The following is a 408027-nucleotide window of genomic DNA, read 5'->3' on the forward strand; positions in this document are numbered from 1 at the left end:
CACGAACACCGGGATTTCCCGGGTGGTCTTCGTCTGGTACTCCGCGTACGGCGGGTATGCGGCGACGGCCCGCTCCCACCACTCGGCCTTCTCCGTGCCGGTGACCTCGCGGGCGGTCATGTCCTGCTTGACCTGCCCGTCCTGGAGCTCGACGACCGGATGCGACTTCACGTTGAAATACCAGACCGGGTGTTTGGGCGCGCCGCCCTGCGAGGCGACCACGGCGTACGTCCCGTCGTGCTCCACGCGCATCAGCGGCGTCTTGCGGATCTTCCCGCTCTTCACCCCCAGGGTGGTGAGCAGGATGACGGGCATCCCCGTGTCCATCAGAGTCGTGCCCTCCTTCCCGCCCGAGCTCTCGTACAACTCGACCTGCTCGCGCACCCAGGCGGTCGGGCTGGGCTCGTACTCGCCCTCAAGAGGCATGAGGTCCGTCCCCTCGTCGGTTCCAGGATTGACGACATGATTCAACACGCGAAGTGCCCCGGATCATCCGCACGACACCGGTCGGGTGACGGGATCTCGCCCGTGTCCCGAGCGCACCGGACGCCGGCCCGGTCACAGCACGATCCGGGCCGCCAGCCCCAGCATCACGCAGCTCGACAGCAGCGCCGTCAGCAGGCGCCCCCGGTGACCGGTCAGGCCGCGGCCGAGCAGCGCCCCGCCGCCCGCCAGCAGGAGTTGCCAGCTCGCGGACGCGGCGAAGGCCGCGAGGACGAAGACACCCTGCTCCAGCGGCCGGACCGCCTCGGCGGAACGCGTGCCGACCACCAGGGCGGCGAAATAGATCACCGTGGTGGGGTTGAGCAGTGTGATCCCGAGGAGGCCGAGATACGCCCGTCCGGGGCCGGGTACCGGCCGCTCGGCCCGGGTCGCGAGCCGCCGCTCGCGGTACTGGCGCAGCGCGACCGCCGCACCGCGCACGGCGAGTCCCACCAGCACCAGCGCCGACGCCAGCCGCAGCGGTCCGAGGACCGGTACCAGCGCCGCCGCGAGCGCGGCACCGCCGACCGTGGCCAGCAGGGCGTACAGGCCGTCGGCGCTGGCCACGCCGAGCGCGGCGCAGGCGCCGGTCCGCAGTGACGTACGGGCCGTGAGGGACACTAGATATGTGCCGACCGCACCGACCGGGACGGCGATCCCGTACCCGGCGAGCAGGCCGGCGACGAGCGCGGCCGTCACGCGCGTGCGGGCTCGGGCCTCCGGGGACGCCCCGGCTGCTGCTGGACCCGCACCCGACGGAAGGTCGCGGTGGTCAGCGGCACGATGGCGGCAGGAGAGTTCATGCGCAGATCCTGGGGCCCGCGTCGCCGCACCGGCAAGCGAATTTCGGCGCGGAATCGACCCCCGACCGAACGCGGTTCGGCCAGATCATCCGCTGCGGCGATCTGGCCGAACTTCCGGTCGCCCCTTAGGTGCCCCGAGCATCTAATGAAGATCGGCACGACGTACGACACTCGTCTGCGAGGTCTTCCATGAAAGAACTGACGGACCTGACGGAACCCACTTCTCCCGGCGGCCTGGCCGACCCCGTGGCCTGGCCGCAGAACCGCACGTGCCCCTACCACCCGCCCACCGGCTACGAACCGCTGCGCGACGACACCCCGCTGTCCCGTATCCGTCTCTACGACGGCCGCACCGCCTGGGCGGTCACCGGCCACGGCGCGGCCCGGGCGCTGCTCGCCGACCCCCGGCTCTCCAGCGACCGCCGGCGGGAGGACTTCCCGATGCCGAACGCCCGGTTCGCGGCGGCCCGGGAACGCCGCCAGGTCGCCCTGCTCGGCCTCGACGACCCCGAGCACCAGACCCAGCGCCGGATGCTGATCCCGGACTTCACCCTCAAACGGGCGACCGTGATGAGGCCTGCCATCCAGCGGATCGTCGACGAGCTGCTCGACAAGATGATCGCTGCGGGGCCGCCCGCCGACCTGGTGACCTCCTTCGCGCTGCCCGTGCCGTCCATGGTCATCTGCGACCTGCTCGGTGTGCCCTACGCCGACCACGAGTTCTTCGAGGCGCAGTCCCGGCGGCTGCTGCGCGGTCCGGCGCCCGCCGACTCCCTGGACGCCCGCGACCGGCTGGAGGCCTATCTGGGCGACCTGGCCGACCGCAAGAGCCGGGACGAGGCGCCCGGCGACGGCGTCCTCGACGACCTCGTCCACGAGCGGCTGCGGGACGGTGCCCTGGACCGCGCGGAGGTCGTCTCACTGGCCCTCATCCTGCTGGTCGCCGGGCATGAGACCACCGCCAACATGATCTCGCTGGGCACCTTCACCCTGCTCCAGCAGCCTGAGCGGCTCGCCGAGCTGCGCGCCGACCCCGGGCTGGTGCCCGCCGCCGTCGAGGAACTGATGCGGATGCTGTCCATCGCCGACGGGCTGCTGCGCGTCGCCCTGGAGGACATCGAGATGGACGGCGCGACCATCCGCAAGGGCGACGGCGTGCTCTTCGCGACCTCGGTCATCAACCGCGACGAGTCCGTGTACGACGACCCCGACACCCTCGACTGGCACCGCCCGGCCCGCCACCACGTGGCCTTCGGCTTCGGCATCCACCAGTGCCTGGGCCAGAACCTGGCCCGCACCGAACTGGAGATCGCCCTGCGCACCCTGTGGGAGCGGCTCCCGGACCTGCGGCTCGCCGCACCGCCGGAGGAGATTCCCTTCAAACCCGGCGACACGATCCAGGGGATGCTGGAACTCCCCGTGACCTGGTAAGAGGCTCCTGCCATGCACATCGAGATCGACACGGACGTCTGCATCGGCGCGGGGCAGTGCGCCCTCACCGCCCCGAACGTCTTCACCCAGGACGACGACGGCTTCAGCGCCCTGCTCCCCGGCAAGGAGGACGGCGGCGGCGACCCGCTGGTCAAGGAGGCGGCCCGGGCCTGCCCGGTGCACGCCATCACGGTCAAGGAACCGACGGGCTGAGGCCTGCTCCCCGGACCGGCCTCAGACAGTCGCCGGCACGTCGAGCACCGCCACTTCCAGCCGCCCCAGCCGCACCGGGTCGGCGACCACCTCGTACGCCGCCACCCGGTCGCCCTCGACGGTGAACCGCAGGACGTACCGCAGCCGTCCGCGCGGGGCGACGACGAGGCCGACCCGCCCGTCCACCAGGGCCGGTACGGCCAACCGGGCACGTTCGCGCAGCAGCACCGTGCCCTCCGCCACCGCCCGCGCGCCCCGCAGCTCCGCCGCCACCCCCGGCGGCAGGGTTGCGGGGTCGGCGTGCCGGACCACGTCCGGGGCGAGCAGGCCGAGCAGCGCGCCCAGGTCACCGCCCCGGGCGGCGGCCAGGAACGCCTCCACGACCCCGCGGTGCCGGTCCTGCTCGGCGGCGGGCAGCGCGGGCGTGCCGCGGACCTTGTGCCGGGCCCGGCTGGCGAGCTTCTTCGCGGCGGGCAGTGAACGGTCGGTGATCGCCGCGATCCGCTCGAACGGCACCCCGAAGAGATCGTGCAGCACGAACGCCACCCGCTCGGCCGGGCTCAGCGTCTCCAGCACCACCAGCAGGGCGAGCCCCACCGACTCGGCCAGCACGGCCTCCTCCTCGGGCCCGTCGCCGGCCGCGGGTTCCGGGAGTTGGCCGCCGTACGGCTCCTCGCGGTGCGCGGTGCGGGCGCGCAGCAGGTCCAGGCAGATGCGGGAGACGACCGTCGTCAGCCAGGCGGTGAGGTTGCCGATGCCGGTGCCGCCCGCGCGGCTCAGCCGCAGCCAGGCCTCCTGGACCGCGTCCTCGGCGTCCCCGGCCGAGCCCAGCATGCGGTAGGCGATGGCCCGCAGCCGTGCGCGCCGCGCCTCGAACTCCGCCGCCAGCTCGTCGTGCCGGTCCATGGGGTCACCTTTCCGTTCCGTACTCCGTCACCCCGTCGACGTATCCGGACCGACCGAGGTGACCACCCCATGCTGCTGCACATCGACTCCAGCGCCGACGCGACCGCCGACTCCGTGACCAGGCGCCTGACCGCGGACTTCGCCCGCGCCTGGCGCGCCGGGCACCCGGCGGGGGAGTACCGCCACCGCGACCTGACCGCCACCCCGGTGCCCCCGCTCACCGGCGCCTACACCACCCTGGGGCGCCGGGTGGAGCGCGAGGGATTCGTGCCGCCCGCCAAGGTGCCCGCGCTGATCGAGAGCCGGGCGGAGGCCCGCGAGTGGGAACTGACCCTGCCCCTGATCGCCGAGCTGGCCGCCGCGGACACGGTGCTGCTCGGCGTCCCCATGTACAACTTCGCGGTGCCCGCGGCCCTCAAGGCGTGGATCGACCGGGTGACCTTCCCCGGCGCCTTCACCCACCCGGACACGGGGGAGAGTCTGCTGTCCGCCACCCGGGTGGTGGCCGTCCTGGCGCGGGGCGGTGCCTACGGCCCGGAGACCGGCCGGGCGGACCTGGACTTCCAGCTGCCGTACCTGACGGCCTGGACGGCCCGGCTCGGCGTCCGGCCCGAGCACCTCCACCCGGTGGCCGCCGAGCTGACCCGCGTCGACGTGCTGCCCTTCCTGGCCGGGCAGGAGGAGGAAGCCGCCGCCTCCCTCGCCGGGGCCCGCACCGCCCTCTCCCGGCTGGCCGCCGTGGCCTGACCTCAGCCGGCGCGCAGCAGCGCCCGGGCCGCCGCGCGGGCCTCCGCCGCGGGCTCCGTGCTCCCGGTGACGCCCGCGGTGACCATCGCCCCCTCGGCGAGCAGGAACAGCGGCCCGGTCAGCGCGGCGTCCAGCCCGGCGTCGGCCACCAGCTCCGCGAGGTAGTCCCGGAACGCCCGCTTGTGGCCCCGCACCTGGGCCTCCACCGACGGGGAGGTGGCGCCGAGCTCGCCGTACGCGTTGATCCACGCGCACCCCCGGAAGTCCGCCTCCCCGAACCACCCCTCCAGCCAGTCGAACACGGCGAGCAGCCGCTCGCGGGGGTCCTCGTGCGGCCGGACGTACTCGGCGAGGCGCTGCCGCCAGCGCACGTCCCGCCGTTCCAGATAGGCCTCCACGAGCTGCTCCTTCGCGGGGAAGAGCTGGTAGAGCCGCTTCAGGGAGACGCCGGAGGCGCCGCGTATGTCGTCCATCCCGACGGACTGCACCCCGCGCCCGTAGAACAGCCGCTCGGCGGCGTCCAGAGCCTGCTCACGCGCGACCGCGCTGTCCATGGGTCACTCCTTGACGAGAGAACGTACGTTCTCCTAGGGTAGCAGCGACCGGGAGAACGCACGTTCTCCCTTTGAGCCCTTCGAACCCTTCGAATGAGGAGGAGACCATGGCCGACCGCCCGCCCCTGCCGCCCTTCACCCGGGAGACCGCACTCCAGAAGGTCCAGGCCGCCGAGGACGCCTGGAACACCCGCGACCCCGAACGCGTCGCGCTCGCCTACTCCGAGGACTCGGTCTGGCGCAACCGCGGCACCTTCGTCACCGGCCGGGCCGCGATCGTCGAGTTCCTCACCGCGAAGTGGGCCCGCGAACTCGACTACGCGCTCCGCAAGGACCTGTGGGCCTTCGACGGCGACCGCATCGCGGTCCGCTTCCAGTACGAGTGCCACGACGCGGACGGCCGGTGGTGGCGTTCGTACGGCAACGAGCTCTGGGAGTTCGACGGGCACGGACTCATGACCCGGCGCGAGGCCAGCATCAACGACGTGCCGATCGAGGAGCACGAGCGCCGGATCCACGGTCCGCGCCCGGAGTCCGAGCGGGGCCTGTCCTTCCCGCTCCGGTAGCCCCCGCATAGGGTTCCCGGATGACCGACGAGCCCCGCAAGCCCTTCCTCTACCTGGTCGTCTGCGCCGCCGGTGTCGCCGCCGGCGTCGGCAGGCTCATCACCGCGGCCCAGGGCCGCGGCTGGGAGGTCGGGGTCATCGCCACACCCGTCGCCATGAACGGCTTCTTCGACACCGCCGAGGCGGAGGCGCGCACCGGCCGTCCGATCCGGTCGGCCTGGCGCCGCCCCTCCGACCCGCGCCCCTTCCCCGCGCCGGACGCCGTGGTCGTCGCCCCGGCCACCTTCAACACCGTCAACAAGTGGGCCGCGGGTCTCGCCGACACCCTCGCCGTCGGCACCCTCTGCGAGGCCCTGGGGCTCGACGTCCCCATCGCCGTCCTGCCCTGCGTCGCCGGCGCGCTCGCCGCACACCCCGCCTACCAGGAGAGCCTGACCCGGCTGCGCACGCTCGGCGTCCGCTTCGCCGACCCCTACGCCGGCGAGCCCGAAACGGACGGCGGGCGCCCCGAGTTCTCCTGGGAACGCGCGCTGGACCTGCTGGACGGCCCGGACGGCGTCCGATAACCACCGCCGGCCACCGCCACGACAGGAGACCGGCGGGCCGGCCGACGTACGCTCGCCTCTGTACGACGTGATCTCGACGGTGGGAGACAACGATGGAGTACGTGAAGCTCGGCCGCACCGGTATGGACGTGTCCCGGATCTGCCTCGGCTGCATGACCTACGGCCTGCCCGACCGCGGCACCCACGAGTGGACCCTCGACGAGGAGGCGTCCCGCCCGCTGATCCGGCAGGCGCTCGAGGCCGGCATCAACTTCTTCGACACCGCCAACGTCTACTCCGACGGCACCAGCGAGGAGATCGTCGGGAAGGCGCTGCGCGACTTCGCCCGGCGCGACGAGATCGTCCTCGCCACCAAGGTGCACGGCCGGATGCGCCCCGGCCCCAACGGCGGCGGGCTGTCCCGCAAGGCGATCCTCACCGAGATCGACCACAGCCTCAGCCGTCTCGGCACCGACTACGTCGACCTCTACCAGATCCACCGCTACGATCACGCCACCCCGGTCGAGGAGACGATGGAGGCCCTGCACGACGTCGTCAAGGCCGGCAAGGCCCGCTACATCGGGGCGAGTTCGATGTACGCCTGGGAGTTCTCCAAGGCCCAGTACACGGCCGAGCGGCACGGCTGGACCAAGTTCGTCTCCATGCAGAACCACTACAACCTCCTCTACCGCGAGGAGGAGCGCGAGATGCTGCCGCTCTGCGCCGACCAGGGCGTGGGCGTGCTGCCGTGGAGCCCGCTGGCCCGGGGCCGCCTCACCCGCGACTGGGGCACGGTCACCGAGCGCAGCTCCACGGACAACTTCGGCAACCGCCTCTACCAGGAGGGCGACCGCGCGATCGTCGAGGCGGTCACCCGCATCGCCGCCGATCGGGGCGTCCCACGCGCCCAGGTGGCCCTGTCCTGGCTCCTCCACCAGCACACGGTGACCGCCCCGATCATCGGCGCGTCAAAGCCGAACCACATCGAGGACGCCGTGGCAGCGGTGGAGCTGGCCCTCAGCGACAAGGAGCTCGAAGAGCTGGAACAGCCCTACGGCCCCCATCCGATCTCCGGCCACTGAAACGCGCCCTCTTGGGGGCGCGGGGAACTGCGCGACCAGCCCCCACCCACCCGCACCGACTCACAACCGCTCGGTCCCGCACGGACCACCCCCTTCGCTCTCCGCCAAGGGGACAGCTTCCCCACCCATGGACAACGTCCGGTAATACCCCCCGATCCGCTCCGCCGACCGCCCCACATAGTGGCCGATGAACGACCGCCGAAACCGCCCGGCGGAGCGATTGGGCCGGGACCCGTGCACCAGACTCCCGTTGAAGAACAGCACATCCCCCGGCCCCATATCGACCGGCACCGCCGTGAGCCCCTCCGGCGGTGCCACGTACTCCCGCGCGAACGACAGCCCCGCGTCCGACTCCTCCGGGCAGAACAGGTCCATCCGGTGCGTCCCCGGCACCACCTCGAGCCCGCCGTTCTCCCGGTCGATCGCCTCGCAGGCGACCCACGCGGCGACACACGTCCCCGGCTCCACCCGCAGGTAGAAGTTGTCCTGGTGCAGCGCCTGCCCCCGGGCCCCCGGCGGCTTGAAGTAGAACATGCTCTGCGCCGCCAGCACCTCCTCCCCGAACAGCGCCTCCAGAACCGCCCGGAGCCGCGCGTCCAGCAGGAACCGGCGCGCGAGCGCGCTGATCTCGTGGGGCTGCATCACCCGCGGATACCGGTGCAGCGGATCCCCGGACGGCCTCGGCTCGAAGTGCCCCGGCACCACCTGCCCCGCCGCGTGCAGCGCCGCGAACTCCGCGCACAGCCGGTCGATCTCGTCGTACCCGAACAACCCCCGTACGACGGTGAACCCGTCCTCCTCGAACTGCCGCAAGACGGTGGTGTCGATGCCCGTGGCTGTCATGCCCGCCCTCCTCGGTCCGGTGCCCTGGACCTGTCACGCTAGGCCGACGCACCCCCGGAGAGGATGCCCATGAGCGCTGCGGAGCTGCCCGGCACTGCTGTCCCGGCCCCGCCGCCGGGCATGGTCGTCACCGGCCGCTACGACGAGGGACCCGGCTACCGGGTCAACCGCCCCGAAGGGGCGAGCAGTTGGCTGCTCACCTGGACGACGGACGGCCACGGCCTGCTCCGGCAGGGGGAAGTGGAGACCCCGGCGGGCCCCGGCGACCTCGTCGTCCTCGCCCCCGGCGTCCCGCACAGCTACGCCGTCGGGCCGGACGCCCGCCGCTGGCGGTTCTGGTGGACCCACTGCCAGGTCCGCCCCCACTGGATGCCGTGGCTTGGCCCCCACGCCCTCGGCGACGGCGTGTACGCCGCCCGCGCCCTCGGCGACGGCGTGTACGCCGCCCGCGCCCCCGAGGGCACCCGCGACCGCATCGAGGCGGCCTTCCAGCGCGTGCTCGCCGACTCCCGCTGGACCGGCACCGGCGCGCCGCCCGGCCCGGCGCCGGGGGACGCCCCCGTCGCCGTCGCGCACGGCACCGCCGCACGCGAACTCGCCCTGTGCGCGCTGGAGGAGGCCGTCCTGCTCGCGACCGCCGGCGGCCACCCGACGGCGCCCGGCCGGGACGCCGGGGACGAGCGGGTACGCCGTGCCCAGAACCTGATCGCCGCCGACCCCGGCGCCCCGCACACGGTCCGCTCGCTCGCCGGGCGTGTCGCACTGTCGCCGTCCCGGTTCGCCCACCTTTTCACCGGTCGGACCGGCGTGCCGCCGATGCGCGCACTGCGCGAGGCGCGGCTGCGGCACGCGGCCCGGCTGCTGGAGAGCACCGACCTGACCGTCGAGCGGGTCGCCGCCGCGTCCGGATTTCCCAGCCCGTTCCACTTCAGCCGGGTTTTCCGAGAAAGATACGGTGTCCCGCCCGGCGCCTACCGCTCGGGTGAACGCCCTTAATCGGCCCGCCTATTGGTTCACGGACGCCGACGGCCTGGCGGCCTGCGCAGGTCGGGCCGTGGTTCAATGGTTGCCGCCGATACCGGGGCGGTCCGCCTCGAATCCCGGTGGCAATTGCGATGTCGATACGCCGACAAACCGCGGACTCCGGCATTGACGAATCGTCAAATTACCGCAGCCGTCGGGCAATGCGCAAAACCCCGAGATCTCTTGTTCTGCCCTGCTGGCCTGTGCAAAGGTGTGGCGTGTCGGCATGCGGACGGTTATTTTCGACCGCCGCGTGCGCGAGGCCGCTTCCGGCGCGCCGAACCCCCCCAACAAGCCCATCCGACCGAGTCGTCGGCCGGGTCGCATACCGGTCGCATACCAGACGGTATGGACCGAATCCCGCGTTGCGTCTGGAAGGAATGCAGTCGTGAATGACGCAGGCCTGGGGAATTCCCCTGCCCCCGCCCGGCCGTTCGACGTCACCGACGAACAGCTCAGCGCCGAGCTGAAGCAGTGGACGGGCTCGGCACCGGCCCTGCATCCCGTCGGTGAACTTCTCGACCGGCACTGGGAAGCGGCCTTCGCCTACGCCCGTCTGTGCACCGACGGGACGCGCGGCGCGGGAATGCTCACCACCGCAGCATTCACCAGACTCTTCGGTGAATCCCTCCGCCAGGCCGGCCCGACCGCCGCCTGGCGCCCCCAACTCCTTGTCACCGTCCGCCGTATCGCCGCCGAATGGGACAACGACGGGCGCGGTGAACTGCTCCACCCCGAACTGCGCGTCGGCAAGGGCGAACGGGCCGCCGCCCGGCTGCTCCCGCCCGCGAACCGGCGACTGCTCGCCCGCGCCTTCCAGCGGCTCACCCCGTCCTCGCGGACCGTGCTGTGGCACACCGAGGTCGAGTCCGAGCCGCTGGCGGCCCCCGCCGCACTGCTGGGCCTCGACGAGCAGGACGCGCACGTCGAACTGCGCCGGGCCCGCGAGCGGATGCGCGAGGAGTGCGTCCAGGTGCACCGCGAACTCGCCCACGAGGACGAGTGCCAGCGCTACGTCCGGATGATCGACGTGACCTTCCGGCGCGGCGGGGTCGACGTCGACCGGGACCTCCAGCAGCACCTGAACGGCTGCAAGCACTGCCGGTACACCGCCGACCAGCTCCACCAGTTCAACGGCGGCCTCGGCACCGCCCTCGCCGAGGCCGTGCTCGGCTGGGGCGCCCGCGCCTACATGGAGTCCCGGGCCGACCGGACCGGGGAGTCCGCCGAACCCGCGCCCACCTCCGTCGGGGGAATCGCGGGCGGCGAGGCGTTCGCGTCGCCCGCCGCCCCGGGCAAGGACCTGATCGTGCACCCGGCCGCCTCCCGCCGTGCCAAGCAGCGGGCCGCCCGCCGGGTGCGCCGCCGCAACCTCGCCGTGGCCGTCGGCACGGTGAGCGGCCTGGTCGTGCTGCCGCTGGTGCTGTGGTCGGTGCTCGGCTCCGGCGACGACGGCACCCCGGCCGCCGCCAAGCCGTCCGCCACGCCGGCCGGCTCCGCCACCTCGGGCCCGTCCTGGATCGGCACCAGCCGGACCACCCAGGGCACCCTGCGCGGCCGGCTGCACAACATCGCCTCCGGCCTCTGCATCGGCGTGGTCGGGAAGAAGGCCGTCAAGGGCGCCGAGACCGAACTCGCCGAGTGCTCCTCCACCGCCAGCCAGCAGTGGACGTACGAGGGCGACGGACTGCTGCGCAACGCCGCCGCCCCCAGCCTGTGCCTCGACTCGCACCTCGGCTACTCGGTCCGGCTCTCCCCGTGCGCGTCGACCGCCGGGACCAAGGCCAGGAGCGTCCACTACGACTTCACCCTGCAGGGCGCGCTGGTGCCCCGCTGGGACCAGGACCTGGCCCTCGCCCCGGCCGCCACCGACGGCGGCGGCGCGCTGGTGGTCAAGAACCGGACGAACGCCGGCGCCCAGCGCTGGGTGATGGACACCTCCCAGCCCGACCTGCAGATGCAGATCGTCAACTGGGACGCCGACACCACCCCGACGCCGACCCCGACCGCGTCCGCCGTCCCGACCACCAAGGCGGCGAAGCCCGCCACGCCGACGCCCACCCCGTCGGCGTCGCGGACGACCGCGCAGCCGACGCCGTCGAGCACCCCCGGCTACGACCCGTGCGTCGAGTACCCGGGCTACTGCTACGGCTCCGGGGACGGCCAGTACGGCGGCGGCTGGGGCGGCGGCTGGGGCGGCGGTGGCTACGGCGGCGGTTACGGCGGAGGGGGCTACCACGGGCACTGAGCCCGCGCGGACTCAGGGGTGCGGCGGCGGGGGCGGCATCGTCGTCAGGTCCGGCGCACCCTCCGGCCACACCAGCAGCACCGGGCAGGGCGCGTGGTCGACGACGAACCGCGCCGCCTTGCCCAGGCTGTGCGGCCCGAGCCGGGACCGGTCGCCGTCCCGGGCCAGCACCAGCAGACCGGCGTCGGCGGTGGCCGCCACCACCTCCCGTTCCACCCGGCCGACCCGCTCCAGCCGGGTGCACGGCCGCCCCAGCCGGGCCTCGGCCGCGTCCAGCAGCTCCGCCGCCGACGTCCCGCCGAGCTCGACCAGCCGCTGCTCCGGGTCCGGCTCCGAGCCGGCCCGGCCCAGCAGCCCCGCGAAGGCACCGTGCGCGAGCCCGGCCACCCCCGGCTCGGCCACGTGCAGCAGCACCACCTCGGACGCGTCCCGCGCATGATCGCGCGCCGCGTCCACACAGGCCGGCCAGGTCCCCTCGACCAGCCAGACGATCACCCGCATCTCCATGGCCTCCCAGCTGGATCCCGACCGGATCCCGATGGGATCCCGACCGGATTCCGTAGATCTGACTGGATCCCGGGGTCTGGCTAGACCCCGACCACCTGCAGCGCGCCCCACAGCGCCACCACCGCCCCGCACAGTGCGGCCGGCACCGCCAGCAGCCCCAGCCGGGTGAACTCCCCGAGGTCCACCCCGTGGTCGTGCTGGTGCACGATCCTGCGCCACAGCAGCGTCGCGAGCGACCCGGCGTACGTGAGGTTCGGTCCGATGTTCACCCCGAGCAGCACCGCCAGCACCGCGCCCGGCCCGGCCGGCGCGGCCAGCGGCAGCAGCACCAGCACCGCCGGCAGGTTGTTCACGATGTTCGCCAGGACGGCGGCGAGCACGGCGATGCCGAGCAGCGCCGGCAGCCCGGTCCCGCCCGGCAGCACATGGCCGAGGGCGTCAGCCAGTCCGTTGTCGACGACCGCCCGCACCACGATGCCGAGCGCCAGCACGAACGCCAGGAACGCCGGCGCCGCCGCCTTCACCACCGTCAGCGGGGTCGCCTTGCGACGCAGCAGCGCACGCCCGGCCAGCACCAGCGCACCCGCGCACGCCGCCCACGCCGGGTCGACGCCGACCGCCGAGGTGACCACGAACCCGGCGAGCGTGCAGGCCACCGTCACCAGCGCGAACACCGGCAGCCGGGGCGGCTCGCCGGGGTCCTGGGAGCCCGGGGCCGCCGAGGACAGGTCACGGGCGAAGAACCGCCGGAACACCAGGTACTCGGCGCCGATCGCCACCAGCCAGGGCAGCACCATCAGCGCCGCGAACCGGGTGAAGCTCAGCCCGCTCGCCGCGAACGCCAGCAGGTTCGTCAGGTTGGACACCGGCAGCAGCAGCGAGGCCGTGTTCGACAGGTGCGTACAGGCGTAGACGTGCGGTTTCGCCCGCACCCCTGACCGGGCCGCCGTCGCGAACACCACCGGCGTCAGCAGCACCACCGTCGCGTCCAGACTGAGCACCGCCGTGATCACCGACGCCAGCGCGAACACCGCGGTCAGCAGCCGCACCGGCCGGCCGCCCGACCACCGGGCCATCCACGCCCCGCAGGCCTGGAACAGGCCCTCCACGTCACAGAAGTGGGCCAGCACCAGGACCGCGGCGAGGAAACCGACCACCGGCCCCAGCTGCTCGGCCTCCGCCCGCGCGTGGTCGACGGAGATCGCCCCGGTGGCGATGACCAGCCCCGCCGCGGGTACGGCCAGCACCGCCTCCGGCCAGCCACGCGGCCGGATCACGGCCCAGGCCAGGACGGCGGCGAGCAGGAGGACGGACAGGGTCTCGGCGAGCGGGGTGTTCAGGGCGCGTCCCTCGGAGGCGTGATCAAGTACGGCCCGCCCATGAAAGCAGATGACGTCGGACGGACCCGGTTACGAGGACGGAGTACCCGCCGCGCCCAGGAACTCCCCCCAGCCGCCGGTCGGCTCCTGGCCCGGGTTCAGCGTGCGCAGCGTCCGCAGTACCGCCTGGTCCTGCGCCTCCAGCCATGCCACCAGCTGCTTGAACGACACGAAGCGGACGTCGTCGTGCTCGGCCATCCTGCCGATCGCCTCCTCGACGGCGTCCATGTAGATGCCGCCGTTCCAGCGCTCGAAGTGGTTGCCGATGAAGAACGGCGCCCGGTTGGTGGAGTAGGCCCGCTCGAACCCGGCCAGGTAGCTGTCGCGGGCCTGGGTGCGCCAGGCGTCGTACTGGGCCTTGTCGCCCAGCGGGTTGCCGGCCGACTGGTTGTACATCATGTTGTAGTCCATCGACAGGACCTGGAAGGAGTGCCCGGGGAACGGTATGGACTGCAGGGGGAAGTCCCAGATGCGGTTGCCCTGCACCTTGCCCGGCCAGATCTGCAGGCCGCCGGGGGAGGAGGCGTCGTACTTCCAGCCGAGCGCGGCGGCGGTGGGCAGCAGGTTGGCCTGGCCCTCCAGGCACGGGGTGCGGCCCCCGATCAGCTCCTTGCGGTAGTCGAAGGGCAGCGGCTCCAGGTCGGTGAAGCCGGTGTTCGTCTTCCACTTGGTGACGAAGTCCATGGCCTGGTCGATCTCGCTGCGCCACTCGGCGGAGGACCAGTTGCGCACGCCGTCGGAGCCGCAGAAGTGGCCGTTGAAGTGGGTGCCGATCTCGTGGCCCTCCAGCCAGGCGGCCCGCACCTGCTGGAGCGTGTTGTGGATGTGCCGGTCCGAGAGGTAGCCGATCGCGGAGGCGCCGACCGCGTGCTGCGGCGGGTGGTAGAGGTCCTTCTTGGACTCGGGCAGCGTGTAGATGCCGGAGAGGAAGAACGTCATCTTCGCGCCGTGGTCCGCGGCCACCTTGCGGAAGCGGGAGAACAGCCTGTTGCTGAGCTCGCCCGCGCCGTCCCAGGAGAACACCACGAACTGCGGCGGCTTGCTGCCCGGCGCCATCCGCGTCGCCTTCGGCTGGTGCGGCTGCGCGCCGGTGTCGGCGGTGGAGCCGTCCCCGATGAGCTTCAGCGGCTTCGCCGACGCGCTGCCGGCGGCGCCGCTTCCCTTGCCGCCGTCGGCCGAACCGCTGCCGTCCAGCGTCCAGTTGCCGTTCGAACATGCGGACAGGGCGCCCAGGGCCCCCGCCGTCGCGCCCGCCGTCAGCACCCGCCTGCGAGAGATGCCGCTCATGTCCGTCCCCGATTCCGTCGTCCAGGCCCCTCGTGGAGCCCCGTTGCTGTGTGGTCGACGGGTTCGATGGGCGGTCCGGCGGAAAAGATCGGCGCCGGCCGCGCGTGTTGCACTCCTGTGACACTCGTGGCCCGGACATGACGAACCCCGCCGCCCGGGGGAGTGGGCAGCGGGGTCCGGGTCGGGGGACGGTCAGGCGCCGCTACCGGCGCTGAACACGCCCAGACGCACCGAGGACGCGTTCCCGGAGACCGGGACCGCGCCGTTCTTCCAGGTGACCTTCAGCGAGTCCTTCTCGTCCGGCGGGGTGACGAGCAGGGCGGCCGGCGTGGCCGTCTTGGCGCCGCTGATCTCCGGGCTGGAGAAGGTCAGCCCCGCCCAGGCGCTCTGGCCCGGCTTGAGCGTGACCGTCGTGGCGGTGGTGCCGGACTCGCGCTGCGGGTCGGGGCCGAGCTGGGTGCCGGAGGCGTTCACGAAGGCGGCGCCCGGGAAGCCGCGCACGGTGCAGCTGCGGCCCGACTTGTTGGTGAGCACGATCGGGAAGTTCTCCTGACCGGCCCCCGGGTCGTTGCCGCCCACCGAGGCGGTCAGCTCCGAGGTGTGGCAGCGGGCCGAGGCGGCGGCGCTCGTCGTGGTGCCTCCGGTCGACGACCCGCCGCCCGTCGACGAACCGCCCCCTGTCGCCGAGCCGCCGGTCGTCGACGAGGAGCCGGTGCCGGACGGGACGGCCGAGGTTCCCGAGCTGTCCGCGCTCGACGCGTTGCCGGTCGCGGGCGCGGCCGTGCCCGACACCGACTCCGGGGACTTGCCCTGACCGCCGTTGCCGCAGGCGGTCAGCAGGCCCAGGGCGGCGACCGTGCTCGCGAGCAGGGCCGCCCCGCGCCGCGAGGACTGGGACGTGTGCGCCATGTGTCTCACCACTCCTGGATGTGTCGTGGCACGCCCGCGAGGCGTACCGGAGGCGCTCCGTGCGCCGTCACTCCCATCCGATGCGAGAAACGGCGGAAAAGTTCGGGGCCACGCCGGGACTCTCCGACTCAGGTGACCCGAAGGGACCGGAGTATGCCGTCCGTGACGGTCCTGTCGACGGCACCCTTCTGCCGTACCTGCACGTACACCTGGGGCTGGTCGTCCCCGCCGGCCGGGCGCAGGGCCGCCTCCTGGATCGAGCCGCCCGCGCCGGAGCACCCGCTCCAGCTGCGGACCCGGCCCTTCCATTCGGTGCCGGTGAAGGCACGGCTGCCGTCGTAGTGGCAGCCCGAGTGGGAGAGGGCGTTCACCTTGGCGGTGACGTCCCCGTGCTCGCTCACGCCGATGAACACGCCGTTCACGGCGGTCGTCAGGTCCTGCCACTCGGACACGTCGTCGGCGACCTCAAGACCCGGCTCGTGCCCGGAGGCCAGCCCCAGGGCCTGCGGGTTCCAGCCGGAGTTCCGCAGCTCGCCCGCCCACCCGGACGGCACCTCGGCCACCACCCGCCCGGTGGAGTCGGCGACCCGCGTCTCGTCCCCCGCCGACCCGTTCCGGTCGACCATCGTGACCGCGAGAGCCGTGCCGCCGGCCGCGAGGACCGCGGCGACGGTCAGCGTGACCGCGTTGAGCCGCCTGCGGACACCGTCCAGACGCCGGGGCCGGCGCGCCCGCAGGCCGGCCGCGGCCGTCGCCAGCCGGTCCAGCTCGTCCGCGAAGGCCTGCGCCGACGGCCAGCGCCGCTGCCGGTCCGGCTCCAGGGCCCGCATCAGCGCCCGCTGCACGTCCTCCCCGAGGTCCGGCCGCAGCCGCTCGGGCCGTACGACCTGCCCGGGCGCCGCCGGCACCGTCCCGGTGACCAGCTCGTAGCCCACCGCGCCCAGCGCGTAGACGTCGGCGCGGGCGTCGATGCCCTCGCCCGGCTGGGCCTGCTCCGGCGGCTGGTACCCCGCCGAACCGGCGGCCAGGGTCAGCCCCGACGCCTGCGCCAGGCTCTTCGCCAGCCCCAGGTCGGCCAGGAGCACCCGCCGGGTGCCGTCCTGCGCGGTGCGCAGCAGCACGTTGGTCGGCTTGATGTCCCGGTGCACGATCCCCGCCCCGTGCAGGTCCGCCGCGCCGCGTGCCGCCAGCGCGGTCAGCCGCAGCGCGTCGGGGATCGGGAGCGGGCCGCCGCCGAGCAGGTCGGCGAGGGTACCCGCGTCGGCGTACTCCATCACGAAGTACGGCCGCCCGTCGGGGAGTTCGCCGATGTCGTAGACCTGCACCACGCGCTTGGAGTCGGCCCGCCGCAGCAGCCGCGCCTCGGACAGGAAGCGGTCGTGGACGTCGAGGCGGTGCGACCAGTTGTCGGCGAGCACCTTCACCGCGACCGAGGCGTCCAGCTGGTCGTCGTGGGCGAGCCAGACCGTCCCGAAGGCACCGGTGCCCAGGCGCTGTTCGAGGCGATAGCGGCCGATCCGCTCCAGGGGTTGCATACGACTATCATGCCTGTCCTGAGATCGACTTCGAGGGGGACCTCCCGTGCCGGACGCCGCGCTGACCGAAGACCTCGCCCGGCGGGCCGCCGCCGGCGACCAGGCGGCCCTGAACCAGCTGCTCTCCGAGGTCTGGCCGGACGTCGTACGGCGCTGCGGACGGTTCCTGCCGTGCCGGGAGGACGCCGAGGAGGCGGCCCAGGACGTGCTGCTGCAGATCTCCCGGAAGATCTCCACGTTCGAGGGCCGCAGCCGCTTCAGCACCTGGCTGTACACGGTCGTCGCCAACTGCTCCCGGCAGAAGTACCGGGACCTGAAGCGGCGGGCGGCGGAGCAGCCGGCGACCATCGAACCCGCCGAGCACGTCGACCCGCGCACGACGAGTGTGATCGCCGGGTCCCGCATCGATCTGCTGGAGGCGCTGGACCGGCTGGAGCGGGAGCACCCGCAGCTGGTCGCGCCGCTCGTCTACCGGGACATCTGCCAGCTGGACTACGCCGAGGTCGCCGAACGGGTGGGGATCCCGCTGGGCACCCTGAAGTCCCGGCTGCACGAGGCCCGCAAGCAGGTCCGGCCCTGGCTGAGCGCGCCCTGACAGCAGAAAGGGCCGCGCATCGGCGACCCGGAAGAAACACAGCTGGGAACCACAGGGTGAGGAGTTCTTCTCCTCTCCCTTCTTAACGTATAGCGCACCGGGGGGCTTGCGGCAAGGCCCCCCTGGTCCCGCAGAATCGCAGGCCGAAGCCAGGAACCGCGGTATTTGGGGGATGTGCGACATGCGTGTGCTGTTGATGGGATATGGGTCGCGCGGCGACGTCGAGCCGCTGGCGGGACTCGCGGTGGCGCTGCGGGAGCTCGGTGCCGAGGCCCGGGTGTGTGCCCCGCCGGACGAGGAGTTCGCGGAGCTGCTGGCCCGTGCGGGCGTGCCGCACGTGCCGTTCGGGCCCTCGGTGCGCGCGCTGGTGACCCGGCCGAACCCGACCCCGGAGGACCCGTTCAAGCTCGCGCCCGAGCTGGTGGCCGCGCACTTCGAGACGGTCGGACCGGCGGCCGAGGGATGCGACGTGCTGGTGGCGAGCGGCCTGATGCCGGCCGGCGCGCGGTCGGTGGCCGAGAAGCTGGGCATCCGCTACGTGCTGGCCTGCTTCCACCCGTTCGGGCTGCCGTCCTCGCGGTTCCCGCCCGCGGGCCGGCCGGGCCGCCCGGCCCCGGCCGACGCCGACCTGCCGACGCTGTGGAAGGTGGACGCCGAGCGGGTGAACGCCCTGTACGGGGCGGCGCTCAACACCCACCGGGCCGCGCTCGGTCTGCCCCCGGTGGACAACGTCCGCGACCACGTCTTCACCGACCGGCCGTGGCTGGCGGCCGACCCGGGGCTGGCCCCGTGGCAGGAGATGACGGATCTCGACCTCGTGCAGACCGGCGCGTGGCTGCTGTCGGACGCCCGCCCGCTGCCGGCCGACCTGCTGGCGTTCCTTGAGGCCGGCGCACCGCCGGTGTACGTCGGCTTCGGCAGCATGGCCATGCGCGGCGCGCCGGACGCCGCCCGGGTGGCCGTCGAGGCGGTACGGGCCCGGGGCCGCCGCGTGCTGATCGGCAGCGGCTGGGCCGACCTCGCCCCGGCCGACGGCGACGAGGACTGCTTCGCCGTCGGCGAGGTCAACCACCAGGCGCTGTTCCGCCGGGTCGCCGCCGTGGTCCACCACGGAGGCGCGGGCACCACGACGACGGCCGCCGTGGCGGGGGTGCCCCAGGTGGTCGTCCCGCAGTTCGTGGACCAGCGCACTGGGCCGCCCGGGTGGCCGCCCTCGGCATCGGCGCGGCCCACGACGGCCCGGTCCCGGCCGTCGACTCGCTCTCGGCCGCGCTCGCCACCGCCCTCACCCCCGACACCCGCGCCCGTGCGGCGGCCGTGGCCGGCACGATGCGCACCGACGGAGCCACCGTGGCCGCGCGGCTGCTCCTCGACGGCGCCTGAGCCACCCCGCACACGGCCACCGCGGCGCCCGCGCGAGGCGCCCGCCGCGCGGCGCACGTCGGTGCGACCCCGCCGCCCGACGGACGCCGGTGGGACCCCGCCGCCCGACGGATGCCGGTGCGACCCCGACGCGTGGACGCGACCAGCCACGACGGTCCCGCGGTCGGATATGCACCGCAGCCCGCAGCCCGCAGCCCGCAGCCCGCAGCCCGCAGCCCGCAGCCCGCAACGCGCCACGAGCCCTCGCAACCCGCCACGCGCACTCGCACTCGCACGCGCCAAGCACACTCGCCACCCGCACCCGCACCCGCACCCGCACCCGCAACGCCCCTTGGACGACGGTCGCCGTCCCCGCCCCTCACCCCGCCCCCCTGTTCCCCCCTGTTCCCCCCCCGTCCCTTCGGACGCCCCGCCGTGCACGTGTCTGCGGCCGCACGGCCTCCCCACGGAGCTGATGCTGTGAACCCCCTGACCACCAGCGCCTTCGACCTGCCCGAGCGGCTCGCGGCCAAGGCCGACCCCGCCCTGATCGCCGCCGACGAGCGGCACCTGGCCGCCGTCGCCGAATGCCTCGCACAGACCATCGCCGAGCTGTCCGACCGCCTCGACGCCGAGCTCAGGGCGCCGGGCGGCACCGGCCGGGCCGCGATGGACCGGGACATCGAGGTCCACCGGCTGACCGGACGGCTGCGCACCCTGCGCCGCTTCGGCCTGGACCTGTGTCTGGGGCGGATCGTCGCCGCCGACGACCCGGAGCCCGTGTACATCGGCCGTCTCGGCCTCACCGACAGCACCGGCCGCCGCCTGCTGATCGACTGGCGGTCGCCCGCCGCCGAGCCGTTCTTCGCGGCGACCCACGCCGACCCGGCGGGCCTGCGCAGCAGACGCCGGTACCGCTGGACGGACGGCCGGATCAGCGACTACTGGGACGAGGTGTTCACCGCCGACGGGCTCGACGGGCACGCCGCGCTCGACGACCAGTCCGCGTTCATCGCCAGCCTGGGCGCCGACCGCTCGGAGCGGATGCGGGACGTGCTCGCCACCATCCAGGCCGACCAGGACGCCATCATCCGCGCGGGATCCCGTGGCGCCCTCGTCGTCGACGGCGGCCCGGGCACCGGCAAGACGGTCGTCGCCCTGCACCGCACCGCCCACCTCCTGTACTCCGACCCGCGGCTCGGCCACCGCCGCGGCGGGGTGCTGTTCGTCGGCCCGCACCGGCCCTACCTGAACTACGTCTCCGACGTCCTGCCGAGCCTCGGCGAGGAGGGCGTGCAGACCTGCCTGCTGCGGGACCTCGTCGACGAGGGGGCCTCCGCCGCCGTCGAGGCCGACCCGGAGGTGGCCCGGCTGAAGTCGACCGCGGACATGGTGCGGGCGATCGAGACGGCCGTCCGGTTCTACGAGGAACCCCCGGCCCGGGGGACGACGGTCAGCACCGACTGGGGCGACCTGCGGCTGACCGCCGACGACTGGGCCGACGCGTTCCGGGCGCCGGCTCCCGGCACCCCGCACAACGAGGCACGCGACCAGATCTGGGAGGAACTGGCCACCATCCTGCTGGACCGGCACCGCGGCGACGACGTGGCGCCCGAGGAGTTCCGCAGGTCGCTGCAGCGGGACCGGGACCTGGTCGACACCCTCGACCGCGCCTGGCCGCTGCTGGAGCCGACCGACCTGGTCGGCGACCTCTGGACGGTGCCCGCCTACCTGCGGCTGTGCGCCCCCTGGCTCGGCCGCGACGACGTGCGCAGGCTCCAGCGCGCCGACGCCCGGGCCTGGACGGTCTCCGACCTGCCGCTCCTGGACGCGGCCCGGCAGCGGCTCGGCGACCCGGAGGTGTCCCGGCGCCGCCGGCGGCAGGAGGCCGTGCTCGCCGCCCAGCGCGAGCGCATGACCCAGGTCGTCGACAACCTGATCGGGGCCGTCCGGGACTCCGGCGCCGACGGCGACGAAGGCGAGGGACTGGTGATCATGCTCCGTGGCGAGGACGCCAAGGTCAGCCTCGTCGACGAGTCCGAACTGACCGTCCTCGCCCCCGACCTGCTGGCCGGCCCGTTCGCGCACATCGTCGTCGACGAGGCCCAGGAACTCACCGACGCGGAGTGGCAGATGCTGCTGCTGCGCTGCCCGTCCCGGAGCTTCACCATCGTCGGGGACCGCGCCCAGGCACGGCACGGGTTCACCGAGAGCTGGCGGGAACGGCTGGCACGGGCCGGGTTCGACCGGATCGAGCAGGCCTCGCTCAGCATCAACTACCGCACCCCGGAGGAGGTCATGGCGGAGGCCGAACCGGTCATCCGGGCGGTGCTCCCGGACGCGAACGTGCCGACCTCGATCCGCGGCAGCGGCCTGCCCGTCGTGCACGGATCCGTGTCGGAACTGGACGGGATCCTCGGCGACTGGCTCGCCGCGCACACCGAGGGCGTCGCCTGCGTGATCGGCGCCCCCGGCTTCACCCCGCCGCCCCGGGTCAGCTCGCTCACCCCGGAACTGTCGAAGGGGCTCGAATTCGACCTCGTCGTCCTCGTCGACCCGGAGGAGTTCGGCACGGGCGTGACGGGCGGTGTCGACCGCTACGTGGCGATGACCCGCGCGACCCGGCAACTGGTGGTCCTGAGGGGCGACTGAGCGGGTTCGGCAGCGCCCCGAAAGGGGCGCGGGGAACTGCGCGACCAGCCACGACGGCGCCGCGGCCGACCCACGGCACGGCACTTCCCGCGGAGCGTTCGGGGAGGGGCGGCACCGAGGTCAGCGGGCGGGCCGGGGAGCGCGCAGATGGGCGCGCTGCCGCAGTTCCCCGGCCTCGACCAGTTCGAGCATCGGCTTGCCCGGCGCGCACATCATGGTGACCACGAACTCGGTCCTGGCGTCGGCGAGGGCGTTGCCGTCCTGGTAGTGGATGACGTCGCCGCCCGGCTCCCAGAACGTGCCGCCGGCCTCGACGATCCGCTCGGGCTCGCCCTCCAGCTCGAAGCGGACCGCGCCCTTGACGACGTACCCGAACGCCGGGCCGCTGTGGCGGTGCGGCGGGGTGCCGGGATCGCCGGCTTCCCACTCGACGTGGATGGTCATCGCGGACGCGCCCTCGGGGATGCTGATCGGGGAGGCGTCCTGGAGCACCTTCACCGCCCGGGTCCAGCTCGGGCCGTCCGGGTCGCCGCCGGGATGAGCGGGCTGTGGGTTCTCCGACACCGAGCCGTCCTTTCGTGTCCGGTTCCGAGCTTGATCGACTGTACGTCGGGCGGGCTCGCGGCCGTTGCCTTCGCGATCGGCAGGCGGTGACGTGTCGCGGGCGCCCGCTACGGCCCCGCGACCGCCACGCCCAGCTCGGTCGCCGCCCGCACGGCGAACCAGACCTCGGTGAAGGCGGCGGTCGTCGACAGGTCCCGGCCGGTGACCTCGCCGAAGCGGCGCAGCCGGTAGGCGAGGGTGTTCGGGTGGACGTGCAGGGCCGCGGCGGCGTCCTCGGTGCGGCGGTCGCGCTCCATCCAGGTGCGGACGGAGACCAGCAGCTGCGACCCGTGCGCCCGGTCGTAGCGCAGGGCCTCGCCGAGGACCTGCTCGACGAGGGCGGCCAGCAGCCGGCGGTCCTCGGGCAGCCAGCGGCCGGTGGCGTCCTCGCCGTAGTGGAGGAGCGGCTTGCCCGCCTCCTCGGCGCGTCCCGCCGCCCATTCCGCCTCCTGCTGGGCGACCCGCAGCGGCTCGCCGACGGCGAACGGGCGGCTCACCCCGCACACCGTGCCGGGCAGCTCGGCCAGGGCCTCGGTGAAGCCGGGTTCGGCCAGGACCAGCCGGTCCTCGCCGCGGCGCAGGGTGAGATGCGGGTGGCCGGACAGGGCGCCGTCCAGCTGCTCGTCCTGGCTGCGCCGGAGCACCGCCAGGACGACCGGCCGCTGCGTGTCCAGGCCGTGGTGGGCCAGCCGGCGCTGCGCGCCGGCCGGGTCGAGGGTGTCCTGGAGCAGCTCGGCGAGGGTCTCCGCGCCCTCCCGGCGCAGCACCTCGCGTTCCTGGCGCACCATCGCGAGCCGCAGCGCGGCGACGGTGGCCAGGTGCTGGACGACGGCCAGCCCCGCTGGGCGGGCGCCGGCCTGCTCCAGCGCGACCAGGTAGCCGGCCGCGCCGCCGGGCCCGAGGACGGGGAGCACGAAGCCGCCGGGCACCGTCGGCGGGGCGTCCGGGTCGGCCGGGAGCACCGAGGGGTCCTCCGGCGCCGGGACGCCGGGCAGCAGCGGGCGGCCCTGCGGGGTGCACAGGAAGATGCGGTAGCCGCTGAGCTGCTCCAGGCGGTCGAAGAGCGCGGGGATGTCCAGGTTCTCCTCGGCCATCCAGCGCAGCGCGCCGAAGACCTGGAGCTGGGCGCCGAGCCGTTCCGCGGACTTCTCGCTGACCGCGGCGGCGACCTCCTGCGCGATCGTGACGAAGGGCACCGTGAGCGGCACCTCGAGGACCGGGAAGCCGCGCTCCTCGGCCGCGGCGAGGAAGGCCTGCCGCAGCGGCGGGGTCCGCAGCTGGGTGCTGAGCACCAGCGCCGCGACGCCCGCGTCGTCGAGCCGCTCCAGATACCGCCGCTGCGCCTCGCCGCCGCGCGGCACGGCGAGGCCCACGGTCATCAGGACCTCCGAACCCTGGAGCCAGGGGGTGGGGTCCTCCAGCTCGCTGACGTGCGCCCACGAGACCGTACGGCCCAGGCCGCTGCCGCCCGCGAGCAGGCGCATCTGCAACGCCGGGAAGGACAGCAGGTCGCCGACGGTCAGGACGGAACGAGGCGTGGCTTTGTGGTCGGGCACAAGACAACTGTAGTTCTTCGTTCCGTCAACAATTGACCTCGCCGTCCGGCCGTCCGCACACTGGGGCATCCCCCCGTTACCGGAACCATCAGCTCCGGTCCAGGGTCCGCCCACCCGGCGGTGTACGCCCAGGCTCGACAGGAAGGTTCCCCATGACGACCGAGCCCCGTGGACCCGTGGACTCCTCCCGGATCCCCCGCTACGCGGGACCCGCGACCTTCGCCCGGCTGCCGCGTCTCGACGAGGTGCCCCGCGCGGACGTCGCCGTCGTCGGCGTGCCCTTCGACACCGGTGTCTCCTACCGCCCCGGGGCCCGGTTCGCCCCGGCCGCGGTGCGTGAGGCGTCCCGGCTGCTGCGCCCGTACAACCCGGCGCTGGACGTCTCCCCGTTCGCGTCGGCCCAGGTCGTCGACGCCGGGGACATCCCGGTGAACCCCTTCGACATCAACGAGGCGATCGAGACCGTCCAGGGCGAGGCCTCCCGCCTCCAGGCGGACGGCACGAAGCTGGTCACCATCGGCGGCGACCACACCATCGCGCTGCCGCTGCTGCGCGCGGTCGCCGAGCGGCACGGCCCGGTCGCCGTGCTCCACTTCGACGCGCACCTCGACACCTGGGACACCTACTTCGGCGCCGAGTACACCCACGGCACCCCGTTCCGCCGCGCCGTCGAGGAGGGCATCGTCGACACCGAGGCGCTCAGCCACGTCGGCACCCGCGGCCCGCTGTACGGCAAGCGCGACCTGGAGGAGGACCGCCGGCTCGGCTTCGGCATCGTCACCTCCGCCGACGTGCTGCGCCGCGGCGTCGACGAGACCGTGGACGCGCTGCGGCAGCGCATCGGCGACCGGCCGCTGTACGTCTCCGTCGACATCGACGTCCTCGACCCCGCACACGCCCCCGGCACCGGTACCCCGGAAGCCGGCGGCATGACCTCGCGTGAGCTGCTGGAGATCCTGCGCGGCCTCGCCGGGCTCAACCTCGTCGGCGGCGACGTCGTCGAGGTCGCCCCCGCCTACGACCACGCCGACATCACCTCGTTCGCCGCGTCCCACGTGGCCTACGACCTGATCAGCCTCTTGACCCTGGACTCCGCAGTCCACCGCGAGGAGCAGCCATGACCACCAGCCCCCAAGCGGAGCAGCACGACGCCCCGTCGCTGACCGAGATCGAGACCTACGGCGTCGAGCGCATCCCGGACGCCGACCGCACCGCCCGGCCCCTCGACCTGTTCCGGGTCGCCTTCGGCGGCGCGAACACCTTCGCCACCTGCGTCCTCGGCGCCTTCCCGATCCTGTTCGGGCTCTCCTTCTGGCAGGGCCTGGCCGCCACCGGCCTCGGGCTCGCCGTCGGCGCGCTGATCCTCGCGCCGCTGGCCCTGTTCGGGCCGCTCAACGGCACCAGCAACTCGGTGTCCTCCTCCGCCCACCTGGGCGTGCACGGCCGGGTCGTCGGCTCCTTCCTCTCCCTGCTGACCGCGATCGCCTTCTTCTCCATCTCCGTGTGGTCCTCCGGCGACGCCCTGGTCGGCGGCGCCCACCGGATGTTCCACCTGCCGACGAACGACGGCGTGTACGCGCTGGCGTACGGCCTGTTCGCGGCACTGGTCCTGACGGTGTGCATCTACGGCTTCCGGTTCATGCTCTTCGTGAACAAGATCGCGGTGGCCGCGGCCTCCCTGCTGTTCGTGCTCGGCGCGTTCGCGTTCGGCGGCGACTTCGACGCCGGCTACCAGGGCAGCTTCCACTCGCTGAGCACCCCCGGCTTCTGGCCCGCGTTCATCGGCTCCGCGCTGATCGTGCTCTCCAACCCGGTCTCGTTCGGTGCCTTCCTCGGCGACTGGGCCCGCTACATCCCCGCCGACACCCCGCGCCGCCGGGTCATGGGCGCGGCCTTCCTCTCCCAGATCGCGACGATCCTGCCGTTCTTCTTCGGCCTGGCGACCGCCTCGATCATCGCCGCGAAGGCCGGGAACTTCCTCGACCCGAACGCCCCGGACTACGTCGGCGGCCTGCTTGCGATCTCGCCCTCCTGGTACTTCCTGCCGGTCTGCCTGCTCGCCCTGATCGGCGGCATGTCCACCGGTACCACCTCGCTCTACGGCACCGGTCTCGACTTCGCCAGCGTCTTCCCCCGGTTCAGCCGGGTGCAGGCCACCGTGTTCATCGGCGTGCTGTCGATCTGCTTCATCTTCGTCGGCCGGTTCGCCGCCAACCTGACCCAGTCCATCTCCACCTTCGCGACGCTGATCATCGTCTGCACCGCGCCGTGGATGATCATCATGACCCTGGGCTTCCTCACCCGCCGCGGCTGGTACGACCCCGACTCGCTCCAGGTCTTCAACCGCCGGCAGCGGGGCGGCCGCTACTGGTTCACGCACGGCTGGAACTGGCGCGGCATGGCCGCCTGGCTGGCCTCCGCCCTGCTCGCGGTCCAGTTCGTCAACCTCCCCGGCCAGTTCGTCGGCGCCCTGGGCGACCTCGCGGGCGGTGTGGACATCTCGCTGCCGGTCGGCCTGGGCCTCGCCGCGATCCTCTACCTGGCCCTGCTGTGGTTCTTCCCCGAGCCCCGCGCCGTCTTCGGCCCCGAAGGACCGCGGCTGGTGCGCGCCGTCGACACCCCGGTGCCGCCGATCACCGCCGCCGACGGCGCCCCCGTCGCGACCCCCGAGCCCGCGGAGGTGTGAGCGCGATGCGCCTGATCGACCTGTCCGTGCCGCTGCGCACCGGCATGCCGGTGTACCCCGGCGACCCGGAGGTGGAGATCCGGCCCGCGCTCACCGCGGCCCGGGACGGTGTCAACGTCCTTCAGGTGCACATGGGTTCGCAGTCCGGCACGCACGTGGACGCCCCCTCCCACATCGAGGACGGCCTGCCCACGCTCGACCAGCTGCCGCTGGACCGGTTCGACGGCCCCGCCCACGTCGTCGACGCCCGGGGCCTCGCGCCCCGGGCGGCCATCGGGACGGACCTGCTCGCCCGTGTGCCGGCCGACCGGATCGTCCTCATCGCCACCGGCTGGTCGGCGCACTGGGGCACCGGCGCCTACCACGACCACCCCTACCTGACCGAGGCGGCGGCCGCGCTCCTCGTCGCCCGCGGCGTGCACACCGTCGGCATCGACGCCCTCAGCGTCGACCCGACCCCCGGCGAGACCCTCCCCGCCCACCGCATCCTGTGCGGCGCCGACGCCGTCATCGCCGAGAACCTCACCAACCTCGCCGAGGTCCTCGAAGCCCAGCACAGCGGCCACGACATCCACGTCAGCCTCTTCCCCCTGCACCTGCCCGGCGCGGACGGCGCACCCGTCCGCGCCGTGGCCCGTATCTCGGAGCCGAAGCCTTGAGCAACGACCACGACACCGCCCTCGCCGCCGCGGACGCCCTGATCGCCGCCTTCGCCGAGGGCCGCACCGACGACTACTTCGCCGCCTTCGCGCCCGACGCCACCTTCGTCTTCCACACCACCGGCCGGCGCCTGGACTCCACCGAGGAGTACCGCGCCCTGTGGCGGAAGTGGAGCGAGGAGGACGCCTTCCGCGTCCTGTCCTGCGACTCGGCCGACCGCCGCCTCCAGCTCCTCGGCGACACCGCCGTCTTCACCCACTCGGTGACCACCCGCGTCTCCACCACGGCCGGCGAGGAGGTCCTCCACGAACGCGAGACCATCGTCCTCCACCGCACCGACGGCGACGACTGGCCGGCGGTCCACGAGCACCTGTCCGCGGCGCCCGAATAAAGTCTGCGGTTCCGCAACGCGCCCCGTAAGGGGCGCGGGGAACTGCGCGACCAGCCACGACGGCGCCGCACCCGACCGACGAGGACACGCGGCACCCTCATCGGTCATCCTCCTCGAAGAGGGAGAGCTCGGCCCAGATCGTCTTGCCCTCCCCGGTATGCCGGGTACCCCACCGCTCGGTCAGCTGAGCCACCAGCAGCAGCCCGCGCCCGCCCTCGTCCCAGGTCTTGGCCCGGCGCAGATGCGGAGCCGTGTGGCTGGTGTCGGAGACCTCGCAGATCAGCGTGGTCGTGTCGTGGATCAGCCGGAGCCCGATGGGGTGGGCGCCGTACCGGATCGCGTTGGTGACCAGCTCGCTGACCACCAGCTCGGCCGTGAAGGCGGCCATGCTCAGGTTCCACACGTCGAGCTGCTCGACGACCTGCTTGCGGATCGGCGCGACCAGCGCGGGGTCGGCGGGCACGTCCCAGGAGGCCACCCGGGTCGGCGGCAGGCCCTGGGTGCGGGCCAGCAGCAGGGCCACGTCGTCGGCCGCGCCGCCCGCCGGCAGCAGGGCGTGCAGAATCCTGTCGCAGGTCTCGTCCAGGGAGTCGCTGTACGCCGCCAGCGCCTCGTGCAGGAGCCGGCGGCCGGTGTCCGGGTCGCGGTGCCGGGAGGTGATCAGCCCGTCCGTGAACATCGCGAGCACCGTGCCCTCGTCCAGCGTCACCTCGGCCGACTCGAACGGCAGCCCGCCCAGGCCCAGCGGGGGACCGGCCGGCAGGTCCAGCGGGCTCGGACGCCGGCCCGGACGCAGCAGGACGGGCGGCGGGTGCCCGGCGCGGGCCAGCGTGCAGCGCCGCGACACCGGGTCGTAGACGGCGTACAGGCAGGTCGCGCCGACCTCGCCGGGGCTGCCCTCGCCGCCCTGCTCGGCCGAGAGCCGGAGCACCAGGTCGTCGAGGTGGGTGAGCAGCTCGTCCGGGGCCAGGTCGATGTCGGCCAGGGTGCGTACGGCGGTCCGCAGCCGGCCCATGGTCGCCGAGGCCTGCACGCCGTGGCCGACGACGTCCCCGACGACCATGGCGACCCGCAGCCCGGACAGCGGGATGACGTCGAACCAGTCGCCGCCCACCCCGGCCCGCGCCGCCGGCAGGTAGCGGGAGGCGGCCTGCAGGGCGGCGGTGCGCGGCAGCGTCCTGGGCAGCAGGCTGCGCTGCAGGGCCAGGGCGGTCTCGCGCTCGCGCGAGTAGCGGCGGGCGTTGTCGATGCAGACCGCGGCCCGCGCCGTGATCTCCTCGGCGAGCAGGACGTCGTCCGGGCCGAACGGGTCGGGCCGCCGGTGCCGCCGGAACACCGCGACCCCGAGGGTGGTGCCGCGGGCCTGGATCGGCACGGACATCGAGGAGTGCACGCCGAACTCGCGCGCCCGCTCCCCGCGGCGCTTGTTCCAGGACAGCCACTCGTCCAGCTCGCCGGCGGAGACCGAGGCCACGATCGTGTGCCCCGCGGTCAGCGAGTCGGCCTGCGGTGAGGAGGCCGGGTAGACCTCGGTCTGCCCGGGCTTGAGGACCGCCTCGGGGACGCCGGGGAGCACGGACTGGTGTGCGATGCGGCGCAGGGTGACCGGCGCGTCCAGCCGGGCCGGGAGGTCGCCGCCGTGCTCCGGCGGGTCCAGCAGGTCGACGGTGACGAGGTCGGCGAGGGCCGGGATGCAGACGTCCGCCAGCTCCTGGGCCGTACGGATGACGTCGAGGGTGCTGCCGATCCGTACGCTCGCCGCGTTGACCAGCTGGAGCCGCTCCCTGGCCAGGTAGTTCTCGGTGAAGTCGTGGGCGGCCAGGCTCACCCCCCACACCCGCCCGGCGGCGTCGGTGACCGGCGCCATCCGGGCCAGCCAGGCGTGCGCGCTGTCCTCGCCGCCGGTCCGCATGTACGTCTGCACGTCCAGCGGCAGGCCGGAGGCCAGCACCCGGAGCATGTCCCGCTCCAGGTCCCCGCTCTCCGGCTTGCCGCCGATCTCGGTGACCCTGAGCCCCTGGACCCGCTCCTCGGGCAACCCGATGACCTGGGCCATCGCGTCGTTCATCCGGCGCAGCCTGAGCTGGTCGTCGTAGACCGCGATGGCGCACGGTGACTGCGTCAGCGCGGCCGTCGCCAGCGGATCGTCCGGGGTGCGCGGTCCGCCGCCGTCCAGCGGGGAGACCACCAGCCAGTGGCCGGGTCGCTCCTGGTGCGCCGGGGTGTGGTGGGCGAGCAGCCAGACAGGGACCGTACGGCCGTCCCGGTGGCGGAGTCCGACGGTGCCGTCCCAGCGGCCGCCGGCGGGCGCGCGGGGTGACTCGTCCCCGGCGAGCAGCAGGGCCGCGGGCCGGCCCACCACCTCGTCCGCCGGGTGGCCGAGGAGCCGCCGCGCGCCCTCGCTCCACTCGGTCAGCGTGCCGTCCTCGCCGATGACAGCCCGGGCCGTCGCCGCATCGTCGAAGGGATAGACCCGGCTCATCTCGCCACTCCCAAGCGCACACTCACAGTCAACAGGTGCACCACTCGTGTTCAGGGTAGTGCTTCGGACCCGCTCGCGACCGGCAAGCGGTGATGGCCGGTCGGTCGGGTCCGGGTCCTGTCCGGGGTGCCGAACGAGGACCGGGCGGCGGGACGAAAGGGGTGGGCGGAGGCGTCCCGACCCTTGACGGGCACAAGTGTCACCCCGTCAGAATCTGTTTGTTCGCGATCAGTTGTGAGTAGTTCTGGGCCCTGATGAGGGAGAGCCGTACCATGACGGTCACACGCAGATCGGTTCTGGCAGCCGCCACGGCAGCCCCGACGGCCGGCGCCCTGCTGGGCGCCCCGGGCGCCTGGGCGGCACCCTAAGCGGATACGTTCTCGCAGGTCACCGGCGGCCGCACGGTCGCCCTGCGGGACGGCTGGCGGTTCGCGCTGGTCAACCCGGGCGGGATCACCGACCCGACCGGCGCCTACGCGGACGCCGCCGACCCCGGGTACGACGACTCGGCCTGGCGGCAGGTCGCCGTACCGCACGACTGGAGCATCGAGCAGACCCCCACCACCGACCACGGCACCACCAGCGGCACCGGATTCTTCCCGGGCGGCCTCGGCTGGTACCGGCTCGCCTTCACCCTGCCGCCCGGCTACGCCGGCAAACGGATCTCGGTGGAGTTCGACGGCGTCTACATGGACTCCTACGTCTACTGCAACGGCACCCAGGTGGGCCGTCACCCCTACGGCTACACCGGCTTCGCCCTCGACCTCACCGACCTGCTGCACACCGACGGCAGCACCGAGAACGTGCTCGCGGTCAGGGTGCAGAACCAGCTGCCCAGCAGCCGCTGGTACTCGGGCAGCGGCATCTACCGCGAGGCCCGCCTGGTGGTGACCGACCCGGTGCACGTGGCGCGCTGGGGGACGTACGTCACCACCCCCGACATCACCGCCGAGCGGGCCGTGGTGCGGGTGCGCACGGCCGTCGTCGACGAGTCCGGCACCGGCGCGGACGTGACGGTCCTGTCCCGGATCGCCGGCCCGGACGGGCGCACGGTCGCCCGCACGTCCTCCACGGTCACCGTCACCGGCCCCGGCGGGACCACCGCGACCCACGAACTGACCGTCCGGAGACCGAAGCTGTGGGACATCGAGGCCCCGCACCGCTACACCCTGCACACCGAACTCCGGGTCGGCGGCACCACCACCGACACCCACCGCACGGTCTTCGGCATCCGCAGCTACCGCTTCGACCCCGACGAGGGCTTCTCCCTCAACGGCGTCCCCACCAAGATCAAGGGCGTCGACCTCCACCACGACCAGGGCGCCCTCGGCGCGGCGATCAGCGCCGACGCGGTGCGCAGACAGATGACGATCATGAAGTCGATGGGCGTCAACGCCTTCCGCACCTCGCACAACCCGCCCTCTCCGCAGATGATCGAGGTCTGCGAGGAGCTGGGCATCGTGATGATGGTGGAGGCGTTCGACTGCTGGAAGACCGGCAAGACCCGGTACGACTACGGCCGGTTCTTCGACGAGTGGTGCGAGGCCGACGCCACCGAGATGGTGCTCGCCGCCCGCAACTCGCCCGCCGTCGTCCTGTGGTCCATCGGCAACGAGATCCCCGACTCCACCTCCACCGCCGGCCTCGCCATGGCCGACCGGATCATCGCCGCGATCCGGGCCGCCGACGACACCCGCCCCCTGGTGATCGGCTCCGACAAGTACCGCGGTGTGCCGAAGGCGGGCTCCGCCGCAGACCTGATGCTGGCCAAGCTCGACGGGCTCGGCCTCAACTACAACACCGCCAGGTCCGTGGACGCGCTGCACGCGGCCTACCCGCACCTGTTCCTCTTCGAGTCCGAGTCCTCCTCGGAGACCTCGACCCGCGGCACGTACCAGGAGCCGGAACACCTGAACACCGGGGAGAACCACACCCCCGGGCGCCGGGCGACCTCGTCGTACGACAACAACCTCGCCTCCTGGACGATGAGCGGCGAGTACGGCCACAAGAAGGACCGGGACCGGAAGTGGTTCGCGGGCCAGTTCCTGTGGTCGGGCATCGACTACATCGGCGAGCCGACGCCGTACGACGTGTTCCCGGTGAAGTCGTCCTTCTTCGGCGCGGTCGACACGGCCGGGTTCCCGAAGGACATGTACCACCTCTTCCGCAGCCAGTGGGTGAGCGAGCCGATGGTGCACCTGCTGCCGATGAGCTGGAACCACGAGGAGGGGGAGACGGTCGAGGTGTGGGCGTACGCGAACGTGCCCTCCGTCGAGCTGTTCCTGAACGGAACGTCCCTGGGGGTAAGGGAGTTCGACACCAAGACGACCACCGACGGCCGCATCTACCTGGAGACCACCGAGGCCACCGGCGACGACAAGACCTTCACCACCGGCCCCTACCCGGGCAGTTACACCAGCCCCAACGGCAGCGCGGGCAAACTGCATCTGACCTGGGAAGTGCCCTACCGTCCCGGCGAGTTGAAGGCGGTGGCCCGGCGCGACGGAAAGGTGGTCGCGACCGACGTCCTGCGCACCGCCGGCGCCCCGCACGCCGTCCGGCTCACCCCCGACCGCACCGCCCTGGCCGCCGACGGGCGTTCGCTGGTCTTCGTCACCGCCGAGATCGTCGACGCGCACGGCGTGGTCGTACCCGACGCCGAGCACCTCGTCTCCTTCGCCGTGACCGGCGGTTCGCTCGCCGGGCTCGACAACGGCCGGGAGGAGAGCGCCGAGCGCTACCAGGCCAGCACCCGCACCGCCTTCCACGGCAAGGCTCTCGCCGTCGTCCGCTCCGGAACGAAGCCCGGCAGCCTCAGGGTGACCGCCCGGGTGGACGGCCTGCACCGGGACACCGTCACCGTGCACACCACCCCCGCCCGCACCGCGGCGACCACCCCCGCCCCCGACTTCGGCCCGGACCACCCCTCCCCGCCGGACTACCCGCACGCGGACGCCGGTTACTCCGGCCGTCCGGACACCCTCCCGGCCGCCATGCTCGACGGCGACCCGGCCACCGGCTGGTCCAACGCCTTCGCCAAGTCGGCCACCGCCCTGCTCCCCGCGTTCGGCGGCGCCCGGACCGCGGACTGGGTGTCCGTCGACCACGGGCGCACCCGCACCTACGACCGGGTCGACGTCTCCTTCACCGTGGACGCCACTCATGCCCTCCCCGCCGCGGTCGAGGTGGCCGTCTGGGACGGCACGGCGTACCGGGCGGTGCGGGACACGGCGGTGGACTGGGCGACGGCCTCGGACACCCCGACCGTCATCACGTTCACCGCGGTACGCGGCTCCCGGATCCGGCTCACCCTGACCAGCGCCCACCCGGGACAGACCTCGGGCGCGGTACGGATCAGCCGCCTCGACATCTGAGGCGGCCGAGGCGGCGGGCGGTCCTTGCGGGCCGCCCGCGAGGGGCCCCGCGGGTACCGTGGCGAGTCGCTCTTGACCTGCGGGTATTTACGGTGGAGTACCCGAGCGGTACCGTGAAGGGCATGCCAGCTCTCAACGTGGAGTTCAGCGACCGCGAACTTGAGGACCTCAGGCAGATAGCCAAGGAGCGCGGTACGTCGATGAAGGCCCTCGTCCGTGAGGCGGCCGCCGCCGACATCGCCCGCCACCGGGCCCTGCAGGAAGGGGCGGAGGAGTTCCGCCGTTTCTTCGCGGCCCATGCCGCCGAGTTCGCCGCCGCGTTCCCGGACGACGAACAGCCGCCCGCGAAGGGCGAGGCCGCCTGACCCATGCCGCCGGTCATCCACATCGACGTGCCCTGGCTGCTCCAGCGCCATGAGGAAGTCATGCCGGAGCAGCCCACCATCAACGACTTCTCCGCGCTGGTCGCCGCCGTCGCCCGGCACCGGGTCGACCCGCCGCGGCTCGGCGTGGACTCCGACGCGGCGTGGCGGGCCGCGGCCCTGCTGCACACCCTCGCCCTGCTCAAGCCGCTGCCCTCGGCCAACGCCCGGTTCGCCTGCGCGACCGCCGTGGCCTACATGTACGTGAGCGATGTCGGCATCGACCCGCCCTACGGCGCCCTGGTCGACCTCGCCCGCGACCTGATGAGCGGCAAGGCCGACGTCTACGCGGCGGCGGACCGGCTCCGTTCCTGGCAGCTCTGACACCGCCCGGACGCGCAGGCAGAGCCGCCCCCGCGGCCCTCGGGGCCGCCGGCCGAGGGCGGGAGGAACGGGGCCGGCGGCCTGTTTCGCGCGGAAGTGCCGCCGTTCCGCGCGGGGCCTCGTGAGGAGGGCCGGTCATCAGTGGACCACCCGTGCGGGCGGGCCGGGACCGTGCGCACGGGGCCGGTGCGGGCGCACGGTTCACACGGGGTGCGCGGAATGTGAATGCGGCCATGAAGGGGCAATAGCCACCGGCGTCTTTCTGACTTTCTGTCAATGCTGTCGATGTTGTTCAGGCGCCTTGTTGCTTGTGTGAGACTTGTGCGAGGGTGAATACCCGCACGGGGTAATGGCCTGGTCCAATTCGGCAGTTGAGGAACGCGACCGACACCGTACCGACACCGTGGCGGCGAATTCCCGCCCTCCGAAGGCGCACCGAAGAGGTACGCACCACCGCACCAAAGGAATCCGCTCCGTGCCCACCCCCCACCCGCCTCGCCCTTCCTATCCGCCGCCGGGCGGTGGTGCGGGGGAGTCCGACGAGTCCCTCGCCGCCCCGCTGCGAGCCGGATCGGACATCGAGGCCTCCCGGTCCGCCGCGCTGCTCATGGCCCGGCACTGGCGGCCCGTCCAGGAGTACGCGGTCATCTGCCTGGCCGCCTCCGGGCCCGTCGCGCACATGGTGGCCGCCGCCGCCTTCCACCAGGTCCTCGACCGGGTGGCGCTCGGCGAGACGGCCGACGCGATCCGGCCGCGCCTGCTGGTCTCCGTCCGCGACACGGTCGCCAACTGGGCCGTGGAGGACCGAATAGCGGAGGTTCTTCCGGACCTCGGGAAACCCGCCGGCGGTCGCGGTATGCGCGCCGCGAAGTCGATGACCCCGGAAAACCGCACCCTGGCGGAGCGTTCATTCCTGGGCCTTCCGGTGCTCGCCCAGAGCCTGCTCTGGCATGTCGAGGTGGAGGCCGAACCCATAACCGTACCCGCCGGTCTGTTGGGCATGGACACGGCAACCGCGTCGGCGGCTCTCGAAGACGCCCGGGAGAAATTCCGCGAGGGCTGTGTCCGCGCCCACCGGGAACTCGCGCCGTCCCAGGAGTGCCGTTACTACAACCGCCTGCTGGACGTGCCGATCCGCCGCGGCGGCGCCCTGCTGCCGGACGTACAGGCGCATCTGGCGGAGTGCCCGTACTGCAGGGCCGCCGCCGAGCAACTCGGCCATGTCGAGGGCGGACTGGGCGTGCTGCTGGTCGAGGCGGTGCTCGGCTGGGGGGCCCGCCGGTACCTCGACACGCGCCCGGGGCGCAAGGGCAGCGTGGACGTTCCCCTCACCCGCGCCGCCGCCCGGCGCGCCGGAGGCGGAGGCGGCCGTCGGCGCGCGGCGGCCCGGACCCGGCTCCTCGCCCGCATCCCCGTGTCGGTGCGCCGCCCGCCCGGCTCCTGGTCGTCGAAGACGCTGCTCACCAGTGTCGGCGTGGCCGGCGCGGGACTGCTCGCCTCCGTCCTCGCCGTCAGCACGCTGTCCGGCGGCGGCGACGGCAGCGACGCCGTCGCCACCGCGGGCCTGGTACCGGGCGACTCAGAGCCCGAGACCACCCCCACGCCCACCTCTGGCACGGCCGGGCTGCCCGCCGCCGACCACACGACCCGGCTGCGCAACGCCGCCGCCCAGCTCTGCCTGGACATCAACGGCGAGCCGAAGGCCGGGGCGAGCGTCGTGCTCGCGGTGTGCTCCACGGCCTCGACGCAGCAGTGGACCTACGAGAGCGACGGCGAACTGCGCAGCGCGGCCGGCCGGGACCTGTGCCTGGACTCGCACGCGGACGCCGGGGTGGTCATCCTCGGCGACTGTGCGGAGGAGGGCGCCGAGCGCGGCAAGGACGTGCGCTACGACCTCACCGTGCAGGGCGAGTTGCTGCCCCGCTGGGACGAGACCCTCGCCCTCTCGACGGGCGGGGTGGACCCCGGCTCCGACATCGTGGTCAAGGTCCGCGACCACACCAGCGGGCAGCACTGGCTGACCGACGCCCCGGCCCCCTCGCAGAGCCGCGGGTCGCTCTCCATCGCCGGGAGCGGGGCGCCTTCGGCGCAGCCGGCGGAACTGGCCGGTCACTAGGCGCTCCGCGGGGAGGGCCGCAACGCGCCGTGGTTCGTCCGCGGCGCCGTCGTGGCTGGTCGCGCGGTTCCCCGCGCCCCTTCGGCGCGCTCAGTCGGTGTCCGGGCCCTGGGCCCGGACACGTTCCACGTGTTCCAGGGAGTCGCGGAGTTCGGTCAGCCAGTCGTCGGTGTGGCGCTGGACCAGCCGTACGCACCAGGCCAGTGCCTCGCTGCGGCTGCGTGCCACACCGCCGGCGATCAGGGTGTCCAGCACCTCGCGCTCGGGCTGGCGCAGCCGGGTCATCACCGGGGCGGCCACATGCGTGAACAGCGCCCGCTGTCCGGCACACTCCACGCCCCAGGAGATCTTGCGCCGGAACTGGTGCTCGGCCTCCCGGGCCACGGCCATCCGGGTCTCCCGGGTGCGCTCCCGGAACTCCTGTACACGGCCCTGTACGGCCGCCTCCCGCTCGGCGTCCGACACGTCGTCCGCCAGCCTGGGGCCGGGGATGCGTCCGATGACGGTGACCTCCTCGCGGTCGACCGTCACCTCGACCAGTTCCTCGAAGAGATCGTCCGGCAGGCGGCCGGCGAACCAGCCGCGGAGCTTGTCCCGCTGCTCTTGAGTAATCATGTAATGACGATTACTCCGTTGCAGCACAAAGGCAAGGGCTTGCCGGGAAGTCCGCCGACAGCGGAAGCGGAATGTTTCAGGACGATTAACGAGGCGGCGAGATCAGGCCATCTGGCCGCTTCGGGCGATCAAGAACCGCTCCGTTGAGCGGTCGACGCGTTCGAATTCCGTGACTTCACGCCACTGATTCAATACGCAAGGTTACTGAAACCTGTGGGTTCGATGTGTGTTTCGGCGGCGGACTCGGCAGAGTGGCGCCCGCCGCCCCGGCACCCACCGGGCCGAGGGCGGCACCCGTCGAATCGAGCGGAAGGATGCACACAATGCGAACCACCGCGCGCTGGGCAGCGACCATCGGCCTTACGGCCGCCGCCGTCTGCGGACCCCTGACGGGGGCCGCCGTCGCCGCCCCGAGCTCGCTCTACGCCCCCTCGGCCCTGGTGCTCACCACCGGCCACGGCACAGAAGCGGCCACCGCCACGCCCGAGCGCGCCGTCACCCTGAACTGCGCCCCGAACGCCTCCGGCACCCACCCGGCCGCCACCGAGGCCTGCGCCGAACTGCGCGGCGCCGGCGGCGATCTGAACGCCCTCGCGCCCAGAACCGACGTGTGGTGCACCAAGCTCTACGACCCCGTCGTGGTCACGGTGGAGGGCGTCTGGCAGGGCAAGCGCGTCTCCTACGAGCGGACCTTCGGCAACCAGTGCATGAGGGACGCCTACGGGACGAGCGTCTTCGCCTTCTGAGACCCGGGATCGCACGGTCCTCGTGACTGCCGGACAGGTCCGTAACTGGGGAGTGCGGCCCCTGGAGCGGGGAACCTGCGATCCCGCACCGGGGGGCGGACGGGTGGTGTGGGGCCGCCCGTCCGACCCCCGGCATCACCGCCGCTCCCCGGCGTTCCCGTCCCGGGGAATGCCGGGGAGCGGCGGAAATCGTCCCAGCAGCCCCGAGGCCCGTAACAGCCGCGGAATCCGGGGCCCTTCGCACACCAGCCGCAGTCGCCCGCCCCGCTCCCTGGCCAGCGCCTCGGCCCGGCACAGCACCCGCAGCCCCGAGCAGTCGAGAAAGCCCAGCCGCCGCAGATCGACGAGCACGTCGGGCTCGGCGCCGGCGGCCGCCGCGAGCAGATGCTCGGCGAGCAACTCCCCGGTGGCGATGTCGATCTCGCCGTAGACCTCGACGACGAGGTACGACCCGCTGTGACGGGTGCGCGCACAGGAGTTGGCGGCGGGCAGCCCGGGATCTACGGCTTCCGGCGTCATCTCAGCGCTCCACCTCGCCGGGGCGGATAGGGGACCGGTTGGTACCCGCTGGGAGCCCCTGGCATCCCTGACAAGGGCAGCGCAAGATCAGATTCACTCGACAGGGTGAACTTCTCCGAAGTTGCTTGACCTGGAGCCCCGTTAGGGGCGTGGGGAACTGCGCGACCAGCCACACCGCACCCGCGGACGACAACGGCGAGGGGCCACCGTCTCCCTGCTGACGGCGGCCCCTCATTCTCTGCGGCTCTGCGGAAGCTACATGTGGACGACCGGTGCCGCGTCCGGGTCCTGCTGCGGCACCCCCTTGCGGAACATCACGAAGGCGATGACCGCGCCGACCGCGAACATCCCGGCCGACCACCAGAACGCGGTCGTGTAGCTCTCGATCGTCGCCTGTGCCTGCACCAGCTTGTTGGTGGCGTCCTTCCCGGCCAGGTAGTCCGTCGCCGCGCTCGCCGCGAGCGTGTTGAGCAGCGCCGTACCGATCGAACCGCCCACCTGCTGCATGGCGTTGACCGTCGCCGAGGCGACACCCGCCTCGTCGGCCGTGACCCCGCCCGTGCCCAGCTGCATGGCCGCCGGCATGACCAGGCCCAGGCCGAGGCCGGTGATGATCAGCTGCGGCAGCACCGCGCTGACGTAGCTGGAGCCGACGCCGATGTCGGTCAGCCAGGCCATGCCGACCGCGGAGACCGCGAAGCCCAGCGGGACGACCACCTTCGGACCGAGCCGCGGCACCAGGACCTGGGTGCCGACCTGTGCCGTCACCATCAGACCGGCGATCATCGGCAGGAACGCCACACCGGTCTTCGTCGGGCTGAAGCCGAGGTTCAGCTGCAGGTAGTAGGTGAGGAAGAGGAACACGCCGAACATGCCGCCGGCGGAGATCAGCACGGCGAGGAGCGAGGCCCCCCGGTTGCGGTCCATCAGGACGCCCAGCGGCAGCAGCGGGTACTTGGCCTTGGTCTGCCACCAGGCGAAGGCCGCCAGGAACACGACGCCCGCGACCAGGAAGCCCCAGGTCAGCGGCGAACCCCAGTCGTGCGACTCGGCGTTGGAGAAGCCGTAGACCAGCGAGAACAGACCGGCCGCGACCAGGACCGTACCGGGTACGTCCAGCTTGGCGCTCCCGGCGTCACGGTGGTTGTGCAGCAGCGCCATACCGCCGGCGAAGGCGACGACGGCGATCGCGACGTTCACGTACAGGGTCGAGCGCCAGTCGAACGTGTCGGTGAGGACACCGCCGAGCAGCAGGCCCACCGCGCCGCCGGCGCCGGCGATGGCACCGTAGACACTGAACGCCCGGGCCCGTTCGCGGGCGTCGGTGAACGTGGTGTTGAGCAGCGAGAGTGCGGTCGGGGCGAGCAGCGCGCCGAAGGCGCCCTGCAGGGCGCGCGCGGTGACCAGCATCCCGAAGCCGTTCGCGGCACCGCCCAGCGCGGACACGGCGGCGAAGCCGACGACGCCTATCAGGAAGGCGGTCTTGCGGCCGAACAGGTCGGCGATCCGGCCGCCGAGCAGCAGCAGGGAGGCGAAGCTGAGGGCGTACGCGGTGACGATCCACTGCCGGTTGCCGTCGGAGAACCCGAGGTCGGCCTGGGCGGACGGGAGGGCGATGTTCACGATGGTGGCGTCGAGCACCACCATCAGCTGGGCGACGGCGATGACCGCGAGGATCCACCACCGCTTGGCGGAGGCGACCGGCGGGGCCTCCTCCGTACCGACGTGGACGTCGTCGGTCAAGGTCTTCTCAGACATGCGAGAACCACTCCAGGGAAGTCGTTCGGGATTTACCAAGAAGCCGCTTCGTCGACACGGCAGCTCCAGCTCCGCGAACGAAACGGTTTCGTACACATCGAGACTAGACCACTTTCAGCGAAACGGCAACGTTTCGCTGGGGGCTGGGGGCTGGGGGCTAGGGGCTAGGGGCTAGGGGCTAGGGGCTGGGGGCTAGGGGCTGGGTGCGGGGAGCTGTGCGAACGGCCCCCGCCGGCCGCGAGTGTTCGTACCGCCGCCGCGCTCCCGCTGTATTCCTTGACGGGAATATAATCGACCGGGCATATTGGGTTCATGCCCGCCGACACCCTCTGGACCGCTCTCGCCGACCCCCATCGAAGGGCCATAGTCGGCCTCCTCCTCACCCGCCCACGCCCCGTCGGCGAGATCGTGGACGCATGCGGCCTCAGCCAGCCGAGCACCTCCAAGCACCTCAAGGTGCTGCGCGAGGCCGGCCTGGTCCGGGTACGGCAGGACGCCCAGCGCCGCGTCTACGCCCTCGACCCGGCCCCGATCGCCGAGCTCGACGCCTGGCTGGCCCCCTACCGCCGGCTGTGGAACCGCAGCCTGGACACCCTGGGGCGCCGCCTCGACGAGACGACGGACGACCCGAGAGAACCCTCCGCGAAGGACTGATCCACCATGCCCGCCGAACTCACCGGCACCTATGTCACCCTCGACGACGGCCGCCCCGCCGTCCGGTTCAGCCGCGTCTACGGCCACCCCGTCGACCGCGTCTGGCACTTCGTCACCGACCCCGACGAACTCGCCGGGTGGTTCCCCTCCCGCGCCGAGTTCGACCTGCGCCCCGGCGGCGCCGTCACGTTCACCGGCGACCCGAACATGCCCGAGTCGCACGGCACCGTGCTCGCCGTCGACCCGCCCCGGAACCTGACCTTCGACTGGGGCGGCGACGAGATCCGCTTCGACCTGGAGGACGCCGGACCCGACGGGACCCGCTTCACCCTCACCCACGTCCTGGGCGAGGAGAACACCGCCGCCCGCAACAGCGCCGGCTGGGAGGTCTGCCTCGCCGCCCTCGACGCCAAGGCCCGGGGCGAGCGCTTCCAGGGCCCGCACGCCGGCGTCACCGCGCCCTGGAAGGAGTACTACCAGGGCTGTCTCGACGCAGGCCTGCCCTCCGGCGCTCCCGTCCCCGGCCTGGACGCCTGACCGGTCAGGCCAGCTGCCGCCGCACCAGCTCGTGCAGCCGGCCGCCCGTGTCGGCGAGCAGCTGGGCCGGCGGGCCCTGCTGGGCGACCTTGCCGTCCTCCATCACGATCACCCGGTCGGCGTCCAGGACCGTGGACAGCCGGTGCGCGATCACGATCCGGGTGGCGTTGAGCTTGCGGGTGCTCTCGATGACCGTGCGCTGGGTGTCGTTGTCCAGGGCGCTGGTCGCCTCGTCGAAGAAGAGGATGCGGGGGCGCCGGATCAGCGCCTGGGCGATCATCAGCCGCTGCCGCTGGCCGCCCGAGATCGCGCCGCTCCCGGCGACGATCGTGTGCAGCCCCATCGGCATCCGCTTGATGTCCTCCGCCAGACCCGCCATCTCGGCCGCCGCCATCGCCTCCTCGGGGGTGTACGGCTCGGTCCCGCAGATGACGTCCAGGATCGAACCGGTGAAGGGCTGCGCGTGCTGGAGCACCACCCCGCACTGGCGCCGGACCGCCGACTGGTCGAGGGCGCCCAGGTCCTGGCCGTCGTACAGCACGCTCCCCGAGACCGGCTTGTCGAAGCCGATCAGCAGCCGCAGCAGCGTCGACTTGCCGCAGCCGCTGGGGCCGACGACCGCGACGAACTCGCCCGGGCGGACGGCGAAGGAGACGTCGTCCAGGACCAGCGGACCGTCGTCGGTGTACCGGAAGGAGAGGCGGCGGGCCTCGACGGCGCCGGACAGCGGGCCGGGCCGGGTGCTGGCGGTGCGGACCTCGGGGGCGGCCTCCAGGACCGGCTTGATCTCCTCGAAGAGCGGGAGCGCGGCCACCGCCGACACGAACGAGCCGGTCAGCTGGGTGACCGCGGTGAGCAGCATCGTCACCGACGTGTTGAAGGTGAGGAAGGCCGCCGCGTCCATCGCGCCCCGCGCCGGGCCCGCGAGCAGCATGAACATCAGCAGGGTGCAGACCGGCAGATAGACCGAGCCGAGGACCGTGGTGAGGTTCTTGATCCGGCCCACCTTCTGCTGGAGTTCCCGGCTGCGCGCGAACTCGCCCGCCCAGGCCGCGTACGCGTAGTTCTCGGCCGCCGCCACCCGCAGCTTCGGCAGGCCCCGCAGGGTCTGGAAGGCCTGGTTGTTCAGCTTGTTGCCGAGCACCACCAGCTTGCGCTGCCAGCGCACCTGCCACAGCCCGAGCCCCAGGAACAGACCGGCGATGACGACGAGCATGGCAAGGGCGGCCAGCGCCATCGGCACGCTGTACCAGAACAGCAGGCCCAGGTTCATCGCCCCGACGGTCACCGACTGGGCGACCACCGGGCCGACCCCCGCCAGCAGCCGGCGCATCGCGCTGACGCCCATCGCCGCGCTGGCCAGCTCACCGGTCGAGCGCTGGGTGAAGAACTTCGTCGGCAGCCTCAGCAGCCGGTCCCAGACGGCCGGTTGCAGGGTCGCCTCGATCCGCCCCTCCAGACGGAGGATGGTCATGTTCTCCAGGAGTGTGAACGCGGCCGACACGACGGCGCTGACGATCACCGCCAGGCAGACCTGCACGATCAGGCTCGTCTGGGCCTTCGGCACGTACTCGCCGAGCACCTTGCCGGTGGCGATCGGAACGAGCGAGCCGATCGCCACCGTGACCAGCCCGGCGAGCAGCAGACCGCCGAGGTCGCCGCGGGTGCCGCGCAGGCTGAACCGGAGCAGGCCGAGCGGGGTGAGCGCCTTGTCGGGCAGCGGGCGGTAGAACATCACCGCGCGCGGCTCGAACTCCGCCGCGTTCGCCTTCTCGACCGGGGTCTCCCGGCCGGTCGCCGGATGGACGGCCACATAGCCGCCGCGCCGCCACAGCAGCGCGACCGGCGCCCCGGACAGGGCGCGGTGTCCGACCAGCGGGCCGACGTTGTCCCGCCACCAGCGGCCGTCGAGGCGTACCGCCCGGGTACGGACCCGGGAGGCGAGGGCCACCCGTTCGACCGGGTCGATGCGGTCACTCCCGGCTGGTCCCGTGCCGCTCTGCGCGGGCTCCGCGAGGGTGATGCCGGCGGCCTCGGCGACCAGCCTGCACGCCGCGTAGGAGGCGTCGGCGTCGGCGGCCGTGGTGCGCTTGGCCGCCTTGCCGATCGAGGCGAGCAGCGTGCGGTCGGCCTGGGCGCGGACCGCCTCACCGGCCTTGATACCGGCCGCCGTACGCGTCTCGTGGGTGCGCTCCAGCTGCTCGATCCACCGGTCCAGCGTGGTCAGCAGCCGGTACTGCTGGTCGACCATGCTCTGCCACAGCGCGGGGTCCATCAGCAGGTCGGCCGCCGCCTCCGCGCCGTACAGCGAGCCGTACTGCACGCTGCCCGGCGGCACCTGCATCCAGAAGACGTCGTCGTCGGTGGGGGCGGCGGCCCGCTCGCTGGCGGTCATCGGCGCCTGGAAGAGGATCGACAGACCGCGGCCGACGCCGAGCGCGAGGGCGTACTCCACGGGGCTGGTGGCCGGCGGCACGTACTGGGGGTTGCCGTACTCGTCGTAGGACCAGGTCTGGGTGTGGGAGGGCTGGTAGAGCTCGCGCAGGCCGATGCGGTGCACGACGCAGTCGCGCAACGGGCGGGCCACCAGGGTGTGCTGGGGACCCGTGACCGGACCGAGCAGCAGGGAACCGGCCTCCAGGCGGCCCAGGTGGTGCCAGTGGCCCTGCTGTTCGGCGTCCACCGCGAACAGGTCCAGCGCGCCGGACGCCACCAGCCACAGCGTCTGCGGGCCTTCGAGGTCGAGGCGGGTGTGGCCGGTGCAGTCGATCCGGGCGCCCAGCGAGCCGAACGCGCCGAGTACGAGGTCGCCTTGGTCCACGGTCGTCATCTCATCGCTCCCTGACCAGCGCGGCGTACGCCCCGCCGTGTGCCACCAGCTCGTCGTGCCGCCCGCGCTCCACGATCGTGCCGTGCTGGAGCACGACGATCTCGTCGCTGTCGCGGACCGTGCTGAGCCGGTGCGCGATCACGACGCAGGCGCAGCCGCGGCGGCGCAGGTTGTCCATGACGAGCAGCTCGGTCTCGGCGTCCAGGGCGCTGGTCACCTCGTCGAGCACGAGGATGCTCGGCCGCCGCACCAGCGCCCGGGCGATTTCGAGGCGTTGGCGCTGGCCGCCGGAGAAGTTGCGGCCGTCCTGCTCGACCCTGCTGTGGATGCCGCCGGGCCGGCGCGCCACCACGTCGTACAGCGCCGCGTCGCGCAGCGCCTCCGCCACGGCCTCGTCCGGGATGGACGGGTCCCACAGCGCCACGTTGTCGCGGACCGAGCCCTCGAAGAGGAAGACGTCCTGGTCGACGAAGGAGACGGAGGCGGCGAGCGCGCCGCGCGGGATGTCCTCCAGGCGCTGCCCGTCGATGCGGATCACGCCCTCCCACGGGGCGTACAGGCCCGAGATCAGCCGGGAGACGGTGGACTTGCCGCTGCCCGAGCCGCCCACCAGGGCGACCTGGCGGCCGGGGCCGACGGTCAGGTCGAAGCCGGTGAGCAGGGGCTTGTCCAGCGGGCTGTAGCCGAAGCTGATGTTCTCCAGCTCGACATGGCCCTGCAGCCGCCGGGTGGAGTCGCCGGCGCCGGGGCGGGCGTAGACCGGGTCCGCCTGGAAGTTCTCCACGTCCTTGAGCCGGGCCACGTCGGCCGCGAAGTCCTGGATGCGGCCCGCGACGCCGTTGAGCCGGGTCAGCGGGGCGGTGAAGCGGGTGACCAGGGACTGGAAGGCGACCAGGAGGCCGACGGAGATGCCGCCCTCGACCGCCCGCATCCCGCCGATCCACAGGATCAGCGCGCTGTTGACGGTGGCCAGCGTCGGGGCCACCACGCCGAGCCAGGCGCTCGGCACCCCGAGCCGCTGCTGCTCCTCCAGGGTGCTCGCGTGCTGCCCCGCCCACCTGCGGAAGTAGCCGTCCTCGCCGCCGGTCGCCTTCATCGTCTCGATCAGCTGGAGGCCGGTGTAGGAGGTGTTGGTGAGCCGGGCGGTGTCCGCGCGCAGCTTCGCGGTCCGGGTCGCGCGCAGCCGTACGACGAGCCGCATCGCCACGATGTTCAGCAGGGCCACGCCGATGCCGAGGAAGGTGAGCTGGACGTCGTAGGTGTAGAGCAGCACGGCGTACAGGACGACGACCACCGCGTCCACGCCGGCCGCGGCGAGGTCGCGGGCCAGGGTCTCGGCGACCTGGTCGTTGGACTGCAGGCGCTGCACCAGGTCGGCCGGGCTGCGCTGGGAGAAGAAGGTGACCGGCAGGCGCAGCAGGTGGCGCAGGAAGCGGGCGCTGGTCAGGGTGGAGGAGACGATCCGGCCGTGCAGCAGGTTCGCCTGCTGCAACCAGGTCAGCACCAGGGTGAGCAGGACGCAGCTGCCCATCGCGGCGAACAGCACGGTGAGCAGCGAGGTCTGGCCGCCGATGAGGAACAGGTCGATGTACTGGCGGCTGAGCGCGGGCACCGCCGCACCCACGACCACCAGGAGCAGGCTGGCCAGGACGGCGGCCGGCATGGTGCCGGCGGTGCCGCGCAGCCGGGCCGGCATCGCGCCGAGGACGCCCGGCCGGCGCCCGCCCCGCTCGAAGCCGTCGCCCGGTTCCAGGACCAGCACGACACCGGTGAAGCTGCCGTCGAACTCCTCCATGGGCACGAACCGGCGGCCCTTGGCGGGGTCGTTGATGTAGATGCCCCGGCGGCCGAAGCGGCGGCCCATGCCGTCGTAGACGACGTAGTGGTTGAACTCCCAGAACAGGATCGCCGGCCCCTGCACGTCGGCGAGGGCGGCCAGGTCCATCTGCATGCCCTTGGCGGTGAGGCCGTAACTGCGGGCCGCCTTCAGCAGGTTGCTGGCGCGCGAGCCGTCACGGGAGACGCCGCAGGCGATGCGCAGCTCCTCCAGCGGGACATGGCGGCCGTAGTGGCCGAGGACCATGGAGAGGGAGGCGGCGCCGCACTCGACGGCCTCCATCTGGAGCACGGTGGGGGTACGGACCATCCGGCCGCGGCCCTTGGGGACCGGTCGTTTGGGCGGCGCGGCGCGCCGGCGGGCGCGGGTCTCCTGGGCGGTGGTCACGGGAGCAGCCAATCGACGGGGCGCTGGTCGGCCAGCCGGATCGAGCCCGAGGCCAGGGTCATGGAGTCGAGCCGGAACGGCGGCCCGTCGGCCGAGGACCACTTGTAGCCGCTCTTCGTCTTCCGCGACGGGTCCAGCCGGACCAGTACGGCCACCGGACGGCCCTTCTTCGTGAACTGGTCGCCGAGCTGGCTGTCGCCGAGGAACGCCGCGATCGACTGCGCCGACTGGGCGGCGCGGTCCACCGACTTCACGTGGCCGCGCAGCACGCCGTACTCCTGCGTCGACACCGACGACACGGTCAGGTCGACGGGGGCGTTCGCGGGGATGGACGAGGCGTTCTCGGCGGGGACGTACACCGTGGCGTACAGCGGGTCCGAGGTGTGGGCGACCTTCTCCACGGCGGCGACGTTCGTGCCGGTCTGGATGATCTGCCCGATGGTCGCGGCGAGCGCGCTTATCCGGCCCGCGGCGACCGTGCGCACGATCGAGTCGCCCTGGCTCGTGTGCACCTTCAGGACGGGGGAGTTCGCCGGCAGCCGTTCGCCCTGCTCGGCGAGGACGGCGGTGACCTGCCCGGCGACCGGGCTCTGCAGGATGTAGCTGCCTTGCCCGTGGGTGAGGATGGCCTGCGCGCTCACCGTGGAGGCGACCGAACCGGTCACCGCCCACACCGAGGCCGCCGCCATCACGACGACCGAGACGGACAGCGCGAGCCAGCCCTGCGGACGGGCGAAACGCACCGGGAGGTCGAGCTCCTCCGGTGACTGGAGCTTGGCGAGGGCCTGCTGGCGGAACTGCACGGAACTTCCCTCACCTAGGGGAGAGACACGGGTGTTTCAGAACGCCCGAGAGCCCCGGGGCCGGGAACCGGCTCCGGGACTCAGCGGCAACGAGGTGCGGTCAGATACCGGCGACCAGGTTGGTGACCGGCTGGGTGTTCAGGCCGGTGACACCCTCGACGGTGCCGACAACCGTGTTGACCAGGCCGGAAACCGGGGCGATGCCGTCCACCAGGCCGGTGACGGTGCCGAGGGCGTTCACGGAGAGGCCGCCGGAGACGTTGTCGAGCTCGGCGTCGGAGATCTCGACGGTCTCGACCTGGGGGGTGGAGTTCATGATGGAACTTCCCTTCATATGGATATTCACAAGGGGGAGAGCGGCCCCCCGACGCCCTTCAGGGACGAATCACGGCCCTGGGGGGGACGAGCGGACGGCCGCGACCGCGGGCGCCGGACGCCCGTTTCCGGAAGCCCTTGGCGGCTCCCGCGGTGCGATGGATCAAAGCACGCCCACGGTCCGCGCTTCCAATCAACCATGCGCCTCACCTGGGCACTTGAGTCCCAGAAGGGTTCAACCGTGCAGGCGCGCGCACCGCTTGTCGGCGACTCCTTCACAAGCCGCACGACTTCGCCCCGGTCGCACCGCTTGCCCGCCCGGCGGCGAATCCGGCACTCCGGGCCAAGGGCGCGGCAGGGGGCGTGCGGATGTGCAGATCCGCCGCTTCCCGTGACCCGCTTGGGTATTGGATGTGCAGATTCCCTGAAGCAAGGATTCCGGTCCGTGATCGCAACGGAACGTCATTGACCGGTTGCCGACCGTGTCGGTTCGGTGTCACCCCAGGAGCGCGTACACCGTGCTCGCCCGGGCCGCGAGCGCGCCCGACCTCTCGTCGCTCAAGGTGATGTCGGCGAACGCCATCCGGCGGCCCAGTTTGGTCAGCACCGCTTCGATCAGGACATCCGAACCGGTCACCGCGCGCTGGAACGAGGTCGACTGCTGCACCGTCGTCATCGGCACGAAGCCGCCCCGGGCCGCCGAGACCGCGATCACCGTCGCCGTGTCGGCCGCCGCCATCAGCGCCTGCCCCGACAGCCCGCCGCCCTCCCGGGACAGCCGGTCCGACCAGGGCAGACGCAGCACCGCCCGGTCCTCGCCCAGCGCCTCGACGGTCAGTCCCAGGTCGAGCACCCAGGGGGCGAAGTTGGCGGAGAGGATCTTGTCGGCTTCGGTGGTGGTCATCGTCATATGGGGGATTGTTCCCGGGCCGGCGGCCCGGCACGCGGACCCCTTCCCCCACGGGCGCGCCATGGCCGATTCAGCACCGGGTCAAGGAAGTTGGCAAACGGAATTGAACGCACCACGTGACCCGCCCGTACCTATGGCCATCCAGGCGCCGCTCACGAACGACTGCCCCGCAACGGCAGACACTCCGTCCCTTGGAGGTCGAGAAGTTTGAGTCACAAGCGAATTCCGAAGCGCAAGGCCGCTATCGCGGTGGGCGGTGTCGCGGCGCTCGGAGCCGCGGCGTTCCTGCTGCCGATGGCCAACGCGTCTCAGGACAACGCCTCCGGCGCCACGGCCACCGCTCCCAAGACGCTCAAGTCGGCGAACGACGCCTCCGACCTCTCCGCGCAGCTCCAGGAGCTGCTCGGCCAGGCCTTCGCCGGTTCGTACTACGACAGCGGCAAGCAGCAGCTCGTCGTCAACGTCATCAGCGGCGACAACAACATAGTCGTCCAGGCGGAGAAGGCCGGCGCGGTCGTCCGCCAGGTGCAGAACAGCAACTCCGAACTGGCTGCCGTCGCCCAGACCCTGAAGACCAAGGCGACCATCCCGGGCACCGCCTGGGCCGTCGACCCGAAGACCAACAAGGTCGTGGTCACCGCCGACTCCACCGTCACCGGCACCAAGTGGGACACGCTGCAGTCGACGGTCCAGGGCCTCGGCTCGAACATGGCGACCCTCAAGAAGTCGTCGGGCACCTTCAAGCCCCTCGTCTCCGGCGGCGACGCGATCTTCTCCCAGGTCGCCGACGGCACCGTCCGCTGCTCCCTCGGCTTCAACGTGACCGCCTCGGACGGCAGCCCCGCCTTCCTGACGGCCGGTCACTGCGGTGTCGCGGCCAAGGACTGGTCCGACTCCGAGACCGGCCAGCCCATCGCCACGGTCGACCAGGCGCAGTTCCCCGGCGCCGGTGACTTCTCGCTCGTCAAGTACAACGACGCCACCACCCAGGCGCCCAGCGAGGTCAACATAGGCAACGGCCAGACCGTCGCCATCAACCAGGCCGTCGACGCCACCGTCGGCGAGACCGTGTTCCGGATGGGCTCCACCACCGGCCTGCACGACGGCCAGGTCACCGGCCTCGACGCCACCGTGAACTTCCAGAGCGAGACCGACCCCAACGGCGTCGACACCGTCACCGGTCTCATCCAGACCAACGTCTGCGCCGAGGCCGGCGACAGCGGCGGCTCGCTGTTCACCCAGGACGGTGGCGCGGTCGGCATGACCTCCGGCGGCAGCGGCGACTGCACCTCCGGCGGCGAGACCTTCTTCCAGCCGGTGACCACCGCCCTGCAGGCGACCGGCGCCACCCTCGGCGACGCGGGCGCAGGTGCCGGCGGTGCCGCCACCGCCGACCCGTCCGCCTCCGCGGGTGACCAGACCGGCACCGGCGACCAGGCCGGCGGCGACCAGATCGGCGGCGCCGCCGACCCGTCCGCGACGGCTGCCGACCCGTCCGCGACGGCCGGTGACCAGACCGGTACCGGTGACCAGACCGGCACGGGCGACCAGTCCGGCACGGGAGACGGGACGGGCACCGGCGACCAGTCCGGGACCGGCACGGACACCTCGTCGTCCCACTGACCGACCCGGCGCACAGCCTGCCGGCGGCTTCCCGCCGACGGCGGACGGTCCGGCCCTCCGGCGGGAGGGCCGGACCGCGTCGTTCCCGGCGGAGGTCAGCCGCCGGTTTCGGCCCGCAGCAACAGCACCGCGACATCGTCGACACGCTCCTGCGCCGCCGCACTGTGCCGCACGAGCGTGTCGGCGAGCTTGTCCAGGGGCTGGTCGCCGTTCTCCGAGAGCAGTTCCCCCAGGCCGACCAGGGCGTCCTCGATGTCCACCCCGGGGGATTCGACCAGCCCGTCGGTGTAGAGGGCGAGCACCGAGCCCGGCGCGAGCGACACCTCGGTCGTCGGGTACGTCGCCTCCGAGTCGATGCCCAGCAACGGCCCACCGGCCAGGTCGAGGACCCGGACCCGCCCGTCCGGACGTCTCAGCAGGGGCGGCGGATGCCCGGCCCGGGCCATCACCGCACGACCGCGCCGCGGGTCCAGCCGCAGGTACAGACAGCTCGCGAACAGATCGGCCCCGGAGTCGATCAGCAGCCGGTTGGTGCTGCACATCACCTCCTCCGGCGCCTGCCCGACGCTCGTGAAGGCCCGTACGCCGGTACGGATCTGGCCCATCAGCCCGGCCGCGGTCACGTTGTGCCCCTGCACGTCCCCGATCACCGCCGCCGCCAGCGGCCGGGTGGGCACCAGGTCGTAGAAGTCGCCGCCGATCTCCATGCCGTGCATGGCCGGCAGATAGCGGGCGGCCGCCTCGATACCGGCCGGCGGGGCCAGCGAGCGCGGCAGCAGGGCCGCCTGCAGACCGTGTGCCAGCTGGTTCTTCGCGTCGTAGAGCAGGGCCCGCTCCAGCGCCTGCGCGATCAGTCCGCCGAGGCTGGTGAGCACGGCACGCTCGTCGGCCGGGAAGGCGTGCGGCTCGGCGTAGGCGAGGACGCAGGTGCCCACCGGCCGGCCGGACGCGATCAGCGGCAGGTACGCCCACGCGGCGAACCCGTCGGGGGTCCCGTTCCGGTCCGGGTACAGCCGCTCCAGCTGCTGTCTCGACTCGAAGAACGCCGGCACGCCGGTGTTCAGGACATGGGTGCCGGGCGTGCGTTCGGCCAGCGGAAGGCCGTCGAAGCACTCCACGAGCCGCGGATCCTCGTACCCGTGATGCCCCAGCACGTGCAGCCGGCCGCCCCGCGAGCCGAGGACCACCACGGCCTGGCTGCCGACGGACGGAGCGACCTCGTCCGCGACCAGCTGCACCACGTCCTGCACCCCGACGGCCTCCGTCAGCGCCCCGGCCAGGCTCAGCACCTGTGAGATGGTGACCAGCCGGTGCGCGGGCGCCGCGTCCGCGCGCGGTGCCGCCCCGACCATCTCGGCGACCGCCCGCGCCCGGCTGATCCGGGTGGTCAGCCCGGTCGTGCTCGGATACATCCGGAACGACAGCCAGTCGCCCGGCGGCTTCAGCGCCACGAACGACGTCACATGCTGGCTGAGCAGCGCCGCCCGGTAGCGGTCCTCGTACATCGGGTCGTTCAGCCACGGCACCGAGACCCACGGCTGGGTGCCGAGCAGATCGTCGACGTGCACACCGAGCAGCTCGGTCGCCGCCGCGTTGGCGAAGGCGACCCGGCCGTGCAGATCGAGCGAGGCGAGCCCGTACGGCAGCCGCCCCACCATCCGCGCCGCCTCCACCGTGCCCAGCGTGCCCGCCACCCCGGACGGCGGCGCCGCCAGCAGATCCGGCTCGGCGCGCAGCGCGCGGTTCTCCCGGGCGACCCGCGCCAGCCGCATCGCCAGCCGGTCGCACGCCGAGGTCAGCGACTCCCGCTCCCGGTCGGACAGCACCGTCGGATGGGCGCCGGGCCAGGTCACGTACACCGCCCCGTACAAGGTGTCCGCCGTCGCCACGGGCAGCGCGGCCAGCGCGAACGCGTACGGCAGCACCACCGCGATGCGCGGGTACCGGCGGGCCATGTCCTCCTCGCCGCCCACCCACACCAGCCGCCGTTCACGCGCCGCGTCCGCGACCGGGATCGGCGCGCTCAGCCCGACCCGCTCCCAGGGCGCCGCGAAGGCCCGGGGCAGCCCCGCCGTCACCGCCATCTCCAGGACCGGCTCGTCGGACGCGAGCAGATAGACCGCGCCGGAGTGCGCCTGGACCTCCTCCATCATCGAGGCCAGCGCCAGCGACAACAGCGGCCGGCCGGACGTCGAGGTGCTCCCGGCCGCCGGCACCTCGGTGTCCGGCTCCGCTCCCGCCGGAGGCGCCCCCATCCCGTCGGACACGCCCGACCACCTCCTCGTCCGGCCGCGTGTCGCGTCCTCGGGATCAAGGCTCCCCCCTGGCGGCGACCGGCGCACGGCGAGAGCGGCGCGGGCCCCGCACCGGCCCGGCCCGGCGTACCGCGTTCGCCCCGGCACATTCCCCGGCGGCCATCGCGCGCGGCGGGACGGGGGGACGGCGGGACGGGGGGACGGCGGGACAGCCGGATGTCGGCGCCGGCCCCCGGGCACCGCGCGCCGAGCCGTGGCGGACCGTCACCTCCGGCACGGGATCGCCGTGCGGAACGCGCGGGCCGGGACCTGTCCGGCGACATGTCCGGCGGGTATCGAACAAGCGGCCTGGCAAGCAGCCTCCCCGCCCTCCACGGAACGGTCACAGGGGCTGCGCAGACGCCTCATAAGCGCTGTAATGGCGGCGTGGTCAGTGAGGGTGCTGCGATACGCGGAACGAGAACGGATCGCGCCGAAATCGCCCTCGAAACGCTCACTGGCGATCCCGGCGCACCCGATCGGCTCCGCCGCGTGCTCGAACAGGCCCTGGTCTTCGCGGGCGCGGCCTTCGCCGGCGTGTACACACCCGGCGACGAAGGGACCGTGCTGCGCCTCACCGAGTCGGCGGGCCTGCCCCGCACCCTGTACGGGCTGCGCGACGCCTACCCGGCGATCGGGCGGTCCCCGGCGGCGGAGGCGTACGGCACCGGGCGGCCCGTCTGGCTCGGTCCCGACGAACTGGCCGACTGCCCGGAGGCACGGCGGACCCCGTCCCGGGAGTTCTGGCTCGCCGCCCTGCCCCTGCCCGGCGGCGCCGGGCTCCTCGTCACCGTCAGCGAGCGGGACGACGGGTTCGGCCCCGAGGACCGCGCCTGCCTGGCCCTGGTGGCCGCGGCGATCGCCCTGCCCGCCCCGCTGCCGCCCGCCGCGGAGACCGGCGAACTGCCCGCCGACGCCTTCAGCCTCGCCATGGACACCGGCCGGATCGCGGTCGGCGACGGCATCCTCGGACTCTTCCGGATGGGCCGCGACGAGTTCGACGGCAAGGTCGAGACGCTGCTCGGCCGCACCCTGCCGGAGGACCTGCCCGCCCTGATGTCCGTCGTCGAGGCCGACCACATGTCCATCGGCGACCGCGAGCTGGAGTTCCGGATCCTGCAGCCCTCCGGCCCGCCCAAGTGGCTGCGGCTGCGCGGCCGGCTGGTGCCCGGCGGTGAGGGACGCCCGGCCCGGCTGGCCGGCACCGTCGCCGACGCCTCCACGCTCCGCTCGGACGTCACCGACGTGACCCGCGTGCAGCAGCTCGCCGCCGCCCTGGCCACCGCCCGCACGGTCAAGGACGTCGGCCAGGCCGTCGTGAACGCCCTGCGCGAACCGCTCAAGGCCGACCGGATCGCCCTGGCCGAACTGGAGAACGAGCGCCTGGTCGTCACCGTCCTCGACCCGCCCGAGGCCGAGTCCTGGCCCGAGCTGTGGCGCACCGAGTGGCGCAGCGAGTGGCCCGACGCCCCGGTGCGGTCCATGCCCACCCTCGCCGCCGCCCTGCGCGAGGGCCGCGCCCAGATCTGGCCCGCCCGGGCCGCCCTGGAACCGGCCCTCGCCGAGGTCGGTCCCGGCGGCCTCGCCATCCTTCCGCTGCCCGCGGCGGGCCGGATGGCCGGTGCCTGCCTGATCGGCTGGGACGCCCCGCACGACTTCGGGCCCGACGAACGCGCCCTGCTCACCGCCTCCGCCGGCCTGGCGGGCGAGGCCCTGATGCGCGCCCACGCCTTCGACGCCGAGCACGAACTCGTCGGGATGCTCCAGCGCGCCCTGCTGCCGCGCCGGCTGCCCCGGCTGCCCGGCGCCGAGGCCGTCGCCCGCTACCTGCCCACCACCGAGGGCGGCCTGGAGGTCGGCGGCGACTGGTACGACGTGATCCCGCTGACCGACAACCACGTCGCCCTCGTCATCGGCGACGTCCAGGGCCACAACGCGAGCGCCGCCGCGCTCATGGGCCAGATGCGCACCGCGCTGCGCGCCTACGCCGCCGAGGGGCACACCCCCGACGTGGTCGTCTCGCACGCCAACCGGCTGCTCCTGGACATGGAGAGCGACCTCTTCGCCACCTGCTGCTACGTCGACGTCGACATGGAGGACGGCACCGCCTGGTGCGTGCGCGCCGGACACCTGCCGCCCGTGCTGCGGCAGCCGGACGGCACCGCGCGGATCGCCGAGACCGAGGGCGGCCCGCCGCTCGGCGTGCTCGGCCGGGCCGAGTTCCCGATGACCCAGCTCAGCCTCCGCCCCGGCACCCTGCTAGCGCTCACCACCGACGGCCTGGTCGAGTCCCCCGACGCCGACATCGACGAGGGCATGGAGCGCTTCGCCCGTGACCTCGCCGGCTGCGACCCGGCCCACCTCGGCCTGGTCGCCGACGCGCTGCTCGGCAACGCCCCCCGCGCCGACGACGTCGCCCTGCTGCTGATGCGCTACGACGGCATGGCCGTGCGCCCGCTGCGGGAGAGCTGGACGGTGTGGCGGGTGCCCGAGGCGGCCCGGCACGCCCGCCGCTTCAGCCGGCGCACCCTGCGCTCGTGGGGCGTGACCGACCAGGCCATGGACGCGGCCCTGCTGGTCGTCTCCGAACTCGTCACCAACGCCCTCATCCACACCGACGGACCCGTCCGGCTCGACCTGACCCTGGTCGAACACCGGCTGCGGATCGCCGTCGCGGACGCCTCGCCGCGCAGCCCGGTGAAACCCACCAACATCGGCTGGGAGGCCACCGGCGGGCGCGGCATCCTCCTGGTGGAGGCGGTGTCCACCGCCTGGGGGACCGTGCCGGCCAGCGGCGGCAAGCAGGTGTGGGCGGAACTCGTCCTGGAGGACTGACCCCGGCGGCCACGGGTTCTCGACAGGCGGCGCGGCCCGACCCTCCTTAGTGTCCATGACGTGGCACACACCTTCGAAGAACTCGTGGCGAAGCACCGCGCGGCCGACGCGGCCCACGAGAAGGTCCTGGAACTGCGGGACACCTACGGGCCACCGGCCCGGCAGCAGCCGGGCGGCGCCCAGTCGGAGACCTACGAGACCGCCCTGCGGGCCTGGCGGGACCTGGCCCGGGACGAACTGACCGCGGTGAACGAGTACGCCCGCGACGAGGGCAGGGCCAGGGCCGAGATCGAGGCGGCCGTGGAACGCGCGGCGGCCCGGCCGGAGCGCCCCTGACCAGCGGACAAACCGGGCGGGATGCCGTTACGGGGCACCTCGTGGTCACATGGTGTCCGCACCGAGGCCATACTGTCGTAACCAGTCAGGAAAACAGAAGAACGTCTCAATCAGATGTTCACCTATAAGGTGTAGCGAATGAAGGCTTTGGTGCTCTCCGGCGGTGCCGGAACCCGGCTGCGGCCGATCACCCACACATCGGCGAAGCAGCTCGTGCCGGTGGCGAACAAACCCGTGCTCTTCTACGGGCTCGAATCCCTTGCCGCCGCGGGCGTCACCGAGGTCGGGATGATCGTCGGCGACACCGCCGCCGAGATCGAGGAGGCGGTAGGCGACGGGTCGAAGTTCGGCCTGGACGTCACCTACATCCCCCAGGACCAGCCGCTGGGCCTGGCCCACGCGGTGCTGATCGCCCGCGAGTTCCTCGGCGACGACGACTTCGTCATGTACCTGGGCGACAACTTCATCGTCGGCGGCATCAGCGGACTGGTCGACGAGTTCCGGGAGACCCGCCCCGACGCCCAGATCCTCCTCACCCACGTGCCCAACCCGCGCGCCTTCGGCGTCGCCGAGCTGGACGCCGACGGCCAGGTGGTCGGCCTGGAGGAGAAGCCGCAGGAGCCCAAGAGCGACCTCGCCCTGGTCGGCGTCTACCTGTTCACGCCCGCCATCCACGACGCCGTGCGCGCCATCAAGCCGTCCTGGCGCGGCGAGCTGGAGATCACCCACGCCATCCAGCACCTCATCGACCAGCGCGCCGACGTGCGCTCCACGGTGATCAAGGGCTACTGGAAGGACACCGGCAACGTCGTCGACATGCTGGAGGTCAACCGGACCGTCCTGGAGTCCCAGGAGCCGCGGATCGACGGCGAGGTCGACGAGGCCAGCCAGATCGTGGGCCGCGTGGTCGTCGAGGCCGGCGCGCGCGTCACCAACTCCCGGATCGTCGGTCCGGCCGTGATCGGCGCCGGGACCGTCGTCGGCGACTCCTACGTGGGCCCCTTCACGTCGGTCGCCGAGAACTGCCGGATCACCGAGAGTGAGCTGGAGTTCTCCATAGTGCTGCGGGACTCCTCCATCGACGGGGTGGGCAGGATCGAGTCCTCGCTGATCGGCCGGCACGTCGAGGTCACCCCGGCACCCGGCACCCCCAGCGCCCACCGCCTCGTTCTCGGAGACCACAGCAAGGTGCAGATCCGTTCATGAATCTCCTCGTCACCGGCGCGGCCGGCTTCATCGGCTCCACGTACGTTCGCGGCCTGCTCGCCGACAGCGCCCCCGACGCGCCGCACATCACCGTGCTGGACAAGCTCACCTACGCGGGCACCCTGACGAACCTGCCCGAGTCGCACCCCCGGCTGACCTTCGTCCAGGGCGACATCTGCGACGCCGAGCTGGTCGACCAGCTCATGGCCGAGGCCGACCAGGTCGTGCACTTCGCCGCCGAGTCGCACGTCGACCGCTCCATCGACGGCGCCGGCGCGTTCGTCCGCACCAACGTCGTCGGCACCCAGACCCTCCTGGACGCGGCCCTGCGCCACAACGTCGGCCCGTTCGTGCACGTCTCCACCGACGAGGTCTACGGCTCCATCGAGACCGGCTCCTGGCCCGAGAGCCACCCGCTCCAGCCGAACTCGCCGTACTCCGCCTCCAAGGCCTCCTCGGACCTGCTGGCGCTGGCCTTCCACCGCACCCACGGCATGGACGTCCGCGTCACCCGCTGCTCCAACAACTACGGGCCGCACCAGTTCCCCGAGAAGGTCATCCCGCTCTTCGTGAGCAACCTCCTCGACGGCAAGAACGTCCCGCTGTACGGCGACGGCAGCAACGTCCGCGACTGGCTGCACGTCGAGGACCACTGCCAGGGCATCGACCTGGTCCGCACCGGCGGCCGGGCCGGCGAGGTCTACAACATCGGCGGCGGCACCGAGCTCAGCAACAAGGAGCTCACCGGGCTGCTCCTCGAAGCCTGCGGCGCCGACTGGGAGCGCGTGGACCGGGTCGCCGACCGCAAGGGCCACGACCAGCGCTACTCCGTCGACTGGAGCAAGATCCACGACGAGCTGGGCTACACCCCCAAGCACGACTTCACCTCCGGCCTCGCCGACACCGTCGCCTGGTACCGCGACAACCGGGACTGGTGGGAGCCGCTCAAGGAGCGGGCCGCCCTGGAGTCCCGCAAGGAGCAGGAGAAGTACTGATGAAGTGGCTCGTCGCCGGAGCGGGCGGCATGCTCGGCCACGACGTGGTCGAGGAACTCGCCCGCCGGGGTGAGGAGGCCGTGGCCCTCGGCCGCGCCGACCTCGACCTCACCAGCGCCGACTCGGTGGACTCGGCGCTCGCCGCGCACCGGCCCGGCCTCGTGGTCAACTGCGCCGCCTACACGGCAGTCGACGACGCCGAGACCGACGAGGAGCGCGCCCTGCTGATCAACGGCGAGGGCCCGCGCCTGCTGGCCCGCGCCGCCGCCCGGCACGGCGCCCGCCTCGTCCACGTCTCGACGGACTACGTCTTCGACGGCGAGGCCCGCACCGCCCCGTACCCCGAGGACCACCCGACGGCCCCGCGCACCGCCTACGGGCGGACCAAGCTCGCGGGCGAGCAGGCCGTCCTCGCGGAACTCCCGGGCGCGAGCGCGGTCGTCCGCACCGCCTGGCTGTACGGCACGCACGGCAAGAATTTCGTGCGCACGATGATCGAGCTTGAGGCCCGCCGGGACACCCTCGACGTCGTCGACGACCAGCGCGGCCAGCCCACCTGGAGCGCCGACCTGGCCGCCCGGATCGCCGACCTCGGCCCCCGCCTCGGCCGGGACGAGCGCGCGCACGGTGTCTTCCACGGCACCAACTCCGGCGCGGCCACCTGGTGCGAGCTGGCCCGGGAGGTGTTCCGCCTGCTCGGCGCCGACCCCGAGCGGGTCCGCCCCACCACCAGCGAGGCGTTCGTCCGCCCGGCACCCCGCCCCGCCTACAGCGCCCTCGGGCACGACCGGTGGGCCGAGGTCGGTCTGGAACCGCTGCGGGACTGGCGGCAGGCCCTCGCGGAGGGGCTCCCGCTCATCCGCAAGGAGCTGTCGGCGTAGGGCGTAAGGCACTTAGCAGCAACGCGCCGCAGGGCGGCCGACGGCTCTTCGAGCACGTCGGCCGCCCTGCGGCGTATCGGACGGGGAGGCTCACCCGGCGTCCCGGGTATCCGGCCCCCCCGGCGGCCGGGCCGGTTCAGCCGTGGGTCTTGGCGAGCAGTTCCAGGACCTCCGCCGTGGTGCCGGACTCGCCGAGCCGCGGGAAGATCCGCTCGACGCTGCCCCGGTGCGCCTCGCCGTCGCCGTCGGCCATGGCGTCCGTCGCGAGCGACACGTGGTAGCCGTGCGCGTAGGCGTCCCGCGCGGTGGACTCCACGCCGATGCTGGTGGCGATGCCGGTCAGCACGATCTGGGTGACGCCCCGGCGGCGCAGCTGGACGTCGAGGTCGGTGCCGTGGAAGGCGCTCCAGTTGTGCTTGGTGACTTGGATGTCGCCCTCGTGGCCGGAGAGTTCGTCGACGACGGTGTCCCAGCCCGCCGGGAAGGCGAGGCCGCGCGCCTGGCGCTCGGTGCGGCCCGGGACGGCGTCGGCGAAGTCCGCCGCGAAGGAGACCCGGACCAGGACGACGGGCAGGTCATGGGAGCGGAAGGCGTCGGCGAGCTCCACCGCGCGGGCCACCACCTCGGGGCCGGTGTACGGCTGGGTGGGCATGCCCACGATGCCCTGCTGGAGGTCGATGACGACAAGGGCCGTGCGCGGGTCGAGCGTGCTCAGAGACATGGGGTGGATCAGGCCTTTCGGGGGGCTTGACGGGGTTCGGGGGTGAGCCGGGCCAGCGAGCGGTCCGGCAGCGTGATCGCCAGCAGCAGTACCGAGCCGGCGAGCATGAACAGGGCCAGGCCGTGCAGCCCGCCCGTGTCGGCGCGGTGCGGGTAGAACGCCGCGGTGGCGGCGGAGGCACCCAGCGCGCCGAGGTACATGAAGGTGCGCAGCAGTCCCGCCGCGGAACCGATCCGCTCCGGGTCGGCCTGCCGGTACAGCGCGGTCTGCGCGGCCAGTCCGAGCAGGCCCTGCGGGACGCCGAGCAGCGCGCCGACCGCGAGCAGCAGCCAGACCGGGCTGCCGGCGCCGACCAGCAGCAGGGCCGCGCAGCCCGCGATCTGCAGCACGGAGCCGATCACCAGCTTCGAACGGACGGCCTCCCGGCGGCCGGTGAGCGTGGCGGTGACGAGCGCGGCGGCCGACAGCGGGAGCAGCGCGAGCCCGGCCGCGGAGGCGCCGAGCCCGCGGCCCTGCTCCAGCCACTGCGTGTAGCCGTACAGGAAGGCGTACGACGTGGTGTACGCGAGCAGCTGGCGCAGATAGGTGACGACGAGCGGGACGTTGCCGCCGAGGACGCGCAGGTCGACGAACGGGTCGGGCACCCGCAGCTCCCGGGCCGCGAAGACGGCGGCCGTGACCGCGGTCAGCGCCGGCAGGTACCAGCGGTCGGGCCGCGGGCCCATCAGGAACAGCATCAGCGAGACCAGCAGGACGGCGAACAGCGCCATCCCGGGCAGGTCCATGCGCTGCCGGTGCCCGGCGGTCGCGGTCCTCGGCAGCCACTTCACGCCGAGCACCAGACAGGCCGCGGAGAGCGGCACGTTGACGGTGAACACCAGGTGCCAGCCGCCGGCGCCGATCAGGATCCCGCCCAGCGTCGGACCGATCACGGCCACGGTCTGCGCGGACACGGCGAGCGCGGTCAGCACCCCGGCCGGGCTGTCCTGCCCGGTGCGCTCGGCCTCGCTGCGGGTCAGCCGCATCGCCGCCGGGTACGCCGCCGAGGTGCCGAAGCCGAGCAGTACCCGCGCCGCGATCAGCACGCCCAGCGAGGGGGCCAGCGCACCCATCAGACCGGCGACGCCCACCAGGCCGGTGCCGGCGAGGTAGAGCCTGCGCGGCCCGTACATGTCCACGAGCCGCCCGATCACCGGCTGGCCCACGGCGGTCGCCAGGTACAAGGCGGTGACCAGCCATGCCGTCTCGGCGGGCGGGGCCCCGAAGGCGATGCCGATGGGCACCAGGGCTACCGCGATCATCGAGGAGTTGATCGGGTTCAGTACGGAGCCCAGGACCATCGGCGCGATCAGCCGCCGGTCGAATCCGGCGGGGGCCGGGCGGGAGTCCTTGCGGGTGTCCGCGATGAGCCTCGGTATCACGGGCGCGACAGCCGTTCGAGCAGCTCGATCGCGGTGAGCAGGGTCCGGCGCTCGTCCTCGGTGTACCGGTCCTGGAAGGCGCGGGCCAGCCACTCGTCTCGGGCCTGCCGGTTGCCCTCGACGCGGGCCTGGCCGGCCTCGGTCAGGGTGACCAGCTGGCGGCGGCCGTCGCTCGGGTCGGGGCTGCGGCGGATCAGGCCCTGCTGGTCGAGCGCGGCCAGGGTGGCCGCCATCGACTGCGGGCGCACCCCTTCGGCGGAGGCCAGCGCGCTGGCCGTGGCGGCGCCGTGCTTCGACACCAGGGTGAGGGCCGACTCCTGGGACGGGGTGAGGTCCGCGTCCTGGGCGACCTCTCGGATACGGCGGCGCATCCTGCTGAACATCACGCGCAGGTCGCGTGCCGCACGGGTCGCGGAATCGGAGATCTCTGCCATGCGCCCACCGTAGAACCGTCAGCCCGAACTGTCCAGCCCGGACTGTCCAGTCCAAACTGTCCAGGCATGACTGCCCAGGCATAACTGTTAAGTCCGGACTGAAGATCTCGGCGGGGTCCGGTGGCCTACGCTGGCCGGGTGCGCCTGCTCCTGACCTCCGACACCCACCTCCCGCTGCGCGCCAAGCGGCTCCCGGACCAGCTGCTCGCCGAACTCCCGCGCGCGGACGTCGTCCTGCACGCCGGCGACTGGGTCGACGAGGCCACCCTCGACCTGCTGGAGAGCCGCAGCCGCCGCCTCGTCGGGGTGTACGGCAACAACGACGGCCCCGGTCTGCGCGCCCGGCTCCCCGAGGTGGCCCACGCCGACCTCGGCGGCCTGCGTTTCGGCGTGGTTCACGAGACCGGTCCCGCCCAGGGCCGCGAGGCCCGCTGCGCCGCCCGCTTCCCGGACCTGGACGTCCTGGTCTTCGGGCACAGCCACATCCCCTGGGACACCACGGCCCCGGGCGGCCTGCGGCTGCTCAACCCCGGCTCCCCGACCGACCGCCGGCGCCAGCCGCACTGCACCTACCTCACCGCGACCGTCGCCGACGGGGCCCTGACGGAGCTGACCCTGCACCGGCTGCCGCCGCGCTGAAGGGGCCCGGCAGGGCCTGACCGGGACCGTCAGGGGGCGATCCCGACCCCGTCGATCCTGCTCCACCGCCTCTCCTGCGCCGCCGTCATGGCGGGCCAGTACAGCCCGCCCGGCCGTGGCCGGACCCGGGAGGCGTAGGAGGCGGGGCGGAAGTCCGGGTCGTAGAAGCAGCCCGTGGCGTAGGTCCGGTCGAACCCGGCGCACGAGTCCGCGATCGTCCGGGGCGTCGGCTTCCGGCCCGTGCGCACCCAACGGTCCAGCGCCGCGATCGAGTTGGCGTACTCCGCGTCGCTCAGCGCACTGTGCTCGGACTCGTGGGTGAACGTCTGCACGAGGTGGCGGTCCCGGTGCGCGCCGCGCAGGGTGGCCCGGTAGGCCGCCTCGTGCTCCACGAACGCCGTCGGATCGTCGATCGCGTGCATCGTGAGCACCGGGATCGACACCCTGCCGGTGAGGTCGCTGTCGTAGGACAGGTCGCGCACCGCCGTCGGATCGGCGCCGAACCGCTCGACCCCGGCGTTGAGCGCCGCGTCGTCGTGCGACCCCGAGTAGCGAACGCCCTTGTCGGAGAAGGGATTTCGGCCGCCGAGCCGGTCGCGCACGATGTCCCGGAAGGTGAAGACCGCGAACCGCAGATGCGACTCCAGGGTGCGCTCGGGGACGCCGGTGACCGCGAGGATGTCGTCGAGGTTGCGCTGCTGGAGGGCGGTGCGCTCCTCGGGGGCCGAGGCGTAGCCCGTGCACTCCTGGAGCCGGGCGCGCAGTCCGGCCGCCGTCAGTGTGGAGTCGGCGCGCAGCCCCTGCCAGAGCGGGTACTGCGGTTCGGTCGGCCGGGGCATGTTCCGGCAGTAGTACTGGTAGACGACGCGGAGGTCGACGCGGTAGTCGTAGCCGCGGGACCCGCCGCCGAGGACACCGCTGGTGAGCAGCGCCCCGTCGTACGGTCCGCCCCGCCCGCCGTACACCTCGACGACCTTGGCGGCGACGTCCCCGCCCCAGGACTGGCCGTGCACGTACGTCCGCCGCGGCTTCCCGAAGTCCGCGACGAACAGCCGGCGCACGTTCTCGGTGTCCTCGGCGGCCATCCGGGTGCCGTAACCGCCCCTGCGGTACGACGAACCGGCCCAGGCGTAGCCCTCCTTCACCATGACGGACCAGCGGGCCAGGTCGTCGGCGCTGCGCGCCGGGTCCGAACCGGTGCCGAGGTCCGGGCCGCCGTGGGCGTGCACGACCAGGGAGCCGTTCCAGTGCTCCGGTACGGCCATGGCGTAGTAGGCGCCGTTGGCGTCCTGGCCGGTGTAGCAGGAGGCCCTGCCGTCGAGTTCCGCCGGGCAGGAGACGGCGGCCGACGGTGGTGCGGCCGCCTGTGCGGGAGGGGCGCCGGCGAAGGCGGCGGTGAGGGCCGCCGCCAGGGAGGTGAGCAGTGCGGTGCGTCGGCGGCGGCCGGTCCGGCGGACCCGTGCGGGGGTTCTCGACCTGTTCAAGGCGCGGCTCCCTGTCGTCGTCGGCGCTTCGTCGCGCCGTCCGCGGCGATGCTAGGGAGCGGGCCGGGACCCGAACCATGGTCCGGGCGTTGTGTTCATAGTGTTCGGCGGGCGGAACACCTCATCGCGGCCAGGTGTGTTGCCGCCGGCGCCGGCGCAGCCGGGCCGCCGCCACCGCGAGCACGGCGAGCACGGCGGCCACCGCCGCGGCCCGCTTGGCCACCGGCACCCCGGCCGTGCGCAGCAGGTCGAGCGGCTCCGCCGGCGCGGTGTCCCCGAAGTGCTCGCCGCCCGGCTCCGGTTCACCGCCCGGGCCGGGCGGCCGTTCGGCCAGCCGGGTCGCGAGGCAGTCCGCGAACTGCCCCACCAGCCGGTCGCCGACCTCCGACAGCACCCCGCGGCCGAACTGCGCGGGACGGCCGGTCACCGTGAGGTCGGTGCGGACCGACACCGCCGTACCGCCGTCGTGTTCGGCGAGCGTCGCGGTGACCGTGGCGCGGGCCGTGCCCTGCCCGCGGGTCTCCCGGCCGCTCGCCGCGAGCACCATCCGGTGGGCCGTCTCGTCCTGTTCCTCGAAGACCGCGGTGCCCCGGTAGGCCACGGTGACCGGGCCGACCCTGACCTTCACCGAGCCGGTCACCGTCCTGCCGTCGTAGTCCTCCACGACCGCGCCCGGCAGGCAGGGCGCGACCCGTTCGATGTCCAGCAGCGCGCGCCAGGCGTCGTCGACCGGGACGGGGACACTGAACTCGTGGTGCAGTTCCATGACTCACTCCTCCTGGCGGCCGGCCCGGTCAGCGGACGGCGGACGCGTGGATGGCTCCGGTGGTCGTGGCCAGGGGCGCCCCGCTGCCGCCCCAGCGCAGGGCCACGATCTCGGCGGCGACGGACACGGCGACCTCCTCCGGGGTGCGGGCGCCGAGGTCGAGGCCGAGCGGTGAGCGCAGCCGGGACAGCTCGGCCTCGGTGAGACCGGCCTCGGCCAGCCGGGCGCGCCGCTCGTCGTGGGTCCGGCGGCTGCCCATCGCCCCGATGTAGGCGGCCGGCCGGCGCAGCGCCTCCTCCAGCAGCGGCACGTCGAACTTCGGGTCGTGGGTGAGGACGCAGATCACCGTGCGGTCGTCGGTCGCGGTGCCGCTCAGATAGCGGTGCGGCCAGTCGACGACGACCTCGACGGCCGCCGGGAAGCGCTTCGGGGTGGCGAAGACCGGGCGGGCGTCGCACACCGTGACCCGGTAGCCCAGGAAGTCGCCGATGCGGGCCACCGCCGCCGCGTAGTCGATCGCGCCGAAGACCAGCATCCGGGGCGGCGGCGCGAACGACTGGAGGAACACGGTGACCGCGTCCTCGCGGCGTTCGCCGTGCGGGCCGTAGTGCCGCAGGACGGAGGCGCCGAGCGCGAGTTCGCCGCGCGCGTCGGCGGTGACGGCCACGTCGAGGCCGGTCGTGCCGAGGGAACCGGCCGCCCGGTCCGGCCAGACGGCGAGCGTGGCGCCCCGCGGCGCGGGTCCTTCCACCACCGTGGCCACGGTCACCGGCTCGCCCTCCGCGACCGACGCGGCCACCGCGCCGAAGGCCGGGTCGGAGCCCGCGGTCACCGGCCGGACCAGCAGGGTGATCTCGCCGCCGCAGGTCAGCCCGACCGCGAACGCGTCCTCGTCGCTGTAGCCGAAGGTCCGCAGCGACGGCTCGCCGGTCGCGACGACCTCCTGGGCCAGCTCGAAGACGGCGCCCTCGACACAGCCGCCGGACACGCTGCCCACCACCTCGTCGTCCGGACCCACGGCCATGGCCGCACCGGGCCCGCGCGGCGCGCTGCGGCTGACCGCGACCACCGTGGCGAGGCCGAACGGAATCCCGGCCGCGTGCCAGCCGGCCAACGTCGGCAGAATCTCACGCACCACCCGCTCCCTTCCCCGCCGCCTTCTCCGGCTCGTTCCCCGGCCCTTTCTCCGGCCCGGACTCCGCCGCCTTCTCCAGCCCGTCCCTCGGTCCTTTCTCCGGCCCGGTCCCCGCCGCCATCTCCGACCGTTTTCCCGGTCCCTTCGCCGCCGCCATCCCCGGCCCGTTCCCCGGCCCCCTCTCCGGCGCATCGCGCGCATCCGGCCCCTCCGGCGCGCCGCCGGTCCGCGCCCCGCGCATCACCGCGGCCAGTCGCTCCAGGGCCGCCAGGCTGTGTCCGGCCACGAAGGCGTCCACGCTGGGCAGCGCCGCCGCCATCCCGGCCGCCAGCGGCGCGTAACCGGGGCGCGCCTTGCGCGGGTTCGCCCAGACCACCTGGTGGGCCAGGCCGTGCAGCCGGCGCATCTGCCGGCCGAGCAGCTCCGGATCGTCGCGCTCCCAGCCGTCCGAGAGCAGGACGACGATCGCGCCCCGCGCCATCCCGCGCTGCCCCCACCGGTTGAGGAACTCGCGCAGCAGCTCGCCGAGCCGGGTGCCGCCGCGCCAGTCGGGCACCGCCGCCGCGACCTGGGCCATCGCCAGATCCGGGTCCCGGTGCGACAGTTCACGGGTCACCCGGGTCAGCCGGGTGCCGACGGTGAACACGTCCGTGCGGCCCGCGCGCACCGCCGCGTGCGCGAACCGCAGCAGCGCGTCGGCGTACGGCCCCATCGAACCGCTCACGTCGACGAGCAGCACCACCCGGCGCGGCCGGGCCACCCGCGCGTGCCGCCGGAGCAGGGCCGGTTCCCCGCCGCGCCGCAGCAACTCCCGTACCGTGCGCCGCGGATCGACCTCGCCGCGCCGGGCCGGCCGGCGCCGCGCCGAGCGCCGGGTCTGCCCCGCCAGCGTGAACGCGGCCAGCAGGCGGCGCAGTTGGGCCCGTTCGGCGGGATCCAGCTCGGTGACGTCGCGGTGCCGCAGGACTTCGGCGGAGCTGGCGAGGACGGCGGTGGGCGGCCCCGGCGGCTCGCCCGCCTCACCGGCACCGGGGGCCGTGCCGCCCTCCCGTACGACCAGCCGCAGCCGGGGCGGGGGAGCGGTGCGCACCGGCCGCCGGGCGGGGGTGCCGGACGCGGCGAAGTACGCGGCGAACACCCTGTCGTACCGCTCCAGGTCGTCATGGCCGCCGCACAGCGTCGCCCGCCCCGCCCAGTACACGTCCGAGCGGATTCCCGGCCGCAGTGCGGCCACGGCGCGCAGGAACGCGTACCCGCGCTCCGCGCTCGCGTCCACCCCCGCCGCCCGCAACGCCCGTACGAAGCCCAGGAGTACGGCATCCGCCGGCAGTACCCCGGCCGTCCCCGACAGCGCCGCGCCCATGCCCGGTCACCCGCCCCGGGCCGCGAGGACCGCCGAGAGGTCGAGCCCGCGCGCCCGCTCGGTGTCCTCCCGGTACTTCAGCACCGAACCCAGCGTCGCCACGGCCAGGTCCGCGTCCACCTCGCTCGCCCCCAGCGCGTCCAGCGCCTCCGCCCAGTCCAGCGTCTCGGCCACCCCCGGAGGCTTGACCAGGTCCGCGCGCCGCAGCGCCTGCACCAGCGTCGTGACCTGCTCGGCCAGCCGGGCCGACACCTGCGGCAACCGGCCGCGCACGATGGCCAGTTCGCGGGCGAAGGTGGGGTGGTCGAACCAGTGGTAGAGGCACCGCCGCTTGAGCGCGTCGTGCACCTCGCGGGTCCGGTTCGAGGTCAGGACGACCACCGGCGGCACCTCGGCCCGCAGCGTGCCCAGTTCGGGGATCGTCACCGAGTACTCGGACAGCAGCTCGAGGAGGAACGCCTCGAACTCGTCGTCGGCCCGGTCGATCTCGTCGACCAGCAGCACCGAGGGATGCCGCTGGAGGGCCAGCAGCAGCGGCCGGGCGATCAGGAAACGCCGGTCGTACAGCTCGCTCTCCAGGCGGTCCGCGTCCCGCACGCCCGCCGCCTCGGCGGCCCGCAGGTGCAGCAGCTGGCGCGGGAAGTCCCAGTCGTACAGGGCCTGGGTGGCGTCGATGCCCTCGTGGCACTGGAGCCGGATCAGCGGTGCGCCGAGCGCCTCGGCGAGGGCGGCGGCGAGCGCGGTCTTGCCCACGCCGGCGTCGCCCTCGCAGAACAGCGGCCGGTGCAGCCTGAGGGCCAGGAAGCAGGTGACGGCCAGCCCTTCGTCGACGAGATAGCCCGTCTCCGCCAGCCGGGCCCCCACCTGCTCCGGGTCGTCCATCGGGGGAATCGGCGCTCACCCCATTCCGGCGGCGGTCAGTACGGCCCGCCTGGTCAGGACCCGCGCCAGGTGCTCCCGGTACTCGGGCGAGCCTGACAGGTCCTGCGCGGGCCGGGTGCCCTCGGCGGCGGCCTCGGCGGCCCGCGCCACGGCCCGCGGGCCGTCGGCACCGGACAGCGCCCGCTCGGCCGCGGCGGCCCGCAGCGGGGTGGAGCCCATGTTGGTGAGCCCGATCCGCGCCTCGGTGATCCCCCTGTCGGTGCGCCGCACCAGCGCGGCGACCCCGACGACGGCCCAGGACTGGGCGACCCGCTGGAACTTCTCGTAGTGGAACCCCCAGCCGTCCGTCTTCGGGATCCGCACCTCCACCAGGAGTTCGTCGGGCGCGAGCGCCGACTGGAGGTAGTCCACGAAGAACTCCCGGGCCGGGATCGTGCGCCGGCCGCCGGGTCCGGTGACGACCAGTTCGGCGTCGAGGGCGAGCGCCACGGCGGGCAGGTCCCCGGCCGGGTCGGCGTGCGCGAGCGAGCCGCCGAGGGTGCCCCGGTGCCGTACGGCGGGGTCGGCGACGGTGGCCGTGGCCGCCGCGAGCAGCCCGGCGTGCCGCCGCACCAGCGGGTCGTGGAGGACGTCGTGGTGGGTGGTCAGCGCGCCGATGGCGAGCGTGTCGCCGTCCTCGTGGATCCCGCGCAGCTCCGGGATCCGGCCGACGTCCACGACCAGTTCCGGGAAGGCGAGCCGCAGGCGCAGCAGCGGCAGCAGGCTCTGCCCGCCGGCCAGCACCTTCGCCTCCTCGCCCGCGTCGGCGAGGGCACGCACCGCCTCGCCGACGTCGGCCGGACGGGTGTACTCGAATGCCGGGGGAATCATGCCGACGCCTCCTTCACCGCTCGCCACACCCGCTCCGGGGTGCACGGCATCCGTACGTCGGTGACGCCCAGCGGGCGCAGCGCGTCCACCACGGCGTTGACCACCGCGGGCGTCGACGCGATGGTCCCGGCCTCGCCGACCCCCTTGACGCCCATGGCGTTCGCCGCCGGGGTCTCCGTCCGGTCGGTGACGAAGTCCGGCAGGTCGGCCGCCGACGGCACGAGGTAGTCGGCCATGGTCCCGGAGACGAGGTTGCCCTCGTCGTCGTAGACGGCCTCCTCGTACAGCGCCTGCGCGATGCCCTGCGCCAGGCCGCCGTGCACCTGGCCCTCGACGATCACCGGGTTGACGACATGGCCGACGTCGTCGACGCAGACGTACGACCTGATCCGCGTCCTGCCGGTCTCCGTGTCGACCTCGACCGCGCACAGGTGGGTGCCGTGCGGGTAGGAGAAGTTCTCCGGGTCGACCACCGTCTCGGCGTTGATGGACGGTTCGACGCCGTCGGGCAGGTCATGGCCGGTGAACGTCTCGAAGGCGATCTCCTGGATGGTCTTCCGCGCCTCCGGCGAGCCCTTCACGGCGAACACGCCGTCCGTGAACTCAAGGTCCTGCTCGCTGGCCTCCAGCAGGTGCGCGGCCACCTTCCGGGCCTTCTCGACCACCTTCGTCGCCGCCCGGTGCACGGCCTCGCCGCCGACGGCCAGCGACCGCGAGCCGTAGGTGTCCATGCCCTGCGGGGAGGTCCGGGTGTCGCCGTGCACCACCTCGACGTCCTCGAACGGCACGCCCAGCACGTCGGCCGCGATCTGGCTCCAGCAGGTCTCGTGCCCCTGCCCGTGCGGACTGGTGCCGGTGACCACCTCGACCTTGCCGGTGGGCAGCATGCGGATGCTCGCCGCCTCCCAGCCGCCGGCCGCGTACCGCAGATCGCGCAGCACCCGGCTCGGCGCCAGCCCGCACATCTCGGTGTACGTCGACACGCCGATGCCGAGGCGTACCGGGTCGCCGCGTTCGTCGCGCTTCCGCTGCTCGGCGCGGAGGCCGTCGTACCCGAACAGGGCGAGGGCCTTCTCGGTGGCCGCCTCGTAGTTGCCGCTGTCGTAGGTCAGCCCGGCGATCGAGGTGTACGGGAACTCCTCGTGCCTGATCCAGTTCCGGCGCCGCAACTCCACCGGATCCAGGCCGAGTTCGGCGGCCAGTTCGTCCATGATCCGCTCGATGGCGAAGGTGGCCTCCGGGCGTCCGGCGCCGCGGTAGGCGTCGGTGGGGGTGCGGGTGGTGAAGACGCCGGTGCAGGTGAATTCGTACGCGTCCATCTTGTAGATCGCCGGGTACATGAAGGCGCCCAGGATCGGGATGCCCGGGGTGACCAGCATCAGGTAGGCGCCCATGTCGGCGGTCAGGTCCACCTTGAGGCCGAGCAGCCTCCCCTCGCGGGTGGCGGCGACCTCGATGTCCTGGATCATGCCGCGCCCGTGGTGGGTGGCGAGGTAGCCCTCGGAGCGGGACTCGGTCCACTTCACGGGACGGCCCAGCTTCCGGGCGACGGCGAGCGAGACGGCCTCCTCGCCGTACACCTGGAGCTTGGAGCCGAAGCCGCCGCCCACGTCCGGGGCGATCACCCGGAGCTTCTGCTCGGGGATCCCGGTGACGGTGGCCAGCATGATCCGCAGGATGTGCGGGATCTGGGTGGCCGAGTAGACCGTGTACTCGCCGGAGGCGGCGATCGGGGTGACCACGACCGCGCGCGGCTCCATGGCGTTGGGGATCAGCCGCTGCTGGTGGTAGCGGCGCCTGAGGGTGACCTCGGCGCGCTGCCGTACCGCCTCGAAGCCCTCGCCGGTGGCGAGCGGCCAGGTGTAGCAGCGGTTGGTGCCCTTGTCGGCGTGGACCAGCGGGGCGCCGTCGGCGAGGGCGGCCTCCAGGTCGAGGACCGGGGGCAGCGGGTCGTAGTCGACCTCGACGGCCTCCAGGGCGTCGGCGGCGGCGTACCGGTCGCGGGCGACCACGACGGCCACCGGATCGCCGGCGTGCCGGACCTCGTCGACGGCGATCGGCGGGTGGTCGGGCAGCACGATGTCCTCGGTGACCGGCCAGGCGCAGGGCAGCGAGCCCAGGCCCTCGGCGAGGTCGGCGCCGGTGAACGCGGCGACGACACCGGGGCGTTCGAGGGCGGGGGAGACGTCCACGCGGGTGATGCGGGCGTGCGCCATCGGGCTGCGCAGGACGGCCAGGTGGAGCAGTCCGGCGACCTGGATGTTGTCGGTCCAGTTGGTCTGGCCGGTGATCAGCCGGGCGTCCTCCTTGCGCAGCCGGGCGCGGCCGATCTCGTGTGCCGCGGTTTGTACGGCCTGGTCGGTCATGCCGTGGCCTCCTCGGGCACCTGCTGCCCGGACGCGGCGAGCACCGCGCGGACGATGTTCTGGTAGCCGGTGCACCGGCACAGGTTGCCCTCCAGGGCCTGCCTGACCTCCTCGGAGGTGGGGTGCGGGTTCTCGTGCAGCAGGTCGCGGGCCGCCATGAGCATCCCGGGCGTGCAGTAGCCGCACTGCAGCCCGTGCCGCTCGTGGAACGCCCGCTGCAACGCCGTCCACTCGCCGTCCGCGGCCAGCCCCTGGACGGTGGTCACCGTGCCGCCGTCCGCCTGGACCGCCAGCACCGAGCAGCTCTTCACGGTCGCCCCGTCCAGGTCGACCGTGCACGCGCCGCAGTCCGAGGTGTCGCAGCCGATCGGGGTGCCGGTCAGGCCGAGACGGTCGCGCAGGTAGTGGACCAGCAGCAGACGGGGTTCCACCTCGTCCTCGTAGCGTGTGCCGTCCACCGTCACCTTGATGTGGGTCATGGGGCCTCCAGACCGTACGGCGGGAGCGGGGGATGTCAGCCGGGCGGCGTGATGTAGGTCACTCTAGAACCGTGCTCAGGGGGCGGCGAGTGCTGCGGCGGGGCTTTTGTTGAGCGTTAATCCATTGCCGCCGACGGGCCCGTCCTGCTGCACTGCTCTCTCACCCGACGTCACCGAGAGAGGACCACCGATGCGCACTGCGTGCATGTCCACCGAGGAAGGAACCCCACCCACGCCGAAGGACATCACGCCCCGTGCACATGCTCAATCTCGGAATTCTCGCCCACGTCGACGCAGGTAAGACCACTCTGACCGAACGGCTGCTGCACGCGGCCGGCGTCACCGACGAGCTCGGCAGCGTCGACGACGGCAGCACCCGCACCGACACCCTCGCCCTGGAGCGGCAGCGCGGCATCACCATCAAGTCCGCCGTCGTGTCGTTCCCGCTCGACGGCGTCACCGTCAACCTCATCGACACCCCGGGCCACCCGGACTTCATTGCCGAGGTGGAGCGGGTCCTCGGTGTCCTCGACGGCGCGGTCCTCGTGGTCTCGGCCGTGGAGGGCGTCCAGGCGCAGACCCGCGTCCTGATGCGGACCCTGCGGCGGCTGGGCATCCCCACGCTGGTCTTCGTCAACAAGATCGACCGGCGCGGCGCCCGCGACGACGCCGTCCTCGCCCAGCTGTCCCGCAGACTCGCCGTCCCGCTCGTCCCCATGGGCCGCGCCACCGCGCTCGGCACCCGCGCCGCCGGCTTCCTGCCCGGCCTCGGCCCGGCCGCGTCGGACGCCCTCGCCGACCACGACGACGCGCTGCTCGCCGCCTGTCTCGACGGCGATGTCCCCGAGCCCCGGCTGCGCGCCGCCCTCGCCGAGCAGACCCGGCGCGGCCTGGTCCACCCGGTGTACTTCGGCTCCGCCGCCACCGGCGCGGGCGTACCCGACCTGATCGCCGGCATCGAGCGGCTGCTCCCGGCCGCCTGCGGTGACCCGGCCGGCCCGTTCTCCGGCACGGTCTTCAAGGTGGAGCGGGGCCCGGCGGGGGAGAAGATCGCGTACGCGCGCCTCTTCTCCGGCACGCTGGGGGTGCGCGACCGGATCCCGTTCGGCGGCGACCGCACCCCGGTCGGCGGCCGGCCGGAGGGCCGGGTCACCGGGCTCAGCGTCTTCGAGGACGGTACGGACCTCCGGCGGGACAGCGCCGGTGCCGGACGGATCGTCAAGGTGTGGGGGCTCGGCGGCATCCGGATCGGCGACGCCCTCGGGCTGCCGGGGCGGGCGTACGAGCACCATTTCGCGCCCCCGACCCTGGAGACCGTCGTGGTCCCCGGCCCGGGCGCCGACCGGCGCGCCCTGCACGTCGCCCTCACCCAGCTCGCCGAGCAGGACCCGCTGATCGACGTCCGGCCCGACGGGGTACGGCAGGAGACCTCCGTCTCCCTCTACGGCGAGGTGCAGAAGGAGGTCGTCCAGGCGACCCTCGCCGACGAGTACGGCCTCGACGTCACGTTCCGGGAGACCACCACCATCTGCGTGGAACGGCTCGCCGGCAGCGGAGCCGCCGTCGAGTTCAACAAGAAGGACGGCAACCCCTTCCTGGCCACGGTCGGCCTGCGGGTGGAGCCGGCCCCGCCGGGCGCGGGCGTCGGCTTCCGGCTGGAGGTGGAGCTGGGCTCGATGCCGTACGCCTTCTTCAAGGCCGTCGAGGACACCGTGCGCGAATCCCTCGGCCAGGGGCTGCACGGCTGGCGGATCCCGGACTGCACGGTGACCATGACCCACTCCGGCTACTCGCCCCGGCAGAGCCATGCCCACCAGGGCTTCGACAAGAGCATGTCCAGCACCGGCTACGACTTCCGCGGGCTGACCCCGCTCGTGCTCACCGAGGCGCTGCGGCGGGCCGGCACCCAGGTCCACGAGCCGATGCACCGCTTCCGCCTGGAGGCCCCGGTGGACACGCTGGGCGCGCTGCTGCCGGTGCTCGCCGGGTTCGGCGCGGTGCCGCAGCGGACCAGGACCGAGGGGGCGCTCGCCGTCCTGGAGGGCGCCGTGCCCGCGGCCCGGGTGCACGGGCTCGAACAACGGCTGCCGGGGCTGACCCGGGGCGAGGGCGAGCTGGAGACCGCCTTCGACCACTACGCCCCGGTGGTGCGGGGGCCGGTCCCGGAGCGGCCGCGGACCGACCACAACCCGCTGAGCCGCAAGGAGTACCTGTTGAACGTGACGGGTCGAGTGGCCGGGTGAGCGAACCGGTACTCAACTTACTCGTGAGTCAGAAGTATTGACTGTGTCCGGAAATCACCGGACTGTAATGGACATGACGAATATCCGGGCACGGCTGATCGTTGTCCTGGTTGTCCTCTGCGGATTCCTCGCGGTGGCGGGCGCCCCGTCCGCCACCGCAGCCACCCCGTCCGACTCCCTCTGGTTCGACGGCACCGCCCTCACCGTGCAGAACGGCCGCTTCACCGACGGCCAGGGCCGTGAGGTCGTGCTGCGCGGCTACAACGTCTCCGGCGAAACCAAGCTGGAGGAGAACAGCGGCCTGCCCTTCGCCTCGGTCGCCGACGCGAAGAAGTCCGCCACCGCGCTCCGCGCCCTCGGCGGCGGCAACGCCGTGCGCTTCCTGCTCTCCTGGGCGCACGCCGAACCCGTCCAGGGCCAGGTCGACACCACCTACCTGGCCGCCGCCACCGCGCAGATGCAGGCGTTCCTCGACGCCGGCATCCGCGTCTTCCCCGACTTCCACCAGGACCTGTACTCCCGCTACCTGTTCAACTCGGGCAGCTGGTACACGGGCGACGGCGCCCCCGAGTGGGCGGTCGCGCTGGGCGGCTACCCGGCCGAGTCCTGCGGCATCTGCCTCTTCTGGGGCCAGAACATCACCCAGAACGCGGCCGTCCAGAAGGCCCAGTACGACTTCTGGCACAACAACTACGGCCTCCAGGACGCCTTCCTGGCAACGGCCCAGACCACCATGACCTACCTGGCCGGGCACCTGACGTCCGACGAGTTCGCCGGCGTCGTCGGCTTCGACCCGTACAACGAGCCGTACGCCGGCAGCTACGACTCCGGCGAGACCTCCCGCACCTGGGAGCAGAACCGGCTGTGGCCCTTCTACCAGAAGTTCCGGGCCCGGATGGACGCGGCCGGCTGGACCGCCAAGCCCGCCCTCGTCGAGCCCAACCTCTACTGGAACGGCAACGTCACCAACCAGGAGGGCGGACTGCTCGACGCGGGCACGCTCGGCTCGCGGTACGTCTTCAACACCCACTTCTACGACCAGAAGGCGATCTCCGGCATCCTGATGTGGGGCAACGCCTCCGACGGCCAGTACTCGACCGACTTCGGCACCATCCGCGACCGCGCCTCGGCCGCGGGGACGACGGCGATCGTCAGCGAGTTCGGGCATCCGCTCTCCGGCACCACCTCCGGCAAGGCGCCCACCGTCGACAAGGCGATGTACCAGGCCCTCGACTCCCGCCTCTCCGGGGCCAACTGGTGGTCCACCCCGGCCTCCTCCGGACCGGTCCTCTCCGGCACCCAGTGGCAGTGGGACATCTACAACGGCCGCCACCACGAGCTGATGAACGACAACCCGGACAAGGTCCTCACCTCCGGCGACGCCTGGAACGACGAGGACCTCTCGGCCGTGAACATGACCGACTCGGGCACCGTGACGCTCCGTCAGGACGCCCGGCTGCTCGACCGGATCTACCCGTCCGCCACCTCGGGCACCACCCTCGCCTTCACCTACGAGGACCGCTCCCGGGACGGCTCCACGACCCTGACCTGGAACCCGGTGCCCAGCTCGCTGCCGAACGTGGCCGCGCTGGTCGGCTCCAGCCAGTACGCCCTCCAGGTCTGGCGCTCCGGCAGCGCCACCGCACCTACCGAACTCCACCTGCCGGCCTCCTTCGCGACCGCGTCCACCACCGTCGTCTCCGACCTGGGCACGTCCTACGCGCCCCCGGCGTACACGTCCTCGACCCCGGTCGGCGTGGCGGCGGAACCGGGAGGGACGGGCAGCCGCCGACTGCTGCTCACCGACTCGGACTCCGGCGTGCTGCACTTCGCGCTGGTGACCAACGGGGCGACCTCGCCCGGCTCCACCGTGCTCAACGCGGCCAAGGCGGAGCTGGCCGCCTGGGTGGCGGCGAAGTTCTGACCCGTGCTTCGGCCTCCGGGGTGCCGCGCACCCCGGAGGCCGAAGCGTTTGAGACTCCGTCAACTACCGCTGGCACCGGTCCAGTCGGCCTGTACATGGCCGAGCCGGACGCGCTGCGGGTGGTCGCCGACGGGCACCGACGTCACCTTCTGGCCGGTGCCGAAGTCGATCGCGGTCACCTGGTCGGCGCCGCTCTCCGAGATGACGCAGTCCTTGCCGTCACCGCTGACCGTGGCCCAGTACGGGGTGGACGCCGTGATGAGCGGACCTTCCTGCAGAGTCGCGCGGTCGACGATCGTGGCGTAGTTGTCCATCGTCCCGGCGACGCACAGCTTGGTGCCGTCCGGCTTCATCGAGATGCCGTGGTGGCGGGAGTCCAGCAGCCAGGTGGTGCGGTCGGTGCTGGTCGCCGGGTTCGCCGGCAGGGTCTTCACCCGGGTGATCCTGTCGGTGGCGATGTCGTACTCCAGGAAGCCGTTGAAGAAGGACACCTGGAAGTACATCTTCGACCAGTCGGGGGTGAACGCCGCGGGCCGGACCGCGTCCGAGAAGTCCGTCAGCCCGATCGCGTCCAGCCGGGCGCGCATGTCGATCGTCTTGACCTGCTTGTAGGTCGTGGCGTCCGCGACGGTGATGTGCCGGTCGCCCTTGGTCCAGTCCCAGATCGGGTCGTCGAGCGAGGTGGTGACCTCGCCGATCGACATGTTCCAGATGTACTTTCCGTCGGGGCTGAAGACGTTCTCGTGCGGCTTGTCTCCGGTGGCGAACTCGCCGAGTTCCTTACCGGTGTTGATGTCCAGCACCTGGACCTTGTTCGCGGTGGACGCCGACACCGCGACCTTCGTGCCGTCGGGCGAGACGGCCATGTGGTCGGCTCGGTAACCGGCCACCGGGAAGCGCCAGTTGATCGTGTCGGTGGCGAGGTCGATGGAGACGACGTCGGCGAAGCTCGGGCGGGAGACGACCACGGACTTCCCGTCCGGCGTGGAGTACATGTCGTCCACGTACTGGTCGTGGCCCTGGCCGACCTCGTTGCGGATCGACGTGTAGTAGATCCACTTGATCGGGTCGGCGTTGATCTCGGCGATCCGCGCGTCCTTGTCGGGGACGACGTTGATCTGGCCGACCTTGGCGAAGTCGCCGGACGAGTTCAGGACGGTCGCGGTGCCGTCCCAGTTGTTGCCGACGAACAGCACCTCGCGCAGCGAGGCGTCGGCCGCGGCGGTGGCGGCCGTCGCGGGCGCGGCGACGGTCAGGACGAGGGCGGCGGCCACGGAGCAAAGGTGCCTGGGTCTGAAAGCAGGCATGACTGCTCTCTCCTCTGAGGGGGGTGGGGACACACCCGTGCGGTCACAGGGGCACGGAATCTGAACACGGGCGCGTTCAAAACGAACTTACTGAAAAGTAAGGAGGGGGTGGATGACTCCACAAGAGGCGTACGCGAGAAAATTGGCCATCGGGCGGTCGACGGAGGGGGCAGTCTTGACGGGCAGACTCAAGGCACCGACGGGTCGCTACGGCGGCCGGTCCGCCGAGGAGCGCAAGGCCGACCGGCGTCGGCGCTTCCTGGACGCGGCGCTCCAACTCTTCGGCGAGGCACCGGGGTTCCGCGCCACGACGGTCGCCGCGCTGAGCCAGGCGGCCGGTCTGTCGACCCGTCAGTTCTACGAGGAGTTCCACACGCTGGAGGACGTGCTCGCCGCGCTGCACCTGGAGGTCAACGGGTGGGCGGAGGAGGCGGTGCGGGACGCCTTCGCGGAGGCGGAGCCCCTGCCGCTGGTCGAGCGGGTGACGGTGCTGTTCCGGGCCTACGCCCGTGACGTGACCTCCGACCCCCGCCGTATCCGTATCGCCTTCGTCGAGATCATCGGGGTCAGTGCCCGGCTGGAGGAGCAGCGGCTGGCGCGGCGGGCGCGGTGGGTGGAGCTGATATGCACCGAGGCAGACGCGGCCGTCGCGCGTGGCGACGCGGCCCCGCGGGACTACCGGCTGGCCGCCACGGCCTTCATCGGCAGTGTGAACGGGTTGCTGCACGACTGGAGCGCGGGCCGGGTGGAGGCGAGTCTGGACGAGGTCGTGGAGGAGCTGGTGCGGCTGCTGGTCGGGATCCTGCGGCCGGCAGGGTGGGCGCCCGGGGGGACGCGGTAGCCGGCCGGCCCGGCGTCGGCCGCCGGTGTGTCAGGTCCTGGCCCTCGCCACGAGTTTGCGGCTGCTCTCCAGGATCAGCCGGGCGCGTTCCTCGGGTGCGACGCCGGCCCGTTCCAGGCGGCGCGACGGGACCTCCGCGCTGACGGTCACCTCCTCGGGGACGAGCGAGAGGATCTCCGCCAGGGGAAACTCCCCCTCGCCGGGGACGGCACGGTCGTTGTTGGCCTCGTCCAGGTAGGCCGAAAGGCCCTCGGACGCCCGGAGTCCGTCGCTCAACTGGCAGTAGCCGATGAGGCGCCGGTCGATGCCGCGCAGGTCGGCCGGTCCCTCGCCGGCTCGCACCAGGTGGAGGGTGTCGACGAGGATCCTGAGGTTCGGCTGGTCGAGTTGCTCCAGGAGCGTGACCGCCGCCGCCAGCGACGGCACGTGCGAGAGCGGGGTGAATTCGAGCAGCACGTCGACCTGGGCGGTTCGCGCCATGCGGCAGAACTCTCCCAGCAGGTCGGTGATCGCGCCCGGATCGCGCGGGGCGTCCGTGTCGGGCTCGTAGGCGCAGGTGTTGGCCAGAGGGGCGCGCATGTCCGCGAGGATGTCGAGCTGCCGCCGGAGGTCTTCCGGTCCCGTCCCCGGGCCGAGGAGGAATCCGTCCCCCATGGCGACGGGGATGCCCAGTGCGTCGAGCCGTGCCATGGTCGCGCGCAGCACCTTCCGGTCCTGGGTGCCCGGGTGCCTGACGCTCAGGCAGACACTCGCGGCGTCGCCCGCGGCGGCGGCGGAGACGAACACGGACAGCGGTTCGTGACGAAGGGTCAGGTGCTCGAGCCCGACCTTCGGACGGCGCGGCTCGGGCCGGTCGACGTGGTTCACGCTCGCCTCCCATGGGCGTCGGCTGGTCACTGGATCACCGACCGGGTATCTCGAAGAGGACACTCATTTCCGCCGTCGCCTCAGGCGCCGAGCATCTGCAGGCCACCGTTCACCGCGATCAGCTGACCGGTCATGAACCGGGCCCCCGGACCGGCCAGGAACACCAGGACGGGGCCGAGATCGGCCTCCGGATCGCCCAGTTCGCCGCGCAGCGGCATGGCGGCGCGCAGGTTCTCCCTGAACGCGGCGGCGCGCTCCTCGCCCAGGTGTTCCCACAGCCGATCGGCACCGGTGGTCCGCACCGCCGGTGCCAGCGCGTTCACCGTGATCCCGTACCTGCCCCACGCCGAGGCCACGGAGCGGGTCCAGGCGTGCACGCCGGCCTTCGCCGCCGCGTAGTGCGGCGCGAGCGGGTTGCCGCGCACGCCCTCGCCCGAACCGAGGTTGACGATCTGCCCGCCGCCGTGCCGCATCAGCTCGAACGCGGCCTGGTTGGAGAGCACCGTGGTCCGCAGGTTGACGTCGAGGATCACGTCGAGCTCGTCGTCGGACAGGGTCTCCGGCGTACCTGGCCGCCACGTTCCCGCGGCGTTGAGCAGCACGTCGAGACCGCCCAGGACCGAGGCGGCCCGCTCGAACGCCGTGGCGACCGAGGCGCGGGAACGGGCGTCGCAGGCCAGCCAGTCGCACCGCGAGGCGAGTGCGGCCGGTGGCGGCGCCGAGTGGAACAGTCCGACGACGCGTGCCCCGGCCGTGAGGAACGCGGACACGGCCGCCGCCCCGATTCCGCCGGCCGCTCCAGTCACCAGCACGCGGCGTCCGGCGAGCGGCCGGTCCGGCGCTGCCTCGATCGCGGGTCCTGTCGCTGCGGTCACGCGCCCCCCTCTGTCGTGGCGTCCGCGGCGCGGGACCGATCCGGCGACGGGCCTGCGCGCCTTGGTGAACTCGACACACTGTAACCACGACAGAGGCGAATTGAGTATACTCAGTCTGCGATTGATCGGCGCATGACGAGTTTCGGGCGGCCGCCCCGGACGCCCCGTCGACCTCCGTGCGAGGCCGACGCACGCCTGACGGGGCTGCCGGCAGCCTGCGTCCGGCAGCCCCGTTCCGTGACTCGGTCAGGGCTGGACGGGCAGGCTCCAGCAGTTGGAGCCGGCCGCCTTGCCCGCGAGCCGGTCGGCGAGCCAGCCGATGGCGTCGCCCTGGTCGGTGAGGAGCGGGGCGAAGTGGTTCAGGAGCGCGCTGCCGACGTCGGGCAGGACGACGGGCTTGTACGTGACGTTCGCGCCCTTCGCGCACCAGTCGACGGCGAGTTGCCGGGCCTGGGCGTGGGGGACGAGGTTGTCGCTGACGCCGGTGGCCAGCCGGACGGGTCCGGACGGTTCCAGGGTGCCGATGCGCTGGCTGTCCAGGAACGACCGGAGCGCGGGCGTGTCGGCGATGATGTCGCTGATGGACCGGCCGTCAGTCGTCCACCGGGTGCTCTTCGTGTAGGCGTAGCCGAAGATCGCGTCTCCGACGCACATGGTCGACAGATCGGTGAGGGCGGCCTTGCCCGCGGCGTTGAGATGCGCCTCGGCGATCGGCTTCAGATCGGGGTCGGACTGGAGGAAGCCGTTGAGCGACCAGCCCAGGGCACCGGCCAGTTCGCTGCCGTCGATGGCCTTGGTGACCGAGGTCAGATCGGCGGGCGGCGCGCCCGCGTAGGTCCCGGACAGGGTGACGTCGGGCGCGTACGACGCCTGGAGTTCGGCTGCGGCGGCGGTCGCGCCGCCACCCTGGCTGTAGCCGAACAGGCCCACCCGGGACGCCTTGGTGACGGAGGCTCCGGCGACCTGGCGGGCGGCGCGGACGGCGTCCAGGACCGCGTGTCCCTCGTCGACGCGGTTGACGTAGGTGTGCAGCCGGTCGGTGGCGCCGAGGCCGGCGTAGTCGGTGACGACGACCGCGACACCCCTGGCGAGGAGGCGGTAGATCGCCAGGTCCTCGTAACCGACGGACACCGTCTGGCCGTTGACGGTCAGCGGGTGTTCGAGGCCGAGGGAGGCGGCGCACTGGTCGCCCTGCCCCATGGTGCCGGGTGCCACCGCGACCAGGGGGCGCGGTCCGGTGCCGGACCAGTCAGCGCTCGGTTCGATGTAGGCGCCGGTGACGGCGACGGGCTGCCCGTCGGAGTCGGTGGACTTGTACATCAGCCGGGTCGCGGTGCCGGGCAGGGTGCCGTCGAGGCCGGGCAGGCTGAGGGCGAGCGCTAGGGGCTCGCTGCGGATCAGGGTGCCGTCCGCCGTGGGCAGTTCGGCGGGCGGGTTGTAGAACGCGGGGATGGTGACGCCCCGGGAGACCACCTCGTCCGACGCCGTGGCGGCGGTGCTGGTGAGGGTCTGGGTACCGAGGCAGGCGGCAGCGGTGACCGCTGCCGCCAGAAGCACTCTGCGTGGGGGCATGGCGAACCTCCTGTGATGCGGCCGGCAGTGAGGTGCACAGGGGAAAGCGGCGGGAGAGCAGGCCGTCCCGGGCCGGCTCACACCGCGGTGAAGTGGTTCGCCAGGACATTACGCGCGAGTAAGTTACTCGTGGTAGCACCGCGTAGGTTACGGTTCGGTAATTTGACGGATTGTCTAACTGTGGTGACTGCGGCCGCCGCTTCGTTCGGGTATCGAATCGGATGTACCTTCTGTCGGCCAGCCTGGCGGAGGGCGTTTTCCTCGCCTCAGCCTCAGCCGCGGCCGGGGGCCTGACCGGGCCGGCGGAATCGACCGCCGGCCCCGACCTGTTACGGGACGGTCCCCACGGCCGGCCGTCGGCCGTTCCGCCAGGCTCCGGCGCCGGCTATTCGGGAAGGGGGTTCTGGCCCATGCGCCGGTGGCCGACCCGGGCCGCCGCGCGTACGACGGAGAAGCCGTAGGCGAGCATGTCGCGTTCGTAGGCGGCCAGGGCCTCGGGGAGGGCGAGTTGCCCGTCGGCGACCTTCCCGAGCGCGCGGCCGAGCAGGGCTCCGTCGCGCATCGCGACGTTGGCGCCACGGCCCAGGGTGGGTGTCATCGCGTGGACGGCGTCTCCGAGGAGGGTGACGTTGGTGGGTGCGTCGAGCGAGGTCGGCACACTGGTGTACATCCTGACCAGGAAGAAGGAGGCCGGATCCGCACCGCGGACGAGACCGGCGGCGCCGGTCGGCCAGTCGCGGAGGGCCTCGGCGGCGAGGTGGCGAAGCTCCTCACCCGAGCGGGCGCGCGGCGCGCCGTCCGTGTCCGGGAAGAACTCGTGGCGACCGCCCACGATGCACACGACGTAGTCGTCCTGGTCGCGCATCGGGACGCCGGGGGCGAGGCGTGCCGCAGCCTCGGCGGGGGAGGTCGGGAAGCGGACGCACCCCAGTCCGAGGAACACCTTCCGCTCGTCCGAGGCGATGGTGAAGATGTCCGTCATGGTCTCCGCGGGCACGACGGTCTCGGCCGTCGCCCTCGGCAGGCGGCCGTAGAACGCGGTGATCCCGGCGTCGACCGTCTCGCTGTGCGGGGCCCGCAGGCGGCGGACGGCCGAGCGGACGCCGTCGGCGCCGACGAGGACGTCGCCGTGTGCCCGGGAGCCGTCGGTGAAGTGCGCGGTCACCCCGTCGGAGTCGCTCTCGTAGTGGTCGAGGGTCTTTCCGAAACGCACGGTGTCCTCGAGGCCGGCGAACAGGATCTGACGCAGGGTCGCGCGGTCGACGTTGGCGTGGGATCCCGGACCGTCGTGGGCGGGCCAGACGGCTCCGCCGTGTTCGTCCTGCGCCGGCAGGCGCTTGACGACCGACAGGTCGGTCCCGAGGATCGTCGTGAACGGCTCGGTGTACTGCGCGGTCGCCTCGAACACCGCGTGGAGGTCGGCCGGGAGGACTTCGCGAGCGGCGCACAGCGCGTCGGTGTCCAGGTGGAGGCGGTAGCCCTGGGGCCGGTCCCACGGGCTTGCGTCGCGTTCGAAGACCGCGACGTCGACGTTGTGGTCGCGCAGCGACCGGGCGAGAGTGAGACCGCCGAGGCCGGCACCGGCGACGAGAACCTTCAGGTCAGACATGACCGTCCCTTGTTCGAGTTCGACAAAGGACGCACAGGTGACCTGACCAGGCCGTTGCACGAACGCTGAGACGTCACCCGGACTACCTACCGGGCAGTGGCTTTCGTACGTCGCCCGGACCGTAGCGCGCGCTCGCGGTGCTTTGCAAGCCGGTGCGGGAGCGCGGTCGAGCACGGGATGAACGACCCCGGGAACGCCGGGAGTTCACCCCTGTCGCAGCCGTTGACTTACCCCTCCGGCGGCTCTACGGTCGGCGCGCGACACGTTCGGAACACCGATCCACGTTCGGAATCTCGAACGAATGTGAGTCGTACCCCCCCTCGTGCACCCCCGTGGAGGAGCCGCATGTATCCCCCGCCCAGAACGACCGAAAGCGGTTTCGTACGGCACCTGTGGGCCGTCGCCGTCCGCGCCCTCGCCCTGATCCTGACGGCCGCCGCCGCGCTGCTCTTCGCCACGCCCGGACCGGCCCAGGCGGCTACGACCCGGCAGATCTCGGTGCCCACCGCCCCGATGGGCTGGGCCTCCTGGAACAGCTTCGCGGCGAAGATCGACTACGACGTCATCAAGGCGCAGGTCGACGCGTTCGTCGCGGCCGGGCTTCCGGACGCCGGCTACAAGTACATCAACATCGACGAGGGCTGGTGGCAGGGCACCCGCGACAGCTCCGGCAACATCACCGTCGACACCAGTGAGTGGCCCGGCGGCATGAGCGCCATCGCCGACTACATCCACAGCAAGGGCCTGAAGGCCGGCATCTACACCGACGCCGGCGCCAACGGCTGCGGCTACTACTACCCGACCGGCCGTCCCGCCGCCGCCAACACCGGCAGCGAGGGGCACTACGCCCAGGACATGCTCCAGTTCTCCCAGTGGGGCTTCGACTTCGTGAAGGTCGACTGGTGCGGCGGCGACGCCGAAGGCCTGGACGCGGCCACCACGTACAAGTCGATCAGCTCGGCCGTCGCCACGGCCGCGGCCACCACCGGCCGCCCGCTGACCCTGTCCATCTGCAACTGGGGCTACCAGAACACCTGGAACTGGGCGACGGGCCTCGCCCCCATGTGGCGGACCAGCACGGACATCTACTACTACGGCGGCACCGCGTCCCAGTCGGCGGTCCTGTCCAACTTCGACCAGACCCTGCACCCGGCCGCCCAGCACACCGGCTACTACAACGACCCCGACATGCTCACCGTCGGCATGTCCGGCCTCACGGCGGCCCAGAACCGCACCCACATGGCACTGTGGGCGATCTCCGGCGCCCCGCTGCTCGCCGGCAACGACCTCACCACGATGACCAGCGAGACCGCCGCCATCCTCAAGAACTCCGACGTCATCGGCGTCGACCAGGACGCGCGCGGGCTGCAGGGCGTCAAGGTCGGGGAGGACAGCACCGGTCTGCAGGTCTACAGCAAGGTCCTCGCCGGCACCGGCAACCGTGCGGTCGTCCTCCTCAACCGCACCTCCTCCGCCGCGAACATCACCGCCCGCTGGTCCGACCTCGGCCTGACCGGCGCCTCGGCGACCGTGCGGGACCTGTGGGCGCAGTCGAACCTCGGCTCGTACGCGACGAGTTACACCGCCAGCGTCCCGGCCGGCGGCTCGGTCATGCTCAAGGTGAGCGGCGGTACGGAGGCGGCCGGCACGAGTTACAGCGCCTCCTCCACCGGCAACTACACCGGCGTCAGCGCCGCGAGCACCGGCCTGGACGTCGTCGACGTCGCCTACACCAACGCCGGCTCCACCGCCGTCACCGGCACCCTCCAGGTCAACGGCCAGACCGCCACCACCGTCTCCTTCCCGCCGACCGGGTCCTCGCAGGGCACGGTCTCGGTGCAGGTCGACCTGAGCAAGGGGTCGGGCAACTCGCTCACCTTCACGGGAAGTTCGCTGCCGACGCTCGGCTCGGTCGCGGTCAGCCCGATCCCCGGCACCAACGGCACCCTCCTCGTGGGCGGACAGTCCAGCCGCTGCGCCGACATCTACAACAACACCATCACCAACGGCACCCAGGCCGAGATCTGGGACTGCAATGGCGGCCAGAACCAGGCCTGGACGTACACCTCGCGCAAGGAGTTCGTGGTGTACGGCAACAAGTGCCTGGACGCGTACAACCAGGGCACCACCAACGGCACCAAGGTCGTGATCTGGGACTGCAACGGGCAGAACAACCAGAAGTGGAACGCCAACTCGGACGGGACGATCACGAACGTCAACGCCGGACTGTGCCTGGACGTGTACGGAGCGGCCACCGCGAACGGGTCCTCGCTGGTGCTGTGGACCTGCAATGGCGGGACCAACCAGCAGTGGAGCCAGAGTTGAGCCGGTAGGCCGTCGGGCGCGGGTGGACTGTGGCTGGTCGCGCACACGCGGCGGCAGCCGCATATCAGTCACAGCCCCGCGCCCCTGGGGGGCTCATGCAGTCAGCGTCAGGAGAACCGTTGCTGCCAGCAGGGCGCAGGTCAGCAGGAAGCAGGCCAGCAGGCGTTGGCGTAGAGACCGGTATCTGGTCTCGTACTCACGCCTCAGTTGTTCACCGCGTTCCGAGGTGCGCCGCCAGGACGTTCTGGCCAGGCCCAGGTATTCGGCCTCGAAATAGCCTTCGAGATCTGCCCGTTGGGCGGCCGTGAGCCAGCCGACGCGGTTCGCCAACCGAGCCGCCGCTCGGCGCCCCTCCTCGCGCGTCGCCGCCAGCAGCAGATGCCCCTCGATCTGTGCGACCAGCGCCCTTTCCTCCTCCCCGGCCGTCATCGCGCGCTCAACTTCCGCTCCACAGCGGCATGGTGCAGGTCGAACGCCGGTGACTCGCTGCGGATCCGCGGCAGCGAGACGAAGTTGTGGCGCGGGGGCGGGCACGACGTCGCCCACTCCAGCGAACGGCCGTAACCCCAGGGGTCGTCCGACTCGACCTTCGTGCCGTACTTCGCCGTCTTCCAGACGTTGTAGAAGAACGGGAGCAGTGACGAGCCCAGCAGGAACGAGAAGATCGTCGAGACCGTGTTGAGGGTGGCGAACCCCTCCACCGCCAGGTAGTCGGGAATCCGGCGCTGCATGCCTTCGGCGCCCAGCCAGTGCTGGACGAGGAACGTGCCGTGGAAGCCGGTGAACAGCGTCCAGAAGGTGATCTTGCCGAGGCGTTCGTCGAGCATCTTGCCGGTGAACTTGGGCCACCAGAAGTGGAATCCGGCGAACATCGCGAAGACGACCGTACCGAAGACCACGTAGTGGAAGTGGGCGACGACGAAGTACGAGTCGGAGACGTGGAAGTCGATCGGCGGGGACGCGAGCATCACCCCCGTCAGGCCGCCGAAGACGAACGTCACCAGGAAGCCCATGGTCCAGAGCATGGGCGTCTCGAAGGACAGCGATCCCTGCCACATGGTGCCGATCCAGTTGAAGAACTTCACCCCGGTCGGTACCGCGATCAGGAAGGTCATGAAGGAGAAGAACGGCAGCAGCACACCGCCGGTGACGTACATGTGGTGCGCCCACACGGTCACGGACAGACCGGCGATCGAGATGGTCGCGGCCACCAGACCCATGTAGCCGAACATCGGCTTGCGGGAGAAGACCGGGATGACCTCGGAGATGATGCCGAAGAACGGCAGGGCGATGATGTACACCTCCGGGTGGCCGAAGAACCAGAAGAGGTGCTGCCAGAGCAGTGCTCCGCCGTTCGCCGCGTCGAAGACATGTGCCCCGAATTTCCGATCCGCCTCCAGCGCGAACAGCGCGGCGGCGAGGACGGGGAAGGCGAGCAGGACCAGCACCGCGGTCAGCAGCACGTTCCACACGAAGATCGGCATGCGGAACATCGTCATGCCCGGCGCACGCATGCAGATGATCGTGGTGATGAAGTTGACCGCGCCGAGGATGGTGCCGAAGCCGGAGAGCGCCAGGCCCATGATCCACATGTCGGCGCCGATGCCCGGCGAGCGGACCGCGTCGGAGAGCGGGGCGTAGGCGAACCAGCCGAAGTCGGCCGCACCCTGCGGAGTCAGGAAGCCGCCGACCGCGATCGTCGAGCCGAGCAGGTAGAGCCAGTAGGCCAGCATGTTCAGGCGCGGGAAGGCCACGTCCGGGGCGCCGATCTGGAGCGGCATGATCCAGTTCGCGAAGCCGGCGAACAGCGGCGTCGCGAACATCAGCAGCATGATCGTGCCGTGCATCGTGAACGCCTGGTTGAACTGCTCGTTCGACATGATCTGCAGACCGGGGCGGGCCAGTTCGGCACGCATCAGCAGGGCCATCACCCCGCCCACGCAGAAGAACGAGAACGCCGTGACCAGGTACAGCGTCCCGATCGTCTTGTGGTCGGTGGTCGTCAGCCACTTGAGGTTCCTCATGCCCCGCCTGTGTCCGGGCTGTCCGCACCGGTCACACTCGACGGATGCGACGAGCGTCACCGAGCCGGGTGTGACGATCGGGAAGGTGCAGGACACGAACGGGACATGAGCAACGACGAGATCTTCGCCGCTGCCTATCGCGAGCACTACTGGGCGGTCAGCCGCTATGTCGCGCGGCGACTGGACGGGCGGACCGGCGAGGTGGAGGAAGTGGTGGCGGAGGTGTTCACGGTGGCCTGGCGCCGCCGCACCGACCTGCCGGCGACCCCGCTGCCCTGGCTGTACGGCGTGGCACGCAACTGCCTCGCCAACGCGGTACGCGGACACGGGCGCCGGCGCCGGCTGCTGGACCGGCTGGGCAACGACCAGACCGCCCACGGACGGCACATCGTGGCCGCCCCGGACAGCGAGCGGCCGGGCGCCTGGGTGCACGACGCGCTGGCCCGGCTGTCCCCGGCCGACCGGGAGGTGCTGCGGCTGGCCGCGTGGGAGGAGCTCGGGGCCGACGAGATCGCGGTCGTCCTGGGCTGCGGCGGCCGGGCGGCGGCGATGCGGCTGCACCGCGCACGCCACCGGCTCAGAGCCGAGATCGACCGACTGCGCCCGCCTGCCGTCGAGGCCCTTTCCGAGGAACACCGCCATGGCTGACGAACTCGACCTGCTGCGCGCCGTCGACCCGGCGCCCGCCGACGGCCCCCACTTCGGCGACGGCCCTCTCGACCACGCCGCCGAACGCCACCTCGACCGGCTGCTGCACGGCCCCCGCCCCGGCCGCCGGACCCGGTCCCGGCCGCGGCTGCTGTGGGGGCTGACCGCCGCCGTCGTGACGGCCACCACGCTCGCCGTACTGCTCGGCGGCTCCTCGGGCGCCCCGGCCGTCGCCGCACCCCGGCCGCTGACCGTCCGCGACCACTCCACCGCCGTACCGCTCGCCCAGGTCGCGGAACTCGCCGCGGTGGCCGCCACGGACGGCTCCCCGGCGCTGCGCCGTGGCACCCATGTGCAGTCCTGGAGCCTGGCCATGAGCGACGACCGGCCGCCGGTCACCCTGCCCGAGGAGCGCGTGGTGCGCTGGCGGGCCGACGGCACGCACACCGAGGTGGTGGTGGCGACCGACCCGGACCACGCGGGCCGGCCCGTGCTGACCGACACCGGCCGGGTCGAGGACGGCCATGTGCTCAGCCGGCGGACGTTCCCGCCGATGTGGGGCGACGCCCCGCCCCTGTCGACGCCCCCGCACGACCCCGCGAAGCTGCGTGCCTACCTCACCGACCTGATCCACGGCGACATCCTCACCACGTCCGAACTCCTCGACGCCACCGCTGAGTTGCTGGACAACTGGACCCTTGGGGCACCCGAGTCGGCAGCCCTGGCCGACCTGCTCGCGGACGCGAAGGGGCTGCGGCCCGCCGGCCAGGTCACCGACCGGCTGGGCCGCACCGGCCAGGCGTACGTCCTCGACGTGGGCACCGGCGGACGGCGGATGCTGATCCTGGACCCGGCCACCGGCGCCGTACTCGGCCTGGAGACCACCTTCACCCGGGACGACCCCGCCTACGGGGTGCGGGCCGGGGACGTCATGGAGTACCGCGCGTGGATGCGCTGACCGGCGCCGGTCACGGCCCGCCCGCACGGTGACCGGGACGCCGGCGCCTGCGGTGACAGGCCGCGGCACGCAGCAGCGCCCGCAGCAGTGCGGTGCAGGCGTGGGGGCGTGGGCGGTGGGCGTGGCCCAGGGTCGCGCGTGCCGAGAAGGTCCAGGTCAACCGCGAGCTGACCTGGACCCGCCCGCTCCTTGCGACTACTCGTCCCATGCCTGGATCATGATCTGTTCGGCGATCTTGCCGTCGCGCAGCGTGATCATCGACTCGGCGAGCACCCGGACCCCGTCCCCGTACTCGCAGGACTCGGTGAAGGCGGCCCGGTCGCCCTGCACGATGCACTCGTCCAGGGTGTGCGTCATGTCGCGGCTGTAGACGTCGTCCAGCAGCGCGGCGATGTCCCGGCGGCCGTGCAGGACCTTGGGGTGGCTGGGCTGGGTGTTGCGGTCGATGATGCGGATCTCCGCGTCGTCCGCGTAGAGCGCCAGGAGGCTGTTCCCGGTGTTCCCCTCTATGGCCCGGCGCAGCGTGTCGGTGTCGAACGTGGAACCCGTCGCGGTGCCCATGGTGACCTCCTGCGGGAGCCCGCGACCCGATACGGAGCGGGCCGCGCGAGCCCCTCACAACGAGCGTCCCCCGCCCCGCCGGGCTCGGCAAGCGCAGGCCGTGCGCTCCTCCTGACGGGTGAGGGGGACCGGCTGCCCGTGTCCGCCCCGGCGCCGGGCCCGTTGCTGAGGACATGATCTCAACACGACGTATCGTCGCCGCCGTCGGCCTTGCCGTCGGGGTCACCGGCCTCGCCGCGCCGCTGGCGAACGCGGCCGACGCGGGCGCGCAGCACCCCGGGAAGCTCACCGCGCTCGGCGTGCTCGACTCGGTCGCCGGCAGTGACATCCCCGCGGAGTACCGGGACAGGATGCCGAAGGTCTCGGAGCAGGTGCAGGGGCTGAACGGACTCCACAAGCTGGGTGAGCTGCACCAGGTCACCGACCTGGCCGCGCCCGCCATGGGACTGCTGCCGGGCATCGAGGCCTGACCCCGCCGCACACCGAGGGCCGTCCCGCGCAGGGGCGGCCCTCTTCGTTCCCCGTTTCCCGTTGCCCCTTCCCGGTTCCCTGTTCCTCGTGCTCAGTGCTCCGAGGCCAGGAACTGCGTCGCCGCCAGCTCCGCGTACAGCGGGTCCGCGGCCACCAGCTCGCGGTGCGTGCCGACCGCGCGGACCCGGCCCGCGTCCATCACGACGATCCGGTCCGCCATGGTCACCGTCGACAGCCGGTGCGCGACCACCAGCACCGTGGTGGACCGCGCGACGTCGGCGACCGTGTCCCGGAGCGCCGCCTCGTTCACCGCGTCCAGCTGCGAGGTGGCCTCGTCCAGGAGCAGCAGCCGGGGCCTGCGCAGCAACGCCCGTGCGATCGCCACCCGTTGGCGCTCCCCGCCGGACAGCTTGGTGCCGCGATGGCCGACCAGCGTCTCCAGGCCCTGCGGCAGCCGGGCGACCAGACCGTCGAGCCGGGTCGTCTTCACCACCCGCGCGACCGCGTCCTCGTCCGCCGCCGGATTGCCGAGCAGCAGGTTGTCCCCGAGCGTGCCCGACAGCACCGGCGCGTCCTGCTCGACGTACCCGATGGCCGAACGCAGCAGCGGCAGTTCCCAGTCGGCGACCGGGCGGCCGTCCACGGCGACGGTGCCGGACTCGGGGTCGTAGAACCGCTCGATCAGCGAGAACACGGTGGTCTTGCCCGCACCGGACGGCCCGACGAAAGCGGTCATGCCCCGCGCGGGGACGTCGAAGCTGACACCGTGGTGGACGTACGGCAGGTCGTCGGCGTAGCGGAAGCGTACGTCGGTGAAGGCGACCGAGGCCGGTTCGGTGCCGGGGGACGGCAACTCGGCGGGCCGGGAGGCGGGTTCGGCGGGCAGCCGCAGCGCCTCCTGGATCCGGGCGAGCGCGCCGGCGCCGGTCTGGTACTGGGTGATCGCGCCGACGACCTGCTGGATCGGCTGCATCAGATAGAAGACGTAGAGCAGGAACGCCACCAGCGTGCCCACCCCGATCGCACCGGTCGCCACCCGCGCCCCGCCCACCGCGAGCACCGTGATGAACGCCAGCTGCATCGCCAGCCCCGCCGTGTTGCCCGCCGCGGCCGACCACTTGGCGGCCCGCACGCTCTGCCGCCAGGACTCCTCGGCGGCCTCGTGCAGGGCGAGTTCCTCCCGGTGCTCGGCGCCGGACGCCTTCACCGTGCGCAGCGCACCCAGCACCCGCTCCAGCGAGGCCCCCATCACCCCGACCGCGTCCTGCGCCCGACGGCTCGCCCGGTTGATGCGCGGCACGATCGTGCCGAGCACCGTGCCCGCCGCCGCGATCACCACGAGGGTGACGCCGAGGAGCACCGGATCGACCACCCCCATCATCACCACGGTGGCGACCAGGGTGAGCCCGCCGGTGCCGAGCGCGACCAGCGAGTCCGTGGTGACCTCGCGCAGCAGCGTGGTGTCCGAGGTGATCCGGGCCATCAGGTCACCGGGTTCGGTCCGGTCCACCGCGGTGATCCGCAGCCTGAGCAGGTACGACGACAGGGTGCGCCGTGCCCCGAGCACCACCGACTCGGCGGTGCGTCTGAGGACGTACGAACCCAGCGCGCCCACCCCGGCGTTGGCGACCACCAGACCCGCCATCGCGAGCAACTTGCCGGTGATGGAACGGTCGTGGGACAGATCGTCGATCAACCCCCGGGCGACCAGCGGCAGCAGCAGCCCGGTCGCGCCGGTCACCAGCGAGAGCAACGCGCCGGCCAGCAGGGCCCAGCGGTGCGGCCGTACGTAGGAGAGGAGCACCCGGAACACGGGCTCCTTCGGCTGGCTCGTCGGAAGTGCGTCTGCGGCGGTCACGGTGCTCCTCGTCCGGGCGGCGGGCTGCGCCCTCCGACGACCCCCAGGCTACGACGGCCGGTTCCGGCCCCGGTGCCCGGTCAGCCACGGGCGGAACCGAGCCTCGCCAGGGTCGCGTCGAGGTCGGCCGGACGCGGCCGGTTGTGCGGCAGCCTCGACAGGATCGCGGCCATTCCGCAGGTGTCGGTGAGCGCCGAGAACACCAGGCCGCCCGCGACCCCCGCCGACAGCAGCAGCCAGGCCGGGTGCAGCGGGCCGAGGCCCAGGCCCACGAGGACGGCGGCCCCGGCGGTGAACCGCACCTGGCGCTCCATGGCCCAGGTCGCACGGGACCCGCCCCGGGGTCGGTGCAGTTCGTGACCGTGTCCGGCCCAGCCGCTGGTGCCGCCGGTGAGGGTGGCCGCCGGGATGCCGTGCCCGGCGAGGACCGACCGGGCGCGCTCGGCCCGGGCGCCGGAGGCGCAGACCAGGAGGAGCCCGCCGTGCGCCGTGCGCAGCGCGGGCAGGGCCCGGTCCAGGCTGTCCAGGGGGATGTTGTGGGCGCCGGGCACATGGCCTGCGGCGTACTCGGCGGGCGTGCGGACGTCGACGACGGTCAGTTCCGGCAGGCGGGCGAGGGCCTGGTCGGGGGTGAGATCCGGGTTCGGGGGAGTGGTGGTCATGGCGGATGCGATCCTTCCTTGCAGTGATGAGCGGTGGGTTCGCCCGAGGGGCGGGTAAAATACCCCTACGGGTATGTAAGGAGTGGTGGTCGTGGAGCTTCAGTTCGAGGGCGACGAGCTCAAGTCGGTGCTGAACCGGCTGCGCCGGGCGCAGGGGCAGATCTCCGGCGTGATCAAGATGATCGAGGAGGGCCGCGACTGCGAGGACGTGGTCACCCAGCTCGCCGCGGCCTCGCGCGCCCTGGACCGGGCGGGCTTCGCGATCATCGCGACCGGGCTGCAGCAGTGCATCGTCGACCCCGCCCGGAGTGGGGTGGACGGTGAGACGAGCGAGCAGATGAAGGCACGACTGGAGAAGCTGTTCCTCTCGCTCGCGTGAGCGGCTTCGCCGCGAGCGCCGCGATCTGACATCTGCCGCGCCGTCGTGGCTGGTCGCGCAGTTCCCCGCGCCCCCTGCGGGGCGTTGCTGTTCGGTGTGTTGGCTTGCGCGGTTCGTCGGAAGTGGCGCGATGTGCCGTCTGTCGTCTGCGGCGTCGTTGTAGCTGGTCGCGCAGTTCCCCGCGCCCCTTGCGGGGCGCTGCCGATCGGTGCGACCCCAGCGACCCTTGCGGGGCGGGTCAGGTGAGTGCGTCGGTCAGCATGAAGGCGGCGACCGTGAGGAGTGCGTAGGCGAAGAGGCGCTGGAGGGTGGTTGCGGAGAGGCGGGAGGCGAGGTGTTTGCCGTCCCAGGCGCCGAGGATCGCGGCGCCGGCGAAGGGGCCGACGGCCGACCAGTCGATGTCGGCTGCCGCACCGGCGCGTGCTGCCAGCGCGGTGAGTGAGTTGATCGTGATGACCAGGAGGCTCGTGCCGATCGCGGCGCGCATCCGGAGCCCCACGACGTTCACCAGGGACGGCACGGCGAGGAAGCCGCCGCCCACCCCGAGCACCCCGGTCACCGCGCCGAGACCGGCGCCCGCCCCGGCCACCCGGGACGCCCGGGCCGGTACCGGCGCCGTGGACCGGACGGCCGCCGGACGCAGCATGCGCAGGGCCGCCACGGCGGCGAGCACCGCGAACGCGCCGGTCAGCAGCGCCGCCGGCAGCTGCCGGGAGACCGCTCCGCCGACCGCCGCCGGAACGACCCCGGCCGCCGCGAACACCGCACCGGCCCGCCAGCGCACCGCGCCCTCGCGGGCGTGCGCGACCAGCGCGGTGGCCGAGGTGACCGTGACGACGACCAGGCTCGCGGTGGTGGCCGCGGCCGGGCTGAAGCCGAGCAGATAGATCAGTGCCGGTACGGCGAGCACGCTGCCGCCGCCGCCCAGGGCCCCGAGCGCCAGCCCGGTGACGGCCCCGGAGCCGAGGGCGAGGAGAAGCGCGGTCATCCGGCGGTGCCCCCGGCGGTCACCGCGAGGCCTGCCGCGCGCCAGGCGGTCATCCCGCCCACGACGTCGACCGCGTCGAGCCCGCGGGCGGTCAGCAGTGCCGCCGCCTGCCGGGAGCGCCGGCCCGAGTGGCAGATCACGACGAGCGGGCGGTCCGTGGCGGCCGGCGGCAGCGGAGCACCGGCCGTCAGCCCGGAGAGTGGGGCGTGCATCGCCCCCGGCGCGTGTCCGGCCGCCCATTCGCCGGCCTCGCGGACGTCCAGCAGTACGGCGTCCGCGTCCGCGCGCTCCCGCGCCTCGGCCGGGGTGAGCCGGGCCATCGGCAGCCCGGCCGCGCGTGCCGCCGGGAACCCGTCGTCCACGGCCACCACATCGCGCCCGGCCGCGTCGAGCAGCGAGGCGGCGACGGCGGCCCGCATCCCGCCCGCGCAGTGCACCCACACCGTGCCGCCGGGTATCTCGCCGAGCCGCTCCCGCACCTGGTGCAGGGGTATGTGGAGCGAGCCCCGTAGATGGCCGCTGGCCCGCTCGGTGTCCCGGCGCACGTCCAGGACGACGACGTCCTGCGTGCCGCGCGCGGCCAGCTCCGCGAAGGTGGCCCGGGGGAAGGACCGGGGTCGCTCGCCCGCGCGCAGCCAGGCCTCGGGCGTGCCGGTGGCCGCCGCGGCCGGGCGGTCGATGCCGACGCGGGTCAGCTCCCGCTGGGCGGCGGCGAGCTGGGCGGCCGACTCGGCGAGCAGCGTGACCGGCCGGCCCCAGGGCAGCAGCCAGGCCAGATAGGTGGCGAGCTGCCCGTCGGCCTCGAAGTTCAGGGTGCCCGGGACATGCCCCGCGGCGAACGCCACCCGGGTGCGCAGGTCCACCACCCACTCCCCGGCGGCCAGCCGCGCCGCGAGCTCCGCCGCGTCCGCCCGGCCCGGCGGCGTGAGGTCGACGGGGGCCGGGCCGCCGGCGTTCAGCGGGCCCATGTGGGCGTAGTACGCCGGTACGTCGTCCAGGCCCGCCAGCAGCTCCGTGACGAACGTGTCGACGTCCTTGACCAGCGCGTCGTTCACCACGCGCTCCCTGCCGATGGTGGTGTCAGGCCCGGCGGCGTCCCCGGCCGAGCAGAAGCTGCCGAAGCCGTGCGTCGGCAGTACCGCCGTCCCGTCCGGCAGCTCGGCGGCCAGCCGGTGCGCCGAGGCGTGCTGCGCCCGTGCCAGCTCGCCGGTGAGCCGCGGCTCCACCAGGTCGGGCCTGCCCACCGTGCCGATCAGCAGCGAACCGCCGGTGAAGACGGCCACCGCACGGCCGGTCTCCTCCAGCACGTACGACGTGTGGTGCGGGGTGTGCCCGGGGGTGGCCAGCGCGCGCAGCGCGAGGCCCGCCTCGATCTCCAGCACGTCCCCGTCGGCCACCGGCACCCGCTCGTACGCCACCCGCGCCCCGGCCGGCACCACGTACGCGGCCCCGGTCAGCCGGGCCAGCTCCAGGCCGCCGGAGACGTAGTCGTTGTGCACGTGGGTCTCCACGACCTGCGTGAGCCGCGCCCCGCGCCGGGCGACGGCCGCCAGCACCCGGTCCACGTCCCGGGGCGGGTCGACCGCGACGGCGCCGTGCGCTCCGCCCGCAAGATAGCCGCGATTGCCCAGTCCGGGCACCTCGATGGTGTCGATGAAGGACACGGCAGCACACTCCTCTCCTCGATCCCCCTGGTGAATTACCCCCGGGGGTATGTGTGCCACCGTAGCAGAGGTACCCCCGGGGGTATATGGACGACGATCCGCGCCGGGCGATGCGTGCCGTCGCTGATCGTTCCCGCGTAGGGTCGGAAGGCAGTACGTCAGCAGAGCGAGGAAAGGGCAGGCCCATGGCGCAGGAAGTACGCGGGGTGATCGCACCGGGCAAGGACGAACCCGTGCGGGTCGAGACGATCGTGGTGCCCGACCCGGGGCCGGGCGAAGCCGTCGTACAGGTACAGGCCTGCGGGGTCTGTCACACCGACCTGCACTACAAGCAGGGCGGTATCAACGACGAGTTCCCCTTCCTGCTGGGGCACGAGGCCGCCGGTGTGGTGGAGTCGGTCGGCGAGGGTGTCACGGACGTGGCGCCCGGTGACTTCGTGATCCTCAACTGGCGTGCGGTGTGCGGTCAGTGCCGGGCGTGTCTGCGCGGGCGGCCCTGGTACTGCTTCAACACCCACAACGCCAAGCAGAGGATGACCCTGGCCTCGACCGGCCAGGAGCTCTCCCCGGCGCTCGGTATCGGTGCCTTCGCGGAGAAGACGCTGGTGGCGGCGGGGCAGTGCACCAAGGTCGACCCGGCCGTGTCCCCGGCGGTCGCCGGGCTGCTCGGCTGCGGTGTGATGGCGGGCATCGGCGCCGCGATCAACACCGGCAACGTCGGCCGCGGCGACTCGGTCGCCGTGATCGGCTGCGGCGGGGTCGGTGACGCGGCGATCGCGGGGTCCCGCCTGGCGGGCGCGGCGAAGATCATCGCCGTCGACATCGACGACCGGAAGCTGGAGAAGGCGCGCGCCCTGGGCGCCACCCACACGGTCAACTCCCGCGAGAACGACGCGGTCGAGGCGATCCGCGAGCTGACCGGCGGCTTCGGCGCCGACGTCGTCATCGAGGCGGTCGGCCGCCCCGAGACGTACCGGCAGGCCTTCTACGCCCGCGACCTCGCCGGCACCGTCGTCCTGGTCGGCGTACCCACCCCCGAGATGAAGCTGGAACTCCCGCTGCTCGACGTCTTCGGCCGCGGCGGCGCCCTCAAGTCCAGCTGGTACGGGGACTGCCTGCCCACCCGGGACTTCCCGATGCTCATCGACCTGCACCTCCAGGGGCGGCTGCCGCTGGACGCCTTCGTCACCGAGACCATCCAGCTCGACGAGGTGGAGAAGGCCTTCGAGCGGATGCACCACGGTGACGTGCTGCGCTCGGTGGTGGTGCTCTGATGACCACGCGCATCGAACGACTCGTCACCGCGGGGCAGTTCACCCTCGACGGCGGCACCTGGGACGTCGAGAACAACGTCTGGATCGTGGGCGACGAACGCGAAGTGATCGTCATCGACGCCGCGCACGACGCCCGGGCCATCGCCGAGGCGGTCGACGACCGCGTCCTGAAGGCGATCGTCTGCACCCACGCCCACAACGACCACATCGACGCGGCCCCCGCTCTCGCGGATCTCACCGGCGCCAAGATCTGGCTGCACCCCGACGACCTGCCGCTGTGGAAGCTCACCCACCCCGACCGCGACCCCGACAACCACCTGTCCGACGGACTGGTCATCGAGGCCGCCGGCGCCGACCTGACCGTGCTGCACACACCAGGACACGCCCCCGGCGCCGTCTGCCTCCACGACCCCGGCCTGGGGGTCGTCTTCACCGGCGACACCCTCTTCCAGGGCGGCCCCGGTGCGACCGGGCGGTCGTACTCGCACTTCCCGACGATCATCGACTCCATCCGGGACAAGCTGCTCACCCTCCCGCCGGAGACGAAGGTCCTGACCGGGCACGGCGACCCGACCACCATCGGCGCCGAGGCACCCCAGCTGGCGGAGTGGATCGCCCGAGGACACTGACCCGCACGCGAAGTCGGCTTCCGCGGAGGGCCCGCCACCGGCCTCCGCGGAACCGGCCCGCCCTCAGCCGTCGGACGCCGGCCGGGTGGGCCAGAGCGCCGGGTGCCCCGGAGGCAGCGCGAGATCCTCGCGTACGGCGGTGTAGTACCGCTCCCGGCAGGCCCGTTGCCGGGCCAGCAGGTCCTGCCAGGCGTCCGGGTCGACCGCCCCGGAGCGCATGAACCGTTCCATGGCCATCACCGCGGTCACCCACTCCCGCGCCTGCTCCACCACCTCCCGGCTGCCCAGCATGATCAGGGCCTCCCCGGCCGGATCACGGCCGTCGGTGGCCGCCGCCAGCTGCGGCTCGGCCTCGGCCGGGGAGATCGGGTGCGGATGCGGGTCGTTGCCGAGATGGGCGGCGACCCGGTAGGTGAGGTTCACCGTCTTCTTCAGCGCCCGCGCGTAGTCGCTGTACACGGCGAGCCGCCGCTCCTCCCAGCGCGCCTCCTGTTCCCGCCTGAACCGCGCCCGGTCACCCCGCACCACCGCGAGATACGAACCGAGCGCGCCGATCACGACGCCTATCAGGGTGGGGAGTTGCTGCAGGAGCGCGGTCATGGGCGCACGGTATCTGTCCTGTTGATCGTCCGGCCCGTACGGTCGTCGTCATGACCGGACTGACTCGCTTTGCCGGACACGGAGTTCTCGTCACGGGCGCGGCCCGCGGCATCGGCGCGGCTGTCGCCCGCCGACTGGCCGAGGAGGGCGCACGGGTGCTGGCGGCCGACCGGGACCTGCCCGAGGCGGAGCGGACCACGGCCGTGCTGCGCGAACAGGGGCTGGCGGTTGCGGCGTTCGCCTGCGACGTCGCCGACCGGGACTCGGTGGAGGCGGCCGTCGAGCGGGCCGTCGCCTCCTTCGGCACCCTGGACGTGCTGGTGAACTGCGCCGCGCACTGCACCCCGGACGTCCCCCGCTTCGAGGACCAGCAGGACGACGCGTGGGCCCTGGACCTCGACATCACGCTCACCGGCGTCCACCGCTGCTGCCGGGCCGCCCTCCCGCATCTCGCCGCCTCCGGCCGTGGCGCGATCGTCAGCATCGGATCCGTCAACGCCCGGGCCGACTTCGGCAACCACGCCTACAGCGCCGCCAAGGCCGGCCTCGCCTCCCTGACCCGCACCCTCGCCGGGCACGCGGCCCCCCGCGGGGTGCGGGTCAACCTGGTGGAGCCGGGCACGGTCCGCACCTCGGCCTGGGCGGACCGGGAGGACGAACTCGACGCCGTCCGCCCGCTGTACCCGCTCGGCCGGGTCGGCGAACCCGAGGACATCGCCGCCGCCGTCGCCTTCCTCGCCTCCCGCGACGCCGCCTGGATCACCGGCACCACGCTGAGTGTCGACGGCGGACTCACCGCTGTGCACAGCGGGTTCCACGCGGCGCTGCACCCGCACCGGGAGGCCCGGCAGGGGTCAGAGAGCAGCTGAGGCGGCCGCGAGGACGGCCAGCACCCGCCGGGTGTCGTCCCCGGTGGTCCGCCAGTTGCTGAACGCCGCCCGCAGCGCGGGCACCCCGCCGTACACCGTCGGCGTCAGGAACGCCTCCCCGGACGCGGCGACCGACCGGGCCAGGGCGGTCACCCTTTCCTGGGTGGGCTGTTCGGCGAGGGTGAAGCAGACGACGTTGAGCCGGACCGGGGCGAGCAGGCGCAGGGCGGGCAGCTCATCGATGCCGTCGCCCAGGCGGCGGGCCTCGGTGACGTTGCGCTCGACGATCTCGCGGTGCCCGTCCCGGCCGTACGCCGTCAGCGCGAACCAGGCCGGGAGCGCCCGCATCCGGCGGGAGTTCTCCGGGGTCAGGTGCAGGAAGTCCGGGGTGCCGGTCGGCGCGCCGAGGTAGGGGGACTCGTTCTGGAAGACGGCCACCTGGAGGTCGCGGCGGCGGGTGAACTGGACGGCCGCGTCGTAGGGGACGTTCAGCCACTTGTGCAGGTCGACACAGACCGAGTCGGCCGCGTCGAGACCGGCGACGAGCGGGGCGTGGGCGGGGGACAGGGCGGCGAAGGCGCCGAACGCGGCGTCCACGTGCAGCCAGAAGCCGTACCGCTCCTTCAGCGCGGCGATCGCCCGCAGGTCGTCGAAGTCGACGGTGTTCACCGTGCCCGCGTTGGCGACGACGATCGCCGGCCGCCCCTCCAGGGCGGCCAGCGCCGCGTCGAGCGCGGTCACGTCCACCGCCTCCCGGTTGCCGGGCAGCAGCGGGACCTGCCGCAGCCGGTCCCGGCCGATGCCGAGCACCGACAGCGCCTTGCCGACGCTGGAGTGCGGGCTGCCGGAGAGCACGTCGACCGGGCCGAGCGCGGCGGCCCCGGCCCGCGCGACGTCCACCCCGAGCCGCTCGCCGAGCCATTCCCGGGCGATGGCCAGGCCGACCGTGTTCGACATCGTGGCGCCGGTCACGAACGCCCCGCTGTGCGCCTCGCCGAGCCCGAACAGCTCGGCCAGCCAGGACACGGTCTCGCGCTCCAGGGCGGCGCCCCAGGAGCCGGCGTCGCCGGACAGGTTCTGGTCGTAGGCGGAGGTCAGCCAGTCGCCGGCGAGGGAGGCGGGGGTCACACCGCCGGTGACGAAACCGAGGTAGCGTGGTCCGGCTGAGGCGGACATTCCCGGCGCCCACCGCTCGTTGAACCGGGCCAGCGCGCCGGCCCCGCCCTCCCCCCGCTCGGGCAGCGGCGCCCGCGCGGGTGCGGGCCCGACGGCGGCCACCGGCCGCTCGGGCGACCCGGCAGCCGCACGGGCGGCCACGTCGCGGGCGGACTGGAGGAGTTCGGGAAGCCGGGCGAGATCGCCGGCGAGCGCGGGGTGCATGACCCGCACACTAGGTCGGCCACGACGCTGTGGCGCGGGCCACTTCAGGGTAGGTGGACCGATGTCGGCCCGGTCGGCCGCGGCGGCCAAGTTAACCGTTTCGTCACAGCCGGCCCCGGGCTACAACCAATGCCGCGCATCGGGCGGTCCAGTACGACGAGACCACAGCGCAGGAAAAGGAGACAGACGTCATATGGGGGACATACGCAGACGAAGTGCGGTAGTGCTCGGTGTCACGGGCCTTGTGGCGCCGCTCACGCTCGCCCTCACCTCGGCTCCGGCGCAGGCGGCGAGCTGCACCACGCAGGCCGGGCCGTACCAGAAGCAGGTCGAGAAGTTCCTCGGCCGGCCGGTCGACGGCAGGCAGTCCACGGCCGACTGCAAGGCGATCCAGGCCTTCCAGAACAAGCACGGCATCACGCCCGCCGTCGGGTACGCGGGTCCCGTCACCTGGGGCGTGATGGACCTGATGAACAAGCAGAAGGCCGTCGGGAACAAGCCCAACAAGGCCGGCAAGTGCCCGACGAACAAGGGACGCATCGCCTGCGTCAACCTCACGCTCCAGCTGAGCTGGATCCAGGACGGCAACAAGCTGGTCTACGGCCCGGTGCCGGTCCGTACCGGCCGGAACGGGTTCGAGACCCGGACCGGTCTGAAGAAGATCTACTGGCGTGACATCGACCACGTCTCGTCCGTCTACAACGTGCCGATGCCCTACAGCCAGTTCTTCGACGGCGGCCAGGCCTTCCACTCGGTGAGTCTGAGCATGTGGAACCCGCCGGGCTCGCACGGCTGCGTCAACATGACCCCCACCACGGCCAAGAAGTACTGGTCGCTGCTGAAGACCGGCGACGACGTCTACGTCTACGGCCGCAAGCCGGGCACCTGACGGCACCCGGCCCGCGCCGCCGGCTCCGGCCGGCGGCTCCGGCTCAGCTCTCCGGGGCGTCCCCGAAGTCCGGGATCTCCAGCCTGGCCCCGCCCTGCCGCGCGGACTCGTGCGCGACGATGCCCGGCAGGGTGTAGCGGGCCGCGACCCACGCGTTGACCGACGGCAGGCTGCGCGTGTTGACGGCGGTCACGAAGTCGTCCACCAGGAAGTGGTGGCTGCCCTCGTGTCCGTTGTGCAGCGTGTCGAACTCCCGCGGCAGCCGCGCCCGGTCGTGCACCGGCGCCGACCCGGAGGTGAAGGCGGCCCGCAGCTCCGGCGCGATGTGCTGGAGCGAGGGGTCGTCGGGGGACATGGTGGGCTTGGGTTCGAGCAGCTCGCTGATGTCGTGGACGCCCTTCTTGTCCTGCCACAGGGCCACCGTCGCCAGCTGCTCCATGCTGGCCTCCGTGCCGAAGAACCGGAAGCGGGACTCACGGATGTGGGACGGGTAGCCCACCCGCCGGAACTCGTTGGTGCGGAACGAGCCGCCGCCGGCCACCTCGAACAGCGCGGTCGCGTTGGACACGTCGTTGCCGAACTGGCTGACCTCCTTGTCGAAGACGCCGTCGCCGCGGTCGTCGGTGACACCGATCGCCGACACGCTCACGGCGTGCGTCTGCCAGGCGCCGAGCACCCCGCCCACCGCGTGCGTCGGGTAGAGCAGCGGGGGATAGCTGGCGGTCGCCTTCCAGTTCTCGCCGCCGCTGTAGCGGTAGGCGTCGTAGAAGCCGAGGTCCATGTCGTGGACGTAGTCGCCCTCGGCGTAGAAGAGCCGCCCGAAGGCGCCCTCGGCGATCTGGTTGCGGGCGTGCACGGTGGCCGGGTTGTACTGGCTGGTCTCGCCCATCATGTACGTCAGCCCGGTCGCCTTGACCGTGTCGATGATCGCGGCGATCTCCTCGGTGGTGATCGCCATGGGGACCGCGGAGTACACGTGCTTGCCGGCGTTCAGGCCCTGGAGGACCAGCGGGCCGTGCGTCCAGCGCTGGGTGAAGATCGCCACCGCGTCGACGTCGGACTCCAGCATGGCCTCGTACGACGGGAAGGTGCCCGCCAGACCCTGGGCGGCGGCGAGCTTCTCCGCCCGCTCGGGCAGCAGGTCGGTGACGTACACGTCGCCGACGCCGGGATGGGCCTGGAACAGCGTGGCGAACTGGCCGGAGAACTGTCCGGCGCCGACGATGCCGAGTGAGAAAGTCATGGAGGTTACTTTCGCCGCGGAAGAATCTTGGCGTCAAGGGGCGGAAGGAAGTCGGAAAGGTGCGAGCAGGGCGCTTATGCGGCGCACCCGGCGCACAGTAGGGTGGCTTGGTTGCTTCAGTTCCGGAAGAAAAGGGAAGCTGTGACCGACTGGCTGCCGCTGAGCTCCGCGGAGCGCTCCGTGGCGATCGAGGTGCTCGTCCACGGCCCGCTGTCGCGCACCGAGCTGGCCCGTCGGCTGAACCTCTCCCAGGGCAGCCTCACCCGCCTCACCAAGCCGCTCATCGAGTCCGGCCTGCTCGTCGAGGCCCCCTGGGCGGGTGCCCCGGCGGAGGCGCGCCAGGGCCGGCCCTCGCAGCCGCTCGCCGTGGTCGCCGAGTCCCGGTCCTTCATCGGCTTCAAGATCACCGACGAGATGGCCTACGCCGTCGTCACCAGCCTCAGGAGCGACATCGTCGCCCGCCTCGACCGGCCGCTCGCCGGCCATGACCCCGAGTACGTCGCCGACCTGCTGGCCGCCATGACCGCCGAGCTCGTCGCCCGCCACCCCGCCGTCGCGGGCATCGGCATCGGCGTCGGCGGGTTCGTGCGCGAGTACGCGGTGGTCGGCGAGTCGCCCTACCTGTCCTGGCGCGACGTCCCGCTGGCCGGGCTGGTCGGCGAGCGCACCGGGCTGCCGGTCGTCGTGGAGAACGACGTGGCCGCCCTGGTCGAGGCCGAGACCTGGTTCGGCGCCGGCCGCGGACTCGACCGCTTCGTCGTGCTGACCATCGGCGCCGGCATCGGCTACGGCCTGGTGCTCGGCGGCAAGCGGGTCCCCTGCGCCGAGGAGGACCGCGGCTTCGGGCGGCACTGGATCATCGACCCGCTGGGCCCGCTCACCCCGCAGGGCGAGCGCGGCAGCGCCGTGTCGCTGCTCACCATCCCCAGCATCCGCTACCAGGTCCGGGCCGCCACCGGCCGCGACGCGTCGTACGAGGAGATCCTCGCCGGCGCCGCCGCGGGCGAGCCGATGGCCGCCCGGGTGATCGGCGAGGCCGGCCGGGCGCTGGGCACACTGCTCGCGCAGATCGCCAACTTCGTGATGCCGCAGAAGATCCTGCTGGCCGGGGAGGGGGTCGGCCTGATGGAGGTGGCCGGCGACACGGTGCGCGAGACGGTCCGCGCCCACCGGCACCCGCTCGCCGCCCCGCTCGGACTGGAGACCAAGGTCTCCGACTTCCACGACTGGGCGCGGGGTGCGGCCGTCCTGGCGATCCAGGTTCTGGTGCTCGGCCGGGCCGGTGGCTGAACTGCCGTTTCCGCAGGTGCGGGCGGTGCCGGACCGCATCGAACTCCCGCCTGTGCTTGACATATTGACGTGACGAGTAACACGGTCCGATATGTCCGTATCGGTCGTACTTACTCACGGCGCCTTCACGCCTACCGGCATATGCTTCACACCATGTCCACCACTGTTGAAACCGTCACCGAGCGATCGGCCGACGAGGTCAACGAGGAGATCCGGGCCCTGTGGCTCCGGTCGGGCGGGACACTGAGCACCGAGCAGCGCGAGGAGTACCAGCGGCTCGTCCTCGAATGGGCGGCGGCGACCCCGTAGCAGCCGGGCCAGCCGGCCCGACCGCCCGTCCCGGGCACCCGCAGCGGCCGGGTGCCCTTCTCGTCGGACCTCGCGCGGCAGACCCCGCGCCGCCCCCCGCCATCCCGTCAGCCCCAAGTGGCCGAGTAGTAGCGCTGGTAGGCCTTGCGGTCCTGCTCGGCGCGGATGAAGCGCGTGCCCACCAGCGCGATCAGGCTGCCCCCGATCACCAGCAGACCCGGACCGACGTTGCGGGTGTCCGTGAGCCGGGCGACCAGACTGGTGTCGTCCCCGGTGACCGGCGCCGTCGAACCCGGCGAGGCCGCGCTCGGCGCGATGGCGCTGTGGTTGGCCGACGCGGACGGCGCGGGCGTCGCGCCCTGCGCCCCGGCCGCCTGCTTGGTCACGATCAGCTGCACGTTCAGCGCCGCCATCGCCCGCGTCACCGGCTGGAAGAACGTCACCCCGCCCGTGGTGCAGTCGCCGCTGCCGCCCGAGGTCACCCCCAGCGCGATGCCGTTGGAGAACAACGGGCCGCCGCTGTCGCCCGGTTCGGCGCACACGTTGGTCTGGATGAGCCCGGTGACCGTGCCCTCCGGGTAGTTGACGGTCGCGTTCAGCGCGGTCACCGTGCCGTCGTGCAGACCGCTGGTGGAGCCGCTGCGGAACACCTTCTCGCCGACCGTCGGATCGGCAGCCCCCGTGATCCGCACGCCCTGGCCGTTGCCGATCGCGACCACGTCCGGGTTGTCACCGGCCTTCCCGTTCGCGTACTGGATCAGCGAGAAGTCGTTGCCCGGGAACTGCGTGTCGATCGTGGTGCCCACCTGCTGGTCGTTGCCCTGGCCCTCGTCGAACCAGATGGTGTTGGCGGGGCCGCAGTGACCGGCGGTGAGGATGAAATCGGTGGTCCCGTTGGTGACGTTGAACCCGGCCGAACAACGGCCGCCCGTCGACAGGATGGGCTGCGCCCCGTTCAGCCGGGTGGTGAACTTCCCCTCGGAGCGCTGCATCTGCACAAAACCGCCGATGTCCGCCGCGACCCGGCTCAGGTCCGACCAGTCGGAGGCGGAGACCGTGCTGTCGGCCTCCACCGTCACCCGGTTCGTCTTGTAGTCCACCACCCACGCCGTGCCGGCCACCCGCGGCGCGGCCTTCAGCGTGGCGGTGGCCGCCTTCAGCTCGTTCATGCTGTGCGACACCATCTTGGGCTCGGCGCCCGCCTGCTTCACCATCGCCGCGGCCCCGGCATCGGTCACCGCGACCACCGGCCTGCCGTCGGCGCCGATCCAGCTGCCCGCCGTACGGGCGGTGCCGAGCTTCGCCACCAGCGCCGCCCCGGCGTCACCGGCCGCGGTCGCGGAGCCCGAGCTGAACGGGACGGCGGACGTGCCGGGAGTCTCGCTCGCCATGGCCGTGGTGACCATCGCGCCTCCCAGAAGGAGTCCGCCGACCGCCGCCAGCTGTGTCCCCCGCCGGACGACCCGTCGTCGTGCGTGCCTCATCCATGGCTCCCGAAACCCCGAACGCGCGGTGCCTGCACCGCGGGGCCCTCCGGTCGTCGAGCGCCCTGCTCTCCATACGTCGGCGGCCCCCAGGACGTTCACAGCGTTGGTGATCTTTACGATCCCGTGGCAGTGCGGCGCGGCCGTACGCCTCGTTCCCGGCCCCGCCGCAGCCGCCTATCTTGAGCCCATGACCAGCATCCCGCAGGAGAATCCGGGCGAACCGAACCCGCTGCGCGCCCTCACCCTCGACCGGCTGCGATGTCGTACCAGCATGAAGTGGCGCACCTATCCCGAGGACGTGCTCCCGGTCTGGGTGGCCGAGATGGACGTACCGCTCGCCCCGGCGGTCGTCCGCGCGGTCACGGACGCGATGGAACTCGGCGACACCGGCTACCCGGCCGGCACCGCCTACGCCGAGGCGCTCGCCGCGTTCGCCGCGAAACGCTGGGGCTGGGACGGGCTCGACGCGGCCCGCACCGCGATCGTCCCCGACGTGATGCTCGGCGTCGTCGAGATGCTGAGACTCGTCACCGGGCCCGGCGACCCGGTGGTCGTCAACTCGCCGGTGTACCCGCCGTTCTACCAGTTCGTCGCACACATGGACCGGCAGGTGGTGGAGGCCCCGCTCGGCGGCGACGGCCGGATCGACCCCGACGTGCTGGAGGCGGCGTTCCGCGGGCTCGGCGGCCGGCGGGCCGGCTACCTGCTGTGCAGCCCGCACAACCCGACCGGCACCGTCCACACCGCCGGTGAACTCACCGCCGTCAGCGCGCTCGCCGAGCGGTACGGCGTCCGGGTCGTCGCCGACGAGATCCACGCCCCGCTCACCGCCACGGGCGTCGGCTTCGTGCCGTACCTGAGCGTGCCGGGCGCCGAACGCGGGCTGTCCCTGATGTCGGCGTCCAAGGCCTGGAACCTCGCGGGCCTCAAGGCCGCCCTCGCCGTGGCCGGGCCCGGGGCCGCCGCCGACCTCGCCCGGCTGCCCGAGGAGGTCAGCCACGGCCCGAGCCACGTCGGCGTCATCGCCCACACGACCGCCCTGACCGACGGCACCGCCTGGCTGGACGCCCTGCTCGCGGGCCTCGACGAGAACCGGCGCCTGCTCGCCGACCTGATCGACCGCCGGCTGCCCGGCATCCGGTACCGGCCCGCCGAGGCCACCTACCTCGCCTGGCTCGACTGCCGCGCCCTCGGCCTCGGCGACGATCCGGCCGAGGTCTTCCTGGAGCGCGGCCGGGTCGCCGTCAACTCCGGCCTCCGCTTCGGCACCGGCGGCGCCGGGCACGTCCGGTTCAACCTCGCCACCTCGCCCGAGGTGATCACGGAGGCGGTACGGCGGATGGCGGCGGCGCTCGTGTGAGGTGTGACCGTGCGGCTGACATCATGGCCGCATGCGTGTGCTGATGCCGCTTCCCGACCGGGACTTCGACGTGACCGAGGTGGCCGTGCCCTGGCGGGAGCTGACCCGGGCCGGCCACCAGGTCGTCTTCGCCACCGAACGCGCCGGCACCCGGCCCGCGGCCGACCCACGGCTGCTCACCGGCGTCCTGTTCGGACAGCTCGGCGCCGAGGACGAACCCAAGCGCTTCTACGAACAGCTCACCGCCGCGCCGGAGTTCACCGCCACGGCCGCCTGGTCCGACCTCGACGTCACCGGCTTCGACGGGCTGCTGCTGCCCGGCGGGCACGCGCCCGGCATGCGCCAGTACCTCGGCTCGTCCGAACTGCGCGACCAGGTGCGGAAGTTCTGGGCACTGGGCCGTCCGGTCGGCGCGATCTGCCACGGCGTCCTCGTGCTCGCCCGCACCCGGGACCCGGAGACCGGGCGCAGCGTCCTGTCCGGCCGCCGCACCACCTGCCTGCCCAAGTACATGGAACGTACGGCCTACTTGACCACCGGCTGGCGTCTCGGCCGCTACTACCGCACCTACCCCGCGTACGTCGAGGACGAGGTGCGCGGCGCCCTCGCCGATCCGGCAGGCCGGTTCGAGCGGGGTCCCCGTGAGCTCACCCGGCGCGGCACGGCGACCGACGACAGCCACGCGTTCGTCGTCGAGGACGGCACGTATCTGTCGGCCCGGTGGCCCGGTGACGCGTATCTGTTCGCGCGGAGGTATCTCGAACTACTTGAGGGGCGTGCGGACGCCTGAGCACTCCCCTGGTTTGCCCGTTCGCCGACCGCGGGTCGGTGGGGGCCGGTCGCGCAGTTCCCCAGCGCCCCTTTGGGGCGCTGCCCGCGCCGTCGGCCTAGACTCCGGGCATGGACGACATCACCGGTACGGCCCTGGACCGGCTCGGCGCCGGCAAGTACCTTCTGGTCACCAGTTACCGCAAGGACGGCACCCCCGTGCCCACGCCGGTGTGGGTGGTGCGGGACGGGGACGCGCTCGGGGTCTGGACGGTCGCCGACTCGTTCAAGGTCAAGCGCATCCGCCGCCGCGCCGACGTCACGGTCGGCACCTGTGACGTGCGAGGCAACCCGACCGGCGACCCCGTCCCGGCCACCGCCGAGATCACCGACGCGGCCACCGCCGCCCGCTACCGCGGTCTCATCGCCCGCAAGTACGGCGTCTCCGGCCGCCTCGTCCTGCTCGGCAGCAGGCTGCGCCGGGGCAGTGAGGGCACGCTCGGCATCCGGGTGACCCTGAAGCCCTGAGGAGGCCGGGACCTCCTCAGGGCGCGCGGAGCGCTACGAGGCGTCCAGCACCGTTCCGGTGAGCGTCAGACCGCCGGGCAGGGGCTTGCCGTCGTCGTCCGCCTGCTGGAAGGTCACCGACTCGGCCGGTTCCGTGACCTGGTCCCGTACGGTGGGCACGGTCACGTCGAGGCCGGTCTGCCCGGCGGGCACGTCCAGCCACAGGTACAGGCCGTCGACCTGGGACAGCGGGCGTTCCGGATCCGGATCCGCGCCGGAGGCGTTTGCCAGCCAGGCCGGGTCGACGTCCTTGGTGGACAGCTCCGTGCCGCCGCTGCCGGCCGGCACCGGCACGAACAGGGCGGCGATGTCCGTGTCCGCGGTCTCCGACAGCGAGATCCGCCATTTCAGGGCCGAGCCCTCGGTCACCCGGTCCGCGAGCGGGGTCACGGTGACGGTGGGCGCCGGGTCGTCGTCGTGCACGGTCACCCCGCCCAGGTAGGAGCCGACGACCGCCCCGTGGACGGCCTTGACCAGCACGTCGTACGGCACGTCGGCGCCGTAGCGGGTGTTGCCCCGTACCTTCACCGGCACGTCGACGCCGTGGCCGCCGGGCCGCACGGTGACCAGGCGGTCCTTCGCGGTTCCGGTCGCCGGGTCGACGACGTACACCCGGACCTGGCCGCTGCCCCGCCCGGACACCCGCACCGGGACGTGGTAGGTCCGGACACCCGAGTCGCCCTCGTCGACCGTGAGCCGGCCGAGGTCGACGCGCGGCAGCCCGGCCGCGTGGACCGCGGGGGTGCCCGGCCGCCAGCCCCAGGCGTCCATCAGCCAGGCCCGTCCGGAGCCCGAACGCGGCGTCAGTCCAAGGGAAGTGACCGACCGCAGGTCGAGGCCGGCCCGGTGGGCGGCGGTCAGCGGGACGCGCAGTTCGCGCGCCCAGTAGGACGCGGTGCGGTCGCTGCCGGGCAGTCCGTCGACGCGGACCCGGCCCAGCGTGGCCTTTCGGCCGTGGCTGTCGGTGACGGACACGTCGAGGGCGGTGCCCCGGGAGTTCGGCGGCACGAAGACCCGCAGCGCGAGTGCGTCGGCACCGGAGAGCGACACCGGCCGCGCCACCCGGACGCGGGCCGGGGTTCCGGCGGACGTCCAGCGCAGCGCGATCGCGTGCCGGCCGGACTCCCGTGCCGTCTCCCACTGCGCGAAGTGCGGCGAGGCACCCGTGGCGCCCTCGCCCAGGCAGGCCACCGCCGGGTCCGGATCGACCGCCGAGCACAGCCGGCCACCGGTCACGGTCACCTTGCCGTCCGGCAGGAACCCGGCACCGCGGTTCGCGCCGACCGCGTGGCCGAGCACCCGCGCCGGGTCCGCGGACGGCGCCCGCCGCCCCGAACCGTCAAGCAGCGGACGGACCTTGTCGTCGCCCGCGACGAACAGCCGGGCCGCCGCCGCGATGTACGTCGAGCCCGCCCGGTGCTGCTGGCCGGCGGTCAGCCGGGTCGCGGCACCCGGGGAGCAGACCGGGTCCGGGTGGTCCGGGTCGTCGAAGAAGTCGTCCTCCGCGGGGGCCTGCGCCTGCCCCGGCGTCCACTCGGTGTTGAAGAAGTTGTGGTCGGCGCCGATCACGTACACCGCGCTGTGCAGGGCCTTGCCGCTGCTGACGCCGCGGGTGCCGTCGACGTACACCTCGCCCTGGAGGTCGGAGACGTCGCCGTCGCAGCCCGGCAGGATCGTGAGCGACGGCACGTCCGGGACCGGGTTCTGGCCGAAGACGGTCGGGCCGATCAGCACGGTCCCGCTGATGTGCCAGCGCACCCTGCCGTGGTAGCCGTCCTGGTCCGCCGGCGGCGGGTACAGGCTGTCCAGCGCCGCCCGGTCGACACCCTCGCCGCCGCGCGAGTGGCCGATCAGCAGCACGCGGGAGAGGTCGGCGCGGGGGGACTCGCGCACGATCGGGGGTGCGTGGCGAGGGTCGTGCGCCCAGTCGGCCCAGTGCGCGAGGTGCAGCCGGATCAGGGACGAACGGGCCTGTGCGCCGCCGTCCTCGGCCTGCCAGTCCTGGCCGTTGATCCCGTCGGCCGAGATCGACACCGTCAGGTAGCCCTGGGAGGCCAGCAGTTGCTGGTCACGCAGGTAACCCCGGTGGCTCGGTACGGGGAGCGTGCCGGCCGGACACGGCCAGGCGCCGGAGGCGTCGTCGGAGCCGCCGTGCGGGGCGTAGCAGGTGGCGTGGCGGCCGTGCAGGAACAGCGCGAGCGGGCGGGGCCCGGCGGCCCCGGTGGGCGCGACCACCACGGCCTGCATCTCGACCGGGACGGAGAACCCGGGAAGCCGCACCGACTTGAGCCGGTACGAGCCCGTCTTCGTCCGGTATGGGCCGGGTCTGCCCGGGTCCACCGGATTGGCCGGCAGCGGGGCCGGGGGCCGCACCGCCGCCGGTGGCGTGGCCGCGGGCGCGCTCGGCCGGGAGTCCAACCGGCGTCCACCGGACCAGACCTGAAGGTTCTTCAGCGCCCCCGCCCGGGCCCCGTCCAGGCCGAGCCGGAAGGTGCGCCCGTCCCGCTCAGGCTCCGGCACCCCCAACAGGCGCCCGCCCGCACGGAATTCGACCCGCGCGTCCCCCATCGGCACGCGGCTGCCGGACCGCCACACCAACTGGGGGGCCTGCCGCCCCTGGTCGATGTGCCAGCCCGGTGGCAGCTTCCCGTCGGACGTGGCTGCGACCGGGGCCTGTCGAGCGTGCGCGGTGGTGCCGGACACTCCTCCCACGAGCGCGAGCACCGCCGCCGCGGTGACCCATATGCGCCGGGTACGGACCAATGTTCCCTCCTCCTCGGACCGCGAGCACGGGCCACCCGGGCGGTCCCGGAGAGCCCCTCGCGCTCCGGAGGAGGGGGAATGGAGTCTGTGGGTTGCCTGTGGGGCGCGAGTGACGGGTCACGTGCGCCGCCGCGCAGGCCCGGTCGGGCGGTTGGTTCACCGGGCGACCGGATGCGTGACCGTCAGCTCCAGGCCCGGTACGGCTCGTCCAGCAGCTGGAAGACCGGCTCGCCCCGTACCGGGTCCTTGGCCGTGGAGAGCCTGACGCGGTCGCCGCTGTGGATGCCGATCGGCGGGCCCATGACCCGGCCGCGGACCACGAAGCCCTCGGCCATCTCGATCAGGGACACGTTGCGCGCGGCGGGGGTGTTGCGGTGTACCACCGTCGAGTGGCGGACCGTGCCCGTGCCCTCGCTGCGTTCCGTCCGCAGCTCGCTGCCCTGGCACACCGGACAGAGCAGGCGGTGGTACATCGCGGTGCCGCACCAGGTGCAGCGCTGGTAGACGATGGCGTCCTTGGCCCGGTCCGCGGGCACGGGGTCGAGAACGCCCGTCGCGAATCCGACCGCCGACTGCACGGCGCTCGTCGAGTGGTGGTACACGCTGGTCAACTCCCTGCGCTCGCCCGGAATCCCGCGTGTCCGGACCCGGCCGGACGCGCCTGTGCCCGGTTGGCCGTGCCACCGTGCACGCCGACAGCGTATGGCACTCAGTGCCAGTCGTAAAGGCACTGCGTACCCCGAATATGCGGTCTTCCGGAATCTCAGGCGCGGCCGAACGCGGTCTCGATCTCCTGGACCACCCGCCACAGCGGGGCGTCCCGCCGGGAGACGAGGACGACCACGTCGTCCGGGTGTTCCGCCGGGGCGCCGAAGAGCGCGGCCGGCGCCCCGCCCGCGGCGGGGCCGGCCGCGGGCGGGGCGCCGAACGCGGCCTGCACGTACCCGAGGGCGTGGTCGACCGTCTCGTCCGCGTCGACCCGCCCGTCCGAACGCAGCCAGGACCGGAGCGCGTTGTTGTGCGCCGCGACCACGGCCGCGGCTACGACGTCCGCCCGCAGCGTCCCGTCGGGGCGGCCCGCGTACCGGCCGCGCAGGTACTCGGCGAGCGCGCGCTCGTAGCGCCACACCACCGACAGTTCGTACGCGCGCAGCCCCGGCACCTGCTTGGTGAGCCGGTAGCGCTGCACGGAGAACGTCGGGTTCTCCGCGTACATCCGCAGCACCAGCCGGGCCGCGTCGCACACCCGCCGCACCGGCTCGCACTCCGGGGCGTCCGCCGCCAGGAAGGCCGTCATGTCGGCCAGGCACCCCTCGTGGTCGGGGAAGACCACGTCCTCCTTGGACGGGAAGTAGCGGAAGAACGACCGGCGCCCGACGCCCGCGAGGGCGACGATGTCGTCGACGGTCGTCTGCTCGTACCCGCGCTCCACGAAGAGCCGGAAGGCGGCCGCGACCAGGGCGTCCCGCATGGGCGGCTTGGCGGGCGGTGCCACGCTGCTGGAGCTCATGGACGCGAACGTAGCATTCCGTCGGCTCGCGTGGCACTCAGTGCAGCGGGGAGGGGGACTGAGTGCTCCGCCTGTCCTTTCGGGCCCGGTCGCGCCCCGGGCTGAACCGGCGGGGCGGTCCTCCCGTATGTGTACTCGGGGATCGCGGACTCCCCGTGCGCACGGGGAGTGGAAGGAGAGCAGTGTGTCGACACCGCCCGACCCTGAACAGCCGCACCGCGGGCCGGTCCTGGAACCCGTCCGGGTCCTTCGCCCGCGCCGGCTCGACACCCTCGCGGAGCTGATGCGCGAGTTCCGCGCCGACGCGGAGGCCGCCGAGAGGACGCGGGAGACGAGAGAAGCGAAGGAAGCACAGGAGGCGAAGGAGGCAAGGGAGGGGAGAGGCCGGGGTCTCGGGGACTTCGAGGCCTTCGAACCGGCCGCCGGCTCCGGCACCGGTTCCTTCGGCTCCGGCACGGAGGACGAGACCCAGGAACTGCCGCCCGTCACCGACGGCCCGCGCACCGCGCCCGGCAGCCGCGGCCACGGCACCGACCACTCCCGTTCCTTCGGCTTCGGGCCGGGACTGCGCCGGGCCGCCGTCATGGTGGCCGTCGGCGCGGCCGCCCTGGTCGGCTTCGGCTGCGCCCTGCTGCTTCCAGGCCGGGAGGGCACCGCCGAGGCCGCCCAGCCGTCCGAGTCCGCCACCACGGCACCGGCCTCCACCCCGTCGGCCTCGGACACCTCCACCGACCCCGACGGCGCCGGCACCCTCCGCCAGGGCGACACCGGTCCCGAGGTCGTCGAGCTGGAGCAGCGCCTGCTGCGCATCCCGGACGTCTACCGCGACGGCTCCACCGGCGGCACCTACGACGCGGCCCTGACCGCCGCCGTGGAACGCTTCCAGATCTGGTACGGCATCAGCGGGGACGAACGGGGTGTCTACGGCGACGACACCCGCCGTTCCCTGGAGTCCCGCACCAGCCTCACCGGCGGCTGACGGCCCGCAGGTGCGGCTACTCCTCGTCCGCCACCGGCACCCGGATGTCCAGCACGCACACGTCGTCGCGGCGTTCACCCGCCAGCATCGCGGCGAGGAGCGCGTCCAGGGTGCCGGGTCCGGCGGCGAGCGCGGCGGCGGCCAGGCGGTCCAGGCCCGCGTCGATGTCCTCGCCGGGCCGCTCGACCAGGCCGTCGGTGTACAGCAGCAGCCGGTCGCCGGGCTCCAGCTGGAACTCGGCCGACTCGTAGACCGGGTCCGCCGACGCGCCGAGCAGCATGCCGGCCGGACGGTCGAGCCGGTGGGCCCTGCCCCCGCGCACGAGGAGGGGCGGCGGATGACCCGCCTGGGCCCAGGCGAGCCGCCGCGCGGCAGGTTCGTAGCGGGCGAGGACGAGCGTCGCGGTGGACTGGGCGTCGCGCGAGTGCAGGAGCAGGAAGTTGAGCCGGGCCAGCGCACCGGTCAGCGAGGACCCGGTGCTCACCATGCCCTTGGCGGTGAACCGCAGCTGGGCCATCGTGGCGACCGCGTCGACCCCGTGGCCCGCCACGTCGCCGACCACGAACAGCGCGGTCTCGTCGGGCAGTTCGATGGCGCTGAACCAGTCACCGCCGACGTGCACCCCCGCCTGGGCGGGCAGATAGGCGACCTCGACGCGCAGCCCGTGCAGCCGCACCGGATTGCTGGGCAGCGGCAGCAGCGCGTGCTGGAGCCGGGCGGCGAGCGCACGCTCGGCATCCAGGACACCGCGCTGCACGAGGATCGCCCGTTCGCTGTCCACCAGGGCGAGTTCGGCGCTGCGCTGCGCGGTGAGGTCCTGCACGAACCCGTGCACCTCGACGACCGTGCCGTCCGCGGCACTGACCGCCTCCGCGACGGCCCGCAGATGCCGTACCGCGTTCCCGGTCCTGATCCGGAACGGCACGTCGAACGACCGGCCGGAGCGGGCGAGTTCGGACACGGCACGGGCCAGCGCATGGGCGTCTTCGGGCAGCACCAGGTCCGGCAGCAGGTCCAGCGGCACCGCTCCGCGTCCCGGGTCGCGCCCCAGGATGGTGTACACCTGGGACGACCAGTTGACCTGGCGGGTGACCAGGTTCCAGTTCGCCCAGCCGAGGTTGCCCAGCCGCTGAAGCTCCGCCAGCCGCTGCTCCTGCCGCTCCTCGGTGTCGTGCCGCAGCCACGTCACCAGCAGCCCGTCACCGAGCCGCGTCGCGCGCACCGAGTAGGTGGCGGTCACGGTCACCCCCGCGACGATCTCCTCGTAGACGAACGGCTCGCCCTCGTACGGCTCGCCCCCGCCGAGCGCCTTCAGATACCCCTGCCACAGCGACTCGCCGGCGACGGACGGATAGCTCTCCAGGATGTGCGAGCCGATCAGCTCGCGACCGGTGCGGCCGAGGATGTCGACGGCGCCCGGAGCGGCCGCCTCGATGCGGTAGTCCTCCACCTCCCCGGCTGCGGTGCGCAGCGGGACCAGCAGGACCGTCGCTCCCGGCAGCGCGTCGAGCACCGACTGCACCGCCGCGGACAGGTCCGAGGCCAGCGGTTCGGCGGGGGTGCCCAGGGCGCCGAGCCGGCCGGCGCCGAGCCGGGCGACGGACTGCAGCAGCTCGCGGTCCGCGAGCCGGAAGGCGTCCTCGCGGCGGCGCAGCACACCGAGGACCGTGTCCGCCGAGACCGGCAGCCAGGCCCGGGACAGCCAGCGCCCGGGCGGCTCGTCGATGAGCTGGAACGCCTGCCGGTCCTCGGTGAAGTGCTCCAGCCACAGCGGCTCGCCCGCCTTCAGCACCTCCAGCGGGGCGAACCCCTGGAGCGGCGGCACCTGGTGCCACTGGGCGGCGAGCGTCGCGTCGAGTCCCGCGTGTCCGACGAGTTCGAGGCCGTCGCCGGGCAGCCGCCGGTAGAGCAGCACCGCGTCGGCGTCGACCCGGGGTGCCAGGTGCTCGCGGAGCGTTCCGGCCAGTTCCTGCGGGGAGCCGACGTGCAGCAGGGCCTTGCCCAGACGGGCGAGGATCTCGGCGGTGCCGGGCCGGCCGGGCGTCTCCCGGGCCACGGCCGGGGCGAGCGGTTCGGCGGCGGGGACCTTACCGGCGGAGACCGTACCGGAGGGCGCTGTGGTGGCGGGCGCGGTGGGCATCAGGGCGCCGAGGGTGAGCCAGCACTCCTCCAGCAGCGTGCGGTCACCGGCCTCGGCCCGCTGCGCCAGCGCCTCGTGCGCGGCGTCGGGGGAGCAGCCCGTGGCGGCCATCAGCGCACCCTTGGCGCGCTCCACCACCGCGGAAGCGGCCACCGATTCCCGCAGTCGGTCCAGCTCGGCGCGCTGCCGGGACACGATCCTGGCCAGGGCTGCCAGCTCGGCGACGGCGCCGGTGTCCACGGGAGGCACGTACTCGCTCGTCACGGGTCGAGCATGGCACAGGACGGTGTCTCCGATCACACTCGTACCCGTTCCGTGAAGGATATGTGCATCCGTGGCCGGATTTGGTCAGCGGCCGGTGCTGTGCCCGACGAGTGCCTCGGTGACCACACGGACGCTGCGGGCGATGTGCTGGAGCTGCATGACCTCCGCCGCGTACAGCTTGATGGTGTGCTCGATGACCGACTCCGGCAGGCCCAGCAGGGGCAGTTCGGCGCGCGCGGTCTGCAGCGCCGTGCGCGCCACCCGGACCTCGTGCTGGACCTGGATCTGCGCGTGCCGGGCGAGCAGCACGGGGTGCCGGATCAGCGCCGGGTAGCTCGCGTAGCGGGCCGGAACCAGCTCGCGCAGCCACTTGGCGGCGGAACGCTCCCAGTCGTAACTCCCCGGTGCCTTGACCTGGCAGGGCCAGTCGGGGCTGATGCGCGCGGTCGTCGTCAGAGTCATGGTCATCGCTTCCCGGTGTGCGGCGTCGTGAGGGTGCTCGACGAGGGTGTGGGCGGCTCCGGCCTAGGGGATGGCCGGAGCCGCCGCGGGCTGATCGCGCAGGCGATGCCCGTTCGAACATCCCCGGCGCCGACGCGGGTAGGAGACGGCGGCTGGGGGTGTCCGTGCGAGGCCCCGGGCGCCGGCCGCCGGCACTGCGGTTGGTGCTGCGTGCGCATGGGCGGTCCGTCGGCTTTCTCGGGGCGGGTGCGAGCGGTGCGTCCTCGGGTGCGGAACGTGCCCGGAGTGGGCCGGGGGTGATCCGTGAGCAGTATTTATATATGCCGTCCGCTTTGCAAGACGTATGAAAACATTCATGCTCGAAATGAGGTGAATACTCCCCCTACGCGGTCATGCGGGGGACGTCCGGTCCGAGGCCGGCCGGGTCAGTCCTTGAGGAAGAACTGGTGCTCCTCGGCGACCTGCTCGTACTCCTCCAGCCGCGCCTGGGTGCGCCCGGGATCGGCGTCGGTCATGGCCTGGAGCAGGGCGGCGGCCATCAGACCGGGCGCCGCGTAGGTGTCGAAGACCAGGCGGGAGCCGATGCCGGTGCTGAAGGTGACGTCGGCCTCGTCGGCCAGCGCGCCGAGCGCCAGGTCGGTCACGAGCGCGACCCGCAGCCCCGCCGTGCGCGCCACCCGGATCGCCGTCAGCGTCTCCTGCGCGTGCCGCGGCATGCCGAACGCCAGCACCCAGGTGCCGCCCGCCTCGCGCGACTGCAGCAGGGCGTCGTAGGCCACGCTGCCACCCCGGGTCACCAGCCGTACGTCGGGGTGGATACGGCGGGCGGCGTAGGCGAAGTACTCCGCCAGCGAGACGGAGATGCGCAGGCCCAGCACGGTCAGCGGGGACGACTGGGACAGCTCGCGGCCGATCCAGATCACCCGGTCCGGGTCGGCGAAGTCCCGGCGCAGGTTCTCCAGGTTCTCGATCTCGGCGTCCACGGCGGCCTGCAGCTCGTTGCTGCGCTGCTCGGTGGCGGGCCCGGTGCCGCCCGCCAGGGTGCGCAGCGCGATCGACTGGAGCCGCTCGCGCAGCGCCGGGTAGCCGCTGAAGCCGACCGCGCCCGCGAACCGGGTCACCGACGGCTGGCTGACCCCGACCCGCTCGGCCAGGTCGGTGATCGACAGGAAGGCGGCCTCGGTGATGTGGTCGATCAGGTACTGGGCGATGCGGCGCTGGCCGGGGGAGAGGCGGGGACCGTCGAAGAGCTCGCGGAGCTGGGAGGTGGGCGCGGCCTCCGCCTCCGGCACGGTTTTGCCCGAGGTGATCGCAGATGCCTGGGCCCGGGCCTGCTGCGGCGATGGCACCGAAGCGCCTCCTTTGTCTCCCACGAGGACTCAACATAGCTCACGGACCGTGGTGACCAGGGGTTGTGCGGTACGCCGGACCGTCCCGGCGCCGAACGCCCAGGATGCGGAAACAGCACCGGGATTCCGGTGCTCACCGGCGACGGATGCGGTGGTCCGCGCCGGTGGATCGGGTGGATCGTACGGTCACCGCCGATAGATGGTGATCGAATGACCGACATCATCGACCGCACGGCTGGTGTCGATCAATTCGGCAAGTCCGCCCCGGGCCTTGGCGACCGACGAGTCCGAGACGACCAGCACTCCGTGCACCTGCCCGGGCGGCACCTTGCGGGGGTCGGCGGCGTGGATGCCGTAGTACGCCGGGACGCCACTGCCCTTGTAGACCAGCCAGATCCGCTCGCCCGGGTAGCGCTCCTTCAGCCGGTCGGCGAGCCGGCCGAGGTCCTGACCCCAGTCCACGTTGGAGTCGTGCAGCCACAGATGCGTCTTCGCCGGACCCCCGAACGCCTCGTTGGCGTACGGCAGATAGAACGGGAACGCGCGCAGCGAGCTCACCGCGACGAACAGCGCCAGCGCCCCGCCCACCGGCCGCGCCCACCGCCGGCGCACCGTCAGGACCGCGGCCCCGGCCACCGCGAGGAACATCGGCATGAAGACCGCGTACCGCGTCCCGAAGTCCCGCGACCCGGTCATCGCCGAGGCCAGCAGCACGGCGGGCGGCAGCAGCAGATAGGGCGCGGCCCGCCGCAGCCGCCGTACCGCCACCAGCGCGAGGGCACCGGCCGCCCACAGCGCCAGCATGCCGAGCGGGGTCTTCACCAGCAGGGCGGCCGGCAGGTAGTACCAGCGGGAGCCGGTGTAGAGGTGCCCGAACAGGTAGCCCTGCCAGGGGTAGTCCTCCAGGGCGAACTGCATCCGCATGCCGTCCCGGTAGGCCTGCGGGAAGGGCATCAGGTCGACCAGGAGGCCGCGCAGTCCGTGCACCGCCGGCACCGGCTGGGCGGACAGCGCACGGAGCCGGGGGTCGACCGCCAGGTAGGAGAGCCAGACGACGGCGACCGCGGTCACGGCCACCACGGCCGCCGCGGCCAGGGCGCGCAGCGCACGCCCCGGGCGCGCCCCCCACACCGACACCACCGCCAGCGCCACGAGCACCGGGATCGCGGGCAGCGCGCTCATCTTCGTCGCCACCGAGGCCCCCAGCGCCGCCCCCGCCAGGGGCAGGTAGAGCCGGGGCCGCCGCCGGGCCCGCCACACCAGCCAGGCCGCCGTCAGCACGAACCCGGCCGACGGCACGTCCAGGGTGGCCAGCGAGCCGTGCGCGACGACGTCCGGGGAGAAGGAGTACAGGGCGAGCGCCAGCAGCCCGGCGGCCGTGCCGAGGACCTCACGGGCGAAGGCGAACGCCACCAGACCGAACAGCAGCGTCAGCACGATCACCGGCAGCCGCGCCCACAGCATCACCCGCCAGGGGTCGTTGCCGGACGAGTAGAGCAGATGCCGTCCCACCTGCCCCTGGTCGCCCCGGTACGACGGGTCGTAGTGCGGGTCGGCGACGGCGAGGCCGGCCATGATCACGAGCTTGCCGAGCGGCGGGTGCTCGGTGTTGTAGCGCAGCCGGTGCTCGTGCAGGTAGTCGGTGGCGGTGGCCACGTAGACCGGCTCGTCGATGGTGGGGGCCTGCTGGACGGCGGTGGTCACCATCGCGGCCGCCAGCTGCGCCAGCAGCAGCACCGCGAGGACCGGCACCAGCCACCGGCGGCGGGTCCGCAGGGCGGCGGCGAGCCGGGCCGCGGCGGTGCGCCGGGGGCGCGGCCCCGGGCCGGCGGGCGGGCCCGGGAGGCCGGGGACGTCCGGGACGTCGGGTTCGAGGACCGACTGCTGTTCGCTTGCCATCTTCCGCCCCGCGGGGACACCGGGCCCGCGGTGACGGGAGCGATCACGAGCGGCCATGGGCCCTACTGTCGCATCGCTCCCGCCACCGGGTGCGTCACCGCTTCACGAGTCGTACCGACAGACCCTCTGCCGTGTACACGGGTACGGCCCGCAGCGTGGCGGAGTTCAGCTCCACCGTGTCGAACTGGCCGCGCAGCCGCGGAGCGTCGACGACCGGGAGGGTGCTGCCCGCGGCCGGCGGGTGCTCGGTGTCGAGGTGCAGGGACATGGTGGTGCCCCGGCCCAGGACGGCCAGGTGCTTCACCGTCAGCGGCGCCTTGCGGCCCTTGGCCAGGGTGGCCTCCAGGGCGCCCGCGTCCTGGGTGTACGTGCCGCGCACGAACAGCTCCCCGGCGACCCGCAGGGTGCCGGCCGCGACCCGCACGTCACCGCGGCCCAGCGCGTCCTCGGAGGCTGCGACCAGGGTGCCGCCGGCCAGCACGGTGCCGCCCCGGTAGCGGTTGTCGCCGGTCAGGGTCAGCGTGCCGGTGCCCTTCTTGGTGAGCGCGCCGTGGCCGTCGATGTCGTTGCGCCATGCGTCGGCCGCCGCGAAGCCGCCGGCCGCCGCGTCCAGGGTGACCGTGACGTCCGTGTCGAAGGCGCCGTAACCGTCCGCCGCCGCGAACAGGTTGAGGCGGCCCCACTGCTCCGGGCCGTCCAGCAACACGTACCCGGAGGGCAGTCCCGTGGTGCGCAGCACCTCGCGGCGCTGGTCCGCGGTGAGGTACGGCTGGCGGGTCTCCAGGAGCACCTCCGCGCCCTTGGGCACGTCGAACGGCAGCTCGCGGCCCTCCCGGTCCAGGATGTACGTCAGCCGGGGCGTGGCCGCGCGCTCGTTGGCCGCGCGGTCGGCGTACGGGTCGGTCGCGGTGCCGGCCGAGTGGGCGTAGGCGTACAGGGTGTCGGCGGTGGAGCCGGTCTGCGCCTCGAACCAGGCGAGGGCCTGGGCGCGGGCGGCCGCCTTCAGGTCGGCGTTGGCCGGGTCGGCGAGGGTGGCGGCGGCCAGGGCGGTGGCCATGATGCGGCCGCCGATCACGTCGACCGTGTTGTGCATACCGGCGATGATCCGGGTGTCGCTCAGCTCCAGGGCCCGGGTGACCAGCTCCTGGAAGCGCTCCGGCACCGCGTACGCGTAGGCCAGGCCCGCCAGGTGGAAGGCGTTGGTGTGGCCCGACGGGAAGCCGCCGTCGTCGGTGGGGGAGGTGCTGCGCTGGCGCAGCAGCTGCGGGGCGACGGCCACCTCGGAGTCGTAGACCGGGAAGCCGTACGCGTCGGTCTTCCCGGTGTCGACGACCTCGCTGTCCTCGTTCATGCGCCACGGACGCGGGTACTGGTAGGCGTACTTGGACGGGTTGCCGGAGGCGTAGTTGCCGCGCACGGTGTCGACCAGGGTGGCCACCTTGCCCAGCGCCGAGTCGTGCGAGCCCGCGCCGAGCGCCGAGCCGGCCGGGGCGCCGGCCGGGACGGCGTCGCTGATCGTGGTGGCGGGCGTGCCGTCGGGGGCGCTGGTGATCGAGGTGACCGCGAGGGCACCGGCCTTGTAGAGGTCGGCGAGCGGGCCGAGGCCGGCGATCATCGCGTAGCTCTGGTGCTGGCGGTCGTAGATGAACGCCTTCTTCGCGTCGGCGGCGCTCCGCTTCCTGGTGATCTTGGCGCAGTAGCGCATGTTGTCGCGCAGGATGTCGGCGCGCAGCACGCTGCCGGTGTTCCAGGCGGAACCGGTCTTCCAGACCCGTGCGAAGCCGCCGAGGATGCGGACCACCGCGTTGGTGTCGGCGGTGAGGTTGGTGCTGATGTTCGTCTTGTAGTCGTCGACGAACGCCAGGGCCGTGGCGGCCTTGGCGTCGGCGGCGGCGAGCCAGCCGACGAAGGTCGGGGCCGCCAGCACACCCGCCGACGCGCCGAGCGAGGTCTTCAGGAATCCCCGTCGGCCGACGGCGGATCCACGGGTCGGAGAAGCGGAGTGGTGCCCGGCAGGTGACGGCATGGGTGTGCCTCTCTTGAATTCTGGGGAGTCCACGCGGACGGCCACTGCTCCAGATGCGCGTGAGCGTGTGGGTTCGCGTGGGAAAAGTGTTGAACGAGCGAAGTTCTAGGGTGAGTTCGTGTCCCGGCGGTCATCGCCCGACGACCGCCACGTGACCCGGAGTTGAACGGCGGCCCCGTGGTTCACAGGAAGAACCGCCGGGACCTGCGTGTTCGCAGCCTCGAACGGCCCGTGGTCCAGTGGCATGGGACCGGACGGGCTGCGGACAGGTTTCTCACAGGATCGAACGCGCCAGCGCCACCGCTCCTTCGACCGGCGGGAGCCGCAGCGGCTGTGGCCGCGCTCCGGGTACCGCCTCGGCGAGCCCCGCGGCGAAGGCGTCGTACAGCCGCGGCTGGGAGAGGATCGTGCCGCCCGCGACCACCACGTCGTCCACGGCGATGCCGCGGGCGGCGAGCCGGGCCACGAGGGCGGCGAGGGCGCGGCCCCCGTCGGCTATGACGTCGGCGGCGAGCCGGGAGCCGGCCTCGGCCGCGGCGAAGAGCACCGGGGCGTGCCGGCCCCACTCGGCGGAGACGTCCGTGGCGCTCTCCAGGGCGGCCCCGAGGGCGGGCACCTCCGCCACCCCGAAGGCGGCGACGAGCCCGGTCGCTAGCGCGTCGGGGGCCTCGCCGCGGTCGTGCGCGGCCCAGACGGCGCGGGCGGCCTCCCGGACGAGTCCGGCGGCGCCGCCCTCGTCGCCGAGGGCCGCGCCCCAGCCGCCCACCTGCACGGGGCTGCCGTCGGCCTGCCGGCCTACGGCCACCGAGCCGGTGCCGGCGACCAGGCCGACGCCCTTGTCCAGGCCGGCGGCGGGGACGAGGAGTTCCGCGTCGCCCACCACCCGGACGGGCACACCGAGGAGGTCCCGCAGGGCGGCGGCGATGCCGGCGCACTGACGGGGGGTCTCACAGGCATGCCCGCCGACGGCCAGGGCGGCCGGGCGGGTGCCGGGTGGCAGGGCGTCGTGGACCAGCGCGGCCAGCCAGCGGGCCGCGGCGGCCGGGTCGTGCGGCCGCCAGCCGCTGCTCGGCCGGACGTGGTCGGCGACCCGGTCCGGGCCGGCGACGGCGCGGAGCTGGGTCTTGGTGCCGCCCACGTCGATGCCGGCCACGAGCGGGGGAGAAGATGTGTCCTGCACGGATCCTCTTTCGTCGTCTGGGCGAACAGCGCCGAAGAGCTTGGCACTGTGCTGCGACGGCGGGCGAACCGTGTCTGGCCGAACAGGAGTCGAGCGAGTCGGGAAGCCCCGGGACGGGCTTCTTTCGGAGCACGGCAGGCGAGTACCGTGTACTTCGTTAGGAAGTTAACTAACGAAGTACAGTGCGTCAAGAGTTGCCGCGGACTCGATCAACGGGACGCTGTCGAGGCCAGAACCGCGCGGCACAACGGCACCGCATCGCCGCATCTCCCGCACCCGGGGGAGCGCGGCCCCTGACCCATGGGGGAACTGTGGAACACGTCGTGGCTGAAGCCCCCCGGCTCACCGAGAGCGCCGGCGCGGTCTTCGCCGTGCTGGCCCAGGCCGGCAGCGCCACCCGGCCGCAGCTGGCGAGCCTCGCCGGCCTGTCCAAGCCGACGGTCTCCGCGGCCGTGGCGGAGCTGGAGGGTGCCGGACTGGCCACCCACTCCGGCACCGCTTCCAGCGGCACCGGCCGCTCCGCCGCCGTATACGGCCTGGGACCCGCCTCCGGCTCGGTCCTCGCCGTCGACCTCGGCCCGGCCCGCACCCGGGTCCGCGCCTGCGCCCTGGACGGCACCCTGCTCGCCGAGGCGGACACGCCCCGCACCAGAGCGGCCGACGCCGTCCGCGAGGCCCTGGCCGCGCTGCCCGCCGGGGCGCCGCCGCGGGCCATCGTCGTCGCCATCGGTGACGTCACCGCCCCCGACCTGGCGGGCACCGGGATGCGCCCGGCGACCGCCAAGGCCGGGCCCGTCTTCGACGCGGTCTCCGTCGCCCTGCCGCCGGGAGTCCCCGTCCACCTGGAGAACAACGTCAACTGCGCCGCCCTCGCCGAACTCCACGAGGGCGCCGCCCGGGGCCGCCGCAGCTTCGGCTACCTGCGGATCGGCGTCGGTATCGGTCTGGGCATCGTCATCGGCGGCCACGTGCTGCGCGGCGCCAACGGCGCGGCCGGTGAGCTGGCCCGGCTGCCCTACCCCTGGGACGACGACCGGGAGCCCCGCCAGGAGGCCCTGGAGGCCTACGTGGGCTCGCACGCCCTGCTGCGCCGTGCCGCCGAGGCATGGCCGGAAACCGACGGCCCGAGCCCGCGCACCGCCGAACAGCTCTTCGCGCTGGCCGCCCAGGGCCGGGAGCCCGCCCGTGCCCTGGTCGCCCGGCACGCCGCCGACGTGGGCCGGCTGGCCGCGGCGGTGGCCGCCGTACTGGACCCGGGGCTGATCGTCCTCGGCGGCAGCACGGGCGCGGACCCGCAGGTCCTGCCCGGGGTACGGGCCGAACTGGGAAGACTGAGCTGGCCCACCGAGGTGGTCAGCAGCCAGATCGGCGATCTCGGTACCGTGGTGGGTGCGGCCCGGCTCGCGGTGGCCAAGGGAGTCCAAACCGTGACCGAAGGCGCGCAGGCGAAGGATTGACGGGTTCCTAATCGGTCTGCCAATGTCCGGACAAGCGCTTTCTAAGTCGGCCGGGACGCCGACTTGGGGTGAGCCTCCCAGCCCGTACACGACGTACGGCAACCGCACGAGGGCGTGCCCGTGCGGTGACGGCCAGGACGGCCGGGGACCTCGCTCCGCGTGGACGATGCGGCCGGGCGAGGCCGCACCCCCGGAAAGCGACCTTTCCTTCAAAATGCACCAGTGCCGCCTCAGCCGGCGCCGTGCTCCGTCCGTACGACGAAATGGGATCGAAGATGACCACTGTGGGTGTGCGGCGCTCCAGCCGACTCGGCCGCGGCGGTATGCGCCGCCTGCTTCCCCTCGCTGCCGCTTCCGCGGCAGGGGCCCTGCTGCTCTCCGCCTGCGGGTCCGGCTCCGGCTCCGGCGGGACCTCCAAGTCGCTGACGTTCTGGATCTCCACTGTTCCGGGACAGGACGCGGGCTGGAAGAAGCTGGTGGCGCAGTACAAGAAGGAAACCGGCGTCAACGTCAAGCTCGTCAACATCCCCTACGACGGCTACACGACGAAGCTGCACAACGCCGCGCAGGCGAACTCGCTGCCCGACGTCGCCGACGTGCCGGCGCTGGACCCGATCTGGTCGAACAAGCTGATCGACCTCAGCTCGATCGCCAACAACAAGAGCTACAACATCAACGGCAACTTCCTCGCCAAGGACTCGTCCGGCAAGGTGCTGTCCATCCCCTCGGACGTCACCGCGTCCGGCCTGTTCATCAACAAGTCGCTGTTCAAGAAGGCCGGCGTCGCCGTCCCGGCCTCGCCGTCGGACACCTGGACCTGGACCGAGTTCATCGCGGCGGCCAACAAGGTCCGCGAGAAGACCGGCGCCAAGTACTCCCTGACCTTCGACCAGTCTCCGTCCCGGCTCCGCGCCATGGTCTACGAGATGGGCGGCAAGTACGTCCACGCGGATTCGTCCGGCAAGTTCTCGGTGGACGCCGCGACCAAGAAGGCCGTGAACACCTTCGTCGGATGGAACGACGACAAGACCATGCCGAAGTCGGTGTGGACCAGCGGCGCCGACCCGTCCGCCATGTTCCAGAGCGGTGACGTGGTCGCCTACTGGTCCGGCGTGTGGCAGGTCGCCTCCTTCGCGGACAGCATCAAGAAGTTCGACTGGGCGAGCGTCCCGACCCCCGCCCAGCCGGTGCAGGCCAGTGACGTCAACAGCGGCGGCATGATGGTGGGCTTCAACAACAACGGCGACGCGTCCGCCGCCGCGAAGAAGTTCATGTCCTGGGTGTACGACCCGAAGCAGTACACCGAGTTGGTCGAGACCTCCGGCTTCCTCCCGGTCGAGAGCGGCCTGAGCCCGAAGTACCCCTTCACGTCGGCGGCGGCGCAGGCGGCCTTCAAGCTCTACAACGAGGAGATCCCGCTCTACGCCCCGATCTCGGGCTACTTCAACAACGCCCAGACGGCGTGGGTGCTGAAGGGCAAGAGCCTCACCGAGGACCCGACCAAGACGGAACTCGGCAAGGCGATCAACGGCCAGCAGTCGGCCGACAAGGCCCTGGAGAACATCGTGGCCGGCTACAACCAGCAGGTCGGCGGCTGATCGCAGGCCCCAGGGCCGGGCGGCGGGTTCGAGCCCCCGCCGCCCCGCCCTGGCCCTCCACGTGACGCCCGGCTCATGCCGTGAGCCCACCGCAAACCATCCCCACAGCACGGAGTCAGGAAGATGACAAAACGCGCCTCGGACGTGTCCGGGAGCCCGCCCAGGCGACGCCGCAACAAGTACACCCTCGCGCCGCTCGTCCTCATCGCGGCGAACGTCGTGCTCTTCGCACTGTTCTTCGTGTGGCCTGCGGTGATCGGGCTCGTCTACTCCTTCACGAACTACACGGGCGTGGGGGCGTTCCAGTTCGTCGGACTGGACAACTACACGAACCTGTTCGGCGACTCCACCTTCTACGACGCGCTGTCCCGGACGCTGCTGTACACCGTGCTGGTCGTTCCGCTGAACTTCGTGCTCTCGCTCCTCATCGCCAACCTGGTGGTGAGCAAGCAGGCCAAGGGCGCGTCGATCGCCCGTGTCGTCTTCTTCATCCCGTGGCTGATCTCGCCCATCGTCGTCGGTGTCCTGTGGCGGTGGCTGTTCGGTGAGAACTTCGGACTGATCAACTACGTCATCGAGAAGCTCGGCGGGCACGCGATCGCGTGGCAGTCGAACGCGGACCTGTCGCTGGGCGTGGTCGTGATGGCGGGCGCCTGGTGGGGAACGGCCTTCTCGATGCTGCTGTTCATCGCCGCGATCAAGAACGTGCCCACCTCGTACTACGAGGCGGCCTCGCTCGACGGCGCGGGCCCCTGGCGCCAGTTCATCAGCATCACGCTGCCGAGCATCGCGCCGACGTCCTTCATCGTCATCCTTCTCAACACGATCAACGCGATGAAGGAATACCCGCTGTTCGTCTCTCTCAACAACGGCGGACCGGGCACGTCGAACAACCTGCTTGTCCAGTACATCTACCAGACCGGATTCAACCGGGGCCAGATCGGCTACGCGAGCGCCGCGTCGTTCGTGCTCATGCTCATCCTGATGGCCGTCGCGATCATCCAGCTGATCGCCAACCGGCGGATGGAGAACCGATGACCACCACAGACACGCCGCGTCCGGTCGACGCCGGTTCCGCGAAGGCCCTTTCCAGGAAGCGGCCCCGCGGCGGGCGCGACGGCGGGCTCCGGCGCGCGGTACCCGCGACGACACTGCTGTGGATCCTGGCCGCCCTCTACGGGCTGCCGGTGCTGTGGTTCGTCCTCAGCTCCTTCAAGCCGGCGGGAGACCTGTTCTCCCTTCCGCTGACGGTGCTTCCGCACAACCCCACCCTGTCGGGTTACAAGGCGGCGTGGGACAGCGCCAACTTCTCCCAGTACTTCATCAACACGGCCCTCGTCTGCGTGATCACGACGATCCTGACGGTGGGGGTCAGCTGCTGCACCGGGTACGCGCTGGCCAAGTACGACAACAAATGGCTCAAGGCCTTCTTCATCTGCATCCTGGCCACCACGATGCTGCCGTCCGAGGTCATGCTCGCCCCGGAGTTCCTGGTCGTCCGCGACCTCGGCCTCTACAACACCTTCGGCGGCATCATCCTCCCGGCCGTGCTCACCGCCACCGGATGCTTCATGTTCCGCCAGTTCTTCCTGACGGTCCCCGACGAACTCGTCGAGGCCGCCCGCATCGACGGCGCGCGCGAACTGTCGATCTTCCTGCGGATCATGGTGCCGATCTCCCGGCCCATCATGCTGACCCTCGCCATCCTGTCCTTCCAGTGGCGGTGGAACGACTACATCTGGCCGCTGCTGATGCTCAACGACCCCAACAAGTTCACCGTGCAGATCGGCATCCAGAGCCTCGTCGGGGCGCAGAACATCAACTGGTCGGTGCTGCTGGGCGGATCGGTCATCTCCATGATTCCGCTGATCCTCGTCTTCCTGGTGTTCCAGCGGTACGTCATGAGCGCCGACATCAACGCCGGACTGAAGGACTGACCGTGCCCACCCCGCTCGACCACGAGTTCGTCCGCGCGGCGGCCGGGGCGGCCGACCGGTCGGCCGCCCCGCTCGCGGCCCGCCCCGACGAAGAAGCCGTCGGGGTGACCCACCGCGAGCTGGCCCGCCGGGTGAAGACGCTGGTCGCGGCCTACCGTTCCCCGGAGTCGGCACTGCACGGCAGCGGGCAGGCCGTCGCCGCCGCGCTGACCCACCTCCGCGCCCTGCGGGCCGCGCAGACGCCCACCGGCCTCTTCGCCGGCGGCGACAACGTGCAGTCACCGCCGGACTCCGCCTTCACCGTCAACGACGTCTGCGACGCGCACGTCCTCGCCACGGGCGCGGGACCGGAACTGCGGGACGTCACGGCCGCGCTCGCCGAGATCGCCGGCGCCGCCACCGCCCCTCTCCTCACCGGCGGGGTGCACACCCCGAACCACCGCTGGGAGCTGTGCGCGGCGCTGGCCCGGCTGCACCGGTCCTTCCCGGACGACAGGCTGCCCGCCCGCGTCGACGCGTGGCTCGCGGAGGGCGTCGACATCGACGCGGAGGGCCTCTACTCGGAGCGCAGCGCCGTCTACGCGTCCCACGTGACCAACCCGTCGCTGCTGCTCCTGGCCGACGTCCTCGGCCGCACCGACCTGCGGGACGCCGTCGAGCGCAACCTCACCGCGACCCTGGACCTCATCAGGCCGGACGGCACGGTGGAGACCGTCCACTCGCGCCGCCAGGACCAGCGCCACCCGTTCCCGCTGGCGCCCTACCTGCCGCACTACCGGCTGCTCGCGATCCGCACCGGCCGGGGCGACCTCGGCCGGGCGGCGCGGCTGGCCGCGGCGGGCGGCATCGACGACCCCGACCTGCTCGCGCAGACCCTCCTCACCCCCGACCTGTGCCGCGCGCTGCCGGCACCGGCGCCGGAACCCCTGCCCCGCGCCCGGTACCTCACCACGGCCCGCCTCGCCTCGCATGCCTCCGCCACCGCGCACAGCGTCCTGTACGGCGGCTCGGACGTGCCCGAACACCGGCGCATCCGCTCGGGCCTGGCCTGCAACCCCACCTTCCTGCGGCTGTTCGCCGGCGACGCCGTCCTCGAATCGGTCCGGCTCTCCCGGGGATTCTTCGACCTGGGCCCGTTCCGCGCCGCCGGCATGGAGCAGCTCGCCGACCACCGGTACCGGCTCACCCAGACCCTGACGGCCGCCTACTACCAGCCGCTCCCGCCGGACCTGCGACGGGACCACGGCGCCTACCGCATGGCGGACGAGGGCCGCTTCTCGGCCGCCATGGCCTTCCCGGACCGGCCCCGGGACGAGGTCTCCCAGACGACCCGCGTCGAAGCGGAGCTGCGGGACGACGGCGCCGACCTGCGGATCGACATCAGCGGACCACGGGTGCCCTGGGCCCTCGAACTGACTTTCCGGCCGGGGGGCGTGACCGAGGGCGCCGCACCGATCGGTGACGGCCGCTGGTGCCTGACCACCGGGCCGGCGACCTACCGGGTCGGCGCCGACGAGATCCGGGTCGAGGCCCACGTCGAGGCCGGCGAACCGCTCGCCGGACCGGACCGGAGCGACGTACTACGGTACGACCCGGGGCAGGACCACACCGTGGTGGGCGGCACCGACGCGACGACCGGGAACCGGGTCTACCTCGGTGGACACGGCCCCCAGACACTGACCGTCGCACTGCGCGCCCGCCGTTCCCCGCCTGTCGCCTGACCCCGACGGAACACACCATGGCCACCTCCGGCATGAAGGGCTGACCTCCTCCGATGCACCTGCCGCGCCAACTCGGCCCGCTGCACGACCTGCCGTCCACCCCCGAGGCGTACGACGCGGTCCTCGCCGACGTCGTCGAACAGGCCCTGGCCCGCCTCACCCCCGAGGGCAACCTCGAACACCCCGACGCGGACGACGACATCGGCGACACCTCCCTCGGCGTCACCTCCCTGCTGGCCCTGGCCTGGCAGCGGTCCAAGGACCCGCGGCTGCCGGAGGCTGTGCGCCGCAGCCTCGCCTTCCATCTGCGCGAGCGCATCTACACCGGGGACAACCCCGGCTACCCGAACCTCACCGTCCGCAACTCGGGCCTCCCGTACGCCCGTTACGTCCTCGCGGCGGGCGCGCACCCGATCGGGGACTGGCCCAGCACGGTCTGGGCGCTGCTCCAGGCCGTGAACGTCCTGGACCTCGCGGACGGCCTGGTCGACGACGGACAGCGCGCCGAACTGCTCGACGTGGGCCGCGGTTACTGGCGCTGGCTGACCGAGGCCACCTTCTTCAACCCGCAGGAGGCCGGCAACCAGGCCATCGGCTGCGTGGTCGGCGGGCTGATGCTGGCACGGCACCTCCCGCCCGAGGAGGCCGAGCCGGTCCGCGAGCGGGCCCTCGCCCTGTACACCGACCGGATCCGCGCCCACCGCGTCCTCGACCGGGGCGCGCTGCTGCCGCCCGAGCACGGCGGCGCCTACGACAACAACTACGGCCCGATCTCACTGTCCTTCCTGGCCCAGGCCCACCGGATCAGCGGCGCGGAGATGTTCGCCGAGGACGGCGACGCGCTCGCCCGCTACCTCGACGCCCGCCTGCCGAGCGGCGGCTTCGACAACGGCGGCCCCCGCTACAGCGAACAGCACTCCGGCTTCGAATCCGTCCTCGGGCTGCGCTACTTCGGCGCCCGGATCGGCTCCGACCTGGGCCGCTACCGGGGCGACACCAACTGGGGCCGGCACGCCGTCAAGCCGGACGGCGGCGTCGACGGGCACTTCGCGTGGATGCTGGTCTGGCAGATCCAGGACACCACCCCCTGGCACCGCGACCCGTCGACGGCCCCGGCCCGCCACCAACTCCGCGCGGGCGACGTCTCGGTGGCCTTCGACAGCCGCATGACCCCGTCCCTGATCGAGGCCGGCGGCACCTACCACCTCCCGGCGGCCGTGAACCGGCAGCACGGCTTCGGCCCGGTCCTGGACGGCTTCCTGTACTGCCGGCCGATGGGCGAGGTCCGGGTCCGCGACGTCCACGCCGACGGCCTGGCCGCCAAGCTGGTCGGCAAGCCGGTGGTGGGCCGCGACCACGTGCTGCGCCACGTGCGCTCGCTGTACGTCACGGACGGCACCCGGCTGTGGGTGACGGTGGCCGTGGAGCGGCTCGGCGGGACGCCGTACCTGCTGGCCGGGCTGCCCTACGCGGCGGACGACGGCGACCGGGTGCGGCGGGTCGCCGAGGGCGAGGTCGCCGCGGCGGGCACCCTGCGCCTGACGCACCCCGCCGGGCAGGGCGCGGACCACTTCGACGCGCGCGCCGAACTCACCCAGGAGCAGGCCGCGTTCGCCCTCGCCGCCGACCCGCGCGGGTACGGCAACCCGGACGAGGGCTGGCGCCACCTGGTCACCTCGACGGCCTACGAGGCCGAACCGGCGCCGGGCGCACCGGAGCACCTGCACGTGTTCGCCGTGCGGTACGGGCCCGGCGGTGAGTTCAAGCCGACGTTCGAGGGGGACCTGACTGTGCGCACGGAGGCGTTCACGGCGGTCATCGGGGCCGAGGACGCCCACGGCGTGCCCGAGCTGACGCTCGCCGCCTGCTGAGGGCTTCGGCAGCGCCCCGAAGGGAGGCGGGGAACTGCGCGACCAGCCACGACGGCGCCGCGGTCGGCAGACGGCAGATCGCGGCACGGCCGGTGGAGCGCTCAGTTCAGCGACCGCTGCCCGCGTCGTAGGGCGCGCGCAGCGCCGTCTCCGGGACCACCAGGTCCGCCCGGTCCCGGGTGGCGGCGACCAGGTCGGCGTTGAGCTGGTCGGTGCCCGCCACCCAGGCCACGGCCTGCTCGTGGCCCTTGCCGAACCGCTCGTGCCGGGCGACCAGCCGCCGTACCCGCTCCGCCTCGTCGATCTCGCAGAACCACACCTCGTCCAGGGCCGGGCGCACCCGTGCCCACGAACCGTCCGCCAGCAACAGGTAGTTGCCCTCCGTCACCACCAGCCGGGCCGTCGGCGGGACGGGGATCGCGCCCGCGATCGGCTGCTCCAGCACCCGCTCGAAACCCGGCGCGTACACCACGACGTCCCTCTCCTCGCGCAGCCGCCGCAGCAGCGCCGCGTACCCGGCCGCGTCGAAGGTCGCGGGCGCGCCCTTGCGGTCCCGCAGCCCGAGGCGGTCCAACTCGACGTCGGCCAGGTGGAATCCGTCCATCGGCACATGCGCGGCCCACGGCTCACCGGCGCCGTTCAGCTTCCGCACCAGGTGTTCGGCGAGGGTGGTCTTGCCGGCGCCGGGGCTGCCCGCGATGCCGAGGACGGCGCGCGGGGCCCGTCCGGCGAGTGAACGGGCGCGGTCGAGGAGGTCGTCGAAAGTCAGCGGCACGCAAAAAGTGTGACACCGGGCCCGGAATGTGGCGGGCGCCACCCCCTCGAAGCCGTCCGGTGGGGAAGATGCGGGACATGACTGCACTCGGTCTGCCCGACACCATCCAGGCCTGTCTCTTCGATCTCGACGGGGTCGTCACCAGGACGGCCGTCGTGCACGCGGCGGCCTGGAAGGAGACCTTCGACGCCTTCCTGCGCGGCCACGACGGACAGCGGCCCTTCGACGCGGTCGCCGACTACGACGAGTACGTCGACGGACGCCCCCGCGCCGACGGGGTCCGCGCCTTCCTCGACTCCCGCGGTATCCACCTGCCCGAAGGGACCCCGGACGATCCGCCGGACGCCCCGACCGTGCACGGCCTCGGCAACCGCAAGAACGAACTGCTGCTGGAGAAGATCCGCACCCAGGGCGTCGAGGCCTACGACGGCACCCTGCGCTACCTGGAGGCGGTCCGCGCCCAGGGGCTGCGCACCGCGATCGTCTCCTCCAGCGCCAACTGCCGTGACGTGCTGCGCTCGATCGGCGCCGAGCACTTCTTCGACGTCCGCATCGACGGAGTCGTGGCGGCCGAGCGCGGGCTGCCCGGCAAGCCGCACCCCGACACCTTCCTGGCCGCCGCCCGCGACCTCGGCGTCGAACCGGCCGCCGCCGCGGTCTTCGAGGACGCCCTCGCCGGGATGGACGCGGGCCGGGCGGGCCGGTTCGGGTACGTCGTCGGCGTGGACCGCGTCGGTCAGACGGACGCCCTGTACGCACACGGCGCGGACACGGTCGTGAAGGACCTCGCCGAGCTGGGAGGCAAGGAGTGATCACCCAACGGTCGTACGCCGTGGAACCCTGGACGGTCCGCGAGACCACGCTCAACCTGGACGTGCTCGCACAGAGCGAGTCGGTCTTCGCGCTGTCCAACGGGCATGTCGGCTGGCGCGGCAACCTCGACGAGGGCGAACCGCACGGCCTGCCGGGCAGCTACCTCAACGGCGTGCACGAGGTGCACCCGCTGCCGTACGCCGAGGCCGGCTACGGCTACCCGGAGTCCGGGCAGACCGTCATCAACGTCACCAACGGCAAGATCCTGCGGCTGCTGGTCGACGACGAACCCTTCGACCTGCGCTACGGCCGGCTCGTCGCCCACGAGCGGGTCCTCGACCTGCGCCGGGGCGTCCTGGAGCGGACCTGCGAGTGGACCTCGCCGGCCGGGTCCACCGTGCGGGTGCGCTCGACCCGGCTGGTGTCCCTGACCCAGCGGGCGATCGCCGCCGTGGCCTACGAGGTGGAGGCCGTCGACCGCCGCTGCCGGATCGTCGTCCAGTCGGAACTGGTCGCCAACGAGCAGCTCCCGGAGGCGAACGGCGATCCCCGCGCGGCGCTCGCGCTGCAGTCCCCGCTGGAGCAGGAGGACGACTTCGCCTCCGGGCAGCGGCTGCGCCTCGTGCACCGCACCCGGCGCAGCGGCCTGCGGGTCGCGGTCGCCGCCGACCACACCGTCTCCGGTCCCGAACGGACCTCGGCGCGCGCCGAGAGCGGCGTGGACGTGGCCCGGCTGACCGTCACCTCCGTTCTGGAGCCCGGGCAGCGGCTGCGCGTGGAGAAGTTCGTCGCGCACGGCTGGTCCGGGGTGCGCTCGCTGCCCGCCATGGCCGACCAGGTGGACGCGGCCCTCGCCGCCGCCGCCCACGAGGGCTGGCAGGGACTCGCCGACGAACAGCGCGACTACCTCGACGACTTCTGGTCCCGCGCCGACGTGGAGGTGGACGGCGACGAGGAGATCCAGCAGGCCGTCCGCTTCGCCCTCTTCCACGTGCTGCAGGCCGGGGCCCGCGCCGAACAGCGGGCGATACCCGCGAAGGGCCTCACCGGCTCCGGGTACGACGGGCACGCCTTCTGGGACACCGAGATGTTCGTGCTGCCCGTCCTCACCCACACCGCTCCCGGGGCCGTCGCCGAGGCGCTGCGCTGGCGCCACAACACCCTGCCGGCGGCCCGCGAACGCGCCGCCCAACTGGGCCTGGACGGGGCCGCGTTCCCCTGGCGGACCATCGCGGGACCGGAGGGCTCCGCCTACTGGCCGGCCGGCACCGCCGCCTTCCACGTCAACGCCGACGTCGCCGACGCCGTGGTCCGCTACGTCGCCGCCACCGGCGACACCGACTTCGAGCGGGACACCGGCGTCGAACTGCTCGTGGAGACCGCCCGGCTGTGGCGCTCGCTCGGCCACCACGACAGCCGCGGCGCCTTCCACATCGACGGCGTCACCGGCCCCGACGAGTACAGCGCGGTCGCCGACGACAACACGTACACCAACCTGATGGCCCGGGCGAACCTGCTGGCCGCCGCCGACGCCGTCGAACGCCACCCGCGCGAGGCCGCCCGGCTCGCCGTCGACGCGGAGGAGAGCGCCGCCTGGCGGGACGCCGCCGAGTCCGTGCACATCCCCTACAACCACGAGCTCGGCGTCCACGAACAGCACGCCGGGTTCACCCGCTACCAGCGCTGGGACTTCGAGAACACCCGCCCCGAGCAGTACCCGCTGCTGCTGAACTTCCCGTACTTCGACCTCTACCGCAAACAGGTCGTCAAACAGGCCGACCTGGTGCTGGCGATGTACACCTGCGAGGCGTACTTCGACGAGGAGCACATCGCCCGCAACTTCGCCTACTACGAGCCGCTCACCGTCCGCGACTCCTCGCTCTCCGCCTGCTGCCAGGCCGTCGTCGCCGCCCAGGCCGGGCACCTGACCCTCGCCCACGCCTACACGGCCGAGGCCGCTCTGATGGACCTCGACGACCTGGAGCACAACACCCGCGACGGACTGCACATCGCCTCCCTCGCCGGCACCTGGATGGCCCTGGTGGCCGGCTTCGGGGGGCTGCGCCACTACGACGACGGGGCCAGGTTCGCCCCCCGGCTGCCGGAGCGGCTGCGCCGGCTCGCCTTCAGCCTCCAACTGCGCGACAGCAGGCTCCGGGTGGAGATCGGCGCCGACAAGGCGACGTACACCCTGCTCGACGGGCCTCCGCTCACCGTGCACCACCACGGAGAGCCGGTGACGGTCGGCACGGACAGCCCGGCCGTTCGGGCGGTGCCGCCCGTCAGGCCGGGAACGACACCGGCGCAGCCGCCGCACCGGGCACCCACTCGACCGGCCTGAGCTGTTCTTTCAGGGGCGCGGGGAACTGCGCGACAGGCCACGACGGTGGCGCGGACGACCGACCGTTGTCGGGTGCGGGTCTCGTCGTGGCTGATCGCGCTGTTCCCCGCGCCCCTGAAAGACGTCACGTGAGGGCGTTGAAAAGGAGCTGTACCAGGTCGGTTGTCGCGTCCGCGGCGAAGAGGGCCGCCAGGGCGCCCAGGGCGAGGACGGCCGCCGCGGCCGGCCAGAGATACGGGGGTGGGGTCGTCTGCAGGGCCGCGATCCGGCGGGTGACCGCGCGGTCCGTGAAGTTGAGGGCGCAGGCCGGTCGGCTGGCGCGGCCCGCGCTGAGGGCCGCGCGGGCCAGTGCCCGGGCGGTGGTCCCGCGGTCCCCGACCTCGGTCGCCGCCTGCTCGTCCGCCCACCGCTCCACCAGGAACGTCACGGCGGAACGGACCGGGCCGAGCAGCGGGTTCGCGGCGGCGGCGAGCGTCACCGCCGCAACCAGGCGGCCGTGCCGGTGCCGGAGATGGGCCCGCTCGTGGGCCAGGAGCACCCGCCGCTCCGCCGGTGCCAGCGCGCCCAGCATCGCCGAGGTGACCAGGATGCGGCCCGGCCGGCCTGGGATCGCGAACGCCTGCGGCACCTCGCAGGCCGCCACCACCAGCTCGGTGTCCCGCGGATGCCCCTCGCACAGCCGCCGCAGCGCCCGCCGGGTGCGCCGCTCGGCCCGTACCGCCCGCTGCACCCGCCAGACCACCACGACCAGCGCGAGACAGGCGGCGACGCCGATCACCTCGGGCACCGGGTCGGCCAGCGGGCGCCCGTCCTCGTGGGCCTCCCGGACCACCGGCGGGGCGTCGCCCAGCAGGGCCGTCGTCAGCAGGACCAGCGACCAGGTGGCCGCGGCGGCGGTGAGCACGGCGGCGGACGCCAGGACGCGGGCCGCGAGCGCGGGGGCCATCCGGCGGCCGATCACCGGGCTGACCAGGGGCAGCAGCAGGGAGACCAGCAGGGGGGTGTAGACGTCGAACCTCATGCGCCGCCTCCGGCGAACAGGTTCCGCAGCGCCCGCTCCTCCTCCGGGCTCAGCCCGGACACGAACTGCTGGAGCGCCGCGATCGGGTCCGGGCCCCGGTCCAGGGCCTCGTGCATGGCCTCGGCGGTCAGCTCGGCCGCGTTCTTCGCCGGCCGGTAGGCGCCGCGCCTGCCGTCCGCGTCGCGCAGGACGAGCCCTTTGTCGTAGAGCCGCTTCAGGATGGTGTGGACCGTGTTGTACGCGAGCCCGCCGCCGATCTCGGTCTGGATCTCGGCCGGGGTCAACGGGCCTTCGGTCGCCCACAGGGCCGCCAGGACCTCGCTCTCCAGCTCTCCGGCGCTGCGCCGCTCCGTCCTGCCGCGGGACCCTGTGCCAGCCATGGCACAACCTTACAGGTTGTAGTGCCGCCGTACTTATGGACGTACCCGCGCTGCCTCCGCCGTTAGGTCCGGTTCATTTGTCACTGTTTGTCCCTGAGTCCACGGAGGGTCCTGCGCGCCGCAGGGGAACAGGGGGGTGCCTCGATGGTCCCGAACGTGAACGCCACGCCCGTCCTGGGCCGCCGGGGGCTCTACTGGCAGAGCGCCGCCTGCCTGGTGCTGCTGGCCGGCGCGGGCTGGCTGGTCCGGCGGCACTGGCCGGTCGTGACGCACGGGGCGGTCCGGCTCGCGGGCGCCGACCAGGGGTGGCTGCTGGTGGCGGCCGTGGCGGCGGCCGGGACCTGGGCGTCCTCCGCGCTCGCCCAGCAGGGCGCGGTCACCCGCCGGCTGCCCGGCGGACGGCTGGTCGCCGCGCAGTTCGCCGCGTCGGCCGCCAACCACGTGCTGCCCGCCGGGCTCGGCGCCGGCGCGGTGAACCTGCGGTTCCTGATGCGCTGCGGAATCACGGTGGGCCGCGGTGCGTCGGCCCTCGCGGTCAAGGCGGCCTCCGGTGCCGTGGTCCGGCTGGTGCTGATCGCCGCGCTCGCCCCCGCCTGCCCGGGACTGCTGCGGATCCCGCACGTCTCCGGGGCCGCGCTCCTCGCGGTCACCGCCGTGGCCGTTCTGGGCATGGCGCTGCTCCGGGCCCGGGTGTGGCCCCGCTGCCGGGGTGCGGTGGCCGCCGTGGCCGCCGACATCCGGGCCCTGCACGCCCGACCGGTCCGCGCGGCGGCGCTCTGGGGCGGCTCGCTGGCCTTCGCCGGACTGCACGCACTGGTGCTCTTCGCCGTGACCCGGGCGGTCGGTCTGCCGCTGTCCCCGCCCCGGGTGGCCCTGCTCTACCTCGCCGCCAGCGGAGCCGCCGCGCTGCTGCCCACCCCGGGCGGCTTCGGCTCCCTCGACGCGGCCCTCGCGCTCGCCCTCACCGCCTCCGGGACCCCGGCCGCCGCGGCCGCCTCCGCCGTGCTCGGCTACCGGCTGCTGACGGTGTGGCTGCCGCTGCTGCCCGGTCTGCTGGTGCTCGGGTTGCTGGTCCGGCGCCGGGCGCTGTGACCGGGCAGGTGTTTCCCGGCGCCCCGTGTCAGGTAGGAGTCCGGTGTCGTCGGCGGACAGAAGGGGGACCGGTATGACAGCGAACGGCACGGAGGGCCGGCTGGGGGAGGAGTTCTTCACGCCGGGGACCTCGTCCTTCGCCCGCTTCCTCGCCGCCCACCGGCCGGAACTGCTGCCCACCCGCAGCCCGCTGCCCGCCGGCACGGTCGCCGCGCCCGACGCCTTCCCGCACGGCACCACCGTCCTCGCCCTCGCCCACCGCGACGGCGTGCTGATCGCCGGCGACCGCCGGGCCACCATGGGCAACCTCATCGCCCAGCGCGACCTGGAGAAGGTGCACCCCGCGGACGACCACACCGCGGTCGCCTTCGCCGGCACCGTCGGTCTCGCCCTCGACATGGTCAAGCTCTACCAGGTCGAACTGACCCACTTCGAGAAGATCGAGGGCATCCCCATGACCCTCGACGGCAAGGCCCGCCGGCTCGCCACGATGATCCGCGAGAACCTCGGCCAGGCCATGCAGGGCCTCGCGGTCGTCCCGCTGCTCGCCGGCTACGACCCGAAGGCCCCGGAGGGTGCGCGCGGCCGCATCTTCAGCTTCGACGTCGCCGGCGGCCTCTACGAGAAGCGCGCCTTCCACGCCGAGGGCAGCGGCTCGCCCTACGCCGGGGGCGCCCTGAAGAAGCTGTACCGTCCCGGACTCACCCGCCGGGAAGCGGCCCTGGTCGCGCTCCAGGCGCTGTACGACGCGGCCGACGACGACTCGGCGACCGGCGGCCCCGACCTCAACCGCCGGATCTTCCCGCTGGTCTCGGTCATCACGGAGGACGGCTTCGAACGGCTGCCGGAGTCCGAGACGGCGGACCTGACCCGGGAGATGGTGGACCAGCGCCACAACCGTCCGGACGGACCGGGCGCCTGGTCCTGACTCAGGGCGCGGCCACCGGTCTCTCCGGCAGGCCGTCCGACGCTCCCGCGTCCGGAACCCACCGGGCCGCCAGGCATGCGCAGAGCCCGAGCCACCCGGCCGCGAACAGCCAGCCGCCGATCACGTCGGTGCCCCAGTGCACGCCGAGGAACACCCGGGTGGCCCCCACCGCGAGCCCCCAGCAGGCGAAGGCCGCACACCAGGCCGTACGGCCGTGCGGGGCCCGCGTCCAGATGGCGAGGATCACCAGGCCGGCGGCGAGCGCGGCCGTGGTGGTGTGGCCGGACGGGAACGACCAGCCGGAGGCGGATGTCTGCCAGTCGGCCTGCGGCGGCCGGGGCCGGGCGACCAGCTCCAGCACGACCCGCCGGGCCGTCTGGCCCAGGGCGAGGCAGCCCGCGCCGAGCAGCACGGCGGCCACCCGCTGCCGCCGGGTGCGGCCCGCGACCAGACCGGCCGCCACGGCCAGGGCGTACGGCACGACTCCGGTGCCGGTCGCGGTGATCCCCCGGGCCACGGCCACCGCCACGTCCGGCCGATGGCCGAGTGACCAGGCCAGCAGCGTGCGGTCCGGGCCGAGCGGGGCGCCGTGCCGGCCCGCCACGACCAGGGCCAGCACCGCGAACGCCGCCCAGGCCCCCAGCGCGATACTCCCCGCGAACTCCGCGGTCCTCTTGCGGTCCATGACGCCGGCGACGGCCCTTTCGGTGCGGTACGGGACGGTCCAGGGGCGGGTGCTGAAGTGGTGACTACGAAGCTGTAGACGGTCTACCCGAATGTAGACGATTGCCGTGCCGACGGTGTTCCCGGGGCCGCGCGTCCGTGTCCGGCCCCGGCTTTTACCGCACCATTGCCAGTTCATGACCGACTGACTACACGGGTGTAGTCATCATGGTCGGCGGAGTAAGGCATGCCTTCACTAAGTTCGAGCCACAGGGCGGGGACGGGTCTGCCGGGGAGGGCTGCGACGAATGTGGGACGACGCGTTTCCTAGTTTCCTGATCGGGCTGAGGGAAGGTCTCGAGGCCGGCCTGATCGTCTCGATCCTCGTCGCCACGCTGGTGCGGGCCGAGGCCAGGAACCGGCTGCCGCAGGTGTGGACGGGCGTCCTCGCCGCGACAGCCCTGGCGATGAGCTTCGGCGCGGTCCTCACCTTCACCGCCGCCTCCCTCTCCGCGACCGCCCAGGAGGCCTTCGGCGGCACCCTCAGTGTGATCGCGGTCGCCTTCGTGACCGCCATGGTCTTCTGGATGCGCCGCTCGGCCCGCAGTCTCGCCGGCGAGATCAAGGAGAAGGTCACCGGGGCCCTGGCCATGGGCACCGGCGTACTGATCCTCACGTCGTTCCTCGCGGTCGGCCGAGAGGGCCTGGAGACCGCGCTGTTCCTGTGGACCACCGCCCGGGCGGCCGGCGAGTCCGCGGGGCCGCTGACCGGTGCCGGGATCGGCCTGGTCCTGGCGGCCGGCCTCTGCTGGGGCCTGTACCGCCGCGTCCTGAAGATCAACCTCACGAGGTTCTTCACCTGCACGGGCGCCGTTCTGATCGTCATCGCGGCCGGCGTCCTCGGCTACGGCCTGCGCGACCTCCAGGAGGGCGGCGTCCTCCCGGGCAACACGGCCTACGCTCTCGACCTCAGCGCCCACATCGACGCGGGCTCCTGGTACAGCACCCTCCTCCAGGGCGTCCTCAACATCACGCCGACGATGACCTGGCTCCAGGTGATCGGGTACGTCGGCTATCTCGCGGTCGTCATGACCCTGTTCGTACGGGGGGTGCGCGGAGCGGGTGCCGCCGCGCCGAAGCCGGCCGCCGCGACCCCCGCGCCGCGGCCCGCCCGTGACCCGCGGCGCCGGCCCGCCTGGGTGGTGCCCGTCGCCGTGGTCGCCGTGCCGGCCGTGGTCGCCGGGCTCGTCGTCGCCCTCGCCCGGCCCAAGCCGGCTTCCGGCGAGACCGTCGCCGTCTCCGAGACCGAGTGCGGCAAGGGCTTCACCGCGCCGAAGCCGGGCCGGCAGACCTTCCGGATGCAGAACACCGGCAGCAAGACCGCCGAGGTGTACCTGATCGACCCGAGCAGCAACGCGGTCTACGGCGAGGTCGAGGGCCTGGCCCCCGGCACCACCCGTGACCTGGTCGCCACGGTCGCCGGCGGTACCTACGCCTGGCGCTGCGTCCCCTCCAGCGGCAAGGCCGTCACCTCCGCGTCGGTCACCGTCAGCGGCGGCACGGGCAGCACCAAGGCGGTCGTACCGGTCTCCGAGAACGACCTCGCGGCGCCGCTCAAGGTCTACAAGGCGTACGTCGAGCAGGGGCTGGCCACCCTCGTCGCCCAGACCCGCACGCTCGACGCCGACATCGCGGGCAACCACCTCGCCAAGGCCCGCACCGACTGGCTGGCCGCCCACCTGACCTACTCCTCCCTCGGCGCCGCCTACGGCACCTTCGAGGACTTCGACCAGAAGATCAACGGGCGTGCCGACGGTCTGGCCGGCGGGGTCGCCGACCCGGACTTCGCCGGGTTCCACCGGGTCGAGTACGGGCTGTGGCACGCGCAGACCGCCGGACAGCTGAAGGCTCCGGTCCAGGCGCTCGCCGACGCGGCGGCCGGGCTCCAGGAGGCGTTCCCCGCCCAGGACTTCGATCCGGGCGACCTGCCGCTGCGCGCCCACGAGATCCTGGAGAACACCCTCCAGTTCGAGCTGACCGCCGACACCGACGAGGGCAGCGGCACCAACCTCGCCACCGCGGACGCCAACCTGGCCGGCACCCGCGAGCTGCTCACCGTGCTGCGACCGCTGCTGACCACCCGGGCGCCCAGGCTGCTGCCGGCCGTCGACGCGGACATCGCCCGCCTCCAGAAGCTCCTGGACGCCGAGCACCGGGGCGCGAGCTGGACCCCGGTCGAGCAGCTCGACACCGTCACCCGGCAGCGGATCGCCGGCGCCACCGGACAGCTCCTGGAAGACCTCGCCCCCGTGCCGGACCTCCTGGAGATCAGGAAGTCCGCCTGATGAACCCCGCACCGCACCCGCACCCGTACGACGAAGGGAACCCTCCGATGTCCGCTGCCGACACCCCGTCCTGCCCCATGGGCACGGGCCGCCGCTCCTTCGTGCGGACGGCGCTGGGCGCCGGCGCCGCGGGCGCGGTGCTGGCCGGCGGCGGCTTCGCGCTGAGCCAGGCCGGCGGCACCGCCGAGGCCCAGGCCGCCGACGCGAGCGGTACCGCGAAGGTCCCCTTCCACGGCATCTACCAGGCCGGCATCCTCACCCCGGCCCCGGCCGCCGCCACCTTCGTCTCCCTCGACGTCATCGCCGACAGCCGGCAGGAGCTCGCCGACCTGCTGAAGACGATCACCGCACGGGCCCGCTTCCTCACCTCCGGCGGCACCCCCGAGGACCTCGGCGTCGGCGCCCCGCCCGCCGACAACGGCATCCTCGGCCCCGAGGTCCCCTCCGACGCGCTCACCGTCACCGTCGGCGTCGGCGCCTCCCTCTTCGACGACCGCTACGGCCTCGCGAAGGCGAAGCCCGCCCGGCTGACCCCGATGCGGACCTTCCCGAACGACAACCTGAAGGCCGCCGAGTGCCACGGCGACCTCTCGCTGCAGATCTGCGCCGACAGCACCGACACCGTCCTGCACGCACTGCGGGACATCGCCAAGCACACCCGCGGCGCCATGCAGATCAAGTGGCGGATCGACGGTTTCCAGAACGCCCCGCGGCCCACCGGCGCCCAGCGCAACCTGCTCGGCTTCAAGGACGGCATCGCCAACCCGGACGTGAACTCGGCCCGGGAGACCGACCGGCTGATCTGGGTCGGCGAGGGGCAGGGCGAGCCGGCCTGGACGGCGGGCGGCAGCTACCAGGTGATCCGGATCATCCGGATGCTCGTCGAGTTCTGGGACCGGGTCTCGCTCAGCGAGCAGGAGCTGATGTTCGGCCGCCGCAAGGACACCGGCGCCCCGCTGGACGGCGCCAAGGAGACCGACATCCCGAACTACGCCAAGGACCCGAAGGGCAGCGCCATCCCGCTGGACGCCCACATCCGGCTCGCCAACCCGCGCACCGCGAAGACCGACAGCTCCCGCATCCTGCGCCGCGGCTACAACTACGACCGGGGGATCGACGGCGTCGGCAACCTCGACATGGGCCTGGCCTTCTGCTGCTACCAGCAGGACGTCCGGCGCCAGTTCGAGGCCACCCAGACCCGGCTCATCGACGAGCCGCTCGTCGACTACATATCCCCGACCGGAGGCGGCTACTTCTTCGCCCTGCCCGGCGTGAAGAACGCCAAGGACTGGCTGGGGAGCGGCCTGCTGTCGGCCTGACCGGCCTTTACCCTTCCATGACGTTCTCTTGGTGAAGCCCTGTCGCGGGCGTTGCTGCGAACGATGTGCAAGTACGGGAGGATGGCACAAGGCTGCCCTAGGCAGCTGCCCATCGCTCGACCGAAGGATGTCACCTCCCGATGACGGCCGCCCCTGGTTCCGCTCCGTCCCTCCCCGCCCAGGCCGAGACCAAGCGCTCGGCCTGGCGCCGTGTCCGGAGCTCCATGACCCGGCAGGAGTGGATCAGGGTCGGCGGGATGGCCGGCTTCGTGCTCGCCCTGCACGTCATCGGCTGGGGCACCCTGGTCGGGATCATCGCCCCGCAGCACTTCAGCGTCGGGACCGAGTCCTTCGGGATCGGCATCGGTGTGACGGCGTACACGCTGGGCATGCGGCACGCCTTCGACGCCGACCACATCGCGGCCATCGACAACACCACCCGCAAGCTGATGGGGGAGGGGCAGCGCCCGCTGTCGGTCGGCTTCTGGTTCTCCCTCGGCCACTCCAGCATCGTCTTCGGCCTCGCCCTGCTGCTCTCGCTCGGCATGAAGACCCTGGCCGGACCGGTCCAGGACGACAACTCGCACCTGCACGACGTCACCGGCCTGATCGGTACGACCGTCTCCGGCACCTTCCTCTACCTGATCGCCGGCATCAACCTCGTCATCCTGGCCGGCATCTGGAAGGTCTTCCGGCAGATGCGCTCCGGGGCCTACGACGAGGCCGCCCTGGAGACCCAGCTCAACAACCGCGGCTTCATGAACCGCTTCCTCGGCCGGGTCACCGGCTCGATCCGCAAGCCCTGGCAGATGTATCCGCTGGGCCTGCTGTTCGGCCTCGGCTTCGACACCGCCACCGAGATCGCGCTGCTGGTCCTGGCCGGCTCCGGCGCCGCCTCCGGCCTGCCCTGGTACGCCATCCTCACCCTGCCGGTGCTCTTCGCGGCCGGCATGTCCCTCCTGGACACCATCGACGGCTCGTTCATGAACTTCGCCTACGAGTGGGCGTTCTCCAAGCCGGTCCGCAAGGTCTACTACAACCTCACCATCACCGGCCTGTCCGTCGCCGTCGCCCTCATCATCGGCACGGTCGAGCTTCTCGGCCTCCTCGCCGACAAGATGGACCTGCACGGCGTCTTCTGGGACTGGGTCGCCGGCCTCGACCTCAACACCGTCGGCTTCGTCATCGTCGGCCTCTTCTTCGCCACCTGGGCCATCGCCCTGCTGATCTGGAAGGCGGGCCGCATCGAGGAGAAGTGGACGGCGGGCCTCGCCGAACAAACCGAGGGCTGATCAGCGCGCCCCCGAAGGGGCGCTGGGGGTCCCCCCGGCCGAAGGCTGGGGGAGGAACTGCGCGACAAGCCACGACGGCGGCGCGGTCGGCATCCGGCGTATCACCCACGCATCTTCAGATCCGCCCGCCACTTCACGATCTGCTTCTCCGCGTCCCCGGTGTACGACCACGGCGTGCGGGTCGCCCGCCGCCCCTGGAGCCGCAGCAGCTCCACCGCGAGGTCCGTGACGCCCGCCTGACAGGCCGCGTGCGTCAGGTGGTTGAGGTCGCGCAGCTCGCCCGGGGCGACCGGGCCCTCGCCGCGCTGGGCGACCCACCGCTCCCAGGTGCGCCGTACGTCGCTGACCGCGCCGTCGTGCTTCCAGTGCTGGCTGAGCGCGACCGGGTTCTGCTGTCCGGCCGCCGAGTCGAGGGCGTACCGGAACTCCTCGACGCGGGCGTACTGCACCAGGATCGGCAGCGGGCAGCCGGGCGGGGCGACCCCGGCCGCGTCCCGGGCGAAGTCGTACATCAGGCCGTGCGTGCCGTGCCAGCGCGCGGAGTAGTAGTGGAGCACCTGGAGGTGGCCCTCCACGTTGTACGGGTCGCGCCGGTGCAACTCGTCCCACCAGCGGGCGAGTTCCTGCCGGCGCACCCCGGTCGGATACAGCCGGGCCACCGAGATCAGGGAGACCCAGGGCGTGGGGTCCTGCGGGTAGGCGTCGGCGGCGGCCAGGCAGGCCAGGACGGCGCTGTCGATCCTGGCCCGGTCGATCGGGACACCCCGGCCCGCCGAGATGGCCAGGGTGAACGCCCGGGCCGTCTCGGTCGCCGCCCGGAGCACCAGTGAGTCGGCGCCGTGCGGCTCGGCGGCCAGCCAGGACTCGGCCGTCGAGTTGCCCGCGCAGGCCTGTGCCAGCAGCCGTACCCGGTGTCCCCGGACCAGCCAGTCCGGGCCGGTGGCCCGGAGCAGTTCCCGGAGGCCCTGCCAGCGGCCGATGACGATGTCATGACGGGCCGAGGTGAGGGATTCGTCCCCGCAGTCCGGGTCGAAGTCGGGGGCGAAACGTTCGCGCGCCATCGGACTCGTACCTCAGAAGTCGGTGGGGAGGCCTTCGTAAGCCTGGGCGTGCACGGTGACATGGTCGTCGGGGACGTAGTCGGCCTCGACCGTGCGGGTGGCGTCCAGCTTGGCCGGCCGGTAGTAGTCGCTGCCCTGCCGCCAGTACCAGAGCATCGGGACCAGGCCGATGGCGAGACCGCCGATGCCGATCGTGATCGCCGCGGTGCTCAGCTCGCCCAGCGACTCGACGAAGATCCAGAACATGAACACCGCGCCGCACAGCGGCCACAGCCCGCCGAGCAGGAAGTTGCCGGCCGACCTGAAGAGCATCTTGCGGTAGGCGACGACGACCGCGAGGCCGGCGAGGCCGTAGTAGACGGCGATCTGGAGGCCGATCGCCGAGATGGCGTCGGAGAGGATCTCGCCCACCGAGCCCAGCGCGTTGGAGGCGATGAACAGGGTCAGCGCGACCGCGCCGACCACGCCGATCGCGACGTGCGGGGTGTTCCAGGTGCGGTGCACCTTGCCGAGCGCGGTCGGCATCGTCCGGTCGCGGCCCATCGCGAAGAGCGAGCGGGTCACCTGGATGAGGGTCGTCTCCAGGGTGGCGATGGTCGACAGCATCACGGCGACGATGAGCAGCTTGCCGCCCCAGCCCGGCGCGATCACGTCGCCCAGCGCGCCCAGCACGTCGGCGTCGTTCGCCGCGATCTGGTCCGAGGACAGGATCACGTTCACGGCGATGGTGAACACCTCGAACAGGGCGAAGACGATGCCGACGCCGATCAGACCCGCGAGGCCGGTGGTGCGGCGGGAGTTGCGGGTCTCCTCGCTGAGGTTGCTGGTGACGTCCCAGCCCCAGTAGTAGAACGCGGCGATCAACGCGCCCGAGGCGAAGCCGGATACGCCGTCGAAGTGCGAGAAGCCGAGCCAGGACCAGTCGAAGGCGCGGGCGTTGCCGGTGTGGAAGAGGGCCAGCACCGCGAAGAGCAGCAGGATCGCCAGCTCGATGCCGGACATCAGCAGCTGGGCGCGCACGGTGAGGCGGGCGCCGCCGAGCACCACCGCCAGCATGACCAGGAACCAGGCGGCGCCGACCACGGTGGACAGCGCCACGTTGTCGGCGAGGTCCGCGTCGAACAGGGACAGCGTCATCGACCCGGCGGGCAGCGAGCCGGCCACCATGAAGATGGTCGCGGACACCACCAGCGCCCAGCCGCTGACGAAGCCGAGGAACGGGTGCAGGGTGCGGCCCACCCAGGAGTAGCTCGCGCCCGCGTTCACGTCGATCCGGCCCAGGTAGCTGAAGGCGAGCGCGATGCCCAGCATCGGTATCGCACACCACAGCAACGCGGCCGGACTGGCCAGCCCCACCGCCCCGACCAACACCGCGGTGGTCGCGGCCAGCGAGTACGCCGGTGCGCTGCCCGCGACGGCCATCACCACCGTGTCGAACGTGCCGAGGGCGTTGGCCTGGAGCCCTCTGCCCCTGTTGTTGCTCATGGCTGTGCTGCTTTCCGGTCGTGCAGGGCGCACGGGAGTGCTGACCCGCGGCGGTACGGGTGGGGGGTGCACGACCCGCCCCGCGCCCGGTGAGGGATGGCCTCGGGCAAGGACCGGTCGGAAGAGAAAGGTGGTGAGGGCCGTATGCCCAGAGTCGGCGAACGGTCACACCGCGTGTGTGGGTGTGACTATAGCGGCACTCTTTGACCTTTCAAGCTGACCGACCGGTAATCACATATGCCACCTGGGGCCGGTAACTCACACGCCGGAAGCAGCGGTTCCGCCGGCCCCTCAGTCCTCCAGCCGGTCGAGCTGCCGCAGCTTGTTGGTGGCGTCCAGGGCCGCAACCTTGTACGACTCCGCGAGCGTCGGGTAGTTGAACACCGCGTCCACCAGATAGTCGACCGTGCCGCCGCAGCCCATCACCGACTGACCGATATGGATCAGTTCTGTCGCTCCGGTTCCGAAGCAGTGCACACCGAGCAGCCGTCGGTCCTCGGGAGAGACCAGGAGCTTGAGCATGCCGTGCGAGTCGCCGATGATCTGGCCCCGGGCCAGCTCCCGGTAGCGGGCCACCCCGACCTCGAACGGCACGCTGTCGCCGGTCAGTTGGTCCTCGGTCCGGCCGACGAAGCTGATCTCCGGAATGGTGTAGATGCCGATGGGCTGGAGGTTGTCCATCTGCCCGACCGGCTCCCCGCAGGCGTGGTACGCGGCGACCCGGCCCTGTTCCATCGAGGTCGCGGCGAGCGCCGGGAAGCCGATGACGTCGCCGACGGCGTAGATGTGCGGCACCTCGGTGCGGAAGTGCTCGTCCACCTTGATCCGGCCGCGCCGGTCCGCGGACAGGCCCGCCTTGTCGAGGTCGAGTCCGTCGGTGAGGCCCTGGCGGCCCGCCGAGTACATCACCGTGTCCGCCGGTATCTTCTTGCCGCTCTCCAGCACGGTCAGCGTGCCGCGCGGATGCCGTTCGACGGCGGCGACGGTCTCCCCGAACCGGAAGGTGACGGCCAGGTCCCGCAGGTGGTACTTGAGCGACTCCACGATCTCGACGTCGCACATGTCGAGCATGGCCGCGCGCTTCTCGACCACGGTGACCTTGCTGCCGAGCGCCGCGAACATGCTCGCGTACTCCATGCCGATGACGCCGGCGCCGACGATGACCATGGAGCGCGGCACCCGCTCAAGGGACAGCACGTTGTCCGAGTCCATGATGGTCCGGCCGTCGAACTCGACGCTGTCCGGGCGGGCCGGCCGGGTGCCGGTGGCGATGACGATGTGCTCCGCGGTCAACAGCCGTTCGTTGCCGTTCGGTTCGCGCAGGGCGACGGTGTGCGGGTCGACGAACCGGCCGGTGCCGGAGCAGAGGGTGACGTGGTTGCGGGAGAGCTGGTTGCGGATGACGTCCACCTCGCGGCTGACCACGTGCTGGGTGCGCGCGGTCAGGTCGGCGACGGTGATGTCCTCCTTCAGCCGGTAGCTCTGGCCGTACAGGTCGCGCTGGGTCAGGCCGGTCAGGTAGAGGACCGCCTCGCGCAGGGTCTTGGAGGGGATGGTCCCGGTGTGGATGGACACGCCGCCGACCATGTCGGGGCTGTCCACGACGGCGACCCGGCGGCCGAGCTTGGCGGCGGCGATGGCGGCCTTCTGGCCGCCGGGTCCGGAACCGATGACGAGCATCTCGAAGTCGGGCACCCTGCGAAGTCTGTCAGCAGCCGCCCCCGCTTCGAAAGGGTGAACGAGCAACCTTCGCGTGAAATCCGGTACGGGCCTGGGCCGTTGCGTGCCCCACCGGCCCCGCCCGCCGCCGGTGTCAGGGCAGGAGCCGCTCGATGCAGTTCGGCCCCTCGCGCTCCATCTTCTTCCTGGCCCATTCCAGCGTGGCCGGGGTGACGTCCCGGCCCGACGCCATCACCAGGTCTTCGGGCGCCACCCCGGTGCCGGGGGCGCTGTGCAGCAGGGAGTCCGGGGTGGCGCGGTCGTCGGACGGCCGGGACGCTTCGGGTTCTGAGGTCGACATGGTCCCTCCTTCACGGAGCGGGGTGCACACTCTCACGATTGCCTGCCCGGCCGCACCCCGCATCCCGGGAGGGAATTCACCCCTTTTAGGTTGTAAGGTGACCGTACATCCGTTCCGGGGAGGCCGTCACGATGGCCGAGCAGGCGTTCTTCCAGAATGCGCCCGGGAGCCCTCGCTACCTGCCGATCGCCGAACACGGGCTGATCGGCGATCTGCGCAGCGTGGCCCTGGTCGGCAGCAATGGCACGATCGACTGGTACTGCAGCCCGTCCTTCGATGCCCCCAGCGTGTTCGCCGCCGTCCTGGACGCCGAGCGCGGCGGTTTCTTCGCCCTGGCCGCCGCCGTACCGGCCCGGACCAAGCAGTTCTACTTCCCCGACACCAACGTGCTGATCACCCGGTTCTACACCGACGAGGGCGTCGGCGAGGTCCAGGACTTCATGCCGGTGACGGGCGAGTCGACCGAGAGCGCGCGGCACCGGCTGATCCGCCGGGTGCTGTGCGTGCGCGGCACCGTGCCCTTCCGGGTCCGGGTGGCGCCCCGCTTCAACTACGGCGCCGACCCGCACACCCTGCGCACGCTCGGTGACACCGCGCTGTTCGAGTCCGCGGCCAAGTCCCTGCTGCTCACCTCCACGGTGGCGCTGGAGAGCGACGGGCCGGACGCCTGTGCCGACTTCAAGCTCTCCGAAGGCGAGTCCGCCGTCTTCGCCCTCGACCAGGCCGGCGAGGACATCGCCCCGCGCGGCTGCGCCCGGGCCGAGGCCCAGCAGCAGTTCGAGACCACCGTCTGCTACTGGCGGCGCTGGCTCCACCAGTCCCGCTACCGGGGCCGCTGGCGCGAGATGGTGCACCGCTCGGCGCTCACCCTGAAGCTGCTCACCTACGCCCCCACCGGCGCCATCGTCGCCGCGCCCACCACCAGCCTCCCCGAGCAGTTCGGCGGCGAACGCAACTGGGACTACCGCTACGTCTGGATCCGCGACGCCGCCTTCGCCGTCTACGCCCTGCTGCGGCTCGGCTTCAGCAGCGAGGCCGCCGCCTTCATGAAGTTCGTGACCACCTACATCAGCCCGGGCGACGGCTTCGCCTCCGGCCCGCTGCAGATCATGTACGGCATCGACGGCCGCTCCGACCTGCCCGAACGCGAGCTCACCCACCTGGAGGGCCACTGCGGCTCCGCCCCGGTCCGGGTCGGCAACGACGCCGCCGGCCAGCTCCAGCTCGACATCTACGGCGCCCTCATCGACTCGATCTACCTCTACGACAAGTGGGCCGAGCCCATCTCCAGCGCCCAGTGGGACGACGTCACCCGCCTCGTCGACTGGGTCTGCGACCACTGGGACCAGCCCGACGAGGGCATCTGGGAGACGCGCGGGGGCCGCAAGAACTTCCTCTACTCGCGCCTGATGTGCTGGGTCGCCATCGAGCGGGCGATCCGCCTCGCCAACCGGCGCGGCCTCCCCGCCGACCTGCCCCGATGGCGGCAGTGCCGCGACACCGTCTACCGGTGGATCATGGACCGCGGCTGGTCCGAGCGGCGCGGCGCCTTCGTCCAGCACGAGGGCGGCGACGTCCTCGACGCCTCGCTCCTGATGATGCCCCTGGCCAAGTTCATCGCCCCGACCGACCCCAAGTGGCTGTCCACCCTGGACGCCCTCACCGACGACCTGGTCTCCGACTCCCTCGTCTACCGCTACGACCCGCAGGCCAGCCCCGACGGCCTCCGCGGCGACGAGGGCACCTTCTCCATCTGCTCCTTCTGGTACGTCGAGGCCCTGGTGCGCGCCGGACGCGTGGACGAGGCCCGGCTCGCCTTCGAGAAGATGCTCACCTACGCCAACCACCTCGGCCTGTACGCCGAGGAAATCGGCCGCACCGGCGAGCAACAGGGCAACTTCCCGCAGGCCTTCACCCACCTCTCCCTCATCAGCGCCGCCTTCAACCTGGACCGCGCGCTGGGCTGAGGGTCACGGCAGCGGCTGCTCCGCCCAGATGATCTTCCCGGCGGGCGTGTAACGGGTGCCCCACCGCTCGGCCAGCTGCGCGACCAGGAAGAGTCCCCGGCCGCCCTCGTCGGTGCTCGCCGCGTACCGCAGGTGCGGGGAGGTGGTGCTGCCGTCGGAGACCTCGCAGATCAGCGTCCGGTCGCGCAGCAGCCGTACCCCGATCGGCGCCCGGCCGTGCCGGATGGCGTTGGTGACCAGCTCGCTGAGGATCAGCTCGGTGGTGAACGACAGCTCGTCCAGGTCCCACTCCGCCAGCTGCCGGGTCACCCTGGCCCGCACCTCGGAGACGGCCGCCGGATCCGCCGGCACCTGCCACGCGGCGATCCGGTCCGCGCCCAGCGCCCGGGTCCGGGCGACGATCAGCGCCACGTCGTCGCTGGGGCGGGCCGGCAGCCGCTCCAGGACGGCCGCGCACGTCTCCTCCGGGGTGCCGCCGGCCGCCGACTCCAGGGCCCCGGCGAGCAGTTCCAGCCCCTCGTCGATGTCCCGCTGCCGGTCCTCCACCAGACCGTCGGTGTACAGCACCAGGCTGCTGCCCGCGGGCAGCTCCAGCTCGGCCGTCTCGAAGGGCAGCCCGCCCAGGCCCAGCGGCGGACCGGCCGGCACGTCCGCGAACTCCACGCTGCCGTCCGGCCTGACCAGCGCCGGCGGCGGATGGCCGGCCCGGGCCACCGTGCAGCGCCGCGACACCGGGTCGTAGATCGCGTACAGACAGGTCGCCCCGGTGATCGTGGCCGTGGTGTCCGCGTCGTCCGCCGGGGTCTCGTCCTGGTCGATGCGGCCCACCAGCTCGTCCAGCAGACCCAGCAGTTCGTCCGGCGGCAGGTCCAGCGCCGTGAAGTTGTGCACGGCGGTGCGCAGCCGCCCCATGGTCGCCGCCGCGTGCAGCCCGTGCCCCACCACGTCCCCGACCACCAGCGCCACCCGGGCCCCGGACAGCGGCAGCACGTCGAACCAGTCGCCGCCCACCCCCGACTGGGCCGGCAGATAGCGGTAGGCGATGTCCAGGGCACTCTGCGCGGGCAGCCTGCGCGGCAGCAGACTGCGCTGCAGGGTCACCGCCATGCTGTGCTCGCGCGTGTAGCGGCGGGCGTTGTCGATGGAGACGGCGGCGCGGGCCACCAGCTCCTCCGCGAGGGCCAGCTCCTCGGTGTCGAACGGGTCGAGCTTCTCCGAGCGGCAGAAGTTGGCGAGGCCCAGCACCATGTTCCCGGCCCGCAGCGGCACCGTGATCAGCGAGTGGATGCCGAATTCCAGGATCTTGCCGGTCAGCTCCTCGTCCTGGGCCCGCCAGCCGGGCGAGTCCCGCAGCCGCGGCTCGACGACGGACTCGCCGGTCTGCAGGCTGCGGCCCTGCGGCGAGGACGGCACGAACTGGAACCGCTCGCCGACCGGGTACAGCGGGGCGTCCTTGCGGATGCCGGTGCACGCCACCCGGCGCAGCGCGTCCCCGGGTTTGGGCTCCTCGCCCTTGAGGACCGCCTCGTACAGGTCGACGGAGACGTAGTCCGCGAACCGCGGCACGGCCAGCTCCGCGAGTTCCTCGGCGGTGCGGGTGACGTCCAGGCTGGTACCGATGCCCACCCCGGCGTCGTACAGCATGTTCAGGCGCTCGCGGGCCACCTCGGCGCGGCCGGAGAGGGCGCGCAGCTCGGTGGAGTCGCGCAGGGTGACGACGCTGCCGGGCGGGCCGCCGCGCACCTCGATGGGGCGCTGGTTGACGGCCAGCAGCCGGTCCTTTACCCGGTGCACCTCGTCGGTGGCGACCCGTCCGGAGGCGATCAGCGTCGCCGTCCGCGCGTCCAGGCCGAGGTCCAGGACCCGGCGGCGCTCGGCGTCCGCCGGCAGGTCCAGCAGGCGCTGCGCCTCGTCGTTGGCGAGCATCAGCCGGCCGTCGCCGCCGACGATCAGGACCCCCTCCCGCACCGAGTGCAGCACCGCGTCGTGGTGCTCGTACATCCGGGTCATCTCGTCCGGGCCGAGACCGTGCGTCTGGCGCAGCAGCCGCCGGCTGACCAGCGCGGTGCCCGCCGTCGCCAGGGCCAGTGCCGCGGCGGCGGCGGTCAGCAGGAGCGGCAGCTGCTGGTCGGCGGTGCCGCCCACGTGCGCGGTGGTGATGCCGGCCGACACCAGTCCCACCACCGTGCCGTTCGCGTCCCGGACCGGGACCACGGCCTGCACCAGCTCCCCGATCGTGCCGTGCACCTCCTCGGAGACGGTTCCGCCGGCCAGCGCGGGCCCGATGTTCCCCACGAACTTCTTGCCGATGCGGTCCGGCTTGGGATGCGTGTACCGGATCCCTTCGGTGTTCATGACGACGATGAAGTCCACGCCCGTCGACTTGCGGGCCGCCTCCGCCCGCGGCTGGAGCACCGTCGTCGGATCGGGCAGCCGCAGCGCCGCCGCCGTACCGGGGGCGTCGGCGAAGGTCTGGGCGACGGCCAGGGACCGGTTGCGGGCCTCCATGCTGCTGTCGTGCCGCACCTGGAGGACCAGCGCCAGCACCGCAGACACGATCAGCAGCAGCACGATCGCCACCTGCAGCACGAAGACCTGTCCGGCCACGCTGCGTCCGCTCAGCGCCGACCACAGCCGTCCGGACCGGAGACGCCCCGGCCCGCTCGGCTCCCGCTGGGCGAGCGGCGCGCGCGGAGTCCCGGATCGGGACGGCCGAGTGTCGGACCGGCCGGGCTGACGGACCATGAGCCCATGTCTACACTGCCGGGCCCCGCGAGGCGAGAGCGTCCCCCGGGGTAACCGGACCGATACCCCGTTGTGCCCCGGTCACCCCCGGCCCGCGGGCCCCGGACGGCGGGTGGCGAGCAGCAGTGCCACGTCGTCCGGGCGGTCCGTGGCGTGCCGGGCCATGGCGGTCAGCCGGTCGGCCACCCCGGTGAGGGTACGGGAGCCGCGCCGCCCCGGCGCCGCCGAGGCCTCGGCCAGCGCCGCCGCCAGCGCCGCGATGCCGTCGTCGATGTCGGTGCCCGGCCGCTCCACCAGCCCGTCCGTGTACAGGGCGAGGATCGCATCCGGTACCAGCTTCAGCTCGGTCACCGGATACCTGGCCAGCGGGTCCACGCCCAGGACGACACCGCCGGGGATCTCCAGGACGCGGGTGCGGCCGTCCGGGGCGAGCAGCAGGGGCGGCGGATGACCGGCCCGGGCGATCCGGGCGCGCCCGGTCGCGGGGTCCAGGCGCAGGTAGCAGCAGCTCGCGAACTGGCCCGGGTCGAGGTCGATGAGCAGCCGGTTGGTGCCGCTCAGCACCTCGTCGGGCGGCCGGTCGCTGAGCGCGAACGCCCGGACCGCGCTGCGCAGTTGCCCCATGGTGGCGGCCGCCTGCACGCCGTGTCCCTGGACGTCGCCGATGACCAGCGCGAGGCCGTCGCCCGCCCCGACGACGTCGTACCAGTCGCCGCCCACGTCCATGCCCTGGGTGCCCGGCAGATACCGGCCCGCGGTCTCCACCCGAGGGTGCGCCGACAGCCGGCGGGGCAGCAGTGCCTGCTGGAGACCGCGGGCGAGGGCGGCCTCGCTGTCGTAGCGCCGGGCCTTCTCCATCGCGTGCGCGATCAGCCCCGCGAGCGCCATCAGGACCGTGCGCTCCTCGGTGCTGAAGCCGCGCTCCGCCTCGAAGCCGAGGATGCAGGTGCCGACCGGCCGCCCCGAGGCGATCAGCGGCAGGAAGGCACGGGCGCCCACGTCGGCGTCCAGGGCGAGCCCCGGGTAGGTGTCCGCCAGCCGCCGCATCGACTCGAAGAACAGCGGCCTGCCGGTGGTGAGGGTCTCCACACCGGGGATGTGGGCGTCCAGGCCGACGCCGTCGAACGGGGCGAGGAAGCCGGGCGGGAAGCCGTTCTCCCAGGCCAGGTAGAGATGCCGGTCCTGGAGCAGGTAGATGGCCAGCCGCCGGCCGCCGAACGCGGGGAGCAGCTCCTGCATCACCACCGCGGACACCTGCCGGGCGGTCACCGCGTCGGTCAGCGCGATCGCCAGGGCGATCGGCCGGTACAGCGGGGTCATCGAGGGCCCGCCGGGGCCGCCGGGCCGCCCTGGCGCGGCTGCCGCGCCCGGCTGGGCCGCCGCGGGCAGGTGTACGGGCGGGTCCATCCGGTTGGCCGGGACGACCGTGCAGGTGACCAGGTCAGTGCCGGGATGCACGGACAGCGCGAGGAAGTCGGCCTCGGCGGAGTCCCCGCGCCGGACCTGGAAGTGCACCGGCCCGTGGGCGAGCAGCGCCCCGCGCCAGTGGTCGTCGTAGGACGGCCCGCCCAGCCAGGGCATCGCCTCCCACAGGGGCCGGCCGAGCAGTTCGGAGCGCGGCCGGCCGGCCAGCCGGACGACCGCCGGGTTGACGTAGCGGACGACCCCGGAGCGGTCCAGGCAGAAGACGCCCTCGGGGAGCAGGTCGGCCGCTCCGTCGGTGGCCGGGCCCGGGTCGACGACGATCCCGGAGACCAGCGACGGGTCGGCGGCGCCGGGCGGTGGCCACAGCTCCAGCAGGAGCGGGGCGCCGTCCGCGGCCCGCACCCGCAGCGGGGCGTGCGGCGGCTTGCCGGCCGCGGTCTCGTGCAGGGCGGTGAGCACGTCGTCGGCGTCGTCGGGCGTCACGGCCACCGCCAGCTCGACGCCGGTACCGGGGAAGTCCTCCGGCGCCCTGCCGAGCAGGGCGTGCAGCCGGTCGTCCGCGTGCACCGCGGAGGTGACCGGATCCCAGGTGAACCGGCCCACCCGGGCCGGCCCGGGCCGGGGCGCGGGCGGCCGTACGCACACCGGCTCGCCCTCCCAGGCGACCGCCGCGTCGCCCTCCTCGGCCACCAGCTCGCGCAGTCCGGCCCCCAGCCCCTCGGCCAGCCTGCACAGCCGGTCCAGGTCGGGCAGCTCGTCCACGGTGTCCGCGGTACCGGGAAGCAGCACGGTGAGCACCCCGAAGGACGGCTCCGCGCCCGGCACGGGCGTGTACACCGAACCGAACTGGAACGGCAGGCCCGCCGCGAACTGCGGATAGCGGCGCACCATCTCCGTGGCGCTGGGCAGCACCACCCGGACACCGAGCCGGTAGGCGTCCGCGACCGGGAACGGCCGGTCCACGTGCAGTCGCCACCAGGGCTTGAACAGCCGGCCGGGGAGTCCCACCAGGGTGGCCAGCCGCAGCAGCCCGGGGGTGCCGGAGCGCAGGTACACCCCGGCGACGTGGGCACCCGCCGCGCCCAGAGCGCCGGTCGAGGCCTCGACCAGCAGCGCGGTCAGCCGCTCACGCGCCCGGCCCACGTGCTCGCCGCTCCCAGTCATCGGGTCCTGCCTCGTCCGCGCACCGCCGGGTGGGTGACACAGCAAGAATGCGTCACGACGGCCCGAACCCGCACCCCCACGGCCCGGCTCGGCCGGCCTCAGCCCGCTGCGACCGGCCGCAGCACCAGGTGACCGTCCTCCCGGCCGGCCGCCATGGCGAACGGGAAGGTGTCCGTCTCCAGGCACATCGGTACGTCCTCGGGGTGCACGCCCTCCCGGCCGAGCCGCACGCCCTCGGCGAGCCGCGCCGCCCCGCCGGAGTGCCGGGCCCGCTCCACGAAGGGACCCGGGGCGACGGAGCCGTCGGTCACCAGAGCGGCGATGTACTCGGCGCAGGCCAGGTCCTCCTCGGCCCGCCCGCCGTCCCCGGTGACCACGAAGGTGACCGCCGCGGGCCGCTCGCGGCGCAGCACGGCGGCGGTGGCCCCGGCGACCACGAAGCTCGCGCAGAGCAGCAGCCGGGCTCCGGCGACGGCGAGCGCCTCGGTCGTCCCGGCGGTGGTCTTCTGCACGACCGTGCGGCCCGCGACGTCCAGCGCACGCAGCCGGGCCGGTGAGTTGGCCAGGTCGAAGCCGGGCACCACCGGGCCGTCCTGGAAGGCCAGCCAACCGGGGTGACGGGCCTTCAACTCCCGTGCCTCGTCGAGGGTCTCGGCGAACACGATCCGCTCGGCGCCCTTGCGGAACGCCCAGGCCGCCACGGTGAACGCGCGCATCACGTCGACGACGACGGCGACTTCGGGCGTGGCGGACAGACCGGGGACACCGGTGAACGTGGCGCGCATCACCCCATCATCCCCGGTCGGTCAGAGTTCCGGGTCCTCCGCCGCCGGCAGGGCCGCGCGCATCGAGCGCAGGGCCAGCAGCAGGACGCCGATGTCGTCCAGGTAGATCGGGTCCGGCAGCAGGTCGGTGGGGAGCACCAGGTACAGGACGGCACCCCAGAACACCCAGCGCGAGCCGGTCGGCAGCCCGGCCCGGCGCAGGGTGCGCCGGGTGCGGACCAACCGCACGAGTACGGCGACGGCGCCGGCCAGCAGGGCCGCGGCGACGATCGCGCAGATCACGAGCACGGTCGTGGTGGTGTCCATGGCTGTCCTGTCGTACGGCCCCGATCCGGCCCGGGGTCTCTCACTGGTCCGTCTTCCCGGTTTCGTCCCCGGGCATGGCGGCCGGTTCCGCGTTCTCCTTCGGGGCCCGCAGTCCCTTGAAGGCGCGGGTCAACTGCTGGAGGGGGGAGGCGGGTTGGGGCGCGGGTGCGGCCGGGGCCGGGGTGTCGCGGAGGGCGGCGAGCGCCTCGCCGGCCCGCTCGGCGGCCTCCCGGTACAGGTCGCGGGACCTGGTCATGGCCTCCAGCGCCTCGGCGTACTGCGCGACGCGCTTCCGCTCACGCGCCAGCTCCTCCGCCGGCGTCATCAGGGTCCAGTTGTCCCGCAGATCCGCCAGCGCCTCCTCGGCGCCCTGCGGCGCGGGCTTCGGCAGCGCGGCGAGCCGGCGCACGACGGCGATCAGCTCGGCGGGCTCCGAGCCGTCCAGGAAGACGCTGCGCACCGCGTACTCCCGGGCGTCGAAGTCCGACGGTGCCGGGTCCGGGGGCAGCAGCACGGCACCGCCGCGCGGGATCTCGACCCCGAGGTCGCGCAGCGCCCAGTTGACGGCACGGAACTGCTGGGGCGCGGCCCGGTGCTCCACGACGCGGTGCGCGAGGCCGGGCGGCAGCTGCCGGACCAGCGGCAGCCGGCCGAGCGCGTCGGGGGTCATCGCCTCGTGCACCACGAGGTTGACGCACCAGGCGTCCTTCGCCGCGTCCCGCAGCACCCGGCGCATGTCCTTGTCGTCGGCGGGCAGCGGGTTGACCGTGCGGAGCCTGACGCCCGCCACGGCCGGGTGGTAGTCCCAGGCGGCCTCGCCGCCGTCACCGGCCTCCTCGCCGTCGGGCCAGAACATCGCCGCCGGGGACGGCCAGGCCTCGTCCCAGGGCCGGTCGGCCTCGGCGACGAGCTGCCACTCGCGCCCCGCCTGCCGGCCCTGGAGGTCGGCGACGAGGGTCAGCCGGGCGCGCACCGTCACGGTGCCGTCGGCCACGCGCCAGCGGGCCTCCAGGACCTGCCGGGCGGAGTCCTCGGGCACGGGGGGTTCCGCGAAGTCGTCGAGGGCACCGGTCTCCTTGCGGCGGCGCAGGATCCTGCGGATCACCCCCTCGGAGTCCGGACCCGTGTGACGGCCGCGGGCGGCCCAGACGGTCGGCGGAAGGACGGCACGGTCGGCGGCGGAGTTCGACATGGGCCAATCTGCTGGTGGGAGAGGAGTGCGTCCTCCAGTATCACCGCCCGGGAGCGTGTCTCATAGGGCGGGGGCCGCCCGCGCACGGCGAGTGCGCCCCACACCCGGGGCGCGGACCGAGTGCGCCATGCGACGCCGGTTCACCCGTGCCCCCGATCCGGCCGGCCCCGGAGAATGGTGCCGGGACCGGGGCCCGCCCGCCCATCCGCTGAGGGACGGGCCCCGTTCCCGCGACCGGGAAGAGCGCGAGAGGGGCCGGCGGTCCGCCGGCCCCTCTCGGTACTCATGCCTCAGGGCTCATGCCTCAGCGCCTCACGCACCGCTCTCACGGAGCATGTCCTCGCGCTCGACGAGCTTGACGCGCTCGCGGCCCTGCGGTTCGCCCAGCGCCTTCTCGGCGGCGTCCAGCTTGTACCAGCCCTCCCAGGTGGTGAAGCGGACCTCGCGCTCGGCGAGGAAGGCGTCCACGGCCTCCGGCGCGGGCGCCTCGGGGGTGTGCAGCCGGCCGCCCGCGTAGTCGTCCAGCAGGTTGGACACCGTCTCGTTGGCGTCGCCCTTGGTGTGGCCGATGAGGCCGACCGGGCCGCGCCGGATCCAGCCGGTGACGTACGTCGACTGCAGGTGGCCGCCGGACTCCTCGACGACCCGGCCGCCCTCGTCCGGGACGGTGCCCGACTCGATGTCCCAGGGCAGCTTGGGCAGCTTGTCGGAGAGGTAGCCGACCGCGCGGTAGACCGCGCCGAGCTCCCAGTCCTTGAACTCGCCGGTGCCCTTGACGTTGCCGGTGCCGTCCAGGGCGGTGCGCTCGGTGCGCAGGCCGGTGACCCTGCCGTCCTCGCCGAGGATCTCGGTCGGCGACTCGAAGAAGTGCAGGAAGAGCTTGTGCGGGCGGTCGCCTACGTCGCGGATCGCCCAGTTCTCCAGGGTCTTGGCGACCATGTCGGCCTGCTTGTTGCCGCGCCGGGTCTCGATCGAGCCGTCGTCGTAGTCGATGTCCTCGGGGTCGACGATGACCTCGATGTTGGGGGAGTGGTCCAGCTCGCGCAGCTCCATCGGGGAGAACTTCGCCTGCGCCGGGCCACGGCGGCCGAAGACGTGCACTTCGAGGGCCTTGTTGGCCTTCAGGCCGTCGTGGACGTTCGGCGGGATCTCCGTCGGCAGCAGCTCGTCGGCGGTCTTGGCGAGGATGCGGGCCACGTCCAGGGCGACGTTGCCGACGCCGAGGACCGCGACCTTCTCCGCCTCCAGCGGCCAGGTGCGCGGTACGTCCGGGTGGCCGTCGTACCAGGAGACGAAGTCGGCGGCGCCGTAGGAGCCGTCCAGCTCGATGCCGGGTATCCGCAGCTCGCGGTCGGCGGTCGCGCCGGTCGAGAAGATCACCGCGTCGTAGAAGGTGCGCAGGTCGTCGAGGCTGATGTCGGTCGGGTAGTCGACGTTGCCGAAGAGGCGGATCTGCGGCTTGTCGAGGACCTGGTGCAGGGCCGTGATGATGCCCTTGATGCGCGGGTGGTCGGGGGCGACGCCGTACCGGATCAGGCCGAACGGGGCGGGCATCCGCTCGAAGAGGTCGATGGACACGCCGGGCTCGGCGGCCACCGCGGACTTGAGCAGGGCGTCGGCGGCGTAGATCCCGGCGGGGCCGGCTCCGACGATGGCTACCCGCAGGGGGCGCGGCATGATCAGGTTCCCTTCGAGCGGTGTCAATCGATCGAGTGAAGACAATCGATCTCGAACGGGAAGCCTAAACTAAGGCAGTCCTAAGTTAGTACGCGGGTCCGCCCTATGACCTCATAAGCCGATCTTATGAGGTGTATCGGGTCCGGCTTATGGCTGCCGAAGCTGCTGGCGGCCTCCCGGTGCTTGGCGAGTACCCGTCACATGCACCACCCTGTCCTCTGCGGCGCACCGAGGCGCGGTGGCCGGAGGGCGAGGGGTGAGGGCGTGCAGGCACGCGGGGAGACGACCGTCGCGGTGACCGGCGGCAGCGGATTCGTCGGGAGCCATCTGGTACGGCGGCTGCTGGAGCGCGGGTACCGGGTCCGCGCGACCGTCCGCCGCGCCTCCGACGCGACGAAGGTGCGGCCCCTGTGGGAGCTCCAGGAGGCCTTCCCCGGCCGGCTCACCCTCTTCGAGGCGGACCTGCTCCGGGACGGCTCCTTCGACGAGGCGTTCGCCGGCTGCGCGACCGTCTTCCACGTCGCCTCGCCGTTCCTGATGCCGGAACGGATCAGGGACGGCCAACGGGACGTGGTCGACCCGGCGTTGCTCGGCACCCGCAACGTGCTCGGCGGGGTGGAGCGCACGCCGGAGGTGACGACCCTGGTCCTCACCTCCACGGTGGGCGCGATCTTCGGCGACTACGCCGACGTCCGTGGGATGGCCGGCGAGGTGCTGACGGAGAAGTACTTCAACACCACCAGCACGGTGGCGAACAACCCCTACCACTACGCCAAGACGGTCGCCGAGCGCGCCGCCCGGGACGCCGAGGCCGCCCAGGAGCGCTGGCGCCTGGTCTCGATCAACCCCGGCCTCATCCTGGGCCCCTCCCTCACGCCCGCCTCCGAGTCCGGCAGCCTCTTCCTGCTCGACGAGCTGTTCAAGGGCTACTTCTGCTACGGCGCCCCGGACTTCAGCTTCACCACGGCGGACGTCCGCGACGTGGCCGACGCGCACATCGCGGCGGCGGAGAACCCGGCGGCCAGGGGCCGTTACATCGTGGCCAACGAGACGATGACGTCCTTCCACGAGATGTCCCGGATCATCCGCACCCGCCACCCCTGGGACCCGCGCCTGCCGCGCGCCGCGCTCCCGCACGGGCCGGTACGGGTCCTGGGCCCGCTCTTCGGCCTGACCCAGGACTACATACGCAAGCATCTCGGCATCCGCTTCCGCGTCGACAACGGCCGCAGCGTCCGCGAACTGGGCCTCGCCTACCGGCCCGTCGAGGAGACCCTCCTGGACCACCACGAGAGCTGGCGCACCAGGCGGCGGAGGGTCTGAGCCCGGCCGCCGGGGACAGGAGGTCAGGCCGGGCGGATCACCCGGTGGATCGCCGACTCCCCGGCGTTGTAGATCGACTCCTCGCGGATGAGCGCCCCGGGGCTCGGGGCGTGCACCATCGCGCCGCCACCCGCGTAGATCCCCACGTGACTGTCGTCGTCGAAGAAGAAGACCAGGTCACCGGGTTCGACGGCGGCCAGCGTGATCGGGGTGCCGGCCAGCGTCTGCTCCGCCGCGGTGCGCGGCAGCGACACGCCGGCGGCACGCCAGGCCGCCTGGGTCAGGCTGCTGGCGTCGTACGCCCCCGGCCCGGTCGCTCCCCAGACACACGGCCGGCCGATCTGCTCCCGCGCGAACGCCAGCGCCTTCATCGCCTTGCCCGGCTCGGCCCCGGCGCCCGGCTGGACGAAGGCAGCGGGGTCGGCGTAGGCGCCGGGCGCCGGGGCGGCCGGGGCGGGCACCGGTGCGGCGACCTGCGCGGGTGCGGTCGGCAGGGGCGTGGTGGGGAGCGGGGGGGTGAAGACCGGGGCGGCCGGGGCGGGCGCGGCCATGGGCATCGCCATGGCGGGCGCGGCGGCCATCATCGCCTCGGGCGGCGCGGTCATGGCCGTCGGCATCGCGGGCATCGCGGGCGCGGCCGGTGCGGGGGGCGCTGCCATCGGGGCCTGCATCGGTGCTGCCATGGGCATGGGCATGGGCATGGTCATCGGCGCGGGCATCGCGGCGGCGGGCGCTGCCATCGCCGTCGGCATGGCCGTGGTGGCGGCGTAGGCGTAGGCGCCCTCGGCGGGCTGCATGCCTGCCGCGTAGGTGCCGTACATGTTGTCGGCGGCGGGTGCCGCGGCGAAGGGCGCGGCCGGCGGCATGGCGGCCATCGGGGCCGCGGGGGCCGCCGCGGGGTACGCGCCGTTGGCGTAGGCGGTGTCGGCGGCGGCCGGGGGGATGTCGGCGTAGGCGGCGGGCGCGTTCGGCGACATGACCCGATAGCCGCCGAGGTCCATCGGGGCGGGAGCGGCCGGGGGAACGGCGGGCGCCGCGGTCGGGAAGGCGCCGCCGCCGTTCATGGGGTCGGCGGTCGGGAAGGCGCCCGTGTTCGTGGGAGCCGCGGTCGGGAAGACACTCGTGCTCGCCATCGGGTCCGCGGTCGGGAAGACGCTGGTGCTCGCCATGGGATCCGCCGTCGGGAAGACGCTCGCGCCCAGGGGGTCCGCGGCAGGGAAAGTGCCCCCGTCGGCCGGGGTCGGCATCGGGAACGAGCCCGTGGCGCCCGGCGTCATGATGCGGAAGGAGCCGGAGTCCCCCGGGGACGGGGCCGGAGCCTGGGCGGCACCCGCGTCCATGGCCGGCCCGGTCTGGTAGGTCCCGCCGCCCGAGCCGCCCGGGGTCATGACGCGGAAGCCGGTGGAGTCGGCCGCGGCGCGGGGCGGGGTGCTGTCTGCGCTTCCGGGGGTCATGACACGGAAGCCGGTGGAGTCGGCTGCGGCGCGCGTCGGGGCGCTGTCGGCGCCCCCCGGGGTCATGATGCGGAAGGTGCCGGTGTCCGACGGGGACACGATCGGGATGCCGCCGGTCTCGGTCACCGCCGGGAGCGCGCGGGTGGCCGCGCGGGAGTCGGCCCGGAAGGAACCGCTGCCGGTGCGCTGGTTCGGTATGCCGACGGGGGGAGCCTGCCACGGCTGCGCCGGGGCCTGCGCCTCGGGCGTGGGCCAGGGGCTGGGCGCCGGCCCAGCGGCCTGGGCGACCGGGATCTGGACCGGGACCGGCGCCGGGTCGAGGGCGGCGATCGCGCGCTGCCCGGTGCGCTGGGACAGCACCTCGCGCGCCTTGGCGAGCTTGAGCTGGTTCTTGGTCTTGGAGGCACCCGGCGTGGGCCGCTGCGGCCCGGCGGCGGGCAGCGCCCTCGGCGCACCCGAAGGCACCGCGGGCACCGCCGCGGCGGGCCCCGCCGTCAGTTCCAGCCTCGGGCGCGACGGCAGTTCGCGGACGACCTCGATCTCGCTCTGCGCGGACGGCCCCGCGGTCAGCTCCAGCCGGGCCGGGCCGGAGTCCTCGAGCTGGCCGAGCAGGTCGGCGGCCATGGCGCTGAGGGGCCGGCGCGGGCCGGGCCGGTTGGGCTGCCGGTCGGTGGGCAGCGCGGCCGGAACGCTCGGCCCCAGCCTCGAACGCGCCCCCTCGAACCACTCCCTGGCGATGTTGTCGAGGCCCGGGTCGTCGCGACGGGTCCGTTTGAACAGCGGAACACCGCGTGAGCGCGAGCCCCCGCTCATCGCACGGGTGGCGTTGTAGTTCCCGGTGGCGTTCTCGGCCTGGTCGTAGAGGCTGTCGATCCGCTGTCGAACCTCGTCACGGCTTTCGGGCGCCATTGAGGGGTCGTGCTCCTTCCGTACTCCGCCTACCGGGTTAGCTGTCGGGTTCGGGCGGTCGAATCCGGAAGGCATGCCCTACGGCCGCTGTCCTTGCGGACGACCGGCCGATTCACCCCAGTGATCGGTTGGGTCCCCGGCTCCGGATCCGCCCCTGAGGGGCACCGGACTCGGCGGAGGCCGCGCGGCCCGACGGGAATCGCCGGGGGGAGCCGAACGGCTTGCCCGTCAACTTAGCCAACTTGTGTCACTCGTGTGAAGGTTGAAGTGGCTAATGTCCGATACGTATTTGTGATGTTCGTCTTAGCGTTCGGAACTCGACCGTACGGCACGGCATTTGGCGCGCATCCAGTGCATTCGCAGGGTCACCGAGGCGTTGCCGTCGGTCGCGTTCCGCCGCTTCCGGGACACCCGCTTCCTGTGAGGTCACCGTGAATTCGTGGGTCCGTTGAACACCGTGGCGCCGGCTGTCGTATTAGGCCGGGGATTTCCATGCCCGGCCGCCCACGACACGCAGGGGAACGACCTTGAGACGCAACAGGCGCAGACGCCCGACCGGCGCACAACGAGCGACCTTCGCAGCGGTCGCCCTGATGCTCGGCGGTGGAGGACTGGTCGCGGTGAACGTCTATGCCTCGGCCACCGAGAACGGCGGCGGCCAGGACCAGGTCGCCACCGGTCAGGTGCTGTCCGCGCCCACGATCTACTGCCCCGACATCGGCAGCAGGCTGACGGCGGTGCCCGACGGCGCCCGGGCCGACGTCGACCGTGAACTCGCCCAGCTGGACCAGCAGATCGCCGCCGCCTACCAGCAACTCACGCAGTCCGCCGCCGAGATCGAGCAGGACCCCGGCTTCGCCGGCCAGTCGATCATCGACCCGCTCAAGGAGAAGCGGTCCGAGTCGATCCAGCGCATCGCCGACGCCATCGGCCGCGAGGGCGACCGCCCGCAGGGCCTCGACGACCTCGCCGCCTGCACCCTGCGCTCCTCGAACCAGGGCGACGGGCAGTCGGCGACCCCGACCGGCGGCGCCACGCCGAGCCAGGGCGGCCAGGACAGCGCGGCGCCGAGCCAGAGCGCCGGCACCGGCGCCGGCGGCCAGGGCGGCAACGGGCCGGTCGCCGCCGACTACGCGGACATCACCTCGGTCCAGCCGAACGTCACGACCCCGGCCGAACAGTCCGGCGGCTCCACGGGCACCTTCTCCTCCAGCTGCGGTGTCAACGCCAACGGCCTGTTCAACTCGGACAACGTGATCGTCGCGCCCGGCGTCTCCAACGGCGCCCACCACTTCCACGACTACATCGGCAACCAGTCCAACAACGCCTTCGCCAGTGACCAGGACCTCGCGAACGCCGACACCAGCTGCGCGGACCAGGGCGACAGGTCCACGTACTACTGGCCGGTGCTGCGGCTGCAGAACGGCAAGCAGGAGCGGGACGCCGACAAGCCGGGCGGCGGCACCGAGGGCAACGCCGGGCAGATCGTCACGGCGAAGGAGGTCACGCTGACCTTCGAGGGCAACCCCACCTCCAAGGTCACCGAGATGCCGCGGCTGCTGCGCATCATCACCGGCGACGCCAAGGCGTTCGTCAACGGCCCGGCCAACGCCAACGCCTCCTGGAGCTGCACCGGTTACGAGAACCGGCAGCTCAAGGACAAGTACCCGCTCTGCCCCTCCGGCAGCGACGTCGTGCGCACGTTCAGGTTCCAGAGCTGCTGGGACGGCCGGAACATCGACAGCGCCAACCACCGCACCCACGTGGCGTTCGAGGCCGCGGACGGCAGCTGCCCGGCCGGTTTCGAGGCCATCCCGCAGCTGGTGCAGCGCATCGTCTACGCCGTGGACGCGCCGAGCCTCCAGGACGGCGGCCGTACGGTCCCGCTGTTCGCGGTGGACTCGTTCCCCGAGCAGCTGCACAAGCCGGTCACCGACCACGGCGACTTCATCAACGTCTTCGACGACAGCCTGATGCGGAAGATGGTCGACTGCATCAACTCCGGCCGCACCTGCGGGGCGGGCGCCGACGAGCAGCCGCCGACCCAGAGCGCGGAGCCGTCCCAGCCGAGCGACACCGCGAGCCCGGTCGAGCCGCCGGCCGAGTCGCAGAGCGCCGAGCCGTCCGAGCCGGCGACCCAGCAGCCGCCGTCCGAGCAGCCCCCGGCCGACCAGCCCTCGTCCGAGCCGCCGGCCGGCACCCCGGCCACCGAGACCGCCACCGCTCCCGGCTCCGGCTCCGGCTCCGGCGGCAGTGAACTGCCGAGGGTCTACGCGACTCCGTCGCCGAAGAAGACGTCGACCACGAAGTCGTCCGGCGGCGGCGTGATCAGCGAGCCGACACAGCGGCCCGACACCGAGGCGCCCGCCGCCAATGGCACCGCCGCGCCGACCGGCACCGCGGTCGCCGTCCCGGCCGGTCAGGAGAGCCCGGGCGCCGGTTCCGGGACGGAGCCCCAGACCGAGCCCCAGGCCGTCCAGGGCGGTCTCGCCGAGACCGGCGCCCACCTGTGGCCCGCGGTCTTCGGCGGCCTGCTGCTGGCCTCCGGGGCCGCGTTGCTCTGGCGCACCAAGCGGAACCGGATCTGACGGGCCCTTCTCACCTGCTGCGCAGCGTGTCCTGGGCGAGCTCGAACGCGGGGAGCATCTCGTCGTGCTCCGCGCTGTCGAGCCCGCCCAGGTGCAGTACGACGGGACCCTTCGGGGTGACCACGGCGAGCGCGGACTCCTTCTTGGTCTCCTCCAGCAGCTTGCTGGTGTACAGGTAGTCGACCCGTATCCCGGAGAGCCCGCCCGCGGTGAAGGTCCGGTACGTCGCCCCGCTCGTGTTGCGCTCGGCGGCCACGAATGCCCGGAGCACGGCGCGCGCGTCGCCGCTGCCGGGGCTGCCGGTCCACGCCCTCAGGTAGCCGATGTTCCCGGCGGGTTTGGCGTCGACCTCGCAGGCCATGGCCACCGGCCCCTGGTGCAGCAGGCCGTCCACGACCTCCTCCGTGACGTCGTCGTCGGTGCCGGCGGAGGCGACGGCGCCGAGGGCGTCGACGGCCTCCGCCTGCCAGCCCTTGGCGATGTCGAACACCACCGGCAGCTCACAGGCCGAACCGGCGGCGCCGATCGAGCCCCCGCGCTGCGCCGCCGCACCGGACGCGTGACCCGACTCGGTCACCTCGACGGCCCGCGGCGTGGCGCCGCAGCCCGCAAGCAGCGCCACGAACAGCCCGGTCAGCACCACTCCGCCCCCGTGGGTCCCCACCCTTTACCTCCCCTTGGTACGACACAGGGCGGTCACTCTAACCGAGCCGACCGAGGGCGCCGACACCGTCGTACGCGAGAGGCGCGGACGATCGTGGTTGACGTCGCGTCACATTACTGAACCGTAACCTACTCGGCGGTACCGCCGGTAACCCCCGCTCGTTACCGTCGAGGAGAGCCGCCACGCGTCCCGGCAGCCGCACCGGGACCGCCGTCACCCGGCATCGCCCGGGTCCCCACGCACCACCTCCCACGTCCACGCACGTCCAGGAGGTCCTCCCCCATGCCCGTCCGCGCTCGCCTGCTGGCCGCCGCCGTCGCCGCTGCCGCCTGCCTCTGTCTGCAGACCCTGCAGGCCACCGCCTCCCAGGCGGAGGTCTCGCGGGGCGTCACCATCCCCGCCTTCTACGACCCGCCGGCCACCCTGCCCACGGCCGACGGCGCCCTCGTCCGCACCGAACCCCTCCCGCTGGCCCTGAGCCTGCCGAGCCTGTCCGGCCCGCTGCCCGGTACCGCGACCCGCCTGATGTACAAGTCCACCGACTCGGCGGGCGACCCCGTCGCCGTCACCGGCGCCTACCTGGAGCCCGCCGCCCCCTGGCTGGGCCCCGGCGCCCGCCCGCTGGTCGCGCTGGCCCCCGGCACCATGGGACAGGGCGACCAGTGCGCCGCCTCGATGGGCCTGCAGTACCCGCTGCTCCTCAACGGCCAGACGGTGTCGGTGGGTTACGAGGACCTGTCGATCTACCGGCTGCTCACCGAGGGCGTCGCGGTCGTCGTCACCGACTACGTGGGACTCGGCGCCACGGACCGGCTGCACACCTACGTCAACCGGCTCGACGGCGCCCACGCCGTCCTGGACGCCGTACGCGCCGCCCGGAACCTCCCCGGCGCCTCGGTCACCGCGGCCTCGCGGGTCGGCCTGTTCGGCTACAGCCAGGGCGGCGGCGCCACCGCCGCGGCCGCCGAGCTCCAGCCCGCCTACGCCCCGGACATCACCCTCTCCGGCAGCTACGCCGGGGCGCCGCCCGCCGACCTCACCGCCGTCACCGCGGCCATCGACGGCAGCGACCTGGCCGGCGCCCTCGGCTGGGCGGTCAACGGCTTCGTCCAGGCCGACCCGGCGCTCGCGCCGATCGTCGACGCCCACCTCGGCGCGGCGGGCCGGGCCGCCCTCGCCGACCTGTCGACGATGTGCGTCGGCGACGCGCTCCTCGCCTACGGTTCCCAGCACAGCACCGCCTGGACGAACGACGGCAGTTCCATCTCCGAGGTCGTCGCCGAGGAGCCCGCGCTCCGGGCCTTCCTGGACGAACAGCGCATCGGCAGGACCGCGCCGGCGAGCCCGGTCCGGCTGGCCACCGGTGTCAGCGACGACCTCGTCCCGCACGCGCAGGCCCGGCAACTCGCCGTCGACTGGTGTGCCGAGGGCGCGGACGTCACCTACGTGCCGGTCCTCCTGCCGGACGCGGGCCGCGCCCTGCTGAACCACCTGGAGCCCCTGCTCACCGACCAGGGCGACGCCGTCGCCTGGCTCACCGCCCGCCTCTCCGGCCTGCCGGCCGGCTCCAACTGCTGGAGCCTGCCCGTCCAGCCCTGACCGTGCGGCCGTGCCCGTGCGGCCGTGCCCGTACAACCCCGAGTGCCGCCCGCCGCCGTTTGCCGTCGGCGGGCACCGCAGGGCAGGGTGCCGGTGTGCCCACCTTGCTGATCGTCCACCACACCCCCTCACCGCACTGCCAGGCCATGTTCGAGGCCGTGGTCTCCGGGGCGACCGCCCCGGAGATCGAGGGCGTCCGGGTGGTGCGCCGGGCGGCGCTGTCCGCCACCGCCGCCGACGTGCTCGCGGCCGACGGGTACCTCCTCGGCACCCCGGCCAACCTCGGCTACCTCTCCGGCGCGCTCAAGCACTTCTTCGACCAGGTCTACTACCCGTGCCTGGACGAGACGCGCGGCCGTCCCTTCGGCGCCTACGTGCACGGCGGCAACGACGTCACCGGCGCCCTGCGTGCCCTCGACTCCATCACCACCGGCCTGGGCTGGCGCCGGGCGGCCGAACCGGTCACGGTGACCGGCGAGCCCGGCAAGGCCGACATCGAGGCGTGCTGGGAACTGGGCGCGACACTCGCCGCCGGGCTCACCCCGGACGCCTGAGCGGTCTCCGGGCGCCGGTCACCCGGACGGACGAAGGTGCGGGTGCCGGAGCCAGGGCACACGATGGGAGCAGGCCCCGTCGTCGATCCGAGGGAGCGCCGGATGGCAGCGCAGCGCGGTGCCTGCGGGCCGCCCGCGGCGGAGATGCTGCGGGAGTGCGCCCGTGACGTGGTGGCCGTCGCCGAGGGCATCCGCGAGGTCTCCGCACGGACCAGCTCCGTCCTGTTCGCCCCGGCGCTGACGGGTTCCGCGCGCCGCCGCCCGCGCACCGGCCTGGCCGCCCGCTGGGCGCTGCTGCGGACGCTCACCAACAGGCAGGGCCTCGGCGGCTCGGCGATCGTCGCACCGGACGGCGTCGGCCATCTGCTCGGCGCGGCGGGGGAGGCGCTGGGCCGGCAGAGCCTGGCCGCGCTGGTGGCGGTCACCTCGCTGCGGCTGAGGATCGCCGCCGTACTCCTCGACCACCCGGAGTTCGGGCGCGACCCCGGCATGCGCCGGCTGACGGACGCGGTCACCGCCGACCACGACCCGGAGGCGGCCGTCCGCGCGCTGCGGGCCCTGTTCAAGGACGAGGGCGCGCAGCGCCCGCTGTCGGCTCTCGCCCCGATCCTGGCGGAACTCCTCGCCGTCCGGGGCCTGCTGGACGAGGACCCGCTCAGCGACGACACCGCCTGGGCGCTGGCCGCCGGCCGGGCACTGACCGCGGGGTCGGTCCGGGGCCTGGACGCCTCCCACCTCGCCGTCGCGGACCAGGGCGCGGGCGCCGCCCAGGCCGTCGAACTCTCCGCCCGGGAGGCGGTGTCCATCGCCACCGAGGGCTCCTTCCTCGGCTTCCTGCGCAACATCGACACGCTCGCCGGCGACGCCCGCGTCCTCGTCCAGGAGATACGCGGCCCCGACGGCGTGCTCCGCTACGTCGTCCAGGCGCCCGGCACGGCCCCCGGCCACCCCCGCGACGACTCCCCGCAGGACTTCGCCGGCGTCTGGCGCAACCTGTTCCTGACCGACTCGCCGTACGCCCGCTCGATCCTGCTGGCGATCCGGGACCACGGCATCCCGCGCGGCGCCGACCTCGCGCTGGTCGGGCACGGCGAGGGCGGGATCGCGCTGCTGAACCTCGCGCAGGACGACGAGTTCTGCCGCGCCTACCGGGTCACCCACGTGGTCGCCGTCGGTGCGCAGGCCGACGACCGCAGGCCGGCCGACCCGCGCACCTGGGTCGCCGGCATCACCAACCGGTACGACATCGTCCCGCTCCCGGACGGCCCCGGGGCCCCGCACGCCAACCGGTACCGGGTCGACTACACCGGCCCCACCCGCGAGTTCCCGCACTGCCACCTGCTCCGCGTGTACATCGACCACCTGGAGACGGTGATCCCGCAGGCCCGGGCCGACGTCGACCGGGCCCTCGCCGCCTACCGGGGACCGGTCGAACGCACCCGTGTCTACCGGCTCAGGGACCGCGGCCGTCCGCCCGAGGGCTACCCGTTCCTGGCCGTCCCCACCACCGGCCTCGCCACCTCGGCGGGCCCGGTCGACGTGCCGGTGCGCTACTACGACTCCTCCGCCGCGCACCTGTGCTTCCCGGTCGACACGGACGTGGCCCGCAGCCTGCTGCCCGACGTCGCCTGGATGGTCCCCACCCGGCTCGGCCGCCGCGCCCTCGCCGTGCTCTCCCTCTACGAGCACCGCTGCACCACCATCGGCCCCTACACCGAACTCGGCCTGTCGGTGCTGGTCGACGACCTGTGGCGACCGCACGCCTACGACCTCGCCGCGGACCTGCTGCGCCGGGCCGACCTGCGACGCACCGGACGGTACGTGGTCTCGCTCGCCGTCGGCACGGAGGAGGCGCGGGCGGTGGCCGAGGAGCTGTGGGCCCAGCCGGCCGTGCGCGGCTCCGCCGACGTCGAGCTACAGGGGCGGGAACTGCGCGTGCACGCACCCGAGTTGGGTGTTTCGGTGGAGGGCCGTCCGGGTCCGGGCGCCCGCTGCCCCGAGGCGGACTGGGTGCTCTACGGGCGCCGCGGCGAGAGCACCGTCCGCACCCTGGTCCGTGCCCACGGCAGACCGCGCGTCCATGCCCGACCCCGGCTGCGGCTGCGGCTCGACGGCGCCCACGGGCCGCTCGCCCGGCACCTCCAGATCCTCGAACTCGACGCGGTACGGCCGGGGTTCGTCCTGACCAGCCCGCGGTTCGTGGCCCACAGAAGCGCCGGCGCGGTGCTGCCGCGCTAGGCCTCCCTCCGAGTGCAGGTGAGCCCCATGGCGACCGAATCCCGTCCCGTCACCGCCGCGCCCGAGCTCCTCGCGTACGTGGACGGTCTGAGAGCCGACGCGGACCGGATGGACGGCTACGCCGAGCGGCTGCGCGGGGCCGCCGAGCGGCTGGGCGACGATGCCGGGGCGCAGGAGTGGGGCGGCGCCGATCTGGAGCGGCAGGCGACGGCCTGCGTGACCGCGGCGATACAACTGCGGGCGGCCGCCACCGCGTTGCTGGCCCACGCGGCGGAGTGAACGGCGGGCCCTGATCGGTGACGCGGCGATCGACGACCCGGCGGATCGGTCACGCGGCGGATCGGTCACGCGGCGATCGGTCTTGTGGCGCGGCCGGAACGATCGCGTCCCGGCCGCGGTGTGGTGCGAGCGGCTCAGCCCGTCGGAGCGGTGTGGGGTTGGTCCGGGCCGGGCTTGGGGCGGGTGCGGGTCCAGGACGGGTCGGCGGCGGGGTCAGGAGTGGGGGGACGGTCCATGGGTCGGGGGGCCTCCTGAGGTACTGGGGGTGTGGAGCGGTGCGTCCGGTGCCGTCGACAGCTCGGCCCAGACGACGCGGGCGGAGGGCCGTCCCTCCGGCGCGGCCGTGACGCCCCAGTCGAGACTGAGCGCGTCGACGAGGAACAGGCCGCGCCCGTTCTGCTCGTCCGGTCTGGCCCGCCGGGGTGCCGGGAGCGCGATGCTCCCGTTGTTCTGGTCCTCGACCTCGATGCGGATCCGGTCGGCGCCCGCGTGCACCCGGCAGACGATCCGCCGGCCGGCCGAGTGCACGATCGCGTTGGTGACCAGTTCCGAGGTCACCAGGACCGCGTTGTCGCGGGCCTCCTCACCCACGCCCCACGAGTCGAGCAACTCGCCCACGCTCCGGCGGGCGTTGCCCACCGCGCGGGGCGTCGGCGCCAGGTCGAAGACCCGGCTGCGCAGGGCGGAGCGGTCCCCGGAGGCGAACCGGTCGAGGCCTTGCGGCCCAGGGAGTCGACCGAGGCGTTCGCCTCCGGGTGGTCTGGGGATGCCCGTCGCTTCCGACGGGCGGTACGGGCCCTCGGCGGCGGCCGTCAGGGCCGGCCGGGGCAGGCCGGGTATGTGGTCCTCGGGGAGTCGGTCGAGCGGCTGGGGGAGAGAGGGCGGGGCCATCGCCGTGCGCCTTTCGTCCGGCTTCGCAGCGTGGGGCTGATCGGTCGCGTCCGTCCCGGGCCGCTCGGGGGCAGACGACGACCCGTGCCTGGGCGGCGCCGGGCCGCAGCTCAGTTTCCCCCAACTGGACTGCTTCGCCTGCTCCTTGGTCGGCCGGAGCAGTGACTCCACTTTGGCATCTGCCAACATCGCCTCGCAACCAGCAAGTTGAAAATTGCAAGAAGCGAAGTGCATGCTGCTCCCGACAAGAAGTGATCGAACCCGTACCTGAACGATCACCAGTACGTGAGACGGTGACCCTGAAACCTGGTGTGAGGGGGTAGGGCGTGACCTCGGAGACCGACTGGGGCGGAGCCCCTTCCGTCCTGCGCATGATTCTCGGCCGGCAGCTGGAGGAGATGCGGACCCGGGCCGGCCTGACCTACGAGCAGGCCGCCGCCGCGATCGGGGTCAGCCACTCCACGATCCGCCGGATGGAGGCCGCCAAGGTGGCCCGGCTCCGGCTGGCCGACGCCGAGAAACTGCTGCAGGTCTACGGCGTGACGGACCGCCAGGAGGTGGACACCTTCCTCCAGTCGGTGCGTGAGGCCAACAAACGCGGCTGGTGGCACACCTACCGCGACGTGATGCCCGACTGGTTCGCCGCGTATCTCAGCCTGGAACAGGCCGCGTTGCAGATCCGTGCCTATGAGAACGAGTTCGTGCACGGCCTGTTGCAGACCCGCGCGTACGCCGCCGCCCTGCTCGGCGCCGGCAACCCGCACGCGCCGGGCGAGGCGACCGAGCGCATGGTGGCGCTGCGCATGCGGCGCCAGGAACTGATCACCCGGCCGGCCCCGCCGCGGCTGTGGGTCGTGATGGACGAGACGGTGCTGCGCTGGCCGGTCGGCGGTGCCGAGGTCATGCGGGCCCAGATCGACCATCTCATCGAGATCAACCGGCTCCCCAACGTCACCTTGCAGATCATGCCGTTCGCCAACGGCCCGCACCCCGCCATGCGCGCGGGCGCGTACCACCTCTTCCGGTTCAAGGCCCCCGAGCTGCCCGACATCGTCTATCTCAACGGCCTGGTGGGCGCTGTCTACCTGGACAAGAGCGACGACGTCGTGGTCTATCGCGAGGCCCTGGACCGGTTGGGCGCCCAGGCGGCGCCCGCCAGAAAGACCGAGGCCTTCCTCGGTGCGATTCGCAAGGAGCTCTGACGTGCACCACCCCATACGCAACGGCATCCCGTCCCGGCAACTCGGCGCGCGCGGCTGGTCCAAGCCGTGGAGCGACGACGCCGGCGGCGCCTGCGTCGAAGTGAAGAAGCTCGCCGACGGCCGGGTCGCGGTACGCCAGTCGACCGACCCCGACGGACCGGCGCTGGTCTTCACACCCCGTGAGATGACGAGTTTCCTGTCCGGTGTGAAGGCGGGTGACGCCGACTTCCTGATGTGATCGGATTTCCCGGAACTACCTTGCTATAGCTGATCGTTCAACCAACCCCCCCACACTCAACCCTCCACACTCAACCCCCCACCCCCGACGCACCACCGCGCAGCCCCCGAACACCCCCGCATCCCTCACCTGAATGGGAGACACGGCGTTGCCCGACAACGGATGGCCGGCCGACCGCATCGACACCGAGAACGCGCACTCCGCACGGATCTACGACTACATCCTGGGCGGCAAGGACTACTACCCCGCCGACCAGGAGGCGGGCGACGCGATGTCCCGGGAGTGGCCCGCGCTCCCGATCCACATGCGCGCCAACCGCGACTGGATGAACCGCGCCGTGCGCTGGCTCGCCGAGGAGGCGGGGATGCGCCAGTTCCTGGACGTCGGGACCGGCATCCCCACCTCCCCCAACCTCCACGAGATAGCCCAGGCGGTCTCCCCGGAGTCCCGGGTCGTCTACGTGGACAACGACCCCATCGTCCTCACCCTGTCCCAGGGCCTGCTCTCCAGCACGCCCGAGGGCCGGACGGCGTACATCGAGGCCGACTTCCGCGACCTGACGGACCTCTTCGAGGCCCCCGAGCTGCGCGAGACCCTCGACCTGGACAAGCCGGTCGCCCTCACGGTGATCGCCATCGTCCACTTCATGCTCGACGCGGACGACGCGGTGGGCGTCGTACGGCGGCTGCTCGAACCGCTGCCGTCCGGCAGCTACCTGGCGATGTCCATCGGCACCGCCGAGTTCGCGCCCGACGAGGTGGGCCGGGTCGCCCGCGAGTACGCGGCCCGCAACATGCCGATGCGGCTGCGCACCATCGACGAGGCCGACGAGTTCTTCGAGGGCCTGGAACTGGTCGAGCCGGGCATCGTCCAGGTGCACAAGTGGCACCCGGACGGCACCGGCGAGGAGGGCATCCGCGACGAGGACATCGCGATGTACGGAGCGGTCGCCCGCAAGCCGTAGCACGGGTTCCGTGCCGGGGCCGGGCTCACCTTCCCGGCCCCGGCACGGTCGTCACGCGGGTACCGGGCGGCTCAGGCGTTCGGGTCGAACGAGATCCCGGACGGCATGGAGTACCCCAGGTTGGCGTTGAACGAGCCGTCCTTGATCTTGATGGTGGCGTCGCCGAAGTTCGCGTTCATCAGCTTGTCGCGGTAGCCCGCCGGGTAGCCGTCCCAGCCCACCAGGCGCGGGAAGAACCAGCCGCCGGTCACGTTCTCCGGCGGGTCGTCGTTGGAGTTGGCAAACCGGAAGTCGTGGGTGGACAGGCCGTCCTTGTGGTACACGATCTTCGGGTGGGTGCCGTCGAACCGGATCGCCGAGGCGGCGGCCACCTGGTAGCTGCTGTGCTGGGACACCGAGACGTACTGCACCTGGTTGTTCTGGATCCACACGATGACGTGTTCCCAGTCGTGCCGGTGCCCGATGGCCAGCGGCCCGTACGTCGCCTGGTCCTTCTCGAAGTAGCTGGCGTACATCACCGCGCACCAGCCGTTGTTGCACTTCTCGCGCGAGTAGGTGTTGGCGTTGGCGAGCTGCGCGTAGTCGTGGCAGTGGCCGTTGACGTCGCCGCCGAGCGAGAGACCGGGGTTGAGGGTGCCGTCGGCGCCGATGGCCGCGGTGGCGTAGCAGCCGTCGCCGTCGTAGTCGTAGGCAGGGGAGAACGTCTGCTCCAAACCGTCGGCGTTCTGCGGCAGCAGCGTCAGGACGTCGGCGTGCGCGGTGGCGGGCACGGCGACGACCAGCGCGAGCGCGCCGAGGGCGGCGGCGAGGGCCTTGCGGAGCGGCCGTCTGCGGGTGGGGGGTTGCAGTGCGGTCATGGGGGACTCCCTGTCGGTGAAAGGCGAAGCGGAGTCTCGCAGTCGGGTCCTGCCGACGACTACCCTTACGACTTAACTTTGACCCAAAGACAATTGAACAGCTCGGCCAACTCGGCTGCTGTCAGACGCTGTTGACCTGCTGTGAGTCCCCCGGATGCGGTTGCCGCGGGGCGTGGCCGAGGTCAGGCTGCTCGTCGGTTCGTCCGCCCCCCCCCACCACCCGAGAGGGAACCCCCGTGACCGACACAGAACTGCCTTCCGCCCCGCTGAGCCGGCGCGGCTTCCTCGGCGCCGCCACCGCGGCCGGGCTGCTCGGCACGCAGGCCACCCAGGCCGAGGCGAGGACCGCCGCCACCGTGATCTCCACGGAGTCCGGCCAGGTCACCGGAGTCCAGGGCGGCCTGCGCGGCGTCACCGTCTACAAGGGCATCCCGTACGCCGCCACCACCGCCGGCGCCAACCGCTGGCGCCCGCCGCAGCCGGCCCCCTCCTGGGACGGGGTCCGCGCCGCCGACTCCTGGGGCCCCGCCTGCCCGCAGCCGGTCACGGGCATCCCCGCCGACCAGGTGCCCCAACTCGGCGAGGACTGCCTGAACCTCAACATCTGGACGACGGCGACCGGTTCGGGGGACGGCAGCCCCGTCCTGGTCTGGCTGTACGGCGGCGAGCAGGCCCTGTGGTCGGGCCAGGAGATCTACAACGGCTCGCTGCTCGCGTCCAAGGGCGTGGTCGTCGTCACCCTCGACCACCGCGTCGGCCCGCTCGGCGGTCTCGCCCACCCCGAGCTGACCGCGGAGTCCGCGTACGGCGGCTCCGGCAACTGGGGGATCCTGGACGTCGTCGCGGCGCTGGAGTGGGTCCAGCGGAACATCGGCGGGTTCGGCGGCGACCCGGACCGGGTCACGCTGGCGGGCTGGGCCCAGGGCGCGTCCGTCGTGCACATCCTGCTCGCGTCCCGGCAGGCGAGGGGCCTCTACCACCGCGCGCTGCTCTCCTCGGGCGTCCGGTACACGAAGGACCCGGCGCTCGCCCGGGACACCGGCCGCTACCGGACCCTCGCCGCCGCCGAGGCCGACGGCACCGACTTCGCGGCCCGGTTGGGGGTGGCCGATCTCGCGGGCCTGCGCGCGCTGGACGCCGACGACATCGTCGGCGGCGCCGTCGCCGACACCGCCGTCGACTTCGGGCACGTCCTCGACGGGCACGTCCTGCCCGACACCTACACCGCCGTCCTGAAGGCCCGCGCCGAGACCGACGTGCCCGTCCTGACCGGCGTCTGCAAGGACGCGAACGGCGCCTCGCCCGACCTGAAGCTGACCCTCGACGCGTTCCAGGCCTACGCCCGCACGGAGTTCGGCCCGCTGGGGCTCGCGGACACCTTCCTGGACCTCTACCCGGCGGACGGCGACACCGCGGCCGCCCGGCAGTTCAGTGCCTACGCCCGGGACGAGGAACGCGTCTCCGCCTTCCTGTGGGCGACCCAGTTCAAGGACACGGCGGCGAACTCCAGCGCCGTGCACACCTACTTCTGGACCCGCGTCCCGCCCGGGTACGACGACACCAACCCGGTCGTCGGCACCGCCGCGACCGGCGCCTTCGAGGGCTCCGACGTCTACTACCTGCTCGGCTACCTCTACAACACCGACCGCCCCTGGACCTCCAAGGACTACGACACCGCCGACACCACCGCCTCCTACGTCGCCCGCTTCGCCGCCACCGGCGACCCGAACGGCGGCTCACTGGCCAACTGGCCCGCCCTCGCCACCGACACCCCGCAGACCATGGAACTCGGCGGGAACCCCGGCACGCTGGCGGTGGCCGACAGCGACGCGAAGCTCGCCCTCCTGACCACGTATCTGGAGTCGCAGACCACGGAGTTCTGAGGCCCGTCAGGCGCGCGCGGAGCCGTGGCCGAGGACGCCGTGGTGGTGCCGGCGGTGCACGGTCGGGGTGCGGTGCAGGGCGATCAGCGCCGCGTCGTCGCCGAGGTGGCCGCCCGCGTGTGCCAGCAGGTCGCGCCGGATGTGGTGCATCAGCGCCTCCGGGCTGGCGTCGGTCCACTGCGCGACCCGCTCGGCGAGCGGGTAGAAGCGGCCTTGCGCGTCCCGGGCCTCGACGACCCCGTCGGTGTAGAGCAGCAGGGTGTCACCGGGCTCGAAGGAGAACACGTCCAGGGTGTGCTCGGAGCCGCCGCCCACCTCGGGCACGCCCAGGGGCGGCGACGGGTGCAGGCTCGGCACGGTGACCGCGTGCCCCGGGCTGAGCAGCAGCGGCGGCGGATGGCCGGAGCTGGTCATCCGGGTGACCGGGTCCGCGTCGGGGATCTCGACCAGCAGCGCGGTGGCGAACCGCTCGCCCGCCTCCTCCGGCGGCTCCAGGTCCGCGGCGTACCGCTGCACGGTCTGGTCCAGGGCGACGGCGAGGTCGGGCAGGTTGACATGCCGGTGGGCGGACTCCCGGAACGCGCCGAGCAGCAGGGCCGCCTCGCCGATCGCGGACAGGCCCTTGCCGCGCACGTCGCCGATCAGGACCCGGACCTCGTCGTTGCAGCGGGTGGCCGCGTACAGGTCGCCGCCGATCTGCGCCTCGTCCTCGGCGGCCAGGTACAGCGAGGCGATCCGCAGCGGGCCGATGTGCTCGGGCAGCGGCCACATGAGGACGTGCTGCGCGGCCTCGGCGACCGAGCGCACCTGGGCCAGCTGGGCACGGCGCCGCTCGCGGACCGCGCTGTAGATCACCACCATCACCGAGAGCACCGTGAGGGTGACGATCTGCACGATGTGGTTCGCGGTGGTCAGACCGCCGTGGAACACGGCGATGACCACCTGCGCGATCACCGCCAGCGCCCCGACCAGCGCCGTCGACCGGGGTCCCGCGAAGGACGGGGTGAGCGCCGGGGCGATGACCAGGGCCGGGCCCAGATGGATGTTCTCGGGGGTGCGCAGGTCCGCCATCGTGATCACCAGGATGAGCAGGACCGGGAGCAGCAGCAGCGCGTGCGACGACTGCCACGACCGCCGCAGCCCCGTCACACAGCCCTGCAGCTTGCCCATGCCACCAGCGTGCGCCACCGCCTGGGGACCGGCCACCGCGAGCCGGACGGTTCCCCGGAGGCGCCGCGCACGGCCCCCGGGGGAGGTTTCCGGCGCGCTGGAGGTTCTAGAGGTTCACGGACCGCATGCCGGCCTCGTCGTAGCGCTCGCCGGCCGCCCGCGGCACCTCGGCCTCGATCCGGGCCAGGTCCTCCTTGGTCAGCTCGACGTCGACCGCGCCCGCGTTCTGCTCCAGGTAGGTGACGCGCTTGGTGCCCGGGATCGGCACGATGCCGTCGCCCTGCGCCAGCACCCAGGCGAGGGCGAGCTGGGCCGGGGTCACCTCCTTCTCGGCGGCGATCTCCTTCACCTTGGCGGCCAGCCGCAGGTTCGCCTCCAGGTTGTCGCCGGTGAAGCGGGGACCGGTGCGGCGCCAGTCGTTGGCGTCGAGGTCGTCCGGGGTGGAGAACCGGCCGGCCAGGAAGCCGCGGCCGAGCGGCGAGTACGGGACGAACCCGATGCCCAGTTCCCGGCAGGCCGGCAGCACCTCGTCCTCGGGGTCCCGGGTCCACAGCGAGTACTCGGTCTGCACGGCCGCGACCGGGTGCACGGCGTTGGCCCGCCGGATCGTCTCGGCGCTCGCCTCGCTCAGCCCGATGTGCCGCACCTTGCCCTCGGCGACCAGCTCGGCCAGGGCGCCGACGGTCTCCTCGATCGGCACGTTCGGGTCGACGCGGTGCTGGTAGTAGAGGTCGATGTAGTCGGTGCCCAGACGCTCCAGCGAGCCGTGGACCGAGCTGCGGACGTGCTCGGCCGAGCCGTCCTGCGGGCCGATGCTGCTCATGTCGCCGGGGACGGCGTGGTCCATCCGGTAGTTGAACTTCGTGGCGATCACGTACTCGTCCCGGTGCCCCCGGATCGCCTCGCCGATCAGCGACTCGTTGGTGAGCGGCCCGTAGAGCTGCGCGGTGTCGAGGAAGGTGACGCCGAGTTCCCGCGCGCGGTGGATGGTGCGCACGCCCTCGTCCTCGTCGGCGGTGCCGTAGAAGGCGGACATGCCCATGCAGCCGAGGCCGATGCTGCTCACCTGAAGATCCCGCAGATTGCGCTGTCGCATGTGACTCCCAGCCTTTCCCGCTGACTTGTTCTCCTTCCGGACGCTACGACTTGGAGAGCACTCGAAGTCAAACGGGCGCCGCCGATCCGGTACACCTGAACCCGTACCCCGTATCCGCCGCCCAGCCCACCCGCGGAGGCCGCATGCTGCTGCGCCAGCTCGAATACCTCGTCGCGCTCGCCCGGGAGCGGCACTTCGGCCGGGCGGCGGCGGCCTGCCACGTCTCGCAGCCCTCCCTGTCCGCCGCGATACGGCGGCTCGAACACGAACTGGCGGTCCCGATCGTGCGCCGGGGCCGCCGCTACGAGGGCCTCACCCCCGAGGGCGAGGTCGTGCTGGCCTGGGCGCACCGGATCCTCGCCGAGGGGGACGCGCTCCGCCAGGAGCTGTCGGCGCTCCGGGACGGCCTCACCGGCACCCTGCGGCTCGGCATCGTCCCCACCGCCGTCCCCGTCACCTCCCTGCTCACCGGCCCCTTCTGCGACCGGCACCCGCACGCCCGGGTCGCCATGGAGTCCCTGTCGTCGGCCGACATCCGGCGCGGCCTCGCCGAGTTCGAGCTGGACGCCGCCATGACCTACCTGGACGACGACGAACTGCGCCAGGTCCGCCGCTTCCCGCTCTACGAGGAGCGGTACGTCCTGCTCACCCCGGTCGGCGGGCTCCTCGGCGACGCGGTCACGGCCACCTGGTCGCAGGCCGCCGCCCTGCCGCTGTGCCTGCTCGGGCGGCGGATGCGCAACCGGCGCATCATCGACGAGTGCTTCGCCGCCGACGGCGCGGCCCCCGTCCCGGCCGTCGAGTCCGACAGCGTGGCCGGCCTCTACGCCCACCTCCCCGGCGGCCGGTGGTCCAGCGTGATCTCGCACGCCTGGCTGCACATGTTCGGCGTCCCGGAGGGCATGCGCGTGGTCCCCCTGGAGGGCCCGGTCCACGGCCCCCGGGTCGGACTCGTCGTCGCCCGCAGCGAACCCCAGTCCGTGCTCGCCCGCGCCCTGGTGAAGGTCGCCCGGGAGGCGGGCCTGCGGGACGCCCTCGACAGCCGGCTGCACGCGGTCCTGGCCGGCCGCGACCGGTGATAGGCGCGGCCTATCACGGAATAGCGACATTCGCTTTGACCTGCGCAGTTACCCCCGAGGATTGTGGAACGCACCTTCCGCAACGGAGTTGAGGAGCCGCCATCATGGCCAAGGTGCTCTGCGTCCTGTACGACGACCCGACCGACGGATACCCGAAGAGCTACGCCCGCGACGACATCCCCGTCATCGACCACTACCCGGGCGGCCAGACCACCCCCGCCCCCGAGGCGGTCGACTTCACCCCCGGCCACCTCCTCGGCAGCGTCTCCGGCGAACTCGGCCTGCGCTCCTTCCTGGAGAAGGCCGGCCACACCCTGGTCGTCACCTCCGACAAGGACGGCGCGGGCTCGGTCTTCGACCGCGAGCTGCCCGACGCGGACGTGGTCATCTCGCAGCCGTTCTGGCCGGCGTACCTCACCCCCGAGCGGATCGCCGCCGCGCCGAACCTCAAACTGGCGATCACCGCGGGCATCGGCTCCGACCACGTCGACCTCGACGCCGCCATCGCGCACGGTGTGACGGTCGCCGAGGTGACGTACTGCAACAGCATCAGCGTCGCCGAGCACGTCGTGATGATGATCCTCGGGCTGGTCCGCAACTACCTGCCCTCGCACCAGGTGGTGCTCGACGGCGGCTGGAACATCGCCGACTGCGTGAGCCGGTCGTACGACCTGGAGGGCATGCACGTCGGAACCGTCGCGGCCGGCCGGATCGGGCTCGCGGTGCTGCGCCGCCTCGCGCCCTTCGACGTGAAGCTGCACTACACCGACCGGACCCGGCTGCCCGAGTCCGTCGAGCGCGAGCTGAACCTGACCTTCCACGAGAGCGCGGCCGACATGGCCCCGCACTGCGACGTCGTCACGATCAACGCGCCGCTGCACCCGGAGACCGAGGGCCTGTTCGGCGACGAGCTGCTCGGCACCATGAAGCGCGGCGCCTACCTCATCAACACCGCCCGGGCCCTGATCGTCGACCGGGACGCCGTGGACCGGGCGCTGCGCAGCGGGCGGCTGGCCGGGTACGCGGGCGACGTCTGGTACCCGCAGCCCGCGCCCGCCGACCACCCCTGGCGCACCATGCCGCACCAGGGGATGACCCCGCACATCTCGGGCTCCAGCCTCTCCGCCCAGGCCCGCTACGCCGCCGGCACCCGGGAGATCCTGGAGTCCTGGCTGGCCGGCCGGCCCATCCGCGACGAGTACCTGATCGTCGACGGCGGCAGGCTGGCCGGCACCGGAGCCAAGTCGTACTCCGTGCACACCCGCTAGGGGTTCAGCCGGACCGGCAGCTCGAAGAGGTCGTTCTGGGTGACCACCGGCTTGTTGCGCAGCCCGGACGCCGGTACCGCCAGGTCCAGGCCGGGGAAGCGGTCGTACAGCGCGGGCAGCGCGACGCCCGCCTCAAGCCGGGAGAGCGCGGCACCCGGGCAGACGTGCGGGCCGTGCCCGAAGGAGATGTGCCGGTTCTGGGACTCCCGGGTGACGTCGAACTCCCCGGCGCCCGGCCCGTGCGCGTTCTCGTCGCGGCCTATCGCGGCGTACGACACGATGAGCGCGTCGCCCGCCGGGAGCACCTTGTCGCCGACCTGGACGTCCTCGGTGGCGAACCGGATCAGCACGTGCGAGGTCGGGGTGGACCAGCGCAGGGTCTCCTCGACCACCGCCGACCAGTCCACCTCGCCGGAGAGCACCTTGGCCCGCTGGTCGGGGTGGGTGGAGAGGTTGACCACCGCGTTCACGATGAGGGAGATCGTCGTCTCGTGCCCGGCCGCCACCATCAGCTGCAGGGTGGAGACGATCTCCTGGTCGGTGAGGTGGTCGCCGTCCTCGGAGGCCAGGATCAGCGCGCTGGTGAGGTCGTCGCCGGGCTCGGCCCGCTTGGCGGCGACCGTCGCCGCCATGATCCCGGCCAGCTCGGTGAGGGTCGCGATGACCTCAGCGGGCGGGGTCTGCGTGGAGAAGAACTTCTCGAACAGCACCTTCAGGCGCGGCAGTTCGGCCTCGTCGATGCCCATCAGGTCGGCGACGACGTACATCGGCAGCGGATAGGCGAAGGCCGCCTTGAGGTCGACCGTCCCCCCGTCCGCCGGGAGACCGTCGAGCAGGTCCTGGGTGAGCTTCTGGATCCGCTCCCGCATCTGCTCCACCCGGCGCGGGGTGAGCGCCTGCGCGACCAGCGTGCGCATCCTGCGGTGGTCGGCGCCGTCCACGGTCAGCATCGAACGGCCGGGGTTGGCGAGGCCGATCAGCGGCCAGTCCGGCGCGATCTCCCCGCGCTGCCAGGCGCCCCACACGTTGATGTCCTTGACCAGACGCGGGTCGGTGAGCAGCGCCTTCGCCTCGGCGTGGTGCGTGACGGCCCACACGGGCACCCCGCCGGGCAGTTCCACGGCGGCGAGCGGACCGGCGGCGCGCAGCCGCGCGCTCTCGCCTTCCAGGTCGGTGACGAAGGGGTCGAGGGCGATCCGGGCTTCTTCGGTACCGGTCGTCATCGTGGCATGCCTCCCAGGGCAGGGTCGGAGTACTGCGCCGATCGGTGTGCTGCTGCGCCGAACTGTCGGTGGTGACTACAGGGCGGGTACGGGCGTGAACCGGACGGGCAGCTCGGTCAGCCCCCGCAGCCAGGGCGAGGGCCGGCGGGTGAGGCTGTCGGCGGGCACCGCCAGGTCGATGTCCGGGAGCCGGTCGAGGACCACCTCGATCCCGGTCCGCGCGACCACCTCGGCGACCTCCTGCGCGGGGAACGGGCAGCGGTGCTCGCCGTGCCCGAAGGAGAAGTGCGCGTTGTTGCCGCCGGTCAGCGCGGAGGCGTCGGTGCGCACCTGCGGATCGGAGTTGGCGCCCTGCAGGCCGAGGATCAGCAGGTCGCCGGCGCGGATCCGGCGGCCCCCCAGCTGGGTGTCCCGGGACGCCCAGCGGCCGGCGATGTTCTGGCTGGGGGTGTCCTCCCACAGCACCTCGTTCATCGCCTCGGCGACACTGTTGCGCCCGCCGAACAGCGAGGCGGCGAACCGGTCGTCGGTGAGCATCAGCCGCAGCGAGTTGCCGATCCAGTCGGCGGTCGGCTGGTGCCCGGCCGCCATCATGACCATCAGGTCCTGCATGATCTCTTCGTCGGTGAACCCGCTCTTGTTCTGGAGCATCCGCGACACCACGTCGTCGGCCGGGTCCGCCTTCCGGTCGGCCAGCAACTGGGCCATGGACGAGCCCAGATGCTGCTGCCCGGCGATCGCCCGCTCACGCCCGTCGATCATGTCGTTGAGCGCGGTGACCAGGCCGGGCCCCTCCTCGTCGGGGAAGCCGTACAGCCGCGCCAGCACCCGCACCGGCAGCAGCATCGCGTACTGGCCGATCAGGTCCGCCTCGCCGCTCGTGCACAGCCCGTCGATCAGTTCGTCCGCGAACCGCTCGGCGTGCCCGCGCAGTTCGAACGGGTCGACGGCCTCCAGCGCGTCGCTGATCATCCCGGCCCGCTCGCGGTGCCGCTCGCCGACGGTGTAGAGGATCGACGGCTGCTTGCGGCCGATCATCGGCAGCAGCGGCCAGTCGTCGGGGATCATGTCCCACTGGTTCCACAGGTCCGAGTCCCGGCTGAACAGCACCGGGTCCCCGGTCACCTGGTGCAGCTCGCGGTAGCCGACCACCAGCCAGGCCGGCACGTCCCCGTCGAGCACGACGGGGGTGACGGCACCGTGGTCGCGCCGCATCTCGCGGTACAGACGCGCCGGTTCGGTCTGGAACCGGGGGCCGCCGAGCGGCACGGCTTCGGTGGTCACACGAACTCCTGTCGGGGCAGGTCCGCCGGTGCGGACGGGCCGGCGTACCGGTTCTTGACGTGCTGGACGAGCGCGATCAGCACCTGCTTGCCGGACTCCCGGGACCGGGCGTCGCAGTTGACCAGCGGGACGTGCGGGTCCAGGTCGAGGGCGTGCCGGACGTCCTCGGGCGTGTGCACGGGGCCGCCGAAGTCGTTGCAGGCCACGATGAACGGCGTGCCGTGATTCTCCAGCCGGTCGATGGCGTACCAGGAGTCGCCGATCCGCCGGGTGTCGACCAGCACGACCGCGCCGAGGGTGCCGGAGAACAGCCGGTCCCACAGGAACCAGAACCGCTCCTGGCCCGGCGCCCCGAACAGGTACAGCACGTTGCGGGCGTCCAGGGTGATCCGGCCGAAGTCGAAGGCGACGGTGGTCGCGGACTTGCCGCGCACCTCCCGGATGTCGTCGACCTCCTCGCCGGCCTGGGTCATCGTCTCCTCGGTGTTGAGGGGACGTATCTCGCTGACCGAGCGGACCAGGGTGGTCTTGCCGACGCCGAAGCCGCCCACGACCACGATCTTGAAACCGTGGTCGGCGGAGGCACCCAACGGGGTGCGCGCGTCAGAGGTTGCGGAGTCCAACGAGCACCTGCTCCAGGATGTCGGGGTCGGTGATGGCCGGCCGGTGGGGGTGGCGGGCGCTGACCCGGCCGGCCGCCTGCAGGTCGCCCAGCAGGATCTTGGTGATGCTCACCGGCAGTCTCAGCTCCGCGGCGATCTCCACCACCGAGGTCGGGAACTCGGCCAGGCGCAGGATCGCCGCGTGCTCCGACTGCATGCCGGGTGTCGGCTCCGACTCGGCGACGACCAGGGTGACCAGGTCGAAGGGGCTGTCGGGGCCGGAGCCGCTGCGGCCGCCGGTGATGGTGTACAGGCGGTCGGGCGCGTCGTCCCTGCCCGGGCGGCTCATGACGTGCGGGGCTGCGCGGTCAGGTGCTCGCCGAGCTGCTCCACCAGTTCGCTCATGTTGTGCCCGACCAGCCCGGGGTCCGCGTCCTCGCTGGTCACCACGGCCAGGTGGGCGCCCTCGCCAGCCTCGACGATGAACAGCACACCGCCGTAGAACTCGGTCATCGCCGACCGCACGCCGCCGCTGCCGTCGCCGAACTCGACGGACGCCCCGTGCGACAGCGACTGGATGCCGGCGGCGATCGCCGCGAGCTGGTCGGCCTGGTCGACGGAGAGCTCCGGGGTACGGCAGAGCTTCAGCCCGTCACGGGAGAGCACCAGGGCGTGCCGCGCGCCGGGGGTGCGCTCCAGGAGGCCCTCGATGAGCCAGGTGAGCTGGGAGTCGGCGGTGGTCCTGCCGGTCATGAAGTGGGGTCGCCTTCCGGGTACGCATGCGGGTGGGACGTGTGTTCTGGACCGGACTCCGGGTGGGGCGCGGGGGCCGGGTCGTGCGCGGGGGTGGGGGCGTACGGGGCGGCCGGCCCGCCGGCCGTGCCGGGGGCTTCGGCGGAGACTTCGGCGGAGCGGGCGTCGTGCGCGGCCGGGCGGACGGCCTGCCGGAAGCTGTTGAAGCGGGCGGCGCGGACCTGGGCGTCCGCGCCGCCGGGCGCGGGCCGCGGCGGCTCGGCCGGCTGGGGCGCCGACCGGCGCTCGGCCTCGGCGAGGGTCCGGCCGCGGCGCCGCCTGGGCAGCCCGGTGGGTCCGTCCTCGTCCTCGTCGGGCTCGGCGGCGGACTCGTGCACGGGTATGGGGTCGAGCGCTGCCGGTACCGGTGCGGCCGTTTCCTTCTCCGGCTCCGTCTCCTGTGCCGAGGCGGGTTCGTCGGCGACCGGGCGGGTCAGCAGGTCCTGCGGGACCAGCATCAGTACCCCGGTGCCGCCGCGCGCCGACGGCCGGAACGACACCTTCAGGCCGTGCTTGCGGGCCAGCCGGCCCACCACCGCGAGCCCGAGCCGGGTGCCGCTGAGACCGCCCAGTTCGGTGCTGTCACCGGTGACCGCCCGTTCGGCGCGGCGCAGTTGCACGTCGCCCATCACCAGGCCGCTGTCCTCCACGGACACGATGACCCCGGCCGGTACCTCCTCCACGTACACGTGGACCTCGGCCGTGGGCGGCGAGAAGTTGGCCGCGTTGTCGAGGAGTTCGGCCAGCACGTGCATGACACCCTCGGCGGCGTGTCCGGCGACGGCCGTCTCGCTCACCGAGTGCACCCGCACCCGGCGGTAGCCGCTGATGCGGCCCATCGCGCCGCGCAGGATCGACTCCATGCTGATCGGACGGGCCCAGCGGCGGCCGGAACGCGCCCCGGTGAGCACGGCGATGGAGTCGGCGAGCCGGCCCGCCTGGGCGGTGCGGTGGTCGAGGTGGAGCAGGTCGGCCAGCACGTCCTCGTCGGTGTGCCGGTCCTCCATGGACCGCAGGTCGGCGAGGGTGGCGGTGGCCAGGGCCTGCATCCGTCCGGCCGCGTTGCCGGCGGCGGCGATCGCGGCGGCCCGTTCCCGCAGGGCGCGCTCCAGTTCGGCGGTGAGCCGGGCGTTCTCCTGCCGGTACCAGTCGAGTTCCTGGCCGCTGTCCTGGTGGATCCGGGTCCGCTCCTGCTCGAAGGAGTCGGCGAACTCGCTGCGCTGCTGCGCCAGTTCGTCGATCAGCCGCTGCTGCTCCTGGCGTGCGTCCTCGGTGGTCCTGGCCTGCTGCTGGAGCAGCCGCCCGATGTCCTGGCTCACCGCCTCCAGCCGGCGCCGGGCACCGCGTGCGGCCCGTGTCGTGTGCACGGCCCAGGTCACCGCCGCGCACAGCAGCAGCGCGGCGGCGCTCCCGCCGAGGGCGAGGGGCGTGCGGACCGAGGCCGGCGCGGCGGTCACCGCGGCGAAGACCGCGAGGGCCGACACCACCGCGGTCAGCGCGAAGGTCGGAACGAGCGTACGGAGGGCAGGTCGTTCGCCGGGGTGCGTGGGCGCGGTCATCGGTCCGGTCTGGTCCTCGGAGCAGGTAGGGATGTGTGTCCGGTGAAGGAGTTGTGACGCTCGGTGCTGAACTGCGCGTCACTATACGAGAGTTCGTGATCGAAACAGAACGGTTCCGGTCTCATCGCAGAAATCCCGTACCGGGAAAGGTGACTTGCTGTGCTCCGGCTGTGAACGATCTTATGCGCTGCCGTACCCGAAGGTGTCCGCCACGATCGCGGCGGCCTCCCTGACCAGCGGCGAGTCGGCCCCGGCGGTGGCCTCGTCGTGGGTGGAGAGGACGGCCACGACGAGCGGCGCGCGGCCCGGGGGCCAGGCGACCGCGACATCGTTGGCGGTGCCATAGCCGCCCGTTCCGGTTTTGTCGCCCACCGTCCAGTCGCCGGGCAGCCCGGCACGGATCCGCTCACCGCCGGTGGTGTTGGCGAGCAGCCAGCCGGTGAGCCGCCGTCGGTCGGCCCCGGCCAGGGCGTGACCGACCGTCAGCTTCGCGTAGGTCGTGGCGACAGCCAGCGGAGTGGTGGTGTCGGTGACCCGCCCCGGCTCCCCGGAGTTCAGCTCCGGCTCCCACCGGTCCAGCCGCGTCACCCGGTCCCCGAGCGAACGGCACAGCCTCGTCACCGCCACCGGGCCGCCCAGTTGCTCCAGCAACAGGTTGGCCGCGGTGTTGTCGCTGTACGAGACCGAGGCTCCGCACAGCTCCGCGACGGTCATCCCCGCGGCGAGATTCTCCGGCCTGCCGGCGACCGGGGCGCCGCCCGCCCGCTCGACATCGCTCTCGTCGTAGTGCACGACCCTGCCGAGCACGTCCTCGCCGAGGTCGCGCAGGACGGCGGCGACCGCGAGCGGCTTGTGCACCGAGCACATCGGGAAGAGCTCGCCCGACCGGTACCCGAGCCGCGCCCCGGACCCGGTGTCCCGGGCGAACACCCCCAGCCGGGCCCCGTGTTCGCGCTCCAGGGCGCGCAGTCTCGCCGTCGCCCCCGGGACCGGCGCGGTGGTGGTCACCGCCGACCCCAGAGCCGAGACCAGCACCGTGCGACGGGACGGTTCACGCATTACTGCTCCTTTGCCGGGACGACGCTCAGGGGGACGCGATCGCGGCCGTGCGGGTTCAGCCGTGGACGGGTGATAAATACGACGCCGATATCCGACCGACCGTAGCTCCCGCATCGTCGCAAATGATCCAAACGTCTATACGATGACGCGTGGAACGGCCCGGGCGCGGAGAACCTCTTGGAGGGCGCAGGCCGACGACGGGGACGGTGTCGAGGGGGGCGTTGCCTTCGTGAAAGGCGACTGGAGCCGGGGGGCCGCGCGGGCGGTCCGGTTCACGGGGCGCACGCTGCGCGGCGAATGGCACGCCGTCGTGCTGGACCCGGTACGGCAGTTGGTACGGCGCGGACTGTCCGGGCTCGTGCTGGCGTTCGTGGCCGCGTTCGGCGTCATCTTCTTCCACGGCATCGCCCAGCACCCGTTCGGCCGGAGGCTGGTGTGGCACCTCGGCGGCGTCACCGCCGACCTGCCCCTGTGGCTCTCCCTGCTGCGCACCCCGGTGTCGCTCTACGTCCCGGCGCTCGACCTGCCGGTCTGGGCGGGCATCACCCAGCTCTTCCTCGCCTTCGCGCTGGCCGAACTCGCCCTCGGCCGCGGCCGGACCCTCGCCGTCGCGTACGTGACCACCCTGGCCGGCACGATGACCGCCCGGGTGATGGTCGCCCTCGGCCCCGGCTGGTGGGGTTTCGGCCTGCCCCCTGAGGTCGGCCGGATCCTCGACACGGGGCCGTCCGCCGCCGTGGTGGGACTCTTCACCTACCTGGCGGTGGTCCGGCGCGCCCCCGTCGTCTTCACCCTCACCGGCGGCTCGATGGTGTGGGAGTCCGTCGCCGTGCCGAACCTCGCCGGCCGCGAGCACCTGATCGCCGTGGCCGCCGCGGTCGTCCTCGGCCTGCTGCACGGCCGCAGGCTGCCGTTCCCCGCCCGGCTGGTGGAACGCCTCGGCACCACGCCGTCGCCGCCCCGGTCGGACCCGCCGACACCCCGGCCGGGCCCACCGCGCCACCCCGTACCGTCCCTCCGGCTCCCCTGAAGACTCCCCAACCCTCCCGGATTCCCCGAAAACCCATATGTCACGCGGCAGACCCGCCGAAGTGCTCAACAACGTCAATGTGATGGTTTTCGCACTTCAGCCGGTCCGGCCAACCCCTAATGTTGCGCGGGCTACGGCAGGGCGCGGCTGACACCATGGTGTTCGTCGCCGGCAGGCTGAAGGGATCCAGGGATGTTCCGCAAGGTGCTGGTCGCCAACCGTGGAGAGATCGCCATCCGCGCATTCCGCGCGGGCTACGAGTTGGGTGCGCGCACGGTCGCCGTCTTCCCCCACGAGGACCGCAACTCGCTGCACCGGCTGAAGGCCGACGAGGCCTACGAGATCGGGGAACCGGGACATCCGGTGCGCGCCTACCTCTCCGTCGAGGAGATCGTGGCCGCGGCCCGCCGGGCCGGTGCCGACGCCGTCTACCCCGGCTACGGCTTCCTCTCCGAGAACCCCGAACTCGCCCGCGCCTGCGAGGAGGCGGGCATCACCTTCGTCGGGCCCAGCGCCCAGACGCTGGAGCTGACCGGCAACAAGGCCCGCGCGGTCGCCGCCGCCCGCGCCGCCGGCGTACCGGTGCTCGGCTCCTCCCAGCCCTCCAACGACATCGAGGAACTGGTCCGCGCCGCCGACGAGGTCGGCTTCCCGGTGTTCGTGAAGGCCGTCGCCGGCGGCGGTGGCCGCGGCATGCGCCGGGTCGAGGACCCGGCCGCGCTGCGCGAGTCCATCGAACAGGCCTCCCGGGAGGCGGCCTCCGCCTTCGGCGACCCGACCGTCTTCCTGGAGAAGGCCGTCGTCGACCCGCGCCACATCGAGGTGCAGATCCTCGCCGACGGCGAGGGCAACGTCATCCACCTCTTCGAGCGGGACTGCTCGTTGCAGCGCCGCCACCAGAAGGTCATCGAGCTGGCCCCCGCGCCCAACCTCGACCCCGAACTGCGCGACCGCATCTGCGCCGACGCCGTCCGCTTCGCCCGCGAGATCGGCTACCGCAACGCCGGCACCGTCGAGTTCCTCCTCGACCCCGCGGGCAACCACGTCTTCATCGAGATGAACCCGCGCATCCAGGTCGAGCACACGGTCACCGAGGAGGTCACCGACGTCGACCTGGTCCAGGCCCAGATGCGCATCGCCTCCGGCGAGACCCTCGCCGACCTCGGGCTCTCCCAGGAGACGGTGAAGCTGCACGGCGCCGCCCTCCAGTGCCGCATCACCACCGAGGACCCGGCCAACGGCTTCCGCCCCGACACCGGCCGCATCAGCGCCTACCGCTCCCCGGGCGGCTCCGGCATCCGGCTCGACGGCGGAACCACCCACGCCGGTACGGAGATCAGCGCGCACTTCGACTCCATGCTGGTCAAGCTCACCTGCCGGGGCCGGGACTTCAAGGCCGCCATCGGCCGCGCCCGGCGTGCCGTCGCCGAGTTCCGCATCCGCGGCGTGGCCACCAACATCCCCTTCCTCCAGGCGGTCCTGGACGACCCGGACTTCCAGGCGGGCCGGATCACCACGTCGTTCATCGAGCAGCGCCCGCACCTGCTCACCGCCCGCACCTCCGCCGACCGCGGCACCAAGCTGCTCACCTACCTGGCCGACGTCACCGTCAACAAGCCGCACGGCGAGCGCCCCCACCTGATCGAGTCGACCACCAAGCTGCCCCCGCTGCCGGCCGGCGAGCCGCCCGCGGGCTCCCGGCAGCGGCTCGTCGAACTCGGCCCCGACGGGTTCGCGCGCGCCCTGCGCGAGTCGCCCACCATCGGCATCACCGACACCACCTTCCGCGACGCCCACCAGTCGCTGCTCGCCACCCGCGTGCGCACCAAGGACCTCCTCGCCGTCGCCCCGGTGGTCGCCCGCACCCTGCCCGAACTGCTCTCCCTGGAGTGCTGGGGCGGCGCCACCTACGACGTCGCGCTCCGCTTCCTCGCCGAGGACCCCTGGGAGCGGCTGGCCGCGCTGCGCGAGGCCGTCCCCAACATCTGCCTCCAGATGCTGCTGCGCGGCCGCAACACCGTCGGCTACACCCCCTACCCGACCGAGGTGACCGACACCTTCGTCCAGGAGGCCGCCGCCACCGGCATCGACATCTTCCGCATCTTCGACGCCCTCAACGACGTCAACCAGATGCGCCCCGCCATCCAGGCGGTACGCGAGACGGGCACCGCGGTCGCCGAGGTGGCCCTCTGCTACACCGCCGACCTGTCCGACCCCGGCGAGTGCCTCTACACCCTCGACTACTACCTGCGGCTCGCCGAGCAGATCGTCGACGCGGGCGCGCACATCCTCGCCGTCAAGGACATGGCCGGCCTGCTGCGCGCCCCGGCCGCCGCGAAGCTGGTCTCGGCGCTGCGCAGCGAGTTCGACCTCCCCGTCCACCTGCACACCCACGACACGGCGGGCGGCCAGCTGGCCACCTACCTCGCCGCGATCCAGGCGGGCGCGGACGCGGTGGACGGCGCGGTGGCCTCCATGGCCGGTACGACCTCGCAGCCCTCCCTGTCGGCGATCGTGGCCGCGACCGACTACTCGGAGCGTCCCACGGGGCTCGACCTGCGGGCGATCGAGGATCTGGAGCCGTACTGGGAGAGCGTCCGCAAGGTCTACGCCCCCTTCGAGGCGGGCCTCGCCTCGCCGACCGGCCGCGTCTACCACCACGAGATCCCCGGCGGCCAGCTCTCCAACCTGCGCACCCAGGCAGTCGCGCTGGGCCTCGGCGACCGCTTCGAGGACATCGAGGCCATGTACGAGGCCGCCGACCGGATCCTCGGCCGGCTGGTCAAGGTCACCCCGTCCTCCAAGGTGGTCGGCGACCTCGCCCTGCACCTGGTCGGCGCCGGGGTGAGCCCGGAGGACTTCGAGTCGACGCCCGACCGTTTCGACATCCCCGACTCGGTCATCGGCTTCCTCCGCGGCGAGCTGGGCACCCCGCCCGGCGGCTGGCCCGAGCCGTTCCGCACCAAGGCCCTCCAGGGCCGCGCCCCCGCGAAGCCGGCCCCGGAACTGTCCGCAGAGGACCGCGAGGGTCTGGCCAAGGAGCCCCGCACCACCCTCAACCGGCTGCTGTTCCAGGCCCCGACCCGCGAGTTCGAGACCCACCGCCAGACCTACGGCGACACCAGCGTCCTCGACAGCAAGGACTTCTTCTACGGGCTGCGCCCGGGCAAGGAGTACGCGGTCGACCTGGAGCAAGGCGTCCGGCTGCTCATCGAGCTCCAGGCGGTCGGCGAGGCCGACGAGCGCGGCATGCGCACGGTGATGTCGAGCCTCAACGGCCAGCTGCGGCCGATCCAGATCCGCGACCGGGCCGCGGCCTCCGACATCCCGGTCACCGAGAAGGCCGACCGCGCCGACCCCGGCCATGTCGCGGCCCCGTTCGCCGGCGTGGTCACGCTCGCGGTGGCGGAGGGCGCGGAGGTCGAGGCGGGTGCCACGGTGGCCACGATCGAGGCCATGAAGATGGAGGCCACCATCACCGCCCCGAAGGCCGGCCGGATCTCCCGGCTCGCCATCAACCGCATCCAGCAGGTGGAGGGCGGCGACCTGCTGGTCGAGATCGCCTGAGGCCGGACGGCCCGGGGAGCGGGGGAGGGCCGGGTCCGCCCGGCCCGCCCCGGCTACGAGCGGGAGAAGTGCGCGGCGAGCAGGGCTTTGAGCAGGTTCGGGTCGCGCTGCGTGGAGTAGGCGGAACTCGCCACGAACACGTCACGGCCGCGCACCGCGAGCGAGGTCGGGTTGGAGAGCCCCTCCTGCACCGTCAGGACCGTGCCGTGGCTGCCGTCCGGGGCGACCAGCACGACCTCGTTGGACGGGTTCAGCGCGGCGAGCACGAGGTCCGAGTGCCCGGGGAAGACGAAGTCGTCGACCCCGGTGAGGCCCGTCGCCCGGGTCTGCGCCGGCCCTGCCGAGCCGTCCGCGCCGACCGGGATGCGCAGCAGGGTGCCCCGGTCGGTGTTGGTGACCCACACCGCGTCCTTGTGCACCTTGATCCCGTCGGCGCCGAAGCCGGTGGCCGACGGGACTCCGGAGAGTTCGGTGCCCGTGGCCCAGGCGGTGGGCGTGCCGCCCGACTGCGGGACGCGCCAGACCGTGCCCAGCGCCGAGTCGGCGGCGTAGAGCACGCCGTGCCTCTCGTCGAGGGCCAGCCCGTTGGGCAGGCCCTCGGCCGGCAGCCGGGCGATCTGCTCGGGCCTGCCGCCGCCCGCCGGGATGCGCCAGACGCCGGTCCTGTCGGTGCCGGTCGCGTAGTTGACGTACAGCGTGCCGTCGTGCGCGCGGGCCAGGCCGTGCGTGACCGCGGTGTTCACGAGGGGCGTCCGGGGGTGCTTCTCGTCGGGCAGGGTGGCGAGGACCCGGACCCGGCGCTCACGGGTGACCTTGACGACCTGCCGGGCGACCGCGAAGGACATGTCGACCGCGCCGCCCCGCTCGGCGACGACGCTCTCGGGTGTCTGTCCCCGGGCCAGATCGAAATGGGCGACGGTGTGCGGGCGGGAGAGGACCGGCTCGTCGCTCGCGGCCGGAACCGCCGCGAGCAGGCCGATCGCGACCACGGCCGGGGCAACGGCGGCCCGGCGGGGGAATCGGGGCATGTGACCTCTTTCGACGGGAGCGCAAGGCTCCGGCGTACCGGTCACACCAACATGACCCCTCCCCGCCCCCGGCCAGGGGCAGCCGTGGCCGCGACGTCGCCCGCCCGGCGCACGGCGTGGCCCCGCATGCCGCGCAGCCGGGTGACGGCCCCGCTCAGTTCCACATCGGGTAGTTCATGACCTGCGTGTATCCCTCCGGGCGTGCGCCGGAGTAGGTCAGGTTCATCCGCGTGAAGTGCTGCACGTTCGGGTGCTTCGTCCAGGCCGTCGGGCGGTCGAGCCGCACGGTCACCGGATACTTGTGGAACTTCCCGGCCGCGCAGTACGGCTTGCAGTCGTTCACCACGTTGACGCCCTGGGCGACCGCCGTCCTGTCGTTCCACTGCGTCCAGTGCATGCCGGTGAGGAGGCTGTTGCCGTCGCCGCAGGCCAGCATGAAGTCGGTCGGCCGGAACCGCTGGTGCCAGAGGCAGTCGACGAGCACCGGGTGCTGGACGGAGGCCCGCGACGCGGACGGTGTCGGCGGCGTCGCGGACGCCGTCGTCATGCCTGCCGTGAGCAGCAGGGCCGCCCCGAGTCCGATCGCCGTTCCCACCACTGGTCTGCGCATGGTCGCTCCCGCCCGTTCGGCCGTACCTTTCCCTTCGACGCTACGACCGTCCCGCGAGATGTACCACTTGCGGCGTATTCGCGACTCCGTTCATGTCGTGGTCGCCGGTGGAGCGGGAGGCGACCTGGGTGATCAGGCCGAGCACCAGGAAGACCCAGACCAGGACCTTGGCGGCGGTGTCGAGGACCAGGGGCCGGGTGGCGGAGCGCACCTGCTCCCCGGCGGCCGGCGAGTCGCCGAGGAGCCCCTTCGGGTAGACGGGCGTCAGCATGCTGATGTAGGCGCCGAACCGCATCCGGTAGCGGGCGACCGCGGCCGTCGCCCCGAAGACCGGCGCGGGCAGCCGGCCCAGCACGATCCCGATGATCCAGAAGATCCAGCACACCGCGAACCAGCCGGCCGCCGCGAGGTTGGCGACGATCGCCGCCGGGATCATCAGGATCAGCCGGAACAGCACCGCGAGCCGGTTCAGGGTGGCGGGCCGCAGCTCGATCTGCACCGGGAAGTCGGGTGCGGTGAGGGCGAACGGCGGATACCGGTCCACCAGGAGCATGGAGCCGGCCGCGACCCGGGTCTCGTAGGCGAGGTACCTGCCGAGGAACGAGGCGATCGGGTCGGGCAGCCGGCCCAGCACGAGCGCCGCGAACCAGCCGGCCACCGTGACGAAGAACGCCGCGATGCCGAGGAAGAGGAGCACGACGTACTGCGGGACCAGCAGCGGCCAGCGCAGCAGCACCGTCCAGCGGCGCTGCCGCGCCGGCGCCGGGATGTCGAGCGCCGGCCGCCACTCCGGGCCGTCCGCGGTGGCGGGCGGACGTGGTCCCCAGCTCTGCGTCATGAGTCCTCCCGGCGTCCGGCCGCGGCGGATGGCCTCTCCATCGTGCGGCGGAACGACGGCCCCCGCCAGGGTGGACCGGGCGAACTCAGCCGTGTTTCACGGTCAGGCCGTAGAACGCGACCCGGGCGCCGTTGGTCGTGCTGTCGGAGGACGACTGGTTGTACGAGCCCGCCTTGAAGTACTGCTTGTACGGGTTGAAGGAGGACGGAATGGCGTAGTGCGTCGTAGTGCCGTTGACGGTCAGGTCGATGGTGTTCCCGCCGGAGACCGCGATGGTGTACGTCCAGGTCTTGCCGATCGACACGTGGCCCACGCTGTGCGAGGTCTGGCCGCCGTCCGGGGAGTTCTCGGTGCCGAGCACGATGTCGCCGTTGGAGCGGTAGTACAGCTCGAGGAGCGGCTTGGTGGAGGAGCCGCCGGTGCCGAGGTGGATCTGGCCCACGCACACGTTCTTGGTCACCGAGACCACCCGCAGCGTCGCGCTCATCCTGTGGCTGCCGCTCAGCGACCAGTTGGCGGCGCTGCCGTCCCGGTTCATCTCGCGCAGTTCGGAGCGGGCGTAGTTGGAGTTCGGGGTGGTGACTCCCTTCTCGGGCGCCCAGAAGGTCATCGCGCCGTCGCGGGTGTCGGTGTAGAAGTACGCGTCCTGGTAGCCGTTCGCGCCCTGCAGCCGGGACGAGGAGATGGTGGTCGGCGACCCGGGGGAGCCGACCGGCTCCTGGAGCTGCCATACGGACAGGTCGAAGTTGCCGCCGGGTGCGACGTTCGGGTCCGCCGCGTCCGCGCTGCCGCCGAACAGGACGGTGAGCGCGAGGGCGAGGCCCGCGGCGGTGGGTGCCGCGAGCAGCCGGGAACGGTTCACGTGGGGGGTCCTTTCGTTAGAGGGCGGCGTCCGGAGCCCACTCACGGGTGTTCATGTGTGTGAACTCCGGACGCATCCATAACCGTCGTGACCCGTGAAGCTAAAGGTCCGGACCAGCCCCGTCAAGGGGTTCAGCAGGCACCCTCGTCCTGCCAGGGACCCCACTCGGAGGCGCCGGGCACCTCGTTCTGGGTCCACCACTTGGCCTTCCAGTTGTGGCTGTTGTACGAGACCTCGTTCCCGGCCGTGTACACCGCCGTCGCGCTCCAGGCGGTCTTGCACGAGGTGGGGGTGGGTGTCGGGGTCGGCGTGGGGGTGGGCGTGGTGGTCGGCGGGGTGACCCCGGCGAACTTCACCGAGTACTTGGCGAAGTCCCAGGCGCCCTGCGCCACGCTGGAGCAGGTGCCCGACGTGGTGCCGTTGTTGTCGACCGGGGTGCACTGGCGGTCCCGGTTCAGGGACCAGAACGTGAAGCGGTCCATGTTGTGGCTCGTCGCGTAGTCGAGCACGGTCTGGAAGTCGGCCTGGGTGAAGTACTCGCCGGTGTCGCTGCGGCCGTTCATCCCGGAGAAGCCCTCGTGGGCGTAGGCGGTCGCCTGGTCCCAGCCGAAGGTCGACTGGAGGATCGAGTTGAAGTTGGTGAGCGCGCTGGTCTGCGAGGCCGCCCCGCTGAAACCGCCGTCGAACGGCATGATGGAGAAGTTGTTGGGCGTGAACCCCTGCGACTTCGCCTCCAGCAGCATCTGCTTGCCGAACCAGCCGGTGCCGTCCGCCGTGCCGGCCGTCGTCACCGACACGTACAGGCCCGGGTTGTTCTGCTGGAGGATCTTCGCGGCGCCGATCTCGTTCCTGATCGCCGCGGTGTTCTCGTACTCCGGCTCCTCCAGGTCGAAGTCGATGGCGTGCAGCCCGTACTTGGTGATGACCTGCTGGTAGGCCGCCGCGGTGGAGGCCGCGTCCGCGCAGGTCTGCCCCAGCTTGGTGCCGCCGTAGCCGCCGATGGAGACGGAGACGTCACCGCCCTTGGCCCGGATCGTGTTGATCACCGACTGGACGGCGGTGTCCGAGGAGACCGCCGAGGTGCCGCCCCAGGTGGGCGAGCAGCCGCCGCCGTTGGGGGCCAGCACGAACGCCAGCTGGAAGGCCTTGAGGCCGGTGGCGTCCATGATGGCGGCCGCGTCCGGCGGGTTGTTGTCCAGCGGCATCAGGTAGGGGGCGGCGGCGTACCACCGGTTGCTCAGCGCCGTGGTCGCGCCCGAGGCGCTGCTCGCGACGAGCGCGGTGGTGCCGGCGGCGGCGAGGGTGACGGCGGCAGCCGCGCCCAGACATGCGCGAAGGGGTCTCACTGGTGCCTCCAGGGGGCCGGGGAGGTGTGGGGTGGGTCCCAGCTTCCGGAGATGTCGCGGTCACGTCAATGAATTGGACTGGACCAAAGCTCACTTTGGACTAGACCATACGATCTCTTTACCTGGCGGCGCGGAGCACTTCCAGCGTCCCGAACCGCACCTTCACACCGGGCGACCAGAGCACGCTGACCGGCGGCCCGGCCATCTCCGGCAGGCCTGCCGCCGTCACCAACCCGTCCTCCAGGTCGAGGAGTTCCGCACGGTGCAGCGGCCAGGGCGCGTGCTCGTTCGGCAGGTACGCGGTACGGCCGTGCCAGGTCACGTGCAGCCCCCAGCGCGCGGTCAGGAAGTGCTCGAGCGGCGACGGCTCGGCGACCGGCGCCCCGATCCGCACGACCGCCCGGCTCGCGGCAGCCGGGCGCCGCCGCCGGCAGGTGTAGGTGATCACATCGCCCTCGCGGCGCAGCCCCATCGCGGACCAGACGTACGGCAGCCGGAACCCCAGCCGGCCCACCAGCACCGGGAGCAGCCGGGTCGCGTCGAGCGACCTGAACACCACCCCGCGCCGGCCCTGCCCGTCCACCGAGTACAGCCGTACGTTCGTCTCGCAGAAGGTGCCCAGATACGGCAGCCCCGGCCCCGGACCGAAGCCCGTGCCCCGCATCAGGAACGGGACGAGCCCGACGTAGGTGACCCCGTCCAGGGTGTCCGGCCGGGTGCCGGCGGGCAGCAGCCCCGCCACCTTCTCCGGCTCCACCGGCCAGTGCAGAAAGGTCAGTTGGTGCCACCCCTGGACCATCGTCGGCAGCCGGACGGGGCGCGGGGTGGACGGGGTTACGGGCTCGGTCGCCACGGTCTCCATGGCACCGGTGATAGCACGCCAGTGCGAGTTGAAGGGGGCGTTCCGCGAGAGTGCGGCGGCGGCGTTGCCGACAGGTCCCGGAGGAGTTCGTGGAAGGTGCGCTCGGTCCGGACGCCGACGCCGTACGGCAGTTGGCCCGCGAGCCGGTCGCGCACGACTCTGGTCACCGCTCCCACCTTGGGCTACCGTCGGTAACACCCTGCCGTCCCGGCAGTCCCAGTCATGTCTCCCGCACCGCCCGCATCCGTACGGAAGGCAACCCCCCATGGAGATTCCCAGCGCAGGCGCCGCCGCGGCCGAAGGCTCCGAGCAGTCGTCCCGGTTCACCCGCCGTCAGGTCCTGACGGTGGCCGGCGGTGCTCTCGCCGGTCTGACCCTCGGCCAGGCCGGGGCGTTCGCCGCCGAGTCGCAGGACGCGGACGCGATCGTCGTCGGCCACGGCCTCGCCGGCCTGGTCGCCACCGCCGAACTCGCCGCCGCCGGCCGCAAGGTGCTGCTGCTCGACCAGGAGCCGGAGGCCAGCCTCGGCGGCCAGGCGTTCTGGTCCTTCGGCGGACTGTTCTTCGTCGACTCCGACGAACAGCGGCTGATGGGCGTCAAGGACTCGCGCGACCTGGCCTGGCAGGACTGGCTCGGCACGGCGGGCTTCGACCGGGGCGTCGACGACCCGAACGGCCAGGACTACTGGGCCTACAAGTGGGCCCAGTCCTATGTGGACTTCGCCTCCGGCGAGAAGCGGTCCTGGCTCTCCGGCCTGGGCGTGCAGTGGTTCCCGATCGTGGGCTGGGCCGAGCGCGGCGGCGGCCTCGCCGACGGCCACGGCAACTCCGTGCCCCGCTTCCACGTGACCTGGGGCACCGGCCCGGCCGTCGTCGAACCCTTCGAGAAGAAGGTCCGCGCGGCGGTCGCCGCCGGCAAGGTGACCTTCAAGTTCCGCTACCGGGTGGACGAGTTGGTGACCACCGGCGGTGCGGTGACCGGGGTCCGGGGCGCGGTCCTGGAGCCCAGCAGCGCGACCCGCGGCACGCCCAGCAGCCGTACCGTCGTCGGCGACTTCGAGCTGCGGGCCCCGGTCGTGGTGGTCACCTCGGGCGGCATCGGGGCCAACCACGACCTGGTACGGCAGAACTGGCCGGCCCGGCTCGGCACCCCGCCCAAGTTCATGGTGACCGGCGTCCCCGCGCACGTGGACGGCCGGATGCTCGGCATCACGGCCCAGGCGGGCGGCCGGATCGTCAACCCCGACCGGATGTGGCACTACACCGAGGGCCTGCGCAACTACGCCCCGATCTGGCCCAACCACGGCATCCGCATCCTGCCCGGCCCGTCCTCGATGTGGTTCGACGCCAAGGGCCGCCGCTTCGGCACGCCCGACATCCCCGGCTACGACACCCTGCACACCCTCGGCTCGATCACCGCCTCCGGCTACGACTACTCCTGGTTCGTCACCACCCAGAAGATCATCGCCAAGGAGTTCGCGCTCTCCGGCTCCGAGCAGAACCCCGACCTGACCAACAAGAACGTCTGGCAGCTGCTCTCCCGGATCTGGCAGACCCCGGAGCCCATCGAGAAGTTCAAGAACAAGGGCGCCGACTTCGTGGTCGCCGACAACCTCGCCGACCTCGTCACCGGCATGAACAGGCTGACCGGCGACAACCTCATCGACCTCGCCGACCTCAAGCGGCAGATCGAGGCCCGCGACCGGGAGATCGACAACCCGTACAGCAAGGACGTCCAGGTCCAGGGGATCCGCAACGCGCTCAGCTACATCGGCGACTCCCTCAGCCGTACCGCGCCGATCCACAGGATCCTGGACACCAGCGCCGGCCCGCTGATCGCCGTCCGGCTGAACATCCTCACCCGCAAGACCCTCGGCGGCCTCCAGACCGACCTCTCCGGACGCGTCCTGGACAGCGGCGGCTCGCCCGTCCCCGGTCTGTACGCGGCCGGTGAGGTGGCCGGCTTCGGCGGCGGCGGGGTGCACGGCTACCGCTCGCTGGAGGGCACCTTCCTCGGCGGCTGCCTCTTCTCCGGCCGGCAGGCGGGCCGCGCGGCGGCCGCGGCGACGGCGACCTGACGGCCATGGCGACGGCGACCTGACAGAAAAGACCGGAGAAGTCCGAGTCACCCCACCCCCAACCCGCCCCGACAGTGGCACCCTTGACAGCGTGCGTACTGTTTCGCCACGTTTGAGCGACACCTCCGGACCGGCGACCCCGTCGCCGGTCCGGGCACAAGGGTGTACGGCGGGGAACAGGAGCTGTTCGTAGAGACGGCAGAACGCGGAACACGCGTTGTGGGGGGAGAGGTCGCCCGTGCGATCCATGCGATCCAGAGGCCAGTGCAGTCATGCGTCACCCATCTCGTCGGCCGAGGGGCGGTTGATCTGAGGTGGACATCACGATCCACAGACCCGGCGAGCTGACCGAGCCGCTCCGCCGGGCCTGGCACCAGGCGATGGACGAGTCGCCGGAGTACGCCAACCCCTTTCTGGCCCCGGAGTTCACGATCGGCGTCGGCAGACACCGGGCCGGCGTGCGGGTGGCGGTCCTGCGCGAGGGCGGGGAACCCGTCGGCTTCCTCCCGTACGAGCGCAACGCCCTCGGCGTCGGCCGGGCCGTCGGTCTCGGCCTCTCCGACTGCCAGGCGCTGGTGCACCGGCCCGGAGTCGTCTGGGACGCCCAGGAGCTGCTGGGCGCCTGCGGGATGTCCATCTTCGAGTTCGACCACCTGGTCGCCGAGCAGAGACCTTTCGCCCCCCACGTGACCGGCACCTTCGCCTCGCCGGTGATCGACGTGAAGCCCGGCGACGGCGGCTACCCCGAGTGGCTGCGCGCCACCTACCCGGGCCTGGCGAAGACCACGCTGAAGAAGGAACGGCGCCTCGGCCGCGACCTCGGCGACCTGCGCTTCGAGTTCGACGAGCGCGACCCCGCGGCCCTGCGCACCCTGATGCGCTGGAAGTCCGCCCAGTACCGGCGGACCGGACGCATGGACCGCTTCTCCCGCCCCTGGATCGTCGACCTCGTGGACCACCTCTTCCACGTCCGCGAGGAGCACTTCACCGGCGTGCTGTCCGTGCTCTACGCCGGCGACCGCCCGGTGGCCGCGCACTTCGGCCCGCGCTCGGCCACCGTGCTCGCCGCCTGGTTCACCGCCTACGACCCCGAACTGCACTACTACTCGCCGGGGTTGATGATGCACCTGCGCACCGCCGAGGCGTCGGCGCGCGGCGGTGTCACCCTGGTCGACCTCGGGCGCGGCGACAAGGAGTACAAGGACTGGCTCAAGACCCGCGAGCTGCGGGTGGGCGAGGGCTTCGCCACCCGCACCCACCCGGTGGCCGCGGCGCACCGCCTGTGGCGCCGGCCGGTCCGCGGGCTGCGCAACACCGTCCTCGCCCACCCCCGGCTGCGCGACCCGGCGGACCGGCTGCTGAAGACGGTCGGCACGCTGCGCGCGTCCCGCCACCCGGACGGCCTGCGCAAGGGGTGAACCGACCCGTCCGGCGACGGCCGCCCGTGCCCGGCCGTCGCCGTCACGGCCGACCGCTCGCCCGCCGTTCGCACTATGATCCTGTAAAGGTTGAAACCTAGGGGTTTGCCCTGGTAGCGATGGAGCCTCGGCCGGAGTGAGCCATGCCCCGCAAGCGTGCAACGGACGACGACGAGCTGCTGGCCAGACTGAGGTCGCTCACCGCCCAGGCGCGCGAGCGGGCCGCGTACCAGCGTTCGCAGGTTGAGCTGGCCGTCGCCCTCCAGCGCGGCATGCTGCCCCGGGACCTGCCCGACACCCCCCGCTTCCACCTGGCCGTCCGGTACGCGCCCGCCTGCTACGGGCTCAACGTGGGCGGCGACTGGTACGACGCCTTCACGCTGCCCGACGGCCACATCGGCCTGTCCATAGGCGACGTCCAGGGACACAACATCGAGGCGGCCGCGTTCATGGGGCAGGTCCGGGCGGCCATGCGGGCGCTCGCCTCGGTGACCAGCGAGCCGGGCGAACTCCTCGCCCGCACCAGCGACCTCCTGGTCTCCCTGGGCAGCGACCTCTTCGCGACCTGCACCTTCATGCGGCTCGACCCGGAGACCGGGTTGCTGGAGAGCGCCCGGGCCGGTCACGTCCCGTTCGTGTGGGCCACCGCCGACGGGAAGTCCGGGCTCGGCGAGGACGAGGGCGGACCGCCGCTGGGCATCGAGTCCGGTATGGAGTACCCGGTGGCCAGGTACCGGCTCACCACCGGCGGCATGGTCGTGCTGCTCACGGACGGGGTGGTGGAGGGGCCGTCGCTGCCCATCGAGGAGGGGCTCGACCAGGTGGTGCGGCTCGCGGGCGTCGCCGCCGTCGCGGGCCTGGAGGCGCAGTCGCTGGCCGCCGCCGTGATCAAGGGCGCGGAACGGGTGGGCCACGAGGACGACGCGGCCGTGCTGGTCATGGGCCACGAGGACCTGGACGCCACGCCCTAGCCTCCGGGCTCGGTGCAGCCTCCGGGTCCGGTACAGCCGCCGGGCCCGGTACGCCTCCGCCGGACCGGTCGCGGGCGGCTCCCGCCTCGCCGAGACGGCCGCCTCGGTGTGTGATGGCTGGTGTGGTGGGTAACCAGGAGCTGCGCCGCCCGGCCGTCGTCGCCCTCCGGACGCTGGCCGTCGCCACCTGCTACTTCGCGGCAGGACGGCTCGGCCTGCTGTGCCGGCTCACCGTCGAGGGCGCCGTCTTCACCCCCATCTATCCGCCGACGGGTGTGGCGCTGGCCTGTCTGCTGGTCTTCGGCCTGGGCTGCTGGCCGGGCGTCTCGCTCGGCGCCCTCTTCCTCGTGCTGTCGATCGGCTCGCCCGGGCCCGACCTCGTGGGCATCCTCGTCGGCAACACCGCCGGTCCGGTCTGCGCCTTCCTGCTGCTGCGCCGGGTCGGCTTCCGCACCGACCTGGGCCGGCTGCGGGACGGGCTCGCCCTGGTCTTCCTCGGCGCGCTCGCCGCCATGCTGGTCAGCTCCACCGTCGACGTGATCACGCTGATCTTGGTCGGCAAGCTCGACGCGAGCCATTTCTGGCCGATCTGGCTGGCGTGGTGGGTCGGCGACGCGATGGGCGTCCTGATCGTCACCCCCGTCCTGCTGGCGCTGTTCCAAGCCCGTCGGCCCCCGTCCCCGGGCCGCTGGCCGGAGGGTCTGGCTCTCACGCTCGTCGCGGCGGCCCTGATCCCGCTGACCACGCTCAGCTCCGTGAGCGCGCTGTTCCTCGCCTACCCGCTGCTGATCTGGTCCGCGCTGCGGTTCCGGCTGATGGGGAGCGTGCTGTGCGCCCTGTTCACCTCGGTCGTGGCCGCGGTCGCCGCGACGCACGGGGTCGGCGCGTTCGCCCGCCTGTCCCACGTGGAGGTGATGCTGAAGCTGCAGCTGTTCAACGGCTCGCTGGCCCTGACCGCGCTGCTGCTGTCGGCCGTCATCACCGAGCAGCACAACACCCGGCGCTCCGTGGCGGAGGCCTGCACGGAACTGGCCGAGGCCCTGGAGCACCTCACCGCGCACGAATCCCCGGCCGGGCGCGCCCCGCCGGAGGCGGCGGAACCGCGGAGCGGGCGCGACGCGCGGTGACCGACGCCGAGGGGGGACCGGGCGAGCCGCCCGGTCCCCCCTCGGAAAGATCCCGGCCCGGGACCGGGATCAGACGGTGCCGCTCGCCGTGATCTCGACCTTGGCCTTGGGGGTGCCGCTCTGCGAGCCGTAGCCCTCGATCCGGTCGACGATGTCCTGGCCCTCGACGACCTCACCGAAGACCACGTGCTTGCCGTCCAGCCAGGACGTCACGACGGTGGTGACGAAGAACTGCGAGCCGTTGGTGTTCTTGCCCGCGTTGGCCATGCTGAGCAGGTACGGACGGTCGTGCTTGAGTTCGAAGTTCTCGTCCTTGAACTTCTCGCCGTAGATGCTCTTGCCGCCGGTGCCGTCACCGCGGGTGAAGTCACCGCCCTGGAGCATGAACTGGGGGATGATCCGGTGGAAGCCGGAACCGGCGTACCCGAAACCGTGCTGCCCGGTGGCGAGCTCACGGAAGTTGCGGGCCGTGTCGGGCACCACCTTGTCGAACAGGCTGAACACGATCCGGCCGGCCGGCTCGTTGTTGATCGAGATGTCGAAGTAAACGTTGTCGCTCATGCAGGTCAACCTATCGCGAACCGTCCTACGGGGCCGCACAGCCCGGGGTGTCGGGCCGCCGGGGCCGCTCACCGGTCCAGCAGGGCGCGCAGCAGCTCCCGGCCCGCGGGCCAGTCGCCGAGTCCGCTCGCGGAGTTCAGGTGCCCGTGCGCGCCGACGGAGTGCCACGGCGCCAGCCAGCCCGAGGCCAGCGCTGCGGAGGCCGCCGCGTCGCCGTAGGGGTCGTCGTCGCTCGCCACCACCAGGGCCGGGCCGGGCAGTGGGCGGGCCGTCAGCTCCAGGAAGGTCGGCGCGGCGGCGGCGGGGAAGGCCGGTCCCCGCGGATCGGGCGGCGCGGCCAGGAACGCCGGGACCCGCGCGGGCCGTACCCGCGCCAGCCACTCGGCCGCCGCCCAGCAGCCGAGGCTGTGCGCCACGAGCACCACCCGGTCGTCCCGCGCCGCCGCGACGTCGTGCGCGGCCTGCACCGCGTCCACCCAGTCCCGCAGGCCGGGCCGGCTCCAGGACCCCGGGGCGATCCGCACCGCCGTGTCGCCCCAGGCCCGCTCCCACCGGCTCTGCCAGTGCCTGTCGTCCGACCCGTCGATCCCGGGGATGATGACGTACGCGACCACGGCCGACCGCCCTTTCCTTCGTGACCCGGCGCTCTCCGGGTCCCTCCTGCGGCCGATTCTGGACGGACCAGTGGCGGCGGCACGGCCCGGCAAGTGATCCAGAGGAAAGCGGGGACGACGACGATGGAATCACTCGACGACATCGACCGGGCCATCCTGGAGCTGCTCCAGACCGAGGGCCGGCTCACCGGAGCCGAGGTCGGACGGCGGGTCGGGCTCTCCCAGCCGGCGGCGGGCGCCCGGATCCAGCGGCTGGAGAAGAGCGGTGTCATCACCGGCTACCGGGCCGTCGTCGCCCCCGCCGCGCTCGGGCTCAACATCCACGCCGTGGTCCGGCTGCGCACCACGCACGCGCAGCTGCCGATGGCGCTCGCCCTCGCCGCCCGGACCCCGGAGGTCGTCTCGACGCTCCGGGTGACCGGCGAGGACTGCCTGCTCTTCGACGTGCACTGCACCCACGCCGAACGCCTGGAGGAGGTGGTGGACTCCCTGGCCCGCCACGGCCCGGTCACCACGTCCCTCGTCCTGCGCGGCTACCCGCCCAAGCCGCTGCCCACGAACCCGTAGTCACGAACCCGCAGTCACGAACCCGCAGTCACGAACCCGCAGTCACGAACCCGTGCCCACGTACGCGTAGCCGCGAGCCCCTGGCCACGGATTCTCAGTAGCGCCGCTCCAGCCGGTCGAGCACCGCCTGGGCCATGGCCGCCTCGCCCTTGGCGTTGGGGTGGGCGGGTGCGGCCGGGGAGGCCGGCTGGAGGGGCTCGATCCAGCGGTCGGCGGGTGCCTTGCACATGTCGTGGCCGACGGTCGGGCCGTAGGTGTCCACGTACCGTGCGCCGTTCCAGGCGGCGACCAGGCGCAGCATGAGGTTCAGCCGCTTGCCGGTGTCCCGGAGGTAGGGGAAGTCCTTGGCCGCGAAGGGCACCGTCGGGTAGCAGCCGCTGCCGTCGTCGGGCAGCAGGTCGGGGTAGCCGACCACCAGGATCCGGGCGTGCGGGGCCCGGGCGCGGATCGCCCGCAGCACCTTGTCGACCTTGGGCGCGGTCTGTGCGATGTCGAGCACCAGCTGGTCGGTGCCGGAGGCGTTGTAGTACTGCTGGCAGGGGTTGCCCGTCAGGTCCTTGGAGCTGAGGGCCGCGCAGGTGCCGATGATCGAGCTGAACCCGATGTCGTTGCCGCCGATCTGGACGGTCACCAGGTCGGTGCTCCGCTGCACGGCGTCGAGCTGGGGGCCGTTGGTGCCCTGTGCCTTCCACATCTCGGCGGTGGTCGCCCCGGAACAGCTGACGTCCTTGAACGCGCTCACATGCCGGGCCGCCGCCACCAGCGAGGGGTAGTTGTGGTCGGAGCGGGCGCAGTTGGCGTCGACCTGCGTCGGGATCAGCGGACCCGAGGTGTAGGAGTCGCCGAGCGCCACATAGCTGGTGCCGCGGTCGTGGCCGGTGCCGTGGCCGCCGCCGTGTGCCGCGGCCGGTGCCGTGGACGCGGCCACCAGGGCGCAGCCGCCCAGCGCCGCCGCCACGGTGGCCTTCCGCCGGTGCCGTCTGGCCGGACCGTCGGACGGGATGCCGTACGCCATGCAGATCCCCCCTGGAACCAGGACGCGCACGGAACCGGTCCCGACGGGCGGCCCGCACGCGTGTGTCGGGGGTCTGTATACCGCCCGGTAGGAGTCCGTAGCCAGAGGTCGGACGCAATCGACTGGATCGAGTAACCAGCCCTGCCCGTAAGGACATCCGGTCCGGCCGGCGGCCTGGTACGGACGTCCGCGATTGAAGATGGAAACCGATCGGTTTACGATGGGCGGCAGCCAAGGGAAACCGATCGGTTTCCGATCTCTGTGCACGTCTGGAGCGTGAGTGTCATGACCGCTATCAAGGATTCCGTCGTCCTCGTCACCGGTGGCAGCCGCGGCGTCGGAAAGGCGCTGGTGGAGGAGTTGTACGCGCGCGGCGCCGGCAAGGTCTACGCCACCGCCCGCGACCCGCGCTCGGTCACCCACCCCGACGCGGTGGCGCTGCCCCTGGAGGTCACCGACCCCGCTTCCGTGGCCGCCGTCGTCGAGCAGGCGCAGGACGTCACGGTCCTGGTCAACAACGCCGGGATCGCCCTCGGTACCCAGTTCCTGACCTCGCCGCTCGACGACATCCGCCGCGAGTTCGAGATCAACTTCTACGGCCCGCTGCTGCTCGCCCGCGCCTTCGTCCCGGTCATCGAGCGCAACGGCGGCGGCCACCTCCTCAACGTCCACTCGGTGCTGTCCTGGATCGCCGAGGGCGGCGCCTACAGCGCCTCGAAGGCGGCCTTCTGGTCCCAGACCAACAGCCTGCGCCTCGCGCTCAAGCCGCGCGGCATCGGCGTCACCGGCCTGCACATGGGCTACGTGGACACCGACATGGCCGCGCATGCCGACGGGCCGAAGGCGAAGCCCGAGGACATCGCCGCGGCGGCCCTCGACGGCGTCGAGTCGGGCGCCTACGAGGTGCTCGCCGACGACATCACGCGCTGGGCCAAGGGTGCCCTGTCGGGCGACCTCGCCGCCATGTACGCGCAGCGCGGCCTGTGACCGGGTCCGGCGTTCGTCCCGCGGCGGTCCCCGTGACCTGCCGCGGGGCCGCGCCGGCTGAGAAATCCGCTCCCGAAGGCTTGTCGCCCAGTTGCCTCACCACTTAAATCAAAACCTGAACTAAGCCGTGGGTCGCGGGCGTTGTCCGCGCCCCCCACGTCCACCTCAGGGAGCCGCTGATGAGACGACTGAGATCCTTGGGCGTAGTGCTCGCCGCCATGGCCGCGCTGCTCGCCCTGCCCGCCGCCCACGCGCCGGCGGCCCAGGCCGCCGACGCCCCGCTGTCGCAGGGGAAGACGGCCACCGCCTCCTCCGAGGAGAACGGCGGGACCACCGCCGCGAACGCGGTCGACGGCAACACCGGCACCCGCTGGTCGTCAGCCTTCACCGACGACCAGTGGCTCCAGGTCGACCTCGGCGCCACCGCCCAGGTCAGCCAGGTGGTCCTCAACTGGGAGACCGCCTACGGCAAGGACTACAAGGTCCAGATCTCCGCGGACGGCAGCAACTGGACCGACCTGCAGTCCGTGACCGGCGGCGACGGCGGCACCGACACCCTCTCCGTCTCCGGGCAGGGCCGCTACGTCCGGATGCTGGGCGTGCACCGCGCCACCCAGTGGGGCTACTCGCTCTGGGAGTTCCAGGTCTACGGCACCACCACCGGCACGCCCCCGGTCCAGGGCGGCGGCGACCTCGGCCCGAACGTGATCGTCGTCGACCCGTCCACGCCGAACCTCCAGGCGAAGTTCGACTCCGTCTTCGCCCAGCAGGAGTCGGCGCAGTTCGGCACCGGCCGCTACCAGTTCCTGCTCAAGCCGGGCACCTACAACGGCATCAACGCCCAGCTCGGTTTCTACACCTCGATCTCCGGGCTCGGCCTCAACCCCGACGACACCCAGATCAACGGTGACGTCACGGTCGACGCCGGCTGGTTCAACGGCAACGCCACCCAGAACTTCTGGCGTTCGGCGGAGAACTTCGCCATCACGCCGTCCAACGGCACCGACCGGTGGGCCGTGGCTCAGGCGGCCCCCTTCCGCCGTATCCACGTCAAGGGCGGTCTCAACCTCGCCCCGAACGGCTACGGCTGGGCCTCCGGCGGCTACATCGCTGACTCGAAGATCGACGGCACCGTCGGCCCGTACTCCCAGCAGCAGTGGTACACCCGCGACAGCTCGGTCGGCGGCTGGACCAACGGCGTCTGGAACATGGCCTTCTCCGGCGTCCAGGGCGCACCCGCGACCGACTTCGCCACCGGCTCCTACACCACGCTGGACAACACCCCGGTCTCGCGCGAGAAGCCCTTCCTGTACCTGGACGGCAGCACCTACAAGGTCTTCGTCCCGGCCAAGCGCACCAACGCCCGGGGCGTCTCCTGGCCGGCCAACGCGGGCACCTCCGTCCCGCTGGACCAGTTCTACGTCGTCAAGCCCGGCGCCACCGCCGCCACCATCAACCAGGCCCTCGCCCAGGGCCTCAACCTCCTCTTCACACCGGGCATCTACCACCTCGACCAGACCGTCAACGTGACCCGCGCCAACACGGTGGTCCTCGGCCTCGGCCTCGCCACCCTGGTCCCGGACAACGGCGTCGACGCCCTGCACGTCGCCGACGTCGACGGGGTGAAGCTCGCCGGGTTCCTCATCGACGCGGGCTCCGTCAACTCCGACACCCTGCTGCGGATCGGCGACCCCGGCTCCACCGCCGACCACTCCGCCAACCCCACCACCATGCAGGACGTGTTCGTCCGCATCGGCGGCGCCGGACCCGGCCTCGCCACCAACTCGGTCGTGGTCAACAGCAACAACGTCATCATCGACCACACCTGGCTCTGGCGCGCCGACCACGGCAGCGGCGTCGGCTGGACCACCAACCGCGCCGACTACGGCCTCCGGGTCAACGGCAACGACGTCCTGGCCACCGGCCTCTTCGTCGAGCACTTCAACAAGTACGACGTCTACTGGAACGGCGAACGCGGCCGCACGATCTTCTTCCAGAACGAGAAGGCGTACGACGCCCCCAACGCCGCCGCCATCACCCACGACGGCGTCGTCGGCTACGCGGCCTACAAGGTCGCCGACACCGTGACCAACCACGAGGCGTGGGGCCTGGGCAGCTACTGCAACTACACGGCCGATCCGACGATCGTCCAGTCCAACGGCTTCCAGGTGCCGACCGGTTCGGGGATCAAGATGCACGACCTGCTGGTGATCTCCCTGGGCGGCATGGGCCAGTACGCCCACGTCGTCAACACCACCGGATCACCGACGTCGGGGACCAGTACGGTCCCGTCGAAGGTGGTCCAGTTCCCGTAGCCGGCCGGGCACCGCGCTGGGTGTGCCGCGCTAGGGCGTCGGTCGACTGCTGCGCCGTCGTGGCTGGTAGCGCGGTTCCCCGCGCCCCTTGAGGGCGCTGCCGGTCCGCCGTCGCAGCAGGAGCCGTCGCGCGGGTCGCTCCACGCCCTCGTAGAGGAGCCAGGAGAGGGCCAGCGCGACGGTGAACGCGGCGGCGGCGACGGCGGTGCCGGTGAGCAGGTGGTAACGCGGGCGGGTGCCGAGCAGGTGGGTGCCCGCCCGCAGTACCAGCAGATGGACCATGTAGAACGCGAACGACAGCTCGCCGAGGCGGACCAGCCACCGGCGCCGCCACAGCGAGGGCAGGCCGTGCAGGTCCGCGACCGCTGCCGCCGGGATGAGCAGCGCGAAGCCGGTGATGGTGCAGGCGGTGGCCGCGTAGTCGGCGGTGACCTGCGGGACCAGGAAGTAGCCGATGATCGCCAGGGCCAGCGACGCCTCCAGGCCCGGGCCGCGCCACCGGCCGAGCAGTACCAGCCGCGCGGTGGCGGCGCCCAGCACGAACTCGGGCAGCCGGGCGGCCGGGAAGGAGCTGATCGGCTGCGCCCACCAGTGGTGCGCGTCCGTCCAGGCCAGCGCCAGCACGGTCAGCACGGACAGCGCGGCCACCGCCGTGGCGCCCCGCCCGCCGAGCCGGCGCAGCACCAGCGCCAGCAGCGGGAACGAGGCGTAGAAGAAGGCCTCGCACGCGAGCGACCAGCTGACCGGGTCCAGGGTCTGCCACCACGGCCGCCACCAGGAGTGCACCAGGAACACGTCGGCCAGGCCCTGCGGCAGGGTCGGCCGCGGCTGGCGGGGCAGCGTGCACACCATGACCAGCGCGAGGGCGACGGTGACCAGGTGTACCGGGTAGACCCGGGCGACCCGCCGCCACCAGAACCGCGTCGCCCGGTCACCCGGCCGCGCGGACCACATCAGGACGAACCCGGAGAGGACGAAGAAGAACGACACCCCCGAGGCGCCCGCCTCGAACCCCCAGGACACGATGCGGCCGCCGGTGCCGCCGAAATACCGGAAGTTGTGCACGTGCAGCCCGAAGACCAGCAGCGCGGCCATCCATCTCAGTCCGGTCAGGGAAGGCAGTGAAGGGGAGGCGGACGAGAGGGTGCGGGCGGGTGGCGCGGCGGCCGGAGCGGTCGGAGGGGCCTGGGTCGCCGTCGTCATCGAGTCACCTGCCGGAGGGTTCGCGCATGGAGCATGAAACGGAGCGTTGCCCGTTCCACGCCTTTCATTCCGGCCTCGTACGAAACATCACACCAACGCCGAGCCGCAGCCTCGGCCATCCGGGCCGTCGCTCCCACCGCGCCCCGCACCCGCCGGAGTGGCGCCTTGACCCGCGTCTTTGGGGCGCGGGCGGCGCATCGGGACACGGGGCACGGACGGATGACGCCGACCGTCGCCGTGTTGACGCCGTAAGCAGGACGGGCAGACTCGGCAGCGCCCCAAGGGGGCGCGGGGAACTGCGCGACCAGCCACGACGGCGCCGCGGACGGCTGACGACATGACGCGGCACGTCCAGCTGAGCGCTCAGCGAGTGGTCGCCGTGGCGACTGCGCTCGGCCGGTACGTGGACGGGACGTCCCGGATCGCGGACGGGACGGCCGCCGACGGGGCCGTCGACGCTCCCCGGGCGGGAGCCTGTGTGGTCTCCCGCCGGGTCGGCGCGACACTGGGGCTCGGGCTGGGGGTGGCCGGCGTCGGGGATCCCGACGAACGGTGCGGGGCGGTGGGCGTGGCGGCCGGCGGGGCGAGGGGCACCTGCGGGGAGGCGGGCGCCGCGGGGGCCGTCAGGTGCAGCGACAGGGCGACGCAGGCGGCGACGGCACAGGTCACCCCGGCTCCGGCCGCCGTACGGACCAGGCGGCGGCGGCTCGCGGCGCGCCGGATCTCCGCGTAGCGGCCCGGCGGCGGACCGAGGTGGGCGGCCGGCGGACGCAGGATGACCGCCAGCGGATCGTCGGGGCCGTCGAACCCGGGCTCGTCGTCAAGGCGTGTGGTCAAGGCTTCTCCTCAGGTGACCGCGGAGCAGTTCTCGGGCCGCGTGCAGATCGGCCTTGACGGTTCCTTCCTTGCGCCCGGTCAGCTCGGACACCTCCCGGATCGGCATGTCAGCGTAGTAGTGCAGCAGGATCGGGACGCGCAGCCGCTCCGGCAGCGACTGCACCAGCAGCCGTACCGAGGGGTCGGCCGGCTCGGCGTGCGGGCGGGTCGCGGCCTCCGATCCGACCTGGCGCACCGCCCGGCGCTCGCGCTCCAGCTTGCGCCAGTGGTCCCGGACGAGGTTGGCCGCGGTGACGTAGAGGAAGCCGCGCGGCTCCTCGACCTTCGTCCACCGGGCCCAGAGCCGGGTGAAGGCCTCCGAGGCGATCTCGTGCGCCGTCTCGTCGTCGTCGACCAGACGGCGGCACCAGCCGGCCAGGCGCGGGTACAGGGCGGCGAAGAGCTCGGAGGCCGCCGTGTCACGGGACCGTTTCAACGTTCTCCAGGGTCGAGGGGGGCTCACTCGTCGGGGAGGATGCGGGACCGGCGGCGTACGTTCCACCGGTCCCGCATCCGTTTCCGGCGGGTCAGGTGGTCGTGCCGGTCAGCGTGGCGAAGACGATCACGTTGTCGAGGTAGCCGTCGCCGCCCCGCGGACCGCCGCAGGTGATCAGCCGCAGCTCCGGGCGGTCCACGTCCCCGTACACGTCCCGGGTCGGGAACGCGGCCTTGGCGACCGTACGCACCGCGTCGACGGTGAACACCGCGGACCTGCCGTTCTCCAGGCGCGCCACGGCCTGCTCGCCCCGGCGCAGCTCCGCGAGCCGGCGGAACACCCCGTCGCCGTAGGCGCCGACCGTGACATGGCCGAGGATCACCGACGGGCCGGTCTGCCCCGGGGTGGGGGAGTAGCGGTACCAGCCCGCCCGGTCGTGCGCGGTGACCGGCGGCACCTGCACCGTGCCGTCGGCGGCCAGGCCGAGCCGCAGCAGCGGGGTGTCGACCCCGATCGCCGGGATGCGCAGCCGGACCGGCGTGGAGCGGCCGAGCGCGGTGGGCGTACCGGAGGCGGCCGTCGCCGTGGACGGGGGCGGCGAGGACGCCGGCCGCCGGTGGACGGCCGGGGCCGTCCGGTCCGGGGCCCGGCCCGCGCAGCCCGCCAGCAGCGAGGCCGTCGCGGCGGTGACCAAGGCGCGCCTGGAGAGGGGGGTCATGCCCCGGTCGCCCGGCGGCGACGCACGGCGAACACCGTCGCGCCCGCGGCGAGCACGGCCGCCGCACCGCCGCCGACCAGCGCGCTGTCGGAGCCGGAGCCCGAGGACGGCTCCGTCACCCCGGTGTCGGGCGCGCCCTGCGGCACCGCCGCGACCTGGTGCGCGTCCCGGGTCGGAACGGGGCTGGCGGCCCGGGTGGGCTCGGCGGACGGGACGGCGGACGGCTCGGCGGAAGCCGCGGCGGACGGCGCCACGGTGGCGACCGGGCTCGGGGCGGTGCCGTCGGCGAACGCGGGCACGGTGCCGGCCAGCACGGCGGTGCAGGCGAGGGCCGTGGCGCTCAGGACAGTTCGGCGCATGAGGACGCTCTCTCTCGTCGGCCCGCCGTGGTCGGGGCGGGCTGAGTTACGGATCGAGCGGAGAGACGACCCGGAACCGGGCCAGGTTGTAAAGAGATGGCAAAGTCGGGCGGCGGTTGGTGCGGCGGGGGACGGGTGGGGACGACGTCGGCCGGTTCGCCACCAGACTTGAGTGGTTTGTTTTCTTGAATCACTCGTGTTTATGGCGGTAGGTTGGCGTCATGACCGCCTCCCAGCCCCCGACGACCGCCGATGAGCTGCGCGGTGCCGGCCTGCGGGTGACGGCCGCCCGCGTCGCGCTGCTGGAGACCGTCCGCCACGGCGACCACCTGGACGTCGAGGCGATCGCCTCGGGCGTCCGCGACCGGGTGGGCCACATATCGCTTCAAGCCGTGTACGACGCGCTGCACGCGCTCACCACGGCACGACTCATACGCCGCATCGAACCGGCCGGCAGCCCGGCCCGGTTCGAGGGGCGGGTCGGCGACAACCACCACCACGTCCTGTGCCGGTCGTGCGGTGCCGTCGCCGACGTCGACTGTGCGGTCGGCGACGCCCCGTGCCTGACCGCTTCGGACGACCACGGCTTCGCGATCGACGAGGCCGAGGTCATCTACTGGGGCCTGTGCCCCGCATGTTCCACCGTCAGCAGTTCCTGAGTACGTCGATCCGCCCTTTCCGGAAGGATTTCCCCCATGTCTGAGGCCCAGGAGAACGCGGGCAAGTGCCCGGTCGCGCACGACCGCGCACCGCACCCGACCCAGGGTGGCGGCAACCGCCAGTGGTGGCCCGAGGGGCTCAACCTGAAGATCCTTGCCAAGAACCAGCCGGTCGCGAACCCCCTCGACGAGGGTTTCGACTACGCCGAGGCGTTCCAGAACCTCGACCTCGCGGCCGTGAAACGTGACATCGCGGAGGTGCTCACCACCTCGCAGGACTGGTGGCCGGCCGACTTCGGCAACTACGGCCCGCTGATGATCCGGATGGCCTGGCACAGCGCCGGCACCTACCGCATCAGCGACGGCCGCGGTGGCGCCGGTGCGGGCCAGCAGCGCTTCGCCCCGCTGAACAGCTGGCCGGACAACGGCAACCTGGACAAGGCCCGCCGGCTGCTGTGGCCGGTCAAGAAGAAGTACGGCCAGGCCATCTCCTGGGCCGACCTCATGATCCTCACCGGCAACGTGGCCCTGGAGTCGATGGGCTTCGAGACCTTCGGCTTCGGCGGCGGCCGCGAGGACGTCTGGGAGCCGGAGGACGACGTCTACTGGGGTCCCGAGAAGGTCTGGCTCGACGACCAGCGCTACACCGGCGACCGTGACCTGGAGAACCCGCTCGGCGCCGTCCAGATGGGCCTGATCTACGTCAACCCGGAGGGCCCCAACGGCAACCCGGACCCGATCGCCGCGGCCCGCGACATCCGCGAGACCTTCCGCCGGATGGCGATGAACGACGAGGAGACCGTCGCCCTCATCGCCGGCGGCCACACCTTCGGCAAGACCCACGGCGCCGGCCCCGCGGAGAGCGTGGGCGCCGAGCCCGAGGGCGCCCCGATGGAGCAGCAGGGCCTCGGCTGGAAGAGCACCTACGGCAGCGGCAAGGCCGGCGACGCGATCACCAGTGGTCTGGAGGTCACCTGGACCACCAAGCCCACCCAGTGGAGCAACGACTTCTTCTCCATCCTCTTCGGCTACGAGTGGGAGCTGACCCAGAGCCCCGCCGGCGCCAACCAGTGGGTGGCCAAGGACGCCGAGGCGGTCATCCCCGACGCGCACGACGCGTCGAAGAAGAAGCTCCCGACGATGCTCACCACCGACCTGTCGCTGCGCTTCGACCCGATCTACGAGCCGATCTCGCGCCGCTTCCACGAGAACCCCGACCAGTTCGCGGACGCCTTCGCCCGCGCCTGGTTCAAGCTGACCCACCGTGACATGGGCCCGAAGTCCCTGTACCTCGGCCCGGAGGTCCCGGCGGAGACGCTGATCTGGCAGGACCCGCTGCCCGCGGCCGAGGGCGAGGCCATCGACGCCGCCGACGTCACGGCCCTCAAGGCCAAGCTCCTCGACTCGGGCCTGACGGTCTCGCAGCTCGTCTCCGCCGCCTGGGCGTCGGCCTCGACGTTCCGCGGCAGCGACAAGCGCGGCGGCGCCAACGGTGCCCGCATCCGCCTGGAGCCGCAGCGCGGCTGGGAGGTCAACAACCCCGACGAGCTCGCCCAGGTGCTGCGCGTCCTGGAGGGCGTCCAGCGCGACTTCAACACCGGCGCCAAGAAGGTCTCCCTGGCCGACCTGATCGTCCTCGGGGGTGCCGCCGCGGTGGAGAAGGCCGCCAAGGACGGCGGTGTCGAGATCGAGGTGCCCTTCACCCCGGGCCGGGTCGACGCGACCGACGAGCACACGGACGCCGAGTCCTTCGCGGCCCTGGAGCCGACCTCGGACGGCTTCCGCAACTACGTCGGCAAGGGCAACCGCCTGCCCGCCGAGTACCTGCTCCTGGACCGTGCCAACCTGCTCGGCCTGAGCGCCCCCGAGCTGACCGTCCTCGTCGGCGGCCTGCGCGTGCTCGGCGCCAACCAGGGCGGTTCGAAGCACGGCGTCCTCACCGAGACGCCGGGCGTGCTGACCAACGACTTCTTCGCCAACCTGCTCGACATGGGCACGACCTGGAAGTCGACCTCCGAGGACCAGTCCACCTTCGAGGGCCGTGACGCGAGCGGCGCGGTCAAGTGGACCGGCACCCGTGCCGACCTGGTCTTCGGCTCCAACTCCGAGCTGCGCGCCGTCGCCGAGGTCTACGCGAGCGACGACGCCAAGGAGAAGTTCGTGAGGGACTTCGTCGCCGCCTGGGCGAAGGTCGCCGACGCGGACCGCTTCGACCTGGTCTGACCGACGGTGGTCCGACCGGCCATGGTCTGATCCGACCGACCGGGCCCGATGCCCGGACCGGCTCCTCGTGAGCCGGTCCGGGCATTGCCGTCTTTACGGCCCCTTGGTCAACTCCCCACCGGGACAAGTGCGTAGCGCGCTGCACATGAGTCGTTCTTTACCCCACCATGACCTCGACTCCCGTTGTTCATGCGACCTTCGCAGACTCTGCACGTCCTGAGCCATCCCCCGTACCGGCCGCCCGCGGGAGTTCCGAACATGAGCCACGGTCACAGCCACGACCACGGTCACCACCACCATCACCACCACGGGGACAACGACGCCGCCTCGTCGCTGCCGCCCGCCCTCGATCTGTCCGTCCCCGACGCGGAGCTGACGCCCGGTCAGCTCTCCCGCCGCTCGATGCTGCGCCGCACCGGCCTGCTCGGCGCCGGCCTCGCGGCGGGCAGCGTCCTCGCCGGCGCGGGCCAGGCCGCCGCCTCGGTCTCCTCCGCCCACGCCCAGAACGGCCGGTCCGGCGGCTACCTGTGGCTGGCCGGCGACCACCACATCCACACCCAGTACAGCTCCGACGCCAAGTACCGGGTCATCGACCACGTCCGGCAGGCCAACGCGCACGGCCTGGACTGGATGGTCATCACCGACCACGGCAGCGAGACGCACGCCAAGATCGGTGTCGAGAAGGTCAACCCGGACATCGTCGCCGCCCGCGACCAGATCGAGGACACCCTGGTCTTCCAGGGCCTGGAGTGGAACATCCCGGCCGCCGAGCACGGCACGGTCTTCGTCCACCCCGGCAAGAACGAGGTCGCCGTCCTCAAGGAGTTCGAGAACTCCTTCGACGGCTCGGTGAAGGGCGCCTCCGGCAGTTCCCCGGCCAACGAGGCGCTGGCCATCTCCGGCCTCAACTTCCTCGCCGAGCAGGTGCAGCGCCGCAAGGTCAAGGACGCGCTGTTCCTCGCCAACCACCCGGCGCGCAAGGGCATCGACTCCCCGCACGAGATCCGCGCCTGGCGCGACGCCCAGCCGTCGATCGCGGTCGGCTTCGAGGGCGCCCCCGGCCACCAGGCGGGCGGCCTGCCCAAGCCGAACGGCCCCGGCTCGGCCCGCGGCATCTACGACAACAGCCCGAGCGCCGACTCGTTCGCCGGCTACCCGCTGGAGAGCTACCGCACCTGGGGCGGCTTCGACTGGATGACCGCCACCGTCGGCGGCCTGTGGGACAGCCTCCTCGCCGAGGGCAAGCCCTGGTGGATCACCGCCAACTCCGACTCCCACAACGTCTACGCCGACACCGCGGTGCGCGGCCCGAACAGCGACTTCAACGCCAACGGCCGCTACAACGACCCGGTCTACGGCACCGGCATCAGCCTCACCGACACCGACTTCTGGCCCGGCCAGTACTCCCGCACCCACGTCGGCGCCTCGTCCTTCTCCTACAAGTCGGTCATGGACGGCATCCGCGCCGGCCGGGTCTGGGTGGACCACGGCGGTCTGATCAGCGGCCTGAACGCCCAGCTGCGCTCCGGCTCGCAGGCGGTGACCCTCGGCGACGTGCTGCACGTCCGCAAGGGCGGCAGGGTCGACCTGGTGATCGAGATCAGCCTCGCCAACGGCCCCAACTGGGCCCAGTTCGTGCCGTCGCTGGCCCGTGTCGACGTCATCCAGGGCGACGTCACCGGCACGGTCGGCGACAAGGACACCTTTGCCACGCCCGCCACCAAGGTCGTGAAGTCCTTCGAGGTCAACAAGGCCACCGGCACGGTCAAGCTGACGTACTCCCTCGGCCGCCTCGACAAGCCGGTCTACGTCCGGCTGCGCGGCACCGACGGCAACCGCTCCGCGGTCGGCTTCAACGGCGCGGCCGTGGACCCGGCCGGCCCGGCCATCGACGTCCTCGGCGACGCCGACCCGTGGAAGGACCTGTGGTTCTACTCCAACCCGATGTGGGTCCTGCCCGCATGACCTCCCCGCACCACGCGTCCGGCGTCCGCCCCGTCATCGGGGTGGACGCCGGTACGGCGTCCCTGCGCGAGGCCGACCACCTGATCCACCGGCTGCTCGACCGGCCGGCGGTCACGGAGGGCGTGTTCGCCTGCACCCACCTGTTCCGCACCGACGAGCGGCGCGGTACGACGGTCTCGCTGGCCGTCCCGCACGCGGACGTGGACGCCGTGTGGCGGGAACTCCTCAAGGCGCTCCCGGAGGGCACCGGCCTCGCCCTGGCCGACCGCGGCCACGGCCCCGCGGACGCGGTGGACGCCGCCCGGCTGGCCGCCGCCGCGCCCCCCGCCTCGGGGCGGGCCGTGGTCTACCCCGGTGTGGCGCACCTGACCGGCACCGTCACCGTCGCGGACCTGCTCGACCGCACCGCCGTCGAGCGCCTGGTCGTGCTCGGCGCGCCGGACGCCCCACTCCCGCCCGAAACCGAGGTCCTGACGCAGGACCACGTACGCCCGGAGTGGCGCGACGGCGTCCTCACCCTCGCCCTGGTCCCGGCGGCGGGCGGCCGGCTGGCCCCCTTCGAGGTCCCCAACCCCACCCCCTGCTGCGCGGACCACGCCTGACGCGAGGGTAACCCCTTAGTGACATGGCCTGGTCAAATCTGTCAGGCTTCCGACTCGCACCACTTCGCAACGCGTGAGGCCGCCACCGGCGCACCCCAGCCGGACCGGCGGTCACTCAACAGGCCATGACCCGGCCTTCGCAAAGGAGTTTCGTGTGAGATCGACCCCCCACAAGGCCTTCGCCACCAGTGCGCTGGCCATCGCGGCACTCGCCGCGGCCCTGCTCCCCGGCAGCACGGCGTCGGCCGCCGACCAGGCGGCCTGCACCCCCGCCCAGGTAGTCACCAACGGCGGCTTCGAGAGCGGCACGTCACCCTGGACCCAGTCCTCGACCAGCGTGATCACCAACCGCTCCGGCCAGTCCGCCCACGGCGGCGCGAGCTTCGCCTGGCTGGACGGCACCGGCGCCACCCACACCGACACGCTCTCGCAGAGCGTCAGCATCCCCGCCGGATGCGCCGCGACGCTCAGCTTCTGGCTGCACGTCGACACCGCCGAGACGACCTCGTCCACGGCGTACGACAAGCTCACGGCGAAGATCGGCAGCACCACCCTGGCGACCTACTCCAACCTGGACAAGAACACCGGGTTCGTGAAGAAGTCGTTCGACGTGTCCGCGTTCGCCGGCCAGACCGTGACCGTCGCCTTCACCGGCACCGAGGACTCCAGCCTCCAGACCAGCTTCGTCCTCGACGACGTCGCCCTGGACACCTCGGCCGCCACCACCCCGGGCGACACCACCCGCACCCCGGCCGCGCCGTCGTACACCGTCAGCCTGACCAGCAACACCTCCGGCACCGGCTGGACCGGCCACGAGAGCGTGACCTTCACCAACGCCTCCGCGACCGCGCTCAGCGAGATCTACCTCAGGCTGTGGGACAACTACCACGGCACCTGCTCGGCCCCGCCGATCACCGTCAGCAACGTCACCGGCGGCACCGCGGGCGCGCTCTCGGTGGCCTGCACGGCGCTGCAGATCGCCCTGCCGACACCGCTGGCCCAGGGCCAGAGCACCACGATCGGCTTCGACCTGGGGATCACCGTCCCCAGCGGCGCCGACCGCTTCGGCTACGACGGCGCCTTCAGCATGATCGGCAACGCGCTGCCCGTGCTCGCGGTCCGGGACGGCTCCGGCTGGCACCTGGACCCGTACACCAACAACGGCGAGTCCTTCTACTCCCTGGCCGCCGACTTCAAGGTGACCCTGGACCACCCCACCAGCCTGCTGGTCCCGGCGACCGGCACCTCGGTCGACACCCCCGGCACCAGCGGCCGTACCGTGACCACCGCGACCGCCTCCAAGGTCCGTGACTTCGCCTGGGCGGCCGGGCCGTTCAGCAAGATCTCCGGCACCTCCCCGGGCGGGGTGCCGATCAACATCTACTCGGTGTCGGGCATCAGCTCCTCCAGTGCCCAGTCCATGCTCAGCACCGCCAAGTCCGCGGTCGACGCCCACGCGGGCCGCTTCGGGGCCTACCCGTACGGCGAGCTGGACGCGGTCATCGACAACAACTTCTGGTTCGGCGGCATGGAGTACCCGGGCTTCGTCCTCGACCTGGTCAGCACCACCGCGCTCACCCACGAGATCGGCCACCAGTGGTGGTACGGCATCGTCGGCGACGACGAGTACAACAGCCCCTGGCTGGACGAGGCGTTCACGGACTACGCCACCGACCTGGCGCAGGGCCTGTCCGGCACCAACTGCTGGAACAGCGTGTCCTGGGCCTCGTCGGCGGAGAAGATCACCAACTCGATGGCGTACTGGGACGCCCACTCCTCCCGCTACTCCACCGTCGTCTACGGCTACGGCAAGTGCGCCCTGCACGACCTGCGCCGCCTGATCGGCGACACCGCCATGACCAACCTGCTGAAGAGCTACGCCAGTTCGCACTGGTACGGCGTCTCGACCACCGCCGAGTTCAAGGCGGCGGCCCAGGCGGCCACCAGCACCGACCTGACGTCGTTCTGGACCACCCACCGCATCGACGGCTGACACCCGTCCGGAAGGGGCGGGGAATTTCCCCAACGGGCAGAGTGCGGGCCCGGGGATCTTTCCCGCTCCGTGCGGACACCGGCGTGTGGTACCTCTTGCGTCGTCCGTACGCCGACGAGCCCCTGGTGTCATTCACATGAGCAACTCCCGCCCCTTTGCCCTGCGTCGCAGCGAGATCGACGTGAGTCCCGAGCGACTGGGGATGCTGGGCGATGCCGTCTTCGCCATCGCCATCACCCTGCTCGCCCTCGACATCACGGTCCCCGACGACCTGCACGACTCGGAAGTCCCGCACGCCCTGCGGGAGTTGCTGCCCGCGATCGGCGCGTACCTGCTGAGCTTCGCCGTCATCGGCGTGCTCTGGCTGACCCAGCACGCCCTGTTCCGGCTGATCAGGACCGTCGACCGCTGGCTGCTCCACCTGTACTTCGCCCTGCTCGCGGTCGCCGCGGCGCTGCCCTTCCCGACCAAGCTGATCAGCGAGTACGGCGAGACGGCGGCCGCCACGGCGTGCTACTCGGGCGTGATCGCGCTGTCCCTCGGATTCCTCGGCGCGATGTACCTGCGCCTGCTGGCCGCCCCGGCGCTGGCCGTCCCGGGCACGGACCCCGGGGAACTGCGGGCGACGGTCCGGCGCAGCGTCCTGCACGTCCTGGTCTTCGTCACCGCGATTCCGCTGGCGTTCTGGTCGCCCGGCCTCGCCAAGTACTGGTGGCTGCTGGTGATCCCGGCCCGCGCCCTGCACCGGACGCCGGCCCCGGACGCCCCGGCCGCCGCCGGGGAAGCGCAGCCGTAGGCCCGCCCGGGTAGGCCCGCCCGGGTAGGCCCGCCCGGGTAGGCCCGCCCGGTTCAGGGGATGGCCAGTTCGGCCCAGATGGTCTTCCCGGAACCGGTGTAGCGGGTACCCCAGCGCTGCGACATCTGGGCGACGAGGAACAGGCCGCGGCCGCCCTCGTCGTCCCGGCGGGCCCGCCGCAGGTGCGGTGCCGTGTGCGCGTTGTCGGAGACCTCGCACAGCAGGCTGCGGTCCCTGATCAGCCTCAGCATCACGGGCCCGGTGGCGTACCGGATGCTGTTGGTGACCAGCTCGCTCACCACCAGTTCCGCGGTGAACGCCAGGTCGGACAGGCCCCAGGTCTCCAGCTGGCGCTCGGTGTCCGTGCGCGCCCGCGCCACCATCGCCGGGTCGGGCGGCAGCTCCAGGTCCGCCACCTGGCCGGCGTCCAGCCGCCGGGTGCGGACCAGCAGCAGCGTCGCGTCGTCCGCCTGCGGCCCGGGCGGCAGGGTCGAAAGCGCCCGGTCGCACAGCTCCTCCAGCGGGCACCGCTGCCAGGTCAGCACATGGGCGAGACGGTCGATACCGCTGTCGATGTCGGTGCGCCGGTCCTCCACCACCCCGTCGGTGAAGAACGCCACCACGCTGCCGTTGGACAGGCTCAGCTCGACGTTCTCGTAGGGCAGGCTGCCCAGCCCCAGGGGCGGCCCGGGCGCCAGCGCGGACAGCGCCACCGAGCCGTTCGCGTCGGCCACGATCGGCGGGGGATGGCCCGCGCTCGCCCAGACGCAGCGGCCGCTCACCGGGTCGTAGATCGCGTACAGGCAGGTCACCCCGAGCGCCTCGTCGCCCAGCCCGTCGTCCGCGTGGGGTTCGGAGTCCTGCGCGACCTGGCCGTCCAGCCGGGTGAGCAGCTCCGCGGGGTCCAGATCCAGCAGGGCCAGGGTCCGTACGGTGGCCCGCAGCCTGCCCATGGTCGCGGCCGCGTGTACACCGTGGCCGACCACGTCTCCGACGGTCAGCCCCACCCGGGCCCCGGAGAGCGGGATCAGGTCGAACCAGTCGCCGCCCACGCCCACCCGGCTGTCGGCGGGCAGGTACCGGTACGCCACGTCGACCGCGCTCTGCGCGGGCAGGTGCTGCGGCAGCAGGCTCCGCTGCAGTACCAGGGCCGCGGCGTGCTGGCTGGTGTAGCGGCGGGCGTTGTCGATGCCGACGGCGGCCCGCTCGGTCAGCTCCACCGCGAGGGTCTGCTCCTCGGGCCCGAAGGGGTCGGGGTTGCTGCTGCGCCGGAACGTGGCGAGGCCGAGGACCGCGTCCCGGGCGAGCAGCGGGACGAACAGGCTGGAGCGCCGGCCGGCCGGAGCCGGCTCGTCGGGCGACCCGGGCGGGACGGCGTCGACGACGGGGCGGCTGGTGGCCAGGCTCAGTGCCTGGGGCGACGACGGCGGATAGGAGACGGGACTGGTCCGGAACTCCTCCGGGGTGCGGCCGTGCATCCGCAGCAGGCTGTGCCCCGGCGCCGAACCCGTCGGCGGCTGCCGGCCCTCGATGACCGCAGGCGGGAGGTCCACCAGCACCTCGTCGGCCAGCTGCGGCACCGCCACGTCGGCGAGCTCCGCGGCCGTACGGCGTACGTCCAGCGAGGCGCCGATGCGCTTGCCCGCCCGCACGAGCAGCGACAGCCGTTCCTGGGCGCGGTAGCGGTCGGTGATGTCCAGGGACTCCTCGAACAGCCCCAGCGGCTCGCCACGGGCGTCCAGCAGCCGGTGGTACGAGCAGGACCAGACGTGCTCGCGCACCGGGTCGGCGGGGGCCCGTCCCCGGTAGTGCATGCCCATGATCGGTTCGCCCGTCGTGAGCACGTGCTCCATGATCTGGTCCTCGTCCGGAGGGTGGTGGCGGGAGATGAACTCGCCCTCCGGGAAGAGGTCCGCGGCCGGCCGGCCGACGTACTGGGCGACCCCCGCGAGCTCCAGATCCGTGGAGACGTTCCCCCAGACCACCCGCATGTCGGTGTCGAAGATCGTCAGGCCCACCGAGGACTCGGTGGCCAGCCCCTGCAACATGGCCAGCTGGGCCTCCCAGCCGCGCAGCGCCTCCAGCTCCGCCGCGACCACGACGGTCGCGGCCACGCCCTGGGAGGTGAGCGGGCTGAAGGCCACGGCCGCGCGCAGGGTGCTCCCGTCCCGGCAGGCCAGGTCCAGGACCGTGCTGCGGGGCCGGTGGGCCGTGCAGAGCGAGGAGTGCCGCTGTCCGGGATCCGTCGCCAGCAGCAGGGCGGCCGGCCGGCCGAGCACGTCCTCGGCCGGATGCCCGAGGAGGCGCTGGGCCGAGGGGCCCCACCCCGAGACGCGGCCCTCGGCGTCCAGCACCGCGGCCGCGGCCTTGGTGAGGTCAAGAGGGCTGTGGAAGTCGACGTCGGCCGCGTTCGGAAAACGATCCATGGGCACCGCTTCCCTCCGTGCTCACTCAGCATCCCGTGCCGCAGGACGGACGACAACCGCACACCCGGCTGGACCCGCCTCACCTGCCGCGCACGTCCCGGCACCCTGCGCGGCGTCATCTCCCGGATCTCCGGGCGGCCGCCCGCGCCCTTGGTGGCCGGCGGGTGAGCACGATCAGGCGGTGGCCGTGCGGGACGCCGTGCGTGAGCCGCCGGAAGGCGGTGGCGCACGTCACCGTGGAAACGCCGCTCGGCACGGTCCGGGGAGGAGGACCGTGCCGAGCGGGTCGGGGCGGGGGTGGCGTCAGGCGGCGGTGCGCTGCCTGCGGCGGAGCGACAGGTACGTGCCCGTGGCGCCGGCGGCGACCAAGGCGCCCGCACCGAGGCTGACCGGAAGCGCCGGGAACTGGCCGGAGCCGGTCGTGGCGGCCGTGTTCACCATCGCCGGGCCCGGCGTGATGTGCGTGCTCACCGCGGCCACGTGGTGGATCGGCTTGACCGACTTGACGGAGCCGTTCGCGTTCAGCAGCACCTGCTTGTTGTTGGGGTGCCTGAAGTCGAACATGTTGGTCAGCGTGCCCGCGGTCGCGTCGAAGGAGTGGTCGCCGACGCGGCCGGTGCGCCAGTTGTCCTCGATGAAGCGGGTGACGGAGGACTGGTCGGTCTGGGTGTGGTCGACCTTGTTCACCTTGCTGTACGGCGAGATGACCAGCAGCGGCTGCCGGGTGCCGGGACCGCAGCGGTCGGCGTAACCGCCGGACGCGGCCGGGCCGGACTGGCAGGCGGCACTGTCGAGGGCCTTCCCGTTGGAGCCGACCGTGGTGTCCTTGGAGCCGTTGCGGGGCTTGGCGTAGGCGTGGTCGTACCAGCCGTCGGAGTCGTCGTAGGCGACGACGATCGCGGTGGACTTCCACTGCGGCGAGCTCTGGATCGCGTTGATCTCGTTGACGAGGAAGTGCTGCTCGTCGGTCGGGTCCGAGTAGCCGGCGTGGCCGTCCTGGTACTCGCCGGCCTTGAGGAAGCTGACCGCCGGGAGCTTGCCCGCCTTGGCCGCCGCGGTGAAGTCGGTCAGGTCGTAGTTGTGGTTCGCCTGGCCGTTGTGCCCGATCTCGTCGACGTTCTTCGGCGCCACGTGGTGCGGGTTGGACGTCGACTTGTAGTACGAGAACGGGTTGTGGTGCGGGCTGTAGTCGACCACGGAGGCGCCGCCGACGTTGGTGTGCGTGGTGTCGCACTTGGCGTAGGAGCCGGACGTGCCGGTGTAGGCCGTCGACGGGCGGAAGCCGCCCTGGAACCAACCCCAGCTCACGTGCTTGGAGTTGAGCAGGTCACCGATGTTCTTGCCCTGCAGGGACGCCAGCGCGCTGGTGCTGGTGTGGTCCTTGTCGGAGCAGTCGTCGAAGGCCGGGTCGGGGTCGTTGACGACCGTGCCGACGCCCTTCGCGTTCGGGGAGGCGATGGCGTACGAGTCCGGCGTCGACGTCTGCTTGCCGGTGACCGAGTCCACGGAGATCGCGCCGTGCGTCTGACCCGAGATCAGGTTGAGCGCGCCGGGCGTGGACGGGCCGTAGACCGAGCTGTAGGAGCGGTCGTTGAGGGCGTACTGCTGGGCGTAGTTCCACAGACCGGTGACGGTGTTGCCGTCGTAGTAGTCCATGACCAGGCCCGGCTCGCCGAACAGGCCGCCGGAGCACTTGTCGACCTCGGTGTTCTGCACGAACTGGTCGGCCTTGCCGCCGTCGTAGGCCAGCTGCTCGGGCCCGTAGGAATGGTTCTGGTCGCAGGTCATCGCCTGCGACGAGGAGAGCCGCTTGGGCGCGTACTGGTTCGGGTTCTTCGTCAGCAGTCCGGCGTGCGCGACCGTGTCGACGTCCTTCGGGGTCTTCTTGGACGCCGTGAACTTCGTGCCGTCGGTGTTCGCGGCCTTCGGGTAGGTCGCGAAGTAGTGGTCGAAGGAGATGTTCTCGTCGAACAGCACGACCACGTGCTTGATCGGGGTCGCGGTCGACGAGCCGCCGCCGTGCCCGGCGGGTACGGCGGCCCAGCTGGGCGCGGTGCCGCCGAGGACCGTGAGCGCGGCGGCCCCCGCGAGGGCGCCGATGCTCCTCATCGCCGTTCGTCTTCCTGTGCTGGCCATGCTGGTTCCCCTCCGGGCATGAACGTCACTGCGTCGTACAGGCAGGGATGCTTCGCCCGCTTCCCGGCGCTCCGGCGGAGCCATGATGGCGGGTGAATGAACACCGGGTCAGGGATGCTGGGGCAAATCTTGACTGTGTATTGACCGTTCGGGCTACGGATTTGCCATGGAGTTGTTCGGACAAGCTCAGGTGAGGAGAGCGCGTCCGTACCAGTCGTCGTGGTCCCGTACCCCGGGCAGGGCGAAGAAGTAGCCGCCGCCGAACGGTGAGATGTAGTCGACCAGCGGCTCCCCGGCCAGCCGCTTCTGCACGGTCTCGAACTGCCGGGCCAGGTCCTGCTGGTAGCAGCAGAACAGCAGGCCCATGTCGAGGTTGCCGTTGCCGTCCATGCCCCGGTCGTAGTTGTAGGCGCGGCGCAGCAGCCGTTGGCCGGCGGTGGCCGTGGTGCGCGGGTTGGCCAGCCGGATGTGCGCGTCCAGCGGGATGACGTCGCCCTTGGGGTCGTCGGCGTAGTCGGGCGTGTCGTGCTCGGCGTTGCCGTCCAGGGGCGCCCCGGACTCACGGGACCGGCCGAACATCCGCTCCTGCTCGCTGAGCGAGACCCGGTCCCAGAACTCCACCAGCATCCGGATCAGCCGCACCACCTGGTAGCTGCCGCCGACCGCCCAGTCCGGTTCGCCGGAGTCCTTGCCGACCCACACCAGTTGGTCCATCTCCCGGGCGCTGCCGGTCTCCGGGTTGGCGGTGCCGTCCTTGAAGCCGAGCAGGTTGCGCGGGGTGCCGGTGGGGCGGGGCGGGCTGGAGAAGCCGTCCAGCCGCCAGCGGACCTGCATGCCGCCCCGGGTGTGCCGGGCGATGTCGCGCAGTGCGTGCAGCACGGTGTCGGTGTCGTCCGCGTGCAACTGCAAACTGAGGTCGCCGTGGCACCACTCGGGCCGCAGGTCGTCGTCGGGGAAGGCGGGCATCGTCGTCAGCCGGCGCGGTCTCAGATCCGACAGCCCGTACCGGTGGTCGAAGAGCGAGGCGCCGACGCCCACGGTCACCGCCAGCGCGCCGGACGGCAGTTGCTCGCCGAGGACGCCCGAGTCGGCGGGCGGGCCGGTGACCCCGACCGGGTCCGGGGTGCCGCCGGAGGTCAGGAAGCGGGCGCGGTCGGTGAGCGTGTGCAGCAGGTCGGTCAGCTCGGCGCGGCTCCCGGCGGTGACGTCGAGGGAGGTGAACACGGTCGTCCGGCGGGGCGCGGCGACGGCCGACCGCTGGCGGGCGCCGTGGAAGGGGGCGATCGTGCTGGGCGTGGCGGTGTCCGTACCGGGGGCGGCCGCGCCGCCCGCGGCCAGTCCGGCGCCCGCGAGGGCCGCTCCGCGCAGGAACCCGCGGCGGCCCACTCCGCCCTTGCCGGCCGTCTCGTTCGCGCTCATACCGTCCTCCGCGGATCGCACAGGGTCGCCACCGAAGCCAGCCGCTCCACCAGATCGCCGAGGACCGCGTCGACGTCCTCGCGCTGCCGGTGACCGAGCTTGCCGAGCGGTGTCCAGGTGCCGTCGTGCCCGAAGCCGTCGAGCGTCGTACCGGCCCGCTTCAACTCGCTCTCCAGACCGGCGAGATCCGCGTACCGGGTGGCGAGCAGCGGGTGCAGCCGGGACATCACCTCCACCGTGCCGTCCAGGTTGGCGCGGGCGGTGGCGAGGTTGCTGCCGCTGCCGTAGTCGGTACGGCCGGTCAGCTCGAACTGCACCGTGTTCTCCAGGATCTCGTGCGCCCGCAGCCCCAGCTGGGCGGGGTCCATCCGGGCCTGCGCCCAGTCGTCGCGCAGTGCGGTGACCGCCTTCACCAGGTCGGCGGCCGGGCCGCGCAGGCCGGCGGCGGACTCGCCGTGCCACAGGCCGTACTCGATCCGGTGGAAGCCGGTGAAGTCCTTGTCGTGCACCCCGCCGGCCAGCCCCGCGTCCGTGCCGTTGATCGCGCCGTCGGCGTCGCCGAACGCGTCGTACGCGGCGCCCAGCCGCTCGTACTCCAGGTGCGCGGGGAGCCAGGCGGTGCGGGCGGCGGCGAGGTCGCCGCGGTCGACCGCGTCCCGCAGGGTGGTCGTCAGCCGTACGACGTCGGACAGGCCGCCGCCGACCCACTTCTGGTAGGCGATCGCCGGCGGGATCAGGTCGTGCTCGGTGACCGGGGCCGCGGCCGGACCGCTGCCGCCCCTGGCGATCCGGACGGTCGGCCCGGTGACCGCGTCGGCGTCGTCGGGCACGCACTTGAACGCGTAGGAGCCCTTGCCGAGCCGCACGGTCAGCTCCCGGGTGGTACCCGGCCCGATGTCCTCCACCTCTCCGTACACGGCCTGGCTCTTCGGATCCTCCAGGAGGACCTCGGCGGCCCCGTCGGTCGGGTTGTGCAGGTCGAAGACCTGGACACCGGAGACCGGCGCGCTCCACCCCCGGCCGCAGCGGCTGGCGGACACCTCCACGGTCGTGTGCGGCAGCGCGGCCGGGTCGGCGTGCGCGGGGCGTGAGCCGTGCGTGAGCGCCAGGACTCCGGCCACCAGGCACACGACGGCGACACCGACGACCGTCCAGGGACGCAACGACCTCCAGCTGAGGCCGGACAACACCATCCCGAGCTCCCGGGGGTTCGTACCGTTCGTGATCGCCTCATGTTAGGCAGCCCTTTGTACTCGAACGGCCGTCCAGGGAAACCCATGACCAAGAGTTCCCTGCCGGTTCACCGGACCTCCGCAGGAGCCGCCCGGTGAGGCGGCCGGGGTGCCGGGAGTGCCGGGAGTGGCGGGGGTGGCGGGGGTGGGCGGGGCCCTTCGCCCCGTCACAAGGCCGTCGGGGTGTCCCCGTACCGCTCCCGCAGCGCCGTCAGGGTCTCCCGCAGCCCCGGCACCACCCGTTCCGCGTCCGCCCGCCACGCGATTCCGACCCGCAGGGCCAGCCCGGGTTCGTCGAGCGGCACCAGGCGGAAGGCGGGCGAGTCGAAGACCAGCGAGGTGGGCAGGTCCTCGCCGAGGACGGTGAGGGTCAGGGCGCCGGTGCGCAGGACGTGGGCGGCGATCTGCACGACGTCGTTGTGCGGGAGCGCCACCAGCCGTGTGACGCCGGCCGCCAGCAGCGCCGACCGGTGCTCGCCCATCACCGACGGGTGCACCTTGGCCGAGGTCATCAGCACCTGGCGGTGGCGCAGGTCCCGCAGGGTCAGCGAGGTCCGGTCGGCGAACTCGTCGTCCGCCGGCATCGCCACGCCGAGCCGGCCACGGGCGATGACCAGGCTCTCCAGGTCGGTCCTGCCGAGCGGGAGATGGACCACGGCGAGGTCGACGCGGTCGGCGGTGAGCTGGTCGAGGAGCTCCGCCGAGGAGGCGAGCGTGACCGGCAGTTCGACCTGCGGGGCCGTCTCCCGGTAGCCGGCGAGCACCGTGTCCAGCACCTTCGGCGGGGTCAGCGGCGCCGCGCCGACCCGGCAGCGGGGGGCGTCCGGGAGGTCGCGGGCGAGGTCGCGCAGGCCGTCGAAGTCGCGTACCACGTCCCGTGCCCGCCCCTGGAAGAGCTCACCGAAGGACGTCAGTTCCACGTGGTGGTGTTCCCGGACGAACAGGTCGCGGCCCAGCTCGTGCTCCAGCTCCCGGATCCGGCGGCTCAGCGGCGACGCGGTCACGTGCAGGCGCTCGGCGGCCCGGCCGAAGTGCAGTTCGTCGGCGACGGCCAGGAAGTAGCGCAGCTGCTGGATGTCCACCAGGCCAGTAGATCACCGTCCCCGTGCCGCCTCCAGAAGCCGGTGACGTTGCCGCTGCGGACACGTGGACGTCAGCGAAACGGACGTGTACAGGCACGCTCGGCCGGAGCCAGGCTGAGGACACGGAAACGCGGAGTTCACACGGCCGACACCCGGCCGCCGCAGCTCTCCGACGCGCGCAGGTGCGGGTGTTCCCGCCCCGCGCCCCAGGCCTGACCCCCTTCGCCCCGGCCACGGGTGGGTCCGCCCTGCCCGCGTCGGGTCGCTGCGGCGTCGGCCGGCCAGGCCCGGAGGTGAGTGATGACCGAGGCAGCGCCCTCACAGGGAACCGAGGTGACGTCCTTGCGGGGAACCGAGGTGGCGTCCTCGCGGGGAACCGACACGGCACCCTTGCCGGACACGGAGGCGGCGCCCTCGCGGGGCACGGAGGCGGTGCCCTCGCAGGGAACCGACACGGCGCCCTCGCTGGGACCCGGGGCAGCGCCCTTGCAGGGACCTGACGCGGCGCCCTCGCGGGGACCCGGGGCGGCACCCTTGCAGGGACCTGACGCGGCGCCCTTGCAGGGACCTGACGCGGCGCCCTCGCGGGGACCCGGGGCGGCACCCTTGCAGGGACCTGACGCGGCGCCCTTGCAGGGACCCGACGCGGCACCCTTGCACGGAGTCCGCGTGGTCGACACCACGGACGGACGCGGTGAGGGAGCCGGCCGCTTCCTGGCCGCACTCGGCGCCGACGTCGTCCTGGTGGAACCGCCGGACGGCGCCCGTGCCCGCCGCCGGGCCCCGCTGCACCAGGACACCAGCCTCTACTTCGCCGTCCGCAACGCCGGCAAGCGCGGTGTCACCCTCGACGCCACCACCGAGCACGGCCTGCGCGACCTGCTCGCCCTCCTCGACACGGCGGACATCTGGATCGAGTCCGGGCGCCCCGGCCTCCCCGGCCTCGACTACGACACCGTCGCGGCCCGTAACCCGCGCCTCGTGCTGGTCACCGTCAGCGAATTCGGACTGACGGGCCCCTACGCCGGATACGCCGCCACCGACGCCGTGCACGCGGCCTTCAGCGGCCTGCTGTCCCGCTCCGGGCTGCCCGGCCGGCCGCCGCTGCCGCCGCCCGCGTCGATCGTGACGGAGGCCGCGTACCTCCAGGCCGCCTGGGTCGCGCTGCTCGCCCACCACAACAGCCTGCGCACCGGCCACGGCGACCACATCGACTTCTCGGTGCACGAGGCCGTCACCCAGCTCCTCGATCCGGGCTTCGGCATGGGCGGCTCCGCCACCGGCGGCCGGCGGGCCGCCGACTGGCCGCCGGGCCGGCCGTCCGCCGGGCACCTGTACCCGATCTTCCGGTGCGCCGACGGCCGGGTCCGCATCTGCGTGCTCAGCACCCGGCAGTGGCGGGGCATGCGCGCCTGGCTCGGCGAGCCGGCCGAACTCGCCGACCCGCGCTACGACAACATCGCCGTCCGCTTCCAGGAGGCCGAGCGCATCCAGGCCCGGATCGCCGCCCACTTCCGGGACCGCACCCGCGACGAACTCGTCGGCGAGGGCCAGGAACACGGGGTGCCGGTCGCCGCCGTACTGACCCCCGGCGAGGCCCTGCGCGCCGGGCACTACCTGGAGCGCGGCGCCCTCGCGGACCTCGAACCGGCCCCCGGACTCACCGCCCGCGTGCCCACGGGATTCCTGGAGGTCGACGGCGTCAGGGCGAGCACGTCCCGCAGGGCACCCCTGCCGGGCGAGCACAACGCCGAGGTGTTCGCCGAGACCCGGGCCACCCCCGCCGCCGCTGCCGCCGCTCCCGCGCGCGCCCATCCGCTGACCGGCCTCCGCGTCCTCGACCTCGGGGTCATCGTCGCCGGGGCCGAGCTGGGCCGGCTGCTCGCCGACCACGGCGCCGACGTGATCAAGGTGGAGAACCGGGCCTTCCCGGACGGCGGGCGCCAGTCCATGACCGGTGAGGTCGTCACCGCGTCGGCGGCCTGGGGCCACCGCAACAAGCGCAGCCTGGGCCTGAACCTGCGCGACCCGGAGGGCGCCGCCCTCTTCAAGCGGCTGGCCGCAGGGGCCGACGTCGTGCTGTCCAACTTCAAGCCCGGCACCCTCGAAGCCCTCGGCCTCGGCCCCGACGTCCTGCTCGCCCTCAACCCCCGCCTGGTCGTCGCCGACAGCAGCGCCTTCGGCGCGAGCGGCCCGTGGAGCCGCCGCATGGGGTACGGCCCGCTGGTCCGCGCCTCGACCGGGCTGAGCGAGCTGTGGAGTTACCCCGGCGACCCGGACGGCCACAGCGACTCGGTGACCATCTACCCCGACCACGTGGTGGGCCGGGTCGGCGCGGCGGCCGTCGTCGCGCAACTCGTCCGGCGCCGCCGCACCGGCCGCGGCGGCACGGTCGGCATCGCGCAGGCGGAGATCATCCTGGACGCGCTGGCGGAACACCTGGCGGGGGAGTGGCTCGACCCCGGCTCGCCACAGGCGGCTTCGGACGGGGTGTACGCCTGCGCGGGCGACGACCAGTGGTGCGTGATCGGCGTCCGGGACGACACGGACGGCGAGCGCCTGCGGGCCGTCGTCGGGGGCGAGGACATCGCCTCCTGGACCGCCGTCCGCGGCCCGCGCGAGGTCGCCGAACTCCTCCAGGCGGCCGGTGTCCCGGCCGCACCGATGCTCCGCGTCCCCGAACTGCTGACCGACCCGCAGCTCCTGGCCCGGGACTTCTTCGCGGAGCTGCGGCAGCCGACCCTCCCCGAGCCGCTGCCCGCCGAGGCCCGCCCGGCCCGCTCCCGCCACCTCGCCGACCCGCCGCAGCGCCCCGCGCCGCTGCCCGCCGAGCACACCCGGGAGATCGCCCGCGACCTGCTCGGCCTGACCGACGAAGCCACCGACAAGCTCGTCGCCCGAGGGGTGCTCGAGACCAACGAGGAGATCCCGACCGTGAGTTCCCCAGCCGTTTCGCCGGCCGTCCTCGTGGAACGCCGCGGCCACGTCCTCCTGATCACCCTCAACCGGCCCGAGGCCCGCAACGCCGTCAACGCGGCCGTCGCCGTCGGCGTCGGCGAGGCGCTGGCGGAGGCCGACCGCGACCCGGAGATCCGCGCCGTCGTCATCACGGGCGCCGGCGACAAGGCGTTCTGCGCGGGCGCCGACCTCAAGGCGGTGGCCCGGGGCGAGGACATCATGCCGCCCCGGACGAAGGACTGGGGGTTCGCCGGATACGTCGGCCATCACATCGGCAAGCCCACCATCGCGGCCGTACGCGGCTTCGCCCTCGGCGGCGGCACCGAGATCGCCCTGGCCAGCGACCTCGTCGTGGCGGCCGAGGACGCCTCCTTCGGACTCCCGGAGGTGAAGCGGGGGATCATCGCGGGCGCCGGCGGCGCCTTCCGGCTCGCCGCCCAGCTGCCGCCCAAGGTCGCCATGGAACTCCTGCTGACCGGCGACACCCTGGACGCGCCGACCGCCCGCGACCTCGGCCTGGTCAACCGGGTCGTCCCCGCCGACCGGGTCCTCACCGAGGCGCTCGCCCTCGCCGACCGCATCGCCGCCAACGCGCCGCTCGCCGTCCAGGCCAGCAAGCGCATCGCCCGCGGCATCAGCGCCGGGCGCGTCGAGGCCGAACAGGCCGCCTGGGAGCGCACGCACCAGGAAGGCCGGGCCGTCATGACCTCCGAAGACGCCAAGGACGGCCCCCGCGCCTTCGCCGAGAAGCGCGTCCCGGTCTGGCAGGCCCGCTGAACAGCCGCACGAAGAAAGGCAGTTGAACCACCGTGACCACGAACCCCGCCCGCGGCCCGGTCATCGCCGGCCTCGGCATCACGGAGCTGGGCAAGGTGTACGGCCGCAGCGCCGCCGACTTCGCGGCCGACGCCGTGCGCCGCGCCACCGCCGACGCCGGCCTCGCCCTCACCGACCTCGACGGGCTGCTCACCAGCAGCGGCGTGACCAGCGGCGTCGGCCTCGCCCTGCAGAAGCAACTCGGCCTGCGCGACCTGCGGTTGCTCTCCGAGATGCAGGCGTACGGCTCCACCGCCGGCGCCATGGTGCAGTACGCGGCGATGGCGGTCCGCGCCGGCATGGCCGAGGCCGTCGCCTGCGTCTTCGCCGACGCTCCCCTGAAGGAGAAGTCCTCGGCGGGCGCGGCCTACGCCGGTGCCCGCAGTCCGCGGGGCTGGGACGGTCTCCTGACCGCCGCCGGCATCGCGGGCGCCAATCCCCTCTACGCCCTGGCCGCCCGCCGCCACATGGACGCCTACGGCACCACCAGCGAACAGCTCGCCCACATCGCGGTGGCCCAGCGGGCCTGGGCGGCGATGAACCCCCGCGCCCAGTTCCGCGACCCCATCACGGTCGCGGACCACCAGGCGTCCAGGATGATCGCCGAGCCGTTCCACCTGCTCGACTGCTGCCTGGTCAGCAACGGCGGGATCGCCGTGGTCGTCACGACGGCGGAGCGCGCGGCCCACCTGCGGAGGCCGCCGGTCCACGTGCTCGGCTGGGCCCAGTCGCACCCCGGCCTCCCGATGCACCGCGACAGCGACTTCGGCCTGGTCAGCGGCGCCGCCCAGGCCGGCCCCGCGGCGATGAAGATGGCCGGGATCTCCGTCGGCGACGTGGACGTGGCCGAACTCTACGACTGCTACACCTTCACCGCGCTGCTCACCCTGGAGGACTACGGCTTCTGCGTCAAGGGCGAGGGCGGCGCCCTCGCGGCGAGCGGCGCGCTCGCGCCCGGCGGCTCGCTCCCCGTCAACACGGGCGGCGGGCAGCTCTCCTCGTACTACCTGTGGGGCATGACCCCGCTGTCCGAGGCCGTCCTCCAGGCCCGCGGCGAAGCGGGCGAACGCCAGCTGCCGCACCACGACATCGTCCTGGTCAGCGGCAACGGCGGCATCCTCGACCACCACTCGACGCTGGTCCTCAGCCCCCACCCGCACGCCTGACCCGGCCTCGCCCTCACCTCGCACCCTCCACCCCTGGACCCCCCCGCGCCCGGAGACACCGTGTCCCTCCCCGTCGTCCTTCGCGACCCCGCCACCGAACTCTTCTTCGACGCCACCGCACGCGGCGAACTCCTCGTCCGCCGCTGCACCGCCTGCGGCGCGCACGCCGCGCCCGCGTCCGACGCCTGCCCCCGCTGCCGGAACGCCACGGCGACCTCGGAACCGGCCGCCGGCACCGGAACCGTCGTGTCCTGGACCGTCGTACACGGCCGCACCCCCGGGGCGGAGCAGGTCGTCGCACTGGTCGAACTCACTGAGGGCCCCTGGCTGTACGCGGCCCTGCGCGGCCTGCGTCCCGGTGAGCGCCCCTGGTCCGGCCTGCCCGTCACCGTCGCCTTCGAACGTCCCGAGGGCGGTGAGGCGGTCCCCGTCTTCACCGCCGCCGCCCTCACCCCCGCCGTCTGAGCCGCAGCAAGAAAGGCACCGCCATGAGCAGCACCCCGCCGCTTCCCGTGGACCCGTCCGCCGCCCGCCAGCGGGAACTACTCGACGCCCAGCGCGCCGCGTTCCTCGCCGAGGGCCCGCCGGACCTGGACGTACGGCTCGACCGCATCGACCGGCTCGTGGCCTGCGTCCTGGAACACGCCGACGAACTCTGCGCCGCCCTCGACGCCGACTTCGGCTCCCGCCCGCCGCTCGCCAACCTGGCCAGCGACGTCGTCGGCGCCGTCCCCGCCCTGCACGAGGTCCGGGCGAACCTGGCCGAGTGGATGCGGGACGAGGAACTCCCCGGCTCCGCCGAGGCCGGGACGCCGGCGTTCGTGCAGATCCGGCCCAAGGGCGTGGTCGGGGTGATCGGGCCGTGGAACTTCCCGGTCACCCTCGTCGTCCAGCCCGCGATCGAGGCGCTGGCCGCCGGGAACCGGGTGATGATCAAGGTGTCGGAGGTGACCGAGCGGACGGCCGAGGTCTTCGCCCGGGCCGTCGCGTCCCGGCTGGACCCGGAGGAGGTGACGGTCGTACGCGGCGGAGTCGGCACCGCCTCGGCGTTCTCCGCGCTCCCCTTCGACCACCTCATCTTCACCGGCTCCCCGGCGGTCGGCGCCCGCGTGGCCGAGGCGGCCGGGCGCAACCTGGTGCCGGTGACGCTGGAACTGGGCGGCAAGAACCCGGTCGTGCTCGGCTCCGACGCGGATCTCGCCCTGGCCGCCGAACGCGTCGGCGGCATGCGGCTGATGAACGGCGGTCAGATCTGCCTCTGCCCGGACTACGTCTTCGTCCCCCGGGAGCGGACCGACGCGTTCCTCGCCCACTACGAGGACGCCGTCCGGGGGTACTTCCCGACCTGGCTCGACAACCCGGACGTCGTCTCCGTCGTCGACGACCGCAACTTCGACCGGGTGACCGCACTGGTCGCCGACGCGGCGGCCAAGGGCGCGCGGGTCCGGACCGTCGTCCCGCCGGAGGAGGCCGACCGGCTCCCGAGCCGCAAGGGACGCCGTATCGCGCCCACCGTGCTGCTGGACGTCACCGAGGACATGGCGATCACGTCGGAGGAGATCTTCGGCCCGGTGCTGGTGGTGTACCCGTACGACGACCTCGACGAGGTCATCACCTACGTCAACACCCGCCCGAGCCCGCTGGCCGCCTACTTCTTCGGCTCCGACGGACCGGAGTTCCGGGAGTTCGTCCGGCGCACCGCCTCGGGCGGCGTCTCCCGCAACGACCTCGCCGTCCACTGGGGCGTGCCGGGCGCGCCGTCCGGCGGCATCGGGCGCAGCGGCATGGGCGCCTACCACGGGCGGACCGGCTTCCTGACGTTCAGTCACCGCCGGACCGTCGCCGCCAGCACGGCACCCACCGGCCTCGCCCAGAACCTCCTGCCCCCGGCGGGCGAGACCGAGGCGGCGGCCCTGCGCGGCTTCGTCGCCGCCACCCTCACCGACATCCGCGACCGCGCCGCCGGCGCCTGAACCGCCGCGACCCGGAGGACACCATGCGCACCCAGGCCGCCGTCTCGTACGGCCCCGGCACCGGCTTCACCATCGAGGACGTGGACATCGCCGACCCGCGCCCCGACGAGATCCTGGTCCGCCTCACCGCCTCCGGCATCTGCCACACCGACCTGGTCACCAAGGCCGCGCTGCCGCAGGGCGTACCCGCCGTGTACGGCCACGAGGGCGCCGGCGTGGTGGAGGCGGCCGGCGCCGACGTCACCGGCGTGCGGCCCGGCGACCGGGTCGTCCTCAGCTACAACAGCTGCGGCACGTGCGCTCGTTGCCGGGCCGGACGGCGGGCGTACTGCGAGCGGTTCGCCGCCCTGAACAACGCGGGCCGCCGCCCGGACGGCAGCGCGACGCTCACCCGGGGGGAGGACCCTGTCTGGTCCTCCTTCTTCGGCCAGTCCAGCTTCGCCCGGCACGCCGTCGCCACCCGCGAGAACGTCGTCGTGGTCCCGGCGGACACCGACCTCGTGACCGCCGCGCCCATGGGCTGCGGCTTCCAGACGGGCGCCGGATCGGTGGTCAACGTGCTGCGGCCCGAACCGGACTCCAGCCTGGTCGTGTTCGGGGCCGGCGGGGTCGGCCTGGCGGCGGTGATGGCCGCCGCCGCCCTCGGCACCGGCACCGTCGTCGCCGTGGACCTGGTGGAGCGCCGGCGCCGCCTCGCCGCGGAACTGGGCGCCACCCACACGCTCGACGGCGCGAGCCCGGATCTCGTCGAGCACATCAGGGACCTCACCGCGGGCGGCGCCTCGCACGCCTTCGACACCACCGGAGCGGCCCCGGTGATCCGCGCCGCCGCCCGCGCCCTGGCACCCCTGGGTTCCCTGGTCGTCGTCGGCCTCGGCGCGGCGGACCTCGGCGTCGACACGCTGGACCTCATCGGCGGCGGCAAGACGATCCGCGGCAGCATCGAGGGCGACGCGAACCCGCAGGACTTCGTCCCCCTCCTCCTGGACTGGCGGGCAGCGGGCCGCTTCCCCGCCGAACGGCTCGTCACCGCCTTCCCGTTCACGGCGATCGACGAAGCGGTCGCACGGATGAAGGAGGACGTGGTCAAACCGGTGCTGACCTTCTGACCCGCCGCCGCGACCGAGGCCCGGGACGCCCTACGACGGGTCGACAGGCCGACGGGTCGGTGAGCCGTGGACGCGACGGACGCGAGAAGATCGTCCCCGACCCACGCGTCCACCCGCTCCCGGAAGGAACCGACGAGATCATGTGCCTCATCGCGGCCCGCGGCCCGGCGGAGGTGGCCGGATGACCGGCGCCCAGGAACACGTCCTGCTGCACGTCGACGGACGGGCCGGGCACATCACGCTCAACCGGCCGAAGGCCATCAACGCGCTCTCGCACGCCATGGTGCGCCGCATCGACGAGGCGCTCACGGAGTGGGAGCACGACCCCGCCGTGCGGACCGTCGTCATCACCGGTGCGGGGGAGCGCGGCCTGTGCGCGGGCGGGGACATCCGCGCCGTCCACGACGACGCCCGGGACGGCGACGGGTCGGCGGCAGCCGCGTTCTGGCGGGACGAGTACCGGCTCAACGCCCGCATCGCCCGGTACCCGAAGCCGTACGTCGCGCTCATGGACGGCATCGTGATGGGCGGCGGCGTCGGTGTCTCGGCGCACGGCAGCGTCCGGATCGCCACCGAGCGGTCGCGGATCGCCATGCCGGAGACCGGGATCGGCTTCGTCCCCGACGTCGGCGGCACGTATCTGCTGAGCCGCGCGCCCGGCGAACTCGGCACCCATCTCGCCCTGACCGGCGCGTCGATCGGCGCCGCCGACGCCGTGCTCTGCGGACTCGCCGACCAGTACCTGCCGGCCGGCTCGGTCCCCGCGTTCGTCGCCGACCTCGCCGGCCTGCCGGTACCCGAGGCGCTCGCCCGGCGGGTACGGCAGGCGCCCGAGGGGGAGTTGGCCGGGCACCGGGAGTGGATCGACGCCTGCTACGCGGCCGGCACCGCCGAGGAGATCGTCCGGCGGCTGCTCGCGCACGGCGACCCGGCCGCGAAGGAGACCGCGGACACCCTGCTCACCAGGTCACCCACCGCCCTGAAGGTCACGCTCGCGGCGCTCCGCCGGGCCCGCGAACTCGGCTCCCTGGAACGGGTCCTGGACCAGGAGTACCGGGTCTCCTGCGCGACCCTGACGACCCATGACCTGGTGGAGGGCATCCGCGCCCAGGTCGTCGACAAGGACCGCACCCCGCACTGGTCCCCGGCCACCCTCGCCGAGGTCACCGACGCCGACGTCGACCGCTTCTTCGCCCCGCTCGGCGCACGCGAACTCGGCCTCGCCCCACCCGTCTGACCCGCCCCACCCGCCGCCCACCAGGCGCGAGACGAAGATCACGCCTGGTGACGCGGTCTTGGCCGTGCTCCTGACACGCGGTACGGTCTGTCCGATATCGACGACGGCGAGACGGAACCCGGTGGGAATCCGGAACGGTCGCGCCACTGTATGCGAGAGCCCCACAGCTGCTCGTGAGTCAGACCCGTGGCCGTCGTCCTGTGCACCACCGAGATGGGACGCGAACTCCCAGAGGAGGTCCTGCCATGGCGCAGACCGTCGCTCCGCCGACAGCCAACACCCCCGCCGTGCCCGCCAAGCTGCCGCTGTCCGCGATAGCTCCCTGGGCGGTCTTCTTCGGCATCCTGATGCTGGTCCTGCTCTACTTCGTCGGCGCCGAACAGGGCGCCACCTCCGTGTTCAGCGGCACGGACGTCCACGAGTGGGTGCACGACGCCCGCCACCTGCTCGGCTTCCCCTGCCACTGACCCGAGGGACGCCGTACCACCCATGAACTCCGCAACGGTCCGGAACCTCCTGGTGCGGGGCATGCTCGCCGGCCTGGCCGCCGGCCTGCTCGCCCTGGTCGTCGCCTACCTCCTCGGCGAGCCGAACGTCGACAAGGCGATCAGCTTCGAGGACGCCCACTCGCACGAGCACGAGATGGAGGTCGTCTCCCGCTCCCTGCAGTCCACCGCCGGCCTCGCCACCGGCGTCCTCGTCTACGGGGTCGCCTTCGGCGGCATCGCCGCCCTCGCCTACTGCTTCGCCCTCGGCCGCGTCGGCCGCTTCTCGCCACGGGCGACGGCACTGCTGCTGTCCGGCTGCGCCCTGGTCGCCGTCTACGTGGTGCCGTTCCTGAAGTACCCGGCCAACCCGCCGTCGGTGGGCGACCCGGACACCATCGGCAAGCGGACCACGCTCTACTTCCTGATGATGCTGCTCAGCGTGCTCCTCGCGGTCGCCGCCACCATCCTCGGCAAGCGGCTCCAGCCGCGGCTGGGCACCTGGTGGGCCGCCGTCCTCGCGGTGGCCGCGTTCGCCGTCGTCATCGGGCTCGCCTACCAGTTCCTGCCGGTCGTCAACGAGGTGCCCGCGGACTTCCCGGCCACCCTGCTGTGGCGGTTCCGGCTCTCGGCGCTCGCCATCCAGATGGTGCTGTGGGTCGGATTCGGCCTGCTGTTCGGCGAGTTGGCCGAGCGCGTCCTCAACCCGAAGCCGGCGAAGGCACCGACCGCCGCGCGCACGGTGCCCGCACCGCACTGACCGGCACCACGCCACACCGAACGACACGAGAGGGCCCACCGGATCCGTCCGGGGGCCCTCTCGCGTTTCCCTCGACTCCGCCCCGGCCGGCCGGCGGACCTTCGCGAACGGCGCACGCCCGCCGCGGTACGTCTGCTGTGAACCCGCCGTGAACCCGCCGTGTCTTCGGCGCGCGGCCGGTGCCGCACTCGCGCTCGGGGCCGCTGACAAGGAAAGATGGGCGGCGAGCGATCGATCAACGACTGCGGAGGAAGTGGACTCATGCCGCATGAGCGAGCGGGCCGGCCGGCGGCTCCGGAGGACCTCGTCGACGTGGCCCGGCTGGTCACGGCCTACTACGCGCTGCACCCCGACCCGTCCGACCCCGGCCAGCGGGTGGCGTTCGGCACCTCGGGACACCGCGGATCGTCGCTGACGACCGCGTTCAACGAGGACCACATCGCCGCGACCAGCCAGGCCATCTGCGAGTACCGGAGCGGCCAGGGCACCGACGGCCCGCTCTTCCTGGGCGCCGACACCCACGCCCTGTCCGAGCCGGCCAAGGTCACCGCCCTTGAGGTGTTCGCCGCCAACGGCGTGACCGTCCTCGTCGACAGCGCCGACGGCTACACTCCCACCCCCGCCGTCTCGCACGCCATCCTCACCCACAACCGGGGCCGTACCACCGGCCTCGCGGACGGCGTCGTCGTCACCCCCTCGCACAACCCGCCCGCCGACGGCGGCTTCAAGTACAACCCGCCCAGCGGCGGCCCCGCCGCCTCCGACGCCACCTCCTGGATCCAGGACCGCGCCAACCAGATCATCGCGGGCGGGATGAAGGACGTACAGCGGATCCCGTACGAGCGGGCGCTCGCCGCGCCCACCACCGGCCGGTACGACTTCATGGGCGTCTACGTCGACGACCTGCCCAGCGTCCTCGACCTCGACGCGGTCCGGGCCTCCGGGCTCCGCATCGGCGCCGACCCGCTCGGCGGCGCGTCCGTCGCCTACTGGGGGCGGATCGCCGAACGGCACAGCCTCGACCTCACCGTGGTCAACCCGTACACCGACCCCACCTGGCGGTTCATGACGCTGGACTGGGACGGCAAGATCCGCATGGACTGCTCGTCGCCGTACGCGATGGCCTCGCTCATCGAGAAGCGCGACGAGTTCCGCGTCGCCACCGGCAACGACGCCGACGCCGACCGGCACGGCATCGTCACCCGCGACGCCGGCCTGATGAACCCCAACCACTACCTCGCCGTCGCCATCTCCTACCTCTACCGCCACCGCGGGCAGTGGGCGGCGGGCGCCGGCATCGGCAAGACCCTCGTCTCCTCCTCGATGATCGACCGGGTCGCCGCCGACCTCGGCCGCCAACTCGTCGAGGTGCCGGTCGGGTTCAAGTGGTTCGTGGACGGACTGGTCAGCGGCGCCATCGGGTTCGGCGGCGAGGAGTCGGCCGGCGCCTCCTTCCTGCGCCGCGACGGCTCCGTCTGGACCACCGACAAGGACGGCATCCTGCTCGCCCTGCTGGCCTCCGAGATCACGGCCGTGACGGACAGGACCCCGTCCGAGCACTACGCCGGCCTCACCGCCCGCTTCGGCGAACCCGCCTACGCCCGCATCGACGCCCCCGCCACCCGCGAGGAGAAGGCCCTCCTCGGCAAGCTCTCCCCGGCCCAGGTCACCGCCGAGACCCTGGCGGGCGACCCGGTGACCGCCGTCCTCACGGAGGCGCCGGGCAACGGCGCCGCGATCGGCGGCATCAAGGTGAGCACGGAGAACGCCTGGTTCGCGGCCCGCCCCTCCGGCACCGAGGACGTCTACAAGATCTACGCCGAGTCCTTCCTGGGCGCCGGCCACCTGGCCCGGGTGCAGGAGGAGGCCAAGGCGGTCGTGGACACCGCACTCGGCGGCTGACGACGGCGGCGACCGGGGCGGCCCGGTGCCGGGCCCTCAGGTCGCGAAGGTGCGGCGGCGGGCCCGGGCCTCGGCCAGGTCCGCCGCGGCCCGGCGGGCGTCGGCCGCGAGGTGGGCCGAACCCCAGGCGTGCGCGGTGCGCTGGGCCAGCGCGTAGCCCTCGGCCGCCGCCCGGTCCTCGCCGAGCAGCCGGTGCAGATCGGCGAGGCCGTGCGCCAGCGGACGGCTCGCGTACGCCACGCCCGCCGCGCCGGCCAGCTGGTCCCGCAGCGGCCGCAGATGCCCGAGGAGGGCGGCCGCCGTGCCGTGGTCCCGGTGGAGCACGGCGAGCTCGGCCCGGAAGTCGAGCTCCAGGCCGTAGAGATGGTCCCGCGTCGGTTCCGCGCCGATCGGTACGGCGAGCGACTCGTCGAGTCTGCCGAGGCGGGCCAGGACCAGCGCCCGCGCCACCGCGACCTGCCCTGGCGCCGACTCGTACACGGCCCGGACCAGCGGCTCCACGTCGGCGGCCCGGTCCTGGACGAGCCGCATGGCGATCAGTCCGAGCGTGCGCAGGCCGGTGGCGTGGTGGGCGCCCACCCGCTGGAGCAGCGTGTCCGCCTCCGCGTAGGCGGCCTCCGCCGCCGCGAAGCGCCCGGCCACGCAGGCCAGCATCGCGGTGGTCGCCGCGCTGAGCCCCTGCGCCCACACCAGCCGGTAGCGGCGGGCGAGCACCAGACCCTCCGCGGTGTGCCGGTGCACGGCGCCCGGGTCGTTGCGGGCGGCGGCGGTCATCGCGTCCAGGTTCTCGCAGACCCAGCGGTAGGCGGGCAGGTCGTGGGCCCGGGCGAGGTCGCGCAGCTCGGCGGTGAACGGCGGCCGGGTGCCGGCCCCGGTCTCGTGCGGCAGCAGCCGTGCCGAGGTCATCAACGCGGCGGCCATCAGGCGCGGTTCGCCGTCCGCACGGGCGAGCGCCAGCTGGGCGCGGGCCGCCTGCAGGGCACGGGGCGGGTCCTCCGCGGCCACCGCGTCGACGAGCACCTGGAGGACCCGGGCCCGCGTCGGACCGTCGAGACCGTGATCCGCGGCGAGCCGTTCGAGCCGGGCCAGCGCGGTCCGGTCGAACGGTCCTTCGAGCCGGCTGCGCCAGGGCGCGGGCTCGGTCCACGCCCCGTACACGGCCGCGACCAGGTCGCCCCGGTCGGCCTGTTCGGCGAGCTCCACCGCGCGCTGCCGGGTGCGCCGGGCCGTGTCCGTGGCACCGGTGCGCACCTGGGCGCCCAGCAGCCGCACCGACAGCTCGATCAGCCGGTCGGGCGGGGTGTCGTCGCCGGTGGCCGCGGTGTGGGTGTCGATCGCCTGCTGGATCAGGGTGACGGCGACGTCGTGGGCGTAGCGCCGCTCCGCGGCCTCGGCGGCCCGCAGCGCGTAGTCGACGGCGAGCGGGGCGTCGGCCGCGCTGCCGGACCTGGCGAAGTGGTGCGCCAGGGCGGTGAGTTCACCGGGCCGGTGGTGGCGCAGGATGCGCGCGACGCGGGCGTGCAGCCGGGAGCGCCGGGCGCCGGACAGGTCGGCGTAGACGGTGTCGCGGACCAGGGCGTGCACGAACCGGACACGGCCGGGCCCGGGTTCGGCGAGCAGGTCGGCGGCGAGCGCCGCGTCGAGCCCCTCCAGCACCTGCTCCTCGTCCGCGTCGGCGGCGTCGACGAGCAGGGCCACCTCGGCCTCCAGACCCAGTACGGCGGTGAGCTGGACGACGGACCGGGCGGCGGCGGGCAGCAGGGCGAGGCGCCTGCGCAGCACGTCACGCACCCCCTGCGGGACCTCGGAGACCGCGACCAGGGCGCCCTCGTCGGCCAGCAGCCGGGCGCTCTCCAGGACGTAGAACGGATTGCCGCCGGTGCGCTCGGCGAGCGCCGCCACGGTCTCCGGAGCCACCGGCGCCCCGCAGACGGCGTCCACCAGGGTGGCGGTGTCCTCGCGCGGCAGGCCGCCCAGCGCGATCCGGTGCGGGGCGGCGGGGGCGAGCTGGGCGAGGGTCTTGAGGAGGTGCTCGCCGACCTCGGTGGGCCGGTAACCGGCGACCGTGAGCAGGGGCACCCCGGTGACCCCGGCCGCCGCCTCGACCAGGGCGAGGGTCTCGGCGTCCGCCCGGTGCAGGTCCTCCAGGAGGACGGCCAGGGGCGCCCGGGAGGCCGCGTCGCGCAGCCAGGCGGCGAAGGCGCGGTGCATGCGGAAGCGGCCGGCGCTGGCCTCCCCCTCCGGGGCGGGGGCGGCCGTGCCCTCCGGCTCCCGCAGCAGCACCGTCAGCTCCTCCGGCCTGGCCGGGGGCACCTCGCGGGCGAGCGCGCCGAGCGCCTCCACCCACGCCCACGCGGGCGGTGCGCCCTCGTACTCGGGGCAGCGCCCGACCACCACCCGCCAGCCGGCCTCCCGCAGCCGGGCCGCGGCCCGGTCGAGGAACGCCGACTTGCCGGCCCCCGCCGCGCCCGTGACCAGCACGACTCCGCCGCCCTCGCGTGCGGCCCGGGCCGCCCCGTCCAGGCCGCGCAGCTCCGGGCCCCGGCCGACGAACAGACCGGGTCCGGTGCGCGCGGGGAGTTCGGCGACGGGCTCGGGCCCGGCCGCACGCAGCACGTCGAGCCGCCCGTTGAGCACGGCGTGCTCCAACTCCCGCAGGGCGGGCCCGGGGTCGCAGCCGAGCTCGGTGCGCAGCACGACGCCTGCCCGGCGCACCGCGGCGAGGGCGTCGGCCTGCCGGTCGCAGGCCCAGTGGGCGAGCGCGAGCAGCCGCCAGCCCTCCTCGCGCAGGGGGCTGTCCCGGACCAGCGACTCGGCGTCGGCCGCGGCCTGCGCCGCCCGGCCGGTGCGCAGATCCGCGCCCACGGCCAGTTCCCGGGCCTCCGCGTGCAGCCCGGCCAGACGGGCCACCTCGGCGGCGGCCCACTCCTCGTCCGCGTGCTCGGCGAAGGCCGGCCCCCGCCACCAGCCCAGCGCCTCGGCGAGCAGCAGCCGGGCCTCCTCGGCCGGCGCGGTCCGGGCCCGCCCGACCCGGGACTCGAACCGCCAGGCGTCCACCGCGTCCGCGGCCAGCCGCAGGGCGTACCCCGGTGCCACGGTGACCAGCACGGTGGCCGGGGCCCGCGGCGGGCGCCCCGGTTCCAGCAACCGGCGCAGGTTGGACAGATAGGCGTGCAGCGACGCCCCGGCCTTGGCCGGCGGCTCGCCCCGCCACAGCGCGTCCGTCATCCGGTCCACCGGTACGACACCGCCCCTGGCCGCGATCAGCAGGGCCAGGACGGCGCGCTGCCGCGGGGCACCCAACTCGACCGGTGTCCCGGCGACATCGGCACCCAGCGGACCCAGGACTCGCAAACGCAGCACGTCGCCGGAATCTACCCGAGCGCCGCAACGATCCTGTCAACAGACGTTGAACGCCCACTTGACGGGAGCGCCGGCCGGTCGCCAAGCCGGGCGCCAAGCGGACGCCAAGGCGACGCCAAGAGGAGTGCCCGACCGTGGGCAGCTCACCGCACACACCGGATCGTTGGAGCAAGCAAGCGTGTCCCTCAACAGCAGCCACGGCGTCGCCGCCACCGCGGAGCGTCCGCACACCCACGAAATGGTCGTGGTCCACCGGGTCTTCCGCCGCGAGTCGGCACTGCTGCCCCGGCTGGTGCGTGCCGTGCCCGACGGCGACCGGGCCCGCGCGGCGCGGGTCGCCGCCGCCCTGCGCGACTACATCCTCGGCCTGCACCACCATCACCACGCCGAGGACGAACTGATCTGGCCGCTGCTGCGGGACCGCGCCGCCCACGACGCCGCGCTGGTGGAGCGGATGACGGAGCAGCACGAGGCGATCGACCGCACCCTGGCGGCGGTCGGCGAGTGGCTGTCCCTGTGGGAGCGGTCCGGAGACCGGATACCCGGCGAGGAACTGGCGCTGGCCCTGGACGCGCACCGGATCGCGCTCCTCGATCACCTCGACGAGGAGGAGCAGTCGCTGCTCCCGCTGGTCGCCGAGCATCTCACCGTCCCGGAATGGGAACTGGTCGGACAGCGCGGCCTGGAAGGGCTGCCGAAGAACAAGCGCATGCTGGCCCTCGGCGCGATCCTGGAGGAGGCCACCCCCGAGGAGAGCGCCTTCTTCCTGGGCAAGGCCCCGCTGATCGGCCGGCTGCTGTGGCGGGCCGTCGGCCGCCGCCAGTACGCCGCCTACCGCCGGACCATGCGTGGCCCGCTGGACGGAGAGTAGCCCGTGGCCCTCCTCGACTCCGCCCCGCTCGACGTCCTCGACGCCTACCGGACCTGCGAGTTCGCCACCCTGGGCCGGGACGGCACCCCGCTCGCCTGGCCGACTGCCGTGCGCCGCCGCCCGGACGGGACGCTGCTGCTCAGCACCTCCCTGGCGTTCGCGCAGAAGGCGCTGAACATCCGCCGGGACGGCCGCGTCGCCCTGCTCTTCTCCGACCCCACCGGCAGCGGCCTGGCGAAGCCGCCGCAGATCTTCGTCGGCGGCCACGCCGACTGCCCCGACGAGATCAGGACCGGGCCGGAGGGCGCCGAGGACTACTGGCGGATGCTGTTCGCACGGCAGCCGCACAGCAGGTCGTACGTCTCCGCGCCGATGCGGCTGGTGATGGACTGGTACTACCTGCGCCTGCTGATCACCGTCACGCCCCAACAGGTCGTCGTACGCTCACCGTTGCCGTCGTCCGGCGCGCCCGAGGCCCCGGCAGGCGAACCGGCCGGGGAACCGGTCGGCGCCGCGCAGCTCGCCCGGTTCCCGACCGCGGTGCTCGCCGCACGCGACGCCTCCGGCGCGCCGGTACTGGCCCGCACCCGGCCGGTGCCCACGGGCGAGCGTTTCGCCGTGGACGTACCGGCCGACTGCCCGGCCGCCCCCGGCCCCGCCGCCCTGCTGGTGCACCGGCACGACGAGCGCCTCAACCACATGCACAACGCGCTCGTGCGCGGCGAACTGCGGGCGGACGGCACCGGCTGGGAGCTGGTCCCGAGCAAGGTCGTGGAGCCGATGGGCTCCGGCCGGGTGAGCGACGCGGTGAGCGTGCTGCGCAGCACGAGGCGGGCCACCGACCGCTATCTGAGCCGGCGCGGCCTGCCCCGGCCGCAGGTGCGGTGGGCGGAGTTCAGGGCGCTGGCACAGGACGCGCGGCGCAGCTGACGTCGGTTGCCGGCAGCCGCCCGCCGGCGAGATAGGCGTTGACCGCCGCGTCGGCGCAGGCGCTGCCGTAGACCCCGAACACCGCGTGCTGGTCCGCACCGCGCAGCGTCACCAGGCGGGAGCTGGGCCAGTCGCGGTGCACCGCCCGGGCGCCCGCGTAGACGGTGCGCGGGTCCCCGGTCGCGTTGACGAGGAGGGCCGGCAGGTCGTCCCTGATCCTGGTCGGACGCTCGCGCGGCGGGTCCCAGAAGGCGCACGGCCCGATGTTGTTGGTCACGGGACCGAACAACGGGTCCTGCGCGCGGGCCCGTCGGACGTCCCGCCAGTACGTCTCCGGGTCGCGGGGCGCGGCGACGTCCCCGCAGAGGATCGCCATCTGCACACTGCCGTACCCCGATTCGGAACCGGTCAGCATGAAGCCGAGCGCGTCGGCCAGCCACGGACTCGGGTCGACCGCCTTGCCGCCGGCCGCGTCCCGCAGGTCGCGGACGGCCGCCGCGAGGTCGCCGTAGGCCGCGTCGTCGTCCTGCGAGAGGCCGCTGAAGACGACCATCGGCGCGACGCCGTCGTCCACCCGGTAGCCGCCCACCCGCAGCGGCGCGCGCCCGGCGGCGGCCTGGATCCGGTCCACGACGGCCAGTACCGCGTCCCGGCCGCGCCCCAGGCCGTACGTCGTGTCGCGGGCGGCGGCCCAGGCGGCCCAGTCCCGCAGCGCGTGCCGGTTGGCGGACTCCGAACCGCGCAGCAGGCGGGGGCCGTAGCGGTCGGGATCGGCCACCCCGTCCAGCACGACCCGGTCCGTGCGGTCCGGGAACATGGTGGCGTACACCTCGCCCAGGTACGTGCCGTACGAGTAGCCGAGGTAGGAGATCCGCCGCTCACCGAGCGCCGCGCGGATCACGTCCATGTCCCGCGCGGTGTTCCGGGTGGTGGCGTACGGCAGGACGTCGCCCTCGTACTTCCGGCAGTCCCGGGCGAGTTCCCCGGCGAAGGCGGTGGAGCGGTCGAAGCCCGCCCGGTCGTGCCCCGGGCCGCGGATCGCCGACCCCGTGGGCCAGTGGCAGTCCATGGCCGTGCTGCGGCCGACGAAGCGGGGGTCCACGCCGACCACGTCGAACCGCTTGCCGGTGTCCTGCATCGCCGCCCGTACCCACGGCGGGTCACCGATCGTCTGCCCGCCCGGGCCACCGCTGTTGAGCAGCAGCGCGCCGACGCGGTGCGCGGTGTCGGTGGCCCTGATCCGGGAGACGGCGACCGTGATCGTCCGGCCGTCCGGGTCGGCGTAGTCCAACGGCACGGTGACCTCGGCGCATCGGGCGCCCGCCTTCTCCAGGTCCTTGCCGGTGTCGTCGTCGGGGCCGAGCACGCAGCTCCTCCAGGTGAGGTGCTGGTGGTGGTAGCGGGCCAACGGGTCCGCGGCGGCGGTGGTGGCGGCCGGTGCGGTGCCGAGGGTGAGAGCGCTCGCCAGGGCCAGGGCGGCGGTCGCCGCGAAGCCGGTCATGCGGAGGTCCTTTCGCTGTCGCAGAGGGACGTGTCGACGAGGTGCTGGAAGTCCAGTTCGGCCCGGAGGCTGTCCGGGACCTGGTTCAGGGCGACGGCCACGCTGCGACCGCCGGGGCCGACGGCGATCAGCGCACGGTGTCCGCCGGGCACTGTCCCGGCGTGTCCCCACCACACCCCGCCGCACGGCAGCGGCGACGAGATCAGCCCCAGGCCGTACCGGGCGCCGGGCCACAGCCGGTCCGGATCGGCGGCCACCGTCCGCTGCATCTCGGCGAGTTGCGCCGCCGACAGCAGCCGTCCGCCGAGCAGCGCGGTGGCGAACCGGGTGAGATCGCCCTGCGTGGAGACGAGGGCCCCGCCGACCCCGCCGAGGGACATGTTCCAGTCGGTGCCGTCGACGCGCCGTCCGTCACCGGAGGTGAAGTAGCTGTGGGAGTGCGGCCCTTGGATACGGGTCGCGTCCCCCGGCCAGTAGGTGTCGCGCAACCCGAGGGGCCGGATCACCCGGCTGCCGATCTCCTCCTCGGGGCTGTGCCCGGTGACCTTCCGCACGATCTGGCCCAGGACCAGGTAGTTGGTGGTGGCGTAGTGCCAGGACTGCTGCGGGCGGGGGAGTTCGAGGGCCCGCGCGATCAACTCGCCCGTGTCGAAGTGGCGGTACCGCAGCCGCTCGGGGTGCGCCCACTCCGGTGCGTCGAGGTAGTCGGGCAACCCGCTGGTGTGGCGCAGGAGTTGCCGTACGGTGATGCGCTGGCCGTCGTAGCCGTGGGCGTCGATCAGGCCCGGCAGGTAGCGGTCGACGGTGGCGTCGAGCGAGAGCCGGTGCTCGGCGGCGAGTTGCAGGACGACCGTCGCGGTGAACGTCTTGGTGACGCTGCCGACGCGCAGCCGGTCGGTGGTGTTCATCGGCCGGCCGGTGTGCAGGTCGGCGGTACCGGCGCTCTCGCTCCAGCGCCCGCACGGGCCGTCGGCGAGGACCGAGGCCCCCGCCAGGTGGTCGTCGGCGGTCAGCAGGGTCAGCGCGCGTCGGACGCCGTCCGGCGGACCGCACCGCTCGGCAGGCCCGGAAGGCGACGAGCGTGCGAGGGCCGCCGGTGCGGAGACCAGCACGAGCGCCGCCACCGATAACGCCAGGGTGGACTTCAGGGAGAACGTTGCCATGCGTCATCACGCTAGGCACGGCCGGTCCCGCGATCACTCCAGCCTGCTGCCGCATTCGGTGGGGTGGCAGCCCCCGCCCGGAACCTCGGGCGAACCCCCGGTTGGCTACGCCGACCGGCACTGGGCGAGGCGCTTCGCCAGGAACCGGCGCTCCGCCGCGTTCTCCGCCAACTCAAGCGCCTGCGCGTACGATTCGGCCGCCTCCCGGGTACGCCCCATGCGGCGCAGCAGGTCGGCGCGGGTCGCGGGCAGCAGGTGGTAGCCGGTCAGGTCGTCCTCCGCCGCCAGCTCCGCCACCAGGGCGAGCCCCGCCTCCCCGCCCTCGGCCATGCCCACGGCGACCGCGCGGTTCAGCCGGACCACGGGCGAGGGCACGTACCGCTGGAGTTCGCCGTAGAGGCCGGCGATGTCGGCCCAGTCGGTGTCGGCGGCGGTCGGCGCGGTGGTGTGGCAGGCGGCGATGGCGGCCTGGATCTGGTACGGGCCGGGGCGGCCCCGGCGCAGCGCGCCGTCCAGGAGCGCGGTGCCCTCGTCGATCTCGGCGCGGTCCCAGGCCGTGCGGTCCTGGTCCTCCAGGGTGACCAGGTCACCGGCCGCGTCCACCCGGGTGTCCCGGCGGGCGTCGTGCAGCAGCACCAGCGCGAGCAGCCCGGCGACCTCCGGTTCGTCCGGCATCAGCCGGGCCAGCAGCCGGGCCAGCCGGATCGCCTCGGCGCACAGGCCGGTCCGCATCAGGTCGGCGCCGGCGGTGGCCGCGTACCCCTCGTTGAACAGCAGGTACACCACACCGAGCACACCTGTCGTGCGCTCCGGCAGCAGGTGCGCGGGCGGCACCCGGTACGGGATGCCGGCGTTGCGGATCTTCCGCTTGGCCCGCACCAGCCGCTGCGCCATCGTCGCCTCGGGGACGAGGAAGGCGCGCGCGATCTCGGGCGTGGTCAGCCCGGCGAGGGTGCGCAGCGTCAGCGCGACCCGGGCCTCGATCGGCAGCGCCGGATGGCAGCAGGTGAACAGCAGCCGCAGCCGGTCGTCCGCCACCCCGCCGCCGTCACCTCCGCCGAACGGGTCGCAGAGGTCGTATGGATCGTATGGATCGAGCGGGTCGTACGGTTCCCCGTCCCGTGCCAGCACCGCCGCCTCCCGCAGCTTCCTGGCCCCCACCGCCTCCCTGCGCAGCACGTCCAGGGCGCGGTTGCGGGCGGTCGTGGTCAGCCAGGCGCCGGGGCGGCCCGGCACTCCGTCGCGCCGCCACCGTTCCAGCGCCTGGGCGAAGGCGTCCTGCGCGCACTCCTCGGCGAGGTCCCAGTCGCCGGTCACCCGGATCAAAGTGGCGACGACCTGGGCCCACTCCTCGCGGAAGGCGGCGGCGACGGCCGCCCCGACCTCGTCCGTGCTGCTCACTCCCAGACCGGCCGTACCTCTACCGAGCCGCCGGCGAGCGCCGCGGGGTGCCGGGAGGCCAGCGCGATCGCCTCGTCGAGGTCGGCGACCTCGATGACGTCGAAGCCCGCGATGTACTCCTTGGTCTCGGCGAACGGCCCGTCGCTGAGCAGGACTTCGTCGCCCTGGACCCGTACGGTGGTCGCGTCGGCCCCGGGCCGCAGCCGGGCACCGCCCCGCACGACGTCACGGCCGCGCACCTCCTGGATGTACGAGGTGAACCGCGGGTCCTCGGCGATCTCGGCCGGGCTCAGCTCCTCGCCGCCGGCGGGGGTGCAGATGAACAGGACGTACTTCACGACCGCTCCCCCTCCAGAGGCACCGAGACGTGTTCGTGCGCGATCAGCCAGCTGAAACCGGTGTCCCGGTAGCCCGTGGTCACCCGCACCACCCGGTCCAGGGGCTCCCCGGTCACCCGGGTGCCGCGGATCCGGACCAGGGCATGGCTGAAGGTGCTGCCCTCCCCGGGACGCACACGGAGTTCGAGCACCTCGCGGTGGACGGGCCCGGTCAGCGTCGCGAACCACGCCTCGGCCGCCTTGCGCAGCGCGCCGATCCCCGACCGCACCTCTGCACCGGTCAGCCCGAAGGCCTCCACGTCGGGCGCGTAGCAGGCCGTCAGCCGGTCGACGTCCCGGTCGCGGGCGGCCCCGGTCAGTTCGGCGTCGAGACGGCGGACGGCCGTCTCCGCGTCCTCCGTCAGCCCCTCGTCCCAGAACGGGCGCACCTCCATGGCCCCGATGGTGGCGACGGGATGCGCGGCGGCGATCCGCACGGCCGCCTCCAGGCTGTCGCAGTCGACGACATCGAACCCGGCCACGTACTCCTTCGTCTCCGCGAACGGCCCGTCGGTCCGCAGCACCTCGCCGTCCCGCACCCGCACGGTGACCGCCCGGTCCGGCAGCTGCAGCCGGTGGCCGTACAACCGGTCGCCGCGGCGGACGCCGTGCTCCTCCACCCAGGGTTCGACCGGCGCCATCCCGGACGCGTCAGCGGTGTCGTCGCCGCAGACCAGCAGCATGTACTTCATGGTTCCTCCCGGTCCTAAAGAACTTCCTGCACCCCACCGACGAACGGCACCCCGCGCGATCGACACCCCGGCACACCGAGTTTCCCGCGACCCCGTTCACCAGCCCATGCCGTGCCCCCGGCCCAGGACGCCGTGCGGGTCGTGGCGGCCCTTTGCCTCGGCCAGGTCGCTCCACCGGCTGCCGTAGTGCTCCCGCCAGTCGCCGGGGGACATCGGCAGCGCGTTGGCCGGATAGGCGACCGCGCCCTTGGCCCGCGCGTTCTCGTACGCCGTGCGGTTGGCGGCCACCATCGGGTCGGCCGCGCCCGGGGCCGCCGTGCGCAGCAGGGCGAGGAGATGGACGACCTCACCGGGCGGGCGGCGGAACAGCGGGGCCCGCAGGGCGCGGGTGAGCAGGGGGTAGAGCAGGACCAGGCCGTTCTCGCGCAGGTCGCGGAAGGCAGGGTCGGCGAGGACGTCGGTCACGACGGACGCGGCGGTGTCCTCGGGGAGCAGCAGGTTCAGCCAGGGGTGCGGGTGGAACCACTCGCCGGTCGCGCGCAGCGCCTCCTCGTCGGTGGCGACCCGGTTCGCGAACTCGGCGTATCCGAGGTCCTCGGTCTCGGACGTGACGAAGGAGAGGCCGCCGAGGAGGGTCCGGTCGTCGGGCGGGGCCGCTCCTTCGTGGCCGGCCACCGCCTCCACCATGTACGTCCAGTCGCCGGAGGCGCCCTCGGCGGGGCGGGCCTGGCCTTCGAGGTAGGCGAAGCGCCGGTCCGTGGCCAGCAGGCGCTGGTCGGCCAGGTAGGCGTCGAGGCCGGGGTAGTGCAGGCAGTAGCGGCGGACCAGGGCGGGCGCCGGCACCAGGCGCAGGGTGGCCCGGACGACGACGGCCACCTGACCCAGGCCGGCCAGGACCGCGTGGAAGAGGGCGTCGTGGCGGTCAGGCGAGCAGACCAGGTGCTCGCCGGCGCCGGTCACCACCTCCAGCTCCAGCACCGAGTCCGAGACCAGGCCGTGCCGGTGACTCGCGCCGCCCAGCCCGCCCACGCTCAGCACCCCGCCGACCCCGGCCCCGAGGTAGTCGGTGAGGACGGGCGGCGCGAGCCCGTACGGCAGGGTCGCCGCGAGCACGTCCCGCCACAGCGCACCCGCCTGCACCTCCACCCGGTCCCCGGTCACCGGCCCGACCGCGCTCAGCTCAGCCAGGTCGAGGACGATCCCGCCGCGCGCCTGCCCCTGGCCGTACAGGGAATGACCGCCGGCCCGCGCCGCCACCGGGATCCCGCGCGGCCCGGCATACGCCAGCGCGTCCCGGACCCCGGCCGCCGACCGGGGCCGCAGCACACCCAGCGGTGGTGCGCACACCAGGTGGCCGAAGTCCGCCGCGGCCTCCCGCAGGATCTCCGGGCGGGTGTCCAGCAGTTCCACGAATCGTTCGGAGACACGGTCCGACGACGTCACGCGGCACGCTCCAGGGAGGGATCGGTCGACACGGGCGCACCCATCTTCGCGCCGCGGGCCCGGCGCACGGTCCCCGTTTCCCGTTCCGACCCCTGAACGGGGCCGCGCGGCGCAGGACGGCGGGCGAAACGCCGCACGGGTCCTTCCCGGGAGCCACCGAAGCGGCGAATATGCCGCACCATGGACATTCTGCTCGTCGCGAGCGCGTTCAACAGCCTGTCCCAGCGGGTCTACGCCGAACTGTCCGACCTCGGCCACCGGGTGGACGTCGTCCTCGCCGGCCAGGGCCCCGACGCCGTCCGCCGTGCCGTACGGGAACGGCACCCGGAGCTGGTCGTCGCGCCGATGCTGAAGACGGCGCTCCCGGAGGACGTCTGGCAGCGGCACACCTGCCTGATCGTCCATCCGGGACCGCTCGGCGACCGGGGCCCCGCCTCCCTCGACTGGGCCGTCGCCGGACAGGCGGCCGAGTGGGGGGTGACCGTGCTCCAGGCCGAGGCAGCGATGGACGCGGGCGCGGTCTGGGCGAGCGAGACCTTCCCGGTGGCGCCGGTCGGCAAGAGCGACCTCTACCGCAACGAGGCCGCCGACGCCGCCCTCACCGCCGTCCACCAGGCCGTACGCCGGTACGCGGACGGCTCGTACAAGCCCCGGCCGCAGAGCGATCCCGCGATCCGCGGCCGGGTCGTCTGGCGGGACGTCTTCCGGCAGGAGCGGCGGCGGATCGACTGGGCGGCCGACGACACCGTCACGGTGCTGCGCAAGCTGCGCGGGGCCGACTCGCAGCCGGGGGTGCTGGACGAACTCCTCGGCCGTGAGCTGTTCCTGCACGGCGGCCACCCCGAGGACCGGCTGCGCGGAGAGCCGGGCGAGCTGCTGGCCACCCGGGCCGGCGCGGTCTGCCGGGCCACCCGCGACGGCGCCGTCTGGATCCCCGAGCTGCGCCCCCGCAGGAACTCCGGCGACCCGTCCCCCTTCCGCCGCCCCGCCACCGACGTCCTCGACGCCCCGCACCTCCCCGAGCACCCCGCCCCGCTCGAACTGCCCGCGGACCGCCGCACCTGGACCGACATCCGCTACCGGCAGCACGGCGACGTCGGCGTCGTCGCCTTCTCCTTCCCCGGCGGCGCGATGGGCACCGACCACTGCCGGCGCCTGCTCGCCGCCTACCGGTTCGCCCTCACCCGGCCCACCCGGGTCCTGGTGCTCGGCGGCCGGCGCGACTTCTTCTCCAACGGCATCCACCTCAACGTCATCGAGGCCGCCCCGGACCCCGCCGAGGAGTCCCGGGCCAACCTCGACGCCATGGACGACCTGGTCGAGGCCGTGCTGCGGACCACCGACCGGCTCGTCGTGGCCGCGCTCGGCGGCAACGCGGCGGCCGGCGGGGCCATGCTCGCCCTCGCCGCCGACGAGGTCTGGTGCAGGGCCGGCGCCGTCCTCAACCCGCACTACCGGCTCATGGGCCTGTACGGCTCCGAGTTCTGGACGTACTCGCTGCCCCGCCGGGTCGGCGCGGACACCGCCGGGCGGCTGACGGAGGAGGCCCGGCCGGTGAGCGCCGCGACCGCCGCCCGGACCGGGCTCGTCGACCGGCTGCTGCCGGTCCCCGCGCAGGGGTTCACCGCCGAGGTCGAGCGACTGGCGGCGGAGCTCGCGACCGCCCCGGATCTCGACCGCCGGGTCGCAGCCAAGGCCGCGGCGCGCCGGGCCGACGAGGAGGAACGGCCGCTCGCCGCGTACCGGAGGGACGAACTCGCCCGGATGCACGCCGTGTTCTTCGACCCGGGGGCCGCCTACCACTCGCTGCGCTCCGACTTCGTCCGCAAGGTCCCGGGCGGTGCCCGGTGACCCGGCTGCTGGTGGCGGGCGTCGGCAACATCTTCCTCGGCGACGACGCCTTCGGCCCCGAGGTGGTCCGCGCCCTGGCAGAGCACCCGCTGCCGCCCGGGGCGCAGGTCCGGGACTACGGCATCCGGGGCATGGACCTCGCCTACACCCTGCTCGACGGCTGGGCGGTGGTCGTCCTCGTGGACGCGGCCGTCCGCGGCGAACGCCCCGGCACCCTGTCCCTCGTCGAGCCCGAACTCCCCGACGGCCGCCCCGCGGCCCCGCCCGAGGCACACGGCATGGACCCGGCGAAGGTGCTCGCCCTGGCCGCCCACCTCGGGGAGGAGGCCCTGCCCCGCGTCCTCGTGCTCGCCTGCGAGCCCGGGGAGCTGCCGCGCGGCGACGAGGACATCGCTCCCGGGCTGAGCGCACCCGTCCGCGACGCGGTCGGCCGGGCCGTCGCCGCCCTGCACGCCCTGGTCCCGGCGCTGCTCGCGGATCCCCTGGTCACGCCCGCGTTGGACCGCCCGGAGGAATCCGCGGCCCCCGCCGCGGCCGGTCGCCCGCCGACAGCCGCCACCGGCGCGGAGGATCGCTGAGCGGACCCGGTGGAGCCGGCTGCGGAACCGCCCCGTCAGGGGCGCGGCGCCGCATCCGGCATGCGGCTCCGCCGCGACGGGGGTCCCTCCCGGGGTTCGAGCGAAGCCGGGAACCCGGGGGAGCGACCGGCCCCCACCGGCCCGCGGCAGACGAACGGCACGACCAGTCAGGCGCTCGGCGGACGAGGACGCGGACCCACCCGCTCCGCAGGTCCCTACCGAGCCCAGCGAACGAGGAGCGGAGCTTTCATGTGTCAGTCGGAGGAGGTCACCCGGGCCGTCCTGGCCAGGAACGACGGCCTGGCCGCAAGGCTGCGCGGCGACCTGGCCGCGCGCGGCGTCGGCGTGGTGAACCTGCTCTCCAGCCCCGGCAGCGGCAAGACCGAACTGCTCGGCCGGGTGCTGGCCCGGGCGGGGGAGCGGGGCGTCCCCGTCGCCGCGTTCACCGCCGACCTCGCCACCGAGAACGACGCCAAACGCCTGGCCCGTTCCGGAGCGCCGGTGAAGCAGCTGCTCACCGACGGGCTGTGCCACCTGGAGGCCCGGCAGGTCCGCGGCCACCTGGAGGGCTGGCTGCCGCCGGACACCGCGCTGCTGTTCGTGGAGAACGTCGGCAACCTGGTCTGCCCGGCCTCCTACGACCTCGGCGAGCATCTGCGGATCGTGCTGATGGCGGTCACCGAGGGCGAGGACAAGCCCGCCAAGTACCCCACCGCCTTCGGCTCCGCGCACCTGGTCGTGCTCACCAAGACCGACCTCGCCGGACCGGCCGGCTTCGACGAGACCGCCTTCGCCGAGCACGTGCGCAGGGTCAACCCCGGGGTGGAGATCGTGCGCTCCTGCGCCCGCACCGGCGAGGGCGTCGACACCGTCCTCGACCGGGTGCTCGCCGTACGGGACGGCGCCCCGACGCACCAGCCGCCGCTCGCCCCGCACCCGCACGGCCACGTCCACGCCCCGACCGCCTCGTGACGGCGCCCACCACGACGACGGCCGTCCGCCGGCGCGTCACGGTGCGCGGGACCGTACAGGGCGTGGGCTTCCGCCCCTACGTCCACCGGCTTGCCGCCGACCTGGCGCTCACCGGGTTCGTCGGCAACACGCAGAACGGGGTGCTCATCGAGGTCGAGGGAACGACGGCCGGCGTCGAACGGTTCTGCGCGCGGCTCGCCGCCGAGCCGCCGCCGCTGGCCACCGTGACCGCCGTGGCCGTCGAGGAGGTACCGGCCACCGGGGCGGACCCCGGCTTCACCATCCGCGCCACCGAGCAGTCCGCCCCCGGCCGCACCCTCCTCCCGCCCGACACCGCCACCTGCGCCGACTGCCTGCGCGAGCTGGCCGACCCGGCCGACCGCCGGCACCGCCACCCCTTCATCACCTGCACCCACTGCGGCCCCCGCTTCACCATCGCCACCGGCATGCCCTACGACCGCGCGGTCACCACCATGTCCGGCTTCCCCCTGTGCCCCGCCTGCACCCGGGAGTACGACGCCCCCGCCGACCGCCGCTTCCACGCCCAGCCGGTGGCCTGCCCGGAGTGCGGCCCGCGGCTGCGGCTGGTGCCCGCCGCCGGCAGCGGGGTGAGAGCCGCTCGCGACGGTGACGCCCTGTCACGGGCGCGAGAACTGCTCGCCGCCGGGCGGATCGTCGCCGTGAAGGGCATCGGCGGCTACCACCTCGCCTGCGACGCCTCCGCCGCCCGCGCCGTGGACACCCTGCGCACCCGCAAGGCGCGCGGCGACAAGCCGTTCGCGGTGATGTGCGCCGACCTCGCAGAGGCCGAGCGGATCGCCGAGGTCGGGACGGCCGAGCGGACCGCGCTCACCGGCCCCCGGCGCCCCATCGTCCTGCTCCGCCCCCGCCCCGCCGGCCGGCTCGCCCCAGGCGTCTGCCCCGGCAGCCCGCACCTCGGCGTCATGCTGCCCTACACACCCGTCCACACCCTCCTCTTCGGCCTCCCCGGCGACCCGCCCGGCCCCCGCGTCCTCGTCATGACCAGCGGCAACCGCTCGGGTGAGCCCATCGTCACGGACGACGAAGAGGCGCTGACCCGGCTCTTCGGCCTCGCCGACGCCTGGCTCGCCCACGACCGGCCCATCGCCTCGCCCTGCGACGACTCCCTGCTGCGGGTCCGCGCCGACGGCACCGAACAGGTCCTGCGCCGCTCCCGCGGCTACGCGCCGCGCCCGCTGCGCCTGCCGGTCCCGGTGCGGCCCGCGCTCGCGGTGGGCGGCGACCTCAAGAACGCGCTGTGCGTCGGCGAGGGCGACCTGGCCTGGTTCGGGCCGCACATCGGCGACATGGGCGACCTGGCCACCCTGGAGGCGGCCGTCCGGGCGGAACGGCACATGCGCCGGCTGACCGGGATCCACCCCCAGACCGTCGCCGCCGACCGCCACCCCGGCTACCACTCGTCCGCCTGGGCCCGCCGCCGCGCCACCCGGCTCGCGCTCGGCAGACCGGTGTTCGTCCAGCACCACCACGCCCATGTCGCGGCCGCCATGGCCGAGGCCGGCCTCGACGGCAGCACACCCGTCATCGGCGTCGCCTTCGACGGCACCGGCTACGGCGACGACGGCACCGTCTGGGGCGGCGAGGTGCTCCTCGCCGACTACACCGGCTTCCGGCGCCTCGCCCACCTCGCCCCGGCACCGCTGCCCGGCGGGGACGCGGGCGTCGCCAACCCGTGCCGCACGGCAGTGGCCCGGCTCTGGGCGGCGGGCCTGCCCCGGGACGCCGACCTGCCCAGCGTCGCCGCCTGCTCCCGCGAGGAACTGCGCCTGCTGGAACGGCAGCTGCCGAGCCAGGTCGGCTGCGTCGCCACCTCCAGCATGGGGCGCCTCTTCGACGCCGTCTCCTCCCTCGCGGGCGTGTGCCACCGCGCCGGGTACGAGGCCCAGGCCGCCCTGGAGCTGGAGGCCCAGGCCTGCGCGGCCTGGGGCGCGGAGACGGCCGCGTACCCCTTCGGCGACCGCTTCGACCCGGCCCCCACGCTGCGCGCGGTCATCGCCGACCTGCGGCGCGGCACCCCGGCGCCGGTGATCGCGGCCCGCTTCCACCGCGGGGTCGCCCGGGCCGTCCTCGACCTGTGCGGCGGAGCGCGCCGGGCCACCGGAGCGACCACCGTCGCCCTCACCGGAGGCGTGTTCGCGAATGCGCTCCTCGAGGACGCGACCACGGACCTGCTGCGCGGCGCCGGATTCACGGTCCTGCGGCACGGCGAAGTCCCGCCGAACGACGGCGGACTGGCCCTCGGGCAACTGGTGGTCGCCGCCCACGGCCCACGACCCGACGACGACCGACGCAAGGCAGTCAGCGACGAGACGGAGTGACCCATGTGTTTGGCAGTGCCCGGAAGAGTCGTGAGCATCGACGACACCGCCGATCCGCTCACCGGCCTGATCGACTTCGGCGGGGTGCAGAAGCAGGCGTGTCTGGAGTACGTGTCGGACGTCGAGGTCGGCGAGTACGTCATCGTCCATGTGGGCTTCGCCCTGCAGCGACTTGACGAGGAGTCGGCCCTGGCCTCCCTCAAGCTCTTCGAGGAACTGGGGCTCCTGGAGGAGGAGTTCGGCGACGCCTGGCAGCAGGCGGCCCGGCAGGCCGCTCCGGAGGCCGCGGGGGGCGAGGCCCGGTGAAGTACCTCGACGAGTTCAACGACCCCAAGCTGGCCCGCCGGCTGCTCGACGAGATCCGGGCCACCGTCACCCGGCCCTGGGCGCTGATGGAGGTGTGCGGCGGCCAGACGCACTCCATCATCCGGCACGGCATCGACCAACTCCTGCCGGAGGAGGTCGAGTTGATCCACGGTCCGGGCTGCCCGGTCTGCGTGACCCCGCTGGAGTGCATCGACAAGGCCCTGGAGATCGCCGCCCGTCCCGACGTGGTCTTCTGCTCGTTCGGCGACATGCTCCGGGTCCCCGGCACCGACCGGGACCTGTTCCGGGTCAAGGGCGAGGGCGGCGACGTCCGCGTGGTCTACTCCCCGCTCGACGCGCTCCAGCTCGCCCGCCGCCACCCGGACAAGCAGGTGGTGTTCTTCGCCATCGGCTTCGAGACCACCGCCCCCGCCAACGCCATGGCCGTCCACCAGGCCAAGCGCCTCGGCCTGGCCAACTTCACCCTGCTGGTCTCCCACGTCCGGGTCCCCCCGGCCATCGAGGCCATCATGACCGCCCCCGCCTGCCGGGTGCAGGGCTTCCTGGCCGCCGGGCACGTGTGCAGCGTGATGGGCATGGCCGAGTACCCCGAACTCGCCGCACGCCACCGGGTCCCCGTCGTCGTCACCGGCTTCGAACCGCTCGACATCCTGGAGGGCATCCGCCGCACGGTGGCCCAGCTGGAGCGCGGCGAGCACCGGGTGGAGAACGCCTACGCCCGGGCCGTGCGCGCCGACGGAAACCCGGCCGCGATCCGCATGATCGAGGAGGTCTTCGAGGTCACCGACCGGAACTGGCGCGGCATCGGCCGCATCCCCGGCAGCGGCTGGCGGCTCAGCGAGGCCTACCGGGACTTCGACGCCGAGCACCGCTTCGACGTCACCGGCATCCGCACCGAGGAACCCGCCGAGTGCCGCGCCGGCGAAGTCCTGCAGGGGCTCATCAAGCCCACCGACTGCGCGGCCTTCGGCACCACCTGCACCCCGCGCACCCCGCTCGGCGCCACCATGGTCTCCAGCGAGGGCGCCTGCGCCGCCTACTACCTCTACCGCCGGATGTCCGAACCGGCGCTCCCGCGCGAGGAGATGAACCCCGTTGGCTGAGCAGACCGTCGTCGACCCCGCGAACTGGAGCTGCCCGGCACCGATCCGCGACCAGCCGGTCGTGGTCATGGGCCACGGCGGAGGCGGCGCGCTCTCCGCCGAACTGATCGAGCAGATCTTCGCCCCCGCCTACGGCAACGCCCTCCTCGCCGGGATGACCGACTCCGCCGTCCTCCACCTCGGCGGCGCCCGCCTCGCGCTCTCCACCGACTCCTACGTCGTACGGCCGCTGTTCTTCCCCGGCGGCTGCCTCGGCGACCTCGCCGTCAACGGCACCGTCAACGACCTGGCGATGAGCGGCGCCCGGCCCGCCTATCTCTCCGCCGCCTTCGTCCTGGAGGAGGGCGTCGAGCTGGCCGTCGTCGAACGCATCGCGCGGGCCATGGGCGCGGCGGCCGAGACTGCCGGTGTCACCATCGCCACCGGCGACACCAAGGTCGTCGAGATCGGCCACGGCGACGGGGTGTACGTCACCACCGCCGGCGTCGGCCTCGTCCCCGAGCGCGTCGACATCCGGCCGCAGCGGGCCCGGCCCGGCGACGCCGTCATCGTCAGCGGACCGATCGGCCTGCACGGGGTCGCCGTGCTCAGCGTCCGCGAGGGGCTGGAGTTCGGCGTCGAGATCGCCAGCGACACCGCGCCGCTGGCCGACCTGGTCGCGACCATGCTGGACGTCACCCCCGACGTCCACGTCCTGCGCGACCCGACCCGCGGGGGCCTGGCCGCCTCCCTGAACGAGATCGCCCGCGCCTCGGGAACGGGCGTACGGCTCGCCGAGCGCGCCCTGCCGGTACCGGACGCGGTGGCCAACGCCTGCGGTTTCCTCGGCCTGGACCCGCTCTACGTCGCCAACGAGGGCAGGCTCGTCGCCTTCGTGCCGCCGACGGACGCCGACGCGGTGCTGGAGGCGATGCGCGCCCACCCGCAGGGGGCCGGTGCCACCCGGATCGGGGAGTGCGTGACCGAGCACCCCGGCATGGTCGTGGTGGCCACCGGACTCGGCGGCACCCGGGTCGTCGACCTCCCGCTCGGGGAGCAGCTGCCGCGGATCTGCTGACGGCGGCTCTCGTTCGACGACAGGGCGTGACTCCGCCGGTGCCCGGACCGTCCCGGGCACCGGCGGAGTCATTCGACCGCGGTGATCTCCAGCTCCCGGCCGCTGCGCAGGTCGGTGGAGGGCCGGTCGCAGCGCGGGCACCAGAAGAACGGCGGCATGCCCACCGCGAACTCCTCGGCGCACGGCCCGCACCAGGCCTGTGCGGTCACCTGTTCGACGACGAGCCGGGCGGCGGCGAGGGCGGTGCCCTCGCGCGCCACCTCGAAGGCGAAGTCCAGGGCGTCGGGGACGACCCCGGACAGTTCGCCGACCCGGACGGTCACCGCTTCGACGGTGTCCGCGCCGTCCGCCCGGGCCCACTCGTCGGCCTGCTCCACGATCGCGGTCGCGATCGACAGTTCGTGCACGACCGGCTCACGGATACCGGTGACCGGCGCGCAGTCCGCCGGCGATCCGCCAGATCCTCATCTCGCGCATCATGCTGGGGATCTCGGTGACGAACAGTGCCAGCAGCAGCGCGCCCACCACGGCGACCTCGGCGGTCAGCACGCGCTGGGCCGCCGTTCCGGTTCTCTTGCGTTGCATCTTCACGGCGGTCACTCCCTGTTCGGTGTCACGCGGGCGGGATGTTCGGCATGACGTCCAGCAGGGCGTCGTGCCGCTTCCAGTGGATGTTGGTCGAGCGCCGCGCGTCGGCGGTGCCGTCCGGGTGGTGTCCCGTCTGCTTCGTGTAGGGGCCCCTGTTGCCCTGGTGCATGCCGGGCACGTGGGACGGCGTGTCGGGCCTCGCCTGGGCGCGGCCGACTCTGATGCTGCCCATGGGGTTCTCCTTCCTGAGCCTTCCTGTCTTGCCGTTCCTCGAGGCCGTTCGGCTCAGGGCCGATCGGTGAGCTCCTCGAAGAAACGCTCCACGGCCGGCCACATCCGGCCGCCGCCGGACAGGCCGCGCCACTCCCGGCGGACGACGGCGAGCATGCGGAAGCAGTCGTCGACCGGGACGATCCAGTGGTGGTCGAGGCCGTGCACGGTGTTGACCAGCAGTGCCTCGACGTCGGGGGTCATGCCGGCCAGCGGCGGGCAGCCGGCGACCGCCCGCTGCCAGGCCGCCGCCTCCACCTCCCAGCGCATGGCCCCGGCCGGGCTCGGGCCCTCCGCGGTGACCGTGCCGTCGGCGCGCGGCACGAAGAAGACCAGGCCGACCGGGACCCCGAGGGCCGCGGTGTCGACCTTCGGGAGGCGGATTCGGCGGGTGGGGATCAGCCGGAAGTGGCCGTCGCCCGCGCCGGTGCCCTGCCGGGTGCCGGCGAACAGCACCGAGCAGGCGCGGCAGGCACAGCGGACCTCGGCCTGCCCGGTGTCGTACAGATGCGGATGGTTCTCGGACAGCGGCTCGGCGCACAGGTCGCACACCTCCGCCCCGGCCGCCGGCTGCCGGTCGGCCGAGGAACGGATGAGGCGGGCCAGCGCTCCGCCGGGCGGTGTCCGGGTGGTCACCGGGTCTCCTGTGGCCGGCGCAGGGAGTCCAGGGGGACGAAGGCGGGCGCCGGGGCCTCGGGCACCGGCTGCACGTCGGCCAGCTCGGGAGCGGCGGCGAGCACCGCCTCCCGGACGGCGTCGGTCACCTCCGTGGTACCTCCGCCGCACCCCGAACCGCAACCGCCGCCCTTGGCCAGCCGCACCCGGCCCACCTCGCCCTCCACCCCGGCCCACTCGACGTCGCCGCCGCGCTCCCGGACGGCGGGGCGCAGCCGCTCGACCGCGCGGGCGGCCCGGAGCTCGGGCGGCTCGGGGTGGATGTCGTGCAGGACCATGAGGTGGTCGAGCAGCTCGTCGCCGGCGAGCCGCTCGGCCAGCGGCGGGTCCGCGTGGTCGAGGACGCGGGTGAGTGCCTCGCCGTAGACCTCGGTCAGCAGCCGTACCGCCTCGACGGCCGAGCCGCCGATCGGTCCCGGGGCGGACTCCAGGCTCTCCAGCAGCCCGTCGAGCCGGGCCAGCCGGGACTCGACCGCCGGGCCGTCGAGCCGCGCGTCAGCCATGGTTCGCCCCGTACGTCGGCGAGTGCGTGACCGTCAGGGTCTTGCCCTTGCCCGTGTACATGTGGACGCCGCACGGCAGACAGGGGTCGAAGCTGCGGACCGTGCGCATGATGTCGACGCCCTTGAAGTCGTCCGGCCCGTTCTCCTCGAAGATCGGCTGGCCCATGACGGCGTCCTCGTACGGGCCCGGGGTGCCGAACTTGTCGCGCGGGCTGGCGTTCCACGGGGTCGGCGGGTACGGGTGGTAGTTGGCGATCTTCTTGTCCTTGATCACCAGGTGGTGGGAGAGGACCCCGCGCACGGCCTCGTGGAAGCCGCAGCCGATCGCCTCGTCCGGCACCTCGAAGTCCTCGAACACCTTGGTGTCGCCGGACCGCACCAGGCCCATCGCCTCGTCCAGGAACTGCAGGGCCATCGCCGCCGCGTAGGCGACGAAGTACGGCCGGGCGCGGTCCCGTTCGAGGGTGTTGGACCACTTCGGGATCTTCCACTCAAGGGTGGTCTCCGGCAGGGTCTCGCCCTTGGGCAGCGAGATCCGCACGCTGTGTCCGGTGGCCTTGATGTACGGCGTGTCGACGATGCCGCTGAGCGCGGTCGACCAGAGCCGGGCCAGCGGGCCGCCGCCGGTGTCCAGGGCCAGGTGGTCACCGGTGCGCTGGTCGAACCAGCGCGGGCTCATCACCCAGCTGTAGTTGCCCTCGAAGTCCCGCTTCTGCGGCACCGGGAGGGTCGTCTGGTTCCACGGGTGCCGCATGTCGACCGGGTTGCCCAGCGGGTCGTGGGTGACGAACGGGTCCTCGTTGACCCAGTCCTCGTAGAACGAGGAGCCCAGCATGATCCTGAGGCCGAGGTTGATGTCGACCAGGTTGTTGGTGACCAGCTTGCCGTCGACCACGATGCCCGGGGTGACGTACATCGCCTTGCCCCAGCGGTCCATGTTCTCGTACTTGTAGTCGACGACCTTCGGGTCCTGCCAGGCGCCCCAGCAGCCGAGCAGGATACGGCGCTTGCCGACCTCCTCGTAGCCCGGCAGCGCCTCGTAGAAGAAGTCGAAGACGTCGTCGTTCATGGCGACGGCCTTCTTCACGAAGTCGATGACGTGCATCAGCCGGCTGAGGTAGTCGGTGAACGCGGTCGGCGACGGCATGGTGCCGACACCGCCCGGATAGAGCGTGGAGGGGTGCACATGGCGGCCCTCCATCAGGCAGAACATCTCCCGGGTGGTCCGGGAGACCTTCAGGGCCTCCTTGTAGACCTCGCCCTCGAAGGGGTTGAAGGCCTTCATGATGTCCGCGATGGTCCGGTAGCCGTGGATGTCACCGCGCGGCGCCGTGGTCTTCTGCGCGCGGGCCAGGACGCTCGGGTTGGTGGCCTTGACCATCTGCTCGCAGAAGTCCACGAAGACCAGGTTGTCCTGGAAGATCGTGTGGTCGAACATGTACTCGGCCGCTTCGCCGAGGTTGACGATGTGCTCGGCGAGCGGCGGCGGCTTCACGCCGTACGCCATCTGCTGGGCGTAGTCGGAGCAGGTGGTGTGGTTGTCGCCGCAGATGCCGCAGATGCGGGAGGTGATGAACCCGGCGTCGCGCGGGTCCTTCCCCTTCATGAAGACGGAGTAGCCGCGGAAGAGGGAGGAGGTGCTGTGGCACTCCACCACTTCCTTGTTGGCGAAGTCGATCTTCGTGTAGATGCCCAGGTTTCCGATGATCCGGGTGATCGGATCCCAGGACATGTCCACGATCTGCGCGGGCTTGCGCCCCTTTTGCCGGGCCTCGGTTGTCATCGGCGTTCGCTGACCTTTGCTGTGGGGGGACTGGGGTGGGGGGGAGTGGCCGTGGCGCGTCAGGGGCGCCAGCGCGGGGCGTAACCGCTGGTGAGCTTGCGCTTGTTGTGGCGCCACTTGGGCTCGTGGTTGACCAGCTCGTTGGTGAAGCCGCGCAGCCTGCGGATGACCGCCCCGTACGGCTTGATCGCGAGCGAGGAGAGGGTGCCGCCGGGCGGCTCGTCCATGAACGGCATGAACGCGTCCGGGAAGCCCGGCATGGTGCAGCCGATGCAGATGCCGCCGACGTTCGGACAGCCGCCGATGCCGGCCATCCAGCCCCGCTTGGGCACGTTGCAGTTCACGACCGGTCCCCAGCAGCCCGTCTTGACCAGGCACTTGGGCGAGTTGTAGTCCGCCGCGAAGGTCGCCTGCTCGTAGTAGGCGGCGCGGTCGCAGCCCTCGTGGACGGTGCGGCCGAACAGCCACTGCGGCCGCAGCATGTGGTCCAGCGGCGGCGGGGGAGCGGTGCCGGCGGCGTGGTAGAGCACCCAGACCAGGGTCTCCATGAAGTTCTCCGGCTGCACCGGGCAGCCCGGGATGTTCACCACCGGCAGCCCGCCCTGCGACGTGAAGTCCCAGCCGAGGTAGTCCGCGAGGCCCATGGCGCCGGTCGGGTTGCCGGCCATGGCGTGGATGCCGCCGAAGGTGGCGCAGGTACCGACGGCGACCACCGCCCAGGCCCGGGGCGCCAGTTCGTCGATCCAGTCGTTGAGTGTCTGCGGCTGGCCGGTCTCCGGGTCGTTGCCGAAGGACGTCCAGTAGCCGTCGCCCTCGATGATGTTCTGGTTCGGCACGGAGCCCTCGATGACGAGGATGAACGGCTCCAGTTCGCCCCGCGCCGCCGCCCGGTAGGGAGCGAGGAAGTCCTCGCCGCCCAGGCTCGGCGAGAGCACCTTGTTGACCAGGTTGACCTTGGGCATCCCCGGGATCAGGCCCAGGACCAGGTCCTCGATGGAGGGCTGGTCGGCGGCGGTCACGGAGACGGTGTCGCCGTCGCAGCTCATGCCCTCGGAGATCCAGAGGATGGTGATCTCGTCGAAGCCCTGGTGCTCGCCGTCGGCCCGGGCGGGTTCGCCGCCGACGGCCGTGGTGCCGTTCTTGCTGCTGCTCATGTGCTAGGCCTCCGATGGTGTGGGCCCCGGGGACGGCTCGGCAGCCGTCGCTGGATCCGGGACGTCGGTGCCCCCGAGCGGCTCGACTTCGTCGGGCCGGAAGTAGTGGAAACGGCCGTACCAGCCGTGCAGTTCGGCCGCCGGGTCGTCGTCCACGGTGACGGCGAGACGGCTGCTGCCGTCCACGTCGTGGAAGACGGCGGCCACGGTCGCGGTCCGGCCGGCCAGGAACATGTCCTGCGCGTCGGCGCCCCGGACGCGCGGGCGCAGCCGCACCGGGCTGCCGCCGCCGACCCGCACGCCGTCGACCAGGAGCGTGTCGGTGGCCGGGGACAGCCCGTCGTCGCCGCCCTCCTGCCACCACGCGGGACGCGCGGCGGGAGAGTCCTGGCCGGCGGGGCCCGGGCCGACGCGGGATGCGTTGCCGGTGACTTCGCTGCCGGTGACTTCGTTGTCGCTGGCTTCGCTGGCGGTGATTTCGTTGCCGGTCGCTTCGTCGGCCGTGGCCTCGCCGGCCGGGCTGAGCGAGCGGATGGCGCCGTGCAGGCGCTCGAAGACCTCCGGCGGCAGGCTGTCGACCCGGTCGAGGATCTCGGCGGCCCGCGGGTCGGTGGCCCGGGCCTCCCGCTTCTCCTCGTCCGTCAGCAGCATGGTCCGCAGGGTGAGGATCTCGTCGATCTCACCGGCGTCGTGCAGGTCACCTGGGCTCTCCGGCGCCACCTGCGGATGGTCGGGGAGGATGATCGGCGAGGAGAGCAGCAGGGCGGAGACCGAGCCGTCCTCGGGGGCGGCGGCGGGGGGCGCGCCGCCGAGCACCGGGAAGGTGAAGTCGTTGCGGCAGCTCCGGGCGGCGTCCTGGAGGGCCCGGCCCGGGTCGACCAGGGAGACGAACTCCGCGCCCTCGACGCCGAGGAGGGTGTGGGTGGCGATCAGCGCGTACCGCAGGGCCCGGTCGCGCGGGGCGTGCGGATCCCCCAGGTGCCCTTCGTTCGTGGTGCGCACCCGGAGCCGCACGAGATCGCCGCCCAGCCGTTCGGCCACGAGGACGGTACGCGCCCGCACCTCCGCCCGGCGGCGGACGATCCGTCCGGCGCCGGAGGGCAGCTCCTCGGTGTCGGTGCCGGCCGGCGAGCCCACCGAAAACCCGTGCTCGTCCCCGTCCAGCGCGACCGTGAACTCGGCCTCGCGGGCCACCGCCTCCTCGAAGGTCAGCTGCACGGTCCCGTCGGCGCAGCGCAGCGACTCGACCGGCCGCCCGTCGGCGTCCTCGACCTGCTTGTGCTGCAGCTGCAGATACCGCACCCGCAGCCGCAGGACCGCGTCCGGCCTGCGCACCCGCAGCAGGCACTCCGTCTGCTGGTACCAGGAGTCCGCCGAACCCGACACCCCCGGCCTGACCGGACCGTCGGCCTCCGCCCGGTCGCGGGGGAAGAGGACCCCGAACTGCCAGCGGGCACGGTTCTTCGGCGAGGACCGCCGATAGGGGTAGAGGAGATAGCCCTCGTAGAGCACGGCGTCGGCGACTGCAGTCATCGCTTCGAAGGTCGGCGCGGGACGGCCGGAGCCGTTCTCCAGGGCAGTGCGGGACGCTCTGCCGTCGACCAGTCCCTCGGCCATGCAGCCTCCTCGGATCCGTGCGCGCGCCCATACCTTCCACCACGGTCACACCGGTCACGCCCGCTCGCCTCTTCTGGCCGAGCGGGGTTGGGCCGGACGGGGGGTGGGAGGCCTGGGCGTGCGCCGGACCGGCGGGCCGAGGGGGCGGTCAACGGTCGGTCAGAGGCCGGTCAGAGGCCGGTCACGGGGGCGGTAGGGACCGGTAGCGGCCGGTCGGAGGCCGGTCAGGGGGCGACGAAGAGGGCGGGGAAGCGTGGGCCCAGCCAGGGCTTGCGCCCGTAGGCGAACACCTGGCCCCGGGCCATGGCGAGCCACGGGTTGCGGCGGCCGAGGGCGATGAGCAGGAAGGCGACCGGATCGATGAGGATCGTGCAGTCGGGACGGTCCTGCGGTTCCGGTGTCACCTGTACGGCACCGTCGGCCAGGGTGACGCCGAAGGCGCCGCCGCCTCCGCGCAGCCGGATCGTGTAGCGGGCGGTCAGACCGGCGGTGGCCGTGCCGTCGGCCACGGTCGGCATCACCGAGAGCAGGAACGGCAGGCACCACGCGACCCGTTCGACGTCGATCATGTGCGGGCGGCGCACCGCACGGGCGAGGTCGTAGCCGTGGCCCAGCATGTGGGTGAGCAGGTAGGAGGCGAGCACGGACCGGTCCATCGGGCCGAGCGGGGTCAGCGGCGCGGGACCGTCCGCCGCCGCGGCCAGCGCGTCGGCGCACCGCTCCGCCTGCTCGCTGATCATCGCGGCGAGCGGCGCCGCCCTGCGTTCCCCGAACACGGCCAGCGACTCGGCGTTGGCCGCCGCCAGACTCTGCGGTGTGCCGTCCCCGTACGGCCGTTCCCGCCCCACCGCGAGGTCGGCCATCAGCTCGTTGGCGAGCGCGAGATGGGCCGCCGCCTCGCCGACCGTCCAGACCGATCCCGGTACGGGCGCACCCGTGTCTGCAACCCCGTCGAGTACGGCCGCGATGTCGCCGGCGGTCCGCCGTATCGCCTGCCCGAGCTCCGCGGGCAGCGCCCCGCGGACGTCCTGCGGTGCCGTCTGATCCACGCAGGTCACCCCCTGTTCTGTCGCGCGGTACCCAATCAGACGCACGGGCCTGCCACAACCCCCGCGGCGATCACCGTGCCCCGAGCCCCCGCAGAAAGGTGTCGACGACCGTGTCGGCGGCCTGGGCCGCGTTGAGCTCGGGCAGCTGCTGCGACGCCAGGTGCATGAGCTGCGGCAGCAGCGAACCCGCCCAGCCGGGCGGCAGGTCGTCACGGAGCAGCCCCTCTTCGGTGGCCCGCCGCAGGAAGTCGTCCACCTCCCGGACCAGTGCGTCGCGCCGCTCCCGGATCGCGTCGTCGGCCCGCAGCCGGGTGAGCTCCACGGGCCATGTGCGATTGACGCCGATGATCTCCTCGACGTACCGGTGCAGCGCCACGGCGACCGGGGCCTCCCGCAGTCTGGCGTGCTCGACGGCCCGCTCGACCGCGTCGTACCGCGCCTCGTAGATGGCCGCCAGCAGCTCCTCGCGGGAGGCGAACCGCCGGTAGACGGTGCGCCGGTCGACACCGGCCTCGGCGGCGATGGCGGCGATGCTCGCGCCCGGATCGACGGCGAGCATGCGGGCCCCGGTGGTCAGAACGGCTTCCAGATTGCGTGCTGCGTCGGCTCTCACGCGCCAGAGCATATCCGGAGGTGTGGAGCCTGTCTCACCTTCCGCCACGCACGCGGGGCTCTCCTACAAGTAAGTGCTACATTGAAGTGACAGATAGCTAGACAGCGATCTCGATCCCTTCGAACCCTCCGGAGAGGGCACATGATCACTTACGACCGGCTCTACGTCGCGGGCTCGTGGACCGCACCCGCCGACCCGGACCTCCTCGACATCCGTTCGCCGCACGACCAGGCGGTCATCGGCCGTGCCGCGCAGGCCCGGCCCGCCGACGTCGACCGCGCCGTGGCGGCCGCGCGGACCGCCTTCGACGAGGGCCCCTGGCCGCGGACCGCACCGGCGGAGCGCATCGCCGTCCTGCGGCGGCTGAACGCCCTGCGGGAGGCGGACGCCGAGCGGATCGCCGATCTCGTCTCGGCAGAGAACGGCTCGGCCCGCTGGTTCACCAGGGCCGGGCAGCCGGGCCTCACCCGGCAGGCCGAGGCCTACCTCAGGGCGGCGGAGGCGTTCGGCTGGGAGGAGACGCCGGAATCCGCCGCGGGGGTCCGGACGGTGGTGCGCCGCGAGCCCGTCGGCGTCGTGGCCGCGGTCATCCCCTGGAACTCGCCGTTCTCGGCCGCCATGGCGAAGATCATCCCCGCGCTGCTGGCCGGCAACACCGTCGTCCTGAAGGTGTCCCCGGAGAATTCGCTGAGCATGGGCCTGCTCGCCGAACTGCTGGAGCGGGCCGGGCTGCCGGAAGGCGTGATCAGCGTCCTCCCCGCCGACCGGGAGACCAGCGAGTACCTCGTCTCGCACCGCGACGTCGACAAGATCGCCTTCACCGGCTCGACCAGGGCCGGCCGCAGGATCGCCGCCATCGCGGGCGAGCAGCTGAAGCGGGTCAGCCTGGAACTGGGCGGCAAGTCGGCCGCGATCATCCTGCCGGACGCGGATCTCGACCGGGCGGTGCCGGGACTGAAGTTCGCCTCGCTCCTCAACAACGGCGAGTCCTGCATCGCACAGACCCGCGTCCTCGCGCCGCGCAGCCGGTACGAGGAGGTCGTCACCGCCCTCAAGGACCTCGTGGAGTCGCTCAAGGTCGGCGACCCGGCCGACCCCGACACCTTCATCGGCCCGATGGTCCGCCGGGACCAGCAGCAGCGCGTGCGCGACTACATCGAGCTCGGCATCAGGGAGGGCGCCCGCCTCGTCACCGGCGGTCCCCAGGTCCCGCCGGGTCTGGAACACGGCAACTACGTCACCCCCACCGTGTTCGCCGACGTCGACAACTCCCTGCGGATCGCCCAGGAGGAGATCTTCGGCCCCGTCCTCGTGGTCATCCCCTATGACGACGAGGACGACGCGGTGCGGATCGCCAACGACTCCGAGTACGGCCTCTCCGGCGGCGTGTGGTCCGCCGACGAGACCCACGCCCTCGAGGTCGCCCGCCGGCTGCGCACCGGCACGGTCACCGTCAACGGCGCCCCCATCTCTTTCGACGGCCCCTTCGGCGGCCACAAGGCCAGCGGCATCGGCCGCGAGTACGGCGCGGTGGGGCTCGCCCAGTACGTGGAGTACAAGTCGGTCACGCTGCCCGCGCCGGGCGCCTGACCCGGGGTCGGTCGGCGGTCACGGGCGGACGAGTGTCTTCAGGGCCTCGCGGTCGTTCATCGCGCGGTAGCCGTCGGCGATGTTCTCCAGGCCGACGGTGCGGTCGAAGACGCGGCCGGGCCGGATCGTGCCGTCGAGGATGTGCGGCATCAGTTCCTCGATGTAGGCGCGGGCGGGCGCGACGCCGCCGGTGAGGGTGATGTTCCGCATGAAGTCAGGGAACCCGAACGGCACTTCGGTGAACTGGGGCGCCCCGACCCTGCTGATGGTGCCGCCGGCGCGGACGACGCCGAAGCCCTGCACGAGCGCGTCCTTCAGCCCGACGCATTCGAGGACCTTGCGGCTGCCTTCGCCGCCGGTCAGTTCGCGGACCCTGGCGACGCCCTCGTCGCCGCGCTCGGCGACCACGTCGGTGGCGCCGAAGTCGCGGCCCAGGTCCGTGCGGGTGCGGTGGCGGCCCATCAGGATGATCTGCTCGGCGCCCAGCAGCCGGGCGGCGATGACCGCGGAGAGGCCCACGGCGCCGTCGCCCACGACGGTGACGGTGTCGCCGCGCCGTACGCCGGCGGTGCGGGCGGCGTGGTAGCCGGTGCACAGCACGTCGGAGAGGGTCAGCAGGTCCGGCAGCAGTTCGGAGTCCTCGCCGACGGGCAACTTCACCAGGGTGCCGTCGGCCAGCGGAACGCGGGCGGCCTGGCCCTGTCCGCCGTCGACCCCGTTCACACCCCACTGGCCGCCGTGCGGGCAGGAGGTCTGCAGGCCCTCGCTGCAGTACGCGCAGGTGTTGTCGGCCCAGACGAAGGGCGCCACGACGACGTCGCCGGGCTTCAGGGTGCGTACCCCAGAGCCGGTCTCCTCGACGACGCCGAGGAATTCGTGGCCCATGTGGCGGGGGTTGTCCGTGGGCGCCTGGGACTTGTAGGGCCACAGGTCGCTGCCGCAGACGCAGGACAGCACGATCCGCACGACGGCGTCGGTCGGTTGCTGGATCTCGGGGTCGGCGACATTCTCGACGCGTACGTCGTGGGCCGCGTACATCAGGGTGGCTCGCATGAGCGGATCTCCTCGGAGGGGACAGGGGCGGGCAGGAAGGGTCAGCGCGGTTCGAGGCGGAGGGTGGACTCGCGGGCCCGGTCGGTCAGGACGTGCTCGACGATGCCCGGGTACCGGCCGTACTTCTCCCGGTAGGCGGTGTCCACCGCCGCGTACTCGTCGTGATCGGCCGGACGGAAGGTGACGTCCTGCCGCACGCCGCCGGCGCTGACGCGGCCCTGCCGGCGGGACTGGGTGCCCCGGTACCAGGGGCCGGCGGTGCCCTTGACGGAGCGGACGTAGAGGTGGTCGCCGACGCGGACGACCCACATGGTCACCCGGTCGCGCAGGGTGCCGTCGGCGCGCTCGGACTCCAGGTCCAGCTCTTCCGCGGCGCCGGCCCTGGTCAGGTCGGTGTCGTTCCAGTGCGTCATGGTCATTTCTCCGGGCTGGTCATGGGCTTTGGGCTTCGGGGCAGGCCGTCCCCGGGCCGGGGCGCAAGGCTTCGGTCACCGACCCGGTGCCGGGTGGTCGCCGATCCGGTCTCGGTGACCCGGTCGGCGAACTCGTGGCCGGGCACGAGCGGGCTGCTCGGCGGCGGGTCAGGCTTCGGGGATGGTGCGGCCGTAGCGGGTGAGGGTCACGTTCTCGGGTTCGGGGCCGCCGCGCCGGCCGGTCTCCAGCGCGTCGAGGGCGGTGAGCTCCCCGGCGGTGAGCTCGAAGTCGAAGACGTCGATGTTCTCGGCGATGCGCTCGCGCCTGGTGGACTTCGGGATGACCGAGCGGCCCTGCTGGATGCCCCAGCGCAGCAGTACCTGGGCGGGGCTCTTGCCGTGCGCCTCGGCGATGCGGGTGACGGCGGGATCCTGCAGGACGCTCCTGCGGTCCTCGCCGTAGCCCGGGTAGAAGGTGATCCCGCCGATGGGGGACCACGCCTGGTTGAGGATGCCGTGCCGGTCGTCGAGGTCGAGTACGGCGCGCTGCTGGAAGTAGGGGTGGATCTCCAGCTGGTTGACCGCCGGGACGACGGACGTGGCGTCGAGCAGCGTGGTCAGGTGGCCGGCCATGAAGTTGCTGACGCCGATGGCGCGGACCCTGCCGTCGGCCAGGAGCTTCTCCAGGGCGCGGTAGGCGTCCAGGGTCCGGTCGAAGTCGGACGGCAGGGCCTGGTGCAGGATCAGCAGGTCGATCCGGTCGACACCGAGTTTCGCGGCGCTCTTGTCGAAGCCGTGCAGGGTCTCGCCGTAGCCGTAGTCGCTGATCCAGATCTTGGTCTCGACGAAGATCTCGTCACGGGGCACCCCGGACTCGCGCAGGGCCCGGCCCACCTCGCGTTCGTTGCCGTAGGCGGCGGCGGTGTCGATGTGCCGGTAGCCGAGGTCGAGGGCGGACCTGACGGCGGCCACGGTCTCGTCGGGCGGGGTCTGGAAGACGCCGAGGCCGAGGGCGGGCATCTCGACGCCGTTGTTGAGGGTGAGGGTCTGCATCACAGGGACCTTTCGTTGTGCGTGGCCCGTGCGGGCACGATCAGGGTGAGGACGGTCACGACCGCCAGGGCGAGCAGGACGGCGGAGCCGGTCAGGGCCGTTCCCGAGCGGGCCGCGATGTCCGAGGCCGCGTGCCCGGTGGAGACGGAGGCGGCGACGGCGGACAGGATGCTCAGGCTCAGTGCGCTGCCGATCTGGTGAACGGTGTTGACCAGGCCCGAGCCGGCCCCCGCGTCCGCCGCGGCGACGCCGTCGACACCGCTGGAGGTCAGCGGGGCCAGCGTCAGGCCCTGGCCTGCGCCGATGAGCACCATCGGCAGGGCCACGCCCGTCAGGTAGGGGGTGTGCAGGTCCAGGCGGCTGAGCCAGGCCATGCCCACCGCGGTCAGGACGACCCCGGTCAGGAGCACCAGCGGCCGTGCGGCGCGCTCCAGCAGCCGCGGGACCTGGACGGCGATCACGAAGTTGACCAGAGTCATCGGCAGGAACGCGAGGCCGGCCTGGAGCGGTGTCCAGTGGTAGACGCTCTGCACGAACTGCGCGGTGAAGAAGAAGAAGCCCATCATCGCGCCCATGTAGAGCATCCGGGTGACGTAGGCACCGCTGCGCTCCCTGCGGGCGAACAGCCGCAGCGGCACGATCGGCTGCGCGGCCCGCCGCTCCACCCGGACGAACAGCCCGAGCAGCACCACCCCGGCCACCAGCGGCCCCAGGGTCGCCGGGGCGGTCCAGCCGAAGTCGGCGGCGTCCACGATGCCGAGGACCAGCGCGGTCGAACCCAGCGTCGCCAGCACCGCCCCGGCGATGTCGAAGCGGCCCGGCCGGCGTTCGGTCTCGGGCAGGAACCGCGGGGCCAGTGCCATCATCGCGACGCCGACCGGGACGTTGAGGAAGAACCCGGCCCGCCACGACACCAGGTCGGCGACCAGGCCACCGACGACCAGGCCAAGGGCGGCACCCAGACCGGCGACGGCGCTGTAGGCGGCCATCGCCCGGTCACGGGCCCGGCCCTCGGCGAAGGTACGCGTCAGCAGGGACAGCGCGGACGGGGCCAGCACCGCGGCCCCGACGCCCTGCAGCGCCCGGGCGCCGATCAGCCACCACTGGGTCTGCGCCGCGCCCACCAGCAGGGAGGTCAGCGAGAAGACGACCAGGGAGAACACGAAGACTCTGCGGTGTCCGAACAGATCACCGGCCCGGGCTCCGAGCAGCAGCAGTCCGCCGAAGACCAGGACGTAGGCGTTGGTGATCCAGGACAGGCCGGTCTCGGAGAACCCCATGTCGGAGCGGATCTGCGGCAGCCCGGTGAAGACGATCGAGTTGTCTAGGATGACCATGAAGTAGCTGACGCAGATGATCGCGAGGATCAGCGTCGCGTGGACCGGAGTCCCGTCGGGGCGCACCGCCGCGGGTGCCGACCCGCGCTGTGCGGCGGTGGTCATCGCGTCACCGGCCCTGTCACCGGTCCCTCGCCGGTTCTGTCGCCGGCGTCGCCGGTTTCGTACATGAGTGCTGCGCGCACGGTGTTCCTTCGGATCGGTTTCGTCGGGCCGGTCGAGGACTCGCGGCCCTCGGCCTTCTCCAGAGAACCGCGGCCGGACGCGCGGGTGGGAGTCACTCCTGTTCCAGGTAACGGCAGTACCTCGCAGGCGTTCACCGACGCACCTACCGTGAGGGGGCGGCCCGGATCCACACTGCCCGAGCACGCCCGCCGTTGCCGATCAACCTCCCGAGGCCTGACCATGACTGAGAGCGACAAGAAGAAGGACCTGGCCGGTGAGGTGCGTGAGTTCCTGAGCACCCGGCGGGCGCGTATCACTCCCGAGCGGGCCGGGCTGCCCGTGTTCGGCGGAAACCGCCGGGTGGCGGGCCTGCGCCGCGAGGAGGTCGCGCTGCTGGCGGGGATGAGCGTGGACTACTACGTGCGGCTGGAGCGCGGAAACCTCAGCGGTGCCTCCGACTCGGTGCTCGAAGCCCTCGCGCACGCGCTGCAACTCGACGAGGCCGAGCGCGCCCACCTCTACGACCTGGCCCGCGCGGCGACCCCGGCGGGCCGCAGGTCCGCGGTGACCGCGTCCCGGGTACGGCCCACGATCCTGCGGCTGCTCGACTCCATGACCGGCGTGCCGGCCTACGTGCGCAACGCCCGGTTCGACATCCTGGCCGCCAACACACTGGGCCGGGCCCTGTACGCGCCGGTCTTCGACTCGCCGCTGTTCGCCCAGCGCGGGCCGGTCAACACCGCCCGCTTCATGTTCCTGGACCCGGCGAGCCGGGACTTCTGGACCGACTGGGACAAGGGCGCCGACGACGCGGTGGCCTTCCTGCGCGCCGAGACCGGCCGGGCACCGCACGACAAGGTGCTGACCGACCTGGTCGGCGAGCTGACGACCAGGAGCGACGACTTCGCCCGCCGGTGGGCACGCCACGACGTCAAGTTCCACCGCTCGGGCGTGAAGAAGCTGCACCATCCGCTGGTCGGCGATCTCGCCCTGCCCTACGAGGCGATGGACCTGCCCTCCGACCCCGGCCTCCGCCTCAACTTCTACACCCCCGAACCCGACTCCCGGGAACGGGAGGCACTCGGCCTCCTGGCCGGCTGGACGAGCACCGCCACCGTCGCCCGCACCCGGAACGACTGACCACCGAGAGGCGCCGCAACCTCCGGGGACGGCGGGTGTGCCACGAGGGAGGGAGGTCAGTTCGGCCGCGACCGCCCGGCGGGGGTTGCCTCCCGGGTCGCGGCCCAGGAGGCGAGCAGGCGCAGGCCCTCCTCGGAGGGCGAGCCGGGTTCGGCGGTGTAGACGGTGACGGTGAGGCCGGGTTCGGCCGTCATCTCCAGCCCCTCGTAGGCGAGGGTGATGTCCCCGACGGCCTCGTGACGGAAGTTCTTGGTCCCGGTGCCGTGATGGCGGACGTTGTGCGCGCCCCAGCGGGTGCGGAAGTCGTCACTGCGGGTGGAGAGCTCGCCGACCAGGTCGTGCAGCTCCTTGTCGTGGGGGTTGCGGCCGGCCTCGGTGCGCAGGATCGCCACGGTGATGTCGGCGGCCGGGCCCCACTCGGGGTAGAAACGGCGGGCAGCGGGGTCCAGGAAGGCGAAGCGGGCGAGGTTCGCCTGGTTGTGGGGGTTCGCGTAGACGTCGCTGTAGAAGGCGCGGGCGAGCGTGTTGGTGCCCAGGATGTCCATCCGGCCGTTGCGGACGAAGGCGGGACCCGCGGTGATCGCGTCGAGCGTCCACTGCAGGCTCGGGTGCGGGACCCACTGCCGGGCCGGGCGCCGGCGCCGGGGCCGGGTGAGCGCGTCGGAGCCGTCGGCGGCCTGCGCCAGATGGACCAGATGGGCGCGTTCGGCGTCGTCGAGCCGCAGGGCACGGGCGACGGATTCCAGGACGGCGGGGGAGACACCGGCCAGGCTGCCGCGTTCGAGCTTGGCGTAGTACTCCACGCTCATGTCGGCGAGGGCCGCTACCTCGCTGCGGCGCAGCCCGGGAACGCGGCGCCGGGTCCCGGACGGCAGTCCGGCCTGCTCGGGGGTGATCTTGGCGCGCCGCGAGGTGAGGAACTCGCGGACCTCCTGTTGGTTGTCCACCCCTCGACCGTACGTGCAGCGCGCCGCATCAGGGATGTACTGCCGGTACACCCATCGACGGTGACTGGCCGGCCGCCACCGGGGGCGGTTACCTGGAGGACGTGGCGCCGTCCCCGGCCGTCCGTCGGCGGGGACGGGGCCGCCCGACCCCGGCACGCGGACACCTCGCGGCCCAGGACCGGGCCTGCCCGGACCGCCCTCGGCGGTCCGACCTCACCTGAGCAAAGGAACCCCCCATGCGCGGCGCAGTGATCCACGCCCCCGGTGACGTCCGCTTCGAGACGTTGGACGACCCGAAGATCCTCCACCCCACCGACGCGGTGATCCGCACCGCCGTCACCTGTGTATGCGGCTCCGACCTGTGGCCCTGGCGCGGCCTGGAGCCGATCGGCGGCGCCCATCCGATGGGCCACGAGTACGTCGGCTTCGTCGAGGAGGTCGGCTCCGAGGTCACGGCCGTGAAGCCGGGCCAGTTCGTCGTCGGCTCGTTCGCCACCTCGGACAACACCTGCGCGAACTGCCGCAACGGCTTCCCGTCGAACTGCCTGCACCGTGAGTTCATGAGCACCTGTCAGGCCGACTACGTCCGCATCCCCAACGCCCAGGGCACCCTGGTCGCCACGGACGAGGTGCCGGGCGAGGAGCTGTGGCCCGGTCTGCTGGCCGTCTCCGACGTCATGGGCACCGGCTGGTGGGCCGCCGAGGCCGCCGAGGTGAGGCCGGGATCCACCGCCGTGGTCGTGGGCGACGGCGCGGTCGGCCTGTGCGCGGTGATCGCCGCCAAGGAGATGGGCGCCGAGCGGATCATCGCCATGAGCCGCCACGAGTCCCGGCAGAAGCTGGCCCGCGAGTTCGGCGCCACCGACATCGTCACCGAGCGCGGCGACGAGGGCATCGCCCGGATCAAGGACCTCACCGACGGCATCGGCGCCGACAGCGTCCTGGAGTGCGTGGGCACCGCCGAGGCCATGCGGCAGGCGCTGCGCTCCGCCCGCCCCGGCGGCAGCGTCGGTTTCGTCGGCGTCCCGCACGACGTCGCCGTCGACGGGCAGGAACTGTTCTTCTCCCACGTCGGCCTGCGCGGCGGCCCCGCCCCCGTGCGCCGCTACCTGCCCGACCTCATCGAACGCGTCGTGACGGGCCGGATCGACCCGGGCCGGGTCTTCGACCTCACCCTGCCCCTCGACCAGGTCGCCGAGGGCTACCGGGCCATGGACGAGCGCCGGGCGGTCAAGGCACTCCTCAAGCCCTGAGAACGAAGGAGCGACAAGCAATGCCCAAGCAGTCCGCGCCCAAGGAACTGGAAGCGATCGCGCCCAAGCTCGTCGAGGTCACCGACCGGGTGCTCTTCGACGACGTGTGGGAAAGGCCAGGCCTCTCACCGCGCGATCGCAGCCTGGTGACCGTCAGCGTCCTGGCCGCGCTCTACCGCACCGAACAGCTGCCCTACCACCTGGGCGTGGCGCTGGAGAACGGCCTGAGCGTCGAGGAACTCTCCGAGGCCATCACCCACCTGGCCTTCTACGCCGGCTGGCCCAACGCCATGACCGCGGTCAACCAGCTCAAGGCGCTCACCGAAGAGCGCGACGCCTGACACCCGCACCCCCCACTTCCGGCAACCGCAACCGCAACCGCAACCGCACAGCAAGGAACACCTTCCGTGGAACTCGTCACGCACACCCCGACCGCCAAGGGCCCGGCCGAGCGCTTCACCGGCGACGTCTACCTCAACATGATCCAGGCCCCGGCGGAGCCGGCCCGGCTGGCGACCGCCCTGGTCCGCTTCACCCCCGGTGCCCGCACCAACTGGCACTCCCACGCCAACGGCCAGACCCTCTACATCACCGACGGCATCGGCCTCGTCGGCACCCGCGACGGTCGGGTCGTACGCGTCAGCGCCGGCCAGACCGTCAAGTGCCCGCCCGGTGAGGAGCACTGGCACGGCGGCACCGACACCACCCTCATGGCGCACATCGCCATGGTGGTCGGCGTCGCCGACGGCGACGGCACCACCTGGCTGGAACCCGTGACCGACGAGCAGTACGCCGAAGCGCTCGCGACGGTCACCCGCTGAGGGCCGATGGCCTGATGCCGTGCCAGGAGGCGTTGCCGGCCGAAGGACACACGTCCTCCTCAGGCGCGGCCGGGCCCGGTCCGTGCTTCGCCGGCCATCCAGTCCTGGACCAGCCGGACCGTACGTTCGGGGTGCTCTTCGTGCAGGTAGTGCCCGCTGTCGGGCCAGTGGTCGACACGGGAGCCGGGCACGTGCAGCGTGTCGCGCTCCCACGCGGCGGCCTCCGCCGAGGTCCACACGGTCAGGGCGCGCCGCGTCCGGCGCCGCAGATACGCCTCGCTGCGCGGGCGGACGCCCACCGCGTCCGGGCCGGTGTACATGCCGGCGTAGGCCTGGGCGACGACGTGGTCCGGGGTGCCGAGCATGGTGCGGACATGCGCGGTACGCAGGCCCGCCGGCGCGCTCCGCGAGAACGCGCCGGCGACGAAGCCGGCTGCCGCCGCGGCCCCTCGTGCCCGGTACTGCGCCAGCCGGACCGGGATCTGAGCCACCTCGTCGCCGTGCGCGCCGTGTGCCGGGTCGAGGGCGACGACGGAGCGGACGAGGGCCGGATGCCGTACCGCGAGCAGATTGACGACCTGCCCGCCCATCGAATGGCCCACGACGACCGCAGGCCCGCTGTCCAGGCGGCCGAGCAGCGCGGCGAGGTCCTCGGCCATCTCCGCCGGGGTGTTGTCCTGGTCCGGAACCTCGGAGCGGCCGTGGCCCCGTAGATCGGGGACGATCACACGGAACCGGTCGGCGAGGGCCTCGGCGTGCGGGGACCACTCGCGGCCGTCCCCGCCCCAGCCGTGCACCAGGAGAAGCGGCACACCCTCCGCGGGTCCGAGTGCGGTGCAGAAGAGACGGATGCGTTCCAGGGGGAGGATGGTCATGCGGCACGGTCCGGGGTGGTGAGGTAGGTGGCGTAGGCGAAGTCCGCGTACACGCCGGCACCGTCGAGGTCCTGCGCCCACAGCCCCAGCATCGCGCCGGTGAACCCGAGGACCCGGAGTTGGCCGTCGTGGAATTCGTCGGCGTGTTCGTCGGACAGCACGGTGGCGTCGAGTTCGAGCGGCAGCACGCACATGCCCCGGCCGGTGTCGTAGGAGAAGCGGAGGACGGGGAGTTCGAGTTCGGCCTGGAGGACGACCGCGCGTCCGGGGGCGAGGGGTACCGCCGGCCGGTGGGCGATGAGCCGCCCGGCCTCGCAGCTCAGCACACGCAGCACGGGGGATCCGTCGTCCTGGGCCGTCACATGGAGATAGTGCCAGTTGCGGGTGTTGTAGTACGCGGTGAGTCCGGCCATGTGGTCGGGGGTGCGGGGCGCGAAGGTCAGGCTGGTCCGGAAGGAGCAGTGGCCGGCGGTCACCCGGCGGGCGAGCAGGCTGGGGGCGCGGCGGCCCACCGGCGACTGGCCGCCGTGGATGCGGAGTCCGCCGGGTGCCGGTTCGATCCAGTCCGGGGTGGCCGGCCGGCGCAGGGTGGACCAGTCGGGGCCGGGGGCGGGTGTGTCGAAGAGGTCGGTGGCGGGCGCTGGTTCGGGCGCGGGCGCCGGTGGGAGGGCGGGGGCCGGGACGGTCACGGCGGGGACGGCACCGATGATGCGGGGCCAGCCGTCCTCGGTCCAGGTCACCGGCTGCAGTGCGGTCTCCCGGCCGAGCACGCACCGGCCCCGCTCGGTCAGGGGCCGGGCGACGATGTGGGCGGCGTACCACTCCCCGGCCGGTGTCTCGACGAGGGAGCAGTGACCGGCCTTCTGCAGTGCCGGCTTCGGGTCGTGCCGGGAGGTGAGCAGGGGACCGGCCGGGTCGGGCTCGTACGGGCCGAACAGGTCGCGGGAGCGGGCCACCGCCGCGCCGTGTTCGTAGCCGGTGCCGCCCTCGGCGTGCACCAGGTAGTACCAGCCGTCCCGGCGGTAGAGGTGCGGGCCCTCGGCGACCCCGGCGGCGGTGCCGACGGAGATGGTCCGTGGCTCGCCGAGCAGGGACCGCGTCCGGCGGTCGTACTCCTGGAGTTCGATCCCGGCGAAGGACTCGTGGTCGGGCCGCCAGTCGAAGCGCATGTTCAGCAGCCAGCTGCGCCCGTCGCCGTCTGCGCCGTCGTCGTGGAAGAGGGACACGTCGAAGCCGCGGCCGTGCAGTGGGACCGGGTCGGACCACGGGCCCTCGATCGAGGGGGCGGTGGTGACGTGGTTGGGGAGGTCCTTCCAGCCCTCCGCGTAGGTGTCGACGACGGTGAAGACGAGGTGGAACAGGCCGTCGGCGTACGACAGTCCGGGCGCCCAGATCCCGCCGGAGTCCGGTACGCCGGTGAGGTCGAGCAGGCGCCTGCTGTCCAGAATCCCGCCCAGCGGCCGCCAGTTCACCAGGTCCCGGGAGTGGTGGAGCCGGACGCCCGGACACCATTCGAAGGTGGAGGTGGCGAGGTAGAAGTCGGCGCCGACCCGCAGGATCGCCGGGTCGGGTTCGAAGCCGCGCAGGACGGGGTTCTGGATCAGCAGGCTCACGGATGCTCCGGTCAGAGGGTGAACAGCAGGGTGCCGAAGCCCACGTGGTCGCACTGGAACGCGGCGCCCTCCGGCTGGAGTCGCGCGACGGCGGCATAGGTCCAGGGCGCGGGCAGGCTGCGGCGCTTGACGTAGTGGTTGAAGGCCAGCTCGTGGATCGGGCGCAGGTTGCCGCGCTCGACGGTGGAGATGGCGCTGTAGGTGGCCTGGCAGGAGCCCCAGACGGCGTAGGGGACGTCGTTGCCGAGGTTGTACTTCGCCGTGTACTCGTAGCCGGCGAGGAGGCGGTTGGACGAGGCGGAGTAGAGGTCCTGGCCCTGCACCCAGGCGATCTCGCAGGCCTCGGCCATGCTGCCGAGGATGAGCTGGGTGTGGGCCTGGTCGCGGCCGCTGTCCACGCACTGGCCGGTGTCGCTGATCACCCGGCTGATCCTGCAGCAGTCGTGCAGGTAGTAGGCGTCGACGGCGGCGTTGTAGACGGAGGTGTCGTTGCAGAACACCCCCATGGCCATCATCGCCTTGACGCAGTTCGTGCCCCAGCCGGCGTCACCGAAGGTGTTGACGAGCGGGATGCAGACGTTCCTGAAGAGGTTCTCGGTCTGGGTGATCTCCGACGCCGACCAGCTTCCGGAGGGTGCCGTGTAGCGCATGAGTTCGGCGGCGGCCGCCAGCTTGAAGCCGTAGATGGAGGCCGCGAGTTGGGCGTCCTTGCCGGTGATGGAGGTGAGGGTGGCCGACCAGGCCCTGATGATCTGCAGGGCCTTCGTCGCGTGGGCGGTGGTGCCGGTCAGGTTCCACATCAGGGCGTTCTGGTAGGCGGCGTTGCAGTCGTTCCAGAACTCCCAGTTGTGCAGCTCGGTCGTGCCCCGGTCGACCGAGGCGAACGGGCCGAGCATCGTGTACGTCGACTGCGAGTACGGGTCGGCCCTGAAGACGTTCCAGCCGCTGAGCCAGGGTTCGGTGCCGGCGGCGATCCTGGTCTTCATCCGCTGGATGTCGGAGAGCTTGTGCAGCACGCCGGGGTGGATGAACGAGGTGAGGGCGTCGGCCTCGGGGACGAGGACCAGCCCGGTGGCGGCCGCGGCGGTGCCGACGGCGGTGATCTTCAGGAACCGGCGCCGGGTGGGGGCGGCGGCCCCGGACGCGGGACGGGTGGGGGGTTGCGGCTCGGTCATGCGGTCTTCCTCATTTCACTCGTCGTTGAGTGCGCGCATACGTCAGCCGTCGTGACGGGGTCCCCGGTAGAGCACGAGGGTGCTGTGCGGGCCGATCTTGGGGCGCTGCCCGGCGCCCACGTTCCTGCCGGTGGCCAGGTCGCGGGCCGGGCCGAACTCCGGGCGGGCGGGGAGGGTGAACGTCCGGTCGGCGCTGGTGTTCATGGCGATGAGGTAGTCGCCGTACTCGCACAGATAGAACGGCGCGCGGCCCACCAGCATGGTCTCCACGCCGTCGAAGTGGACGCCGAGGGCGGGGTCCGGGACGTCCGCCGGGACAGGGGCCAGGTGGTACACGTCTCCGGCCAGGGCCTGGTGGAGGGTGTCACCGGGGGGCGGGAAGCCGCCCGGCGGGATGCCGCCGGCGAGGGGATCGTTGATGGCGTAGTCCCACAGGATCCAGTCGCGCACGGTGAACGTGTCGTCGGTGGTCCCCGCCGAGCGCTGGCGGATCGTTGCGGAGCGCTGGTCGGTGGGGGTGAGGTGGTGGATACGGGCGTAGTCGTTCACGCCCTGGCGGGCCCGCCAGTACAGGGAGGCGAAGAGGAGTTCACGGCCGTTCTTGACGGCGAGGCAGCCGTTGTCCTCGTCGGTGAAGACGAAGTCGGGGCGGTCCCAGTCCGTGGGGATACGGGCGGGACGGCCGGGCAGCGCCTGGAAGGCGTCCCAGTCCCGGGAGACCAGCCGGAGCGCGGCGAGCCCGACGCGGGTCCAGGTGTGGTTGATGAGCAGGTCCAACTGCCGGTAGAACTGGCCGTCGTTCATCATCTCCTGGGTCCAGCCGACGATGTCGGGGTCCTTGAACACGACGGCCGACATGACCGGGTGGGAGTCCCAGACGGTGCGGGACGCGTAGGTGATCTCGCCGGGGTAGACCTCGTTGCGCCAGCCGATGACGGTCTCCGTACGGGCGACCCGGGCGCCGGTCTCGTCGACGTCCATCACCCGGAACCGGCCGCGCGCCTTGATGATGTCGATCATCTGCCTGCGCAGTTCCGGCGCTTCCTGCCCCTGGTACCCGCGGGTGACGGACTCGTACATCATGACGAGCCAGTCGAGGACCTCGCCGTAACTGCCGACATAGCCGAGTTCGCGGGTCAGGCCCGCCTTCGACACCTGGTAGTAGCCGTCACCGAGCGGCTTGGTCGGGTTGCCGGCCGCGTCCTCGGGGCCGAGGTAGGGGGTCATGCCGATCGACTGGTACAGGTAGCCGCGTGCCTTGTCCTCGGGCAGGGCCAGGCCGGGGGCGAGCAGGCCGAGGCCGCGGTTGGCCTGGTAGATGCCGATGGCGCAGATCTGCGACTGGTTGCTGTAGTGCGGGAAGTGCTGACGCCAGTAGTCCCGGCTGGACCTGAGCATGTCGGTGTAGGCGTCGCGCCGGACCGGCGGTTCGGTACCGGCGGTGTCCGCGGTCCCTGTGGTCTCCGCGGGCGGCGTCAGGGTCACGTCGTCGAACCATGCGGTGCCGGGGCCGGACAGCCGCAGGTGCATCTCCAGCTGGGTGGCGCCGTCGGGGGTGTCCAGGTCGATGGAGACGTACTGCCAGTCGTGGGTGCCGGTGGTGGCGAACGCGCGGTGGTCGCTGCCGACCAGATTGCCGCTCGCGTCGAAGAACAGCGGGTCGATATGGGCGCCCTGGCCGGTGACCCCGTCGGTCCTGATCCAGGCGCCGTAGGTGTACGTGCCCTTTCCTATGCGGGTCTTGGGCGAGGAGTAGACGGTGATGAAGCCGTTGGACGCGGTCGCCGTCACCTTGAGGGAGGCGGATCCGGTGCGGGCGACGGTGGTGTCGCGGGCCCAGTCGGCGTCGGCGGTCCTGCCCCAGCCCGGCACCTCCCAGCCCTCGGGGGTGTCACTTCCGTCCTCGAAGCCGGGGTTGGCGATCTCGTAGGGCGAACCGGTCACCTTCTGGTCCAGACGGTCGCCCAGGTGCTCCCAGAGCAGGGCGAGGACCAGGCCGATCCGGCCGAAGCCCTGCCACTGCTGGTCCGAGCCGGTCATCACCGTCGGGTCGTTCTGCCAGGCCATGTAGCGGCCGTCGAGCGCCCGCAGGACGCGGTTCAGGGCCACCGGGTTCTGGTAGGCGGGGCTGCCGGACCAGAGGTAGCCCTCGGCGAGGGACTGGAAGGCCCAGGCGTCCATGCCGGCCGGGTTGGCGCCGCCGAGGTAGTACTGCTGGTCCTTGTCGACGCGCTTGCGGACGGCCTCCAGGGCCTCCGGGCCCTCGACCTCGCGCACCTTGGGGACCGGAGCCGGGCCCTGCGCCTCGCCCTTGGGCGGGACGAAGCAGGGCTCGGTGTGCGTGTAGAGGCGGTAGATGCCCCGCGAGGGCGTCGTCATCTTGTAGTAGAGCTGGTCGGCGTTCTGGCCGTAGGACCAGATGCGGCCCATCGACCGGATCTCCAGCGTCACCTTCCTCTTGCCCCGGGTGAGCCGCTCGGGCAGCGGCAGGGTGTGGAAGAAGAAGCGGCCGGGGGTGCGGGGCGCCGTGTCCAGGATGTCGAGGCTGTCGACGGCGCCCTCGTCCTGGTGGCCGACCTGAAGGCCGTCGCAGAAGAGCTGGAGCCGCCACATGTTCGTGCCGGACGCGGACTGCCGGGAGGTCGCGTCGTAGTCGTCGCCCCAGAGGCGGACGGTGACGTAGGTGGTGTCGGCCGGGCTGACGGCGACGTCGAACTTCAGCGTGCCGCCCCAGTAGGTGGCCGGTTCCGAGGGGTTGAGGACGCGGGCCGGCTGGCCGAGGCCGCCGGTGACGGTGTCGGAGAGGGTGGCGGTGAGGTGGTGCGCGGATTCGGAGGAGGTGTTGCCGAAGACAACGATGTCCAGGGGCGCGCAGACCGCCCTCGCGAGGGAGGGTTCGGCAGCGGGCGCGGCCGTGGCCGGCTGGGTGCTCAGCAGGCCGAGGCCGGCCGCGGCGGCGCCGGTGGTACCGGCGTACTTGAGGACGTCACGTCTTCTGGGTGCGTTGGGCACGGCTGGTCCTTTACTTGAGGCTGCCCATGAGGATTCCGCTGCGCCAGTACTTCTGGAGCGCGAACATGAACACCGCGAGCGGAACGATCGACAGCAGGGATCCGGTGAGGACGAGGGTGTTCATGTCGCGGGCGGTCTGCGCCTGCTGGAGCCACGAGTAGAGGCCCAGGGTGACGGGGAAGGTGCGCTCGCCGTTGAGCATGAACAGGGGGAGGAAGAAGTTGTTCCAGATGTCGATGAAGACGAGCATGAAGATGGTGATGCCGCCGGTCCGCATCAGCCTCAGCGCGACCGACCAGAAGATCCGCAGCTCGGAGGCGCCGTCGAGACGGGCCGCCTCCATCAGCTCGGTGGGTACGGAGCTGTCCGCGTAGACCTTGCCGAGGTAGACCCCGAAGGGGTTGATGAAGTACGGGATCAGGATCGACCAGATGGTGTTGGTGAGCCCGATCTTGGCGAAGACGAGGTAGAGCGGGAAGGCCAGCAGGGTGCTGGGCAGCAGCGAGGCGCCGACGATGACCGCGAACAGGGCGCCGCGCCCCGGGAATTCGAACTTCGACAGTCCGTAGCCGGCGGCGAGCGAGATGAGCGTGGAGCCGGCCGCGCCGAGCGTCGAGTACAGGATCGAGTTGCCGATCCAGCGGGTGAACACGCCGTCGTGGTAGGTCCAGATCTGCTGGAGGTTGTCGCCGAGGTGGTTGGAGGAGAACCACAGGCCGAAGGTCGAGTACAGGTCGGTCTGGTCCTTCGTCGCCGAGACGATCAGGAACCAGGTCGGGGCGAGCGAGTACAGCAGGAAGAGGACCAGCAGGCCGGTGGTGAGGGCCACGGCACGGCGGGTGGGGCGTGCTCCGCCCCCGGTGGCGACACTGCTCATGACATCTTCCTGTTCGTCACACGGTGGAACACGAAGGCGAGAATGCCGGTGACGACGGCCAGCACCAGCGACTCGGCGGCCGCGTACTGGTAGTTGCCGGCCTTGAACGCCTGGTCGAAGATCTCCATCATCGGCGTGAAGTCGGTGTTGATCGACTCCGGTGCGATCTGCCGCAGCATCAGCGGTTCGGTGAACAGCTGGAGTCGGCCGATGAGGGAGAACATGCCGGTCAGGACGAGAATCCCGGTGATGTTCGGGACCTTGACCGACCAGGCGATCCGCCACTCCTTCGCCCCGTCCAGCCGGGCCGCCTCGTACAGCTCGCGCGGCAGAGCCTGGAGGGAGGCGGAGATGAGGATCATGTTGAAGCCGATGCCCTGCCAGGTCAGCAGATTGCCCAGCGAGAGGTAGGTGTTGAGGCCGCCGAAGAAGTCGACGTCGGTGCCCGCCCGATGCGCCAGGTCGAGCAGCGGGCTGCCGGTGGGGCTGTAGAGGAACAGCCACATGACGGTCGACACGACCGCGGGCACGACGTACGGGATCAGCAGCGCCGCCCGGAAGAACCGCACCGCCCGCGCCGCGACGCCGTCCAGCAGCAGCGCCAGGAAGAGCGAGATCCCGAGCATCACCGTGATCTGGACCAGGCCGAACAGCAGGGTGCGCACCATGCTCGCCCAGAAGGCGTCGTTGCCGAGGACGGAGGCGAAGTTGTCGAATCCGCTGTAGACGGTGCGCGTCGGCCCGAAGCCGAGACCGGTGCCCTTCTTCTCGTACAGGCTCTGGCCGAACGCGTAGCCGATCGGCAGCACGTAGGTGACCAGGAATCCCACAAGGAAGGGCAGCGTGAACAGCACTCCCTTGTAGGTCCCCCGTCTCCCGGACCGGCGGGGGGAGGGCCGCCGGACCGGGGAGTCGGTGGCGACCTTGGGCGGTCGCGGATGGGTGGACACGGATATCTCCAGGTGAGGTGCGCCGACGGGCCTTCGAGCCGAATCGGTTGGCGGTGCGCGGCGGAAGCGGGTGGTCCGGGGAGGGATCAGCTGCCGGCGACGGCCTTGATGCCCTTGCCCTTGAGGTCGTCGAGGGTCCACTGCTGCAGATGCGTCAGCATCGCCTTGACGGTGAGCTGCTTCTTCATGACCTGGCCCCACTGCTTCTGCATCTCGGAGTACATGGCCGCGTAGTCGGGGCCGTACTGCCACTGCTCGCCGACCCGGGACGCGGCGGTGGTGATGACGTTCGCGCTGTCGGACTGCCCGTTGAACATCTCGGTCGGGATGATCTTGTCGACGTATGGCGAGACGTCCTTGACGGCGGGGAACAGGCCGGACTTGGAGGCCGGGTCGGTGAGGGTGGTCAGCGACTCCTTGCTGCTGGACAGCCAGGCGGCGAACTGCGCGGCGCGGTCGGGGTACTTGCAGCCCTTGAGGACGGCGGTGGTGTCGAAGTTGCTGGATGTCCGCGGCGTCGCGGTGTCGAAGAGCGGGGCGTCCGCGAGCTGCCACTTGCCCTTGGACTTGGGGAAGTTGGTGTCGTAGATCGGCAGCTGCCAGGTGGAGGTGGTCATCGCGATGGTCTTGCCGAGGTCCCAGGTCTTGAAGACACCCGGGTCGGCGTAGGAGGCGTTGGAGGCGAGGTCGTCGTCGACCAGCTGCTGGACGACGACGCCGGCCTTGAGGGCGTCGGGCGAGGTGAAGTCGATGACCCAGTGGTCGCCGTCGGCCTTGTACCACTGGGCACCCGCGGACCAGGACAGGTCGACGAGGGTGCTCGGGTCTTCCCCGGCCATGTTGTAGATCTTGACGTTCTTGTCCTGCCGCTGGACCCTCTTGCCGGCCGCGATCAGGTCGTCCCAGGTCTTCGGCGCCTGGATGCCGTACTTCTGGAACAGGTCCGCACGGTAGGCCGTGAACAGGGGCGAGGAGCCCATCGGGATACCGAAGGTGGTGCCACCGGGGCTGACCGCGTTCCACGCCGCCGTCGTGTACGCGCTCTTGTACGGGGCGGCGACCTTCGTGACGTCGGTCAGCAGGCCGTCCGCGGCGAAGCTCGCCAGGTTCATCCCGTCCATCTTCGACAGACACGGTGCCGTGCCCGCGTTCACGGCTGCCCGGAGCTTCTGGTAGACCGTCTCGCCCGCCGCGTTGACGAACTTGATCTGCGTCTCGGGGTGCTCCTTGTTCCACACCTTCGTCTGGGCCTCGATGCCGTCGGTCCAGCTCCAGAACTCCAGCGTGACCTTGCCCGTGGTCTTCGGCGAGGCCTCGGAGCCGCCGCCGTCCGAGCAGGCGGCCAGGAGCAGGGAGAGGGACGCGGCGGCGGCCAACGGGACGAGGGCTCTGCTGCGGATGCGGGACTTGGACATCGGTCCTCCACGAGGGGAACGAGACGGCGCCTGCAACGTGGGGAAGGCGGCGCGGTCGGGCGGCGCAAAGGGGAGTGAAACCGGCACTGCTCACCAGCAGCAGTAATCGTTTGTCGTGGACCGTACGGCCGGGGTGGCCGGATCCACAAGGGGGAAGGGCCGGATTGTTTCGCCAAACTTTCAAGAACGTTACCTGGAGGCGCGTCTGACCTGCGTAGTTCGGTAATCCGCGGGTCGGTCGAGAGGGTTGGCGGCATCGATCACGCCACGGCGAAGCATTGACCGGCACCGGGGAGGCTTCTAGCGTGGAATACGTTTACTAACCTCGCGGCGTCTTGCCCGCCGCCCCTGAGCCCGAGCAGGAGCACCACCATGTCGGCATCGGCGTCGCCCCACGCGCTTTTCGTCATGAACCCCGTCCACCTGCGCGAACTGTTCCCGCCGCGGCTGATGGACCGGCTCCGCCAACTCGTGCGGATCGACCCCGGTCTCGTCGTCCAGGACTTCTCCGAACCGGCGGCAGCGGCTGCCCTGAGCCGGGCCGAGGTACTCATCACCGGCTGGGGCTGCCCGCACATAGGCGCACCGGTCCTGGACGGGGCGCCACGGCTGCGGACGGTGCTGCACGCGGCCGGCAGCGTCCGGCACATGGTCGGGGAGCCGTTCTGGGCGCGGGACATCACCCTGTCCAGCGCGGTGCAGGCCAACGCGCTGCCCGTGGCCGAGTACACGCTCGCCGCGATCCTGCTCGCCGGCAAGGACGCCTTCGGGCTGCGCGAACGCTTCCGCACCGAGCGGGTGTATCCCGCGCCGACGGACTTCGCGGCCGTGGGCAACCTCGGCCGCAGGGTCGGTCTGATCGGCGCCTCCCGGGTGGGCCGCCGGGTCCTCGAACTGCTGCGGCCGTTCGACCTGTCGGTGAGCCTGTACGACCCCTACGTCGACGCGGCGGAGGCAGCGCGGCTCGGTGCGGTCCCGCTGCCGCTGGACGAGCTGTTGCGCACCAGCGACATCGTCAGCGTGCACGCGCCGGACATCCCCCAGACGCAGGGGATGCTCGACCGCGGGCGGCTCGCGCTCATCCCCGACGGCGGCGTACTGATCAACACGTCACGGGGAGCCCTGATCGACCACACCGCGCTCACCGAGGAACTGGTCGGCGGCCGGATCAGCGCGGTCCTGGACGTCACCGACCCGGAACCGCTGCCCGCCGGCTCCCCGCTCTACGGCCTCCCCAACGTCTTCCTCACCCCGCACATCGCCGGCTCCCTGGGCAACGAACTGGCCCGCCTCGGCGACACCGTCGTACAGGAACTGGAACGCATCACCTCCGGCCTGCCCCTTGCGCACCCCGTACACCGGGCCCAGCTCGCCATCAGCGCCTGACCGCCCCCCCATCACTCTCCCCTTCTTCGGAGGCTCCCCTGAACACCGTGCTTGCCGGACCGGTCCGTCCCACCCCCGGTGCCGTCTCCCCGTCGCGTCCCGCCGCCCTGGCCCGTGTCGAGGGCGGCTTCTGGGCCGAGCGCCGGCGGATCAACGCCGAGGTGTCCCTGGCCGACGGCCCCAAGCGGCTGGAGGCGGCCGGAAACCTCGCCAACTTCCGTGCCGCCGCGCTCCTGCGCACCGAGGGCGGAGCAGTCCCCGGAGCCGTCTCCGCGGGCTTCGCCGGTGACTTCCAGTTCCAGGACTCGGACGTCTACAAGTGGCTGGAGGCCGCCTGCTGGCAGCTGGCGGACAGCCCCGACGGCGAACTCGCGGCCGAGCTCTCCGCCGAAGTCGAGGCCGTCGTCGGGCTGGTCACCGCCGCCCAGCGGGAGGACGGCTACCTCCAGACCTACTACCAGCTCGGCGGCGGCGAGCCGTGGACCGAGCTGGGCTGGGGCCACGAGCTCTACTGCGCGGGACACCTGATGCAGGCCGCCGTCGCCCACCACCGGGCCACCGGCTCCGACCGGCTGCTGGAGGCGGCACGCCGGCTCGCCGACCACATCGACTCCGTCTTCGGCCCCGGCAAGCAGGTCGACACGGTCTGCGGCCATCCCGAGGTGGAGACCGCACTCGTCGAGCTCTACCGGACCACCTCGGAGCGGCGCTACCTCGATCTCGCCCGCCACTTCATCGACCGGCGCGGCCACGGCACCCTGTCCTCCGGCGCCGACCGCGGCCACGACCGCGACCCGGGACCGGAGTTCTGGCAGGACCACACCCCGGTCCGCGAGGCCACCGAGGTCGCCGGCCACGCCGTGCGCCAGCTCTACCTGCTCGCCGGGGCCGCCGACCTGGCGGCGGAGACCGGTGACCCCGAGCTGCGTACGGCGGTGGAGCGGCTGTGGCTGGACATGGCGGCCACCAAGACCTACCTCACCGGCGCCGTCGGCTCCCGGCACGGCTGGGAGGCCTTCGGCGACGCCCACGAGCTGCCCGCCGACCGCGCCTACGCCGAGACCTGCGCCGCCATCGCCTCGATCCACTTCTCCTGGCGCATGGCCCTGCTCACCGGTGAGGCCCGCTACTCCGACCTCGTCGAACGCACCCTGTTCAACGGCTTCCTCGCCGGAGCCGGGCTCGACGGGCATACCTGGCTGTACGTCAACCCGCTGCACCGCCGCTCCCGTTCCCACGAACGCCCCGGCGACCAGACCGCCCACCGCACGCCGTGGTTCCGCTGCGCCTGCTGCCCGCCCAACGTGATGCGCCTGCTCGCGAGCCTGCCGCACTACATCGCCACGACCGGCGACGACGGCCTCCACCTCCACCAGTACGCCACCGGCGTCTACGGCGGCGACGGCCTCACCGTGCGGGTGACGACCGACTACCCGTGGGACGGCCCGGTGACGGTGGCCGTCGAGGAGGCCACCGTCACCGGGCCGAAGACCCTCGCGCTGCGCGTGCCGGCGTGGTGCACGCGGTACACGCTCACGCTGAACGGCGCCGTGGTCGAGGGACGGGCGGAGTCCGGCTGGTTGCGGCTCACCCGCTCCTTCGTCCGTGGCGACACCGTCCGGCTCGAACTCGCGATGCCGGCCCGGCTCACCGTGGCGGGCCCGCGTGTCGACGCGGTCCGGGGGTGCGCCGCGATCGAGCGGGGGCCGTTGGTCTACTGCCTCGAACAGACCGACCAGCGTGGTGGTCTGGACCCCGACGGCGTGGTGCTGGATCCGGGGGAGCCGCTGACAGTGGACTGGCAGCCCGGGTTGCTCGGTGGGGTCAGCACGGTGAGTGGAGTGGGGCGTCTGCTGGCCGCGGACGAGCGCGCGGGTTGGCCGTACCGGCCGCTCGGGACTCAGGCGCCGCAGGCCACGGCGGGCGTCGAGTTGACGGCGGTGCCGTATTACGCGTGGGCCAACCGTGAGGCGGGTGGCATGCGGGTCTGGTTGCCGCTGGCGGCTCCGCTGCGGTTGCCGTGATGGGGCGTTGGCCGGCTGCCGCGCCGTGGTGGCTGGTCGCGCAGTTCCCCGCGCCCCTTTGGGGCGCTGCCCCAGCCGCGGTCACACGGCCCGCGTAGGTCCGAAGGCCAGCAGGAGCGCCGAGCGCTCGGCCGGGAGGGTCACCCGTAGGGTGTGCTCCCGGCCGTTCCAGGCGTACGAGGGCTGTGGTCCCGCGGTGAACAGGGTGCGCGGAGTTGCGTGTTCGGCGATCCACGGCAGCGGAACGGTCAGGGCTTCCGGGGCGCCGTCGCGGCGCCACAGCGCGAGCAGGGTCGTACCGTCCTCGGTGGTCAGGGCGAGGGCGATCCAGCCGTCGCGCCATCCGGGCAGGCCGAGCGGCCAGTGGGGGAGGGAGGCGGGCAGCAGATGGCGGTAGGACTTGTACGTCTCCAGCGCCCGGCGCACGACGGCCGCCTGCTCGGGGGCCAGTAGGTCGGGGCGTCCGCTGAGGTGGACGCGGCCGAGCAGGGCTGACACCAGCACCATGCCCAGTTCCGCCTCGTCGTGTTCGGGGAGCGGGTAGGCCCAGATCGCAGCCTGCTCCGGAGTGACCGCGGTGGGCGCGGCCGCGGCGATCGCGGGGAGGAGACGGAAGTCCTGCTGGTCGGTGACGGAGTGGATCGGCAGGCGGGACAGGATCGCCTGGTCGGTGCGGCTGCCGCCCGCCGCGCAGCTCTCCAGGACCAGGCCCGGGTGCCGGTCGAGGACCCCGTCCAGCCAGTCGAGGTGGGCACGGTTGTGGCCGAGCAGGCCGTCGCCCGGGCTGTCGCCGCCGTCCGTACCGGCGCCGATGTCGATGTTGTGGTCCAGCTTCAGGTAGCCGACGCCGTAGTCGGCGACCAGCCGGTCCACCACCGCGTCGAGATGGGCTCGGGCGGCCGGGTGCCGCAGGTCGAGCTGGTGGCGTCCCCATTCCGCCAGCCGGATGCCGTCGCGGCGGAAGAACGCCTCGTCGGGCAGTGCGGTCGCGACCGGGCTGCGCACCCCCACCGCCTCCGGCTCCAGCCACAGGCCCGGGACCATCCCGGCCGCGCGGATCCGGTCCATGACCTCGCCGAGTCCGCCGGGGAACCGGGAGGCGGACTCCTCCCACGCCCCGACCGCGTCCCACCAGCCCGGCACGCCCCCGGGGCCGGCCGTGCCGGGCGGCTCGTCGTCGTACCAGCCCGCGTCGACGCAGAACACCTCGGCGCCGGCCGCCGCGGCAGCGTCGACCAGGGGCAGCAGCGCCTCCGTACTGGGTTCGCCCATCAGGCAGTTCATGAAGTCGTTGAAGACGACGGGCAGGCCCTGGTGGTCGGGATGGGTCCGGCGGGTCCGGCGGCGGTGTCGGGTCAGTGCCGCGAGTGCCGCCTCGAAGCCGCCTTCGGGGACCAGGGCGACGGCGGCGGGCACGGTGCGGAAGGACTCCCCGGGGCCGAGCCTGCGCCGCCACTGGTGTTCCCGGTCGGTCGGGCCGGACAGGGCGAGACAGACGTCGTCGAAGCGGTCGCCGAGTTCGGCGTGCCAGGAGCCGTTGTGCTCGATCTGCCACATCAGGGCGCGGCCGGTCGAGGGCTCCTCCAGGCAGCCCGTCGGGAGGTGTTCGGAGGAGGACCAGGCGCCGGTGCTGGTCAGGGAGATGCGGTTCTTGGATCCTGTCTGGCCGTACGCCACCATTCCGACGTCGTGCAGGCCGTGTTCCACGAGGGTGGCCCGGGACCAGCGGAACTCGCCGCTCCAGGGGTTGGCCGCGGTCCAGAGGGACAGCCCGTCCTCCCAGCCGGCGCCCTCGGGAAGGGTCCGGGCGAGGTTGGAGAGCACGAAGGACGAGACGTACTCCAGGACCACCGCCCGCTCGCCCGTGTTCTCGACGTATGCCTCGGTGCGCAGGACGGGGATGCCCTCGCGCAAGGTGCAGACGGCGGTGACGCGCAGGCCGGTCGCGTCGTCGGCCATGAGCACGCGCAGCGTCCGGGTGCCGTCGGCGTCGGCCGACTCCTCGTGGCCGGTGTGGCGCAGCGCGCGGGAGGCGGCGCCGTCCACGTGGCGCTTGCCCGAGGTGCCGAGCCGCCCGCTGCCGGTCGTGTGGACCTCGACCAGCGGCAGGGCGGCTCGCCTGAGAGCGTCCAGGCCCGCGGGTTCGTGGGCCGGATCGGGCAGCGCGGCGGCTTCGCCCGCAGCCAGCAGCCGCACCGGTCCTGTCGTGTCGTACGCGAGGAGCAGGGACAACTCGTCGGTGCCCCAGCGGAAGAAGGTGACGGACACGAGTGAGGACTCCCCGGTGGGTGCGCGGATTGATGCACGACGATTAGTAAACGATTACTGTCATCGTCACACTGGTAATCGCCTCAGAGGGGTCGCAAGGGTGCAGGATGCAGTAACGTCGCGGTGTGACGGTGAACGGAAGAGACTCCGGTGCGGGTCCAGAGCCCGGAAGTGCCAGGCGTCGGCGGAAGAGGACCGCAGATGGTGATCGCCCCAGCACCATCCGTGATGTCGCCGTACGGGCCGGTGTCTCGGTAGCAACCGTTTCCAGGACGCTGGCCGGCAACTACCCCGTCTCCACCGCCACCCGGGAGCGGGTCATGGCCGCGGTGGACGAACTCCACTACGTGGTGAACGTCCACGCCAAGGCGCTCTCCGGACGGGTCGCGGGCCCCATCGCTCTTGTCCTGCGGGACATCACCGGGCCGTCGCTGGCCCATGTCGCCGCCGGGGTCGAGCAAGAGGCGGCGCTGCGGGGCCGGTTGAGCCTGGTCTGCGCCACCCACGGGGACCCGGAGCGTGAGGACGCCCTGGTGCAGCTGATGCGCGAGCAGCACGCGGCGGCGGTCGTACTCGTGGGCGGCACGGTGCAGGACGAGGCCTACTTCCAGCGCATGGCCGAGTACGCGCGCGCCCTGGACGCCGCCGGATCCCGGCTGGTCCTGGTGGGCCGCCCGCCCCTGCCCGGGAACCTGCCCGTGACCGTCGTCGACTACGACAACCGCGGCGGCGCCTTCCAGGCCGCCGACCACGTCTTCGTCCAGGGCCACCGGCGGGCCCTCTTCCTCGGCGCCGACCCCCGGCTGAGCACCGGGCTGCGACGCCGGGAGGGCTACCTGCACGCCCTGCGCGCCCACGGACTGCCGTACGCCGAGGAACTCGACGTGCCCGGTGACTACACCCGCGTCTCCGGCTACCAGCGCACCCGGGACGCGCTCAAGGCGGGGGTGGACTTCACCGCCGTCGTCGCGGGCACCGACATGGTCGCCCTCGGCGCGCTCGCCGCACTCCGCGACGCCGGACTGGACGTCCCCGCCGACGTCTCGGTGGTCGGCTTCGACGACGTGCCCTTCGCCGCGGACCTGGTCCCGTCGCTCACCTCGATCCGGGTCCCGTACGAGGACCTGGGCCGTACGGCGGTCCGCCTGGCCCTGGAGAACACGGAGCGCATCACCGGCGACGACCACGTGGTCCTGAGCACCCAGCTGGTGATCCGTCAGTCGGTACGCAGGGTCGGCTGACCGGCCCGCCGGCGGACGCCGGTGCCGCCGAAGCCGGGTCCGACGCCGAAGTCCTCTCGCCGACGGCACTGCGCGCGGAACTCGCTCGGGTCGCCGCGGACACCGCCGGCCTCTACCGGGGCGCCCCGAATACATGACACCAGATGACATGTGTGGCCCTTGAGAAGAGACCTGACAGTGGCGGTCCGCGATCTCGGGACGGCTTATGAACAGCCAGCTTTCCTTCATTCCGGTGGCGAATGAAGGGACGGAGGAAAAGCCGTCCGGCCGGCCCCGACGGGCCCGGATCGGAGCGGCGCCGACCGGAAACGCGCGGTACGCCGACCGGCACGGCTGGATCCAGCTCGACCACGGCGAGCGCCGCAATCCCGCCCGGCTGGGCCGCGGCAAAGGGTTCGTCAGCTACCCGCCCACCGAGCGCCTGGGGGAGAGGACGAAACTCCGCTTCGGCCTGGCCCCGCCGGCCGTCGAGGACTTCGAACTGCTCCGCGATGCGATGGCGGGCTGAGAAAACCGGGCATCGGCCGCGGTCGATTCTTTGCTCACATCGCCGGAATGTATGTCAAGCGCGATGTTCATCACAGGCGAAAAGGGCTTCCGGGCGGCAATACCCTGTGGTTTCACGGTGGTAGCCTCGAATGAGTGAGCAATCGACTCGTCGTCAAAGGCGCCCGTCAGCACAATCTTCGTGACGTGTCCGTGGAATTTCCGAGGGACTCTCTCGTCGTTTTTACGGGTGTTTCCGGTTCCGGTAAGTCGAGCCTGGCGTTCGACACCATATTCGCGGAGGGGCAGCGGCGCTATGTGGAATCGCTGTCCGCGTACGCACGGCAATTCCTCGGGCAGCTTGACAAGCCCGATGTCGACGCCGTCGAAGGACTGTCGCCCGCGATCGCCATCGACCAGAAGACGACCGGACACAACCCGCGTTCCACGGTCGGCACCCTCACCGAGGTGTACGACCACCTGCGTCTGCTCTACGCCCGGATCGGTCGACCGCACTGCCCCGAGTGCGGCGAGCCGGTCGGCCGCCAGACCCCGCAGCGCATCGTCGACCAGCTGCTGAGCGCCGCGGAGGGCACCCGCTTCCAGCTGCTCGCCCCCGTCGTCCGCGACCGCAAGGGCGAACACGCCGAGGTTCTGCGGCAGTTGGGTGCGGACGGGTTCAGCCGTGTCCGGATCGACGGCGCCGTGTTCGCGCTCACCACGCCACCCGCCCTGGACCCGCGCAGGCGCCACTCCATCGACGTCGTCGTGGACCGACTGGCCGTCAGGCCGGGGATACGACAGCGGCTGACCGAGTCGGTCGAGACCGCCCTGGGGCTGGCCGGCGGCGTCGTCCGGGTCGAGTTCGTGGACCGTGAACCCGGCGATGAGGGGCGGGAGTCCACGTTCTCGGAGGAGATGGCCTGCCCGCGCTCCCACGACCTCGGCCTGCCCGCGCTCGAACCCCGGCTGTTCTCCTTCAACGCCCCCTGGGGTGCCTGCCCCGACTGCGCCGGACTGGGCTCGCGCACCCAGGTCGACCCGTCGCTGGTCGTCCCGGACGACGGCAAGTCCCTGGCCGACGGCGCCATCGCGCCCTGGACGGACACCAGCGGTGCCGACTACTTCACTCTGCTGCTGGAAGCCCTGGCCGCCGACGCAGGGTTCAGCACCTCCACCCCCTGGCGCGAACTGCCGCCCGAGGCAAGGGAGATGGTCCTGTACGGCACCGAGCGGCGGCTCCAGCTGTCGTACCGGAACCGCTTCGGCCGCGAGCGGTCGCACCTGAGCCGGTTCGAAGGCGTCGTCCCGCACATCGAACGCCGTCATGGCGAGGCCGTCGCAGCCGACACCGCGCGGAGCCGGTTCACCGGATACCTGCGGGAGGTGCCGTGTGCGGCCTGCGGGGGAGCCCGGCTGACTCCCGCGGTCCTGGCCGTGACCGTGGGCGGGCGGAGCATCGCCGAGACGGCGGCTCTGCCGCTCGACCGGCTCGCCGCCGCCCTGGGCGGGCTGGAACCGACGGAGAGCGAGCGGCGGATCGCGCAGGCCGTGCTCGCCGAGATCGGCGAGCGGCTGCGGTTCCTGCTGGACGTCGGGCTCGACTACCTCTCCCTGGACCGCCCGGCGGCCTCCCTCTCCGGCGGCGAGGCCCAGCGGATCCGGCTGGCCACCCAGATCGGCGCCGGGCTGACCGGAGTGCTGTACGTCCTCGACGAGCCGTCCGTCGGGCTGCACCAACGCGACAACCAACGGCTGATCGAGACGCTGAAGCGGCTGCGCGACCGCGGCAACACCGTGATCGTCGTCGAGCACGACGAGGAGACGCTGCGGGTCGCCGACTGGGTCGTCGACATCGGGCCCGGCGCCGGGACGGAAGGGGGCCGCATCGTGCACTCGGGGTCCGTCGCCGAACTGGCGGCGCATCCCGAGTCGGTGACCGGCGCCTACCTGTCCGGACGGCGTGCCGTACCCGTGCCCGCCCGGCGCAGGCCCCCGCTGCCGGACCGCCTGCTCACCGTGCACGAAGCCGCCGAGCACAACCTGCGCGGTGTCACCGTGTCCTTCCCGCTCGGCCTGTTCACCGCCGTCACCGGCGTCTCGGGCTCCGGCAAGTCCACCCTCGTCAACGACATCCTGCACACCGCCCTGGCCCGCCACCTGCACCGTGCGCACCGGGCCCCCGGCCGTCACCGCGCCCTCACCGGCGTCGAGCACCTCGACAAGGTCGTCCAGGTCGACCAGGCACCCATCGGCCGCAGCCCCCGCTCCAGCCCCGCCACCTACACCGGCGTCTTCGACCACCTGCGCAAGCTGTTCGCGCAGACCCCGGAGGCCAGGGTGCGCGGCTACCGGCCCGGGCGCTTCTCCTTCAACGTCAAGGGCGGTCGCTGCGAGCACTGCCACGGCGACGGCACCATCAGGGTGGAGATGAACTTCCTGCCCGACGTGTACGTGCCGTGCGAGGTGTGTCAGGGCGCCCAGTACAACCGGGAGACGCTCGACGTGCGGTACCGGGGCCGGTCCGTCGCCGACGTCCTCGCCATGACCGTCGAGGAGGGCCTGGACTTCTTCGAGGGGCATCAGATCATCGCCCGGCACCTGCGCACCCTCCACGACGTGGGACTCGGCTATGTGAAGCTCGGCCAGCCGGCCACCACCCTGTCCGGCGGCGAGGCCCAACGGGTCAAGATCGCCGCCGAGTTGCAGCGCCGTACCCGGGGACGCACCCTCTACGTACTGGACGAACCCACCACCGGTCTGCACACCGCCGACGTGGAGCGGCTGCTGACGGCGTTGCGGCGGCTCGTCGACGGCGGGAACACCGTCGTGGTCATCGAGCACAACCTCGACGTGGTCAAGACGGCCGACTGGCTGATCGACATGGGCCCCGAGGGCGGCCACCGCGGCGGACAGGTGATCGCCGAGGGCACCCCGGAACAGATCGCGGCCCACCCCGACTCGCACACCGGCAGGTTTCTCGGCCCGCTGCTGAAGGGGGCGGTCGCGTGAGTGCCGTACTGCAGAGCGCGCAGGAACCCGTGCCGTACGACGACGAAGCCGACGGCCCCGAGCCGCTGCTGCCGGCGGCGGGCGGCAGCACCGACCCCGTCAAGGACTACCTGCGCCTCATCGCCCGCGTCCGGCTGCTCACCGCCGAACAGGAGGTGGACATCGCCCGGCGCATCGAGGCGGGCCTCTACGCCGAACGGCTGCTGGCGGAGGGAGACCGCCGGTACCGGGAGGAGGAGCTGGCGGCCCTCGCCGCGGACGGCCGGCGGGCCAAGGAGCACCTGACCGAGGCCAACCTCCGCCTGGTCGTCTCCGTGGCCAAGCGTTTCACCGGCCGCGGGCTGGACCTGCTCGACCTCGTCCAGGAGGGCAACGCCGGACTCATCCGCGCGGTGGAGAAGTTCGACTACGCCAAGGGCTTCAAGTTCTCCACCTACGCGACCTGGTGGATCAAACAGGCCGTCACCCGCGCCCTGGCCGACCAGAGCCGCACCATCCGCATCCCGGTGCACACCGTGGAGGTCGTCAACCGGGTGGCCCGGGCCCGCCGGGAGCTGACCCGGGAGACCGGCACCGCGCCGGCACCGGAGCGGCTCGCCGAGCGCGCCGGGATCACGGTGGAACGGCTCCACGAACTGGACGCCTACACCAAGGAACCCGTCTCCCTGCACGCGAGCCTCGGCGAGGACGGAGACGGCGAGTTCGGCGACCTCATCGAGGACACCGACACGCCCGCGCCCTGGGAGGCCGCCACCCACCACCTCCTCCAGGACACCATCCGCTCCCTGCTCACCGGCATGACCGCCCGCGAGGCAGGCATCATCTCCCTGCGCTACGGACTCACGGACGGCCGCCCCCGGACCCTGGAGGAGATCGGACACGTCTACGGCGTCACCCGCGAACGCATCCGCCAGATCGAGGCCAAGACCATGACCAAGCTCCGTCACCCCGCCCGCTCACAGGTACTGCGGGACTACCTCGACGGCTCCTGAGTCCGCCGGGGGTGCCGTCCGGCGGATCAGGTCGCAGGAGAGGATCGGATGCCTTGTCGCCTGTGACAACATCGGGCAGGGAGTCCGTCCGGTCAGGAGGACTCGAACACCCCGGCCCGCCGCCGATCCCGCCGCCGATCCACCGGAGGTCACCCGTGTCGAAGCCCCGATTCGCCGTCCTCGGCGCCGGCAGCATCGGCTGTCATCTCGGCGGCCACCTCGTCGCCGCCGGGTACGAGGTGGCGTTCATCGGGCGGCCGTCCGGCATGCGGGTACTGGGGGAACGAGGGCTCACCCTCACCGGTTCCGGCCGTCCGCCCGTCCACCTCACCCCCGACCGGCTGACCCTCGCCACCGGGACCGAGGCCGCGGCCGGCGCCGACTACATACTGGTCACCGTGAAGACCGCGGGAACCGAGGCCGCCGCCAAGGACCTCGCCGCCCGTCTCGCCCCCGGCGCCGTCGTGGTCAGCTTCCAGAACGGGCTGCACAACCCCGCCACCCTGCGCCCCGCCCTGCCGGGACACACCGTGCTCGCCGGCATGGTGCCCTACAACGTCGTCCAGTCCGAACCCGGCACCGTCCACCAGGGCATGCCGGGCACGCTCATGACCGAGCCCGACGACACCCTCCACGCGGCCCTGCGCAGCGCGCACCTGGCCGTCGAGGCCCGCACCGACATGACCGCCGTACAGCACGCCAAACTGCTGATGAACCTCAACAACGCGGTCAACGCCCTGTCCGGACTGCCGTTGCGCGACCAGCTCGGCCAACGCGCCTACCGCCGCTGCCTGGCCCTGTGCCAGCGCGAAGCCCTCGCCGCCTACCGCGCCGCCGGCGTCACCCCCGCCCGCCTCGGGCCGGCCTCGCCGCGCCTGACCCCGTACATACTCGAACTGCCCGACGCCGCGTTCCGCCGGGTGGCCGCGGCCTCCCTGCGCATCGACGCCCACGCGCGCTCGTCGATGTGGGAGGACCTGCAACGCGGCCGGGCGACAGAGATCGATTCCCTCCAGGGCGAGATCGTCGCCGTCGCCCGCAGCCACGGACACGGGGCCGCCGCCAACGCCCGACTCGCGGCCCTGGTGCACGAGGCGGAGACCACCCCGCGCACCTGGACCGGAGCGGAGTTGTACGCCGAGCTGCGTGCCGCGTCCTGAACCCTGCGCTTCAGGTTCTGGTCTCCGGCTCAGAGCAGTCGCCGGATGTCACCGCGCACCCGGTAGAAGCCGCCGGCCGCGGTGTGCAGGGAGTCCACCACATAGCGCGCCCCGGGCTCGCGTATCGCGCGCGGGAACTGGACGTTCAGCGACTGGTCGTAGCCGTCCGACACGACGTGCACCCGGACCCGGCCCGCCTCCTGGACGCACTCCACGACGATCGTCCCGGTGGGGGCCCGCGTGACGGTGGCGACCGCGCTCACGTTCGTGGCGGGCGCCCAGGCCGGCATCGCCGCGGCCAGCTTGATGTCCCGCGCCACCGGCACCGACCCCTGCTGGGCCGCGGTGACGGCCGCCTCGCTCGCGTCCACGCAGACCAGTGAGCCGTCGGTGGTCACCAGGTAGAGCCGCTCGTCGTGGTACTGCATCGACAGCGCCGAACCGCCGCCCGTGCCCAGCTTCCACAGCCGGGTGCCGTCCTGGTCGAAGCAGTAGACGGACGAGGACGCGTCACCGGCGAACACGAACCGCCCGCCCGGCGAGGTCGCGCACGAGTACACGGCGCTGTCGCAGGCGTACGTCACCTCGATCGCGCCGTTCGCCTTCGACAGCCGCTGGACCGCCTTGTGGGCGGTGCCCGCGTACACCACGTCGCCCTCCTGCCAGCCGAACAGCACCCCACCCCTGGTGGGCGTGTGCCACAACTCCCGGCCGCCGTCCGGGGCGTAGGCGGTGACGCCCCTGGTGTGGCCGTGGTACACGGCCCGTTCGTCGGCGCGGACCATCCAGGCCTGCTCGCCCTGGCTGCGGCGGGCCCACTGGTGCTCGTCCTCGTGGTCGATGACCGTGAGCCGGCCGTCGCGGTCGGAGACGTCCAGCACACCCTCGTGGATGTCCAGCCAGAAGATGTCGACGTCCGCCGCGATGTCGTAGGCCACGAACGGCAGCTTCGAGGACAGGTCGTACACCTTGCCGTCGTCACAGCCCGCGTAGATCCAGAAGTCGTCGGCGACCAGGCACTTCACGCCGTCCGGGAGGCTGAAGCGGGCCAGCACGCCGCCCTCGTGGTCCAGGGTGTACACATCGCCCGCCTGGTTGCCGACCCAGCAGCGGTCGTCGTCGACATGGATGCCGAACGCGGCGGAGCCGGTGCGGAAACGCCACAGCACGGGCGCGGTGGAGCGCGCGGTGGAGGGGGCCGACGCGACCTGACGCCGGGTCACCGAGCGTGGCGCGCGTGCTCCCTGTACGGCCGGGGCGTATCCCTTGCGGACCTTCTCGCCGACCTTCTTCGCGGCGGCGGCCCGTGCCTTCTCCACCGTCGCGAACGTCGTCGTCTGCGTCTGCCCGTCGGCGCCGATCCGGCCGTACCGCACGGTCACGACCAGGTCGGCGACGGACACCTCGTAGAACTTGTGCGCGGCGCCGTCCTCCTGGGACAGCTCCAGGTACGTCGTCGACACTGCGGCAGAACCGGTGGACATGGCGGATCAGACCCCTCCCCAGATGGATCCGCCGTCCGTCCGGAGGATCCCACTGATCAGACCGTAGTGGGAGCCACTGACAACGGCCTTCGCCGGGATCACTCCGGCCGGGGCGCGGTGTTCAGATGGTCCGTCAGGTCACCCAGCGTCGTACGGCTGAGGATCCTGCCGATCGGCAGCAGCACCCCGTGCGAGCGTTGCACCGCCTGCCGGAGCTGAGCCGCCATCAGCGAGTCGAGACCCTGGCTGGTCAGGTCCCGGTCCGGGTCGAGGTGTGCGGCGTCGATGCGCAGGATGGCGGCGACCTCGGCCAGGAACAGCTCCGCCCGGTCCACGGCGGGTGCCGCCGCACGGGCCGCGCGTTCCGGCCCCGCCTCCACCGCAGGACCGGCGACCCTGCGTTCGGGCTCCGCGTCCTGCCACGCGGCAGGCACCGGCCGGACCCGTGCGGGCGCGGGCGGAGCGACGGGTGGCGGAGCGACGGGCAGTGGGGCGACGGGCAGTGGGGCGACGGACGGCGGAGCGACGGACGGCGGAGGGGCGGAGGGTGGAGCGACGGGTGGCGTGGGCGCGTCGTTGACGACGTCCCGCAGGAACGGCGAAGCGGCCGCGACCGGGTAGGCGGCCCGCCACCGGGCCCAGTCCACCGGCATCACCACGGTGTCCCCGGCCCCCGTGGCCAGGAGGTGGTCGAGCACCGCGAACCCGGCCGTGGAGGTGAAACCGGTCATGCCCCGCGGGATCAGGTTCCGCCCGAGTTCGGTGCCCGCCCGTGCGGCCATGCCCCGGTCGGTCCAGAAGCCCCAGTTCACGGCGAGCGCCCTGCGGCCCCGGCTGCGCCGGGCGCGGGCGATCGCGTCGAGGCCCGCGTTGGCCGCGGCCCCCGCCGCGACCTGGGGCGAGGCCAGCAGGGCGTTCCCGGAGGAGAACAGCACGAAGTGGTCGAGGTCGTCCTCGAAGAGTCGGTCGAGGACGCGGCCACCCTCCAGCTTCGGCCTCAGCACGGCTTCCAGGTCCCGCAGGGTGGTGTCACCGATCGGCTGGTACATGAAGACGCCTGCGGTGTGGAACACGCCCCGGACCGGCGGGCGGCCCGCGGCGTGGCGCTTCTCGACCAGCCGGCGCATCGACCGCTCGTCCGCCGTGTCCACCGGGGCGTACTGCACCTCGACGTCCTGGCCGCGCAACTCCTCCAGCAGGGCAGCGAGATCACCTCCGGACGGCGCGGCCGGGCCGGGTAGCGAACGGCCGGTGAGCAGCAGGTGCCGGGCGCCGCGCGCGACCAGCCAGCGGGCCAGCCCGGAGCCGAGACCGCCGCCGCCCCCGGTCACGAGATAGGTGGCGTCCGGCCGCATCCGGGTGGCCGCGGGCGCCGGCGGATCCATCGGGGCGGTGCGCAGGTCGATGAGCACCCCGCCGATGTGCCGGTCCGCCGCCATGTCGTCGAAGGCCGCGCCGACGGCGTCCAGCGGATACATCTCCGCGGGCAGCGGCGCGAGTTCGCCGGCCGAGATCAGGCGCAGCACGCGGTCGAGGAGCGTGCCTGCCCGGTCGGGGCGCCCGTGGCAGAGGGCGGCGATGTCCAGGACCTGGAAGGAGCCGTTGCGCGGCAGGCCACCGAGGCCTGCGGGGCGGTCGTCCGCCGGATCCTGCCCGGCCAGTTCCACGTAGCGCCCGAACGGGGCGAGCAGGCCCAGGTTCTGGTCAACGGCCTTGCCGGTGAGCGAGTTGAGGATGACGTCCATCCCCGCACCCCGGGTCGCGTCCAGCAGCGGACCGGCGAAGTCGCCCCGGGAGTCGGCGACATGGGCGATGCCCATCGCCCGCAGCAGGGCCCGGTGCCGCTCGCTGCCTGCGGTCGCGTAGATCTCGGCACCCCGCCACCGGGCCACCTGGATCGCGGCGAGTCCCACGCCATCGGTGGCCGAGTGGACGAGGACCCGTTCGCCTTCGCGGAGCGCGGCCGGCTCCATGAGGCCGTACCAGGCGGTCAGATAGGAGACGGGCACGGTGGCGGCGGCCGCGAGACCGAGACCCTCGGGGACGCGGAGGGTCAGCCGGCGATCGGCGAGCACGCGGGTGGCCGGCCCGTGATGGGCGACGGCCACCACGCGGTCACCCACGTCCAGTCCGCGCACGCCGGCGCCGGTGGCCGTCACCACGCCCGCGGTCTCCCAGCCCGACCGGCCGTCGTCGTCCGGGTCCCGGTGGGCCCCGGCGGTCCGGAGCACGTCGCGGAAGCCGAACCCGCCGTACGCCGCGGCGATCTGCACCTCGCCGGCGGCCGGGGGCCGCGCCTCGGCGGTGGCGTGCACCGGGCCGGCGCGGCGGCCGTCGGCCGCCACGACCTCGGTGACCTCGTTCCCGCCGGACCCGGGGTAGGCGCGGCGAAGCCGCAGCACGTACCGGGCACCCGCCCGCAGTGCGATCTGGTCCTCGGCCGGGTCGGCGGTCGCGATCTCCCGGGCCAGCGCGTCCGCCTGCGCCGCGTCGGCGTCCGCGGCCAGGTCGACGAGGGTGTGCGGGACGGCGGACAGCTCGCTCCCCGCCGTACGCCCGAAACCCCATACGGTGGACTGCTCCGGGTCCGGAGCCCCGTCCGCGTCCGTGACCGTCTGTGCGCCGCGGGTGACGAGCACGAGCCGGGGGAGCGGGCCGTCCCGGCGCGCGGTGGACAGCGCCCGGTCCAGCAGCAACGCGCTGCCCAGCCCCAGCGGCACCGCCCCCACCGGCCGCGGCGCCCGCATGCTCCACAGGTGCACCACGGCGTCGACACCCCCGGGATGGTCCCGGCCGACCTCGTACAGCAGCCGGGCGTAGTCGTCCAGGCGGGACGGGTCGATGCGGTAGGCGCCGTCGCCGGTACGCTCGTACCGCTCTCCGGGCCGTACGGCGATCCGCGTGCCGCCCGCCGGTGCGAGCCGCGGTCCGAGGTCCTCGTCCTCGAACACCAGCCAGGCGCGGGCTGCCGGTTGCGGGACTGCCGCGGGCACCGCGGCCGGCGTCCACCGGGGCTCGTAGAGCCAGCCGGTCAGCGGGCCGGGCTGGTCCCGGCGCAGCAGGAAGCGGATCCGCAGGCCGCGGAACTCGGCCAGCAGCGTGCCCCGTTCGTCGCGCACGGCGATGTCGCCGCTGAACGAGTCGGCGGTCAGGTCGCGTTGCACCACGTGGCTGTACAGGGTCCCGGTGAGCGGCCCGTGCCGGCGGAACGCGTCGATCGAGCCCAGGATGAAGGCGTGCTGCTCGCCGGGGACCGCGGTGTCGGGCAGCGTGGCCGCGAGCACCTGTCCGCAGGCGTCGAGTACCGCCGGATGGACGAGGTGCCGCTCGTACGCGGCGAGACCGGCCGGGACGACGACCTCGGCCAGCGCCTCGCCGTCGCCGCGCCACACCTGCGCGACGCCCTGGAAGACGCCGCGCCAGTCGTTGCCGCGGGCCGCGAACCGGCGGTAGAACTCGGCGCCGGTGAGGTGCGAGGCGGTGCGCGCGGCGATCTCCTGAGGCGTGTCCTCGGGGAGGCCGGGGGCGGGGGCGCCGACGGGCGCCCGCTCGACGTGGCCGTGCGCGTGCCGGGTCCAGCCGGTGCCGTCCGAGCCGGTGCCGTCGGACCTCGTGCCGTTGGATCCGGTGCAGTCTGAGCCGGTGCCTTCGGCGGTGGCGACGTCGAAGGTCCACCGCCGTCCGGCCGGCCGTAGCGTCACCCGGATCAGTGGCGGGGCCTCGGCGGTGAAGAAGAGCGCCTTGTCGTAGCGGACGTCCTTGATGACGACATCGCCGCCCACGGCCTCGGCCGCCGCCACCGCCGCCAGCTCCAGGTACGCGGTGCCGGGCAGGATGACCAGGCCCTGCACCTGGTGGTCCAGGAGGTAGGCGTTGCGGGCCAGGTCGACGGGGCCCTCCCACCGGTGGGTGCCGTCGTCGAGGACGGCGTGCGCGCCGAGCAGCGGGTGCCCGCCTGGAGCGCCCGGGAGCGGCCTCGCGGCCGGCGCACCCGAGGCGGCCGTCGGCGGGGTGGCCGTCCCGGCAGCCGTCGGCTCCAGCCAGAACTCGGCGCGCTGCCAGGGATAGGCGGGCAGCCCCACATAGGCGGCGGGCTCCTCGAACAGCGCGCGGTGGCGTACCGGGTATCCGGCCCCGTGAAGCTGTCCGACGGACGTCAGCAGCGCGGTCAGGTCGTCGGTGTCGCGCAACAGCGACGGCACCACCTGGTCGTCGGCGCGTTCCTCGGGCAGGCACTCCTTCACCGCCGCGCTGAGCACGGGATGCGGGCTGATCTCGACGACGGCCGCCGCTTCGGGGCCGGTGGTCTCGGCGTCGACGGCGGCGTGGAAGCGGACCTCGTCGCGGAGGTTGCGCACCCAGTAGTCGGCGTCCAGCTCCTCGCCGGTCAGCAGCTCCCCGGTCACGGTCGAACGCAGCGGCACCTCACCCCGGCGGGGCCGGACCGACTCCAGGGCGGTGCGCAGCGCGTCCAGCAGGGGGTCGACCTGGCTGCTGTGCGAGGCGACGTCCACCTTCACGATCCTCGCGACGACATCCCGTTCCGCCAGCTCGGCCAGCACCTTCTCCACCGCCGGGGTGCGCCCCGAGACGATGGTGCGCCGCGGGCCGTTGCTCACCGCGATGTCGACGTCCGGCACGTCGGCCAGTTCCCGCCGCACCTCGTCGGCGGGCAGGTCGACGGCCGCCATCGACCCGGCGCCGGCGATCTCCCTGAGCAGGGCGCTCCGCCGGCAGATGACCGCCGCGCCGTCGGCCAGGGTGAGGGCGCCCGCGGCACAGGCCGCCGCGACCTCGCCCATGCTGTGCCCGATCACGACGTCCGGCTCCACGCCCCACGACCGCCAGAGCGCGGCCAGCGCGACCTCCATCGCCCAGAGCAGCGGTTGCACCACGTCGATCGGCCAGTCGCCCTCGTCGCCGCCGGTCAGGCTTTCGAGCACCGACCAGCCGCGCTCGGCGCGGACATGCCGGTCGCACTCCTCGACGGTCTCCCGGAAGACCGTGGAGGTACGCAGCAGCCGGCGTCCCATGCCGGCCCACTGGGAGCCCTGCCCGGGGAACACGAAGACGGTCTTCCAGCGCCCGCCGGTCCTGGCGGCGACGATCGGCCTGCCCTTGCGCAGCTGGCGGACGACCTGGTCGTGCTCCTCGGCGAGCACGGTCATACGGTGCCGGTGATGGGTGCTGCGGGTCAGCGCGCCGAAACTGACGTCGCGCAGGTCGTGCGCGCGCCCTTCGCCGTCCGGCCCGAGGAAGTCGGCGTAGGCGTCGGCGAGTTGGCGCAGCGCGGCGGGCGTCTGCGCCGACAGGGCGAGCAGGTACGGCCGTGGTTCGGCGGGCGGCGGCACGGCCGTGGGACGGTGCTCGCCGAGGACGACGTGGGCGTTGGTGCCGGAGATGCCGAACGAGCTGACGGCGGCGTACCGGCGGGCGCCGTCCCGGCCCCACGCGCGGGCGGCCTGCGGGATCTCCAGCGCCATCCGGTCCCAGTCCACCGCGTCGGTCCTCCGGCCGCTGTGCAGGCTGGGCGGCACGACTCCGTGACGGACGCAGAGCGCCGCCTTGACGAGGGCCGCGATGCCGGCGGCCGCCTCGGTGTGGCCGATGTTCGTCTTCACGGAGCCGACCAGCAGGGGGTCCGCCGCCGACCGGCCGGCGCCGGTGCCGTACACCGCGTCCAGGCCACGCAGTTCGATCGGGTCGCCGGTGGGGGTGCCGGTGCCGTGCGCCTCCACGAGGCCGACGGCGCGCGGGTCGATACCGCCGCGCGCGCAGGCGTGCCGCATGGCGTCGATCTGGGCGGTCTCCGACGGGGTCATCAGGTATCCGCTGCTGCGGCCCTCGTTCTCGACCGCCGAGCCGTGGATGACGGCGTGCACGCGGTCGCCGTCCGCCTCGGCCCGTGCCAGCGGTTTGAGGACGACGACGCCGACGCCGTCACTGCGGACGAACCCGTCGGCGTCGGCCGCGCCGAACTTGCACCGGCCGTCCGGGGAGAGCATGTCCGCCTGCGAGAAGGTGATGCTCTCCTCCGGGGTGAGCACCAGGTTGACGCCCGCGGCCAGGGCGAGGGTGGCCTCCCCGGCGCGCAGCGCGGCGCACGCCTGGTGCACGGCCACCAGCGACGACGAGCAGGCGGTGTCGACGGAGGTGCTCGGGCCGCGCAGGTCGAAGAAGAACGACAGGCGGCCGGACAGGACGCTGCGCGAGGTACCGGTGTTGGCGTAGATGTCGAGGGCTCCGGCGGCGCGCAGCAGGTCCCAGTACTCGGCGGTCCGCTGCCCGACGACGACCGCGGTCGGGCTCCCCGCGAGCTGCTCCAGGGTCAGACCGGCGTCCCGTACGGCCGCCGCGGCGGTCTGCAGGAGCAGCCGCTGCTGCGGGTCCATGTGACTCGCCTCGCGGCCGGACACGCCGAAGTAGTGGGCGTCGAAGCCCCGGATGTCAGGCAGGAAGCCGCCGCGGCGGCTGACGATCCGGCCGGGCGTGCGCGGGCGGGGATCGTGGAACGCGTCGACGGGGAACCGGTTGGCCGGGACCTCCGTGGTGGCGTCCACGCCGTCGAGCTGCATCCGCCAGAACTCGGCGACGCCGTCCGCGCCGGGGAACTCGCACGCCATGCCCACGATGGCGATCGGCTCAGGGGCGGCCGGGCCCTCCTGCTGCGCCGTCACGTGGTCCCCTCCGGTCGGCGTCGGTCGCGTCGGCATCGGTCCTGTCGGCATCCGGTACTGTCCGCTGCGTCCGGTCGGCATCGTCAACCCCTAGATCCAGGACGGCAGTTCGGTGATGGTGAGGATCACGGCGACGGCCGACCAGCCCGGCGCGCCGCCGAACAGCAGCACGTGGTCGCCCGCGTCGAGGCGTCCGGTGCGCAGCAGACGGTCGAGGGCGATGAACTGGTCGCTGGACGAGGCGTGTCCGATCTCGCGGCCGAACTCCCACTGCGTCCGGGAGACGTCGAGGCCGAGCGGGTCCGTCATGCAGTTCCGGGTGGTCGCCTCGTCGCCGTTGGGCACGAGGACCCAGCGCAGCTCACCGGCGTCGATACCGGCCTCGTCCACGGCGGCGAGCGCCGTCTCGGAGCAGGCCTTCGCTATGCCGTCGGCGACGCTCATTCCGCCGATCTCCCGCACCCGTTCGTTGAACTGCTGGGCGCGTTCGACGGTGTCGATCCGGCGGCCCGCGGACCCGGTCGGCGGGAACAGCGGCTCGTCGCCGCGCGCCATCCCCTCGAACTCCGGGTAGACCCGGGAGACGACCGCGTCGACGCGCGCGAAGCCGGCGTCCGGGCTGATCACGACGGAGCTGGCCGCGTCGGCCGCGATCACGCCCATCGGACCGCTGTCCCACCGGTTGAACAACGGGGAGTTGAAGTTGTCCGCCGTGGTCAGCAGGATGTCCGGCCGGTCGGCCGACCGGTACGACAACAGGCCGGCGGCCAGTTCGACACCGGTGAGCATGCTGTTGCACCCGTTGCGGATCTCGGTGCTGCCGGCCCCCGAAATGCCCAGCTCACGCATGATGTACGCCGACGGCGACCACATCTCGGGCCCCTGGTAGAACGTCGAGCCGTGCAGCACCGACCCGATCGCGGCGGCGCCTCCCGGGGAGCGGTCGAGCGCCGTCCGTGCGGCCCGTACGGCCATCTCGGGCGGCGACTCCGCCCCGGCGACCAGCACGCTGCGCAGACCGCTCTCGGCGAAGACCGTCTCGTCGTACAGGCCCGCGGCGACCGCCTCGGTCGCGGGGTAGGCGGCCGGCAGCCAGCAGCCGAGGCCGCTGAGGAACACGTCCGCCGGCTTCATGCGGGTTCCTGGCCGGGACGCGTGGGCGTCCTGCCCTGCTCGACGTGCGGGGACCGGGGCTCGTTCATGTCGATGTGTCGCTTTCTCTGGAGAGTCGGAAGGAAGCGGGGTCCGCCGTGTCCAGCAGGCGGGCGAGCCGCTCGACGGTCAGCTCGGACAGGTCCCGCACGCCGAGGGCCACCGGTTCCCGCGTCGGTGCGACGGAGACCGTGACGCACCCCGCGGCCCGTCCCGAACGGAGCCCGGTGGACGAGTCCTCGACGACCACGCAGCGCCCCGGTGGCATGCCGAGCCGGTCCGCGGCGGTGCGGTACGGCTCGGGATCCGGCTTCGGGCGCCGCACCTCGTCACCTGCCAGGGTCACGGCGAACTCCGCCCGGCCGAGCGAGGGCAGGACGGCGTCCACCATCGCACGGTACGACGACGACACGAGCGCGCACGGAACGCGCGCCCGCCGCAGCGCGCCGAGCAGGCCGACGGCTCCAGGCAGCGGAGCGATCCCGAGCCGCAACCTGTCGAGCAGACGGCCGCCGACGCGTGCGTACAGCTCCTCTGTGCTCATCGGCGACCGCGCCAGGGCGCTCAGCCGGGTCAGGTTCTCGGCGACGCCGTGCCCGCGCAGCTCCTCCGGCCGGATCGCCGCCGCCGGTACGCCCGCCGCGCCGAGCACCGCCAGCAGGGCGTCGTGCAGCAGCGGTTCGGTGTCGACGAGGGTGCCGTCCATGTCGAACAGCACCGCCCACGGCCCGGTCAGAACAGCGCCCGGGAGCTGAGGGACACCTTCATCTTGCCGAGCAGCGGGTGCCAGAGGTGCTGGGGGTCCGCCTCGACGGCGGCGATGAACTCGCGCATCGCCGTGAGGGCGGCCGGCTCCTGCTCGTCGTAGACGTCCCCCTGGAGGAGTTTCAGGACGTCGATCCGGTAGCGGGGGTCCTGGACGAAGGCGGTGAAGAGGATGTTGAGGCGGTAGTAGATGGAGATGAACTCGTACCAACTGGACACGCCGCGCCGCAGTTTCGTCACGTAGTTCTCGAACCGGCCGGCGCTGAAGTCGCCGGCCTCCGCGGCGGCGATGATGTCGGCGCAGGCCAGCCGGGCGCTGTTCATGGCGACGCTGACGCCGCTTGAGAAGATCGGGTCGACGAACCGGGCCGCGTCGCCGATCATGAGCATGCCGTCGTCGCAGACCTTGGTCATGCCGTAGCTGTAGTCGCCCTCGGCCTTGAACGGGCGGACCCGCACGGTGTTCTTCAGCGCGTCGTGCAGCAGGGGCCTGCTGGCCACCGAGTCCCAGAAGAAGCCTTCGAGGTCGTCCTTGCCCTCCCTGAACCGCGCCTTCTGGGTGACGACCCCGACCGACGTGATCGTGTCGGTGATCGGGATCTGCCACACCCAGGTGTCGCTGAGCGGCAGGAAGTGGATGAAGATGTACTCGGCCTGGTTCTCGTCGTTCGCCAGGGCCTCCCGGTCGAGCCCCTCGAACCAGCTGTGCACGGCGTACTGGTTGAACACCGGGTCGGGGACCTTGACCTTGAGCTGCCGCCCCAGCAGGGTGCCGCGCCCGCTGGCGTCGACGACCATGCGCACCGCGACCTCCGCGGTGGTCCCGCCGAGTCCCACCCGCAGCACGGGACGGGCGGGGTCGGCGAAGTCCACGCCGCGCACCCGTACCCCGGAGAACACCTTCGCGCCGAGGCTCTCCGCGTGCTTGAGCAGGATGTGGTCGAACCGGCCGCGGTCCACGTGGAAGGTGTAGTCGCGGTCGACGCCCAACTGGTCGCGCTCGTTGAACAGCACGTCGGCCGCGCCGAGGCCGTGGTCGTGGACCTGGAAGCCGAGCGGGTCCACCCCGTCCGCGTTGGCCGACGTCCACGCGGCGCCGTACTTGCGCGGGAAACCCGCCGCCTCGATCTTCTCCATGGCGCCGATCTCCAGCAGCACCGGCGTGGTCGCCGGAACCAGCGACTCGCCCACATGCTCCCGGGGGAAGAACTCGCTCTCGAAGACCGCGACCGACAGACCGGCCCTGGCCAGGTAGGACGCGGCGGTCGAACCGGCCGGGCCGCCGCCGACGATGCCGATGTCGTAGTCGTGAATCATCGGTTCTCCAGTCTCCGGTCTTCGGTCAGAGGGCGGCGGCCTGCGAGCGGAGCTGCAGGATCAGGTCGGTGATCGTCTCCAGCGTGCGGAAGTGCTCACCGGTCATCCGCACGGGCGGCACCCGGACGTCGTACGCGGTGCGGATGTGCGCCAGGAGGCGTGCGGTGCGGACCGAGTCCAGCACCCCCATCTCCAGCAGCGGGCTGTCGGGGGTGATCGAGTCGGCGGGCACGCCCGCTTCGAGTTCCTCGCGCACATAGCGGAGCAACTGGTCGAGGAGCAGCGGGCGGTCAGGGTCCGTCATGTTCTTCCTCCGGGGGTGAGGGCCGTGCCGATGCACGCGCCACGAGGTACCTCGTCGGCAGTTCCAGCGGTCGCCCGTCGGACGTGCGCTCCGTGGTGTGCAGGGCTATGTCGCCGTCGGCGACCACGTCGAATCCGCCTCCTTCGAAGAGCAGCCGCAGCCGCCCGTCGTGGGAGGGCGCGACGCGGGCGCCGAAGTCGAAGCGGGCCGCGAGACCGGCCGTCTTCGGCAGGTGCGCACCGCCGGCGAGCAGTTCGGCGACGTACCAGCCGGTGCGTTCGGTCAGTTCCTGGGCGAACAGGATCCCGGCCTTGCCGAGCAGGCACCTGATCGTCGTCAGCAACCTCGCGCGGTCGTCCGGCGCGAGCTGGTGCAGCACCCCGCGCATGTAGACGTTGACGTCGCCGAGCTCCGCGCGCAGCGCCGCGACGGTGTCCTCGTCGAGGAGGTCGGCCCGGCGGTAGGTGGTGTTGGGCGCCGCGTGCGACGCGGCGGCCAGCTCCACCGCGGCCTCGGCGATGTCGAGCCCGACGACCCGCCGGAAGTGCCCGGCCAGCCACTGCGTCTGCCGGCCGCTGCCGCACCCGAGGTCGACCAGCGGCAGCGCGGGGTCGGCATGGTCACGGAAGAGCGGAAGATGAAGCTCGGCGGTCACCCGGGGCGACGAGTCCCACAGCGCCGCTCCGGGTTCGGCCGGGAGCGTCGACCAGAAGGCGTCCCAGGCCGTGCCGCCGGTCATGCGCGCACTCCCCGCGCCACCAGGCCACCGAGTCCGGCGCGGTCGACCTTGCCGTTCGGCGTGCGGGGAAAACCGTCGACCACGTGCACGGCGTCGACGGCCATGTACGGCGGCAGGAACCGTGCACAGTGCCGACGCAACTCCAGGAGCGCGGGCCCGCGTTCGGGGCCGGGGCCGGTACGGGTGCCGGTGTCGGGGGCGGCCTCGGGGCCGGTCTCGGGAACCACGAAGGCGTGCAGCCGCGCGTCCAGACCGGTGCCCACGACGAGTACCACGGCGTCGCGCACCGACTCGTGCGCGACGAGCACGGCGGCCACCTCGGCCGGCTCGATCCGGTAGCCGCGGACCTTCGCCATGTCGTCGGCCCGGCCCCGGTACTCCAGCCGGCCGGCCGCGTCGTACCGGCCGAGATCACCGGTGCGGTAGGGGCCGGTCCGGGGTTCCCCGCCCCAGTAGCCGAGCATGACGGTCGGGCCCTCGACCACGATCTCGCCGTCCTCCAGCGAGACCGTGTCCCCGGCCACGGGCGACCCGATCGGTACGGCCGTGGTGCGCGCGAGGTCGGCGGCCGTCACCTCGTACGAGGTGCAGACGTTGGTCTCCGTCGGGCCGTACCAGTTGAGCATCCGGACGCCGGGCCACGCGCGGCGCAGCTCCTTCAGCCGCTTCAGCGGGAAGGGTTCGCCGGCGAAGACGCACGCCCGCAGCGCTCCCGGCCCGCGCTCCAGCAGTTCGCCGTACTCGGCCATGAGCACCAGCGCGGACGGCACCGAGTACCAGACCGTGATCCGGCTCTCCAGCAGGAAGTCGACCAGTGGTCCCGCCGCCTGGGCGAGGGTCTCGCCGACGAGATGCACCGAGGCGCCGGCCCGGAAGGCCCCGTAGAGGTCGAACACCGAGAGGTCGAAGCCGAACGCGGCGTGGTTCGCGAGCCGGTCGGCCGCGGTGAGGTCGAGCTCGCGGCAGGCCCAGTCCACGAACGCGAGCGCGTTCCCGTGGCTCAGGCAGACGCCCTTCGGGGTCCCCGTCGAACCCGAGGTGTACAGGATGTACGCGGGGTCGGCCGGGCGGACCGGGTGATGCGCCTCTGCCGGTCCGTACGCCGGCTCCCGAAGGAGATCCCCGACGGGTACGCAGGCGGCGCCGGGGACGCGGTCGTCGTGGTCCGTGACGATCAGCGCCGGGCGGGCGTCGGCGGCGATCCGGGCGACCCGCTCCCGGGGGTTGGCCCGGGGGACGGGGACATGGATCGCGCCGCTCCGTAACACCGCCTGGGCGACGGCCACCGCCTCGGTCGTCTTGTCCGTCCACACCAGGACCCGGTCGCCGGGGCGGACACCGCGGCTGCGCAGCGCGGCCAGGTACGTGTCCGCGAGCGCGTCCAGCGCGCCGTAGCCGAGGCCGCCGCGGAGGTCCTGGACCGCGAGCGCGTCCGGTGTCCGGGCGGCCGCGTCGACCACCAGGCTGTAGAGGCTCACCGCCCGGTCGCGGCTCACCGCCTCGTCGCGGATCAGTGCCCTGGGGCGGCTCGCCCTTCCGTCGGCGCTCACAGGCCCATCCCCCGGGCGATCAGCTGCCGCTGGATGTCGGAGGTGCCGGAGAAGGTCGTGGCGGGCAGGGCGTCGCGCATCTCCTCCTCGATCCCGTACTCGGTCAGGAAGGCGCGGCCCCCGAAGATCCGGCCGGCGTCGAGTGCGGTGGCGACCGCGGCCTCGGACACGGCCAGTTTCGCCATGGCCACCCACAGGGAGGGGTCCTGGCCGCCGTCGATCTCGGTACAGGCCCGGTAGAGCAGGAGCCGCCCGCTCTCCAGCCGCAGCTTCATGTCCGCCAGCCGGTCCGCGACCGGCTGGAGGTCGGCGAGCCGCTTGCCGAACTGCCGTCGTTCCCGGGCGTGTTGCACGCAACGCCGGATGACACGCTCCTGCCGGCCCAGGTAGATCGCGAACAGACAGGAACGCTCCCACCGCATCGACGTCTGGAACACCAGCTGCCCCTGCCCGGGGCTGCCCAGCACCCGCTCGTCCGGCACGAAGCACCGGGTGAACACCACCTCGCCGGCCTGGCAGGTCGCGAGGCCGGACTTGGCCAGCGCTGGTCCGGCGGTGAGACCGGGGGAGCCGCGGTCCACGGCGAAGGCGGTGGAACCGAAGTAGCCGCCGGCCGGGTCGGTGGTCGCATAGGTGACGTAGAGATCGGCGACCGGGCCGTTGCTGACGAAACTCTTGACCCCGTCGAGGAGATATCCGCCTTCGACCCTGGTGGCCCGGGTCGTCAGCCGGGAGACGTCCGAGCCCGACTCGGGTTCCGTCATGGCGTTCCCCGCGACCAGCTCCCCCGAGCACAGGGCGGGCAGCAGCGTCTTCCGGGTTTCCGGCAGGGCGAACTCCAGCACCGGCCGGACGCAGGCGAAGAGATGGGCCGCGGCGGCGAACAGCAGTCCGGTGTCCGCGCCGCCCTCGCTCGCCGCCTCGTACAGGAGGGCCGTGTCCAGGGCACCGAGGCCCGTACCGCCGTGCTCCTCCGGTACGGCCGCGCCGAGCAGTCCGAGACCGGCGGTTCTCCTCCAGCGGTCCCGGCGGAATCCGACCGCGGTGGAATCCGCGGCAAGCTCGTGCGCGGCCGCTTTCGTCCGCGCGTACCGTTCTTTCTGCCGGGCGCTCAGGCTGAAATCCATGCGACGCCTTTCACGCGGCGGTGGCCGGATGGGCGGAGGACCAGTGCGGAGTCTCGATGATCTCGATCACGGCGCACGCGATGTTCAGTCCGGGCCCCACGCCGAGCATCAGGAAATGGTCTCCGCGGCGCAGTTCCCCGGAAAGCAGCAGCTGTTCCAGGGCCACCACCTGGTCACTGGCGCCGATATGGCCGACGGTGCGCCCCTGTTCCCACGTGGAAAGGGACATCGGCAGACCGAGCGGCACCATTGCGCGTCCCTCGACGCGTTCCCGTGACCCGTTCGCATAGGCGACGCGGGATACGTCGTCCATCGTGATTCCGGCCTCGTCGAGTGTGCGGCCGACGAGTTCGTCCTGGGCCGCCACGAGTTTCAGCGGGCCGGCCGGATCCCGGTCGGGGCCTTCCAGCCAGCGGTGCTTGGAGTCGCCGAAGTCGAGTTTGCCCGGCAGACCGGCTCCCGGCGGGAAAAGGGGCTCGGGCCCGCGGTGCATGGCCTCGTACTCGGGGAGGGTGACCGCGTTGACGGACTTGAGCCGGGCGAACCCCTCGCGCCGGCTGAGGACGACGGCGGAGCCCGCGTCGCCCATGACGAAATGGGGGCTGAACCGCCAGCGTTCCAGCAGTTCCGAGGTGAAGTTGTCGCCGGAGGTGACCAGTGCGGCCTCGTGCTCGGGCGAGGCCATCAGGTGACCCGCCGCGAGCTCCAGGGCGGAGAACATGCCCATGCAGCCCTGTCTGATCTCGGCCGCGGTGGCCTGGCCCGCGCCCGTGTGCCGCTGCACGTAATACTGCGGGCACCAGCCGTGGGGGCCCTGATACCACACGCTGACGTAGAGCAATAAGCTGAGGGAGGCCGGATTCAGGCCCGATCTTTCGAGCGCCTGCCGGCAGGCCCGTACCGCCATCTCGGGCGCGGGAATATCGCCCGCGACGGTGACACTCGTTATTCCGTATTCCGCTGCCGCGGTCCCGTCGATCAGTCCCCGTTCGACTGCCCATCCCATAGGTACCCGGTCGGGCAGAAAGGTGCCCAGACCGCTGATCAGGACATCGGACGCCTTCATGGCCAGCTCACCCCTGACAACGTTTTCTCGTCGGAAAAACAGCGCTGTTGGCGAAGAAGAAAGGAGAAATGAGCACGTGAAGGAGGATGGTTCCAGAACGTTCCGTCGGGTCAGTGTCCCGTCTCGGAAGTGAGCACCGCGCCGTCTAAAGGAGGAATACCGTCTCTACTTTGCACCGACACGCTCATGCGCAGACTTGCGCAACTCCGGAAACTATAGCGATCAGCGTGCCCTCCGTTTCGGCGTGCGTCAAGACGTTGGCATAAATGCTCGTGTTTATAGGTAGATAATGCGGGCTATCCGGGCGGAATCGGTGGCGTGATCCGGCCATGGGGCGCGCCGGACGGTCGCGGCGTGCCCGACGGACGCCGCGACCCGGGTGCGGGTGGCGGTCATCCGAAGTGGCTCGGCGCACGCCGCTGGATAGGGTTGAGGCGTGGACCGCAGCAACAGGCAGCCGGACGACGACTTCGCAGGGAAAGCAGGGGAAGCGGGCGAAGCGGGGGAAGCAGGGGAGGCGGGGGAGGAGCCGTCGCCCCGGGCGGCCCGGGCCCTGTGGTGGGGTTCGGCCGGTCTGGTGCTCGCCGTCCTCGGCACCTCGGTACTCGTCGCCGGCGCGGAACACGTCGGGCGACTGCCCGCGGCCGTGGCCCTGGTCCTCGTTCAGGTCGGCGCCCTGCGGTGGGTGGTGCGGGCCCCGGCCGCCGTACTGGCCGTGACCGCGGCGGCGGGGCTCGCGGTGTGGGCGCTGCTGCCCGCGGTGACCTTGACCGGGGCGCTGCTCGCGGCGCAGGTCGCGTTGTGCGTGCTGTCGGCGATCCGCCCGCGGCGGGTGTCGGTGCGGGCGGTCGTGGCGATGTGCCTGCCCGGACCACCGGCCTTCGCGGCCGGCGGTCCCGCAGGGCTCGCGGTCTACCTGCTGACGGTGGTCCTCGCATGGACCGCCGGGCAGTGGCGCAGGGCGCAGCGGGCCCGGACCAGGTCGGAGACGCGCCGGGCCGTGGTCGAGGAGCGGGCACGGATCGCGCGCGAGGTCCACGACGTCGTGGCACACACCCTGTCGGTGATGGTCATCCAGGCGGGCGCCGCCGACGACGTGTTCACCCGGCAGCCCGAACAGGCCCGCCAGGCGCTGCGGGCCATCGAGTCGGGCGCCCGGTCCGCGCTCGGCGAACTGCGCCTGCTGCTCCGGGCGTTCGGGCCCGAAGCGGCAGCGGAAGGGAGCGGGGAGCTGCGGCAGCCGGGCCCCTCGCTGGCTCGTCTGGACGAACTGGCCGACACCGTCCGGGCAACCGGGATGACCGTGCACGTGGACCGTGACGGCACCACCGACGGACTGCCGGCCGCAGTGGACCTCGCGGCCTACCGGATCGTCCAGGAGGCACTCACCAACACCCTGCGCCATGCGTCCGGCGCCGACGAGGTGCGGGTGCGGGTGGCGGTCGCGGCGGAAGGAGAGTGCCTGACGGTGACGGTGGTCGACAACGGCCGTACACCGCAGGGGCGTTCGGGCACCGCGGGGTCGGGGCGCGGGCTCCTGGGGATGCGGGAACGGGCGCGGCTGGTGGGCGGCAGCCTGCGTGCGGGCCCGCTGCCCGGCGGCGGGTTCGAGGTGGCGGCGCGACTGCCGGTGGAGCGTGTGTCATGACGTTGCGGGTGGTCCTCGCCGCCGACGCCGTGCTGCTGGCCCTGGCCGCGGCAGGCCGGGTCCGCACGGTCGTGTCACGGCAGGACCAGAAGACCCTCCGGGCCCGCATCGACGCCTGCACAGGACGCCTCGGCACCCTCGCACCCGGCCTGGAGCACGCCGTCCGCGCACTGCCGACCACCATGATCGCCGCCCAGGGCGGCATGGGCGGCAGCTGACCACGGGCGCGGGACGAGCCGACCGCGGGGGTGAGACGGCTGACGGCGGGGCAAGACGCCCGACCGCGGGGTGAGACCGCTGACCACGGGCGCGAGATGACCCGACTGCGGGGGCAAGACGCCCGGCCGCAGGGACGAGACCGCTGACGGCGAGGGCAAGCGCCCGACCGCGGGGTGAGACCGCTGACCACGGGCGCGAGATGACCCGACTGCGGGGGCAAGACGCCCGGCCGCAGGGGCGAGACCGCTGACGGCGGGGGCAAGACGCCCGGCTGCAGGGGCGAGACCGCTGACGGCGGGGGCAAGACGCCCGGCTGCAGGGGCGAGACCGCTGACGGCGAGGGCAAGACGCCCGGCTGCAGGGGCGAGACCACCGGCGGTGGGGGCAAGGCACCGGCCGCGGGGGCGAGATGACCGACCTCAAGGGGGAGACGACGACCATGCACCGTACCTTGACCACCCTGGCCTGTGCCCTGACCGTCGTGTTCGCGACGGCATGGGCTCCGGCGCCGGCTGCCGGGCCCGCCGTCGCCACGACGGTGTATACGCGTGACGGCCTGGTGCGGGGAGCCGCGCACGACGGGTACCGCACGTTCGAGGGGATCCCCTACGCGGCGGCCCCGGTCGGCGCGTTGCGCTGGGCGGCGCCGCGCCCCGCGGTTGCCTGGGCGGGGACCCGGGACGCGACCCGGCCCGCGAGCGCCTGTCCGCAGCCGGCCGGTGAGGTGCCCGGTGGCAGCACCGACGAGGACTGTCTCCACCTGAACGTCACGACCCCCGACGGCGCGGCGCCGGAACGCCCCCGGCCGGTGATCGTGTGGCTGCACGGCGGCGGTCTCACCACCGGCGCGGCCGGCTCCTACGACGCCCACCGCATGGCCATCCGGGGAGACGTCGTGGTCGTCACCGTCGACTACCGCCTGGGGGCCCTCGGCTTCCTCGCGCACTCGGGACTGCCCGGCTCCGGCACCTTCGGCCTGGCCGACCAGCAGGCGGCACTGCGCTGGGTCCGCGACGGCATCCGGGCCTTCGGCGGCGACCCGCACAACGTGACGCTGGCCGGCGAGTCCGCGGGCGGATACAGCGTCTGCGCCCAGCTCGCCTCACCCGCCGCCGGGCTCTTCGACCGGGCGATCATCGAGAGCGGCGCGTGCACCGGCAGCCCCGACCGCCCCTTCGCACCGTCCGCCGTCCCGCTGTCCACGGCACGCGGCGCGGGCGCGGACCTCGCGGCGAAGGCCGGCTGCGGCTCGTCCCATGACGTCCTGGCCTGTCTGCGGCGCGTGCCCGTCTCCCGGCTGCTCGCAGTCCAGGACACCGACCAACAACCCGCCTACGCTACCCCGTTGCTGCCCGCCGATCCCGCGGCGGCGGTCGCCGCCGGCCGCTTCCACCTCGTCCCCGTGCTCATCGGGAACAACCACGACGAGGGCAACGGCTGGGCGGCCGGCATCATCCAGGCCGGCAACCCCGTCACCCCGGCCACCTGGCCCGACGTCGTGGCCGCCTTCTTCCCCTCCCCGGGTCAGGCGAAGGCGGTCGTCCGCGAGTACCCGGTGCACCCCGCCGACGGGGGCCCGGTGTTCGGCGCGGTCATCGGCGACGCGAACTTCGCCTGCCCGACGGCGCGCACCGCCGGTCTGCTCGCGGCCCGTGTGCCGCTCTGGCGCTACGAGTTCGCCGACGAGCACGCGCGGCCCCTCACCCCGGGCGCTCCGCCGTTCCCGCTCGGCGCACCGCACGCGAGCGAACTCCCCTACCTGTTCGACCTGGGCGGCCGTCCCCGCGAGCTGACCGCCGCCCAGCACCGGCTCGCCGACACCATGATCGACTACTGGACCCGCTTCGCCCGCACCGCCGACCCGAACGGCCCGTCGTCGCCGCGGTGGTCCCGGCAGACGGTGCTCTCCCTGGCCCCGGACCACATCGTCCCCACCCGCACGGCAGGGTTCCGCCACCACTGCGCGTTCTGGAGCACGCTCGGCTGACCTTCCCGAAGGACATCCCGCGGTCCGCCCGCCTCGCCCCAAGCGCCCGAGGCGGGCGGAACCGCGTCGCCGAGGCAGACGGTCAGCCGCGGGACGGGGGAGTGTAGAAGTCGCCCACGGACGTCCAGACGCCGTTCTTCACCACCACCTTCTGCACACTGCGCGTCCCCAGGTGGTTGCTCGCGCTGAAGCTCATGACCGGCGACACCCCCGGGTCCACCTTGGTCGCCTTCTGGTAGGCGTCGGTGAGGGACTGGGCCGTGACAGACCCCTTGACGGTCTTCGCGATCTCCGCGAAGACCTTGGCGTTGCTCCAGCCCCACAGAGCGAGGAAGCCCGCGGTCTGGCCCGGCTCGTACTTGGCCATCGCCGTCCGGAACTCCTTCACCGCCGGGTCGTCGTCCGAGGGCGCCTTGACCAGCTGGACGGCCTTGAGCCCCTCGGCGGCGTCCTTGGCCAGCGCGATCGTCGACTCGGCCGCCACCGGGGCGTAGGCGTACGTGGGCAGGGACAGGCCCTGCAGCTTGGCCTCCTTGAGGAAGGCGGCCGCCTCGGGCGAGGTGAGGATCAGGATGACCGCCTGCGGCTTCGCCGACTTCACCTTGCTGATCACCGGCGTGTAGTCGGTGGTCTGGTACTTGACCGGCAGCCGGTCGACCTCGACCGAGGGGTCCAGCTTCTTCGCGACGGGCTCCACCTGTTCGGCCACGTTCACGAACGCGGCCGGGTCGCTGTGCACGACGAGGATCTTCTTCGCACCGTCCTGCACCGCCCACGCGGCGACCGCGGCGGCCTGGTCCTCGTAGAGCGTCTGGGTGCCGAACAGGCCGGCGCGCGGCGGCTTGTACCAGTTCTCGGCGCCGCCGACCTCGTTGAGGACCGGCACCTTGGACTGGGTGAGGACGAACGGGAAGGCGGCCTCCGCCTGGGAGGTGCCGTTCGCGTTGACGATGGCCACGACCTTGTCCTGGCCGACCAGTTCACGTGCGATCTGCACGGTCTGCTGCGGATCGGCCGCGTTGTCCCTGACGGTCCACTCGATCTTGCGGCCGTTGACGCCGCCCTGGGCGTTGAGCATCTTGAAGTACGCGTCGGCGCCCGCCTTCTCGCCCACGCCGTACGTGGCGGTGGAGCCCGTGAGGGGCAGCCACGCGCCGATGTGGATCTCGGCGGAGCCGCCGCTCGCCGACGCCGAGTCCTGACCCGCGCACGCGCTCGCGGTCAGGGCCATCGCGGCGAGAACGGCTGTCGCTCCCGCCGCACGGCGGAATCTGCTGAATGTCCTGAACACGGTCTACCTCGTTCACAACGATCACAACGGGCGCGACGGATGTGGCGCTCGCTAGGGGAATTCACTTCACTCGGGAGGTCCGGGCGGTGGCCGCCGCGGTCGTGGCGGACACCGGGCCGCCGCTGAAGTACGCCGACTCCGCCAGAGCCGCGAACTCCGGGTCACCCGGCCGCCCTTGAGCGGCGACGACGCCCTCGTGCAGGACGGCCACCTCGTGGCAGACGGTCAGGGCCCGGCCGAGCGACTGCTCCAGCAGCACCACCGTCAGGCCGTCGTGGGTCAGCCCGGTCAGCCGGTCGTACACCTCGTCCACCAGGGCGGGCGCCAGCCCGAGGGCCGGTTCGTCGACGATCAGGACGTCCGGCCGGGCGATCAGCGCCCGGGCGATGGCGAGCATCTGCTGCTCGCCGCCCGACAGTCCGGCGGCCGGGGCGGACATCCGGTCCCGCAGCCGGGTCGGCAGCCACTGGACGGTCTCCTCCAGCCGCTCGCGCAGCTCCGAGCCGGTGATGCCGGCCGCGTACGCCGCGACCTCCAGGTTCTCGCGCAGCGACAGCGTCTTGAACAGTCCGCGGCCCTCGGGGGCCAGACTCGTGCGTACGGAGCCGGCCGACTCCCGTACGCCGTGCGCGGGGCGGAGCGAGCCGTGCAGGATCCCGGCGAGGGTGCTCTTGCCCGCGCCGTTGGCCCCCGCGACACCGAGCACGCATCCCTCGCGGACGTCGAGGTCGACGTCCCGCAGGGCGACCACACCGCCGTACGAGTGGCCCGTCCCGCGCAGCCGGATCAGGCTCTGCCGCCCCACGGCGTCCGGCAGCCGGGCCCGGTCGCCGACCGTTCCCAGGTACGACGACCGCACCTTCGGGTCCTGGAGCACGGTGTCCGGGGTGCCGTCGCCGATGGTGCGGCCGAAGTCGAAGGCGAGCACCCGGTGGGCGACGGAGAAGAGGTCGTCGAGGACGTGGTCGATGACGACCACGGCGGTGCCCTCGGCGTTGAGCCGCCTGATGTGCCCGGCCAGCAACGCCCGTTCGCCCGCGTCGAGGCCGCCGAACGGCTCGTCCAGGATCAGCAGCCGCGGCCTCTCCGCCATCGCCCGCGCGAGGTCGAGGCGCTTCTGCAGACCAAAGGGCAGCTCCGCCGGGCGGCGGTCCGCCACGTCCGCGAGGCCCACGGAGCGCAGCAGTTGCGCGACGGCCTCCCGGTCGCGGGCCGTGATACGGCGGCGGGTGCACAACACGTTCTCGGCGACGGTGAGTTCGGAGAACACCTCGGCGTGCTGGAAGGTACGGCCGATGCCCAGCCGCCGTCGCGCCGTCGCCCTTGTCCTGAGCAGTGGCCGACCGGCGAAGTCCGCGGCGCCGCTGACGCGTCCGCTGCCGGTCAGGCCCGACAGGACGTTCAACAGCGTTGTCTTTCCCGCCCCGTTGGGCCCGATGACGGCCAGGATCTCGTCCTGCCGCACGGACAGCGAGGCGTCCTCCAGGGCCTTGAGTCCGCCGTAGGCGACGGACACGTGCTCCAGCCGGAGGAGAGCGGGGGCTTCGCCGCCGGCCCCCGACGGGCGAGCGGCGGGCGGGAGGGGTGCGGAGGACTCGGCGATCGGCGGTCCCCCGGACTCCGGCCGTTCCGCGGAAGGCCCGGGGATCGGCGGCTGCCCGGCTCCCGGCCGCCGCCGTACCCGCCGCAGGATCCCGCGCGCGGGCCCGGCGAGGGAGGGTACGACGCCCGCGGGCAGGAAGAGGAGGATCGCGATCAGGACGACGCCCTGCACCACCGGCTGGGGCATCCCCACGGTGGACGAGAGCGAGGGGCTCCAGGTCAGGTAGACGCCGCCGGCCACGGCGCCGAGGACCGAGCCGACCCCGCCGAGCACGCACGCCGCGATCAGCGAGATGCCGAAGGCGAGCGAGAACGGGTCCGGGCTGACGAACCCGGTGATCAGGCCGAGCAGCACGCCCGCGAAGCTCGTGCACGCCCCGCTCACCGCGAACGACAGCGAGGACTGGGCCTCCGGCGCGATACCCGCCGTACGGGCGGCCATCGGATGCGACTTGGCGGCCACCAGGCGCATCCGCAGCGCCGAGGCGCGGGCGGGCACGGCCAGGGCGAGGACCACGGCCGCCGCGCCCACCGCGAGGTACTGGGACTCCGTGCCACCGCCCGGAAACGTGCCGAGGCCCAGGGAGCTGCGCAACTGGAGCACCGGCACGCCCTGGTCGCCCCCGGTCACGCTGCTCCACCTGTTGACCAGTTCCAGGGTCACCGTGGTGAAGGCGAGGGTCAGCAGGGCGATGTAGAGCACCGAGAACCGGGCGCCCGCGTAGCCGAGGAAGGCGCCCAGGGCGGTACCGACGGCGACCGCCCCCAGGACCACCGCCTCCAGCGCCCAGCCGTGCGAGCTGCCGTACGCCGCGAAGTAGGCGCCGATGGCGAAGAACGCGGGGTGGCCCACCGACCAGATGCCGGACCAGCCGGCGAGCAGGCCGACCGACAGGACGACGATCGTGTACACGGCCGCCAGCGCCACCGAGTACATCTGGTAGGCCGGGATCGCGCCGGCGGCCATGAACACCATGAGCACCGCCCCTGCGGCAGGTCCCAGGGCGGCCCTCGCCAGGACGGAACGGTTGAAGACCATCGATGCGACCCCTCAGACGCGCTGGAAGGTGCGGGTGCCGAACAGGCCCTGGGGGCGGATCAGCAGCACCAGCACGGTGAACGAGAACACGAACGTGTCGCGGAAGCCGGCGGAGACGTAGTTGGCCGCCAGGTTGTCCAGGACACCGATGGCCAGCCCGCCGACGACGGCGCCGTACATGCTGGTCAGACCGCCCAGGAAGATGCCGGCGAAGGCCCGGAACAGCGGTGCGGTGAGCGCCGTGGTCGCCAGGCCCGAGCGCGGTGCGTACAGGCACGCGGCCAGCGCGGCGAGGCCCAGCCCGAGGGCCCAGGAGATCCGGGCCAGCCGCTGGGCGCCGAGGCCGACCACCCGGGCCGTCTCGGCCGACTCGGCCACGGCCCGCATGGCCGAGCCGAGCGTGGTGCGCGAGAACAGGTAGCCCACCAGCGCCATCGCCACCGCGGCGACACCGATCGTCACCAGGCTCTGCACCGGCAGCGCCGCGCCCGACCAGCGCACGGTGCCGTCCACCAGGTTGGGGAAGTCCCTGGGCTGCTCGCCCCAGACCGACCCGGCCAGGTTCTCGGCGATCAGTGAGACCCCCATGGTCACCACGAGCGCGGAGAACAGCTGCCCCTGGCCCAGCGGCCGGATCACGGTCTCGCGCACCAGCAGGCCCGCCGCGACGGTGACGGCGATTGCGGCGAGCAGGCCGAGCACGGTCGCCACGCCGCGGTCGTGCAGCGTGACCGCCACGTACAGGCCCAGGGTCGCGAGCGACGCCATCGCGAAGTTCACGACGTCCGTGGCCCGGTAGATGATGACCAGCCCGAGGCCCATGAGGCCGTACACGGCTCCACTCGCCACACCGCTGACCAGGACAAGCAGGAACTGACTCACAGTCCCTCCCTCGGGGAAGAGCGCGTTTCACGCCACGCGTGCGGGACGTACGGGCACCGTGGCCGACGCCAAGTCAAAGTGAACTCACTTCAGTAAGCTAGGCACTGCGGCGCCGGGCGGGCAAGACTCGTGCACGGGATTTGTGCGTGCCGCCCGGCGGGCGGTCTCAGCGGCCGCCGGCCGCGGCTTTCCCGGCGAGCGCGGTACGGGCCGCCGCCAGCCCGAAGACCAGGGCGGGGGCGAGGCCGCCCGCGTAGGCACGCCGGTACAGCCCGCCCGCGTCCGCGCCGGCCGCGAGCAGCCCGGGGACGGGACCGTGCCCGCCGGCGCCCGCGACCGAGGGCCCGCTCAGGACACGGGCCGCCGAGTCGATCAGCAGGCCGCCGAAGGTGAACGTGACCGCCGGAGCGGCCTCGACGACGTAGAAAGGCGGTTCGTCCAGCGGGCGCGAGTCCAGCAGGCGGCCGGGCGCCGGGGCCGCGCCCGATGCCGCTTCGGCGTTGAACTCCCTGATGCGGTCCCGGATCACGGCGCCGGGATAGCACCACTCCTCGGGCATCGACGCGAAGTCCGCCAGATCCTCCGCCACCGCGCAGCGGGCTCCGGCGCGATGGCACAGCTGGAACTTGTCGACGCCCGGGATGCCCTCCACGTACGAGGCGCTGATCCACTCCCGGTGCACGCGCGCGTCCGCGACCAGCAGGCCGCGGGCCCGCGGCCGGTCCAGCAGGGCCATGGCGGTGAGGTGGTCGCCGACCGTCTCGTCGACGAAGCGCTCGCCTTCGGTGTCGAACAGCAGGGCGTGCTCGCTGTAGTAGAGCGCGAGGTCGACGAAGCGTGCTGGATCGGCCAGGGAGACGCCCGCCGGCATCAGGTGGCCGTAGAAACCGGCGTCCTTCGCACCGAACTCCGCCCCGGCCGCCCGGCCGAGCGCCAGTCCGTCGCCGCGGCTGTGCGGGTTGGCCCGCAGTGCGACCTCCGCGGCCTGCGGGTGGAGGTGCCGGGCGCGCAGCTCGGGGTCGCCCTGGAAGCCGCCGGTCGCGAGCAGGGTCCAGGCGGCCTCGATACGGCGTGCCGAACCGTCCGGCAGGAGGCACTCGGCCCCCGTCACCCGGCCGTTCTCCGTCAGGAGGGTGCGGGTCCAGGTGGCGGTCAGCACCTCCTGGCCGTGGTCGCGGACGAGCCGTTCGCAGGTGTCGAGGTAGTGGTTGGTGTCGATCTGATGTCCGCGGCCGAAGCCGAGAACGGGCACCGGGGGCCTGCACTCCACGCCGAGCGACCGGACCCAGGCCACCCCGTCGGCGAATCCGCCGACCAGGGCCGCGGCCAGCTGCGGGTCGCCGTCCGGGTTGACCCGGCGCAACTCCTCGACCGTGGGGGCGGTCCAGATGAAGCCGGCGAAGCGGGCGGAGCCGCCGGTGCGCTCCGCCTTCTCCACCAGCACCACCGAGCCGCCCTCGGCCGCCACCCGGGCGGCGGCCGAGAGCCCCGCCATGCCGCCGCCGATCACCAGCAGATCCACTGTGTCCGCGCCCATGGGCAGTCCTCCGCCTCTGTGTCACCGAATGGGATAAGACGCTAATTGAACTCACTTCTGTAGTCGAGAGGTCGGTGAGGGTGCGCTTCGGCAGTGCGGTTTCGGCCGCGTCGTCGCCTCGGCCCGGGACGCGGCCCGGGACGCGGTTCGGCACTCGGGCCGGGGCTCGGCCCGCAACTGGGCCCGGGGCTCGGGCCGTGGCTCGGCCCGGGACTCGGCCTCATGGACTCGGCCGCAAGCTCAGTCGGAAGCTCGGTCCGGAACGACGACCGCGCGCCCCCGAACCGCGCCCGCGCGCAGCCTCTCGAACGCCTCCGGCGCGCCCGACAGCGGGTACCGCTCGACCTCCACGCGCAGGGCGCCCTCCCGGGCCAGTGCGACCACCCGCCGGAGCTCGGGCACGGTCCCCCAGAAGGGCAGCGAGATCCGCGTTCCGGGAGGGAGCGCGCCGGGCTTGCGGACCGTCAGTTCACCGCCCCCGCTGCCGACGACGACCAGGTCCCCGCCGGCCCGCAGTACGGCGACGCCGAGTTCGAGGCTGGCGCGACTGCCGACGAAGTCGAACACGGCCACCGCCCCGGTCCCGCCCGTCCGGGCCCGCAGGACCCGGGCGGTGTCGGGCCGCGGCAGCGTCGCGAAGTGCGCGCCGCAGGCGTCGGCCAGGGTCAGCGCCTCCTCCCGCACGTCCACGGCCAGCACCTGTGCGGTGGTCGTGGCCCGCAGGATCCGGACCGCGAGGTGACCCAGCCCGCCGACACCGAGAACGACCACACTCGCGCCGTCGGCGAGCGGGGCCCCGACGGTGGCGACCGCGTGGTACGCGGTGAGCCCGGCGTCGGTCAGCGGCGCCGCCTGGACCGCGTCCAGGTCGCCCACCGGGACCAGCAGCCGCCCGGACGGCACCAGTACCGTGTCGGCCATCCCGCCGTCGCGGCCCAGCCCCGCCCCGGTGCCGGCCAGTTCCCGGTCGAGGTCCGGTCGCCGGTCGCAGTAGTTCTCCGCGCCCGCGCCGCAGTGCGCGCACCGCCCGCAGCCCCACGGCCCGTACACGACGACGCGCTCCCCGACGGCCGGACCCACCGCCCGCGGGCCCCGCTCCAGCACCCGGCCGGCGACCTCGTGGCCGAGGGTGAACGGAACCCGGTACGGGAGACCGCCCGCGGCGGCGTCGATGACGTGCAGGTCCGACCGGCACAGCCCGGCCGCCTCGACCCGCAGCAGCACTTCCTCGCCCGTGGGTACCGGCCTCGGCAGTTCGGTGAGGACGGGAGGCCCGCCCCAGCGCGTCAGCCGGACCGCTCTTGCTCTGGCTGTTGACATGGCCGAGACGGTAACAAAAATGAAGTCAGTTCAGTAAGGGTGAGGTGAGCGGAGGAAGAGGTGACCGCTATGGATGACGGACGCGGTGACGGACGCGGTGACGGGAGGGCGGGCCGTTTCGGCGGTCGCGTCGCTCTGGTCACCGGTGCGGGTTCCGGTATCGGCGCGGCGGCCGCCCGGCGGCTCGCGGAGCAGGGCGCGGAGGTCTTCGCGGCCGACATCGACGGCACCGCCGTCGCGGCCGTGGCGGAGGAACTGCCCGGCGCCCAGGCGCTGACCGTGGACGTCGCGGACCGCGCACAGGTCGACCGGGCCGTCACGGACGCGACGGCGGCGCACGGACGCCTGGACGTGGTGGTGCACGCGGCCGGTGTGGACGATCCCGCCGCCAAGGAGTGGATCGCCGACGCGCTGCTCGACGGCCGGCCGCCCGAGGTGACCACGAGACTGGGCGACGACGCGTGGCGGCGGGTGCTGCGGGTCAACCTCGACGGCACCTTCCACGTGCTGCGCGCCGCGCTGCGCGTCATGGCGCCCCGCGGATCCGGGGCGGTCGTCACCGTCGGCTCCTCCTCGGCCTTCGACACGCTGGCCGGCTATCCGCACTACGCGGCGTCGAAGGCCGGTGCGCACGCGCTGAGCCAGGCCGTCGCCAAGGAGGCGATCGCGTTCGGCGTCCGCGTCAACACGGTGGCGCCGGGACCGACGGAGACGGGCATGGCGGCGCGCACGCCCGCGGCGCTGCGGCGCGGCTTCGCCGATCCACGGGTCCGGCCCTACGCCACGCCGGAGGAGATCGCCGACATCGCCCTGTTTCTGGCGAGTGAGGACGCGGCGAATCTCGTGGGCGCGGTCCTGCTGGCCAACGGCGGACGGTTCACGGTGTGAGGGAGGTCCGGATGGTCCGGCTCGACGTCGATCCCGAGCTGCTGCTGGAGACCGAGGAGCAGCGCCAACTGCGCGCGGTTCTGCGGGATGTGCTGACCGGCTCCTGCGGGCCCGAGCAGGTCCGCCGGCAGGCCGCGGGCCCGCGCGGATTCGACCGGGCGCTGTGGGACCGGCTCGCCGGTGAGATCGGCGTGCACGGCCTCGCCGTTCCCGAGGAGTACGGCGGCGCCGGTTACACCTTCGCCGAACTCGCCGTCGCCCTGGAGGAGACGGGACGCGTGCTGTGTCCCGTGCCGCTGCTGCCGGCCGTCGTGCTGGCCGGGGAGGCCCTGCTGGCCGGCGGCGACCGGCGGGCCTGCGAACGCTGGCTGCCGGGCATCGCCTCCGGAGCCCGCACCGCGACCGTCGCCGGCCTGCTGCACCCGGCCCGGGTCACGGCCGAGCGCGGCCCCGACGGCTGGGTGCTGCGCGGCGAGGCGGACTTCGTGCCCGACGGCGAGGGAGCCGACCTGCTGCTGGTCGCCGCCCGTGCCCCGGACGGGGAGCGGCTGTTCGCCTGCGCGCCCGACGCCGCGACCTGCCGCCGTACGGCGCGCCGCGTCCTCGACCCCACCCGGCGCCAGGCGCTGGTCCGCTTCACGGGAGCCGCGGCCGAGCCGGTCGGCGAGCCGGGGCAGGTTCCGGAGATCGCCGCCGCCGTGCTGGACGCCGGACGGGTGGCACTGGCCGCCGAGCACGTGGGCGGCAGCGCCCACGCGCTGGACGCCACCCTGGACTACGTGTCCCACCGAACTCAGTTCGGTAGGGCAGTCGGATCCTTCCAGGCGGTCAAACACCGGCTGGCCGACCTCCTGGTCGCGGTCGAGGGGGCCCGTTCCGCGTCGTCGTACGCGAGTGCCTGCCTGGCCGCGCGACGGCCGGAGCTGCCCGTGGCCGCGACTGCCGCGGCGGTCGCCTGCACCCGTGCCTATCGCCTGGCCACTGCCGAATACGTGCAGCTCCACGGCGGAATCGGCTTCACCTGGGAACACCCGGCCCACCTCTACGTGCGCCGCGCCAGAGCCGACGAGGCGCTTTTCGGCACGGGTGACGACCATGCCCTGCGCCTGGCCGGCCTGCTCGGCCTCGTCGGCCGCGGCGACTGACCACCCGTCGGTCGTCGATCTTCCCGACCATTGACAGGGGCATCTACCGCCCCCAGAATCGAACTCAATTCAGTTCAGTTGGAGGAGACTCATGGCAGTCGAAGACGAGATCCAGTTCGAGCGCGACGGGCAGGTGGCGCGGGTCTGGCTGAACCGCCCGCACAAGAAGAACTGCGTGACCGTGCCGATCCTCAACCGCCTCGACGAGATCATCACCGAGGTCGACGCGGACCCCGAACTGCGCGTGCTGGTGCTGCGCGGGCGCGGCAACACCTTCTGCTCCGGGTTCGACCTGGACAGCCTCAAGGCCGACTTCGTCGGCAGGTCCAACGCGATCGACGTCGCCGTGCTGTCGGCCAAGGTCTGCGACCGGCTGTACTCGATGAAGACCCCGTCGATCGCCGTCCTCGAAGGGCATGTCACCGCCGGCGGCTTCGAGCTGATGATCTCCTGCGACTTCGCGATCGCCGCGGACGACGCCCTGATCGGCGACTTCCACATCCGGCGCGCCCTGTTCGGCGGCGCGGGACCGATCTACCGCGTGCCGCGCATGATCGGCGTCCGCAAGACCAAGGAGCTCATGCTCACCGGCAAGCTGCTCACCGGGGTCGAGGCCGCCGGGTTCGGGCTCATCAATTCCTCGGCGCCCGCCGACAAACTCGACGCCACCGTCGAGGAGTTCGCCGACCAGCTCGTCGACAAGAGCCCGTTCACCATGTGGATCACCAAGATGACCATCGACCGGAGTCTCGACGCGGACATCCAGTCCCTGATGGTCATGGAACACCTCGCCGTCGGCGTGATGCTCAACTCCGAGGACGCGGCGGAGGGCGTGGCGGCCTTCCTGGAGAAGCGGGAACCGCAGTGGAAGGGCCGCTGAGCCCCGCGGCGGAGACCGGGAGCCGGCTGCGCGGCTCCCGGTGCGCCGACTGCGCGGTGGCCGCCTACCCGCCCCGACCCGGGTGCCCCCGCTGCGGGGGACCGGCCGAGCCGGTCGTGCTCTCCGCCACGGGCACGCTGTGGACCTGGACCGTGCAGCGGTACGCGCCCAAGTCGCCGCCGTACGCCCCGCCCGCCGCCGGGTTCTCGCCGTTCACCGTCGGATACGTCGAACTCCCCGAAGGCGTACGGGTACTGGCCGCCCTGGACATCCGGCCCGAGGACGCGGAGATCGGCATGCCGGTCACCGTCACCGCGGGCGACGGCGTGCCGAGGGCCACGGGAGCCGTCGTATGAGCGGCGAGGACGTGCTCGTCTGCGGTGCCGGGATCACCTCCTTCGCCCGGACGGAGGCGAGCGGCCGGGAACTTGCCGTGCAAGCCGTGCGCGCCGCTCTCCAGGACGCCGGACTGCCGTGGTCACGGGTACGGGCCGCGTACGGCGGCAGCGACGCGGCCGGCAACGCCGACACCCTGGTCGCCGAACTCGGCCTGACCGGGGTGCCGTTCACCAACGTCCGCAACGGCTGCGCCACCGGCGGCAGCGCGCTGGTGTCCGCCGTCCACGCCATCCGGTCGGGAGCGGCGGACGTCGCCCTCGCCGTCGGCTTCGACAAGCACCCGCGCGGCGCCTTCGCCCCGCGGCCCGCCGACTGGGGGCTCGACGAGGCCTACGGGCGTGACGGGCTGATGGTCACCACGCAGTTCTTCGCGATGAAGATCCAGCGGTACATGTACGACCACGGCATCAGCCCCCGCACCCTCGCCCTGGTCGCCGAGAAGGCGTACGCCAACGGCGCGCGCAACCCGCACGCGTGGCGCCGCAAGCCGCTCGACGCCGACGAGATCCTCGCGTCCGGCATGGTCAACGACCCGCTGACCCGGTACATGTTCTGCTCGCCGGGTCAGGGCGCGGTCGCGCTGGTCCTGTGCAGCCGCGCCGTGGCCCGCGAGCTCGGCGGTGCCCCGGTCACGCTGCGGGCGGCCGTCGTACGGACCCGCCGGTTCGGCTCCTTCGAGGTGTTCAGCCCCTGGGCGCCGCCGGGGACCCCGACCGGCGTGAGCGCGGACGCCGCGCGACACGCCTTCGAGGAAGCAGGGTTGGGCCCCGGGGACATCGACGTGTGCCAGCTCCAGGACACCGAGAGCGGCGCCGAGGTGATGCACCTCGCCGAGTGCGGGTTCTGCGCGCACGGCGAACAGGAGTCGCTCATCCCGTTCGGCGCGACCGGGATCGGCGGCTCGCTGCCGGTCAACACCGACGGCGGCTGCATCGCCAACGGCGAACCCGTCGGCGCCTCCGGGCTGCGCCAGGTCCACGAGATAGTCCAGCAGTTGCGCGGCCGGGCCGGCGAGCGCCAGGTGCCGGGTGGTCCGGCGGCCGGCTTCACCCACGTGTACGGGGCGCCGGGCGTCAGCGCCTGCACCGTGCTGACCCGCTGAGCGCGTCGAGACGCAACAGGACGCAACGAGACGCAACGAGACGCAACGACGCATCGAGGAGAAGAAGGGAGGTCGGAGGAGCATGAGCGGCATTCCCGAGCCGGCGGAGTTCCGCGCCGAGGCCCGGAACTGGCTGGCCGGCGTGGCGAAGGAGCGGGCCGCGCACCAGGACTGGGGCCGCGGCGACGACTCGGTGGCGGTCTTCGAGAACTGGACCGAGGCCGAGGAGCGCGCCCACACCGACCTGACACGGCAGTGGGAGCGCACCCGGTACGACCAGGGCTGGGGCGCCCTCGGCTGGCCACCCGAGTTCGGGGGGCGTGAAGTCCCCTCGCACTACGAGCAGTTGTACCGCGCCGAAGAGGCCGCCTTCGACGTGCCGCGCCGCACCGAGGTCTTCCCGGTCACCCGGCACCTCGTCGCCCCCGCCATCCGCATCTGGGGCACGGACGAACAGAAGCGGCGCTGGCTGCGCCCCATGCTCCGTACCGACGAACTCGCCTGCCAGCTCTTCTCGGAGACCGAGGCCGGTTCCGACCTGGCCGGGGTCCGCACCCGGGCGGTGCGGGAAGGCGACGGCTGGGTGGTGCGCGGTCACAAGGTGTGGACGTCCGGCGCCCGGGTCGCCACCTGGGGCGTGGCCGTCTGCCGCACCGACCCCGAGGCCCCCAAGCACGCGGGCATCACGGTCCTCCTGGTCCGCATGGACGCGCCGGGCGTGACCGTACGGCCCATCCGGCAGATGACCGGCGGCTCCAGCTTCAACGAGGTCTACCTGGACGACGTCTTCGTGCCCGACACCGACCGGCTCGGGCCGGTCGGCGAGGGCTGGCGGGTCACCCTCACCGTGCTCGCCGCCGAACGCCTCGACTCCGGCGGCCTCGGCCTGGACAACGCCGAGCGCGCCCTGGACCTCGCCCGGCGGCTGCCCCGCCCGCTCACCGGCGGAGAACAGCAGCAGGCGGCCGACCTCTACGTCCGCACGCTCGTCCAGCGGCTCACCGGACTCCGGGTGACGGCCGCGCTGGCGGCCGGCCGCGAACCGGGCGCCGAGGCATCGGTCGGCAAGCTGCACGCCACCGCGACCATGCGCGCCACCACCGACCTCGTCCAGCAGCTCCTCGGACCGCGGCTGGCCGCCGACACGGGGGAGTGGGGCACGTTCGCCTGGACCGAGCACCTGCTCGGCGCCCCCGGCTACCGCATCGCCGGCGGCAGCGACGAGATCCAGCGCAACATCCTGGCCGAGCGCGTGCTCCGGCTGCCCAAAGAGCCGAAGGGAAGCGGGAGTTGAGTACGACGACCGAAGTGGCCGAACTCGCACGGCGGGTCCGCGAACGGCTTGCCGCCCTGCACCCGCACGACCCGCCGGGCGGCCTGCGCACCCTGCCCGGCGGCCACTCGGGCCTCACCTACTCCGTCACGGCCGGAGAGGTCTCGTACGTCGTGAAGGCGGTGCCGCCCGGACAGCGCGCCGTGGGCCGCAACGACGTGCTCCGGCAGGCGAGGATCCTGCGCGCACTCGCCGGGTCACCGGTGCCCGTCCCGGCCGTCGTGGCCGTGGACGAGACCGAACCCGCGTGGTTCGCCATGGAGTTCGCGGACGGCGAGGCCGTCGAGCCGGTCCTCGACGAGCACCGTCTGGATCCCGGACGCTGCCGGACCCGCATGCTCGCCCTGGCCGCCGTGCTGCGGGAGCTGCACGGGACCGCGAGCGCGGCGGGCCGCGAACCTCTCGATCCGGCGGGGGAGCTGGAGCGGTGGAGCCGCACCATGCGAGCGGTTCCGGGCGAACTGCGCCCCGGTTCCGAGGGATTGCTGGACGCGCTGGCCGCACGCGTCCCCGACGGCACGGCGCCCACCATCACGCACGGCGACTTCCGCCTCGGCAACGTGCTGTGCCGGGGCGACCGGCCGACGGCCGTCGTGGACTGGGAGATCTGGGAGTACGGCGATCCGCGCATCGACCTCGCCTGGTTCCTCCTCTTCACCGACCACCGCAACTTCCCCCGCCTCGGCCGTGCGGTCCCCGGTCTGCCCACCGAGGAGGAACTGCTCGCCGCCTACCTCGACGGACGCCCCGAACCGCCCGCCCTCGACTGGTTCCGCGCCCTGGCCCGCACCAAGATGGCCGCGATCATGGGCCACAACCTGCGCAGGCACCGCGAGGGCAAGCACCACGACCCCGACCAGGAGCGGCTGCCCCCGACCATCGCGGCGATGATCCGCACGGCCGCCGACATCCTCGCCCCACGGTCCTGAAGGAGCCGCACCATGGATTTCGGACTCTCGCCGAGGGCCGAGGAACTCCGTTCGCGGATGGCCGCGTTCATGTCGGAGTACGTCCTGCCCGCCGAGCCCGTCCACGACCGGCAGCTCGCCGAGGCGGGCGACCCCCACCGGCTACCGCCGGTGATGCGGCAACTGCGGGAGAAGGCGCGCGCCGAGGGACTGTGGAACCTCTTCCTCGCCCACGGCGACTGGGGCGCGGGCCTCACCAACCTCGAATACGCCCCGCTCGCCGAGCTGGCCGGACGCTCCGTCATCGGCCCCGAGGTGTTCAACTGCTCGGCCCCCGACACCGGCAACATGGAACTCCTCGCCCTCTACGGCACCCCCGAGCAGCAGGACCGCTGGCTGCGACCGCTGCTGGCCGCCCGCATCCGCTCCTGCTTCGCCATGACCGAGCCCGAGGTGGCGAGCTCCGACGCCCGCAACATCCGCACCCGGATCACCCGGGACGGCGACGAGTACGTCGTCGACGGCCACAAGTGGTACACCTCCGGGATCCTGGACCCGGACTGCCGGCTGATCATCCTGATGGGGGTCTCGGATCCCGGCGCACCCGCTTATCGGCAGCAGAGCATGCTGCTGATCCCGCGCGACACCCCCGGGATCACCGTCCTGCGCGACCTGCCCATGTTCGGCTACACCGACCGGTGCGGCCACGGGGACGTGCTCTTCGAGAACGTGCGGGTGCCGGTGTCCGCCCTGCTCGGCGGCGAGGGCGAGGGGTTCGCGCTGGCCCAGGGGCGGCTGGGGCCCGGCCGTATGCACTACGCCATGCGGGCGGTCGGATTCGCCGAACGCGCCCTGGAGTTGATGTGCCGCCGGACCCTGACCCGCACCGCCTTCGGCGGCCCGCTCGCCGACCAGGGTGTCGTCCGTGAGTGGATCGCCCGCAGCCGGATCGAGATCGAGCAACTGCGCCTGCTGGTCCTGAAGTCGGCCTGGCTGATGGACACCTCGGGCAACGCGGCCGCCCGTACCGAGGTCGCCGCGATCAAGGTGGCCGCGCTGGAGGTGGCCCACCGGGTGGTCGACCGGGCGGTCCAGGCGCACGGGGCGGCCGGGGTCAGCGACGACACCGTGCTGGCCCGGCTGTACGCCATCACACGGGCGCTGCGGATCGCGGACGGCCCGGACGAGGTGCACCTGCGCACCGTGGCCCGGCGCGAACTGGCCAGGTATCCGGAGGAGTCGGTATGAACGGGCGAGCACTCGACGGACGGGTGGCCGTCATCACCGGCGGCTCCCGGGGGATCGGGCTGGGCATCGCGAAGGCGTACCGGGAGGCGGGCGCCCATGTGGTGATCGCGGCCCGCAAGCCGGACGGACTGGCCGCCGCGCGCGAGGAGCTGCTGCGGGTCGAGGGCGACGGCGAGGTGCACGAGGTGGTCGCCCACGCGGGCCGGCCGGAGGACGCCGAGCGGTGCGTCGAGGAGACGGTGGGCCGGTTCGGCAGGCTCGACGTCCTGGTCAACAACGCGGCCACGAACCCCTACATGGGCCCCCTGCTCGACCTCGACCCGGCACGCGCGCACAAGACGGTCGAGGTCAACCAGTACGCCATGGTCGTCTGGACCGGGCACGCCTGGCGGGCGTGGATGCGCGAGCACGGGGGAGCCGTCGTCAACATCGCCTCCGTCGGCGGGCTGGTCGTCGACCCGCACATCGGCTGGTACAACGCCACCAAGGCGGCGATGCTCCATCTCACCCGGCAACTCGCCTACGAACTGGGCCCGCAGGCCAGGGTCAACGCCATCGCGCCCGGCCTGGTCAAGACCGAACTGGCGCGGGCCGTATGGGAACCCAGGGAGCCGATCCTCACCGCGAAGCTGCCCCTGCGCAGGCTGGGGACGGTCGAGGACGTGGCGAACGCGGCGCTGTTCCTCGCGTCCGGGGCCTCGTCCTGGATGACCGGCCAGACGCTCGTCCTGGACGGCGGGGCGACCGCACTGCCGATCGGGGTGGCGGGGTGACCGGCACGGGCGTGGACCTGTTCTCGCTCGACGGCCGGACGGCCGTGGTCACCGGGGCCTCGTCGGGGCTGGGCGCACGCTTCGCCACGGTGCTGGCCGCCGCCGGGGCCACGGTGTTCGCGGCGGCCAGACGACCGGAGAGGCTGAAGGAACTGGCCGACGGCGACCCGCGCATCCACCCCGTCGTCTGCGACGTGACGAGGGAGGCGGACCGCGTCCGGCTCGCGGAGACCGCCTTCGCGCACGCCGGCCGGCTCGACGTCCTCGTCAACAACGCCGGGGCACCGGGCGCCGTACGCGCGCAGGACGAGAGCCCCGGTGACTTCGCGGGCGTCCTGGCCGTCAACCTCGTGGCGCCGTTCCACCTCGCCCGGCTGCTCGCCGAGGCACGGAGCGATCAGGACCGTACGAGATCGGTCGTCAACGTCTCCTCCGTGCTCGGGCTCGTGGCCGGTGCCCCCCTCGGCGGGGCCGCCTACGCCGCCTCCAAGGCGGGCCTCCTCGGGCTGACGCGTGAACTGGCCGGGCAGTGGGGGGAGTCGGGGGTGCGGGTCAACGCCCTCGCGCCCGGCTGGTTCCGCTCCGAGATGACGGACGGACTGTTCGCCGACGAGCGATCCCGGCGCTGGGTGGAGCGCGGCACGATGCTGGGGCGCGGCGGCGCCCCGGGCGAGCTGGACGGAGCGCTGCTCTATCTGGCCTCGGACGCGTCGTCGTACTGCACCGGACAGGTGCTCACCGTGGACGGGGGGTGGACGGCGCGATGAGGGTCACGGTCGGGATCGACGACGACGGGCTCGCGCACGTCGAGATGTGCCGGGGCTCGGGCAACGCGATCGACCTCGCGACGGCCAGGGGGCTGCTGGCGGCGGCACGGGAGTGCGAGGCGGCGCGGGTGCGGGCGGTGCTGCTCACCGGGCGCGGGCCGTCCTTCTGCGTGGGCGGCGACCTGAAGGAGTTCGGCGCCCTGCCCGCGGAGCGGCTGGCCGGGCACCTCACCGATGTCACCGGCGCGCTGCACGCGGCCCTGCGGATCCTCGCCGGCCTCGACGCACCGCTGGTGGCGGCCGTGCAGGGGGCCGTCGCCGGGGCCGGACTCGGGCTGACGATGGCCGCCGACCTCGGGTTCGCCGCCGCGGACGCCCACTTCACGGCGGCGTACACCGCGATCGGGTACTCGCCGGACGCCGGGGTGAGCTGGCTGCTGCCCCGGCTCGTCGGCCCCAAGCGGGCACTGGACCTGCTGCTGACCAACCGGAGGGTGTCCGCCGCGGAGGCCCTGGAGATGGGGCTGGTGAGCAGGGTGGTCGGGCCGGAGCGGCTCCGGGAGGAGGCCGCGCAAGCCGCGCGGGCGCTGGCCCGCGGCGCCACCGGGGCGTACGGCGTGACCCGGCGGCTGGTCGCCCACGCGGGCTCGGCCGGGCTGGACGAACAGCTCGACGCGGAGGCCCGTCGGCTGGCCGCGACCGCCGTGTCGGGGGAGGGGCGGGAGGGCATGGCCGCGTTCCTCGGCCGGCGGCGGCCGGACTTCACGCGTGCGGCAGTGCGGTGACGGGCGGGGTCGCCCGCACCTTCGCGTCCCGTCGATTCGAAGCCAACCTGAACTTGGGTCTACTCTCGGACGACCGGACGGTGATCGGAACCGGCCGTGGAGCAGAGGGAGAGACGATGGCAAGGGCGCGGATCGTGGATCCGGAGGAGGGGCCCAGGTCGAAGCGGGCGGCCATCCTGGTGGCCGCGGTGGAGCGGTTCGGGGAGGACGGCTACGAGAGCACCAAGTGGTCCGAGGTCGCCGACCGGGTCGGCATCGGGCAGACCGCGCTCTACCACTACTTCGAGTCGAAGGCCCACTGCCTGCTCACCATCATGCGCCTGGAGCTCCAGCGCTCCCACGACCAGTTCGTCGAGGCCACGAAGGACGTGACGGAGCCGGTCGAGGAGGTGCGCGCGGCGGTGCGCTCCGCCTTCGCGGTCACCGAACAGGAGATCCGCCAGATGCGCATCCTGCAGGCGAACATGTCCCTGCTGGCCAACCCCCGCAAGTCCAGGCGGGAGGAGACCGAGCGGGTCGCGGCCCGCCAGCTGGTGCAGATGGTCGAGCGGGACTGGACGAACCTGCTGATGCGCGGCATGTCCAAGGGCGCCTTCCCGCTGCGCGACGCCCACACCCTCGGCCTGGCCGTGCTCGGGATGATCGTCAGCGTCTGGCGCTGGTACCGGCCGACCGGGGCGATCCCGCTCGCCGAGATCAGCGAGATGATCGAGGGATGCGTGGTGCGCATGGTCGCCGAATAGATTCCGGGTCCGTCCCGTCCCGCCTCTTGCCGGGGCGGCCGTCCTGGGATCAAACTGAACTGAACTCAGGTTGTGGCGAGAGGTCTGCGCTGCCGCAGGAAGTCCGAGGGGAGAACGATCGGCAATGGTGCTTCGCGAATACATGGCCCGCATGGACGGCCAGGATCCCGAGAAGGCCCTGGAACTGGTGGAGCCCGGATTCCGTTTCCTCATCGCCCTGCCCGGGGGTGAGCGCAGCGGGTCCTCGCGCGACGAGTTCGCCGCCTACATAGCCGGGCGCCGGGCCGTGGACCGTACCCATGAGATCAAGAGGTACGCGGTCGACGGCGACGTCGAGACGGCGTACGGCTTCGTCGTCGAGAAGGGCGTGACCACGGGGGCGTTCCTCTCCGCCGTCCAGGTCTCGCCGGCCGGGCTGATGGCGCGCTACCAGTCCTTCTTCACCACGGAGTTCGACCTGGTGGACCGGCCGTGACCGCCCCGGCCGGACAGTCCACCGCGGCGTTCCTGACCCGGTGGTTCGCCATCCTCGACAGCGCCGACGCGGACCGCATCCTGGACCTGATCAGCGACGACTTCGCGTTCTCCATCCTCTTCTCGACCGGGGACGGCGGTGCCACCGACTTCCACGGCGGCCGGGCCGAGATGGCGGGCTACCTCGCCCAGCGCGAGGTGGGCGTCCGCACCCACCACCTGCTCACGGCCGGCACCGTCGGCCGGGACGAGCTGTTCCTCGGCGAGGTGCGGCGCGCCGGGGTGCCGGAGGCCACCTTCGTGGCCGGCGCCCGGCTGGACGAGACCGGGCGGCTGCGGCGGCTGATGATCGGGCGCTCGCCCGAGGTGCTGTTCACCTGAGAAGCCCGAGAAACCCGAGGAGGGCGCGATGTACAACCTGGTCCTGCTGGCCGCCCGGCCGCCCGAGTGGACGCACGAGCGGTTCATCGGCTGGTGGCGCGGCGAACACGCCGAACTCACCCGCACCCTGCCCGGACTGCGGTCCTGGCGGCACACCGACGTCGACGCGGCCCTCGAACCGCGCTCGGAGGGCTGGGACGGGGTCTCCGTCCTGACCTTCGACACCGCCGAGGACCTGCGCAAGGCACTGGACAGCCCAGAGTGGGCGGCCGCGGTCGCCCAGGTCGGCGACATGCGGGGCCGGCGCATCGCCGTCATGGGCGGCGAGATGGACATGTACCCGGGCTGAGCGAGCCCGCCGGAGCCGGACAGCCACCACCACCTTTCGCGCGAAGAGGCGAGGAAGCAGCGGATGCGACAGACAGTGCGGGAGTTCCAGCAACGCGCGGAGCAGGCCGACTTCACAGCCGTCGTCGACGACACGGGCCGGCACGGCGCGCGCGACCTGCTGGCGCGCGCGGCCGAACTGGCCGACACCATGGCAGCCGACGCACCCGACGGCTCGCCCGGCGGGACCGTCCTGCTCCAGGCCGACAACTCCTGGCGGACCGTCGCCGCCACCCTCGCCGTGGGGCTGACCGGTGGCGTCCTGGCACTGGTCAACCGGCACACCACCCGGGCCGAGTTCGCGGCCGCCCTGGAGGACATCCGTCCCGACACCGTCGTCGCCGAGCCGTCCGCGGCCGAGGGATGGCCGACGCGGGAGGGAATGACGGGTGCGCGGACGGCCGAGGCGCTCGACGGCTGGCAGGTCCTCGTCGGCCGCGGCCCGCGCGATGTCTCCCGCTGGTCCGGCGGCGCGCTCATCGGCCTCACCTCCGGCTCCACCGGACGGCCCAAGGGAGTGGTCCAGTCCGAGAGCGCCCTGCGCTACGCGTGCGCTCGCACCGCGGAGATCAACGGGCTGCGCGAAGGCGACGCGGTGGCCGCCGTCGTGCCCCTCTCCTCGACCGCCGCCTACTGCTTCGGCGTGGGCATGGCGCTGATGCTCGGCGGCCCGCTCGTCCTGAGCGGACGATGGGACCGCGCGGAGGCACTGACGCGGATGTCCGCGAACGACGTCCGGTGGACCATGTGCGTGCCGACCATGGCACTCCAGATGGGCTCGGCGGCAGCCGGATCACGGGTCCTCGAAGGCGTCCGCTCCATCACCGTCGGCGGTGGTCCCATGGACCGCGGCGCCCTCGCCCGTGCCGAACGCTCGCTCGGGACCCGGATCCTGCGCGTCTTCGGCATGTCCGAATGCCTCGGGCACACCTCCCCGCGGCCCGACGACCCGGAGGAGATCCGGCTGGGCCGGGACGGACGCCCGTTCCCCGGCACCGAGTTGCGCGCGGTCGCCGCCGACGGCACCGTCCTGGGCCCCGGCGCGACCGGCCGGGCCGAGGTGCGCGGCCCCTCCCTGTTCGTCGGGTACGCCCGCGACGGCAGGGTCGAACCGCCCGCCCTCACCCCGGACGGCTTCTTCCCCACCGGGGACCTGCTGGTCACCGGCGACGACGGGACGGTCACCGTCATGGGCCGGGAGAAGGACGTCATCATCCGCGGCGGCCGCAACCTCGACATCACCGAGATCGAACGCGCCGTCGCCGCCCACCCCGGCGTCGCCCGAGCCTGCGTGGTGCCCGTGCCGGACCCGCTGCTCGGCGAACGGGCGGCCGTGCTCGTGGTCCCGGAGGACGGCCACGACGGCATCGGCCTCGACGACATCACCGCACACCTCGACCGCACCGGCCTGTCCAAGGCCAAGTGGCCCGAGTTCGCCTTCACCGTCGCCGAGTTGCCGCAGACCACGGTCGGCAAGCTCGACCGTCCCGGAGCCCGCAGGCTCGCACACGAACTGCACACCCGGCTCGCCCCGGCGCCGGCCCCGCACCCCCACAGCCCGTCGCACGGGCCGTCGCACCGCCCATCGCACCGGCAAGGAGACGCATGACCTCCCCCACGACCCGCACCCCTCGCTTCGACCGCGGCCGGTGGGCGGAGGCGGGCGCCGAGACCGTACGGCCCGGCGTCCACCGCATCCCGCTGCCGCTGCCCGACGACGGACTGCGCGCGGTCAACGTGTACGCGCTGGAAGGCCTGACGGAGGGGCTGGTCCTGATCGACGGGGGCTGGTCGGTCCCCGAGTCCCGCACGGCGCTGGAGGACGCGCTCGCCGGCCTCGGCCACGACCTCGGCGAGATCAGCCACATCCTGGTCACCCACATCCACCGCGACCACTACACCCAGGCCGTCGCGCTGCGCAGACTGCTCGGCTCCCGGGTCTACCTGGGCTCCGGCGAACGCCCCGGCCTGGAACTGCTCGGAGCACTCCGTACGACGCAGCCGGCCGGTTCGCTGGAGACGCTGGCGCGGGCCGGTGCGGGCGAACTCGCCGAGCGGGTGGCCGCGATGGACCACGGCGACTTCGACCCGGACGTGTGGGACGTCCCCGACCGCTGGCTGGAGGCGGAGGAACTCCGTTTCGGCGACGCGAGTCTGCGGGTCGTGCCGACCCCGGGCCACACCCGGGGGCACGTGGTCTACCTCGACCAGGCCCGCGGCCTGCTGTTCTCCGGGGACCACGTCCTGCCGCACATCACTCCGTCCATCGGCTTCGAACTGGGCCCGGCGGGGCTGCCGTTGGGGGACTATCTCGACTCGCTGCGGATGATGACGACGCTCTCGGACGCCCGGCTGCTGCCCGCGCACGGCCCGGTGGGCGACAGTGTGCACGCCCGGGTCGGCGAGTTGCTCGCCCACCACGACGACCGGCTCGCCCAGACGCTGGCGGTTCTCGGCGACCGCACGCTCAACGCCCACGACGTGGCAGGGGAGTTGGGGTGGACGCGACGCAAGGTCGCCTTCGCCGAACTGAACGCCTTCAACCAGATGCTCGCGGTCAACGAAACCGCGGCCCACCTCGACGTGCTGGCGGCCCGCGGTCACGTCCGGCGCACCCGGTCGGCCGACGGCGTCGACCAGTACACGGCGCTCGCCGGTTAGCCACACGGCGCTCGCCGGTCAGCGTGCCGTCCAGCCGCCGTCGACGTACAGCTCCGAGCCGGTCATGAAGCTCGCGTCGTCGGAGGCCAGGAACGCCACGGCCGCCGCGACCTCCTCGGGCGTACCGAGCCGGCCCAGCGGTGTGCCGTCGAGCATCGCGGCCAACCGCGGTGTGTCCCGCCACAGTTCACGGGACCGGGGCGTCCCGATGAAGCCGGGATGCAGGGAGTTGACCCGGACGCCGCGCCGCGCCCAGTGCAGCGCGGCGTTCTTCGTCATCAGGCGTACGGCGCCCTTGGCCGCGTGGTACGAGAACTGGGAGCCGAAGCCGCCGACCGTACCGAAGATCGACGCGACGTTGACGACCGAGCCGCCGCCGGACCGCTCGATGGCCGCACCGGCGTGCTTCATGCCGAGCCAGACACCGGTCTGGGTGACCGCGATGACCTGGTCCCAGGACTCCTGGGTCTCCGTCTCGACGGTACGCATCGCGGCGATCCCGGCGTTGTTCACCAGCACGGACAGCGAGCCGAGCCGGCCGGTCACCCGCTCCACGACCGCCTCCCAGGCCGACTCGTCGGTCACGTCCAGCGCGAGCCCGACGGCACCGCCCCCGACCTCCTCGGCCAGCTTCTCGCAGCGCTCCGCGTCGACGTCCGTCACCACCACGGTGGCGCCCTCGGCCGCGAACCGTCGTACGACGGCGTCCCCGATACCTCCGGTCGCGCCGGTCACCAGGGCCACCCGGCCGTCCAGCCTCGCCTCCATCACGCCTGTCCCTCCTTCGGTTCAGCCCTTGACGCCACGCCAGGCCAGCGCGCCGCCGTCGATCACATGGGCGGCGCCCGTGATGAACGCCGCGCTGTCCGAGGCCAGGAAGCAGGCGAGCCGGGCCACCTCCTCCGGCCGCCCCAGCCGGTCCACCAACTGCGGGGCCAGCAGGGCCCGTTCCGTCGCCTCGCGATCCCCGGCCGCGGCGAAGTGGTCCTGCGTCAGCCGCGTGTCGATGACGCCGGGGCAGAGGCAGTTGCAGCGCACCGGTGCCAGGTCGACCGCGGTGACCTTGGTCAGATGGATGACACCGGCCTTGGTGACGCCGTACGCGGGGCAGTTGGGGAACCCGACCAGGCCCGAGACGGAGGCGGTGTTGACGATGGCCGGACCGCGGGCGGAGCGTCGCAGATGGGGCGCCGCGAACTTGGTCGTCAGCCAGACGGCCTTGAGATTGACCTCGTAGACGGTGTCCCAGACCTCCTCGGGGAGCGAGGCGACACCGTGGTCCTGGCCGGTCGTGAACGCGGTGTCGATCACGCCGGCGTTGTTGACCAGCACGTCGAGGCCGCCGAAGCGGTCGGCGCACCGCGCCACCATGGCCTCGATGTCGTCACGCACCCGCAGATCGCACACGATCGCCTCGGCCTTCGCCCCCTCGGCACGCACCAGCGCGGCGGTCTCGCCGACGGCCCTCCCGTCGAGGTCGGCGACGGCCACGGCCGAGGCGCCCTGCCGGGCCAGCTCCACCGCGACGGCCCGGCCGATGCCCCGGCCCGCGCCGGTGACGAGAGCGACCCTGTCCAAGAGGGAACCATCCATCGCCCGCTCCCTTCCGCCGCCCGCGGCGGGTCCAGAACTGAACCAACTTCAGTTCACTCATGGAGTCTAGGTTCCTGCCGGGGAGAGCGACAAGGGGTGGGACCGGGGGCCGTCGTCGAGGAGCCTCAGGGCCGGTAGACCATCCCGGGCTGGGGCTTGGCCGGGGCGAGCAGTTGCGACACCGTGACGACGGTGTAGCCACGCTCCTTGAGCGCGTTGAGAATCCCGGGGACGGCGGGCACGGTCCCCTTGTGCAGGTCGTGCAGCAGGATGATGCCGTCGCGGTGGGTCTGGTCGAGCACCCGCTCGGTGATCAGGGCGGAGTCGGTCGTCTCGTAGTCCTTGGCGGTGACGCTCCACAGCACCTGCGCCAGCCCCAGCTCCCGGCACACCTTGGCCACCTTGCGGTTGGTGCGGCCCTCCGGCGGACGCATCAGGACGGGCCTGATGCCGGTGATCTTCTCGATGGCCTCCTGTGTCCGGCTCAGCTCCTGACGGGCGTCGTCCTCGTCGAGGTCGGTCAGCCGCCGGTGGTTCCAGGTGTGGTTGCCGATTTCGTCGCCCTCGTCCGCGATCCGGCGCAGGATGTCGGGGTACTTCGAGATGTGTCCCTTGCCCTGCACGAAGAACGTGGCGTGCAGATGCCGCTGCTTGAGGATGTCCAGCAGCTTGGGAGTCGTCGGGCTGGGGCCGCCGTCGAAGCTGAGGGCAACGCACTTCGCCTTGCGGCAGTCGACGTCTCCGGCCACCGTTCCCGATGCCTTGGCCCGGGCGGCACGCGGCGAGGTGTGATCGTAGGTCGTCACCGTCAGGGCCAGAGTCACGGCGACGGCCACGACGGCCGCCGCCGCCGTCGCGGCGGCGATGAGTATGCGCGACCGTCTGGTACGTGTGTTGAAGAGCATACGAGCCCTTTCTCGGGTGGAGTTGCGGGTTACCTCGTGCGGGTGAGGGCCGGCCGCGCGGAGCGGTCCGGCGACCGCATGTCGAGGGTCAGGCGATGTCTCAGGCGGTGTCCCAGCCGACGCTCCACCAGCCTGTGGACCAGCAGGGAGAGCGCCAGCATGCAGCTGACGGAGAGCGCCGTCGCGGGCAGTGGCCCCAGCTCCGGGAACGCTCGGACCAGGCCCTTGGCCAGGGGGATTCCGAGGCTCTGGTGGACGAGGTAGAAGGGGTAGGTGAGCGCCCCGGCGGTGACCGGCCAGCGCCATGGCAGTCCGGCGAGGGGGCCGATGCCGGCGAGGGCCAGCAGCCCGAGGCAGAGAGTGAGCACGACCGCGCAGACGGCCCAGGAGGGCCGGCCCTCGCCGGGGGGTACGGAGGCGTGGTCGGCCACCCGTTTGGCCTCGTAGAAGCGGGCCACGTACCTGTGTGCCGTCATGCACTCCTTGAGCTGGGCCCCCGACGGGTAGGCGCAGTTGAGCACGGAGTCGTGGCGGCCGGAGGCCGTGATCAGGCCGTAGTCGCCGGTCGACCACTTCTCGCCCATCGGCGCCTTGGGGATGCTGCCGGCGCTGACGTAGGTGTGCGGCGGCACCAGGAGCCGGGTCCAGTGCGTCCACTCCAGCAGGAGGGCCGTCATCCCCGTCACCAGCAGGGTCAGGCCCATCGCCGCCTGGACCCGGCGGGCCAGCACGCCCAGCAGGGTGCCTGCTGCCAGGCCGAACAGGGCGGCCGCGACGACGCGGGGGCCGGAGCCGCTCAGGGCCGTGGTGTCGTACCAGAACAGGCCGTAGCTGCGGTCTGCGGCCGGCCGCCACCACCAGGCGAACACGCCCGCGAGCAGGCCGGAGAGGACGGTCGTGGCCGCCACCGCCAGGGCGAACCGGGAGGCGAACCACTGACCTCGGCTCAGGCCCTGGGCGAGGACCAGGCGATGTGTGCCCAGTTCCCGGTCGCGGCCCAGCAGCGGGGCGCCCCAGAAGACGCCGATGACGACGGGCAGGACGATGTTCAGCGCCCCGAGGTACTTCAGCGGCTCGACGTCGAGCAGGAGCGGCAGGCCGGTGTCGGACCGCGTGCAGTACAGCGGCCCGGTCGCGCAGTGGTCGAACAGCCCGCTGTGCAGGGCGTCCAGCATGCCCGAGCGGTAGTACGCGGCGATCACCGCGGTGAGGGCCAGGGCGGCCGCGCCGATGCCGACCGCGACGCGCTGCTGGCGCCAGGCGAGCCAGAGGGAGCCTCTCACGCCGCCGCCTCCGTCCGCTCGCCGGTGGGGGCGGGCCGGCCGGGCCTCTGCTCGGCCTGGAGATAGCCGATCAGGATGTCCTCCAGCCGGGGCCGTGTCGCGTGCCAGTCGCCGCGCAGTGGCCCGCGTTGCCGCACCAGGGCGGTGAGCTGTCTGCCGGTGGTACGGCGGTGTACGACGGTGTGCGGTGCGGCCAGGGCGTCGGCCCGGTCGGCGGGGCCGGTCAGTACGGCGTGGCTCTCGCGCAGCGCCTCGGCGTCCTCGCTCAGCTCGGCGCGGCCGTCGCGCAGCATCAGCACCCAGTCGCAGGTCTCCTCCAGTTCGGGCAGGACGTGCGAGGAGAGCACGATGCTCGTGCCGCGCTCGACGGCCTCGGCCATCAGCTCCGCCATGATCTCGCCTCGTGCCACGGGGTCGAGGTCGGCCAACGGCTCGTCGAGCAGCAGGAGTTCGGGCCGCTTGCCGAGGGCCAGGGCGAGCGCGACGCGGGTGCGCCGGCCGGGCGAGAGCTCGCCGACGCGGGCGTGGAGCGGGATGCCGCCCTCGTGGACGATCCGCTCGGCGGCCGTCCGGTCCCACGAGAAGTTCAGCTTCTCGCCCATCAGCAGGGTGTCCGCCACGGTGAGACGGGGGTAGAGCGGCTTGTCCTGGGTGAGCAGGGCGACCCCCGTGCGGGCCTCGGCGGTGCCGGGCGCGGCACCCAGTACCCGCAGGTCCCCGGAGTCGGCTCGCAGGAGGCCGCCGGCCAGGTGCAGCAGGGTGCTCTTGCCGGCGCCGTTGCGTCCGACGAGGGCGGTTATCCGGCCGCCGGGTACGGTGAACTCGCAGTCCCGCAGGGCCCAGTCGCCCCGCCTTCGGTGCCGGAATCCGAGTCCCGTGGCGCGCACCGCGGCCGGCGCGTCAGGCCCGGTCATGCGTCCTCCTTCCTGCGTTCCCGGTCGCCCGGGGGGTGGCTGTCGTGTTCGTTGTCATGGGTGTCCAGGGCCGCTGTGACCATGGCGAGGACGTCGGCCCGTTCCAGGCCTTCGGCGCGGGCCCGTGCCACCCAGTCGGTGATCTCCCGGCGCAGCGGCGAGTCGTCCCCCGCGCCGGGCCGGGCGAGTGATCGCGTCACGAAGGTTCCGAGGCCGCGGCGCAGTTCGACCAGGCCGGCCTGCTCCAGATCACGGTAGGCCCGCAGTACGGTGTTGGGGTTGATCGCGGTCGCCGCCACCACCTCCTTGGCCGTGGGCAGCTTGTCCCCGACCTTGAGGAATCCCATCCGGAGCGCCCGTTCGGTCTGCTCGACGATCTGTACATAGGCCGGTACGCCGCTGCCACGGTCGATCCGGTAGTCGATCACGTCGCCCTTCCTCGGTTCCACCATGCTTGTACTAATGAATTAATGGAAGCATGGTGGATGTCCTGCGGCGCTGTCAAACACCTGTGGGCGCGTGGGCCGGGACGGGGTGCCGGTGCCGGTGCCGGGTTCCCGTGCACGCCGCGAGGACGTGAGACCGCCGTGTCACACCTTCAGGCCCTGCCTTGTCTATAGGGGGTGTCGAACAACGAACAGAGGGTCTGATGCGTGAAATTCTGATCGTCGGTGGCGGCTACGCAGGCTTCTACGCCGCATGGGGCCTGGAGAAGAGGCTCAGTGCGGTCGAGGCACGGGTCACGGTTGTCGACCCCCGCCCCTACATGACGTACCAGCCGTTCCTGCCGGAGGTGACGGCCGGATCGGTCGAGGCCCGGCATGCCGCGGTGTCACTGCGGCGGCACCTGCGCCGCGCCCGGCTGATCGCGGGAACCGTGACCGGGATCCGTCACGCGGACCGGACGGTCACGGTACGGCCCACCGACGGAGCGGAGTACGAACTGCGCTACGACACCCTCGTCGTGACCGCCGGTGCCGTGACCCGCACTTTCCCCATCCCGGGTCTCGCCCGGCACGCGATCGGTCTCAAGCACGTCGAAGAGGCGGTGGCCATCCGCGACCGGCTGATGACCGCGTTCGACCAGGCGGCCTCCCTGCCTCCCGGCGCCGAGCGGCGACGGCTGCTGACCGTCACCTTCGTGGGCGGCGGATTCTCCGGAGTCGAGGGCTTCGGGGAACTGCTGTCGCTCGCTACGGCGATGCTCAAGTCGTATCCGGAACTGAGCGGCGACGAACTCTCCTTCCATCTGGTCGAGGCCCGGGGCCGCATCCTGCCCGAGGTGGGGGACAAGCCGGGCGCCTGGGTGGTGCGCTCTCTGGAGCGCCGTGGCGCGCACGTTCACCTCGACACACAGATCCGCTCCCTCGCAGGCGGCCGTGTGGTGCTCTCCGACGGGGAGGAGTTCGATTCCGCGCTGGTCGTGTGGACCGCCGGCAACGCCTCCAATCCGGTCGTGCATAACCACTCGGATCTCCCGGTCGACGAACGGGGCCTGGTCGTGGTCCGCCCCGACCTGCGCGTGGGCGGCGGCGAACCCGTCCCGGACGCATGGGCGGCCGGGGACGACGCGGCCGTGCCCGACCTGGCTTCCGCGGTGCCGGGGGCCCACACGGTGCCGAACGCCCAGCACGCCGTACGGCAGGGCAGACGCCTCGCGAAGAACATCGTGGCCGACCTGCGCGGTGGACGCGTCAAGAACTACCGGCACAGCAGTCTGGGGGTGGTGGCCACGCTCGGGCTGGGACGGGGCATCTTCCAGTACAAGGGGATCGTCATCAAGGGGCTCCCCGCCTGGCTGATGCACCGGGGCTACCACGTCCTGGCCGTGCCCTCGTGGGAGCGCAAGATCCGCGTCCTCACGGTCTGGCTCACGGCCGCGGTCTTCGGCCGGGATCTCGTCTCCCTCGCCTCCGTCCAGCATCCGCGGGACGCGTTCGTCACGAGCGGCGATCCGCGGCGTCCCGACGAGAGCCCGACGAGTGGCCGCACGGCCGCATGACCGTGGAGCGCGCCATGAACACCGGCAAGGAGGCCGCGCGCGGCCTGACCGACATCGAGTCCTTCTTGTACCGGCACGCCCATGTGCAAGCGGCACGGCGGCGCGTCACGGTCTTCACCACACGGGTGCCGGGGCTGACCCGGGAGCAGAAGGCGGACATCGAGAGCTGGTACCTCAGGGAACAGACATATGTCGCAAGCATGGTGACGGAACACATCGCGACACATGTCAACGAGGTGCAGCAGCGGCACCGCGTCCGCCTCACGCGCTGGCTGCGCGGAACGCTCACCGCGATGATCCTGGTCAGCATGGCCATGGCCCTCTGTTTCGCCGTGCTCCTGCAGTCGTTGACCTGAACCGTCGACCAGTGGCCGGGAACGGCGGGCACATCACCAGATCATGCGATGCGTCCGCATGTCGCCACGGCCCAGTCTGACCTTGTCGGCGAAGAACGCCCGCACTGCTTGAACAGACTCCCGATGCGAGCCGAGGGGCCGGGCCCCGCGACGACGCTGTCTCCGCCCGCCCGCCGTTGCTCCGACGGCAGCCCACGGCATCCGTGACTTTCCGTTGCCGCTTCCCCCTCCCCCCCGCACCACCCGTGCCCGGCATCCCGTCACGCGACTGCCGTATCCGGAGGAACGAGGACCAAAGGATCATGTATCTCAAGTCGCCCCCTACGACGAGTGACCTTGACGAGGCTGTGTCTGCCTTCGTGCAGTACCGGGCGCGCCTCTTCGGGATCGCCTACCGTGTGCTCGGCAGTGTGGCCGAGGCCGAGGACGTGGTGCAGGAGGTGTGGCTGCGTTGGCAGAAGACCGACCGCTCCGTGGTGGTGAGTCCCGTGGCCTTCCTGTCCAGCGCGACGACCCGCCTGGCCATCAACGTGGCGCAGTCGGCGCGGGTGCGTCGGGAGACCTACATCGGGCCGTGGCTGCCCGAGCCCGTCGACACCAGCTGTGACCCGGAGGTGGGTGCGCAGCGGGCGGAGGCTCTGGAGCTGGCCCTGCTGCTCGTGCTGGAGAAGCTGAGCCCCACCGAGCGGGCCGCGTACGTCCTGCGCGAGGCGTTCGACTACTCCTACCCGGAGATCGCCGAGATCCTGCAGCTCAGCGTCATCAACGTCCGCCAGATCGTGAGCCGTTCGCGCAAGCGCCTGGCGGGCGAGCCACGCGCCAGTGTGGACGCGGTCGAGCACCGGCGCCTGCTGGACGCCTTCGTCTCGGCGGCTCGCACCGGCGACGTGGCCTCGTTGGAAGCCGTCCTCGCCCCCGACATCGTCAGCCTGTCCGACGGCAACGGTCTCCGGGGCGCCGCCCGGGTACCCGTGGTGGGCCGTGCGCGGGTGGCCAACCTGGCCACCGCCACACGGCGCTTCTGGCAGGGCACGGACCTGCGACCGGTACAGGCCAACGGCCGTACGGGCGTGATGATCTACCGCGACGGATCCCCCACCACGCTCCTGACGGTCGCCGCTTCGAGGGAAGGCATCCGCAGGGTGATGTGGGTGTTCAACCCCGGCAAGATCGCCGCGTTCCTGGACTCCGGTGCCCGCCGCGCACCTGCCCCCGGCCTTGCGCCGGTTGACGGGTGAGCCACAGTCCCCGGCTTCCTCAGCCGGGCTCGACCGCCGCGGTGCGGTACATCTCGGCCGCGGTGACGGAGGCGGGCACGCCGAGTTCGGCGGCGACCGCCGTGATCGCGCTCTCGCCGACCCCGAGGTCGGCCTGGCCGTCGTCGGTGAAGTACGGCGCGATGAACGTCTCGTAGTGTGCTCGGGCCTCCGCCGCGGTCTGTCCGCCCAGGAACGTCCGGATGTACCGCACCGCGGTGTCGGGGTCGTCGTGGATCACCTGGAGGGCACGGCGGTGCGCCCGTACGACGGCCTGGACCGCGGGGTCGTCGGGCGCGATGTGGGTGGGGTCCACGGCCACGCCCACCGTGGGGATCCGGAAGTGGTCGCCGACCCAGGCCAGGAGCCGCCAGCCGTGCTCGGCGGCCACCGCCTCCGGCGCCATGGTGCTGCCCACGTAGGCGGCGTCGATGCTGCCGTCGCGCAGCCCGCGCAGGTCCAGGCCGTAGTCGCCGGGCGCCCGCACGACGGCGTGCAGGTCGCGGTCGGGATCGAGACCGGCCCGGCGCAGCACGATCCGGGCGAAGCACCCGGGTGCGGTGCGTGGGGCGTGCACGGCCAGCCGCCGGCCGGCCAGATCGGCCAGGGAGGCCGGGCCGGGGCGGGCGAGGAACCAGAACAGCGGACGGTGCGTGTTGACGCTGAGGGCGACCCAGGGAGTCCCGCCGGTCAGTCGTGACAGCAGTGCCCTGCCGAGCCCGATGGTGGCGCAGCGGCGCAGCCGCTCCTCGTCCCAGGCGCAGCCGTCGTGCAGTGCGACGTGGACTCCCTCGTCGGCGTAGTAGTCCTGCTGGTCGGCGACATAGGCGGCCAGTTCCTCGTGCAGGCCGCGTCCGACGTAGGCGAGATCGATGGTGTGCATGACGGACTTCCTCGGTCGTGCGGTCCGGGAGGGCGGTGCGCCGTGCGCGGCGGACGGCGGGTGCGTCAGTACATCGCCATTCCGCCGTTGACCGCGGCGGTGGTGCCGGTCATGAAGGAGTTGTCCTCACCCGCGTAGAAGGCGATCGCCTGGGCGACGTCGGCCGGGTGTGCCAGACGGCCCAGCGGGGTGGCGGCCACCTGCCGCTGCTTGACCGCGTCGTCGATCACGCCGGCCATCCGGGTGTCCTCCACCGCACCGGGCGCGACCACGTTGACCGTGATTCCGTGCGGTCCCAGTTCCTGGGCGAGATAGCGGGCCAACCCCTCCAGCGCGGCCTTGGCCGTCCCCAGTGCGACCATGCCCGCCCGGGGGCGGCGGCTGAGGCCGGTACCGAGGTAGACGATGCGTCCCCAGCCCTGCTCGGTCATGTGGGGCAGGACGGCCTTGGTGACCGTGAACGCCGCGTGCATCTCGGCGTCCAGCTTGCCGCCCAGCTCCTCCCACGTCATGTCCTGGAACGACTTGACCGCGTACGGGATGAGCGCGTTGTGCACGAGTACGTCGATGCCGCCCCACGAGGCCCGGACCTGGTCGACCATGTCCTCGACCGCCGCCGCCTCGCGCACGTCGGCCTGGACGGCCATGGCCAGGCCGCCGTCGGCCTCGATGCCGGCCACGACCTCCTCGGCCGCTTTGGCGCTGCTGAGGTAGTCGACCACCACGCCCATCCCCCGTGCGGCGAGGAGCCGCGCGGTGGTCGCCCCGATTCCGCTGCTGGCGCCCGTCACCAGCGCCACCCTGCGGGGTGTCCCGGTCATGAGCCCGCCTCCTTCTCGTTGTCCCCGGCCGCCGGAGCGGTCGCGCGGGGGTCGTGAACTGCCGGTCGCCCGTATGACCCGTCCTGGCCGGTGCTGGTGAGCCCGATGAGCAGCAGGGCGATGTCGTCCGTCATGGGGGCGGTGCGCCGTGCGTGGTCGATCAGGGCTGTGGCGAGCCGGTCCGCCGGCTGGAACCGGGCCCGGGCGAGCTGGTCGGCGAGCCCGGCCATGGCGTCGTCCAGGTCGACCCCGGGGGTCTCGACGAGCCCGTCGGTGTACAGGGCGAGGACGGTGCCGGGCGTCAGCGGGATCTCGGTGGCCGGATAGTCCGTGTCGGGGTCGATGCCGAGGAGCAGCCCCGGCGGCAGGGAAAGGACCTCGGCGTGTCCGTCGGGATGGCGCAGGATCGGCGGGGGATGCCCGGCGGTGGACAGGACGGCCCGGCGGCGTGCGAGGTCGAGGTGCGCGTAGAGACAGCTGACGAAGCGGCCCTGGTCCAGGTCGACGAGCTGGCGGTTGGTGTGCGTGAGGGCCTGCGCAGGCGTGGTTCCGGTGGCGGCGTAGGAGCGGAGGAAGGGGCGGATCCGGCCCATGAGCGCGGCGGCGGTGACGTTGTGGCCCTGGACGTCGCCGATGAACGCGGCCGCGGTGGTGTCGTCGACCCGGACCAGATCGTAGAAGTCGCCGCCGATGTCCATGCCGCGGGCGGCGGGCAGGTAGCGGGCGGCCGCGTCCAGACCCGGGACGTCGGGCAGCGAGTCGGGGAGCAGGGCGGCTTGCAGGGTCTGTGCGAGTTCCTTGCTGGCGTCGTACAGGCGGGCCCGTTCCAGTGCCTGTGCGACGAGGCCCGCGAGCGCGGTGAAGACGACCCGTTCCTGCTCGGAGAAGGTGTGAGGTCGGTCGAAGGCGAACACGCACGAGCCCACCGGGCGCCCGGAGGTGATCAGCGGCAGAAAGACCCAGGCGTGCAGGCCCTCCTGACGCACGGCGGGCGGGTAGGCGCGGGACAGTTCCTCGAACGTGGCGAAGAAGCTGGGCCGGCCGGTGGTGAGGACCCGGACCGGGGGCGCCAGGCAGGTCAGCGGTGCTCCGTCGAAGAGTTCCAGGAGCTGGGGGCCGTATCCGCGACGGCCGATGACCCGCATTCTGCCGTCCTCCTCCGCGAGCAGGGCCACGGTCCGGGCGCCGAAGGCAGGCAGCATCTCTTCGGTGATCAGATCGACCACGTCGGACACGCCCACGGCTTCCGAGAGGGCGGCGGCCAGGTGGAGCACCTGGTAGACCTCGCCCAGGGGGACCGGCTCGCCCGGGAACGTCCCCGTCCGTGCGGGCCCGGCCGGTGGGGCCGGGCCCGGGCCGGTCGGCGAGATGCGGACGCTCACCCCGGATCCGTCGGGGTAGAGCTCGAAGGCGAGCCACTGGTCCGGCGGACGCCGGACGGTGAAGGAGGCGGGCGTGCGACTGAGCATGGCGCCGCGGAAGCAGTCCTCGATGGGCGAGCCGGCGATCCAGGGCAGGGACTGCCAGGGACGTGTGCCGGTCAGCTCGGGGACGCCGCCGCCCAGCAGAGTCGCGGCGGTGGCGCTGACGTAGGTGAGGGTGCCCTCCAGGTCGAGCGCGCAGTTGCCGTCCGGCAGCCGTTCGACGAGGTCCGCCGCGGCCAGCGCCGAGGCCGGATCCCGGCCGCGGGCCGGCGGCTGCGGCAGCGTGCGCGGTGCCGGCCCCGGACGCACGGCGTGGCCGGTACCGGCGGCGTCGCGCAGGAACCGCCCCAGGCTGCGACAGGCGGCGGCGACCCGGTCGGGTCCCGGACCGACGCCGCCGGTGTCGGACCCGGGCCACAGGAGCAGCAGCGTGCCCCAGGCCGTGGTGCCGGTGACGATCGGTGCCGCGGCTGCCGCGCAGTGGTAGCGAAGCGCGATCGCCGTACGCGGGTAGCGCCGGGCGAACTCCTCGGGGTCGCTCAGCCAGACCAGCCGTCGCAGGCGGAGCGCCTCCGCCACCGCGACAGGGCTCGACAGCGCCACCCGGGACCAGGGCGTCAGATACTCCGCCGGCAGCCCCGCGGTCACCTCCAGCCGCAGCGTCCGCCCGTCGGACGCCAGCAGGAAGACCGCACCCGCGAGCACCCCCGTGTCGTGCACGGCGAACTCCAGCAGCCGGTCCAGCTCCGCCCGGCGTGTCGGCCCGGAGGCGGCTGAGGACCCACGAGGCCCGTAGGGCGGTACCGCGCCGTCTTCCCGCATGGCGCACATACCAGCACCGTACGTCCGCACCGGCCGGCCCCGCGCGGGAGAGCCGCCGCGGCAGTGGCCCCTGTCACAGCGCAAAGCCACGTCCGGTCAACGGTCCGAAAAGGGACAAGTAGGCGTGCATTCGCGCTCAGGTCCGAGACCGGAATCGAGAACGGTTCCCCGGCACGGCGTCCCACAGGTGCCTGCCTCGCCGCCACCTGTCCGAGGACGACGATTCGATGACCAGCACAGACCGACCGATGCCGGGCCCAGCGCGGCTGGTCTGGCACGACGACGGTACGGCACAGGGACGGGCACCGGCTCGACGTGAGCCCGCGGGTTTCGATGCCAACCGCTGACCCACCGCGACGCTACGGTCCAGCGGCTGGCCGAGGACGATGCCGACTTCCGGAGCAGTACTCCCCGGCCGTGGGCGCCACCTCTCTTCACGCGGTCGACCCGCAGGGGCGGGTCGCCTTCCCCGACCTCCCCACCGGAATCCCGCTGAGCATGGGGCCGGGCGTCCCCTTCGAGGCCGCGGAGTTGGAACTGCCCGAAGGAAGCCTCACCCTCGGCCTGTACACCGACGGACTCGTCGGGACCCGCGACCACGACATCGACGTGGGAATGCACCGCCTCGGGAGCACCCTGGCACAACCGGGCCGCCCCGGAATGCCGCCCATGCCCGAGGAGCGACCCGTGCTCGTCTCCGCGACGGCCGCGGACTCCGGTGTCGCCGCGGGCCGCGGGTCCTTGCCCTGGTGGGGGGTTCGCCATGCCGCGGGCTCCTGGTTTGTGAGGGCCGCCGGCACGATGCAGGGTGGTTCCTGGGACAAGGAGCACCGGACCATCCGTTCCGGGCGGGCCTACGGAGGTGCAGCAGTGTCGGCACAGGACTCCGCGACCGAGCGCGCCGGACAGGACGACGGGGCGACGTTCGGCCCCAGGATGCTGGCGGACGTCAAGCCGCCCTTCGTTCCCGAGGGCGCTTCGGGCATGACCGTCCTCGTCGAGTGGCCGCCCGGGGACCCCGGGACACCTCCGCACCGCCACTCGGGGCCGTGTTTCGGCTACGTCATCGAAGGTGCGGTCCGGTGGGAGCTCGAAGGCGAGCCGGAACGGGTGATCAAGGCCGGCGACACGTTCTGGGAGCCGGGAGGCGAGGTGATCCACTACCAGAACGGCAACGCCTCCTCGGAGGTGCCGGCCAAGTACATCGTGTTCATGATGTGCGCCCCGGGCCAGCCGATGCTCACGCTGGTCGACGACGAGGAACTGGAGCAGCGGGCCCACCTGCGCGCCCCGCGCCCCACAGAGTGATCCGCAGGCCCGCGGGGAGGGCCACAGCCGACGAGGCAGGGGGGCGGCGTTGAGGGCGCATACGGCCTGCGGCATGCATTGCCGAATGCGCGGCGCAGACCTCATGGGCCACCTGGACCCCGGGCGCGAAAGCCAGGCCGGGACCGTGAGATCGCGGCCGTCCGCGAGGCTCCGGTGGCGGTACGCGGCGGCCGGGGCGCCTGCGTCGTCGTGGAAGTCGCACCCGGCGTCGGCGAAGAACCGTGCGATGTCGTGGTCGAGGACGGTGCCGTTGCCGCCGAAGATGCCGCGGTCCCGCAGCCGGGCGAGCTGCACCGGCATGCCCCAGGAGGCGGTGATGTCGCCCAGGCTCTTCACCAGCAGGTCCTGCACGCACCTCGTAGAGGTGGAAGTCGGCGCCCAGCAGGTCGTCCGACAACGCAGGGGAAGTGAAGGTCGTCGTTTCCGTCAATGGGGCATCAGAAGCATGACCAGCGTTCCCATGGCCGTCGCTCCGTCCCAGAAGCGGTCGCACACACTGCGGAGGCCGGCCGGTTCGGCCACCGTGCCGGTGGTTGCGCGCAGCGCGGGCATGTCGCGGGTCAGCGAGTGCAGAGCACAGGTGAGCAGGTACAGCGCCAACACTCCGGTGACGACGCTGCCGGCCTTCGACTCACCCATGGAGTGGCTGACATGCATGGCCTGGTGTGCCGTCGGAACGCCGTCGGCCATGGTCTCGTGCGAGTGCCCCGCCGCGCGGTACGACATCCAGGTCATCGCCGCCATGCCCACCGCGTAGGGCAGTCTCCTCACGGTTGCCGACAGCTGTCCCTCCTGGCCGTCCCTGACGGCGGTCAGCGGGAACCACAGTGCGGCGGCGGCGAAGAAGACCGACTGCGGCAGCGCGGGCAGGGCGCCGCCCCGGCTCCACGGCATCACCGCCATGGTCAGCGCCATGACGGCGTGCAGCAGATGGTCGACGCGGCTGCGGCAGCCACCGGCCCGGACCAGGACGCTCCGCCGGAGAGCTCGGACAGCGGCCGCCGCGAACAGGGCGGTCAGCATGCAGTGGACGACGTCAGTGGCACTCATGCCGAGTCGCACCCTCCCACGGAGCGGTCAGGATCCGTGCCGGAACGGCACTGTGTGAGCGGACGGGTGGTCAGCCGGTGGGGCGCGGGGTGCGCGAGTGAGCCCGTTCGGCCATGGCGAGCGGTGCGGCGTCCTGAGCCGGGTATACCTCGCGACCGGAACATCTCCGGACAGACATGCCGAGACGAGTGCCGCGTCGAAGGCCGTGTCGGTGTCGAAGCCCGATACATGTTCCAGGGCCCGAGGCCCATGCTGTTGGACAGCAGACCCGTCTTCGGTCCGCAGGCCCGGGCCGGTGCCGTCGACACCTCTCTCCCACACCGTCTGCCGGCGGCCGGGCCGTGCTGTCACACACGGTGCTCGTCGGTGATCTCCCGGTACTCCCGCAAGGTCGGCTTGGGGATCTGCGAGCCTTCGCCGTAGAGGGCGCGGCTGACCCGGACCCTCAGGCGCCGGGCAAGGCGGGCGCCGGCGCTCCGGTCGCCCGTGTCGCCGTCGTCGGGTGCGATCGGCGTGTACTGCTCATGCTGGGTGAGGAGGTGGAGCTCCCCCTGACCGAGAGGCTCGTGCACCTCGACGAACTCGCCCTGCGGCAGGCGCTTGATGACGCCCGTCTCGCGGCCGTGCAGCACCTTGTCGCGGTCTCCGCGCTGCAGTCCGAGGGCCCACCTCTTCGTCACGGCATAGGCCGTGACGGGTACGACGAAGAGACCGATACGGACCGCCCACGTCACCGATTCGACCGAGACATGGAACCGGGTGGCGATGATGTCGTTCCCGGCGCCGACGAGCGACACCACGTAGAAGCCGATCCACGCGACACCGAGCGCCGTTCGCACGGGTCGGTTGCGCGGTCTGTCCAGAAGGTGCCGCTCACGATCGTCCCCGGTCACCCAGGACTCGACGAACGGGTACACGCCCATGGCCAGGAAGAAGCCGACGCCCGCCACCAGGGGGATCAGGTTGTCCAGGGCCAGGGTGTGGCCCCAGAGGGCGATCTCCCAGCCGGGCATGACGCGCAGCAGTCCGTCCGCCACGCCCATGTACCAGTCGGGCTGCGATCCGGCCGAGACCTGGTCGACGCGGTAGGGGCCGTACAGCCAGATGGGATTGATCTGCGCGAGGGCCGCGATCGCGAAGATGACACCGGCGACCAGGAAGAAGACACCCGCGGACTTCACGGCCCGCACCTTGAGCGGCAGGCCCACCAGGTTCCTGTTGCTCCGGCCCGGGCCCGGATACTGCGTGTGCCTGTGACGGAGCAGCAGGATCAGATGGGCCACGAGCAGTCCCACCATGATGGCCGGGATGACCAGGACATGGATCGCGTTGAAGCGGGCCACCAGTTCACCGCCCGGGAACTCGCCTCCGAAGAGAAACATCGAAAGGTAGGTTCCGACGACCGGTATGGAAAGAATCGTCCCGTTCACGACGGCCAGCCCGGTGCCGGACAGCAGGTCGTCCGGAAGGTCGTATCCGGTCAGCCCTCCGAACATTCCGAGGACCAGCAAGAGGAAGCCGAACAGCCACTGGAATCCACGGGGTTTGCGGAAGGCGCCCGTGAAGAACACGCGCAGCATGTGGACCAGCGTGGCCCCGACGAACACCAGGGCCGCCCAGTGGTGCGCCTGCCGGATCAACAGGCCGCCCCGGACGTCGAAGGAGAGGCGCATGGTCGAGTTGAACGCCTCCGACACCGGCTGCCCCCGCAACGGCAGGTAACTGCCGTTGTACTGGACCTCTTTCATCGACGGATGGAAGTACAGGCTCAGATACACCCCGGTCACGACGATGACGAGGAAACTGTAGAGACAGATCTCCCCCAACAGGAAGGACCAGTGGTCGGGGAAGGCCTTGCGTGCTTTGGCCCGCAGCAGGCCGTACGGGCCCAGGCGCCCGTCCGCCCAGCGGGCGATGCGCTCCCCACCGCCCCCTTCGGCCGCTTCTTCCCTCTGGCTCTGATCATCCATGCCCCGGCAACCATTCCTCACCCGGCCCGAAAGGGACGCTCTCGATGCCATGAGCCCGTCTTGCGGCCGGACAGGGAAGGGATACGGCAGGTCAGTCGCCTGTCGTGGGCAGAACCGAGTCGGCGGGCCACCTGATCCGCACTCCCCGGGCAAGCAGGCTCATGACTGCTTCCACCCGAATGACCGGACAGGACCCGCGGATGTGACACCCATGGACCCGAGGCGGTGCTCGGCGTCGTCACCTCACTCGTCGACGAAGGTGACCGTCTGTTCGAGCGGTGCTCGGCCGGTTCGGGTGGAGGGCACTTCGGTGTCTTCGAATCCGATCGACATGCCGCAGAAGAGGATGAGTTCGGCGGGGGGCGACAGGACCTCCGCGACGGTCTTGCGATAGACCGACCACGCCATCTGCGGGCAGCTGTGCAGGCCCTCGGCACGGAGCAGCAGCATCACGGTCTGCAGGTACATGCCCAGGTCGGACCACTGGGGCCGCCCCAGACCTCGGTCGATGTAGCAGAACAGCGCCGCCGGTGCGCCGAAACACTGCCAGTTCGCGGAAGCGGCCCTCTGGCGCGCCTCCCAGTCCTCACGCTCGATGCCCAGTGAGCTGTAGCGCTCCGCACCGAAGGCGGATCGGCGCTCGCGGTAGGGGGACCTCAGTGTCTGCGGGTACATCTCGTATTCCCGCTCGTCCCAGGGATCGCACGCGGTCACGCGCCGGCCGGCGAGCTCCTTGAGCTCGTCCAGCGGCCGGCCGGTCAGCACGTAGATGTGCCAGGGCTGGAGGTTCGACCCGGAGGGCGCCCAGGCCGCGGCGGCGAGCACCCGCTCCAGTACCTCCCTCGGGACGGGCCGGTCGATGAATCCACGTACGGCTCGTCGGCTCGTCACCGCCTCGTAGACGTCCAAGATCACCAAGCTCCTCGGCTGCTCTATATGCCACCCCTGCCAGTCGTAAGACTGCAAAATGTAATAATATGCGCAAATCGCCGCGAACTATCCTCCTGTCGGGTCATGTCTGGCACGGCGGTCGCGGCTGGACGGGAAGTTGTCAGGTGCCGGTCGTGGCTGGTCGATCGGCTGCCGGTGAGCTGCTCGCGGGAAGGTGGTCTTCCGCCCAGAGGAAGAGAACCGCCAAGGGGATGAGGAGGGCGTTGCCGTGCGGAGAGAGCGCGTAACGGGTTCGCGATGACAGTCCGGGCCGCGCGTCCTGAGTGACCAGATCGATCGCGGTCAGTTCCCGGAGCCGCCGGGCGAGCGTGCGGCTGGTGAGGCCGGGGACGCGCTCGCGAATCTGCACGGAGTCGGCCGGACCTTTGGCCAAAGCCATGAGGATCGCGCCGTTCCAGCCGTTGCTGAGCAGGGAGAAGGCCCGGGTGATGGCCGGAGTGGCATCGGCGGACTGCGAATGCTCGGTTCGGTCTGCCGGGGGAGGGTCTTGTGGGGCAGGCATGGTGCGTGTCCGTTCCGGTACGGCGCGAGCCATCGCGGTGCGAGGACTCGCGCTGTATTCGGTGGTCGTGGTCGTGGTCGTAGCGGTAGTTGTGGCGGGAGTCGGCGCGTGTGCCGGCCGGGCCGCTTCCCAGGGTGGTGGTGCGTCCCCGCGAACGGGGCTGTCGGCCTTTGCGGTTGGCCGTGGGCTCGGGGAGCCGCCGACGCGCGTCGGCGGCTCCCCGGCCTTGGTATCGGACCGAAATTCCCGGCATCCAGGGTGTGATCGCGTACGTGCAGCGCTCGGCGTCAGTCCTCCCCGTCATGGCGACGTGCGTGCGCGTGCGCGTGCCGCGGAACCGCCAGGGCAGGGCCGGACCCGGGCAGTGCCGGGAGCAACTCGCCGGAAGCCGTTGCACCGTTCTTCGTGCCACGGTTCTCCCGGATGACCCAGTGGCCGCACATGACCGCCGTGAGCCCGCAGACGGTCCACAGGGCCAGGACGGCAAGGTGGCCGGCGTCGGCGTTGCCGTCGAAGTACGTGATGTCGCGCAGCAGGCTGGCTCCGGCGCCCGGGGGCAGCCATTGGCCGACGTAGTCCATGCCCTTGGGGAGCATCTCCGGAGCGGAGGTGGCGCCGGAGAAGGCGTTTCCCACGAAGACCATGAGTGCGGCGCTGAGCCCGAGGCCTGCCGGTCCGAGGAGCCGGATCACGCCGGCGGCGGTGGCGCTGACGGAGACCAGATCGAGGGTCAGGATCGCCCACGTGGCCACATGGTTGTGGGGCAGCGCCCCGAGGAAACCCTGGGCCACGACGTAGACGCCGAGGGCCGCGACGGCGCATGAGACGAGAAGTGTCAGTACCCGGTGCCGCGGGCGTGCCAGGCCACGGGCCATCGTGACGAACGCCCCGATCAGGATGCCGCAGATCGTGAGCGGGAAGACCGATGAGCTGAACACCACGCCCCGGGGGTCGTCCGTGGCGACGGGCACCACGTCGACCGACTTGGCGAGGATCTTCACCGGGGGAGCGGCGTCGCCCGTTCCATGGTCGGCGGCGGCCTGCTTGTGGGCCTTCGCGGCGGAATGCGCACTGCCGGCCTTCTGCTCGGCAGCCTTCTGCTGGGCGGTCGCCTGCCGGGCGGTCGCCTGCTGGGTTGCCTTGTCCGCCAACTGCTGTCCGACATCGGTCAGAAGCTGGGCCACGGAGGGGCTCGCGGCGGTGGCCTTCAGTACGGTGACGCCGTGGCCGGAGATGGCGAAGGCACCGTAGACGTCCCGGTTCCTGATCGCCGACCGCGCCGCCTGCTGGTTGGGATAGAGGCGGAAGTCGAAGGCGCCGGGCTTCTGTTGGGTCAGGCTCTCCACCGCGTGCTGACTGGCCGGCCCCGTGCCCACGATCCCGACCGGGACGTCGCGCGGCGAGATCCGCCCCGCCGGCCAGGCGAACGTCATCACCGCCAGAGTGATCGCTATGGGCAGCGCTACGGCGGCAATGGCTACTTCCCGCCATGCCCGGCGTCCTGACAAGGGGTTCCTCACGGCCCGCCCTCTCATGAAAAGGAATGATCGTTTTTCGTGAGGGTCCAGTCTGGGTCTTCGGGTCGGTGAGAGTCAAGACGAATGTTCGTTTTCTTTGGTAGTCTGGTCTCATGCCCAAGGTCTCCCAGCAGCACATGGACGCCCGCCGCAAGCAGATCCTGGACGCGGCGCGCCGCTGCTTCCTCCGTGACGGGTTCCACTCCACGTCCATGCAGGCCCTGTTCGCGGAGTCGGGGCTGTCCGCGGGCGCGGTGTACGGGCACTTCGCCGGCAAGGACGAGATGATCCTCGCGATCGCCGAGGAGAACATGCGCGAGGTCCTGGACATCACGGTCGCCGTCGCCGCGAACCGGCAGGGCCGGTCCATGGGGGAGGTCATGGCGGAACTGCTCGACGTGATCCGGGTCAAGTCCGCCGAGGAGGACGTGGCCGGCCTCGCGGTTCTGGTCTGGGGAGAGGCCATGCGCAACCGTTCGCTGGCGCGCAGGCTCGACCACCTCATGGGCGGCATGCGTGCCAATCTCGTCACTCTGGTCCGCGACCACCAGGAGCGGGGCGGTCTGCCGACGAGCGCGACGGCCGAGGGGATCGCTTCGACGATGCTCTCCGTCCTCCCCGGCTACATCCTGCAAGTGGCTCTGCTCGATCCGGCAGTGGTGGCCGAGGTGCCTGACGCGGTGCGCGCGTTGTGGCCGGGACCGGCCGGCGAGCGCTGAGCGGTCTCCGGAACATGGGGCGGCCGCCCTCGACGGTGTCGTCGAGGGCGGAGCCTCTTCCCTTTGACGCGTCCCGGGCCTGGATTGAGGAAATGCCCGGACCCGGTCCCGGCGTTATTCGGCGAGCTTTCCATCGGTCGAGACCTCTGCCATCACAGAGGAAATCTCGTCGGGGATGGCAGGAATGCTCTCGCGGGTGATACCCGTCGTCGGCGACCACACGAGGTTGACCTGCTGAGCGGGGTCCAGGTGGGGGTAGTCGCTGCGGTTGTGGCAGCCACGGGTCTCGCGGCGCTCAAGTGCCGCTTCGAGGGTGGCTCGGGCCGCCAGGGCCGCGGACTTGAGATCAAAGGCGTGCGCGAGGTCCTGGAAACCGGCGATGTCCGGGTGCACGCCGACGTCCTCCATGCGCTTCTCGATCGCCGCGAGCTCCGCGAGCCCGGCGCGCAGGCCCTCTTCGTCGCGTACGACTCCGGCGTGCTCGGTCATGGTGTTGCGGATGGCGCGCTGCAGGGCGCGGACGTTCTCCGGTCCGTCGGCCACCAGCAGATCGTCGATCTCCGCGCGGGCCTGCGCGACAGCCGACGCCGACCGCGGCTGGGCGGTCAGGGACTGCGCGTAGGCCGCGGCCGCCCGGCCCGTGATACGGCCGAAGACCAGCAGCTCGATGAGGCTGTTCCCGCCGAGGCGGTTGGCGCCGTGCAGACCGCTCGACGCCTCCCCGATGGCGTACAGGCCGTGCACGTCGGTGCTGTGGTCCTCGGGGCGTACCCACACCCCGCCCATCGAATAGTGCGCGGTGGGCGCGATCTCGATCGGATCGCGCGTGATGTCCAGCATCTGCAGGTCGAGCAGGGTCTGGTAGACGCGGGGGAGACGCGTCATGATCGTCTGCCGCGGCAGGTGGGAGACGTCGAGCCACACGCCCCCCTTGGGCGTACCCCGCCCTTCCTTGATCTCCGTGTAGGAGGCCAGGGCCACGCGGTCGCGGGTCGACAGCTCCATGCGCGCGGGGTCGTAGCGGTTCATGAACCGCTCGCCGAGTGCGTTGCGCAGGATGCCGCCCTCACCGCGCGCGGCCTCGCTGACGAGCGTGCCGGCCGCGTTCTCGGGCTCGATGATCCCGGAAGGATGGAACTGCACCAGCTCGGGGTCGCGCAGCCGGGCTCCGGCCTCCACGGCCAGACGGAACGAGTCGCCCGTGTTCTCGTCGCGCCGGGAGGACGTCCGCCGCCAGATGCGGGTGTGACCGCCGGCGGCGAGGATGACGGCGTCGGCGTGGATCAGGTACCGCGTTCCGTGCGTGAGATCGAAGCCGTAGGCGCCGAAGACGGCGCCGTCGTGGACCAGCAGCCGGGTGATGTAGACACCGTCGAGCACCGGGATGTTCAGCTGTTCCGCGCGCCGGATGAGCGTGCGCTGGATCTCCAGACCGGTGTAGTCGCCGGCGAACGCGGTCCGCCGGAAAGTATGGGCGCCGAAGAAGCGCTGGGAGATCCGGCCGTCCTCCTCGCGGGCGAAGGCCATGCCGTAGCGCTCCAGGTCGCCGATGCCCCGAGCGGCGCCCTGGGTGACGATCTCCACGGTGCGGGGATCGGCGAGCAGGTAGCTCTCCTTGAGCGTGTCGGCCGCGTGCTGCTGCCAGCTGTCCTCGGGATCCATGGTGCCGAGGGCGGCGTTGATTCCTCCGGCGGCAAGCGCCGTGTGCGCGTCCTCCTTGGGGCGCTTGCCGACCGCGAGGACGTCGATACCGGCCTCGGCCAGCTCGATCGCTGCGCGCAGCCCGGCACCTCCGGTTCCGATCACCAGCACCGTGGCGGAAACATGTTGTTCGGTGATAGTCACGAGCTACTCCGATCGCCGTGGGATTGTCACCCACTAGGACCGGGCCGCCCCGGATCCTGTGACAGCGCCCGGATCGGGCGTCGGCCGTCACGATCTCGTGGGCTCCACGGTCATACCTCCGGTCGTACTCCCAGGTGTCCTCCGGACATGAGGGCGTTCCGGGCGTCCCCACCTGGTCGTGCCGGGGCCACGGGCGGCCGGCGGCGATGGCGTCCGCGGCGAGGGAAAGAGGGTGTAGGTACGAATGACCGTTCGATCCGAAGGGCAGGCCTCCCGGCCGCGCTCCGCTTCCGGCGGCACTGACCGTATCGGCCTCCGGGCTCGCCACGAGCGGCTGGTGTTCGCCCGGGTGCGCACGTCGCAGGACCGGTTCGCGGACGCGATCACGGCCTTCGCGGGCACGATGGGCTTCGTCTACGTGCACGCCGTCTGGTTCGCGGTGTGGATCGCCCTCAACCTCAGGCTGTTCGGCGCCGCGGCGGTCTTCGACCCCTACCCCTTCGGGCTGCTCACCATGATCGTGAGCCTTGAGGCCATCTTCCTGTCCACGTTCGTCATGGTGAGCCCGAACCGGCAGGCCGCACGGGACAACGTCCGAGCCGATCTGGATTTCGAGACCAATCTTCGTGCCGAGATCTGGACCGCGCACATAGGCGAGGCGCTCGGCCTGAATCCACAGGAGATCGAGCTTCACGTCCAGGAGATCATCAAGCAGAGCAGGAGCGCGCTGGAACCGGGCTCCAGCGTTCCGTCGGTGGCCCCGGATTCGCTGTGAACGTGGCCTTCCGGCGGCCCGCTCTCCTTCTCTTCCGACGGCTGTCGTGTGCAGGCGTGAGGCACACGACAGCCGTCGGAGCTGTCGGAACGGCGTACGGCCGTGCAAGCGGCCGACGTCGTCGGCTACGAGGACAGCGTGATGCTGGTCGGTGTTCCCCGCAGGGCCATCTTCGTGTAGGGGCAGAGCGAATCGGCCTTCTCCACGAGCGGGGCGGCGACGGCAAGGTCGATTGCCGGCCACTTGACCTCAAGGTCGACGTGCAACAGGTACCCGCCGTCCTCCGGGTCCCGTCCGAAAGCCACGGTCGCTTCCACGGAGATCGCCACGGGGTCGAGTGCGGCCTGCCGTGCGACCAGACTCAGCGCCCCGTGGAAACAGGCGGCAATACCGGCGGCGAACAACTGCTCGGGATTCGTCCCCTGCCCGTCTCCGCCCAGTTCTACGGGCATGCGCAGGTCGAGATCCAGGACGCCGTCGCCCGAGCGGGCCCTTCCCGAGGCCCGCCCGTGACTCGCCGTCCCCCCGTTCACCGTCACGGTGGTGGTGTAGATCGGCGCGAAGACCTCTCCGTCGAAGTCCTTGTCGGTGGACAGATCGGGCAACCGGGTCGGCTCGTTCACGGCATGACTCCGTCGGCGTCGCAGGAGACAGCTGGGCACTGAGCCGACAACGGCGCGGCGGGGCTCACGTTCGTCGGCCTTTGCGCACCCCGCGGCCTGTCTGTACCGAGCCGCCGTGCGCTGCCGGACTGCGGGCGGCCATGGGCAGTACCCGAAGGACCGGTGATGTCGAATGCCATAGGTGGGGCACCTTCGCGTATGGAGGGCTTCCAGATGCGGACAGTCAGTTGACCGACAGATCCCTGTCGTTGTGACAGCCGCCGTCGAGGCAGGTGCGGGTGGACCGCTCCGCGGCTGACGGGGGGCTTTGGCGCACCCTGACATGTGTCCGAGCCGAACCCGTAATGCCCACATATATTGGTTTATGTCGCATTCCGGACGCGCTATCGACGGAAGGGCATGTCATGAAGTTCGCGGTCATCGGCGGTACGGGACTGATCGGGTCGCAGGTCGTCAAGAGCCTGAACGCCGCCGGGCACGAGGCGGTGCCGCACTCGCAGTCCACAGGGGTCGACATCATCAGCGGTCAGGGACTGGACGAGGCGGTCACGGGAGCCGACGTCGTCATCAACTTGACGAACTCCCCGACCTTTGACGACGCCTCCCTCGCGTTCTTCCGGACCTCGATGGACAACCTCCTGGCGGCGGCCGAGAAGGGCGGCGTCGGCCACTTCGTCATCCTCTCGATCGTCGGCACGGACCAGGTGCCCGAGCTGGACTACTACCGTGCCAAGACGCTCCAGGAGAAGATCCTCGCGGACGGGCCGATCCCCTATTCGATCGTGCGAGCCACGCAGTTCATGGACTTCCTGGACGCGGTGCTGTCCTGGACCGCCGACGCGGACAGCGTCCGGCTTCCCGCCACGCCCATTCAGCCCATCGCCTCCAAGGACGTGGCGCACGCGGTGGCGGAGGTGGCCGCCGGCGCCCCGCTGAACGGGATCCGCAACATCGCCGGCCCCGAGATCTTCCCCCTGGACGAACTGGGCCGGATCACGCTGTCCCACAAGGGCGACCCCCGTACCGTCGTCACCGACCCCACCGCCGGTATGTTCGCCGTGGTCAAGGGTGACGTCCTCACCGACAAGAACGCCCACCTCGCACCCACCCGCTACGCCGACTGGCTCTCCTGACCAAGGCGCGGTCGGGCATCCGGGGGCGCCGTGCGTCCGCCAGGGGCTGCCGTTCATGCGACGGCACCGCCATGGCGAGGTCCATGGCGGTGCGCGGGGCGGCGGAGCTCAGTCGGTGGGGCGCGGGGCGCGCAGGTGGGCCCGCTGCTCCAGTTCCTCGTCGTCGACCAGCGTGAGCATCGGCTGGTTCGGCGCGCACATCATGAACACGATGTACTTGGCCGGCACCTCCGAGGAGGCGTTGCCGTTCTGGTAGTGGATCACCTCACCGCCCGGCTCCCAGAACGTCTCACCGGCCTTGATCACGTGCTCCGGCTCGCCTTCGAGCTCCCACCGCACCGCACCTTCGATGACGTAGCCGAAACACGGCCCCGAGTGGCGGTGCGGAGGTGTCCCGGGGTCCCCGGGGGCCCACTCGACGAGGACGGTCATTCCCGAAGCGCCCTCGGGAACGAAAGGCGGCTTGACGTCCGCCAGCATCTTCGGTCCGAATCCGTCCGCTGAGTGCATCTCGTGCATCTCGTGCATCTCGTGCATGGTGCTACCTCCGTATACCGGCCCGGAACGGACGGGCTTCCGTCGGCGTTCCAGGCTCACAACGACTTGACTTACAGCGAAGACACAGCGCGGCCCGCCTCCGTGACACGCCGCGAGCCGCCCGCGTCACGCACAGCGGGCCGGTGCTCGCCCGCCACCGGCTCGGCCGACCACCTGCTTGACCGCAGGCGGCCGGAGCCCGAACGTCGTTCTCCGCGCCGAAGACATCGATGACGGGGCGAGGGGTGTCCCCGCCCGGTTGCATCTCGGCCCCCGGCCCCGGCTTCCGGCTCAGCCGAACATGCCGACCGTGTAGCTGCCGGCCGGCTGCTGGGTGATGAGGTTGATGCGGTTGTAGGCGTTGATGATGGCGATCAGGCTGGTCAGCGCGGCGAGTTGGTCCTCGTCGAAGTGCTTCGCGGCGTTCGCCCAGGCCTCGCCGGAGACGCCACCGGCCGCGTCCGCGACGCGGGTGCCCTGCTCGGCCAGCTCCAGCGCGGCGCGCTCGGCCTCGGTGAAGACCGTCGCCTCCCGCCAGGCGGCGATCAGATTGAGCCGCACCGAGGTCTCCCCGTGGTGGGTGGCCTCCTTGGTGTGCATGTCGGTGCAGAAGCCACAGCCGTTGATCTGGCTGGCGCGGATCTCCACCAGATGCTGGATGGCGGCCGGCAGCGTCGAGTCCGACAGCGCCTTGCTGGCCGAGACGAGGTGCTTGAGCACCTTGCCCGCGAGGGGATTGCCGTAGTAGTTGAGACGCGCGTCCATGGGTCCTCCTTGCAGAAATGCTGGTACGCACTACTGACCGGGCAGCCCACCGAGGTGTGACACCGCAGCCTGGTGTGACCTGGGTCGCGGTCGTCATCTCGTCACCGCGCCCGTAGGCCCGTGCTGTGGCGGAAAGGCCGTCAGGAAGGCATCCCTCGACGCCGTAGTGCGGAACGCAGGTCCGGATCGAGCGGTGTACCCGCTGCGCCGCGTGCGCACCTTTTGTGTCAAACGCTACGGTATTGGGTGAGTGGACAGCTGATAGCGTGAAGCTGTGACAGCCGACACCCCTCGTCCCTCGGCCGCCTCCCGTGCGACCGACCGTCCCGGGGACGTCTCGCCTTTCGCCCTCGGCCTGTTGTTGCGGCGGGCGCATTGGCGGGTGGCCGGGGTGATGACGGAGGCGTTGCGTCCGCTGGGTATCGAGTTGCGGCATTTCGCGGTGTTGTTGGTCCTGGTCGACCGGGGGCCCACGGTGCAGCGGGACCTGGGTCCGGCGACGGGGTCGGACAAGGCGGGTGTCATGAGGGTCGTGGACGATCTGGAGCGGATGGGGCTGGCCGTCCGCAGGGCGGTTCCGGGGGACCGGCGGGTACGGGCGGTGGAGATCACGCCGCGGGGTGTCGAGTTGTTCGACGCGGCGCATGTCGCGGCGGAGCCGCTGGCCGAACGCCTGGTGGCCGGCCTGGAACCGGGCGAACGCGAGCAGCTGACGGGACTCCTGACCCGGTTCGCCCACCCCACGGAACACGACAGGACATGAACACGCCCGGCCCGGACGGGTTCCCTTTCGGCGTTCGCGTCATACCGGCGTGAGGGAAGGCCGGTTGTCCTCGGCCTGTGTGACGAGATGGGCTCCGGCCCGATGCATTCCCGAGATGCGTGGCCGCGGGAGACAGCCGGTGTCACACGTCGCGTGCATGCCCGGTCAGAGGATTGAGCCGAGGAACGAAAATGTCTGTGCTGCGCTGTGCCTTGTGAGGGGGAGAAGGCCAAATGGACGATGCCGACGCGGTGCCGGTCGCGGAGTTGCTCGATGAGCGGCGGCACCTGCTGGAAGTGACCTACTGGATGCTGGGCGACTCCCGCGAGGCGGAGAACGTGGTCGGCGAGACCTACCGCCGTTGGTACGGGCTGTCCGACCGGGAGCGCGGCCGGATCACGGCTCCCCGGCACTGGCTCGCGAAGACCGCGGGCGGGATCAGTCTGGACCTGCTCGCCCGCCCCCGTCGTGGCGGGACCGGCCGGTGGGACCGGTCGGCGGAGGACCTCGCGAGGACGGGAGACGCCGAGGACGCCCAGGCGGGCCTGGCGGCGGAGGTCAGCCGCGTTCTGCTGGACGCGCTGGACTCGCTGTCGCCGGCCGAGCGGGCGGCGTTCGTGCTCAACGACGTCTTCGGGATGGCCTCCGACACCGTGGCCGACATCGTGGGACGCCCGGAGTCCGAGTGCGTCGAGCTCGCCGACCGCGCCCGCCGCAGTCTTCGGCGGCAGCGCTCGCGCTCCACCCCTCCCGATGAACAGGATCTCCTCGCCCGCACCGTCCGCCAGGCCTGCGTGGCCGAGGATGCCGGACTGCTCGAGTCGCTGCTGTGTCCCGACGTCACGGCGTTCTTCGACGGCGGCGGCAAGGTCCGCGCACTGGGCAGGCCGGTACACGGCAGCCGTCGGGTCGCCCACAGCCTGCTGACACTCCTGGGCCGCCAACCTCGCACCACCCTGACCACCCACTCGGTCAACGGGCGTACCGGCCTCATCGCCCGTTACGACCGCCAGGTCGCCGCCGTCGTCAGTCTCGACATCGCCGAACACCGTGTCGCGCAGGTGTGGGTTGTCCTCAATCCCGACAAGCTGCGGTCCTGGAACCAGCCCCCGGCCATCCCGGACTCCGGCTCGCACGGGGGCCCGTCACAGCAGGGCGACGGCTCGCTCTGATCGCGGGCGCCGACCGGTCAGCAGCCGCCGACGAACGTGACCGTCTCTTCAAGCGGCGCCCGGCCGATACGGGGTTGGCTTGCCGTGACGTCCTCGTGCCCGATCGACATGCCGCAGAAGAGAAGGAGTTCGTCCGGCGGCGACAGGACCTCCGCGACGGTCTTGTGATACTTCGCCCAGGCCATCTGCGTGCAGCTGTGCAGCCCTTCGGTGCGGAGCAGCAGCATCACGGACTGCAGATACATGCCCAGGTCCGACCACTGGGGCCGGCCCATGCAGCGGTCGACGTAGCAGAACAGGGCGGCGGGTGCCCCGAAACAGTCCCAGTTCGCGGCAGCGGCCCTCTGCCGCGCCTCCAGGTCCTCGCGCGGAATGCCGAGTGCGCCGTAGCGCTGCTCGCCGAAGGCGGATCGGCGTTCCTGGTAGGGGCTCTTGAGGGCCGCGGGGTACTGCTCGTACTCCGGCTCGTCCCAGGGGTCGCTTGCGGCTATGCGTTCGCCGGCACGCTTTTTGAGCTCGGCCAGCGGTCGGCCGGTCAGTACGTAGACGTGCCACGGCTGGAGGTTCGATGCGGATGGTGCCCAGGCCGCGGCGGACAGCACGCGCTCCAGCACCTCCCGCGGCACCTGCTGGTCGGTGAATCCCCGCACGGCTCGCCGACTCGCGACGGCCTCGTAGACATTCATGATCGCCTGCACCCCTTTCTGCTCGGCACCTCCACGATCGTCTCACTCGAAATAGTATCGGTCAATACTATCTCGGATGAGCGGGGTGGCGTGCGGAGGCGGGCCGGGCGTGTTCATGTCCTGTCGTGTTCCGTGGGGTGGGCGAACCGGGTCAGGAGTCCCGTCAGCTGCTCGCGTTCGCCCGGTTCCAGGCCGGCCACCAGGCGTTCGGCCAGCGGCTCCGCCGCGACATGCGCCGCGTCGAACAACTCGACACCCCGCGGCGTGATCTCCACCGCCCGTACCCGCCGGTCCCCCGGAACCGCCTTGCGGACGGCCAGCCCCATCCGCTCCAGATCGTCCACGACCCTCATGACACCCGCCTTGTCCGACCCCGTCGCCGGACCCAGGTCCCGCTGCACCGTGGGCCCCCGGTCGACCAGGACCAACAACACCGCGAAATGCCGCAACTCGATACCCAGCGGACGCAACGCCTCCGTCATCACCCCGGCCACCCGCCAATGCGCCCGCCGCAACAACAGGGCGAGAGCGAAGGACGAGGCGTCCCCGGGGCGGTCCGTTGCGCGGGAAGCGGCCGAGGGGACGGCTTCGTGAGGTGCGTGGGCGGTCACAAAGTCACATTACAGCCATAGGCGCATTCGAGACGGTTTCACTTGAGTCGGTCACAGGTGGATCGAGGAGCCGTGATCAGGCCTGAGCCGTACCGCGCGAGGGGGGCGTGGCCAGGGACCAGGTGGTGCACGATCGCCGCAGACCGTGACCCGCGGATCCGTGCCCCGCGCTGCTGCGTGGTCCGGGCCCCGGGACGCGTCCCTTGGTCCGGTCACGGCCGGGCCGGGGCTCAGCCCGCGGCCGCCAGCTGGGTCGTCCGGCCGCGCAGCGCCGTCGAGAAGCGGTCCGTGACCTCCGCCAGCGCCTCGGCCGAGGCCGGGGCCACGGTCAGCCGGCCGTCGGAGTCCGTCGTGAGGTCCTTGTCGAGCGTGAACCAGCCGGGCACGATGTGCGTGGCGCCCATGGAACTGAGCACCGGGCGCAGGGCGTAGTCGATGGCCAGGACGTGCGCCGTGCTCCCGCCGGTCGCCAGCGGCAGCACGGTCTTCCCGGCCAGCGCGTACTGCGGGAGCAGGTCGAGCAGGGACTTCAGCAGGCCCGAGTAGGCCGCCTTGTAGATCGGCGTGCCGATCACCACGCCCTCGGCCCGCTCGAACAGCGCGGTGGCCTCGACGACGGCCGGATGCGCGAAGTCCGCGCCGAGCAGGGCTTCCGCGGGCAGGGTCCGCACGTCGAGGGCGATCACCTCGTGCCCCTGCGCGGCCAGCCGGCGGTCCAGGTGACGCAGCAGACGCGCGGTGCGCGAGGTGGCGGACGGGCTTCCGGAGACGGACAGGACAAGGGCCATGGTGAGCCTTCCAGAGTCGGAACGGGGGAGTCGGTCAGGAGTCGGAGGCGGCCGGGGCGCTCACCACGCGCTCGACTCCACCGTGACCACCGGGACGAGGTCGTTGCGCAGGGTCTCCAGGAACGTGACGGTCTCGGCCGCCACCGAGCGGTGCTGGAGGTCGTTGAGGACGTCGTGGTGAGCGCCCCGGACGACCGCGAGGCGGGCGCGGGGCCAGGACTTGGCCGTGCGGTCCAGCGCGTCCCGGTCCGCGAGCGGGTCGGTGTCACCGGCCAGCAGCAGGGCGGGTACGGCGAGTTCGCCGTCGTACGCGGCCGTGAGCAGCGGCTCGGGCACCGCGTCGGCGAGCGCTCCCCGGCTGAACCCGGTGTCGCCGGTGAGCCTGGCGCGGTGGGTCGGGCAGGAGGTGCGCACGTCGAGCTCGTCCTCCCAGGTGCCGGTTCCGGTGGGGGCGGCGGTGCGTCCGGGGAGGCCCGCGAGGACGACGGCGTCCGGCCGAGGTGCTCCGCCGGACGCAGGCCGGGCCAGCAGCGCTGCGATCGAGAGGGCCCCGGTGTCCGCCCCGGCCAGCACGAGCGGTCGTACGGCACCACTGTCGGAACCGTCGGGCGCGGTGCCCTCGGCGGCCGTGGCGAGGGCCGTGCCGAAGCGGTCCAGGGCGCCGGGGAGGTCGGCGGCGTCGAGGGCCGGGGGATCGACCACCCGGACCCGGTAGGCGTCGGCCGCGAGGCGTCTGCCGAACCGCTCGTAGGTCGCCCGGCTCTCTCCCCGGCCCGGCACCACCACGACGGTGCCGCGGACGAGCAGGCCTTCGGGCCCGTGGTGGTCGGTGTACTCGGTCGTGGTCATGTCCTCACTCCTGCGGTCGGCCGTTGCCGGTCTCTGGTCGGTGGGTGCGCTCAGTCGGTCGCGAGCGCGCGCTCGCGGGTGTGCCGGTTGACGGGCACCGGCAGGCCGAGGTTGCCGCGCAGGGTGTCGGCGGCGTACTCGGTGCGGAACAGGCCGCGCTTCTGCAGCAGCGGGACCACGCCGTCAACGAAGAGCCCGAGTTCGTCCTCGGTGCGGAAGGCGAGGTTGATGCCGTCGAAGGTGCCGGCGGCGAACCACCGCTCGATCGCGTCCGCGACGGTCTCCGGCGCCCCGACGAACGGCGAGCGGCGGAACTCGTTGGCCGACTCCGCGACCTGGCGGAGCGTCAGCTTCTCCGTTCGGGCCCGCTCGATGATCCGGGCCGCGCTGGTACGGCCGCCCTTCTCGGCGAGGTGGGCGATGTCCGGGAACGGAGCGTCCAGATCATGCGCGCCGAAGTCGTAGGCACCGAACGACCGGCCCAGCAGCGCCAGGTTGCGCACCAGGTCGTTGTCCTCCTCGAAGATCTCCCGCTCCCGGCGCAGCGCCGCCTCGTCGGTGGCGGCGACGACCGGCCCGCCGTGGATGAAGATCTTGATGTGCTCGGGGTCCCGCCCGTAGGCGGCGGTACGGCGCTTGATGTCGGCGTAGTAGTCCTGGGCCTGCTCCAGCGAGCCGCCCGGCGCGTAGATGCCCTCGGCGACCCGGGCGGCCAGGTCCCGGCCCTCCTCGGACACCCCGGCCTGGAAGATCACCGGCTGGCCCTGGGGCGAGCGGGACAGGTTGAGGGGGCCGGCCACCTTGAAGTGCTCGCCCGCGTGGTTGAGTTCGTGCAGCCTGGCCGGGTCGAGGAACAGGTCCCGCGCGACGTCGGCCGGGAAGGCGTCGTCCTCGTAGGAGTCCCACAGGCCGCGCGCCACCTCGACGAACTCCAGGGCCCGGCCGTAGCGGGTGGTGTAGTCGAGGTGCTCGTCGAGGCCGTAGTTCTTCGAGGTGCCGGTGTCGAAGCTGGTGACGACGTTCCAGCCGGCCCGCCCGCCGCTGATGTGGTCCAGCGAGGCGAACCGGCGGGCCAGGTTGAAGGGCGAGTTGTACGTCGAACTGGCCGTGCCCACAAGCCCGATGTGCCGGGTGTGGGTCGCCACCGCCGACAACAGGGTCAGCGGCTCCAGGCGGTTGAGGTAGTGCGCCGGGTAGGTGGCGTTGATGAACTGGCTGTCCACGATGAACAGGGCGTCGAACAGGGCGTGTTCGGCGGCCTGGGCCAGCCGGATGTAGTAGTCGATGTCGATGCTGGCGTTCTTGGCGACCCGGGGGTCCTTCCACAGGCCGTGCTGGCCGGGGCCGCCGACGCCGTAGGGGTGCAGCGCGAGGTGGATCTTGCGGGACATGGTGGGTCCTCTCGGTGGTACTCGGAAGCCGGTGGTGTTCGGGAAGCCGGTGGGTCGCGTCAGGCGTGCAACAGGGCGCGCAGCGCCTCGCGTTCGGCGCGGCCGGCGCCGGCCGGACCACGGAGCGTGGGCGCCGAGCCGACGAGCAGCCGGGTGTAGGGGTGCCGGGGGCGGGCGATGACGTCACCGGCGGTACCGGTCTCCACCAGCTCGCCCCGGTACAGCACCGCGATGCGGTCGGCGACGCCGGCCACGGAGCCGAGGTCGTGGGAGATGAAGACCTGGGCCACGCCCGTGTCCCGGAGCTCCTTGAGGATCTCCAGGACCTGGACCCGGTTCGCCGAGTCCAGGGCGCTGACCGGCTCGTCCAGGATGATCAGCCGCGGTTCGGTGATCAGCGCCCGGGCCACCGCGACGCGCTGCCGCTGGCCGCCGGAGAGCTCCCCGGGCAGCCGGTCCAGGAGTTCGGCCGCCAGCCGTACCCGGTCCAGCAGGGCACGGGCCCGCTCGACGGCCTCCGGGCGCGGGACACCGCGGACGAGCAGCGGCTCGGTGAGCGAGTCCGCGACGCTGAGGTCGGGGTCGAGGCTGCGCAGCGGGTCCTGGAAGACGTACTGCACGACACCCCGGCGCCGCAGCTCGCGCCACTGCCTGCGGCCGTACCCGGTGACCTCCTCGCCCGCGACGGTGACCGAGCCGCCCGCGGGGCGGACCAGGCCGAGAACGGCGCGGGCGAGGGTGGACTTGCCGGAGCCGGTCTCCCCGATGAGGCCGACGGTCTCGCCGGGGGCGACGGTCAGCGACACACCGTGCAGGGCGCGGCGGCGCCTGCGGCGCGGTCCGTAGTCGACGTCCAGCCCGGTGACGGCGAGGACCGGGCTCACGGGGCCGGCGTCGGCGAGCGGGGTGCTCACGGGGTCGACCCCGGCGAGCGGCGGGTTCGCGGTTCCGGTGTCGGCGGTGCCGCTCACGTCTCCTCCTCCGCGGCGAGGAACTTCTCCAGGCCGTACTGTTCGTGCTCGGCGATGAGCAGCCGGGTGTACTCGTGCCGGGGCTCGTGCAGAACCCTGCGGGTGGGCCCCTGTTCGACCACCTCGCCGCGGCGCATGACCAGCACCTCGTCGCACCACTGGGCGACCAGGGCGAGGTCGTGGGAGACCAGTACCAGGGCGAGCCCGGTGCGTTCGCGCAGATCGGCGAGGAGGTCGAGGATCTCCGCCTGGACGGTGACGTCGAGGGCGGTGGTGGCCTCGTCGGCGATGAGGACCAGCGGGTCGGCGGCGACCGCGGTGGCGATCAGGACCCGCTGGAGCATCCCGCCGGACAGCTCGTGCGGGTACTGGTCGTGGACCAGCTCGGGGTCGCGCAGCCGGACGGCCCGGAGCAGTTCCAGCGCCCGCTGCCGGGCCGCGCGGCGCTTCAGGCCGAGCTTGACCCTGACCACCTCGGCGATCTGCGTGCCGACCCGGAGGGACGGGTTGAGGTAGGACGCCGGGTCCTGGAACACCGCGCTGACGGTGGCGCCCCGCAACTCGGTCCACCGGCGCGCGGTCAGGGTCGCGATGTCGGTGCCGGCGATCTCGATCGTGCCCTCGGTGACCTCGAAGTGCGGGGGCAGGATGCCGAGCGCGGCCCGGCAGGTGAGGGTCTTGCCGCTGCCGGACTCGCCGACGATGCCGACGGTCCGGCCCGGGGCGAGGTCGAAGCTCACCCCGTGCACGAGCTCGCGGTCGCCCGCGTGGTCGGTGATCCGCACCCCGCGCAGCGAGAGCACGGGCGCGGCCGGCGTCTCGGCGGTACGGGTCGCGGCCGGGACGAGGTCGCCGGACAGGCCGGACAGGCCGGACAGGGTCGTCATCACGCACCTCCTGAGGTGACGGGGCCGGCCGGGCCGGGCCGGTCGGCACGGGCCTTGCGGTCGTCGGTCCCGTCGCCCCCGGTCCCGTCGCCGCGGCCGGTCCTGTGGCCTCCGGTCCTGCGGTCGCCGGCCCGGTTGGCCCGTGCCTTCCGGTCGTTGACGAGGGCGCGCCCGGCCTCCCCGGAGACGTCCCGGACCGCGTCGGCGAGCAGGTTGCAGGCCCAGACGGTGACCGTGATGAGCAGGGCGGGCGTGAGCGGGGCCCACGGGCGCTGGCTCAGGTAGCCGAGGTCGGAGGCGAGGAGCCCGCCCCAGGTGGGTGCGGGCGGCTGCACGCCGATGCCGAGGAACGTCAGACTGGAGACGATGACGAAGCCGACGCCGACCGTCTGGGCCAGGGCGACCGCGATCGGCGGCAGCACCTTGGCCCACACGTGCCGGCGCACGATCCAGCCGGTGGACGCGCCGGAGATCACCGCCGCCTCCACGTACTGGGAGCGGGTCACCGAGAGGGTCGCGGCCCGGGCCACCCGGTAGAACAGCGGCGACACCAGGACCCCGGTGACGAGCATCGCCTGGGTGATGCCGTTGCCGAGCAGCGCGACCACGGCGACGGCGAACAGTAGGAACGGCAGCGCCACCAGCGTGTCCGCCAGGCGCAGGGTGACCCACTCGAAGACCCGGCCGAGCTGCACGGACAGGATGCCGGGGACGACACCCACGACCAGTGCGGTGACGGCGACTTCGAGGGAGCCGAGCACGCTGATCCGGGAGCCCGCCAGGAGCCGGCTGAGCACGTCCCGGCCCAGGTAGTCGGTGCCCAGCCAGTGCGACCCGGAGACGGCGGCGAGCGTGTCGTCGCTGGTGCCCAGCGGGTTCTGCGGGGCGAGCAGCGGGCCCAGCAGGGCCAGCAGGGCGACGGCGACGAGGACGGCGACGGCGATCCTGCCGGTGGTCAGGGAGAGGACGCGGCGGACCATGCTCACACCCCCCGCCGGGCGGCCGGGGTCACCCGGGCCAGCACCAGGTTGACGATCAGGTTGAAGGTGACGACCAGGACGATCGACACCACCAGGACGCCCTGCACGGCGGGCACGTCACCGGCCTGTGCGGAGTCGTTGGCGAACCGGCCGAAGCCCTGCAGACCGAAGATCCACTCGGTGACCACGGAGGCACCGACCAGCGCGGGGAACTTCAGCCCGAGAGTGGCCAGCGCCGGTCCGAGGCCGTTGCGCAGCACATGCCCGAAGAAGATCCGACGGGGACTCAGCCCGCGGACGACTGCCCCGGTCACGTAGTTCTCGCCGTACGCGGCGACCAGGCTGGTGCGCAGCTGGCGGGCGACGTCGGCGACCACGTCGAAGCTCAACGCGACGGCGGGCAGGGTGATGTGGGCGAGCCAGGGGCCGAAGCCCTCGGCGGCCGGGATGTATCCGGCCGACGGGAACAGGTGCAGTCCGACCGCGAAGACCGCGACCAGCACGATGCCCACGACGAACGCGGGCATCACCGAGATCACCGTCACGAACCCGGTGATCACGCGGTCGACCCAGGTGGTCCGGCGCAGCGCGGCCACGGTGCCCAGGGCGAAGCCCGCGACCACGCCGATGACGAGGGCGAAGACCGCCACGGACAGGCTGACGCCGAGCCCGAGGCCGATCAGGGTGGAGATGTCGGCCCCGTTGACCCAGCTGGTGCCGAGCTGTCCGTGCAGGACGCCGGTGAGCCAGTCCCAGTACTGCACCAGGAAGGGCCGGTCCAGTCCCCACTGGGCCTCGATCCGGGCGATCGCCTCGGGAGTCGCGTCCTCGCCCAGCTGGATGCGCGCCGGGCTGAGCCCGCTCAGCGACCGCAGCGCGAAGGTCACGAACGTCGCGACCAGGAAGACGGGCACGAAGATCGCGACGGACCGGGCGAGGGTGGCCAGGATCCTGGCCGACGCGCGCCGGATCCTGACCGTGGCACCCCGGTGACGCGGTACCGGTACGGCGGGTGCGCTCGGCACGGCCGGTGCGGCCGGCGCGTCGGTCGTCGTCATGGTGCTGCCCCCTCTCTACTCGGTGTCTCTCTGCGGTGGACGGCGGTCAGTTGGAGCCGGAGACGGTCACTCCGGTCCAGTCGATGTGGGCCGGGTTCTTCGGCAGGCCGGAGATCGACCTGCTCTTGGCGAAGAGGTTCGGCGAGGAGTAGGTGAAGACCAGCGCCTTGCTCTTCAGGCCGGCCCTGGTCGCCGCCTGGAGCACCTGCGTGTAGTCGGCCGCGTCCAGCGGGGTCTGGCGCACCTTGGCGACGGCGGCCTCGAACCCGGCGGGCTCGTACGGCGAGCTGAGGTTCAGCGGGCCGTTCGGGCCGAAGTGCGCGGTCAGCGTCTGGAGCGCGGAGTCCCGGCCGGTGGTGCCGTACACGGAGAGTGTCAGGTCCTTGGCGAAGAACGGGGTGGCCCAGTTCTTGTCGATCTTGATGGCGACGGTGATGCCGACCTTCGCCAGCTGCGACTGCACGATCTCGGCCTGCGGGTCCTCCGCCGGGATGACCAGGTTCAGCTTGATGTCCCCCGACTTGTAACCCGCCTCGGCCAGCAGCTTCTTCGCCTTCGCCGGGTCGTAGGGGTAGGCGTCCGCGGACTTCGGGTCGTAGGCGACGTATCCCTTGGGGAAGGGCTGGTCGGTGGCCTCGCCGTAGCCGAAGGTCAGCTTGTCCACGAACTCCTGGCGGTTGACGGCGTAGCGGACCGCGTCGACGACCTTGTCGTTGTCGAACGGCGCCTTGTTGATGTTCAGGCTGATGTTGGAGGCGTTGAACCCGGGCTGTACGAAGACGTCGAGGCCGGCCTTCTTCGCGGCGTCCGCCTGACTGGGCGCGATGTCCGCGAAGTTGTAGACGCCGGTCTGCAGTCCGGAGACGACGGTCGACGCGTCGGGCGCGGAGGTCAGTTCGACGTGGTCGATGTGGATGTTCTTCGCGTCCCAGTAGTCCGGGTTCTTCCTGAGGACCACCTTCGTGCCGGGCACCAGCTGGGTGACGACGAACGGGCCCGCGCCGACCGGGTTCTGGTCCAGCTTCGTCGGGGCCGCGGCGGCCTTCGGGCTGGCGATCTGCAGCACGCGCTCGCCCAGCAGTTGCGGGATCTGGTAGTCGACCTGGGTGAGGTGGACGACTGCGTCCAGCCCCTCGGCGTCGACGGACCCGATGGAGGTCAGGTCGCCGAACAGGGCGGAGTTCTTCTGCTTCTTGGCCCGCTCGACGGCATCCTTCACGGCCGTCGCGTCGACCGGTGTGCCGTCGCTGAACTTCAGCCCGGGGCGCAGGTGGAAGGTGATCTCGTCGCCCCTGCTGTTGTAGTCCCAGCTCTTGGCGAGGTCGGGGACGGCGTTGCCCTTCTCGTCCGTGCGGGTCAACGAGGCATAGACCAGGGAGAGTTCACGGAACTGGGCGCCGCTGCCCGAGACCACCGGGTCCCAGTGGGCGGGGAAGTAGGAGGAGGCCCACTTCAGGGTGGCGGTCCCGCCGGACGCGGCGGACGACCCGCCGGCGCAGGCGCCGAGGGAGGGCACGAGCAGGGCGGCGAGGACGGTGCCGAGAGCCGTGGCGCGCAGCCGGCCGGCGGGGCGGGGGGTGCGGCGGGCGGCCGGTCTGGGGCGTGCGGGGGTGAGGCGTGTGGACATGGCTGTCTCTCTGCTACGGCCCCGGTCCGCATCGCGGAGGTGACCGGGGGAGGGGAAAAGGCGTCGGGCGGCGATCCGGGGCCGCGCCGCAACGGGACTGCCACGACAGGGACACAGGGGTCTGTCGGGGCGCAGGGGTGTGCGGCGGCGGGCGGGGCGCAGAAGGCGTCGCGGCGCTAGGAGGGGGGCGCGCAGAGCGGTCGGGTCCGGCGGAACGGGGAAGGGCCGGTACCGGTGGCTGCGGTCAGGCGCCTGCGGGGCGAGGGCGGCAGGCGGTCAGCGACAGAGGGCGCTGCAGGTGCGCCGCAGATCCACATAGCGGCACACCACACCGGGGTGGGTCGTGTGCATGTCCAACATCGTGGCGGTCGCGGGGTGCGGCTGTCAATGGACACTAATTGGTGTCTCATTCGGTGGACGGAGCTCCACCGCCGGTCAGGGCGTCGGCCGGGTGGCGGGGTGGGTGGATGCCTCCTCCGGGTCCAGCCACAGCGGCCCGCCCGCGGTCTCCACCCGGACGGCGTCCGGCGGCGGCCACGCGCCCCGCGTCAGCAGCGCGCGCTCCGGCTCGGTCAGGCTGTGGTACCGGGCCAGTGCCACCGCCCCGGACAGCGCCTGAGGGGCCGTCGGCAGCCCCGGGCAGAAGGCGCCGACGGCGGTGGCGTACACCTCGTACGGCCGCCACCCGGGCACCACCCGGCGGCCCCCGGCCCCGCACACGACGAGCGTCGGCAGCGCGTACCGGTGCCCGCCGTCGGGCGTCTCCCTGGCGGTCCCGGGATGCGGCGAACCACCCGGCACGGACAGCGCGCCGGACAGTGCGCCGGAGGGCGTGTCCGACGGCGTGTCTGACAGCGCCTCGGAGAGCGCGTCGGGCAGCACTTCGGGCACCGGTCGCCGCGCCTCCGCGTGGTCCGCGCGCACCCCGTCGAGTACGGCCGCGGAGGCGGCGTCGGCCGCCAGCCGCCGTGTGTCGAGCCCGGGTACGCCGGTGGCCGCGTCCAGCGCCGCCCCGAGGGTGTCGGCCGGCTCGCCGAGCACGAAGACGGTCTCCCGCAGCCGTCGTAGCACCCGGTCGGCCACCTCGGGCCCCTGGAGCTCGGCCGCCTTCGCGACCAGCGAGGAGGGCCAGGAACTCGCGGCCACCCGGCTCAGCCGGAGCGCCCGGGGGGCACGGGTGTGACCGGCGATGCCCTCGACGTAGCGGGTGTACCAGGCGGTCTCGGCCGCCGGATCGGGGGCCGGGTCGTCGTCGTGGTCGAAGAGGATGCAGAACACCCGGCGCCACCGGACCCGGCCGGCCAGCGCCGTGCGCAACCCTCGGAAGACGGGCTCCGAACCCCAGGCCCAAGGGCACAACGGGTCGGTGTACTCGACGACTTCGACGTCCTCGACGACTTCGACCGGCGGCACGGCCCGACCGCCCGTCACGCGGCGCCCTGGGCTGCCGGCCGCCCTGCCGGCTCCGCCGGCAGCAGCCCGGCGATGGTGACCCCGGCCAGCACGGCGGTGGCCTCCTCCTCGATCCGCCGCCACACGTCCGGCAGGCCGAGGGCGGGCCCCGGGTAGTCCAGCCCGGCCAGCGGCTCGCCGCGCAGGGTGATCACCTCGCCGTCCACCGCCCGGGCGACGTCCAGCAGGCTTATCTCGGCGGCCGGCCGGCCCAGCCAGTACCCGCCCTCGCAGCCGCGCTGGCTGCGGACCAGACCGGCCCGGCGCAACTCGCCCACCACGGACTTGAGGAACCGGAACGGGATGTCCTGCGAGGACGCGACCGCCTCACAGGTCAGCGGGCGGTCCGGCTGTCGGGCGAGCTCCAGCAGAGCGCGGGCGGCGTAGTCCGCCTTGGCGGAGATGTACATGCCCCCATCATGCCGGACCCGTGCCGCCGGACGGGGGGTCTCCATGCCCCCGGTTCCTTCATTGCGGCAACATTGCCGCAGGTGAACCGCAAAGGACACCTCTTGACATCCTTTCCGGCGCGGTCCTAGCGTCCCGCTATGAGCGAGTCGCTGACGACCCCCGGTGAAGGCTTCCACCCCCATCTCCACGACACCCAGGACCGCCCGGCGACGCCCCTGCGCACCCGGCTGCACCACATCCGCGCCGACGCCCTGGACGGCGACACCGCGCAGTCCGGCGGCATGCGCAGGTTCGCCGCCGTCAGCGGACGGACCGTCGGCTCCGAGAAGCTCTGGATGGGCCAGACCCACGTCGCCCCCGCGACCGCCAGCTCCGACCACCACCACGGCGAGTCCGAGACCGCGATCTACATCGTGAGCGGCCACCCCGAGTTCGTCTTCCTGGACGACACCGGCGAGCGGCCCGAGGAGGTGCGGCTGCGCACCTCGCCGGGCGACTACATCTTCGTACCCCCCTTCGTCCCGCACCGCGAGGAGAACCCGGACCCCGCGGTGGAGGCCGTGGTCGTCATCGCCCGCTCCACCCAGGAGGCGATCGTGGTCAACCTGCCCGGCCTGTACGCGCTTCCGGCCGACGGGGCGTGACGTCAGGGGCCCGCCCCGTTCCGGCAGGAGCGGCGCCGGGCCGCCAGCCCAGCCCGGGGGCGACGAGGTGCCGTATGTCGTGCAGGATCTGCTCGTACTCCTCCCGGTGGAACTCGTACGGCAACTCCAGGCGCAGCTCCGTCACTTCGGCGAGCACCGGGTCGGCGGTGAGCCGCTCCAGGATCTGCTCGGCGGTGCCCACCACATCCGGGGCGAACAGGACGCGCCTCGGGCCCTGCGGCGCGAGGGTGCGCGCATGGCGGCTCGCCGCGTAGGCCCGGTAGCGGGCCCGGGTGGCCGCGTCGGCGCTGTCCAGGGGCACGATCACCCGGCCCAGGGCCACGCGCGGCGCACGGCCGTTCGGCAGCGCGCGCCGGTACTCCGCCAGCAGGTTGAGCTGGGCCGTGGTGAAGTCGTCGGTGGCCTCGCCGGTGACGATGTTCCCGGACAGCAGACCCAGGCCCTGGCCGGCGGCCCAGCGGACCGAGCGCAGGCTGCCGCCGCCGTACCAGATACGGCGCGCCAGGCCGGGGTCGTGCGGTTGCAGACGGGGGCGCTGGACGTTGCCCGGCGAGTGGATGACGGTGTCCGGGCCGCCGAGGTAGTCGCCGCGCAGGTTCTGCACGACCCGGGCGATCCGGCCGTACGACAGGTCGAAGCCGCGCCAGTCGCCGTCGTACACCAGGTCGCCGAGCAGGTCGGCGTGCGGCATGCCGGTGCTGAAACCGATCTGGAGCCGGCCCCGGGACAGCACGTCGGCCAGCGCCAGGTCCTCGGCGAGCCGGAACGGGCTCTCGTAACCGATCGGGATGACCGCCGTACCGAGCTCGATCCGCTCGGTCCGCTGCCCGGCCGCCGCGAGGAACACGGCCGCCGAGCCGACGCCGTGTTCGAGGTGGCGCTGCCGGATCCAGGCGCCGTCGTAGCCGAGCCGCTCGCCGTACTCGAACAGCTGAAGGGTCTCCTCCAGGCCGCGGTAGGGGTCGTCGTCCGCGAAGTTGCCGGGCGTCAGGAAGGCCAGAGAGGTGATGTGCGGAGTGCTCATGTGTCGCCGGTCCTCAACTCGTGGTGGTCTCGGCGGCGGGGGAGGGGACACGCCCGCCCGGAATCGCCGCCAGCAACTCGCGGGTGTACTCGTGACGGGGGGACGCGAACAGGTCGTCAGGCGGCCCCGTCTCCACGATCCGCCCGGCCCGCATGACGGCGACCTGGTGCGCGATCTGCCGTACGACGGCCAGGTCGTGGGAGATGAACAGGTACGCCACGCCGGTGTCCGCCTGCAACTCGGCCAGCAGGTCCAGGACTTGGGCCTGCACGGAGACGTCGAGCGCGGAGACGGGTTCGTCGCACACCACCAGGTCGGGGGAGAGGGCGAGGGCACGCGCGACGGCCACCCGCTGGCGCTGTCCGCCCGAGAGTTCGGCCGGGCGCCGCTCCAGCGTCGCGGCGGGCAGCGCCACCCGGTCGAGGAGTTCGCGGGCCCGGTCCAGCCGGGCCGCGCGGTCGCCGACCTTGAACGCCCGCAGCGGCTCCGTGATCACCTCGCCGACGGAGAAGCGCGGGTCTAGCGAGGCGTACGGGTTCTGGTAGACCAACTGGGCGCGCCGGCGCAGCCGTCTCACCTCGGCACCCTTGGCGGTGGTGACGTCGGTGCCGTCGAACAGCACCTGTCCCGAGGTCGCCTCGGCCAGGCACAGCACCAGCCGGGCGGTGGTGGACTTGCCCGAGCCCGACTCCCCGACCAGGGCGAGCGTCGCCCCGCGCCGCAGGGTGAGGCTGACGTCGTCGACCGCGCGCAGGGTCCGGATCTCGCGGCCGGACCGTGGCAGCCTGAACTCCTTGACCAGATGGCGCGTTTCGACCAGGGGAGGCGCCGGGTCCGCAGGGGCGGTGGAGACCGGGACGCGGGGGCGGGCCGTGGTCAGGCTCGGTGCGGCGGCCAACAGCCGCCGCGTGTGCTCGTGTTGCGGGTCGGCCAGCACCGCGGCGGTCTCGCCCGCCTCGACGACCCTGCCCTGCTCCATGACCACCAGGCGCTGCGACCGGTCGGCGGCCACCCCGAGGTCGTGGGTGACCAGCAGGATCGCGGTGCCCGACGTCTCGGTGAGGTGCTGGAGATGGTCGAGGATGACCCGCTGCACGGTGACGTCCAGGGCGCTGGTCGGCTCGTCGGCGATGATCAGCCGGGGGTTCGCCGCGATCGCGACCGCGATCAGGGCACGTTGCCGCATGCCGCCGGACAGCTCGTGCGGGTACTGCCGGGCCCGGACGGCCGCGTCGGGCAGCCCGGCCCGGTCGAGGACGGCGACCGCCTCGGCCGCCGCCCCGCGCCGGGTCGCCAGGCCGTGAATGCGCAGCACCTCGGCGACCTGCTCGCCGATCCGCTTCACCGGGTTGAGCGAGACCGTCGGATCCTGCGGGACCAGTCCGATCCGCGCGCCGCGCACGGTGCGCAGCTCCGCCTCGGAGAGGGCGGTCAGCTCGTGCCGGCCGAAGCGGACCGTGCCCGCGTCGATGGTGCCGTTCGCCGCCAGCAGCCGGATGACGGCGTGCGCGGTGGTGCTCTTGCCGGAGCCGGACTCACCGACCACGGCGGTCACCTGCCCGGGCCATACGTCCAGGTCCACGCCCCGTACGGCCGGTACCGTGCCGCCCCGGGTGCGGTACGACACGGACAAGCCGCGGATCTCCAGGACCGGTGTGGTCACGTCCCCACCGTTCTCGTCACCGTTCACGTGTGCGTTTCCGTTCTCCTGCGCGTTGTGGGTCATCGCTGCCGCGCCCACTCGCCGTCCAGCGCCCGTGCGACGCGGTTGGCGGCCAGCACGGTCGCGGCGATCGCCAGACCGGGCAGCGCGGTCAGCCACCAGGCGTTGGCCAGGTAGTTGCGGCCGTCGGAGATCAGCGTCCCCCACTCGGGGGCGGGCGGCGGCGCGCCGTAGCCGAGGAAGCTCAGCGCCGACACGGCCAGGATCGAGGAACCGAAGTCCAGGGTGGCCAGCACGACCACTGGCCCCGCGGCGTTGGGCAGCACGTGCCGGGCAAGCACCGAGTACCAGCGGGCCCCGCAGGACCGGGACGCCTCCACGAACACCGCCTGCCGCACCCGCAGCACCTCCGCCCGGGCCACCCGGGCGAAGGAAGCGACGCTGGCGATGCCGACCGCGACGGCCACCTTCACCGTCCCGTACCCGAGCGCGGTGACCAGGGCCAGCGACAGGAACAGCGCGGGGATGGCGAGGAGGACGTCGACGAAGCGCATCAGCACGTCGTCCACCCAGCGGCCCACGAACCCGGCGACCGTGCCGAGCAGCCCGCCGACCACGAACGCGACCAGGACCGCGATCAGCGTGGCCTTGAGGGAGAGCTGGGCGCCGTGGACCACGCGGGAGAAGACGTCGCGGCCCAGTTCGTCGGTGCCGAACCAGTGACTGCCGCTCGGGCCGCGGAAGTTCCGGGACGGAACCCCCTTCAACGGGTCCTGCGAGGTGAACAGGTCCGGCCGGAAGGCGGCCAGCACCACCAGCACGAGGACGACGGCGGACAACAGCAGACCGGGGCGGCGCAGCAGGAAGCGCAGCACCCGGCGGCCACCGGCGGACCGGCCGGGCGCCGCGGGGGATCCGTCCCCGACCGGCCGGGCCGGGCCCGGGGCGGCCTCCGCCCGGTCGTCGACAAGGCTCTGACTCATGCGAAGCCCGCCCTTCTCTCCGAGGTCACCACGATCCGCGGGTCAAGCAGTGGATAGACGAGGTCCACGAGCAGGTTCGCCGCCACGAAGATCAGCGCGCCGAACACCACCACCCCCTGGACCAGCGGGAGGTCCTGGGTGGTGACCGCACCCGCGGTCACCCGGCCCAGACCGTCGCGGGAGAACACCGTCTCGACCACCACCGAACCGGCGATCAGTTGCCCGACCAGCAGGCCGACGACCGTCAGCGCCGGCAGCGACGCGTTGCGCAGCGCGTGCCGCAGATGCACCCGCCACCGGCCGGCCCCCTTGGCCCGCGCGGTCTCCACATAGGCCTGGTCGAGCGCGGTCAGCAGGCTCTTCGCCAGCACCTGGGCGACCTGCGCGCCGGTCGGCACCGCCAGCGTGAGCGCGGGCAGCACCAGCCCCTTCAGCCCGTCGTTGCCGAACGCCGGGAACCAGCGCAGCTTGAACGAGAACGCCTCGACGAGCAGCAGCCCGACCCAGAACGTCGGCACCGACACCCCCAACGGGGGCAGTGACAGCAGCAGTTGGCGCAGCCACCGGCGTGAGGTGTACGTCGCCACCACCGCGAGCCCGCCGCCGAGGACCACCGCCAGCAGCAGCGCGGCACCGGTCAGCCGGAGCGTCTGCGGCAGCGCGTCGGCTAGCGTGGCGGTCACCGGGCGGCCGGTGGAGACCGCGTCGCCGAAGTCCCCGCGCACCGCCCGGCCCAGATACTCCGCGTACTGCACCAGCACCGGCTTGTCGAAGCCGTACTCGTGCCGCAGCTCGGCGAGTTGCGCCGGATCGACCTGCCCGGTGTCCATCCCGGCACCCGCCATCGCGGACACCGGGTCACCGGGAAGGAAGTCCAGCACCAGGAACGACACCGTGTAGGCCGCCCACAGCACGCCGACCGCCTGCGCCAGCCGTTTGATCACGTAGCGGCGCATCAGCTAGCCGATCCAGGTGTCGTGCAGCTGGATACGGCTGCCGGAGTCGAACGCCAGGTCGTGCACCTTGTCCGAGACGCCGAGCTGGGTCTGGAGCTCCACCACCGGCACGTCGTACGCGTTCCGCACGATCAACCGCTGTGCCTCGCCGACCAGTTGCCGCCGCTTCGCGATGTCCGTGGTCGCGGCCTGCGCGGACAGCGCCGTGTCCAGCGAACTGGCGGCCAGGTGGTAGAAGTTGCCCAGCCGCGTGGAGAAGGAGCTGCGCAGGATGTCCGGGTCGGCGCGGGTGGTGTTCCCCCACACCACGTCGAAGTCACCGGACTGGAGCGTGGTGGCGAACTGGGTGACCGGGAGCTGCTTGAGCACCACGTCGATCCCGACGGCCTTGAGCTGCTGCTGGACCAGCTCCAGCGCGGGCTGGTTGGTGGCCGCGTTCGGGAACCAGCTGATGGTCAGGGACAGCTTCTTGCCGGCCATGGCTCGGATGCCGTCGCTACCCGTCTTCCAACCGGACTGGTCCAGCAGGGACTTGGCCTTGGCCGCGTCGTACGCGAGGTCCGAGGACAGGTCCGTGTAGTCGGGTGTGGTGTGCGCCAGGACGCTGGTCGCCGACCGGGTGCCGGTCGGGAAGACGGTGGCGGCGATCTGTTTCCGGTCGACGGCGGCCGAGATCGCCTGCCGGACCTTCGTGTCCTTCAGCAGGGGCCGGGAGTTGTTGAGCCCGAGGCCGAACACCACTCCGGGGTTGGCCCGGCTCCGCAGGGTGACCTGGCCGCCCTTGAGCGCCGCCTCGTCGGCCCTGCCGACGCTGCTGATGGCGTCCACCTGCCCGGACTGGAGACTGCCGGCCCGCACCCCCGCCTCGGGCACGACCTTGAACACCAGCCGGTCCAGGTAGGCCTCGCCCTTCTTCGTCCAGAGCGAGGAGCCCCAGTCGTACCCGGTCCGCCTGTCCAGGGTGATCGACTGGTTCTGCACGTACTGCTTCAGCACGAACGGCCCGGACCCGACCACCCCGTCGCTGCACTTCCGCTGCGGGCTCTGCCTGATGCTCGCCGAGGACTCGATGCCCAGCGAGTGGGTCGAAGTCGCCTGCAGGAACTGGGCGTTGGGCTGCTCGAAGGCCACCTTGACGGTGAGCGGGTCGACCGCGGTGGTGCTCTTGACGCCGCTCAGGTAGCCCTCGGCGAGGGTGCCCAGGGCGCCGAGCCTCGGCACCGCGTCGAAGTTGTCCTTGACCACCTGCGCGGTCAGCTTCGAACCGTCGCTGAAGGTGACTCCGGACCGCAGACGGAATGTGAACGTCCGCGCGTCGGCGCTGATGTCCCAGCTCTTGGCGAGCCACGGCACGATCCTGCCGGTCTTCGGGTCCTGGTCGGTCAGGGAGTCCACGATCTGGCGTACCGAGTAGATGGTGTCGTTGCTGCCGACCTGCTGCGGATCCAGGCAGCCGGCGTCGGAGCCCACCGCGAAGGTCAGGGTGCCGCCGGACTTGGCCGGGCCGCTGCCGCCGCCGGAGCCGTCGTCGCCCGAACCGCACGCGGTCAGCAGGACGCTGGTGGTCAGGAGCGCGGCCAGGGGCGCCCATCGGATGGTTCTGAAATCCGGGAGTGCTCTCACGGAGGGGTCTCTCCTACTCGTGTCACCCAGGCGCGACCGCGCAGGGAAGTGCGGTGCGGGGACGGGCAGGTGCGTGCGACCCGGGCGGATCGAACCCGGCCGGGGATGCGCTGCGCAGACAGGGGGTTGGCATGCCGACGACACCGGGAACCGGCGGCGGGCGGAACGGCGGCGCGATGACGCCGTGGCCGGTGACGGAGGTCAGCCGGCGCCGGCCGCGCGGGTCAGACCCGACAGAGGCAGCTGGTCGAGCGCTTCAGATCGATGTGGCGCCGGCGCGAGAGCCTGGAGTACGCCGTGGCGTCGGTGGGGGAGGCCGCAGGATCGACGCTGTGCCGCATGCCGGTCCCTCCCCTTCTCCGGCCCCGGTCACGGGGCCACGCGCTTGCGGGAGTCGTCGGTGACCCCGCCGGGCTTTCACCTGGAGCACCCCACCGCGCGGGAGGGTTGCCGGTCAGCGAGCCAGGGCTTGACGCTGACACTCAATGCCGTTGGTGATGCTACGGACCGGTTTTGTCGTACGTCAATGCCACGACCTGACGCCCCCTCCGGGAGGCAGGGGCCGTCTCACGGGCCGGGACGGACGGTGGACGCACCTTGTTCCGCGTGCTGTGCTCCGGTCATGGAGACCGCAGGTCGGGCACACGCCCTGTGGCTCGGCCCGGCACGCGCTCACGGATGGAATCGCCACCGGCCCTCGGAGACGACGTCCACCTTGCCGTCCCTGACGCGGATCGCCGTGTCGTCGTCGATGAAATAGACCGGGAAGTCCGCGCGCGAGGCGATGCGGTCGGCCCACGGGTCGTCCCGCTCGGGGAAGTCCGGCGAATACAGGTGGGGCTTGAGATACCAGTCGAAGAGGCCGAACGGCGGCTCCACGGTCGTCGCCCCGAGCACGTGGAGGTCCGGTGTGTCCCCGATGACGTCGGCCGAATGGGCGGTCAGGTTCCGGCTGAAGATCATGGAGCCGGCGCTGACTCCCACGTAGACCCGGCTCGCCAGCGCCTCCAGGAAGCCGTCGGCAAGGCCGTTGCCGGTGATGCTGCGCGCGAGGTGGTAGTGGTTGCCGCCCTCGACGTAGATGACGTCGGCGTGGAGCAGCCGGTCGAGCACCAGCTGCCGGGGCAGGCCGTTCAGCTCCAGGACGTCGAACTCCCGCCAGCCGAGACCGTGCAGTCGGTTCATGTCCGCGAGGAACCATCCGTGGTCCCCGGGCTCGGCGACGGACGCCGTGGGAACGAACACGACGTTGGCCGACGAGAACGGCTTGCCCAGCATGTCCCGCAGCGCGTCCCGCAGCGTCTCGTTGCGCAGGCCGCTCGCCGTCAGCAGAAGGTTCATCGAGCGAGCCAACCATGATCGGGGGACGCGCGCAACGAACCAGCGAACGGCCCGACCTCTCGGTGTGGGAGCGTGCTGGTGGCAACGCCGAGGAGTACCTGTTGATCTTCGGCTGCCCCGAGCAGCTCGCGGCCCGGCGGGACGGCCGCCCCCCCCACATCACCGGAGTCACCGCGTGAACCAGCCGAAGGAGAGCCGCCCATGACCACCTTCCCCACCGCGCAGGCCGTGCGGACCACCCCCGAGGGTCTCCTGTGGGAGCCGAGCGAACGCTGGGTGCGGGGCCGCAAGGGCGAGGTCACGGTCGTCGACAGCCGCCACCCCGTCCTCGTCTGGGAGCCGGGTGTTCCCGTACCCCTGTACGCGTTCCCGCGCGCGGAGGTGCGCGAGGAACTCCTGCGTCCCGCGGAGAACCCGCCGACCGGCACCCACACCGGCTCGCGGATCTTCTACGACGTCGAGGTCGACGGCGAGCTGCTGGCGAACGCGGCCTGGACCTTCCCGGCCGCCGACCTGGCCGGCCACATCGCCTTCGAGTGGTTCCGGCGCGTCGGACGGGGCCTGGACCACTGGTACGAGGAGGAGGAAGAGATCTTCGTCCACCCCCGTGACCCGCACAAGCGGGTGGACGCCATCCCCAGCAGCCGTCACCTCGTGGTCGAGATCGACGGCACGGTCGTCGCGGACACCCGCCGCCCGGTCCTGCTCTTCGAGACCGGCCTGCCCACCCGTTACTACGTCCCGCGCGAGGACGTCCGCCTCGACCTGCTCGAAGCCACCGACCACCACACCGGCTGCCCCTACAAGGGGACCGCCCGGTACTGGTCGTGGCGCGGCGAGGCCGACGTCCCGCCCGACGTCGTCTGGAGCTACCCGGACCCGTTGCCCGCGGTCGGCGCCGTCAAGGGGCTCCTCGCGTTCTACAACGAGGCCGTCGACATCACCCTCGACGGCGAACGGCTGGCGCGCCCCGTCACCCACTTCACCAAGGCGCTCACGGAGCGGCAGCGCACCTGAGGACCGGCGCGAAACCGCGGACGCGGTCCTTGTGCACGATCCCGGCTGGACGCCCTGCTGGAGCACGCCGGGACCCTGGACGACCCCGGGCAGGTCCGCCGCAGCCTCAACGAGTGGCACGACACGGTACGTGCCGCCGCTCACAACACCACCGTCTGGTCACTGCTGCACACCGTCGACGCCCAGGTGAAGACCAGCGCCCCTGGCGGACCCGCACGGTCGAGGACACCTTCGACGCGACCCTCGGCGAACACCGGGCGATCACCGAGGCGATCCGGGAGGACGACGCCGAGACGGCCCGGCTGCGCATGCTCGCGCACCACGAACACGACCGGGACACGCGCATCCGGCAGAAGGTGCGCCGGGACACCGGCGGTGGACTGCCGCCCGGCTGACGGCGGTCGGGGACGGCGGTCCGGGACGGCCCGGGTCGGTCCGGCAGCCCGTTGCGGGTTGCCGTATGCCCGGTCGTCTGGAAAGTGCGCTCTTGTCATGACAGGGCGGGACGGCGGACTCTGGCAGCAGGCACGGCGGTACGCGTACCGGACGTCGGATCCCCGACGGCCCTGAGGCGGCTCAGGAGGCTCCCGGATGTCGGTTTCACCGGAGTGCGGCATCGATGGTCCTGCCCTCACCGAACACGAGGCGGAGGCACTGGTCGAGGGAATCTGCTTCAAGACGGGCCCGCCGCGCAGCGTCGGGGTCGAGGTGGAGTGGCTCGTCCACCGGGAGCGGGCACCGCACGACCCGGTGGGCCGGGCCGAGTTGGCAGCGGCCCACGCCGACCTGCGCACCCTCCCGCTGGCGTCCGGACTGAGCGTCGAGCCCGGCGGTCAGGTGGAACTCAGCTCCCGGCCGGCCCCGTCACTGGCCGACTGCGTCTCGGAGGTCTCCGCCGACCTGGACGCGGTGCGCACCGCACTGCGCGGGCACGGCCTGACCCTGGCCGGGATGGGCGTCGACCCGTGGCAGTCCCCTCGCCGGTTCCTGCGGGAGCGCCGCTACGACGCGATGGAGGCCTGCCTCGACCGTACCGGCTCGGCCGGACGCACCCTGATGTGCACGTCGGCCTCCGTCCAGGTGTGCCTCGACGCCGGACGGGAGGAACCCGGCGTCATGGGATTCGCCCGCCGCTGGTGGCTGGCCCACCACCTGGGCGCGGTCCTGGTCGCGGCGTTCGCGAACTCGCCCATGGCCGAAGGCCGCGCCACGGGCTGGCTGTCCACCCGGCAGCTGAAGTGGGCGGAACTCGACCCGGGCCGGGCCGGCGGACCCTCCCTGGCGCATGGCCCGCGCCACGCCTGGGTCCGGCGGGTCCTCGACGCGCCGGTGATGTGCGTACGGCGGGACGGCCCCTGGGAGGTGCCGGACGGGGTGAGCTTCCGCGAGTGGACCCGCTCGCGCTCCATGCGCCCGCCCACCCACGCGGACCTCGACTACCACATCAGCACCCTGTTTCCGCCGGTCAGGCCGCGCGGACACCTCGAACTGCGCATGATCGACGCCCAGCCCGGCGACGACGGGTGGATCGTCCCGCTCGCGGTGGTCACCGCCCTGTTCGACGACCCGGACGCCGCCGCGATCGCGCACCGGGCCGTGGCGCCGCTGGCCGAGCGGGCCGCCGGGGCACCGGCGCCGCACAATCCGCTGTGGACCGCCGCGGCACGCCACGGACTCGCCGACCCCGGACTGCGGCGCGCCGCGGTCACCTGCTTCGACGCCGCGCTGGAGGCCCTGCCCCGAATGGGCGCGAACACCAGGGTCGTGGACACCGTCGCGGCCCACGCCGACCGCTACGTCCGACGCGGCCGCTGCCCCGCCGACGACGTACTCGACCGGGCGGCGTCCGCGCGGCACCGAGCGGAACGGTGAGGCACGTCGCGCTGTTGCCGCGGTAACGCCCGAGGCCGTCAAGTCGTCACTGAAGCACGAGAGTTCGGGCCGCGTCGTGCTCCCGGCCGCCGACGTGCTCAGCCCGCCTGGCGGCGCTCGGGTGCCGTCAAGGGCCTCCACCCCTCAGAAACCGATCGGTTGACCGTACGTCGGCCGCCCCGGCCGCTGTCCAGGACGAGCGACGCGGCCCACGGCGGCTCGGCGGCCCGCTCGCTCCACGGCCTGGCCATGGGGATCGACTTGCCGCCGAGGATTGATTGAAACCGTTCAATCGGTCCTGACTCGCCTCCTCGTGCACCGGTCCTGCCCGCGAACGCCACGAACCAACCGCGTCGCGAAATCGCCCGCACGACGATTGACCCCCGCGCCGCCCGGCTTTACGTTACCCACGCCCCTCAGTATTGAATCGATTCAACCAGCAACGATTCATTCCACCCGTGTGAGTGAGGAGTCGCAGATGATCAGCAGGAGGAACATGCTCGCGGGCGCCGCCGCCGCGGTCGCGGCGGCCACCGTCGACGGTGTGTCGGCATCGACGGCGTCGGCTTCCGGGCGGCCCCGGGCGCAGGCCCGTACACAGCCCGGCACGGCGGGGGACGGGCTGAGCGTCGCCGCGCCGACCGTCGAGTACGTCCGCCACCCCCTGGGCCTCGACGCCCAACGCCCGCGACTGAGCTGGCCGTTGGTCTCCGACGGGGTGGACGTGCGGCAGAGCGCCTATCAGGTCCGGGTCGCCACCACGGCCTCGGGCCTCGCCCACCCCGACGTCTGGGACAGCGGGAAGGTCGCCTCCGGCGAGTCCGTCCTCGTGCCGTACGCCGGTCCCGCGCTGCGGTCCCGGACGCGCTACCACTGGTCCGTGCGGGTGTGGGACGGCGCGGACAGGGCCTCCGGCTGGAGCGCACCGTCGTGGTGGGAGACCGGGCTCATGGGCACCGGGCAGTGGACCGCGGACTGGATCTCCGCACCGGCGAGCCTCACCGACGCGCCGTCCTTCGACGGCGGTTCGTGGATCTGGTTCCCCGAGGGCGACCCCACGAGCAGCGTGCCGGCGGCCACCCGCTGGTTCCGGCGCACCGCCGAACTGCCCGCCGGGATCACCGCGGCGACGCTCGCCATCACCGCGGACAACGTGTACACCGTCTCCGTGAACGGCGTCGAGGTCGGGCACACCGACCTCGACACGGACAACGAGGACTGGCGGCGCCCCGCCGTGATCGACGTACTGGACCGCGTACAGGCCGGTGACAACGTTATCGCCGTCTCGGCCACCAACGCGACCGAGGGCCCGGCGGGGCTCGTCGCCGTCCTCGTGGTGCGCACCGCCTCGGGTGAGCAGGAGGTGTTCACGGACGCCTCCTGGAAGTCCACGGACACGGAACCGGCCGCTGGCTGGAACGAGTCGGGGTTCGACGACGCGGGCTGGCCGGCCGCCAGGGTGGCGGCCGGCTGGGGCGGTGGGCCGTGGGGGAGGGTCGTCCCGGTGTCGTACGCCGTCACCCGGCTGAGGCACGAGTTCCGGCTCCCCGGCAAGAAGGTGGCGCGCGCCCGCCTGTACGCCACGGCGCTCGGCCTGTACGAGGCCCACCTCAACGGCAGCCGCGTGGGCAACGACGAACTGGCGCCCGGCTGGACCGACTACCGCACGCGGGTCCAGTACCAGACGTACGACGTCACCGCGCTCCTGCGGCCGGGCGCCAACGCCATCGGGGCGTACCTGGCACCCGGCTGGTACGCGGGCAACGTGGGGATGTTCGGGCCCGGCCAGTACGGACAACACCCCTCTCTACGGGCCCAGTTGGAAGTGGAGTACGCCGACGGGACGAGCGAGCGCGTCACGTCGTCCGTGGACTGGCGGGCCGCCGCCGGGCCGATCGTCGCGGCCGACCTGCTGAACGGCGAGACGTACGACGCCCGCAAGGAGACCCCCGGCTGGACCTCACCCGGCTTCGACGACGCCAACTGGCCCGGCGCGCGCGGCGAGGGCGACATCGGGCCCGGGCTGATCGTCGCGCAGGTGGACGGACCGGTGCGCGTGGAGCGGGAGTTGACTCCGAAGGGGGTGACCCAGCCCAGGCCCGGGGTGTACGTGTTCGACCTGGGCCAGAACATGGTCGGCTCGGTACGGCTGCGGGTGTCGGGGGACGCGGGCACGACCGTGCGGCTCAGACACGCCGAGGTGCTCAACCCCGACGGCACGCTCTACACCGCGAACCTGCGGAGCGCGGCGGCGACGGACACGTACACCCTCAAGGGCGGCGGGGAGGAGGTCTACGAGCCGCGTTTCACCTTCCACGGGTTCCGCTACGTCGAGGTGACCGGATTCCCCGGTACCCCGACGGCACAGGCCGTCACCGGGCGCGTCATGCACACGGACGCCCCCTTCACCCTGGACTTCGAGACCGACGTGCCGATGCTGAACCAGCTGCACCGCAACATCACCTGGGGGCAGCGCGGCAACTTCCTCTCCGTGCCGACCGACACGCCCGCGCGAGACGAGCGGCTGGGCTGGACCGGCGACATCAACGTCTTCTCGCCCACCGCCGCCTACACCATGGAGTCGGCCCGGTTCCTGTCCAAGTGGCTCGTCGACCTGCGGGACTCGCGGACCTCGGCGGGCGCGTTCACGGACGTGGCGCCGGTGGTCGGCACCCTCGGCAGCGGCACCGCGGGCTGGGGCGACGCGGGCGTCACCGTGCCCTGGGCCCTCTACCAGGCCTACGGCGACCGCCAGGTCATCGCGGACGCCCTGCCCTCCGTCCGGGACTGGCTGACATACCTGGAGCAGCACAGCGACGGACTGCTGCGCCCCGCCGAGGGATACGGCGACTGGCTGAACGTCGACGACGAGACCCCCAAGGACGTCATCGCCACCGCGTACTTCGCGCACAGCGCCGACCTCGCGGCCCGGATGGCGGCGGAACTCGGCGAGGACGCCGACGCGGCGACCTACCGCGACCTCTTCGGCCGGATACGGACGGCCTTCCAGAACGCCTACGTCACCGCCGACGCCAAGGTGAAGGGCGACACGCAGACGGCGTACGTCCTGGCCCTGTCCATGGACCTGCTGCCGGACGCCGCGCGCCGGGCCGCGGCCGACCGCCTCGTCGCCCTGATCGAGGCCAGGGACGGGCACCTGTCCACCGGATTCCTCGGCACGCCCCGGCTGCTGCCCGTGCTGACCGACACCGGACACACCGACGTCGCCTACCGGTTGCTGCAGCAGCGCACCTTCCCCAGTTGGGGCTACCAGATCGACCGGGGCTCCACCACCATGTGGGAGCGCTGGGACTCCATCCGTCCCGACGGCAGCTTCCAGGACCCTGGCATGAACTCCTTCAACCACTACGCCTACGGCTCTGTGGGGGAGTGGATGTACACGAACATCGCCGGCATCGCGGCGGGTCGGCCCGGCTACCGCGAGATCGTCGTCCGCCCTCGTCCGGGCGGCGCCGTCACCACCGCCGACGCCCGGTTCACCTCGGTCCACGGCCCCGTCGCCACCCGCTGGCGGCAGCGGTCCGGCCGCTTCACCCTGACCTGCGAGGTGCCGCCCAACACGACCGCCGAGGTCTGGATCCCGACGGACACGCCGAAGAAGGTGACCCACACGCACGGCACCTTCCTGCGCCAGGAGGACGGCTGCGCCGTCTACCAAGTCGGCTCCGGCACCCACCACTTCACCGCCTGACACCGGCCCCTTCGGCCCCGCGAGGCGGACGGCCTGCCCGCTCGTCCGCCTCGCCGCCGCACACCTCGGTTGTGCTCTCCCGACCCATTGTGTTGAGCCTTGCGCCCCCTTACTGTTCGACTTTGCCCGAGTCTGTTTGGTGTTGATTGCTCAGTCGGTCTGGAGGCCGCGGTGCGGAGTGATCGGATCGGTTCAGAGGCAGCGAGACCCGGTTGGCGCCGATGGTGGCGACCCGTCCTCGCGGCAGCCGCCACCATCGCCCTGGCCGCGGGCATGACCGCGCCCGCGGCGGCGGCGCAGGACATCGGCGGGCAGCCACCCGCCGCCACGAGCGCCGAGAGCGCCGCGGCCCCGCAGGCGCACACGGTGACTCTCGACGGCTACTCGTTCCTCGTCGACGGCAAGCGCACCTACCTGTGGTCCGGCGAGTTCCACTACTTCCGGCTGCCGAGCCCGGACCTGTGGCGCGACATCTTCCAGAAGATGAAGGCCGCCGGCTTCAACTCCACGTCCCTGTACTTCGACTGGGGCTACCACTCGCCGAAGCCGGGCGTGTACGACTTCACCGGGGTCCGGGACGTCGACAAGCTCCTCGACATGGCGCAGGAGGCCGGTCTCTACGTCATCGCCCGCCCGGCGCCGTACATCAACGCGGAGGTCGACAGCGGCGGCCTGCCCGGCTGGCTGACCACCAAGGCCGGGAACAACCGCAGCGACGACCCGCGGTTCCTCAAGTACGCGGACGAATGGCTGACGCAGATCGACCGGATCATCGCCCGCCACCAACTCACCAACGGTACCGGGTCGGTCATCGCCTACCAGGTCGAGAACGAGTACTACAACGGCTCGGCGGCCGGCCGCTCCTACATGCAGCACCTGGAGGACAAGGCTCGCGCCGACGGCATCACCGTGCCGCTGACCGGCAACAACAACGGCACCTTCAACTCCGGTACCGGCGCCCTGGACGTCGACGGCCCCGACTCCTACCCGCAGGGCTTCGACTGCTCGAATCCCTCGAAGTGGAACGGCGTCCCCGACATCAGCTACGACCACCCGGCCGGAAAGCCTTTGTACTCCCCGGAGTTCCAGGGCGGCGCCTTCGACCCCTGGGGCGGCCCGGGCTACGACAAGTGCGCCCAGCTGATCAACGACCAGTTCGCGAACGTGTTCTACAAGCAGAACATCGCCGTCGGCGCCACCGCCCAGAGCTTCTACATGACCTACGGCGGCACCAACTGGGGCTGGCTGGGCATGCCGGAGAACTACACGTCGTACGACTACGGGGCCGCGATCCGGGAGACCCGCCAGCTCGACCCGAAGTACTACGAGGACAAGCTGATCGGGTACTTCACCCAGTCGGTCGCCCCGCTGACCGAGACCGAGGCGATCAGGGCCACCCCGCCCGACGACTCCGCCGTCGTAGACACCGCCCGGATGAACCCCGACACGAAGACCCAGTTCCACGTCCTGCGACACGGCAACTCCACGTCCACCGCGGTCGACACGACGCACATCTCACTGGACTTCAACGCCCAGCCGGCCGGGGACACCACCTACACCTGGGACGACCCCGACTCCGCGCTCCAGTACGCCGGTTCGTGGTCGCACGTCGCCAACACCAGCTACACCGGCGGCGACTACAAGCACACCGAGTCGTTCTCCAACAAGGCCGGCGACTCGCTCACCGTCCCCTTCGACGGCACCGCGATCCGCTGGATCGGCTCGAAGACCAACAACCACGGCTACGCCGACGTCTACCTCGACGGCACCAAGGTCGCGACGGTCGACGACTCCGGCAGCGAGAACCAGGCCGTGCTCTTCCAGAAGACCGGCCTCGCGCCGGGTGCGCACACCCTGAAGATCGTCGTCGGCGGGACGCACAGCTCGGGGTCGACCGACAACTACGTGGCCGTCGACGCCATCGACGTACCGACGGGCGACTCCGCCGCGGAACCGACCTACCCGGTCGTGCCCCAGCAGCCCGGCACCGCGATCACCCTCGACGGCCGCGACTCCCACGTGATCGTGGCGAACTACCGGCTCGGTGACGCGCAGTTGCAGTACTCGACGTCCGAGATCATGACCAGCGCGACGATCGGCGACCGGGACGTCTCCGTCCTCTACGGCGACGCGGGCAGCGACGGCGAGACCGTCCTGCGCTACGCCACCGAGCCCACCGTCACCGCCACCGGCGGCACGGTCACCACCACCTGGGACGCGGCCACCGGCGACCTGCGCCTCAACTACACGCACAAGGGCCTGATCCGCATCAGCATCAGCGCCGACGGCAAGCGCCCGCTCCTGCTGCTCGTCGGCGACAAGGCCACGGCGGAGACCTTCTGGCGCCAGGACACGGCGACCGGCCCGGTGCTCGTGCGCGGCAGCCACCTGCTGCGCACGGCGACCAGCCTGGACGACGGCCGCACCGTCGCCCTCACCGGCGACAACGCCGACGACAAGAACATCGAGGTGTTCACCTCCGCCGACCGGGTCACCTGGAACGGCAGGACGGTGCGCGGCGGAGTCACCGACACGGCGAGCCGCACCGGGACCATCCCGACGGCCGCCCCGGTCCACCTGCCGGAACTGACGAACTGGAAGCACGCCGAGGAGTCGCCCGAATCGGCCCCCGGCTTCGACGACTCCGGCTGGCAGGTGGCCGACAAGGCAACCACCGACAGCGTCTCCGGCAGCGACACGCAACCGGTGCTCTACGCGGACGACTACGGCTTCCACACCGGCAACACCTGGTACCGCGGCCGCTTCCGCGCCACCGGCAAGGAGACCGGCGTCCACCTGGTCTCCGACTCCGGCGGCGGCGCGCAGGCCTTCTCCGCCTGGCTCAACGGCACCTTCCTGGGCAGCTCCACCACCGGCGGCGCCGACCTCACCTTCCCCCCCGGTTCGGTGAACGCCAAGGGCGACAACGTCATCTCCGTCCTCACCGTCAACATGGGACACGAGGAGGACTACAACTCGACCAACGGCAACAAGACCGCCCGCGGCCTGACCAGCGCCTCCCTCACCGGAGCGCCGCTGACCTCCGTCACCTGGCGGGTGCAGGGCGTACGCGGCGGCGAGGACCTCCAGGACACCGTCCGCGGCCCGCTCTCCACGGGCGGCCTGTACGGCGAGCGGGCCGGCTGGTCCCTGCCCGGCTACCCGGACCGGAGCTGGGACCAGGTGTCCCTGCCGACGACCGACACCCGTGCCGGCGTCTCCTGGTACCGCACCGACGCCGAGCTGGACCTGCCGCACGGCCAGGACACCTCGCTGGGGCTGACGTTCACCGACGACCCGTCCCGCAAGTACCGGGCCACGCTCTTCGTGAACGGCTGGCAGGTCGGCAACTACGTCAACTACCTGGGCCCGCAGCACACCTTCCCCGTGCCCAGCGGCATCCTCAACCCCAACGGCCACAACAGCATCGCCATCGCCGTGTGGAACCTGGACGGCAGCACCGGCGGCCTCGGCAAGGTCTCCCTCACCGACTACGGCAGCTACGCCTCGTCGCTGCGCGTCGCGCAGAACGACAGTCCGCGCTACGACCCCGCCGAGTACGCGATGCCCAAGCGTCCGGGAGCGGACGTCACCCTGGACGTGCCGGACACCGCCCAGTCCGCCCAGGCCTTCACGGCCGAGACGACGGTACGGGTGCCCGAGGACCGGCCGTCCGCCTCGCACCTGACGGCCTCGCTCGCCGCCCCCGACGGCTGGCGCGTGACCGCCGTCAGCCCGGGCTCGGTCGACCGGGTGCGACCGGGCGGAACGGCCACCTTCACCTGGACGGTCGAGCCGCCGGACGGGACCCTGCCGTCCGCCTCGGCACTCACCACCACGGTGGACTACGTGCAGAGCGGACGGCAGGCCACCGGCGGTGACGAGCGCATCGTCGGCGGGATCCCGCCGGCCCCGCCGGCCGGGCAGAGCGCCGTGAGCGACCTGCCGTTCCTGTCGTCCACCAACGGCTGGGGCCCGGTCGAGCGCGACACCAGCGTCGGCGAACAGGCGGCCGGGGACGGCCGTCCGATCACCGTCGCAGGCGTCGGCTACGCCAAGGGCCTGGGCACCAACTCGGTCAGCGACGTCCAGCTCTATCTCGCCGGAAAGTGCTCCCGGTTGACGGCGCAGGTCGGCGTCGACGACGAGACCGGCGGGGCGGGAACGGTGACGTTCTCCGTGATCGCCGACGGGAGGACCCTGGTGACCACCCCGACGATCCGCGGCAAACAGGCCGCCGTGCCGATCGACGTCGACGTCAGCGGCGCCCAGGTGCTCGACCTCAGGGTCGGCGACGCCGGTGACGGCAACGGCAACGACCACGGCGACTGGGGGATGCCCACGCTGACGTGCGGCTAGCCGGACGACGCACCGGGCACGACACCCCGGGCAACAGCGCCGGTTCTGCGGGCACTTCACGGTGCCCGCTCTCCTGGCCGACCGGACCGTTTCGGCGCGGACCGGTCGGCCGGGCGGTCGCCTGCCGCGAGGGCTTGACCTCGACCGGGTGGTCGAGACGGCGGCAAGTGGCAGCCTATGCCCGGGAGTTCCGCCACGATGCCACCCCGCCGGGACGCACCCGTCGTGCCCGGCCGCGGTGAAGAAGGCGCGTGCGGGCAGGTTGACACGCCCGGAGGTACAGGGGGTTCGCGGTTCGCGCCGGGGTAATGTGTTCAGGAATCGAACAGTTCTCCCCGGGAACCGTGATGACGGCTGCGACGGGAGAGCAGGCCGACCGGGCCACCCGCACGCGACCTCTGAAGATGGAGCCGATGAACGTGTCGACTCGTGCCGGACGGCTGCGGAGCCGAGCCGCCACAGCAGCCTTCTTCTGCGCGATCGCCCTGTTACCCGGCCCGAGTTACGCAACCCCGGGCGAACCCGATCCGCGCAACGAGAAGTCGATCGAGGACATCCACGACGAGCTGAACGGCCTCTACCGCCAGGCGGAGGTGGCGACCGAGGCGTACGACACCGCCGACGTGAAGGCGGCCGAGCAGGAGAAGCGGCTGGCGTCGCTCCACCGGGACCTGGCCCGCACCGAGGACAGACTGGCCAATCTGCACGACCTCGCGGGAGCGGCCGCCCGCACGCAGTACCGCGGGGGCAATCTCGACTCCACGGGCCTCCAACTGCTGCTCGGCGACCACCCCGAGCACGCCCTGGACGACGCGGCCCAGGCCCGCCAGGCCCTGCGCGACGTGGTCACGGTGTCCGAGAGCCAGGCGAACGCCCGCGCGGAGCTGAGCCGGCAGACGGACGCCGCCGCCGAGAAGCTGCGGGAACTGAAGAACACCCGCGCCGACAAGGCCGACGCGAAGCAGAAGATCGAGAAGAAGATCGCCGAGGCCGAGCAGATCGAGGCGGGGCTCAAGAAGGAACAAACCCGCAAGCTGGCCCAGTTGGAGAAGGAAGAGGCGAAGGAGGCCGAGGCCAAGTGGACGGGACCCGGCTCCGGCGGCACCACCTCGACCGGTACCGGTTCGGGCGGCGGCCGGACGAAGGTGAGCGGAGCGGCCGGGAGGGCCGTCGACTTCGCGCTGGCGCAGATCGGCAAACCGTACGTGTGGGGCGCGGTCGGCCCCTCGTCGTACGACTGCTCCGGGCTGACCTCCACCGCGTGGGCGGCGGCCGGGCACCCCATACCCCGCACCTCGCAGGCGCAGTGGCAGGGGCTGACCCGGGTCAGCCTGTCCTCCGTGCAGCCCGGAGACCTGATTATCTACTACGATGCCACCCATGTGGGCATGTACATAGGCGACGGACAGATCGTGCACGCCCCGCGGCCCGGACGCACGGTCACGACCGCCCCGGCCGCCTCCATGCCCATCCTCGGCGTCGTCCGACCCGGAGTCTGAGCGGATGACCTACTCACTGACCCCCCGCAACGAGGGAAACCTGCCCGCGCTCAGCGCACCCCCGCTGATCCGGCTCGACGCCTACGTGGCCGAGGACGGGTCGACGGTGGTAAACGGCCATCTGCTGGAGATGGGCGGCACGCGGCCCCCCAACGAGGCGATCCTCGACGCGATCGCGATGTTCGCCCGCACCCTGGGCGCCCCGGTGGCGGCCACCGTCATCGACCGCAGCGTGCTGCAGGTGGCGCGGCTGCGCGTCCACCCCGACGGCTCCAGCCGGACCATCGCCGACGAGGAGGACCTGCCGCCCGGGCGCGAGCGGACCGCCGCGGAGGAGGAGGCGTTCCCGCCGCTCGCCCGCGTCGAACGCATCATCCAGCACGCGCAGCGCGGGGAGCTGCACGCGGCGTCCGTCCTGGCCAGCGCCCTGCGGGAACACCTCACGCTGCGCCGGGGCGCCGAGGACGAACTCTCGCTGGAGGCACGGGCGATCGAGGCGTACCTCGCGTACCAGCGCGGCGACTACATGCTCTCCACCGTCCTCGCGCTGACCGTCGCCCGCATCCGCTGCCGCACCGACCTGAACCGGGCGGCACCCGAGGTGGCCCGCGCCACCGCGGCGTGGCAGCGGCTGACGGACGACGGCCAGGTGGCCACCCGCGGGCAGGAACTGCTGCACATGTGGGAACACCTGACCGCGGAGGGCGTCCCGCTGGAACCGGCCCAGCAGGCCATGGCCAGGGCCGTCCGCAGCCGGCTCGAACGGAGCAGCCACTCACTGCCGGCCCCGACCCCGTCCTCCCCACCCGCCGTGACGTCGGGCCAGGGACCGATCGCCCCCGAGGACACCCCCCTCAGCCCCACCCGCCGGGGCCTCCGCCGCTTCACCCGACGCGCGGGCAGGTCCACCGAGTCGCAGTCCTAGGCGTTCTCAGCGGTCCGCGAACGGCACGGGCCGGCGTTCGCCCGCGACTCGGACGGCGGGTGGCGCGGTGGTGGGTACCGTGTGCTCAGTACGCGTGGTGGACTTGCCAGAACGCCCAGGCCTGGCAGGGGCTGCCGTAGGTGGTGTTCATGTAGTTGAGACCCCACTTGATCTGCGTGGCCGGATTGGTCTGCCAGTCGGCGGCGACCGTGGCCATCTTGGAGCCGGGCAGGGCCTGGACGAGGCCGTAGGCGCCGGAAGAGGGGTTGACCGCGAGGTAGTTCCAGGTGGACTCGTGGTCCACGATGTTGCTGAAGCACTGGAACTGGCCGCTGCCCACGATCTCCGCGGCCATCGCCTTGAGCTGCGCCACGGTGTAGGAGCTGCGCACCTGGAAGCTGGCGGTGGGGTCGCCGGCCGCCGCGCGCTCCTCGGCCGCGTCCTTCTTGGCCTGCGCCGCCTTGGCCGCCGCGGCCCGGGCGGACTGCTCGGCGTCCGTCCGGGCGCTGGCGTCCGCCTGCACCGCCATGGCGTCGGCCTGCTGCGTCAGCGACGTGGTCTGCACCCGGGCCTGCTGCCCCGTGGGCAGGTCCGCGAGGAGGGTGGCGTCGGCCGCCTTCGCCTCCCCGTCGTTGTTCTGCGCGCTGCTGCCCGAGGCGACACCGACGACACTTCCGACAGCGGTGACCGCGGTGGCAGACGCCACGGCGATCCCCCGGACCGATATGCGGCTCACGCGCTTCTCTTCCTCTTCGCCCGGGCCACCGTCTGCGGCGGTCGACGGAAGTGGTTCGCTTGACGGGTACGACGGTTGGAACACTCTTGCGTGCCGGCCCGGCCGGCGCAATGGCGGAGGGCGTGCGGATCCTCACATCTTCGCCGGAGCCGGGTTCGGACCGGGTGCGGCGCGGGACGGGTCGGCCGCCACGAACTCGGCGCAGTGGATGAGGAGTCGGCCCATACCCGCGTCCTCCACGGTCACCGATATCCGGCGCCGGTCGCCGGGCGCGAGCAGCTCGGCGGAGACGGGGACCTCCGCGTGCACGGTGCCGTCCTCGCCGGCGGTGGCGCGGTTCTCGCCGGCGCTGCGGACGCCCGGTCCCTCGATCGCGAGCAGTACCGGCCGGCCCGGGATGTGCTCGGCCTCGACGACGACCACCTGCAGCGGTTGCTCAGTAGGTGTTTTTGATCCCTGGCCGTGAGCTGCGCGTACCTGGATGATCTGGGGTGTGGGGGCTGGCAGGACGGCTCGGCGGTACTGCCGAGAGT

At 72.6% G+C, this 408027-nt stretch carries 344 protein-coding genes, 4 pseudogenes and 3 riboswitches (1 of these 351 running past the window's edge); of the genes and pseudogenes, 158 read left to right on the forward strand and 190 right to left on the reverse strand.

The features are described from left to right. Window positions 1-426, reverse strand: partial view of a nitroreductase family deazaflavin-dependent oxidoreductase gene (locus tag ACGF5O_RS30940; protein WP_393813177.1) — the 5' portion only. It extends 15 nt beyond the left edge of the window; 426 of the gene's 441 nt are visible here — the first part of the coding sequence; it begins with the start codon at window positions 424-426; the stop codon falls past the left edge of the window. Between the two features lie 132 nt (window positions 427-558). Then, window positions 559-1182, reverse strand: coding sequence for a LysE family transporter (locus tag ACGF5O_RS30945; RefSeq protein WP_393813178.1), 624 nt, complete (start codon window positions 1180-1182; stop codon window positions 559-561). A gap of 293 nt (window positions 1183-1475) precedes the next feature. Here ACGF5O_RS30945 and ACGF5O_RS30950 point away from each other — a divergent pair, with 293 nt between their 5' ends. After that, window positions 1476-2717 (forward strand): cytochrome P450, encoded by a 1242-nt coding sequence (locus ACGF5O_RS30950; protein WP_393813179.1) that lies wholly within the window; start codon window positions 1476-1478, stop codon window positions 2715-2717. 12 nt (window positions 2718-2729) lie between these two features. Continuing rightward, a complete protein-coding gene (locus tag ACGF5O_RS30955) occupies window positions 2730-2930 on the forward strand; it encodes a ferredoxin (protein ID WP_133022756.1) in 201 nt (66 codons plus the stop codon). Window positions 2931-2951: 21 nt separating this feature from the next. On the opposite strand, the gene ACGF5O_RS30960 is transcribed toward ACGF5O_RS30955, so the two are convergent. Continuing rightward, on the reverse strand, window positions 2952-3836 hold the full coding sequence (locus ACGF5O_RS30960; RefSeq protein WP_393813180.1) for a sigma-70 family RNA polymerase sigma factor: 885 nt from the start codon (window positions 3834-3836) through the stop codon (window positions 2952-2954). Window positions 3837-3905: 69 nt separating this feature from the next. Here ACGF5O_RS30960 and ACGF5O_RS30965 point away from each other — a divergent pair, with 69 nt between their 5' ends. Next, window positions 3906-4583 carry an FMN-dependent NADH-azoreductase gene (locus tag ACGF5O_RS30965; protein ID WP_393813181.1) on the forward strand — a complete coding sequence of 226 codons (678 nt, stop codon included), beginning with the start codon at window positions 3906-3908 and terminating at the stop codon, window positions 4581-4583. 2 nt (window positions 4584-4585) lie between these two features. Here the strand turns inward: ACGF5O_RS30965 and ACGF5O_RS30970 are convergent, their stop codons facing one another. Further along, entirely contained in the window at window positions 4586-5137 is a 552-nt protein-coding gene (locus ACGF5O_RS30970) for a TetR/AcrR family transcriptional regulator (RefSeq protein ID WP_393813182.1), read from the reverse strand. A 107-nt stretch (window positions 5138-5244) separates the two neighbouring features. On the opposite strand from ACGF5O_RS30970, the gene ACGF5O_RS30975 reads away from it, so the two are divergent. From ACGF5O_RS30975 to ACGF5O_RS30985, 3 genes are all read left to right on the forward strand, one after another. After that, window positions 5245-5703: a DUF1348 family protein gene (locus ACGF5O_RS30975; RefSeq protein ID WP_393813183.1), complete on the forward strand. Its 459-nt coding sequence runs from the start codon at window positions 5245-5247 to the stop codon at window positions 5701-5703. 20 nt (window positions 5704-5723) lie between these two features. Then, window positions 5724-6269 (forward strand): flavoprotein, encoded by a 546-nt coding sequence (locus ACGF5O_RS30980; protein WP_393813184.1) that lies wholly within the window; start codon window positions 5724-5726, stop codon window positions 6267-6269. A 92-nt stretch (window positions 6270-6361) separates the two neighbouring features. Then, a complete protein-coding gene (locus ACGF5O_RS30985) occupies window positions 6362-7330 on the forward strand; it encodes an aldo/keto reductase (RefSeq protein WP_393813185.1) in 969 nt (322 codons plus the stop codon). A 60-nt stretch (window positions 7331-7390) separates the two neighbouring features. Here the strand turns inward: ACGF5O_RS30985 and ACGF5O_RS30990 are convergent, their stop codons facing one another. Next, window positions 7391-8173, reverse strand: a complete 783-nt coding sequence (locus tag ACGF5O_RS30990; RefSeq protein ID WP_393813186.1) for a phytanoyl-CoA dioxygenase family protein — start codon at window positions 8171-8173, stop codon at window positions 7391-7393. A 69-nt stretch (window positions 8174-8242) separates the two neighbouring features. On the opposite strand from ACGF5O_RS30990, the gene ACGF5O_RS30995 reads away from it, so the two are divergent. Both ACGF5O_RS30995 and ACGF5O_RS31000 read left to right on the forward strand, forming a co-directional pair. Beyond that, on the forward strand, window positions 8243-9169 hold the full coding sequence (locus ACGF5O_RS30995) for a helix-turn-helix domain-containing protein (protein ID WP_393813187.1): 927 nt from the start codon (window positions 8243-8245) through the stop codon (window positions 9167-9169). A gap of 415 nt (window positions 9170-9584) precedes the next feature. Further along, complete coding sequence (locus ACGF5O_RS31000; RefSeq protein WP_393813188.1) at window positions 9585-11444, forward strand: RICIN domain-containing protein; 1860 nt, start codon at window positions 9585-9587, stop codon at window positions 11442-11444. A 12-nt stretch (window positions 11445-11456) separates the two neighbouring features. On the opposite strand, the gene ACGF5O_RS31005 is transcribed toward ACGF5O_RS31000, so the two are convergent. The 5 genes from ACGF5O_RS31005 to ACGF5O_RS31025 form a co-directional block, all read right to left on the reverse strand. Further along, window positions 11457-11945: a universal stress protein gene (locus ACGF5O_RS31005; RefSeq protein ID WP_393813490.1), complete on the reverse strand. Its 489-nt coding sequence runs from the start codon at window positions 11943-11945 to the stop codon at window positions 11457-11459. Between the two features lie 86 nt (window positions 11946-12031). Beyond that, window positions 12032-13291: an arsenic transporter gene (locus tag ACGF5O_RS31010; RefSeq protein ID WP_393813491.1), complete on the reverse strand. Its 1260-nt coding sequence runs from the start codon at window positions 13289-13291 to the stop codon at window positions 12032-12034. 69 nt (window positions 13292-13360) lie between these two features. Then, window positions 13361-14617 carry a hypothetical protein gene (locus tag ACGF5O_RS31015; RefSeq protein WP_393813189.1) on the reverse strand — a complete coding sequence of 419 codons (1257 nt, stop codon included), beginning with the start codon at window positions 14615-14617 and terminating at the stop codon, window positions 13361-13363. A 192-nt stretch (window positions 14618-14809) separates the two neighbouring features. Then, the gene (locus ACGF5O_RS31020; RefSeq protein WP_393813190.1) at window positions 14810-15526 is read right to left on the reverse strand and encodes a DUF4232 domain-containing protein; all 717 of its coding nucleotides are present in this window, start codon (window positions 15524-15526) and stop codon (window positions 14810-14812) included. A 128-nt stretch (window positions 15527-15654) separates the two neighbouring features. Next, window positions 15655-17061, reverse strand: a complete 1407-nt coding sequence (locus tag ACGF5O_RS31025) for a serine/threonine-protein kinase (RefSeq protein WP_393813191.1) — start codon at window positions 17059-17061, stop codon at window positions 15655-15657. Between the two features lie 46 nt (window positions 17062-17107). Between ACGF5O_RS31025 and ACGF5O_RS31030 the strand changes: the two genes are divergently transcribed. The 3 genes and pseudogenes from ACGF5O_RS31030 to helR all read left to right on the forward strand — a co-directional run bounded on the left by ACGF5O_RS31030 (window position 17108) and on the right by helR (window position 21670). Next, window positions 17108-17656: an RNA polymerase sigma factor gene (locus ACGF5O_RS31030; RefSeq protein ID WP_393813192.1), complete on the forward strand. Its 549-nt coding sequence runs from the start codon at window positions 17108-17110 to the stop codon at window positions 17654-17656. A 181-nt stretch (window positions 17657-17837) separates the two neighbouring features. Beyond that, window positions 17838-19039: pseudogene (locus ACGF5O_RS31035) on the forward strand (glycosyltransferase). A gap of 459 nt (window positions 19040-19498) precedes the next feature. Then, on the forward strand, window positions 19499-21670 hold the full coding sequence (gene helR, locus ACGF5O_RS31040) for an RNA polymerase recycling motor ATPase HelR (RefSeq protein ID WP_393813193.1): 2172 nt from the start codon (window positions 19499-19501) through the stop codon (window positions 21668-21670). Between the two features lie 120 nt (window positions 21671-21790). On the opposite strand, the gene ACGF5O_RS31045 is transcribed toward helR, so the two are convergent. Then, window positions 21791-22234, reverse strand: coding sequence for a cupin domain-containing protein (locus tag ACGF5O_RS31045; RefSeq protein WP_393813194.1), 444 nt, complete (start codon window positions 22232-22234; stop codon window positions 21791-21793). Between the two features lie 107 nt (window positions 22235-22341). Beyond that, complete coding sequence (locus tag ACGF5O_RS31050) at window positions 22342-23829, reverse strand: PucR family transcriptional regulator (protein WP_393813195.1); 1488 nt, start codon at window positions 23827-23829, stop codon at window positions 22342-22344. Between the two features lie 152 nt (window positions 23830-23981). Between ACGF5O_RS31050 and speB the strand changes: the two genes are divergently transcribed. Genes speB through ACGF5O_RS31070 form a run of 4 tightly spaced genes read left to right on the forward strand, consistent with a single transcriptional unit; the run spans window position 23982 to window position 27566 of the window. Then, window positions 23982-24950, forward strand: a complete 969-nt coding sequence (gene speB, locus ACGF5O_RS31055; RefSeq protein WP_393813196.1) for an agmatinase — start codon at window positions 23982-23984, stop codon at window positions 24948-24950. Then, complete coding sequence (locus tag ACGF5O_RS31060) at window positions 24947-26515, forward strand: purine-cytosine permease family protein (RefSeq protein ID WP_393813197.1); 1569 nt, start codon at window positions 24947-24949, stop codon at window positions 26513-26515. The genes speB and ACGF5O_RS31060 overlap by 4 nt, the downstream gene beginning before the upstream one ends. Window positions 26516-26520: 5 nt before the next feature. Next, window positions 26521-27174 carry a cyclase family protein gene (locus ACGF5O_RS31065; RefSeq protein ID WP_393813198.1) on the forward strand — a complete coding sequence of 218 codons (654 nt, stop codon included), beginning with the start codon at window positions 26521-26523 and terminating at the stop codon, window positions 27172-27174. Further along, complete coding sequence (locus tag ACGF5O_RS31070; protein WP_393813199.1) at window positions 27171-27566, forward strand: YybH family protein; 396 nt, start codon at window positions 27171-27173, stop codon at window positions 27564-27566. Before ACGF5O_RS31065 ends, ACGF5O_RS31070 begins: the two co-directional genes overlap by 4 nt. A gap of 97 nt (window positions 27567-27663) precedes the next feature. On the opposite strand, the gene ACGF5O_RS31075 is transcribed toward ACGF5O_RS31070, so the two are convergent. Next, window positions 27664-30048 carry a SpoIIE family protein phosphatase gene (locus tag ACGF5O_RS31075; RefSeq protein WP_393813200.1) on the reverse strand — a complete coding sequence of 795 codons (2385 nt, stop codon included), beginning with the start codon at window positions 30046-30048 and terminating at the stop codon, window positions 27664-27666. Between the two features lie 272 nt (window positions 30049-30320). Between ACGF5O_RS31075 and ACGF5O_RS31080 the strand changes: the two are divergent. The 4 genes and pseudogenes from ACGF5O_RS31080 (at window position 30321) to ACGF5O_RS31095 (ending at window position 36284) form a co-directional block, all read left to right on the forward strand. Beyond that, a pseudogene (locus ACGF5O_RS31080) lies at window positions 30321-33422 on the forward strand (glycoside hydrolase family 2 TIM barrel-domain containing protein). 122 nt (window positions 33423-33544) lie between these two features. Beyond that, window positions 33545-33787 (forward strand): hypothetical protein, encoded by a 243-nt coding sequence (locus tag ACGF5O_RS31085; RefSeq protein WP_351486516.1) that lies wholly within the window; start codon window positions 33545-33547, stop codon window positions 33785-33787. A gap of 3 nt (window positions 33788-33790) precedes the next feature. Beyond that, a complete protein-coding gene (locus tag ACGF5O_RS31090; RefSeq protein ID WP_293991433.1) occupies window positions 33791-34168 on the forward strand; it encodes a toxin Doc in 378 nt (125 codons plus the stop codon). Between the two features lie 475 nt (window positions 34169-34643). Next, entirely contained in the window at window positions 34644-36284 is a 1641-nt protein-coding gene (locus ACGF5O_RS31095) for an RICIN domain-containing protein (protein WP_393813201.1), read from the forward strand. 90 nt (window positions 36285-36374) lie between these two features. Here the strand turns inward: ACGF5O_RS31095 and ACGF5O_RS31100 are convergent, their stop codons facing one another. After that, a complete protein-coding gene (locus ACGF5O_RS31100) occupies window positions 36375-36899 on the reverse strand; it encodes a hypothetical protein (protein WP_393813202.1) in 525 nt (174 codons plus the stop codon). A 323-nt stretch (window positions 36900-37222) separates the two neighbouring features. Between ACGF5O_RS31100 and ACGF5O_RS31105 the strand changes: the two genes are divergently transcribed. Beyond that, window positions 37223-37645 carry a subtilase-type protease inhibitor gene (locus ACGF5O_RS31105; protein WP_362595404.1) on the forward strand — a complete coding sequence of 141 codons (423 nt, stop codon included), beginning with the start codon at window positions 37223-37225 and terminating at the stop codon, window positions 37643-37645. Window positions 37646-37780: 135 nt separating this feature from the next. Here the strand turns inward: ACGF5O_RS31105 and ACGF5O_RS31110 are convergent, their stop codons facing one another. Both ACGF5O_RS31110 and ACGF5O_RS31115 read right to left on the reverse strand, forming a co-directional pair. Further along, window positions 37781-38164 carry an STAS domain-containing protein gene (locus tag ACGF5O_RS31110; RefSeq protein ID WP_393813203.1) on the reverse strand — a complete coding sequence of 128 codons (384 nt, stop codon included), beginning with the start codon at window positions 38162-38164 and terminating at the stop codon, window positions 37781-37783. Between the two features lie 255 nt (window positions 38165-38419). Then, window positions 38420-39922, reverse strand: a complete 1503-nt coding sequence (locus ACGF5O_RS31115; protein WP_393813204.1) for an MFS transporter — start codon at window positions 39920-39922, stop codon at window positions 38420-38422. Between the two features lie 312 nt (window positions 39923-40234). Here ACGF5O_RS31115 and ACGF5O_RS31120 point away from each other — a divergent pair, with 312 nt between their 5' ends. Further along, window positions 40235-40576, forward strand: coding sequence for an ArsR/SmtB family transcription factor (locus ACGF5O_RS31120; RefSeq protein WP_393813205.1), 342 nt, complete (start codon window positions 40235-40237; stop codon window positions 40574-40576). Between the two features lie 6 nt (window positions 40577-40582). Continuing rightward, complete coding sequence (locus tag ACGF5O_RS31125; RefSeq protein WP_393813206.1) at window positions 40583-41113, forward strand: SRPBCC family protein; 531 nt, start codon at window positions 40583-40585, stop codon at window positions 41111-41113. A gap of 4 nt (window positions 41114-41117) precedes the next feature. Here the strand turns inward: ACGF5O_RS31125 and ACGF5O_RS31130 are convergent, their stop codons facing one another. From ACGF5O_RS31130 to ACGF5O_RS31150, 5 genes are all read right to left on the reverse strand, one after another. After that, on the reverse strand, window positions 41118-43943 hold the full coding sequence (locus tag ACGF5O_RS31130; RefSeq protein ID WP_393813207.1) for an NHLP bacteriocin export ABC transporter permease/ATPase subunit: 2826 nt from the start codon (window positions 43941-43943) through the stop codon (window positions 41118-41120). Window position 43944: 1 nt separating this feature from the next. Continuing rightward, window positions 43945-46167: an NHLP family bacteriocin export ABC transporter peptidase/permease/ATPase subunit gene (locus ACGF5O_RS31135; protein WP_393813208.1), complete on the reverse strand. Its 2223-nt coding sequence runs from the start codon at window positions 46165-46167 to the stop codon at window positions 43945-43947. Continuing rightward, complete coding sequence (locus ACGF5O_RS31140; RefSeq protein WP_393813209.1) at window positions 46164-46970, reverse strand: HlyD family efflux transporter periplasmic adaptor subunit; 807 nt, start codon at window positions 46968-46970, stop codon at window positions 46164-46166. Before ACGF5O_RS31140 ends, ACGF5O_RS31135 begins: the two co-directional genes overlap by 4 nt. A gap of 100 nt (window positions 46971-47070) precedes the next feature. Next, complete coding sequence (locus ACGF5O_RS31145) at window positions 47071-47286, reverse strand: type A2 lantipeptide (RefSeq protein ID WP_362595420.1); 216 nt, start codon at window positions 47284-47286, stop codon at window positions 47071-47073. Window positions 47287-47781: 495 nt separating this feature from the next. Continuing rightward, window positions 47782-48195 carry a PaaI family thioesterase gene (locus tag ACGF5O_RS31150; protein ID WP_393813210.1) on the reverse strand — a complete coding sequence of 138 codons (414 nt, stop codon included), beginning with the start codon at window positions 48193-48195 and terminating at the stop codon, window positions 47782-47784. 207 nt (window positions 48196-48402) lie between these two features. On the opposite strand from ACGF5O_RS31150, the gene ACGF5O_RS31155 reads away from it, so the two are divergent. Next, window positions 48403-49818, forward strand: coding sequence for a S1 family peptidase (locus ACGF5O_RS31155; RefSeq protein WP_393813211.1), 1416 nt, complete (start codon window positions 48403-48405; stop codon window positions 49816-49818). A 95-nt stretch (window positions 49819-49913) separates the two neighbouring features. Here ACGF5O_RS31155 and ACGF5O_RS31160 read toward each other — a convergent pair whose 3' ends face one another. Further along, entirely contained in the window at window positions 49914-52073 is a 2160-nt protein-coding gene (locus ACGF5O_RS31160) for a SpoIIE family protein phosphatase (RefSeq protein WP_393813492.1), read from the reverse strand. Window positions 52074-52499: 426 nt separating this feature from the next. Here ACGF5O_RS31160 and ACGF5O_RS31165 point away from each other — a divergent pair, with 426 nt between their 5' ends. The 5 genes from ACGF5O_RS31165 to rfbD all read left to right on the forward strand — a co-directional run bounded on the left by ACGF5O_RS31165 (window position 52500) and on the right by rfbD (window position 58365). Further along, window positions 52500-54947 (forward strand): SpoIIE family protein phosphatase, encoded by a 2448-nt coding sequence (locus ACGF5O_RS31165; RefSeq protein WP_393813212.1) that lies wholly within the window; start codon window positions 52500-52502, stop codon window positions 54945-54947. 60 nt (window positions 54948-55007) lie between these two features. Then, window positions 55008-55283, forward strand: a complete 276-nt coding sequence (locus tag ACGF5O_RS31170; RefSeq protein WP_393813213.1) for a hypothetical protein — start codon at window positions 55008-55010, stop codon at window positions 55281-55283. A 138-nt stretch (window positions 55284-55421) separates the two neighbouring features. Further along, window positions 55422-56489, forward strand: a complete 1068-nt coding sequence (locus ACGF5O_RS31175; protein ID WP_393813214.1) for a glucose-1-phosphate thymidylyltransferase — start codon at window positions 55422-55424, stop codon at window positions 56487-56489. Continuing rightward, entirely contained in the window at window positions 56486-57484 is a 999-nt protein-coding gene (rfbB, locus tag ACGF5O_RS31180; RefSeq protein WP_393813215.1) for a dTDP-glucose 4,6-dehydratase, read from the forward strand. Before ACGF5O_RS31175 ends, rfbB begins: the two co-directional genes overlap by 4 nt. Then, a complete protein-coding gene (rfbD, locus tag ACGF5O_RS31185) occupies window positions 57484-58365 on the forward strand; it encodes a dTDP-4-dehydrorhamnose reductase (protein ID WP_393813216.1) in 882 nt (293 codons plus the stop codon). The genes rfbB and rfbD overlap by 1 nt, the downstream gene beginning before the upstream one ends. Window positions 58366-58501: 136 nt before the next feature. On the opposite strand, the gene ACGF5O_RS31190 is transcribed toward rfbD, so the two are convergent. The 3 genes from ACGF5O_RS31190 to ACGF5O_RS31200 are packed head-to-tail and all read right to left on the reverse strand — an operon-like array spanning window position 58502 to window position 60941. Further along, a complete protein-coding gene (locus tag ACGF5O_RS31190; protein WP_393813217.1) occupies window positions 58502-59086 on the reverse strand; it encodes a hydrolase in 585 nt (194 codons plus the stop codon). 8 nt (window positions 59087-59094) lie between these two features. Beyond that, window positions 59095-60507 (reverse strand): MFS transporter, encoded by a 1413-nt coding sequence (locus ACGF5O_RS31195; RefSeq protein WP_393813218.1) that lies wholly within the window; start codon window positions 60505-60507, stop codon window positions 59095-59097. After that, window positions 60504-60941: a MarR family winged helix-turn-helix transcriptional regulator gene (locus tag ACGF5O_RS31200; protein WP_393813219.1), complete on the reverse strand. Its 438-nt coding sequence runs from the start codon at window positions 60939-60941 to the stop codon at window positions 60504-60506. The genes ACGF5O_RS31195 and ACGF5O_RS31200 overlap by 4 nt, the downstream gene beginning before the upstream one ends. Window positions 60942-61079: 138 nt before the next feature. Here ACGF5O_RS31200 and ACGF5O_RS31205 point away from each other — a divergent pair, with 138 nt between their 5' ends. Next, entirely contained in the window at window positions 61080-61580 is a 501-nt protein-coding gene (locus ACGF5O_RS31205; protein ID WP_393813220.1) for a metallophosphoesterase family protein, read from the forward strand. A gap of 29 nt (window positions 61581-61609) precedes the next feature. Here ACGF5O_RS31205 and ACGF5O_RS31210 read toward each other — a convergent pair whose 3' ends face one another. From ACGF5O_RS31210 to ACGF5O_RS31245, 8 genes are all read right to left on the reverse strand, one after another. Further along, the gene (locus tag ACGF5O_RS31210) at window positions 61610-63064 is read right to left on the reverse strand and encodes a hypothetical protein (protein ID WP_393813221.1); all 1455 of its coding nucleotides are present in this window, start codon (window positions 63062-63064) and stop codon (window positions 61610-61612) included. A gap of 121 nt (window positions 63065-63185) precedes the next feature. Next, a complete protein-coding gene (locus tag ACGF5O_RS31215; RefSeq protein WP_393813222.1) occupies window positions 63186-63830 on the reverse strand; it encodes an SRPBCC family protein in 645 nt (214 codons plus the stop codon). Window positions 63831-63858: 28 nt separating this feature from the next. After that, window positions 63859-64965, reverse strand: coding sequence for an XdhC family protein (locus tag ACGF5O_RS31220; protein WP_393813223.1), 1107 nt, complete (start codon window positions 64963-64965; stop codon window positions 63859-63861). Continuing rightward, window positions 64958-66328, reverse strand: a complete 1371-nt coding sequence (locus tag ACGF5O_RS31225; RefSeq protein WP_393813224.1) for a VWA domain-containing protein — start codon at window positions 66326-66328, stop codon at window positions 64958-64960. Before ACGF5O_RS31225 ends, ACGF5O_RS31220 begins: the two co-directional genes overlap by 8 nt. 6 nt (window positions 66329-66334) lie before the next feature. Beyond that, the gene (locus ACGF5O_RS31230) at window positions 66335-67210 is read right to left on the reverse strand and encodes an AAA family ATPase (protein ID WP_393813225.1); all 876 of its coding nucleotides are present in this window, start codon (window positions 67208-67210) and stop codon (window positions 66335-66337) included. A gap of 15 nt (window positions 67211-67225) precedes the next feature. Further along, complete coding sequence (locus ACGF5O_RS31235; RefSeq protein ID WP_393813226.1) at window positions 67226-68080, reverse strand: FAD binding domain-containing protein; 855 nt, start codon at window positions 68078-68080, stop codon at window positions 67226-67228. After that, on the reverse strand, window positions 68077-70446 hold the full coding sequence (locus ACGF5O_RS31240) for a xanthine dehydrogenase family protein molybdopterin-binding subunit (protein WP_393813227.1): 2370 nt from the start codon (window positions 70444-70446) through the stop codon (window positions 68077-68079). The genes ACGF5O_RS31235 and ACGF5O_RS31240 overlap by 4 nt, the downstream gene beginning before the upstream one ends. Then, the gene (locus ACGF5O_RS31245; RefSeq protein WP_393813228.1) at window positions 70443-70925 is read right to left on the reverse strand and encodes a (2Fe-2S)-binding protein; all 483 of its coding nucleotides are present in this window, start codon (window positions 70923-70925) and stop codon (window positions 70443-70445) included. The genes ACGF5O_RS31240 and ACGF5O_RS31245 overlap by 4 nt, the downstream gene beginning before the upstream one ends. A gap of 254 nt (window positions 70926-71179) precedes the next feature. Between ACGF5O_RS31245 and ACGF5O_RS31250 the strand changes: the two genes are divergently transcribed. Continuing rightward, a complete protein-coding gene (locus ACGF5O_RS31250) occupies window positions 71180-73168 on the forward strand; it encodes a GTP-binding protein (protein ID WP_393813229.1) in 1989 nt (662 codons plus the stop codon). Window positions 73169-73235: 67 nt separating this feature from the next. After that, the gene (locus ACGF5O_RS31255) at window positions 73236-75092 is read left to right on the forward strand and encodes a cellulase family glycosylhydrolase (protein WP_393813230.1); all 1857 of its coding nucleotides are present in this window, start codon (window positions 73236-73238) and stop codon (window positions 75090-75092) included. Window positions 75093-75151: 59 nt separating this feature from the next. Here the strand turns inward: ACGF5O_RS31255 and ACGF5O_RS31260 are convergent, their stop codons facing one another. Beyond that, entirely contained in the window at window positions 75152-76399 is a 1248-nt protein-coding gene (locus ACGF5O_RS31260) for a YncE family protein (protein ID WP_393813231.1), read from the reverse strand. A gap of 175 nt (window positions 76400-76574) precedes the next feature. Between ACGF5O_RS31260 and ACGF5O_RS31265 the strand changes: the two genes are divergently transcribed. After that, window positions 76575-77240, forward strand: a complete 666-nt coding sequence (locus ACGF5O_RS31265) for a TetR/AcrR family transcriptional regulator (RefSeq protein ID WP_393813232.1) — start codon at window positions 76575-76577, stop codon at window positions 77238-77240. Between the two features lie 30 nt (window positions 77241-77270). Here the strand turns inward: ACGF5O_RS31265 and ACGF5O_RS31270 are convergent, their stop codons facing one another. The 4 genes from ACGF5O_RS31270 to ACGF5O_RS31285 all read right to left on the reverse strand — a co-directional run bounded on the left by ACGF5O_RS31270 (window position 77271) and on the right by ACGF5O_RS31285 (window position 82163). Next, window positions 77271-78107, reverse strand: a complete 837-nt coding sequence (locus ACGF5O_RS31270; RefSeq protein WP_393813233.1) for a sugar phosphate isomerase/epimerase family protein — start codon at window positions 78105-78107, stop codon at window positions 77271-77273. 80 nt (window positions 78108-78187) lie between these two features. After that, the gene (locus ACGF5O_RS31275) at window positions 78188-78982 is read right to left on the reverse strand and encodes an SDR family NAD(P)-dependent oxidoreductase (RefSeq protein WP_393813234.1); all 795 of its coding nucleotides are present in this window, start codon (window positions 78980-78982) and stop codon (window positions 78188-78190) included. Window positions 78983-79228: 246 nt separating this feature from the next. Further along, on the reverse strand, window positions 79229-80554 hold the full coding sequence (locus tag ACGF5O_RS31280; RefSeq protein WP_393813235.1) for an alpha/beta fold hydrolase: 1326 nt from the start codon (window positions 80552-80554) through the stop codon (window positions 79229-79231). 385 nt (window positions 80555-80939) lie between these two features. Next, window positions 80940-82163, reverse strand: a complete 1224-nt coding sequence (locus tag ACGF5O_RS31285) for an FAD-dependent oxidoreductase (RefSeq protein WP_393813236.1) — start codon at window positions 82161-82163, stop codon at window positions 80940-80942. Window positions 82164-82508: 345 nt separating this feature from the next. On the opposite strand from ACGF5O_RS31285, the gene ACGF5O_RS31290 reads away from it, so the two are divergent. Then, a complete protein-coding gene (locus ACGF5O_RS31290; protein ID WP_393813237.1) occupies window positions 82509-84488 on the forward strand; it encodes a ricin-type beta-trefoil lectin domain protein in 1980 nt (659 codons plus the stop codon). Between the two features lie 93 nt (window positions 84489-84581). On the opposite strand, the gene ACGF5O_RS31295 is transcribed toward ACGF5O_RS31290, so the two are convergent. After that, complete coding sequence (locus ACGF5O_RS31295; protein WP_393813238.1) at window positions 84582-84917, reverse strand: hypothetical protein; 336 nt, start codon at window positions 84915-84917, stop codon at window positions 84582-84584. Next, window positions 84914-86512: a cytochrome c oxidase subunit I gene (gene ctaD / locus ACGF5O_RS31300; RefSeq protein ID WP_393813239.1), complete on the reverse strand. Its 1599-nt coding sequence runs from the start codon at window positions 86510-86512 to the stop codon at window positions 84914-84916. The genes ACGF5O_RS31295 and ctaD overlap by 4 nt, the downstream gene beginning before the upstream one ends. A gap of 105 nt (window positions 86513-86617) precedes the next feature. On the opposite strand from ctaD, the gene ACGF5O_RS31305 reads away from it, so the two are divergent. Then, complete coding sequence (locus ACGF5O_RS31305) at window positions 86618-87160, forward strand: RNA polymerase sigma factor (RefSeq protein WP_393813240.1); 543 nt, start codon at window positions 86618-86620, stop codon at window positions 87158-87160. Next, window positions 87153-88118, forward strand: a complete 966-nt coding sequence (locus tag ACGF5O_RS31310) for a CU044_5270 family protein (protein WP_393813241.1) — start codon at window positions 87153-87155, stop codon at window positions 88116-88118. The genes ACGF5O_RS31305 and ACGF5O_RS31310 overlap by 8 nt, the downstream gene beginning before the upstream one ends. Window positions 88119-88128: 10 nt before the next feature. Here ACGF5O_RS31310 and ACGF5O_RS31315 read toward each other — a convergent pair whose 3' ends face one another. Continuing rightward, the gene (locus tag ACGF5O_RS31315; RefSeq protein ID WP_393813242.1) at window positions 88129-88326 is read right to left on the reverse strand and encodes a hypothetical protein; all 198 of its coding nucleotides are present in this window, start codon (window positions 88324-88326) and stop codon (window positions 88129-88131) included. Next, window positions 88314-88679, reverse strand: a complete 366-nt coding sequence (locus ACGF5O_RS31320; RefSeq protein WP_393813243.1) for a nuclear transport factor 2 family protein — start codon at window positions 88677-88679, stop codon at window positions 88314-88316. Before ACGF5O_RS31320 ends, ACGF5O_RS31315 begins: the two co-directional genes overlap by 13 nt. A gap of 173 nt (window positions 88680-88852) precedes the next feature. Here ACGF5O_RS31320 and ACGF5O_RS31325 point away from each other — a divergent pair, with 173 nt between their 5' ends. Next, complete coding sequence (locus ACGF5O_RS31325; RefSeq protein ID WP_393813244.1) at window positions 88853-89149, forward strand: hypothetical protein; 297 nt, start codon at window positions 88853-88855, stop codon at window positions 89147-89149. 92 nt (window positions 89150-89241) lie between these two features. Here ACGF5O_RS31325 and ACGF5O_RS31330 read toward each other — a convergent pair whose 3' ends face one another. Together ACGF5O_RS31330 and ACGF5O_RS31335 are read right to left on the reverse strand one after the other, a co-directional pair. Continuing rightward, on the reverse strand, window positions 89242-91008 hold the full coding sequence (locus ACGF5O_RS31330) for an ABC transporter ATP-binding protein (protein WP_393813245.1): 1767 nt from the start codon (window positions 91006-91008) through the stop codon (window positions 89242-89244). A gap of 80 nt (window positions 91009-91088) precedes the next feature. After that, window positions 91089-91670: a rhodanese-like domain-containing protein gene (locus tag ACGF5O_RS31335; protein ID WP_393813246.1), complete on the reverse strand. Its 582-nt coding sequence runs from the start codon at window positions 91668-91670 to the stop codon at window positions 91089-91091. A gap of 91 nt (window positions 91671-91761) precedes the next feature. Here ACGF5O_RS31335 and ACGF5O_RS31340 point away from each other — a divergent pair, with 91 nt between their 5' ends. Beyond that, window positions 91762-92049, forward strand: a complete 288-nt coding sequence (locus ACGF5O_RS31340) for a metal-sensitive transcriptional regulator (protein WP_393813247.1) — start codon at window positions 91762-91764, stop codon at window positions 92047-92049. Between the two features lie 238 nt (window positions 92050-92287). On the opposite strand, the gene ACGF5O_RS31345 is transcribed toward ACGF5O_RS31340, so the two are convergent. After that, a complete protein-coding gene (locus tag ACGF5O_RS31345; RefSeq protein ID WP_393813248.1) occupies window positions 92288-93037 on the reverse strand; it encodes a sulfite exporter TauE/SafE family protein in 750 nt (249 codons plus the stop codon). Further along, window positions 93034-94701, reverse strand: a complete 1668-nt coding sequence (locus ACGF5O_RS31350; RefSeq protein WP_393813249.1) for a rhodanese-like domain-containing protein — start codon at window positions 94699-94701, stop codon at window positions 93034-93036. The genes ACGF5O_RS31345 and ACGF5O_RS31350 overlap by 4 nt, the downstream gene beginning before the upstream one ends. A gap of 185 nt (window positions 94702-94886) precedes the next feature. Between ACGF5O_RS31350 and ACGF5O_RS31355 the strand changes: the two genes are divergently transcribed. Further along, the gene (locus ACGF5O_RS31355; RefSeq protein ID WP_393813250.1) at window positions 94887-95975 is read left to right on the forward strand and encodes an S-(hydroxymethyl)mycothiol dehydrogenase; all 1089 of its coding nucleotides are present in this window, start codon (window positions 94887-94889) and stop codon (window positions 95973-95975) included. Further along, a complete protein-coding gene (locus ACGF5O_RS31360) occupies window positions 95975-96604 on the forward strand; it encodes an MBL fold metallo-hydrolase (protein ID WP_393813251.1) in 630 nt (209 codons plus the stop codon). Before ACGF5O_RS31355 ends, ACGF5O_RS31360 begins: the two co-directional genes overlap by 1 nt. Before the next feature lie 63 nt (window positions 96605-96667). Here the strand turns inward: ACGF5O_RS31360 and ACGF5O_RS31365 are convergent, their stop codons facing one another. Continuing rightward, entirely contained in the window at window positions 96668-97204 is a 537-nt protein-coding gene (locus ACGF5O_RS31365; protein ID WP_393813252.1) for a hypothetical protein, read from the reverse strand. A gap of 50 nt (window positions 97205-97254) precedes the next feature. On the opposite strand from ACGF5O_RS31365, the gene ACGF5O_RS31370 reads away from it, so the two are divergent. Continuing rightward, entirely contained in the window at window positions 97255-98073 is an 819-nt protein-coding gene (locus ACGF5O_RS31370; RefSeq protein ID WP_393813253.1) for an SDR family NAD(P)-dependent oxidoreductase, read from the forward strand. Here the strand turns inward: ACGF5O_RS31370 and ACGF5O_RS31375 are convergent. Then, complete coding sequence (locus ACGF5O_RS31375) at window positions 98059-99453, reverse strand: pyridoxal phosphate-dependent decarboxylase family protein (protein WP_393813254.1); 1395 nt, start codon at window positions 99451-99453, stop codon at window positions 98059-98061. The genes ACGF5O_RS31370 and ACGF5O_RS31375 overlap by 15 nt on opposite strands. Window positions 99454-99646: 193 nt before the next feature. On the opposite strand from ACGF5O_RS31375, the gene ACGF5O_RS31380 reads away from it, so the two are divergent. Further along, a complete protein-coding gene (locus tag ACGF5O_RS31380; RefSeq protein WP_393813255.1) occupies window positions 99647-100342 on the forward strand; it encodes a L,D-transpeptidase family protein in 696 nt (231 codons plus the stop codon). Window positions 100343-100385: 43 nt separating this feature from the next. On the opposite strand, the gene ACGF5O_RS31385 is transcribed toward ACGF5O_RS31380, so the two are convergent. Then, window positions 100386-101585, reverse strand: a complete 1200-nt coding sequence (locus ACGF5O_RS31385; protein ID WP_393813256.1) for a Gfo/Idh/MocA family protein — start codon at window positions 101583-101585, stop codon at window positions 100386-100388. Between the two features lie 141 nt (window positions 101586-101726). Here ACGF5O_RS31385 and ACGF5O_RS31390 point away from each other — a divergent pair, with 141 nt between their 5' ends. Both ACGF5O_RS31390 and ACGF5O_RS31395 read left to right on the forward strand, forming a co-directional pair. After that, the gene (locus tag ACGF5O_RS31390) at window positions 101727-102875 is read left to right on the forward strand and encodes an ROK family protein (RefSeq protein WP_393813257.1); all 1149 of its coding nucleotides are present in this window, start codon (window positions 101727-101729) and stop codon (window positions 102873-102875) included. Between the two features lie 153 nt (window positions 102876-103028). Further along, entirely contained in the window at window positions 103029-103184 is a 156-nt protein-coding gene (locus ACGF5O_RS31395) for a hypothetical protein (protein ID WP_351500593.1), read from the forward strand. Between the two features lie 107 nt (window positions 103185-103291). Here ACGF5O_RS31395 and ACGF5O_RS31400 read toward each other — a convergent pair whose 3' ends face one another. Further along, window positions 103292-104668 (reverse strand): S1 family peptidase, encoded by a 1377-nt coding sequence (locus ACGF5O_RS31400; protein ID WP_393813258.1) that lies wholly within the window; start codon window positions 104666-104668, stop codon window positions 103292-103294. Window positions 104669-104858: 190 nt separating this feature from the next. Between ACGF5O_RS31400 and ACGF5O_RS31405 the strand changes: the two genes are divergently transcribed. The 3 genes from ACGF5O_RS31405 (at window position 104859) to ACGF5O_RS31415 (ending at window position 107327) form a co-directional block, all read left to right on the forward strand. Then, the gene (locus ACGF5O_RS31405) at window positions 104859-106031 is read left to right on the forward strand and encodes a MalY/PatB family protein (protein ID WP_393813259.1); all 1173 of its coding nucleotides are present in this window, start codon (window positions 104859-104861) and stop codon (window positions 106029-106031) included. A 31-nt stretch (window positions 106032-106062) separates the two neighbouring features. Continuing rightward, window positions 106063-106821 carry a type 1 glutamine amidotransferase domain-containing protein gene (locus tag ACGF5O_RS31410; protein ID WP_393813260.1) on the forward strand — a complete coding sequence of 253 codons (759 nt, stop codon included), beginning with the start codon at window positions 106063-106065 and terminating at the stop codon, window positions 106819-106821. A gap of 110 nt (window positions 106822-106931) precedes the next feature. Then, window positions 106932-107327, forward strand: a complete 396-nt coding sequence (locus tag ACGF5O_RS31415; RefSeq protein WP_393813261.1) for a PPOX class F420-dependent oxidoreductase — start codon at window positions 106932-106934, stop codon at window positions 107325-107327. Window positions 107328-107360: 33 nt separating this feature from the next. Here the strand turns inward: ACGF5O_RS31415 and ACGF5O_RS31420 are convergent, their stop codons facing one another. From ACGF5O_RS31420 to ACGF5O_RS31430, 3 genes are all read right to left on the reverse strand, one after another. After that, window positions 107361-110129, reverse strand: coding sequence for a hypothetical protein (locus ACGF5O_RS31420; RefSeq protein ID WP_393813262.1), 2769 nt, complete (start codon window positions 110127-110129; stop codon window positions 107361-107363). A 182-nt stretch (window positions 110130-110311) separates the two neighbouring features. Further along, window positions 110312-110731, reverse strand: coding sequence for a Zn-ribbon domain-containing OB-fold protein (locus ACGF5O_RS31425; RefSeq protein WP_393813263.1), 420 nt, complete (start codon window positions 110729-110731; stop codon window positions 110312-110314). A gap of 161 nt (window positions 110732-110892) precedes the next feature. Beyond that, entirely contained in the window at window positions 110893-111639 is a 747-nt protein-coding gene (locus ACGF5O_RS31430; RefSeq protein ID WP_393813264.1) for a TetR family transcriptional regulator, read from the reverse strand. Between the two features lie 184 nt (window positions 111640-111823). Between ACGF5O_RS31430 and ACGF5O_RS31435 the strand changes: the two genes are divergently transcribed. Beyond that, complete coding sequence (locus ACGF5O_RS31435; protein ID WP_393813265.1) at window positions 111824-112618, forward strand: peptidoglycan-binding protein; 795 nt, start codon at window positions 111824-111826, stop codon at window positions 112616-112618. Between the two features lie 16 nt (window positions 112619-112634). Here the strand turns inward: ACGF5O_RS31435 and ACGF5O_RS31440 are convergent, their stop codons facing one another. The 6 genes from ACGF5O_RS31440 to ACGF5O_RS31465 all read right to left on the reverse strand — a co-directional run bounded on the left by ACGF5O_RS31440 (window position 112635) and on the right by ACGF5O_RS31465 (window position 121938). Then, window positions 112635-115022, reverse strand: a complete 2388-nt coding sequence (locus ACGF5O_RS31440) for a SpoIIE family protein phosphatase (protein ID WP_393813266.1) — start codon at window positions 115020-115022, stop codon at window positions 112635-112637. An 84-nt stretch (window positions 115023-115106) separates the two neighbouring features. Next, on the reverse strand, window positions 115107-115490 hold the full coding sequence (locus ACGF5O_RS31445) for a hypothetical protein (protein ID WP_362600302.1): 384 nt from the start codon (window positions 115488-115490) through the stop codon (window positions 115107-115109). 419 nt (window positions 115491-115909) lie between these two features. Beyond that, window positions 115910-116833 carry a MurR/RpiR family transcriptional regulator gene (locus ACGF5O_RS31450; RefSeq protein WP_393813267.1) on the reverse strand — a complete coding sequence of 308 codons (924 nt, stop codon included), beginning with the start codon at window positions 116831-116833 and terminating at the stop codon, window positions 115910-115912. 186 nt (window positions 116834-117019) lie between these two features. Continuing rightward, window positions 117020-118732, reverse strand: coding sequence for an ArnT family glycosyltransferase (locus ACGF5O_RS31455; protein WP_393813268.1), 1713 nt, complete (start codon window positions 118730-118732; stop codon window positions 117020-117022). 94 nt (window positions 118733-118826) lie between these two features. Continuing rightward, window positions 118827-120758 carry a phosphatase PAP2 family protein gene (locus ACGF5O_RS31460; RefSeq protein WP_393813269.1) on the reverse strand — a complete coding sequence of 644 codons (1932 nt, stop codon included), beginning with the start codon at window positions 120756-120758 and terminating at the stop codon, window positions 118827-118829. Window positions 120759-121032: 274 nt separating this feature from the next. Next, the gene (locus ACGF5O_RS31465) at window positions 121033-121938 is read right to left on the reverse strand and encodes an N-acetylglucosamine kinase (protein ID WP_393813270.1); all 906 of its coding nucleotides are present in this window, start codon (window positions 121936-121938) and stop codon (window positions 121033-121035) included. 323 nt (window positions 121939-122261) lie between these two features. Here ACGF5O_RS31465 and ACGF5O_RS31470 point away from each other — a divergent pair, with 323 nt between their 5' ends. The 6 genes from ACGF5O_RS31470 to ACGF5O_RS31495 all read left to right on the forward strand — a co-directional run bounded on the left by ACGF5O_RS31470 (window position 122262) and on the right by ACGF5O_RS31495 (window position 130522). After that, entirely contained in the window at window positions 122262-123395 is a 1134-nt protein-coding gene (locus ACGF5O_RS31470) for an ROK family transcriptional regulator (RefSeq protein WP_393813271.1), read from the forward strand. A gap of 275 nt (window positions 123396-123670) precedes the next feature. Continuing rightward, window positions 123671-124993: an ABC transporter substrate-binding protein gene (locus tag ACGF5O_RS31475; protein WP_393813272.1), complete on the forward strand. Its 1323-nt coding sequence runs from the start codon at window positions 123671-123673 to the stop codon at window positions 124991-124993. A gap of 123 nt (window positions 124994-125116) precedes the next feature. Further along, window positions 125117-126031: a carbohydrate ABC transporter permease gene (locus ACGF5O_RS31480; RefSeq protein ID WP_393813273.1), complete on the forward strand. Its 915-nt coding sequence runs from the start codon at window positions 125117-125119 to the stop codon at window positions 126029-126031. Continuing rightward, window positions 126028-126930 carry a carbohydrate ABC transporter permease gene (locus ACGF5O_RS31485; protein WP_393813274.1) on the forward strand — a complete coding sequence of 301 codons (903 nt, stop codon included), beginning with the start codon at window positions 126028-126030 and terminating at the stop codon, window positions 126928-126930. Before ACGF5O_RS31480 ends, ACGF5O_RS31485 begins: the two co-directional genes overlap by 4 nt. Window positions 126931-126932: 2 nt before the next feature. Then, window positions 126933-128651, forward strand: coding sequence for a hypothetical protein (locus tag ACGF5O_RS31490; protein ID WP_393813275.1), 1719 nt, complete (start codon window positions 126933-126935; stop codon window positions 128649-128651). Window positions 128652-128704: 53 nt separating this feature from the next. Then, window positions 128705-130522, forward strand: a complete 1818-nt coding sequence (locus ACGF5O_RS31495) for a hypothetical protein (protein WP_393813276.1) — start codon at window positions 128705-128707, stop codon at window positions 130520-130522. 106 nt (window positions 130523-130628) lie between these two features. On the opposite strand, the gene ACGF5O_RS31500 is transcribed toward ACGF5O_RS31495, so the two are convergent. Further along, window positions 130629-131297: a nucleoside/nucleotide kinase family protein gene (locus tag ACGF5O_RS31500; RefSeq protein WP_393813277.1), complete on the reverse strand. Its 669-nt coding sequence runs from the start codon at window positions 131295-131297 to the stop codon at window positions 130629-130631. Between the two features lie 77 nt (window positions 131298-131374). On the opposite strand from ACGF5O_RS31500, the gene ACGF5O_RS31505 reads away from it, so the two are divergent. Beyond that, window positions 131375-132109, forward strand: a complete 735-nt coding sequence (locus ACGF5O_RS31505; RefSeq protein ID WP_393813278.1) for a beta-phosphoglucomutase family hydrolase — start codon at window positions 131375-131377, stop codon at window positions 132107-132109. Continuing rightward, on the forward strand, window positions 132106-134451 hold the full coding sequence (locus ACGF5O_RS31510) for a glycoside hydrolase family 65 protein (RefSeq protein ID WP_393813279.1): 2346 nt from the start codon (window positions 132106-132108) through the stop codon (window positions 134449-134451). The genes ACGF5O_RS31505 and ACGF5O_RS31510 overlap by 4 nt, the downstream gene beginning before the upstream one ends. A 124-nt stretch (window positions 134452-134575) precedes the next feature. Here the strand turns inward: ACGF5O_RS31510 and ACGF5O_RS31515 are convergent, their stop codons facing one another. Both ACGF5O_RS31515 and ACGF5O_RS31520 read right to left on the reverse strand, forming a co-directional pair. Continuing rightward, window positions 134576-135472, reverse strand: coding sequence for a M56 family metallopeptidase (locus tag ACGF5O_RS31515; protein ID WP_393813280.1), 897 nt, complete (start codon window positions 135470-135472; stop codon window positions 134576-134578). Further along, window positions 135469-135852: a BlaI/MecI/CopY family transcriptional regulator gene (locus ACGF5O_RS31520; protein ID WP_393813281.1), complete on the reverse strand. Its 384-nt coding sequence runs from the start codon at window positions 135850-135852 to the stop codon at window positions 135469-135471. The genes ACGF5O_RS31515 and ACGF5O_RS31520 overlap by 4 nt, the downstream gene beginning before the upstream one ends. Before the next feature lie 144 nt (window positions 135853-135996). Here ACGF5O_RS31520 and ACGF5O_RS31525 point away from each other — a divergent pair, with 144 nt between their 5' ends. Together ACGF5O_RS31525 and prcB are read left to right on the forward strand one after the other, a co-directional pair. Then, complete coding sequence (locus tag ACGF5O_RS31525; RefSeq protein WP_393813282.1) at window positions 135997-136944, forward strand: lysylphosphatidylglycerol synthase domain-containing protein; 948 nt, start codon at window positions 135997-135999, stop codon at window positions 136942-136944. A gap of 73 nt (window positions 136945-137017) precedes the next feature. After that, a complete protein-coding gene (gene prcB / locus ACGF5O_RS31530) occupies window positions 137018-137872 on the forward strand; it encodes a proteasome subunit beta (RefSeq protein ID WP_393813283.1) in 855 nt (284 codons plus the stop codon). A 1-nt stretch (window position 137873) separates the two neighbouring features. Here prcB and ACGF5O_RS31535 read toward each other — a convergent pair whose 3' ends face one another. Continuing rightward, window positions 137874-138557, reverse strand: a complete 684-nt coding sequence (locus tag ACGF5O_RS31535; protein ID WP_393813284.1) for a phosphatase PAP2 family protein — start codon at window positions 138555-138557, stop codon at window positions 137874-137876. Window positions 138558-138843: 286 nt separating this feature from the next. Here ACGF5O_RS31535 and efeU point away from each other — a divergent pair, with 286 nt between their 5' ends. From efeU to ACGF5O_RS31550, 3 genes are all read left to right on the forward strand, one after another. Further along, window positions 138844-140880, forward strand: coding sequence for an iron uptake transporter permease EfeU (efeU, locus tag ACGF5O_RS31540; protein WP_393813285.1), 2037 nt, complete (start codon window positions 138844-138846; stop codon window positions 140878-140880). 47 nt (window positions 140881-140927) lie between these two features. Then, window positions 140928-142199 carry an iron uptake transporter deferrochelatase/peroxidase subunit gene (gene efeB / locus ACGF5O_RS31545; protein ID WP_393813286.1) on the forward strand — a complete coding sequence of 424 codons (1272 nt, stop codon included), beginning with the start codon at window positions 140928-140930 and terminating at the stop codon, window positions 142197-142199. A gap of 140 nt (window positions 142200-142339) precedes the next feature. Then, window positions 142340-143491 carry a HoxN/HupN/NixA family nickel/cobalt transporter gene (locus ACGF5O_RS31550; protein WP_393813287.1) on the forward strand — a complete coding sequence of 384 codons (1152 nt, stop codon included), beginning with the start codon at window positions 142340-142342 and terminating at the stop codon, window positions 143489-143491. A gap of 101 nt (window positions 143492-143592) precedes the next feature. Here the strand turns inward: ACGF5O_RS31550 and ACGF5O_RS31555 are convergent, their stop codons facing one another. From ACGF5O_RS31555 to ACGF5O_RS31570, 4 genes are all read right to left on the reverse strand, one after another. Then, window positions 143593-144552 (reverse strand): hypothetical protein, encoded by a 960-nt coding sequence (locus tag ACGF5O_RS31555; RefSeq protein ID WP_393813288.1) that lies wholly within the window; start codon window positions 144550-144552, stop codon window positions 143593-143595. A 12-nt stretch (window positions 144553-144564) separates the two neighbouring features. After that, window positions 144565-146037, reverse strand: coding sequence for an APC family permease (locus tag ACGF5O_RS31560; RefSeq protein WP_393813289.1), 1473 nt, complete (start codon window positions 146035-146037; stop codon window positions 144565-144567). 291 nt (window positions 146038-146328) lie between these two features. Beyond that, window positions 146329-147732 carry a Si-specific NAD(P)(+) transhydrogenase gene (gene sthA / locus ACGF5O_RS31565; RefSeq protein ID WP_393813290.1) on the reverse strand — a complete coding sequence of 468 codons (1404 nt, stop codon included), beginning with the start codon at window positions 147730-147732 and terminating at the stop codon, window positions 146329-146331. A gap of 118 nt (window positions 147733-147850) precedes the next feature. Further along, window positions 147851-148057: a hypothetical protein gene (locus ACGF5O_RS31570; protein WP_123979411.1), complete on the reverse strand. Its 207-nt coding sequence runs from the start codon at window positions 148055-148057 to the stop codon at window positions 147851-147853. Window positions 148058-148188: 131 nt separating this feature from the next. Here ACGF5O_RS31570 and ACGF5O_RS31575 point away from each other — a divergent pair, with 131 nt between their 5' ends. Further along, window positions 148189-150024: a glycoside hydrolase family 15 protein gene (locus ACGF5O_RS31575; protein ID WP_393813291.1), complete on the forward strand. Its 1836-nt coding sequence runs from the start codon at window positions 148189-148191 to the stop codon at window positions 150022-150024. 3 nt (window positions 150025-150027) lie between these two features. On the opposite strand, the gene ACGF5O_RS31580 is transcribed toward ACGF5O_RS31575, so the two are convergent. From ACGF5O_RS31580 to ACGF5O_RS31605, 6 genes are all read right to left on the reverse strand, one after another. Further along, window positions 150028-152769, reverse strand: coding sequence for a SpoIIE family protein phosphatase (locus ACGF5O_RS31580; RefSeq protein ID WP_393813292.1), 2742 nt, complete (start codon window positions 152767-152769; stop codon window positions 150028-150030). Window positions 152770-152850: 81 nt separating this feature from the next. Beyond that, window positions 152851-155358 carry a SpoIIE family protein phosphatase gene (locus ACGF5O_RS31585; RefSeq protein ID WP_393813293.1) on the reverse strand — a complete coding sequence of 836 codons (2508 nt, stop codon included), beginning with the start codon at window positions 155356-155358 and terminating at the stop codon, window positions 152851-152853. Window positions 155359-155456: 98 nt separating this feature from the next. Continuing rightward, entirely contained in the window at window positions 155457-156143 is a 687-nt protein-coding gene (locus ACGF5O_RS31590) for a 2-phosphosulfolactate phosphatase (RefSeq protein ID WP_393813294.1), read from the reverse strand. A gap of 21 nt (window positions 156144-156164) precedes the next feature. Next, window positions 156165-156449 (reverse strand): YkvA family protein, encoded by a 285-nt coding sequence (locus tag ACGF5O_RS31595; protein WP_393813295.1) that lies wholly within the window; start codon window positions 156447-156449, stop codon window positions 156165-156167. A gap of 40 nt (window positions 156450-156489) precedes the next feature. Further along, window positions 156490-157641 carry a hypothetical protein gene (locus ACGF5O_RS31600; RefSeq protein WP_393813296.1) on the reverse strand — a complete coding sequence of 384 codons (1152 nt, stop codon included), beginning with the start codon at window positions 157639-157641 and terminating at the stop codon, window positions 156490-156492. Between the two features lie 312 nt (window positions 157642-157953). Next, window positions 157954-159318 carry an FAD-dependent oxidoreductase gene (locus ACGF5O_RS31605; protein WP_393813297.1) on the reverse strand — a complete coding sequence of 455 codons (1365 nt, stop codon included), beginning with the start codon at window positions 159316-159318 and terminating at the stop codon, window positions 157954-157956. A 264-nt stretch (window positions 159319-159582) separates the two neighbouring features. Between ACGF5O_RS31605 and ACGF5O_RS31610 the strand changes: the two genes are divergently transcribed. Then, window positions 159583-160641 (forward strand): NAD-dependent epimerase/dehydratase family protein, encoded by a 1059-nt coding sequence (locus ACGF5O_RS31610; protein WP_393813298.1) that lies wholly within the window; start codon window positions 159583-159585, stop codon window positions 160639-160641. A 23-nt stretch (window positions 160642-160664) separates the two neighbouring features. Here the strand turns inward: ACGF5O_RS31610 and ACGF5O_RS31615 are convergent, their stop codons facing one another. Beyond that, entirely contained in the window at window positions 160665-163004 is a 2340-nt protein-coding gene (locus ACGF5O_RS31615) for an NlpC/P60 family protein (RefSeq protein WP_393813299.1), read from the reverse strand. A gap of 10 nt (window positions 163005-163014) precedes the next feature. Then, window positions 163015-163190: riboswitch (cyclic di-AMP (ydaO/yuaA leader) on the reverse strand. 407 nt (window positions 163191-163597) lie between these two features. Between ACGF5O_RS31615 and ACGF5O_RS31620 the strand changes: the two genes are divergently transcribed. Further along, complete coding sequence (locus ACGF5O_RS31620) at window positions 163598-165592, forward strand: DUF1996 domain-containing protein (protein ID WP_393813493.1); 1995 nt, start codon at window positions 163598-163600, stop codon at window positions 165590-165592. A gap of 10 nt (window positions 165593-165602) precedes the next feature. Here ACGF5O_RS31620 and ACGF5O_RS31625 read toward each other — a convergent pair whose 3' ends face one another. After that, window positions 165603-166256, reverse strand: coding sequence for a lipoprotein (locus ACGF5O_RS31625; protein ID WP_393813300.1), 654 nt, complete (start codon window positions 166254-166256; stop codon window positions 165603-165605). 282 nt (window positions 166257-166538) lie between these two features. Between ACGF5O_RS31625 and ACGF5O_RS31630 the strand changes: the two genes are divergently transcribed. From ACGF5O_RS31630 to ACGF5O_RS31645, 4 genes are all read left to right on the forward strand, one after another. Continuing rightward, the gene (locus ACGF5O_RS31630) at window positions 166539-167855 is read left to right on the forward strand and encodes a lipase family protein (protein ID WP_393813301.1); all 1317 of its coding nucleotides are present in this window, start codon (window positions 166539-166541) and stop codon (window positions 167853-167855) included. A 95-nt stretch (window positions 167856-167950) separates the two neighbouring features. Continuing rightward, window positions 167951-168409, forward strand: coding sequence for a flavodoxin family protein (locus ACGF5O_RS31635; protein WP_393813302.1), 459 nt, complete (start codon window positions 167951-167953; stop codon window positions 168407-168409). Between the two features lie 102 nt (window positions 168410-168511). Further along, window positions 168512-170647: a hypothetical protein gene (locus ACGF5O_RS31640; RefSeq protein WP_393813303.1), complete on the forward strand. Its 2136-nt coding sequence runs from the start codon at window positions 168512-168514 to the stop codon at window positions 170645-170647. Window positions 170648-170674: 27 nt separating this feature from the next. After that, window positions 170675-170926, forward strand: coding sequence for a hypothetical protein (locus ACGF5O_RS31645; protein ID WP_393813304.1), 252 nt, complete (start codon window positions 170675-170677; stop codon window positions 170924-170926). A 213-nt stretch (window positions 170927-171139) separates the two neighbouring features. Here the strand turns inward: ACGF5O_RS31645 and ACGF5O_RS31650 are convergent, their stop codons facing one another. Beyond that, on the reverse strand, window positions 171140-171817 hold the full coding sequence (locus ACGF5O_RS31650; protein ID WP_393813305.1) for an ATP-binding protein: 678 nt from the start codon (window positions 171815-171817) through the stop codon (window positions 171140-171142). 326 nt (window positions 171818-172143) lie between these two features. Between ACGF5O_RS31650 and ACGF5O_RS31655 the strand changes: the two genes are divergently transcribed. The 3 genes from ACGF5O_RS31655 to ACGF5O_RS31665 all read left to right on the forward strand — a co-directional run bounded on the left by ACGF5O_RS31655 (window position 172144) and on the right by ACGF5O_RS31665 (window position 174221). Then, window positions 172144-173019, forward strand: coding sequence for a helix-turn-helix domain-containing protein (locus ACGF5O_RS31655; protein ID WP_393813306.1), 876 nt, complete (start codon window positions 172144-172146; stop codon window positions 173017-173019). A gap of 1 nt (window position 173020) precedes the next feature. Beyond that, window positions 173021-173257 carry a DUF397 domain-containing protein gene (locus ACGF5O_RS31660; RefSeq protein WP_177233215.1) on the forward strand — a complete coding sequence of 79 codons (237 nt, stop codon included), beginning with the start codon at window positions 173021-173023 and terminating at the stop codon, window positions 173255-173257. Window positions 173258-173405: 148 nt separating this feature from the next. Continuing rightward, the gene (locus ACGF5O_RS31665) at window positions 173406-174221 is read left to right on the forward strand and encodes an SAM-dependent methyltransferase (protein WP_393813307.1); all 816 of its coding nucleotides are present in this window, start codon (window positions 173406-173408) and stop codon (window positions 174219-174221) included. 71 nt (window positions 174222-174292) lie between these two features. Here the strand turns inward: ACGF5O_RS31665 and ACGF5O_RS31670 are convergent, their stop codons facing one another. Then, window positions 174293-175078, reverse strand: coding sequence for an NPP1 family protein (locus tag ACGF5O_RS31670; RefSeq protein WP_393813308.1), 786 nt, complete (start codon window positions 175076-175078; stop codon window positions 174293-174295). Between the two features lie 236 nt (window positions 175079-175314). Between ACGF5O_RS31670 and ACGF5O_RS31675 the strand changes: the two genes are divergently transcribed. Then, the gene (locus ACGF5O_RS31675) at window positions 175315-176961 is read left to right on the forward strand and encodes a carboxylesterase/lipase family protein (RefSeq protein ID WP_393813309.1); all 1647 of its coding nucleotides are present in this window, start codon (window positions 175315-175317) and stop codon (window positions 176959-176961) included. 6 nt (window positions 176962-176967) lie between these two features. On the opposite strand, the gene ACGF5O_RS31680 is transcribed toward ACGF5O_RS31675, so the two are convergent. Beyond that, window positions 176968-178131 carry a PP2C family protein-serine/threonine phosphatase gene (locus ACGF5O_RS31680; protein WP_393813310.1) on the reverse strand — a complete coding sequence of 388 codons (1164 nt, stop codon included), beginning with the start codon at window positions 178129-178131 and terminating at the stop codon, window positions 176968-176970. A gap of 106 nt (window positions 178132-178237) precedes the next feature. Further along, entirely contained in the window at window positions 178238-179227 is a 990-nt protein-coding gene (locus ACGF5O_RS31685; RefSeq protein WP_393813311.1) for an aldo/keto reductase, read from the reverse strand. A gap of 143 nt (window positions 179228-179370) precedes the next feature. On the opposite strand from ACGF5O_RS31685, the gene ACGF5O_RS31690 reads away from it, so the two are divergent. Together ACGF5O_RS31690 and ACGF5O_RS31695 are read left to right on the forward strand one after the other, a co-directional pair. Further along, a complete protein-coding gene (locus ACGF5O_RS31690) occupies window positions 179371-180306 on the forward strand; it encodes a LysR family transcriptional regulator (protein ID WP_393813312.1) in 936 nt (311 codons plus the stop codon). Between the two features lie 104 nt (window positions 180307-180410). After that, on the forward strand, window positions 180411-181574 hold the full coding sequence (locus ACGF5O_RS31695; protein ID WP_393813313.1) for an NAD-dependent formate dehydrogenase: 1164 nt from the start codon (window positions 180411-180413) through the stop codon (window positions 181572-181574). On the opposite strand, the gene ACGF5O_RS31700 is transcribed toward ACGF5O_RS31695, so the two are convergent. From ACGF5O_RS31700 to bla, 7 genes are all read right to left on the reverse strand, one after another. Next, window positions 181571-182797, reverse strand: a complete 1227-nt coding sequence (locus ACGF5O_RS31700) for a cytochrome P450 (RefSeq protein ID WP_393813314.1) — start codon at window positions 182795-182797, stop codon at window positions 181571-181573. The genes ACGF5O_RS31695 and ACGF5O_RS31700 overlap by 4 nt on opposite strands. Before the next feature lie 75 nt (window positions 182798-182872). Next, complete coding sequence (locus ACGF5O_RS31705) at window positions 182873-184081, reverse strand: cytochrome P450 (protein WP_393813315.1); 1209 nt, start codon at window positions 184079-184081, stop codon at window positions 182873-182875. Then, window positions 184078-184704: an ATP/GTP-binding protein gene (locus ACGF5O_RS31710; protein WP_393813316.1), complete on the reverse strand. Its 627-nt coding sequence runs from the start codon at window positions 184702-184704 to the stop codon at window positions 184078-184080. The genes ACGF5O_RS31705 and ACGF5O_RS31710 overlap by 4 nt, the downstream gene beginning before the upstream one ends. Next, window positions 184685-185032 (reverse strand): DUF742 domain-containing protein, encoded by a 348-nt coding sequence (locus ACGF5O_RS31715; RefSeq protein ID WP_362586912.1) that lies wholly within the window; start codon window positions 185030-185032, stop codon window positions 184685-184687. Before ACGF5O_RS31715 ends, ACGF5O_RS31710 begins: the two co-directional genes overlap by 20 nt. Continuing rightward, window positions 185029-185436 carry a roadblock/LC7 domain-containing protein gene (locus tag ACGF5O_RS31720; protein ID WP_393813317.1) on the reverse strand — a complete coding sequence of 136 codons (408 nt, stop codon included), beginning with the start codon at window positions 185434-185436 and terminating at the stop codon, window positions 185029-185031. Before ACGF5O_RS31720 ends, ACGF5O_RS31715 begins: the two co-directional genes overlap by 4 nt. Further along, complete coding sequence (locus ACGF5O_RS31725; protein WP_393813318.1) at window positions 185433-187034, reverse strand: ATP-binding protein; 1602 nt, start codon at window positions 187032-187034, stop codon at window positions 185433-185435. The genes ACGF5O_RS31720 and ACGF5O_RS31725 overlap by 4 nt, the downstream gene beginning before the upstream one ends. Before the next feature lie 180 nt (window positions 187035-187214). Further along, entirely contained in the window at window positions 187215-188093 is an 879-nt protein-coding gene (bla, locus tag ACGF5O_RS31730) for a class A beta-lactamase (RefSeq protein WP_393813319.1), read from the reverse strand. Between the two features lie 229 nt (window positions 188094-188322). Between bla and ACGF5O_RS31735 the strand changes: the two genes are divergently transcribed. Together ACGF5O_RS31735 and ACGF5O_RS31740 are read left to right on the forward strand one after the other, a co-directional pair. Then, window positions 188323-189123 carry a hypothetical protein gene (locus ACGF5O_RS31735; RefSeq protein ID WP_393813320.1) on the forward strand — a complete coding sequence of 267 codons (801 nt, stop codon included), beginning with the start codon at window positions 188323-188325 and terminating at the stop codon, window positions 189121-189123. Window positions 189124-189315: 192 nt separating this feature from the next. After that, window positions 189316-192690 (forward strand): pyruvate carboxylase, encoded by a 3375-nt coding sequence (locus ACGF5O_RS31740; RefSeq protein ID WP_393813321.1) that lies wholly within the window; start codon window positions 189316-189318, stop codon window positions 192688-192690. Between the two features lie 53 nt (window positions 192691-192743). Here ACGF5O_RS31740 and ACGF5O_RS31745 read toward each other — a convergent pair whose 3' ends face one another. The 6 genes from ACGF5O_RS31745 to ACGF5O_RS31770 all read right to left on the reverse strand — a co-directional run bounded on the left by ACGF5O_RS31745 (window position 192744) and on the right by ACGF5O_RS31770 (window position 198236). Beyond that, window positions 192744-193718, reverse strand: coding sequence for an SMP-30/gluconolactonase/LRE family protein (locus ACGF5O_RS31745; RefSeq protein ID WP_393813322.1), 975 nt, complete (start codon window positions 193716-193718; stop codon window positions 192744-192746). 154 nt (window positions 193719-193872) lie between these two features. After that, the gene (locus tag ACGF5O_RS31750) at window positions 193873-194328 is read right to left on the reverse strand and encodes a hypothetical protein (protein ID WP_362586930.1); all 456 of its coding nucleotides are present in this window, start codon (window positions 194326-194328) and stop codon (window positions 193873-193875) included. Between the two features lie 40 nt (window positions 194329-194368). After that, the gene (locus ACGF5O_RS31755) at window positions 194369-195166 is read right to left on the reverse strand and encodes a DUF4389 domain-containing protein (protein ID WP_393813323.1); all 798 of its coding nucleotides are present in this window, start codon (window positions 195164-195166) and stop codon (window positions 194369-194371) included. Window positions 195167-195251: 85 nt separating this feature from the next. Further along, complete coding sequence (locus ACGF5O_RS31760) at window positions 195252-196028, reverse strand: polysaccharide lyase family 7 protein (RefSeq protein WP_393813324.1); 777 nt, start codon at window positions 196026-196028, stop codon at window positions 195252-195254. Window positions 196029-196159: 131 nt separating this feature from the next. Next, window positions 196160-197374, reverse strand: a complete 1215-nt coding sequence (locus tag ACGF5O_RS31765; RefSeq protein WP_393813325.1) for a carbohydrate-binding protein — start codon at window positions 197372-197374, stop codon at window positions 196160-196162. 118 nt (window positions 197375-197492) lie between these two features. Continuing rightward, window positions 197493-198236, reverse strand: a complete 744-nt coding sequence (locus tag ACGF5O_RS31770) for a YqjF family protein (RefSeq protein WP_393813326.1) — start codon at window positions 198234-198236, stop codon at window positions 197493-197495. Window positions 198237-198501: 265 nt separating this feature from the next. Here ACGF5O_RS31770 and ACGF5O_RS31775 point away from each other — a divergent pair, with 265 nt between their 5' ends. The 4 genes from ACGF5O_RS31775 (at window position 198502) to ACGF5O_RS31790 (ending at window position 203829) form a co-directional block, all read left to right on the forward strand. Continuing rightward, window positions 198502-200313, forward strand: coding sequence for an FAD-binding dehydrogenase (locus ACGF5O_RS31775; RefSeq protein WP_393813327.1), 1812 nt, complete (start codon window positions 198502-198504; stop codon window positions 200311-200313). Window positions 200314-200627: 314 nt separating this feature from the next. Further along, on the forward strand, window positions 200628-201731 hold the full coding sequence (locus ACGF5O_RS31780; protein ID WP_393813328.1) for a GNAT family N-acetyltransferase: 1104 nt from the start codon (window positions 200628-200630) through the stop codon (window positions 201729-201731). 143 nt (window positions 201732-201874) lie between these two features. Then, complete coding sequence (locus ACGF5O_RS31785; protein WP_393813329.1) at window positions 201875-202702, forward strand: PP2C family protein-serine/threonine phosphatase; 828 nt, start codon at window positions 201875-201877, stop codon at window positions 202700-202702. 113 nt (window positions 202703-202815) lie between these two features. Beyond that, complete coding sequence (locus ACGF5O_RS31790; RefSeq protein ID WP_393813330.1) at window positions 202816-203829, forward strand: MASE1 domain-containing protein; 1014 nt, start codon at window positions 202816-202818, stop codon at window positions 203827-203829. 69 nt (window positions 203830-203898) lie between these two features. Here ACGF5O_RS31790 and ACGF5O_RS31795 read toward each other — a convergent pair whose 3' ends face one another. Further along, on the reverse strand, window positions 203899-204390 hold the full coding sequence (locus ACGF5O_RS31795) for a peptidylprolyl isomerase (RefSeq protein WP_393813331.1): 492 nt from the start codon (window positions 204388-204390) through the stop codon (window positions 203899-203901). A 68-nt stretch (window positions 204391-204458) separates the two neighbouring features. Next, window positions 204459-205004 (reverse strand): RBBP9/YdeN family alpha/beta hydrolase, encoded by a 546-nt coding sequence (locus ACGF5O_RS31800; protein WP_393813332.1) that lies wholly within the window; start codon window positions 205002-205004, stop codon window positions 204459-204461. A 123-nt stretch (window positions 205005-205127) separates the two neighbouring features. Between ACGF5O_RS31800 and ACGF5O_RS31805 the strand changes: the two genes are divergently transcribed. Continuing rightward, window positions 205128-205571: an Lrp/AsnC family transcriptional regulator gene (locus tag ACGF5O_RS31805; RefSeq protein ID WP_393813333.1), complete on the forward strand. Its 444-nt coding sequence runs from the start codon at window positions 205128-205130 to the stop codon at window positions 205569-205571. Window positions 205572-205665: 94 nt separating this feature from the next. On the opposite strand, the gene ACGF5O_RS31810 is transcribed toward ACGF5O_RS31805, so the two are convergent. Further along, complete coding sequence (locus tag ACGF5O_RS31810) at window positions 205666-206586, reverse strand: SGNH/GDSL hydrolase family protein (protein ID WP_393813334.1); 921 nt, start codon at window positions 206584-206586, stop codon at window positions 205666-205668. A 285-nt stretch (window positions 206587-206871) separates the two neighbouring features. On the opposite strand from ACGF5O_RS31810, the gene ACGF5O_RS31815 reads away from it, so the two are divergent. After that, window positions 206872-207573 carry an SDR family oxidoreductase gene (locus ACGF5O_RS31815; protein ID WP_393813335.1) on the forward strand — a complete coding sequence of 234 codons (702 nt, stop codon included), beginning with the start codon at window positions 206872-206874 and terminating at the stop codon, window positions 207571-207573. Window positions 207574-207752: 179 nt separating this feature from the next. Next, window positions 207753-209888, forward strand: a complete 2136-nt coding sequence (locus ACGF5O_RS31820) for a discoidin domain-containing protein (protein WP_393813336.1) — start codon at window positions 207753-207755, stop codon at window positions 209886-209888. A 30-nt stretch (window positions 209889-209918) separates the two neighbouring features. Here ACGF5O_RS31820 and ACGF5O_RS31825 read toward each other — a convergent pair whose 3' ends face one another. The 5 genes from ACGF5O_RS31825 to ACGF5O_RS31845 all read right to left on the reverse strand — a co-directional run bounded on the left by ACGF5O_RS31825 (window position 209919) and on the right by ACGF5O_RS31845 (window position 213480). Further along, a complete protein-coding gene (locus ACGF5O_RS31825; protein WP_393813337.1) occupies window positions 209919-211091 on the reverse strand; it encodes an acyltransferase family protein in 1173 nt (390 codons plus the stop codon). A gap of 363 nt (window positions 211092-211454) precedes the next feature. Beyond that, window positions 211455-211928 (reverse strand): hypothetical protein, encoded by a 474-nt coding sequence (locus ACGF5O_RS31830; protein WP_393813338.1) that lies wholly within the window; start codon window positions 211926-211928, stop codon window positions 211455-211457. Then, window positions 211912-212403 (reverse strand): RNA polymerase sigma factor, encoded by a 492-nt coding sequence (locus tag ACGF5O_RS31835; protein WP_393813339.1) that lies wholly within the window; start codon window positions 212401-212403, stop codon window positions 211912-211914. Before ACGF5O_RS31835 ends, ACGF5O_RS31830 begins: the two co-directional genes overlap by 17 nt. 91 nt (window positions 212404-212494) lie before the next feature. Next, the gene (locus ACGF5O_RS31840; RefSeq protein WP_393813340.1) at window positions 212495-213121 is read right to left on the reverse strand and encodes a class F sortase; all 627 of its coding nucleotides are present in this window, start codon (window positions 213119-213121) and stop codon (window positions 212495-212497) included. Next, window positions 213118-213480 (reverse strand): sortase-dependent protein, encoded by a 363-nt coding sequence (locus tag ACGF5O_RS31845; protein WP_393813341.1) that lies wholly within the window; start codon window positions 213478-213480, stop codon window positions 213118-213120. Before ACGF5O_RS31845 ends, ACGF5O_RS31840 begins: the two co-directional genes overlap by 4 nt. Before the next feature lie 221 nt (window positions 213481-213701). Here ACGF5O_RS31845 and ACGF5O_RS31850 point away from each other — a divergent pair, with 221 nt between their 5' ends. The 6 genes from ACGF5O_RS31850 (at window position 213702) to ACGF5O_RS31875 (ending at window position 221718) form a co-directional block, all read left to right on the forward strand. Beyond that, window positions 213702-214139, forward strand: a complete 438-nt coding sequence (locus ACGF5O_RS31850; protein ID WP_362586978.1) for a Fur family transcriptional regulator — start codon at window positions 213702-213704, stop codon at window positions 214137-214139. A gap of 36 nt (window positions 214140-214175) precedes the next feature. Continuing rightward, window positions 214176-216362: a catalase/peroxidase HPI gene (gene katG, locus ACGF5O_RS31855; protein ID WP_393813342.1), complete on the forward strand. Its 2187-nt coding sequence runs from the start codon at window positions 214176-214178 to the stop codon at window positions 216360-216362. A 258-nt stretch (window positions 216363-216620) separates the two neighbouring features. After that, on the forward strand, window positions 216621-218327 hold the full coding sequence (locus tag ACGF5O_RS31860; RefSeq protein ID WP_393813343.1) for a PHP domain-containing protein: 1707 nt from the start codon (window positions 216621-216623) through the stop codon (window positions 218325-218327). Beyond that, a complete protein-coding gene (locus tag ACGF5O_RS31865) occupies window positions 218324-218929 on the forward strand; it encodes a hypothetical protein (RefSeq protein WP_393813344.1) in 606 nt (201 codons plus the stop codon). Before ACGF5O_RS31860 ends, ACGF5O_RS31865 begins: the two co-directional genes overlap by 4 nt. A gap of 154 nt (window positions 218930-219083) precedes the next feature. Then, a complete protein-coding gene (locus ACGF5O_RS31870) occupies window positions 219084-220922 on the forward strand; it encodes a M1 family aminopeptidase (protein ID WP_393813345.1) in 1839 nt (612 codons plus the stop codon). A 136-nt stretch (window positions 220923-221058) separates the two neighbouring features. After that, the gene (locus tag ACGF5O_RS31875) at window positions 221059-221718 is read left to right on the forward strand and encodes a TMEM175 family protein (RefSeq protein ID WP_393813346.1); all 660 of its coding nucleotides are present in this window, start codon (window positions 221059-221061) and stop codon (window positions 221716-221718) included. Window positions 221719-221771: 53 nt separating this feature from the next. On the opposite strand, the gene ACGF5O_RS31880 is transcribed toward ACGF5O_RS31875, so the two are convergent. The 5 genes from ACGF5O_RS31880 to ACGF5O_RS31900 all read right to left on the reverse strand — a co-directional run bounded on the left by ACGF5O_RS31880 (window position 221772) and on the right by ACGF5O_RS31900 (window position 230013). After that, the gene (locus ACGF5O_RS31880; RefSeq protein ID WP_393813347.1) at window positions 221772-224144 is read right to left on the reverse strand and encodes a SpoIIE family protein phosphatase; all 2373 of its coding nucleotides are present in this window, start codon (window positions 224142-224144) and stop codon (window positions 221772-221774) included. 303 nt (window positions 224145-224447) lie between these two features. After that, window positions 224448-226253: a phospholipase C gene (locus tag ACGF5O_RS31885; protein WP_393813348.1), complete on the reverse strand. Its 1806-nt coding sequence runs from the start codon at window positions 226251-226253 to the stop codon at window positions 224448-224450. 213 nt (window positions 226254-226466) lie between these two features. Further along, on the reverse strand, window positions 226467-227699 hold the full coding sequence (gene efeB / locus ACGF5O_RS31890) for an iron uptake transporter deferrochelatase/peroxidase subunit (protein ID WP_393813349.1): 1233 nt from the start codon (window positions 227697-227699) through the stop codon (window positions 226467-226469). Further along, window positions 227696-228892, reverse strand: a complete 1197-nt coding sequence (locus ACGF5O_RS31895; RefSeq protein ID WP_393813350.1) for an EfeM/EfeO family lipoprotein — start codon at window positions 228890-228892, stop codon at window positions 227696-227698. The genes efeB (ACGF5O_RS31890) and ACGF5O_RS31895 overlap by 4 nt, the downstream gene beginning before the upstream one ends. Window positions 228893-229098: 206 nt before the next feature. After that, a complete protein-coding gene (locus ACGF5O_RS31900; RefSeq protein WP_393813351.1) occupies window positions 229099-230013 on the reverse strand; it encodes a LysR family transcriptional regulator in 915 nt (304 codons plus the stop codon). Between the two features lie 300 nt (window positions 230014-230313). On the opposite strand from ACGF5O_RS31900, the gene ACGF5O_RS31905 reads away from it, so the two are divergent. The 10 genes from ACGF5O_RS31905 (at window position 230314) to pgm (ending at window position 242419) form a co-directional block, all read left to right on the forward strand. Then, window positions 230314-233748 (forward strand): crotonase/enoyl-CoA hydratase family protein, encoded by a 3435-nt coding sequence (locus tag ACGF5O_RS31905; protein ID WP_393813352.1) that lies wholly within the window; start codon window positions 230314-230316, stop codon window positions 233746-233748. 32 nt (window positions 233749-233780) lie between these two features. Then, window positions 233781-234953, forward strand: a complete 1173-nt coding sequence (locus tag ACGF5O_RS31910) for a thiolase family protein (protein ID WP_393813353.1) — start codon at window positions 233781-233783, stop codon at window positions 234951-234953. 60 nt (window positions 234954-235013) lie between these two features. Further along, complete coding sequence (locus ACGF5O_RS31915; protein ID WP_393813354.1) at window positions 235014-235418, forward strand: Zn-ribbon domain-containing OB-fold protein; 405 nt, start codon at window positions 235014-235016, stop codon at window positions 235416-235418. A 23-nt stretch (window positions 235419-235441) separates the two neighbouring features. Further along, complete coding sequence (locus ACGF5O_RS31920) at window positions 235442-236926, forward strand: aldehyde dehydrogenase family protein (RefSeq protein WP_393813355.1); 1485 nt, start codon at window positions 235442-235444, stop codon at window positions 236924-236926. 23 nt (window positions 236927-236949) lie between these two features. Next, window positions 236950-238035 carry an NAD(P)-dependent alcohol dehydrogenase gene (locus ACGF5O_RS31925; protein WP_393813356.1) on the forward strand — a complete coding sequence of 362 codons (1086 nt, stop codon included), beginning with the start codon at window positions 236950-236952 and terminating at the stop codon, window positions 238033-238035. A 59-nt stretch (window positions 238036-238094) separates the two neighbouring features. Continuing rightward, window positions 238095-238220, forward strand: a complete 126-nt coding sequence (locus ACGF5O_RS31930; protein WP_393813357.1) for a hypothetical protein — start codon at window positions 238095-238097, stop codon at window positions 238218-238220. Next, window positions 238217-239272 carry an enoyl-CoA hydratase/isomerase family protein gene (locus tag ACGF5O_RS31935; protein WP_393813358.1) on the forward strand — a complete coding sequence of 352 codons (1056 nt, stop codon included), beginning with the start codon at window positions 238217-238219 and terminating at the stop codon, window positions 239270-239272. The genes ACGF5O_RS31930 and ACGF5O_RS31935 overlap by 4 nt, the downstream gene beginning before the upstream one ends. Window positions 239273-239339: 67 nt before the next feature. Further along, a riboswitch (cobalamin riboswitch) is annotated at window positions 239340-239481 on the forward strand. Between the two features lie 36 nt (window positions 239482-239517). Beyond that, complete coding sequence (locus ACGF5O_RS31940; RefSeq protein WP_351960613.1) at window positions 239518-239739, forward strand: CbtB-domain containing protein; 222 nt, start codon at window positions 239518-239520, stop codon at window positions 239737-239739. Between the two features lie 22 nt (window positions 239740-239761). Beyond that, window positions 239762-240517: a CbtA family protein gene (locus tag ACGF5O_RS31945; RefSeq protein WP_393813359.1), complete on the forward strand. Its 756-nt coding sequence runs from the start codon at window positions 239762-239764 to the stop codon at window positions 240515-240517. Window positions 240518-240778: 261 nt separating this feature from the next. Then, entirely contained in the window at window positions 240779-242419 is a 1641-nt protein-coding gene (pgm, locus tag ACGF5O_RS31950) for a phosphoglucomutase (alpha-D-glucose-1,6-bisphosphate-dependent) (protein WP_393813360.1), read from the forward strand. A 36-nt stretch (window positions 242420-242455) separates the two neighbouring features. Here the strand turns inward: pgm and ACGF5O_RS31955 are convergent, their stop codons facing one another. Continuing rightward, window positions 242456-245782 (reverse strand): BTAD domain-containing putative transcriptional regulator, encoded by a 3327-nt coding sequence (locus tag ACGF5O_RS31955; RefSeq protein ID WP_393813361.1) that lies wholly within the window; start codon window positions 245780-245782, stop codon window positions 242456-242458. 178 nt (window positions 245783-245960) lie between these two features. Here ACGF5O_RS31955 and ACGF5O_RS31960 point away from each other — a divergent pair, with 178 nt between their 5' ends. Together ACGF5O_RS31960 and ACGF5O_RS31965 are read left to right on the forward strand one after the other, a co-directional pair. Beyond that, window positions 245961-246653, forward strand: coding sequence for a hemerythrin domain-containing protein (locus ACGF5O_RS31960; RefSeq protein ID WP_393813362.1), 693 nt, complete (start codon window positions 245961-245963; stop codon window positions 246651-246653). Window positions 246654-246656: 3 nt separating this feature from the next. Next, on the forward strand, window positions 246657-247583 hold the full coding sequence (locus tag ACGF5O_RS31965) for a pyridoxamine 5'-phosphate oxidase family protein (RefSeq protein ID WP_393813363.1): 927 nt from the start codon (window positions 246657-246659) through the stop codon (window positions 247581-247583). Here the strand turns inward: ACGF5O_RS31965 and ACGF5O_RS31970 are convergent. The 6 genes from ACGF5O_RS31970 to ACGF5O_RS31995 form a co-directional block, all read right to left on the reverse strand. After that, the gene (locus ACGF5O_RS31970; RefSeq protein WP_393813364.1) at window positions 247549-249084 is read right to left on the reverse strand and encodes an alpha/beta hydrolase; all 1536 of its coding nucleotides are present in this window, start codon (window positions 249082-249084) and stop codon (window positions 247549-247551) included. The two genes, ACGF5O_RS31965 and ACGF5O_RS31970, sit on opposite strands and share 35 nt — an antisense overlap. Then, the gene (locus ACGF5O_RS31975; protein ID WP_393813365.1) at window positions 249081-250247 is read right to left on the reverse strand and encodes a serine hydrolase domain-containing protein; all 1167 of its coding nucleotides are present in this window, start codon (window positions 250245-250247) and stop codon (window positions 249081-249083) included. Before ACGF5O_RS31975 ends, ACGF5O_RS31970 begins: the two co-directional genes overlap by 4 nt. Window positions 250248-250352: 105 nt before the next feature. After that, window positions 250353-251648 (reverse strand): RNA polymerase sigma factor, encoded by a 1296-nt coding sequence (locus tag ACGF5O_RS31980; RefSeq protein WP_393813366.1) that lies wholly within the window; start codon window positions 251646-251648, stop codon window positions 250353-250355. Beyond that, window positions 251645-251986 carry a YciI family protein gene (locus ACGF5O_RS31985; protein ID WP_393813367.1) on the reverse strand — a complete coding sequence of 114 codons (342 nt, stop codon included), beginning with the start codon at window positions 251984-251986 and terminating at the stop codon, window positions 251645-251647. The genes ACGF5O_RS31980 and ACGF5O_RS31985 overlap by 4 nt, the downstream gene beginning before the upstream one ends. Beyond that, a complete protein-coding gene (locus tag ACGF5O_RS31990; protein WP_393813368.1) occupies window positions 251983-252717 on the reverse strand; it encodes a nuclear transport factor 2 family protein in 735 nt (244 codons plus the stop codon). Before ACGF5O_RS31990 ends, ACGF5O_RS31985 begins: the two co-directional genes overlap by 4 nt. A 96-nt stretch (window positions 252718-252813) precedes the next feature. Continuing rightward, on the reverse strand, window positions 252814-254160 hold the full coding sequence (locus ACGF5O_RS31995; RefSeq protein WP_393813369.1) for an FAD-binding protein: 1347 nt from the start codon (window positions 254158-254160) through the stop codon (window positions 252814-252816). Between the two features lie 180 nt (window positions 254161-254340). On the opposite strand from ACGF5O_RS31995, the gene ACGF5O_RS32000 reads away from it, so the two are divergent. The 7 genes from ACGF5O_RS32000 (at window position 254341) to hypE (ending at window position 262408) form a co-directional block, all read left to right on the forward strand. Beyond that, window positions 254341-256011, forward strand: coding sequence for a hydrogenase maturation protein (locus ACGF5O_RS32000; RefSeq protein WP_393813370.1), 1671 nt, complete (start codon window positions 254341-254343; stop codon window positions 256009-256011). Further along, window positions 256008-256589, forward strand: a complete 582-nt coding sequence (locus ACGF5O_RS32005; RefSeq protein WP_393813371.1) for a hydrogenase maturation protease — start codon at window positions 256008-256010, stop codon at window positions 256587-256589. The genes ACGF5O_RS32000 and ACGF5O_RS32005 overlap by 4 nt, the downstream gene beginning before the upstream one ends. Window positions 256590-256838: 249 nt before the next feature. Then, window positions 256839-257561, forward strand: coding sequence for a hydrogenase nickel incorporation protein HypB (gene hypB / locus ACGF5O_RS32010; RefSeq protein ID WP_393813372.1), 723 nt, complete (start codon window positions 256839-256841; stop codon window positions 257559-257561). Further along, window positions 257558-259921: a carbamoyltransferase HypF gene (gene hypF / locus ACGF5O_RS32015; RefSeq protein ID WP_393813373.1), complete on the forward strand. Its 2364-nt coding sequence runs from the start codon at window positions 257558-257560 to the stop codon at window positions 259919-259921. The genes hypB and hypF overlap by 4 nt, the downstream gene beginning before the upstream one ends. A gap of 3 nt (window positions 259922-259924) precedes the next feature. Then, window positions 259925-260227: a HypC/HybG/HupF family hydrogenase formation chaperone gene (locus ACGF5O_RS32020; protein ID WP_393813374.1), complete on the forward strand. Its 303-nt coding sequence runs from the start codon at window positions 259925-259927 to the stop codon at window positions 260225-260227. Next, the gene (gene hypD / locus ACGF5O_RS32025; RefSeq protein ID WP_393813375.1) at window positions 260224-261351 is read left to right on the forward strand and encodes a hydrogenase formation protein HypD; all 1128 of its coding nucleotides are present in this window, start codon (window positions 260224-260226) and stop codon (window positions 261349-261351) included. Before ACGF5O_RS32020 ends, hypD begins: the two co-directional genes overlap by 4 nt. Window positions 261352-261418: 67 nt before the next feature. Beyond that, entirely contained in the window at window positions 261419-262408 is a 990-nt protein-coding gene (gene hypE / locus ACGF5O_RS32030) for a hydrogenase expression/formation protein HypE (protein ID WP_393813494.1), read from the forward strand. A 68-nt stretch (window positions 262409-262476) separates the two neighbouring features. Here the strand turns inward: hypE and hypA are convergent, their stop codons facing one another. The 10 genes from hypA to ACGF5O_RS32080 all read right to left on the reverse strand — a co-directional run bounded on the left by hypA (window position 262477) and on the right by ACGF5O_RS32080 (window position 270606). Further along, on the reverse strand, window positions 262477-262815 hold the full coding sequence (hypA, locus tag ACGF5O_RS32035) for a hydrogenase maturation nickel metallochaperone HypA (RefSeq protein ID WP_393813376.1): 339 nt from the start codon (window positions 262813-262815) through the stop codon (window positions 262477-262479). A gap of 7 nt (window positions 262816-262822) precedes the next feature. Further along, a complete protein-coding gene (locus ACGF5O_RS32040; protein WP_362587085.1) occupies window positions 262823-262993 on the reverse strand; it encodes a hypothetical protein in 171 nt (56 codons plus the stop codon). A 28-nt stretch (window positions 262994-263021) separates the two neighbouring features. After that, the gene (locus ACGF5O_RS32045) at window positions 263022-263228 is read right to left on the reverse strand and encodes a hypothetical protein (protein ID WP_362587088.1); all 207 of its coding nucleotides are present in this window, start codon (window positions 263226-263228) and stop codon (window positions 263022-263024) included. 53 nt (window positions 263229-263281) lie between these two features. Continuing rightward, complete coding sequence (locus tag ACGF5O_RS32050; RefSeq protein ID WP_393813377.1) at window positions 263282-263902, reverse strand: DUF5947 family protein; 621 nt, start codon at window positions 263900-263902, stop codon at window positions 263282-263284. Then, on the reverse strand, window positions 263899-264444 hold the full coding sequence (locus ACGF5O_RS32055; RefSeq protein ID WP_393813378.1) for a NifU family protein: 546 nt from the start codon (window positions 264442-264444) through the stop codon (window positions 263899-263901). The genes ACGF5O_RS32050 and ACGF5O_RS32055 overlap by 4 nt, the downstream gene beginning before the upstream one ends. After that, window positions 264437-266227 carry a nickel-dependent hydrogenase large subunit gene (locus ACGF5O_RS32060; RefSeq protein ID WP_393813379.1) on the reverse strand — a complete coding sequence of 597 codons (1791 nt, stop codon included), beginning with the start codon at window positions 266225-266227 and terminating at the stop codon, window positions 264437-264439. The genes ACGF5O_RS32055 and ACGF5O_RS32060 overlap by 8 nt, the downstream gene beginning before the upstream one ends. 59 nt (window positions 266228-266286) lie before the next feature. Then, the gene (locus tag ACGF5O_RS32065) at window positions 266287-267381 is read right to left on the reverse strand and encodes a hydrogenase expression protein HypE (protein ID WP_362587100.1); all 1095 of its coding nucleotides are present in this window, start codon (window positions 267379-267381) and stop codon (window positions 266287-266289) included. Window positions 267382-267384: 3 nt separating this feature from the next. After that, the gene (locus ACGF5O_RS32070) at window positions 267385-268998 is read right to left on the reverse strand and encodes a hypothetical protein (protein WP_393813380.1); all 1614 of its coding nucleotides are present in this window, start codon (window positions 268996-268998) and stop codon (window positions 267385-267387) included. 224 nt (window positions 268999-269222) lie between these two features. Further along, window positions 269223-270047, reverse strand: a complete 825-nt coding sequence (locus ACGF5O_RS32075) for a maleylpyruvate isomerase family mycothiol-dependent enzyme (protein WP_393813381.1) — start codon at window positions 270045-270047, stop codon at window positions 269223-269225. Window positions 270048-270117: 70 nt separating this feature from the next. Continuing rightward, window positions 270118-270606 (reverse strand): TetR/AcrR family transcriptional regulator, encoded by a 489-nt coding sequence (locus ACGF5O_RS32080; protein ID WP_393813495.1) that lies wholly within the window; start codon window positions 270604-270606, stop codon window positions 270118-270120. 195 nt (window positions 270607-270801) lie between these two features. Here ACGF5O_RS32080 and ACGF5O_RS32085 point away from each other — a divergent pair, with 195 nt between their 5' ends. Continuing rightward, on the forward strand, window positions 270802-272250 hold the full coding sequence (locus tag ACGF5O_RS32085) for an aldehyde dehydrogenase (RefSeq protein ID WP_393813382.1): 1449 nt from the start codon (window positions 270802-270804) through the stop codon (window positions 272248-272250). An 18-nt stretch (window positions 272251-272268) separates the two neighbouring features. Here ACGF5O_RS32085 and ACGF5O_RS32090 read toward each other — a convergent pair whose 3' ends face one another. The 4 genes from ACGF5O_RS32090 to ACGF5O_RS32105 form a co-directional block, all read right to left on the reverse strand. Beyond that, window positions 272269-273303, reverse strand: coding sequence for a zinc-dependent alcohol dehydrogenase family protein (locus ACGF5O_RS32090; protein ID WP_393813383.1), 1035 nt, complete (start codon window positions 273301-273303; stop codon window positions 272269-272271). Between the two features lie 41 nt (window positions 273304-273344). After that, window positions 273345-273716: a DUF2255 family protein gene (locus ACGF5O_RS32095; protein ID WP_393813384.1), complete on the reverse strand. Its 372-nt coding sequence runs from the start codon at window positions 273714-273716 to the stop codon at window positions 273345-273347. A gap of 168 nt (window positions 273717-273884) precedes the next feature. After that, window positions 273885-274769: an aldo/keto reductase gene (locus ACGF5O_RS32100; RefSeq protein ID WP_393813385.1), complete on the reverse strand. Its 885-nt coding sequence runs from the start codon at window positions 274767-274769 to the stop codon at window positions 273885-273887. Further along, a complete protein-coding gene (locus ACGF5O_RS32105) occupies window positions 274769-276211 on the reverse strand; it encodes an MFS transporter (RefSeq protein WP_393813386.1) in 1443 nt (480 codons plus the stop codon). Before ACGF5O_RS32105 ends, ACGF5O_RS32100 begins: the two co-directional genes overlap by 1 nt. Window positions 276212-276511: 300 nt before the next feature. On the opposite strand from ACGF5O_RS32105, the gene ACGF5O_RS32110 reads away from it, so the two are divergent. Further along, a complete protein-coding gene (locus ACGF5O_RS32110; RefSeq protein WP_393813387.1) occupies window positions 276512-277411 on the forward strand; it encodes a helix-turn-helix transcriptional regulator in 900 nt (299 codons plus the stop codon). Window positions 277412-277467: 56 nt separating this feature from the next. Here ACGF5O_RS32110 and ACGF5O_RS32115 read toward each other — a convergent pair whose 3' ends face one another. Then, window positions 277468-278358, reverse strand: coding sequence for a helix-turn-helix transcriptional regulator (locus ACGF5O_RS32115; protein ID WP_393813388.1), 891 nt, complete (start codon window positions 278356-278358; stop codon window positions 277468-277470). Between the two features lie 236 nt (window positions 278359-278594). Between ACGF5O_RS32115 and ACGF5O_RS32120 the strand changes: the two genes are divergently transcribed. From ACGF5O_RS32120 to ACGF5O_RS32130, 3 genes are all read left to right on the forward strand, one after another. After that, entirely contained in the window at window positions 278595-279611 is a 1017-nt protein-coding gene (locus tag ACGF5O_RS32120; protein WP_393813389.1) for a zinc-dependent alcohol dehydrogenase family protein, read from the forward strand. A gap of 20 nt (window positions 279612-279631) precedes the next feature. Next, a complete protein-coding gene (locus ACGF5O_RS32125; protein ID WP_393813390.1) occupies window positions 279632-279952 on the forward strand; it encodes a carboxymuconolactone decarboxylase family protein in 321 nt (106 codons plus the stop codon). Between the two features lie 66 nt (window positions 279953-280018). Next, window positions 280019-280432 carry a cupin domain-containing protein gene (locus ACGF5O_RS32130; protein ID WP_393813391.1) on the forward strand — a complete coding sequence of 138 codons (414 nt, stop codon included), beginning with the start codon at window positions 280019-280021 and terminating at the stop codon, window positions 280430-280432. Window positions 280433-280491: 59 nt separating this feature from the next. Here the strand turns inward: ACGF5O_RS32130 and ACGF5O_RS32135 are convergent, their stop codons facing one another. From ACGF5O_RS32135 to ACGF5O_RS32165, 7 genes are all read right to left on the reverse strand, one after another. Continuing rightward, window positions 280492-281307 carry an alpha/beta fold hydrolase gene (locus ACGF5O_RS32135; RefSeq protein ID WP_393813392.1) on the reverse strand — a complete coding sequence of 272 codons (816 nt, stop codon included), beginning with the start codon at window positions 281305-281307 and terminating at the stop codon, window positions 280492-280494. After that, window positions 281304-282911: a glycoside hydrolase family 43 protein gene (locus ACGF5O_RS32140; RefSeq protein ID WP_393813496.1), complete on the reverse strand. Its 1608-nt coding sequence runs from the start codon at window positions 282909-282911 to the stop codon at window positions 281304-281306. The genes ACGF5O_RS32135 and ACGF5O_RS32140 overlap by 4 nt, the downstream gene beginning before the upstream one ends. Window positions 282912-282931: 20 nt before the next feature. Then, window positions 282932-284095, reverse strand: a complete 1164-nt coding sequence (locus tag ACGF5O_RS32145) for an alginate lyase family protein (protein WP_393813393.1) — start codon at window positions 284093-284095, stop codon at window positions 282932-282934. Between the two features lie 42 nt (window positions 284096-284137). Next, window positions 284138-287107 (reverse strand): Tat pathway signal sequence domain protein, encoded by a 2970-nt coding sequence (locus ACGF5O_RS32150; RefSeq protein WP_393813394.1) that lies wholly within the window; start codon window positions 287105-287107, stop codon window positions 284138-284140. Window positions 287108-287117: 10 nt separating this feature from the next. Continuing rightward, on the reverse strand, window positions 287118-287984 hold the full coding sequence (locus ACGF5O_RS32155) for a carbohydrate ABC transporter permease (RefSeq protein ID WP_393813395.1): 867 nt from the start codon (window positions 287982-287984) through the stop codon (window positions 287118-287120). Further along, entirely contained in the window at window positions 287981-288934 is a 954-nt protein-coding gene (locus ACGF5O_RS32160; protein WP_393813396.1) for a carbohydrate ABC transporter permease, read from the reverse strand. The genes ACGF5O_RS32155 and ACGF5O_RS32160 overlap by 4 nt, the downstream gene beginning before the upstream one ends. Window positions 288935-289020: 86 nt before the next feature. After that, entirely contained in the window at window positions 289021-290349 is a 1329-nt protein-coding gene (locus tag ACGF5O_RS32165) for an ABC transporter substrate-binding protein (RefSeq protein WP_393813397.1), read from the reverse strand. A gap of 372 nt (window positions 290350-290721) precedes the next feature. Between ACGF5O_RS32165 and ACGF5O_RS32170 the strand changes: the two genes are divergently transcribed. After that, window positions 290722-291735 carry a hydroxyacid dehydrogenase gene (locus ACGF5O_RS32170; protein WP_393813398.1) on the forward strand — a complete coding sequence of 338 codons (1014 nt, stop codon included), beginning with the start codon at window positions 290722-290724 and terminating at the stop codon, window positions 291733-291735. A gap of 38 nt (window positions 291736-291773) precedes the next feature. Beyond that, window positions 291774-293759, forward strand: coding sequence for a glycoside hydrolase family 127 protein (locus tag ACGF5O_RS32175; RefSeq protein ID WP_393813497.1), 1986 nt, complete (start codon window positions 291774-291776; stop codon window positions 293757-293759). Between the two features lie 81 nt (window positions 293760-293840). Here ACGF5O_RS32175 and ACGF5O_RS32180 read toward each other — a convergent pair whose 3' ends face one another. Next, window positions 293841-296027, reverse strand: a complete 2187-nt coding sequence (locus ACGF5O_RS32180; protein WP_393813399.1) for a glycoside hydrolase family 36 protein — start codon at window positions 296025-296027, stop codon at window positions 293841-293843. Window positions 296028-296152: 125 nt separating this feature from the next. Here ACGF5O_RS32180 and ACGF5O_RS32185 point away from each other — a divergent pair, with 125 nt between their 5' ends. The 5 genes from ACGF5O_RS32185 to ACGF5O_RS32205 all read left to right on the forward strand — a co-directional run bounded on the left by ACGF5O_RS32185 (window position 296153) and on the right by ACGF5O_RS32205 (window position 302918). Further along, window positions 296153-297268 (forward strand): LacI family DNA-binding transcriptional regulator, encoded by a 1116-nt coding sequence (locus ACGF5O_RS32185; RefSeq protein ID WP_393813400.1) that lies wholly within the window; start codon window positions 296153-296155, stop codon window positions 297266-297268. Window positions 297269-297500: 232 nt separating this feature from the next. Next, window positions 297501-297776 (forward strand): hypothetical protein, encoded by a 276-nt coding sequence (locus ACGF5O_RS32190; RefSeq protein ID WP_393813401.1) that lies wholly within the window; start codon window positions 297501-297503, stop codon window positions 297774-297776. Between the two features lie 191 nt (window positions 297777-297967). Continuing rightward, window positions 297968-300766, forward strand: coding sequence for an excinuclease ABC subunit UvrA (gene uvrA / locus ACGF5O_RS32195; RefSeq protein ID WP_393813498.1), 2799 nt, complete (start codon window positions 297968-297970; stop codon window positions 300764-300766). Beyond that, entirely contained in the window at window positions 300763-301758 is a 996-nt protein-coding gene (locus tag ACGF5O_RS32200; RefSeq protein ID WP_393813402.1) for an RNA polymerase sigma factor, read from the forward strand. Before uvrA ends, ACGF5O_RS32200 begins: the two co-directional genes overlap by 4 nt. A gap of 155 nt (window positions 301759-301913) precedes the next feature. Then, window positions 301914-302918 carry a 2-dehydropantoate 2-reductase gene (locus tag ACGF5O_RS32205; RefSeq protein ID WP_393813403.1) on the forward strand — a complete coding sequence of 335 codons (1005 nt, stop codon included), beginning with the start codon at window positions 301914-301916 and terminating at the stop codon, window positions 302916-302918. 29 nt (window positions 302919-302947) lie between these two features. On the opposite strand, the gene ACGF5O_RS32210 is transcribed toward ACGF5O_RS32205, so the two are convergent. The 10 genes from ACGF5O_RS32210 to ACGF5O_RS32255 form a co-directional block, all read right to left on the reverse strand. After that, entirely contained in the window at window positions 302948-304402 is a 1455-nt protein-coding gene (locus ACGF5O_RS32210; protein ID WP_393813404.1) for a WGR domain-containing protein, read from the reverse strand. 98 nt (window positions 304403-304500) lie between these two features. Further along, entirely contained in the window at window positions 304501-311079 is a 6579-nt protein-coding gene (locus ACGF5O_RS32215; protein WP_393813405.1) for a type I polyketide synthase, read from the reverse strand. 90 nt (window positions 311080-311169) lie between these two features. After that, window positions 311170-312213, reverse strand: coding sequence for a ketoacyl-ACP synthase III family protein (locus ACGF5O_RS32220; RefSeq protein ID WP_393813406.1), 1044 nt, complete (start codon window positions 312211-312213; stop codon window positions 311170-311172). A 64-nt stretch (window positions 312214-312277) separates the two neighbouring features. Further along, the gene (locus ACGF5O_RS32225) at window positions 312278-312949 is read right to left on the reverse strand and encodes an HAD family hydrolase (RefSeq protein WP_393813407.1); all 672 of its coding nucleotides are present in this window, start codon (window positions 312947-312949) and stop codon (window positions 312278-312280) included. A 14-nt stretch (window positions 312950-312963) separates the two neighbouring features. After that, on the reverse strand, window positions 312964-314313 hold the full coding sequence (locus tag ACGF5O_RS32230; RefSeq protein WP_393813408.1) for an NAD(P)/FAD-dependent oxidoreductase: 1350 nt from the start codon (window positions 314311-314313) through the stop codon (window positions 312964-312966). A gap of 25 nt (window positions 314314-314338) precedes the next feature. Continuing rightward, window positions 314339-314617 carry an acyl carrier protein gene (locus tag ACGF5O_RS32235; RefSeq protein ID WP_393813409.1) on the reverse strand — a complete coding sequence of 93 codons (279 nt, stop codon included), beginning with the start codon at window positions 314615-314617 and terminating at the stop codon, window positions 314339-314341. Beyond that, complete coding sequence (locus tag ACGF5O_RS32240) at window positions 314604-315356, reverse strand: class I SAM-dependent methyltransferase (RefSeq protein ID WP_393813410.1); 753 nt, start codon at window positions 315354-315356, stop codon at window positions 314604-314606. The genes ACGF5O_RS32235 and ACGF5O_RS32240 overlap by 14 nt, the downstream gene beginning before the upstream one ends. After that, window positions 315353-316906 carry an AMP-binding protein gene (locus ACGF5O_RS32245; RefSeq protein ID WP_393813411.1) on the reverse strand — a complete coding sequence of 518 codons (1554 nt, stop codon included), beginning with the start codon at window positions 316904-316906 and terminating at the stop codon, window positions 315353-315355. Before ACGF5O_RS32245 ends, ACGF5O_RS32240 begins: the two co-directional genes overlap by 4 nt. Further along, window positions 316903-318033, reverse strand: a complete 1131-nt coding sequence (locus tag ACGF5O_RS32250) for an acyl-CoA dehydrogenase family protein (protein WP_393813412.1) — start codon at window positions 318031-318033, stop codon at window positions 316903-316905. Before ACGF5O_RS32250 ends, ACGF5O_RS32245 begins: the two co-directional genes overlap by 4 nt. Before the next feature lie 10 nt (window positions 318034-318043). Beyond that, on the reverse strand, window positions 318044-319099 hold the full coding sequence (locus tag ACGF5O_RS32255) for a ketoacyl-ACP synthase III family protein (RefSeq protein WP_393813413.1): 1056 nt from the start codon (window positions 319097-319099) through the stop codon (window positions 318044-318046). Between the two features lie 436 nt (window positions 319100-319535). Here ACGF5O_RS32255 and ACGF5O_RS32260 point away from each other — a divergent pair, with 436 nt between their 5' ends. The 3 genes from ACGF5O_RS32260 (at window position 319536) to ACGF5O_RS32270 (ending at window position 322953) form a co-directional block, all read left to right on the forward strand. Next, complete coding sequence (locus ACGF5O_RS32260; protein ID WP_393813414.1) at window positions 319536-320747, forward strand: sensor histidine kinase; 1212 nt, start codon at window positions 319536-319538, stop codon at window positions 320745-320747. Further along, window positions 320744-320965, forward strand: a complete 222-nt coding sequence (locus tag ACGF5O_RS32265; RefSeq protein WP_393813415.1) for a hypothetical protein — start codon at window positions 320744-320746, stop codon at window positions 320963-320965. The genes ACGF5O_RS32260 and ACGF5O_RS32265 overlap by 4 nt, the downstream gene beginning before the upstream one ends. A gap of 440 nt (window positions 320966-321405) precedes the next feature. Beyond that, on the forward strand, window positions 321406-322953 hold the full coding sequence (locus ACGF5O_RS32270; RefSeq protein ID WP_393813416.1) for a carboxylesterase/lipase family protein: 1548 nt from the start codon (window positions 321406-321408) through the stop codon (window positions 322951-322953). Window positions 322954-323035: 82 nt separating this feature from the next. On the opposite strand, the gene ACGF5O_RS32275 is transcribed toward ACGF5O_RS32270, so the two are convergent. From ACGF5O_RS32275 to ACGF5O_RS32295, 5 genes are all read right to left on the reverse strand, one after another. Beyond that, a complete protein-coding gene (locus ACGF5O_RS32275) occupies window positions 323036-324244 on the reverse strand; it encodes an ABC transporter substrate-binding protein (RefSeq protein WP_393813417.1) in 1209 nt (402 codons plus the stop codon). Window positions 324245-324305: 61 nt separating this feature from the next. Continuing rightward, window positions 324306-326885, reverse strand: coding sequence for an ATP-binding cassette domain-containing protein (locus ACGF5O_RS32280; protein WP_393813418.1), 2580 nt, complete (start codon window positions 326883-326885; stop codon window positions 324306-324308). A gap of 12 nt (window positions 326886-326897) precedes the next feature. Next, entirely contained in the window at window positions 326898-327767 is an 870-nt protein-coding gene (locus ACGF5O_RS32285; protein ID WP_393813419.1) for a branched-chain amino acid ABC transporter permease, read from the reverse strand. A gap of 166 nt (window positions 327768-327933) precedes the next feature. Beyond that, complete coding sequence (locus tag ACGF5O_RS32290) at window positions 327934-329304, reverse strand: FAD-dependent oxidoreductase (RefSeq protein WP_393813420.1); 1371 nt, start codon at window positions 329302-329304, stop codon at window positions 327934-327936. 240 nt (window positions 329305-329544) lie between these two features. Then, window positions 329545-330624: an alcohol dehydrogenase catalytic domain-containing protein gene (locus ACGF5O_RS32295; RefSeq protein WP_393813421.1), complete on the reverse strand. Its 1080-nt coding sequence runs from the start codon at window positions 330622-330624 to the stop codon at window positions 329545-329547. Window positions 330625-330693: 69 nt separating this feature from the next. On the opposite strand from ACGF5O_RS32295, the gene ACGF5O_RS32300 reads away from it, so the two are divergent. The 17 genes from ACGF5O_RS32300 (at window position 330694) to ACGF5O_RS32380 (ending at window position 345498) form a co-directional block, all read left to right on the forward strand. Further along, window positions 330694-331512, forward strand: a complete 819-nt coding sequence (locus ACGF5O_RS32300) for an SDR family NAD(P)-dependent oxidoreductase (protein WP_393813422.1) — start codon at window positions 330694-330696, stop codon at window positions 331510-331512. An 11-nt stretch (window positions 331513-331523) separates the two neighbouring features. Beyond that, complete coding sequence (locus ACGF5O_RS32305; protein WP_393813423.1) at window positions 331524-332657, forward strand: acyl-CoA dehydrogenase family protein; 1134 nt, start codon at window positions 331524-331526, stop codon at window positions 332655-332657. Window positions 332658-332748: 91 nt separating this feature from the next. After that, window positions 332749-333537 (forward strand): enoyl-CoA hydratase/isomerase family protein, encoded by a 789-nt coding sequence (locus ACGF5O_RS32310; protein ID WP_362332501.1) that lies wholly within the window; start codon window positions 332749-332751, stop codon window positions 333535-333537. Next, window positions 333522-333893: a Zn-ribbon domain-containing OB-fold protein gene (locus tag ACGF5O_RS32315; protein ID WP_393813424.1), complete on the forward strand. Its 372-nt coding sequence runs from the start codon at window positions 333522-333524 to the stop codon at window positions 333891-333893. Before ACGF5O_RS32310 ends, ACGF5O_RS32315 begins: the two co-directional genes overlap by 16 nt. Continuing rightward, complete coding sequence (locus ACGF5O_RS32320) at window positions 333890-335038, forward strand: thiolase family protein (protein ID WP_393813425.1); 1149 nt, start codon at window positions 333890-333892, stop codon at window positions 335036-335038. Before ACGF5O_RS32315 ends, ACGF5O_RS32320 begins: the two co-directional genes overlap by 4 nt. An 82-nt stretch (window positions 335039-335120) precedes the next feature. Then, window positions 335121-336332, forward strand: coding sequence for an acyl-CoA dehydrogenase family protein (locus ACGF5O_RS32325; RefSeq protein WP_393813426.1), 1212 nt, complete (start codon window positions 335121-335123; stop codon window positions 336330-336332). After that, on the forward strand, window positions 336329-337300 hold the full coding sequence (locus ACGF5O_RS32330) for a phosphotransferase family protein (protein ID WP_393813427.1): 972 nt from the start codon (window positions 336329-336331) through the stop codon (window positions 337298-337300). The genes ACGF5O_RS32325 and ACGF5O_RS32330 overlap by 4 nt, the downstream gene beginning before the upstream one ends. A 12-nt stretch (window positions 337301-337312) precedes the next feature. Beyond that, complete coding sequence (locus tag ACGF5O_RS32335; RefSeq protein WP_393813428.1) at window positions 337313-338527, forward strand: acyl-CoA dehydrogenase family protein; 1215 nt, start codon at window positions 337313-337315, stop codon at window positions 338525-338527. Beyond that, entirely contained in the window at window positions 338524-339300 is a 777-nt protein-coding gene (locus ACGF5O_RS32340; protein ID WP_393813429.1) for an SDR family oxidoreductase, read from the forward strand. Before ACGF5O_RS32335 ends, ACGF5O_RS32340 begins: the two co-directional genes overlap by 4 nt. Further along, window positions 339297-340067 (forward strand): SDR family NAD(P)-dependent oxidoreductase, encoded by a 771-nt coding sequence (locus ACGF5O_RS32345; RefSeq protein WP_393813430.1) that lies wholly within the window; start codon window positions 339297-339299, stop codon window positions 340065-340067. Before ACGF5O_RS32340 ends, ACGF5O_RS32345 begins: the two co-directional genes overlap by 4 nt. Beyond that, window positions 340064-340852: an enoyl-CoA hydratase-related protein gene (locus tag ACGF5O_RS32350; protein WP_393813431.1), complete on the forward strand. Its 789-nt coding sequence runs from the start codon at window positions 340064-340066 to the stop codon at window positions 340850-340852. The genes ACGF5O_RS32345 and ACGF5O_RS32350 overlap by 4 nt, the downstream gene beginning before the upstream one ends. 116 nt (window positions 340853-340968) lie before the next feature. Next, a complete protein-coding gene (locus ACGF5O_RS32355) occupies window positions 340969-341595 on the forward strand; it encodes a TetR/AcrR family transcriptional regulator (RefSeq protein ID WP_362587254.1) in 627 nt (208 codons plus the stop codon). A 124-nt stretch (window positions 341596-341719) separates the two neighbouring features. After that, the gene (locus tag ACGF5O_RS32360; protein WP_393813432.1) at window positions 341720-342070 is read left to right on the forward strand and encodes a nuclear transport factor 2 family protein; all 351 of its coding nucleotides are present in this window, start codon (window positions 341720-341722) and stop codon (window positions 342068-342070) included. Beyond that, window positions 342067-342450, forward strand: a complete 384-nt coding sequence (locus tag ACGF5O_RS32365) for a hypothetical protein (protein ID WP_393813433.1) — start codon at window positions 342067-342069, stop codon at window positions 342448-342450. The genes ACGF5O_RS32360 and ACGF5O_RS32365 overlap by 4 nt, the downstream gene beginning before the upstream one ends. A 28-nt stretch (window positions 342451-342478) precedes the next feature. Beyond that, a complete protein-coding gene (locus tag ACGF5O_RS32370) occupies window positions 342479-342799 on the forward strand; it encodes an EthD family reductase (RefSeq protein WP_393813434.1) in 321 nt (106 codons plus the stop codon). Window positions 342800-342862: 63 nt separating this feature from the next. Further along, window positions 342863-344446 (forward strand): class I adenylate-forming enzyme family protein, encoded by a 1584-nt coding sequence (locus ACGF5O_RS32375; RefSeq protein ID WP_393813435.1) that lies wholly within the window; start codon window positions 342863-342865, stop codon window positions 344444-344446. Then, window positions 344443-345498 carry an MBL fold metallo-hydrolase gene (locus ACGF5O_RS32380; protein WP_393813436.1) on the forward strand — a complete coding sequence of 352 codons (1056 nt, stop codon included), beginning with the start codon at window positions 344443-344445 and terminating at the stop codon, window positions 345496-345498. The genes ACGF5O_RS32375 and ACGF5O_RS32380 overlap by 4 nt, the downstream gene beginning before the upstream one ends. Before the next feature lie 18 nt (window positions 345499-345516). Here the strand turns inward: ACGF5O_RS32380 and ACGF5O_RS32385 are convergent, their stop codons facing one another. From ACGF5O_RS32385 to ACGF5O_RS32410, 6 genes are all read right to left on the reverse strand, one after another. Next, window positions 345517-346266 carry an SDR family NAD(P)-dependent oxidoreductase gene (locus ACGF5O_RS32385; RefSeq protein WP_393813499.1) on the reverse strand — a complete coding sequence of 250 codons (750 nt, stop codon included), beginning with the start codon at window positions 346264-346266 and terminating at the stop codon, window positions 345517-345519. A 21-nt stretch (window positions 346267-346287) separates the two neighbouring features. Beyond that, window positions 346288-347091: an SDR family NAD(P)-dependent oxidoreductase gene (locus ACGF5O_RS32390; RefSeq protein WP_393813437.1), complete on the reverse strand. Its 804-nt coding sequence runs from the start codon at window positions 347089-347091 to the stop codon at window positions 346288-346290. Window positions 347092-347216: 125 nt separating this feature from the next. Further along, window positions 347217-347996, reverse strand: a complete 780-nt coding sequence (locus ACGF5O_RS32395) for a polysaccharide deacetylase family protein (protein ID WP_393813438.1) — start codon at window positions 347994-347996, stop codon at window positions 347217-347219. Between the two features lie 29 nt (window positions 347997-348025). Beyond that, on the reverse strand, window positions 348026-349279 hold the full coding sequence (locus tag ACGF5O_RS32400; RefSeq protein ID WP_393813439.1) for a hypothetical protein: 1254 nt from the start codon (window positions 349277-349279) through the stop codon (window positions 348026-348028). Next, the gene (locus ACGF5O_RS32405; RefSeq protein ID WP_393813440.1) at window positions 349276-350193 is read right to left on the reverse strand and encodes an ATP-binding cassette domain-containing protein; all 918 of its coding nucleotides are present in this window, start codon (window positions 350191-350193) and stop codon (window positions 349276-349278) included. The genes ACGF5O_RS32400 and ACGF5O_RS32405 overlap by 4 nt, the downstream gene beginning before the upstream one ends. Next, entirely contained in the window at window positions 350190-350645 is a 456-nt protein-coding gene (locus ACGF5O_RS32410; protein ID WP_393813441.1) for a GntR family transcriptional regulator, read from the reverse strand. Before ACGF5O_RS32410 ends, ACGF5O_RS32405 begins: the two co-directional genes overlap by 4 nt. A 197-nt stretch (window positions 350646-350842) precedes the next feature. On the opposite strand from ACGF5O_RS32410, the gene ACGF5O_RS32415 reads away from it, so the two are divergent. The 3 genes from ACGF5O_RS32415 to ACGF5O_RS32425 all read left to right on the forward strand — a co-directional run bounded on the left by ACGF5O_RS32415 (window position 350843) and on the right by ACGF5O_RS32425 (window position 353789). Further along, window positions 350843-352195, forward strand: a complete 1353-nt coding sequence (locus tag ACGF5O_RS32415) for an NAD(P)/FAD-dependent oxidoreductase (protein ID WP_393813442.1) — start codon at window positions 350843-350845, stop codon at window positions 352193-352195. Between the two features lie 14 nt (window positions 352196-352209). Further along, window positions 352210-352551, forward strand: coding sequence for a hypothetical protein (locus tag ACGF5O_RS32420; protein WP_393813443.1), 342 nt, complete (start codon window positions 352210-352212; stop codon window positions 352549-352551). A gap of 302 nt (window positions 352552-352853) precedes the next feature. Further along, a complete protein-coding gene (locus ACGF5O_RS32425; protein ID WP_393813444.1) occupies window positions 352854-353789 on the forward strand; it encodes an RNA polymerase sigma-70 factor in 936 nt (311 codons plus the stop codon). Window positions 353790-353808: 19 nt separating this feature from the next. Here the strand turns inward: ACGF5O_RS32425 and ACGF5O_RS32430 are convergent, their stop codons facing one another. The 3 genes from ACGF5O_RS32430 to ACGF5O_RS32440 form a co-directional block, all read right to left on the reverse strand. After that, window positions 353809-354690, reverse strand: coding sequence for an ABC transporter substrate-binding protein (locus ACGF5O_RS32430; RefSeq protein WP_393813445.1), 882 nt, complete (start codon window positions 354688-354690; stop codon window positions 353809-353811). Window positions 354691-354755: 65 nt separating this feature from the next. Further along, window positions 354756-355511, reverse strand: coding sequence for an SDR family NAD(P)-dependent oxidoreductase (locus ACGF5O_RS32435; protein WP_393813446.1), 756 nt, complete (start codon window positions 355509-355511; stop codon window positions 354756-354758). After that, window positions 355508-357766, reverse strand: coding sequence for a SpoIIE family protein phosphatase (locus ACGF5O_RS32440; RefSeq protein WP_393813447.1), 2259 nt, complete (start codon window positions 357764-357766; stop codon window positions 355508-355510). Before ACGF5O_RS32440 ends, ACGF5O_RS32435 begins: the two co-directional genes overlap by 4 nt. 324 nt (window positions 357767-358090) lie before the next feature. Here ACGF5O_RS32440 and ACGF5O_RS32445 point away from each other — a divergent pair. Both ACGF5O_RS32445 and ACGF5O_RS32450 read left to right on the forward strand, forming a co-directional pair. Beyond that, window positions 358091-358339, forward strand: a pseudogene (locus ACGF5O_RS32445) (SpoIIE family protein phosphatase); the annotation flags it as partial. Between the two features lie 354 nt (window positions 358340-358693). Continuing rightward, the gene (locus ACGF5O_RS32450; RefSeq protein WP_393813500.1) at window positions 358694-359065 is read left to right on the forward strand and encodes a cupin domain-containing protein; all 372 of its coding nucleotides are present in this window, start codon (window positions 358694-358696) and stop codon (window positions 359063-359065) included. A 225-nt stretch (window positions 359066-359290) separates the two neighbouring features. Here the strand turns inward: ACGF5O_RS32450 and ACGF5O_RS32455 are convergent. The 6 genes and pseudogenes from ACGF5O_RS32455 to ACGF5O_RS32480 all read right to left on the reverse strand — a co-directional run. Continuing rightward, a pseudogene (locus ACGF5O_RS32455) lies at window positions 359291-359437 on the reverse strand (acyl-CoA dehydrogenase); the annotation flags it as partial. Between the two features lie 75 nt (window positions 359438-359512). Next, window positions 359513-360136, reverse strand: coding sequence for a DUF5134 domain-containing protein (locus tag ACGF5O_RS32460; protein WP_393813448.1), 624 nt, complete (start codon window positions 360134-360136; stop codon window positions 359513-359515). 347 nt (window positions 360137-360483) lie between these two features. Further along, a complete protein-coding gene (locus ACGF5O_RS32465) occupies window positions 360484-362106 on the reverse strand; it encodes a cytochrome bc complex cytochrome b subunit (protein WP_393813449.1) in 1623 nt (540 codons plus the stop codon). Between the two features lie 243 nt (window positions 362107-362349). Further along, the gene (locus ACGF5O_RS32470) at window positions 362350-363015 is read right to left on the reverse strand and encodes a nitroreductase (protein WP_393813501.1); all 666 of its coding nucleotides are present in this window, start codon (window positions 363013-363015) and stop codon (window positions 362350-362352) included. A 142-nt stretch (window positions 363016-363157) separates the two neighbouring features. Continuing rightward, window positions 363158-363559 (reverse strand): winged helix-turn-helix transcriptional regulator, encoded by a 402-nt coding sequence (locus ACGF5O_RS32475; RefSeq protein ID WP_393813450.1) that lies wholly within the window; start codon window positions 363557-363559, stop codon window positions 363158-363160. 287 nt (window positions 363560-363846) lie between these two features. Next, window positions 363847-365094: an ABC transporter permease gene (locus ACGF5O_RS32480; protein ID WP_393813451.1), complete on the reverse strand. Its 1248-nt coding sequence runs from the start codon at window positions 365092-365094 to the stop codon at window positions 363847-363849. A gap of 95 nt (window positions 365095-365189) precedes the next feature. Here ACGF5O_RS32480 and ACGF5O_RS32485 point away from each other — a divergent pair, with 95 nt between their 5' ends. Next, a complete protein-coding gene (locus ACGF5O_RS32485; protein WP_393813452.1) occupies window positions 365190-365795 on the forward strand; it encodes a TetR/AcrR family transcriptional regulator in 606 nt (201 codons plus the stop codon). A gap of 114 nt (window positions 365796-365909) precedes the next feature. On the opposite strand, the gene ACGF5O_RS32490 is transcribed toward ACGF5O_RS32485, so the two are convergent. Beyond that, window positions 365910-367640: an L-aspartate oxidase gene (locus tag ACGF5O_RS32490; protein ID WP_393813453.1), complete on the reverse strand. Its 1731-nt coding sequence runs from the start codon at window positions 367638-367640 to the stop codon at window positions 365910-365912. A gap of 244 nt (window positions 367641-367884) precedes the next feature. Between ACGF5O_RS32490 and ACGF5O_RS32495 the strand changes: the two genes are divergently transcribed. Then, window positions 367885-368415 (forward strand): DUF1003 domain-containing protein, encoded by a 531-nt coding sequence (locus ACGF5O_RS32495; RefSeq protein WP_393813454.1) that lies wholly within the window; start codon window positions 367885-367887, stop codon window positions 368413-368415. 125 nt (window positions 368416-368540) lie between these two features. Here the strand turns inward: ACGF5O_RS32495 and ACGF5O_RS32500 are convergent, their stop codons facing one another. Then, window positions 368541-369038, reverse strand: coding sequence for an Ohr family peroxiredoxin (locus ACGF5O_RS32500; protein ID WP_393813455.1), 498 nt, complete (start codon window positions 369036-369038; stop codon window positions 368541-368543). Window positions 369039-369442: 404 nt separating this feature from the next. Here ACGF5O_RS32500 and ACGF5O_RS32505 point away from each other — a divergent pair, with 404 nt between their 5' ends. Then, window positions 369443-370171 (forward strand): SDR family oxidoreductase, encoded by a 729-nt coding sequence (locus ACGF5O_RS32505; protein ID WP_393813456.1) that lies wholly within the window; start codon window positions 369443-369445, stop codon window positions 370169-370171. Window positions 370172-370279: 108 nt separating this feature from the next. On the opposite strand, the gene ACGF5O_RS32510 is transcribed toward ACGF5O_RS32505, so the two are convergent. After that, window positions 370280-370708 carry a cupin domain-containing protein gene (locus ACGF5O_RS32510; protein WP_393813457.1) on the reverse strand — a complete coding sequence of 143 codons (429 nt, stop codon included), beginning with the start codon at window positions 370706-370708 and terminating at the stop codon, window positions 370280-370282. A 291-nt stretch (window positions 370709-370999) separates the two neighbouring features. Beyond that, the gene (locus ACGF5O_RS32515; RefSeq protein ID WP_393813458.1) at window positions 371000-371473 is read right to left on the reverse strand and encodes a carboxymuconolactone decarboxylase family protein; all 474 of its coding nucleotides are present in this window, start codon (window positions 371471-371473) and stop codon (window positions 371000-371002) included. A 274-nt stretch (window positions 371474-371747) separates the two neighbouring features. On the opposite strand from ACGF5O_RS32515, the gene ACGF5O_RS32520 reads away from it, so the two are divergent. Together ACGF5O_RS32520 and ACGF5O_RS32525 are read left to right on the forward strand one after the other, a co-directional pair. After that, window positions 371748-372236, forward strand: coding sequence for a MarR family winged helix-turn-helix transcriptional regulator (locus ACGF5O_RS32520; RefSeq protein WP_393813459.1), 489 nt, complete (start codon window positions 371748-371750; stop codon window positions 372234-372236). 233 nt (window positions 372237-372469) lie between these two features. Further along, a complete protein-coding gene (locus ACGF5O_RS32525; protein ID WP_393813460.1) occupies window positions 372470-373408 on the forward strand; it encodes a sigma factor-like helix-turn-helix DNA-binding protein in 939 nt (312 codons plus the stop codon). 17 nt (window positions 373409-373425) lie between these two features. Here the strand turns inward: ACGF5O_RS32525 and ACGF5O_RS32530 are convergent, their stop codons facing one another. The 12 genes from ACGF5O_RS32530 to ACGF5O_RS32585 all read right to left on the reverse strand — a co-directional run bounded on the left by ACGF5O_RS32530 (window position 373426) and on the right by ACGF5O_RS32585 (window position 385118). After that, window positions 373426-374094, reverse strand: a complete 669-nt coding sequence (locus ACGF5O_RS32530; protein WP_393813461.1) for a nitroreductase — start codon at window positions 374092-374094, stop codon at window positions 373426-373428. A gap of 113 nt (window positions 374095-374207) precedes the next feature. After that, window positions 374208-374576, reverse strand: coding sequence for a MarR family winged helix-turn-helix transcriptional regulator (locus ACGF5O_RS32535; RefSeq protein ID WP_393813462.1), 369 nt, complete (start codon window positions 374574-374576; stop codon window positions 374208-374210). Between the two features lie 359 nt (window positions 374577-374935). Then, window positions 374936-375493, reverse strand: coding sequence for an NADPH-dependent FMN reductase (ssuE, locus tag ACGF5O_RS32540; protein ID WP_393813463.1), 558 nt, complete (start codon window positions 375491-375493; stop codon window positions 374936-374938). 60 nt (window positions 375494-375553) lie between these two features. After that, window positions 375554-376342, reverse strand: a complete 789-nt coding sequence (locus ACGF5O_RS32545) for an alpha/beta hydrolase (RefSeq protein WP_393813464.1) — start codon at window positions 376340-376342, stop codon at window positions 375554-375556. Between the two features lie 50 nt (window positions 376343-376392). Further along, the gene (locus ACGF5O_RS32550) at window positions 376393-377733 is read right to left on the reverse strand and encodes an LLM class flavin-dependent oxidoreductase (RefSeq protein WP_393813465.1); all 1341 of its coding nucleotides are present in this window, start codon (window positions 377731-377733) and stop codon (window positions 376393-376395) included. A gap of 59 nt (window positions 377734-377792) precedes the next feature. Continuing rightward, window positions 377793-378647 carry an ABC transporter ATP-binding protein gene (locus ACGF5O_RS32555; protein WP_393813502.1) on the reverse strand — a complete coding sequence of 285 codons (855 nt, stop codon included), beginning with the start codon at window positions 378645-378647 and terminating at the stop codon, window positions 377793-377795. A gap of 53 nt (window positions 378648-378700) precedes the next feature. Beyond that, on the reverse strand, window positions 378701-379591 hold the full coding sequence (locus ACGF5O_RS32560) for an ABC transporter ATP-binding protein (RefSeq protein WP_393813466.1): 891 nt from the start codon (window positions 379589-379591) through the stop codon (window positions 378701-378703). After that, window positions 379591-380571, reverse strand: coding sequence for an ABC transporter permease (locus ACGF5O_RS32565; RefSeq protein ID WP_393813467.1), 981 nt, complete (start codon window positions 380569-380571; stop codon window positions 379591-379593). Before ACGF5O_RS32565 ends, ACGF5O_RS32560 begins: the two co-directional genes overlap by 1 nt. 2 nt (window positions 380572-380573) lie before the next feature. Further along, window positions 380574-381629 carry an ABC transporter permease gene (locus ACGF5O_RS32570; protein WP_393813468.1) on the reverse strand — a complete coding sequence of 352 codons (1056 nt, stop codon included), beginning with the start codon at window positions 381627-381629 and terminating at the stop codon, window positions 380574-380576. Between the two features lie 46 nt (window positions 381630-381675). Next, a complete protein-coding gene (locus ACGF5O_RS32575) occupies window positions 381676-383256 on the reverse strand; it encodes an ABC transporter substrate-binding protein (protein WP_393813469.1) in 1581 nt (526 codons plus the stop codon). Window positions 383257-383691: 435 nt separating this feature from the next. Beyond that, window positions 383692-384687 carry a DsbA family protein gene (locus ACGF5O_RS32580; RefSeq protein ID WP_393813470.1) on the reverse strand — a complete coding sequence of 332 codons (996 nt, stop codon included), beginning with the start codon at window positions 384685-384687 and terminating at the stop codon, window positions 383692-383694. Next, complete coding sequence (locus ACGF5O_RS32585) at window positions 384684-385118, reverse strand: RrF2 family transcriptional regulator (protein ID WP_393813503.1); 435 nt, start codon at window positions 385116-385118, stop codon at window positions 384684-384686. Before ACGF5O_RS32585 ends, ACGF5O_RS32580 begins: the two co-directional genes overlap by 4 nt. 138 nt (window positions 385119-385256) lie before the next feature. Between ACGF5O_RS32585 and ACGF5O_RS32590 the strand changes: the two genes are divergently transcribed. After that, window positions 385257-385763, forward strand: a complete 507-nt coding sequence (locus tag ACGF5O_RS32590; RefSeq protein WP_393813471.1) for a cupin domain-containing protein — start codon at window positions 385257-385259, stop codon at window positions 385761-385763. Here ACGF5O_RS32590 and ACGF5O_RS32595 read toward each other — a convergent pair. The 7 genes from ACGF5O_RS32595 to ACGF5O_RS32625 all read right to left on the reverse strand — a co-directional run bounded on the left by ACGF5O_RS32595 (window position 385720) and on the right by ACGF5O_RS32625 (window position 393374). Further along, window positions 385720-386808 (reverse strand): LLM class flavin-dependent oxidoreductase, encoded by a 1089-nt coding sequence (locus ACGF5O_RS32595; protein ID WP_393813472.1) that lies wholly within the window; start codon window positions 386806-386808, stop codon window positions 385720-385722. The two genes, ACGF5O_RS32590 and ACGF5O_RS32595, sit on opposite strands and share 44 nt — an antisense overlap. A 13-nt stretch (window positions 386809-386821) precedes the next feature. Continuing rightward, the gene (locus ACGF5O_RS32600; RefSeq protein WP_393813473.1) at window positions 386822-388534 is read right to left on the reverse strand and encodes a dipeptide ABC transporter ATP-binding protein; all 1713 of its coding nucleotides are present in this window, start codon (window positions 388532-388534) and stop codon (window positions 386822-386824) included. Further along, on the reverse strand, window positions 388531-389454 hold the full coding sequence (locus ACGF5O_RS32605; RefSeq protein WP_393813474.1) for an ABC transporter permease: 924 nt from the start codon (window positions 389452-389454) through the stop codon (window positions 388531-388533). Before ACGF5O_RS32605 ends, ACGF5O_RS32600 begins: the two co-directional genes overlap by 4 nt. Beyond that, entirely contained in the window at window positions 389451-390410 is a 960-nt protein-coding gene (locus tag ACGF5O_RS32610) for an ABC transporter permease (protein WP_393813475.1), read from the reverse strand. Before ACGF5O_RS32610 ends, ACGF5O_RS32605 begins: the two co-directional genes overlap by 4 nt. Window positions 390411-390413: 3 nt before the next feature. Further along, entirely contained in the window at window positions 390414-392033 is a 1620-nt protein-coding gene (locus tag ACGF5O_RS32615; RefSeq protein WP_393813476.1) for an ABC transporter substrate-binding protein, read from the reverse strand. 224 nt (window positions 392034-392257) lie between these two features. Then, the gene (locus tag ACGF5O_RS32620) at window positions 392258-392374 is read right to left on the reverse strand and encodes a putative leader peptide (RefSeq protein ID WP_393813477.1); all 117 of its coding nucleotides are present in this window, start codon (window positions 392372-392374) and stop codon (window positions 392258-392260) included. 35 nt (window positions 392375-392409) lie between these two features. Beyond that, window positions 392410-392523, reverse strand: a riboswitch (SAM riboswitch). Between the two features lie 182 nt (window positions 392524-392705). Beyond that, window positions 392706-393374 (reverse strand): peptidase E, encoded by a 669-nt coding sequence (locus tag ACGF5O_RS32625; protein WP_393813478.1) that lies wholly within the window; start codon window positions 393372-393374, stop codon window positions 392706-392708. Between the two features lie 14 nt (window positions 393375-393388). Here ACGF5O_RS32625 and ACGF5O_RS32630 point away from each other — a divergent pair, with 14 nt between their 5' ends. The 8 genes from ACGF5O_RS32630 to ACGF5O_RS32665 all read left to right on the forward strand — a co-directional run bounded on the left by ACGF5O_RS32630 (window position 393389) and on the right by ACGF5O_RS32665 (window position 406758). Then, entirely contained in the window at window positions 393389-393553 is a 165-nt protein-coding gene (locus ACGF5O_RS32630) for a hypothetical protein (protein ID WP_393813479.1), read from the forward strand. 22 nt (window positions 393554-393575) lie between these two features. Beyond that, window positions 393576-394391, forward strand: a complete 816-nt coding sequence (locus ACGF5O_RS32635; RefSeq protein ID WP_393813480.1) for a DUF427 domain-containing protein — start codon at window positions 393576-393578, stop codon at window positions 394389-394391. Window positions 394392-394504: 113 nt separating this feature from the next. Further along, the gene (locus tag ACGF5O_RS32640) at window positions 394505-394786 is read left to right on the forward strand and encodes a hypothetical protein (RefSeq protein ID WP_393813481.1); all 282 of its coding nucleotides are present in this window, start codon (window positions 394505-394507) and stop codon (window positions 394784-394786) included. Between the two features lie 196 nt (window positions 394787-394982). Continuing rightward, complete coding sequence (egtA, locus tag ACGF5O_RS32645; protein ID WP_393813482.1) at window positions 394983-396263, forward strand: ergothioneine biosynthesis glutamate--cysteine ligase EgtA; 1281 nt, start codon at window positions 394983-394985, stop codon at window positions 396261-396263. A 478-nt stretch (window positions 396264-396741) separates the two neighbouring features. Next, complete coding sequence (locus tag ACGF5O_RS32650; RefSeq protein ID WP_393813483.1) at window positions 396742-399975, forward strand: alpha-L-rhamnosidase; 3234 nt, start codon at window positions 396742-396744, stop codon at window positions 399973-399975. A gap of 273 nt (window positions 399976-400248) precedes the next feature. Then, window positions 400249-404334 (forward strand): beta-galactosidase, encoded by a 4086-nt coding sequence (locus ACGF5O_RS32655; RefSeq protein WP_393813484.1) that lies wholly within the window; start codon window positions 400249-400251, stop codon window positions 404332-404334. A 347-nt stretch (window positions 404335-404681) separates the two neighbouring features. Beyond that, window positions 404682-405833 carry an NlpC/P60 family protein gene (locus ACGF5O_RS32660; protein ID WP_393813485.1) on the forward strand — a complete coding sequence of 384 codons (1152 nt, stop codon included), beginning with the start codon at window positions 404682-404684 and terminating at the stop codon, window positions 405831-405833. A 4-nt stretch (window positions 405834-405837) separates the two neighbouring features. Continuing rightward, complete coding sequence (locus tag ACGF5O_RS32665; protein WP_393813486.1) at window positions 405838-406758, forward strand: hypothetical protein; 921 nt, start codon at window positions 405838-405840, stop codon at window positions 406756-406758. Window positions 406759-406843: 85 nt separating this feature from the next. Here ACGF5O_RS32665 and ACGF5O_RS32670 read toward each other — a convergent pair whose 3' ends face one another. Together ACGF5O_RS32670 and ACGF5O_RS32675 are read right to left on the reverse strand one after the other, a co-directional pair. Beyond that, window positions 406844-407494, reverse strand: coding sequence for a transglycosylase SLT domain-containing protein (locus tag ACGF5O_RS32670; protein WP_393813487.1), 651 nt, complete (start codon window positions 407492-407494; stop codon window positions 406844-406846). 132 nt (window positions 407495-407626) lie between these two features. Then, window positions 407627-408027 (reverse strand): hypothetical protein (locus ACGF5O_RS32675; protein WP_393813488.1); only part of this gene is annotated, 401 nt, incomplete at its 5' end.

This window comes from Streptomyces sp. NPDC048291 (assembly GCF_043201715.1).
Classification (GTDB): Bacteria; Actinomycetota; Actinomycetes; order Streptomycetales; family Streptomycetaceae; genus Streptomyces.

What these genes read in the sequence shown, in the direction of transcription:
- ACGF5O_RS31595 (WP_393813295.1), bottom strand. Translation starts at nt 156,449, where the DNA reads ATGGACACCACCACGACCGTGCTCGTGATCTGCGCGATCGTCGCCGCG.
- ACGF5O_RS31795 (WP_393813331.1), bottom strand. Translation starts at nt 204,390, where the DNA reads ATGAGCGACAACGTTTACTTCGACATCTCGATCAACAACGAGCCGGCC.
- ACGF5O_RS32560 (WP_393813466.1), bottom strand. Translation starts at nt 379,591, where the DNA reads ATGACGACCCTGTCCGGCCTGTCCGGCCTGTCCGGCGACCTCGTCCCG.
- ACGF5O_RS31360 (WP_393813251.1), top strand. Translation starts at nt 95,975, where the DNA reads ATGACCACGCGCATCGAACGACTCGTCACCGCGGGGCAGTTCACCCTC.
- ACGF5O_RS32320 (WP_393813425.1), top strand. Translation starts at nt 333,890, where the DNA reads ATGAGCGGCGAGGACGTGCTCGTCTGCGGTGCCGGGATCACCTCCTTC.
- ACGF5O_RS32440 (WP_393813447.1), bottom strand. Translation starts at nt 357,766, where the DNA reads ATGTGCGCCATGCGGGAAGACGGCGCGGTACCGCCCTACGGGCCTCGT.
- ACGF5O_RS30960 (WP_393813180.1), bottom strand. Translation starts at nt 3,836, where the DNA reads ATGGACCGGCACGACGAGCTGGCGGCGGAGTTCGAGGCGCGGCGCGCA.
- ACGF5O_RS30955 (WP_133022756.1), top strand. Translation starts at nt 2,730, where the DNA reads ATGCACATCGAGATCGACACGGACGTCTGCATCGGCGCGGGGCAGTGC.
- ACGF5O_RS32020 (WP_393813374.1), top strand. Translation starts at nt 259,925, where the DNA reads ATGTGTTTGGCAGTGCCCGGAAGAGTCGTGAGCATCGACGACACCGCC.
- prcB (WP_393813283.1), top strand. Translation starts at nt 137,018, where the DNA reads ATGACAGCGAACGGCACGGAGGGCCGGCTGGGGGAGGAGTTCTTCACG.
- ACGF5O_RS31460 (WP_393813269.1), bottom strand. Translation starts at nt 120,758, where the DNA reads ATGCCGTCACCTGCCGGGCACCACTCCGCTTCTCCGACCCGTGGATCC.
- ACGF5O_RS32370 (WP_393813434.1), top strand. Translation starts at nt 342,479, where the DNA reads ATGTACAACCTGGTCCTGCTGGCCGCCCGGCCGCCCGAGTGGACGCAC.
- ACGF5O_RS32405 (WP_393813440.1), bottom strand. Translation starts at nt 350,193, where the DNA reads ATGACCGGGCCTGACGCGCCGGCCGCGGTGCGCGCCACGGGACTCGGA.
- ACGF5O_RS32045 (WP_362587088.1), bottom strand. Translation starts at nt 263,228, where the DNA reads ATGGGCAGCATCAGAGTCGGCCGCGCCCAGGCGAGGCCCGACACGCCG.
- ACGF5O_RS32600 (WP_393813473.1), bottom strand. Translation starts at nt 388,534, where the DNA reads ATGACCCACAACGCGCAGGAGAACGGAAACGCACACGTGAACGGTGAC.
- ACGF5O_RS31680 (WP_393813310.1), bottom strand. Translation starts at nt 178,131, where the DNA reads ATGGGCAAGCTGCAGGGCTGTGTGACGGGGCTGCGGCGGTCGTGGCAG.
- ACGF5O_RS31480 (WP_393813273.1), top strand. Translation starts at nt 125,117, where the DNA reads ATGACAAAACGCGCCTCGGACGTGTCCGGGAGCCCGCCCAGGCGACGC.
- ACGF5O_RS32235 (WP_393813409.1), bottom strand. Translation starts at nt 314,617, where the DNA reads ATGACGGACCCTGACCGCCCGCTGCTCCTCGACCAGTTGCTCCGCTAT.
- ACGF5O_RS31085 (WP_351486516.1), top strand. Translation starts at nt 33,545, where the DNA reads ATGCCAGCTCTCAACGTGGAGTTCAGCGACCGCGAACTTGAGGACCTC.
- ACGF5O_RS32310 (WP_362332501.1), top strand. Translation starts at nt 332,749, where the DNA reads ATGGCAGTCGAAGACGAGATCCAGTTCGAGCGCGACGGGCAGGTGGCG.
- ACGF5O_RS32055 (WP_393813378.1), bottom strand. Translation starts at nt 264,444, where the DNA reads ATGGCTGACGCGCGGCTCGACGGCCCGGCGGTCGAGTCCCGGCTGGCC.
- ACGF5O_RS31975 (WP_393813365.1), bottom strand. Translation starts at nt 250,247, where the DNA reads ATGGCAACGTTCTCCCTGAAGTCCACCCTGGCGTTATCGGTGGCGGCG.
- ACGF5O_RS32065 (WP_362587100.1), bottom strand. Translation starts at nt 267,381, where the DNA reads ATGAGCAGCAGCAAGAACGGCACCACGGCCGTCGGCGGCGAACCCGCC.
- ACGF5O_RS31750 (WP_362586930.1), bottom strand. Translation starts at nt 194,328, where the DNA reads ATGCGCAGACCAGTGGTGGGAACGGCGATCGGACTCGGGGCGGCCCTG.
- ACGF5O_RS32165 (WP_393813397.1), bottom strand. Translation starts at nt 290,349, where the DNA reads ATGTCCAAGTCCCGCATCCGCAGCAGAGCCCTCGTCCCGTTGGCCGCC.
- efeB (WP_393813286.1), top strand. Translation starts at nt 140,928, where the DNA reads ATGTCCGCTGCCGACACCCCGTCCTGCCCCATGGGCACGGGCCGCCGC.
- ACGF5O_RS32505 (WP_393813456.1), top strand. Translation starts at nt 369,443, where the DNA reads ATGAAGTTCGCGGTCATCGGCGGTACGGGACTGATCGGGTCGCAGGTC.
- ACGF5O_RS31790 (WP_393813330.1), top strand. Translation starts at nt 202,816, where the DNA reads ATGGCTGGTGTGGTGGGTAACCAGGAGCTGCGCCGCCCGGCCGTCGTC.
- ACGF5O_RS31640 (WP_393813303.1), top strand. Translation starts at nt 168,512, where the DNA reads ATGGCAGCGCAGCGCGGTGCCTGCGGGCCGCCCGCGGCGGAGATGCTG.
- ACGF5O_RS32385 (WP_393813499.1), bottom strand. Translation starts at nt 346,266, where the DNA reads ATGGAGGCGAGGCTGGACGGCCGGGTGGCCCTGGTGACCGGCGCGACC.
- ACGF5O_RS32570 (WP_393813468.1), bottom strand. Translation starts at nt 381,629, where the DNA reads ATGACGACGACCGACGCGCCGGCCGCACCGGCCGTGCCGAGCGCACCC.
- ACGF5O_RS32610 (WP_393813475.1), bottom strand. Translation starts at nt 390,410, where the DNA reads ATGCGCCGCTACGTGATCAAACGGCTGGCGCAGGCGGTCGGCGTGCTG.
- ACGF5O_RS31720 (WP_393813317.1), bottom strand. Translation starts at nt 185,436, where the DNA reads ATGACCGGCAGGACCACCGCCGACTCCCAGCTCACCTGGCTCATCGAG.
- ACGF5O_RS31745 (WP_393813322.1), bottom strand. Translation starts at nt 193,718, where the DNA reads ATGCCCCGATTCCCCCGCCGGGCCGCCGTTGCCCCGGCCGTGGTCGCG.
- ACGF5O_RS31620 (WP_393813493.1), top strand. Translation starts at nt 163,598, where the DNA reads ATGCTCGGCGGTGGAGGACTGGTCGCGGTGAACGTCTATGCCTCGGCC.
- ACGF5O_RS31775 (WP_393813327.1), top strand. Translation starts at nt 198,502, where the DNA reads ATGGAGATTCCCAGCGCAGGCGCCGCCGCGGCCGAAGGCTCCGAGCAG.
- hypB (WP_393813372.1), top strand. Translation starts at nt 256,839, where the DNA reads ATGTGTCAGTCGGAGGAGGTCACCCGGGCCGTCCTGGCCAGGAACGAC.
- ACGF5O_RS31120 (WP_393813205.1), top strand. Translation starts at nt 40,235, where the DNA reads ATGCCCGCCGACACCCTCTGGACCGCTCTCGCCGACCCCCATCGAAGG.
- ACGF5O_RS30965 (WP_393813181.1), top strand. Translation starts at nt 3,906, where the DNA reads ATGCTGCTGCACATCGACTCCAGCGCCGACGCGACCGCCGACTCCGTG.
- ACGF5O_RS32040 (WP_362587085.1), bottom strand. Translation starts at nt 262,993, where the DNA reads ATGCAACGCAAGAGAACCGGAACGGCGGCCCAGCGCGTGCTGACCGCC.
- ACGF5O_RS32585 (WP_393813503.1), bottom strand. Translation starts at nt 385,118, where the DNA reads ATGTACATCTCCGCCAAGGCGGACTACGCCGCCCGCGCTCTGCTGGAG.
- bla (WP_393813319.1), bottom strand. Translation starts at nt 188,093, where the DNA reads ATGCGTGAACCGTCCCGTCGCACGGTGCTGGTCTCGGCTCTGGGGTCG.
- ACGF5O_RS31200 (WP_393813219.1), bottom strand. Translation starts at nt 60,941, where the DNA reads ATGGCAGAGATCTCCGATTCCGCGACCCGTGCGGCACGCGACCTGCGC.
- ACGF5O_RS31535 (WP_393813284.1), bottom strand. Translation starts at nt 138,557, where the DNA reads ATGGACCGCAAGAGGACCGCGGAGTTCGCGGGGAGTATCGCGCTGGGG.
- ACGF5O_RS31970 (WP_393813364.1), bottom strand. Translation starts at nt 249,084, where the DNA reads ATGACCGGCTTCGCGGCGACCGCCGCCCTGGCCCTGGCGAGCGCTCTC.
- ACGF5O_RS30990 (WP_393813186.1), bottom strand. Translation starts at nt 8,173, where the DNA reads ATGACAGCCACGGGCATCGACACCACCGTCTTGCGGCAGTTCGAGGAG.
- ACGF5O_RS30985 (WP_393813185.1), top strand. Translation starts at nt 6,362, where the DNA reads ATGGAGTACGTGAAGCTCGGCCGCACCGGTATGGACGTGTCCCGGATC.
- ACGF5O_RS31935 (WP_393813358.1), top strand. Translation starts at nt 238,217, where the DNA reads ATGACCGGCGCCCAGGAACACGTCCTGCTGCACGTCGACGGACGGGCC.
- ACGF5O_RS31255 (WP_393813230.1), top strand. Translation starts at nt 73,236, where the DNA reads ATGGACATGACGAATATCCGGGCACGGCTGATCGTTGTCCTGGTTGTC.
- ACGF5O_RS32510 (WP_393813457.1), bottom strand. Translation starts at nt 370,708, where the DNA reads ATGCACGAGATGCACGAGATGCACGAGATGCACTCAGCGGACGGATTC.
- ACGF5O_RS31060 (WP_393813197.1), top strand. Translation starts at nt 24,947, where the DNA reads ATGACCACCAGCCCCCAAGCGGAGCAGCACGACGCCCCGTCGCTGACC.
- ACGF5O_RS32565 (WP_393813467.1), bottom strand. Translation starts at nt 380,571, where the DNA reads ATGGTCCGCCGCGTCCTCTCCCTGACCACCGGCAGGATCGCCGTCGCC.
- ACGF5O_RS31345 (WP_393813248.1), bottom strand. Translation starts at nt 93,037, where the DNA reads ATGACCGCGCTTCTCCTCGCCCTCGGCTCCGGGGCCGTCACCGGGCTG.
- ACGF5O_RS31310 (WP_393813241.1), top strand. Translation starts at nt 87,153, where the DNA reads ATGGCTGACGAACTCGACCTGCTGCGCGCCGTCGACCCGGCGCCCGCC.
- ACGF5O_RS32325 (WP_393813426.1), top strand. Translation starts at nt 335,121, where the DNA reads ATGAGCGGCATTCCCGAGCCGGCGGAGTTCCGCGCCGAGGCCCGGAAC.
- ACGF5O_RS30995 (WP_393813187.1), top strand. Translation starts at nt 8,243, where the DNA reads ATGAGCGCTGCGGAGCTGCCCGGCACTGCTGTCCCGGCCCCGCCGCCG.
- ACGF5O_RS31115 (WP_393813204.1), bottom strand. Translation starts at nt 39,922, where the DNA reads ATGTCTGAGAAGACCTTGACCGACGACGTCCACGTCGGTACGGAGGAG.
- ACGF5O_RS31430 (WP_393813264.1), bottom strand. Translation starts at nt 111,639, where the DNA reads ATGAGCTCCAGCAGCGTGGCACCGCCCGCCAAGCCGCCCATGCGGGAC.
- ACGF5O_RS30975 (WP_393813183.1), top strand. Translation starts at nt 5,245, where the DNA reads ATGGCCGACCGCCCGCCCCTGCCGCCCTTCACCCGGGAGACCGCACTC.
- ACGF5O_RS32545 (WP_393813464.1), bottom strand. Translation starts at nt 376,342, where the DNA reads ATGACCACGACCGAGTACACCGACCACCACGGGCCCGAAGGCCTGCTC.
- ACGF5O_RS32230 (WP_393813408.1), bottom strand. Translation starts at nt 314,313, where the DNA reads ATGATTCACGACTACGACATCGGCATCGTCGGCGGCGGCCCGGCCGGT.
- efeB (WP_393813349.1), bottom strand. Translation starts at nt 227,699, where the DNA reads ATGAGCGCGAACGAGACGGCCGGCAAGGGCGGAGTGGGCCGCCGCGGG.
- ACGF5O_RS31075 (WP_393813200.1), bottom strand. Translation starts at nt 30,048, where the DNA reads ATGAGCCGGGTCTATCCCTTCGACGATGCGGCGACGGCCCGGGCTGTC.
- ACGF5O_RS32290 (WP_393813420.1), bottom strand. Translation starts at nt 329,304, where the DNA reads ATGGGCGCGGACACAGTGGATCTGCTGGTGATCGGCGGCGGCATGGCG.
- ACGF5O_RS31230 (WP_393813225.1), bottom strand. Translation starts at nt 67,210, where the DNA reads ATGGACGACCCGGAGCAGGTGGGGGCCCGGCTGGCGGAGACGGGCTAT.
- ACGF5O_RS31645 (WP_393813304.1), top strand. Translation starts at nt 170,675, where the DNA reads ATGGCGACCGAATCCCGTCCCGTCACCGCCGCGCCCGAGCTCCTCGCG.
- ACGF5O_RS31895 (WP_393813350.1), bottom strand. Translation starts at nt 228,892, where the DNA reads ATGGTGTTGTCCGGCCTCAGCTGGAGGTCGTTGCGTCCCTGGACGGTC.
- ACGF5O_RS31880 (WP_393813347.1), bottom strand. Translation starts at nt 224,144, where the DNA reads ATGGATCGTTTTCCGAACGCGGCCGACGTCGACTTCCACAGCCCTCTT.
- ACGF5O_RS32395 (WP_393813438.1), bottom strand. Translation starts at nt 347,996, where the DNA reads ATGCTCTTCAACACACGTACCAGACGGTCGCGCATACTCATCGCCGCC.
- ACGF5O_RS31990 (WP_393813368.1), bottom strand. Translation starts at nt 252,717, where the DNA reads ATGAAGTACATGCTGCTGGTCTGCGGCGACGACACCGCTGACGCGTCC.
- ACGF5O_RS32090 (WP_393813383.1), bottom strand. Translation starts at nt 273,303, where the DNA reads ATGCGAGCCACCCTGATGTACGCGGCCCACGACGTACGCGTCGAGAAT.
- ACGF5O_RS32420 (WP_393813443.1), top strand. Translation starts at nt 352,210, where the DNA reads ATGAACACCGGCAAGGAGGCCGCGCGCGGCCTGACCGACATCGAGTCC.
- ACGF5O_RS32305 (WP_393813423.1), top strand. Translation starts at nt 331,524, where the DNA reads ATGGTCCGGCTCGACGTCGATCCCGAGCTGCTGCTGGAGACCGAGGAG.
- ACGF5O_RS32575 (WP_393813469.1), bottom strand. Translation starts at nt 383,256, where the DNA reads ATGTCCACACGCCTCACCCCCGCACGCCCCAGACCGGCCGCCCGCCGC.
- ACGF5O_RS31285 (WP_393813236.1), bottom strand. Translation starts at nt 82,163, where the DNA reads ATGTCTGACCTGAAGGTTCTCGTCGCCGGTGCCGGCCTCGGCGGTCTC.
- ACGF5O_RS32660 (WP_393813485.1), top strand. Translation starts at nt 404,682, where the DNA reads ATGACGGCTGCGACGGGAGAGCAGGCCGACCGGGCCACCCGCACGCGA.
- ACGF5O_RS32105 (WP_393813386.1), bottom strand. Translation starts at nt 276,211, where the DNA reads ATGACCACCGCCGCACAGCGCGGGTCGGCACCCGCGGCGGTGCGCCCC.
- ACGF5O_RS32360 (WP_393813432.1), top strand. Translation starts at nt 341,720, where the DNA reads ATGGTGCTTCGCGAATACATGGCCCGCATGGACGGCCAGGATCCCGAG.
- ACGF5O_RS31725 (WP_393813318.1), bottom strand. Translation starts at nt 187,034, where the DNA reads ATGACCGCGCCCACGCACCCCGGCGAACGACCTGCCCTCCGTACGCTC.
- ACGF5O_RS31860 (WP_393813343.1), top strand. Translation starts at nt 216,621, where the DNA reads ATGAGCCACGGTCACAGCCACGACCACGGTCACCACCACCATCACCAC.
- ACGF5O_RS31585 (WP_393813293.1), bottom strand. Translation starts at nt 155,358, where the DNA reads ATGACTGGGAGCGGCGAGCACGTGGGCCGGGCGCGTGAGCGGCTGACC.
- ACGF5O_RS31100 (WP_393813202.1), bottom strand. Translation starts at nt 36,899, where the DNA reads ATGATTACTCAAGAGCAGCGGGACAAGCTCCGCGGCTGGTTCGCCGGC.
- ACGF5O_RS32530 (WP_393813461.1), bottom strand. Translation starts at nt 374,094, where the DNA reads ATGAATGTCTACGAGGCCGTCGCGAGTCGGCGAGCCGTGCGGGGATTC.
- ACGF5O_RS32280 (WP_393813418.1), bottom strand. Translation starts at nt 326,885, where the DNA reads ATGGTCTTCAACCGTTCCGTCCTGGCGAGGGCCGCCCTGGGACCTGCC.
- ACGF5O_RS31240 (WP_393813227.1), bottom strand. Translation starts at nt 70,446, where the DNA reads ATGACCGACCAGGCCGTACAAACCGCGGCACACGAGATCGGCCGCGCC.
- ACGF5O_RS31905 (WP_393813352.1), top strand. Translation starts at nt 230,314, where the DNA reads ATGACCGAGGCAGCGCCCTCACAGGGAACCGAGGTGACGTCCTTGCGG.
- ACGF5O_RS31920 (WP_393813355.1), top strand. Translation starts at nt 235,442, where the DNA reads ATGAGCAGCACCCCGCCGCTTCCCGTGGACCCGTCCGCCGCCCGCCAG.
- ACGF5O_RS32095 (WP_393813384.1), bottom strand. Translation starts at nt 273,716, where the DNA reads ATGACGCACTGGAACGACACCGACCTGACCAGGGCCGGCGCCGCGGAA.
- ACGF5O_RS31770 (WP_393813326.1), bottom strand. Translation starts at nt 198,236, where the DNA reads ATGGAGACCGTGGCGACCGAGCCCGTAACCCCGTCCACCCCGCGCCCC.
- rfbB (WP_393813215.1), top strand. Translation starts at nt 56,486, where the DNA reads ATGAATCTCCTCGTCACCGGCGCGGCCGGCTTCATCGGCTCCACGTAC.
- ACGF5O_RS32265 (WP_393813415.1), top strand. Translation starts at nt 320,744, where the DNA reads ATGACGTTGCGGGTGGTCCTCGCCGCCGACGCCGTGCTGCTGGCCCTG.
- ACGF5O_RS31385 (WP_393813256.1), bottom strand. Translation starts at nt 101,585, where the DNA reads ATGACTTTCTCACTCGGCATCGTCGGCGCCGGACAGTTCTCCGGCCAG.
- ACGF5O_RS31605 (WP_393813297.1), bottom strand. Translation starts at nt 159,318, where the DNA reads ATGCCGCGCCCCCTGCGGGTAGCCATCGTCGGAGCCGGCCCCGCCGGG.
- ACGF5O_RS31475 (WP_393813272.1), top strand. Translation starts at nt 123,671, where the DNA reads ATGACCACTGTGGGTGTGCGGCGCTCCAGCCGACTCGGCCGCGGCGGT.
- ACGF5O_RS31805 (WP_393813333.1), top strand. Translation starts at nt 205,128, where the DNA reads ATGGAATCACTCGACGACATCGACCGGGCCATCCTGGAGCTGCTCCAG.
- ACGF5O_RS31225 (WP_393813224.1), bottom strand. Translation starts at nt 66,328, where the DNA reads ATGGGCGCGGCGCTGTCGGGGACGGCCGGGGTACTGCCGGCGGATGCC.
- ACGF5O_RS32655 (WP_393813484.1), top strand. Translation starts at nt 400,249, where the DNA reads ATGACCGCGCCCGCGGCGGCGGCGCAGGACATCGGCGGGCAGCCACCC.
- ACGF5O_RS32605 (WP_393813474.1), bottom strand. Translation starts at nt 389,454, where the DNA reads ATGAGTCAGAGCCTTGTCGACGACCGGGCGGAGGCCGCCCCGGGCCCG.
- ACGF5O_RS32635 (WP_393813480.1), top strand. Translation starts at nt 393,576, where the DNA reads ATGACCACCTTCCCCACCGCGCAGGCCGTGCGGACCACCCCCGAGGGT.
- ACGF5O_RS31590 (WP_393813294.1), bottom strand. Translation starts at nt 156,143, where the DNA reads ATGCGCGCCACGTTCACCGGTGTCCCCGGTCTGTCCGCCACGCCCGAA.
- ACGF5O_RS32380 (WP_393813436.1), top strand. Translation starts at nt 344,443, where the DNA reads ATGACCTCCCCCACGACCCGCACCCCTCGCTTCGACCGCGGCCGGTGG.
- ACGF5O_RS31015 (WP_393813189.1), bottom strand. Translation starts at nt 14,617, where the DNA reads ATGAGCGGCATCTCTCGCAGGCGGGTGCTGACGGCGGGCGCGACGGCG.
- ACGF5O_RS32145 (WP_393813393.1), bottom strand. Translation starts at nt 284,095, where the DNA reads ATGACCGAGCCGCAACCCCCCACCCGTCCCGCGTCCGGGGCCGCCGCC.
- ACGF5O_RS31845 (WP_393813341.1), bottom strand. Translation starts at nt 213,480, where the DNA reads ATGCGCCGAACTGTCCTGAGCGCCACGGCCCTCGCCTGCACCGCCGTG.
- ACGF5O_RS32425 (WP_393813444.1), top strand. Translation starts at nt 352,854, where the DNA reads ATGTATCTCAAGTCGCCCCCTACGACGAGTGACCTTGACGAGGCTGTG.
- ACGF5O_RS32125 (WP_393813390.1), top strand. Translation starts at nt 279,632, where the DNA reads ATGCCCAAGCAGTCCGCGCCCAAGGAACTGGAAGCGATCGCGCCCAAG.
- ACGF5O_RS31400 (WP_393813258.1), bottom strand. Translation starts at nt 104,668, where the DNA reads ATGAGGCACGCACGACGACGGGTCGTCCGGCGGGGGACACAGCTGGCG.
- ACGF5O_RS30970 (WP_393813182.1), bottom strand. Translation starts at nt 5,137, where the DNA reads ATGGACAGCGCGGTCGCGCGTGAGCAGGCTCTGGACGCCGCCGAGCGG.
- ACGF5O_RS31320 (WP_393813243.1), bottom strand. Translation starts at nt 88,679, where the DNA reads ATGGGCACCGCGACGGGTTCCACGTTCGACACCGACACGCTGCGCCGG.
- ACGF5O_RS32300 (WP_393813422.1), top strand. Translation starts at nt 330,694, where the DNA reads ATGGATGACGGACGCGGTGACGGACGCGGTGACGGGAGGGCGGGCCGT.
- ACGF5O_RS31370 (WP_393813253.1), top strand. Translation starts at nt 97,255, where the DNA reads ATGACCGGACTGACTCGCTTTGCCGGACACGGAGTTCTCGTCACGGGC.
- ACGF5O_RS32435 (WP_393813446.1), bottom strand. Translation starts at nt 355,511, where the DNA reads ATGACCGGGACACCCCGCAGGGTGGCGCTGGTGACGGGCGCCAGCAGC.
- ACGF5O_RS32430 (WP_393813445.1), bottom strand. Translation starts at nt 354,690, where the DNA reads ATGCACACCATCGATCTCGCCTACGTCGGACGCGGCCTGCACGAGGAA.
- ACGF5O_RS31175 (WP_393813214.1), top strand. Translation starts at nt 55,422, where the DNA reads ATGAAGGCTTTGGTGCTCTCCGGCGGTGCCGGAACCCGGCTGCGGCCG.
- ACGF5O_RS31505 (WP_393813278.1), top strand. Translation starts at nt 131,375, where the DNA reads ATGACTGCACTCGGTCTGCCCGACACCATCCAGGCCTGTCTCTTCGAT.
- ACGF5O_RS32250 (WP_393813412.1), bottom strand. Translation starts at nt 318,033, where the DNA reads ATGGATTTCAGCCTGAGCGCCCGGCAGAAAGAACGGTACGCGCGGACG.
- ACGF5O_RS32525 (WP_393813460.1), top strand. Translation starts at nt 372,470, where the DNA reads ATGGACGATGCCGACGCGGTGCCGGTCGCGGAGTTGCTCGATGAGCGG.
- ACGF5O_RS31650 (WP_393813305.1), bottom strand. Translation starts at nt 171,817, where the DNA reads ATGGCCCCGCCCTCTCTCCCCCAGCCGCTCGACCGACTCCCCGAGGAC.
- ACGF5O_RS32465 (WP_393813449.1), bottom strand. Translation starts at nt 362,106, where the DNA reads ATGGATGATCAGAGCCAGAGGGAAGAAGCGGCCGAAGGGGGCGGTGGG.
- ACGF5O_RS31560 (WP_393813289.1), bottom strand. Translation starts at nt 146,037, where the DNA reads ATGAGCAACAACAGGGGCAGAGGGCTCCAGGCCAACGCCCTCGGCACG.
- ACGF5O_RS31700 (WP_393813314.1), bottom strand. Translation starts at nt 182,797, where the DNA reads ATGACGACCGGTACCGAAGAAGCCCGGATCGCCCTCGACCCCTTCGTC.
- ACGF5O_RS32630 (WP_393813479.1), top strand. Translation starts at nt 393,389, where the DNA reads ATGATCGGGGGACGCGCGCAACGAACCAGCGAACGGCCCGACCTCTCG.
- ACGF5O_RS32120 (WP_393813389.1), top strand. Translation starts at nt 278,595, where the DNA reads ATGCGCGGCGCAGTGATCCACGCCCCCGGTGACGTCCGCTTCGAGACG.
- ACGF5O_RS31940 (WP_351960613.1), top strand. Translation starts at nt 239,518, where the DNA reads ATGGCGCAGACCGTCGCTCCGCCGACAGCCAACACCCCCGCCGTGCCC.
- ACGF5O_RS31290 (WP_393813237.1), top strand. Translation starts at nt 82,509, where the DNA reads ATGTATCCCCCGCCCAGAACGACCGAAAGCGGTTTCGTACGGCACCTG.
- ACGF5O_RS31295 (WP_393813238.1), bottom strand. Translation starts at nt 84,917, where the DNA reads ATGACGGCCGGGGAGGAGGAAAGGGCGCTGGTCGCACAGATCGAGGGG.
- ACGF5O_RS30980 (WP_393813184.1), top strand. Translation starts at nt 5,724, where the DNA reads ATGACCGACGAGCCCCGCAAGCCCTTCCTCTACCTGGTCGTCTGCGCC.
- ACGF5O_RS31685 (WP_393813311.1), bottom strand. Translation starts at nt 179,227, where the DNA reads ATGCGACAGCGCAATCTGCGGGATCTTCAGGTGAGCAGCATCGGCCTC.
- ACGF5O_RS31695 (WP_393813313.1), top strand. Translation starts at nt 180,411, where the DNA reads ATGGCCAAGGTGCTCTGCGTCCTGTACGACGACCCGACCGACGGATAC.
- ACGF5O_RS32515 (WP_393813458.1), bottom strand. Translation starts at nt 371,473, where the DNA reads ATGGACGCGCGTCTCAACTACTACGGCAATCCCCTCGCGGGCAAGGTG.
- ACGF5O_RS32060 (WP_393813379.1), bottom strand. Translation starts at nt 266,227, where the DNA reads ATGACAACCGAGGCCCGGCAAAAGGGGCGCAAGCCCGCGCAGATCGTG.
- ACGF5O_RS31865 (WP_393813344.1), top strand. Translation starts at nt 218,324, where the DNA reads ATGACCTCCCCGCACCACGCGTCCGGCGTCCGCCCCGTCATCGGGGTG.
- rfbD (WP_393813216.1), top strand. Translation starts at nt 57,484, where the DNA reads ATGAAGTGGCTCGTCGCCGGAGCGGGCGGCATGCTCGGCCACGACGTG.
- ACGF5O_RS31025 (WP_393813191.1), bottom strand. Translation starts at nt 17,061, where the DNA reads ATGCAACCCCTGGAGCGGATCGGCCGCTATCGCCTCGAACAGCGCCTG.
- ACGF5O_RS32460 (WP_393813448.1), bottom strand. Translation starts at nt 360,136, where the DNA reads ATGAGTGCCACTGACGTCGTCCACTGCATGCTGACCGCCCTGTTCGCG.
- ACGF5O_RS31365 (WP_393813252.1), bottom strand. Translation starts at nt 97,204, where the DNA reads ATGACCGCGCTCCTGCAGCAACTCCCCACCCTGATAGGCGTCGTGATC.
- ACGF5O_RS32485 (WP_393813452.1), top strand. Translation starts at nt 365,190, where the DNA reads ATGCCCAAGGTCTCCCAGCAGCACATGGACGCCCGCCGCAAGCAGATC.
- ACGF5O_RS31380 (WP_393813255.1), top strand. Translation starts at nt 99,647, where the DNA reads ATGGGGGACATACGCAGACGAAGTGCGGTAGTGCTCGGTGTCACGGGC.
- ACGF5O_RS31785 (WP_393813329.1), top strand. Translation starts at nt 201,875, where the DNA reads ATGCCCCGCAAGCGTGCAACGGACGACGACGAGCTGCTGGCCAGACTG.
- ACGF5O_RS31020 (WP_393813190.1), bottom strand. Translation starts at nt 15,526, where the DNA reads ATGGCGCACACGTCCCAGTCCTCGCGGCGCGGGGCGGCCCTGCTCGCG.
- ctaD (WP_393813239.1), bottom strand. Translation starts at nt 86,512, where the DNA reads ATGAGGAACCTCAAGTGGCTGACGACCACCGACCACAAGACGATCGGG.
- ACGF5O_RS31945 (WP_393813359.1), top strand. Translation starts at nt 239,762, where the DNA reads ATGAACTCCGCAACGGTCCGGAACCTCCTGGTGCGGGGCATGCTCGCC.
- ACGF5O_RS31630 (WP_393813301.1), top strand. Translation starts at nt 166,539, where the DNA reads ATGCCCGTCCGCGCTCGCCTGCTGGCCGCCGCCGTCGCCGCTGCCGCC.
- ssuE (WP_393813463.1), bottom strand. Translation starts at nt 375,493, where the DNA reads ATGGCCCTTGTCCTGTCCGTCTCCGGAAGCCCGTCCGCCACCTCGCGC.
- ACGF5O_RS31515 (WP_393813280.1), bottom strand. Translation starts at nt 135,472, where the DNA reads ATGAGGTTCGACGTCTACACCCCCCTGCTGGTCTCCCTGCTGCTGCCC.
- ACGF5O_RS31090 (WP_293991433.1), top strand. Translation starts at nt 33,791, where the DNA reads ATGCCGCCGGTCATCCACATCGACGTGCCCTGGCTGCTCCAGCGCCAT.
- ACGF5O_RS31245 (WP_393813228.1), bottom strand. Translation starts at nt 70,925, where the DNA reads ATGACCCACATCAAGGTGACGGTGGACGGCACACGCTACGAGGACGAG.
- ACGF5O_RS31405 (WP_393813259.1), top strand. Translation starts at nt 104,859, where the DNA reads ATGACCAGCATCCCGCAGGAGAATCCGGGCGAACCGAACCCGCTGCGC.
- ACGF5O_RS32220 (WP_393813406.1), bottom strand. Translation starts at nt 312,213, where the DNA reads ATGAAGCCGGCGGACGTGTTCCTCAGCGGCCTCGGCTGCTGGCTGCCG.
- hypE (WP_393813494.1), top strand. Translation starts at nt 261,419, where the DNA reads ATGGGCCACGGCGGAGGCGGCGCGCTCTCCGCCGAACTGATCGAGCAG.
- ACGF5O_RS31005 (WP_393813490.1), bottom strand. Translation starts at nt 11,945, where the DNA reads ATGCGGGTGATCGTCTGGCTGGTCGAGGGGACCTGGCCGGCCTGTGTG.
- ACGF5O_RS31495 (WP_393813276.1), top strand. Translation starts at nt 128,705, where the DNA reads ATGCACCTGCCGCGCCAACTCGGCCCGCTGCACGACCTGCCGTCCACC.
- ACGF5O_RS32620 (WP_393813477.1), bottom strand. Translation starts at nt 392,374, where the DNA reads ATGCGGCACAGCGTCGATCCTGCGGCCTCCCCCACCGACGCCACGGCG.
- ACGF5O_RS30950 (WP_393813179.1), top strand. Translation starts at nt 1,476, where the DNA reads ATGAAAGAACTGACGGACCTGACGGAACCCACTTCTCCCGGCGGCCTG.
- ACGF5O_RS32355 (WP_362587254.1), top strand. Translation starts at nt 340,969, where the DNA reads ATGGCAAGGGCGCGGATCGTGGATCCGGAGGAGGGGCCCAGGTCGAAG.
- ACGF5O_RS31875 (WP_393813346.1), top strand. Translation starts at nt 221,059, where the DNA reads ATGAGCAACTCCCGCCCCTTTGCCCTGCGTCGCAGCGAGATCGACGTG.
- ACGF5O_RS31715 (WP_362586912.1), bottom strand. Translation starts at nt 185,032, where the DNA reads ATGAGCCGCCCGGGCAGGGACGACGCGCCCGACCGCCTGTACACCATC.
- ACGF5O_RS31145 (WP_362595420.1), bottom strand. Translation starts at nt 47,286, where the DNA reads ATGAACTCCACCCCCCAGGTCGAGACCGTCGAGATCTCCGACGCCGAG.
- ACGF5O_RS32080 (WP_393813495.1), bottom strand. Translation starts at nt 270,606, where the DNA reads ATGCTCGCCGTCGATCCGGGCGCGAGCATCGCCGCCATCGCCGCCGAG.
- ACGF5O_RS31850 (WP_362586978.1), top strand. Translation starts at nt 213,702, where the DNA reads ATGACCGCCTCCCAGCCCCCGACGACCGCCGATGAGCTGCGCGGTGCC.
- pgm (WP_393813360.1), top strand. Translation starts at nt 240,779, where the DNA reads ATGCCGCATGAGCGAGCGGGCCGGCCGGCGGCTCCGGAGGACCTCGTC.
- ACGF5O_RS31520 (WP_393813281.1), bottom strand. Translation starts at nt 135,852, where the DNA reads ATGGCTGGCACAGGGTCCCGCGGCAGGACGGAGCGGCGCAGCGCCGGA.
- ACGF5O_RS32110 (WP_393813387.1), top strand. Translation starts at nt 276,512, where the DNA reads ATGACTGAGAGCGACAAGAAGAAGGACCTGGCCGGTGAGGTGCGTGAG.
- ACGF5O_RS32085 (WP_393813382.1), top strand. Translation starts at nt 270,802, where the DNA reads ATGATCACTTACGACCGGCTCTACGTCGCGGGCTCGTGGACCGCACCC.
- ACGF5O_RS31580 (WP_393813292.1), bottom strand. Translation starts at nt 152,769, where the DNA reads ATGGTCCGTCAGCCCGGCCGGTCCGACACTCGGCCGTCCCGATCCGGG.
- ACGF5O_RS31315 (WP_393813242.1), bottom strand. Translation starts at nt 88,326, where the DNA reads ATGGGACGAGTAGTCGCAAGGAGCGGGCGGGTCCAGGTCAGCTCGCGG.
- ACGF5O_RS32335 (WP_393813428.1), top strand. Translation starts at nt 337,313, where the DNA reads ATGGATTTCGGACTCTCGCCGAGGGCCGAGGAACTCCGTTCGCGGATG.
- speB (WP_393813196.1), top strand. Translation starts at nt 23,982, where the DNA reads ATGACGACCGAGCCCCGTGGACCCGTGGACTCCTCCCGGATCCCCCGC.
- egtA (WP_393813482.1), top strand. Translation starts at nt 394,983, where the DNA reads ATGTCGGTTTCACCGGAGTGCGGCATCGATGGTCCTGCCCTCACCGAA.
- ACGF5O_RS31825 (WP_393813337.1), bottom strand. Translation starts at nt 211,091, where the DNA reads ATGACGACGGCGACCCAGGCCCCTCCGACCGCTCCGGCCGCCGCGCCA.
- ACGF5O_RS31550 (WP_393813287.1), top strand. Translation starts at nt 142,340, where the DNA reads ATGACGGCCGCCCCTGGTTCCGCTCCGTCCCTCCCCGCCCAGGCCGAG.
- ACGF5O_RS31215 (WP_393813222.1), bottom strand. Translation starts at nt 63,830, where the DNA reads ATGGAACTGCACCACGAGTTCAGTGTCCCCGTCCCGGTCGACGACGCC.
- ACGF5O_RS31280 (WP_393813235.1), bottom strand. Translation starts at nt 80,554, where the DNA reads ATGCCCCCACGCAGAGTGCTTCTGGCGGCAGCGGTCACCGCTGCCGCC.
- ACGF5O_RS31555 (WP_393813288.1), bottom strand. Translation starts at nt 144,552, where the DNA reads ATGGCGCGCGAACGTTTCGCCCCCGACTTCGACCCGGACTGCGGGGAC.
- ACGF5O_RS31065 (WP_393813198.1), top strand. Translation starts at nt 26,521, where the DNA reads ATGCGCCTGATCGACCTGTCCGTGCCGCTGCGCACCGGCATGCCGGTG.
- ACGF5O_RS31260 (WP_393813231.1), bottom strand. Translation starts at nt 76,399, where the DNA reads ATGCCTGCTTTCAGACCCAGGCACCTTTGCTCCGTGGCCGCCGCCCTC.
- ACGF5O_RS31690 (WP_393813312.1), top strand. Translation starts at nt 179,371, where the DNA reads ATGCTGCTGCGCCAGCTCGAATACCTCGTCGCGCTCGCCCGGGAGCGG.
- ACGF5O_RS32070 (WP_393813380.1), bottom strand. Translation starts at nt 268,998, where the DNA reads ATGGCCGAGGGACTGGTCGACGGCAGAGCGTCCCGCACTGCCCTGGAG.
- ACGF5O_RS31235 (WP_393813226.1), bottom strand. Translation starts at nt 68,080, where the DNA reads ATGATTCCCCCGGCATTCGAGTACACCCGTCCGGCCGACGTCGGCGAG.
- ACGF5O_RS31810 (WP_393813334.1), bottom strand. Translation starts at nt 206,586, where the DNA reads ATGGCGTACGGCATCCCGTCCGACGGTCCGGCCAGACGGCACCGGCGG.
- ACGF5O_RS32590 (WP_393813471.1), top strand. Translation starts at nt 385,257, where the DNA reads ATGAGCGAGTCGCTGACGACCCCCGGTGAAGGCTTCCACCCCCATCTC.
- ACGF5O_RS32255 (WP_393813413.1), bottom strand. Translation starts at nt 319,099, where the DNA reads ATGAAGGCGTCCGATGTCCTGATCAGCGGTCTGGGCACCTTTCTGCCC.
- ACGF5O_RS32340 (WP_393813429.1), top strand. Translation starts at nt 338,524, where the DNA reads ATGAACGGGCGAGCACTCGACGGACGGGTGGCCGTCATCACCGGCGGC.
- ACGF5O_RS31885 (WP_393813348.1), bottom strand. Translation starts at nt 226,253, where the DNA reads ATGAGGAGCATCGGCGCCCTCGCGGGGGCCGCCGCGCTCACGGTCCTC.
- ACGF5O_RS32000 (WP_393813370.1), top strand. Translation starts at nt 254,341, where the DNA reads ATGGACATTCTGCTCGTCGCGAGCGCGTTCAACAGCCTGTCCCAGCGG.
- ACGF5O_RS32415 (WP_393813442.1), top strand. Translation starts at nt 350,843, where the DNA reads ATGCGTGAAATTCTGATCGTCGGTGGCGGCTACGCAGGCTTCTACGCC.
- ACGF5O_RS32535 (WP_393813462.1), bottom strand. Translation starts at nt 374,576, where the DNA reads ATGACGGAGGCGTTGCGTCCGCTGGGTATCGAGTTGCGGCATTTCGCG.
- katG (WP_393813342.1), top strand. Translation starts at nt 214,176, where the DNA reads ATGTCTGAGGCCCAGGAGAACGCGGGCAAGTGCCCGGTCGCGCACGAC.
- ACGF5O_RS32475 (WP_393813450.1), bottom strand. Translation starts at nt 363,559, where the DNA reads ATGCCTGCCCCACAAGACCCTCCCCCGGCAGACCGAACCGAGCATTCG.
- ACGF5O_RS32155 (WP_393813395.1), bottom strand. Translation starts at nt 287,984, where the DNA reads ATGAGCAGTGTCGCCACCGGGGGCGGAGCACGCCCCACCCGCCGTGCC.
- ACGF5O_RS31815 (WP_393813335.1), top strand. Translation starts at nt 206,872, where the DNA reads ATGACCGCTATCAAGGATTCCGTCGTCCTCGTCACCGGTGGCAGCCGC.
- ACGF5O_RS32450 (WP_393813500.1), top strand. Translation starts at nt 358,694, where the DNA reads ATGCTGGCGGACGTCAAGCCGCCCTTCGTTCCCGAGGGCGCTTCGGGC.
- ACGF5O_RS31600 (WP_393813296.1), bottom strand. Translation starts at nt 157,641, where the DNA reads ATGTCGAACTCCGCCGCCGACCGTGCCGTCCTTCCGCCGACCGTCTGG.
- ACGF5O_RS31525 (WP_393813282.1), top strand. Translation starts at nt 135,997, where the DNA reads ATGGTCCCGAACGTGAACGCCACGCCCGTCCTGGGCCGCCGGGGGCTC.
- ACGF5O_RS31455 (WP_393813268.1), bottom strand. Translation starts at nt 118,732, where the DNA reads ATGGCAAGCGAACAGCAGTCGGTCCTCGAACCCGACGTCCCGGACGTC.
- ACGF5O_RS31485 (WP_393813274.1), top strand. Translation starts at nt 126,028, where the DNA reads ATGACCACCACAGACACGCCGCGTCCGGTCGACGCCGGTTCCGCGAAG.
- ACGF5O_RS32495 (WP_393813454.1), top strand. Translation starts at nt 367,885, where the DNA reads ATGACCGTTCGATCCGAAGGGCAGGCCTCCCGGCCGCGCTCCGCTTCC.
- ACGF5O_RS31820 (WP_393813336.1), top strand. Translation starts at nt 207,753, where the DNA reads ATGAGACGACTGAGATCCTTGGGCGTAGTGCTCGCCGCCATGGCCGCG.
- efeU (WP_393813285.1), top strand. Translation starts at nt 138,844, where the DNA reads ATGTGGGACGACGCGTTTCCTAGTTTCCTGATCGGGCTGAGGGAAGGT.
- ACGF5O_RS32375 (WP_393813435.1), top strand. Translation starts at nt 342,863, where the DNA reads ATGCGACAGACAGTGCGGGAGTTCCAGCAACGCGCGGAGCAGGCCGAC.
- ACGF5O_RS32350 (WP_393813431.1), top strand. Translation starts at nt 340,064, where the DNA reads ATGAGGGTCACGGTCGGGATCGACGACGACGGGCTCGCGCACGTCGAG.
- ACGF5O_RS31740 (WP_393813321.1), top strand. Translation starts at nt 189,316, where the DNA reads ATGTTCCGCAAGGTGCTGGTCGCCAACCGTGGAGAGATCGCCATCCGC.
- ACGF5O_RS31375 (WP_393813254.1), bottom strand. Translation starts at nt 99,453, where the DNA reads ATGCACCCCGCGCTCGCCGGCGATCTCGCCCGGCTTCCCGAACTCCTC.
- ACGF5O_RS31615 (WP_393813299.1), bottom strand. Translation starts at nt 163,004, where the DNA reads ATGGCGCCCGAAAGCCGTGACGAGGTTCGACAGCGGATCGACAGCCTC.
- ACGF5O_RS32240 (WP_393813410.1), bottom strand. Translation starts at nt 315,356, where the DNA reads ATGACCGGCGGCACGGCCTGGGACGCCTTCTGGTCGACGCTCCCGGCC.
- ACGF5O_RS32170 (WP_393813398.1), top strand. Translation starts at nt 290,722, where the DNA reads ATGTCGGCATCGGCGTCGCCCCACGCGCTTTTCGTCATGAACCCCGTC.
- ACGF5O_RS31570 (WP_123979411.1), bottom strand. Translation starts at nt 148,057, where the DNA reads ATGTCGACCTCAGAACCCGAAGCGTCCCGGCCGTCCGACGACCGCGCC.
- ACGF5O_RS31445 (WP_362600302.1), bottom strand. Translation starts at nt 115,490, where the DNA reads ATGACCATGACTCTGACGACGACCGCGCGCATCAGCCCCGACTGGCCC.
- ACGF5O_RS32595 (WP_393813472.1), bottom strand. Translation starts at nt 386,808, where the DNA reads ATGAGCACTCCGCACATCACCTCTCTGGCCTTCCTGACGCCCGGCAAC.
- ACGF5O_RS32650 (WP_393813483.1), top strand. Translation starts at nt 396,742, where the DNA reads ATGATCAGCAGGAGGAACATGCTCGCGGGCGCCGCCGCCGCGGTCGCG.
- ACGF5O_RS31190 (WP_393813217.1), bottom strand. Translation starts at nt 59,086, where the DNA reads ATGTCTCTGAGCACGCTCGACCCGCGCACGGCCCTTGTCGTCATCGAC.
- ACGF5O_RS32410 (WP_393813441.1), bottom strand. Translation starts at nt 350,645, where the DNA reads ATGGTGGAACCGAGGAAGGGCGACGTGATCGACTACCGGATCGACCGT.
- ACGF5O_RS31355 (WP_393813250.1), top strand. Translation starts at nt 94,887, where the DNA reads ATGGCGCAGGAAGTACGCGGGGTGATCGCACCGGGCAAGGACGAACCC.
- ACGF5O_RS31575 (WP_393813291.1), top strand. Translation starts at nt 148,189, where the DNA reads ATGGCCGAGCAGGCGTTCTTCCAGAATGCGCCCGGGAGCCCTCGCTAC.
- ACGF5O_RS31160 (WP_393813492.1), bottom strand. Translation starts at nt 52,073, where the DNA reads ATGGGGGCGCCTCCGGCGGGAGCGGAGCCGGACACCGAGGTGCCGGCG.
- ACGF5O_RS31125 (WP_393813206.1), top strand. Translation starts at nt 40,583, where the DNA reads ATGCCCGCCGAACTCACCGGCACCTATGTCACCCTCGACGACGGCCGC.
- ACGF5O_RS31925 (WP_393813356.1), top strand. Translation starts at nt 236,950, where the DNA reads ATGCGCACCCAGGCCGCCGTCTCGTACGGCCCCGGCACCGGCTTCACC.
- ACGF5O_RS32625 (WP_393813478.1), bottom strand. Translation starts at nt 393,374, where the DNA reads ATGAACCTTCTGCTGACGGCGAGCGGCCTGCGCAACGAGACGCTGCGG.
- ACGF5O_RS31105 (WP_362595404.1), top strand. Translation starts at nt 37,223, where the DNA reads ATGCGAACCACCGCGCGCTGGGCAGCGACCATCGGCCTTACGGCCGCC.
- ACGF5O_RS32550 (WP_393813465.1), bottom strand. Translation starts at nt 377,733, where the DNA reads ATGTCCCGCAAGATCCACCTCGCGCTGCACCCCTACGGCGTCGGCGGC.
- ACGF5O_RS31305 (WP_393813240.1), top strand. Translation starts at nt 86,618, where the DNA reads ATGAGCAACGACGAGATCTTCGCCGCTGCCTATCGCGAGCACTACTGG.
- ACGF5O_RS32390 (WP_393813437.1), bottom strand. Translation starts at nt 347,091, where the DNA reads ATGGATGGTTCCCTCTTGGACAGGGTCGCTCTCGTCACCGGCGCGGGC.
- ACGF5O_RS31395 (WP_351500593.1), top strand. Translation starts at nt 103,029, where the DNA reads ATGTCCACCACTGTTGAAACCGTCACCGAGCGATCGGCCGACGAGGTC.
- ACGF5O_RS31335 (WP_393813246.1), bottom strand. Translation starts at nt 91,670, where the DNA reads ATGACCACCACTCCCCCGAACCCGGATCTCACCCCCGACCAGGCCCTC.
- ACGF5O_RS32295 (WP_393813421.1), bottom strand. Translation starts at nt 330,624, where the DNA reads ATGTCAACAGCCAGAGCAAGAGCGGTCCGGCTGACGCGCTGGGGCGGG.
- ACGF5O_RS32210 (WP_393813404.1), bottom strand. Translation starts at nt 304,402, where the DNA reads ATGTCCACCGGTTCTGCCGCAGTGTCGACGACGTACCTGGAGCTGTCC.
- ACGF5O_RS32270 (WP_393813416.1), top strand. Translation starts at nt 321,406, where the DNA reads ATGCACCGTACCTTGACCACCCTGGCCTGTGCCCTGACCGTCGTGTTC.
- ACGF5O_RS32480 (WP_393813451.1), bottom strand. Translation starts at nt 365,094, where the DNA reads ATGAGAGGGCGGGCCGTGAGGAACCCCTTGTCAGGACGCCGGGCATGG.
- ACGF5O_RS31755 (WP_393813323.1), bottom strand. Translation starts at nt 195,166, where the DNA reads ATGACGCAGAGCTGGGGACCACGTCCGCCCGCCACCGCGGACGGCCCG.
- ACGF5O_RS32100 (WP_393813385.1), bottom strand. Translation starts at nt 274,769, where the DNA reads ATGCAGACCCTCACCCTCAACAACGGCGTCGAGATGCCCGCCCTCGGC.
- ACGF5O_RS32135 (WP_393813392.1), bottom strand. Translation starts at nt 281,307, where the DNA reads ATGACCATCCTCCCCCTGGAACGCATCCGTCTCTTCTGCACCGCACTC.
- ACGF5O_RS31415 (WP_393813261.1), top strand. Translation starts at nt 106,932, where the DNA reads ATGGACGACATCACCGGTACGGCCCTGGACCGGCTCGGCGCCGGCAAG.
- ACGF5O_RS31130 (WP_393813207.1), bottom strand. Translation starts at nt 43,943, where the DNA reads ATGACGACCGTGGACCAAGGCGACCTCGTACTCGGCGCGTTCGGCTCG.
- ACGF5O_RS31410 (WP_393813260.1), top strand. Translation starts at nt 106,063, where the DNA reads ATGCGTGTGCTGATGCCGCTTCCCGACCGGGACTTCGACGTGACCGAG.
- ACGF5O_RS31670 (WP_393813308.1), bottom strand. Translation starts at nt 175,078, where the DNA reads ATGACCGCACTGCAACCCCCCACCCGCAGACGGCCGCTCCGCAAGGCC.
- ACGF5O_RS31840 (WP_393813340.1), bottom strand. Translation starts at nt 213,121, where the DNA reads ATGACCCCCCTCTCCAGGCGCGCCTTGGTCACCGCCGCGACGGCCTCG.
- ACGF5O_RS32665 (WP_393813486.1), top strand. Translation starts at nt 405,838, where the DNA reads ATGACCTACTCACTGACCCCCCGCAACGAGGGAAACCTGCCCGCGCTC.
- ACGF5O_RS31110 (WP_393813203.1), bottom strand. Translation starts at nt 38,164, where the DNA reads ATGACGCCGGAAGCCGTAGATCCCGGGCTGCCCGCCGCCAACTCCTGT.
- ACGF5O_RS31325 (WP_393813244.1), top strand. Translation starts at nt 88,853, where the DNA reads ATGATCTCAACACGACGTATCGTCGCCGCCGTCGGCCTTGCCGTCGGG.
- ACGF5O_RS31150 (WP_393813210.1), bottom strand. Translation starts at nt 48,195, where the DNA reads ATGACGATGACCACCACCGAAGCCGACAAGATCCTCTCCGCCAACTTC.